Below are 461,373 nucleotides of genomic sequence, written 5' to 3' on the forward strand. Positions count from 1 at the left end.
TTAACCGGGAGCTGGCAGGAGAGCCTCTGCAGGGCCTGCTGCCTCGTAAGTCCGTTCCTTTTAAGCATCCGTTCTATCTGCCTCTCCTCAACGGCCGCCACGACGATGACCTTGTCGACCTCGTCTATAAAGCCCGTCTCTATCAAGAGGGCGATGTCGACCACGACAATTTCGTCCTCCCGCGCCTTCGCTATCTCCTCCCTTATCCTCTGGCGTATCCTCGGGTGCGTTATCCTGTTGAGTTTCCCGAGCGCCTCCCTGTCGCGAAAGACGATATCCCCAAGGGCCTTTCTGTCGAGTGAGCGGGAAGGCCCCAGTATCCCTTCCCCGAACTCCTCTACTATTTCATCGTAGGCAGGTTTGCCTGGCTCGACTATCTCCCTGGCTATGACGTCGGCGTCTATCACCCTTGCCCCGAGCCTTTCCATCTCCCCTGAGACAAGGCTTTTCCCGGTGGCTATGCCGCCTGTGAGGCCGACTATCATCACTTGGGCCTCTTCAGCATTATGAAGCTCAGCTGCCTGCCGGTCCTGCCGCCGTCTCTCCTGTAAGAGAAAAAGCCCTTTGAACAATAGGTGCAAGGGGCTCCGCCGCTAATATTTTCAGGGCGCAGGCCTGAGTCAAGGAGCTGGCTCATGTTCTGAAAGCCAAGATCGAGGCGGAGGCCATCGTCAAGCCTTGTGAAGCTATCCATGTTGCGCCCCAGGCGTTGGAACTCTTCGTAGACGTTTTCGCCCACCGTGTAGCAGCACGGCCCGATGGACGGGCCAAGGGCCGCGATGAGGTCGCCGGGCCTTGTGCCGAAGGCCTTGCCCATCTCGTGAACGGTATTGAGAGCGACCCCCAGGGCCGTGCCCTTCCATCCCGCGTGAACAGCCGCCACAGCCCCGTTTACAGGGTCGTGAAGGAGTATAGGCAGGCAGTCGGCGGTGAGTATGCCTATCGCCATCCCTTTATTGCCGGTGATTATCGCGTCAGCCTCGACCGGCGAAGAGGGCTCTCCCTTGAGATTAACAACGGCGTTCCTGTGCACCTGGCTTACCGTGGCAAGGGACTCTACACCGAAGGCCTCCTTGAGGCGCGCCCAGTTCTCTTCCACGTTCTCTTTGCTGTCCGTATCCCTGGGATCGAAGTTGAGGCTCTCGAAGGGCGGCTGGCTTACGCCTCCGGCCCTGGAAAGAAAGGCGTGGACTACCTCGTCCTTAAAAAGGGGCGAGGAGAAATATTCCAATCCGTTAATCGTCCTCATTTTTGCGCGGACCCTTCCCGCAGCGCCTCTACAAGCTTTTCCATATCAGGCGGCATTGGCGCCGTGAACTCCATGGAATCCCCGGTCCTGGGGTGTGTTATCCCGAGCATGTACGCGTGGAGCATCTGCCTGCCGATGCCCTTCAGGATATCAGCCGCTTTCTTATCGAGGGCCGGGGGGACCGCTCTTTTACCGTAGACCTGGTCCCCCACGACCGGGTGCTTTATCTCTGACAGATGGACCCTTATCTGGTGGGTCCGTCCGGTCTCAAGCTTAAGCTCAAGGAGCGTCATGAGCGGGAACCTGCCAAGTACCCTGTAGTTCGTTATCGCCGACCTCTTTATCCGCGCGCGGGTCGATATCCTCTTTCTGTGGACAGAGTCCCTGCCGATGGGCATGTCTATCGTTCCCGCGTCATCTTTCATGGAGCCCCAGACGAGAGCGATGTACTTGCGACTTGACGTGCGCTCCTTGAATTGCCGCGTGAGCTTAAGGTAGCTCTGGTCGTTTTTTGCGATGACCAGCGCCCCGGTGGTGTCCTTGTCGAGCCTGTGGACTATGCCTGGCCTCCACGGGCCGCCGATGGAGGCCAGGCGGGTGCGGAAAAGGAGCGCGTTCACGAGGGTCCCGCTTGAGCGTCCGGCCCCGGGGTGCACGGCGATTTGAGCTTCCTTGTTGACGACTATGATGTCGTCGTCCTCGTAGAGGATATCAAGCGGGATATCCTCCGGATCCGGAAGTGGCGCGGATATCTCTGGAAGGGATACGGAGACGGTGTCGTTCTCCCTTACCTTCTGCCCGGCCTTCGCGGACCTTCCGTTCACTGCGGCCCGGCCTTCCTGGGTAAGGGCCTTTATCCTCGAGCGTGTAAGCTCCGGGAGCCTGCCTGAAAGAAAGATGTCGAGCCTTTCCGACGATTCTTCAGCTGTTACCGTAAAAGTGTGGACCTTTTCCATCAAAGATCGCTGTGGGAGAGTTGCGTGAGGGCGTGCGCCGTAAGCGCGTACCGGTTTATGGGCTTCAAGCGGGCCAGGGAGGCAATGGTCTTCACCAGATATCGGACTCTATGTTGCCGCTCCGTTTAATAAGGATATCTACTATCGCTTTATTGTAGAGGCTGTTCTTCTTGTCTATCCCCGGGGCCACCCTGCTCCTGTACAGGTCAAGTCCTTCGCCAAGCTCTTTTTCAAGCAGCTCGAAGATATTATCGTTCTTGATCCCCTCCAGCACCTTCTCTCTGTTATAGATGGCTATGTCGGAGACTATTGTCCTGGCGAGCCTCGCGGCCGCGTCTCGGCTTTGTATTAGGTTCATGCCTGGACTTTCTTCTGGGTTAGTTCCTCGACGAGTACGTCCCTGCCCCTTTCGGCGTTCGCCCTCACGAGCCCTTCGACAAGGGAGGTGTCCGTCTTCCTGAACGCCTCGATTATCTCGCTGTGCTGCCTGACCGAATCGGACATGCGCCCCGGAAGCGACAGGGCCGTTATCCTGAACCTCTCGAACTGGGCGACAAGGTGGTGCACGAGAGCGCAGAGCTTCTCGTTGCCGCAGGACTTGAGGAAGGTGTCGTGAAATTGGTTGTCGAGCTTGAAGAAGTTCTTGACGTCGCCTTTTTCGGCGCACCTTTCCATCTTGGCGTTCAAGGCTTCGAGTTTTTCTATGTCCCTGGGCGAGAGCTTCTCGCAGGCTGTCCTGGCGGCATACCCTTCAAGGAGGCTCTTGATGGCGTAGAACTCGCGCACGTCCTTGTCGGTCATGGCGCTTACGACCGCGCCCTTCCTGGGCACCACAGAGATGAACCCTTCGCTCTCCAGCTGGCGGAAGGCCTCGCGTATAGGGGTCCTGGATATGCCGAAGCTCTCGGCGATCTCCTGCTCGGGAACCCTATCTCCGGGCTTTAGCTTGCCGGAGATGATCGAGTCTTTTACGAAATCCACTATCCTTTCCCTGAGAGTCAACGGACGCTCTACCGGGTAATCAAGGATTTTAACCTTTTCCATGTCAGCCAATTTTTAAAAAGTATTAGGCGGGACGCCGTCGGGTCTATTCCCCGTGGTGCCGGGGTGGGGCTATTTTCTTTCAATCTTTTATATATTGTATACTGTGTACATAATGGAAATCAAGGGGTTTTTTTGGGATATGTAAATCCCAAGTGAAAAAAAGAGGGGCCGGCATTTTGCCAGCCCCTGTTGCGAATGGTCATCCCCTCGGGAGTTTCATCGGGTCCTGGTGTATCATGAGGTGTGAGTAAGGGCTATCCGGGAACATCACATAGGTCCCGAACTTGCCAGGCTCTATCGGTAACCCCGTGACGCTCGAGTCCACAGGCCAGAAGACCATCCAGTGGGGTGGGTCCTTGACCCTTGTGGCCCCCGGTGTCGCCGGGTCCATTACGATATTGCCGTCCTTCTCAAAGTGCCAACCTCCTTTTGCCATGTAGGCAAAGCCAGGGACTGTGTTCGCCGGGGTGGGCTCATTGTTGAGCATTGATAGTATCCACTGTGTCGCAGCCCTGTCGCCGCATATCGGGTCGGCGACTTCCTGGCCGCTTAAGTCCGGTATGCAGGTGAACTCGTTTGAGCCTTCTCTTATGACGGTGAGCTTGCCGTCAGTGCCCGGGGCCATTACCGTGGCGTTCCCCGATATGTGCGGCGGGGCCGCGCTCCTGGCGGTCCGTATCAACTCTTCCTGGGACATGTCCTGTATCGCAGGGGCCTTTGCGGTAGCGGCAAGAGTTGTTGAGGCATGGAAGGCGAGTGCCATAGACAATACCGAGGCGTATGTGGCAAACCTTTTCATGTTCTCCTCCTTAAAGGAACTTACCTTGATAAAACAGGTAGTTACTGACATGTTCAGAGTATAGCACAAGTTTTCAGGCCCTCATGCGGCGCCCCCGGCGAAATGGACTTGAACAGGGCGCGCCTTTGCGGTTTAATGTATGCTTTTTACAGGAGACATATGAAGAGCACCGTGCAGGTCCATACGCCTTATCATTACCTCCTTGGCAGGATGGACTTTCTTATAAACCGGGGGATAAACCCGGAGGTCTATATGGACGCCTTCTTTATCGAGCACGCATCCGATAATGATCTTGAGCGTGTAAGGGAGAGGTTCGCCTCCGCCGGGCTTACCATTACGCTCCACGGGCCGTACATGGACTTGAACCCCGGGAGCATGGATGAGAAGAAGAGACTTTCTACCGCCGGGGTCTATGAGAAGGTATTCAGGGTCATAGAGCGCCTTCGCCCGGGGACGGTCGTCCTCCACGCCGGATACCACGAGAAGAAGTTCAAGGGGGACTACAACCTGTGGCTCTCCCAGAGCATCAAGACCTGGCACCCATTCGTTGAGAGGGCGGAGAGGCTCTCTACCGTCATAGCGGTAGAGAACATATTCGAAAAGGAGCCGTTCACCTTGAAGCTCCTTATGGACAGCTTCCCTTCCCCAAACTTCGGCGTATGCGTTGACGCCGGCCACATGAGGGTCTTCTCGAAGGTCGATATGGAGGAGTGGTTCAGGGTCCTCGGCCCACGGATAGCCGAGGTCCATCTGCACGACAACCACGGAGAGCACGACGACCACCTTCCTGTCGGCGAGGGCTCGATAGACTTTCCCATGTTCTTCGGCCTCCTTTCAAGATATTCGAAGAACCCGGTCTACACGATAGAGCCTCACGGGGAAGAGGCGATGATAAGGGCCGTAGAGGCGGTCAAACAATACCTGTAGCCTGCCCTGGGCGATTTTTCTTGACGGGGGCGGAGCAAAACTGATAGCCTTACTCAAAACTGATGGCGCAGGTGCCCGCGAAGGCGGGCTAAAAGGGAATTCCCGTAAAACCGGGAGCTGCCCCGCAACTGTGTGCGGCGACGAGATCTTGTAGACCCACTGGCTTAACGGCCGGGAAGGACAAGACAGTAGGATGACCCGCATAGCCAGGAGACCTGCCCGCGCCTGAAGCAGACCTTTCGAGGGAGAAGGTCGGCGGTCGCCGTTTCCGGCGCTTTGGCTGTCCGCAGACCCATCCTTTATCCGAGGATGGGTTTTTTTGTTTTATAAGGAGGACCAGTGAAAGAAGGACTTGTGCATATCTACACCGGCGAAGGCAAAGGGAAGACTACCGCCTCCGTGGGCCTGAGCGTCCGGGCCGCAGGCCAGGGCAGGAAGGTGCTCTTCGTGCAATTCTTCAAGGAAGAGAGCGCCTCTTCAGGCGAGAAGGATAGCTTGAGGAAGCTCGGCGTTGACGTCGTCCGATCGGATGTGCGCCACCCTTTTTTCACCAGGGCCAAGACAGACCTCGAAGCGGTAAGGTCGTCGGTTGTGGGCACTTACGAGGCCGCCAAGGAAAAGCTGATGGAGGGCGGGTACGGGCTCGCGGTATTCGACGAGATAATGTCCGCCATAAACGGCGGATGGATAAAGATAGATGACGTGCTCGCCTTTCTTGATAAAAAGCCCGATTCATTGGAGGTGGCCTTGACGGGCAGGGGCGCGCCTGTAGAGCTTGTGCAGTCAGCCGACTACGTTACGGAGATGCTCAAGATAAAGCATCCCTTTGACCGTGGGGTGCCGGCGAGGAGGGGGATCGAGTACTGATGCCCGGCAGATTCTCGTTCATAATAGGCGGGGCGCGCTCTGGAAAAAGCGCCTTCTCGATAGAGCTCGCTTCCAGCCTTCCCGGCAGGAAGGTCTACCTTGCCACGGCAGAGGCGCTCGACTCCGAGATGGATGAGCGCATAAGGAAGCACAAGGAAGCAAGGGGAGACGGCTGGGAGACGATAGAGGAAGGGGTCGACCTCGCTGGCAGGCTGTCCGCCATAGGCGGTGGTTCGACGATAGTCATAGACTGCCTCACACTCTGGGTCACGAACCTCATGACAAAGGGGCTCACGGATACCGAAATACTTGACGTGGCAAAGGCCTTCTCGCAGTGCTGCGCCTCGTCATTATCTGATGTGGTCGCCGTATCAAACGAGGTGGGCTTGGGGATAGTGCCTGAGAACAGGCTTGCGAGGAGGTTCAGGGACCTGGCAGGCTCGGTAAACCAGGCGGTAGCTTCAAGCGCCGATGAGGTCTGGTTTGTTGCCTCCGGCATACCGTTGAAGATGAAATGAAGCCTGAATGTGAGTTTGTGTTTTTCGGCACTTAATAAATAAGAGTTCGGGAGAACTGATGAAAAAAACGCGTATCTTTGCGGCGGTCTTCGCCGGCAACATGCTCTTTTTCTTTTTCTACGCCGGGGTGGCCTGGGCGCTTACATTCTTCAATATCACCCCTTACGGCCGGTTCGTCGCCGAGTTCTTCAAGGGGAGGACAAAAGAGGCGGCAAAGGAGCACATGGAGGCCAATAGAGAGCTCTTCGAGAGCATGCTTAAAGAGGCCTCCACGTTCGCCAACCTCGTCCTTACGCCCCTGGCGGGGTTTGTCATGGGCGTCCTGATCGGCGTCATCCTGTCAAAGAACAGAAGGTCAGCGATAGTCTGGTCTCTTCTGGCGGCAGCGCCCGTGTCGATAATCTTTCTCGTGAAATCAGGGGGCGGCCTCTCAAGCTTTATATATCTCGCCTTTTTCCTGGTCGTAACAGCCCTCGGCGGTCTTTTTGGCAGCTCGATTGTAAAGAAAGGACCTGAGGAGGCATCAGATGTCAATGCTTGAAGATGTCATTAAAAAGATAAGGCCCGTTGACAATGGCCTTGTTGAGGCGGCCCAGCAGAGGCTCGATACGCTCACAAAGCCCAAGGACAGCCTCGGAAGGCTCGAGGAGTTCGCCAGGAGGATGGTCGCCATAACCGGAGAGCTGAGGCCGCGGATAAAAAGGAAGGTGATATTCACCTTCGCCGGCGACCATGGTGTGGCCGACGAGGGTGTCTCCGCCTTTCCGAAGGAAGTGACCCGGCAGATGGTCCTGAATTTTTTAAGGGGCGGGGCTGGCATAAACGTGCTCGCGCGCCACGCAGGGGCGGAGGTCGTTGTAGTCGATATCGGCGTGGAAACGGATTTCGACGACGCCCCCGGCCTTGTTAAAAGAAAGGTGGTCCGCGGCACAGGCAATATCCGCAAGGGCCCTGCCATGACCAGGGAAGAGGCTGTAAGGTGCGTTGAGGCCGGTATTTCGATCGCTTCCGAGTATGCCGGGGGCGGGGTGATATTCGGGACCGGCGAGATGGGGATTGCCAACACGACCCCGTCGAGCGCGATGATCGCTGCCTTCTCCGGGAAAAAAGCGGAAGCTGTCACTGGCAGGGGCACAGGCATAGACGACGCCATCTTCTCGCACAAGGTGCAGGTGATAGAGGATGCCATAGCCGTAAACAAGCCCGACCGCGCGGACCCCATAGACGTGCTCGCAAAGCTCGGGGGCGCGGAGATAGCCGGCATAGCGGGTCTTATACTCGGGGCGGCCGCGAAGAGGGTGCCCGTGGTGATCGACGGCTTCATATCAACCGCAGGGGCGCTTGTGGCTTACGAGATAAAGCCCGAGGCGGCGGAGTATATGTTCGCGGCCCACAAGTCTGTAGAGAAGGGGCACGCGGTGATGCTCGAGAGGATGGGCTTGAGGCCCTTCGTCGACCTTGATCTCAGGCTCGGAGAGGGCACCGGCGCCGCGATAGGCATCTCGCTGGTCGAGGCCGCTCTCAGGATATATAATGAAATGGCTACCTTCGGGGACGCCGGGGTCTCTGAAAAGAATATCTAAATCTGGATGAAAAATCAGATGAAAGGTTTCATACTCGCCCTCCAGTTCCTGACGGTCTTCCCTGTAAAAAAAGGGGTCGACGCCACTCCAGAAGAGCTTGGCAGGTCCATGGGCTGGTTCCCGGCTATCGGGGCGGTGCAGGGGCTTATCCTTGTAGCGGCGTACTTTATCCTTTCAACGCTCCTGCCTGAGAGCATAGTGGCGGGGCTGCTGCTCCTGATACTCGTCCTCACCAACGGAGGGCTTCACGTCGACGGCTTCGCCGATACGGTCGACGGCCTTGCGGGAGGCAAAACAGCACAGGAGAGGCTCCGCATAATGCGGGACAGCCGCATAGGGGCCGTTGGGGTGCTCTTTGTCTTCTTCCTCCTCCTCATCAAATTCCTCGCCTTGCAGGAGCTGCCGGCGGAAGTCAAGCCTCAGGCTGTCTTTCTCTTCCCGGTGCTCGGCAGGTGGGCGATGGTCCCTCTGGCGTATCTTGCGCCTTACGCGAGGGCTACAGGCGGGCTCGGGGCCGCCTTCTCCGGCAACTCAAAGGGGGTGCTCCTTAAGGCGACGGTTTCTACGGCGCTTATAATGGCCTTGCTCCTTGGCCTGCTCTCTTTAGTGATACTCGCCGCGCTCTGGATTATAATCTATATGTCGGCGGGGTACTTTAAAAGGAAGATAGGCGGCGCCACAGGCGACGTCTTCGGCTTTCACAGCGAGATAGCGGAAGTCCTTTTCCTTCTATCGGTGCTCGCGATGACCAATATGCTTTCTGCGGACCTGGAGGAATAGAAATGCGCGCTACAAGGCTTTACCTCATAAGGCACGGACAGGTGGTAAACCACCACGAGTACCGCTACAACGGCCACTTCGACGTTGACATAACAGGCGTAGGTGTCGAGCAGATGAACAGGGTCTCGGAGACCCTTGCCAGCCAGCCCATAAAGGCCGTCTATTCGAGCGACCTTCAGAGGGCGGTGAAGGGCGCGCGCATAATCGGTACGCTCCTGGGGATTCAGCCCACGATGGTCCACGCCCTGAGGGAATTGAACCTCGGCAGGTGGGAGGGGCTTACCAGGGAAGAGGCCATAGCCAGGTTCCCTGAGGAGTCGGATTTCAGCTTCAAGGACCTCGCCACGAGCAAGGTCAAGGAAGGCGAGAGCATCGTCGAGCTCAGGTCAAGGGTAATGCCGGCGCTCTCCGGGATACTTGAGCGGCACAAGCATGAGTCGGTCTGCGTGGTAGCGCACGGCGGGGTCAACAGGGTCATATTGAGCGAGGCCATGGGGCTGCCGCTCGAGAAGTTTTTCAGGATCGAGCAGGACTTCGGCTGCCTTAACGTAATAGATTACCTCGACGACGGCATGAAGGTGGTAAAGCTGCTGAACGGCGGGCCGAACCAGGAAATGCGCCCGACGGAGATATATTAGGCCATCATGGTAAAGACCCGCAGGATCCCTGCCTTCATAGTCGCCGGGGCCTCAAGCGGCTCCGGCAAGACCATCGTAACGCTCGGAATACTTGAGGCCCTAAGAAAAAGAGGGCTCATCGTGCAGGCCTTCAAGGCAGGGCCGGACTATATCGACCCGGGCCTTCACAGGATGGTCCTGGGACGGCCATCGTACAACCTCGATACATGGATGATGGGCGCGCGCGGCGTGCGCGATACATTCCTCCGGGCTATAGAAGGGGCGGACTGCGCCGTAATAGAGGGCGTAATGGGCCTCTATGACGGCAAGGACGGCAGCGGCGAAGAGGGCTCTACCGCCCATCTTTCGAAGGTGCTGGGCGTCCCTGTCCTCCTTGTGGCAAACGCCGAGAAGGCCGCCAGGAGCATGGGCGCTCTCGTAAAGGGCTTCGAGGCCTACGACCCGGAGGCGGACATAAGGTGGGCGCTCTTCAACAGGGTGGGAAGCGACAGGCATTCGAGGATACTCGCAGACTCTATCTCGCGGGACTCAAGGATAAAGCTCATCGGTTGCATAAGAAGGGACGAGGCCTTGAAGATGGAGGAGAGGCACCTTGGGCTCGTGACCGCGGCTGAAGCATCTGAAAATATAGCGATGGCCGCCAGAAGCGCGGCCCGCGCTGTCGAGGCCGCGGTCGACCTTGATGCGCTTCTTGGCGGGGCGCTCGTCGAGGTGCCTGAGAAGAAAAAAAAGAGGGCGAAGGCGAAAGGCCGTGTGAGGGTAGCCGTAGCTTTTGACAGGGCCTTCTCATTCTATTACCAGGAGAACCTCGACCTCCTTGAAGGGCTTGGGGCGGAGCTGCTTTTTTTCAGCCCCCTCAAAGATCCCTTCCCGGAAGGCGCGAGCGGCCTCTACATCGGCGGGGGATACCCGGAGCTTTACTCAGCCGGGCTTGAGGCGAATACAGGTTTAAGGCGTTCGATAAAAAGGCTCGCTTATAAGGGGATGCCGGTCTACGCCGAGTGCGGCGGCCTCATGTACCTGGGTGGTACCATAGAGCATGAAGGGGAAAAGCGGCGCATGGCCGGGGTCTTCCCCTGGGCCACAAGGCTTGTCAAGGGGAGAAAGGCGCTCGGCTACAGGGAGGTCGTCTTCAACCGGTGGTGCCCGTTTTTAAAAAAAGGCCGGATCCGCGGCCATGAGTTCCATTACTCCGAGATCGTTGCCGACCCAGCCGGGCTCAGGAAGGCATACAGGGTGGCGGGCGGCGCCCCTGATTTCTCCGAAGGGTTCACGCGCCTTAACGCGCTCGCGAGCTACGTCCACCTCCATTTTGGAAGCAATCCGGGTTTTGCCGAAGGCTTTATAAAGGCGGCGCAAATATTCAGTTCAAGGGAGAAGAGATGAACCAGGTAGAGTCCGCGAAGAAGGGGATAATAACGAAAGAGGTCGAAAAGGTGGCCGCCTCCGAGGGTATAGGCGCTGAAGATCTGCGTCAGAAGATAGCTGACGGCAGATGCGTCATACCTTTAAACAGTAAGCGCGCCTCCGCCCTCGTGGGCATCGGCATGGGCCTTAGGACCAAGGTGAACGCGAGTATCGGGACCTCGTCCGATATCGTAGACGTCGATGCCGAGGTGAGAAAGGCCATCGCGGCTGAGCGTGCCGGGGCAGACACCCTCATGGAGCTTTCGGTCGGTGGGGACCTCGACTCTATCAGGAAAGAGGTGCTCTCGGCGGTCAACCTTCCTGTGGGGAGCGTCCCGCTCTACCAGGCCTTCAAGGAGGCGATAAAGAAGTACCATGACCCGAACAAGCTTACCGAAGAACTTCTTTTCGACGTGATCGAGAGGCAGTGCGCCGACGGTATATCGTTCATGGCCGTCCATTGCGGCATAAACAGGCTCACCATAGAAAGACTGCAGAAGCAGGGCTACAGGTACGGCGGCCTCGTGTCAAGAGGCGGGTCGTACATGGTGGGATGGATGCTCAGGAACGGGAGGGAGAACCCGCTCTACGAGAAGTTCGACCGTGTCGTCGAGATATTCAAAAAATACGACTGCGTCCTGAGCCTCGGCAACGGCTTGAGGGCCGGGGCCATACATGACAGCCTCGACAGGGCGCAGGTGCAGGAGCTCATCATAAACTGCGAGCTTGCTGAAGTGGGGCGCTCCATGGGCTGCCAGATGATGTGCGAGGGGCCAGGTCACCTGCCGCTTGACGACATAGAGGCCAACGTAAAGCTCCAGAAGAGGATGAGCGACAACGCCCCGTTCTACGTCCTTGGCCCTCTTACGACAGACGTCGCGGCCGGGTACGACCACATCTCTGCCGCCATAGGCGCGGCAGAGGCGGCAAGGTATGGGGCAGACCTCATCTGTTATGTGACGCCCGCCGAGCACCTGGCGCTCCCGAACGAAGAGGACGTGGTAGAGGGGGTAAGGGCCGCCAGGACAGCCGCCCACGTCGGGGACATGGTAAAGCTCGGGAGGAAGGGGCGGGACCTCGACATGTCAAAGGCAAGGCGGGACCTCAAGTGGGACGACCAGTTCAAGTTAGGCCTCTTCGGGGAGCGCGCCAAGGAGATACGTGAGAGCAGGGCCCCTGAAGCGGAAGAGACCTGCACCATGTGCGGGAGCTTTTGCGCGCTCGATAACGCTGGAGGGTATTTCAAGGCAGCCCTTGAAAAGGGTCAGAAAAAATAGGCTTTTAATATCAAGGCCGGCTCTTCGATCCCCCCGCGCTTGCCGCGGGGGTTTTTTTTCGCCTTCCTTTTTTAAAAGGGAAGGGACTTGGTCTTTGGAGGGCCTTTCCCGCCCCCTCTTCGTTCTGCTTGTAACCGGCCTTTTCTTTCTGCTATTATAACTTTTTTGCGGCTCTTTCACGTTTAAAAGGATGCCTGGATATGCTCTCACGGGTGCTTACGGCATCCACCCTCGGGGTGGATGCCCTGCTGGTAGAGGTCGAGGTAGATATCTCCAGGGGACTTCCATCGTTTTCGACCGTCGGGCTTCCTGACAACGCCGTCAAGGAGAGCAAGGACAGGGTGAGGGCGGCGATAAAGAACTCCGGCTACAGCCTTCCAGCGAAAAAGATAACGGTCAATCTCGCCCCCGCGGATATAAAGAAGGAAGGCACTACCTTCGACCTGCCCGTGGCCGTTGGCATACTCAAGGCCGAAGGGATGATCAAGGCAGAGTCGCTTGAAGAGTACCTGATACTCGGCGAGCTTTCTCTCGACGGTTGCATAAAGCCAGCAAGGGGGTCTCTTTCTGTAGCGGTGCTGGCCCGGCAAAGGGGCAAAAAGCTCATCCTCCCGGTAGAGAACAGCGGCGAGGCCGCGATAGTCGAAGGGGTGGAGGTCTACGGGGTCGGAAGCCTCGCCGGGCTCGTCGAGTTCCTCAACGGTTCCGCCTCCATTGAGCCCGCACGGGTCGACTCTGCCGCGTTCTTCGGCGCCCGCCCGCCCGACAATATCGACATATCTGACGTAAAGGGGCAGGAGCATGTGAAGCGGGCCCTCGAGGTGGCGGCCGCCGGCGGCCATAACGTGCTCCTTATCGGCCCCCCGGGGTCAGGCAAGACGATGCTCGCCAAGAGGGTCCCGACGATACTGCCGGATATGACCCTTGAAGAGTCGATAGAGACTACCAAGGTGCACAGCATCGCGGGCATGCTTGAGCCTGGCCATCCCCTTGTGACCGGCCGTCCCTTCAGGTCGCCGCACCATACGATATCGGACGCGGGCCTTATCGGCGGCGGCAGGGTGCCGAGGCCCGGAGAGGTGAGCCTCTCTCACAATGGCGTCCTTTTTTTAGACGAGATGCCGGAGTTCAAGAAGAACGTCCTTGAGGTCTTGAGGCAGCCGCTTGAGGACGGCAAGGTCACGATATCGAGGGCCGCGGTCTCTCTTACATACCCGTCGGAGTTCATGCTCATCGGCGCGATGAACCCGTGCCCCTGCGGATACCTTGGGGATATGCACAAGGAATGCGTCTGCACGCCGTTGCAGATACAGCAATACAGGTCGAGGATATCCGGGCCGCTCCTCGACAGGATAGACATCCACTGCGAGGTGCCCGCGGTGCGCTTTAGAGACCTCTCAGGCTTAAAGCCGGGCGAGCCGTCATCCGAGATAAAGAAGAGGGTGGACAGGGCCAGGGGCGTGCAGGCCTCCCGCTTTGGCAGTGTAGGCATATTCTCGAACAGCCGCCTTCCTTCGAGGCTCATAAGGAAGTACTGCGAGGCCAAGGGCGACGCGTTAAAGCTCCTTGAGACCGCCGTTGAAAGGCTTGGCCTCTCTGCAAGGGCGTACACGCGGGTACTCAAGGTATCGAGGACGATAGCCGACCTCGACGGCTCGGAAGGGATACTCTCTCACCATGTGTCGGAGGCCATCCAGTACAGGAGCCTCGACAGGCAGCTTGTATGAGGATTGTGGGATGAAGGACAAAGATTACGACCAGGAGCTTCTGTCAGCCGTATTCGCATCCGCCGTTGACGGGATATTCATAACAGACGCGCAAGGCCGGTACAGGAAGGTCAATACAGCCGCCTGCTCCATGTTCGGATATGCCGAAGAGGAGCTTTTGAGCTCGGATGCAAAGCTGTTGCTCTTCCCTGAGGACGCGCCGTTTGAACGGGTCGAGAAGCCTGATGGCGGGGTTTTCTATCCTAAGCACAGGATGAGGAGGAAGGACGGCTCTGAGGTCTGGGTGGCCATGACGGTCAAGGATATACAGGCCGGCGGGGAAAAGCTCAAGCTGAGCATAAAAAGGGATATAACGGAGCGGGTGAGGGCGGCCACAGAGCTAAAGGCCTCCAGGGACCAGCTCGAGGAGAAGGTCAAGAGGCGGACCGCCGAGCTTAAGTCCGCGAACAGGTCTCTTGAGATACAGATACTCAAGAGGATAAAGACCGAGGAGCTGCTGCACACGATAGTCAAGGCGACGTCTTCAGTTGCCGGGGAAGAGTTCCTCCGGACACTTGTGCGCCAGCTCGCGGTGGCGCTCGGTTTCAAGTACGCCCTCGTCGCGGAACGGGTCGGGACGGGACGGGCGCGGATCCTCGCGATATGGGCAAAGGGGCGTTTCGCCGATAACTTCGAATACGACATGCAGGGCACCCCTTGCGGGGAGGTCGTCATGGGCGAGGTATGCTCTTACCCGCGTTCTGTCCAGGCCTCCTTCCCGGGTGACGAGCACCTCGTCCATATGAAGGCTGAAAGCTTCGTCGGTATACCGCTGCTGGATTCCGGCGGCAAGGTCATGGGACATATCGCCGCTATCGATGACAAGCCGCTTTCAGGCGAGGAGGAGGTCAAGGCGATGATGCGGCTTTTCGCCTTGCGGGCCTCCCTTGAGCTCGAGAGAAAAAGGGCCGAGGACATAAGGAAAAAGAGCGAGGCCAACCTTCAGGCCATAATGGACAACTCCACGGCCGTCATCTACATGAAGGACCCCGAAGGCAGGTTCATCCTCGTAAACAGGTGGTACGAGAAGCAGTTCAGGGTGGAGAGGAAAGAGATTGTCGGCAGGACCGACCACGACCTTTTCCCAAAGGGTATAGCAGATTCGTTCCGCGAAAACGACAGGAAGGCGATAGAGTCGAACCGCCCCGTGGAATTCGAGGAGACCGCGGTCGGGCCTGACGGGCGGCTTCATACGTACCTTTCTATAAAGTTCCCCATCCCTGGCGCGCCCGGCGCGATCTGCGGCATATCCACGGACATAACGGAGCGGAAAAGGACGGAAGAGGCCCTGAGGAGGAGCGAAGAGAGGCTAAGGGAGGCTCAGGCCATAGCCCATATGGGCAGCTGGGACTGGGATATAGCGAAGAACACCCTCCACTGGTCCGATGAGACATACAGGATATTCGGCCTCGCCCCGCAGGAGTTCGGCGCCACTTACGACGCCTTTCTCGCTTGCGTGCACCCGGGAGACAGGGAGGCCGTTCAGCTCGCGGTCCGCGAGGCCTTCAATCACCGGAAGCAGTACGAAATAAGCCACAGGGTCGTGCGCCCTGACGGCACGGAGCGCATCGTAAATGAAAAGGCCGAGGTCACCTGGGGCGCTGATGGGCAGCCCTTGCGCATGGCAGGCACGGTGCAGGACGTGACCGAGCACAAGAGGCTGGAGGCCGAGATACTCAAGGCCCAGAAGCTCGATTCCATCGGCGTGCTGGCGGGAGGCATAGCCCATGACTTCAATAACCTCCTGCTCGGCATCCTGGGAAACGTCTCTGTAGCGAAAAATTACGTCAGGCCAGACGACCAGGTGGCGGCCATCCTCGATTCGATAGAGAAGTCGGCGATGAAGACCAAGAGCCTTACCAAGCAGCTTCTGACCTTCTCAAAGGGCGGAGAGCCGGTGAAGGAACCGGCATCTATAGAGCAGATAGTCAGGGACTCGGCCGAGCTGGTCCTCCGTGGCTCAAACGTCGTCTGCGACTATTCGTTCCCGGAGGGGCTCTGCCCCGTTGAGGCCGATCAGGGGCAGCTTTCCCAGGTCGTCAACAACATAATACTCAACGCCATGCACGCCATGCCCGATGGTGGCAAGATAAAGATAGCCGCCGTAAATACAGAGGTTGACGAGTTTAGCGCCTTGCCCCTCAAGCCCGGCAGATACATAAAGACGGCCTTCAGGGACTTTGGGGTCGGCATACCCGCGAAGCTCCTTTCAAAGATATTCGACCCGTTCTTCACGACCAAAAAGAAGGCGAGCGGCCTTGGGCTTTCTGTTACATACTCCATAATAAAGAAGCACAAGGGGCATATAGAGGTCGATTCCAAGGTGGGGGAGGGGACGATCTTCAGCCTTTACCTGCCGGCTTCGAAGGCAAAGTCTGTCGACAAGGACTACGGGGTAGTGAAGGGCGCGGGGCGCGTTCTTGTGATGGACGACGAGGAGCTCATAAGGGAGGTCTCGGCCGAGATGCTCAAGCTCCTGGGCTATGAGGCCGCCTTCGCGGGGAGCGGCAAGGAGGCCATCGACCTCTTTACGAAGGCGATGAATGGCGGCGTTCCTTTCGACGCAGTGATCCTTGACCTCACGGTCCCTGGCGGCCTTGGCGGCAAAGAGACCATCAGGAAGCTCAAGGAGATAGACCCGCGCGTGAAGGCCATAGTCTCAAGCGGATACTCAAAAGACCCTATTATGGCCGATTACGGCAAGTATGGCTTCTCGGGGGTCATCGCCAAGCCCTACAGGGTCTCCGAGTTCAGCAAGGTGATCCAGGAAGTCATCACCGGTAAGGGCGGGTGACTCGCTTTGAAGCCAACGAAGCAGACGGACTTTTTAAGCCAACCCTGGGGGGAGCCCATGATATACCTTGATAACGCCGCAACGTCCTTCCCCAAGCCGGAAGGCGTATACAGGGTGATAGACGAGGTCCTGAGGAAAAAAGGGGGCAACCCCGGCAGGTCGAGCCACTCCATGGCCATCGAGGCGGGCCGCGTAGTCTTTAGCGCAAGGGAGTCGGTATCAACGCTCATAGGGGCTGCCGATTCATCCAGAATAGTATTCACCAAGAACGCCACCGAGGCCATAAACGCCGCGCTGAAGGGTATCCTTAAGGGCGGCGACCATGTGGTGACCTCCACCTTCGAGCACAATAGCGTGGTCAAGTGCCTGGCCTCTCTTGAAAGAAAAGGGGTAGAGGCGACACGTGTGCCGCCTGACAGGGACGGCTTTCTTTCCCCTGAGGATATCGGGTCGGCCATAAAGAAGAATACGAAGATGGTCTGTATCGCGCACGCCTCAAACGTTTTCGGCGCCATTCAGCCTCTGCAGGATATCGGCAGGGCATGCAGGAAAAAAGGTGTGATCTTCATGACCGACGCGGCGCAGACAGCCGGGGCCGTGCCAATAGACGTCATGGCCATGGGCGTCAACATACTCGCCGCTACCGGCCATAAGGCTCTTTTCGGCCCGCAGGGCACAGGCTTTCTCTATCTTGAGGATGGCATAGAGCCTCTGCCATTGGTAGACGGCGGGACCGGCGAGACGGGCGCAGAATTGGAGCTTCCCGAAAGGCTTGAATCCGGCACGATGAACACACCCGGCATCGGCGGGCTTGGCGCGGGCGTTGAGTTCGTCCTTGCGGAAGGTGTGGCGAGGATACGCGCAAGGGAAGAAGAGCTCGTCGGTATGCTCGTAAGCGGCTTGCTGGCGACCGGCGGCATAAGCATAATAGGCACAAAGGATATATCCAGGAGGGCATCCCTCGTGTCCTTCAACATAAGCGGCAGGGGCCCGGCTGATGTGGGCCTGAGGCTCGACGACGAGTTCGGCATAATGGCAAGGTGCGGCACCCACTGCGCCCCCCATGCCCACAGAGAGGCCGGTACGTGGCCTGAAGGGGCCGCAAGGGTGAGCCCGGGGTACTTTAATGCCAACGAAGAGATAGAAGAGTTCTTAAGGGCGATAAGGTCGATAGCCTCGAAGTGAGTAGGATGCTTGTACTCGGAATAGAATCGTCCTGTGACGACACGGCCGCCGCTTTGGTGGAAGACGGGCGCAAGGTGCTATCCTCTGTAGTATCGTCACAGGAGGCGATACACGCCAGATACGGGGGCGTGGTCCCCGAGCTCGCCTCTCGCGCCCACATAGAGGCGATAGTCCCTGTCGTGGAAGGTGCGCTTTCCTCCGCGGGGGTATCCCTTGACGATATCGATGGGGTGGCGGTAACGCAGGGGCCGGGGCTCGTCGGCTCCATCCTTATAGGCCTTTCCTTCGCCAAGTCGCTCTCATATGTTCGAGGCCTTCCCCTTACCGGTGTAAACCACATCGAGGCGCATGCCCACGCGGCCTTTCTTATGGATAAGGGCGAAGATAAGGAGCCTCCGGCCTTCCCGTTCGTCGCGCTCATAGTCTCGGGCGGGCACACGACCCTTCTTTTATTCGAGGATTTCACAAGATACAGGATACTCGGCCAGACGCTCGACGATTCCGCGGGAGAGGCCCTTGACAAGGTCGCGAAGCTATTGGGGCTCGGCTATCCGGGCGGGGTCGCGATAGATGCCCTCTCAAGGGAGGGTTCAAGGGACGCGATAACGTTTCCCAGGCCGCTCCTCGGTAAAGGTAACCTTGACTTCAGCTTCAGCGGCTTGAAGACCGCGATGCTGACATATGTTAAAGGGCTTAAAGCTCTTCCCGTCGACGGGTTGCTTGCCGACCTCTCGGCGAGCTTCCAGGAGTCTGTCGTCGACGTCCTCGTGACAAAAGCCCTCTGGGCCGTCGAGGCCACCGGCGCGAGGAACCTCGTGGTGGCCGGAGGGGTTGCCTCCAACTCAAGGTTCAGGGAGAGCTTGCAGGCAATCGCCCTGGAAAAAGGCTTGAAGCTCTTTATACCGCCTCCGGGGTTCTGCACCGATAACGCCGCGATGGTCGCTTCCCTCGGGTACCGCCAGCTTGGCGCAGGGAAGCTGGCCGGGCTCGATCTCAACGCCAAGCCCACCTGGGAGGGTTTTTAGTGGGAATGGGGCCCAGGGATGAAAGAGCAGGGGTGCGCCCGAAGAAGCGGTTCGGCCAGCACTTCCTGACAGACAGGAATATAGTCAGGAAGATAGTCGAGGCCGCTGGTGTCGCTCCGGGCGACCATGTCCTCGAGATAGGCCCCGGCACAGGCATGCTCACGGCCGGGCTTATCGAGGCCGGGGCAAAGGTGCTTGCCATAGAGGTCGATCGAGAGCTTGCGGAAGGGCTCAAGGGAAGGTTCCAGCCGGATAGCTTCGAGGTTATGACCGTGGACGCGTTAAAGCTCTCGTACAGAGGGCTTGCCAGTGAGCGCAATGTAAAATACAAGCTGGTCGCGAACCTGCCCTACTACATATCAGGCCCGATACTCTCGAAGCTGCTGGAGGAACGGGAAGCCTTTTCGATAATGGTGCTCATGTTCCAGAAGGAGGTCGCAACACGCCTGGCCTCAGGGCCGGGGAGCCGCGACTACGGCATACTTTCTGTCATCGCCCAGGCCTTCACCGACGTCAAAAAGGAGTTCGACGTCCCAAGCCGCCTCTTCTTTCCCAAGCCAAAGGTTGACTCTTCAGTTTTAAGCTTCCGGGTGCTCGATGGGCCCAGGATAGCTCTTGACGACGAGGCCTTCTTTAAAAAGGTCGTGAGGGGCGCGTTCGGGAGCAGGCGCAAGATGCTCATCAACTCTTTGACTATCCCCGGCCTTGAAAAGAAGGAGATCGGGGAAGCTCTTCTTGAGGCCTCGATAGACCAGTCCAGGCGGGGAGAGACCTTAAACCTCAATGAATTCGGTAGGTTGGCCCATGCACTCTATTTAAGGAAAAAGGCGTAGGCAAAGGTGGGCGAGGCTTTATACATCCTTGACTTTTGGCAATGCCTGAGATAACTTGTTCCTGCTTAATCCTTAAAAAATAATGGAAAAATCAAGATACATAGCTATTGAAGGCCCCATTGGGGTCGGGAAATCAAGCCTTGTTGATCTGCTTGCCAGGGAGCTTGGCGGAAGGACCCTGATGGAGGCGGTCGACGACAACCCGTTCCTTCCAAGGTTCTACGGGGACATAAAGAAGTATGCCTTCCAGACCCAGCTCTTCTTTCTCCTCTCCCGCTACCAGCAGCAAAAGGAGATGTTCCAGCAGGAGCTTTTCAACACCTCTGTCGTCTCCGATTATCTCTTTGCCAAGGACAGGATATTCGCCTACTTGAACCTCGACGAGAACGAGCTATGCCTCTACGAGCAGGTCTACAGGCTCCTTGACACAAGGATACCCAAGCCGGACCTGGTGATATACCTTCAAGCCTCTACGGAGGTGCTCCTTGAAAGGATAGCCGGGAGGAATATCGACTACGAAAAGCATGTCAGGGAGGAGTACCTTGAGAGGCTTGTGGACGCATACAACAGGTACTTCTTCTATTACAGCGACACGCCTCTTCTGGTCGTCAACACGACCGAGATAGACTTCGTCAACAACCCCGACGACCTTTCAAGCCTCGTAAAGGAGATAAGGTCTATGAAGGGCGGCTCCCAGCATTACATACCTATCGCGTCAAGCTGAAAAAGCCCTGAAAACATGGATATTGTGCGGATGCCGGAATTGGTCTATAATAAATCTACCGGGGTCCCATGATTCCCGATGGGGCCATCCGACCTTCCGGTAAACGGAAGGTTTTTTAATTTAACAGGCATGAAATAAGTCCATCCGCGTCGTTGGTTTCAGAAGCTTCTACTACGGCGTACCAAAGAAGTACGCCTCATTCCTCGCTCCCCGATTTAATGGGGGCCTCGCATACGGTTTTTAGAGCAGCCTGAGTATAATTGGAGTGTTTGGCAAGGAATTAAAAAATGAAGAAGATCACAGCCGCGGAAATAGTGAAGATGAAGGAGGAGGGGAGGAAGGTCCCGGTATTGACGGCCTATGACTTCGCTACGGCGAGGGTATTGGACGAGGCCGGGGTCCCGGTCCTTCTCGTCGGCGATTCAGCCGGCATGGTCGAGGCCGGCTACGAGACGACCCTTCCGGTCACGGTAGACGAGATAATCTATCATACCAGGGCCGTGGTCCGTGGCAGGGTGAACGCGCTTGTCGTGAGCGACATGCCCTTTGGCTCGTACCAGACATCTACAGACGACGCCCGGAGGAATGCCGCGAGGATGGTAAAGGAAGGCGGCGCCGAGGCCGTGAAGCTCGAGGGCGGGAGGCGGACCGCCGGGGCGATAAGGGCGATAGTCGATATGGACGTGCCTGTAATGGGGCACGTAGGGCTTACCCCCCAGTCTGTCCACAGGATGGGGGGCTACAGGGTGCAGGGCAGGACAAAGACGGAGGCCGAGCTTATAATCGAGGACGCGCTCGCCATAGAAGAGGCCGGGGCCTTCTCGATAGTATTGGAGGGCATCCCGGCGAGCCTGGCGAAGGAGATAACCGGGAGGCTTTCCATACCGACGATAGGCATAGGGGCCGGGGCGCACTGCGACGGGCAGGTGCTCGTGGTAAACGACATGCTTGGGCTTACATCCGGGCAGAGGGTCCCCAAGTTCGTCAAGAGGTACGCTGACCTCCGAAACCTCATCTTCCTCGCTGCCACCGAATATATAAAGGACGTCGCAGAGGGCACTTTTCCTTCAAAGGAGCATTCGTATTAGGCGTTGATAAGGGTAATAAGTAAAGTAAGGGAGATGCAGGGGGCATCGGTCGCGGCGCGCGCAAGGGGGCAGGAGGTGGTCCTCGTGCCTACCATGGGCTTTCTCCACGACGGGCACAGGGAGCTACTGCGGCGCGGCAGGGCCCTTGGAGACCTCCTTGTCCTGAGTGTATTCGTCAACCCGGCGCAGTTCGGTCCGAAGGAGGACCTTGGGGCATACCCGAGGGACCTTGAAGGGGACCTCAAGATGGCCGCCGAGGAGGGTGTCGACATCGCCTTCGTGCCGACGGCCGGGGAGATGTACCCGGAGGGCTATCAGAGCTATGTGGACGTGGAGGAGCTCTCCCGGCACCTCTGCGGCGCCTCGAGGCCCGGACACTTCAGAGGGGTCGCAACCGTTGTTCTTAAGCTCCTGAATACGGTTCTTCCCCACAAGGCCGTTTTCGGCAGGAAGGACTTCCAGCAGCTTCGGGTCATAGAGCGGATGGTAGAGGACCTCGATATGCCTGTAGAGATAATCGGGGTGGAGACAGTGCGTGAAGGCGACGGGCTGGCGATGAGCTCGAGGAACTCGTACCTGAGCGCGGACGAAAGAAGGGCGGCTTCTGTCATCCCGGCGGCCCTCAAAGAGGCGAGGGAAGCGGCCGCGGGGGGGGAGAGGGACTGTCGCGTAATAGTCGAAAAGGTGAAAAAAATCATAGAGAAAGAGCGCCTGGCCGTGATAGACTATATAAAAGTCTCCAGCGGCGCAACACTTGAGGAGATCGACCGGATAGAAGGGGACGCTCTTCTTTTTCTGGCTGTGAAGATAGGCAGGGCAAGGCTCATAGACAACCTGAGACTTGCCTGAAGTAACCGAGGAGGGTTCTACCGAAATGCAGCGTGTCATGCTAAAAAGCAAGATACACAGGGGCACCGTCACAGACGCAAACCTCGACTATGAAGGTTCTGTGGCGATAGACGAGGCCCTTATGGAGGCCGCCGGCATATACGAGTTCGAGCAGGTCCAGATATACAATATCAAAAACGGCAACCGCCTCACCACCTATGCCATAAAGGGCGAGAGGGGGAGCGGGGTGATATCCATCAACGGCGCGGCCGCGCACCTGGCCGACAGGGGCGACCTGGTCATCATCGCGAGCTACTCGGTCCTCGAAGATGAGGAGGCGAGAAAGCACTCGCCTGTCCTCGTTTACGTGGACGCCGATAACTCGATAAAGAAGGTGGCCGCGGAGCTTTCGGCGCATCGCCTATGACAAAGATATTCAGAGGGTATTTCATAACAGGGCTACTCGTTGTGGTGCCCCTGTACTTCTCCATCTACGTCCTTACGATAATCGTCGGGTTCATGGACAGCATACTGAACCTGCTCCCCAGGATCGCTCACCCCGATACCTATCTTCCCATCCATATACCGGGCCTCGGCATAATCTTTACCGTCTTCTCGATATTTCTGGTAGGCGTTTTTACCACCAACCTCCTTGGGAAAAGGCTCCTTGCCGTCGCTGAAAAGATAATGTCCAAGGTACCGGTGGTCCGGATGGTATATAACGCCACAAAGCAGTTCATGGAGACCTTCTTTACCAAGGGCGCGCAGGGCTTCAGGAAGGTCGTGCTGATAGAGTTTCCCAGAAAAGGCATCTACTCCATGGGCTTCATGACGAGCAGGATAAGCGGGGGCGAGCTGAGGGAGAAGACCAGCGTGCCTTCCGTCTGCGTCTTTGTCCCGACTACGCCAAACCCTACGTCCGGATACTTCGCCGTGGTGCCTGAAACCGATATAATAGCGCTCGATATGAAGGTTGAGGACGCCTTCAAGGTCATAATGACGGGCGGGATGGTCATACCAAACAACGACGACTTCAAGCTCTACGTCAAGAACCCTGCCCACGGCGATCTGGTCGGCAAGTAGCAAGGCTGTATACTTAAAAATACCTGATCTCCAGAGATTCCCCTGTCCCCCCTCAACCGCCGGTTTTCTGCTTAAAAACGCGCAACTTTTCCTGTTGTTTTTCCCTCAGATTTGTTAAGATTCAATCTCTTCAGAATGCCCTTGTAGAGGCCTTGATGGAAAAGAAAGCACGTTCATACAAGTTTGAATCCCTCGATGAAATGTCCATAAATACCATAAGGTTTCTCGCGGTCGACGCCGTTGAGGCGGCCAACTCGGGGCACCCTGGAATGCCGATGGGAGACGCACCGATGGCCTACGTCCTCTGGAAGCATTTCTTGAGGCACAATCCCTCAAACCCGCAGTGGGCGGGCAGGGACAGGTTCATCCTCTCGGCAGGGCACGGCTCGATGCTCCTTTACGCCCTGCTGCACCTTGCCGGTTACCCGCTCCCAATCGAAGAGCTCAAAGGCTTCAGGCAGTGGGGGAGCCATACGCCGGGCCACCCTGAGCACGACCCAAAGATAGGGATAGAGACGACCACCGGGCCGCTCGGACAGGGCTTTGCCAACGGGGTCGGGATGGCGATGGCCCAGAGGTATCTCGGAGAGAGGTTCGGGAAACCGGGGTATCCGCTCTTCGATTACAATATCTACGCTGTCTGCAGTGACGGGGACCTCATGGAGGGCGTAAGTAACGAGGCCGCCTCAATCGCCGGGCACCTCAAGCTCGGCAATATCATATACCTTTACTCGGACAACAGGATAACGATAGAGGGCTCGACCGACATCTCTTTTTCGGAGGACGTCGGCAAGAGGTTCGAGGCATTGGGCTGGCACGTCCAGCACGTGGGCGGCAATGACCTCGACTCTATCGCCAGGGCGATAGAGTCCGCGAAGGAAGAGGCCGGAAGGCCGTCGATCATCATCGCGAGGACGATAATCGGCTTCGGAAGCCCCGGCAAGCAGGACACCGCGGAGGTCCACGGCGCGCCTCTCGGCACAGACGAGGTGAAGGCCACGAAGGAGAAGCTCGGCTGGCCGCTTGAGCCGACGTTCTTTGTCCCGGATGAGGTGCGGGAAGGATTTAAAAACGCGCTCTCCAGAGGAGAGGCGCTTGAGAAGGATTGGCTCTCCACGCTCGCCAGATACGAGCGGGAGTATCCTGAGGAGGGCCGCCAGGTACGGGCGATAATAGAGGGCAAGGCAGATAGGGGTTGGCTTAAGGAGCTTCCGGCCTTTACTGAAAAAGACGGGGCGATGGCCACGAGGAGCGCCTCCGGGAAGGTCCTTAACGCGATCGCGAAGAGCGCCCCGTTCCTTATAGGCGGCTCTGCCGACCTCGCGCCATCTACCAACACCATAATGAAGGGCATGGGAGATTTTCTGCCAACGGGGGCAGGCCGGAACCTCCACTTCGGTGTGCGTGAGCACGCCATGGGCTCCATCATGAACGGCATGGCCCTTACAAAGGGGGTGGTCCCTTATGGCGCTACCTTCCTTATATTCTCGGATTATATGAGGCCGCCTGTGAGGCTCGCCGCCCTCATGGGCCTTCAGGCGATATATGTCTTCACCCACGATTCCATCGGCCTTGGCGAGGACGGCCCGACGCACCAGCCCATAGAGCAGCTCGCGGCTTTAAGGTCTATCCACAACCTCACGGTCATAAGGCCGGCTGACGCGAACGAGGTCGCAGAGGCCTGGAAGGCGGCCCTTTTGAACGAAAGCGGCCCGACAGCGCTTATATTCACACGGCAGAACGTGCCGACGATCGACAGGACGAAGTACGCTTCAGCCGAAGGGCTTTTGAGGGGCGGCTATGTTCTCGCAGACCCGGCGGAGGGCAAGCCAGAGGTCATAATCATCGCCACCGGCTCTGAGGTGCAGCTCGCCCTTGGCGCCTTCGATGACCTCGCGGCCAGGGGCGTTAAGGCGCGGGTAGTGAACATGCCGAGCTGGGAGATATTCGATGCCCAAGAGGACTCTTACAGGCGGCAGGTGCTCCCGCCGGACATCGACGTAAGGGTCGCAGTAGAGGCCGCTTCCCCGATGGGGTGGCACAAGTACGTAGGCATGGACGGGGCAGTGATAGGCATAGAGCGTTTCGGCGCCTCGGCCCCGTACAAGGTCATCTTCGAGCAGTTCGGCCTTACGGTCGAGAACGTATCGGCAAAGGCGAGCGCCCTGCTCAACAGGAAAAAGGGCCTCTTCCTTGATAGGATCTGACATCCCTGCTATACTTAACGGCAGGCCGCTCCCCACGGCCTGCCTTGTATTTTGAAGCCAGCCGCGTGCGGCTGATTTTCCCAAGAGCCCATCTTAAATAGAGAGACCGTTCTTTTTCCGCCGGAAATCCCATCCGGCGTCCAGGAGTCCTTATGAACCCCTTGCTTGAACTTAAGAGGCTGGGCCAGAGCATATGGTATGACAACCTTAGGAAGACGCTTGTCACCTCCGGGGAACTCAAGCGCATGTCGGAGGAATATGCCGTAACGGGCGTGTCTTACAACCCGGGCGCCTTCGAGAAGGCCATCATCGGCACGACCGAGTACGACGAGGAGATCTTGAGGCTTATGGCTGTGGGTCTTCCTGACGAGGGCATACTGAAGAGGCTTGTTACAAAGGTGGCGAGGCTCGCCGCCGACGTGATGGCCGCTATATACAAAGATACCAGGGGGCTTGACGGCTTTGTATCCGTTGAGGCAGACCCAGGGCTTTCGACGGACGCTGCCTCGATGATACAGGAAGCCAGGCGCCTTTTTGATGCCGTGGAAAGGCATAACGTAATGGTCAAGGTGCCTGCCACAAGGGAGGGCCTGAAGGCGCTTGAGGCCCTGACCTTTGAGGGGCTCTGCGTCAATGTGACCCTCCTTTTCTCGGTCGAACGCTATGAAGAGGCGGCCTGGGCGTATATAAGAGGGCTTGAGAAGAGGCTCGCCGAAGGCATGCCGATCGACAACATATCGAGTGTGGCGAGCATGTTCGTGAGCAGGGTCGATTCGCTATTCGACAGGATCCTGGAGGAGAGGATATCGCGTTCCAGGTCAAATGACGAAAAGGCGAGGCTTAAGGGGCTGCTGGGCAGGGTTGCGGCAGCTAACGCGAAGGGCGCGTACATGAAGTTCCAGGAGGTATACTCCTCCGAGAGGTTCAGGAGATTGAAAGACGCCGGGGCCAGGCCGCAAAGGCTCCTTTGGGCGAGCATCGGCACGAAAAACCCGCGCTATCCTGATACCAAATATATAGAGGAGCTGGTGCAGGGGGGGACCGTCTCCGCCATGCCTATTCATACCCTTCTCGCTTTCTACGACCACGGGAAGGCCAGGCCCACGCTTACCGAAGACCTTGACGGAGCGCTCAAGGTCTTCTCTGAACTTGAGGCCCTTGGGATAGACTATCAGGCCGCCACCTTGAGGCTTGAAAAGGAAGGGGTGGCGGCGTATTCCGATTCGTATATGGCGATCCTCCGTGCGATAGCCGAGAAGAGGGAGGCCATTGGGATGAAGAAGGCCGCTCCGGTGAGATATTCCCTTAACGGGTTCGAGTCGGCTGTGGGAGAGGCGCTCGACGAGGTAGCCAATGAGAACTTTCTACCGCGCCTCTGGGCCAAGGACCCTACCCTGTGGAAGAGCGCCCCTGACGAGAAGAAGCTCATAAAAGACGCGCTCGGCTGGGTGGCCCTGACCCAGGTGATGGACGACCATGTGGGGGAGATAGAGGAGTTTGCCAGCGAGGTCAAGGAGGCTGGCTTCACTGACGTGGTACTGCTCGGCATGGGCGGCAGCAGCCTCGCCCCGCTTGTCTTCGCCGAGAGCTTTGGGCCCACACCCGGGTACCCGAAGCTCACGGTACTGGACTCTACCGACCCCGAGGCCCTGGGCGCTGTCGACAGGGCCATAGACCTGGCAAAGACCTTATTTATAGTGTCGAGCAAGTCCGGCTCTACCATAGAGCCGTTGAGCCTTTTCGAATTCTTCCACGCGAAGCTCTTGGCCATAAAGGGAGAGGCCGCCGGGAGGAACTTCATAGCGATAACAGACCCGGGGACAGCTCTCGAGGGCTTCTCAAGGAAGTTCAGGTTCAGGAAGCTTTTCACCAACCCCAGGGACATAGGCGGCAGGTTCTCCGCCCTTTCATACTTCGGGCTCGTGCCAGCGGCCTTGATGGGCGTTCAGGTCTCAAGGCTCCTCGATTATGCCTCACGCGTGCAGATGTCCCTGGACCCATGTGCCGCCGGTGATGAAAACCCTGTCCTCATGCTCGGGGCCGCCCTCGGCACCCTCGGCAGGCTCGGCAGGGACAAGCTGACCTTCTTCATCTCAAGCGGGATATCGAGCTTCGGCATGTGGATAGAGCAGCTGATAGCCGAGAGCACCGGCAAGGAGGGCAAAGGGCTCGTTCCGGTAGTGGGCGAGCCCCTGGGCGCGCCGGCTGACTATGGCCATGACAGGGTCTTCATATCTATCACGCTCGGGGATGAGGATGAAAAGCTCGCCAAGGCGATGAAGTCCTTTGCAGGGGCAGGCCACCCTGTCATAGACTTGAGGCTCGCGGACGCCTACGAGCTCGGTGGCGAGTTCTTGAGGTGGGAGGCCGCAACCGCCGTAGCTGGACAGATACTCGGGATAAACCCGTTCGACCAGCCTGACGTGGAGCTTGCGAAAAAGCTGACTATTGCAAGGCTCAGCGGCATCGGAAAGCCTGGCGCGCTCAAGCCCCCCGGTGTCGGGGCCGAGTCAAACGGCTTCGGGGTCTACTTCGGAAGGCAGACCTTCGAGATGCTGCATCCCGCCGACAACGACGTGAAAAAGATGCTCAGGGACTTCCTGGGCCTCGTAAGGGAAGGCGACTATATCGGCCTGCTGGCCTATTACAACCCCGTTGACAGGGGGTTCGAAGCCGAGTTCACCGAGCTTAGGAAGGCGCTGAGGGATTCTACCGGCGCCGCAACACAGTTCGGGTTCGGCCCCAGGTACCTCCATTCAACGGGGCAGCTCCACAAGGGCGGGCCGAAGAACGGCTTATTTATCATACTCTGCCATGCGCCAAGGGAGGACTTCAAGGTGCCGGGAAGCCCCTTCAGCTTCTCCGACCTCGAGCTTTCACAGGCATACGGGGACATGGAGGCGCTCGACTCAAAGGGCTTGAGGGTCGTGCTCGTAGGCTTGAAGGACCCCTCTATCGATTCTCTGAAGGATTTTGAGCGCCTCATTAAATCCGAAATCTCGTAACGGCCGGAGGGAAGATGGATATAGGGATAATAGGCCTGGGGCGCATGGGCCTCAACATGGCCAGGCGGCTTGTTCGCGGCGGGCACAGGGTGGCTGGATACAACAGGACCGCCCAGGCCACCAAAGACGCTGAGGCCGAAGGCATAGAGGGGGCGTATTCGCTTGCCGGGCTTGTTGAAAAACTTGAGGCCCCGCGAGTCATCTGGCTCATGCTGCCAGCCGGGAGCGCGGTAGACCTGACGATAGAAGCCTTAAAGCCCCTTCTCTCAAAGGACGATATACTGGTGGACGGGGGCAACAGCTACTATAAAGACGATTTGAGGCGTTTTGACGACCTTAAGAAGCTCGGCATAAGCTATGTCGACGCGGGGGTAAGCGGCGGCATCTGGGGGCTTGAGAACGGCTATTGCACGATGGTCGGGGGCGAAAGGGGCTCGTTTGAACGGATCGAGCCGCTCATCAAAACACTCGCGCCGCCCGAAGGCTATCTCTACTGCGGCCCCGCCGGAGCTGGGCATTTCACCAAGATGGTCCATAACGGGATAGAGTACGGGATGATGGAGGCGTATGCCGAGGGCTTCGAGCTCATAAAAGCCTCCCCGTACGGGGAAGGGATAAAAAATTCCGAGCTTGCCCGCCTCTGGAACCGGGGGAGCGTCATAAGGTCATGGCTCCTTGAGCTCCTTGAGGGGCCGTTCAGCAGGGATGAGGGGCTTTCCTCGGTCATAGGCTACGTTGAGGACTCAGGAGAAGGCAGGTGGATGGTCAGGGAAGCGGTAGATATGGGGGTAGCGATGCCGGTCATAACCGAGGCGCTCATGAGGAGGTTCCGTTCACGGCAGGAGGAGCCTTTCGCCGAAAAGGTGCTCGCGGCCTTGAGGCAGGAGTTCGGGGGGCACAGCGTCCGGCGCTCAGGCGTAAAGAGTTGACGCGTTTCGTTATTAAGATATGTCGCAGCACGATTTTTTTAAAGCAAAGCCCCTCCATTGAGGGGCTTTGCTTTACGTCCAGCGACAATATCATTCCGAAGGGATACGCAAGATGCGGGAGAATACGGACCATACGATACGCATAGGCAAGGTCGCAGAGACCGGCCAGCCATGCGAAGAGATCTCGCCTGACCCATGCGCCCTGGTCATATTCGGGGCCTCCGGCGACCTCACAAGGAAGAAGCTCATGCCGGCCCTCTTCTTCCTCTTCAAGAACAAGCTGCTTTCGAAGAACTTCTTCATCCTGGGGCTGGCACGGACCGTGATGGACGATCTCTCATTCAGGGCCGATATGGAGAAGGCGGTAAAGAAGGCCGGCAACTACGACCCCGCGGTCTGGTCCGAGTTCGCTGAAAGGCTCTTTTACATCACGACCGGGTATGAGAAAGAAGGCTTCGCTGCCGCGAAAAAGCTGGTCGAGGAGAAGGGGAAAGAGTACGCCACCCGCGGCAACAGGATATTCTATCTCGCGACACCCCCTTCGGCCTATGAAGATATCCTGGAGGCCGCGGCCTCTTCCGGCCTTGCCTCGGATAGCGAAGGCTGGACCAGGGTCGTCATAGAGAAGCCCTACGGCAGGGACCTTGAGAGCGCGCGCAAGCTCGAAGCGGCGGTGAGCCGCCGTTTCAGGGAGGAGCAGGTCTTCAGGATAGACCATTACCTCGGCAAGGACACGGTGCAGAACATAATGATGTTCAGGTTCGCCAACTCCATATTCGAGCCGATATGGAGCAGGCACTTCATCGACCACGTCCAGATAACCGTCTCTGAGACTATCGGCATAGAGAAGAGGGCGGCCTTCTACGAGGAGGCAGGGGTGCTCCGCGACATCTTCCAGAACCACATGCTGCAGGTGCTCTCTTTCATAGCCATGGAGCCGCCTTCTGTATACGAATCCGAACTTGTGAGGAACGAGAGGGTAAAGGTCTTGAGGGCGCTCAGGCCGCTTGAAGACTTGAAGGAGGACCTTGTCCTGGGCCAGTATGTCGAAGGCGAGTTTGACGGCAGGCACGCCAGGGGCTATACAGAAGAGGAAGGGGTGGCAAGGGATTCCGCGGTGCCGACATTCGCCGCCATGAGGGCATATATCGACAACTGGAGGTGGCAGGGCGTGCCATTCTACCTCCGGTCCGGGAAAAGGCTCAAGAGCCGCTTTACCCAGATAACCATACAGTTCAAGAAGGTGCCGCACCTCATGTTCGGGAACGTCCTCTCCGAGGAGATCGGCCCTAACGCCCTCATAATGAGGATTCAGCCAGACGAGAGGATACAGCTCAGCTTCAACGCCAAGAACCCCGGCTCAAGGGTCTGCCTCCGTGACGTCGTCATGGACTTCCCGTACCTGGCGGGCTACGAGGGGCTTGTGCTCGACGCCTATGAAAGGGTGCTGATGGACTGTATGACGGGGGACAAGATGCTCTTCGTGCGTAGCGACGGCATGGAACTGAGCTGGAAATGGCTCGCCCCGGCGCTTGAGTACTCCGAGCGCGCCGACCCCGGCAGGCCAGACCTTTATCTCTACAGGGCGGGCAGCCACGGCCCCATAGAGGCCGAGAGGTTCATGGCTCAAGACGGCAGGTCATGGGTCAACTATGACAAATGAGAAGTTGATACTGGCCGGGGATATCGGCGGCACAAAGACCTATCTGGCCCTCTTTACCATCAGGGAACATGTGCTCGAGCTTGCGCGCGAAGCCTCCTTCTCGAATGCGCGCTACAACGGGCCGGAGGCTATCTTCCGGGAATTCTTCTCCGGCAATGGGGTTTGTATGGTCGAGGCGGCGGCCCTGGGTGTAGCGTGCCCTGTCGTCGGGAACCGCTGCGCCCTTACCAACCTCGACTGGGTGGTTGACGGCGAGGGGCTTAAAAAGGCCTTTGGGATCAAAAGGCTCGTCCTTGTAAACGACCTGGCCGCTATCGGCTGGGGCGTTGGCCTCCTTGGAGATAGTGATATCCATATCCTTCAGGAAGGGAGCCCGCTGCCTGGGAACGCCGCGCTCTTAGCCGCGGGCACCGGCCTTGGCGAGGCCATGCTATTCTGGGACGGGGGCGCGCATACGCCTTCGGCCTCTGAGGGCGGGCATACGGACTTCGCCCCGAGGAACGCCGCCGAAGTAGAGCTTCTGAATTTTCTTATCGCGAAGTACGGCCACGTGAGCTATGAGAGGATAGTCTCAGGCCCGGGGCTTGAAAACATCTACGAGTTCGTTAAGGCAAGCGGCGGAAGGCCTGAGCCCGAGTACCTTGGAAAGAGGTTTGCCTCCGAAGGTGTTGCCCCGGCGGTATCTGACGAGGCGATAAACGGAACGGATGAGAACTGCAGGACGGCCATCGATATATTCGTTACAATATACGGCGCCGAGGCCGGGAACCTCGCGTTAAAGACGCTTTCGACCGCAGGGGTATATGTCGGGGGCGGGATAGCGCCCAAGATACTGAAGGCGATGGAGGCGGGGGAATTCCTCTTCGCCTTCAGGGACAAGGGCAGGTACAGGGAGCTTATGTCAAAGATCCCTGTCAAGGTCATCCTGAACGACAGGGCCGGGCTCATTGGCGCGGCCAACCTTGCCGCTACCCTTGTCGACGGCCAAAGGGCAAGGAGAATAATAATGACCGGCGGCCTGGGATAAAGCGGATTATGAGACGGGGCCTTCTGATATATGATGGCAGAGATGAGCTTGCCATGGGCGCGGCAGCTTTTTTTATCGACTCCTGCCGGAACGCGATAAGTGAAAAAGGTCTTTTTACCGTCGTCCTTTCAGGCGGAAATACGCCGATAGGGCTCTACAAGCTCCTTGCTTCCGGGGATTTCGGTGGCACAGTCGATTGGAGGGCGGTGCACCTTTTCTGGGGTGATGAAAGGTCTGTCCCCCCTGAAAGCGCGGAGAGTAACTTCAATACCGTCCGTCGGAGCCTCATCTCCAAAATAGATATCCCGCCCGGCAATATCCATCGCATAAAAGGCGAGCTTCCCCCGGAAGAGGCGGCCTCTGCCTATGAAAAGAGCATACGGGACTTCTTCGGCCTCTCGTCAGGCGAACTGCCCAGGTTTGATCTGGTGCTCCTCGGCATGGGCGCCGATGGGCATACCCTTTCGATATTCCCGGGGACAGAGGCCGCCTGTAATCAGGAAAAGCTCGCGGCGGCGAATTATGTCGACAAGCTCAAGGCCTGGAGGATAACCCTCACGCTAAGGGCCATAACAGACGCGGTGATGACCCTTTTCCTGGTCTCTGGAAGGGAGAAGGCAGAGGCCCTTAAAGAGGTCCTTGTTGACGGGGAAGGGAAGTATCCGGCATCCGCCGTAACGGGGCGAAAGCTCCTGTGGCTTGTCGATAAAGAGGCGGCCTTGTTGATGGGGGAGTGAAGAAAAAAAGGGGCGAAGTATTTACTTCGCCCCTACTTTTGTGTGGCACTTGATGCAGTCGTAAAGCGGAAAGGCCCTCTGGCTGTTATGGCAGTTCGGAGAGCCGCAGAACTTGCCGTCCATGTTCATCTTCATCGACATGTTATTGGCCCCGCGCTTGTCCTTGAATATCTTCGGGTGGCACTCAGAGCATTTGTAGAGCTTATCGTGCAGCGCATGCGGGTATACTACGGGTCCCACACCTGCCTTCCTCATGCTTTTCACTTTCGAGTCAAGCCTGATATCCCCGATCGGAGCCGCCCCGGCGGCAGCCGGGACGGTAAGCATCAGCATGAGAGCTATCAGGCCGTTGCGCATAGGCTATTTCGAGGCAGCCTTCTTGGGGGTTGAATGGCACCTGTTGCAGTCGGTAAGCGGGAAGGCGACCTTGCCGTGGCACCTTCCGCACCACTCGCCCTGCACGATGCCGACCATGGTCATCTCGTTAGAGCCTTTGGCCGGCACGAATATCTGCGGATGGCATACGTCGCACTTGAGCCAGTAAGTGTGCATCTCGTGCGGATATATTACGTCGTTGACGAAGTCTCCCTTGGCAGTTATGACGACGTCCATCTTAAGAGGCGGGATCTCTTCTTCCTCCGGGTCGAGCGAGGCCTTGGGGCTTATTATGTTCTCCCTTACGAGCCTGGCCCAGTCTACGAGGCCGTACCTGTCCTTGGGGAGGCCTGAGGCTGAGATGGCCTGCGGGTGCCAACCCATACCCGCCTTGTAAGCCACGCTGGCGGGCTTGCCCGGGTCTCCCGTGCCGGCCGGTCTTCCTGCGCTGTCGAGATATATAACGCTTGATGGGTCTTTAGGGTCGATCCCGCTGGTAGAGCTCTCCTTTTTCGACGGGGTAGCCTGTGCCTGGTTAGCGCCCTGCTGCTTCTTCTGCGCCGCGACGGCCGGGCCGCCAACGGTGTAACCGACAGCCACAACAAGCGAGCACAGGAGAGCAGCCTTCAATTTCCTGAATGAAGATGCTTTCATCTCTATTCTCCTTTTAGTCGGTAATCTTTTTGGCTGGGGCGGCATCACCCTTGTAAGAGTGGCACCTGTCGCAGTAAAGCGGTTCCCACGCTACGAGCCCGTTGTGGCATTTACCGCAGAAGTCACCGTTCATTATGGACGCCATGTTGATGTCGTTGGCGCCCTTCTTGAGGATGAATATGTCCTCATGGCAGACCTTGCATTTGAACCTGATCCTGTGAAACCAGTGGGGGAAGACGACCGGGTCCACGCCTGCTTTTTGCATGCTCTCTGACTTGCTGTTCAGGACGATGTCCCCGTATTCCGCGTGGCCGGTCCTGGCGGCTACCAGCCCCGCGGCGATACCAATACAAGCCAGGAGGAGAATCCAGAAGCCAGTTCTCTTCATCGATTTGCCTCCTTTATGTGGTGTTGCCTGTGATTCGATTTGTCGTAAAACGGATGTTGCATTATAGCCTTGGGTACATACGTACTGTCAAGACAAAAATTGTCTTTCCTGCGTCCACGCGCTTTGAAAAAAACAGCTCTTTATGATATAAAAACAGGTCGATTCCGTACGTCGGGGCGGCATGCGATATTCCCCTTGTCTTCTGGCTTGATGCAATTTTAATATATCTGCTGTATAATTGTCCGAAAAAGTTTTTTTACAACAGCATACGGAGGTACTTGATTTGCTCGAGAAAATGGGTAGCTGGAGAAGGAGTTCCTTTTGCGGGGAGCATACGCCCGCCGATATAGGGAAAAAGACCTGCCTCATGGGATGGGTCCAGAGGAGGAGGGACCACGGCGGCCTTATATTTATAGACTTAAGGGACAGGGCCGGCGTCGTCCAGCTTGTCTTCAGCCCGGACAGCCCCAATAACGTCCATGATAAGGCCCACGGCATAAGAAACGAGTTCGTGCTCGCGGTCCAGGGCCTTGTAAGGAAGCGCCCGGAGGGGACGGAGAACCCGAACCTTTCTACGGGGCTGGTAGAGATCGAGGTCCATGAGCTAAGGGTGCTGAACGACTCCGAATCGCTCCCTTTCATGATAGAGGACGACACCGACGTTGCCGAGACGACGAGGCTTACGTACAGGTACCTTGACTTAAGGAGGCCGTCCCTCCAGAAAAAGCTGATGCTCAGGCACAAGGTCGCGATGGCGACGAGGAACTACCTCGCGGAGAACGGCTTTATAGAGGTAGAGACCCCGGTGCTTACGAAGAGCACCCCTGAGGGCGCAAGGGACTTCCTCGTCCCGAGCAGGCTTAACCCCGGACATTTCTTCGCGCTGCCGCAGTCGCCGCAGCTCTTTAAGCAGATCCTTATGGTATCAGGCTTCGACAGGTACTTCCAGATAGTGAAGTGCTTCAGGGACGAGGACCTGAGGGCAGACCGCCAGCCGGAGTTCACTCAGATAGACGCGGAGATGAGCTTTGTCGACAGGGAGGACGTCATCACTGTCATGGAAGGGCTAGTAGTGCGCATATTCAGGGAGAACGGGGTCGAGGTAAACCCGCCCTTCCCCAGGCTCACCTACGCCGAGGCCGTCGGCAGGTTCGGGGTTGATAACCCTGACGTAAGGTTCGGCCTTGAGCTTAACGACCTTACCGCCCTCCTCTCCGGCTCTGGCTTCAAGGTATTCGCGGATACGGCCGCGAAAGGCGGCGTCATAAAGGCGCTTTGCGTCAAGGGGGGAGCCTCTTTTTCAAGGAAGGACCTCGACGACCTCACCGAGTTCGCCGTCTCCTTCGGCGCAAAGGGGCTCGCGTGGGTAAAGATAACCGACGAGGGGTGGCAGTCTCCGATAGCTAAGTTCCTGACAGACGCAGAGAAGGAAGGGATAGCGAAGGGCACCGGGGCCGACAAAGGCGACCTGCTTCTCTTTGGCGCTGACAGGGCCGCGACAGCAAATACGGTATTGGGAAGGCTCAGGCTCAACGTCGGCGGAAGGCTCGGGCTCATCCCCAAAGAGGGCTTGAACTTTGTCTGGGTGACTGATTTCCCGATGTTCGAGTACGACGAGGCCGACAAGAGGCACGTAGCCGTCCACCATCCCTTTACCGCGCCCATGGACGAGGACCTCGACAAGATAGAGAGCGAGCCGCTGAAGGTCAGGGCAAAGGCATACGACCTGGTCTTGAACGGCAGCGAGATAGGCGGCGGGTCGATAAGGATACACAGGAGCGACGTGCAGGCCCTGGTCTTTGAGATGCTCGGCATACATAAAGAGGAGGCGCAGGCAAGGTTCGGCTTCCTCCTTGACGCGTTGAAGTTCGGCACCCCGCCCCACGGCGGCATTGCCTTCGGCCTGGACAGGGTGATGTCCATAATGACCGGGTCAGATTCCATACGCGACGTCATAGCCTTCCCCAAGACCCAGAAGGGGACGGACCTCATGACCGACGCGCCCTCTGGTGTCGACCAGAAGCAGCTGGATGATCTCTTCATAAGGGTGGCGAAGAAGCAGCCGGACAAGATAGGGGCTTAAGGCTTCGCCGGACGGGTAAATAAATATCCAGACTGGCTCAGGTAAAAAAACCTGGGCCAGTTTTTTTGCAGCGGCCGGCCCCCATTGGTCGAGTTTGCTGATATACTTAAGCGAATTTTTTGATAACACATCCCAGGAGGAGATATGTCTAAACCTGAAAAATTCCTTTATGTTTGCGTTCACGAGCGGCCTCAGGGGCACCCGAGGGGCTCATGCGGCCAGAAGGGCAGCAGGGAGGTAGTGATGGCCCTGGCAACGGAGTGCGACAAGCAGGGCGCCTTCGGCAGGGCGAGCCTTGTGCAGACCGCCTGCATGGGCCTGTGCAATGAGGGGCCGATGGCAGCCGTCTTCCCGGATAACGTCTTTTACAGGGACCTGACCCCGGCAGACGCCCCCACGTTAGTCAAGGAGCACCTGCTCGAAGGAAAGGCATTATCAAAGAAGGTGATCCCGGACAGGGATTGGTAGGATTTGCCCTGCGGGTAGGGTATGAAAAAGGGGCTACGGCAAACCGTAGCCCCTTTTCATTTGTCAGCACTTAATGTCTCACAATGGGACCTGAAATCCCTTGCCTTACAGGCGAAGACTTCCAGTGCGTCTAATGAGATTTTCAAGCTTACGTCCTATGCCAGGCTGAAAGCGCGATATCAAATGGAAAGCGATGGATATTCCTGGTTCCCCTCTTTCCTAAAGAGGGGAACCAGGGGAGATTATCTAATCCCCCTTAGTCCCCCTTTAGAAAAGGGGGAGATTTCAGTTTCGTAGGGTGCGCTGTGCGCACCAGTTAGTTAGATTCCTATTCCTTCACGTACCCTATCATCAGCGCCCCTATGGCGAGGAAAAGAAGGTCGGGAAAGACGGCTGCTACGACAGGCGGGACCATCTGCGCCTGGCCCAATGACCTCGTCAGGGCAAAGACCCCCCAGTAACTGAAGGCTATCACGATGCTGAGGCCCACTCCCGCCGCTATGCCGCTGTGCCTGCCGGTCTTCAGGGCGAACGGTATGCCCACGAGCACCATGATGAAGTTGACGAGCGGGAAGGTGAGCTTGTCCCAGAGGTCTATTTTGTATTTCGTCGCTTCGTAGCCCTCTTTCTCAAGTTCTTTCACGTAGGCCCGGAGGTCCGCGAAGCTCAGGTTCTGCTGAAAATTCTCCATGTTCACAAGCTCTTCAGGTTCTACCACACCGCTCAAGACGTATTCGGCGCGCTCTTCCCGCGCCGCTTCAGCCCCCTCCGTGAAGGCCCAGGCGGTGGCGCCTTCGGCCACCCATTGCTCCCCCGTCCACGCGGCTGACTTTGCCTGGACCCTGCCGCTTAAGCTGAAGGGCTTCCCGATTATGAAATAGGTTATCCCGTAGAGCCGGTCATTGGCGAAGTCCACGTGCTTTACATTCAGGATGCCTTCGTTTGTCTTGACCCAGAGCCCTTCCCTGCCGAAGGTGCCCCCATGCTCGCCGAACCACTTATTCCTGAACGAGTCGGCCTTTTTAAGCGCCGCCGGCGCGACATATTCGTTCATGAGGATGACCGCGAGGCTTATCGCGAGCCCGGCGGCAAGGAGCGGATATACCGCCTTCAGGAGTTTTACGCCACCGGCCTTCATGGCGGTTATCTCCCCGTGCTTTGAAAGCAGCCCCAAAGACAGGAGCGAAGCAACGAGGGCCGCAATCGGGGACACCTGGCCTATTATGAAAGGCACCTTGTAGAGGAAGAAGCTGAAGGCGGCAAAGAAGGGGACATCATGCTTTATGAGGTTGTCCATGTTCTCGAAGAGGTCGACGGTTATGAAAAGGACGAGGAAGCCTGCCCCGGCTATGGCGAGGAGCTTAAGGAACTCCGAGAGCATGTACCGTTGGAGTATCTTCATTGCCTCTTTCCCTTCCCGCGGAGCATTCCATCAAAGGGGTTGGCCGTCCTGTCGGCAGCGGCCCGCGTGAATATGAAAAGCCCACCTGCCAGAAAGAATATGTCAGATGCCCAGACCGCGAGTACCGGGCTTATCGAGCCGTTCTCTCCTATGGCCTCAAAGGCGGTGGAAAGGATGTAGTATACGAGGACGACCCCGATGGACAGAGAGAATCCGGTGAACCTCGCCGCGCGGATCCTCTGGATGCCGAGCGGTATGCCGATGAGCCCGAAGACGAAGACGGAGGCCGGGAGGGCGAACCTCTTGTGCAGGTCTATTACATAAGGAGAGGTGTCCTTGCCCTGGGACTCAACCAGGGTTATCTTTTTTTTCAGCTCGCCGACGTAAAGCTCCCTGTTATGCCTGTTCTCCCCTGAGGTGGGCTGGCCTGTGAGGCCGAGCTCGAGGGTATATGAGGCGAAATCGGCTATGTGGTACGTCCCGTTTGCCTCCGTTTTCCTGTGTATGGCCCCATTGTAGAGCTTAAGATAGACGGTGAAGCGTTCGGTTGCGGGCGAGAAGACCCCCCTGTCGGCGAAAAAGACGTTAAGCTCCTTCTTGTCGCCGGCCTCCGAGATGAATATGCCTTCCATCTCTCCGGTCTTCAGGTTTATCTTGTCAACGTAGAGCACGACGCCTTTGAACTTGTCGTAGAAGGTCTTTTCTTCAAGGCCGGATATGAACTTCTCCTTCGACGCCTCGAAGACGAGGTTTTTGAGGTTCAGGTTGCCCCAGGGGAAAAGATAAAGGGTCACGGCCAGGGTCGCCGCGTAGACCGGTATGGCGAAATAGAGGACCGGCCGGGCCAGGGTAAAGAGCCCCAGCCCGGAGGCCTTCATGGCGGTAATCTCGCTGTCCGAGCTGAGCCTTGTAAAGGCCGCGAGCACCCCTATCAGAAACGAGATGGGCAAGGTATATATAAGGAATGACGGCAGGACCGAGAGTAGAAATAAGAATATGAACCTGCCGCCAACCCCCTGCGTGACCAAAAGCTCGATGAGCCTTATCGACTTGGTAAGGAGGGCCGTGGAGGTGAGGATGGCGAGGCTCAGAAGAAATGGCGCGCCTATCTCCCTCAATATGTAGCGGCTTAGGGTCCCGGGCATGGTGTCAATAATACAATAAAAGCGCCTTGCGGACAATCTGTTAGAGGGTATCAGCCGTTTTTTGTTAAAGAAAACAGCCTGCTCACCCGAAATAAAAATAACAGTTTTCTCCGCGCGCTCTCCGGCGTGTCGCGCTCTACCGGCTCTCCTCCGGGGGCGGAATAATTGACAATGCGGCTGATTCAGGTTATTTAAACCGCGATACAGTCCCCGGACAGGGGCAAAGAGCGGACATGCTCACTCTTTTGTGGTTCAGGAGCGATACTTTTGGATTTAAGACGCAGGGACAAGATAAAGTCGGAGTTCAAAAAGGCAGAGGAACATCTGAACGCGGCAGAGTTGCTCCACAAGCACGCCCTTTTCACCCCTTCAGTGACCATGTGCTATTATTCATCTATCCACGCCGCCACAGCCGCTTTCCTTACGGTGGGCGCCAACCCTCACAGGGAGAAGTTTTTGAGCTTTACCAACGCGGTCAAGAAGTTCAGCTCCAAGATCGACCCGTTCCTGGAAAGGTTCTACAGCTCTCAGGAAGCATGGGGCCTCAACACCGCCATGGAGTATACAGAGAACGAATCGCTCCTGCGAGTCTATCAGACCAGGGATTTTATGCTCGAGGTCAAAGACTTCCTGAGGAGGACCGTGAGGAGCTGAAGGCTTTTATCCCTTGTTAATCTGTCCGCGAGCTGAGTAACCGGTCTGAAAACACAAAAAAAACAGTAAGGACAATGGCCAGCATAAATACGCGAGAAATATTGGCGAGACTCAGGTCCCTCCGTAAGGAGATGGCTCTCAGGCAGGAACATCTCGCTGGCCGCCTTGGGGTGGACAGGTCCACCTACGTCCGCAAGGAACGCGGCGCGATACCCATTACCACAGATGAATGGCTGAAGCTCGCGAAGGCGCTCCGCGCCGACCCGTCCTATTTTTTCCGGTCTTCCACGAAGCCCGCCGCAGAGGAAGGCGGCCTCGCGTTGAGGGAGCGTCTGCTGCTCAAGTTTTACCGCGCGCTTAAGATAAAGGAGCAAAACGACATGGTCCTGACCGTGTACCTTAAGTTCAAGGGCATAAGGAGAAAGGCGGTTCAGGACGCCCTAAGGATGCTCAGGGAGGCTTGATTTTTTCACTTGTACGCGGTGATTTTGCCTGGATTTTGGGTTTGACAAGCCAGATTCCTTGTGATATTTTGTCTGGTCTGAATTTGGCCCACCGGGTACGAGCCGCTAGCTCAGTTGGTAGAGCATCTGCCTTTTAAGCAGGTGGCCCCGGGTTCGAGTCCCGGGCGGCTCACCATTTAAAACCAAATAATGTCCCCATCGTCTAGAGGCCAAGGACACCGCCCTTTCACGGCGGCGACCAGGGTTCGAATCCCTGTGGGGACGCCAATCAAAAAGTAGCCGTACTTCCGGAGTATTTCTCGTAATACAAAGGAATTACGGCTTTTTTATTACCCCGGCGCGGCTGGTATAAGGTGGTATAAACCGGTATAAATCGGTATAGGATGAATGGCCCCGCACTCGGGGCACCTCAGGGGCGTCTCCCAAGGGTAGCTCTTTCCAAGCGCAAATAATTCTTTTACCTCTACTGAAAAATATAGTACCAAAGAAATGTTGTTGGAGAGGATAACCGCCGGAGAGACCCTTTGCCAAAAGACCTCCAGGTCATCCTCTTTTTTTTATTCAAGCTATTCTGAGAAAGATTCTTCTTATATCAAAGGATTGTTAGAAAAAGGAAGGAATTTAGGACAAGATAATCTGAGGCGTTACAGTATATTCTCTGTCGACCACCATCGCGAGGCGTTCCTCGAAGTTAATCTGGCAGGGGACAGGCTAAGCTGCTTCCTATATTGAGCTTGCAAGGCAGTAGCGTCATGTCATGGGCTTTCCAGTTAAGGGTTTGTTGGGGGACATATCTTAACCGGAAGACTACTTAAAGAGCATTCAACCGTAAAACGCTTTTAGCGGCCATCTCAAATAAGTCCCAGTGTAAGAGATTTGATTCCTTAGAGCATCAATCTGATAAACCCCCGATTACCACAAGCCGTTGAAATTTATAAAGCTTGTTAATGGCATTGGTGATCCGCTGACTATCATCTTAGAGCCATGCCCTTTGGCAGGCGACACAGAACCCTTTGATGTCACGTCATTTTATGAAAAATAAATGCAATGTAGAAAAATTAACTTGACATTTAGCTGCAATTCAAATATAAGCAATAAATATAAAATTAAATCAAATATAAAAGGCCAATGATAGGCTTTTTTCGGGTGATGGAGCCCTTGCTGGAATCTGTTTATTTTTCCTGTAAGGGTTCTTTTTTTTTGGAACAAATAATTAAAACCTCATGATTCATTCGACGTTAAGCGCGTGAATAGCAATTCTGTAAGCGCCATCCAAGATTATCAACCAAGGAGGACAAAAATTGGTTTATCAGTTCTATTTTCTTTAAATAATAAAAATTAAAAGGAGGGCTTTTTTATGGCGCGGGTGAGCAGTATATTCCTATTTCTGGCCATGGCTGTATGGCTGCTGTACCCTGCCGCTGCCGCGGCTACCGACCCGATGCTCTCGGGGGCTGAGTCGGTTGTCGCGTCGGATGTCCTTGACCAGAGGCGTCCGAAAGTGGCTTTCGACGGTTCGAGGTACCTGGTGGTCTGGGAGGACAACAGGAGCGGCGCATTTGAGATATGGGGCCGTTTCTATGCCCGGTCCGGCGTCCCGGACGGCTCCGAGTTCATCATCACCGGCACAAGTAACGCAACTGACAGCAGGCCCGAGTTGAGCTTCAATGGCACCAGGTACCTTGTGACATGGGGCGATATGAGCGGCGCGGGCGGGACCGAGACTGATATATACGGCCGGTTTGTTGAGACGGATGGGACTGTTGGGGCAGCTTTCGCTATATGCACCGCGGCAGGCTTCCAGCAGAAATCTTATATCGAGACCGATGGCTCCAATTTCCTTGTTGTATGGATGGACGGGAGAGACCAGGGCAATAATCGTTTTGATGTCTACGGACGGTTTGTCTCGGCCTCTGGCGTATTGGGCCCCGAGACGGGGATAGCCGTCGGGGTCGGCTCAGCGGAACGCCCTGAGATAAAGTTTAACGGTACGAGGTACCTTGTCGTATGGAATGACTCACGCGACCCTTTCAACTTTGGCGTTGACAATTTCAGCTTTAACATATGGGGACGCACCATCGATAGCTCAGGCAACCTCGGCGGCGAGATAGTCATATCCGGAGCGACGGGAGAACAGACGCATCCGCATGTGGACTTCGACGGCACGAACTACCTCGTCGTATGGAGGGACTTCAGGAACGACCCTTCAGGCATTCAGGCGGAGATATATGGGCAGAGGTTGAATTCGATAGACCAGGTAACCCCCTTGCTTAACGGTGGCGAGGTCGCCATAAGCACGGCCCCAGCCTCGGACAAGTATCCGCATAGCCTTATCTATAACCGTGACAAGAGGTACTTCCTCGTATATTCCAGTGGTTTTAATAATAATACCACCACCGGCAATGTCTACGGCAGGTTCTTAAAGCAGGCCGGCGATGCTTACGGCCCTGAGATAGTCGTAAGCCAGGATCCCTCCCGGAGGGCGCGCGCGGCCTTTGACGGAGAGAACTTCCTTGTGGTCTGGGCAGCGCTTGGGAGCGATGATGATGTCCACGCCCAGCTCGTAAAGGATGTCGTAAGCATAACAACCGCGAGCCTGCCAGACGGCGCGGCAGGCGCGGCGTATAGCGCGTCGCTTTCCGCCACAGGTGGCGTCGAGCCCTATACATGGGGGTTCGACCCTTCCAATCCGGGGACGCTTCCTCCCGGGCTCAGCCTCAGCTCCAGCGGCGTGCTCTCAGGGACACCCACCGTGGCCGGCACATATACATTCAGGCCGCGCGTCTATGACAGCTACTTCTCCTATATCTCCAAAGACTATACGGTGACGATAAATAGCGGGACTGTCACCAATGTCAATGTAACGCTCTCTTTTCCGCCGAATGAGCCCGGCTTCACAACTGACGGCCTCAACCCTGACACAGGTGATCCGGCGACTGTCTTCGAGTTCAAGGTCGTCTACACCTCGGCCAATAATACGCCGCCTCAGTATATGAATGTCTGCATAGACAACCAGTGCTGGCCTATGTGGGATGACGGATGGATCTCCGGAGTGAGCGGCTCAGGTGCGCGTAAGCCAGGGCTTCTTTTCGACGGGCAATATTCCAACGGAGAGCAGTATGTCTGGCGCGGTTCATTGACCGTTGGTACGCACACCTATAAGTTCAGGGCCTTTGACGGCGCGGAATACGGGAAGCTCCCATACTCCGGCTCTTTATCTGGCCCGACCGTCTCATCAGCCCCTCCTGCGGATGTGACACCGCCCCAGACGCAGTGGAACGTCAGTTACGACAACTCCAGCCCTCCCAATAAGGTACTGAGGCTGGGCGCGGCCGATGAGGATGTCAGCAACCCAGGCACCTATTCCATCAATACCGTGCGGGAGATAAACTACAGCATAGACGGGGGAGCCCTGGTTACCGTCCCCGGAGCTGAAGCCTTCATAACCTTCTCAAACGAAGGCTCATACGATGTGTCTTACTACGCGGTAGACACCTCAGGGAATGCGGAGAGCGCCCAGCAGGTAAACGTAACACTTGACCGCACCCCCCCTGTCATCACGGCGGTGGACGGCTCTATTACGTTGCCACAAGGGGCTTTATACGCTGATTGGCACGATCTGCTTCAGTTCGTGTCTGCTACCGACAACCTTTCCGGCGTACAGCTGCTATACCCGAGCCTAAGCCAGTTCTACCCGGGATTTTACCCTTATCTGGCCTGGGTCGCCGTCGACTTTGAGAGCAACACCGCCGTGGAACATAATAACATAACGATAAACACCCAATCCACGGTCTACGGCCTTCAGCTCGCAGGCGGCACAACAGCGCAGATATCCGTGAACGGCCAGACGCTTTCGAATGTAAGCGCTACCACGGCTGGACCGCCGCCCCCCGGGGTATTGTTCCCGGTGGGGGCCATATCATACAGCGTGACATCGCCGTCCGGCGGGCAGGTGACGACGACATTTACATTCACGCCGGCCATCTCTGGCCCGATAGACCTGTACAAGGTAAACGGAGGTGGGCAAATTACGCCTCTGCCACCATCTGATTGGACGGCGTCAACAGTGGGCTCTTCCACTGTCATCACCTTGACGCTTGCCGACAACGGGCCATATGACCTGGACCCCGCTCTGGGTATGATAGAAGACCCTGTGGCTGTCGGGATAATAGTGAACGCTCCTCCTGTTGCCTCGGTTGGCTCTGACCGGAACGTCTTCACCGGCGAGACGATTGCATTCGATGGCGCCGGCTCCTCAGACCCTGAGGGCGCGTCGCTTTCCTATTCATGGGCGATTGACTCTGCCCCGTCTGGAAGCGCGGCTGTCCTTTCTGGCGCGGATACCGTCTCGCCTACCCTTGTACCCGATGTCGATGGGCAGTACATCGTTTCTCTCGTCGTAAACGACGGGGTGATCTCGAGCGCCCCTGACACGGTCCTTGTGAACGCCACGATGAACATGCCGCCGGTAGTTACGCTTTCGGCCTCGACCCTCACCGGCGTCGCCCCGGTCACTGTCTCCTTTGACGCTTCTGGCAGTTACGACCCAGAAGGCGGCGCGCTATCCTACTCATGGGATTTCGGCGACCCATCAAGCGGGCCTGAGAATACCTCGACCGGGGAGAGCACAGTCCACACATACGCCACGGCTGGTTCCTACTCCGCGGTCGTAAAGATAAAGGATGCGTTCGGAAACATCGAGAGCGCCTCGGTCGTGGTTGAGGTAACCGCGCCGAACATGCCGCCTTCGGTAAGCCCGATAGGCAGCCCGGCAAGCGGAACCATCCCGCTCGTCGTCAACTTCCAGTCTAACGCGAGCGACCCGGAGGGCGGCGCGTTATCCTACTCGTGGGAGTTCGGCGATGGCGCGACATCATCTGAGGCCGACCCTATGCATGTATATTATGTCCCTGGGGCATATCAGGCAAGGGTCACGGTATCTGACGGAGAGCATAGCGTGACTGGTACGGTTACAGTAAGCGTTGATTCGGCTCTCAGCATAAATGTCACGGACGCCAAGGCCGACCTCGGAGGAAGGGGCAATGTCATAGGCAAGCTCAATATCAAAGCCTCCTACGACTACCGTGGGACGCTTGTCCCGTCTGACGTCATACGGGTCGTCTTCGGCGGCATTACCGAGTTCGAAGGGACCTTCGGCAACTTTACGGCCTCTGAGGATGAACCAGGGGTCTACGAAAGGAAGGATGACAATCTTCATGTGAAGATCGATACCTCGTCAGGTATGATAAAACTGACGAGGCATAAGACGGTGCTCTCTTCGATAGACAACTCTAACGGTGTGGAGGTGGCCATTACCTTTGGCTACTCTACCGGTGTCGACCGCATCTTTATGGAGGAGAAGAGGAACAGCGGGAGGCTTGAGGAGTTGACCTATAAAGAGCACTACTAAGGAAGTGGAATAAGGTTTTTCGGAGGACCAACCAGGCGCCCATGAAATGGGGCGCCTGGTTTTTTTTGAGTCTGAAAGTTCGACTGCCTGAGCCTGCCTTCAATCCTGCTGAGTATTTTGATCTTCCCCCGAAAAAATGGACACACAGTTAAGCTACATCCGAATCCCTGTGGGGACGCCAAGAAAATCAAAGGTGTTACAGCGAAAGCTGTAACACCTTTATTATTTTGCCTGTGCCTGTCAGGCGCATTGTATCTATGGCCGGTTAGATTATGGAATGTAAGGGGAAGTCAGGATGTTAAGGGGAAAAAATGGGGTGGACGAGGGGATTCGAACCCCCAACCCCCGGAGTCACAGTCCAGTGCTCTAACCGTTGAGCCACGTCCACCATAGGTCGGTAATATCTTCTGTATAACAAATTTTTTTAACATATGCGTCATCTGCTGTCAATACAAATGCACCCTGAGAAAGAGGGCGCGCCACCTTCGATAGCCGCTTCCTGCCCGGTTTCATGTCGCGCGATTTTCAGCCTTGAATTTGCCTGTTGAATTAGTATTTAATCATCTTCTGGTCGAATTCCCCGCAGCTTACCGCGCCTGCATTTGACCCCTCCCTCATATCCACTCCCGTTAAGGGAGGGGAGGTTTGGAGATATCCATCAGCTTGCTGTGGAGAGGTTCGTAAACGCTATGACCGATACCCGAACAGACCAGCTCTTTACCGCCCTGAAAAGAGGCGCTGTCGTGCTTACGGCAAACCTGAGGCTTGCGCGCCACCTGAGGTCTGATTACGACAGGACAATGGCCGCCTCCGGGCTTCTTTCCTGGCCCACGCCCGAAGTGCTGCCCCTTTCAGCGTGGGCCGCGTCCGTCTGGGAAGAATATGGTGATAAGCCCGTCCTCGGGGGCGCGGCCTCTTTAGCCTTGTGGGAAAAGGTTATCACAACAGATTCAGGGCAGGCGTGGCCGGGGGGTGTGGCCAGGAGCGCCTATGAGGCGTATGGCCTGCTGAAGGAGTACGGGATAAGGCTCCCGGAGGAGCTTTATCTTACAGAGGAGGCGAGGGCGCTAAAGAGGTGGGCTTACGCTTATGATAGCGAGCTTGGAACGCTTGGCTTCATCGACCTATCAGAGGTCTCTGCCAGGGTGAAGGTCATTATCGATAAAGGGGCTGAGCTCCCGACGGAGGCGGTCTTCGCTGGTTTTGACGAGATGAGCCCCGCTACATCGGCCATTATCTCTGCCCTCAAGGCGAGGGGGGTGGATGTATGGTCGTGGCCAGGCGATGGAGATGAAGGCGCCTGGGCTGCCGCCAGGGTAAGGGTGAGGCCTTTTGCCGACGAGACAGAAGAGGTCGTCCAGGCCGCGAGGTGGGCGAGAAAGACCCTGGAGCCCGGCATGAAGATAGGCTTCATAGTGCCTGAGCTTGAAAGGTACAGGGAGTTGATCTTAAGGGAGTTCTCTGCCGAATTAAATCCCTCTTCGGTCATCCCCGGGGCGGTTGTGCGAGAGGTCTTTAACATCTCTTTGGGCAGGCCGCTTGCCGATGAGCCGCTTGTAAGGACCGCGCTCGATATACTCTCCATTGGCGAAGGCGACATCGATATGGAAAGGCTGAGCCAGCTCCTGCGCTCGCCGTATTTCGCGGCCGGGGAGGCCACAGCGCTTGCGAGGCTCGATTACATGCTCAAGGAAGATAACAGGATGGCCTTGAGCATAAAGGAGCTTAGAGACCTTTTTAAAAGGACCGGGAATACGCCGTTCGAGAAGAGGGCGGACGCATGGGTAAGGTGGCTCAGGGGGGCGAGGACAAAAGAGCTTCCTGCTGACTGGGCCAGGTCATTTACAGACCTCCTCGGCAAGGTGGGCTGGCTTTCAGGGATAAAGCTCACGGGAAAGGAGTTCCAGGCGCACAAGGCATGGAACTCGTGCCTTGAAAGGTTCGCGGGCCTGGGCGATATACTGGGCAGGGTCACAAGGACGGAGGCCCAATCCGCCCTTCAGACTATCGCGCGAGAGACGATCCACCAGCCAGAGACCCCTGAATGCAATATCCAGGTGCTGGGCCTCCTTGAATCCACCGGCATTTCATTCGACAGGCTCTGGATAATGGGCTGCCATGACCTGTCGCTGCCGTCCAGCCCCTCGCCAAACCCGTTTATACCTGTATGGCTCCAGAAAGAACGGAGGCTCCCCCGCTCATCGAGCGAGCGCGAGCTTGAGTTCGCCGCCGCCGCCGTAAAAAGACTCCTTCAAAGCGCGCCGGAAGTAGAGGTAAGCTACCCCAGGGTAACCGATGAGAGGGAGCGGAGCTGCAGCCATTTTTTCAGCCCCTTCCAGGTGGTCGAAGAGAAGATAGCCGCCTCAGCGAGGCTTTTAGAGGGCGTGCGGCAGGGCGCGATGGAAGAAGCGCCGGAAGATAAACAGATCCCGGTGGCGGCAGAAGAGAAGGCGGAGATAAAAGGGGGCACGTCGATACTCAAGAACCAGTCGATGTGCCCGTTCAGGGCCTTTGCCATAAACAGGCTCAACGCTACCCCGGTCCCCGCTACGATGCTTGGCCTTAAGCCCGAGACGAGGGGCACCATAATACACGCAGCGCTAAAGCTGTTCTGGGAGAAGGTCGAGGACTCCGCGAAGCTCAGGGAGCTTGAAGGCTCCGGCAGGCTCGATACCTATTTGGAAGAGCTTGCCTCAAAGGCGCTTGAGGAGGCCAGCGTGCCTCCGCCGCTCTCTAAGCGCTTTATCGAGCTTGAGAAAAGAAGGCTCGTCTCGGTCCTTCAGGGCTGGATAGCGATCGAGCTTTCAAGGGAGGTGGGCTTCAGGGTAAAGGCGCTTGAGGCTCAGAAGGAAATAGAGATAGGCGGACTGAAGATAAACGGCAGGGTGGACAGGGTCGATGAGCTTGAAGGCGGGGGCGAGGCGATAATCGACTACAAAAGTGGCAGCCCTGACAGGTACGACTGGCTCTCGCGGCGACCGAGGGAGCCGCAGATACTTATCTACAGCTCTACAGGCGGCTTCAACGCGGTCTCCTTCGCGAGGCTGGTGCCAGGCGAGTGCAGGTTCGTAGGCATCTCAAAGGATAACGCACTGCCAGGCATAAAGCCTTATGAAGATGACAAGGAATTTAAGAAGAAGGCAGAGGAAAGTGATTGGGATGGGCTGATGGAGTCATGGGCCGGCGCGCTGGAATCGCTCGCAAAGGATTTCATGGAGGGCAAAGCCCAGGCAGACCCGGACGGCGGGGTGACGGGCAGCACAAGCGCCTGCAGGTACTGTGAGCTTAAAGCTCTTTGCAGGATAACCGAAAGGGGCTTCCATTCGGGCGGGGAAGACGAAGGGGGCGCGGATGAATAGCGACGCTTCCGCAAGAGAGCGCGCGCTGGATGTGTCCGCTTCTTTCGCGGTGCAGGCCCCGGCCGGCTCAGGGAAGACAGAGCTCCTCATGCAGAGGTTTCTCAAGCTCCTCTCTATCGTCGAGAAGCCGGAGCAGATACTCGCCCTGACGTTTACGAGGAAGGCCGCCGGGCAGATGCACTCCCGCATCATCGCCGCCATAGGTAAGGCCGCCCAGGGCTTTGAGGCAGACAAGCCCCATGAGAGGAAGACCATCGAGCTTGCGGCGGCGGCGCTTGAAAGGGACGCCGTTATGGGCTGGCGCCTCCTGGAGAACCCCGGCAGGCTGAAGGTCCAGACCATCGATTCCTTCTCATCGACCCTGGCAAGGCAGATGCCGCTTCTCTCCGGCCTTGGGAGCTATACCGTAACCGAAGAGCCGCTGGAGTTCTACCTGGCGGCGGCAGAGGCAACTGTCGCCCTCGTAGAGGACGATGGGGCTGGCGGAGAGGCTGTAAGAAGGGCCCTCGCTCACATGGACAACTCGGTCAAGGGCCTCACCGAAAGGCTCGTGATGATGCTCGGCAGAAGGGACCAGTGGCTGAGGCACGTAACAAGGAGCTCTACAGACAGAGAGCTTAAGGCCATGCTCGAAGGCTCGCTCAAAAGGCTTGTCGAATCAGAGCTTGAGTCTATCGAGGCGGCCTTTCCTCCTCCGGCTGTCAGCAGCCTTTTGAGGTGCGCAAGATTCGCGGCCTCGAATATCAATAAAGACAAGAGCGCTATCTTGAACCTCGCGTCTATTGCCCGCATGCCGACGAAAAAGGCCGAGGAGCTGCCTTTATGGAAGGGTATAGCTGAGCTGCTGCTTACCAAGGAAGGCGGGTTACGCAAGCCCGGCGGCGTGAAAGCCACGAACGGCTTCCCCAGCGGGGACGCGGGGGATAGATCGGTCAAGGATGAGTTCAAGGGACTGCTTTCATCACTTGAGGGCGATGACCGCCTCGTAGATGCGTTAGGAAGGGCGCGGAAACTTCCGAGCCCGGTCTTCGACGAAGAGGAATGGGAGACGCTCCTTGCCCTCGTGCGCCTTTTGCCCATAGCCGACGGAAAGCTCAATGAGGCCTTCACTCAGTCAGGCTCCGTCGATTTCCAGGCGATAGCCCTTGCGGCGTTAAGGTCGCTTGGCACAGCGGACGAGCCGACGGACCTCATGCTCTCGCTCGATCTCCGTATCCAGCATATACTCGTAGACGAGTATCAGGACACCTCTCAGACACAGCTCGCGCTCCTGGAGGCCCTTACAAGGGGCTGGACAGCCGGGGACGGCAGGACCCTTTTCGTGGTCGGCGACCCGATGCAGTCTATATATCTTTTCAGGGAGGCGGAGGTAGGCCTCTTCCTTGAGGCGAGGCTAAAGGGCATCGGTACGGTAGGTCTTACCCCGCTGACGCTTTCAAGGAACTTCAGGTCCCAGGAGAAGATCGTCTCCTGGGTGAACGGGACCTTGAGCGGCGCGTTCCCGGACAGGGAAGAGACCTTTACAGGCTCGGTCACCTACGCGCCTTCGACCGCTGTGAAAGAGGCGATAGATGGCAGGGGGGTCGAGATAAGGCTCCTTGCGAAGGACGACCTCTTCGAGGCGGGGCAGGTATTATCTATCCTTGAAAATATCCCTTCGGGCGAGACCGCCGCGGTGCTTTGCAGGTCGAGGTCTCACGTCGACAGTATCGTCGGCGCGCTCACGAGGGAAGGCATCCCGTTCAGGGCAAGGGATATAGACCCGCTCTTCGACAGGACGGTGATACAGGACCTGCTCGCGCTCCTCAAGGCCCTTGACCACCCGTTTGACAGGGTGGCCTGGCTCGCCTGCCTGAGGGCTCCATGGTGCGGGCTCGGCCTGGGCGACCTCTTCAACCTCTGTTATCTCGACAAGGCGTCCCCGGTAATGGAGCTTATGCGGGATGAGAGAAGGCTATCTGCCATTCCAGAAGACGGGAGGGTAAGGCTTGAAAGGTTCAGGGAGGGGATGGAGGAGGCCAGGGAGGTCTGGGGCAGGAGGCCGCCCTCAGAGGTATTAAGGGGGCTCTGGATAGCTATCGGCGGGCCAGCGTGCGTTGACGGCTCCGGGATGCGGGACGCCGAAGAGTTCCTGGGCCTTGTCGGGTCTATCGAAGAGCCCGGCGGAGTATCTATAGAGGGGCTCGAGGCACGGACGTTCCGCCTCTTCGCCGGAGGGGGCGTCGAGGATGCCGCCGTCGATATAATGACCATCCACAAGGCAAAGGGCCTCGAGTTCGATAACGTCATCATCCCCGGCCTCGGAAAGAAGCCGAGGCATGAGGAGAGGCGGCTCCTTGTATGGATGGAAAAGGAGGACGACCTTCTCCTTGCCCCTGTCGAGAAGAAAGGTTCAAAGGACGGAGGGGATATCTACAATTACCTCTTCGACATACACAAGAAGAAGGCCGTCCTCGAGGAGACCCGTCTGTTATACGTAGCAGCCACCAGGGCTAAAAAGTCGCTCTACCTCATCGGCCACGTAGACGAAAAAGAGGACGGGACATTAAGTATGGCGCCAAGGTCTTTCCTGTCGCAGATAAAGCATGCCCTCAATAAAGAGATGCTGCTGGACGGGCAGGATGGCGGGGAGCGCTCAGAGCCAGGACGCGCCGGAAGGAGGCTCGGCGCCTCATGGGCGCTGCCGGAGGCGGCCCCGCCGGTTATCGTCGAGAGCGCCGAGAGGCTTATCGAAGGAGAGCCTGAGTTCTACTGGGCTGGCGAGGCCATACGCCACCTTGGTACCGTGGTGCACAGGTACTTCTGCAGGATAGCGAGGGAAGGGGTCAGCTCCTGGGATAGATTGCGGTTAAGGGGAGAGCAAGGCAGGATAGCAAGGATGCTCCGCTCGCTCGGGCTGGGCAAGGCCGAAGCCGCCGGTTACGCGGCAGAGGGCGTAAAGACGATAGTAAAGGCCCTTGAAGATGAAAAAGGGCGCTGGATACTCTCGGAGCACGATGAGGCCGCAACAGAGCTGCCTCTTACTGCTGTGCTCGGAGGCGAGATAGTCCATATCGTTATCGACAGGACCTTTGTCGACTCCGGCGGGGTCCGCTGGGTCATCGACTATAAGACCGGGACGCATGAAGGCGGCTCCCTTGAGGAGTTCCTCGCCAGCGAGCGGGAAAGGTACAGGGGGCAGCTTGAAAAGTACGCTCTGGCGCTCGCGATAGGCGGAGAAAAAAGGGAGATAAGAAAGGGGCTCTATTATCCGGCCCATCGCGCGTGGGTAGAGGTGAGTTGAAATCTCCGGGGCTTTAACAGGAGCCTGATTAAAATCAGTGTTTTTTTAGCAAACTGTATAAAAAGGCCGCCTTTCAGGGCGGCCTTTTTATCAGCAGGATTGTAATGATCTCAGCAGTTTACGACCAGCTGGTGCTTCAGGTCTTCAGACCTCAGGTACGCGCCAAGGGATTTGTCCATATTGCCGATATGGTTTACGAACCAGTCGACTATGCGTCTCTGTACCTTTAAGACCAGCGAGAGCCTGGCGCCTGAGTCCAGCTCGGAGCGGAGCATGGAGATCTCTTGAGCGAGCTTCCTGTGCTCGGCCATATGCGATTTTCTGCCTGAGTAGCCGCTTCGTTCCATCGCGGACTCCTCGGAGTTGAAGTGCCTGGCGAGGTAGCTTTCCACGAAATCATAGACCGCGTCGACATCCGCCCTCTCCCTGCCGTATTCGAGGGCCGCCATTAGCTTGCCGAACCTGTCAAGCATCTCCCTGTGTTGCTTTTCCTGCCACCAGACCCCGGTTGATAACTGCTCTTTCCATATAAGTGCCATGCCAGGCCTCCTTCTTCGTCTCTGAGCTACCCGTTATTCCTTATCGGGAAGGCGCGTGTTTAACTTTAGGGGAAAAATAAAAATTTTCCATAATGCAACTATTTGAGATACAAGAGGTTTTAATGCGGCTGAGCGCTTGCGCCGCCTATCCCTGCCCGCTTGACAACCGGTAAGGTTACATAGTACGCTTTTCAATGGCGGTAAATACCTCAAAACCGGTCAGATGCCATGATACTTAAGAGGTGGGTCCCCTTCCTTGCGCTTTTCCTTGCCCTTTTAGTTACCGTCTTTATATGGCGGGAGCTTTCAAGGTCTCAGCAGGCCGCCTTTGCCAGCCAGATATCGATAAAATCAGCGGCTATAAAAGATGATATAAAGGATAATGTCGCCTTCAGGGTGCGCTCCCTTTCAAGGGCGGTAAAAAGATGGGAGTACAATGGCAAGCCGGACCTCCGTGGATGGAAGATGGACGCGCGGTCGCTGGAAGGGGACCCGGGATACAAGTACATAGTCTGGGCAGGCCCGGATAAAAAAGCCATCGTACTGGCCGGGCTCCCGGACAGGTCGGCTGAGCAGGCGATAGACGCCTCCTTCCCGGAGCTCTTCAGGATAAAGTCGCCTTTCGTCTCCGGGCCGGTAGCCCTTGAAGGCGCAAGGCTGGGGTTCATAGCCTATGCCCCCATGTATGCCGGAGGCAGCTTCATGGGCGTGCTGGCCGAGGTCTTTGACTCGCAGGAGCTTATTGGCGACATACTTTCAAAGAGCAGGCACGAGCTCGGCCTTTACTCCATATCCGTTACCGGCGACGGCGTGGAGCTTTACCGGAGCGGGCCTGAACCGGCTCTTGAGTGGGCGCAAAGGCTTCCGTTAAAGGTCTTCGGCTCGGATTGGACCCTCTCGGTGGCTCCCGGGCAAAATCTTGCCGCTTCTTCCATCTCGGCGTTGCCGGCCATTGTGCTTGTAATGGGCGCTCTGAGCTCCATCCTCTTCTCGTCTCTTATCTACTCCGCCCAGTCCGCAAGCTTGAGGGGAAGGGGGCGGGAGACGGCGAACGCGATGCTGAGGGCTGAGATAGAGGAGCGGGCATGGGCTGAGGGCGAGCGCGCCAGAAGCGAAGATAAGTTCAGGGCCCTTGTCGAGACATCTTATGACCTTGTATGGGAGACGGACGAGAACGCGGTATATACTTACGTAAGCCCGCGGGTAAAACAGATGCTTGGTTATGAGCAACATGAGGTGCTTGGAAGGCCGTTCTGGGACTTCATGCTTCCTGACGAGGCGGAAAGGGTCAGGGAGGAGTTTGCCCGCGTATCCGCCGCAAGGCAGCCATTAAGCCTCCTTGAGAACGTGAACTTGAGCAAGGACGGAAGATGCATAGTCCTGGAGACCAGCGGCGCGCCGGTATTCGATTCAAAGGGGGCCTTCCTCGGATACAGGGGCATTGACAGGGACGTCACGGGAAAAAAGCTCGCGGAAGAGGCCTTGAGGAGGAGCGAGGCGAGCCTCGCCAACGCGCAAAGGATCGCGCGCATAGGCAGCTGGGACTGGGACATAGAGAAAGACGAACTGATATGGTCGGATGAGGCATACAGGATATTCGGCCTCGACCCGAGCGGGTTCGGCGCCACTTACGAGGCCTTTCTGGGCTGCGTCCACCCGGAGGACAGGCCCATGGTCCACAAATGCGTGACCGAGTCCCTGACCCTTAAAAAGCCATACTCCATAGAGCACAGGTTGGTGCTGCCGGACGGGACGGAAAAGTACGTGCACGAGCACGGAGAGGTCGCCTTCCGCAGGGAGGGCAGGCCCGTGAGGATGTCAGGGACCATACAGGACATAACTGAAAGGAAGACGACCGAGGAGCAGCTTAAGCTCTACAGGGAGCACCTGAAAGAGCTTGTCGATGAGAGGACGGCAGAGCTTAAGCAGCTCAACCGGAAGCTGGCCTTCGAGGTGGATATACGGAAGCAGGCTGAAGACGCCGTAAGCAGCATGAACGACGCCCTTGAGAAGAGGGCGGCGGAGCTCGAAAGGGTCAATAAGGAGCTGGAGGCGTTCACCTACTCGGCCTCCCATGACCTCCAGGAGCCCCTGAGGGTCATATCCGGGTACGTACAGCTCCTGTCGCGAAGGTACAAAGGCAGGCTTGATTCGGAGGCCGACGAGTTCATAGGCTTCGCGGTCGACGGTGTGGCGCGCATGCAGCGGCTCATAGCAGACCTGCTCCGTTATTCAAGGGTCGGGAAGATCATGGCGCAGCAGCCGGTGGACTGCTCCGCCGCGCTCGGCAGGGCGATGTCAAACCTGGGCGCGCTCTTGAGCGAGAGCGGGGCGGTAGTGCGCGCCGATGGGCTGCCCACCATAATGGCGGACGAATCACAGATAGACCAGCTCTTCATGAACCTCCTTTCCAACGCCGTCAAGTACCGGGGGGATAACCAGCCACTTATAACGATAGCGGTTGAAAGGCTGGGGCGGCAGTGGCGCTTCTCGATTACCGACAACGGGATAGGCATAGACCCGAAGTACTCGGAAAGGATCTTCGAGCTCTTCCAGCGGCTGCATGGAAACACGGGCCTGCCGGGCACCGGGCTGGGCCTTTCCATTTGCAAGAAGGTCGTGGAGAACCACGGCGGAAGGATATGGGTGGAGTCGATGCCAGGGGCCGGCTCTACTTTCTACTTCACCATGCCTGGCGAGGAGGCGGCAAGTGCATAAGGGGGGGCGAGGCCCGATAGAGATACTCATGGTGGAGGACAACCCCCATGACGTCAGGTTTACGATAGAGGCGTTCAAGGACGCCAGGGTCCATAACAAGATGCATGTGGCTTCCGACGGGGAAGAGGCCATCGAGTACCTGAGGAGGAAGGGGAGGCATTCCAGGGCGCGAAGACCTGACCTCGTCCTGCTGGACTTGAACCTGCCTAAAAAGAACGGCAGGGAGGTGCTCGAAGAGATAAAGTGCGACCCTGAGTTAAGGAAGATACCCGTGCTGGTCCTTTCTACCTCCGAGGACGAGATGGACATCAAGCGGGCCTATGACCTGCACGTGAACGCCTATATACACAAGCCGGTGGATCTGGACCAGTTCATAAAAGTCGCGAAGGCCGTCGAGGACTTCTGGTTTTCCGTGGCAAAGCTGCCGCCGAGGTAGGCGATGGAAAAGATACCGTTCATAAAAATACTGCTGGTGGAGGATAACCCCGCTGACGCGAGGCTTCTGCGTGAGCTTCTGGCAGAATCAGGGTTGAAGGAGCGGTTCGCCATCGACGCGGCGGGGAGCTTGAAGGAGGCCCTCGCGTGCCTTTGTGCCGGGGGCTTCGACGTGGTGCTCCTCGATCTCATGCTGCCGGATACTACAGGGCTCGATACCTTTACCGCGTTGCACAGGTCGTACCCGGCTATCCCGGTGGTGCTCCTGACAGGCCTGTCTGATGAGACCCTGGCGGCGCGCGCCGTGAGGGAGGGGGCGCAGGACTACCTAGTAAAAGGGCAGGCCGCACCGGGCGTATTGGCCCGCTCGATAGTATACGCCATCGAACGGAACGCGGCCGAGAGGGCGGGGAGGGCGGCGATGAGGGCGATGCCCGGCGAGAGGACCCTGTGCCCGGAGATGGTCGGGACGAGTACCGCGTTAAACGAGGTGAAGTCCCTTATCTCGACGGTGGCGAGGACATCAAACACCTCGGTCCTCATAACAGGCGAGACAGGCACCGGCAAGGAGCTTGTTGCAAACGCCATCCACTACTCAAGCAGCAGGAAGGACGGCCCCTTAATAAAGCTCAATTGCAGCGCCATACCGGAGGCCCTCATGGAAGCCGAGATGTTCGGCTATGAAAAAGGGGCCTTCACCGACGCGCGCCAGACGAAAAAGGGGCTCTTTGAACTGGCTGACGGCGGGACGATCTTCCTTGACGAGATCGGCGACATGGACATAAGGCTTCAGCCCAAGCTCCTGCAGATACTCGAGAACAGGACCTTGAGAAAGCTCGGCGGGGTCCAGGACATGAGGGTCGACGTGAGGGTCATCGCGGCCACCAACGTGGACTTGAGCGCGAGGGTGCGCGAGAAGAGGTTCAGGGAGGACCTCTTTTACAGGCTCAACGTAATGGTCATAGAGCTGCCGCCATTGAGGGAGCGCAAGGAGGACATCCTCCCTATCGCCAGATACTTCATGAAAGAGAACGGGTCATCGTTGGATGGCGGCGGCCCCGGCTTGCTCGCTCCGGGGAGTATCGATATCCTCCTTGACCATGACTGGCCGGGCAATATCAGGGAGCTTAAGAACATAATAGAGAGGGCGAGGATACTGGCAGGCCCGGATGACATACGTCCGGCGCACATCCATCTCGACGGGGCCTCACAGACCCAGCGCCTCCACGCGCCAGGGCCCGTCCATGCCCCTGAGTATCCGGCGGATATCTCCCTTGAGGAGCTTGAGAAGGCCCATATAAAGAGGGTCCTCGAAAAGACAGAGGGCAATATCACACACGCCGCGCGCATACTCGGCATCTCGCGCCTGACCCTCAGGGAAAAGGCGAAAAAATACGCCCTTAAAGAGAATTGACAGCCTTGTAAAAGACTTTCCGATAAAAAACTTACCACCCCGGTAAAATTCTTATCAGATAGCTGGTAAATAACTTACCGGCTATGCCCCCAGAAATCCCCTAAATAATCCCAATATCAGAAATTTTCAGCTTGGCACGTACGTTGCTTTTAATTCATTTCGTTAGCGGCGACTGTCAAAGGCTTTTCCATCTCTTTGAAGGCGCTATAAACGAAAAATCCTGGAAAGAGGCATTTGTAATGGACAAAGGGGGGAATATAAGGGTCCTTGTGATCGATGATGAGGAGACGATGCTGGAGGTCTGCTCCGAGGTGCTGGAGAGCGCGGGATATAGCGTGCGGCGTTCTTACGGGGGGCAGGAGGCGCTTGGGCTGCTCATCGACGAAGACTGGGACGTGGTCCTCACCGACGTGCATATGCCGGGGCTTGGCGGCGTCGACCTCTTTAAGGAGACCATCGCAAGGAAGAAGGAGATGCGTGGCAGGTTCCTTTTCATGACCGGGGATAAGAGGGCGATAGAGACCGTAAGCTCGATGGACTCGAACTTCATCAAAAAGCCTTTCAGGGTGAAGGACCTCTTGTCGGCTGTCGAATCCATAATCCCTAACGAGCGCTCGACCCCCAGGAAAGAAGCGAGGGTCAAGGTGGCCGGATGCGGGGTCGTAGTCGAAGCCGGCGGCGAGCAGGTGGTGAGCGCTGTCACAGAGGACTTCTCAAGGCAAGGTATGAGGATAAGATATTCCGGGAGTCCTATCGAGCCAGGCTCAGTCCTGGGGCTTCGCCTTTCGGCCTTGTGCCTGAGCCTTGTAAAACAGGCAAAGGTGGTCTGGTCCCGGGAGGATGGCAGCCAGGGGGCCTCGTCTGGGCTTTTGTTCACCATGCCCCTGCCGGATTCCGTTATAGCTGACCTGGCTGTGCAGGGCCTTTATTTTTGATAAGCCGGAGTCTTTCGGTAAATTTGTCAAGCGGTACGATACGGAGGAGGAGTCATGATGAGGCAGGGTTTGAGAAAACAGAGTAGCGAGGCTTTAGGAGGCTTTGCAGGCCGGACGGCCTGGGAGCCGTATGGCGAGGCGAAGCCGGACGCTACGGAGGCTGGGGTACAGGATGGAGGCGCAGAGCACTCCTGTAGCTCTATAAACATCTATTTCAGGGAGATAAAGAGGTTCAAGCTCCTCAACTCCGTTGAGGAAAGGTCCCTTGCCGGAAGGATAGCCATTGGAGACGCCGAGGCAAGGAAACAGATGATAGAGTCAAACCTCCGGCTGGTGGTGAATATCGCCAAGAGGTACGTGAACAGGGGGCTACAGCTCCAGGACCTCATAGACGAGGGGAATATCGGGCTTATAAAGGCTGTCGAGCGGTTTAAGGCGGATATGGGCTGCAGGTTTTCAACCTATGCCACTTACTGGATAAGGCAGACCGTCGAGAGGGCGCTGGCGAACAAGGGGAGCATGATAAGGCTCCCGATACACATAGTCACCGACATGTCCCGGGTGGAGAAGGCCTCAAGGGAGTTCAGGGTCCTCTCCAACAGGGAGCCGAGCTCGAACGAGGTCTCCGAGAAGACCGGCCTCTCCGGGCGCTATGTGAAAAAACTCGAGACTATAAGCAAGCGTACGATGTCGCTTGAGTCCCGCGCGGGGCATGATGAGGCCGACCTGTCGCTGCTCGATAGCATCGAGGACGAGCGCACCCCGGTCCCCGTGGAGTACGTCGAGGAGGCACGAAGGGCCGAGAGGGTCACAAGCTGGCTCAAGATGCTTAATGAAAACGAGATGAGGATAATAAGCCTGCGGTTCGGCATAGGCGACTTCGCCCCCAGGACCCTTGAGACCATAGGCCGCGAGTTCGGCGTCACAAGGGAACGGGTAAGGCAGATAGAGGAGAAGGCGCTTGCCAAACTGAGGGCAATAGCGAGGGAGAACGAAACAGGGTCCGCTGACCTGCTTTGACCCGGCCAATAGCCGGGGGAAAGGGGCTGACTATGATACGGGTAATGGTCTCGATGGAAGGAAGGCTTTTCTCTGAAGGTGTCGCGAACCTGCTCGACAGCGCAGGCGGAGTCGAGGTGGCCTGGGTTACCGGTGGTGAAAAAGACACTGTGGAGAAGGCCCGTGCCGTCAAGCCCGACGTGATATTGACGGACTTGAAGACATTCCGGCGTTCCTTCGAGGGGGGCTGCCCGGAGGGGGCCAGGATACTCCTTGTCGCCCCGAGTGGCGAGGCGGTCCACCCGGCCTTCTTTGGAAGCCCGGTCTCAGGGAGCATTCCTGACAGCTCTTGCGAACTCATGCTCCAGACCGCGATAAAGGCGGTTGCGCAGGGTGTCCTCTGGACGGATGGAGCGTTGCCGGCCTGAATAATGGCCTTGAGTTTTGACAATTGGCGCGCCTGGCTGGGCTCGAACCAGCGACCTACTGCTTAGAAGGCAGTTGCTCTATCCGACTGAGCTACAGGCGCAAAGATGGCAGGCGTATTTCGGTTGCTTTTCGAGAAGGATTTGTTCTTTCTTTGCTTACTTTTTTCAAAAAAGAGAGTAAGTGGTCGGGGCGAGAGGATTCGAACCTCCGGCCCTCTGCTCCCAAAGCAGATGCGCTACCAGACTGCGCTACGCCCCGAATCGAATATGGATAAATACCATGAAAGGGATATTTATTGCAATACCATTTAACCCCCCTCCCTGTCCGCCCCCAGCCGTCCTTGAAAGGCCGCCTTCATCTGTCCCTGAAATTGAAAAAGGCCGGGTAATCCCCGGCCTTCCCCGCCTTCTTCAGAGGTAAGTCTACTGGGCAAGGCTCTTTATCTGGGCGATGACGGACTTGATATCGTCGTCGTTCATGGTCTGCTTTGGCATGCCTATGGCGAACTGCTTGTATTTCTTCTCCGCCCCGTTGCGGCCGTTCTTGATGACCTGCGTGATGTCAGCGTCAGAGGAGGTCTTTATGAACTGGTTGCCCTTGAAGGCCGGCGCCATGGCCGTTCCCTGCCCCTCGGCACCGTGGCAGGTACCGCATTTGGATTTGAAGATGGAGGCGCCGTCAGCCGCGATGGACATTGAGGCCGAAGCCATTACTACAGCTGCCGCCAGAGTGAAACCCATGATTCTTTTCATTTTGTTACCCTCCTTATTATCTGGTTTTTTACGGGCTTGGGCCCGCTTTGAGCGGGATTCTGCCAAACCCGCGTCAAGTTGGATTTTTTCAGGGATCGATTTCAGATAAGTATATCGTAAGTTCCGCGGAGCGCAACCGGGGCGGGTATTTTTGTAAAATTTCAGGTTTCGTGGCCGTCCAGATGAGTGGATTGGGCAAAAAACAGCCCTGTCCAGAATTCCCTTGACAGAGAGGGTATTTTTGTATACTGTATACACTGAAAATACCCCAGCCACCAGACTCATCCGTTTGTTAAAAAGGTCAGCTCGTTCCGGTACCCGGGAAGTTACCGTCGGGCCGGCAGGCTCTTTCGTTATAGTGCTTATTCCCTGAGGAGGTCAGATGGCCCGGAAAAAGATAACCGTAGTAGGTGCCGGCCATGTAGGCGCCCACACCGCCCTCTGGGTGGCTACAAAAGAGCTTGGGGACGTGGTGCTCCTCGATATAGTCGAGGGCGTGCCGCAGGGCAAGGCCCTGGACCTGATGGAAGCCGCTCCTGTTGAGTGCTTCGACTCCAGCGTGAGGGGCACAAACGACTACAGTGAGACCGCTGGCTCCGACGTGGTCATAGTCACGGCTGGCATACCCCGCAAGCCCGGGATGAGCAGAAGCGACCTCATCAACACCAACGTAGGCATCCTTAAAAGCGTCATAGAGAATATCGTCAAGTACTCGCCCGACGCCCACCTCCTTATAGTAACAAACCCGCTCGACGTGATGGTCTACGCGGCCTGGAAGCTCTCCGGCTTTCCGCCGCAGAGGATCATGGGCCTTTCCGGAGCGCTCGACGGCTCGAGGATGAGGTCTTTTATCGCCATGGAGCTTGGCGTTTCCATGCGCGACGTGCACGCGATGGTCATCGGCGGCCATGCCGACGAGATGGTCCCCTTGAAAAGGTACGCTACCGTCTCAGGTATCCCGGTAACCCAGCTTATCGAGGCCGACAGGCTCTCCTCCATCATGGAAAGGACAAAGAAGGCCGGTGGAGAGATAGTATCGCTTCTGAAGACCGGGAGCGCCTACTACGCCCCTTCCGCGGCCGTGGCCGAGATGTGCGAGGCCATTATAAAGGATAAGAAGCGCGTCATGCCATGCGCCGCCTATTTAAGCGGCCAGTACGGCGTCGAAGGCATGTTCATAGGGGTTCCGGTCGTCGTCGGGGCTGGCGGGGCCGAGAGGATAATAGAGATAGATCTCGACCAGAATGAAAAGAAGGCTTTCATGGATTCCGTCACGGCCGTAAAGGGCCTTATAAACGATCTTGGCATCGGGAAGTAGGAAGAAGGTTTGGCTTTGAGACAGGTATCTGTAAAGGATATAGCCGGAAAGGTCAGGGACCTCTGCATAAGCGCGGCCTGCAACCTTGAGCCGGATGTGGCAAAGGCGCTTAAGGCGGCCTTTAAGTCGGAGGAATCGCAGCTCGGGCGTGAGGTCCTCGGCCAGATAGTCGAGAACTTCGAGATAGCCGAAAGCGAAAACCTGCCAATGTGCCAGGATACCGGCATAGCGGTCTTTTTTATAGAGGTCGGCAGGGAGGTCTCTCTTGACGGCTCCCTCGAAGACGCTATAAACGAAGGTGTGCGCCAGGGCTACAGGGATGGGTACCTGAGGAAATCGGTCTGCCACCCGCTTAAAAGGATCAACACCGGAGACAATACCCCCGCCATAATACACACCTCCTTCGTCGAAGGGGACAAGATAAAGATAAAGATAGCCCCCAAGGGCGCTGGCAGCGAAAACATGAGCCGCCTCAAGATGCTCAAGCCCGCCGAAGGGGTCGAGGGCATAAAGGCCTTCGTGGTCGAGACCATAAAAGACGCTGGCGGCAACCCCTGCCCGCCGATAGTCGTGGGCCTGGGCATAGGCGGCAGCTTCGAGAAGTGCGCCATACTCGCCAAAAAGGCCCTTCTACGCCCGGTTGGGAGCGTAAACCCTGATGAGGACCTCAAGAAGCTCGAAGCCGAGCTTCTTGAGAAGGTAAACGACCTCGGGATCGGCCCCATGGGCTTCGGCGGAAGGATAACGGCCCTCGGGGTCCATATCGAGGCACACCCCTGCCACATAGCGAGCCTCCCGGTGGCGATAAATATCCAGTGCCACGCCGGAAGGCACAAGGAGGCGGTGATCTGATGGGTGAGCCGGTGAGGATATCCGCCCCATTGACAGATGAGATGGTGGGGAAGCTCAGGGCAGGGGACAAGGTCCTTATTACCGGCGTCCTCTATACCGCCCGGGACGCGGCGCACAAGAGGCTCATTGAGCTTCTGGACGCCGGCAAGGAGCTGCCCTTCGATATAAAGGGGCAGATGATCTATTACGTTGGCCCGACCCCGGAGAAGCCCGGGGAGGTCATCGGCTCTGCCGGGCCTACCACAAGCGGCAGGATGGATGCCTATACTCCGAGGCTCCTTGACCTGGGGCTCAAGGGCATGGTCGGCAAGGGCGCAAGGAGCAAGGAAGTCCTTGAGTCGATAAAGAAGAACAAGGCCGTATACATGGCGGCCGTTGGGGGAGCTGCCGCCCTCATAAGGCGTTCGATAAAGAAGGCTGAAATAATCGCTTACGAAGATCTCGGCCCCGAGGCCATAAGAAGGCTTGAGGTGGTCGATTTCCCGGCGATAGTTGTGAACGATATCTACGGAGGGGACCTCTTCCTCCAGGGCGTTGAAAAGTACAGGAGGGTCTCTTGAAGATAACCCTTGCCAATGCGGACGTTAACAGCGTCGCGGTAAAGCACGTCGAGAGGTTGAGCGGGGAGGACCTCAAAAGGTGCTACCAGTGCGGCAACTGCTCGGCAGGCTGCCCGGTCTCCTACGCGATGGAGATACCCCCGACCAAGGTCATGAGGTACCTCCAGCTCGGCGACATAGAGGCTGTAAAGAAGGCCAACACGATGTGGCTCTGCGTTGGCTGCCTCCAGTGCTACTCAAGGTGCCCGAAGGGCTGTAGCGTCGCGGCGGTCCTTGAGGCCATGCGGCAGGACGCATTGAGGTGCGGCGAGGGTAAGACCGAGATAAAGGACCTGCCGATGCCGCTTCTCAAGAAGGCGCCGCAGCAGGCCCTGGTATGCGGGTTCAGGAAGTTTGTTAGCTGAGGTCTGTTTTTCATGCCGGTAAACAATGCATCTGCGTCGTAGGGCAGTTTGGATTTATTAGCAAGACGTTCAAGACCCAGAAGTAAAACTGAACATAAGACGGTCCCTATGAAGATACCTTATTACCCTGGTTGCACACTAAACACGGTCGCCAAGCACTTCGACACCTCCGCGAGGAATGCTGCCGAGGCCATGGGCTTCGAGATGGCCGAGCTCAAGCAGTGGAACTGCTGCGGGGCGACCTTCCCGCTCTCCCCTGACAACATTATGGGCTTGACCGCCCCTGCAAAGGTCCTCTCGGAAGCCCGCAAGGAGGGGGATACCGTTACCACCCTCTGCTCGGTCTGCTATAACGTTTTGAAGCGCACCAACAAGGTGATGCGGGACAGCAGGGACAAAAGGGGCGTCGTCAACGGCTTCATAGAGGAGGAGTACGACGGGAGCTTGAACGTCCTCCATTACCTCGAGGTGCTCCGCGACAAGGTCGGCTTCGCGAAGGTAAAGGAGGCGGTAAAGAGGCCCCTTAAGGGCATAAAGGCGGCAGGTTATTACGGGTGCATGCTGCTGCGTCCCTTTGAGGATATCGGCATAGACAACGCCGAGAGGCCGACGATATTCGAGGACCTCCTGAAGGCGCTTGGGGCTGAAGCCGTAGAGTTCCCTAACAAGATCGAGTGCTGCGGGGCGCATGTAACGATGAATAACGACGAGGTCGTAACGCGCCTGTCCGGGAGCGTCATGACATCTGCCGTAGGCTCCGGCGCAGAGCTCATCGTCACAAGCTGCCCGCTTTGCCAGTATAATCTCGAGAAGAGCCAGCCGGCCGTGCAGAGGCAGAGCGGAGGCTTCGTGCCGGTGCCGGTCGTATACTTTACCCAGGCCCTGGGATTAGCCCTCGGCCAGGATATAGAGACATTGGGTTTTGAGAAGAACGCGACAGACGTGATGCCGCTCCTTAAGAAAAAGGGTATCGTGTAGTTAAAGCAGGTCCAACGTCCCACGAGGAAAGAGTTATGCCGAGAATCGGAGTCTTTGTCTGCCAGTGCGGGAATAACATAGCGGCTACCGTAGATACCAGGAAGGTTGCCGAGGATATGTCCCAGTTACCGGGCGTGGCCTACACATGCGACTACAAGTTCATGTGCTCTTCTCCCGGGCAGGAGATGCTCAAGCAGGCCATAAAGGAGCAGAAGCTCGACGGCGTCATCGTCTCCGCCTGCTCGCCGCACATGCACGAGAAGACCTTCAGGAAGGCCTCCGAGGCCGCCGGTCTCAACCCTTACCAGTGCGAGATAACCAACATCCGTGAGCAGTGCTCCTGGGTGCACCACGACAGAACAAAGGCGACCGGGACAGCGAAGTCCATTGACCTCACCAGGATGACGATTCAGAGGCTCAAGAAGAACAAGCCTCTCAAGAAGATAAAGATACCGGTCAAGAAAAAGGCGCTCGTCATAGGCGGCGGCATAGCCGGCATACAGGCGGCCCTCGACATAGCAGAGGGCGGCAGGGAAGTGATACTCGTCGAGAAGGAGCCTTCGATCGGCGGCAACATGGCCAAGCTCTCGGAGACCTTCCCCACGATGGACTGCTCGCAGTGTATCCTCACCCCCAAGATGGTCGAGGCCGAGCTCAACGAGCAGATAACGCTTTATACCTACTCTGAGGTCGAGAAGGTCGAAGGCTACATCGGCAACTTTACCGTTACGGTAAGGAGGAAGGCCAAGTACGTCGACGAGGAGACCTGCACAGGGTGCGGCGAGTGCACTGAGAAGTGCCCGTTCAAGGTGACAAGCTCCTTTGAGATGGGCTTGAGCAAGAGAAAGGTCATATACACGCCCTTCCCGCAGGCGGTGCCGAACATACCGGTCATAGACGCGGCCAACTGCCCTAAGATACAGAAGGACAAGTGCGGCGCGTGCGCCATTGTCTGCGGCCCGAAATCGATAGATTTCAAGATGCAGGACAAGCTCGTAACCGAAGAGGTCGGCGCGATAGTTGTGGCCACCGGCTACCAGCTCATGCCCAACGAGCACTTCGGCGAGTACGGCTACGGCAGGATAAAGGACGTAATAAGCGGCCTCCAGTTCGAGAGGCTCGCCTCATCCTCTGGCCCGACGGGCGGCGAGATAAGGAGGCTCTCGGACGGCAAGACCCCCCAGAGCGTGGTCTTCATCCAGTGCTCCGGCTCGAGGGACGAGAAGAAGGGCGTCTCCTACTGCTCCAAGATATGCTGTATGTACACCGCCAAGCACACGAAGCTTTACGCCCACAAGGTGCACGGCGGACAGTCATACGTCTTCTACATGGACATCCGCTCCGGCGGAAAGAGGTACGAGGAGTTCGTGCGCGGCGCCATAGAGCAGGACGGCGCGATGTATCTCCGAGGGCGCGTATCGAGGGTATACGAGCGTGACGGCAAGGTCATAGTGCAGGGCGCCGACACGCTTAGCGGTTCTCAGGTCGAGATAGAGGCCGACATGGTGGTGCTTGCCACCGCGATGGTCGCGAGGGACGGCGCGGATACCGTCGCGCAGAGGCTCGGCATAGGCTACGACAAGGACAGGTTCTATAACGAGTACCATCCGAAGCTAAAGCCGGTCGAGACGGTCACGGCGGGCATATACCTCGCCGGCTCCTGCATGGGGCCGATGGACATACCCGAGACCGTGGCGCAGGGCAGCGCCGCCGCGAGCAAGGTGCTGGCGCTTTTCTCGGCGGACGAGATGGCGAGGGAGCCGATTACCTCTGAGGTCAACAAGGCCACCTGTAACGCCTGCTGGGACTGTGTCACTGCCTGCCCGTACAACGCGATAGACAGGGACGCGGTAAAGGACAGGAACGGCAATATAGTGAGACGCCTCGCGAAGGTCAACGAAGGCCTCTGCCAGGGCTGCGGGGTCTGCATCGCGGCGTGCAGGTCGAAGTCGATAGACTTGAAAGGTTATACGGACGAGCAGGTTTACGCGGCTATAAGCGCGTTTTGACGGATTCTTGCCCTAAACGCCCATCTGCTGTGTCAGGGCTGCGGGCTTGAATCCTCACATACTAAAAAAGTATGCTGCGGTTCAACCCCTTGCCCTTCCTTGCATCTGGGCATTTATGACAAGAATGGTTAACGAGAATACGGGAAAACGAATATGAGCGGACACACTGAAGAGACTACTGCAAGCGGCGGCTTCGAGCCGAAGATAATGGCCTTTGTCTGCAACTGGTGCACTTACGCGGGCGCTGACCTCGCTGGCACCAGCAGGATGGAGTACAGGCCGAACGTAAGGATAGTCAAGCTCCCCTGCACAGGGCGCATTGACCCGCTATTTATCCTCAAGGCCTTTGAGAACGGCGCCGACGGGGTCCTGGTCTCTGGCTGCCACCCCGGCGACTGCCATTACACGACAGGCAACTACCACGCCAGGAGGCGCTGGATAGGCTTCAAGAACCTCCTTGAGTTCGCTGGCGTGGACATGATGAGGCTTCATTTTTCGTGGGTATCGGCCTCTGAGGCCATAAAGTGGGTCGACCTCATAAACAGGGTCACAGACGAGGTCAAGGCCCTCGGGCCCTTCATGGAGTACAAGGGGCTTAAAGAGGTGACCGAATAACTGGGGGTAGGTATGGGGACCGAGGTCTCTGTAAGCGCGGTGCTCATAGAGAGGGAAGACGGCACGTACAGGGCTAACTGCCCGGAGCTCAATATCAGCTCCGAAGGCGAAAGCTCGGAAGAGGCCTTTGAGAACCTCAAGGCCGCCGCGCAAAAACATGTAAGGGAAACTGGCGCGGAGGGTCTCCGGATGAGCCAGGTGAAATGCATGAAGTTCAAGGTAACGATAGATTAGAAGCGGGGCGGTCCGGGCAAGCCCCGGAGGTCCGAAGAGAAGGAAATGGAAAATACTTTAAGGCAGAAAGCGAAAGAGCTACTTACCTCCGGCGAGGTAAAGGTCGTAATAGGCTGGGGCTGGAACAAGAAGAAGACCTATACCACCCCTGTCTTCATAACCGACCCTGCCGAGGCTGATCTGCTCGTCTGGAACCCCCGGTGCGTAAACAACCTCTCGGTATACCTCACGAGGAAGTACAGGGACATCCAGAAGATCGGCACTCCCGCGATAGTGGCCAAGGGCTGCGACATAAAGAACATCGCCGTCCTCATCTCGGAAGCGCAGCTCAAAAGGGAGGACGTCTATATAATCGGCGTGACCTGCGGCGGCGTGGCTTACCGTCAGGAGCTCTGGAAGGGTGAGCTTACCCCTCAGATAATGCCGACCAAGTGCCATAACTGCGACGTCAGGAATCCGCACATAGCTGATTTCGTTGTCGGGGAAAAATCCTCCTTCGTACCGCCCGAGGCCCCGACCGGCATGGTCTTCGACAAGATCAAGGAACTCGACTCCAAAAGCTCTTCAGAGAGATGGGCCTTCTGGATAAGCGAGTTTTCCAGGTGCATAAAGTGCTACGCCTGCAGGCAGGTCTGCTCGCTCTGCTACTGCGAGAGGTGCATAACCGAGAAGAACATGCCGCAGTGGGTAGAGACCTCGGCGCACCCGAGGGGCACCCTCTCATGGAACCTGATCCGGGCCATGCACCTCGCTGGAAGGTGTACATTCTGCGGCGAGTGCGAGAGGTCGTGCCCTGTGAACATACCGTTGAACCTTGTGAACCAGAAGCTCATAACGGTTGTGAAGGAAGCGTTCGATTACAGGTCCGGCTACGACGAGAAGGTCCATCCGCCGATGATCGTCTTTAGCCCCGATGACAGGGAAAACTTCATAAAATGACCGCTGGCCCCATGCGCGGAACGGTTGAAAGAAGATGGCAGAGAAGATACTCAGTAAAGACGGCCTTACGGGCCTCATAGCCTCGGTAACTGAAAATGGCGGGAGGTTCATAGCCCCGACTATTGTCGCCAGGCAGATAGTCTTCAAGAAGGTCGCGGCCGCCTCGGATATAGCCGGGGACTACGTGCTCGCGAGGAACTCGTTCAAGGAGTTCCTCTTCCCGCAGACAGAGGTCATAGCCGAGTTCAAGCTCGGAAAAGATAAGGTAGAGATGTCCGGCGTCGAGCCCCGGACCCCTTATACGGTAGTATTCGGTGCGAGGCCGTGCGAGGCGGCGAGCCTCGCTGGGCTCCGCGCCCTTTTCACCTGGGACTTTGTCGATGAGTTCTTCACGAAGAGGGACGAAAAGACCGTAGTCATAACCGTCGGCTGCACCAGGGGCGACGACTCCTGCTTCTGCACTACCGTGAATCTGTCGCCAGAGGCGACCGAAGGCGCTGACGTCTACATGAGGGAGACGGAGGACGGAGGCTATTCCGTCAGTCCGCTTACCGACAAAGGCAGGAAGTTCGTGGAGGCTCATGAGTTGGCCTTCAGCTCTGGCGCGGCGAAGTTAAAGCCCCTCTTCTCCCCTGAGAAGATAAAAGAGGTCGATCTCAAGAGGATCTCTGAGAGGCTCAAGGACAAGTCCCACTACGACGACCCGGTCTGGGCGAAGCTCGCGAGAAAGTGCATCGGGTGCGGCGCATGCACCTTCACATGCCCCACTTGCAGGTGCTTTGACATAACCGACGAGGGCACGGCCTTCGAAGGCGAGAGAAGGAAGAACTGGGACGCGTGCCAGTATGACTCGTTCACGCTGCACGCCAGCGGCCACAACCCCAGGGAGCACCAGTACCAGAGGTGGAGGAACCGCTTCATGTGCAAGTTCAACTTCTATCCCGAGAAGTTCTCATCCAAGGGCTGCGTCGGGTGCGGAAGGTGCATAAGGGTATGCCCGGTAAGGCTCGACATAACCGACGTGATGGAAGAGTTCTCGAAATGAGCATGCAAGTCTTAAAGGACGTAGTAGAGATGAACAACATTTATCTGCCGCACCTTGTTACAATCGATGAAATAATAGAGGAGGCCCCGGACGTAAGGAGCTTTAAGCTCGTCTTCCAGGACCCGGCTCTTCGCGAGAGCTTCGAATTCAAGACAGGCCAGTTCGCGCTATACTCAGCCTTCGGCCTGGGTGAGTCGACCTTCTGCATAGCCTCTTCCCCCACGAGGAAGGGCTACGTAGAGTGCACTTTCAGGCGTTCCGGAAGGGTCACTGGCGGGCTTGCCCAGCTTTCGGTCGGCGACACCATGGGCTTCAGGGGGCCTTACGGCAACTACTTCCCGGTAGACGAGTGGAAGGGCAAGAACCTGGTATTCATCGCCGGAGGCATAGGCCTTCCTCCGGTACGTTCGGTAATATGGAACGTCCTTGACAGGAGAGAGGACTTTGGCAATATAACTATAGTGTACGGGGCCAAGACGGTAGCCGACCTTGTATACAAGGAAGAGCTGAAGGGCTGGGATGAGAGGGGGGATGTGACCCTCGTCCAGACCGTTGACCCGGGTGGCCAGACCCCTGACTGGAAGGGCAAGGTCGGGTTCGTCCCGACCGTCCTTGAGGAAGCGGCCCCCGCGGCGGAGAACACGGTAGCCGTTACATGCGGCCCGCCGATAATGATCAAGTTCGTGCTCAGTACGCTCGGCAAGCTCGGCTTCGCCGATCAAAGCGTATTCACCACGCTCGAGAACAAGATGAAGTGCGGCGTGGGAAAATGCGGCAGGTGTAACGTCGGAGACGTCTACGTATGCAAGGAAGGCCCTGTCTATACCGCCGCCGAGATAAAGAGGATGTATAACGACTTTTAAATGAGCATAACGCAGGAATCCCGGAGAATAAGAAATGGCAGAAGACATTAAAAAACCAGCTACCCTCGCCACCGGCGACAGGACTATACCGCCGAAAGACGCGAAGATGATACCCATATACATCATGGGCAGGGAGTACATGGTCCCGGAGACCCTGACCATAATGAAGGCGACAGAGTACGCCGGATACTCATACGTCAGGGGCTGCGGCTGCAGGGGCGGCATATGCGGAGCGTGCGGCACATTCTACCGCTTCATGGGCGACTACAGGCTCCGTGCAGGGCTGGCCTGCCAGACGGTAGCCGAGCCCAATATGGTATTATCCCAGTTGCCCTTCTTCCCGTCCAACAGGCCGGGGTACGAAATAGAGAATACCGGGGGCAACCCCCACGAGGAGCTCAGGAGCCTGTACCCTGAGGTCTTCAAGTGCGTCGGCTGCGGCACCTGCACCAGGACGTGCCCGATGGACATAGACGTCATGGACTATATCGCCCTTATGAAGAGGGGCGACCTTAAGGCCGCTGCCCTCAAGAGCTTTGACTGCGTGCAGTGCGGCCTTTGCACCTCGCGCTGCCCGGCGCAGATATCCCAGCCAAACGCGGCCCAGTTCGTAAGGAGGATCTACGGCAAGTACATGCTCCCCAAGGCCTCTCACCTCTCAAAGAGGGTCGAGGACGTAAAGGGCGGCAAGTATGAGGGCATGCTCAAGGAGCTTACCTCCATGAAGCAGGAGGACGTAAAGAAGCTCTATGTCGAGCGCGAGAGGGAGCCGGACCTGGCTGAATCGGGCAAGTGGATGCCAAAGGACACATCGAAGCTTTAAAGTACCGTTAAAACGATAATAACCTTTAGAAAGCAAACGGCGTTTATACCGGAGGAAAGATGAGCGGAGGATATACCACAGCTCTCAAGGAACTCATAAAGAAGGTCGAGGCCACAAGGGCCGCCAGGGTCGAGAAGGCCAGGAAAGGGGATCACTTCCCGGCGCTCACCATGGAGCAGAGGCAGGAGTGGCTCAAGAAGTACCACCCCGACTACAATAACGACGGAAGGCGCGCCGTTGAGGTCGGGCCCAACAAGGGCACGGTATATCCGGAAGAGGTCTCCACCCTCCTTGAGTCGAAGAGCAGGCTCAATACCAGGGCCGTCGACCTCTCCAAGACCGATTATGAGACAGACCTCCTCGTCATAGGCGCAGGCGGCGCCGGCACTGCGGCGGCGCTCGCGGCCCAGGAGGCGGGCTTCAAGGTGCTCGTATCCACCAAGCTCCGCCACGGCGATTCCAATACCGTCATGGCAGAGGGGGGCATACAGGGCGCCGACCAGGAGGGAGATTCCCCTTACTTCCATTACCTCGACGTTATAGGCGGCGGGCACTTCTCCAACCAGCCCGGCCTCGTAGCGGCGCTTACTAATGACGCGCCGCTTATCATCCACTGGCTCGAGGGGCTCGGCATGATGTTCGACAAGCACCCGGACGGCAGGATGAAGGTAAGGCACGGCGGCGGGACCTGCAGGAAGAGGATGCACTCCTCCGGAGATATGACCGGCGCGGAGATAATGAGGGTCGTGAGGGACGAGGCCAGGAACAGGGCAGAGGGCATAAAGGTGCTGGAATTTACCCCTGCCGTCGAGATACTCCTCGACGAGTCCGGCAACGCCGCCGGGGCGGTACTCTATAACCTCGAAACAAAGGAATACTACGTGGTGCGGGCCAAGGCGGTCATAGTAGCCACAGGCGGCTTCGGCAGGCTCCATATCCAGGGCTTCCCGACGACCAATCACTACGGCGCTACCGCCGACGGGGTCGTCATGGCATACAGGGCCGGGGTCTCGCTACAGGACCTCGATTCGACCCAGTACCATCCGACGGGCGCGATATACCCGGAGCAGAACGTGGGTCTGCTTATAACGGAGAAGGTAAGGGGCCTGGGCGCGCAGCTCCTCAACATCGAAGGCGAGCAGTTCTGCTTCCCGCTCGAACCCAGGGACGTTGAGTCTGCCTGCGTCATACGTGAGTGCCGGGAGATCGGCCAGGGCATAGTGACGCCTACCGGCAGGCACGGGGTATGGCTCGACTCCCCGATGATAGATATGCTCCACGGCGAGGGGGCCGTAAGGAAGGAGCTCCCTGCCAAGTACATTCAGTTCAAGCGCTATGATATAGACATAAGCAAGGTGCCGATGCTCATATATCCAACGCTCCATTACCAGAACGGCGGCATAAGCATAAACGAATGGTCCGAGACGAGCGTAAAGGGCCTCTACAGCGCCGGAGAGGTGGCCGGAGGGGTGCACGGCAGGAACCGTCTCATGGGCAACTCTCTCCTTGACGTCCTTGTCTTCGGCAGGAGGGCTGGCATCAAGGCGGCCGAGTACATGAAGTCCCATGAGGCCGGGAAGAAGCTTTCCCTGAACCACGTCGAGAAGTTCAACAAGGAGATCGAGAAGGCCGGAATAGATAACGGCATCGCAAGCCCGCTCCTTCTGCCCGACTACGCGCCTGACCACGTCAGGACAAGGCAGGTAGGTTAGGGTACAGGTAGTTGATACCGGGGGCCGGCGTCTGCCGGCCCCGTACAAGCGGGCCGATTGCCCGCTTCACTTGTTTTTAGAATGTTTTTTCAAGTGTAATAATCATCACCAGTGTCAATGATAAAAGACGTGCTTGACTTAAAAAATCAGCTCTACCGGATGGAGGTCGGCTTCTTATGAATATCCACGAGCACCAGGCAAAGCAGATACTCGCCAGGTTCGGCGTCTCCGTGCCCAAGGGCAGGATAGCCTTCACGCCGTCGGAGGCCGAGGAAGTGGCCCGTGATTTTATCGCCGAAAAGGGCGTATGCGTCGTCAAGGCGCAGATACACGCCGGCGGCAGGGGCAAGGCCGGAGGGGTAAAGCTCGCCAAAACAAAGGAAGAGGCGGCTAATATCGCGAAAGAGCTCCTCGGCAAGGTGCTGGTCACCCACCAGACAGGTCCTTCCGGCAAGGAAGTAAAGAAGGTCTACGTCGAGGAGGGCTGCCAGATAGCAAGGGAGCTTTACCTGGGCCTGGTCGTCGACAGGTCGACACAGCGGGTCGTCATGATGGCCTCTACGGAAGGTGGGGTCGAGATAGAGGAGGTAGCGGCAAAGGCCCCTGAGAAGATATTAAAGGAATACATAGACCCGGTGGCCGGGCTCATACCTTTTCAGGGCAGGAAGCTCGCCTTCGGCCTCGGCATAGACAAGGCGCAGGTGAACAAGGCCGTAAAGTTCATGACCGCCCTCTATAACGCCTTCGTCGCCTCCGACTGCTCGATGGCGGAGATAAACCCGTTAGTCGTCACAAAGGACGGGGACATAATCGCCCTCGACGCCAAGATGTCCTTTGACGATAACGCCCTTTTCAGGCACAAGGACATAGAGGAGATGAGGGACCTGGACGAGGAGGACCCGAAGGAGGTCGCCGCCTCGAGGTTCAACCTCAACTACGTCTCGCTCGACGGCAACATCGGCTGCATGGTCAACGGCGCGGGCCTTGCCATGGCCACAATGGATATGATAAAGCTCTCGGGCGGGAACCCCGCAAACTTCCTCGACGTGGGCGGCGGGGCGAACAAGGAGCAGGTCACAGCCGCCTTCAAGCTCATCACCTCAGACCCTGAGGTCAAGGGCGTGCTCGTCAACATATTCGGCGGCATAATGAGGTGCGATATAATAGCCGAGGGCATAATGGCCGCGGCAAAGGACGTGGGGCTCAAGGTCCCCCTTGTCGTAAGGCTTCAGGGGACGAACGTCGAGCAGGGGAGGAAGCTCCTCGCCGGCTCCGGCCTCAACATAATAACCGCCGAGAACATGGACGAGGCTGCAAGCAAGGCCGTCGAGGCCGCAAAGAAGGCTTCTTAAAAGAGACATCAGGAGCGACCCCAATGAGCATACTCGTAAATAAGGATACAAAGGTCATCTGCCAGGGTATAACAGGCGAGCAGGGCACCTTCCACACAAGGCAGATGGTCGCCTACGGCACAAAGATGGTCGGTGGAGTGACCCCCGGCAAGGGCGGCACGAAGGTCGACGATATCCCGGTCTTCGATACGGTCGACGAGGCGGTAAAGGCCACGGAGGCTGACGCCTCGGTAATATACGTGCCTGCGGCCTTTGCAGGCGACGCTATAATGGAGGCGGTAGACGCAGGGGTCGAGCTCGTCATCTGTATAACCGAAGGCATACCTGTCCTAGACATGGTAAAGGTCAGAAGGTTCATGCAGGGAAAGCGCTCAAGGCTTGTCGGCCCCAACTGCCCCGGTGTCATAACCCCCGGCGAGTGCAAGATAGGCATCATGCCAGGGCACATCCATAAGACCGGCAACATAGGCGTTGTATCAAGGAGCGGGACGCTTACCTACGAGGCCGTAGACCAGTTGACGAGGCTTGGGCTCGGGCAGTCTACCTGCGTCGGCATAGGCGGGGACCCTGTGAACGGCACGAACTTCATCGACGTCATCGATCTTTTCCAGAAGGACCCTGGCACAAGCGCCATCGTCATGATAGGCGAGATAGGCGGCACCGCGGAGGAAGAGGCGGCCGAGTTCATAAGGAAGAACGTCACGAAGCCGGTAGTGGGCTACATAGCCGGCGCTACCGCGCCAAAGGGCAAGAGGATGGGACATGCCGGTGCCATCATCTCCGGCGGCAAGGGCACGGCCGAAGAGAAGTTCGAGGCCATGCAGAGGGCCGGGATAAGGATCACCAGGAGCACCGCTGAAATAGGCAGGTCGATGTTGGAAGTTCTCCAGAAAGTGTGATAATATAATGTATTGCGGGTTGTTGACTCGGGGGAAGGTCTGTGTTAAAAGAGACTTCCCCATTTTAAGAATTTTCTTAGGCAAAAAGCTCCCTTAGGGGGCCAAAAGCTATCCGGAGGTTCCATGACAGAGGCGGCGGCGAAGAAACTGCCAAGGATTGAGATAAACGAGAAGAATTGCAAGGGGTGCAGCATCTGCGTTGATTTCTGCCCCACCAAGGTTCTCGAGATCAGGGGGGCCATCTGCGCTGTAAAGGACCTTGAGGCATGCACAAGGTGTCAGCTCTGCGATCTCAGGTGCCCGGATTTCGCCATACGGGTCTTTGATTAATAACCTTTCGCCGCTAAAGAGCGGCCTTTCAGGGGGAATCGAATAAAATGGCTGAAAAGAAAAAGAGGCTCATGCAGGGCAACGAGGCCTGCGTTGAAGGCGCCATATATGCGGGATGCAGGTTCTACTCCGGATATCCAATAACGCCCTCTACCGAGATTGCCGAGGGCATGTCGGTAAGGCTGCCGAAGCTCGGCGGCAAGTTCATCCAGATGGAAGACGAGATAGGCGGCATCGCGGCAGCCATCGGCGGCTCTGTGGCAGGTATAAAGTCCATGACCGCCACATCCGGCCCGGGTTTTTCACTCAAGCAGGAGTGCATAGGCTACGCCTGCATAACCGAAATACCGCTTGTGATAGTCGACGTCATGAGGGCCGGCCCTTCAACCGGCTATCCGACAGGCCCATCGCAGTCTGATATCATGCAGGCCAAGTGGGGGACCCACGGCGACCATCCGGTCATCGCCCTTACGCCGGCCTATGTGCCGGAGATACTCACCGAGACGGTAAGGGCCTTCAACCTGGCCGAGAAGTACAGGACCCCGGTGATGGTCCTTTATGATGAAATAGTAGGGCACATGAGGGAGGCCGTAGAGCTTCCGGAGCCCGGCGAGCTTGAGGTCGTCAACAGGGCCAGGCCGGAGTGCAAGCCGGAAGAATACCATCCTTACGACGATCGCTTCCTCGTGCCGCCTCTCGCCCCGTTCGGCGAGGGCTACAGGTTCCACATCACAGGATTGAACCACAAGCAGGACGGCTTCCCCACGAACGACCCGAAGCTCATCGACAGGAACAACAGGCGTATCATGGAGAAGATTGAGGTCAACAAGGCCGATATCTGGAAGAACGAGGAAATTTCGCTCGATGACGCCGAGGTAGCCGTCTTCACCATAGGCTCGACGGCCCGTTCCGCCCGTTTCGCGGTGAACGAGCTCCGTAAGCAGGGCGTAAAGGCAGGGCTTCTGAGGCCGCTTACCATATGGCCCTTCCCTGACAATGCCGTCCATGACGTCGCAAAGAGGGTAAAGGCTATAATAGTGCCGGAGATGAACCTGGGGCAGATGTTCCACGAGGTGCAGAGGGCTGCCCTTGGCGCCTGTAAGGTCGAGGGCCTTTTCAGGGTCGACGGCGAGCCCATAACCCCGGCCCAGATAATGGAAGCCATAAAGAAGCACTGCTAAACAGCTGTTCCAAGCCCGCGGATGCTGGCGTGAACGGATAACGACCCGGAGGAACCAATGTCAACAACGGTTGCTGAGAAGAAGGAAAAGATAAGCGTACCCTTCGATTACGATAAGTACCTGAGGCCCAATAAGCTCCCGCACATATGGTGCCCGGGCTGCGGCCACGGGATAGTCCTGAAGGCTATGCTCCGCGCCATAGACAAGGCGGGCCTCGACAAGAACAATGTCTGCATGGTCTCCGGCATAGGCTGCTCATCCAGGACCCCCGGCTACGTCGACTTCAACACCATGCATACCATACACGGAAGGGCCCCGGCCTTCGCTACCGGCATCAAGCTCGCCAAGCCAGAGATGAAGGTAATAGTCATAACCGGCGACGGTGACGCGCTCGCGATAGGCGGAAACCACTTCATACATGTCTGCAGGCGCAATATCGACATGACCATACTGGTGATGACCAACGCTACATACGGGATGACAGGTGGGCAGTTCTCCCCGACCTCGCCTATGAACACGGTCTCGACGACCAGCAGGTACGGCAGCATAGAGCCGCCTTTCGATGCCTGCGAGATGGCCAAGGCCGCCGGGGCGACATTCGTCGCCAGGGGCACGGCCTATCACACGATCGAGCTTGAAAAGACGCTCTTTGAGGCGATCCAGCACAAGGGGACCTCTGTGGTAGATATCATCGACGCCTGCCCGACCTACTTCGGAAGGGCGAACAACCTGAAGAGCGCGTCCCAGATGATGGACGTGATAGAGAAGGACGGCACGGTGAACGTAAAGCAGGCTGATAAGCTGCCGCCGGAGAAGCTCGAGGGGAAGTTCCTCCGTGGCATCCTGCACAGGGCCGAGAGGCCGGAGTATACCGAGGCCTACCAGACCATGGTAACCGAGAAGGCGGCGAAGAAGTAAGACAGAAACACAACCGAATCCGGAGGCTTCATTAAAATGAGCGACAGGTACGAGATACGTTTCAGCGGCTCTGGCGGACAGGGCATGATACTGGCCGGTATAATCATGGCCGAGGCCGCTGCCATATACGGGGGCAAGAACGCGGTGCAGAGCCAGTCTTACGGGCCTGAGTCGAGGGGAGGCGCCAGCAAGGCGGAGGTTATCATCTCTCACGGCTCGATAGACTACCCGAAGGCGACCTCCATAGACTGCATGCTGGCCATGACCCAGGAGGCATGTACCAAGTACCATTCCGACGTGAAGGAAGGCGGCATACTCCTCATAGACAGCGACGAGGTGAAGGATGTGCCAAAGGGCAAGTTCAGGACCTTGAGCTACCCGATAATCGCCACAGCGAGGGAAGAGCTCGGCAAGACCATAGTCGCGAACATCATCTCTCTTGGCATGATAGCCGAGCTTACCGGAGTCGTCTCCCATGAGGCCATCGAGAAGGCGGTCCTCTCAAGGGTGCCGGCGGCCTTCCTTGAGCTCAACAAGAGCGCCCTGCAGATAGGCTTTGACAGGGCGAAAGAGCTTAAGTGATCTTTTTCTTATCAAGGGCCGGCCTTTTTGGCCGGCCCTTTTTTTTTACCGAAATCACTCCACGCAAATTGACGTGATGTAATAAAGCTGTTAAGCTTTCAAAAGCCTGTCGGTTTAAAAATCCTTTTCAGAAAAAATCTTCCATGTACTCTCGTTTCCTTATAAATTGGTTTTTACGGAGGCATACAGCTGGTTACCCATGATTGCGTAATAGTCGGCGCCGGCCTTGCCGGGATGAGGGCCGCGATAGAGGCGGCCCGGGCAGGACTCAACGTCGCGGTAGTCTCGAAGATATATCCGGTGAGGAGCCATTCGGTGGCGGCCCAGGGCGGCATAAACGCCGTTTTGAAGGAGACAGATTCCTGGGAAGCGCACATGTTCGACACCGTTAAGGGGAGCGACTACCTTGGCGACCAGGCCGCCATAGAGGTCATGTGCAAGGAAGGGCCCGGCGATATCCTTGAGCTCGAGGGCATGGGCGCCATCTTCAGCCGCGGCATCGACGGCAGTATCGCCCAGAGGCCATTTGGCGGGGCAGGTTATCCCAGGACCTGCTATCTCGCCGACAGGACGGGACATGCGATGCTGCACGTCATGTACGAGCAGCTCGTGAAGCACGGTGTTCTGATCTACGACGAATGGCACGTGGTGAGGGTCGTGACCCAAGACGGGGCCGCAGTGGGCGTTATCGCCATAGAGCTCGACACCGGGAAGCTCCACAGGCTCAACTCGAAGGCTGTTATCATAGCCACAGGCGGATACGGCAGGGTCTACAGGACCACCACCAACGCCATCTCCTCGACAGGCGACGGGCTGGGGCTCGCGCTTGATGCCGGGCTGCCGCTCATGGACATGGAGTTCGTCCAGTTCCATCCAACTGTCCTTAAAAGGACCGGGATACTCATGACCGAGGGGGCGAGGGGCGAGGGAGCCTATCTCCTCAATTCGCTCGGCGAGAGGTTCATGGAGAAGTACGCCCCCAAGGTGAAGGAGCTTGCCAGCCGTGACGTCGTAAGCCGCGCCGAACAGATGGAAATAGAAGAAGGGCGGGGCGTGGACGGCTGCGTCTTTCTTGATCTAAGGCACCTCGGGGCAGGCAAGATCAAAGAGAGGCTCTCCCAGATAAGGGACCTTGCGATAAACTTCGCCGGGGTAGACCCCGTTGAGGCGCCTGTGCCCGTAAAGCCCGGGGCCCATTACTCGATGGGCGGCATAGCTACCGACGTCGACGGGCAGACCGGCATACACGGGCTTTTCGCGGCTGGCGAGAGCGCCTGCGTAAGCGTCCACGGAGCGAACAGGCTCGGAGGCAACTCTCTTCTTGAGACAATCGTCTTTGGCAGGAGGGCCGGTAAAAAAGCGGCAGAGTACTGCGCATCCACGCAAGTGGCGCCTTTCCCGGATTCAGCGCTTGCCGACGCCTCCCACGAGGTGGCCAGGCTCGTAAGCAGGGAGGAGGGAGAGTCTCCGCACGCCATAAAGGAAGAGATGACAGCGGCCATGGAGGATTTCTGCGGCATCTTCCGGAACAGGGAGAGGCTCGGCAAAGGATATGAAAAGATAAAAGAGCTTAAAGAAAGATATGAGATGGTGGCCCTGACCGACAGGGGCGATTACTTCAATAACGAGCTCCTTGAGGCAATAGAGCTCGGGGGCATGCTCGACGTCTGCGAGACGATATTCGTCGGGGCTTTGAACAGGGAAGAGTCCAGGGGCTCGCATTACAGGACCGATTTCCCAAAAAGGGACGACTTGAAGTGGCTCAAGCATACGCTTGTCTACAAGCGTGGCAGAGAGATTGCCATCGAGTACAGGGATGTCTCCATCACGAGGTTCAAGCCAGAGGAGAGGAAGTACTAACAGGCTGCTGAAAAAACCCCATCTGCGTCGTTGTCATCGTCGCTCGTCACTGCGGCGTACAAGGTGAGTACGCCTCATTCCTCTCTCCTTGACGCCTCGCATATGGAGCTTTTTGAGCAGCCTGAACAAAAAGGTGTCCGTCAGGCGAGGACCGTATCTTATGAAGATAAAATTCCGCATAAGGCGATATAACCCCTCCGACAGGGAGAACCCTGAGCCCTACTACCAGGCCTACCCGGTCGAGGTAACCGAGGGGATGACGGTGCTTGAGGCCCTCATCAGGATATCAGAGGAAGACCCGACGCTGTCGTTCAGGAAGTCCTGCCGCTCGGCCATCTGCGGCTCCTGCGCCATGAACGTGAACGGCTTTGCCCGCCTTGCGTGCAACCTGCAGGTCATACCCGAGTACAGGAAGATGGGCGAGATGACCATAGAGCCGCTCGCCAACCACAAGCCCTTGAAAGACCTTGTCGTCGACATGGACCCCTTCTGGAAGAAGATGGAGAAGGTCACGCCTTTCCTCATGCCGTCCGATGAGAGCGCCAGGAACCGGGTAGCCGCCGGGGACCAGGCGAGGATTGACGAGAGCCAGAGGTGCATCATGTGCGGCTGCTGCAACGCAGAGTGCAATAGTCTCGAAATAGACGGGGAGTTCATAGCACCCGCGGCCCTGGCCAAGGCGTGGAGGTTCGTTGGGGACGTAAGGGAGGGCCATCAGACGAAGAGGCTCGAGAGGCTCTCGGCAGAGCACGGCATGTGGGACTGCGTGCGCTGCATACACTGCACCCAGTACTGCCCAAAGGACGTGAAGCCGCTTAAGCAGATAGAGCTTCTGCGCTCGGAGTCGATGAAGGCCGGCGTGCTCGATAACCACGGCGCGAAGCACGTGGCGTCCATGGCCGAATCGGTGGAGAGGGTCGGCAGGCTCGACGAGGCCGCAATGACATTCAAGACACTCGGCTTCCTTCGCACGATCGGCAAGATCCCTTTCGGCCTCAAGATGGAGAGGCACGGCAAGATGCCGCACCCGTATATCCTCCCCCAGATAAAGGACATCGACGAGGTCAGGAAGATATTCGAGGAGATGGGAAAAAAGGCCGCCAGGGCCAGGAAGGCGGAGGATTAGGATGGCTGCTTTGAGATACGCCTATTATCCCGGGTGCGCCTCCCAGCACATGACCAGGGAGGCGAGCGACGCCACGAGGCTCGTTGCCGAAAGGCTTGGCATAGAGCTCCATGATATGCCCAAGGCCAACTGCTGCGGCGCGGGGCTGCTCACAGATTACGACTATCCACTATCGATTGCCTTGAACGCCCGCATCTTCGCAGAGGCCGAGGCGATGGGCATGGATATAATGACCGTATGCTCGACCTGCCTCATGGTCATGTCTACGGCGAACAGGGATCTGAGGAAAGACCCGAAGCTCCTGGAACAGACCAACAGGACGCTCGCCGGTGTTGGGCTCAAGTACAGCGGCAAGACCGAGCTAAAGCAGTTCCTGTGGGTGCTCGCGGGCGACTACGGCCTCGACAAGCTCAAGGGGCAGGTAACAAAGCCGCTCAGCTGGCTTAAGGTGGCGCCCTTTTACGGGTGCCATAGTCTGCGTCCCTCGGACGCTCTCGGTTTTGACGACCCGGAAAGGCCATGGTCGCTTGAGGCAACGATCAAGGCCCTTGGCGCCGAGCCGGTCGAGTACAGGGGAAAGACCAAGTGCTGCGGCTTTCAGGTAGACCTTGTCGCTGAAGGCACTGCCGAGAAGATGACAGGCGTAAGGCTCCTCGACGGAAAGGCGAAGGGCGCGAACTGCTTTGTTACGCCATGCCCCTTCTGCCATATCAACCTCGATAATTACCAGAGGCTCGCCGAGAAGGCGGTCGACGAAAAGATAGAGATGCCGGTATTCCACCTCTCGCAGCTCGTTGGCTTGTCCATGGGCTTTAGCCCGAAGGAGCTTGGCCTCGGGCGGCACCTGGTGTCGCCGGAGAAGGTGATTAAGTAGGTTTTGCAGGCCCTCAAAAAGTCCTTCTGCTTCGTTGTCTTCAGAAGCTCGTAGTGGCGGCGTACGTTCCAAGTACGCCTCCTTCCGCGCTCCCTGATTTAATTGGGGCTGAAGCCTGAACAAAATCTGCGTTTTTCAGCAATCTGTTAAACTATAATAGATGTATCGTCGCTATTAATGTAACCGACCTATCTTTGAAAAACCCCTGTTAGTTTTGCCTCCGCTATCACATGGCTTCTCATGGCGCGCTCTATCTCGCTTTTTTTCGCGCCGTCAGGCAGCCCCAGCGTTGGCACATCAAGCGCCCTCAGGATGAAGTTATACCTGTGCCTGCCGTGTCCTTTGGGAGGGCATGGGCCGCCGTAACCCGCCTGGCCGAAATCCGTAAGGCCCTGCTTCATGCCGTTAAGGCTACCCTCGTTATTCCCCGTACCCCTCGGAAGCTCTCTCAGCTCGGAAGGCATGTCGAAGACCACCCAGTGCACGAACGTGCCCATGGGCGCGTCAGGGTCTTCCATTATAAGGGCGTAGCTCTTCGTGCCATCCGGCGGCTTGCCCCATTTGATGAGGGGGGAGACGTTTTCGCCTTCGCATGAGAATTTCTTTGGTATAGGCGCACCCTCGTTGAAATCAGGGCTGTCGAGCTGGAACATGCGTTCACCTCCGTACGAGTTGATGCCCCATGCAACGGCAAGCGCGATGATCAGAACGGCCGTAGTCTTCATAATAAAGAGCCCGATCCTTTTTGACCGACAATACTTATTGTAGCCTTAAACCGTTCATTTGCAACTGTACCATGTGACAGTGAATGGACGCGTTTGTTTAATCCTTGAAACTCCCCCTCCATCCAAATTATACTTTATGACCGGAGGCGAGATGAAGGTACGTTTCATACTGAACCCCTCGGCAGGCCGCTCCGGCAGGCTCAATGCCCTTGCTGGCGCCGTAAGAAAGCTCTTCAGGGCCGAAGAGGGGATCTTCGAGATAAAACTATCCACGGACGCTGAAAGCGTCAAGGTGCTCTCTCAGGAAGCCGTAAGAAAAGGCTATGAGCTTGTCTTTGCATGCGGCGGGGACGGGACGGTCAATAACGTGGCCTCTTCGCTCGTAGGCACCGGGACGGCGCTCGGCATTCTGCCGACCGGCTCTGGCAACGCGCTTGCCGGCGCTCTCGGCATACCGGCTGATGTTGAGGCGGCCTTGTCGCTGGTCAAAGATGGCGCGATCAGGGAGATGGACGTGGGAGTTGCCTGCGGCAGGTATTTTTTCTCGACGGCGGGTTTTGCCTTTGAGGCATATCTCAGCAGACGCTACAACGAAGGGCGATTGAGCCGGAGGATAAGGGGTGTGGCCCCTTATTTTCCGCTCGCGCTCATGGAATACTTCCGTTTTAAGCCGAGGGATATATCTTTACGCGTCGACGGCCAGGAGATAAACGGCAAGCCCTTTATCCTGACCGCCGCGAATACCGACCGGTTCGGCGGGAACGCCGTCATATCGCCGGACGCGAGGATGGATGACGGGTTGCTCGACTTCTGCTTTATACCGCGTCCAAAGATATTCAACACCCTTGGGTTGGGGCTTAAGCTCTTGAGGGGCAGGATAGAAGACCATAAGGGCTTCAGGAGTTTCCGCGGATCAAGGGGGGTCATAAAAGGCTGGGACCTCGTCGACGCCCATGTGGACGGCGAGCCCTTCCAGTGGCAGGGGGATATCGAGATCTCCGTGCTGCACAGGAAGCTCAAGGTGCTTGCGCCGGAAATAGTCTTATAACCTGCCGGATTCCCTTTATTTTTCAAAAGCAAAGTTGTTGAAGAACTCTCCTCATTAAGGTATCATAAGCGCATGATACCGCTTGATATGACCAGACCCGAGCGTCTCCTGGCGGGCAAGGCAAGGGGGGCGCTCCGGGGGAGGACGTTCAGGGAGCTTCCAGGCCATGAAAAGCTCCTGGTCGCGTACAAGCACCTTGAGGGGCTAAGACAGCTGAACGGCGGCTATATCGCCTCCGAGTACTGCGGGGACAAGGGCGGGGACAGGTACAACGTCTTCTGGCTCCGCGATATCATGTACGCCACCTACGCCAACGAATACGTCGGCGCCTACGACAAGCTCATCGAGAGCTACAGGCTCATCATCCGTATATTCCAGAAGTACAGGCACAAGATAACGAGCGGCGCGAGAAAGCGCCGCTACCTCGGGAGCTGCGCCGACGAGGTCATCCATGCCAGGGTGCATCCCGTCACGCTCGAGGAGATAACACATGAATGGGGGCACCACCAGCTCGATATCCTGGGGCTGTTCCTCTACAAGACCGGCGACCTCATAAAAAAAGGGCACAACGTAATATCTACCGACCAGGCGGAGACCCAGATACTGCTCCGCGACATTGTCCTTTACCTTACGACCGTAAGGTGGCACTCTGACCCTGACTTCGGCATGTGGGAGGAGGGGCCTGAGCTGCACGCTTCGAGCATCGGGGCCGTGCTTGCCGGGCTTACCATGTGGCATGACGACGGCTTTTATCACTACAAGTATAAAAGGCAGATCCCGATACACCATTACCTGCCCGTCCCGCAGGAATTCATAGAGGCTGGAAGGAGCGCCCTTGAAAGGCTCCTCCCGTCGGAATCGGCCACGAGGCCGGTTGACATTGCGCAACTGAGCCTTATATGGCCTTATTATATTATATCCGACAGCCAGGCATTGAATATCATCTCAGCCATCGAGAATAACCTCGTAAGGCGGAGCGGGGTGGTAAGGTATCCCGGGGACCTTTATTACAACGCGGACAGGACAAAGCCCGCTGGCAACGAGGCCGAGTGGCCTCTCGGCTTCGCATGGCTTTTCATAGTGTATTCGCAGCTCGCGGTAAAGGCCCTCAAGATGGGCACGATATTCACGCCGCCCGTCGAGTACATCGAAAAAGCCGAGCTGTACCTTAACAGGCTTGAATCTGTCATGACCCCGGAGGGGCTCGTACCCGAGTTATATACCGGGGGCAAACCCAACTATAACGTGCCGCTCGCCTGGGCTCAGAGCTTCTATGTCGTTGCGCGCCAGAACCTGAACAGGGTCTATGAGAAGATGAACCTCCGCTGAAACGCGGTTCATCGCCTGTTCTCCCCGACTATAGCCATGTTTGACATGAACCCGATAGCCTTCAGGGCTACCATGCTGAATATTCTCGGCAACGCGGGCCTCTTCGCCATGAAGCTCGTCGCCGGGCTAGCCTCTGGCTCCATAGCCCTTATCTCGGACGCGCTCAACTCCCTAAACGACATAGCCGCCTCGATCGCCACCTTCATCTGCGTATATATATCCGATAAGCAGGCCGACGAGGGGCACCCATTCGGCCACGGCAGGGCAGAGCCCATAGCCGGGCTTATCATAGCTGTGCTCGCCGGCATACTTGGCTTCGAGGTCATACGCGAGGGCGTCGAGAGGATAATCGAGGGCAGGCGGGCCGTGGTTGAGCCCTACACCCTCCTGGTCCCGCTTATAACGATGGCGGCGAAGGGGGCCATGTCATGGCACTTCAACCGGGTCGGGAAGATGTTCGGAAGCCCGGCATTGAAGGCCACCGCCATCGATTCTCTCATGGACGTGGCGATAGCCTTCGCGGCCCTTATAGGCCTTGTCGGGACATTGGCCGGTTTCCCATGGCTAGACCCTGTCGCCGGCTTCGCCATAAGCGTCTGGATAATATACACGGGCTATAAGATAGGCATGGAGAACATAGCCTATCTCATGGGGCAGGCGCCGGAGCCTGCCCTGCTGAAAGAGATAAAGGAGGCCGCGCTCATGGCCTCCGGCATAAAAGGGCTTGGCTCTGTGAGGGCCCATTACGTCGGCCCTTTCATACATGTAGAGATACAGATACGGGTCGATAAGGACCTGCCGACGGTAGAGTCCCATGCCATAGGAGAGGCCGTAGCCAACAATATCGAGAGCATAAGCACCATAGAGAAGTGCTTCGTCCACATAGACCCGCTCTGATGATGTCCCGTCCATGAAGGCGGGGGCCCTCGATGAGATCTAAAGTTCTTGACACAGGGGTAGTTTTAAAGTATATAAGTATATACTTAAATAAAAGCAGGCGATCCAGATATGAAAAAGTCAGCAGGGCTCTTCAAGCTCCTTTCAGTGGACAAGAGGATAGAGATAATAGAACTACTCAAGAAGAAGGATTCGTGCGTGAACGGCATCGCCGATGCGCTGGGTGTCACGCAGTCGGCCGTGTCTCAGCACTTGAGAGTGCTGAGGTCCGCCGGTCTCGTAAACGACAGGAAGGAGGGCTATTACGTATTTTACTCGCTCGACAGGGACGCGCTAGAGGCATGCAGGCAGAGGCTCAACAGGATATGCGCCTGCGGCTGCATGGGGAGCGGCAAGACCGGGAAGTCAAGGTGCTCGTGAGTTTTTTTGGGATTTATATAAGTGTATGAACAAATACTTATGGAGGTTGCTTTATGGAGCGGGAGGAGTTGAAAGGAAAGGCGGCAAAGGACGTGGTTGACTCAGGCGGCGGCAGGGAATCGGTGTGCGGGTGCGGCTGCCAGCCCCTTGTTCAGAAGACCGATCGCACGGAGATGGCAAAGGAGGGCAAAAGATGAACTGGATCAGCCAATCTTTTCTTTGGGTGCATGCCGCCGCCGCGATCGTCTGGATAGGAGGCATTTTTTTCATGATGGCGATAGCCGTACCTCTTGCCGGACCGGCAGTGGGAGCGCTCGGGAAAAGGTTCTCCGGGGTTGCTGACTGGTGCATCGCTTTACTTGTCGTGACCGGGGTTGTTGTGGCCTTCTCGGAAGGTTATGCCCATTCATTGGCAGGACTGCCGCTTCTAAAGCTCTTGATGGCGGCTACCATGATCTCGGTACACTACTACAGGGGGAAGGTGCTGGCCCCAAGGATATCAAGGTCAGGGGAAGTGGAAGCCGCCCGGCTTAAGCCGCTTTCAGCGCGCCTCGCGTGGTTCAATCTCGCGCTGGGCTTTCTCATAGTCTTCGTGAGCATGGTGCTGGCCTAGATCCTGGCCAGCACCACTTTATTCACTTCCTCTACCTTCGCCTTTCCGAAAAGCGATTCTACGAGCTTGAAGGCAAACTCCATCGCCGTACCCGGCCCCTGGCTCGTGATGATGTTGCCGTCCACGACAACGCGCTCTTCCGATACGGTCTCGTCCGTAAGCTCGGCCCTCACAGACGGGTGACTTGTCACGGTCCTGCCTCTGGTGGCTCCTATACTTGAGAGCACCGTTGTCGCCGCGCAGATGGCGGTCACCTTACGCCCCTTGCGCATAAGCTCCTCGACGACCTTTTTTACGCGCACGTCCTTCTTGAGGTTCTCGGTCCCGACCGCCCCGCCCGGAAGCACTATCATGTCGAAGTCCGCGGATACGTTATCCATCACCGTATCCGGTATGACCACCACCCTGTTCCTGCTCTCTACAGGGCCAGGTACGGTGCCGGCTATCGTCACCTCGGCCCCGGCCCTCCGTAAGATATCGACCACCGTGAGCGCCTCTATTTCCTCGAAGCCTGGCGCCAGCGGCACGAGCACTTTTGCCATGCGCGTCTCCCTCTCAAAGTGTGTGATGTAGATAGATTATAAGCCCTTTTGCCATCGTGTCAAACAGAACGGAGGTCCGCATGCTTGCGGTTTAAGGGTTTTAGGACTAAGCTTTTGGTAAAAGGCCTGCTTTTCAGGGAACGGCTAAAATTCATACCAAGGAGCCAGACATGGCGAATGGACGCCAGTTAAATCATCTCAAAGGCCAGAAGAGCCCATATCTTAAACAGCATGCCGGGAATCCGGTCGACTGGTATCCGTGGTGCCGGGAGGCCTTTGAGAAGGCGGGGAGCGAGGACAGGCCCCTTATAATAAGCATCGGATATTCCTCGTGCCACTGGTGCCACGTCATGGAGAGGGAGTCCTTCGAGGACGAAGAGACCGCAAGGATAATGAACGAGAACTTCGTCAATATAAAGGTGGACAGGGAGGAGAGGCCTGACCTTGACAGCCTTTACATAAAGGCTGTGCAGGCCATGACAGGGCACGCCGGCTGGCCGCTTACGGTATTCGCCACCGCCGAAGGGGTGCCCTTTTACGGAGGCTCTTATTTCCCGCCTGAGGACAGCTTCGGCATGCCATCGTTCAAGAAGGTGCTCCTTGCGGTAAGCCTCGCGTACCGCAAGAACAGGAAGAAGGTCGCCACCGTTACAGCCGACGTGGAAAAGATACTCAGCAAAAGGAGCGTTATCGCGCCGATAGAGCTGAGATCAGAGGTCTCTGACCTGGCCTTCGACGCGGCGCGCCTTTACTTTGACGGAGCGCACGGCGGCTTCGGCAGGGGGACTAAATTCCCGCACGCCATGTTCCTCAAGTTCCTGCTGGGATACCACAGGAGGACCGGCAGGGAAGAGGCGATGTCGATGGTAGAGAAAACGCTCTCATCGATGGCGATGGGGGGCATATACGACCACCTTGCCGGGGGTTTCCACAGGTACTCGGTGAGCGAGAACTGGGACCTGCCGCATTTCGAGAAGATGCTCTACGACAACGCCCTCCTCTCCGAGCTGTACACGGCCGCCTACGAGGAGACCGGGCTACCGCTGTACAGGCAGGTCGCCATGGAGACCATAGGCTACATGCTCCGCGAGATGAGGGGCGAGATGGGAGGGTTCTATTCGTCGCAGGACGCTGATGTCGACGGGCGCGAAGGGGCGTGCTATATCTGGACGGCAAACGAGGTAAAGGAGATCCTCGGCAAGGACTCCGACAGGTTCATGGATTTTTTCTCGGTGACCGAGGATGGCAACTACGAGGGCAGGAACACCCTGAGGATAAACAGGCCCATAGCCGAAGAGAACGACCCTGTGCCGGATGATATGGCGCGCATGAAGGCGCGCCTCTTTGAGGCAAGGAGGCGGAAAAAGGCGCCGGAGACCGACCGGAAGATCATCACCGCGTGGAACGGCCTTGCCATCACCGCCCTTTCCAGGGCTTCGCGCACATTCAAGAGGCGTGACTTTGCGGACGAGGCGAAGCGCTGCGCCAGGTTCCTGCTCTCTTCGTTAAGGGGCGAGGACGGGCGCATCCTCCGGTATTTCCTCGACGGCAGGGGCGATGTGCTTGGGTTGCTCGAGGACTACGCCCTCCTTGCGGGCGGGCTTCTCTCGATGTACGAGAATACGGGGGAGGAAGAGTGGCTTGAAGAGGGCAGGAGGCTTGCCGACAGGATGATAGATCTCTTCTATGACGATACAAAGGAGCTCTTCTATGATACCGGCAGCGACCAGGAGCAGCTCTTTATCCGTGAAAGGGACCTTTACGACAACGACATACCATCGGGGAACTCGGCCGCCGCTTCAGTGCTCCTTCGGCTTTCGCGCGTAACGGAGGAGAGGCGGTACATGGAGCTTTCAGAGGGGATACTCAAGTCTATAGAGGGGATAATGGAGGAGCCCATCTCCTATGGGAACTTCCTCGTGGTGCTTGAGTCTTTTCTGGCCGTAAATAATAAGGAGATGCCGCACTGAGGGATGAAACAGGTTCCGTTATTGTCATTGCGAGGAGCGTTTCCTTGCGACGAAGCGATCTCCAGGCGCTTCGTCGGCCTGAAGACGAGATTGCTTTCCCTTCGTATGCTCAGGGCCTCGGCTCACACGCCCGCAATGACTGCAAAATCAGTTTTTCCGCAAACTTCCAGGGATCTCATGCCTAAAAAGAGAGCTTGTTGTCCTCTTCAACTATGGCCTTCAACCGTTCGAGTATCCCAGGTGTTGCGGAGATGACCCTGTTCCAGTTGGGTATCATCGGCGCTCCCAGCGGGTTTTCCATTATCGTGCTGGCGGCGTCTATTATCGAATGGGTGAAGGCGTCTACCATCCGTGCCTCCTCGTGGCGGTCGAAGAAGAGGCCGTTTATGGCCGCGTCGCCCTCGTACTTCACTATGTTGTCCTCGGCCATCTTGAGGTAGGCGGCCATGAGAGATTTGAAAAAGCCGTCTGAGAAGACGACACCCTCTGAAGCGAGGGTCCTGAATATGGACTTCGCTATGTCTATGCTCATCTTCATGAGCCCCGTGGAGGGGTCTTCGGCCGATAGGGGCTGGTGTTTGTGCTCATAGTTCTCCGCTATGTCGACCTGGCATATCCGCTTTGCCGAGTAGTTCCTGTAGACCTCGGCGAGCATCCCGACCTCGAGCCCCCAGTCCCAGGGGACCCTGTTTATCCTGGCCACGTCTATCGTCATGGAGAACTCGCCGGCAAGCGGGTATCTGAAGCTGTCGAGGAAGTCGAGGAACGGGCGGTCTTTGCACATCCTCTGGAGGGCCCTCACCAGCGGGGCGAGGAAGAGCCTTGTGACCCTGCCGTGCATCCTGTCGGTCACCCTCGCGTAGTAGCCCTTGCAGAAGACGTAATCGAGGGTAGGGCTTACTACAGGGTAGCAGAGCCTCTCGAGGAGCTCGATACTGTAGTTCTGGATGTCGCAGTCATGGAGCGCTATGACGCTCGACCTGCCGCTTGATATCACATACCCGTACGCTGTCCAGGCCGACCTGCCCTTGCCGTCCTGCCCCGGGCTTACTCCCTTTTCCTCGAGAGTCCTGTAAAGCTCGCTTATCCTCCTGCCGCCTGTGTGTATTATGGTCACGTCCTGCGGCAGGGTGGACATGAACTCCTTTACCTCCCTGAACTCCTCGTCCGAGGCAGGGCCGAGGGCGAGCACTATCTCACGGAGGAAACGCGCTCCCTTAAGCTCCTCCACTATGCCCTTCATGGCATCGCTTCGGACGTCCGTGCAGAGCGCGGGCAAGACCAGGGCTATTGGGCGCGCAAGGCTATAGAGCTCAAGCTCGGCCACAAGCCGCTCTGTCTTAGGCCTTCCAAGCCTGTGAAATGTGGTTATGGCGCCGGCATGGTAGAAGTCAGCCATGTGTCATCTCCTTGGCGGATTGGACTGATAAAGGTTAGTCGGCCGGGGAACGGCTGTCAAGGGAGGTGTGGTAAAAGGGCCGGCCGGACTCCCCAGGGGCTCGATGCCCTGGGGTTCATTGTTTTATGTGTACGGTCCTGGTCGGGAACGGGAAGTCTATGCCCTCGGCCTTGAACCTATGGAAGATGCGCTTCCTTAATTCGTGCTGGACGGCGTACTGGTCGACGTAGGACGCGACCTGGCAGATGAGGGTGAAATCGAGCGAGTAGTCCCCAAAACCCGGGATGAACCTGACAAATGGCGCATTTGGGTCGCCCAGGAGCCCGGGGACCTCTCCCACCGCCTTGCTCGCCTCGTCAACGAGCACCATTTCAACGTGGGACGGGTCAGAAGAGTAGCTGACGCCTATCTTCATCAACAAGGCCATCCTTTCCTCCGGCATGGAGTAGTTTGTGATGACGCTCTGGGCGAGCTTGTTGTTGGGCACGATTACTATATTGTTTGAGAGCTGCCTTATCCTCGTCGTCCTCCACCCGATGTCGGAGACAAAGCCTTCCTCTCCGGTGGCCATTTTTATGTAGTCTCCTACCCTCACCGGCTGCTCCATCAGTATGTGCATGCCGGCGAAGAAGTTGGAGAGCGAGTCCTGGAGCGCGAGCGCCACGGCGAGGCCGCCGACGCCAAGGGCCGTGAGCATCGGGGTTATCGATACGCCGAGGCCGTTAAGGATAATGAGGATGCCTATAGTGAAGATGACCGCCCTGATGACGGTCCTGGAAAGGCCGGTGACGGCTATCCCGGCGGCGGATTTTTCGATGGAGCTTTGGGCGAGGCGCGCGACTATGCTGGCCGCGGCTATGGTGGCCGAAAAGACGATGAGTACATAGAGTGCCTTGAGCCCGTAGTTGACATACTCAGGGGGCAGCCCTGAGGTGGCGATCGTGATGTATATCGCAAGGGCGAGCGCCCAGAAGATGGAAGGGTGCCTGATGGAATCTATTATGAAGTCGTCTGCCTTGGTATCGGTCCGCCGCGCCCATTTTGAAAGCCATCCAAGGGAGAGCTTTCTCGCGAGCAGGAGTACGGCCGCTATAAGGATGAACTCAAGTCCAAAAAAGACGAGTATCTTGAGAAGGCTTTCGTTTTGGCCGAATTTTTCCCAGAACGGCTGCATCTTCTTTTGTCACACCTCCGGTGTTGTGGGATCGCGGGTAGTTTAACATCATCAAGGGATGTACGCAACCGTGAAGGCTCAGAGCTGGTCGATGTTGTCCCTGTCACGCCTGGCCAGGAGGTATTCTATTACTTTTTTCGCGTACTCCTTGCCTGCCGCGCCGAAGGCCACGGCCGCGGCGGCCCCGATGGTGCCGAAAAATATGACAAAGGCGGCAAGGATTATATTCGGCGCTATATCGAGCTGTTCGAGGGCCATAGCGAAGACGAGTATGAAGAGGATGAGCCTCACCAGTTCGCTCAATAGCTTCGAGTATTCTATGCCGGCGTTCACCGCCGCAATAAGCGCCGACCTTGCCAGGAAGTTGGCTATGAAGCACCCGAGGAAGACTATTATTACAGCCGAGAAAAAGCGGGGCAGGTAGAGGAAGAAGACCGATACCAGCGCGTCTGTCACCTTGTAGCCGAGGGTGGCGAAGCCGGCCATGAAGAAGAGCACGACTATGAACCAGTAGATGAACGAGCCGATAAAGGCCGAGGGCGGCCCCTTTATGCCGGCCTTCCTGAAGCCGGTCGTGAGCCCTATCTGGTCGCTCCAGGCGTCGAGCCTTACGGCCCTGAAGCCCTTGAGGAGCAAAAATTCCACAAAGGCCGCGGCTATGAAGCCCGATACCGCGATGATCAATATTACGAGCAGGTCCGGGATGAACTCCAGGAGCTTGTCAATGAACGTCTCGAGGTGTTCTTTCAATTTTTCAAATATCCTGTCCATGTTCCATCCCTCCTTGCCAGTTGCCTGCCAGGTAGTCTCTTTGTCTTTCGTATTCGGCGCACACGTCCTCGACCACCGCTTCGGCCTCGTCGTCGCTCATCTCGGCAGTCTCCAGAAAAAACGAGGCGGTGCGGCCATAGTAGAGCGGGATGAGGGATTTGAGAAGGTGTTCGGGCGGAAGCTTTCTGTGGTGGTAGGCAAGCATGTAGTCATAGATTATCCTCACCCAGGTCTCCTTGGGCAGCCGGAATGACGCTGCATCCGCCCTCGACAGCCCCTCAAGCTCTTCCACTATGCCCTTGTCGATAAAGCCCGCCCACAAGCCGCTTAAGTTCTCGGCGCCTATCCTGAAGCTCCGGATCATCCCGTCCGTGTCGACCTTTATCGGGATGACGCCGACCGAGTACTTGAAGCCGAAGGTCGGCACCTCGCTTGAACCATGCCTTTGCCGCCACTCGTTGTTGTGCTTCTCCGTGAGCGACATGAGGGAGCCTACGACCTGGACGAACATGTCCTTCAGGTCCGCGCCGGGGTCCTTTGGGTCATGTATCTTGGCCCCGAGATAGGACTGGCAGACATTGAAGCCGCCGGCCAGCGCCTCGGTCGTCATCCAGATGTCTATGCCGAACCTCGCTATGTCCGAGTCCCATACGTCCTGCGCGAGATAGAACCTGGCCATCTCCCCTGAGAAGCCGAAGTCCCCGCCTATGGGCTGGCGTATCTTCCTGCCGTAGAGCGCCCTGGTGACAGGGTATATCATCGAGTTTGTGATGGTGCCGTCGTATTTATGCCTGCTGTAAAGGGGCGCGACGAAATCGAAGCCTTCCTTGTATACCGGAGAGAGGAGGAGCTCTACCCACTCCGGCGTTATCGAGCGGAGGTCCGCGTCGACTACGCAGCATGCCTTCGCGCCAAGGGCGGATGCCTTCTCGAAGATGGCCCTGAAGGCGCTGCCCTTGCCGGGGATGCCGTGGTAAGGCGTCGTTATCCTGTTGACAGGTGAGAGCCTGTGTGACAGGAATACCGCCTTGTGGTCCACGCTCGCGTTCAGTAGTATCTCAGGGGTGCTGTCGGTGGAGCCGCCGTCAGAGTTGATGATCACAGCCTTCTCGTAAGGGAAGTACTTGTCGAGCCCGGCGTCTACGGCGCCGACCACATGGGCTATGGTCCTCGCGTTGTTGTAGCTCGCTATGCCTACAACTATGTCGGCCCGGGCAGGATCGGCGCTGGCTGCCGCTATCTCATTTTCGTCAATTTCATGAGGCTCTGGCATCGGCAAACCCCTAACAGGTATAGCCTTCGGCGCCCTTTATCGAATCGAGTATTCCGGTTACGGCCTTCTCCCAGCCTTGGGGCCCGGCCCCTTGAGCCTTTACAAGGCCCGGGACCTCTCCTATGTCGTTGTACCCTCCGTCATCGCCGACCAGCACAGGGTAATCGACGACCCTTAGGAAGGGGGCGTCGTTCAAGGCGTTTCCCGCGCCTATGGTCACTATCTTGCCGTAAAGCGCCCTGTAGAAGGACTTTAACCTTTCAACCGCCCCGCCTTTGTCATTCGGGCCGGTCATGTGGAAAAGGCGGCCCATGGTAAATGAGTATCCGGCCGCTTCCACAAGTCCTTTGGCCTCTTCAGGCGAGCCGTCCTCCAGAATAAACGGCTCATCGAAGTCCCTTTCCCTTGCAAGCCATGCTTCTTTCACCGGAAGACCTGTAAGGTTCGATATCTCTTCGTCGCTTAAGTCCCCGAAGCCCTTTATGGCCTTTCCGGAAGAGGCCCTTATACGGACAAGCGCCTGGCGAAGCTCACGGTAGTCGGTGCCGAGCCTTATTAGCGTATAGCCGTCGAGTTTTTCACCTTGTACGGGGAAGGGAAAGTATGACCCCGGGATGAATATGCCGCCCCCGTTCTCGGTAATGAACGGGTCTGTGTTTTTGAGGCGCGACCTTATGTGTTCGACCTCAGCTCTGGTCTTGCTCGTGACGACCACAAGCGGGATCCCATCTTGTTTTATCCTCTCAAGGGCGCGCTCCGCTGGAGCGAAGGAGTACTCTTCATCAAGGAGCGTACCGTCGAGGTCGGTAAATATAATGGCCTTCATAACGGTCCCCGGTAGATCAGGTAGATGTTCAGGGCCGCCAATACCATCATCGAGATGGAGTCCCAACCGAGGCGCGTCGCCTTCCTCTCAGGGCGGTAGGTTATGCTTATGAGCACGATGGCCGTCATCAATATCGCAGTCATGCCGGTTATCGCGTGCGCGGGAGAGATGCTTGATAGAAGAGGTCCCTTCGAATAGAGGATGTCGTCTACGGCAAGGAGGCCTATGTTGAACATGTTGCTCCCGAGGAGGTTCCCAAGGGCGAGGTCGGCGGCCCCTATCCTCATGGCCGAGAAGGATACCACCAGCTCTGGCAGAGTAGTGGTCATGGCAACGAAGACTGTGCCCATGAAGCTTTCTCCGAGGCCGGTGGCCTCCGAGATATCAGCTGCGATGAAGGGCAGGGCGGTGGCGACAGCTAGTACCACCGCGGCGTTTATGATGTACATGAGCGCGGCCCTCTTCCCTGATATGTGGGTATACCTGAGTTTCTCGATCGTCTCTTCGGCGATCCTCTTGAGGTACTTTTTTTCGTAGTAGTAGACGACCCTGACTCCTACGATGTAGGCGGCCACTATGGCCGGGGTATACGCGCCGACGTGGAGAAAGGACGGCATCTGGTTTTTAAGCGTTATGGATGCCGTCACGATGCCTATGAGCATGATCCCGAACCCGGCGGAAAGGACGTGGGATTGGCCAACCTTCAGGAAGATCGGGCTGACCTTGTCCATGGGGTCGAGGAGCGCGAGTATCAGGAGGTTGAATACGCAGGCGCCGAGGATGTCTCCCACCGCTATGTCGGGGACGTCCGCGATGGTAACCGAGCTTAGCCCTGTAGCAAGCTCCGGCAGCGAGGTGATGCTGGCCAGTATGATAAGCCCTGTCCAGGCCCTGCCGAGGCCGGTCTTCTCGGCTATGACGTCCCCGTATTTCGAAAGCTTCGTGCCGCACAATACTATAACCGCTGCCAGCGCCATGAATTCCACCCATAATACAGCCATCATATCCCCCCGGCGGTCGATATTTAACTATATCTCACGCCCAGGTTTACCGCAAATCTAAAGCGCATTGACTTGTGGCCCGCTTTGAATTTAAAATATCCCCGATATGCGAAAGTTCTTCACTATAGCGTTTTTATCTGTTTTCTGGCTTTCCTTCATCTCTGGTGAGGCTGCTGCCATCAAAGGAAGCGCGGCCATTGATGATGAGGTCCAGGTCATAGTGATAGATCCTGGCCACGGCGGGGACGACACCGGGGCAAAGGGGCCATCAGGGGTCGAGGAGAAGGAGATAACGCTAAAGGTGGCCTTGAGGCTCGTCGAGGCGCTCAAGGAACGCTTCGATTGCAGGGTGCTCCTCACCAGGACGACCGACGTATTCATCCCATTGGGCGAAAGGACCGCCTTCGCGAACAGTAATAAAGCAGACCTCTTCATAAGCATACATGTCAACGCCGCGCCGAACAGGGACGCCAGGGGTGTAGAGACCTTTTTCCTGAGCTTCGAGTCTACCGACGAGGACGCCAGAAGGGTGGCTGCCTTCGAGAACAGCGCCTCCGCCGGGATGAGCTCTGGTATATCCGAAGACAGCGGCGACTTGAAGGACATACTCCTTGATCTGGCGAACACGATGTCGCACCACGAGAGCTCAAGGCTTGCCGAGGTGATACATACCAGCGTGCTCGGCTCTACAGGCAGGGAGAACAGGGGGGTAAAGCAGGCCCCGTTCTCTGTGCTTGTCGGCGCCACAATGCCCGCGGTGCTCGTCGAGGTGGGTTTCATATCCAACCCCTCGGAGGAAAAATGGCTTTCGTCCGGAAAGGACCAGGCCAGGATAGCGGAAGCGATAGCCGAAGGCGTCATGAGCTTCAAAAATATAATCACCAGGAAAAGAGGGTACATTGAGATCAGCGGCAAAGCAGCGCAGGAGTGACGGGAGAAGGGCGGACGAGCTCCGCCCGTTGAAGATAACGCGCGATTACCTCAAGTTCGCCGAGGGCTCGGTCCTGATCGAGATGGGCGACACCAAGGTCATCTGCGCCGCCACCGTCGAGGAGCGTGTCCCGCCCTTTCTGGCGGGGACCGGCAAGGGCTGGCTCACGGCGGAGTACTCGATGCTCCCCAGGTCATCGAAGAAGAGGATACAGCGGGAGACCGGCAAGGTCGGCGGAAGGACACATGAGATACAGCGCCTTATCGGACGGAGCCTGAGGGCGGTGGCTGACATGGACTCGCTCGGCGAGAGGACGGTCTATATCGACTGCGACGTGATACAGGCCGACGGAGGCACAAGGACAGCCTCCATAACCGGGGCCTATGTCGCGGTATACGACACCTTGAGGGAGCTTAAGAAGAAGGGCGTCTTAAGCTCGATACCACTTCTCGACTCGATAGCTGCCGTAAGCGTAGGCATAGTGCAGGGGGTACCTGCGCTTGACCTCAATTATGTGGAGGACTCGTCAGCCGACGTCGACATGAACGTCATCATGACCGGGAGCGGCCGTTTCGTTGAGGTCCAGGGCACGGCCGAGCACGCGCCTTTTACCAAAGGCGAGCTCTCGTCGCTTATCAACCTTGCCTCAAAGGGCATTAAAGAGCTTACCATTGCCCAGAAGAGGTCCCTCAATAAAAGACGTTAGCTTCTACGCGATCGACATGGATAAAAGGATGAGAATAGTCCTTGCCACAAAGAATGCCGGCAAGGCGCGCGAGATATCGAGCATCCTCGAAGGCGCGGGAGTTGAGCTGGTCACGCTCGCGGAATATCCTGAATTGGAGCTGCCGCCAGAGACAGGAGAAACGTTCAGGGAGAACGCCCTCGCGAAGGCAAGGTTCACTTCTGCCGCCACAGGCCTTCCAGCGCTCGCTGACGACTCCGGCCTTGAGGTCGATGCCCTCGGAGGAAGGCCTGGCGTCCGCTCCGCTCGATACGCGGGAGCAGGCGCAACCGACAGGGAGAATTACGAGAAGCTCCTTGCCGAGATGAAAGGCGTGCCGATGGAGTCGCGGGGCGCGCGCTTCAGGTGCGCTGTCGCGTTCGTCGGGCCTGGCGGGCCTGGCGGGATAGAAGAGCTTTTCGAGGGGTCGTTTTCCGGGTCAATATCTGAAGAGCCCAGGGGCAGGGGCGGCTTTGGATATGACCCCGTCTTCATCGTCCCGGGAAGGGGTATTACTGTAGCGGAGCTTCCCCCCGGAGAGAAGGACAGATTAAGCCACCGGGCAAAGGCGCTCGAGGCGTTCAAGGTATTTCTCATCGGAAGAAAGAGAGAAAAAAAGAGCTGAAATAAAATTTCAAGTGGCCGCCTTGACAACCCCCAAACCCTCAATTAGACTTACTCATTAAGTAAGGTAGTAGCAGGGTTTGGAAGCGCGAGGTAATCTTTAAAAAGGACCTGAAGTGCGAAAAACCCCTATTACTTATCAACTTCAAGAGAAAGGAGGGTTTTTCTTTATGCCTTCAGGAAAGGTCAAGTGGTTCAACGAATCAAAGGGGTTTGGTTTCATAGAACAGGACACCGGTGAGGACGTATTCGTCCACTATACTTCCATTCAGGGCTCCGGGTTCAGGACCCTGAAGGAGGGGCAGAGGGTTGATTTCGAGATCACCAAGGGCCCAAAGGGCCTCAAGGCCGAGAACGTCAATCCTAACCCGCTCTAAGCGTGATACAAGGGGATTCCTTCGAGCCCTCATCCAGGCGGATGGGGGCTTTTTTTATGTACAACCCTTGCCGGGTATTATAATATCAATTGAACATAACTTCTCCCGGTCAGGTGAAATATGGAAGAGAAACCGGTAATGGATGTGGTCCCGGGCCTTGAGGGGATACTTGCGGCGGAATCGGCCATAAGCTTCATCGACGGCGACAAGGGCATACTCGAGTACCGGGGCATCCCGGTAGAAGCGCTCGCCGAGAAGAGCAGCTTTATCGAGACCTCCTGGCTATTGCTCTTCGGCCGCCTCCCTGAAAGCGGCGAGTACGCGAAGTTCAGGGACGATATCACCTTCCACACAAGGCTCAAGTTCAAGATCCTCCGGATGATGGAGTTCCTGCCCGAGAACGGCCACCCCATGCATTACCTGCAGGCCGTGACCTCGGCTATGGGCATGTATTATCCGGCGAGGGAGACCCTTGACCCGGAGGTCCGCTACTGGTCGGCGGTACGGCTCATAGCCAAGCTCCCTACGATAGTTGCCGCCGTCCACAGGCTCAAGCACGGGGACGCTCCCATACAGCCCAGGAACGACCTCTCTTTCGCCGCGAACTTCTATTACATGCTCTTCGAGAAGGAACCCTCTGCGCTCGTCGAGCGCATACTCGACGTGATGCTCATCCTCCATGCCGACCACACCATGAACGCCTCGACCTTTAGCGCCAGGGTGGTCGGTTCGACCCTCGCGGACCCTTACACCATCGTAGCATCCGCCATCGGCACCCTTTCAGGCCCGCTCCACGGAGGCGCCAACGAAGAGGTCGTGCGCATGATAGACGAGATCGGGACGAAGGAGAACGTAAGGCCTTACATCGAAAGGAAGCTTGAGAGGAAAGAGAAGGTGATGGGCGTGGGGCACAGGGTCTACAGGACCGTTGACCCCAGGGGCGAGTTCCTCAAGGGCTATATAAGCCTTCTCGCCGAACACGACGGCATAGATAAAAAGACGCTCGATATTTCCCGCGAGATAGAGGCGGTGGTGCGCGAGAGGCTGTCGCAAAAGAACATCCACCCCAACATAGACTTCTATTCAGGTATCATCTTACGTTCTATCGGCATCCCGACAGAGCTATTTACCCCCATATTCGCCATGGGCAGGGTGGCCGGCTGGCTGGCGCACTGGATGGAGCAGCTAAAATCCAACCGCATATACCGTCCGGAGCAGAAGTACACGGGCCTTCGCGAACAGCCCTATATCCCCATGGAAGAGAGGAAGTGATCCCCATGGGCACAAGACCGGCAGGGGCGCCTGGAATTATAAGGCGCGTACTTTTTCTGTCGTTGGTGCTTGTGGCGCTTGTGATCTCAAACGGGTGCATGGACCCCATGATAATAAGGGTCGCGGACAGGAAAGAGGTCAAGGCCCCGGAGCTCATAGGCGAGATAAAGGGCGCGGATATCATCTTTATAGGTGAGCTGCACGACAACAGGCTCCACCACAGGGCGCAGCTTGAGCTCATAAAGGCACTGAGGGAGGACGGGACGGATATAGCCATAGGGGTCGAGATGTTCAGGACCGAGAACCAGGATGTCCTCGACCGGTGGGTCAGAGGCGAGATGAGCGAGGATGAGTTCAGGCCCGTTTATGAAAAGGAATGGGGCATACCATGGGAGCAGTACAAGGATATCTTTGTGTACGCCAGGGGAAACAGGGTCCCCATGGTCGCCCTTAACATCTCGCGCAAGCTCATGTTCCAGGTCCTTACCAAGGGCTTCAGTTCATTGTCAACGGAGCAGCTTGCCGGCCTTCCTCCGGGGATAGAGTGCAAAGTGGATGAGACATACGAGAAGTTCATGAAGGACGCGCTCGAAGAGCACGACATGGAGGGCGTGACCTTCAAGAGCTTCTGCGAGGCCCAGATGGTCTGGGACAACGTGATGGCACATAACGCGATAGAGTACCTGAAGGCAAGGCCAGGGAAGAAGATGGCGGTGCTCGCCGGGGGCGGACACTCGTGGAAGCGGGGCATCCCCGCGCAGGTCAGCAGGCTTTCAGGCTACACCAGCGTGGTGCTCCTGCCTGAGCCCGAAAGCCTTGACCTCGATGAAGTAGGCCCTGATGACGCGGACTACATCATAGCCGGGCGGCTGTTCTGAGGCTCCGTTTCCTCGTGGTTCTCGTCGTAAAGCCTCCTGAACTCTTTTGAGCAATCGCTGAAGGCGGCGAGTATGACCGGGTCATAGTTGTCCGGGTTCTCGAATATTATCCTGCAGGCGGTGTCGTGGTCGAAGCTCTCTTTGTAAGGGCGTGAGCTCCTCAGCGCGTCGTATATATCCACCATGTTCACGATCCTGCCGGACATCGGTATCTCCGTGCCCTTAAGCCCCCTGGGGTAGCCCTTCCCGTTCCATCTTTCATGGTGAGTAAGCGCGATGTCCCTCGCCGCGGCGAGTATGCCGGAGTCAGCGTCCTTCAGTATCTCGGCGCCGATCGTCGTATGGGTCTTCATTATTTCGAATTCTTCAGGGGTAAGCGGCCCGGGCTTCAAGAGGATCGAATCGGGTATGCCTATCTTGCCGACGTCGTGCATGGGGCTGGCGAAGAATATTGTCTCTACCTCCTCCTCCGGAAGACGCAGGTACCTGGCCATCATCTGGGAGTAAAGGCTTATTCTCTTTATATGGCTACCGGTCTCCTTGTCCCTCTGCTCGGCGGCGAGGGTGAGCCGGAAGACCGTCTCTATGTAGCCCTTGCGTATCTTGTCGAAGGCCCGCTCAAGCTGTACGCTCTTGTCCTCGACCTCGTTTTCAAGCCTCCTGCCATGCTCCACCAGAAAGTCCTCGTAGCGCTTGACCTTCAAGAGGTTCCTGAGCCTTACCCTGAACTCGGTCTCGTCTACAGGCTTTGAGAGTAGCTCGTCCGCTCCGCTTTGAAGCCCCCTTATCTTCGAGTTCCTGTCGGAAAGAGAGGTTACGATCACGACCGGGATGTACATCGTGGCGGGGTCTTCCTTGAGCCTCTTCGTGACCTCAAAACCGTCCATGCCGGGCATTACCACGTCGATTAAGAGGACGTCCGGGCGGTGGGTCCGCGCCTTCTCAAGGGCCTCGAGCCCGTTGACGGCGGATATGCTCTCGTATCCAAGCTCGGAGATGAGGTCAGAGAAGATGCGGAGGTAGAAGGTGTCGTCGTCCGCTATGAGGATCCTGGCCTTTTTCGACTGCCCCTTGGCAATGGTCTGCAGGGTCTCGCTCATACGGGGTATAGTACATCTTTGCGATCAGCTTGGCAAGAGACGAAATTTGTTCGGCGCATAAGGCAACAAAGTCTTGACATATGCCCTCGTCATCTAATATTATGTGTGAAACTCAGGGAGAGGACGGGATATTGACGGGATTCTCAAACAAAAATGAGAAAAATTTTCCGCTCAGGACAGTAATCATCGCATCCCTTGCAGGGCTCTCTTTCCTCCTTTCTTTCCTTTTTATCTTAAGCCCCGAAGCATCAATTAGCACGCCGGACGCCTCCGAGCAGCCGGCGGAAGTGCTCCCCCAGCCACCCAGGATAGAAAAGCACGACTTCAAGCTCGCAGGCAACAATACCTTCTATCAGATAATGTCAGGCCTGAACGTATCAGGGCCAGAGATACTCGATATCACCGAAAAGTCGCGTCCGGTCTATAACTTGAGGCAGCTTCGGCGTGACTCCGTGCTGAGCGTTTATACCCTCTCCGGCGCGCTCAGAAAGATAGAATACAAGTTCAGCGACTACGAGTACCTTGTAGTCGAGAAGACACCTCAGGGCATAAAGGCGAGCAAGGCAGAGCTCCCTCACGAGACGAGGGAAGCCGTCATATCAGGCACGATAGAGAACTCGTTCTACGAGGACGCGCTCAAGGCCGGGGCAGACCCGCAGGCCGTCATGGCCTTGACCGACATATTCGCGTGGGATATCGATTTCTCCTCAGAGATAAGGAAGGGCGACAGCTTCAGCGTCCTTTCCGAGGTCCTGTACGTGGACGGCGTTCCGGTCAGGAGCGGCAAGATAAAGGGCGCCGAGATGGTGAACGGCGGCAAGAAGTACACGGCTGTATATTATGAGGGGAAAAGCGGGTCCGGCTACTACGACAGCGACGGAAGGTCTCTCAGGAGGTCGCTCCTTAAGTCCCCCCTGAGGTTCAGAAGGATTACCAGCCACTTCAGCAGGGGCCGTTTCCACCCCATCCTTAAAAAATACAGGCCGCACCACGGGGTCGACTACGGGGCCCCCAAGGGCACGCCGGTCGAGGCTGCCGGCAGCGGCATCGTCAAATTCGCCGGGTGGAAGGGCGGCTACGGCAACTTTGTAGAGATAAAACACTATAACGGCTACTTGACCGCTTATGGCCACCTTTCCAAGATAGGAAAAGGCGTCCGTCGCGGAGCGAAGGTCGACCAGGGCAAGGTCATAGGTTATGTCGGTTCCACAGGCATCTCGACCGGCCCGCACCTCCATTACGAGATGCGCGCGAACGGCAGGCTCATCAACCCGTTGAGCGTTAAGACCGTAGCGGATAAGGCCATCCCCAAGAAGGAGAAGCAGGCGTTTGCCGCTGTTGTTGCCGTGGTGCGGGAGAAGCTCACACCCGGCGGCACGGCTTACGCGCTTGAAAGACCGGACTCAACCCCTCAAGTCCACTGACCGTCAGTCCTGAAGGCCGAGCACACGCGCGGCGTGTCTCGCTATCATAAGCTCTTCGTTGGTCTTCATCACCCGTATAGTTACCGGCCCCTTTGATATCACTGAGCTGCCCCTGGCGTTCTCCGCGGAGTCTACCTCCATCCCCATGAACCCCATGCCATTCAATATCCGCTCCCTTACAATGGGCGAGTTCTCGCCGATACCAGCGGTAAAGACGAGGGTATCCACGCCGCTGATAGCAGCTGACATCGCAGCAAGGAACTTCCTCGCCTGACGGCAGAAGATCTCTATGGCGAGGGCGGCCCTTGGGGATCTGCCCTCTTCCTGAATAAGGTCAGCCATGTCCGGGCTTATGCCTGAGATGCCGAAGAGCCCTGACCTCCTGTTCAAGACCTCATTGAGCTCGTCTGCGCTGTACCCCCTTGTCTTCAGTAGATAGACGATAACGCCGGGGTCGAGGTCGCCTGTCCGGGTGCTCATCACAAGGCCGCCAAGAGGGGTAAAGCCCATCGTAGTATCAACGCTCTTAAAGTTTTTCACCGCGCACATGGACGCGCCGTTGCCGAGGTGGGCTATTATGGTCCTGCCCGCCGCCCTTTCCGGGTCGATCCTTCCGAGCTCTTCCATAATATATTCGTAAGAGAGGCCGTGGAAGCCGTAGCGCTCAACGCCCTCTTTCCTTAACTCATTCGGAAGGGCAAAGGCGCGCGCTGCCTCATGCATGGAGGTATGAAAGGAGGTGTCAAAGCACGCGGCCTGCGGCACCCCGGGCAGCTCCTTTTCCGCCGCCTCTATCGCCTTTATCTCATGGGGCAGGTGCTCGGCCGCAAAGGGGATGAGCCCCCGCAAGACATCTATCAAACCGTCGTCTATCTTCCGGTGGGAGGTGATCTTTCCCCCGTGGACGACACGGTGGCCTATCGCCGAAATGGCAGCCCCTTCCGGGCGTTCCTTCAACCAGGAGAAAAGGGCCTTTAAGGCCGTGGAATGGTCAGGCAACAGGAGGGCTTTGTCTATTATCGTCCCGGACGGGACGGAGGCGGTAAAGATCCCTTCGCCCAGCCCTATCCTTTCGAGCCTGCCGCCAAGGAGGGGGCGCTCGCCGGACCAGAGTGAGAATTTGACGCTGGATGAGCCGCTATTGATGGTAAGTACGCTCTTCCCCATGGTCTTGATCCTGCCAGAGCCTATATTCTGAAAATTGTTATTTTTAAGGCACCCATAAATGTGAAGTCTTACCTGGCGAGCCAGGCGAAAAAGAGCGGTGCGGCTACCTCAGAGGCGAGCACAAGCGACCAGAGCCTGCCTTCCCAGATCCTGTAGTCAGCGAAAAGGCGCTCCCATGAAAAGCCGAAAAGATAATGTCCGATTATGAATTCGAAGGTGATGCTGCAAGACAGCCACAGGAGCCCGGTCTTCATCGCCGAAGAGTAAAGCGGCGGCAGGGCGAATCTTGATATGTAAATATATGCGCCGGTAAAGATGACGGCTATGATGAGAAAGGACTTGTAGAGGTGCGAGGCGTAGTCGCCTATTCTCGGAGCAAGGAACTTCTCGGCGAAAAAACCGTTGGCTATCGCTATGGCGACCATTATCGCCCAGAAAACGAATGCTGTTAAGATCACAAGCTCTCTCCGCAAGGGGATGAAGACCCCGTTTTTTTTAATGTAACAGAAGACTGCGTTCAAAGTCAAAGGCCCGATTCTGCTTGTTTTGAGGGGCTCTTAAGCCTTATCTTTATAACATGGCAAAAAAGACTCTCATCTCATGGGCGGAGTATCGCTCCCCGCTCGGGTCGGTCCTTGTCTCATCCGATATAAAAGGTATCTCCGGGGTGGGCCTGCCGGCCAAAAAAAGCGACTTTCTATCCGGCATAAGAAAGGCGGGAGGGGAGCCCGTTGAAAGCCCCGCGTCCTTTACAACGCTCTTCATGATCTTTGACGAGTACTTCCGCGGAAAGGCCGTCGAGTTTAATGTCCCCCTGAGCCTTAAGGGAAGCTCTTTTGACCTCGCGGTCTGGAAGGCCCTTCAAAAGATACCATGGGGCAGCGCCTTAAGCTATGGTGAGGTGGCCGCGTCAATAGGCCGGCCCCAGGCGGCCAGGGCTGTTGGCGGCGCCTGCGGCAGAAACCCGGTCCCCATAATCATCCCATGCCACAGGGTGCTCGCCTCAAATGCGTTGGTCGGCGGCTTCTCAGGCGGCATCAATATAAAAAAGGCCCTCCTCGGCCTCGAAGGCATCGCTTTCATCGAACCCTGAATGGGGTGGCAGGGCCTTCCTGCCCTATCCATGGGCTGCGATGGCCCCTGCGGCGGCTGCGGCAAGCGATATCGCCACCATGAACCAGTGCAGCGTCTTTACCTTCTTGAATATCCCGTCTATGTCCATTGTGGCGCCTTCCCTGGCCATCCTGTCGAGCATCTTCCGTATGACTATCGGCTCAAGGCCGACGAGCATGATGAACCAGAATAGCCAGACAGCGGTCATGAAGGTAAGGGCCCATCCATCCTTCGTGAAGTAGAGCTCGTACCAGCCCGTCTGCCATACCATTATGAAGCCGGTTATGCCAACGACTATGTTGTAGGCCTTTGCCAGCGGCGCGAACCTGTGCTCTATCCTCTGGAAGGTCAGCACCTTCTGAAGGGCGTCAGGTGTCTTTATGACCATGGGAAGGACTATGCCGGTCACGAAGGCGAGCCCGCCTATCCAGAGGATGACGGTAAGGATGTGCACTATGTGCATCAGGAGAAAGAGCATGCAAAAACCCCCTTGCTTTGGTCCTTTTTTTGTTTTAGTTTAGATTGGGTCGATATATTGTATATAACATGGCGCGCAAACGAAGCGCCATGACAGAAATCAGGAGGGATATGGAAAGGGAGCTTTTAGCAGGCCTCAGGAGGTCATGCCTTTTAATGGCGGTCTTCGCGGCCTCTTTCGTGATGATGTACGCCGGAGTAGTGCTCCTGACCAAATTTCTCTATATTTACTTCCAGGGGTTTACGCCGGAGTTTAGCGAGCACCTCTTGAGGGCGATATTTTACGGCCTGAGCGCTTTGACGATAGCCGTATCTGTCAGTGTCTCAAGGAGGCGATATTCAAAGGAAGGTCTCAAGGGCAAGACCTCCGATATCGATGCCCTGGTAAGGCACCTTGTGCTGACTCCCGTCATCTCGATGGCCTTTGCCGAGGCCGTCCTCATATTCGGCTTCTTCCTCTTTTTCCTCAGCGCCATGTACGTTGACTTCTCGTTGCTCGCTGCCGTCTCTTTTATAATGATACTCTGGAGCGTGCCATCGGTAGGATTTCTTGAGGACAGCCTTAAAAAGGCAAGAGAGTAAAAAAATCTTCACCAGTTTTTTTCCCCCGCAAGCCTCTTTATTGTGAAAATCACCTTACAAATCAAGTGATTAAGTCTTTTGTGGGAAAGACTTGACAATCTTATAATTTATTTTATAATAGAATTATTCTTAGATAGTAACTTGTACTGCTAAGAAGGAGAGAATATGGAAGGGATAGTCAGAAAATACAGGGGCAAAGGCTTTAAGCTCACACCTCAGAGGATCGCGATACTCAAGTTCCTCGAGGGGAATACGAGCCATCCTACGGCAGATGATATATATACCGAGATCAAGAAAAGGTATCCCACTGTATCTTTCGCGACAGTCTACAACACTGTCGAGGCATTGAGGGAAAGGGGAGAGCTGATCGAGGTTACGATCGACCCCGAAAGGAAGCACTTTGACCCGAACCCAACCCCCCACCACCATATCATGTGTACTGAATGCGGCAAGATCGGTGACGTGTTCACAGACTATTCAGAGGCGTTGAGATTGCCCGAGAATATAACGAGCGAGTTCATGCTCACAGGCAACCATGTCGACTTCTTCGGCCTGTGCGCCGGGTGCCGGGACAAAAATATCAATTGATAAAAGGAGGAAACAGAAAAATGGCTGAGACTTTAGCTGTTGTACAGAACGAAGCGCCGGACTTCAAGGCGACTGCGGTAGTGAAGGACGGCTCCGTAAAGGAAGTAAAGTTGTCAGATTACAAGGGTAAATACGTGGTGCTCTTCTTCTATCCACTTGATTTTACCTTCGTCTGCCCTACCGAGATAATAGCGATGAGCGACAGGATAAAGGAGTTCGAGGTAAGAGGGGCCGAGGTGCTTGGGGTCTCCGTCGACAGCCAGTTCTCGCATATCGCCTGGAGGAACACCCCGAGGAAGAAGGGCGGGATAGGCGAGATAAGCTATCCGCTCGTCTCTGACCTTGACAAGTCGATCAGCAGGAATTACGGGGTGCTCGTCGACAAGCCGGGCATAGCGCTGAGGGGCCTTTTTATAATCGACAAGCTCGGCAAGATACGCCACATAACAATAAACGATCTCCCGCTCGGAAGGAACGTGGAAGAGGTCTTAAGGGTCCTTGACGCGATACAGTTCAACGAAAAATACGGCGAGGTATGCCCGGCCAACTGGAAACAGGGCGAAGAGGGCATGAAGCCAAACCAGACCGGGCTTGAGAGCTACGCCCAGGCACACTTTTAAAGGAGGATAGCGATATGTCAAACTGGAAGTGTACCGATTGCGGCTGGTCAAAGGAAGCGCGCTGCAAGCCTGAGAAGTGCGCTGAATGCGGCTCTGCCGCTGTTGCGAAGGTGGAAGGTTGCGGCTCCGGCTGCGGCTGCCACTGACGCGTAGCTCTACGGGCCTCGCTTAAAAAGGGGGAGGCCATGGAAGAGGCAAGGATAGGCGTTTTAAACCTCGGTGCCAGGGGCGCGCGGACAGCCGAAGAGGCCGCCGCTGAAAAAGGCCTCGGCACCGATTCGATAAACGCGTACTTCAAGAACATAAGGAGGATACGCCTCCTTACCGCGAAAGAGGAGAAGGCGCTGGCAAGGAAGATAGCCAGGGGAGACGCCGAGGCGAGGCGTCAGATGATAGAGGCCAACCTCCGGCTCGTGGTGAACATAGCCAAAAGGTACCTGAACAGGGGGTTGCCGCTTCAGGACCTTATCGAAGAGGGCAACATCGGCCTTATAAAGTCGGTGGAACGCTTCAAGTCCTCGAAGGGGTGCAAGTTCTCCACTTACGCGACCTACTGGATAAGGCAGTCTATAGACCGGGCGGTGGCGAACCAGGCCAACACGGTAAGGCTCCCGATACACATAACGACCGACCTCGCCAAGATGGCCAGGGCGGAAAGGGACCTTACGACCGAGCTAGGCAGAGAGCCCGATATAAAGGAGCTTTCCGACAAGACAGGCCTCTCAGGAAGGTACGTAAAGAAGCTTAGCGGCATCACGAGAAAGAGCTATTCCCTTGAGGTCTCCGTAAACGAGGAGACAGACCAGCCTCTCATGGAAAGGCTTGAGGACGAGACCTTCCCGCAGCCGATGGACGCGCTCTGGAGCGCTGACAGGGCTGTAAAGGTCAAGGAATGGCTCGGTTGCCTTGATGAAAACGAAAGGATCATCATCAAGGAGCGTTTCGGCCTCGAAGGAGAGGACCCCAAGACCCTTGAGACCGTAGGCAGGGAGTTCGGGATAACAAGGGAGCGGGTCCGGCAGATAGAGGCAAAGGCGCTCGGCAAGCTCAAGAGAATGGCGGAAGATACCGAGATCGAATTTTCAGACGTAGCTTAGCTACGGTTAGCGGTCTACCCTTCAAACGATATTTACCGCAGCAAACATACCCCGCTCTTACCCCGCCCCCATGACCGCACTACGCGCAGGGGAGGCGAGTAAATCGCCTCCCCTGCTCTTTTTTTCAAGACCCGGGCTGTTCCGCCGATAAAACTGGCATGCATATGATAAAGAGAGGTGGCCCGCACAGGGGTATTCCTCTCCGGGGATATGACACCAGGTACCGTTCAGCAGGTAGACCTCGCCGTCTGATATAGGTTCCCGGGAACCTCTTAAAGCCGCTGCCCTTTCCAAACAACCCCCCTTTTTGCTATACTCTATCTGCTTTAAATAAACAGAAAAGGTCTATCCATGCGACGGAGCAACAGGCAAAGGCCCAAGGCCGCGCCCCCAGGCGCGAACCGCAATATATCAATCGTGCTTGTAGAGCCTCAAAGCTCCGGCAACGTGGGCAGCACGGCAAGGGCGATGAAGAACACCGGCTTCTCAGACCTGGTGCTCATAAACCCGTGCGATTACAAGAATAACGAGTCGTATTCGATGGCCTGCAAGGCGGACTCGGTGCTTGCCTCGGCGCGCGTCTTCCCGGACCTTGAAAGCTTTCTTGGCGAGCCGCGCGTGGTCGTCGGCACGACAAGGAGGATCGGCAGGCACAGGTACCCGGTCCTCACGCTCGATGAGGCGGTGCCGGCCATATTAAAGCTCGCCGCCTCTAACAGTGTCGCCTTGCTCTTCGGCAGGGAGGACAGGGGGCTTCTGAATGAGGAGATACCTCTGTGCGATATGCTCCTTGAGATACCCACATCAGACGAGTACCCGTCGATAAACCTTTCGCACGCGGTCTTCACGGTCTGCCATCATCTTTATACGGCCCAGATGCCAAAGGCCCCGACCATAAAGGCGGCTCCGCGTGAGGAGCTTGAGAAGATGTACGTCCACATGGAGAGGATGCTCCGGGGCCTTGGGTATGGGGATCAGGGAGGGGAGTACCTTTTTGAGGCCATAATGCGGAGCTTCAGGCGGCTTTTCGGGAGGACCGGCCTTATGGAGAAGGAGGTGAAGATGCTCCGGGGCATCTTCACCCAGGTAGAGGCCAGGGTAAGCCCCCGGAGCAGGACGAGGAGGGGGCATGCTGAAGCTGAATAAGAAGATGATGGAGAGCGCGGTCTCGGCGCTCAAGGAGCACAAGGCCTCCGCTCTCCTTCTCTTTGTCGACGCAATCGAGGAGAAGACATTCTGGAAGGGGTCGAAGGAGAAGAAGAAGTTCATACTCATAACCCAGAGCGAAGAGGTCGCGGCCGCCCTTGAGCCGATGAAGAGGGAGGTAAAGGCGCTCTTGAGGCTCCCGATGGTGAAACTCACGAGGATCGGGCAGGTGAAGCTTTCCCTCATCATGGCCGTCACCGAGGGGATGATAAAAAGCTCTGACAAGGTCGTCTGCCTCTCCGGGCTTCAGGCGCACGGCCTCCTCGATACCCTTATGATAATAGACTTGAAGAAAGAGGCCGAGGTCTTCACCGCCATGGGCATTTCGATGGACCTTCTCAAGAAGGTCAAGCCGGAGGTGCTGGAGACGGTACTTAACATCGCGTTAGAGCTATCCGGCGAGGGCAGGGAGGGCAAGGCCATAGGCGCGACCTTCGTCATCGGGGATAACGAAAAGGTGATGAAGCTTTCAAGGCCGCTCATAATGAACCCGTTCAAGGGCTACCCCGAGGAGGCGAGGAACATACTCGACGAGGACGTCCATGAGACCATAAAGGAGTTCGCGCTCCTTGACGGCGCGTTCGTCATAAGGGAGGACGGTGTTGTCATGTCCGCCGGGGTGCATCTTGACGCTGCCCTCGAAGAAGAGGGGCACATGCCGGGGTTGGGGTGCAGGCACATGGCCGCCGCGGGCATAACCGACGTGACAGAGGCCGCCGCCATAACGATCTCCGGCTCCACCGGCATCGTCAGGATATTCAGGAAGGGGAAGGTCCTGCTTGAGCTTGAAAGGCCGAAGGCAAGGGCAGGGGGTCCGCCCTTGAAGCCTTGATTATGCCTTGACAAGGGGTATCTAAAATGTAATCATTCTCAAAATTGTTTTTAGACGTATCCGGGTAACCCCGAGAGGGGTTAAAAAGGGAATCCCGTGAGCCGCCGTTGGCGGCAAATCGGGAACGGACCCGCCACTGTGAGCGGAGACGAAACCCGCGAAAAGCCACTGGTCTTTGCAGGCCGGGAAGGCGCGGGGAGTAGGCGATTTATCCGCAAGTCAGGAGACCTGCCTGGGTATGCCTCACGGGTTCTTCGATGGTAAAGAAGGTGAGGGGCGCGCTATTTTTTTTTAATGCACCCTATGCTACCCTCCTTCTTTTGAAGAGAGGGTTTTTTTATTTGTCAGTTCTTGCGCAAAGTACTTGCCGGATTGTGATACGGTATTAGCGGTTTATGGTGCGAACAGGCGGGTCCATTCAGGATATCGATCCGTGGCTGAAAATAGTTTTCAGCATCTTGTTAAAAAGGAGCCGGTCATGTCTGGCATGAGAAATACCAAGGCTATAATGCTCATGGGCCATGGGAGCAAGGCCCCGGGGGCAAACGAGACGCTCAGAGAGGTAGCCAGGGCCGTCCAGGAGAAAGGCGGGTTCGGCCTTGTCCAGCACGCGTTCCTTCAGATGGTCGAGCCCGATTTTCAGGAGGCCATGGATATCATCGTATCCAAAGGGTTCAGCGACATAACGGTGATGCCCTATTTCCTCTACATGGGCCTTCATGTGACTCAGGACCTCCCGGCTGAGATAGAGGAGGCGCAAAAGAGGCACCCTGGCATCAAGGTGACCTTGACGGAGAGCCTCGGATTCGATAGAAGGCTTGTGGACATAGCCCTGGAGCGTATCGACAGGAAGGGGGGAGGCGAGCCGCTGCAGGCGCCGGGCCAGCACCCCATCGAAAGGGAGAGCTTCAGGATAATAGGGACAGAGCTTGACGAGACGACGATCGCCCCTTTAGAGCTGCCGGTCGTTAAAAGGGTCGTGCACGCCACCGCGGATTTCGAGTACAGGGAACTTATAAGCTTTACGCCCGGGGCGATAGAGGCCGGAGCGGAGGCGATAAGGTCGGGGCGTAACATCATAACCGACGTAAAGATGATAGAGGCAGGGATAAGCATGGCGCGCCTTGCCCCGTACGGGTCGAAGGTATTCTGTTTTTCAGCTGACAGGGATGTCGCAGAGAAGGCCGCTTCCGGGAACACGACCAGGACGGCGGCCTCCATGAGAAAGGCAGCGGCCTTTATGGAAGGCGCCATAGTCGCTATCGGGAACGCGCCTACGGCGCTCATGGAGCTGTTGAAGATCGTAAAAGAGGGCGGGCCCAGGCCAGCGCTTGTCGTTGGCGTGCCGGTGGGTTTCGTGGGCGCGGCAGAGTCGAAGGAAGAGCTTGGCAGAAGCGGCCTGCCGCATATACTCATAAAGGGCAGAAAAGGCGGGAGCACGGTAGCCGTTGCGATAGTGAACGCCCTCGCCATAATCGCTTCCGAGGCGAAGGCCGGGGCGCGTTAGGCCGGGAGAGGATATAATAGAGTCCGTAAGGGAAAAGATATGCACATACCTGACGGATACTTGAGCCCCGGCACCTGCGCCGTCTTTTATGCCGCCATGGCCCCGGTCTGGTACTACGCTTCAAAGAGGGCCGAGAGGACTTTGAAGCTCCGGCAGCTCCCGCTACTGGGCCTTGGAGCCGCCTTCGCGTTCGTCATAATGCTCTTCAACATCCCCATACCAGGTGGCTCTTCCGGGCACATGGCAGGGGGCGCGATAGTAGCCATAGCGCTTGGCCCCTGGGCCGCGATAGTCGCGTTAAGCCTGACCCTTGCGCTTCAGGCCTTTCTTTTCGGTGACGGCGGGCTTACGACACTTGCGGCCAACTGCTTCAATATGGCCGTCATCATGAGCATCTCCGGGTACTATATCTACAGGGTGCTCGCCTTTGGCGCACCTGGCCCGGGCAGGAGGTTTTTAGCCGCCGCCGCGGCGGCGTACATAGCGGTAAACCTGGCGGCCCTTGCCGTCGCTGCCGAGCTCGGGGTCCAGCCCGGGCTTGCCCACGGGCCGGACGGCAGGCCGCTTTACGCGCCTTACCCGCTTTCCATAGCGGTCCCGGCGATGATGCTGCCGCATCTCCTCTTCTTCGGGCCGATAGAGGCTTTTGGGACCGCCCTTGTGGTCTCATATATCTACAGGATGAACCAGGGGCTCCTTTACGAAGGCGGCAAAGGCTCTTTAAGGCCGCTCTTTACGGCCCTTGCTATTTTGATCGTACTCACGCCGCTTGGGCTCCTGGCAACAGGCACGCCATGGGGCGAATGGGGGATCGATGAATTAAGAGGGCTTATCGGCTATGTGCCTGAAGGGATGGAAAGATACGGCGGAGGCCGGGCCGGGCTCTTCCCGGGATACAGCCTTCGCGGCGTTGAAGGCCCATACGGAGCGGCCATATACGCGCTCGCAGCCTTTTTAGGGAGCGTCCTTGTCGTTGCCGCGGTCTATATCTGGGGCAGGCTATGGAAGAGTTGAAGCTCCCGGAGTGGTTTAAGAAGAAAGATGGAGAGTGCCAAAGCGGGAGAGGCATTAAGCCTCATGGTTTTATAGAGCGTAACCTGGCAAGGTTCGCCAGCATCATAAAAGAGGTATTTACAACCGAGGAGTACGCCTCAAGAGGCGGGCTCCTTCAGAGGCTCGATGGCAGGGCGAAGCTCACGGGCTTCTTTCTACTCCTGGCAGCGGGGGCGATGACGGGAAGCGCCCTCTTCCTCTTTGGCGTACTTGTTGTCATAGCGGTACTTGCTTCTGTATCGAGGGTCGGGATAGCCCCCGTTGCGAAGAGGGTCTTCCCCTCGCTGGTCTTCACCTTCTTCCTTGTCCTGCCGGTTACTGTAAACGCGGTAACCCCGGGCAAGGAGCTATTCGGGTACAACGGGTTCGCGGTGACAAGGGAGGGGCTCTTAACCGGCGGCTTCTTTCTCCTGAGGGTGGTTGTGATGCTCTCGCTTACAGCCCTGCTGGCCCTCACGACCAGACAGTCGGACTTTTTCAAAGGGCTCGGCAGGCTTATTCCCGCGTTTTTCGTAACGGCCCTCTTCTTTACCTTCAGATATGCCGTGATCCTCATCAAGACCGCGGAGGACGCGACCATGGCACGGAAGTCGAGGAGCATAGGCAGGGCCGGGGTTACTGAATCGCAGAGCTGGTTTGCCTCAAGGGCCGCGCTGATACTGAAAAGGTCTTTCAGCATGGCCGACGAGGTCAACATGGCCATGATATCGAGGGGGTTTGCCGGGAAGGTCAGGACACCTCCGGCAGGGGCATTAGGGGCAAGAGACTACCTCTGGATAGGTTTTTCGAGCTTCGTCCTGTTTTTGTCCATAGGCACGTGAGGCGGCGATGGAAGAGATATACAGGGTCGAGGCCGTAAGCTTCGAGTACGGCGGCGGTCCAGCCCTTCGGGAGTTGAGCTTCAGCGTCGACAAGGGCGAATGCCTCGCCATTCTCGGCGCGAACGGGAGCGGTAAATCGACCCTCTTAAAGCTCCTGAACGGGCTTTTGTTCCCGACCTCAGGCATGATAAGCTTTACGGGCAAGCCCCTCGGCGAGGAGGCCCTTAAGGGGGAGTTCCTGAGGTGCTTTAGAGAGCGGGTTGGCTTCGTCTTCCCTGAGCCGGACGTTCAGCTTTTCTGCCCGACCGTATCGGATGAGCTTGCCTTCGGCCCTCTTCAGCTCGGCCTTAGGTATGAAGAGGCCGAAAAGAGGGCCGGTGAGCTATTAAAGATGCTCGGCCTGGAGGCGTTGAAGGCGAGAACGCCCTACTCGTTGAGCGGCGGCGAGAAGAAGAAGGTCGCCATAGCCTCGGTGCTGGCCATAAACCCGGAGGTGCTCCTCCTTGACGAGCCCACCAACGGCCTTGACCCCAGGACCCAGGTCTGGCTCCTTGAGCTTCTCAGAGAGCTGAAGAAGCTTAAAAAGACCATAATAATCGCGACACACGACTTAAGCCTCGCGGAGGACTTAAGCGATAGGGCGATAATCCTCGACGAGTCGCATCGGCTGGCGGCGGACTCTACGACGGCGAAGGCATTGAGGGACAAGGAGCTGCTCCTTTCCGCGAACATAATTCACGAGCACTCGCACAGGCACGGGGAGCTTACGCACAGGCACAGCCATGGGCCGTACTCCACCCATGACGAGCACGATTAGCGGGACTTGAGGGAGAAGAAGGTGATGTCGAAGAAGGCTGTTCTTGCGGTAGCGTTACTGCTTATGGCCCCGTGTTCCTTATGGGCTGCGGACCCCGAGGTGGAGGAGCTTAAAAAAAGGGTAGAGGAGCTTGAAAAGAGGTTGGAATGGCGGGTGGTGACCGATGAGCCCGGGCACAAGAAGATACATCCGGCCCACAGCCTCTACGGCCTTTCAGTTGGCGGAAGCGTTACCATAACGGCTCACGGGGCAAGCGGCGTTAAAGGTAGTACGCCAAGCGGAGAGGCGGCCATCTCGGCTGATCTGGCTATCGAGTCCCCGGTAGGGGACAGGGGCAGGGCTGTAGCCGTCTTCGACTTCCAGAAGGGGGCCGGCATGCAGGGGCTCCCGGCCTTCTTCACAGCCCCGAACAGCAACCCGAACGGCTATAACGCCGATATAGAGTCCTTCGATGATACGAGCCTCCACGCGACACAGGCATATTACGAGCATGAGCTTGACGGTGGCCTGACCGTCACTTTCGGCCAGCTTGACCTCACTGGATTTTTTGACGCAAACGAGTACGCGAATAACGAGAGGACGCAGTTCCTCGCGAATGTATTCGTGAATAACCCCGTCATAGAGTGGGGCGGCACGGATAACTTCTACGGCCCTGGCGCGAGGCTCAGTTGGGCGGCATCCGATACTGTCGGCGTGACGATAGGCGCTTTCGAAGGGGACGGCGACTATGTTGACACCTTCGACAGCCCGTTCCTCATGGCAGAGCTCGACCTCGCCCTCTCGCCCATGGGCAGGGGCGGCAATTACAGGATCTATTACTGGCAGAGGAATAAAAGGACTGCGGCCGACCAGCCGAACCTGGCCGACCCGGCTGACGCCGTTCTTATCAATGCCCGCAATAGCGGCATTGGCGTGAGCATCGACCAGCTTTTAACCGAGACGATCGGCATCTGGCTCCGGGCCGGGGTGCAAAGGGAGAAGGTAGCCCAGTTCGATAAAGCTATAAGTGGAGGCGTAGATATCTCGGGAGAGCTCCTCGGAAGGGCCAATGACCAGATCGGCATCGCCTACTCGGCGACCTTCATAGGCGACGGCTACGAGGATTATATAAGGGTCGCCGACCCGTCTTTTGACCCTGGGACAGAGCATTATGTGGAGGCCTACTACAGCTACGCTGTCTCCCATTCCGCCGCGGAACAGGGCTTTCACATAAGCCCGGACTTACAGTACGTCGTAAACCCTGGCGGCAACAAGGGGGCCGGCGATATGTTCATATACGGCATAAGGCTTCAGTCCTTTTTTTAAAGTCGAGGATAAGGGCTGATATTTAACGTCAATCAAAACGGAGGGGTAAAGATGGAAAGGATTCTTGAAAGAGGCGGTATGGATGCGCTTGTACCTGCAGTTGTTCTCGTGGCGCTCGCTTTCGCCATGGTAGTAATAGCGTTCGGGATGGAATCGGTCGCGCCCGGCGTGCATGACGCCCTGCACGACTTCAGGCATGTAATCGGCATGCCGTGCCACTGACGGAGGGCCCTTTTATGCTGTCTATCAAGGATAGTCTCAAGACAGGGGCTCTGGCCGGGGTCCTCTGGGGATGGCTCTGCTATCTCGCGAACTATTTTAGCGGGATATTCCCCTTTGAGTCGAGCTTTACGCAAAACCTTCTCTCCTTTACCTTCGGCGGAGCGGTCTTCGGCATCGTAACGGCCGGCCTCCTGGCTGTGCTCGGCGGCTTTCTGCCGTTCAGGCGCATGGTCTTCAAGGCCGTTTTCATATCCGTTACGTTATGGCTGGCCCTTAAGTTCGCGGGCGATATCCTGTCGATAATGGAGCCGGAGAGGTTCCACATGGTCATGCCTCAGGCGGTGCAGGGTATCCTTCTCGCGCTCGCGTTAGGGGCGATACTCGGCCTTCTTCTGGGAAGGGGCAGGCAAGCTGCCGCGGGAAATGCCTAAGGGACTGAGAAAAGGGTACACGACGGGCACTTGCGCCGCTGCCGGGGCAAAGGCAGCGGCGCTTTCGCTTCTCGGCTGCACACCATCGGGGCGCGTTTTCGTGACCCTTCCCAGGGGCGGGTCTATCGAGATCCCTGTAAAGTCCGTAGAGGTATCGGGCAGCCTGGCCAGGGCTGTCATCATAAAGGACGCTGGGGACGACCCTGACGTTACCAACGGAGCTGAGTTCGTTGCCGGAGTCGAGATAACCGGGGAGAACAGGGCGAGGCCTTCGGTGAGCATAAGGGGCGGCAAGGGCGTGGGCGTGGTCACAAAGCCCGGCCTCAAGATACCGCCGGGGCGCCCCGCCATAAACCCTGTGCCGCTTAATATGATAAGGAAGGCGGTCATCGAGGCCGCTTCCGCCTGTTCAAGCAAGGCCGCCTTCCGGGTGACGATATCGGTGCCAGATGGCGAAACGCTTGCCTTGAAGACCATGAACTCGAGGCTTGGCATCATCGGAGGCATCTCCATACTCGGCACCACCGGCATAGTCGAGCCCATGTCGCTCGAGGCCTATACCCATTCGATATCCTGCGGGGTGGATGTGGCCGTAGCCGCCGGCATCACTGAGGTCGTATTCTCCACCGGACGGTCTACCGAGAAGACCGTCGAGAAGATGCTCAAGCTCCCGCAGGCCGCCTATATACTTACGGGCGACCACATGAGCTATGCCCTGAGGGATGCCGCCAAAAGGAGCGGGCTTAAAAAAGTAACTGTGGCCGGGCAGTTCGGAAAGTTCAGCAAGCTCGCGGCAGGGCACTTCGAGACGCACTGCAGCGATTCTTCCATCGAGCTTGGTTTTCTCGCCGGCCTCTGCCGCGCCGCTGGCGCTACAGAGGAGCTGGCTCTGAGGGTGCAAGAGGCCAATACCGCGCGTGAGGTGTTTTTCATCCTCCGGGAAGCCGGGCTTGGCAAGGTAATAGACGAGGTCTGCCTGCTTGTCAGGAGGAATTCGGAGAAGATATTGGGCGAAGGCAAGACGGCTGCCGCTATACTTGCCGGTTATGGCGACGGAGAGGTGGCCTCAGGGTGTTGATAAGATGATATACGTGATCGGCATAGGCATACAGGGGAGGGCGAGCCTCCTTGAGAGGCCGCTTAAGATAATCCGGGAGGCGGGCCTCCTTGTAGGCGGCAGGAGGCACCTCGACGAGTTCCCTGAGGCAAACGCCGCAAGGGTGCCCCTCGGGAGCATCGATGAGGCGGCCCTGAAGATGGAGAGGCACCTGAAAAAGAGCGCTCGGCCGGTAGTAGTGCTCGCAACAGGCGACCCGCTCATCTTCGGCATAGGTTCTTTTATTATAAAAAGGTTCGGCAAGCGCGGGGTCGAGATAATTCCGAATGTAAGCGCTGTCCAGGAGGCCTTCTCGCGCATTAAAGAGGACCTGAACGGAGTCAAGATATTGAGCGTCCACGGCAGGCAGGCCGATTACGCCATGCTTGCCAATGATGCGAGGTCGAATGAGAAGCTCGCGCTATTTACAGACACGGAGAACACTCCCGCCAGGATATGCGGGGAGCTTGTGGAAAGAGGCATCTCCGGCTGCAGGGCGTTCGTCTGCGAGTCCCTCGGCCCGGGAGAGAAGATAAGGGAAGGGACGCTCGAAGCCGTATCAAGGTTCAAGTCCTTCGCACCGCTCAATATCCTCATCATCATTAATGATAAAAGACTCGTTGGCTCAAGTGTGGCCCCCGGCATACCCGACAGCCTCTTCGCCCATTCCGGCGGGATGATAACCAAAGAGGAGCTGAGGGTCATTTCCATTTCAAAGCTCGAACTTAAGTATGGCGATATCGTCTGGGACATAGGCGCCTGCTCAGGCTCTGTAGCCATAGAGGCAGGCCGCATAACCGGGCAGAGGGTCTTCGCGATAGAGCGGGACCGCAAACGCGTCAAGGACATCATTGAGAACAAAAGAAGGTTCGATAGCGTCGGCCTTGTCGTAGTAGAGGGTGAGGCCCCTGCTTCTCTCAAGGGGCTGCCGGCGCCTGACGCGGTCTTTGTCGGCGGCGGTGGAAAAGACATATCGAAGATACTCGCGGCTGCCCAAAGGCGGCTTAAGCCCAATGGGAGGATAGTGGTGAACGCGGTCACGATGGAGACGGCCTCGGCGGCCTTCGGGTTCTTCAAGAAAAAGGGATGGGAGCGGGAACTTGTGCTCGCCGGCATCTCAAAGGCCAGGAGCGTTGGAGACCTTAGCATGCTCTCCTCCCATAACCCGGTCTTCATAATAAAGGGGAAGAGATGCTTAAAGTAGGGACCTTTTACGGGGTAGGCGTCGGTCCGGGAGACCCGGAGCTTTTGACGCTAAAGGCGATCAATGTCATAAGGGGCGCGGGGGCGCTCGCGGTACCGAGGTCGGAGGCCGGCTCAGAGAGCGTCGCGCTCGCGATCGTCAGGAAGGCCGTTGACATAGACTCAAAGGAGCTTGTAGAGCTGCCGTTCCCGATGACAAAGGACCCGTCCGCCCTTCTGGCTTCGAGGAGGCAGGCCGCTACACTCATCTCAAAGAGGCTCGAAAGAGGCGCGGACGTGGCCTTCATAACGCTCGGAGATCCGCTTCTCTTCTCGACCTTCAGCTACCTCGTCCCGTTCGTAAAGGAGCTTTCGCCGGGGTCTCAAGTAAGGTCCGTGCCCGGCGTTACATCGTTTTCCGCGGCGGCTTCAAGGCTTGCCCTCCCTCTTGCGGAAACGGACGAGAGGGTTATAATCATACCTGCTGCCTATGAGCTTCAAAAGGTGCGAGAGGCCATCGGCGCCGCGGAGACCATTGTGCTCATGAAGGTGAACAGGGCCATAGACGCGTTGATAGAGCTACTGAGGGAAGCGGGCCTTCTTGAGAGGTCTACTCTGGTATCGAGGGTAGGCTGGCCTGAAGAGGAAGTAATAACCGACCTCGCGGGCCTTGCCGGAAAGCGGCTCGATTATTTTTCAACGATAATAGTAAGGAAAAATGGCTGACCAAAAGCGAAAACCTTCGACCGTCTATTTCATCGGCACCGGGCCTGGCGACCCTGAGCTGATAACCGTAAAGGGGATGAAGCTCCTTAAAGAGGCCGACCTGGTCATCTACGCCGGGTCTCTTGTAAGGGAACGTGTGCTTGAGTACTGCGAGCGGAGCCCGGAGATATTCAACAGCGCGTCGATGAGCCTCCCTGAGATAACCTCGCTTATGACAGAGGCTGCGCGGAAGGGCAAAAAGGTGGTGAGGCTCCAGACCGGCGACCCGTCCCTTTACGGGGCCTTGAGGGAGCAGGCCGAGGCCCTTGAGAAAGAGGAGATACCTTACGTCGTAGTCCCCGGCGTTTCTTCCGCCTTCGCCTCGGCCGCCGCCCTGAAAAGAGAGCTTACGCTGCCGGGTGTTACGCAGACGGTCATCTTCACAAGGATGGAGGGGAGGACCCCGGTGCCGGACAAGGAGCGCCTGAGGGCGCTTTCTTCCCACGGCTCTACCATCTGCGTATTCCTCAGCATCTCCATGATCGAAGATGTAGTCAGAGAGCTTTTGGCCGGCTATACGCCTGAAACGCCGGTGGCCGTCGTCTACCGGGCCTCATGGGAGGACGAGCTGGTGATAAAGGGGACGCTCGCCGATATCGCCGGGAAGGTCAACGAGGCCGGGGTTACAAGGCAGGCCATGATCATAGTCGGCAATGCCATAGGCGACGGGCCTGTTGAGCGTTCCAGGCTCTATGACCCCGGCTTCAGCCACGGTTTCAGGAAGTGAAGGCGATGCTCCGGGCATGGGCCCCTGTCGTCCTTTATGCCTCGCTCGTCCTCATACTATCGCTTATGCCGGCGCAAGGCGGCCCAGCGGGCTACGAGGATAAGTTTTACCATGGGACCGCCTATCTGGTAATGGCCTGCGTCTTTTTGAGGGCGCTCTATATGACAAGGCCCGTTGGGGCGTTCGCGGCTGCCGTGGCGGCGGTCCTCTTCGCAAGTTCCTTCGGGGCGATGGTCGAGCTCCTCCAGAGCCTTACCGCGACCCGTACGGCTGAAGTACTGGACGCGCTGGCAAACGGCGCCGGGGCGGCGGTCGGGTCTCTTATCTATCTTTCAATAAGGTCCAGAAAGGGATAAACCGATGCTCCTTGGCGAGATCACGATGAAGGATTTCGGCAGGCTCGTAAAAAAGGCCGTGCTCGTGGTGCCTTTCGGCACGGTCGAGGCCCACGGAGAGCATCTGCCGCTCAATACCGATACGCTTATAATACGAGAGGCCGTAAAGAAGGCCGTTGAGGGGAGAGAGGACGCCATCATGGCCCCTCCGGTCCAATACGGCGTATGCACCTCTACCGCCCAACACCCCGGGACCATAGGTATTACGCCCGCGTCTTTGAGGGCCATCGCAACCGACATAGTTCGTAGCTCCTATGCGCATGGGTTCAGGAAGGTCATCCTCGTCTCAGGCCACGGAGGCTCTTTGCACGTCTCGGCGTTAAGAGAGGTAGCCGAGTCGCTTGTGGCCGAGCTCGATGGGCTCGCCATGGCCGCCTTTTCAATCTATGAAGTGCTCGGAAAAGAGGCCTATGAGCTCGCCGAGACCAAAAACGACTCTCACGCCGGTGAGATGGAGACCTCTTTGATGCTTCACCTCGCGCCGGGGCTCGTGACCGGAAGAGGGAAGGAGGAGTACCCGGCCTTTCCCAGGCCGCTTGTAGTCAGGGACAAGTTGAAATATTGGCCGGGCGCCGTCTGGGGCGACCCCGGAAAGGCTACGAAGGAGAAGGGCGAGAAGCTCTTCGATATCATGGTATCAAGGCTTAGAGAGGTAATAAGGGAAGTTGACGAATACAGGCGATAATAAAAAAGGGATAACCGTCCTTGCCTTGACCAGCAGGGGGCTTGGGCTTGCGGAGAAACTTGAGGATGCGATCGAAGGCGTAAGGGTCGTACTACCTGCAGAGCTCAAGGACGGGGGGCTTAAAAGGATAGCCGCCTCGGCCTTCAATACCTCCGGCGCCCTCGTTTTTATCTCAGCCATAGGCATAGCAATAAGGGCGATAGCCCCGTTGATCAAGGCCAAGCACCTCGACCCTGCCGTAGTCGTGGTCGATGAGAGGGCGAGGTGGAGCATCAGCCTGCTTTCCGGCCACCTTGGAGGGGCCAACAGGCTCGCCGAAGAAGTGGCAAAGGCGCTTGGTTCCACCCCGGTCATAACGACAGCCACGGACATCTGGGGGCTTCCCTGCATAGAGGACGTCGCGAAGGCCTTCTCCCTCCACGTAGAAAACCCCGGCATGATAAAGGCCGCCAACTCCGCCATACTCAACGGTAGAAAGGTCCATATCGTCGACCGGGACGCCGGGAGGCTTAAAAGCCTGAAGGAGAGGTTCGGAGAACGGTTCAGATTCAGGAAGAGTATGCCCGCCGAGCTACCAGATGGCGAAGCGGTTGCCCTAATAACAAGCGAGCGGGTAGGGGTCGCGAAGGCATTGCAGCGCAGGACGCTGATACTCAGGCCGAAAGAGCTGGTAGCGGGGGTCGGCTGCTGCAGGGGTGTGGAAAGCGTTGATATAAAGGGCGCGATTGACCTTGCGATGAAGGAGGCGGGCCTGTCCATCCATTCCTTGAAATCGTTGGCCACGGCAGAGCTCAAAAGAGGAGAGAAAGGGCTTGTTGAGCTTGCCGGAGAGCTTGGTATATCTATAGATTATTACGGGAGCGAGAGGCTCAGGGATGTAGAATACCCCACCTCTCCTTCGAGGTTCGTTGAACAAATAACAGGCACCGGGGGCGTGGCAGAACCGGCCGCCCTCCTTGGCGCAGGCGCAAGGGAGCTATGTCTAAAAAAGATAAAGCACAAAAAAGTGACGGTTGCGATAGCAAGGGCGCCGTTTACGTCGTAGGTATCGGCCCCGGAGGGCTTGAGCACCTTACCATCAGGGCGAAAGAGGTCCTTCAAGAGGCCGAGTGCATAGTCGGATACACGAGGTACGTAGACCTTGTACGCCCCATTATCCAGGGCAAGGAGGTCTTCTCTACAGGCATGACGCACGAGGTCGAAAGGTGCGCCAGGGCGGTCGAGGTTGCCAGGGGCGGCAAGACGGTTGCGGTAGTTTCTTCGGGTGATGCCGGGATATACGGCATGGCCGGGCTGGTCTTCGAGCTTATGGCGGCCTCCGGTTCAGATGACGTAAAGGTAGAGGTCATTCCCGGCGTGCCGGCCTTTGTCTCGGCTGCCTCCCTTCTGGGCGCGCCGTTGATGCATGACTTCGCCTCCATATCGCTTTCGGACCTCCTTACCGACTGGCCTGTGATACAGGAGAGGGTCGAGGCGGCCGCCAAGGCCGACTTCGTGATCTTGCTCTATAACCCCAAGAGTTCCAAAAGGGTCGAGGGGCTCGGCAAGGCCCTTTCCATCATAGGCCGCTACAGGAAGGGGGCGACCCCTGTTGGAATAGTGAGGAACGCGTCGCGCGAAGACGAGGAGGCGTTGATAACGACCCTTGACAACGTGCCTTCTCTGGCGGACAGGATAGACATGCTGACCATACTCGTCATAGGCAACTCCTCCACCTTCATCGCCATGGGCAGGATGGTCACCCCCAGGGGCTACAGGCTAGAAGGGGCCAAGGGTTAGATGGGTCTGTTTGACCGGGCGGTCGTGATAGTCTTCGACGGCCTTGGGGCCGGGGAGATGCCTGACGCCTCCGGGTACGGGGACTCAGGCAGCGACACCATCGATAACCTCTCAAGGGCCGTGGGCGGGCTTAAAGTGCCGAACCTTTCCTCGCTGGGGCTGGGGCGGATCGACGGCGTGGACACGGTTACGAAGGCGGCTACACCTTCAGGCTCCTTCGGGCGCATGCGCGAGGCCTCACCCGGAAAGGATACCGCCACCGGACACTGGGAGATGATGGGGATAGTGCTGGACAGGCCCTTTCCAGTCTTTCCCGAGGGCTTCCCGCCTGAGGTGATGGAGAGGTTCGCAAGGGAGACGGGCTGGGGCTGGCTCTGGAACAAGACCGCCTCAGGCACCGAGATAATAGAGCGGCTCGGGGAAGAGCACCTGAAGACCCGCAGGCTCATCGTCTACACCTCTGCCGACAGCGTCTTCCAGATAGCCGCGCATGAGGAGGTCATACCCGTCCCCGAGCTTTACAGGGTCTGCGAGAAGGCGCGGAAGATAGCCGACGATTACAATATCGGCAGGGTCATAGCCCGCCCTTTTACCGGCAGGCCGGGAAGCTTCGCGAGGCTCCCGGCCAGGAAGGACTATGCGGTGCCTCCGCCTGGGGAAACGCTTCTTGAGAAGATAAAAGGCGCGGGCCTTAAAGTTATAGGCATCGGCAAGATAGGCGACATATTCGCGCACCGCGGCCTTACCGGAGAGGTCCATACGATAAGCGACGACGATGGCCTTGATAAGACGATAGAGGCCATGGACTCTTGCGCGAAAGGGCTCGTCTTCACCAACCTCGTTGACTTCGATACCCTCTACGGCCACAGGAACGACGCCACGGGCTATGGCCGCGCCCTTGAGCATATCGATTCAAGGATACCGGAGGTGATCTCCAGGCTCGGCCCCAGGGATATCCTCTTCATAACAGGGGACCACGGCTGCGACCCGACCACGCCATCAACAGACCATTCGAGGGAGTATGTGCCCCTTATAGTCTTTGGAAAGGGCATATTGCCGGGGGTCAACCTCGGCACAAGAGCAACGTTTGCGGACCTGGGCGCCACGATAGCGGATTCCCTTGGAGTCGATAGCCCCGCCAACGGAAAGACCTTCCTGGAAATGCTCATCAAGTAATTGGTTTTATTGGTAATTTAAGGTTTCAGCCAAGGAAGTACTCTGCCATGGGTAGATGACTTCCTTGATTTTTTTGGGGTATATGATATATGCTTTGCTATAGCAAGTGAGTGGTTTGATCATGGCAGATAGAGTGGGCGGGGGGATTATGGGGCCTGGTGATATAAAGCGTCTTAGGGATTTTCTGGGCTGGTCACAGGAGAAGCTGGCCAGGGAGCTTGGGGTAAGTTTCTCGACCGTGAACCGGTGGGAGCGTGGCAGGTCCCGGCCAAGCCCGTTGGCGGAGATCTCCTTATGGAAGCTCGAGGCAGGGTGCTCATATGGCAAGAGGGCGCACCAGCGGTTCAGTTCCGCCCTTCCTCTTGAGTTAAGGAGCACCGGAGGGACCGGTTCCTTCAGGTCCGTAACGGAGAACATAAGCTGCGGCGGTCTCATGTTCAGCACTGAAAAAAGACTGGGCAGCGGCTTATCTATCACGGTGGGGATAAAACCCGCCGTATCATCCGCACTGCTTATAGACGCGGAGGTGGCCTGGGTCGGCGAGGCAGGAGGGACCAGGAAGGTAGGGGTGCGTTTCTCGCCTGGCATGGAAACTGAGATCGCGGATCTGATAAGCGGTTTATCTTCGGGCAATGGAGCCCATTAAGGAACGGTAAAGACAGCTATGTCAAAGGAAGGAAGTCTCAGCCTGGACAGGCAGGGACGTATTATAAGGTTCAGCCAGAGGCTGGAGGATATGCTCGGCTACGATGCCGAAGATGTGCTGGGCAGGGAGTTCACCTCTCTGGCCCCCTCCGGCATGGAAGATGTTTTTCTCTCGATACTTGACGGCGCCGAAGGGCAATCTGGCACACCCCCCAAAAAGGCCGCGTTCCTCTGTAAGGGCGGGACGGTTGCGGAGTTCTATCTGTTGACCCATCCCCTGAGGGACCGTTCAGGGGAGATATATTCGTATCTGCTGGCACTGTCAGTCAGGAAGACCGCCATGCCGGCGTTTCTAAGCGACGAGTTCAGGCGGATGTTCAAGTTTTCTAACGACGCGGTCTCTGTCACGGACAGGGACGGCTCCATAATAGACGTAAACCAGGCATTTCAGGAGACCTACGGCTACGAGCGCCATGAGGTCCTCGGACGAAACCCCAGGGTTTTGAAATCATCCCATTCCACAAAGGCTCTATATGAGAAGATGTGGAAGGACATTCTCGACCCGGCTGTAGGATATTGGAGGGGAGAGATCATAAACCTCGCCAAGGACGGGCGAGAGGTACCTGTCCTTCTTTCGATAAATGCCATAAAGGACGCCAGAGGCGATATAAAGTGCTTTCTCGGCATAGCCTTCAACATGACCAGGCAGAAGGAGCTCGACAAGCTCCGGAAGATGTACATAGACCACATCATACATGACATACGGGGCCCGTTGACCTCTATCACGGTGAACGCGGAACTGCTTCTTATGCTGCCGGCTCTTTCTGACACGGTGAAAAGAAAGCTCAAGGTCATCTCCTCCTCGGCCCTGAAGATAGGCTCCATGACCTCTGATATACTCGACTACAGCAGGGCTGAAAACGCAAGCGTGATGTTGAGGAAGGAGAGGGTCAGTGTCGCCGAGGCCATCTGCGAAGCCGCGATGCCGTTCGAGGGGGCCGGCAAGCTGCTCCTGTTTATGGGCGAGCCTTCAGTCGGCCCGGCTTTCGAGGGCATGGAGGTCTTCGCCGATTCAGACAAGCTCAAAAGGGTCATATATAACCTCCTGAGCAACGCCTTCAAGCACGCCGCCACAAAGGTCGAGGTCGCCGCGGAGGTCGTGCCTGCGGGCTTGAGTCTTTCCGTCTCCAATGACGGCAAGGGCATATCAAGCGAGCAGGCCGAGAGGATATTCGAGGCCTTCTACCAGACCGAAGATGGTGTCAAGACGGGCGGGGCGGGCCTGGGCTTGAGCATAGTGAAGAGCTTTGTCGAGGCGCACGGCGGCAGGGTTTGGGTAAGGGCCGGCGAGGAGAACGGGGTGACCTTCGGCTTCCTGATACCGTCAGAGCCAGCCGCGTTGTAGCCTGCCTTGACTCACGGTCTTTTTCCATGGTAAGCTGATCTTAAATGGGCGAAAGCCCTGCACAGGTCGCTTGAAAAGTCCATCTGCGTCGTTGTCATCGTCGTTTCGTATATTGAGCTTTTTGAGCAACCTGCTAAAAATATGGATCATGGTCTCCGAGCCATCTCTCCTAAGGCCCCTCAAGGGCTAAGGGGACTGGCCGATAGGGCCTGGCTGGAAACGGCCCGGCCTCCCGATGGAAAGGAGATTGAACCAACCAACACCTTTCCATGGCGTTGGTTTTTTTTTGTCTGCGAGATGCTGAAAAAAGTCCTTTTTATAATCTTGATACTTCTTGTTCTTCCTTTTAAGGCGCGCGCTGAGCTCAGGGTCGCCGCCGCGGCGGACCTCTCATTTGCCTTGAAGGAGATAGCGTTACAGTTCGAAAAGGAGACCGGCAATAAGGTCGTCCTCTCGCTTGGCTCAACCGGCATGCTCGCCAGGCAGATAGAGCACGGCGCGCCCTTTGACGTATTTTTCTCGGCCAACTCAAAATATATCGATGAGCTTGGCAGAGGAGGACACGTCTTAAAAGAGACCGCCGGGATATACGCGAGGGGGAGGATCGTCCTGGCCGTTAAAAAAGGCTCAGGGATAAAGGCAGCGCACCTTGAGGACCTCAAGGGCCGCACCGGTCGCATAGCCATAGCCAACCCCGACCACGCGCCCTACGGCATAGCCGCGATGGAGGCGATGAAGTCCGCAGGCATATGGGACGATGTTAAACCAAGGCTCGTATACGGCGAAAACATAAGACAGGCGCTCCAGTTCGTACAATCCGGCAACGCGCCGGTTGGAATAATCGCCCTTTCGGTCGTGAACGTGCCGGAGATAGAATACAGCGTCATCCCTCAAGAGCTTCACAGGCCCATAGACCAGGCGGCCGCTGTCGTGGCGAGATCAAAAGAAGGGCGGGCTGCCCGTGATTTCATAAAATTTGTGAACGGGCCAAAGGGCAGGCCGATAATGGAGAAGTACGGCTTCATGCTGCCCAAATAACCGATGGACATCTTCCCTCTTTACATAACCGTAAAGGTCTCGCTCATCGCGACGGCCTTTACCATCACCGTCGGGCTCGCGCTTGCCTGGGTAATGGCGAAACGGTCGTTCCTGGGCAAGGGGCTCCTTGACGCGGTCATCATGCAGCCGCTTGTCATCCCGCCTACCGTCCTGGGCTATTATCTCCTTACAGTATTCGGCAGGTCAGGCTGGCTCGGCGGCTTCCTTGAAAATACGCTGGGCATAGAGGTGGTCTTTACCTGGAAGGGCGCTGTCGTGGCGGCCTTCATCTCCTCTCTGCCGCTGTTCGTGAAGCCCGCGAGGGCCGCGCTTGAAGGCGTTGGCGAGGAGCTTGAGAACGCGGCGAGGCTCCTGGGGAAGACCGAGCTTCAGGTCATAAGGACCGTAACGCTTCCGCTTGCCTGGAGGGGGATACTCGCCGGGGCTGTCATGGCTTTTGCGCGCGCTACCGGCGAGTTCGGGGCCACCCTGATGATAGCCGGCAACATCCCCGGCCTTACCCAGACCCTGCCGATAGCCATATATGACGCGGTCCAGTCAGGGGACGACTACACCGCCAACGTGCTTGTCGGCATAATAACCCTTTTTTCCTTCTCTGTATTGTACTTCGCTGGCAGGTTCAGCAGGCTGAGGCTTTAAAAGCGCATGTTGGAACTTTCACTTAAAAAGAGGCTTCCCGGCTTCCATGTAGATATCGAGCTTGCCCTCGACGAGGAGCTACTTGTGCTCTTCGGCCCTTCAGGGGCGGGCAAGACGATGATACTCAAGATGATATCGGGCATAGTCGCCCCTGACGAGGGCAGGGTCGCATCCGGACCTGTAACTCTATTCGATTCAAGGCGCGGCGTGAACGTTCCAATAAGGAACAGGAAGGTGGGCTACCTGTTTCAGGACTATGCCCTTTTCCCGCACATGACCGTCCGTGAAAATATCGCTTACGCCATAGATGGGGATGGCTCGCAAAAGGTCAAGGAGCTACTCTCGGTCATGAGGCTTACAGGGCTTGAGGAGAGGTTCCCGCATGAGCTCTCTGGCGGCCAGAAGCAGAGGACCGCGCTTGCCAGGACCCTTGCGGCGGAGCCGAGGGTCCTTCTCCTCGATGAGCCCTTCTCAGCGCTTGACTACCAGGTGAGGGAGAAGCTCAGGGCCGACCTGCTGAACATCCACAGGATCTATCCGATGACGACCGTCCTCGTAACGCATGACCTTGAGGAGGCATTCATGCTTGGCAAGAGGGTGGCCGTCATAAATAACGGCTCGATAGAGCAGGTCGGCACGCAGGAGGACGTCTTTTACAGGCCGGCCACAAGGAACGTGGCGAGGTTTATGGGGGTAAGGAATATCTTCTCCGGCGTGGTCGCTTGCATAGAGGGCGGCAACATAGTGATAGATACCCCGGATATAGGAATGATAAAGGCGCCCGCTCGAGCCGGAGCGGATCCCGCGCCGGGCGTTGAGGTCACTTTCTGCATAAGGCCCGAGGAGATACTGGTCATACGCCCCGACAGGGTGCTCGGGCGCGTGCAGGACAATATACTCGAGTGCGAGATAATCGGCACAATCGGCAAGGGCTCGACCCATATACTCTATCTTGAGGCCGGGGAAGGCAGGACCCCATTAAAGGCGGAACTCCCCAACTTCGTCCTCAGAAAACTTGAACTTGCGGTAGGCCGCAGTATCAGGGTATCATTAAAGAAGGAGAATATCTGGGTAATACCCTGATATTTGTGTCAATAAACAAGGCCTTATGGATACTCACTCACATACGGGCCACGAACACGGCCATGACCTGGACGCCAGGGTAAAAAGGCGCCTCCTGGTCTCTATCACGCTTACCGGCCTCATTTTCTTCGCTGAGCTCATAGGCGGCTGGTGGACGAACTCCCTGGCCCTGCTCTCAGACGCCGCTCACGTCTTCATGGACGTATTCGCCCTCTCCTTAAGCCTTTTCGCCATCTACATAGCCGACATGCCGCCTACCGAGAAGAGGACCTACGGCCTCCACAGGGTAGAGGTCTTTGTCTCGTTCATAAACAGCTTCGTCCTCATCCTCATTACGGCGTTCATCCTCTACAAGGGCATTACAAGGTTCGTCTCGCCTGAGCCGGTAGAGAGCGTCGGGGTCCTCATCGTCGCTACCATCGGCCTTGCCGTGAACCTGGTGGTCGCCATGTGGCTCCATCGCTACGCGGTAAGCGACCTGAACGTCAAGAGCGCCTTCATACACGTGGTAGGCGACGCGGCGGCCTCCGTGGGCGTCATAGTGGCGGCGGCCGTAATCTACTACACCGGCTGGTATCAGGCAGACCCGCTCATAAGCATGCTCATCTGCGTCATAATCGTGCACGGGGCGGTGAAGATAATAAGGGAGTCCTCGCACATACTCCTCGAGGGCGTGCCCAGGGAGATAGACCTGAAGACCGTGAGGGATGACATAATGGCCTCCGAGGGCGTATCCAGCATACACAGCCTCCATATCTGGTCTATCTGCCATAACGTGTACGCCTTGAGCGCTCACGTCGACATCTTACCGACGCAGAGGTGGAGGATGGGGGAGATATTCGGCGAGATAAACGAGAGGCTCGCCCATGATCACCACATATTCTATACCACCCTGCAGGCCGAGTGCTCCGGTTGCAACCCCAATGACATATACGGCAAGATAGCCCATAAGGAGAAGGGTCATGGCCACCTGCATTAGCCGCCTATGTTATAATCTAACAGGCCGCTGAAAAAGGCCAATCTGCGGTGTGTCTTCAAAATTCGTCACTGAGGCGTACCATCCAGGTACGCCTCGTTCCTCCTGTTTCGGCTCCTTGCATCTTGACCGCATTTGAAGCCTGAACGTGATCTTGAGTTTTTCAGCAACCTGCTAAACGTATATAGCCTGTTTTAAAATCCGGTATTCAGGGGGGTACAATGCCGAAAGTAAATCCGTTGCCAGCAGACCAGTTGAGATGGAGATGCAGCCCGGAGAGGTTCTCCTTCGGCACCACCAGCGAGATCCCGTCCCTTCAGGAGATAATAGGGCAGGACAGGGCGCTGCGCTCCATAGATTTCGGCCTCGGGATAACCAACCACAACTATAATATCTTCGTCCTGGGAGAGCCCGGGGTCGGCAAATCGACCACGGTAAAGGACATAATCGAGGCCAAGGCCAAGGACGAGCCTGTACCCGACGACTGGTGTTATGTCTTCAACTTCACCGACGCCGACACCCCCATGTCGATAAACCTGCCGCCGGGCCGTGGCACCGAGTTCTCGGTAGAGATGGACGAGCTGGTGGAAACGCTCCGCAGGGACATCCCCAAGGTCTTCGAGTCAAAGGACTACGAAAAGCACAGGGATGAGATACTCGAAGGGCAGCAGGAGCGCACGAGGGCGCTCTTTTTCCGTCTCGAGCAGAAGGCCCTGGAGCGGGGGCTCATCCTCAAGAAAACGGTAAGCGGCCTGGCGGTCGTGCCGGCCAAGAACGGCAAGCCCATGGGCCAGGATGAGTTCGAAGGGCTGCCTGCCGCGAAAAGGAGCGAGATAGAGCAGGACCTCGCCGTGATGCAGGACAAGCTCTCTGACGCCATCCGCGAGGCAAGGAATATCGAGAAAGAGACCAAGGACAGGATAAACGCCCTGGACAGGGAAGTGGTGCAGTATGTCGTGAATCCGGCAATAAACGAGCTTTTGGAGAAGTTCAAGGAGTTCACGGGGGTAGTCGAGTACCTCTATAAGGTAAAGGAAGATATACTCGGCAACATAGACGACTTCAGGCCCAAGGAAGAGGTCCCTCTCGCCATAGGCGGCATAAGGCTCCAGAAGCCGGAGCCGAGCTTCGAGCGCTACAAGGTCAACATCTTCGTCAACAACAAGGACGCCGAGGGCGCGCCGGTCGTATTCGAGACGAACCCCACCTATACGAACCTCTTCGGGAGGATCGAGTACAGGGTGCAGCTCGGGGTGGCCACGACCGATTTCACCATGATAAAGGCCGGGAGCGTGCAGAAGGCCAACGGCGGCTACCTTATTGTGAACGCCATGGACGTATTGAGGAACATCTTCGTCTACGAGTCCCTTAAAAGGATGATAAAGAACAGGGAGGCGCGCATCGAGGACCCGTGGGAGCAGTACAGGCTCGTATCCTCCACAACTCTGAAGCCAGCGCCCATCCCGGTCAATATAAAGCTCGTCATCATCGGCGAGCCCTTCATCTATTATCTCCTCTATAACCTCGACAGCGAGTACAGGAAGCTCTTCAAGGTAAAGGCCGACTTCGATACCGTCATGCCCAGGACAGACGCGAATATCGAGAAGTACGCTCACTTCATAGCGACCAGGTGCAGGGAGGAAGGCTTGCTGCAGTTCGACCGTACCGGGGTCAGTAGTGTAATAGAGCTCGGGGCGAGGCTCTCGGGGGACAAGGAGAAGCTCTCGGCCAAGTTCAACGAGATAGCCAATATCGTGGTCGAGGCGAGCTACTGGGCCGGGACCGAAGGCGCGAAGAACGTGTCGGAGGCGCACGTAGAGCGCGCCGACGCCGAGAGGATATACAGGAACTCGAAGATATCGGATAAGCTCCGGGACTATATAAAGGAAGATACCATCATGGTCGCCACCGGCGGGAAGGTCGTGGGCCAGGTAAACGGGCTCGCGGTCCTCGACCCCGGGGACTTCCCCTTCGGGAAGCCTTCGAGGATAACCGCCAGGGTCTTCATGGGGGACGCCGGCGTAGTGAACATAGAAAGGGAGGTGAAGATGAGCGGCCGCATACACAACAAGGCCCTCATGATATTCACGAGCTTCCTGGGCGAGCGCTTCGCGCAGAAGTTCCCGCTCACCCTTTCCGCCACCATAACCTTTGAACAGCTATATGAAGAGATAGAGGGCGACAGCGCCACCTGCACCGAGATATACGCCCTTTTCTCCAGCCTCTCCGGCGTTCCGCTCGACCAGGGCATAGCGGTCACCGGTTCCATGAACCAGAGGGGAGAGGTCCAGCCCATAGGGGGCGTGAACGAGAAGATAGAGGGGTTCTTCGAGATCTGCAAGGCAAAGGGGCTCACAGGCTCCCAGGGGGTCATAATCCCGAGCAGGAACGTCAGAAATCTGATGCTCAAGCGAGAGGTGGTGGACACGGTGAAAGAAGGCAGGTTCGCCATATACCCGATCGAGCACGTAGATGAAGGCCTTGAGATCCTCACGGGCGAGGTGGCGGGCGCACGGGACGCGGAAGGCAACTTCCCCGAAGGGACGCTCAACTTCCTCGTAGAGGCGAGGCTTAAAGGGCTGGCGAGGAGCTTTAAAGAGTTTGGCAGGCCGCCAGCCAGAAAAGAGCTGCCAGGCGGAGAGAAGGGCGAGGCGGCAAAGGGGATTGAAAAGAAAGGATAGACAGGGCTCGATATGCTTGTAAGCGAGATATTCAAGAGTATCCAGGGAGAGTCCAGCTACGCTGGCCTTCCTTGCGTCTTTGTAAGGCTTGCCGGGTGCAACCTTAAGTGCAGCTGGTGCGATACCCCGTACGCGCAGGGGACCGAAGGCGCCAAAGAGCTTTCAATCGAAGAGGTCTTGAAGGATGTTGCGTTCTATGACTGCGCCCTTGTCGAGATAACTGGCGGGGAGCCTCTTGTGCAGGAAGAGGCGAAGGAGCTTGCCGGTAAGCTCATCGAAAGGGGCTATACGGTCTTGATAGAGACTAACGGCTCGGTCCCGTTGGCCGGGCTCGACAAGCGGGTCATAAAGATAGTCGACGTCAAGTGCCCGTCGAGCGGACACGGTAGTTCTTTCCTTGTCGAGAACCTGCAATACATGACCCCTGAGGACGAGGTCAAGTTCGTTATCGCCAACAGGGGCGACTACGACTGCGCCAGGGAGTTCATGGAGAATATGCTCCGGGGGCGCACGGAAAAGGTGCTATTCGCGCCTGTGAGGCCTGAGATGGACCCCAGGGTCTTCGCCGACTGGATATTGAAGGATTCGCTCAGGGTGAGGCTCCAGCTCCAGCTCCACGCCTACATATGGCCTGACGAGAAGGGCAGGTAGTTCTTTACTTTCACCGCTTAAGACTGTAGAATCCTGCAGACTGCTGAAAAAGGCCAATCTGCGGCGTCGTCTTCAAAATTCGTCACTGCGGCGTACCATCCAAGTACGCCTCATTCCTCATTTTTAGACTCCTTGCATCTTGACCTTTTTGAGCAGTCTGAGCCTGATTTTGAGTTTTTCAGCAACCTGTTGATCCAATCTCTGATGGAGCTTAAGCGAACGAAGTACCTCATACGAGGTACTTCGTTTTTGGGACGCAATCCGTTGTCATGAAACCATTCATCATACTTTCCATCGCGCTCTATTCCCTGGGTCTTATTTCGGTAATAATCCACCACGCGTCCGGCGCAAAGGCGGCAGGCAGGGCATCCAGATGGCTCCTTGTCGCAGGCCTCATCGTCCATACGGCCGGTCTCTTTGAGAGGATATACTCGACAGGCCACGCCCCGATGGCCTCCATGTACGAGACCCTTGTCTTTTTCAGCTGGACGGTCGCCCTCGTGAGCGCGATAGTCATATTCAGGTACAGGGAGAGGGAGACGGAGGTGGTGACCATGCCAATCGCCATCCTCGCCCTCCTCTTCTCTCTTCCTAACGAGAAGCCCGGCGGGCCGCTTGCGCTCATATTGCGTACGCACTGGTTCGAGACCCATGTTACGGCATCATTCGCCGCCTACGCGCTCTTTACCCTCGCGTTCTCGGGCGCCCTTATCTATCTTTGGAAAAAATGGAGGGGGATAGAGGCCGACGAGCTTAAAAAATTTCAGGAGATAGCCGCCAGGAGCATACTTTGGGGCTTCTTTTTCTTCTCGGCTTCGATGTTCGCCGGTGCGGTATGGGCGTACCTCGCCTGGGGCACCTACTGGCTCTGGGAGCCAAAGGTGATCTGGTCGTTCATAGTCTGGTTCTTCTATGCCGGGGCGATGCACGCATGGTATGTGAGGGAATGGCGGGGGACGGGTCTTGCCATCGCCACGGTGCTTGGGTTTATCGTGGTGCTCTTTACATATCTGGGCGTCTCTCTTCTGATGAAGAGCAGCCATAACTTCTGATCAGATACTTGAAGCCTGTACAAATAAAAACGCCCGCCGGAGAAGCCGGCGGGCGTTCCTGTCTGTATCCTGTCAAGCCTTAATGCGCAGCTTTCTCCTGAAGGCGGCAAACCCAGCCAGGCCGGCTCCGAGCAGCAGGAGCGTAGACGGCTCAGGCACTGGCGCAGCCGCATTGTCTCCTCCGAACTCAAGCTGAGCGTTGAGATATGTCCCGGAATCGAAAGAGAGCCCCTTCCAATCGAACCAGACGTCACGGCTGCCCCATGAGAGCCTCGAGTTGTCCCAGCCGGCCATGTTGGTGTCGACGATGACGTTTATAAGGGGGTTCCCGCTGCTGTCGTCGAGGTCTGAGACCCTGAGTCCGTTGAAGCTTAAGGGGACTTCAGTGCAGTCAAGTGTGAAGTCCTCGCTCCAAGCGCATGAAGTGGCGGTGTCCCGCCATGTGCCGGAATCGCCCGGCTGGATGACGTATGAGTAATCCACGAAGATGCTGTCAGCTTCGACATTTACCTGATAGCCGTACGGGTAGGAGAAATAAAATGCTGTCTCGTCAGAGTCGCCTGCGGCCACAGTTGTGGAATAGGAAGCCGCCATCTCCGGCGAATAATGCCCCAATGTGACGGGGTCGCCTATTAAAGTCGCGCCAGCCATCATTGGCCACGCGCATAATCCGGCCGCAATTGCGGCATAGCCTGAGATCCGCTTCATCATTTATGCCTCGCCTGGAAAAAGAGAATTCCTTTCCACGACAATAATATCGCAAATTGCGTGCCGTCTTAAGCTATTGTCAACTAGTTGATTTATTGGCAGTTTTTTTTAATGGTTTTGAAGGTCTGTAAAGCAGGCTTTACAGTCGTCAATGCGTGACTGTAAAGTTTTCTGACGGATGCCAGGCAGGCTCCTAACCTTTCCTCCACCACATGACCGCCGACCTCTTGTGGAACTTCGCGAGGAGCAGCCCTTTTTTCCTTACGAGCTTGCCTTCGAGATAGCCTCTGAGTTTCCTGTCGTGTTCCTCGGTAACGATGCCGATATACTCCTTCCAGAACTCGACCGCCTCTTCGATAGTCTCAAAGGGCTGGTCGAAATCGTACTCTATCATCTCGACGTTGGCGAAGACCCCCATGGCGTGAAGAGCGGAGTAGGTCTTGAAATAATCCGATCTTTCGCCGAAGGGCCTCCCAAAGAGCAGGGGATAGAGGTCCCTGTAGTAGAATTTGTCCGCTTTCGGGCCCGCGTTCTCGATTATGAAGACATACTTTCTGGCAAGCCTGTCCATCTTTTCGATTGCAGCCTCTGGGTCGCCCAGTAGCGCGGGCACGTTGGCGCAAAGGACCGCGTCATGGGCCTTCGTCTCCGCCTCCTCCCACCTCGCGAGAAGCGGACTTACGCCCTTGACGCCATCCCGTTTTATATCCTCTTTGAGGATATCTATCATCGCCGTGGATGAATCGAGGGCTGTGACGGTCTTGCCAGCCTTCGCCAGAGGTATGGCGAGCGTGCCGCACCCTGCGCCAACGTCGAGAAAGGTCCTGGCGTCAGCTGTCCTGGGGAGTATGACTGAAAGCGCCTTTTGCGGAAAATCGGTATGGTCCAGCCCCTTCCTGTACCAGTTGGCCTTCAACCTGTTCCAGAAGCCCTGCATCTCGTCTTTCCCCTCCTACTCGAAGAGCCTGAAAGGCGTTCGTATGAGCCTTTCAAGTATCCCGAATATGTTCTTCCTTATCGATTTTACGGGCAGCGGGAGCACGTCCGGGTCTTTTAGAGGCCCCTCCATCTCGAAATAGAGGCTCACGGCGCTGTTCCTGTCGCCCGTTATTATCCAGCCCGCCAATGGTATGTTCGATATTATCTTGTCTATCGTGACAAACGGGTGAAGGGCGATAGTGGCGTCGATGCTCGGGCCTGAGGTGTCTATCTCGCCCACCGCCGACATGCGGAGCGTATCGCTGTCCAGGGAGAGGTTATCAGTGGAGAGCACACCGTCGACCATCATGAAATTGCCATCGATACCCTTGTGCCTGAGCCCTTCCTCGAAGAGCTCGTCGATAGAGACGATGTTCACTATCGAGAAGATGTCGGTGAGGAAGCCGAACTTCCATAGCCGCCCCTTGCCCGTAGAGATGTTCATATAGCCATTGAGGCCTCTTGCCGCAGGCTTTACGTCCCTGGCGGATGAGAGGAGTATGTCAACCCTTGCCTTGCCGGATAGCACCCTCTTCTTTGTCCGGAAAGAGCTGAGGGCCGTCTCAAGGTCGATGTCGGTGAGCTTCATGTCTACGGTATAACGGAGCGGCTCTGACTTTGAGATAAACAAGGTGTAGCTCCCTGCGGCCGTCCCCCCGTCTATATTGGCGGCCAGTGGATAGAACTGCACGATCTTGCCGTCCATCAGGACCCCGGTGGATAAGGCAGTAAAGCGGTGCCCCCACAGGTCGCCTTCCGCGGCCTTTATCGTGCCTGTACCCTTTATCTTCCTCGCTTCCTTGCGGGCCTCTTCTGTTTCTTTTTCCTCTGTAGCCTCATCTTCTTCAGTATTTTTTTCCTTCTCCTTTTTCTTCAGAAGGTCGGTTATGTGGAGGGTGGGGAAGAAGAGGTCGAAGGTCACGTCCCTCTCGGCTATATCGAGTACGTTTATCCTGCCGTTAAGGCTGGTGGAGCCTGTAGAGATGTTTTCGATATCTATTGTGGCCTTCTCCCTGTCAAGGGTAGCCCTGGCGTTCACCTTTTCAATGGGGTTCGGGATGTTTTTCGTCTTGAAACTGCCGTCCTTTATGCCGACGCTCCCCTGATACTCCGGCTTGGCCTCTGGCCCGGCCTTCCCGGCCTTGATGTTAAGTGATACCGCGCCGGAAGAGGCGAACTCTTTCCTTAAAAAAGGCGAGACCTCGTCGATGTCGGCTATCAGTATCTTGTCCGAAGCCAGGGAAAGCGAGTAGGCCTTCCTGTTTGTAAGGATGTTCCCGCTGACCTTGACGCTTGAAGAGCCGAAGTCTACCAGCGCGTCCTTGATGATCACCTGAGCCCCCTTGCGCTCTACATCTACCTCGGCCTTTAGAGGGAAACCCGCGCTCTTATCCAGGTTCTTCCTGAGGAAAAGCTCGGAAGATGTTGCGTCAAGGGAGCCCCTGGCGGCAAAATCATCAGGCCTGCCATTGGCGGTAACGGTAAAGGGAATCCTCTCGGAGATTTTAAGCTCCGGAGGTTCCTTGCGCGCTATCTTCCTTAATATGTCCTCTGTCAGCCCCCCGGAGGCCTTGAGGCTGAAACGCGCGTCCTTGCCCCTGTAGCCCTCTACTGTCCCTGAAAGCGAGATGTCCGACTGGCCGACAAGGGCTTTTGATTCATGCACCCGTATTAGCTCGTTATCGAACGAGACCCTGGCGTTTAGGGAATCCACCTCCGGGACGTTCCCGTAAGAGAAGGCGGCGCCTGTTATGAGCGTCTCCCCGGAGTATTTGAGCGGCTTTTTCTCTTTGAGCGCGCCCGAGAGGCTGGCGTTAATATCCGCCGAGCCGCTGGCGTCGATCTGCGCAAGCTTCTCCCGCGCCCCCTCTTCTGAAAGGTCCCTTGCGATGGAGAGGGTCTCGCCTATGTCGAGCGAGCCTTGAATGGATAGGTCGAAAGTGGCCTTGCCGAGCGCGTCCCTTACCCTGCCATTGAGGCTTCTTATCGTCTCGTTGCCGTATTTCCCTGAAAAATTGGAGACGGCGAGCTCGTTGCCGCTGAAGGCCAGCTCTGCCGATATATTCTCGAAAGGCTTGTTCAGCCCCTTGTAGCCGAAGGACGCCCCGTTGATCGACGCGGCCAGGCGGACGCCGCCCGGCCTTTTGAATATAGCCCCTCCTTTAAGCTCTTCGGCCTTCCCGTCAAGGCTGAGCTCTTTTATGGCGATGGATCCGCCAAGCGGCTCTATGGCAATCAGCTTTTCCGCTGTTGCATTGGGGATAGCCTTAAGGGGGATGAGAGCCTTGACAGTAGCGAGGGAAATGGGGGTGGTCGAGGCCCTGATACTGACCCGCCGTTCGTCTTTGCCGCCGCTCAAGCCCAAGCGGCCTTTTACGGTGAAGCCCTCCATATCGACCTTGATATCATCTGCCGAGAGGTCGAACTCTTTTCCATAAGAGATCTTCAAGGTGGCTTGCCCTGAAGGCGAGCTTATCGGGCGGTTGAATATCGACGGCAGGGCGGCTTGAAGCCCTTTGTATGTGATATCGGCGCTCAGCTCGTCCTCGTCGTTGTAGAGATAGGAAAGGTCGAGGTCCACCCTGCCTTCAACTGAGGCGCCATGGGACCTTTCTTGGATGTAAGGGTTGAACCTGGAGAGCATGAGCCCTTCGACCGACCCATGCCCCGTTATTATCCCCGTATTGTCGACCTTCCCTGAGAACGCGAGCGACGTAGACGGAAGGAGCATACCTTCCGCGCCGAAGGTATGGCCTTCCCCGGTCCTCTCGAACATGGCGTTCAGGCCGGATAGTTCAAAGGATGCTCCAGCGGCGGGAAGGTCGTCGATGAATATGACGTGCCCGCCCCTTAAGTCGAGAGTCTTTATTATAAGCTTTCTTTTTCCCTCGTATTCCTCTTCTTCTTCAGCCTTTGATGGCCTCTCCTCTTTTTTTTCCCCTCTCTGTTTTTGAGATTCGAGGAAGAGCGAGATATTGAATCTTCCATCCTTATCCCTGCTGAGGGCGAGGTCCGGGTTCTTTAGTTCGAGGGCCTGGAAGACAGCCTTCCCGGCAAGGAGCTGGGCGAGCGAGAGCCTTACCCTTACGCGGTCGGCTGAAAAGAGTTTTTTTCCAGCGTGAGAGAGCGCGATCTCCGTGACCTCTATATCGGGCGAGGGCAGGGCCTTTATGACGATACTGCCGAGTGCTACGTCCCCTGTGACACTGGTCTCGATGAGGGACTCTATCCTTGGGGCGTACCTGGTGAGGTCGAGGGGGGTGAAGAGCACGAAAGCGAGGGAGAAGAGCAAGAGCGCGGCGCCGCCGGTTATTATCCAGGGCAGTATCCGCCTTTTTCTCGGGGTCTCATTGGGCAAGGCAACACCTTTAGGGATAGATAGCAGGCTGTAAAAACAGTCCTTGACGGACTTATTCCATCCTGTCAGAGGAGGCCGGGGCTATTTAGAAGGGGGGTCCTTTGAAAAGCGGATATCCCCTATGAACGACTCCGCGGAGCTTTTCGTGTCATCCGAGTCTATCATGATAGACAAGCTCCCGACTGAAGGGGGCTCGTCGTTGAAAAGTCTCCTGTAATCCTCGTAGACGTTCCTGGTCTCAAGGACCCACTTGCCGGCCTCTGCCGTACCGCTTTTGAGGACGATGTACCTGGTGTTATCTGACTTCGTGCTCCTGATATGAAGCCCGGCCGGGGCCGTGCTCTCCCATATATACCCGAGGAGCCTGGAGTTTACCGACTTGGGCCACCTTGGGAAAACGACGTAGACCTGGGCGGCCTGGTCGTCTATGGTCTCCCTGCGGACGTCAGCGCCTTTTGGAAGGCTTGTGACCTTCCAGCGCCAGCTGAGGTACGGGTATTCCTTCAGATCGAACTTGAGCTCCCTGTACAGGGCCGAAGAGGTCCCCGAACTCTTTAAGTGTATCGCGGGGCCGAACTCCGCCGATACCACCTTGAAGTCGGCTTTCCCCTTCCATTGCTTGACCTTCCAGCCGTCTGGGGGGCCCTGGGAGGGCGAGCCGACAGGCACGCCAAGGTCCCTTTGAGTGAGGGCGTTGGCCGATAGCGCCAAAGCAATGATGAATGCCGCGGACGAAAAAACCGTGAAAAAGATTGTTCTCATATAAAGATGCGATATTCCAGAAATATAAGACAAATTATATAGTAGAACGGACCTGCCCGCAAGACAATTGGAGGTGGGTCTACAGGCCCGGGATGAGCCTTTTAAGCCAGCCGTTCCTTGGCGAGATAGCGCCTTTCGGGCACATCTCCTGGCAGCAGTAGCACCTTATGCACCTGTTGTAGTCTATCTCTATCCTTCTTGCCTTGGTCATGACCTCTGCCGGGCATACGCCTACGCATATGCCGCACATGGTGCAGCTCACCGGGTCCACGCCCGGTCTTGAGGTGAGCGCCTTCCTGAGCGGCCCGTCAAGGAAGCCCGGCAGGAACGAGGCGAAGTTCACGTTCATCTGAGGGGGGAAGACAAAGCCCTTGACCGAGATCGCGGATAGCTCCTCTCCGAGCGCCTCTACGTCCTGAGGCCTTGACGGAAGCCCGCGCCTTTTGGCTGCCTTGAGTACAGGCACGTCGTCATGGCAGGCCCCAAGTACGCCAGCGGCGGCAGCGTCCATGGCAACGCAATCGGTCCCGGCGAAGACAAGGCCGAGCTCCCTGGGCGTGCCGCTTCCTGGGCCGTTGCCCTCCATGCCGACTATGGCGTCCATTACAGTAAGCTTCGGAGAGAGGAAGAGGCAGAGGTCAAGGAGCATGTCGGCGAAATGAGCGCTACTAACCCCGGCTGACAGGTGCCATTGGGGCTTTAGCTTCCCAGGCACGCACCCGAAGAGGTTCTTTACCGCCATCGTAAGATACATCTGGGCGTGGGTCTTGAGCTTTGGGACGTTTACTATGCCGTCGCACTCCAAGGCTTCGCTTGCCACATCCAGCCTTTTGAAGGTATGGCCGCCAGGGTTGGCGGCTATGGTAAGGGTCTTAAGCTCTATTACCTCTACCCCAAGCTCGCGGCAGGCCGAGAGGATCCCGCTTTTTTCAGCGGCCCCCCTCGCGGTGCCGAAGCCGGGGCTGTCGCCGACGACCGGCGTGGCCCCGGCCTCCTTTATAAGTATGAGCACGGCCCTTACCACCTCAGGGTGGGTCGTCACCGCCGCCTCCGGCGGCTTGGCGGCAAGGAGGTTTGGCTTGACCAGTATCCGCTCGCCGCGCTTAACCAGGCCCGCGATGCCTCCGAGAAGGGTTACGGCTTCGGTAACGGATGCCTCTACCGAAGCTCTTTCATATGAACGGCATCTTTTGATTGCGACCCTGGACACAAAAGTCCTTCCATAAGAATGGCATGGCGGCCGTTATAAACGGCCAGATATCATTATGTCATGATGTTTGGGATTTTTCCAGAATGAGTGGGGAATTCAGGCTTCGACGGGTCCGGAGTCCTCGAAAACGGTCACCCGGTCCCTGCCCGCTGTCTTGGATGCGTACAGGGCCTTGTCCGCGGCCCGCGTAAGCTCGTCTATCGTGATTATCCTGTCCTGGGGGTACAGTGCCAGCCCGGCGCTTACGGTTATACTTATCCCGGGGGCTACCGAGGAGAAGTCGTATTCCTTCACAAGCTTCCTGAACCTCTCAGCCGCCAGGAGAGCGCTTTGCGAGTCGGTGTTAAAAAGGCATATTATGAACTCTTCCCCGCCGAACCGGGCAAGGAGCTCTCCCCCTCTTTTGCAGGAGTTGAAGAGGGCGCCGATCTCTTTCAATATCTCGTCCCCGGCGGCATGGCCGCAGGTGTCGTTTACCTTCTTGAAGTGGTCTATGTCGAGCAGGAGGCAGGCTATCTTGAACCCGTGGCGGAGCCCCAGCGCCATCTGCGTCTTGACCGACTCGAAGAAGTGGCGCCTGTTGTTGAGGCCCGTAAGCTCGTCCGTTACGGCGAGCTTTTCAAGGAGCGCGTTCTTCTCCTTCAACTCCTCCATGAGCCCCTTCATCCTGAGGAGCGACTTTACCCTTGCTACCAGCTCCTCGTTATCAAAGGGCTTTATGAGGAAGTCGCTCGCCCCGAGATTGAAGCCCGCGAGTTTTTTCTTGAGGGAGTCCTTCGTCCCTGAGATGAGGATTATGGGGATATCCCTGCCGTCTTCCATGGCGCGGATGGTAGAGATGAACCTGTAGCCGTTTATGCTCGGCATCTCTATATCCGTGATTATGAAACCGGGTTTATCCTCGACGAAGGACTTTATGGCGGCAAGGCCGTCTTCCGCCTCTATGAAAGATGAGAAGATATCCTTGAGGGCAGCACGTATGGCTGCCCTGGCCTGGCTTGAATCATCGACCAGCAGGACTTTTTCGTGAGCATGGTTGCTCGTCAGCATCATCTTTTATCGACAGAGCGTAGTAAGAACTTGAAGAAAAAAGAGCGGTGGGGGGTGCGTCTTACCTGAGGGCGTCGAGCCTTTTCTTCGCGAGGTCGGCCTCAGTGGTATTGGGGTACTTTTTCACGACGTCACGCAGGAGCACCCTGGCCTCTTTTTTGGCTCCTATCTTTTCAAAGGCGAAGCCCTGCTTCAGAAGCGACGCAGGGATCTTCTCGCTCTCAGGGTACTTCTTTACGGCCTTGTCGAATTCGAGTATCGCCATCTCCCAGTCGCCCTTGGCGTAATATATCTCCCCGAGCCAGTACTGGGCGTTGCCGGCGTATTTGTGCTCCGGGTAAGAGGAAAGGAACTTCTGGAAGGTCTCTACGGCCTTGGGGTATTCTTTTGAGGCTGTCTCCTTATAGCCCTTTTGATAGAGGGTCTCGGCCTCTCCGGGCCTTGTCTGCTTTTCATCGTTTGCTTTCGGCGCGGGCTCCCTCGCCTCTGTCAGCGCCTTTTCAAGCTGAGTGGCCTTCCTGTCAAGGGCCGCAACAGTTTCCATGACCTCGGCGTAAGTCTTGTCGTTATTCCGGAAGGAGGCCTCAAAGGAGGCGAGCCTGTCCTGGACCGACCTGACCGAAGACTCGATCGAGGCGAGCTTCTGGTTAAGCGCCGCCGAGTCCTCCCCGGCGGCGCCGAGAGCGTCCATCATCTTTTCCCGGTCGTGGGCGCCTTCCTCGATATTGCCGTTGACCACGGACAACTCATTGCGTAGCTTGTCGAGGCCCAGGTTCGCGTCAGCCAGGCTCCTCTTGAGCACGTCAAGTTCTTCCCTGATGGCAGGGATGCCGCCAGGGCCTTCGAGCTTCGCGAGCCTGTTCTTAAAGGACTCGTTATCTTTCCTGAGCCTGTCTACGTCGGTTATGAGCTGCTCCTGCTCGCCGGTCATTATGGGAAAGCCGGGGCCGCAGCCCTGTATGGCAAGCGTCAGGAACAATATCGATACGAAGAGCGCGCGTCTTTTCATGGGTGGTCTTAGTTCGCTATTATGACGAACTCCGCCCTCCTGTTCTGTGACCATGTAGCTTCGTCATGCCCTTCGATGGCGGGTTTTTCCTCGCCGTAGCTCACCACGTCCATCCGGTCGACCTTTATCCCCATATCCTGGAGGTACTTAAGTATGCTCCGCGCCCTTTTGTCGCCGAGGGCGAGGTTGTAGTCGGTCTCACCGCGCTCGTCGGCATGCCCTTCGATCCTGACCTTTATCGCCGGGTTGATCCCGAGCCATTTGGCGTTCTTGGTCAGGTTGTCCATGTCGGTGTCCCTGACCGTGTAATTGTCATAATCGAAATAGATGGTATAAAGATGTCCTTTTTCCATGGCCTTTGCCGTCAGGGTGTCGCCGCCGGGCGTTAAAGAGGCGTAGCTGCCGCCAAGCCTGGCGTCCGTGGTGCCCTTTATGTCCTCGGAGGTCACTCCCTCGGCTGATACCCCGGCCTCAGGCACGACCTCGGCGCCGGCTATCGCGGCGTCGTTTTTCTGCTGCGCGCCTCCGGCTATGTCCTCTGTCACGATCCTTTTTTCGCATCCCGCCATGAGCAATGCACCAAGAAAAACGGCAGGCAATATCTTTAAGAAGTCCTTTTTCATTCTCAGCACCTCCTTGCGGTTGAAATGGTCCCGGTCACTTAAGGTAAGGCGACCAGGCGGGGGCCAGCTCGCCCCCGATACCAGTATTAAGCCTCATTACCTCACCGCCGTCCGCGCGTATTATCTTGAGAGAAGCCGCGCCGCCGGCTGTAGAGCTATAGACGATGTTGCGGCTGTCAGGAGACCACGACGGGTTCCTGTTGTTGCCTTCGAAAGTAAGCTGAGAGAGTCCATCGCCGTCAGGCCGCACGACCCAGATATTGAATTTTCCGCTATCGGAACGGGATAAAGCGATCAGCTTGCCGTCCGGGGACCAGGACGGGCTCGAATTGTACTTGCCGCTGAATGTTATTCTCTTTGACTTCTTGGTAAGTAAGTCTAACACATGAATCTGTGGATTTCCAGCGCTATCGGAAACATAGGCGAGTTTGGTGCCGTCCGGGGACCAGGCCGGCGAGACGTCTATACCGTGGTTGTCCGTAAGCTGGCTGTAGACCTTGGTCGCGAGGTCAAGGAGCATGAGCTCAGGGGACCTTTCCCCGGTAAGCGTAAGGGCCACCTTGCCGCCGTCAGGGGAGAACCTGCCGGCTATGTTTATGCCCGGTCTGGATGAAAGCGGCTCGTCTTTGCCGTTAGTAAGGTCGAGGAGGTACATGGCCGGGGTCCCTTTTTTGTAAGAGACATAAAGGGCCTTCCTGCCGTCCGGGGACCATTGGGGCGCGAGGTTTATCGACCTGTTCCTGGTGAGCTTCATGGCGTTTTTGCCGTCGTAGTCGGAGACGTATATTTCCTTGTTGCCGCCGCTGCCGGATACGAAGAGTATCTTCGTGGTGAAGACCCCACGGGTGCCGGTAAGCTCCTCGTAGAGGGAATCAGAGAAGTAATGGACAATCCTTCTCGGGTTCTTCGTTGACCCGACGAGCCTTTTGCCTATGACCTGCCTTTCAGTGGCCGTGTCGAAGAACCTCAGCTCAACGGTAAGCCTGTCGCCCTCGGCTATGAAGCCTCCCTTAAGGACCCCGTCAGCCCCGATGGCCCGCCAGTTCCTGAAGTTGGTCTCGGCCGCGGTAATGCCAGAAGTGTTCGGGTCCTCGAGATAGGCCGCCCTGTCTATGACGCTAAAAAAGCCCGAGAACCTCAAGTCGGTTATGGCTGCGTCCAGAAGATTTTTTTTGATAGCTTCCCGTTCGGCCTTCTCTGCCGGGCCTTGCGCCGGGGCGCCGAGGTCTTTAAACTCCGGGACGCCGATGGGGAGCTTCCTGAAGGCCGGGGCGGCCAGGTCGATGTAGACCTTTGCCCACGCGTCAGGGAGGAATACCGGGAAGAAGAGTATTATGGCTAAAAGGATCTTTTTCATTTTTTATACGCAGCCAGGGCAGAACCTGAGGCCTGTTTCAAGATAGTTCCCTTCGAACTCGACCGGCAGGGGCGGGAAGGGGGATGCCTTCCAGACGGCGCTAAGGAGCGATTCGTCGAACGCCTGATTGCCGGAGCTTTTCTCTACAGCGGCCTCAAGTATCTTGCCGGACCTCGCTATTCTTATGGAGACTATCACCGATATACTCCGGTCCTTAAGGCCCGGCGGATATACCCAGTTGTTCTCGACACGCGCCTTTATTACCCCGTAGTAGGCCGGGTATCTGGACTCCAGGTTCGGCCTTTGCCCCGCGCCATATTCGCGGGCTTGCGTGGGCAGAGGGGGCGCTGCCTTGGTCTCGACCCTGGCGGCTTCGCGTGAGCTTATCTCGTCTTTAAGCTTCGCAAGGCGCTTCCTGCGCTCTTCCTCGGCCTGCAGCTTCTTCCTTATATCATCGACCCTGCCATCTACCAGCTCGTCATTTTTTCTGTTGCGGAGCTTATCGGATATGCTTTTTACCGCCTGATCGACCGAAGGGCTCTTCTCTTTTATCTTGACGGTCTGAGCGCTCTTTTCAGGCGCCGCCTGAGCTCTGCTGGCGGCCTCATCAGGAGCTTTCGCGGCGGCCTCTTTCCTGGCCGGTATTTCTTTGGGCGCTCTCTTCTCCGTCCGTTCAGCCCTTGGCCCCGGCGATTGCACGAGGTCTACCGTGTAGACCGGGGTTATGAAGGCCCGCTTGGCCTCAGAGCCGAAGACAAAGACCGCTAAAGAGATAAGGGCCGCGTGGAAGATGGCGCTCCCGGCGACCGTCCTTCCGAAGCCCTTCATGGGCGTGTTCATTGCCTTTGGCCGGAGGGCTCCGTGACCATGCCCACCTTGCTTATCCCGGCCTTCCTTATCTCCGCCATGGCGCCGGCGACAAACCCGTACGGCACCGATTCATCCGCGCGGAGCAAGACCATCCTGGACTTGTCCCCGCTGGCTATGGCCTCGAGCTTGGCCCGGAGCTCTTTTTGCCTGAACTGCCTGCCGTTGAGGAATATCTTCCTGTTCCTGTCTATGGTGACCACAAGAGGCTCGTCCCCGGAGCTTATGGCTGTCGCCTCCACCTGAGGGAGGTTTACGTCAAGCCCTTCCTGCATCATGGGGGCCGTGACCATGAAGATGATGAGGAGGACCAGCATCACGTCGACGAGCGGAGTGACGTTTATCTGGGACATGAGCCTGTGGTTCCGGTTGCCTGTCACCATGCCCTATCCCTTTTTGCCGGCCTGCTTCTCGATAACGTTCATTATGTCGGAGGAGAAGTTGTTCATCTCCGTAGTAAGTCGCCCTATCCTCGTCACAAGGTGATTATAGCCCATGACCGCCGGTATCGCGGCCAGCAGCCCCATGGCTGTAGCCACAAGCGCTTCCGAGATGCCTGGGGCCACGACCGCCAGGTTGGCTGCGCCTTTCGCGCCGATGTCCCTGAATGAGGCCATTATGCCCCAGACGGTCCCGAACAGGCCTATGAACGGGGCGGTGTTGCCGGTTGTCGCGAGAAAGCCCAACGCGTATTCCACCCTGGCAGTCTCCGTGTCGATCGCCTTCCTGAGTATCCTCTGGAACCTCTCAAGGTCTTCTCTTTTAAGCCAGGGCTCCCCTCCGTCGGCGGATTTCATGAGCCCGGTTATCTCTGTGTACGCGGCCCCGAAGATGTTTACAAGGGGCGTATATTTATAGCCCTTGCTCGCGGCGGATAGATGCGCGAACTGGCGCTTTTCCCAGAAAAGGTCGTAGAAGGAGGCCGTCTCCTTCTCTATCTTTCTCAGGAGGAGCATCTTGTACGCTATTATCGCCCATGAGAAGACCGAGAAGAACAGGAGGACGAGGAGCACGAACTTGACCATGGGGCCCGCGCTCAAAACCATCTCCCAGAGCCCCGAGTTAGCGGAAACTGAAGGCATTACCTAATGTTCTCCTTTTTATTGCCTTTCTGGAAAGGCTTTTGAGAAAAACTTGTTATAGCCCATAGCTGGAGGGTGTTCTGTGACTTTAAAGGTAACATCATTATGGGCCGTAGTCAATCACATCCGGCCTGAAAGGCTCTCTTGAAATGGGCATGCAACGGCTGTCGCTCCGGGGAAAAAGCAGGGGGTCCGCCGGCGCGCTCAGCCGGTGACTCTTCAAAAAAAAAATTGCGTTGGGCGCGCGATTAAAATAGAATGTCCCGAGGGGCAGAAGGCCCCGTTGGTGTAAAAATGTCCAAGCTCGTCCTCATAGCCGCGGCAGGCGCCGCCGGCACCCTTGCCAGGTACTTTCTTGGCGGCCTTGTCCAGAGGCTCTACGGAGGCGCCTTCCCCTGGGGCACCTTCGCCGTGAACATGACCGGCACATTTCTTTTCGGGGTCGTCTGGGCGCTTGCCGAAGAGAGGCTCGTGATAAGCGGCGAGGCGAGGGCGATCGTCCTCGTAGGCTTCATGGGCGCCTTCACCACATTCTCGACCTTCATCTTCGAGACCGGCGAGCTCTTAAGGGACTCCCAATGGGCGCTTGCCATCGGCAACCTCGCCATTCAGAACATAACGGGCGTTATATTCCTTATCCTGGGCCTTGCCATCGGCAGGCTCCTATGAAGGAGGATATATGCAACTGCCGGAAGACGCGGAACTGCTGAGGGTCTTTATCGGGGAGAGCGACAAGTTCGAAGGCCGCCCGCTTTACCAGGCCATAGTAGAGGAGGCGCGGCGCCTGGGGCTCGCTGGCGCTACGGTCACAAGGGGGCTCATGGGCTTCGGAGTCCACAGCAGGCTCCACACCGTCAAGGTCCTTAGGCTCTCCGAAGACCTCCCGATAGTGGTAGAAATAGTCGACAAGCCAGGGCGTATAGAGTCCTTCCTGCCAACACTCGACGGAATGGTCGGCGACGGGCTCATAACGCTCGAAAAGATAAAGGTGATAGCTTACAGGGGCAGGAAAGAGTCCTAAAGGGCCTTCTATCATCTTGATGCCTCAAGCCATTTTCCCCTCGGTGATTATTTTTACACTTCTGTCCAATTTCCCCTTGACAGGCACAATATGTTGTGGTTTACTAACGCTCATACACAATATGGGCGATTACTCAGGTAAATCAACGACTTATTAAATCTGTGGGATCTACCCCTGCCTCCCCGGGCAGGGACCTTCCGCAACACTCAATAACAACACGCCTCAGGGGGTAAAAATGGACCAGGACGTCTACAGCCGTTTGCTTGGCGCCGAATCAGCCGCAAAGGAAAAGAAAAAAAGCGATGCCCCGGTGGCACGTATAGAAGTTAATGACAACGGGCGCAGGGTCCTTGAGAAAAGATATCTCAAGCGGGATGCCGACGGCAAACCCCTTGAGACGGTCGAGGAGATGTTCTGGCGCGTGGCCACGAATATCGCCCAGGGCGACAAAAAATTCGACCCTGACGCGGACGTGCAGGCAACCGCGTCAGAGTTCTACAAGATGATGGCCTCCCTCGAGTTCATGCCTAACTCCCCGACCCTCATGAACGCCGGCAGGGACCTCCAGCAGCTCTCCGCCTGCTTCGTCCTCCCGGTCGAGGACTCGATGGAGTCGATATTCGAGGCTGTGAAGAACACGGCGCTCATCCATAAGTCCGGCGGCGGCACCGGGTTTTCGTTCTCAAGGCTCAGGCCCTCAGGCGATTCCGTCGGCTCCACCTCCGGGATATCCTCCGGCCCCATCTCATTCATGACCGTATTCGACAGCGCCACAGAGGCGATAAAGCAGGGCGGCACGAGAAGGGGCGCCAATATGGGCATCCTCCGCGTTGACCACCCGGACGTAATGAGCTTCATAACCTGCAAGGAGGACAACTCCAAGCTCAACAACTTCAACATCTCCGTCAACATCACCGAGGATTTCATGAAGGCGGTCGAGGCCGACGGCGAGTACTCCCTCATAAACCCCAAGGACGGTAAGCCTTGCGGCTCTCTCAAGGCCAGAGAGGTCTTCGATATGATAGTCAAGATGGCATGGAAGAACGGAGACCCGGGCATAATATTCATAGACAAGATGAACGAGAACAACCCCACCCCCCGCGTGGGACAGATAGAGTCCACGAACCCCTGCGGCGAGCAGCCGCTCCTTCCTTACGAGTCCTGCAACCTGGGCTCGATAAACTTGAGCCGCATGGTAGACCAGGGCGGCTCCGCGATAGACTGGGCGAGGCTCGATGAGACCGTAAGGAAGTCCGTACACTTCCTCGACAACGTCATCGAGATGAACAGGTACCCCATCGAGCAGATAGAGAAGGTCACCAAGTCCAACAGGAAGATAGGCCTCGGCGTCATGGGCTTCGCAGACCTCCTCATACGCCTCGGCATACCGTACAACTCGGATGAGGCCATAGCGCTCGCCGAAGATGTCATGTCTTTCATACAGGACAAGGGCAGGCAGGCGTCACGCGAGCTTGCGGAGGAAAGGGGAGGCTTCCCCAACTTCAAGGGCTCCATATTCGACGGCAAGGGCAAGCCCGTGAGGAACGCAACCGTCACCACTATCGCCCCAACAGGCACCATCTCCATAATCTCCGGCTGCTCTTCAGGCATAGAGCCGCTCTTCGCGCTGGCCTTTACCAGGAACGTAATGGAAGGGACCGAGCTACTTGAGGTAAACCCGCTCTTCGAGGAGTTTGCCAGGGACAGGGGCTTCGACAGCCCGGAGATAATGAGGGAGGTCGCCAAAAAGGGCACGCTCCATGACGTCGACGGCATACCTGACGACGTAAAGAGCGTCTTCGTGACGGCACACGACATCACCCCCGAGTGGCACATAAAGATGCAGTCCGTCTTCCAGAAGTACACGGACAACGCCGTCTCCAAGACCGTGAACTTCCCCAACGAGGCGACGGTAGAGGACGTGGCATCCGTCTACATCATGGCCTACAAGCTCGGTTGCAAGGGCGTCACCGTTTACAGGGACGGCTCAAGGGACGTGCAGGTCCTCACCAAGGGGAGCGAGAAGGAAGTGAAGGCCCCTCAGACAGCCCCGGTCGAGGCCCATGCGATAGCCGAGTACGCGCCCGCCAGGCCAAAGGCCAGGGGCGAGGTCGCCTTCGGCATAACCAAGAAGATGTTGACAGGCTGCGGTAACCTCTATATCACCATCAACGAGGACGAAGAGGGCAGGCCCTTCGAGATATTCACCCAGATAGGCAAGGCCGGCGGGTGCGTTGCCTCCCAGTGCGAGGCGATGGGCAGGATGACATCGCTGGCCTTGAGAAGCGGCGTGGAGGCGCATGAGATAGTAAAGCAGATGCGCGGCATAAGCTGCCACCTGCCGGTAGGCTTCGGCCCCGGAAAGGTCAGCTCCTGCGCCGACGCGATGGCCCAGGCCATGGACTGGTACCTCGGCTACAAGAGACAGAGCGGCAGCGTTACCGTCGCGGACATGGACGCGGTCAACAGCCTGCCAAAGAGCTTTACCCTGGGCCACGAGGTCCTGAAACGCGGCGCGTGCCCTGACTGCGGCAGCGCGGTAGAACACTCAGACGGCTGCCTCGTCTGCAGGGGCTGCGGCTACAGCGAGTGCGGCTGATTCAGCGTTGATTCGGGAATTTAGAGAACCTTTTTTGTAAAAAAGGTTCTCTAAAACTCTCCAAAAAACCTTCAGTTCTTCCCGTCGGGCCCCCCAGGAACTTTGGGAGGGGCCCGACGGGAACCAAAAGTCTTTGAAGGGGGTCTGGGGGAACCTTTCTATAGAAAGGTTCCCCCAGTTCTTCCGTACCATGCCGGAAACTGCCGCACAACGACCGAGAGGGGAGTTTGATGGACATAGAGATGGAGTTCGAGTGCAGGGAGTGCGGCTGGGTCTTCACGCGGAGCTTCCTCCAGATGGAGCACGGCAGGGTCTTGAAGTGCCCGTTCTGCATAGGGACAGTCCTTGGTGTAAGGCGCGAGGTGGCTGTGGAGGAGAGCACGGAGCCGGGCATGGTAGAGCATTCCCCTGAGGGAAGGTATCTGGCTGAGAACAAGATTAAGCTCTAAGCAGGCTGCTGAAAAAGGCCAATCTGCGCATGGCTTAAAAAGACGCCGGGAGAAATATCCCGGCGTCTTTTTTTATTCTCCGCCCCCAGGTGTGTGGAGTATCAAAAACGTATAAGTCCTTTATTTTTATAATATAATCAATTTTCTTGACGTATGGTGGAGCTTCATATATCTTTGAACCTATGAGGAATCTCGCAGCTGTAGTCCTTGCCGCTGGCAAGGGTACGAGGATGAAATCGGATATGCCGAAGGTCCTGCACAGGGTAGCGGGCCATCCGATGCTCTTTTATCCCGTAAGGCTTCTTAAAAAGATGAAGGTGGGCAGGGTGCTGGTGGTCATAGGCCACGGCGCGGACGATGTCAAAAAGACATTCCAGGCTGAAGGATTGGTCTTTGTGGAGCAATCCGAGCAGCTCGGCACCGGCCACGCCGTAATGTGCGCCTTGAAAGAGCTTAAGGGCTTTGATGGCGACGTGCTCATCCTTTCCGGGGACGTGCCACTTATAAGGGAGGAGACCCTGGCGGCCCTCATAGGGCTTCACAGGGCTGGCAGGAAGAAGGCCGCCCTTTCCCTTGTCACCACTGTAATGGACGACCCCAACGGCTACGGCAGGATCATAAGGGACGACAGCGGCAGGATCACGAGGATAGTCGAGGACAAGGACTGCAGCCCCCTGCAGAAAAGGATAACAGAGGTGAACTCCGGCATATACCTCGCTGGAGCCGGGTTCCTCCATGAGAACATACGGCGTATCGGGAAGGAGAACGCCCAGGGTGAATATTATCTCCCTGATCTCGTGCACCTTGCCGCATCGGAGGGTGGCAGGGTCGAATCGCTTAAGGCGGACGAGCCTCAAGAGGTGATGGGCATAAACAACAGGGTAGAGCTCGCGCGCTCCGATAAGCACCTGCGCCTGAGGGTCGCCGAGGCGCTCATGCTCTCCGGCGTTACGATAGTAGACCCTGAGGCGACCTATATAGAGTACGGAGCTGCGGTCGGGATCGATACGGTCATATACCCCGGCGCGCGGATATCAGGGAATAGCGTTATCGGGGCCAACTGCCTTATCGAGGAGGGCTCAAGGATAGAGTCGTCGAGGATAGGCGACAGGAGCACCGTTAAAAGCTATTCGGTCATAGAGGATTCTAAAGTCGGGCAAGAGGTATCGATAGGCCCATTTGCGCACCTGCGCCCCGGCAATACTATAGGAGACAAGGCGCGGATAGGCAACTTCGTCGAGGTCAAAAAGAGCGTTGTCGGGAAGGGCTCCAAGGCGAACCACCTCACGTACCTTGGGGACTCTTTTATAGGCGAGGGAGTAAACATAGGCGCGGGCACGATCACCTGCAACTATGACGGCGTGAAAAAGTACCAGACGACCATCGAGGACGGGGCGTTTATCGGCAGCGACTCCCAGCTCGTGGCGCCGGTCCGGGTGGGCAAAGGCGCTTACGTCGGCTCCGGCACGACGGTCACGAAGGACGTGCCGCCGGGCGCGCTCGTAATAACGAGGGCGCCGGAGAAGGTCGTGGAGGGCTGGGTTGCAAGGAAGCTCAAAGGCAAGGAGAAGGACTGAATGTGCGGCATAGTAGGCTATGTAGGCCCGAAGGACTCGGTTGAGATACTCCTCGAGGGGCTAAAAAGGCTTGAATACAGGGGCTACGACTCATCAGGGATCGCCGTCGTAAAGGAAGGGAAGATTGAGCTCAGGAGGAGCGTCGGAAAGCTTGAGAAGCTCACCGCGGTGCTTCAGAAAAAGCCCCTCGACGGCAATATAGGCATAGGCCACACACGCTGGGCCACGCACGGCAGGCCATCGGAGCAGAACGCGCACCCGCACATCGAAGGCGGCGTGGCGGTAGTGCATAACGGCATAATAGAGAACTACCTCGCATTGAAGGAAGAGCTCATCGATGAAGGGGCGAAGTTCAAGTCCGAGACCGATACCGAGATACTGAGCCACCTCATCCAGCGCGAGATAAAAAAGGGCAGGACGCTCGTCGAGGCTGTCCGCGCGGCGATAAGGCTGGTGAAGGGCACATACGCCCTTGCCGCCGTATGCGAGAGCGAGCCTGACAAGATCGTCGGCGCGCGCATGGAATGCCCGCTCATACTCGGGGTGGGGAAACACGAATCGATACTATCTTCCGACATACCCGCCATACTGAGCATCACCAGGAACGCCATCTTCCTCAAGGACGGGGAGATGGTCGTCATCTCAAGGGAGGGCGCGGAGATAACCACGTTTGACGGAGAGTTGGTCTCGAGGGAGCCTATCGCCGTCAACTGGTCGCCGGTCATGGCCGAGAAGGGCGGGTACAAGCATTTTATGCTCAAGGAGATATTCGAGCAGCCCAGGGCCATAACGGACACCTTCCGCGGCATCGTCATGGAGGAGGCCGGGGATATCTTTTTAAACAAGTTCGACATCCCGCTCGACCAGGTAAAGAGGATATACATAGTGGCGTGCGGCACCTCCTGGCATGCCGGGCTGGTGGGCAAATCCCTCATCGAATCGTTCTTCAAGGTCCCCACAGAGGTAGACCTGGCCTCCGAGTTCCGCTACCGGGACCCCCTGATAGACAGGGGGTCGCTTGTGATATCGATATCCCAGTCAGGGGAGACCGCCGACACCCTTGCCGCCGTAAAGGAGGTAAAGAGGAGGGGGGCGCGTACCATATCTATCTGCAATGTGATGGAATCGAGCCTCACGCGCGAAGCCGACTGGTCTTTCATGACGCACGCCGGCCCGGAGATAGGCGTTGCCTCTACAAAGGCCTTCACCACGCAGCTCACGGCCCTTTACCTGATAGCGCTCTACATGGGCAGGACCTCCGGCAAGGTAGACCGCGAGGCCGGGGTCTCGCTCATACAGGAGCTTGTGAGGCTCCCCAAGAAGATAGAGCGGGTGCTGGACGGGAGCGCTGAAATAGAGGCGCTCGCCCGCAGGTACTTCCATTACAGGGACTTCATATACCTGGGCAGGGGGCTCAACTTCCCGATAGCCCTCGAAGGGGCCTTGAAATTGAAGGAGATATCATATATCCATGCCGAGGGCTATGCCGCAGGCGAGATGAAGCACGGCCCCATAGCCTTGATAGACGAGAATATGCCCGTGGTGGCGATGGCCCCGGGTGATCTTAGCTATCCGAAGATGCTCGGCAACATGGAGGAGGTCAAGGCCAGGGGAGGCCGCCTTATCGCTATCGTGAGCGAGGGCGACAGCCTTGCCTCCGCAAAGGCCGACGACGTTATCTTCGTCCCGGCTGCATCTGTATTCCTTACGCCGATACTCATGGCAGTGCCCCTGCAGCTCCTCGCGTACCATATCGCGGTCCTGAAGGGCACCGACGTCGACCAGCCGAGAAACCTTGCAAAGAGCGTTACGGTGGAGTAAAATACGTTTGTTCCTTATCCGGGCCAATGCTTGCCCGCTTTTTGCACCGGTTCGCTATTTCGTCCTCAAGCTGTCTACGAAAGCGCATCTTTCCTGATACCGCAGCCCTCATCCTGATATTCCCCCTTGAGCGTGCCTGAAGCGTTTGGCCCTAACGGTTCTTTTGCCGATCTACCAATCGCGGAGTGTGTGATATGGGGGAACTGAATGCCGGGAAAACGATCCTTGTAGTTGAAAAGAGCGATACCGTATCTCTTAAACCCATGCTCCAGGGCAGGGGCTACGATGTCGTAGTGGCGAGAAATGGCGCGGAGGCCATTAAGCTTGCGCGTATCTCCCCGCCTGCCCTTGTGCTGAGCGACGTGGTAATGCCTGTCATGGACGGTTTTACCATGTGCAGGAAGCTCAAGGCCGACGAGGGCCTGAAGCACATCCCCGTAGTCCTCATTACCAACCTTGCCGCACCCGAGGACATAATCAACGGGCTCGACAGCGGGGCAGACGGGTACGTTACAAAGCCCTTCAGCCCGGAGTTCCTTTTGGCCAAGGCCGAGACGCTCCTTACCCGCCCTGTCTATGTCACAAACAACCCTGAAGAGAGAAGGATAGAGATCGAGTACGGCGGAAGGCGTTTTGAGATATACGCGGGGAGGGCCCAGGTCGTGAGCTTTCTCCTGTCCACCTACGAGAACGCGATAATACAGAACAGGGAGCTCAACAGGGTCCATGAGGAACTTAAGTCCCTCTATGAAAAGCTCGAGGACAAGGTAAAGGAGAGGACCTCGGCCCTCCTCGCCGAGATAGGCGAAAGGAAGGCCGCGGAAAAGGCCCTTAAAGATAACGAGGAGAGGTTCAGGGCGGTAGTGGAGGCCGCCAACGACGCCGTCATCTGCCTCGGAGCCCCGGACACCATCTTCCTGTGGAACAGGAAGGCGGAGGAGATGTTCGGTTATTCGGCGAGCGAGGCGATAGGCATGCGGCTGCACGAGATTATAGTCCCAGAGAAATACCGGGAGAGGGCCTATGAGAAGCTCGCGAAGTTCTTTAAGACCGGGGAAGGAGAGATGCTTGGTAAGACCATCGAGGTAACGGCGCTCAAGCGCGACGGCACAGAGTTTTCAGTCGAGGTCTCCTTCTCAGCGTTCAATGTAAGCGGCAGTTGGAACTCGGTCGGAATAATAAGGGACATAAGCGAGCGCAGGCGCCTGGAAGAGAACCTGAGGCAGAACCTGGGTGACGTTGAGAGGATGAACAGGCTCATGGTGGGCAGGGAGCTAAAGATGGAAGAGCTCCGGGACGAGGTGCGTAAACTCCGGAGCAGGCTGAAAGAGGCCGAGGGGGCGGGCCTTGCCAGTGGCGCTTTCAAGACCGGGTGAAAATTCTCTCACGGCCATCGATTGACCAAAGGCCCTGCGGCTAAAGCTGCAGGGCCTTTTTATAATACCACCGCCTCAGGGTTTGCCAGCCGGAACGCAGGGTGGTATAATGCGGGCCTTCATATTTATTGCCCGGAGGCATGGACCTGATGGACGATTTGACATTATATGCTCTAATACCAGTAGCCTATCTCCTTGGCTCGATACCTACCGGCGTCATCATGGCCAGGGCCTTTGGCAAGGTCGACCCGAGGACCGTGGGGAGCGGGAACATCGGCGCGACTAATGTCGGACGCACCTCAGGAAAGCTCGCGGGAGCGCTTACCCTCACCGGAGACATATTGAAAGGCGCCCTGCCTGTGCTTGCGGCGATACTCCTTGGCGGCGGCAGCGCCCTTGCAAGCCTCACAGGGCTCGCGGCATTCCTCGGCCATCTCTTCCCGGTCTTCCTTGGCTTCAGGGGCGGAAAAGGTGTTGCCACGGCCTGCGGCGTTCTTGCCGTCGTAAGCCCAGCAGCGACGGTCCTTGGCGCGATAGTCTTCATACTCGTCGCCGCCATCAAAAGGTACGTCTCCCTCGCCTCTATCACATCAGCGGCCATGATGCCGGTCTTCCTCTCCTTCCTCTATAATGGCAAGGAGTACGTCCCGCTCGGGGTCGCCATAGCCGTCCTCATAATAATCAAGCACAAGGAGAATATCAAAAGGCTCGCCGCAGGGACAGAGAACAGGATAGGCGGCGGGAAGTAGGGAAATAAAAGTCTTTGAAGGGGGTCTGGGGTAAACCTTTCTACAGAAAGTTTCCTCCTGGGGATTTTCAGCAAGCCGTTCACGAGCCTCGGAGCTTTCGTATCCTGCCCTGTTTCCGTCGCTCCTCTTTAGGGGGCTTGCGGGAAGGGCCTTTTTTTCCGGGGCCGGAGCCCTCTTCCTCATCAAGCGGGTCAACGCCTTTCATATCCTGGTAAAGGGCGTCGTCAAGGAGTATCTGGAACTCATCCGAGGCAAGTACTACCGCCCCTTTTGCCCTGGCAAAGGAGGCCACATCCCTGTCGGATGTGACTACCGTGGCCCCGCCGCCCTTTTTCGCTACCAGCTCTTTTATGACCGAATCGGCATCCCGCCCGCATGAGAAGAGCACCTCGATCCCGGCTGGCCCCCGCTCCGGGTAGCTCATCGACGGGCCATCGAATACGACGGTAATACGCGCCTTTTTAAGCCTCTTGTAGGCGACCAGGCAATCGATGAGGTATTCTCTTGCCTCTTCTATATCACCGAGCGTGCCGCTCCTCGACCCTATGAGGTTATAACCGTCTATCAGAAGGTGTACGGCCATTTGCTGATTATACACAGAAAGCGGCGCGAGGTGAACCCCTTGCCATTGAGTAAAATCTATGCAGTTGAAAGCACCCGTTGCTTATTTTTTAAGCTTTAAGGGGCCTCTGGTAGTGGAAAACCGCCTGTTTTTCAAGAGGGAATCCCGGCATGGATATTGCTAAATATATTGTACACCTGTCTTATTAAAGGCTCTTTACAAGCGGGCTACCGTATGTTAGTTTTTGTGGAACTCAATCCCGGAGGTTGTGTTGATGAAGAAGATAGAAGCCATAATAAAGCCATTCAAGCTTGATGAGGTGAAAGAGGCCCTCAACGAGATCGGGATAAAGGGCATAACCGTCTCCGAGGTGAAGGGGTTCGGGAGGCAGAAAGGGCACACCGAGCTTTACAGGGGCACGGAGTACGTCGTAGACTTCCTTCCGAAGATAAAGATGGAGATAGTGGTAAAGGAAGACATGGTCGCGAAGGTGGTCGAGACGATAGTGAACTCGGCCCGCACCGGCCGCATAGGCGACGGCAAGGTATTTGTCATGTCGGTCGACGAGGTGGTAAGGATACGGACCGGCGAGCGCGGCGAAGAGGCCATCTAAAGCCGTTGTAGCGCCGCCCCCGGGACGCTGCCGGATCGAGCCTGTTGTTTATTTTGAAAAGGAATTTTTCAGGAATATAAAAGGAGGGTATTGGGATGACGCCGAAGGACGCATTGAAGTTAGCACAGGAAAAAAACGCGAAGATGGTCGATTTCAAGTTCCTCGACTTTGTCGGTATCTGGCAGCATTTTTCCGTTCCGATAGGCGAGCTCTCGGAGGACATCTTCGAGGAAGGGCTCGGGTTTGACGGCTCCAGCATAAGGGGCTGGCAGCCGATACACGCAAGCGACATGCTCGTGATACCGGACCCGACGACGGCCCTGATGGACCCGTTCCATGAGACCCCTTCCATGAGCCTCATATGCAATATCGTGGACCCGATAACCAAGGAGCCCTACTCCAGGGACCCGAGGAACATCGCGCAGAAGGCCGAGGCGTTTCTTAAGTCCACCGGCATCGGCGACGTCGCCTACTTCGGCCCTGAGCCGGAGTTCTTCATATTCGACGATATCAGGTACAGCCAGGGGCCCAACCAGGGCTTCTATCACATAGATTCCGTCGAGGGCACCTGGAACACCGGCAGGGAAGAGTGCCCGAACCTCGGCTACAAGCCCAGGCATAAAGAAGGATACTTCCCCGTCCCCCCGACAGACAGCCAGGAGGACATCCGCTCCGAGATGAGCATGGTGATGGAATCTGTCGGCATCCGCGTCGAGAGGCAGCACCATGAGGTCGCCACCGCCGGACAGGCCGAGATTGACATGCGCTTCGACAGCCTCCTTAAGATGGGCGACAAGCTCATGTGGTTCAAGTACATCGTCAAGAACGTCGCGAAGAGGTGGGGCAAGACAGTGACCTTCATGCCCAAGCCCATATTCGGCGACAACGGCAGCGGCATGCACGTCCATCAGTCGATATGGAAGGGCGGCAAGCCCCTTTTCGCCGGCAACGAATACGGCGGAATGAGCCAGCTCGCCCTTTACTACATAGGCGGTATCTTGAAGCACGCCAGGGCCCTGAACGCATTCTGCAACCCGGGCACCAACTCCTACAGGAGGCTCGTGCCAGGCTTTGAGGCGCCCATAAACCTCGCCTACTCATCGAGGAACCGTTCCGCGTCGATCAGGATACCGATGTACTCGCCCTCACCGAAGGCGAAGAGGATCGAGGTCAGGTTCCCGGACCCGTCCTGCAACGGATACCTCGCCTTCGCCGCCATGCTCATGGCCGGGCTCGACGGCATACAGAACAAGATAGACCCGGGCAAGCCGCTCGATAAGGACATCTACGGGCTTTCGCCCGAGGAGCTTTCCAAGGTGCCTTCAGCCTGCGGCTCACTCGAAGAGGCGCTTCAGGCGCTTCAGAAGGACCACGAGTTCCTCCTGAAGGGCGATGTCTTTACGCAAGACGTCATCGACACCTGGATAGAGTACAAGAAGAAGGCCGAGCTTGACCCGATAAGGCTCCGTCCGGTGCCTTATGAGTTTGCCCTCTACTACGACTGCTAAGTTTCAAGGGAAATGAAAAAAAAGCCCCGCGATTTAACATCGCGGGGCTTTTTTATTTTGCGGGCAGGCTGTTCCAAAAGTCCCTAAAAGGGAGCGAAGCAACCGAAGAATCTCGTAACTTGCTAATTTTCAAAGGCGAGATTCTTATCTCGCCCCATCCATGGGGCTTGACCCTGACGGGGCTGCCTCGCTTTTGGCTCGGCATTCAATTTTGCTATCCCGCAAAAATTGTCGCTTTGCTCAGAATGACTGCCAAGGTTGGTTTTTTTAACAACTCAAAACATCAGTCGTCGTGCCTGCCCCTGCCCTGTCCGGGATGATCCTTCCTGTGCTCCTGCTTGTGCTCCCGCCTTTCTTCTTTCATCTCTCGCTTCATCTCGTGCCTTGCCTTATCCCACCTGCGTTCCTTTTCCCATTGACGCCAGTTCTTCTTGAGCTGTCCGTAGGGTATCCTGTCATGTCCCGGAGGGATATCGCGCCACCTTGGGGGGATCCTCAGGAGCGGGCCAGGGACCTTGCGGGCATCGATGACTATCCAGGGGTCGCCGAACTCTACCGCCCTGTACCATCTGCCGTGGTGGGGGCGCCACCAGTAGCCGCCGAAGAAGAAGACGTCGATATTGATGACGTCAGGGGCGAAGTAGATGTACGTGCCGGGGATGACTACCACGCTCGGAGGGGCCGCAATCCCTATTACGGGCAGGTTTATCCCTATGTTCACGTTCACTTCCGCTTTTGCGGGGCTCGAGGCCAGGAAGACGGCAGCCGCCGCGGCCGCAAGGAATAAAAAGGCTTTCTTCATCAACGTCCCTCCTCTATTTTTTAACAATTATATATCAAAATACCAGTGCTGTTGAGTATAAATCTGTGCCAAAAGATACAGCCGCGATTGACAACCTAAGCTCTTACAGTAGACTCGAAAAATGGCTCAATTTGATTGTGTGTAAAAGGGAAGAAAATGGTAACCCACGGGATATCCCTTGTACATAAGGTCATTATAGCATTTCTTCTGGTCCTCCTGCCTATCCTCATCGCCATAGGCTTGATCTTTATCCATAACAGGGACTTCCTCGAAAGCCAGCTTTTGAGCAACCTCGAGCGTTTGGCCGATGAGAGGGAGGCGTACGTGCTCCTGTATATCGAGATGACCAGGAACAGGATACTGGACTTCTCTAGCGATGATTTCATAGTAAGGACCCTCGAGGACGCCCCCATGGACCAGGAAAGGGCAGGACGCCTTCTTGGCGATTATATGAAGAGGTACAAGCTCCCGCTCCTGCGGAAGATGTACCGTCTCAACATAATCACCGGAAATGACGGGATGGTCGTCGCCTCTACCGCCCCGGGGTTTGTCGGCAAGGACTACTCGAAGGAGGAGTTTTTCCTTAAGGGCAAAAAGGGGCCGTCCGTGGTCGAGGTGACCCGCGGGATGATGGGAGGGCCGGAGATCGCCGTATCGGCGCCTATCTACGGCAGGGGAAACGGGGGAGATGTCATCGGGGTCATCACCGGCTTTACGGAGCTTTCGACATTCGGAGAGTTCTTCACCGGCGAGTACATAAGAGAGATCGGGGCGCTTTCGTGGGGTACTATATATCAGTGGAAGACCATGGAGGTTTACCTCGTGAACAGGGACAAGCTCATGCTGACCGAATCGAGGTTCATACCCAACGCGGTCCTCAGGCAAATGGTCGATACCCTTCCTGTAAGGGCCTGCATCGGCGAGACCAGAGAGGTCACCGGCATCTACAGGGATTACAGGGGCGAGGAGGTTGCCGGCGCCTCCATGTGCATCCCAACGCTCGGCTGGACGCTCGCTGTCGAGGTAGATACCAGTGAAGTCTTTGAGCCTTTACGGCAGATCCGTAACTACACCATCATCCTTGTTGCCACCGTCTTTTTGTTCACGGGCGCGCTTGTGCTCTTTGTTCTCAAGATAATAGTGGCCCAGTTGAGGTCCCTTGTGAAAGGGGCAAGGGCTGTGGCTGAAGGGAGCTATGATGTAAGCGTCCCTGTAAGGACAAGTGATGAGATAGGGGCGCTTGCGGGTAGCTTCAACGAGATGGCAAGAAGTATTAAAGAGAGGAACGCCGAGCTTGAAAAGGAAAGGTCGATCCTCGCCAACGCCCAGAGGATAGCGCACCTGGGGAGCTGGGAATGGGACATCGTGTACGACCTGCTCTATTGGTCTCAGGAGACGTACAGGATATTCGGGCTTTCTCCTGATCTGCCAAGTCTTACATATCAGCTTTTTTTGGAGTTCGTGCACCCTGATGACAAAGACCGGGTCAGGAACAGGGTGGACGAGGCCCTTTACGAGAGGAAACCTTATTCGGTAGAGCACAGGATAATCAGGAACGACGGGGGCGAGAGGACCGTCTATGAGGAGGCCGAGGTCGTCTATGACGGGAACGGGACGCCGGTAAGGATGTCCGGTACCGTGCAGGACATTACCGAGCGCAGGCTCGCCGAGCGGGCCCTTGGGGAGAGCGAGCTCCGCTACAGGACCCTTATCGATAACATGCTTGAAGGGATAATGGTGGTGGATAATCAGGATGCGATCATATTCTTAAACCCCAACATGGCGGCGATGCTCGGCTACACCATACAGGAGATGATGGGCAGGCCGCTATTTGATTTTATGAGTGAGGAAGAGGCAGAGAGGGCTCGGATAAGGCTTGAGCGGAGAAGGAGGGGCATAAGGGAGCAGTTTGACGCCGAGTTCTTGAGAAAGGACGGGACCCTGGTCTATGCCGCTGTCGCCGCCGCGCCCATGATGGAGGGTGGAAAATACATGGGTGCGATAGCCGGAATAATAGATATAACCGAAAGGCGCAAGGCTGAGGAGGCTGTGAGGGAGAGCGAGGAGAGGCTACGGGCCATACTTGATAATATGGGGAACCCGGTCTACATGCGGGACATAGAAGGGAGGCTGATATTCGTAAACAATATAGTCCTAAAGATGGTGGGCGCCAAGGCCAAGGAGGAGCTTTACGGTAAGACGATCTTCGATCTCTTTGCGCCCGAGGTCGCAAGTGACCTCCAGCGGACCGACCTGGAGGCTATGGCCGCTGAGGGGCCGCTTCAGGTCGAGGAGAAGGTCCCTTTCCATGATGACGGGGTGCACGACCTTATTACCATGAAATTCGCCTTGAAAGACTCGAAGGGGGATAAGTACGCCCTATGCGGCGTGGTAACCGATATCACCTCCCTTAAGCGCGCCGAGGATGCCTTGAGGAAGAGCGAACAGGGCTTGAGGGAGGCGCAAAGGATCGCCCACATAGGGAGCTGGGAATGGGACATTATAAATAAGCATGTAGACTGCTCTGAAGAGGTCTATATGATATTCGGCTGGCCAAAGGACGAGCCCCCTTCATACGAGAACCTTATCTACTCCATCCATCCAGACGACAGGAGCAGGGTAAGAATGGCGGTCATGGAGGTCCTCAAGGGGGAGCGTTTCGCCATCGACAGCAGGATAATGAGGCCGGACGGGAGCGGGCGCAGAGCCTACCTCCAGGGCGAGCTCTTAAGGGACCCTTCGGGCAACCCTCTTCGCATGATAGGGACGGTCCAGGACATAACCGAACGGAAGATGGCGGAGGATGAGGTCATTAAGCTGTCGCGAGAGCTTGAGAAGAGGGTCGAGGAGAGGACGATGGAGCTAAAAAAGGCCATGGAAGGGCTTGCGGCCGCAAACAGGGAGATAGAGACCTTCACCTACACGGTAGCGCATGATCTCCGTTCGCCGCTCCGGCTCATAGACGGCTTCAGCATGCTGCTGCTGAAAAAACAGAAAGAGAGGCTCGACCATGACGGGCAGGACCAGCTCGACCGGATAAGGGGCGCGGTCAAGCGCATGGGACAGCTCATAGAGGACCTCCTTAATCTCTCGTACGTGATGAGGGCCGAGGTCTCCTGCGAAAAAGTGGACCTGAGCGCGCTTGTCTGGGCGATAACATCCGACCTCATGAAGGCCTCGCCAGAGCGGGCCGTGAAGCTCAAGGTCGAGGAAGGGCTCGTTGCCAGAGGTGATAAGAAGCTCCTCCGTATGGTGCTGGAAAATATCCTTGGGAACGCCTGGAAGTTCACCTCCAAGACCCCGGAGGCTCTTATCGACTTCTGCGCGGCAGGCCAGGAGAACGGGAAAGAGGTCTTCCGTGTCTCTGACAACGGGGTGGGCTTCGACATGAGGATGGCCGAAAAGCTCTTTCAGCCCTTCCAGAGGCTCCACACGGATGAAGAGTTCCCGGGCACAGGCGTAGGGCTTGCCACCGTGCAGAGGATAATCAACAGGCACGGGGGCAGGATTTGGGCTGAGAGCGAGCCCGGCAGGGGCGCTACCTTTTTCTTCACCCTCGAAAGGGAGAGATGACAATGGGCAAGACCATACTTCTGGTAGAGGACAGCGCCGAGGCGGTCGAGCTTACCAGATACGCGTTTTCAGAATGCGCCAGGGGAGTCCAGGTCGTTGTGGCTTCTGACGGGCAGGAGGCTCTCGATTGGCTGACCGGCACCGGCAAGTATGAGGGCAGGAACGCGGATGAAAGGCCTGACCTGGTGCTGCTCGATCTGAAGCTCCCGAAGGTGAGCGGCTTTGAGGTGCTTGAAAGGATGCGAAATGACAAGCGCACGAGGGTCGTGCCTGTGGTGATGCTGACGGTATCGAGGCTTAAAAGCGATATAGAAAGAGCGTACGGGCTGGGGGCGAACAGCTACCTTGTGAAGCCGCTGGAGTTCGAAAAATATTCGGAGCTGGTATTCAGGCTCTGCGATTGCTGGCTTTACATGAACGAGCGCCCTTATCCCTGACCGCGGCCTTTGTGAAGTTCCAATATCCTGCGTATTATGTTGGTGGTGGACCTGCCCTTGAGTAAGGTTATGCGGGCGACCTTCCCGCCGTTCTTCCTGACCGACTCCCCGCCCACTATCTCCTTCGCGGCCCAGTCAGCCCCCTTGGCGAGCACGTCCGGCCTTATCGCCTCGATGAGCTTAACCGGGGTGCTGTCGTTAAAGACCACGACGTAATCGACGCATTCGAGGGCAGAGAGCACCTCTGAGCGTTCTTTGCCCGGGACTATCGGCCTCTGGTCGCCTTTTATAGAGCGTACCGACGAGTCGCTGTTGAGGCCGACAACGAGGATGTCGCCTAAAGAGCGCGCCTTTTTAAGGTACCTTACGTGGCCGGCGTGCAGTATGTCGAAGCACCCGTTGGTGAAGACGACCTTCTTCTTTTTTTTCCTCAGGGCCTTAAGCTCAGGCATGAGCCCTTTAAGAGATATTACCTTCCCCATTTTTTCTCCATGATTCGAAATTATCACACCTTGAGCGCCCTCGCAAGTGTAAGGGCGGCAACTGTAGCCCCGTCCTTTTTAAGGGCCCTGGCGCATTCCATGACCGTGGCGCCGGTAGTGTATACGTCATCGACGAGTAGTACCGTCTTCCCGTTGAATGCCCCGGGGGCGATTACGCCAAAGGCTCCGGCGACGTTTTTTTTACGTTCTTCTGCCGTGAGGCTCGACTGCTGTTCGGTCTGCCTTACCCTCCTGAGGGAGGCGTAGTCCACAGGCGCGTTCAATATCTTTGAAAGCTCGCGGCTTAGCAGGAGCGACTGGTTGAAGCCGCGCTCTCTGAGCCTGCCCGGGTGAAGAGGGACCGGCACTATCACATGGGGGACGAGCGGAGGCAAGGCTCCGGCGGCAAGCCTGCCGAGCGGGCGGGCGAGGTTTACCTCTCCAGAGTACTTGAACCTGTGCACGGCATCGAGCACCGCGCCGCCGTAGGCAAGGGCGCTTCGCGCTGACGTGAAAGGCGGGGTCCGGGTAAGACAGATGCCGCACGCGTGGTCAGGGCCGCTTGAGTCGGGGAAGGGCTCGCCGCAGATCGTGCACAAAGGCGAGCTTATCTTTTTTTCAACGAGGCTCAGGTCGCAATCCGCGCAAAGCCCTGAGGCTATCGCGTCAGAGCCGCAAAGGAGGCATACGCGGGGGAGTATTATGTCGAGAAGGGTGGCGAGCATGGCCATGCTTTTTTTGTCAAGCTAAAGCCGCGAATCCCTAAAGAGCCTGGGCTGTAGGCGCCGCTGTCGTTATTTTGAATTGTCCGGGTCAGCTGCTTGCAGACCGATTCTGCCATTTCAGGAGGCGGAGTTCAACATTTCTCAAGGGCGGGTATGAAGACGTGGAAGGCTGTGCCATGGGGGTCGCTCTCGACCTTTATATAGCCCCTGTGCTCTTTCACTATGCCGGCCGTTATGGAAAGGCCAAGGCCGGTCCCCTTGCCCGCCTCCTTGGTGGTGACGAACGGGTCGAATATCCTGTCGATTATCTCCCTCGGTATCCCTGTGCCGGTGTCCTCTACGGTGAGCACTGCGTACCTTTTGCCGTCGCGCTCCGAGGTGAGGCTCATGACCTTGAGCACGCCGCCATCCGGCATGGCGTCTCTTGCGTTAGTGACGAGGTTTATTATCACCTGTTCGAGCCTGGTCTGGTTCCCGGCTATCCCGGGCACCGGAGCAAGGTCGATGACTGTATCTATGGAATGAGCGATGAGCATCTCTTTGAGGATAAGGAAGGCGTCCCGCACTACTGAGTTAAGATCAACAGGCTCAAAGGCCGGGGGCGTGACTCTGGTGAATACCCTCAAGTGCTTGACGATGGCCTCCATCTTTCTCGCGGCCTCCGATATGAGGTTCACCTTCTCAAAGGCCAGCGCGCCAGCTTCACCCGCGGTCATCGAACGGAGCATCCCCTGCGAAACGCCCCGGATGACCGTGAGGGGCTGGGCTACCTCGTGAGCGAGGCTTGCCGCGAGCTCTCCCAGCGCGGTCATCTTGCTCGACTGCATCAGCTGCATCTGCGTCTCGCTCAGTTTCTGCAGCGCCCCCTTTAGCTCGCTTTCGCTCCTGTCGAGGTCGCTTATCATCCTGAAGACCCCTTCCCTGAAGTCCTCGAGGTATCTCTGGCGGGTAGTGAGCTCCGCCCTTGCCGCCACAAGGGAGTCGGCAAGCTCCTTTTCCCTTTCAAGGGGATGGAAGATGATGAGTACCGCTCCTGATGAAGAGGAGGCGCAAGCCCTGACCAGTACCTTGCCGCCGTCTTTCGTGAAGAGCCATGTCTCCGATACACCTTCCGGAAAAGGTCTGCCGTCCCCGGCGATGAGGCCCAGGGGCATGCGGCTGAGTTCGCGGCTGCAGTAGCCGGTAAGCTCACGGAGCCCCGCGCTTGCCCGGAGTATCTTCCCGCTATTGTCCGCTATTATGGCGGGCATGGCTGAAAGAGTTACCGCCTCCGGAAAAGCCCCGCCTTCTTCAAGGCAGGGCCCTGCCTTAGCCGGGGAACTCCCTTTTGATCTCGTGCTCTTCCTTGAGTTGAACAAATCTCTCCCTCAGCTCCTGCATCTTGAACTCTCTTCTTACGGCAAGGAGCGCGAACTCTTCGAGGTCGCTTACGGTCTTTTTAAGGTTCCTGGAGGTTTCTTCGGCCTGCGTGCGTGCCGAGGTAAGCTCATCGAGAAGCCGCTTCCTGCCGTCAGAGTCCCTCCCTATGCAGAGGTAGCCAGAGGCGCCATCCCCGTCCTTTAACGCTATCGAGAACTCGAAAAAACGATCGCTGCCGTCCTTGAGCCTTACTGGAAGCTCCAGGATGGAGCACGGGCGCGCCACCGACAGATCCTTTGTCAGGGCCGGTGTGAAGTCATACAATCTTTTCCCGACGACCTCGGCAGCGGCGTAGCCGGTCTGTTTAAGCGCGGCCTCGTTCGCGAAGAGTATCCGGCCGCGCCTGTCTATCTCAAGGAGCGGGTCAGGAAGGCGGTTAAAGAAGGCGTTCCGGGGCATGTTGCGCTCTCGGCCAAGGGTGGAAGAGGGCTCTCCTGTCTGGCGGGTGAAGACGCGCACGGCAGCCCAAGCGAGCGCCGAGACTGTAATCGAATAAACAGCGATAACGGCAGATAAGGGCGTGAGTCCGCCTTCGTAGAAGCGTAGCGCCAAAAGCGGCGCTACCGATAGAACGAGGGCCGACGCCAGGGATATCGCGATCCATTGTGCGGACATCCGTGCCTTCTTCCGGGCTTACGTGACGCGGCGTCGAGATGTTGCCCTGTTATTTTGCGATGTTGGGTGAATGGTCGAGGTGAGTCTCTGATGTGTAAACATATCTTTAACATTTCTCTTCTTAATAATCAAGCGGAAAGCTCTTTCGGTTATAATCTATGTGAGGGGCAGGGCTCCTCAGGCGCAAAAAACTTTAAATGAACTGTTTTTTGTGCTAAAAGTGAATGACGCCAGACAAAGAGGAAGACAGGATGTTTAAAAAGCTCAAGGCCGGCTTCGAGAGCCTCAAAGCCGGTCTCGCGAGGACCCATAACTCCATTATGGGGAGCGTAGAGGCGGCCTTTACCGGTAAGTCCAGGGAGGACATACTCGAAGCCCTCGAAGAATCGCTCATACTCGCCGATATCGGCGCGAAGGCGTCGGCGGAGATAGTCGACAACCTGAGGGAGAGGCTTGTTGGCAAGGACGAAGAGAAGCTAAAGGCCCTTCTCAAGGACTCGATATACGATATCCTGAAGCGCGTGGAGAAGCCTGTCGAGCTGACCTCCAGCCCGTTCGTCATCATGGTGCTCGGCGTGAACGGCGTCGGCAAGACGACCACCATCGGGAAGCTCGCAGCGAAGTACTCCGCAGAGGGCAAGTCAGTGATACTCGCCGCGGGAGATACATTCAGGGCCGCCGCCATAGAGCAGCTCGAAGGCTGGGGGGAGAGGGCCGGCTGCCCTGTCATAAGGCAGGCACAGGGCGGCGACCCAGGGGCTGTCGCGTACGACGCCATGAGGGCGGCCTCCGCGCGGCGGGCTGATATCGTACTTCTCGATACCGCCGGGAGGCTCCATACGAAGGTAAACCTGATGGAGGAGCTGAAGAAGGTGAGGAAGGTGGCCGGGAGGGAACTACCCGGGGCCCCTCATGAGAACCTCCTCGTGCTCGACGCCTCCACGGGGCAGAACGCGCTCAGCCAGGCGAGGCTCTTTAACGAGGCGGTAGGGGTGACCGGCATAGCGCTTACGAAGCTCGACGGCACCGCGAAGGGCGGCATTATCGTGGCTATAGCGAGGGAGCTGGGCATACCCATAAGGTACATCGGCGTCGGGGAGACCGTCGAGGACTTGAAGGAGTTCGACGCCAGGGAGTTCGTAGAGGCGCTTCTATAGCACAGTGCCGGGAGAGGCGCGATTGGACGAAAGGCTAAAGGTATTCTACGAGCTCTACGACAGGAGAAAGAGCGTAAGGGAGTTTGCTGAAAGGCCGGTCGAGGCCGCTTTGCTCGACAGGCTTCTTGTTGCGCTCAATAGGGCCCAGAGCGCGGCAAACCGCCAGCCCTGGCACTTTATCGTGCTCGGAAGCGTGGAGGAAAGGGGCAGGGTCAATGACATACTCACGAAAGAAGGCTTCAGGAAGGCCCCGCTCCTTATAGTGGCATGCGCCGACCCGGCCCAGGCCTGGACCAGGAAGACCGACAAGGTCAATTACTCCTGGGTTGACGTGACCATCGCGATAACCGAGATGATCGGGGCCGCGACAGCCGAGGGGCTCGGCGCCTGCTGGATAGCCTCACTGGACGCCGTCGAGGTGAAGCGGAGGCTCGATATCCCGGACCAGATCGAGATAGTCGCGATAATAGCCATGGGCTATCCGAAAGAGGAGCTTAAGAAAGAGGAGAAGGCAAGAAAGCCTCTTGGGGAGATAATACATTATGGGAAGTGGTAAAAAGCCGGAAGACCAGTACGTCCTGCTGAGGTCTGACAGGAGAAAGAACCTCAGAAAGCAGTTGCTTGTCCTGAAGATCAGGGGCGAGGACACACGCGGCGTTTTCTTCGGCTATGCCAAGACCATAAGCAGGGGAGGGATGTTCATTGGCTCCGTGAACCCGCGGAAGGTGGGCGAAGAGTTCGACATCACTTTCAACCTGAGCGAGATAGGCAGGGAGATAAAATGCAGGTGCGTGGTGGTCTGGTCGAGGGAGTACGACTCGATGACCAAGCAGGAGCCTGGCATGGGGATAAAATTCATCGACCTGCCCGACGAGATACGGGAAGAGCTGGAGGAGTATATTAAAAAGAAATAGACACAGGGTCTTTTGATTCGATCCGGACAAGAAAAAGGCGGACAGCGTTTATGCTGCCCGCCTTTTTCTCTTTTTCGCGTTTACTGGAGAACGCCTCCTATGACAGCCGGGGCCGCGGTGACATTCGGCCTTGTACCGCCGCCAAGCGAAGCGGCGAGTGTCAAGGCCAGCCCAAAGGCCAGGCCTCGGTGGATAGTACTGTCCATTTTTTTACCTCCGGGGTGTCTACAGGCGAGGCGGAGGTAAGGCGGAATAGACAGACGGAGCCGGGGAAGGATGGAGAGTGAATACGCGAGAATACGTGAACAGGCGTTAAGATCCGGGGCTTACTTCAACCTCTTTCTGGGTTTGCGATAATGGTAACCCCGCCGGTTCAAGCCTTCCGTGACTTTCGTCACAGAGCGTCCGGGTCAGCCCCGGACGCTCCAGGTAGTACCCTTAGCCGAGTCCTCAAGGAGGATGCCCTTCTCAAAGAGCTCTTTTCTTATGGCGTCGGCGCGGGCGAAGTCCTTGCCCTTCCTCGCCTCGTTACGCTCGGCTATGAGCCTTTCTATCTCTTCTGGCGGTACTGCGCTCCTGCTTTTTTTATCGTTGAAATATTCCTCAGGCTTTCGGTTGAAGACGCCGAGGAACCTGGATGCCTCCCTTATAACGGCAAGAGAGTTGGTCATCTCGTCCCATACCCCCTTGCGCTCTCCTGTGGCCTTTGCCTCGTCCATCGCCTTATTCATCCGGGTGATCTCCTTGAAGATGTTCCCGATGACCTCGGCGGTATTGAAGTCGTCGTCCATGGGGCCGAACGCCTTGTCGAGCCTGTCCTCGACGCAGTTGACGCAGAGCTCGCCCGCAAGGGCCGCGGGGTACTCCTCGGCGGCGCGCTGAAGGGTCTTGTAGAACCTCTCTACCGCAGCCTCCGCGTCCTTAAGGGACTCTGCCGTATAGTCTATCGGAGAGCGGTAGTGGCTTGAAAGGAGGAATAGCCTTATCGCCTCGGCGGTGTGCTCTTTAAGAGCGTCCCTGATGTTCAGGATATTGCCCAGGGACTTGCTCATCTTCTCTTTCTCTATGTTGACGAAGCCGTTGTGGAGCCAGTACCTGACGTAGGGTGTTTTGCCTGTGGCGGCCTCGCTCTGCGCTATCTCGTTTTCGTGGTGCGGGAATATCAGGTCCTTTCCGCCTCCGTGGATATCGATAGTCTCGCCGAGCCATTCCATCACCATCGCGCTGCACTCTATGTGCCAGCCGGGCCTTCCGTTGCCCCAGGGGCTCTCCCACCATGGCTCCCCCGGCTTGCTCGCCTTCCAGAGGGCGAAGTCCAGCGGGTCCTGCTTCCTCTCGTCGACCTCTACTCTCGCCCCGGCCTCAAGCTCGTCTATGTTCTTGCCGGAGAGCTTGCCGTAGTCCTTTTTCTTCCTCACGGAGTAATAGACGTCGCCTTCGACGGCGTAAGCGTATCCGTTGTCCATGAGGGCCTTCGTGACCTCTATTATCTTGCCGATACTCTCGGTGGCCTTTGGCCTTAGGTCGGGAAGGCTCACGTTCAGGGCTGCCATATCATCGTCAAAGGCCTTTATATACCTCTCGGCGACCTCTTCGGATGTCGACCCTTCCTGGTTCGCTTTCCTGATTATCTTGTCGTCTACGTCCGTATAGTTGCGGGCGTATTTTACCTCGAAGCCCCTGTACCGGAGGTACTTCTGTATGACGTCGAATGAGACGGCGCTCCTGGCATGCCCTATGTGGCTCAAGTCGTAGACTGTCGGCCCGCAGACGTACATCGTGACCTTTCCGGGCAGCGCTGTCTGGAACTCTTCCTTGGACTTTGTAAGAGAGTTGTATACCTTTATAGCCATATCTCCCCCCGGTCTCATTTTTCTGACTTCTTAAGCCTTCTTATCATTTCGTCCCTGCCGAGAAGCTTCATGACCCTGGCAAGCTCTATGCCCTCGTGTCTCCCGGTGAGGGCGAGCCTTATGGGCATCAGGAGCCTCCTGCCCTTCTCGCCGGTCGCGTTCTTTACAGCCTCTATTACCGACTTGCATGAGCCTTCGTCGAGGGAAGTAGCCCTTTCAAGCTCAGAGAGTAACGAGCTCAAGACCTTCCTGGCGTACTCTTCTGACAGCTCGGCTTGCTCGGCCTCTCCTATCCGTGGCCCGGTTGTGAAAGGCTCCAACAGGCCCTCAAGCTCTTTTAAGGTTGAGGCGTTGCCCTTGAGCGCGTCTATGAGCGCGGCGCTCCCGGCGCCAGGGCCCATCAGGGCGGCAAGGCCGTCTCCGCTTCTTTTCTGTATCGCCTCTTTATTGAAAGACTTGAGCCTGCCCTCGTCGAACGCGGAGGCGGACCTCGAAAGCTTATCCAAAGAGAAGAGATGCGACATCTCCTCAAGGCCGACGGCGCCAACACCAGGGTCCCAGCCGAGCCTGGCTACAGTGTTTATTACCGCCTCGGGCAGGTAGCCGCCGTCGCGGAGCCCCTTGACGGAGAATTCCCCGTGGCGCTTGCTCAAGGGCGTCCTGTCAGCGCCGAGCACCAGCGGCACGTGGCTGAACGCCGGGGTTTTTAATCCCATGGCCTCGAACAAGAGGAGCTGCCTCGGGGTGTTCGAGAGGTGGTCGTCCCCCCTTATTACGTGTGAGACCTCCATCATGGCGTCATCTATTACGACGGCGAAGTTATATGAGGCGACGCCGTCAGAGCCTATTATGACGAAGTCCCCGAAGGCGCTTGTGTCGAACTTCAATGGGCCGTGTACGAGGTCGGTGAAGGCGACCTCTTTCCGGGGGACCAGGAACCTGACTACAGAAGGCTCCACGGAAGGAGGATTGACGAGCTCCCTGCACCTGCCGTCATACCTTGAAGGCGCTCCGGCGGCCGCCTGAGCCGCCTTCAGCTCCTGAAGCCTATCTTTCGTGCAGTAGCACCGGTAAGCCTTGCCTTCGCCTATGAGCTGTTCGGCCTTGCCGCTGTAGATCGAAAGCCTCTCCGATTGCCTGTATGGGCCGTATCCTCCGCCTATGTCAGGGCCCTCGTCCCAGACGAGGCCGAGCCACTTGAGGTCGTCGCATATGGCCGCCTCAAAGCTGGAAAGCGAACGGGCGATATCCGTATCCTCGATCCTCAGTATGAAGCTGCCGCCGTGGCGGCGCGCGAAGAACCAGTTGAAGAGCGCTGTCCTCGCGTTCCCCAGATGGAGCGCGCCTGTGGGGCTTGGCGCGAACCTTGTCCGGACGGTCCTCATCAACCCTCTTTCGCCGTGATCATCGCTACCGCGTAGGCGGCTATGCCGTCGCCGCTCCCGGTGAAGCCAAGCCCTTCCTCTGTCTTTGCCTTGACGTTCACCTGTGCCTCGCCGCATTTGAGGACACGGGAGATATTCGAGACCATGCCGGGGATAAACCCAAGCAGCTTCGGCGACTGGCAGACTATGGTGGAATCGAGGTTGCCTGTCTTGAACCCCTTGCCATCTATCAAGGAGGCGGTCCTGGCGAGGAGGTCGAGGCTTGAGGCGTCTTTCCACCTCTGGTCGGTCGGCGGGAAGTGCTTGCCTATGTCCCCCAGGCCAGCGGCGCCGATGAGGGCGTCTATTATGGCGTGCAGGAGCACGTCCGCGTCAGAGTGGCCGAGAAGCCCTTTTTCGAAAGGCACCACGACACCTCCCAGTATAAGGGGCCTGCCATCCACAAGCCTGTGTACGTCGTATCCGAAGCCTACTCTCATTTGTTTGCCGTCCTGTATTTTAATATGCACTCGGCTATGGCCAGGTCTTCAGGGGTGGTTATCTTGATATTCTCGTAAGAGCCATGGACTACCCGCACCGGGTGGCCCGTCCGCTCTACAAGCGAGCTTTCGTCAGTGCCTGAAAACGCGCTCTCTCTGGCCTTTCTGAAGGCCTCTTTAAGGACCTGGCTTTTAAAGCCCTGAGGGGTCTGCGCCGACAGGAGGGATTCTCTTGCAAGTGTAGCCTTGACAAGACCGCCCGCAGCCTCTTTTATCGTGTCCTTTACAGGGACAGCCGCTATCGCGGCGCCGCTCTCAGAAGCGGCCTTGATGGTATCTTCTATGATATCCGTTGTGACAAGCGGCCTGGCGCCGTCGTGCACAAGTATGACTCCGAACTCGTCGCCGGCAGCGGCCAGGCCGTTTTCAACGGAGTCCTGCCGTTCGGCCCCGCCGGGGATTATAGCGGAGACCTTCCTGAAGCCGTAAGCCTCTACGATGGACCTTCTGCAGAACTCTTCATCTGACGGGGGTACGACTATGATCATGGAATCGATGGACGAACGCTCGAACGCCTCTATCGTCCAGGCCAGCACCGGCCTGCCGAGGAGCATGAGGTAGTTTTTCTTAAGCGACCCCATCCTGCGCCCCATGCCAGCGGATGGTATTATGGCGAGCGTCTTTATCTTCTCCGGCGATACATTCATTCTTTCAGGCCTGGGAATATCGTTATGATCGGACAGTTTAATATTATTTCAATGACATGAAAAGCGATTTTTGGGCTGGATGCGGTAAGCCGGGAGGGGTATTACTGGTATACTGCCTTCTTCGATTCCTCCTTGACCTTCGAGAATATCATGCGCCCTCCGGTGGTCTGCAGCACGCTCGTTATCGCCACGTCTATGGTCTTGCCCACGAACTCGCGCCCGTTGTCTATTACGACCATGGTGCCGTCTTCGAGGTAGCCCACCCCCTGGCCGTGCTCCTTGCCTTCCTTCAGCACCAGGATGTGGAGGGCCTCCCCGGGAAGCACCACTGGCTTCATGGCCGTGGCGAGCTTGTTCATGTTGAGGACCTTGACGCCGTGCAGCTCCGCCACCTTGTGGAGGTTGGCGTCATTCGTGAGTATCCTCGCAGCCGATTCCTTCGCCAGGGCAACGAGCTTTGAGTCGACCTCCTTTATATCCGGGAAGTCCTTGTCCGTTATCTCGACTACGGTCTTTTCGTTGGCCTGTATCTGCTTGAGGACGTCAAGGCCCCTTTTGCCGCGGGTCCTCTTTATGGCGTCAGGGGAGTCGGCTATATGCTGTAGCTCGCGCAGCACGAACTGCGGGACGATGATGGACGTGTCGATGAAGCCAGTTTCGCAGACCTCGGCTATCCTGCCGTCGATTATCACGCTCGTGTCAATCACAAGCGGAGAGGCCGACCTTGGCGCGGCCTCAGCGTTTCTGTGCTCGGTAAATTGCTTCACCGTCTTGTGCCAGTCGAACTCGTCCCCCTTTTTCATCCCGACGCTGAGGCCCAGGTAGCCGACGATGATGTTGGTGACGAGATAGACCGCAAGCTCGACGTATCCGCTCTTGAACTTGAGCATCAGCGGATATGTGAGGAGGTTGGCGATGGTGAGGCCGAGGATAAGGCCGATGGCGCCGCCGAGGACGATCCTTAACGGAGTCCTCCGGACGCGTTTTTCGAATATGAGGGCTAATACGGATATGAGGAGGCCGCTTGCGAGGCCGGCGAAGGCGAGGGTGTTGTCGAATATGTGGAGTACTATAAGGTACCCGCTGGCAGCGGCGAATATCACCAGCAGGGAACGCATCAGAAGATACACCGGGGGACCTCCCTTCAGCGCTGCATCAAGCGGACAAGCTCTTCCTCGACCTTCTCCTCCCGGACGTTCCTGGCTATCGAGAGTTCTTTTACGAGGAGGTTCTTGGCGGTGTCCAGCATCCTGCGCTCGCCGAAGGAGAGTTCCTTGTCATACTTGAGGATGTAAAGGTCCCTCAGCACTCGCGCGACTTCCATGACGCAGCCGCTTTTGATCTTGTCCGTATACTCCCGGTATCTCCTGTTCCAGGTCTGGTTGTCAAGGCAGACGTCCGTGCGGTCCTTCAATATGTCGTATATCTTCGGGACCATCGACTTTTTAACGATCTTGCGGAGCCCTACTGTAGAGGCCGTATCGGTGGGGACCATTATGGTGGCTTCGGTGTCGAGGATCTTTATGATGTAGAAGTTCTTGTGTAACCCCGACACTTCCCTCGTCTCCACGCCCATTATCATGCCTACGCCATGGGCAGGATATACGGCGAGTTCGCCTGTTTTGAAGATGTCGGCAATGATTTTAGACATGAAGATCCTTTAGAGAGGGGAAAAAAGTATAACTTTTTATACCATATCCCAGTTTTTTAGTCAACTTTATTACTTTCAGCCGTCCCGGCCCCCGTAAACCTGAAGGCCTCTTCATCGAGCCCCGGGTTGACCTCGATCTCCCTGTACCTTATCATAACGCTCCTTTTGCCGTCATCTATGGTGATCTTGCCGGGTATGTTCGCGCCGGAAATCACCCTGTAGTCTTCTATGGCGACCTTGAGCGGGGGGCGGCCTTCGACGTCTCTGGTAAATGACTTCAGGCGGCCGTACTCGTCCCTTGAGGCCTCTGTGGCCTGTCTGCCGTTTTCGCTTTCAGCAAGAGGGGTTCCGAGGAGAAAGGATACTATCTCTTCCGGTTTTAGCGGGTAAGGTATCTCACCATCTTTTAAGGTGGCGTCCCTGCCGTACTCCACCACCCCTTCGTCGGTGAGCATGTAGATGGTCTCGCCATCGCTTCCAAGAAGGGCGGCGGTCTGCCCGAAGGGGCCAAAGACCTCGACCCTGAAAGAGGCCGGGCTCTTGGCCAGGACACGGGCCCGGCCGACTACGGAGAAGGCCCTTTTTATCTCAACCGTGGCCTCTGCCCTTAAAGACGATGGGACCAGTCCCGGGAGATCGGGTTTTTCTGGCGGTTTAACTCCGGCGCAGCCTGCGATGAAGACCAGTACTGTAAGGACAGAGAGCCTGTGCCGCGCCCTCACTTGCTCGCCTTGAACTCTTCCTTGAGCCGGTCGAGCTTGCCCTGCAGGTCGGCGTTCCCGGGGTTTGTGCGAAGCGCCGCCTCGTAGGCGGAAAGCGCCTTCTGTTTGTTGTTGTGCTTCAGATACGCGTCCCCGATGTGCTCGTTTACTATCGGGTCTTCCGGCAAGAATTTGAGGGCCTTCTCAAGTTCCGCTATGGCCTTTGCGGTCTCGCCCTTCTTGAAGTATACCCATCCGAGGCTGTCCAGGATATGGCCGCTATCGGGCTTAAGCTCCAGCGCCTTCTTTATGAACTCCTCGGCCTTGTCGAGCTGTATCCCTTTTTCAGCGTAGGCATAGCCTATGTAGTTGAGCGCGTTGGCGTGGGCCGGGTCGAGGTCAAGGACCTTGAACATCGACGAGAGCACCTTGTCCTCTATCTTCGCCTCGTCGTAGACGACTCCAAGGAGGAAGTAGAGCTCAGGGTCGTCAGGCTTGATCTTGACCGCCCGATCGAGGCTGTCGATAGATTCGCCGTACTTCTTCGAGTCGCGGTATATCGACGCGAGGAGCCTCAATAGCTCTACACTTTCGCCCCTTACCCTGATGGCCTCCTTGAGCTCGCTTATGGTGTTATCGAGCCTTCCCTGGCGCTCGTAGATGTACGCGAGGTGTATCTTGGAGTCTATGAAGCTTGTGTCCTTCTCCGGTATCTTGCTGAACTCGGCGGCGGCGCTGGCGAGGTCCCCCTTCTCCTCGTAGGTGGTGCCGAGGTAATAGCGGACCCTGTGAAGGTCGGGGTTGGCCGAAAGTATTCCGGCGAACTTGGCCGCGGCCTCGTCGAAGTTCTTCTTCTCGAAGTAGATGAGGCCTGTCTTGACCATCGCGTCGAGCCTGGTGTCATCGTTCTTCTCAAGCTCGCCAAACTGCTTCAGGGCCTCGTCGAGCATGTTCTGCTGGATGAAAAGGGTGCCAAGGCGCGTAAGCATGCCCGCGTCGTTGGGCATGAGCTCGATGCCCTTTTTATAGGTCTCGATAGCTTTGTCCGTCTTCTTGTCGAGCTCGTAGGTGATGCCGAGCTCGAAGTAGACCGTCCCGAAATGCGAGTTGATGGCCAGCGCCTGCTGGTAATGCTCGGCCGCCATGGAGTAGTTGCCCCTGTCGAACTCGGTCTTGGCGAGATAATAATAGGCCATCACCGAGTCGGGGTTCTCCGCAAGGAGGCGCTTGAGCGCATCTACGGCCTTGTCGTATTCCTTCGCCTTGACGTGGATGGAGCTGAGCATCAGGTAGTTCTTGGTATTGGAAGGGTCGAGCTCTATGGCCTTGCCGTAGTTAAGCGCCGCCGCGGCGTTGTCCTTGAGCATGGCCTGTATCTCGGCGAGCGAGGCGTATGGCGGCGCGTAATCGGGTTCTTTTTCGATAGCCGTCTCAAGGAGTTTTCTGGCGCTCTCAAAGTCGCCGGAGCCCATGTAAAGTCCGCCGAGCTCCGAGTACAGGAGCGCCGAGCCGGGGTCTTTCTCGATGGCCCTCCTGTAGAAGTCTATGGCGCCGGGGAGGTTGCCGGCCTTCCTGAGCATCTGGGCGGCGGTATAGAAGTAATAGGCATCGCCCGTGCTGCCGGGCCTGTGGCTTGCCTTGTGGCCGTTGGGTTCCTTGGCAGGGGCCTTCGTAGCAAATGAAGGGAGCAGGAAGACGGCCGCGAAGGCGGGCAGCATCAATTTCTTGAGATAATTTTGGTCTTTCACGACTGGACCTCCGACCGGCCCGTTCTTTGGAGTGGATCAAACGGGGCCTGATTGGCGCCTTACGGCTGGCGGTTGTGGGCTCGACGGAAGCCCGCTGCTCAAAGCTACTCTGCCGCTTGTTATAATAGCATTTGAGTTATACAGAGTCAACGTAAACCGGCGTCCCGTATATATCGCCGGACGGCCTGTAGCAAAAGCGTAAGCGGCCTTCTGAAGGGCCTGGAACAGGAGGATTACAAGTGTGTTTCGTGCGCGGATTATGAGCGGGAGGTGGATGCGTGTCGATTGTGAGTTCAGGCCCTGGCCGCCTCGGGGACCAACTTAAGCCTGGCCTTCTCAAGCCTCTCCCTTACCTCGGGGGGCAGATGTACGCCGGTGGAGTCCACCCCGGAGAGGATCTCGGCCAGTACCTCGACCCTGTCCGCCGGGGGCAGGCCCCTGTGTATTATTATCCTCTTCTCGCCCCGGAGCAGGAAGAGTCCTCCCGGTGTTGAGACCTCCCCCTTGCGGAGGTCCTCATACGAGAGCTTTATATCGAGCCGTTCGGCGGCGTCTTCAAGCAGCTGTAGAACTGTCTCATTCTTCATGGCCGCTATATTTTCCCGAAAAGGTATTTTGCTGTCAAGTGTAAAAGAGCTCCGGGACAAATTAAGTTGACACATATTGGGCGTTGGATTATATTCCTTACAGGTTTTTATAAACATACGGGCTTAAATCAGCCAGCCAGGCGAAGGCTTGGGAAAAGGCTGTTAAGTTTGAAGGGAGCGATAGAAGAAAATGGGTGAAAACATAATAAACGTAACTGATTCCACTTTCGAATCCATGGTGCTCAAATCCGATGTCCCCGCCCTCGTGGATTTCTGGGCGAGCTGGTGCGCCCCTTGCAGGGCTATCGCTCCGCTCGTTGAGGAAATGGCGCAGGAGTATTCCGGCAAGATCAGGGTGGCCAAGATGAACGTGGACGATAACCCGGCGACCCCCGGCAAGTACGGCGTAAGGGGCATACCGACCCTCATACTTTTCAAGGGCGGGAAGGTCATCGACCAGCTCGTGGGGGCGGTGCCGAAAAACCAGATAAAGGACCTTATCGACAAGGGTCTTTAAAGGCCACAGGACCTTGCATGGCAGGCCAGTCCTGGCCTGCCCTTTTTTTTGCCTTTTTCTTGTAAAAGACGCTGATTAAAGATAAAATAACGCATCAAACGACGGGGTCCGAAATGCTTCATCGCACAAATGCGCGCGGAGTTCTCCTTAAAAGCGCCTTCCTTATACTTGTCATCCTCGGAGCCTCGCTCTACGGCTGCCGGAAAGAAGAGAAAAAAGAGGCTGCGGTCTCCGCCGCTCAAGTTACCCCCGCCCAGGCCATCCCCTTTAAGTTCACCGCCTTCGATGGAAGAGAGGTCTCATTGCAGGGGCTTCGCGGCTCTCTCGTGGTACTTAACTTCTTCGCGAGTTGGTGCGGCCCATGTAAGATAGAAGCCCCGGAGATCGAGGCCGCCTGGAAAGACCTTGGCGGCAGCGGAGTCCGGTTCGTCGGTATAGCCGTAGACGATACAGAGGCCGCGGCGAGGGAGTTCGTCAGAAAGTTCGGCCTTACTTTCCCCACAGGCATTGACGCCACCGGCCAGATTGCCGATGATTACAAGATAAGCTTCATACCCGTCACCTACTTCATTGGAAGAGACGGAACGGTTTTGCGCGTGCACTCAGGCATGGTGACCCGTGATATCATCTCATCCACCATCGCCGAGCTTGATTCCGCGGCGGCGTCCCGCTGACCTTCCTGCCCAGACCTGCCTGCTTGCGCGCAGGTTCCTTCGCTGATAAACTGGTTTTAGCAATATTCCGCATTCCGCATCCTGAAACCTGAAATTACTCTGGACCGGAGTAGATCATGGCAGTGAGGCTTTCGCCAGGCGCCCTTACCGTTCTGGAGAGGCGGTACCTTAAAAAGGACGAATCCGGCCGTGTCATCGAGACCCCTGAGGATATGTTCAGGAGGGTAGCCTCGAATATCGCCAAGGCAGAGCCGCTCTTCGGAAACAATGGCGATGAAGGGGGCTACGAAGAGGCCTTCTGCTCCCTCATCTCCGCGCTTGAGTTCCTCCCTAACTCCCCGACCCTCATGAACGCCGGAAGGAGGCTTCAGCAGCTCGCGGCCTGCTTTGTCCTGCCTGTCGGAGATTCGCTCGAATCGATATTCGATGCCGTAAAGGATACCGCCATCATACACCAGTCGGGAGGAGGGACCGGTTTTTCCTTCTCGAGGCTCCGGCCGGCGGACGACCTGGTAAGCTCCACCGGAGGCCTTGCCAGCGGGCCGGTATCCTTCATGCGGGTATTTAACGCGACCACAGAGGCGATAAAGCAGGGAGGTACCCGAAGGGGCGCGAACATGGGCATCCTCAAGGTGGACCACCCGGACATAATGCAGTTCATAACCGTCAAGGAAGACCCTGCCGAGTTCACCAACTTTAACCTCTCTGTGGCGGTGACGGACGCGTTCATGAAGGCGCTCGAAGAGGGCGCAGAGTACGAGCTTGTGAACCCGAGGACCGGCAGGCCGGCCGGAAAGGTCGGCGCTGATGAAGTCTTCGGGCGCATAGCCGAATGCGCGTGGAAGAGCGGGGAGCCGGGGGTCCTTTTCATAGACCGTATAGAGAGCGCCAACCCGACGCCGCATATCGGCCGGTTCGAGGCGACAAACCCGTGCGGCGAGCAGCCGCTACTGAGTTACGAGCCTTGCAACCTGGGGTCGATAAACCTTGGCAGGATGGTAAGGGAGTTCGGCGGCAGGTGGGTGCTCGATTGGGAAAAGCTCGCCGCGACCGTATCCCTTGCGGTGCGCTTCCTCGATAACGTCATCGAGATGAGCAGGTACCCGACGGCCGAGATAGACGCGATGGCGAAGGCAAACAGGAAGATAGGCCTGGGCGTCATGGGATTCGCCGACCTCCTTGTGCGCCTGCGCATCCGGTACGGAAGCGAGGAGAGCTTCGCTCTGGCCGAAGAGGTGATGAGGTACATAAGCGCGAGGGCATGGGGGGCCTCACGCGCCCTTGCCAGGGAGCGTGGCCCCTTCCCTAATATAAAGGGGAGCGTCTTCGACAAGGCGGGGGTGGAGCCGGTCAGGAACGCCACCGTCACCACTATCGCGCCGACCGGCACTTTAAGCATCATCGCCGGATGCTCTTCGGGCATAGAGCCCTTCTTTTCGCTGAGCTACATAAGGCAGGTGCTCAATGGGGTGAGGATACCGGAGGTAAACCCGCTTGTGGCAGAGGTCGCGATGGAAGAGGGCTTCTACAACGAAAGCCTCATAGAGCATGTCTCGAACGGGGGCGATATAAAGGAGAGGGACGAGGTGCCGGAGCGCGTAAAGGAGATATTCGTCACCGCTTACGAGATCCCCACGGTGGACCATATAAGGATGCAGGCGGCCTTCCAGAAGCATACCGACAACGCCGTCTCCAAGACCATAAACCTGCCGCCTGAAGCGACGGTCGCCGACGTGCGGGAGGCATATCTTGCCGCGTGGAGGCTCGGCTGCAAGGGTGTGACCGTTTATAGATCAGGGACAAGGGCCGAGCAGGTGCTCACATGCAAAAGCCCTCTGTACTGCTGATTTACGGGTGGACAAAGCGTCTTTAATCTGTTAAAAATTGCCTTGAACGAGCGTTTGCAGACCAACACAGGGCAAGGTGGCGATGAAGATATCCCCTTCGATACTTTCGGCTGATTTCACGAGGCTTGCGGACGAGCTTAAGGCTTTAGAGGACGGCGGCGCGGATTACGTGCACGTGGACGTGATGGACGGCAGGTTCGTGCCCAATATCACCATAGGCCCTTTCATAGTCGAGGCGATAAGGAGGGGGACGAAGCTCCCTCTCGACGTCCACCTCATGATAGAGGAGCCGGAGAGGTATATAGACGATTTCGCCAGGGCCGGAAGCTCCATCATAACCGTCCACGTGGAGGCCACGAAGCACCTCAACAAGGTATTGCAGGCCATAAAAGGTCACGGCTTGAAGGCCGGGGTCTCCATAAACCCGGGCACCCCGGTCAATGCGCTGGAAGCGGTAATGGACGACGCCGACCTGATACTCGTCATGTCGGTGAACCCGGGCTTCAGCGGCCAGGGCTTCATACCGTCGAGCATCGTAAAGATCAGGGCCGTTGCCGCCAGGATAGCCTCTTCGGGAAGAAGGATCGAGCTTGAGGTGGACGGCGGCATAAAGGCCGGGAACATCGATGTAGCCGCGGCAGCCGGCGCGGACGTCTTCGTTTCAGGCTCAGGCATATTCTCTACCCCCGACTACGCCCGGACCATCTCCGAGATGAAAAAGAAGGCGGCCTCTGTCGCGGCAAAGGCCTGAAGAAAAGTTCTTACCTCAAATAGTTGAATTCTGCTATAATACGGCCAGAATGAATTCTGGCTTGAAGGCCCGAAAGGAGTCCGCCTCTTAAAGAGTAAAGGTACTTACAAGTTGTATCGCCGCAAATGAACACGCCATTGACGGCCACCGGCTGCTTTATCCACCTCTGTTTGATCCGACCACTTCCTGAAACCTCTTCAGCGGCAAAGCCATATCTTTAAAATCACTTGATCGCGTTCAAGGGATCTCGCATTTAAGTTAAATAAAATAGAGATAATTATATTTAATTGTAGATGCCCATTGAAAAGCCTTCGTAAAGTCCCGTACAAGATAGCCATTACCGGCACCCTCGTCGCCGTGATCTTCTGGGTTTTCGAGGGCACGCTCCATCGTTTAGTCTTCGACGCTGACACAAACCCAGGCGTAATAGGTATTTTAGTGCCTTCAGACCCGAATGAGTTATGGATGAGGGCCTTCATCTTTTCTCTTATCCTGTCTTTCAGCCTATACGTCCAATCTGTTGTCATGAAGCTCGGGAGCGCGGAAGCCCTTCTGAGGGCGAGCGAAAACAGATACCGCGATATCGTTGAGACCGCTGAAGAAGGCATCTGGATACTCGACAAGGCCAACAGGGTCTTTTTCGTGAACCGGAAGATGGCCGGAATGCTAGGGTACTCTGTAGATGAGGTGAAAGGCCGGCATATCTTCGAGTTCATGGACGAAGAGGAGCGGAAGGTCTGCGGGGCCAGGCTGGAGGCAAGTAAAAGGGGGGAAAGGGACCAGTATGAGATCAGGCTCAGAAGGAATGACGGCTCCGCGCTATGGGTCCTGGTCTCAGGCGCTCCGTATCTTGATGAGGCAGGCGAGTACGCCGGGGCGCTCGCCATGGCCACCGATATTACCGGGCGGAAGAAGTCGGAAGAGGCCTTGAGCGAAAGGGTCGAAGAGCTTGAGAGGTTCAGGAAGGCTACGGTTGAGAGGGAGTTCAGGATAAAGGAGCTAAAGGAGACCGTGGCGAAGCTCGAGGGCGTGCCCGCAAAGGGTCCAGAGGAGAAATTTTAAAATGGACAAGCTGGCCCGGATAGACGACCCTCTGGCCGAGATAGAAAGGCTCAAAGAAGAGATAGAGAAGGCGAACGAGAGGGAGCGGGAGTTCGAGAGGACCCGCAGGGCCATGCTCTATCTCCTTGAGGACAATAACGAGTACGCCGAAGGCCTCCTGAAATCGAAAAAGGAATGGGAGACCACCTTCGACAGTATCCTGGAGCCGATCCTCATCCATGACGAGGATATGAGGATATTGAAGTGCAACAGGGCCTATAAGCTCCTGGCAGGCATGCCTTTCAAGGAGATAATCGGGAAGAGGTATTTCGAGGTCTTCCCCAGGATGGAAGGGCCGTTTGCCACCTGCAAGGGGATAATGAATGACAATGGACCGCATCTGGGCGAAGAGGAGATCTCGGTACTTGAGATCGACAGGATATACAGGATCAGGTTCTATCCCATAAGCGGACTTCAGACGACATCCGTGCACGTGCTTGAGGATATTACCGAAGAGAAGAGGGCCGCCGGCAAGGAGAGTATCCTGTACGAGTTCTCCAGGGAGATGACAGACCTGGACCTTGACTTCAGGCTGGAGAAGATATGCGAGACCGCCGTAGCCCTGGGCCACAGGATGGCGTGGATAGGGCTGCTGGACCATGAGACCAGGGAGATAGCCCCGAAGGCGCACGCCGGCCTTGAAGACGGCTATCTCGCGGCCATAAGGGTGACATTTGACGACTCGCCTTCGGCGAACGGCCCTTCAGGCAGGGCTGTAAAGTCCGGCAGGCCGGAGGTGCAGAACAATATAGAGGCCGACGAGGGGTTCGCCCCATGGAGGCAGGAGGCCTTGCGGCGCGGCTACAGGTCTGCCGCGGCCTTCCCTATAATCGAAAGCGGCAGGCCGATAGCCATATTGAGCGTCTATAGCTCTAAAGACGAGTTCCCTGAACGGGAGGTCCAGTTCCTCCAGACCTTCGCCAACCAGACCGCCGTCTATATAAGGAACGCCAAGCTCTTCAAGGACCTTAAGGAGACGTCCCGCAGGATGGAAGAGGAGATGGTGCTCTCAAAGCATCTCCTCATGATATCCTTTGCCACGGCTCACACGACAGATATCGAGAAGTTGATGGAGCACGTGGTGGACTGTCTCGGCAGGATAATGGAGACCGATTACTGCCTTGCGTACCTTTGGGACAGAAAGCGCGAGTCTTTCCAGCCGTCAGCGCAAACAGGGCTCGGCGCCGATGTTTCTCCGGTTTTCAGCATAAGCTCGCTTGAACCCGATACCCAGGTCCTTCAAAAGGCCCTTGCGGACAAAGGCCCGGTTGTAGAGATATTCGATGGGGATGTTCCCGCGCCTTTCGATTGGATACCGGGTCTTGGCACCCTCGTACTGATCCCGCTCATCAGGAAGGAAGAATGGCTTGGGGTGCTCCTCTGCCTTTATTCCGGAGACCGCCCGAGGTATGCCCCCGGGCTTACCGACAGGGACAGGGAGGTCCTCGGAGGCATCTCCTACCAGGTCTCAACGGCCCTCGACGAGGCGAAGCTCTACCGGGAATCGATAGACAAGGCCCTGGACCTGTCCCGGAAGGCAGAGACGATAAGGGTGATGAACGAGATAGACAAATCCATACTCTCGACCCTCAAGCCCAAAGAGATACTTGAAATAGCCGCGAGGATGGTATCAAAGATAGTATCCTGCGACAGGGCGACGGTAGCCCTCATAGACCGGGAAAGGGGCGGGTTCGTCTACGAGGCCGGCTTCGGCATCCAGCTCCAGAAGGGCAGTTTCGTGCCTTTTAAGGACACCACCTCGACAGAGGTAGTGAGGACCGGGAGGCCGCAGTTCGTCTCCGATACGGCCGAATCGGCGCGCCTTCCCCTTGAAGAGGGTTTTTTCGCGGAGGGCTTCCTTTCGCACCTGAGGGTGCCGCTCTCGGTAAGGATGGAGATCGTCGGCGTGCTGAGCGTCGGCGCCAGGAGAAAGGCGGCCTTCACCTCGGAGGACCTCTCCGTTATCGAAAAACTTGCCTCCCAGATAGGCGTCGCGCTCGAGAACTCGAGGCTTTTAACCGACCTGAGCGAGCTTTTCATCGGCATCGTGAGAACACTTTCGGAGGCTATAGACGCGAAGAGCCCGTGGACAAAGGGCCATTCAGACAGGGTCACGAAGTACGCCCTCGACATAGGCCGCCAGATGGGCTTTACGGAGCAGGACCTTCATGCCCTGGAGCTTGCCGGGCGCCTCCACGATATCGGGAAGCTCGGGACCTATGAGGCGATCCTCGACAAGCCCGGGAAGCTTACCGACGACGAGATCGAGATAATAAGAAGGCACCCGCAGAAGGGCGCCGACATACTCGCCCCGATAAGGCAGATGCAGGATATAGTGCCGGCTATAAAGCACCATCACGAGTTCTACGACGGAAACGGTTATCCTGAGGGCCTTAAGGGTACCCAGATACCCCTTATGGCGCGGATACTTGCCGTGGCCGACACGGTCGACGCCATGAGCGCCGACAGGCCTTACAGGAAGGGGAAGAGCATGGAGGTAATAATAGCCGAGCTCAAGAGGTGCTCAGGCACCCAGTTCGACCCGGACATGGTGCGCGCCTTCCTTAAAACACCTTTCGCAAGCGGGGGGTAGCCGATATTGCAGATCGGCCTTTTTCAGCAGCCTGTTAGTCTATGTGGGTATAGCCCAGCCCTATGCCGATCCCTATAGAGGGCTCCCTGCCGTAGCCGCCGGGCTCCCATAGATGATACTCCCGTGGCCTTATGACCGGATAGGTGTAGCTCCCCTTTCCGAGCTTCATCTTCTCTGTCCTGACTACCTCTCCCGCTACCGTCAATCCCTTTCCGACTGAATAGATAGCCGGGTCCAGGAAGCCTTCGATTTCGACCAGGAACCTTCCGGCTGATTCTTCCCGTACTACGGGCTTGAGCTGCGAGTTGAGCCCTTCCTGCAGGACTTCGATGATGGTCTTGTTCTCCTCGTTCTCGACATTCAGGATGCTGCCTCCGAAGACGACCTGTTTGCCCACATAAGAGGCGGGCGAGCGCGCTATCTCCTTGAAGGCGAGAGTCCTGTCAATGCCGCTTAACGTCTCCTTCGAGATGACCGGGGCGCATCCGGTTAAAATTATGGCGGTCAAGAGAAGCACTAAGAGCTGTCCCACGATTTCCGTCCTTTCATTTGAGCAACGGCGAAGATGCCGCTATAATCTGAAAATAGCATGGTAATGAGAACTGTCAACCGGTAGGAGGCTCTTTTGAAAAAGCCCCTGAAGTACGTGATACACAGGCACCAGGCAAGGCACCTGCACTATGACCTTAGGCTTGAGCGGGAAGGGGTCTTGAAGAGCTGGGCCGTGCCGAAGGGCATGCCGGAGGCCCCCGGCATAAAGAGGCTCGCGGTGGAGGTCGAGGACCATCCCCTTGGTTACTTTGATTTCGAAGGCGTTATACCGGAAGGGCAGTACGGGGCCGGCAAGGTCGAGGTCTGGGACAGCGGGACCTACGTTGCAGAGGCCTGGGATAAGGGCAGGATCGAGGTCGAAATCCTGGGCAAGAGGCTCTCCGGCAGGTACGCCCTGATACTTTTCAAGGAAAGGAGCTGGCTTGTAATGAAGCTCAAGGGGCGCGCGAAGAGGTAAGTGGAACGAGAGGTTATGCGCGGGCCGAAGATGGGGTACCCCTCTTTCATAAAGAGGGGGCAGGGGAGATTATCTTTGAAAAATTTACAATCCCCCTATTTATAATCCCCCTTCATCCCCCTTTAGAAAAGGGGGAAATTTCAGGAACTCAAGGGCTGCTACGGCGGCCCTTACCGCGCTATCCTCGCCAATCCTCAATGCCTCCGGCGTTATCTTTCCGGTGCTCCCCTTGTTTACCACCCCCGTTATGCAGCCGCCCCTCAAGCCCATCGCCGATGTCATGGTAAGGATGGTCGATGATTCCATCTCGTAGTTGAGGACGTGAAGCGCCCGCCATTCGGCCGTTGCCCCCCGGAACCTCCTCAACTTGTACTTCATGAACGCGTCGGTCCTCTCCTCGCCGGGGTAGAAGGTGTCTGACGACGCCGTTATCCCCAGGTGGAACCTGACGCCCGCTTTCCTTGCCCCGCTTATAAGGGAGGCCACTACTGAGAAGTCGGCTACAGCCGGGAACTCTATCGGGGCGTAGTGTGTCGAGGCGCCGTCAAGCCTCACGGAGCCGGTCGTGATGACGCAGTCGCCGTTTTTGACGCCGTTTTGTATCGCGCCTGTCGTCCCGACCCTCAGGAAGGTGGTCACCCCGAGCTGCGCCAGCTCGTCTACCGCTATGGAGGCCGATGGGCCACCTATGCCGGTGGAGGCAACAAGCACCTTTTGTCCCATGGCCTCGGTTAAGCAGGTCGTGAACTCCCTTTTTGACGCGATCATGGCGAAGCGCGCGCCATAGGCCTTTGATATCGCCCCGGCTATAACGGCGGACCTTTTCGGGTCGCCGGGCAGGAGGGCTATCTTCGCGCCCTTTATGGCTTTTTTGTCCAAGTCAAGGTGATAGACCCTCGCCATGCGGCTATGACCCCTTCTTGAGGAATATCTTTATGGTCTTCTCCTCTTCCATTACGCCGAGGACGGTGTTGCCTGTAGACTGGGCCCAGACAGGGAGGTCTTTTTTCGAGACCGGGTCGTCTGTGAGCACCACGAGCACCTGTCCCGTGGCCATCCCCTCGAGCGTAAGGGCCGTCTTGACCGACGGCATGGGGCAGCTCAAGCCCCTTGCGTCCAGTGTTTTGTCTACCAAAAGATCTTTCATACGCCCTCTTTATATGAAAAGGTTGATATCGCTCTCTTTTGCCATCGCTATATAGCTGACCGCGCCTATGACATCCTGGCACTCGCCTATGAAGTCCTCTTTCCTCAAGCCCATCACCGTCATGCTCATCTCGCATGGATAGAAACTTACCCCAAGGGCGGCGGCGGTCTTTATGAACTCGTCGAGGCCGGGCACCCTTTTCATGGACATCATCGTCTTGAGCATCACCGGGCCCATGCCCATCATATTGAGCTTCGAGATGGCGAGCCTCCTCGCGTGGCCGTAGTTCATGATATTCAGCATCTTCTGCATCCAGTTCTGCCCTTTTATGAGCCCGCCTTTCTTTTTTATGGCGTTAAGCCCCCAGAAGGTGAAGAAGATGTTCACCGGCATGCCCATGGAAGCGGCGGCGGTGGCTATGACAAACGCGGCTATGGCCTTGTCCAGGTCGCCGCTGAAAAGTACTATCGTAACACCTTTTTTGGTGTCATTCGGCATATTGACCCCCTTGAATCGCTATCATTATCAATAATAGCCCATACTCTGCACTCTGTTCAAGGGCTTTTGGCCCTGCCTTCCGCCAGCCCCTTTAAACATGGGGTTGTAAAAAAAACGGCTACATGATATAAAACAATATTGACTCAGCTTCAGGATACTCAATAAAGCGCGGTATATGCAGCCATGAACGTTCTTCCTGGGATCCTCCACAGCGAAACCTTCACACACAAAGCGGTCATCCCGCATGACGGCCTTACGCGCCTGCTTGAAAAGGTCTATGCCGCGAAGGGCTGGGATTTTCGCGACTATAAAAGGTCGACCCTCTCCAGGAGGCTCTCGAAGCTCCTGCATTCCAGCAGGGTCTCTTCATGCAAGGAATACTCCCGGATACTTGACCATGACCCGTCCGAGTATAACAGGCTCTTCTCGGCCTTTACCATAAAGGTGAGCGAGTTCTTCAGGGAGCCCGAGGTCTTTGACGTCATAGAAAAGGTGTTAAGGGACGAGTTCTCCGGTGCCCCGGCCAAGGCATGGTGCTGCGGCTGCGCTTACGGGGAGGAGGCCTATTCGCTCGGGATACTCTTCTCTGAGCAGATGAGCCGGAAGGTCCTTTCAGAGTCCCGTATCTTCGCTACCGATATCGACTGCGAAGCCCTGGAGCAGGCCCGCAGGGCCGTCTACAGGGAGGAAGCCGTCCAGAACGTGCCGCGCGGGCTGAGGGAGAAGTACCTCATGCCTTCCGATGGGCTCCACAGGGTCGGCGCTGGTCTGCGCGGCACGGTGAGGTTCGGCACGCTCGATATCGTGCAGAACCACTCCATAAGGGGCGTAAACATACTCCTTTGCAGGAACCTCTTCATCTACTTCAACAAGGCCCTGCAGGAGAAGGTCTTCCAGAAGCTCGATTACGCGCTGAAGGAAGGCGGTATATTGGTGATGGGAAAGGCCGAGGTGCTGCCCGGACCATACGCGGACAGGTACACCCCGGTAGTTCGCGGCCTTAATGTCTACAGGAAGAACAGATGATCCCTGTCTTAAGACATTTCGCGAGGAAGCCGGTCGGCTTCAAGCTCACGGTGGTATTCCTCTCCGTAGTGCTCGCCCCCATGCTTCTGCTGGCCTTCATCTCCTACAGGGTCGTCGATTCCAGGCTCATCGAGCACGCCAGGGACCAGCTTTCAACCGGCATGAAGGCCGCGTGGACGGAGTATTACATCCGTGGCGAGCAGATGCGCTACGGCATGCTCCAGGCCGCCTCAATGAACGAGATAAAGCGCGCGGTGGCAGGGAAGAACGTGCCGTACTTGAAGGGCATAATGTCCGCCTGGAAGCAGATGAGGCCGTACGTCGACATCTGGGCGGTGACCGATTCCGACGGCAGGGTGATAGCGAGGGTCAATAGCGCCAATCACGGCGACAGGCTTCAGCTCGGCGGCATGGTCAAGGAGGCGCTCGAGACCAGGGAGCCTCAGACGGCGACCGAGCGCCTCGATGAGGCCATGATCAGGCTAGAGGGCGATGATCTCGCTGAAAAGGCGCTTCGTCCGGCAAAGGACAGGGGCGTTGCGCAAGCCGGGGGCGCTCCCGCGGCGCTGGCCCTTACGGTCGTAACCCCGGTCCTCGACGATAAAGGCGCCGTTGCCGGCTTCATAGTGACCGCTGACGTGCTCGACGGGGATAGCTTCGTGCCGGATATGCTCTCTTACAAGATGCCTGGTTTTTTTACCACCATATCCGCTGACGGCGTAAGGGTCTCCACCAATATCACGGACGCGGGCGGCAAGGGCGCGGGCGGCACCCGCCTTGACGGCGATACGCTCTCGCAGCTGGCCGCAGGAAAGTCCGTTTTCATGGAATGGGCCCTCCCGGGGCTCAACCTTATCTCCATCTTCGAGCCTATAAAGGACTTCAGGGGCAACGTCATCGGGGCGCTCGACGTAGGGATATCGAAGGAGCGGATGTGGGCGGTACAGAGGGAGAACCAGCAGGTCATAGCGGTAGTGACGCTCATCGCGCTAAGCCTTTCTCTTGTCGCCGCTTTAGTGTCTACTTACAGGATAACCAAACCGCTTAAGGACCTGAAGGAGAAGCTTTCGGCTTACGGCGGCGGCGACCTGGGCGTGAGGGTCAACCTGGAGGAGGGCGAGGCCGGAGACGAGATAACGGTGCTCGCGAAGTCGTTTAACAGGATGGCCGACGAGGTAAACCGGAGGGAATCTGAAAAGGCCAGCTACCTCGTCGAGATAGAGAGCAAGAATAGCGAGCTGGCCGAACTGAACGAACAGCTGAGGATAGCCAATGAAGAACTCGAGGTAGCCTATGAGGAGACCCAGAGCCAGACAGAGGAGCTGCACGCCATAAACGAGGAGCTCAAGCTCCTGAACGAGGACCTGGACAGGAAGAACTCCGAGCTGCAAAACGCCAACAGGATAATAGTCAAGGAGGAAGAGGAGCTAAAGAACGCGAGGAACAAGCTGAGGCTCATATACGACAGCATCCGTGACTTCATACTCCTGGTGGGCTATGACTACAAGATAATCGAGGCGAACAGGTCTTTCCTCGAATCAGCAGGGCTTTCACAGGCCTCAGCCGCGGGCAGGAACATTTACGCGGCCTTCGGGCTCGAGCCCCCGGCAAGGAGCTGCCCGGTGAGGAGGTCGATAGACACCGCCGAGCCCTCGGAGACTGAGTTCACCACCCCGGACGGCAAGGTTCTGCTCTGGCAGTCCTACCCTATTCTCGACGGGGTCGCCCAGCCGATGAACGCTGTCGTCTACGTCCAGGACGTGACGGAGAAGAAGCTCCTTACGCAGAAGCTCATCCAGACCGACAAGCTATCCTCCCTCGGGGAGCTTGTCTCAGGTGTCGCGCACGAGCTCAATAACCCCCTTACCGGGATAATGTGCTTCTCCGAGCTTCTCATGGAAGACAAGCTCGGCGAGAGCGCCAGCTCGAAACTCAGGAAGATCAACGACGCCTCGCACCGGTGCAAGAAGATAATAGAGAACCTTCTTACGTTCGCGAGGTGGAAAAGGCCGGAGAAGGCCTACGGCGACGTGAACCGGATAATAAGGGACAGCATAGATTTCAGGGGCTACCAACTGAAGCTCGACAACATCCATGTGGAGCTTGACCTTGAGGAGAACGCTCCATGGACCATGGTCGACGCCAACCAGGTGCAGCAGGTATTCCTGAACATCATCAACAACGCGAGCGACGCCATAAAAGAGAGCGGGGCGCCCGGTAAGATAAAGATATCGAGCAGGCACGCCTCCGGCAAGTTGGTCATAAGCTTCGAGGACACAGGCAAGGGCATCTCCGAAGAGATAGCGACGAGGATATTCGACCCCTTCTTCACTACCAAGGCGGTGGGAAAGGGCACCGGGCTTGGCCTTTCGATATCCTACGGGATAATCCATGAGCACGGCGGCAATATCTACGCGTCGAGCAGGCTTAGAGGCGGCACCACGTTCATCGTGGAGCTGCCGGTAGTCGAGGACTCCTCATGCACAGGCGATACCGAGGCGCCCGCGCCCTCTGTCAGGATGAGGGCCGACGGAAAAAGGGCGCTTGTCCTTGACGACGAGGCCATACTGCTGGACCTGCTGAACGAGTCCCTTACCGGCTTCGGCTTCATCGTGGACAGGTGTTCTTCAGCCGAGGAGGCCCTTAAAAAAGCGGCCAGCCTCGACTATGACATCATAATCAGCGACATAAAGATGCCGGGGCTCGGCGGCAGGGGTTTCTACAATGAGATGCAGTCGGTAAAGCCCGAGGCGTTGAAAAAGATGGTGTTCATCTCCGGGGACAGCATGAACAGGGAGACGCAGGCATTCCTTTCAGAGGTGGGGACTCATTCCCTCAGGAAGCCTTTTACCATCGACGAGCTTAATGATGTCATCTTCAAGGTAGTGAGTTAGGCAGGCCTGAAAAGCCGGGTTTTAATCGGCGCGAAAGCCCTTCCCGTAAGACACTGGAAGGGCTTCACTTTGCCGTATTTACTTTTCAGCCCTGATTCTGTATAACGTATACTTCTGTGCTTCGGCTGCTTAAGCTTTTTTCAAGTCCAGCGAGTGTTTTGAAGAGAAGCATCAGGAAGGGAACGAGTCGATGACAGCCAGGTCCGCCAAGACGCCTCTGCCCATCCTCCTTGTGGACGATGAGCCTCAGATACTCAAGAGCTACAGCATAATGCTCCGGAGCGCCGGGGTGAAGCAGGTCATCGCCCTCAACGACGCAAGGGAGGTGCTGCCGCTTCTCGCGGAGCAGGAGGTCGCCGCAGTGGTCCTCGACCTCTCCATGCCGCATGTCTCGGGGGAGAAGCTCCTCGCCGATATCGCCGACAGCCACCCCATGGTGCCCGTTATCATAATGACGGCCGTGAACGAGATAGAGAAGGCTGTGGATTGCATGAAGGCGGGCGCCTTCGATTACCTCGTCAAGCCCGTTGAGCGCGGCAGGTTCGAGACCTGCCTTAAAAGGGCCATGGACTTCTTCGCGCTCAAGGCCGAGGTCCTCTCCCTCAAGCGCCATCTCCTTCAGGGCGAGCTCGAGCACGAGGAGGCCTTCTCATCGATCATGACCATAGACAGGAAGATGAGGGCCGTCTTCCAGTACGTCGAGGTCATAGCGGCCACACTTCAGCCGGTCCTCATAACGGGGGAGACGGGGGCAGGCAAAGAGCTCTTTGCCAGGGCTGTCCACGACATAAGCGGAAGGAAAGGCGAGTTCGTCGCCGTGAACGTGGCCGGCCTTGATGACACCATGTTCTCGGATACGCTCTTCGGCCATAAAAAAGGGGCGTACACCGGGGCCGATGAGGCGAGGGAGGGCCTTATCGCCTCTGCCGCGGGCGGCACGCTCTTCCTTGACGAGATAGGCGACACCAAGGAATCATCCCAGGTGAAGCTCCTCCGGCTCCTCCAGGAGCAGAAGTATTACCCGCTCGGCTCGGACGTGCCGAAAAAGAGCGACGTCAGGATAGTGGTCGCAACCAACAAGGACCTGCAGAGGCTCATAGCCGAGGGTGGCTTCAGAAAGGACCTTTACTACAGGCTCCGCGCTCACCAGATATCCATCCCGCCGCTTAGAGACCGGCTTGACGACATCCCGGTCCTGCTCAATCACTTCCTCGCTGAAGCGGCCGCCTCGATGAAAAAGAAGAAGCCGACCCCTCCGCCGGAGCTTATCACCCTGATGTCTACTTACGGCTTCCCAGGCAATGTAAGGGAGCTTCAGGCCATGGTCTACGACGCCGTCGCAAGGCATAAAGGCGGGGTCCTCTCAACGGAAAGCTTCAAGGATATCATCGGGCAGGAGAGGACGTCGGCTGCCGCGCCCATGGCCGGGGACCAGTCCTCCCCGTTCCTTGCCGGAGAGCGCATCCCGACCCTCAAAGAATCGGAGAACGCCCTCATAGAGAAGGCCCTCAAGCTTGCCAACGGCAACCAGGGCATCGCGGCAAGCCTCCTTGGCATAACGCGCCAGGCGCTCAATAAAAGGCTTAAGAGGAAAGACGCCCGCTAAGTTGTCAGGCAACTGATTTTTTAGAGGCACCCGGCAGAAAGTATGGAAGTTCCCCTCCCTTTTTGATTATCCGCTAAAACCCCTGAGACATTTTTTGCACCTGCGATTTTTGTTGCACCTCCAGTAACCCCTTGCAGGCAAAGCTTTTAAGCGCCATCCGCTAAAAAGGTTTGAACAACCGTCGCACCTCGCTCAACCTGGTGAGTTCTGTTTTTTTCGATTTTCCCTCAAAAGCCGTCACCTCTTCCCATGGCATGCTTCCTGCAATTGTTATCATTCAATTGTTGCAACGGCCAGGCGAAGCAGTGTAAAGCCCTGCACGGATTTTCCTTACGGATACCTGCGAAGGCAAGACCTTCCCTCAAGAGCCGTTTTAAAAATCTGTCGCTCAATCTGAAGTTCATCCGTTGACAAATTCGAATCCGATGCGCATTGAAAATTATATAAACCAGCAAAGGGAAATGGACATGCTCAACTCGTCGAGGAAGATCCTCGTCGTCGACGATGACGACAGCGTACGGGACCTGTGCACGGAGGTCTTGAGCGTCGCAGGTTACCAGGTAGATACGGCCAGCCAGGGTGTTGAGGGCCTTGAGAGGCTCCGGCGCGGCAGCTACGACCTCGTCATCTCCGACGTCAACATGCCGGAGCTTGGCGGCGTGGAATTTTACGAAAACGCCGTGGAGGCCTGCCCGGGCCTTAAAGAGAGGTTTCTTTTCATGACAGGGTGCCTTACGGGCAAGCTGGGAGAGACCATCACGGAGCACAAATTGAGCTGCCTGCAAAAGCCATTCAGGATAACCGACCTCATCGGCACCGTCGAGGGTCTCATGTCCAGGCCCATGGATGGCATGACCGGGCTCTCAGGGGCCAAGGGCCAAAGGAAGGCCCGGCACTGAGAAAGACCGAATGATACGGGCAAGGGCTTTTTTAAATCGAGACAGACAACACGCCTCAGGGCGGAGCACAGGAGGAGCAAAATGTTCAAGAAGAGCAAGAAGAAGTTCGTCGGTTTCGGTGAGGCCGAATCAAAGACTTTCGTTCCGATGAAAAAGATCTCCAACGGAGGCCATGCCCATGACCCGCTCAAATGGCCGATGCCTTTTCGCAAGAACGACTCCAAAAGCGTTGCCCCTGCCGGCCGCGCGGGGATGACCGATACCGTGATAGACGTTGAAGCGGCTTCGAAGACCGGGGCGAGGAGGCGCGGCAGGAAGGAGGACCGGGAAAGAGAGAACACGGCGACCGATTCCGTCAAGGTCTATTTCAGCGGGATAAAGAGGTTTACGCTCCTTACATCCGACGAGGAGAAGACACTGGCAAGGAGGATAGCCAAGGGCGACAACGAAGCCCGCAGGATGATGATAGAGGCCAATTTGCGCCTCGTCGTGAATATCGCCAAAAGGTACCTCAACAGGGGCCTTCCCCTTCAAGACCTCATAGAGGAAGGCAACATAGGCCTCATAAAGTCGGTCGAGCGTTTCAAGGCCACCAAGGGCTGCAAGTTCTCCACCTACTCCACCTACTGGATAAAGCAGGCTATAGAAAGGGCCATAGCCAACCAGTCCTCGATAGTGCGCCTCCCGATACACGTTACAGCCGACATCTCGAAGCTTACCAGGGCGAACAGGGAGCTTACGAGGACCCTTAAAAGGGAGCCCAGCCTGACGGAGCTTTCCGACATGACCGGCCTTTCAGGAAAGTACGTGAAAAAGCTCAATACCATAAGCAAGAAGAGCTACTCGCTTGAGGCGAGCTTTCCGGACGACACCGACCAGTCTCTCCTGGACAGGCTCGAGGACGACCGCTTCCCGGCCCCCATGGATATCATAGACGAATCGAGGAGGAGCGAGAGGATAACAGACTGGCTGGGGATGCTCGATGAGAACGAGAGGACGATACTGAAGCTCAGGTTCGGCCTCGACAAGGATGAGCCGCAGACCCTTGAGTCCATAGGGAAGTCCTTCGGGGTCACAAGGGAGCGCGTAAGGCAGATCGAGGTAAAGGCCCTTGACAAGCTCAAGAAGATAATACGCCAGTCGGATATCCTTTCCTTTGACGCGATATGACGGATTCCTTCCGGCAAGGTAAAGGGGAAAAAGCGGCAATTGGCGGTTTTCAGCCCGTTGCCGGCATAAAGAGGATTAAATGATCAAGGTACTGCTCGCTTTCAGTAATCTCCTTTTCGCCGAGGGCATCAGGAAGCTCCTGGAGGGGGCCGAGGATATAAAGTCGATCGAGGTCTTAAGGCCCGGCGAAGACCCTGCCGGGGCGATAGAGGCGCTAAGGCCGGACTGCGTCCTGGTCGATTTCACCACGCTCTTCAACGTCTTCGGCGAGCCAGCTTCCATAGGGCATAAGTTCATCCTCATCGATTCGAGCTGCGGAGAGGAGAACATAATATCCGCCGTCCTTACAAAAGGGCTCAAAGGGGTGCTCGTGGCCAATTCCACCCCCTTGCTCCTGAAGAAGGCCGTAAGGGCGGTTGCTGGCGGTGAGGTCTGGCTCGACAAGATAGACGTCAAAAACCTGCTCGCCGGGCTGCATGCCCTGAAAAAGTCGACGAGGCCGGCCCTTTCGGAAAGGGAGTGGGATGTGGTGCGCCTTGTAGGGCAGGGCTACAGGAATAAGGAGATAGCCGGAAAACTGTGCATAAGCGAGCCTACGGTAAAGACCCATCTGCAGCGCATCTTCCATAAGCTCGATATCCAGAACAGGCCCCAGCTCATAACCTACGCCATAAGAAACCAGAACGACAGCCAGGCTATGATTACCGAGTAGCACGCCCACCCTTGCGGTTCTCTTGTTTGACAGAACCCCAGCCCTAATATAAAATCTTTTAGAGCCATGTCGTCATTTGTCCCTTCCTCCGGGAGCCGGACAAAGGAGGCATTTTGAGCAATGAGGCCGTAACTACCGTAATAATCGAGATCCCGAAGGGGTGCCGGAACAAGTACGAGTACGACCCCCTGAAGCAGGTCTTCAGGTTCGACCGCATGCTCTTCTCGTCGGTCCACTACCCGAGCGATTACGGCTTCATACCAGATACCCTTGGAAGGGACGGGGACGCGCTCGACGCCCTTGTGCTCTTGTGGGAGCCAACCTTCCCGGGCTGCCATATAGATACCAGGGCGGTGGGCCTTTTCAAGATGTGGGATGAAAAGGGGCCCGACGAGAAGATACTCTGCGTGCCCTTGAAGGACCCGCTCTGGAATTATATAAAGGAATTGAATGACGTGCCGCCGCACCTGTTGCGGGAGATAGGGCATTTTTTCAGGATATACAAGGACCTGGAGAAGAAAAAAACAGGCATCGAGGGTTGGGCGGGGCGCGAGGCGGCCTTGAAGATAATCGAAGAGGCGAGGGGCAGGTTCCGCGATAGCCAGAAGTGACAGGCCGAGGTAGAAAGCCATAAAAGGCTTTCTACCTGTCAAGGCCAAGGCTTTTCAAGTATACGTTTTTAAATAAAACCAGGCAAGGCCTTGCCACCCGGCTTTTCCTCCGAGAGAGTATGAAAAGGTCTTTCCCCCTCGCCTACAAGGTCATCTTAGCCTTTGCCATAGTGCTCCTTCCTATCCTCGTCACCTTTATACTGACCCTTGGCAGTATCAGCAAAAATATCGAGAGGCTCATGCTCGAGGAGCTCCGCGGGCTGGCAGAAGCCCGGGCCGAGGACGTACAGCTCTTCTTGGAGATGACAAAGAACAGGGTGCTGGATTTCTCAAGCGACGGCTTAATAAGGGAAAGCCTGGAGCGGGACATAGAGGCCGGGATAAAGGAGGATGCCGGGCTCAGCCGGTACCTGCTCGAATCCAAGCTCCCGCTCGCCAAGGGCTTCTACAGGTTAACGATCCTGGGTACGGACGGCCTGGCGGCAGCCTCCACCAACCGCGCACGGGTAGGCGCCGATGAATCGGCAGAGGAGTTCTTCAGGAAAGGCCTTGAGGGTCTGTCGATATCGATGCGCTCCAAGGGCTTTGAGAATAAACCTGAGATAGCTATATCCGCCCCAATCTACGGCTTGAACAACGGCAGGGTAACCGGGGTGATGGTGGGCTTTGTGCCTATCGAGAAGCTGGATATTTTCAGGGTCCCCTTAATGATCGAACCCGATGTCATCCACGTAGCGGCCCCCAGGTACAGGACCATGGACATATACCTGGTAGGAAGCGACAAGCTGATGCTGACCCCTTCCTGGCTTTTGCCGGACACGGTAATGGCCCAGTCCGTAGATACGAGCGCGGTGAGGGCGTGCTTCAGCGAAAACAGGGACTTTACCGGCTTCTACAAGGACTACAGGGAGGTGATGGTCGCCGGAGCGTCGATCTGCATGCCAACGCTTGGATGGGTCCTCATTACAGAGTTGGACAGGGCCGAGGTCCTCGCGCCTGTAAGGCGGATACAGGTGAACGCGCTGCTGACACTCATTGTCACGGTCGCCCTTATCTCCGCCCTGGTCGTATATTTTTTCAGGCTTGTCCTGATGCAGCTCAAAGGGTTTGCCTCCGCCTCCGCAGAATTGGCCTCAGGCAATTATAGCGTCCGGGTGCCGGTTAGGACGAGCGACGAGATAGGCCTCCTTGCGGAGTCGTTCAACAGGATGGCAGGGGAGATAAAGCAGAGGACCGAGGCGCTTGCCGCCAGCGAGGAGAGCTTCAGGGGCATAATGGACAACACCACAAGCGTTGTCTATCTAAAGGACCTCGAGGGCAGGTATGTCCTTATAAACAGGAGATACGAGGAGCTCTTCCATATAAGCAGGGAGGAGTTAGCCGGGAGGACCGATTACGATATCTTCCCGAAGGAAACGGCCGACAGGTTCAGGGCCAATGATCTGGCGGCCCTTGCCTCCGAACGGCCACTTGAGTTCGAGGAGATCGTCCCGCAAGAGGACGGGATGCATGCCTATTTCTCCGTAAAGTACAGGCTAAAGGGGCCTGACGGCAAGCCCTTTGCGGTCGCCGGGATATCGACGGACATAACCGAGAGGAAGAGGGCGGAGGATCAGGTGAGAAGGCTCAATCTGGACCTCGAGCGGAAGGTCTCGGAAAGGACCGCGGAGCTGGAGGCGGCCAACAGGGAGATGGAGGCCTTCAGCTACAGCGTCGCGCATGACCTCAAATCGCCTCTCAGGACCATAGGCGGCTTCTCAAGGATACTCGCGAAGGACTATGCAGGAAGCCTTGACAGTACGGGACTGGATTATTTGGGCCGGCTCCAGTCGGCGAGCGCGCGCATGGGAGAACTGATAGACTCTCTTTTGAGGCTCTCGCAGGTGATGAGGGCAGAGATGACGCTTGAAAGGGTCTACTTGAGCGGCATGGCGAGAACGATCGCCGAGGAGCTTAGGAGAGCGAGCCCGGAGCGCGTATCCGAGTTCATCATCCATGATAACCTCGCTGCCGTTGGCGACCAGCCCCTGTTGAGGATAGCGATGGAGAACCTCATGGGAAACGCATGGAAGTTTACCGGCAAAAAGGGGGCCGCCCGGATCGAGTTCGGATCATCAGGGGAGGAGGGCGGCAGGACCGTCTTCTTCGTCAGGGACAACGGCGCCGGCTTTGAGATGAAGCACGCCGAGAAGCTCTTCATCCCGTTCCAGAGGCTCCACGGCGAGGACGAGTTCCCCGGCACCGGCATAGGCCTGGCGACCGTTCAGAGGATAATACAGCGCCACGGCGGGAGAATTTGGGCTGAAGGAGAAAAGGAGAGCGGAGCGACTTTTTATTTTACTCTTTAATGAGTTGTGAGTACAATATAGCGCGCTCCATCATGAAATGTTTATAGGAAAAACAGCTTTGAACAGCGGCAACAGACCACTGACCCATTTAAAGGCACTTATAGCCGAGGACTCGGAAGACGACCTCATACTTATCATGCGCGAGCTGAGGCGCGGCGGCTACGAGATGTCGTTTATCCGGGTAGATAACGAAAAAGACCTTGCCGAGGCCCTCAAAAAGGGGCCGTGGGACTTTGTCATCTCCGATTACGCGATGCCGAAGCTCAACGGCCTCGATGTGGTGAAGGCGGTAAGGGAGTCCGGCCTTGAAGCGCCGGTCATCATCGTATCGGGCCTCATGGGAGAGGACTTCGCCGTGACAGCGATGAAGGCCGGCGCCGACGACTATGTCCTCAAGGACCGGATGTTCAGGCTCGTCCCGGCCATAGAGCGCGAGTTCCGGGATTACGGGATCAGGCGGGAGCACAAAAAGGCGCGGGAAGAGGTCTTTCTCCTTAACCGCCTTCTGAAGACCATAATAGAGGTCGATAAGATGCTGGTGAGGGAGACCGACAGGTCACGCATCTTAAGTGAGACCAGCCGCATCCTCGTGGAAAGGGCCGGCTTCATGATGGCATGGATAGGGGAGGCCGACCTCTCAACCGGCGAGATAATCCCTGTCGCCCAGGCGGGTGGCGGTTTTGAGGGCCTTGGGCCGATCCCCTTCAAGCGCGAGGGCGCGCAACCCTGCCATCTGGACCCGGTAGGGGAGACCCTCCTTTCAGGCGGCCACGTCATCTGCTTTGACATGGGAAATGAAGATTGCTTGAGCCTTTGCAGGAATGAGGCCGGAGCGCGCGGCTACGGCTCTTGCGCCTCGTTCGGCCTCAAGGCCGGAGGAAAGCTCTTCGGGAACATCGCCGTCTATTCCTCGGACACTGACATCTTCACCGAAAAGATGATAGACCTCATGGACAGCCTCGCGGCCGACATAGGGTTCGCGATCCAATCGCTCGATGAGATAGCCGAGCGCAAGAAGGCGGTCCTGGCCCTTAAGGAGAGCGAGGAAAGGCTCAGGACTATCTTCGAGTCGGCTATGGACGGCATGTTCGTCATCGACACCGAGGGGCGCTATGTGGACGTGAACCTGGCCGGGTGCCGGATGGTCGGGTACACAAGGGACGAGATACTTTCTTCCGACATAACCCTGCTATTGCCCGTGAGCACGGAAGATATAGAAAAATACAGGGCGTTATGGGCTACAGGGGGCTTATTGCCCGGAGCCCCTTTGAGGAAGAAGGACGGCTCTACCGTATGGGTGGACCTGGCCATCACGCCCTTCAAGGTCGGGGACAGGGAGCTCGTGCTCGGCGTCAAGCGCGATATAACCGGCAGAAAGAAGGCAGAAGAGGCGATCCGCGAAAGCGAAGAGAGGTTCAGGCAGATATTCGAACAGAACGAGGACGCGCAGGTGCTGTTCGAGTACGGCGGGTGCAGGGTCCTCGACGCCAACCCGGCCGCCGTAGCCCTCTTCTGGTACTCGAGGGATGAGCTTGCCGCCTTCGAATGCCCGTCTTTCCTGGCCGGCGAAGACGTCTGCGAACCCCTCAGGAAGCTTACGGGGGCAGGGGTAGGGTTCAGCATAGAGAAGGTCCGTGGGATGAGGAAAGACGGGGCCAGGGTCACCGTTGCGCTACGCGGCCAGACGTTAAAGCTAAGAGGCGGCAGGGTGGTGCTCTGCACGATCAAAGACATGACCGAGATGCTCCGCATGGAGGAAGAGGCCAGAAATATGCAGGCCAAGCTCATCCACGCGAACAAGATGACTTCCATAGGCACGCTCGCCTCAGGCGTGGCGCACGAGATAAACAACCCCAATAACTTCATCCTCTTCAATTCCACCCTCCTGTCTGACGCGTGGAAGGATGCCGTAAAGATACTGGATGCGTACTACCGGGAAAACGGCGATTTCTCGATGGGCGGGCTGCCGTATTCCGAGATGGGCGAGGTCGTCCCTGAGCTTCTCTCAGGGATAACGGACGGGTCGAGAAGGATAAAGGGGATAGTGGACACCCTTAAGGACTTCTCCAGGGGCGGCGCGGGCGCTCTCGACGGTGAGATGGACGTGAACCGGGCTATAAGGTCTTCGATATCGATGCTCTCAAGCCAGATAATGAAGTTCACGGACTGCTTCGAGCTCTCCTGCGCGGAAGGCCTTCCGGCGGTCAAGGGCAGTTCACAGAAGATAGAGCAGGTCATCATCAACCTGGTCCTGAATGCGCTTCAGGCGCTTCCGGCCAGGGAAAAGGGGGTAAAGGTCTCGACGTACCTCGACGAGGCCGCCCGTCAGGTCGTAATAGAGGTGAAAGACGACGGGGCCGGCATGACCAGGGAGGTGCTCGATAGGATCACGGAGCCGTTCTTCACCACGCGGGGCGAGCGCGGAGGCACAGGCCTCGGCCTTTCGATATCCTATTCCATCATAAGGGAGCACAACGGTACCCTTGAGTTCTCATCCGCCCCCGGCAGCGGCACCACCGCCTCGATAAGGCTGCCTTTGATGCTGTCTCAGGGCTTTCAGGGATGATTTCCGTAGACAAGGGCAGGATACTCATATACAGGCTTTTCGATGTGGCCTTTGAGATAGACCTGGCGAAGATAGAGGAGAGGGCGAAGGAGGGGACCAGGAGGCTCAAGCTCTCGAAACAGCCGTATATGAAGGCCCTTGAGTTCGCAAACCCGCCTGTCGCTCTCGAGTTGCAGCCCCTCAGAAAAAGTTATTTCGGGGTAGAGGCCGCCGTAACGGTGATAGCCAAGGCCTTTGACTTCGGCGTCCTCTCGATAATGTTCGATATCCCTGTGCCCCCAGGCACCCCTGTCGGCGCCCTTGAGAGGGCGGTAAGCGGCCTCGACGGCGACGACACCATAGACTTCCACGCAAGAGAGTACGTCAACAGCCTCATGGAGACCCTTGGTCCGGCCATAGTCGGCCCTGAGATAAAAGAGGGTTTTCTTGAGGACTACATGATCATCTATGTCGAAGAGCTCGCCGGGGGGGTAAAACCCGCGGAGCTTCTCGAACAATACGACCCTTCGCGGCTGCTGCTCTATGAGTCGCGAAGCTTGAGCAGGTTTACCACCGAAGAGACACTCAAGAACAGCTTCAGCTACTACCCGGACGACCTTGTCATAGTCCACGTTGACAACGCCTTCATAATCGACCCTTCCGGGAGCTTTGACCTGCCCGACATACTGGAGTTCGCCAACGCCCAGATATTCGAGCTAAGGTATTACGACAGGGTCATAGACAAGGAGATGAACTGGATATACAAGCAGATATCCGGAAGGCGCGTGGTCTCTTTTTTGAGGCTCAGGGAGTATGAAAAGCTCGCGAGAAGGCTCGTAAGGACCGTAACGGACATAACCGAGGTGACAGAGCGGGTCAATAATTCGCTCAAGGTCACGGAAGACATCTATTACGCGAGGATATACAGGACGTTCATGACGGTGCTCCGCAGCAGGGACTGGGAGACGAGCATAAAAGAGAAGCTCCAGACCGTTATGAACACCTATAACATGGTACACGACGAGATATCGATAAGGCGTGCCTATATCATAGAGCTCGGCATACTCATCCTTATCGCCCTTGAAATGGTGCTTGCCTTTTACGTAAGGTAGGACGCTGCGCTAAAGCCTTGCCTCCTTCTCCCCTTTCGCCAGGGCGGCTTTTTTCCTGAGCCCTTCTATCTTTTCGCCCCACTCCTGTGCCTGCCTCTCCTGCCGTTCCTGGCAGCTTTTCTTTTTTTCCATCTGAGGGCGTCTTTTTGTGAAATGCTTATATATAAAGCATATATCCGCCTGATAAGAGGTCAAATAACGGGCGCGGTATTCCCGCCTCGCCTGCCCTCCCGATTGATTTCATCTGAATCTCTTATAGAATTGAAGTATGGCTGATGAAAGAAAATACCCGGATGGCGTTGACAGGGGTTCCGGCTGGAAGGTGCTCATAGCCCTCATGCTATTCGGCGTTCTCATATACTTCTGGGGAGAGGCTGTCGATACCGGAGCGCAAGTCGAGAGGCAGAGGATAACCTATACCGAGTTCAGGGGACAGCTCGACTCCGGCAACATCAGCTCCGTTACCATTAAAGGGCAGGAGGTCACAGGAGAGTTCAGGAAAACGGTGGAGGTAAAAGGGCCGGAGGGCGAAGGCAAAGCACCCGCGTCCGCTTTCCTGACCTACATGCCGCCTTTCCAGGGTGATGAAATAATAACGGAGCTTGCTAAAAATGGGATATCGATCAACGTCGAGCCGGAAGCCGGGGGGTCGGCCCTCTGGCAGTTTGTAGTGCTCCTTCTGCCATGGGTGCTTATCATAGGGATATGGGTTCTTATAATCAGGAGGGTCCAGCAGGGGCAGGGAGGCGCTCAGCCAGGCCTGTTCAACTTCGGGCTCAGCAAGGCCAAGCTCTATAGCCTGAGGAAGTCGAGCGTCACCTTCAAGGACGTCGCCGGGCTCGAGAACGCCAAGGCGGAGCTTCAGGAGACGGTCGCCTTCCTGAAGAACCCGGCAAGGTTCACCATGTTAGGGGCGAAGATCCCGAAGGGCATTTTATTGGTAGGGCCTCCGGGCACCGGGAAGACGCTGCTCGCGAGGGCCACCGCCGGGGAGGCGGGAGTGCCCTTTTTCAGCATAAGCGCCTCCGAGTTCGTCGAGATGTTCGTGGGCGTTGGCGCCTCGAGGGTCAGGGACATGTTCAGGAAGGCAAGGGAGACGAAGCCCTCGATAATATTCATAGACGAGATAGATTCAGTCGGCCGGGTGAGGGGGGCGGGCCTTGGCGGAGGGCATGACGAAAGGGAGCAGACCTTGAACCAGCTCCTGAGCGAGATGGACGGCTTCGAGCCGCACGAGGAGATAATCGTAGTAGCCGCCACCAACAGGCCGGACGTCCTCGACCCGGCGCTTCTGCGCCCCGGGCGCTTCGACAGGCATATCGTCATAGACAGGCCCGGGTGGAAGGACAGAAAGACGATACTCGAGGTCCACTCGAGGAATAAGAGGCTCGCCCCGGACGTCGATCTGGAGAAGATCGGGAAGGGGACCCCCGGCATGACCGGGGCGGACCTTGAGAACCTCGCCAACGAGGCGGCGCTCGAGGCCGTAAAGAAGGGCAAGGAGAGGATAGAGATGATGGACTTCGAGGAGGCCAGGGACAGGGTCATAATGGGCTCCAAGAGGGAAGAGACCTTCTCTGAGGAAGAAAAAAGGATAACCGCGTACCACGAGGCGGGGCACGCGCTCGTCTCATGGGAGCTGCCGCACACCGACCCCATACATAAGGTCTCCATCATCCCCAGGGGCATGGCCCTGGGCGCGACCCAGTTCCTTCCTGAGGAGGACAGGCACTATTACCCCAAAAGCTACCTTGTAAACAGGCTCTGCGTGGCGCTCGCAGGCCGGGCGGCGGAAAAGCTCGTCTTCAGGGACGTGAGCAGTGGTGCCAATGACGACCTGAAGAACGCCACCGCCCTCGCTGAGAAGATGGTGGCGCAGTGGGGGATGTCCGATAAGGTAGGCCCCATCAACTTCGGCAGGGGCGAGGAGCATCCGTTCCTTGGCAGGGACATATCGGTTCAGAAGCGCTACAGCGAGTCTATGGCCTGGCTCATGGACCAGGAGATAAGGAGCCTTATCGTTAGCGCGGAAAGGAAGGCCGACGAGATATTGCTGAGGGACCGTGGTTCGCTCGAGGAACTGGCGGCCGCGCTCATCAAAGATGAATCGCTGGACAAGGATGAAGTGGAGGTCATACTGAGGAGGACCAAGGGGGTCGAGCCATTGAGGAAGATAGCCAACTGACAGGATAGTCGATAAAACACCCTGCCCGAAACCCATCTCTTGCTTTTACCCCGGCCATTCGATTATAATGCCTGAAATTATCGTTGCCAGGCCCACGGTATGAAGAAGACCACTATTTTTATCGCAGACGACCACCCTGTCATAAGGAACGGCATCAAGTCCGTCCTGCCTCCGGGTGAATTCGATATCGTAGGAGAGGCCGATAACGGGGCAGCGGCCCTCAAGGGTATAGCCGCGCTCAAGCCCGATATCGCCATCCTCGACATCACCATGCCCGGCCTCGACGGCATATCGGCGACCAAGAGGATATCGGAGGATTTCCCCGATACCAGGGTGATTATCCTTTCGATGCACGCCGACATCTCCAGGCCCATAGAGGCCTTCAGGGCCGGGGCGCTCGGCTACGTGCTGAAGGATTCCGACCCCAGAGAGCTCCTGAGCGCCGTAGAAAAGGTCCGCGCCGGCAGCAAGTACGCAAGCCCCGCCGTCACCGAGGATCTATTGAACGATTTCGTGGACGTCATCAAGAAGGACCAGGGGCAGGACCCCTTCGATACCCTCTCCCAGAGGGAAAAAGAGATATTGAAGCATATAGCGGACGGCTCGACCAGCAGGGAGATCGCCGAGAAGCTCTTTATCTCTCTTGCCACCGTTAAAAGCCACAGGAACAATATAATGAAGAAGCTTAAGGTGCACGACATGGCGAGCCTCATAAAGACCGCCATCAGAAAAGGGATAGTCCACACGGATTAGCCTTCGACTCAACCTTCTGCGCAAAACTTCCTCAATCCATCGCATTACCCCAGATTCATCTCATTTTCCGGCTAAATTAAACTTATATCACTATTATCCAGCGGCCGCGTCTGTCCGATAATGATTACAAGAGGCGCATCCGTATTAAGCTTGACTCGCGATTTGGAGATCCCCGTGAAAGTACTCGTGGTCGCGAAAGAGCATTCATTGAGGTCCATGGTCAGCTGCTTCCTCGCTCTTTTATATCCGGAGGTGAGGGAGGCGGCAGACTTGAGCGGCGTATGGAGGGTCTTAAGTTCCGGCTTCCTGCCGGAGATCATCGTGGCCGGTTATGAGAGGCCAGGGGCCGAAGAGGAGGCGCTTTTCAGGTCGATGAGGAACCTCCAGGCGCTCCGGCGAGTGCCTATACTGGTGATGGCCCCGGTCGATTGCATGGACAGGCGCATGGAATGGAGAAAGGCCGGGGCGACCTGCTGGATAGAAAGGCCTTTCAGCTCGAAAGAGCTTCTCGAGATCATGGGCATGGTCGTCTTTAATAATGCCGATAAAAGGAGCGTTGATGAACTGGCAGTCGATTAAGACAAGGCTCATGGGAAGCTACACGGTCCTGCTCGCGCTTTTTCTCCTGCAGATGCCGGTTGTCTACTGGGTAGTTAGCGGGATGGGGCAGAAATACTCCCAGGTGGACGAGGCAGGCTCTCTAAGAAAGAAGGCCGTGGAGATAACCGAGCTCTTGAGCAGGCATGTGGCCACAGGTAACGCCGCCCTCGAAAAGGCGTTCCATGAGAGGAAGGCCGAGTTTGGCGATACCATAGGGGCGTTGAGGAACGGCGGAGAGGCTGTGCCCGCGCTAAAGGGGCAGGACCTTGTCGAGAAGCTCGACAGCCTTGAGATGAGATGGACGGAGATGTCCGTTTCGCTGGACAGGGCTATGGAGTACGGCAGGACCGTGCGCGAGTCCAAGTCGAAGATAAAGGACTCCACCTCACGGATGGTCGAGGAGATGGGCCGTGTGTCGCCGGCTGGCAATGCCGGGGTCCTGAGGCTCGGCTACCTCTTCGAGCTCTATCTCTCCTCCCAGATGGAAAAGGAGAGCATCTACATAGACATGAAAAAGGAAGCAGCCGCGCTCGACGCGGCGCTCAAGAACAGGCCCCTGGACAGCCAATGGCAGGAGCACAAAGGCGTCCTCCTTGCCGGGGTCGCCTCAGAGGACAAGTACAACGGAGAGCTTATGCTCATCCATGAAAGGCACATGCCGGATGTCGTCGCCGCCGGCAACGCCCTTACGAAGCTCATAGCGGAGCGGGCACGGTCAACGGCCATGAAGGGGCTGGCGGCGCTTGCCCTGCCGGCTGTCGCCCTCGGCGGCCTCACGGTCTTTTTCATGCTCCTCGCGAGGTACCATATACTCGACCCGATAATGGAGATAAAGAGGTCTGTCGAGGATTTCTCCAGGGGGGCGCTGGATAGCAGGTCAAACGTGAAAGTGAGCTTCCTGGGGCGCGAGATGAACGACGAGATCGCAAGCTTGAGCGTGAGCGTCAACAGGATGTCGGAGCGCGTCTCCGGCGTAATAGAAAAGATATCCGCTACGTCAGTAGACCTGGCAGCTGCCTCCGAGGAGCTTTCAGCCACTTCGGGGCGGATATCCGAAGGCGCCCGGATGCAATCGGGGCAGACCACTCACGCCGCGACAGCCATGGAAGAGATGAGCGCCACTGTCCTGGAGGTAGCGCGGAACTCCCAGCAGGCCTCTATCGACGCGAGAAAGACCAGAGAGATAGCCGCCAAGGGAGGACAGGTCGTGCATGAGGCCATAGCAGCCATGAAGGACGTGGCGGAAGCCACGTCCGTGTCGGCGGGGACGATAAAGAAGCTCGGGGCGAGCTCCGAGGAGATAGGCACGATAGTATCGGTTATAAACGATATCGCGGACCAGACCAACCTCCTCGCGCTCAACGCAGCCATAGAGGCGGCGAGGGCCGGAGAGCAGGGCAGGGGTTTCGCGGTAGTCGCCGACGAGGTGAGAAAGCTCGCCGAAAGGACGACCAGGGCCACCAAGGAGATAAGCGTCATGATCCAATCGATACAGGATGAGACATCCAGGGCGGTCTCGGCCATGAACGAAGGCACCGGGAAGGTCGAAAACGGTCTTAAGCTCGCGAACGAGGCCGGCCAGGCCCTCAAGGACATAGTCTCCGGGGTCGAGACGGTCACTGACATGATAGGCCAGATAGCCACCTCGGCTGAAGAGCAGAGCGCCACCACGGCGGAGATAACCAGGAGCATGGACTCCATCGCCGATGTCTCCAGGACGAGCGTTACGTCCATAGGAGAGGTCGAGAAGGCGACAGGCGAGCTGATGGTCTTTGCCGCGGAGTTGAAGGAGCTTATAAACGGCTTCAGGAGCGCGCAAGGTGATAACGACAAAATTGACGCCCCCGTCAGGGCTGAAGCGAGACTTCGTTTAATCCATACTTCCAGCCGTAAAACAAAACCTGCCTATACCTCGAAAGCGTAGTTGCCTCCTGCGCTTCAGGAGGATCAAACCCGCCGCCCCCCGTCCATCGGGGGGCGTACCTGCTTTTTGGCCTGTTCACTTCCTCAATCCTTTCCACGTACAAACCCCCGGATCTATGCTCTTCCTCTGCTCCGCCACCCCCGGCAAAAGGCCTGAACCGGGGGAAGTGATTCATTTTGTTGAAATTTTTTCGTATTTAGGATATAGAAAAGGTATTCAGATAATCCTACAGGCGGCGGAACTGTGGTCATTGCGAAGTTGCGGCGTTGGGATTCCCGTCTCTATAACTATCTTGGAGACCTTCGTAGCAAAAAACGTTTCTCGCATGATAATAATAGACTTTCAGCATCCGCTAAAGCATATAAAAGGATCTTTCGATGGTTGACCCGGATAGACTTGTCTGCTTTACCATTGACGACCTCGTCCTCGCCCTGCCCCTCGAAAAAGTCGAAAGAGTAATGCCTTCGGTAAGGCTTACGCCCCTGCCGAATGCCCCTCAAGCCGTACTCGGTATCCTGGACCTCCGGGGCAAGGTCATCCCTGTATTCGATATCCGCGCGCGCTTCGGAAAGCCCTGGCGCGAGATCTCCCTGGGCGAGCAGATACTCATAGCCGCCGCGTCGAAGAGGACTGTGGCGATGGTCGTCGATGAGGCCAGGGGCGTAATCGATTGCGAGCCAGGGAGCATCACGGCGTCAGTAGAGGTTCTGCCAGGGCTTGAGCACATCCGCGGTGTGGCGAAGCACGCGAGCGGGATGATAGTCATACAGGATATAGACAGGTTTCTCTCCATCGAAGAGGAACGTCAGCTCGACGGCGCCCTCGAAGGGATGGAAAGGAAAAATGGGTAGAATACCTGAGCAGATCCTCCAGGAGCTTAATAACTTCATCTCCTCTTTCATGGGGCTCCATTTCACCGAGAGCCGCCTCCAGGACCTGGAGCGCGCCATATCGGCGGTCTCGCGGGACTTTGGCTTCGAGAGCGAAATGGAGCTCGTAAGATGGATCATCTCAGGGCCGCCGGAAAGGGAGAAGGTCGAAAGGCTCGCAGCCTACCTGACCGTGGGAGAGACCTATTTTTTCAGGGACAGGGCCTCGTTCAAGGCCCTTGAGGCCGATATAGTGCCGGAGCTTCTGAGGGCGAGAGAGGCCGCCCGGCGGATCAGGGTCTGGAGCGCAGGCTGCTCGACCGGTGAAGAGCCCTATTCGATAGCGATACTCCTTTCGAGGCTCGTCCCGGACCGTGAAAACTGGAACATCAGCATACTCGCTACTGACATCAACCCGGCGGCCCTGAGGAAGGCTCAGGAAGGCGTCTATACCGACTGGTCCTTCAGGGATACGCCGGTGTGGCTCAAGGAAAGATATTTCATCAAGGAGAGGGGTGGCGCCTACAGGATAGACCCGGCCATAGGCAGGATGGTGACTTTTTCGTACCTGAACCTGGCGGAAGACGCCTATCCGTCGCTCCTCAATAATACCAACGCTATAGACATCCTCTTTTGCCGCAATGTGATGATGTATTTCTCGAACGAGGTAGCCGGGAGGGTGATGCGCGGTTTTCACAATTGCGTAGTTGACGACGGGTGGCTTCTCATGAGCCCGGCTGAGGCCATAAGGTCGATTGCCAACCTTTTTACGCCAGAGACCAGGAATGGGGCCATCTTCTACCGGAAGGCAGAGGCGCCAAAGCGCCCCCGCCTGACGTTATTCAGGGAGGAACCGGTCTTCCATCCTGTACCCGCACCCTCTATCAAGCCTGTTTTGGTGCAGGTTCCTCCGGCGCCACAGGCGCTTCGCCCTGAGGCAAGGGGCTACGATGAGGCCGAGAAGGACTATCACCGGGGCATGTACGCCCGCGCGGCTGCGATACTCGAACAGACGGCTCTGGGGGCGGGGCTCGACGAGAGGGGTATGCTCCTTCTCGCCAGGGCCTATGCCAATCAGGGCAGGCTTGACGAGGCCGCCACATGGTGCGAAAAGGCATTGAGGCAGGACATATTCAACGCGGCGGCTCACTTCCTCTTTTCAACGATAATGCTCGAACAGGGCAGGGGTGAAGAGGCGGTCAAGGGGCTTGAAAAGGCCATCTACCTCGACCAGGACTTCATAATAGCGCACTTTGTGCTCGGGAACCTCCTTGCGTCGCAAGGGCGCTCTCAGGCATCCGAAAGGCATTACAGGGTAGCGCTTAAGCTGCTCGGCGCCCTGCCTGAAGAACAGGCCATTGACGCCTCTGACGGCATTATGGCAGGCAGGCTTAAAGAGATCATAACCATGGCGCTCGATGGAGGTACAGTTGGCAGGTAAGGAGAAGCCCGGAATAGATTGGGAGGCGGTCAGGCAGAGGCTCGCGAAGACAGGAGAGCGGCTCGCCGAAAGGAGCCGCCCATCGCGGGATCATATCGAGGAGGTATTGAGGCGAAGGGCCGAGGCCTTTGCCAGACGCGAGAAGGCTGAGCCGGAAGGCGAGTTCCTTGAGGCCCTTGAGTTCACGCTCGCAAGCGAACGGTATGCCTTCACCACGGAGCTCATAAGGGAGGTGGCCCCGCTCCATGAGCTTACGCCTGTGCCCTGCACCCCCGCGTTCGTGCTCGGGATAGTGAACATCCGGAGCGAGATACTCTCGGTAATAGATCTGAGAAGATTTTTCGACCTTCCCTGGAAGGGCATAACCGACTTGAGCAAGCTCATTGTGCTCAAGTCCCAGGAGATGCAGTTCGGGGTGCTCGCTGACTCGATACTCGGGGTAACGAGGATATGGGCGGACGGGCTCAGGAAGCTCCCGACCCTTACGGGCGTGAGGGAAGAGTACCTCAAGGGGGTCTCCGCTCAAGGCACGGTGGTGCTGGACGCGGGTCGCCTCCTCGCCGACAGATCGATAATAGTATACGAAAAGGCCGAATAGGCCAGGAGGATGGATATGAGATGGTTCTATGATATATCGACCCGCATGAAGCTCTTCATCGGCTTCGGGCTGGTCATCCTGTTCCTTGCCGCTGTCATAATCATCACGACCAGGAACATCGTACAGATAGAGAAGGCGCAGGAAGATATAATAGGGCATGAGTTCGCCAATACCGTCGATACGCTGACACTCCTGTCCAGGCTTGACGCCATACGCGTCGGGCTCCTGTCGATGACGGGATCCAGGAGCGCGGCTGAAAAGGCGGCCTGGCACAACGCCATCAAGGAGAAGAGCGCTGATATAGACTCGCTCTTCAAGACCCTTCTCGACAGGAACAGGGACAATGAAGACGCCTCCTGGAGGCTTCGGGAGATGAAGGGCATCCTCGATGATTTCGCCGAGACAAGGGACAGGCGGCTGATACCCTTGCTATACGCCGGCAAGACCGAGGCCGCTCGCGAGCTTGCGATGGGCATCCAGGCAGAGCGCTACAAGAGGATGACCTCGCTGGCGGCCGACCTGGAGAGCGAATCCAAGCGGCAGACCGCGCTCATGGTAGAAGTGTCGAAAAAGGCCTCCCAGCGCTCGCTCATCTTCTCGCTATCGCTCGGGGCCGCGGCCGTCCTCTTTAGCATGGTCCTCGCCGTTTTCCTGAACAACGTCATCGCCAGCCCGTTCAAGGACATCTCGGATGTCGCCGTCAGGGTGGCTTCAGGAGACCTCACCGTAAATGTCCCTGACCTTGGCAGGAGGGACGAGGTAGGCGCCCTCTCAAACACCTTCAGGCAGATGATAGACAGGCTCCAGAGGCAGACCGGCGAACTGGCGGAGGTTATAAGCGTGCTGGCGACATCATCCAACGAGATAGCGGCGACCACCTCCGAGCTCGCTTCAGGCGCGGAGCAGACCGCCATAGCGGTCACCGAGACTACGACCACGGTCGAGGAGGTCAAGCAGACCGCCAACGTCTCCTCCGAGAAGGCGAGGCATGTCTCCGATATAGCCCAGAACGCCGTGCAGGTCTCGCATAACGGCACGCGCCTCGTGCAGGATACGCTCCGGGGCATTGGCAATATAAAGGAGCAGGTCGAGTACATAGCGGAAACCATCGTGAAGCTCTCCGAGCACAACCAGGCCATAGGGGAGATCATAGCGGCGGTCGACGACCTCGCGGAGCAGGCAAACCTCCTGGCTGTGAATGCCTCGATAGAGGCGTCGAAGGCCGGAGAGCATGGCAAAGGCTTCATGGTAGTCGCTCAGGAGATAAAGAGCCTCTCGGAGCAGTCCAAGCAGGCGACCAGGCAGGTGCGTTCGATCCTCAATGACATACAAAAGTCCAGCAGCGCGGCGGTCATGGCCACAGAGCGGGGCAGCAAGGCTGTCGAGGCTACCGTGCTTCAGTCCTCCGGCACAGGGGACACGATACGTACCCTCGCCGACACCATCGGGGAGGCATCCCAGTCGGTCATCCAGATAGCCGCCTCCAGCCAGCAGCAGCTCGTTGGAATGGACCAGGTCGCGATAGCCATGAACAGCATAAAGCAGGCCACGACCCAGACGGCCGCGAGCACGAAGCAGGTGGAGTTGACCGTCAGGAACCTCCAGGAGCTCGGCGGCAAACTCAAGGCCATGGTCCAGCATTATAAGCTCTCCTAAAGGGTACGGATGGACAAGGATACCGAGTTCAGAAGACGGCTCATTTCGACCTTCAAGGCGGAGGCGCAGGAGCACATAAGCACCATCATGGCCGGGGTCATCGAGCTGGAGCGCATGCCGCCGGTCGAGGTGCAGATGGAGATAGTGGAGACCGTCTTCAGGGAGGCCCATAGCCTGAAGGGCGCCGCGCGCGCCGTGGGTATCCCTGAGATAGAGTCCCTCTGCCAGGCTCTCGAAGGTGTTTTCTCGCAGTGGAAGATGAGGAGGATAAACCAGTCAAGGGACCTCTTCGACGTTATCTGTGCCGCGATGGATACGGTGCGCTCGATCGTCGCGTCCACCGAGACCGGGGCTGAGCCATGCCCTGAGCGCGCCCAGGCGGCCGGCCTCGCGAAGGAGCTCGACAGCTTCGCCTCAGGGGGTCCGTCTGTCATGACCTTCCAGGGAAGGGGGCAGGAGGTCATTAAAAGGCCGCCATCGCCTGACCAGGCAGCCCTGGAAGAGGCGAAGACACCCGCAAGAGAAGCGATAAAAAGGCCAGCGCAGTACCCACGGGACCTCTCGTCTGATACCGTGAGGGTTTCGACGGGAAAGCTGGGCCTGTTGCTTATGCAGGCCGAGGAGATGCTGCCCTTGAAGTCGGTATCTTCCCTGAACTCGGCCCTTTCCGCAGAGATAGAAGGTATGCTCAAGGACCTTAAAGACGAGCTCGGCAGGTATGGCAGGTTGCCGGCGGGTAAAGGGGCGGCAGCGTCCCAAGATACGGGAGAGATCTTCAGCCGGGTCCAGGCGCGCCTCAAGGCCATGGATGAGGCAACGCGGGCGCTCTCGCGCTCTTCCAGGCAGCATGGCAGGGCGCTCGGCAGGATGATAGACGGCCTCCTGGAAGAGGTCAAGCAATCGATGCTCATGCCGTTTTCCAGCGTCCTCGATGGTTTCCCTATGCTCTTAAGGGACATCTGCAGGAAAAAGGGCAAGGAGGCCGATCTCGTGATAACAGGCGAGGGGGCCGAGATAGACAGGAGGATACTGGAGGAGATAAAGGACCCGCTCATCCATCTGGTGAGGAACTGCGTGGACCACGGCATAGAGAGGCCCTCGGAACGGGAGGGGAAAGGCAAGCCGAGGAGGGGGACCGTAGCGATAACGATGGCGCACCTCGAAGGAAAGGCGGAGGTGACGGTCTCTGACGACGGAGGGGGCATCGATATGGAAAAGGTCAAGGCGGCGGCCGTGAAGAACGGAGTGGTCGACGGGGCGGAAGCGGCCGAGTTAGGCGAGGAGGAAGCTCTCTCTCTCATATTCCATTCGGGCCTTTCTACAAGCCACATCATAACAGACCTCTCTGGCAGAGGCCTTGGGCTTGCCATCGTGCGCGAAAAGATAGAGAGGCTCGGCGGGTCTGTTACAGTCGAGTCTTCGCCCCTGGGGACGAAGTTCAGGCTCTTCATGCCCCTTACCATAGCCACCTTCAGGGGCATATTGGCCTTGGCTGGCGGGCAGACATTCATAATACCGGTATCGAGCGTGGAGCGCACCTTGAGGGTAAAGGCCTCTGAATTGAGCTCCGCCGGGAACAGGGAGACCGTATACATACACGGGGAGCCGTATTCGTTCGCCTGGCTTGACGCGGTCCTCGAGATACCTCCCAGGCCCAGGAAGAACGACGGCTTCATAACCATGCTCCTCCTGGCCTCTGGCGGGCGGAAGATGGCCTTCGGAATCGATGAGATGGCCGGTGAGGAAGAGATACTTGTAAAGGGGCTGGGCCCGCAGCTCGCGTTGGTGAGGAATATATCCGGGGCGGCGATATTGGGAGACGGCAGGCCGGCGCCTCTAATAAACGTGCCGGACCTGTTGAGGTCGGCTATGAGGCCGTCTCCTTCGATCGTCCCGCTTGAGGCCGCCGAGCCCAAAGCCATATCGGTATTGGTCGCCGAGGACTCCATCACGTCAAGGATGCTCCTCAAGAACATACTCGAATCGGCCGGCTATTCGGTGAGGACGGCCGTGGACGGGGTCGACGCGTACACGCTCCTTAAGACAGAGCCATTTGACCTCCTTGTCTCGGATATAGAGATGCCGAGGATGGACGGCTTTGAGCTTACATCGAAGGTAAGGAACGATAAAGCCCTCTCGGAGCTGCCGGTCGTGCTGGTGACCGCCCTTGAGACCAGGGAAGACCGCGAAAAGGGCATCGAGTCAGGCGCCAACGCCTATATAGTAAAGAGCAGCTTCAACCAGAATAACCTCCTTGAGATAATAAGGAGGCTTGCGGGGTAGAGGGTTGCATGGCGCCGGGAGTTTTTTAATTTGATAAGCGTTTACATAGTCGACGACTCGCGCGTGGCGCGTGATTATTTAAGGCATCTTCTCGAGGCCGACCCGTCCATCAGTGTCATAGGCGAGGCATCAAGCGGGGAGGAGGCTGTCGAGTTCATGCAGGCCAACAGGCCCGATGTCATCACCATGGACATCAATATGCCCGGCATGGACGGGCATGAGGCCACGAGTATGATAATGGGCGCGAACCCTGTGCCGATAGTCATCGTAAGCGCCCATTACGACAAGTCGCATGTCGAACAGTCTTTCAGGGCCATAGAGGCCGGGGCGATAGCGATAGTCGAGAAGCCGCCGGGGCCCGGGCATCCTGCCCACAAGGAGGCCGTAAGGGAGCTCATACAGACCGTAAAGCTCATGTCCGAGGTCAAGGTGGTAAGGCGCTGGGCGAGGGGCGTACAGAAGCCGTCCGCCTCAAGGGCCTTCAGGACAGAGAAGAAGGAGGTCAAGGTGGTGGTGATCGGCGCCTCCACCGGCGGGCCTCCGGTGCTCCAGACGGTGCTCTCCGGCTTTGAGGCGGACTTTCCGGTGCCGATAGTCGTTGTGCAGCATATAGCCAGGGGCTTCATAGACGGGATGGTGGAGTGGCTCGGAGGGGTCATTGAGATGAAAGTCAGCGTGGCTTCAGACGGCGAAAGGCTCCTGCCTGGGCACATCTACTTCGCGCCCGACGGCTTCCACGCGGGGGTAGAACCCGGGGGCACGATAGTCTTGAGCCAATCGGAGCTGGAGAACGGCATCAGGCCGTCAGTATCCTACCTTTTCCGTTCGGCCGCGCGGGCCTTCGGGGCAGAGGTCATAGGGGTGCTCTTGACAGGCATGGGCAGGGACGGCGCGCTGGAGCTGAGGTTCATAAAGGACAGGGGTGGCGTGACGATAGTGCAGGACAGGGAAACGGCGGTCGTATACGGCATGCCGGGCGAGGCTATAAAGATGGGCGGGGCCTCCCTCGTGCTTACGCCGGAGATGATCCCGGTAAGGATAAAATCTCTGGTCAACGGTAGATGGCCGGACTGAACATTAAGGAAAGGTATGGAAAAAGGAAAATACATATTGGTCGTAGAGGACAGCCCCACGCAGGCGAAGCAGGTAGAGGAGAGCCTCAGGCAGCTTGGCTACAGGGTAGACCTGGCGTACAGCGCTAAAGAGGCCCTGGAGGCGATGGACAGGGAGAAGCCGCTCCTCGTCCTCGCTGACATATTGATGCCGGAGATGGACGGCTATGAGCTATGCAAGGCCATAAAAGGCAGCAGTTCCTTCAAGGAGATACCCGTAATACTGCTTACGCAGCTTTCTGACCCGAGGGAAGTCATAAGGGGCATGGAGAGCGGGGCCGATGATTTCATCGTGAAGCCGTATAACGAGCGGGGGCTCATCTCGCGTATAGAGGGCGTGCTGGGGCACCTGATGAGTGAAGAGGACGAGCGCAGGGAGATAAAGGTACTTGTGGCCGAGGACAGCCCCACGCAGGCCGAGCAGCTGAGGCACTTTCTCGAGGCCCACGGCTATTCCGTCCGGACCGCCTCGGACGGGAGGGAGTGCCTGGACCTTGCCAAAAAAGACCCTCCCACGCTGATACTGAGCGATATCCTCATGCCTGTGATGGACGGCTATGAACTTGCCTATGAGGTAAAAAAGGACGAGGCGCTAAAGAACGTGCCTGTAATACTCATAACCTCGCTCCTCGACAGGAAGGATATAGTACAGAGGGCCTCGGTGGTGGCGGACGGGTTTTTCACCAAGCCATATGACGAGAGGTATCTCCTGTCCAAGATAGAGACCCTGCTCTCCGAGCGCAAGGAGAGCGAGGACGCTCAAGGCATAGAGGTCTCGTTCTCCGGCGAGAAGTATCTGATATCTTCTGACAGGAGGCAGATCCTCACGTTCCTCCTTTCGATTTACGAGAACGCCGTCCAGCAAAACCGCGAGCTCGTCCATATGCAAAACGAGCTTCAGCAGCTGAACGAAAAGTTGGAGGAGAGGGTTTTTTTAAGGACCAGGCAGCTCCAGGAGTCAGAGGCAAAGCACAGGATGCTCCTGGAGACCAGCGCGGACGCGATCGTCGTGGTGGCGGAGGACAATACGCTGTTTTTCATGAACAGGGCGGCTGAGGCGCTTTTCGGCGTAAAGGCGAAGGGCCTTGCAGGCATGCCCTTTACCTTTCCGGTAGCCGGGTATGAGAAGCAGGATATGGAGATACAGAACGGGGGAGAGAAGGCCTACGCCGAGGTGAGGACAGTTAAGACCACCTGGGGGGAAGAGTCTGCCGTCCTTGCCACCTTTCGTGACGTGACGGAGAGGAAGCGGGTGGAAAAAGAGCTTCGGGAAAGCGAGCAGAACTTCAGGGCGCTCGCGGACAACGCCAAAGACGGCATACTGATAACCGGCGAAGATGCCTCCATCGTCTACTCGAACCTCCGGTTCGCGGATATGCTGGGCTATAATGTCAACGAGGTGTTCACGAAGGACTTTAACGGCATGATCAAGGGGGACGCGGAGCATGGGGAAGAGGTAACGCTTGAGGGCAAGGGTGGAATGACGGTGCCGGTAGAGCTGGCGGCTTCAAGGACGCTCTGGCACGGCGTGGACGCGACTATCGTTATCGTGAGGAACATCGCCGAGCGCAAGAGCCGAGAGGACGAGCAGCTTAAGGCCAGCAAGCTCGAGTCCCTCGGCACACTCGCCGGGGGCATAGCCCATGACTTCAACAACCTCCTTACGGCGATCATCGGCAACGTCTCTCTCGCGAGGCTCCTGGGGTGCGGGGAAAGGGGCACAAAGGCGCTAAACGACGCTGACAACGCGGCACAGAGGGCGAAGGACCTTACGAACCAGCTACTTACATTCTCAAGGGGCGGGGCCCCGGTCAAGAGCGTGACCTCTATAAATGGTATCGTGACCGATTCCGCGAGCTTCTCGGTCCTTGGGTCTAACATAAAATGCGAGATAAAACTGCCAGAGGACCTCGCGCCGGTCGAGGTGGACGCGGGACAGATAAGCCAGGTCGTCCATAACGTCGTCTTGAACGCCGTCCAGGCCATGCCCGGCGGCGGGGTGATAACGATATCGGCGGAGAACGTCAGTTTAACGAATGAGAGCGGCCTGCCCCTTTCCCCTGGCCGCTACCTGAGGATAGACATCAGGGACACCGGCCCCGGGATACCTGAAGAGCACATCGGCAAGGTCTTCGACCCGTACTTCACGACCAAAAAAGGGGGCTCCGGCCTGGGGCTTGCTACCGTCTACTCGGTCGTCAAGAACCACGATGGGTATATAAGCCTCGATACCAAGCCGGGCTCCGGAACCGTTTTCCATATATACCTGCCTGCTTCGGATACGGAGCTTGCTCCGCAGAAGGCGAAGGTGGTTGAAGAAAGGCCGTCGATCGGCCGCGGCAGGGTGCTTATAATGGACGACGAGGAGATGATAAGGGACATAGCCGGTAAGATACTCGTGGAACTTGGCTACGAGGTCGATTACGCGGCGAACGGCTCTGAAGCGCTTGAAAAGTACAGGGTCCGGATGGAGGCGGGCAGCCCCTTTGACGCTGTGATCCTCGACCTTACCATACCAGCCGGCATGGGCGGCAGAGAGGCCATAAAGAAGCTACTTGAGCTTGACCCTGGGGCCAGGGCGATAGTATCAAGCGGATATTCCAACGATTCGATAATGTCCGAGTACGCGAGGTTCGGCTTCAAGGCCGTGATAGCGAAGCCGTACAGGATCGCGGACTTGAGCAACGTGGTCAGGCAGGTTGTGGAGGGCATTTAAGCTTCACCATCTCCAATTTGATCGTGAGAGAGTCGCTGAGGGGGCAAAACTGCTTAAAAACTTGCCTTGAGATATCGAGATATGTTATAAGAAACATCCCCCGCCGCGTACGATGGGGTTTATAGAGTTACGCATCGCGGGCGAAATGTAACAGTTGTTTTTATTGCATGTCTAATATCACCCCGCAATTTTCCGCGGGGGGCTTTATTTGTTGACTGTCGGGGCGTGGCTCAGCCTGGTAGAGCACCGCGTTCGGGACGCGGGGGCCGGAGGTTCGAATCCTCTCGCCCCGACCAATCAATCAAAAAGGGATCAGCCGAAAGGCTGGTCCCTTTTTTCTTTACTCTGCTAAACCTCTCCATAATCTCTACCCCAATCAGTAAGAGTATGCGCACCTGAGCCATCAACCCAAAAAACTTTGGCCCGAATATGTTCTGTCTGGTTGTAAAATAAACAGAATTTTAAGGGAAAAAAATTTTGAAGGCCTGGGAAGTAATATGGTATAAAAGCGTATCTTGAAAAATCCATCTTTTTGTTGAATATATGCCGACACTTAACTGGTTAACGAAAGGCGAAGATATCAGGGCTGCTGGAAAAGCCCCGTACAGGCTGCTTGAGGCCGTGCCGGAGCATTCGGCAGGTTCAGCCAGCGAGAATATGCTTATTCACGGCGACAACCTTGAAGCCCTCAAGGCCTTGCTTCCTTACTACGCTGGCAAGATTAAGTGCATCTACATAGACCCGCCTTATAATACCCGTTCAGCATTCACCCATTACGATGACAGCCTTGAGCATTCGATCTGGCTTGCTATGATCTATCCGCGCCTTGAATTGCTTAGGGAGTTGCTTTCTGAAGAGGGAAGTATTTGGGTTTCAATTGATGACAATGAAGGGCATTACCTCAAGGTAATTATGGACGAAATTTTTGGGAGAAAAAATTTTGTTGCAAATGTGATCTGGCAAAAAAAATATGCCAAGCAGAACGACGCTAAATGGTTGAGTATAAGTCATGATCACATTTTGCTGTTTGCAAAAGACAAGGAATCATGGCGTCCTAATGAATTACAGCGAACGGAAAGTCAATTAAAAGGATATTCTAACCCTGATAATGACCCTCGTGGTCCGTGGCAATCTGTTGTCTATACATGCGCTAAGACAAGAGCTGAAAGGCCTAATCTATATTATCCAATTATCCACCCCAAAACAGGAAAAGAGATTTTTCCGAGTGAAACAAGAGTTTGGGGATATGAGCCAAAAAAACATGAAGAGCACATTAAAGAGGAACGAATATGGTGGGGTAAGAATTTTGAAAAAGACAAGCCTCGCCTGAAGTCCTACTTGAAAGAAGTCGGTGAGGGCATTGTTCCAGACACTCTGTGGTTAAGAGCTGATGCTGGCGATAACCAAGATGCTAAGCGCGAAGTTCGAGCTTTTAACGAGAAAGCGTCATTTGATACGCCAAAGCCGGAAAAATTAATTCAACGCATACTTCAGCTTGCTTCTAATTCAGGTGATTTACTTCTTGATTCTTTTCTCGGTTCTGGCACCGCCGCCGCTGTAGCTCATAAAATGGGCCGTCGCTACATAGGCATTGAAATGGGTGATCACGCTATAACGCATTGCGCTCCGCGTTTAAAGAAGGTTATCGAAGGCGAGCAGGGAGGCATATCACAGGCTGTAAACTGGCAAGGCGGCGGCGGGTTCAGGTTTTATAAACTCGGAGAGCCGGTATTCGATGAAAACGGACAGATTAACCCAAAGGTGCGCTTCAAGGCCCTTGCCGCGCATGTATGGTTTTCGGAAACTGGCATTCCCTATGTTGGCAAGGCGAATAAGCCTTTTCTCGGCATTCATAATGGTATTGCTTATAGCCTCTTGTATAACGGTATCTTAGGCGATAAGCGGGTGAATGGCGGTAATGTTCTCACAAGGCCCGTACTGAAACAGCTTGATAAGGAATCAGGCGGCTTTGAAGGCCCGTGGGTGATCTACGGCGAGATGAGCCGTATATCAGTTGACAGTCTTCGCGCTGAAAAGATTACATTCAAGCAGACCCCTTATGATGTGAGGGCAAGATAAGATGCAGCTCAAAAAATATCAAAAAGACGCGCTGGATGCCCTCAAGTCTTTCCTGGAAAAGACACGCGAGACTAACAACGCAGAACAGAGCTTCAAGGAAGTCACTGCGGCCCTCGATATCGGGCGGTACAGAAGCGACTATAAGCCCTTAAAAGACATGCCTGAAGTCCCTCCTGAAGTCCCGTATGTATGTATCCGTATCCCGACAGGTGGCGGTAAAACCATTCTTGGCGCGTACACGGTCAAGCTGGCTGGCAACAGCTATCTTGAACGCGACTATCCCGTTGCCCTGTGGCTGGTCCCTTCCAACACTATAAGAAAACAAACGGTTGAGGCTCTGAAAAACAGGCAGCACCCCTACCGGAAAGTTTTGGATGATGCTTTTGATGGAAAGGTCCGTGTATTCGATATAACAGATTTCCCAAATATAAGGCCTACTGACATTAACGATGCTGCCTGCGTTATTGTAGGAACGATACAAACCCTTCGCGTATCTAATACCGAGGGGCGAAAAGTGTATGATCACCATGAAGCCCTTGAGCCTCATTTTACCCGTTTTACCGCATGGCCCAAAGGCCTTGAACTTGATGAAAAAGGGAATCCAAAGTTCTCTTTTTCTAATCTCCTGCATATGCACAGGCCGATTCTCATAGTTGATGAGGCGCATAATGCCGTTACGGGGCTTACAAGAGAAACCCAATCCCGCATTAATCCTGCTTGTGTGATCGAATTTACCGCTACTCCAAAATCAATGAGCAATGTCCTTTTTAGCGTATCGGCAAGCGTATTAAAGACCGAGCAGATGATAAAGCTTCCGATTGTTCTGACAGCGCACACCAGCTGGCAGGCAGCCGTGAGCGGATCTTTAGCAGAACGCGCCCGACTTGCCGAGAAAGCGAAAACTGAGCCTCATTACATAAGGCCGATTATTCTTTTTCAGGCTCAGAATAAGGATCAGGAAGTTACGGCGGATGTCCTTCGGCAGCACCTCATTGATAACGAGCGTATACCCGCTGAGAGGATAGCCGTTGTGACAGGCGAACAACGGGAACTTGACTCGATAAATCTTTTCAAGCCCGATTGCCCCATTGAATATGTAATCACGATACAGGCATTGAAAGAGGGCTGGGATTGTTCTTTTGCTTATATTTTTTGTTCTGTAGCGAATATCAGAAGCTCGACAGATGTTGAGCAGTTGCTTGGACGAGTCCTTAGAATGCCCTACGCCGAGCGTTGCCGCGAGAAAAGCCTTAATTCCGCTTATGCTCATGTATGCGAACCGGACTTTATAAAGGCCGCTGTCGAACTCAAGGATAAGCTGGTTGATATGGGCTTTGAAGCGGAAGAAGCCGAAGATAATGTGCAGGTGCTTGAGCTTGACTTGCAAGATGGGCTTGAGCCGCTTTTCTCAAGATTGAAAATTGCCTTCGAACTTGATGCGCCTATAAATTTATCAGCCATGTCTGACAGCGCAAGGGAACAGGTCAGAATAGAGGAAAAGACAAATGGCAGCGTTATTATTCATTTAGATAAGCCCGTTTCTGAAGAGATTGAAAAAGAGATTGTCTCTTTAGTACCTGAAGATAAGCGGGCTGAATTCAAAGAGAAGATTGATTTCGTGCGGCACAAAGCGGAATTTTTCAGTACGCCAGCTTCGAGAAAAGAGCCTTTTGCGATACCGCAGCTTTGTTTGTTGATAGATGGAGAATTTGAGAGAGCAGAGCCGGACCTTTTCTTGGATTATGCCAGCTGGAATCTGCTTGATTGTGTGGCTGTTTTGACCACGAATGAATTTAGAGCTGAAGAGACTTTTCAGAGCTTCGAATTTGATGTTGAAGCTGAGAGGGAAAGAATAGTTTATGGACACATCTCGGAGAATGTGAGGCAGTTTGAACTTGTCGGCATAGATACGGTATGGGATGAAAAATCACTGGCAAGGTGGTTGGATCGCCAATGCCGGGACCAATACATCACTCAAACGCAACGGCTCGAATTCATAAGGCGTATTGTTAAAGAGCAGGTGGATCGCGGTATTCAGATAGGCGAGCTGGTCAGGGCCAAATATCGTCTTGCGAAAGCGATTACATCGAAAATCACGAAGTGCAGGGATGAGGCAAGAGATAAAGGTTTTCAGACCTGTCTTTTTAAGAATGATAAAGATGTTGAAGCGAGTTTTGAATACTCATTTGATTTTTCGGAAAACCAGTATCAGGCGAATAGTTACTACTCAGGAGAATATGTCTTCAAGAAACATTATTTTGGTTCTTATAGAGTAGGAGACTTAAAGAATAAGGGTGAAGAGTTTGAATGCGCTCGCGCCATTGATATGCAGCAGAAGGTAAAATATTGGGTTCGCAATCTTGACAGTAAACCTGATCAAGCTTTTAAGCTGCCTTTGGCAAAGGGCTGGTTTTACCCTGATTTTGTTGCGTTCCTGGAAGATGGACGCATTTTTGTCATTGAGTACAAAGGGGCACACCTGATCCATGATCCTCAAACGGAACAGAAGAAGAGTATAGGAGAGCTTTGGGAAGAAAAGAGCAATGGTAAGGCTTTATTTTTAATGGCTGAGAAGGAAAAAGATGGGCTGAATGTTTATGAGCAGATAAGAAAAAGATTGGATTAAAGTGGTGCTAAGTTTGTGCTAAAAGAAGTTAGGGATTGGCCTGTATTCGCGCAACAGTCGCGGGGGCCGGAGGTTCGAATCCTCTCGCCCCGACCAAGATCGTGATATCCGTAATCCCTGGAAAAGGGGTTGCGGATATTTTTTTTGTTCCATGATTCGAAAGGCGCGAGAAGCGAGGTAGCGCGGCTTAGAGCCTCTCGCGCGCCTTAAGCCCAAGAATCCTGCCCCACAAAAACAGCAGCTTTGCCGCGTAAAGCAGCGTCCTTGATCTGATGAAATAGCGTCCGTCAGAAAGCTTTATCTGGCCGGTCGCGAGAAGCCTTTCAAGCCGGTTTTCGAGCATACGTCCGGACTGGTAGACGCCGGAAAGCTCGCTTAAGCTCTTTCCACAGTCTATCTCGCGGAGTATCCTTACCCTCCTCGCCGTCTCGCTCATGTTGAAGATATGAAAATAGCAGTAGCAAAGGGCGATGTATGTGGTGGCCGTATAGATAATCAGGGCTGGCAATTCCGCTCTGTCTGCCCCGGAAAGATATACAACCCATGAGAGAAGGCCCATAGGCGCTGCCCCTGCCGCGCCAGCTAAAAGAGCGACGAACTGCCGCGGGAGACCCCTTGTAACGGCCGGAACGCGGTTAAGCGCCGCGTGAATGAGCGTTACCATGAGCGGCGAGGCCGCGAGTATAAAAAGAAATAGATTCATCTTCAGCCCTCTCCATGAGGCAGGCCGATAAACCTCCGGTAGGCCGTGAAAAACCTGATCATGAGCTTTGCCGAAGGCGAAAGCGTTAGCCCTCCTCCGGATTCCTTCAGCATCCCGGAGTCGATGAGGTCCCTGACCCTTGGATAGAGGAGCAATTCGTCGCCGAAGCCCTCTGCCAGGTCCTTCTCCGGTAAGCCGTCGGCGCTGGAGCCTATCTTAAGGACTATCAAAAGAGAGGGAGAAAGCGCTTCGACAGCCGGATAGGTGAGGACATATGACGCGGCGAGCGCCAGGTCCAGAAGGAGCGCCGCTAAAAGATGCTCTGCCGGAGGAGCCGATTGAACGCCCGCCGCCATGGCGACGAGGGCGATGGGGAGGAAGATAAAGACCGTGACAAGGGCAAGGGGCCTGTTCCTGGGGAGCCTGAGGCGCCAGAGGGCCAGGTGTATCGCCGTTGAAAGCGAAAATAGCGACACCGAGCAGATGAATACCGATCTCATGCCGCGCCACGCATAACCGCGAAAGCCCTTTCTTCCATCATGCCATACCGCCGGTCCGGCATTTATCGGCCCCTTTACATCCCGCTGTTTCTTTTCGCCATGTCAGAAGCCTCTTTGGCCTTCCCGGCTTCTCCGATGGCGGTGTATACGTCTGCCAGCATCTTGTGGTTCCTCCAGCCTTTCGGGTCGTCCATGATATTCCTTTGCAGCTCAATCAGGAGCGCTCTGCTCAATTCGGTCATCCGGTATGAGGCGTCCGCAGGCTTGATTGACCTGTACTCGTACTTTTCTATCAGGGCCGCTGTCTCCGGGGTCCTCCTTACAAAGAGCATGGCCGCGTCGTCCCAATAGACAAGGGCCATCCGGGCCACGGCTTCCGGTTCAAGGAAGCGTTCTTTATCGCTGTCGGAGTAGGCTACCACGGCGAAATCGAACGCGAACGCGTCAAGAAAGTCTTCGAACCGTTCTTCCGTAAGGATTTTTTTTATCCGGACTTCACCGTACAGGTCTGCCCTGCCGTCGATAAATACCCGGCTCTCAGGCCATGCGCTCCATATCATGTAGCCGCCGAGGGAGTAGGTGTTGTACATGTTCCCCTTGATCCCGTTCTCCTCCATGAACCTTATCGCCTTGACCGGAAAAAGTCTATCGCTCACCCCGGCCCCCCACCACCCGGACTTCATCAAAAAACCTATCTTGTAATAGGAGACTGACAGGATCACCGCAAGGCTTAACCACAGCAGCAAGGGGGCTTTAAGGACGCCTCCCAGGCTTTGGCCGGCCCGAGAAAGGGCGGCCCTTTCTTTAAGGGCGTTCAGGTAGATGGCCATGAAAGGGACCGTTGCTACGGCCCAGAGAGTTATATTCCTCATGTGCTTGAAAGCGGCATATGAGAGCGCGGCGAATATCAGAAGATGGGCCGCAGAGGCCCTTTTCGCGTTCAGCAGGATTATGGCCGCCGAGGCCCCGAAGGATATGAAGAAGAGGGAGTGAGCGCCCCAGTTAGGGGGGTTGAACTCGTTTATGGCGAACATCTTTATCTCTTTGGTTATAGTGAACGGGAATGTGTACGATTGATAGGTATTGGGATTAAGGAGCAGTGTGGCGGCCACAAAGGCGAATATAAGGAGCAGGAACCTGAAGTCCTTTAGCCTCTGGGCCCTCCTGGCCTGGTCGCTTTCAAAGACCGCGCCGAAAAGCGTGTCAGCGAGGTAAGCGCCGGTCGCGACCAGCCCGATGAGCGCGGTATATTGGATATTGACCCAGAAGAGCATTATGGCCGGAAGGGCCCAGAGCGCCCTTTTTCGCGTCCCAAGCCTGAAGTCCTCGAGCAGGAGGATATAGATGGATATGAAGAGGTAGAATATCATCTCCGGCCTCTCCAGGAGGCGCCAGCTCATGAATATGGCTACAAGGAGCACCGCATGAAAGGCGATGTAGACGTCCACCTTTCTTTTCAGGAGGTGAGCGTAGATGACAGCGGATGTCAGAAATGTGAAGAGGACCTTGTAGATGGTGAGGGCGGCATACCCGCCTGCCCAGTAGAAAAGATAGATAAGGACGCCGAAGAGCCACTCCTGGGCTATCCAGGGATGTCCAGGCGCCGTATGGGAGAAGGTGTCATAACCCGGGATGCTCAAGGTCTTGAGGACCTGCTCTCCGGTCTTCAGGTGGAACCAGACGTCATAATCCGACACCTTGAACATGGAAAGGAAGACCACGAAAAGGAAGAGGGATGCTGTAAGGATGTACAAGGATGGTTTTCGTTCGGACATCTTGTCTCTGGGAAGAGAAGTCCCCTGTAAAAAGGGCGCGATCATTCAGTATGGAACATTATATAGTGATTGAGTTTTTATTTGCAAGCCGAACGTAGCGGGGGTTATAGGGAGGAGGCTCTTGTGAAAATAAAAAAAGGGCCAGCCAAAAGGCCGGCCCCTTTTCTTTAGCAGGCTGTTGAAAAACAGCCTGCTAAAGCAATCCATGGATGGATTGCCAAATTGCGAGACTTGAAAAGCCGGGCAATTTGTAAGATTTGGACAGATTCACTCAGGCCAAATCGTAGTTGGAAAAGTCCTGGATGGACTTTTCCAACATCCTGTCAGTTGGCAGCTCAGTAGGCGAACTGCAGGTTGGCGAATGCCTGGCTGTTCGTCCTTTTGCCGTTGCCGTCATCGTCAAGGTCATAGACGTATAAGGCCATGGCCCTGATGTTCGGGCGTATCGACCAGATCACGCCGGGGGTGATGAGCCCCTTCTCGATCGTCGGGTCGTCGTCGGATTCGACCCTCTCGTAGCGGAGCGCCGCGGCAAGTTTCGGGTTTATGATGTAGTTCGCCTCTATCCCGTAGCCTGTGTGCTCGCGTTCCGTGCCGGCGAAATTCCAGTTGTCCTCATCGCCCAAGACGTAGAATCCGTAGAGGCTAAGGTTGCGCCACTCGAAATCGGCCCCGATGATGGTGAAGTTGAATTCGTTCTTGACGTTTGTCGAGTTGGTGTCAGTGCCGGAGTAGTACTGGACAGATACGTTGCTGGCGGAAAACTCGCCCATGCCCACAGCGTCAAGCCTCAGGGTCGCCCAGTAGTTGAAGTTCTCGTTGGCGTCAGTGTTAGTTGAGCCTGAGGTCAGGCCGGCCCCTACAAAGACCGGGCCCTGGTAGCCGTAGTACTCTATGGCGTCAGGGGCGCCGCCGCTCGTGACCCTGTCCAGGCCGCTGCTGCTGCTGCTGGTGCTCACGGCGTAGCCGATGTAGGCCGGGTCGAGGAAGCGCTTCTGGTTGGAGACTGAGAGCCATTCCGTGTTGGTAAGGTGGCCGACGCGGATGTTGGCAAGCGAGGTGCCGCCGAGGTTATGGAAGCCTACGGCGTAATTGCTGGTCGAGCCGTTCTTAAGTGAGTTCTCCACCCACAGCGACAGGTTCTTCCAGACCGATCCGGCCGCGTAAAGGTAGAAGTCTTCTCCAGTGCCTATGGTGTAGTCGGTCCCGGTCTGTCCGTTGTCGAGCGTCTGGTCGACCTCAGCCTTGACGACGGTCATCTTGCCTCTGATCGAGAGAAGGTCGAGGGCCGATTCAAAATCGAGCTTGGTAGTTGGCTCATCCCCACCTGCCGCGATCTGGAAGCCGTTACGCAAAAAGTTGGTGCCGAAGGTATTGAGCCGTGGGAAGACGGTGTGGCAGTTGGTGCAGGACATATTGTGTTTTCTTGCGAAGGACGGGACCGCTTCGGAAGGCGCTGGCATCATAAGTGACAGTCCTATTGCCGTGAGCAGCGCTATCCCCAACAGCAGACTCTTTCCCGCATACAAATGTTTTTTCATCAATTACCCCCGGTTAAGGTTTTTTGCCGCGGCAGGTGGATGCAAGACGCGACTGTACCGTTCATAGTCAAGCAAAGTTATTGAAGATTGTCAAGCGCCTGGCAGCGGAAAAGCGGACAGGCCGTGACAGCCCTGTTCATATGGGCCTTCATTACTGCTGGAATGGATCGAATGAAATAGTATAATAAGATATCGACAGCTTGCAGGAGATACTGTGCCGATGGCGACCGTAAAAGAACTTAAAAGGCACCTTGACCGCCTCTACAGGGCATTTGACCTCGGGTTCCTCTCTTCCGACCCGCTTGAGTTCGTCCATAAGTACGACGACCCAGCTGACCGGGAGATAGTCGGCCTCATCGCGACATCACTTGCCTACGGCAGGGTCGAGGGCATTAAAAAGAGCATAGCCAGGGTGCTGGCCGTGGCAGGCCCTTCGCCTTACAGGTTTACGAAAAGGTTCGACCCGCGTAGTGGCGTTGCCCTCTTTGCCGGGTTCAGGCACAGGTTCAATACCGGAGAAGATATAGCCTGCCTCTTCTGGTTCGCGAGACAGATGATCGAGGAGAAGGGGTCGGTAGGCGGCTATTTCCTCAAGGGATACTCCCCTGGCCACAGGAACGTCAAAGAGGCGCTCTCCTGTTTTTCAGAGAACGTCCTGGCCCTCGATTCTTCGGCTGTCTACGGGAAAAAGGCGCTGCCCAAAAAGGCAGGGATCAGGTTCTTTTTCCCGAACCCCAGGGACGGAAGCCCGTGCAAGCGCCTCAACCTCTATCTCAGGTGGATGGTGAGGAGGGGAGACAAGCTCGACTTCGGCCAGTGGACCGGGGTTGGGCCGGATAAGCTCGTGATCCCGCTCGATACCCATATAGCGAGGATATCTCGGAATATCGGGCTTACCAGGAGGGCAAGCCCTGACTGGAAGATGGCGGAGGAGATAACCGAGGCCCTGAAAGAGCTTGACCCGGAAGACCCGATAAAGTACGACTTTGCCATCTGCAGGCTCGGCATACTGGAAAAATGCCCGAAAAAGGCCGACTTATCCAAGTGCAGCAGCTGCCTCATAAGGCGGATATGCGTGCTTTAGCGGCTTGACCGACCCCGTTGGTTTGCCATTGAAGATAAACTTTGACAGGGCAAGGTTTATTGGGGTAACATTTGCCAGACTTCATAAAATTCAGCGTTCATGTAAGGCCCTTCAAAGGTCGAGGGACGGTTGGCGGAGCGTTTAGTGCAGACTACAGGACTCAAAGAGCGGAAGACCCGGGAAAGCCAGGTAATGCATATAGAGGAAGTATTTGACCTCATAAAGGATGAGATAGCCGCCATGGAGCAGGGGTTCAAGGCGAACCTCAACTCCAACGTCTATCTGGTAAGCAAGGTCGGGGAGTATATACTCAAGAGCGGGGGAAAAAGGTTCAGGCCCATGGTGCTGCTCCTCGCCTCAAGGCTCTGCGGCTACAGCGGCGAGAAGCATATCCCGCTTGCCGGTGTCGTCGAGTTCATCCACACAGCGACACTCCTCCATGACGACGTCGTCGATAACGCGAACCTGAGGAGGGGGAGCGCATCGGCCAATACCGTCTGGGGGGAGGGGGCGAGCATACTCGTCGGCGACTATCTCTTCTCGAAGGCCTTTTACCTGACCGTCAAGTACGGTGACCTGAGGGTCCTCCAGGTCCTGTCAGAGTCGACGACCCGCATGGCCGAGGGCGAGGTGCTGCAGTTATTGAAGCACAGCGACGCCGGGACGACCGAGAAGGAGTACCTGGACGTGGTCACGAACAAGACCGCCGTCCTCATATCATCGGCGGCCCGCATAGCCGGTGTGCTTTCAGGGGCCGGGCAGGGAAAGGAAGAGGCCCTCGCTAACTACGGCATGGGCTTAGGTATAGCCTACCAGCTCATGGACGACTGCCTCGATTATGTCTCTACCGACGAGGACCTCGGAAAATCCGTGGGCAACGACCTCAAGGAAGGCAAGGTCACGATGCCCCTTATAAGGGCCAGCGGCCTTGCCACAGAGGCTGAGAAGGAGATCATCCGGGAGGCCGTCGAGGGAGACGAGCTAAACCAGGCACAGCTCGATCAGGTCATCTCCATAATAAGGAAGTACAAGGGTATCGAGTACACCATAGAACGCGCCAGTGCCTATATAGATGCCGCAAAGAGGGAGCTCGACATATTCGAGCCGACCATCGAGAGGGCGGCGCTCCTGGCCGTGGCTGATTTCGTCATCGAAAGGACGTACTGAGCCGGAAATCCCCGAGGGGGTACGCCATGGACAGGAAAGAGAAGGCCGCGAAGGTCCTGGGCATACTCGAAAAAGAATTCCCGGACGCGAGATCTGCCTTAGAATACAAAAACCCGCTTGAGCTCCTCATCTCGACTATACTTTCAGCGCAGGCAACAGACAAGCTCGTCAACAAGGTAACCCAATCCCTCTTCAAAAAATACAGGACGGCAAAGGACTATGCCGCCTCGGCCTTGTCTGACCTTGAAGGCGACATAAGCTCGATAAACTTCTACAGGAACAAGGCCAGGAACATAAAGGCCTGCTGCGGGAAGCTCGTCGAGCTGTACGGCGGCGATGTGCCTGCCACACTCGATGGGCTTACGGCCCTGCCTGGGGTCGGAAGGAAGACAGCCAATATCGTCCTGGGGAACGCCTTCGGCAAGGACGCCCTCGCCGTTGACACCCACGTAAAGCGCGTATCGCAAAGGCTCGGCCTCACCTCAGCGGACGACCCGGACAAGATAGAGGCCGACCTGACGTCGATAATACCTCCAAAGAGGTGGACAAAGGCCACCCACCTTTTGATCCTCCACGGCAGAAAGACCTGCAAGGCTGTAAACCCTGATTGCGATAACTGCCCCATCCAGGCCTACAGCGTTTATTTCAAGGAAGTCTACAGCAAGAAAAAGAAGTAGCAGCCTGAGCAAATCTGTGTTTTTCAGTAACCTGGCAGGTCCTGACGAGCTCCGTTTATGCCGCCGTGAAGGCGAAGCCCCTCGACTGGCATTTTACGAGGCTGGCATAGTATCCGCCTGTCTTTAAAAGCTCCTTGTGGCTTCCGGCCTCGATGATCTGCCCGTCCTTCAAGACCAGTATCCTGTCCGCGCCCGCTACCGTTGAGAGCCTGTGGGCTATGACAAGGGTGGTCCTGCCCCGCATGACATCCTCGAGGGCCAGTTGTACCGCCAGTTCGGATTCGGCGTCAAGGGCGGAGGTCGCCTCGTCGAGTATCAGTATTGGAGGGTCTTTTATAATGGCCCTCGCGATAGAGAGGCGCTGTCTTTCGCCCGCGGACAGGAGGCAGCCGCGCTCTCCGATGACCGTCTCGTAGCCTTTCGGCAGGCGTGTTATGAAGTCATGGGCACGGGCGGCCTTCGCCGCGCTGACTATCTCGCCGAGGCTCGCCCATGGCTTTCCGTAGGCGATGTTGTTGTTGACGGTATCGTTAAAGAGGAGCGCGTCCTGGGATACGACACCTATCCTTGCCCGGAGCGAGCGCTGCTTTAAGTCTCTCAGGTCGATCCCGTCAATTCTTATCGAGCCTTGCGTCGGGTCATAGAGCCTTTGGATGAGCGCCGCTATCGTTGTTTTTCCGGCGCCGCTCGGCCCAACGAGGGCCACGCATTCCCCGGGGGCCAGGCGGAACGTCAAGTCGCTCAGGACAGGATTTTCGCTGCGATAAGAGAAGCTTACGCCGTCGAATAGCACGTCGCCCTTGAGCGTTTTTACCGGGACGGCCTGGGGCGCATCCGACATGTGGTCGTGAGCGTCAAGTATCGAAAATATTATGCCGAGTGATACCGTGGCCTTGCGCATCGTCTGGTAGACCCCGGTGAGGCCCTGCACAGGGGTAAAGAGTCCTGTAGCGTACCCGAGGAAGGCGACCAGGGTGCCGGCTGTTATCTCGCCATTGATGACGAGGTAGCCCCCGTACATAAGCGCCGATACCTTCGCGAGCACGCCGATTATGTTCTTGGCCGCGCTGACGCCGGTATCTATGCCCACGCCCTTCAGGACCATCTGGTTGGCGCTCGCTACCCCGCTCATGAACCTCGTCTTTTCGGCCTCTTCCATGGCGAAGCTCTTTACCGTGAATATCCCGGTCAATACCTCGTTGAAGCGCGAGAATATCCCGGTCCAGCGCTCGACGAGCATGCGCTCCCGCTGTGTCTGTTCATCGGCGGCCCACATCCCGATGAGCGCTGGCAGGGGCGCGAAGAAGAGCACTATAAAAGAGAGCCTCGGGTCGAGCGTGAACATGACGGCGAGCGAGATGAGAAGGTATACTATCCCGGGGAAGACGTTGAAGGCGATATCAGAGATGGCGCCAACGAAGCCGTTTACGCCCCTGTCGAGCTTGGTCATTATGCCGCCTACGGTCTGGTCCCTGTGATAGGCAACGGGGAGGGTATGGAGGCGGGAGACGGTCGCCTCCAGGATGCCGTGGTTGACGTCGAGCCTCACCCTCCAGGCAAGCCAGTTTGAAAGGGCCCCGACGCCCTCCCGGATGACGTTCAAGGCGATGAGCATCGCCACACCCTGGACGAGGGCCATCACTACCCCTGTGCCGAGCTTGTCAAAGATGTATTTCATGGCAAGGGGCTCAAGCGCGCTGAGGGCGGCTATCATCAGAGTGAGGAGCATGATGGCCGCGAGCGCCACCTTGTGTGGAAAGATGAACCCGAGGGCCCTTCGGGAGTGGCGCAGCCAGTCTCCGTTATTGGGGGTCTGCATAAGGCGCTTTCCAGTTCAAAAACGAATAGTTATAAAATATGGAGATTGTAAGTACCCTTATGTGACTAAAGTTACAAAGGAGATTTTTTTGAGGGTGCGTTGCCAATATGCTTTTGATATACTCGGGGTATGAAGGCGATAGTATTTGATGGCGGATTGAGATTGGAAAAGGGTTATCCCAGGCCTGTGCCAGGCCCCGGAGAGGCCCTTGTAAAAGTGGCCCTTGCCGGTGTCTGCTCTACCGACCTGGAGATCGCGAAGGGCTACATGGGCTTTAAGGGGGTGCCGGGGCACGAGTTCACGGGAACGATCGTCGAGTGCGACGACGAAAGGCTCAATGGAAAGCGGGTAGCGGGGGAGATAAACCTGGGCTGCGGCCGCTGCGAATATTGCAGGCACATGCTGGAGAACCACTGCCCTTCGAGGAAGGTGCTCGGGATATCGGGTAAGGACGGCGCCTTTGCCGAATATCTGACCCTGCCGTTTAAAAACATCCACCCCTTGCCCGATTCTATCACAGATGAAGAGGCTGTCTTCACCGAGCCGCTCGCCGCGGCCTACGAGATACTCGAACAGGTGAGGGTAGACGAAAATACGAGGGCGTGCGTCCTGGGCGACGGCAGGCTGGGCCTCCTTGTGGCTGAGGTCATGGCCGCAACCGAATGCTCGCTCGTTGTCATCGGCAGGCACGAGGAGAAGCTACAGCTCCTTAAGGCGAGGGAGATACCGGCGAGGACGAGCCCTGAGGGGCTTGAAAAACAGTTCGACCTCGTCATCGACTGCACCGGGAGCGAGGACGGCCTGACGGCAGCGCTTGACCTTGTAAGGCCGACAGGCACGGTAATACTCAAGACGACTCTGGCAAAGCGTGGCGGGGCAGACCTGAACAGGGTCGTCATAGACGAGATAACCCTGCTGGGTTCAAGGTGCGGCCCGTTCCCGCCCGCCCTCGCGGCCCTTGAGGAGAAGAGGGTTGACGTAAGGCCCCTTATATCGAGGGTCTTTTCTCTCGATGAGGGGGTAGAGGCGATAGGGCACGCCTCCGGTAAGGGCGTGCTCAAGGTCCTCATAAGGATGGAGTAAAAAAATGGACAAGCTCTTCCTGGACAGCCACGGCGAGGCGGTAGAGTGGGACGGCAGGGAGAGGAGGGAGAAGGTCCGTTTCCCCGTATGCCTTGCGGTAGAGGTCAACGGGCGTTCAAGCGAGAGTTGCGCGGACTTTATCCTGAATATCTCCAGGGCAGGGATATTCATACTGACCGAAAACCCGCTTGAGAAGGGTACGAAGGTCAAGCTCAGGTTCTCCATACCCCCGGAGGAGAAGGCCTTAAGCGAGTTCTCCATACCCCCGGAGGAGAAGGCCTTAAGCGAGTTCGATGGTGTCGTGGTCGGGGCCAATAGAGACCCCGGGTATCCGAAGGGTATGCACATCAAGATAATCGATAGCGGCCCGGATGAGCTCAAAAGTCTGGAGGCATATCTGGAAGGCAGGAAGCATCTGCTCGATACCGAGGCGTGAGCAGGCATGAAATAAGTCCATCTGCTCCGTTGTCTTCGTCGCCGGCTACTGCGGCGTACGTAAAAAGTACGCCTCAGTCATCAAACGGCGAGAATCGCCTGGTGTATGGATCTTTTTGAGCAGCCTGAACGAAATCTTTGTTTTTCAACAACCTGCTCTAAGGCAAAACCTAACATATCCTCGGCAACTGCTCCCCTGAGAGCATGTCGAGTATCCGCCTGTTTCCGATCGAGGTCTCAAGGAGCACCTTGCCCCTGGGCCCCTCCTCGACGGCCCCGATGATGGCCGCGTCCTTGCCAAGCGGGTGGGAACGCATCGCCGCAAGCACCTTTAGGGCAGAATCGCCTGAGGTCACGGCCACGAGCTTGCCTTCGTTGGCGAGATAGAGCGGGTCGAAGCCCAGTATCTCGCACGCGCCCTTTACCGCCTCTTTAACCGGTATATCTTCTTCCCTTATCGCTATGGCAGAGCCTGCTGAAGCCGCGAACTCATTGAGCACCGTTGCGAGCCCGCCCCTTGTCGGGTCCCTCATCGCCTTTATGCCGGAAGGGACAGCGGCGAGCATGGCCCTTGTAAGGGTGTGGAGCGCGGCGCAGTCGCTTTCAACAGGCGATTCCATCTGAATGCCTTCTCTGTGGGTAAGGATCGCTATGCCGTGGTCGCCCATCGTCCCTGAGACGATTACAGCGTCACCGGGGCGTATGTTGGCTGGCGTAAGCGTTTCCGTGCCGTTCAGTACGCCGATCCCGGCGGTATTTATGAAGAGCTTGTCTCCCTTGCCGCGTTCGACCACCTTCGTATCCCCGGTCACTATCTTGACCCCTGCCGCCTCAGCTGTTTTTGCCATGGAATGGACGACCCTTTCAAGTTCGTCCATCCCAAGCCCTTCTTCTATTATGAACGAGGCGCTCAGGTATACGGGCTCGGCCCCGCCTACCGCGAGGTCGTTTATCGTCCCGCATACAGAGAGCTTGCCGATATCCCCGCCAGGGAAGAAGATGGGCTTTACCACGTAAGAGTCTGTCGTGAAGGCGAGCCTGTCCGCTGGAAGAGTGAATACGGCCTGGTCGTTGAGCGGGGCGAGGAACTCGTTCGAGAAGGCCTTCGCGAAGACTTCCTCTACGAGCCTCCTTGAGTAGCTCCCGCCGCTTCCGTGCGCAAGCAGTATGATCTTGTCTTTTCTTGTCATGCCACCTTCCTGTACTTGAAGAACGCCGCGCAGGTGCCCTCTGAAGAGACCATGCACGGGCCTATGGGGAACTCAGGCGTGCAGGCCCTGGCAAAGAGCGGGCACTTATCCGGCGTCATCAGTCCCTTGAGCACCGAGCCGCACATGCAGCCCTTTGGTTCCTCGTCCTTGCCGCGCGGTATTGAGAACTTCCTTTCGGCGTCAAACTCAGAGAAACCATCCTTTATCCTGAGGCCGCTTCCCGGTATGTTGCCTATCCCTCTCCAGAGGCTGTCGCCAGGCTCGAATACGCTATCCATTATCTCCTGCGCTTTTTTGTTGCCATCCCAGGTGACGACCCTGTCGTACTCTATCTCGATGGCCTGCCTTCCCTCTTCGAGCTGTCTTACGAGCATGTATATGCCCATGAGCGCGTCTATAGGCTCGAAACCCGCCACCACGCACGGAGAGCCGTACTCGCTTGCAAGGAAGCCGTATGAGCTGGCGCCTATGATGGCCGTGACGTGGCCCGGGCAGATGAAGCCGTCTATCTCTATCTCGCCGCTGTCCATCAACGCCTTCATCGCCGGGGGCGTAAGCTTATGGAGAGAGAGGACCGAGAGGTTTTTTATCCCCTCTTCTTTCGCGGCGAGTATCGTCGCCGCTACCGTCGGCACGGTCGTCTCGAAGCCCACGGCGAAGAGCACCACCTCGCGCTCTCTATTGGACCTGGCGATATCTATCGCCCCAAGCGGCGAATAGACGACCCTTATGTCGCTCCCGCGGGCCTTCTCTTCCTGCAGGGAAGATGCTGAGCCGGGGACCTTCATCATGTCCCCGAATGTCGCTATGATGGCGTCTTTCCGGGACCTGCTGAACTCGATTACGCGGTTCACGTCGGCGGCTGATGTAACGCAGACCGGGCAGCCGGGCCCCGATATGAGCTTGATGTTTTTCGGCAGGGCGTCCCTTATGCCGTATTTGGATATGGAATGGGTGTGCGTGCCGCAGATCTCCATTATGCTTACGTCTTTGCGCGAGATCTCGCGTATCTTCGTGATGAGCCCCTGCGCCTCATCCCTTTTCCTGAACTCGTCTATGTACTTCATAGCCCCGCTATCCCCCTTATGAGGCGGAGAGTTTCTTCCGCCTTCTCCTCATCTACCTTCTCGATGGCGAAGCCCGCGTGGATTATGACGTACTCTCCGGCCCTGACATCCTTCATCAGCCTGACGTTAGCCTCTTTTCTTGTGCCGGCAACATCGACCATGGCCACGTCGCCTTTTACCTCGATTATCTTACCTGGAATGCCAAGACACATTTTTATTACCTTCCTTTTACGTTCTCCCAGGCGACAACCGCCTGGCCGAGGGAGATGCCCCCGTCGTTCGCAGGGACCCTCTCCTGCGCATATACAGTAAACCCTTTCCCGGCAAGCCCCTCGGCGATGATAGTTGAAAGGAGCCTGTTCTGGAATACGCCTCCGCTTAAGACCGCTGTATTGATGCCGGTCTCAACGCGCAAGGCCTCGCAAGCCTTTACGGACAGATCCGCGATCGTAGAATGGAACCTGCCGGAGATAATCGATCCTGGCATGCCGTTGTTTACGTCCTCGGCCATGGCCATGATGATCGGAGCGGTCTCTATCCGCATGGGGGCGCTGCCGGCAAACTCGAAAGGATAGGGGCTTGATCCATCTCCGCCTATATCCGCGATCGCTTCGAGCTCAATGGCGGCTTCTGCCTCAAAGGTTATCTCATCCCGTATACAAGCGATAGACGAAGCCGCGTCAAAGAGCCTGCCCATGCTCGATGTGAAGGGCGAGTTGACCCCCTTATGGACCATCGACGCGACAAGCTCTGCCCTGGGGCCTATCCTTTCCGCGAAGCCACGGAGCGCCTCCCATCCGCATGACCCGCCGTAAGAATCAACAAGATACGAGATGGCCATCCGCCACGGCTCTTTTACGGCCGTATCCCCTCCGGGGAGCCGGACGTACTTGAGGTGCGCGGCCCTCCTGAACTCGCGCCTTGAGGCTATGAGGAACTCTCCGCCCCAGATCCTGCCGTCCGTGCCGAGGCCAGTGCCGTCAAAGGAGAGACCGATGACCTCGCTGGAAAGACCGTGCTCGGCCATCGCGCTGGCGATGTGGGCGTGGTGGTGCTGTACGGGTATTATCCTTTCAGCCGGGATCTTTTTCTCCTTCGCGTACTCAAGGGCGAACCTGGTGCTGAGATAATCCGGATGGAGGTCGTGCGCGACGACCGTTGGCTCGGCCCTGAAGGTGTTCTTGAGGTTTCTGAGCGTTTCCTGATAGAACTCAAGGGCCTGGAAGTTCTCAAGGTCGCCGATGTGCTGGCTCAAGATCGCGTTCCTGCCCCTGGTCAGGCAGAACGTGTTCTTAAGGAGCGCGCCGGCGGCGAAGACATCTTCCATCTCAGCGCCAAGGTCGATTGCGTCAGGGGCGTAGCCGCGCGCCCTTCGGAGTACCTTCTTTTTGCCGGAATCGATCCTCGCGATAGAGTCGTCGACCCTCATGTATATATCCCTGTCGTGGAAGAGGAAGTGGTCAGCGATCCCGGAAAGCCTCTTTAAGGCCTCATCGTTCGATACGACTATAGGCTCTTCCGCGAGGTTGCCGCTTGTCATGACGAGCGCCTTGAAAGAAGCCCCGGCGAAGAGAAGGTAATGGAGCGGGGTGTACGGGAGCATCACGCCGAGGCGGTTGTTCCCGGGCGCTACCGCCTCATCGAGGATGGACGGCGTTTTCTTCCTCAAAAGGACGATAGGCCTTCTCCTGTCAGTGAGCGCGTCTTCCTCTTTATCGTCAAGCTCGCAGAACTCTCTTATTGAGGCGACATCCGTGGCCATAAGGGCGAAGGGCTTGTTCGAGCCGCGCCTTTCATTCTTAAGTGATCTGCGCTTCCTGTCCCTGAGCTTTCTTACCGCATCGTGGTTTTGAGCGTCGCAGGCGAGGTGAAATCCCCCAAGCCCCTTTATCGCGAGTATCTTGCCTTCTTTAAGGAGCCTCTGTGCCTCGACTATAGCCTCGAAGTCCTTTCCCGTATCAGCGTCGTGGAGCCAGGCCCTGGGGCCGCAAGCTGGACAGGCGTTTGGCTGGGCATGGAACCTCCTGTCAGCCGGGTCATGGTATTCGCCCTCGCATTCCGGGCACATCCCGAAGGGCGCCATGGTGGTCTTGGGCCTGTCGTAAGGTATGTCGAGTATGATCGAGTACCTCGGCCCGCAGTTGGTGCAGTTGATGAAAGGATAGTGAAAACGCCTGTCAGACGGGTCGAGCAACTCACGGAGGCAGTCGTGGCATATAGCCACGTCAGGGGATACGAGGACGAACTTCCCGTCAACGGGCCTGCTCTCGCGTATGGTGAAGGAGCTGTAGCCGCCGCTCTGCTCGACCTGCTCTACTGTGATGGCCTCTATCCTCGAAAGCGGCGGCGGAGAAGCCCTCAGCTCGTCTATGAAAGAATCGACAGAGTCGCCCTGGACCTCTATTACGACCCCTTCTGAATCGTTCAGGCAGTAGCCGGTGAGGTTATGCCTCGCCGCGAGGTTGTAGACATAGGGGCGAAATCCCACTCCCTGCACTATGCCCGATATATGTATCCTTGCGCTATCCATCTTGCTTCCCGTTTTCCCTGACAAGCCCGGCAAGGTATCCGGCCCATGCGCTCACCCCGGCGCCGGTCCTGCACGAGGTCTCGAATATCTTTAGATACGGGTTGACCTTTAACGCGTTCTCCCGTGCCCTGTCGATATCGAAGTCTGTATGGGGGGCGAGGTCTGTCTTGTTTATTATGAGGGCCTCGGATGCGCTGAAGATGGCAGGGTATTTAAGGGGCTTGTCATCCCCTTCCGTGGTCGACATGACCGTGACCATCATATCCTCGCCCAGGTCGTACTCCGCAGGGCAGACCATGTTGCCGACGTTCTCTATTACAAGGAGGTCTATTGGACGCTCGAAGACCCACGGCAGGGCGTGGCTTATCTGGTGGGCGTCGAGGTGGCAGGCCCTGCCGGTGGTTATCTGCAAGGCGGGGATCCCGTGCCGCTCTATCCTCCTGGAATCGAAGTCCCCTTCGAGGTCGCCTTCGACTACCGCGAACCTTACGCCAAGCGATCCAAGCTCAGCGGCCATCCGCTCGATAAGAGAGGTCTTGCCGGCGCCCGGCGCGCTTACGATATTTATCGTGTAGATATTATTCCGAGCGAGCGCCTTTCTGTTCTCTGCCGCTATCTCGTCGTTCTTCGCGAGTATCTTTTCTTCTATGAGTATCTCGTGCATCTAAGCGCCTTCCATCGATATTATGTCAAGCTCTGTCCCGCCGACCCTGTCAATGGACGTACTGCCGCACCCGGGGCAGGTGTTATCGAACGAGGTTATCCTGAACCTGGAGGCGCACCCGCGGCAGAGGCCTGTAAGAGGCACCTCCTCTATTTCAAGCGCCGCGCCTTCAAACGGGGTTCCCTTTATAGAGATCTCGAAGCAGAACCTCAATGCCTCAGGCTCCACGGCCGTGAGCTCTCCTATCCTCAGGCGCACCTTGTAAAGGCGCGCGAGGGCGGCCCTGTCCATCTCTCGCTTTACCGCCTCGAGGACGCTCTTTGTTATTGACATCTCGTGCATGGTTATTCCCTGGCCGATACCTTGAACCCGCTGGTCTCCAGCTCTTTTCTTATGGCCTCTGCCACAAGCGGCAGGGCTTTTTTTATTACAGGGGTAAGCTCAAGGCCCGCAGAGATATCCTTCGGGATGACCCCGATTATTACAAGTTCAGGGCTCAAGCCCTGGAACCTGGCTATCTCTATCAGGTCTCTTAGGCCGATCTGGTGGGCGGTAGAGGATTTGAGGGAGGGCCACTTCCGGACCTCTTCCCATGGTATGCGGAAGAGCTTTCCAGGCTCTCCATTTGCTGCGACCGCGTCAACGATGATGAGATGAGAAAAGTCCTTTATATACGAGAGGAGCCCCAGCCCGGAGGTGCCGCCGTCAAGGCATGTCACTTCCTTGCCGAAGCTGTATCGCTCAGCAAAGTACTCTATCGCCCTTACCCCGAGCCCCTCGTCCTTGAGGAGCACATTACCGATCCCGAGCACGAGGGCCTTCTTCCGCTTCCGCTTTGCCATCATCAACAAGGGGTATGAGGCCGTATGATTATTATAATTTATTTTAACAGAAAAAGGCTTTCAATCCAAACAATAAAGTCTTGTAAATACAAGGAATTGAGGATTATAATAGCCCTGCCCCGCGCCTCTCAGGACATGAGATAGACAGTGATGAGCCCGATGATGACGATGAGGTTTGTGGCCGCGCCGAGAAAGATGACGAGGTCCGTAAGGCCGGCAATTTTAAATTTGACCATGTCCTAAGATTAATAGATGCGTATCCTTTTGTCAAACAGGTAAGATGAAGAGCGTTTTCATATTCATAGTATCCTCCATAGGCTTCCTGGCCTTCTTTCTTGTCATGGACGCGCTCCTTCTGAACGCTCAGGGGCTGAGCTTCATATTCAGGGGCTGAGGGGGGCTGGATGGCCTATTCAAGGAGATCGCTGATAAAGCTCCTATCCCCCTGCCTTACGCTCATCGCGTTGGTCCTTGTCGCGTACTCGATCGTAAACTTCCAGTCCTATTTTTCCTGGGGCCCGGAGTCCATATCCGGCGCGCCTGTCCTGGGGCAGGGCGACTACCCGTTGGTCTCCCACGTGAACGGCAGGCTCGCCGTGTGGATGGCCGCGCAGATGCACCTGTGGTTCGCGGCCTTTGTGCTGGCCGTGCCGATATTCGTCCTCATGCTCGAGGTCATAGGCGTTGTCAAGAAAGAGAAGAGATACGACCGTGTGGCCTATGAGTTCCTGAGGGTCAGCATCACCGCCTTCTCACTTACGGCGATAACAGGCGGTCTCCTCTTGCTTACGCTCCTCGTATTCTACCCGGACCTCATGAAGTACCTGTTGTCGATATTCGGCCCGACGACGCTCCTGTACGCGCTCTTCTTTTTCTTCGAGTCCGCGTCCCTCTATACATATTACTACGGCTGGAAGCGTATGAGCGAAGGCTGGCTCAAGTGGGCGCACATCGGGGTAGGGCTCGCGCTCAACTCCGCCGGGACAGCCCTCATGTTCGTAGCCAACGCCTGGGTGACCTTCATGATGACGCCGGATGGGGTCGATGCGGCAGGCGTGTTCAGAGGGGACCTCTGGGCGGCGGTAACGAACCACCTGTGGAGCCCTATGAACCTCCACAGGTTCATAGCCAATATCGCCTACGGCGGGTCGATAGTAGGCGCGTACGCCGCCTACAGGTTCCTCGGCGCCGCCACAGATGATGAGAAGGCGCACTATGACTGGATGGGCTACACCGCGAGCCTCATAGCCATAGGCGCTCTCCTGCCTCTGCCTTTCGCTGGCTATTGGCTAACCGCCGAAATATACGCCTTCAGCCAGCAGATGGGCATCACCCTCATGGGAGGTGTATTCGCATGGCTTTTCATCGTACAGGCGGTCTTGATAGGCGCGCTCTTCCTCGCCGCCAATTATTATCTCTGGTGCGGCTTCGGCAGGAGCCCTGCTGGCGAAAGATACCTGCGGTACGTTAAGTACATAGCCTTCGTGATAGCCGCCTCTTTCCTTGTATGGTTCACACCGCATACCCTGATACTTACCCCTCAAGAGGCGAGGGCCCTTGGCACTCAGTACCATCCATACCTTGGCCCCCTCGGGCTCATGCCGGCCAAGAACACGGCCGTAAACATCATGCTCCTTTTTACATTCCTGTCCTTCATCCTCTACAGGAGGGCGCAGAGGACCCCGACGGTGGCGTGGGCCGGGTACGGGAAAGCGCTCCAGGCAGGGCTTTTCACCGCGGCTATCGTCAATATCGTCTTCCTCGGGGTCTATTACGGCTACTTCACCAACAGCCTCTACAAGGTGGCTTCATCGGTCCCGCAGGTAGCCACTACCATATTCGTCATCATAGCCTGCCTCGTGATAGAAGGGCTCATGCACAGGGGCGCTACAAAACATGATTTCACCTGGGGGCGCATGCCCGGGAGGAGCCAGTACGCGCTCATCCTCATAGCCGTCTCCTTCACATGGCTTATGGGGCTCATGGGTTTTGTCCGCTCGGCCATCAGGCAGCAGTGGCATGTCTACTCTGTCATGAAGGACGCCTCACCCGACGCCTTTACGCCTTCCATCGCCTACGCCGCAAAGGTGGTATCAGTCGGGACTATCATATTCCTCTCCATAGTCGTCTTTATCTTCTGGCTCGGCGGCCTCGGGGCGAAAGCGGAGGCCGATGAATAACCTCATCAAGGCCGCCCTCTTTAGCCTTCTCATAATCGGCCTCTATACATTCTATTCGGCTGTCGTCATCCCGCCGATCGCGACGGAGGAGCAACCGTTGGAGGGGCTGGCTGGCGAAAGCATCAAGACCGTCGACGACCTCGTAGCCCTCGGCGAGGCCGTTTATAACGGCAAGGGGGCGTGCGCCCTCTGCCACAACCCGCAGGGAGGCAGGGCCCCAATGCTTGAGAACTCAGCCCATTTGGCCGGTGAGAGGATAAAGGCCCCTGGGTACAGAGGCAAGGCGACGGATGCCGAGGGCTATCTCTACGAATCTCTCGTTGAGCCCTCTGCCTATGTCGTGCCAGGCTTCGGGACGAGCGGAAGCGGGGACATGGCAAGCCCGATGCCGGACGTAAGGAGCAGGTCAATCGGACTCGACGAGACCGAGATAAAGGCGGTCATCGCCTATCTGCAGAGCGTTTCAGGCGTTGATATAACCGTCAAGGTAGAGGGGGCGGGGGAATGAAGCTACTTAACTACATCCTCATAAACCTCTGCTTCTACGCCATCCTCAAGGCGCCTGGGCTTCTCATGGGCAAGCCCATACCTGGAAGCGTCATCTCGATGTACATGTTCTTTATCGTCATCACCGTCCTCCTTGTGATGACGGTAACCGACAGGGGCGTTGAGGCGCTTTTCGCGCCATTGAGGGCGCTTGTAGAAGACCCGTCAAAGGCGATCTTAAGGAATATCGTTTTCATAATACTCCCTGTCGCAGCCGGCTACATCGCTTATACCCAGTCCGGCAAGGCCTCTGTGCCGCCTGTAGAGCTGAGGAGCGCGCACCCGGCCCCTCCTGCCGTCTTCAAGGCCTATGGCAAGGAGTTCGACCTCTCCACGCTTGAGAACCCATACAGGAAGATGGAGAAGGCGGACCCTGCGGCCTTCAAGGACCTCATAGAAGACGGCGGTGAGGTCTATTTCAAGAACTGCGTTTTCTGCCACGGCGCGAAGCTCGACGGCAGGGGCCATTACGCCCACGCGCTCGACCCGCTGCCCATGCCGTTCACAGGCGGCGACACGATAGCGCAGCTCCAGGAATCGTACGTCTTCTGGAGGGTGGTGAAGGGCGGCCCCGGGCTCCCGAGGGAAGGCGGCCCGTCAATATCGTCCATGCCGTCATGGGAGGGCTCTCTTTCGGAAGATGAGGTCTGGAAGGTGATACTCTTCCTTTACGACTATACCGGGAACAGGCCGAGGATCTGGTGATATGCTCTTAAGGCCGTTTATAGCGCTTTTGATGCTTGCCGCCTTTACAGGCCAGTCCTCCTTCGCGGCGGAAGGGCTTGAGAACGGGAAGGCTATCTATGAGAAGAGGTGCTGGTGGTGCCACGGCAAGGAAGGCGCCGGTGACGGCCCTGCCTCACAACACTTAAACCCGCCGCCCAGGGACTTGACCCTCGGCCTCTATAAATGGAAGTCCACTCCTTTCGATGAGCTTTCGCCTTCTGATGATGACTTTTATAATATGATAGCCGGTGGCCCTGACAGGGGTATACATGGCTGGACAGGCCTTGGCGACACCTCGATGCCAGGCTGGGCCGACCTGCTGAGCCGGCAGGATATCAAAGACGTTGCCGCCTATATAAAGACCTTCGCGGGGCTTGAAAAGGCTCTGAAGCCCCCGGTAAGCCTCTCAGGCAAGATATCTCCTGACAAGGATGGACTTCTAAGCGGCAGGAAGCTTTTCAAGGATAACTGCTCTGAATGCCACGGAGAAGCCGGCAGGGGGGATGGCACAAAAAAGCTCAAGGACGACTGGGGAGCGAGGACCTGGCCGAGGGACCTTACCAAGGGCTGGACCTTCAGGATGGGGAATAGACCCGAGGATATATACACACGGGTAACAGTCGGTATCCCCGGCACCCAGATGCCGAGCTTCGCTGACCCGGCCTCCAGGAAGGTCATGACAGAGGCCGAGCGGTGGGAGGTGGCCAATTACGCAGCCTCGCTTGACGAGCCGGAAAGAAGACCTGTTACCGGGGTGCTTAAGGCCGTGAAAACAGATGGCAGCGCGCCAACTCAAGCGAGCGACAGGATATGGGACAGGGCAGGGTACGCGACCTACCACCTCTTCCCGCAGATAATCGCCGGAGAACGGGCATATACGCCTTCGTTAAACTCGGTTTCAATAAAGGCGGTCTATGATCAATCGGATATCGCGTTCCTGATCGAGTGGGACGACCCTACAAACTCGATGCCCTGGGATGAGAAGGCTCAGCGGATAGCGGATGGCGTGCCCTTCCCGGACGGCTTTGCGATACAGTTTCCGGCAGAGATAAAGGGGGCCGAAAGACCTTACTTCGGGATGGGCGGCCCCAAGCCGGTAGCCATCTGGTCGTGGCAAAGCCCCGGGTCAGAGGATTCCGGGCAGACCGTCAAGTCAATAGAGGCAAGAGGGGCCGGCAGGCTCTCGCAGATCGACGATCACGGGGTTTCAGCTACAGGAGCGTATGAGAACGGCAGGTGGCGCGTGGTGGTGAAAGGGCCGTTACGGCCCGGCAAGGGACCTGTTCTCGAAGAGGGAAGGTTCATCCCCGTCGCCTTCGCGGCATGGGACGGGTCTAACGGGGATAACGCCGGGAAGCATGTGATGACAGGCTGGGAGTGGGCGGTCCTTGAAAAAGAAGCTCCCCGGTCCTTCAATATATGGCCCTTCGCGATAGGCGCCCTCGTCTTCGCAGCCGAGATGTTCTGGCTATTTAGCGCCCGGAGAAGGTAGCGGGCTGATGAAAGCTTTTGGGGGGACTTTCTACAGAAAGTCCCCCCAAAGAGTCTTAACAGCCTGCTATCCTTTTCTCGATCGCCAGCTGCCTGCGGCTATGAAGACGGCTCCGATAGAGGCCATTATGAAGTAGAAGGGGTCCGGGGCTGAGTTGGATTTTGTGTTGAGGAGTATGTTTATGAGGGCGAGGGAGACGAGGACAGCGCCGATGACACGGCTTCCAGCGCCTTTTTTGAGTGTTTTTTCTTCCTGGCCTTTGTCCATCACCTGCCTGTCTTCTCCCTGAGTTCGGCCATCAGTTCAGGCGTGATGACCCTTATCCCTTTTGCGGCGGCATAGCGCTCAAGCCCTTTCTTTATCATCGGGCGTATGAACGCCGGAGCTTTTTTAAGCCTCTCTTCGGCCTCAACGCTCCATGCCGGGGCAGAGGACTTTTCCTTTATGATATTGCCAACAGGCTCGTGCGCGCACCATGGGTCTTCGTTCATGAGGTCGCCTGTGGTGGCCAGCGCCCTGGCCCTGCAGCCGCCGCAGCCTTGAGCGTACTCGCACTCGCCACATCTGCCCTTGTGTCTTGGGGCCCGAAGCGAGACAAAGTCGCGGTCTTCGTCCCAGATGCCCTTAAGGGAGCTGCTTTTGAGGTTGGGAGAGTCAGCCCTTGCGGGTATGTAAGGGCAGGGCGTTACAAAGCCCTCTGGCGAGATCCTGAGATAACCGTCCCCTGCTATGCAGCCGCTTGTGCCGCCCTTTATTAGAGAGCTACTGTTGTTCACCGAACCTGCTATCCTCACGATGTGCGGGGCGCACCGCGCCCTTACCATTATCCTCCCTTTATATTCCTCTTCCTTTTGGACGATAAGGCGGAGTACGGATTCGTACTCGACGGGTGAAAGGTCGGTCGATCGCTGCCCACGGCCGGTGCAGACGAGGAAGAAGAAGTTTACGGCCTTTGCCCCGTGTGAATAAGCGAAGTCGATGAAAGAGGCGACCTCTTCCTTGTTCTCTTTCATGACCGTGAACTGCAGTTGAAAGGGGATGGGAGAGGCTGAGAGCGCCTCTATGCCGCCGCACGCCTTTGTCCACGCGCCCTCCATCCCCCTTACGCGGTCATGGAGGGCGGGGGAGAGCGAATCTACGCTTACGCCAGCGCCCTGGATACCGGCTTCAGTAAGTCTTTTGACTATTTCATCCGTAAGGAGGGTCCCGTTGGTGCCGAGTACCGGGGAAAGGCCAAGGGAGGCGGCCCGCGATGAGATATCGAATATGTCGTGCCTTAAAAGCGGCTCTCCGCCCGTCAATACGAGCATGCAGCCGGGGGCGAGTTCCGCTATCTCATCGAGAAATGAGTTGGCCTCAACCGTAGAGACGGCGTCGGCCCCGGTAAGCTCACTCGAGTCGAGGTAGCAGTGGCCGCAGGCGAGGTTGCACCGTTTTGTGGTGTTCCAGGAGACGATGAATGGCCGGGAGGCGTCCGTCATCCTTCGAGTTTCTTCCTTACCCTGCGCATGAGGTCAGGGGTTACTTCAAGGAGTCCTTCTTTTTTCGCGGTATCTTCTATTACGCGCTTTACAACACCCCTCGCGAACTTCGGTATGCGCGACAGAAGCGCCTTCGCCTCTTCAGTCCAGGCAAGGGAGCCGTCCTTGTGGCCTATCTCCGGGGTGAACTCCGTTGACGAGACGAGCACGTGGCAGCGGACGTTCCGTAAGCAGTTCTCTATATTGGAGCCTATGTCGAGGCCGGCTACCGCGTGCGCGCCGGTCCTCCCTGCTGCGAGCATGAACGGAGCGGTCTTCCTGGCGTGGCGTATGACCTCTTCAGAGGCCTTGCCGGCAAGAAGGGTCGTCTTTATCCTCTTCCCACGGGACGCGGCCACCTTCTCAGCCGTCTCAAGGTGCCCCATGTAGAGCTTCGCGAGCCCCTTGTCTATTATCTCGTCATGGAGCTTCTCCTGCTCCTTGAACCTGAAGAGCTTGCCGGCCTCCTCTGTGAGGACCCCCGCTATGGAACGGAAAGCCGACTGGTGGAAGACCGGGTCAAAGGCGCTTACGGCCTCTATGTCGCAATCGAATATCCCGGAGAGCTCGATGGCCCTCAAGAGGGCGCCGAAGGAGGCGGGACTGCCGTCTATGGCGACCATGATGCCCTTGCCTGTGTCCGCGCCTTCCTGTGTAAGGAGGACGTCGGTGCGGACCCGCCGCACCACCCTTTCGGCTACGCTCCCGATGCTGCTCGTACCGGTCCTGCCGAGTCCGAGGAGCCCCATGGCAACGAGGTCATACGGGCACTCGGAGACCTCTTTTACTATCTCCTCGAAGTTTTTCCCTTCCCTGTCTACGCCCTTGACCTCCAGCCCCGCGGCCATAGCCTGGAATACAGACATGTAGGAGTCGGAGATAATCTTGAGGCCCTTTGTTATGAGCGTGTCATGGACCTCTCGGGTGTTCCTGAGTATCTCTTCCTGCCTGTATTCTTGAGGCAGGCCGTCCTCCATCTCGATGAACCGCGTGTTGTGGAGCTTTGCCGCGTACACATGGCAGCCGGTGAGTAATGCTCCGCGCGCGCGCGCTATCTCGATTGCGAGGGCGGAGGCGGCGTTGGAATGGTTTGAGTTGTCCAGGCAGACGAGGATATTTTTGTACATACGGAGTATTTTATCCCAATTCACGGCCGTAGAAAAGGTTTTTGAAGGCAGAATGCCCTGGTGGCCCCGGGGTTATGAATGCCTGGGGGATGATGACTACGGGTGGAAGGGTTACTTATGGTATGTATCTTTACTACTGGAGGTCTTCGCAGCCCTCTTCGGGGCTTACCCCGTCCAGGTCCTTCTCCCCGCACTCTATCTTCTCGAAAGAGTTCGTCTTCTGGTTGTAGGAATAGACCATGCCGCTGCATATGTCGTAGTACCAGCCATGGAGCCTTATCTTCTCCTCCCGAAGGGCCTCAGCTATGAGCGGATAGGTCTTGAGGTTCCGCAGCTGGGTCACGAGGTAGCTCTTCTCCGTCATCTCCATCTTGGCGTCGTAAGATGTGGCGTGGTTATGCTTAATGACCGTCTCCTTTACGTCAGAGGCCGTATTTATCCAGTCGCGCAGGTTGGGCATGCCTCTGAACTCTTTTTCATCGTACCAGAGGGCCTTGAGGGCGGCGCAGTCGGAGTGGCCGCATACTACTATGTCCGTGACATTGAGCTTAAGGAGAGCGAACTCTATCGCCGCGGCCGTGCAGGTCTTCTTCCTCATCGGCTCGTTGGGAGGCACTATGTTGCCGACGTTCTTTACTATGAAGAGCTCGCCGGGCTTGCTCTGCGTTATGAGGTTGGGGTCGACCCTCGCGTCCGAGCAGGTGAAGAAGAGGACGTCGGGGGACTGGGTCTTGCCCACGCGCCTGAAGAACTCCTCTTCGCGCTTGTAGAAAGTCTGTTGGAACTTCTGGATGCCTTTATAGAGCCTGTCCATATACTGCCTCCTATACAAGTTCAGCCTGCGTGTTCGTCCAGGCCCCCCTGTGGCGGTTGATTTACTGTAAAAGCCTTGTTTCTGCGGGGGCAGGTCTCAGGGCAGCCCCTTCCTCCCTGAATATGCTTACGCGTCCGAACTCTCCGTCAAAGCCAGGGGTTATGAAGATATCACCGGCCCGTACTTTCATTATGGCAGAGGCGGTCCTGGCGCCAGCGGCCTCGTGTAGCTCTGACTCGTCCATGTCGAGCAGGTAGCTGAACTCGCTCGCCTTGCTACAGAGCCTCTTGTACTCCCTCTCTACCTTTACGCTTCCAACTCCGACTCCAAGGCTTTCAGCGAGTATCTCTTCAAGGGGGATGAGGTGCCTTGCCGGTATCGCGCTCTCCGGGGTAAAGCCCGCCTGCCTGTCCGAGAGCTCCTCGACCCTGGAGAGGACCCCTACCGTGAGGGGTTTGCCGCACTCCGGGCAGTTTCCAGAGAGGGCGCGGGTCTGCCGGGGGGTAAGCCTCACCCCGCACGCCCTGTGGCCGTCGGAGTGGTACTTGCCCTCCTCGGGATAGAACTCTATGGTGTAAAGGAATCTTTTGTTGTCCTTTTTTATAAGGATATCCCTGATTTCAAAATAGTCCATCGCGCAATCGAAGACGTTGGCCTCCCTGCCGAGCTTTGAGGGGGAGTGGGCGTCCGAATTCGATATGAGGGTTATACTGTCAAGGGCAGAGACCCGCCAGTTCATCTCCGGGTTGGAGGAGAGGCCGGTCTCGATCGCATGGATATGCTCCGAGTAATCGCCGAAGCATTCTTCGATGGAATCAAAGCCGGATCTCGATCCGAATATCGAAAACCACGGGGTCCAGGCGTGGGCCGGGACGAGCATCGCCTCAGGGGATGCGTCCATGACTATCTTGACGAGGTCCATGGCCGGGAAGCCGAATATCGGCCTCCCGTCAGAGCTTATATTGCCGAGAGAGCTGAAGGCGGCGTTTATCTTGCGGGCCGCTTCAAGGGAGGGCGAGAAGATGAGGCTGTGTATCTTGCGGGTCTTGCCGCCCTGCGAATATATGTTGCTTACCTCGGCGGAGAGCATGAAGTGCGTAGCTTGCCCGTCATTCTTCTTCTTAAGTACGAAGAGCCCGTTCCCCGTGGGTTCGAGCTGCTCTTCTATAGAGGCAAAGTGGGCGGGATGGGTGAAGTCCCCGGTGCCTATAAGGCCGATCCCCTTTAACCTTGCCCAGAGCGCGAGCGTATCCAGCGTCATCTGCTTACTCGTCGCCCTCGAGTATCCGCTGTGTATGTGCAGGTCGGCTATTATGCGCATAAAAATCCAGGTAAAACAATAGGTTGTCTTATCAGCTCTTCCTGTACAGTCTTCTGCGTCCGCCTGGTTCGAAAAGGGCAGGGCTATGGCGTCCCATTTTTTCAATTAAAACGATGGGGTTTTAGAACGCTGAGACCAAATTACCGGATAGTGCAATACTATAGCATGTAAAGCCGGAAAATGGAAGGGCTAAGTTCCTCTAACAGGATGTTGAAAAAGTCCGTCCAGGACTTTTTCAACTACGATTTGGCCTGAGTGAATCAGTCCAGATCTTACAGATTGCTCGACTTGAAAAGTCGAGCAATCTGGCAATCCGTCCATGGATCGCTTGGCAGGCTGTTTTTCAACACCCTGCTAAAGCCCCATGATGCTGTAACCCGAGTCAACATGGAAGATCTCGCCAGTTACGCCGCTGGAGAGGTCTGACAATAGATAGAGGGCGGTCTTGGCCACGTCCTCCTGGGTAACGTTCCTCCTCATGGGCGCCTTCGCCTCAACGACGTCAAGTATCTGCTTGAACCCGGAGATGCCGGCGGCGGCAAGTGTCTTTATCGGCCCGGCTGAGATGGTGTTTATCCTTATGCCCCTTGGGCCCAGGTCCGCGGCAAGGTAGCGCGCGCTCGCTTCGAGGGCGGCCTTGGCGACACCCATGACGTTGTAGTTGGCAATGACCTTTTCGCTGCCGTAGTAGCTCATGGTAACTATCGCGCCGGGCCTGCCTTCCATGAGCGGAGCGGCCGCTCTTGCGAGGGACACAAGCGAATAGGCGCTTACGTCGAGAGCGAGCTTGAAGCCGTCCCTTGACGTAGAAAGGAATTCGCCCTTGAGCTCTTCCTTTTTGGCGAAGGCTACAGAATGCACCAGGGCGTCGAGCGCGCCCCATTCGCTTTTAATCGTATTGAATACGGCCTCTATCTGGCCGTCGTCGGTCACGTCGCAAGGGAGTATGAGCTTTGAGCCAAGCGAAGATGCAAGCGGCCTGACCCTCGACTCCAGGGCCTCTCCGGCATAGGTGAAAGCAAGTTCCATCCCCTCCCTGTGAAGGGCCTCCGCGATGGCCCAGGCGATGCTCCTTTCATTGGCCACCCCGAAGATGACCCCTTTCCTGCCGTCGAGCAGACCCATAGATACCTCCTTGAAAAGTGCTGGGATTTTAAGGCCTTTGCCTCCGGTCTTGCCGGAAAGGCGTGAACATGGATAGGAACGAGGCCCTCATTTTACGGATTTAACTTCTAACATTAATCTGCCGTGGTTTCAACTGCTTTTCCCCAGGGTTGCCGGGAAGAGCCGAATCAGGTAGAATAATAACAATAGGGGAGGTCACCCATGTTCGAGCACATAGAAGAGAAAGAGGCCGTGAAAACAGCCGCGCTCCTGGAGGTGAACGGTTATCGGTTCTACAAGCTCCTTGCCGAGAAGACTGAGAACAAGCAGGCGAAAACGGTATTCAAGAGGCTCGCCGAGGATGAGAAGAGGCACCTTAAGCTCATAGAGACGAAGTTTTTTCCTGAGGCGGGTTTCAATGAACAGATAACGGAAGAGGAGATAGAGATAGAGGACTACCTGGAAAAAGAGGGCAGGGCGGATATGTTCACAAAGCGCATAAACGTGGACGAGCTTGTCCGCCTGATAGACGACCCGAAGAAGGCGCTGATGGTCGCGCTCGATACCGAAATACACTCTGTAGACTATTTCGACAACCTCTCCGCCAGATCGAGGACCGAAGAAGGCAGGCGCATATACAGCGAGCTTGCCAACGAGGAGAGGTCGCACGTCGTCCAGATAGAGGCGATGATCGCCGGATAAACTTTGTCATGAGACCCTCCAGGTGATATAATCCACTCATGCCCGAGTTAAGACTAAACGTGGTCACACGGGAATGGGTCATCATCGCCACAGAGCGCGCCAAGCGCCCCAAGGACTTCAGGAGCAAGAAGGAAAGACCGCTTCGCCCGGAATACCTCTCCACCTGCCCGTTCTGCCCTGGAAATGAGCACAAGACCCCGACCGAGCGCTTCAGGGTCCCTGACGGCGAGAGCTGGAAGATAAGGGTCGTCTCCAACAAGTTTCCGGCCCTCTTACTCGAAGGCGAGAAGAAAAGGTCTGCCGACGGCATCTCAAGGACCGTCTCGGGCGTGGGCGTGCACGAGGTCATAATCGAAACGCCCGTCCATAACCTGACGACAGGACTACAGCCCCTTGAGCGCCTCGAAGACCTTGTGAGGGTATATAAATCACGCTTCATAGAGGCCAACCGCGACCCGAGGGTCGAGCATACGATAATATTCAAGAACTACGGCGAAGGGGCCGGGACCTCTCTGGACCACCCCCACTCGCAGCTCATAGCCACCCCTGTCGTCCCGCTTCAGTTCAGGGACAGGGTCCAGGCAGCGCTCCATTACTTCGACGACACAGGCGAGTGCCTCATATGCGACGTCCTTAAAAAAGACCTTGCCGACGGCACGAGGGTGATCCTCGATACCCCGCATTTCCTGACCTTCATACCTTACGCCGCGCTCTCCCCATTCCATACCTGGGTATTCCCGAAGAGGCATTCCGCGTCATTCGCCTCGGTCACGGATGACGAGGTAAGGGACCTCGCGGTCCATTTGAAGAACATACTCTCGAAATTCCGTTATGGCCTCGAAGATCCGGATTATAATTATGTCATAAGATCGTCGAGGCCCCAGGACTACGGCAACGAGTACTGCCATTGGTACCTGAGCCTGGTTCCCAGGATAACGATGGCGGCCGGCTTCGAGCTTGGAAGCGGCATGTTCATCAACACCAGCCTGCCGGAGAATAACGCCGAGTACATGAGGGCGGTTAAGCCCGAATAAAGCTGTGTTTTTCAGCAACCTGATAGTCAAGGGAGCCGTTCATGCCCGCTTACAGGAACCCCGCGCCTACGGTAGACATCATCGTAGAGATAGATGGTGGGATCGTCCTCATACAGAGGAAGAACCCGCCCGACGGATGGGCGCTGCCCGGCGGGTTCGTCGACTACGGGGAGAGCCTGGAAGAGGCCGCGAGGAGGGAGGCCTGGGAGGAGACTTCGCTCGCCGTGAGGCTTAAATGCCAGATGCACGCTTATTCAGACCCGGCAAGGGACCCGAGAAAACACACCCTTTCAGTAGTCTTCGTGGCAGAGGCAGAGGGCGAGCCGGTGGCGATGGACGACGCGAAAGGCGCCGGGGTATTTACAGAAGGTACGCTGCCGGGACCGATAGCCTTCGACCACGCCAGGATAATCTCCGAGTACTTCAGGTGGAAGAGGGAGGGGTGGAAGGTATTCGAGTACTGATCAGACTGCTGAAAAAGTACATCTGCTTCGTTGGCTTCAGAAGCTCGTAGTAGCGGCGTACCAAAGAAGTACGCCTCCTTCCTTGCTCCCTGATTTAATGGGGGCCTCGCATAATGGGGCTTGTTTGAAGCCTGAACCAATTTGATTTTTCATCAGCTGTTCAACAATAGAAAAGAAAGGATAAAGCCATGGAAAGAAAAACATTCGTTTCCATAGCCGTTCTTTATTTTTTCGTGACAGCCTTCAGCTGGAGCACCTGGGGAGGCTATCCGGCGCGGTACTTCGTGCAGCTGAAGGACGTTCTCGGCGGGGGCGCGTACGGCAAGGCCGAGCTTGACAGGATGGCGTTGATGCCGGGCTCGATGAGCCTCGGGATAAACTTCTACAGGCTGAAGCCCCATACCGTCTACTCGGTATGGTATACGAATGAAAAAGGGGAGAGGGCCCCTGCGGGTGTGGACAGGTCCAGTTTCACAACCGACGGCGGGGGAAAGGGGCGCTACGTTACGTCCGTCTATGCGGATTACCTTGACGACTGGAGGTACATAGAGGTATTCGAGCACCCGGACGGGGACCCGGCCAATACAAAGGACATGACCGCCGCATTGAAGGGAGACCTGGTCTACGGAAGGAGTTCGTGATTAAGGAACGTTTGATTAATGTCTCACAATGGGACCTGAAATCCCTCGCCTTACAGGCGAAGACTTCCAGTGCGTCTAATGAGATTTTCAAGCTTACGTCCCATGCCAGGCGGAAAGCGCGATATCAAATGGAAGCGGATAATCTCCCTCTCTCCCCCTTTGGAAAAGGGGGAGATTTCAGTCGGGCTTTCAGCCGACTGTTTTTCGAACCTGCCGCCTTCCAGGCGGTGTGGTTCAGTTATATTTGCATGTCATTCTGAGGGAGCGAAGCGACCGAAGGATCTTGTAAGTCCGCTGATTATCGAGCGCCGAGATTCTTCGCTTCGCTCAGAATGACAAACACGGCGATTAATCAGAGGTTCCTTGATTAAATAACCCGGCGCAATCCGGGCTTCTCCCGCCAAAATTCGTGTAGATAACATCAAATTTAAAAAGGGGCAGCCGTTTTCGGCTGCCCCTTTTTAAATGGCTAACGATAAGTACGCCTACCCCAGCTTTTCCTTAAGCAGCTTGTTTATCACCTGCGGGTTGGCCTTGCCCTTCGTGGCCTTCATCGCCTCTCCGACGAAGAAGCCGAATAGCGCTACCTTGCCTTCCCTGTATCTTGCCGCGTTCTCCGGGTTCGCCGATATTATTTCATCAACTATCTTTCCAAGCTCATCCTCGCCGGATATCTGCGTGAGCCCCTGGGCCTTGACTATCTCATTGGCGGACTTTCCGGTCTTGTACATCTCCTCCAGGACCTCTTTGGCTATCTTTCCGCTTATCTGCCCGTCCTTGACCATCTTTATTACGCCTGCCACAGCCTTGGGGCTTACCGGGCAGTCCGATATCTCTTTATTGTCTTCATTGAGGAGCCTCAATATCTCTCCCATGACCCAGTTCGACGATACCTTCGGCTCGCTCGTCTCCTTTACGACCTCTTCGTAATAGTTGGCCAGGTCCCTTGAGGCGGTAAGCACCCCGGCGTCGTACGCGGGTATGCCGTACTCGGAGGTGAAGCGCTCCCTTTTGGCCTGGGGGAGCTCTGGAAGAGTCGAGCGGAGCCCTTCCACAAGGCTATCTTCCACCATGAGGGGCAGGAGGTCGGGTTCCGGGAAGTACCTGTAGTCGTGGGCCTCTTCCTTTGAGCGCATGGATGCGGTTATTCCCTTTGACGAATCGAAGAGGCGCGTTTCCTGCACGACCTTGCCGCCGGACTCTATCAGGTCTATCTGCCGCTGTATCTCGTAGTCTATCGCTTCTTTTACGAACTTGAAGGAGTTCATGTTCTTAAGCTCTGCCTTTGTGCCGAGCTTTTCAGCCCCCACGGGGCGTACCGAGATGTTCGCGTCGCAACGGAAGCTACCCTCCTCCATGTTGCCGCTTGAGATGCCGAGGTAGACGAGTATGTCCCGTATGGCCTTGAGGTACGCCTGAGCCTCGTCAGAAGCGCGCATGTCGGGCTCGCTCACTATCTCTATCAAGGGCACGCCTGTACGGTTGAGGTCGACGAAGCTATATGCCTCGTCCTCCGGCCCCTCTCCGTGGATGAGCTTTCCGGCGTCCTCTTCCATGTGTATGCGGGTTATGCCGATGCGCTTCCTGACTCCGTCGACGTCTATGTCAAGCCAGCCGTGCTCGGCAAGAGGCTCGGTATACTGGGAGATCTGGTAGCCCTTCGGGAGGTCCGGGTAGAAGTAATTCTTCCTCGCGAATACGCTCTTGTGATTTACCCGGCAGCCTGTGGCGAGAGCCATCTTTATCGCGTACTCGACAGCCCTTTTATTGAGGACCGGGAGCACCCCTGGCATCCCTAGGCAGACAGGGTCGACCTGGGTATTTGGCTCGGAGCCGAACTTTGTCGAGCAGCCGCAGAAGAGCTTGGAGTCGGTGAGGAGCTGGGCGTGTACCTCAAGTCCTATAACAGCTTCGTATTTCATTTGTAATCCCCCTCTTCCCCCTTTAGAAAAGGGGGAAGTACATTATCTTACAGCGCTGCCCTTCTCTTGTGCCACTCTGTCGCCTGCTCGTAGGAATAGGCGGCGCGGAGCACAGTCTCCTCGTCAAGGGACTTTCCGAGTATCTGAAGCCCCACAGGGAGCCCCTCCCGCGTGAAGCCGCAAGGCAGCGAGATGCCGGGTATTCCGGCGAGGTTGCACGAGATGGTGAATATGTCCGAGAGGTACATGGTAAGCGGGTCTTCGACCTTCTCCCCGATTTTAAAGGCTGCTGTCGGGGCCGTCGGCGTGGCTATTACGTCGCAGGATGAGAAGGCCGAGTCGAAGTCATTCTTTATAAGCGTCCTCACCTGCGAGGCCTTCTTGTAATAGGCGTCATAGTACCCGGCTGAAAGCGAGTAGGTGCCGAGCATTATCCTCCTCTTTACCTCTCCGCCGAAGCCCTCGTCCCTCGTCCTCTTGTACATGTCGAGGAGGCCGCCGGTCTTGTTGACCCTCAATCCGTACTTCACCCCGTCAAACCTCGCGAGGTTGCTCGATGCCTCGGCGGTGGCTACAAGGTAATATACGGCGACCGCGTACTGGGTGTGGGGGAGTGAGACCTCCACGAGCTCGGCGCCGAGCGCCTTCAAGGTGTCGAGCGCCTTTTTAATGGAGGAATCCACATCAGGGTCGAGCCCTTCGATGAAGTACTCCTTTGGAATGCCTATCTTCAGGCCCTTGATGCCGTCTTCAAGCCTTGAAGTGTAATCGGGCACATGCGCCTCGATGGATGTCGAGTCGGACGGGTCGTGCCCTGCTATCGCGTTCAGGATTATGGCAGAGTCCTCGACGTCCCTGGTGAGGGGGCCTGCCTGGTCGAGTGAAGAGGCGAAGGCTATCATGCCGAACCTCGACACCCTTCCGTAGGTGGGCTTCAAGCCGACTATGCCGCAGCAGGAGGCGGGCTGCCGTATGGAGCCGCCCGTGTCGGTGCCGAGTGAGGCCGCGCACTCTCCGGCTGCTACAGCCGCGGCGGAACCGCCAGAGCTGCCGCCTGGCACGCGGTCGAGGGCCCATGGGTTAAGGGTCTTGCCGAAGGCCGAGTTCTCTGTCGAGGAACCCATGGCGAACTCGTCCATGTTGTTCTTGCCGAGTATCACGGCCCCGGCTTCCTTGAGCTTCTTTATTACAGTAGCGTCGTACGGCGGTATGAACTTCTCGAGTATCTTCGATGAGCAAGTGGTCCGCACGTTCTTCGTGCAGAAGATATCCTTTACGGCGATAGGTACGCCGGTCAAAGGCGTTACGTTATCGCCTTTGGCTATGCGCTCATCCGCCGCCGCCGCGGCCTTTAAGGCCTCTTCAGCCGTGACTGTTACGAAGGCGCGCACCTTGCCTTCGACGTCTTCTATCCTTTTGAGGTACGCCTTGGTCGCTTCTGCCGAAGAGACCTCTTTTTTTCTGAGCCTCTCGGAAAGAGAGTGTATGGCCAAAGAGGTAAGATCCAATGCCTTCGCTCCTTTGTGGTGTCCTTATTCGATTATCTTCGGGACCTTGAAACAGCCCCGCTCCGCCTCTGGCGCGTTCATCAACGCCTCTTCACTGGAAAGCGACGGGCGCGTCCGGTCTTCCCTGAACGCGGTCTTCATGGGTACGGTATAGGTCGTCGCCTCCACGCCGGACGTGTCGATCTCAGATAGCTTCTCCACGTATCCCAGTATGCGCTGCATCTGTTCCGTGTAAAGCTCGGTCTCTTTTTCCGTGAGCGCGAGCCTTGCGAGGTCCGCGACCTTCAGGACGTCTTTTTTCGTTATGGACATCTGATGAGCCCTTCCTTCCCCTGGTCTGAAAATACAACTGAAAAAAACCCAAAAAGTTTTATTAACACACAAGCGCCGACGTTGCAAGCCTGATGGATGAAAAGTCCGTGTAAAACATTTTAAAAATTAAAGAAAATCGTATTGACACCGAAATATAGTAGTGATAAAAGGAGAGTAGGTTCTCTTCTCTACACCAAACCCCATAAGGAGGAAGTTGATGGCTACCGTAAAGAAAGCCACTGCAAAGAAGAAGACCACTGTGAAGAAGGCGACCAAAAAGACCCCGGCGAAAAAATCCGGCTGCTGCCGCTGAGCACGACACAGACGGGAGGGGAGAGGGTATCCTCCCCTCCCTGCCACCAACCCCCGGCCATTAAATCCCAACCTCGTTCCTCTCTACCGCTGCCTTGACAAATCTGACACCGTTATTTATCATACCGTCCTTTTGAATTCGCGCTAGACCCGGACCTGACGAAGAGCGAACCGTTCACGCGGAGTGGAAAATGAAAGTTGCGTTCATCCAGACTTCCCCTGAATTCGGAGATGTTAAGGCGAATGTCGAGGCAGCGGTAAAGAGGATCACGAGGCTGGACGCCGGGCTTGTTGTGCTCCCGGAGCTTTTTTCTACCGGCTATCAGTTCCGGAATAGAAGTGAGCTCCTTGAGCTTGCCGAAGAGGTCCCCGGAGGCTATGCCGTAAAAAGGCTTGCCGAGGCCGCGGAGGCCGGTAAGGCCTTCATAGTCGCCGGAGTGGCCGAAAGGGAGGGGCGCAAGGCATACAACTCTGCCGTGCTCGTTGGGCCCAGGGGGCACATCGGGACCTACCGCAAGGCGCACCTTTTCTGGGACGAGAAAAAGATCTTCACCAGAGGGGATACCCCTTTCGCCGTCTACAAGGCCGGCAATGCCAGGATAGGCATGATGATATGCTTTGACTGGCTCTTCCCTGAAGCCGCCAGGACCCTGGCCCTCATGGGGGCCGACATCATATGCCACCCATCCAACCTTGTGCTCCCCTACTGCCCGCAGGCCATGATAACCCGCTCTCTTGAGAACAGGGTCTTTACCATCACCGCCAACAGGGTCGGGACAGAAGACAGGGTCAGGGGCAAGAAGCTTGCTTTCATAGGCACAAGCCAGGTAACTTCACCCGATGGAGAGCTCCTCGCGAGGGCGGGCAGGACCAGGGCCGGATCTTGTGTGGTGGAAATCGACCCCAGGCGCGCAAGGTCCAAGCTGGTAACGCCAGTGAACGATTGTCTCGGCGACAGGAGAAAGGACCTTTTCAAGCTCTGAAAAAATTAAAAGACAAGCTAAACCGCATGTTTATAGATGGCCGCGACCAAGGCGGCCTATTTGTATACAGTATACATTTTTCGCTTGACAAAAAAGGCGAGGTGTTTTATCTTGCCCACTCTACCTTAGCGAGTTTATTATAACAGCTGGAACACCGGTCAGGTGCTTCTTCCGGTGAATGAGCGGGGTCTGCATGCTTCTTTCTTATCTGCCTATACTTGTGATGATGGGGATAGCCACAGCGATGGCTCTGGGCGTGCTTTTCTTCAGTTTTCTCCTTCGCCCCAGGAACCCCTACAAGGAGAAGCTCGCCCCCTGGGAATGCGGTCTTGAGCCTATCGGGGAGGCCTCTGCCGGCCACTTCAAGGTGCACTTCTTTATAATCGCCATACTCTTCGTACTATTCGATGTAGAAACACTCTTTCTCTTCCCCTGGGCCGTTACCCTCACGGAGAAGGCCCTGGCAATTCCTATATTCATTGAAATGATTATCTTCATAGTCGTTTTGGCCATCGGGCTTGTCTACGCATGGGCTAAAGGCGCCTTGGATTGGGTTTAGACGTGGATAAGAGGAATCTTCAAGAAGGTGCCATGATGCATGCCGGCGGGAAGCTCGACGATTCGTTCCTTTTTACGACCCTCGAAAACGTCGCGGAAGTCCTCCGCAATAACCCCATTGTCGACAAGCTCAAGGACAACGAGATAACAAGGAAGGTGGCCAACTGGGGGCTTACTTCTTCGCTTTGGCCTATGACCTTCGGCCTGGCCTGCTGCGCCATAGAGATGATAGCCACCGCCTGCTCCCGGTACGATACCGACAGGCTCGGGATAGTATTCAGGCCGTCGCCGCGCCAGTCCGACGTGATGATAGTCGCCGGTACGATGACAAAGAAGATGGCCCCGCTGGTAAAGAGGCTCTACGACCAGATGGCGGAGCCGAGGTGGGTCATCGCCATGGGCGGGTGCGCATCCGCCGGAGGGCCTTACAATACATATTCGGTCGTGCAGGGCACGGACCTTGTGATACCGGTGGACGTCTACATACCGGGCTGCCCGCCGAGGCCGGAGGCCCTGATATACGGCTTCCTGCAACTTATGGAGAAGATAAAGAGGGAGACCCCGTTCATCCTTGAGCAGAGGAAGATACGGGGGGTCAAATAGGCCATTATGAACCGCGTCGAAAAACTTAGAGAGCTTATAGACAGGCTTAAGGATTCCTTCAGCGCGGACGTCCAGGACGTCTCCTTTTTCAGGGACGAGTTTACCGTCCTTGTCGACAGGAAGGCGCTCTTCAATATCTGCCGCTTCCTCAAGGAAGACCCGGACTTCAGGATGAACTACCTCGTGGATATCGCCGGCGTCGATTATATGCCGCGCGCGCCGAGGTTCGAGGTGGTCTATCACCTCTACTCTATCCAGAACAAGCACAGGCTCGCCGTAAAGGCCAGGGTGGGCGAGAACGAGACGGTCCCTTCTGTTTCGGCCCTCTGGGCCGGGGCCCAGTGGCCTGAGAGGGAGGCCTACGACATGTTCGGGATAGTCTTTGAGGGCCATCCCGGCTTGAAGCGCATCTACCTGCCTGATGACTGGGAAGGGCACCCGCTTCGCAAGGATTACCCCTTGAAGGGCTACAAGGACCAGTACAACCCCTTCGGGGAAGAGAAAAAATAAGGGCTTCCGCCTTACATGGGCGGGACGGTTTCCATGATAGAAAACACTGAAGACAATACACTAACAACGCGCGAACTGAGCCTGCATCTTGGCCCTCAGCACCCTTCAAGCCATGGCGTACTGCACCTTGTCATCGGGTTGGACGGAGAGCGGGTCACAAGCTGCGAGCCAGATATCGGGTATCTCCACAGGGGCACCGAGAAGATAGCGGAGAACCTCCTCTATCACCAGTTCGTCCCGTATACCGACAGGCTCGACTACATGTGCGCCATGAGCAACAACCTGGCGTACGTTACGGCGGTTGAAAAGCTCATCGGGATCGAGATACCCGAGAGGGCCAAGTATATAAGGGTCATAGCGGCGGAGCTTTCCAGGATCGCCGGGCACCTGATGGGCCTTGGCGCCTGGGCTGTCGACCTCGGGGCCATGAGCATCCTCCTTTACGCGATAAGGGAAAGGGAGATGGTCCTCGATATATTCGAGAGGCTCTGCGGCGCGCGCCTTACGCTCACCTATCTCAGGGTCGGCGGTGTCAGGTACGAATTCACCGATGGCTGCAGGGACGCCTGTGCCGAGCTCGTAAAGACGCTGCCGGGCAAGATCGACGAGTACGAGACGATACTCAGCGGCAACAGGATATGGCTGGAGAGGAACAGGGGCGTAGGCATTATATCCGCGGATGAGGCGATAAACCTGGGCCTTTCCGGCCCGCCTCTTCGCGCAAGCGGCGTCAACTGGGACATCAGGAAGGACGAACCGTACCTCGTCTACGACAGGCTGAACTTCGACGTCCCCACAGGCACCAACGGCGACTCCTTCGACCGCTACATGGTGAGGATCATCGAGATGAGGCAGTCGGTCCGCATGATAGAGCAGTGCCTGAAAGAGATGCCCGGCGGGCCTTTCAACGTGGAGATGCCGGAGATAGTGCCTCCGCCAAAGCCCGACGTCTACAATAACATGGAGAACCTTATCCACCATTTCAAGTACGTCTCTTCAGGCTTCAAGGCCCCTGTGGGCGAGATCTACTCGGCGATAGAGGCGCCCAAGGGCGAGCTTGGAGTATATATAGTCGGCGACGGCACAGAGCGCCCCTACAGGCTTAAATTGCGGGTGCCGTCGTTCATGAACCTCCAGTCGCTTGAGCATATGGTCAAGGGCTCTTACCTGGCGGACGTAATAGCGGTACTTTCAAGCATCGACCCGGTCTTCGGGGAGTGCGACAAGTAATTTCAAGGGCATGGGTATGCTTTCAGCAGAGGCAAAAAAGGAAATTGAAACGGCCCTCAAGAAGTACCATAACAAGAGGTCCGCGGTCATGGAGGCGCTCCGCATAGCGCAACGGGAGAACGGCGGGCATCTGACCAGACAGCAGATGGATGAGCTAGCCGCGATCCTTGAAATGCGCCCCGTAGAGGTCAACGCTGCCGCGGCCTTCTACACCATGTATAACATAGACAAGCCCGTGGGCAAAAATCATATCCAGGTGTGCAGGAACATATCCTGCTCGCTCATGGGCGCCGAGCACTTGATAGGCCACATGGAAAGGACCCTTGGCATAAAGACAGGGGAGACCACACAGGACAAGAGGTTCACCCTTTCCACGGTAGAGTGCCTCGGCTCATGCGGAACGGCCCCCATGATGCAGATCAACGACGACTTCTACGAGAACCTGACTGAGGCGAAGATCGACGAGCTGTTGAAGAACCTGAAGTGAAGCGCGCAAACGAAAGCTGGAGCGAAACCCGGACTGCGGCTAAATCGGCCGGGCCGGGGCAACGCAAGAGCCTTGAAAGATAATTATTAAATGGAAAAAGTACTCCTGAAAAATCACGGGAAAGCCGATTCGCACAAGATAGCGAACTATATCGCGAACGGCGGGTACAAGGCGCTTGCGGCCGCCTTGAAGCTCAGGCCCGACAACATCATCCAGATGGTCAAGGACTCGGGGATGAGGGGGCGCGGAGGAGCGGGCTTCTCAACCGGCCTCAAGTGGAGCTTCATACCAAAAGACCCGACCCTGCAGAAGTACCTGTGCTGCAACGCCGACGAGGGCGAGCCGGGGACCTTCAAGGACAGGGGCATCATGGACCATGACCCGCACCTCCTCGTCGAGGGAATGATGATATCGAGTTACGCCATAGGCGCGACCGTGTCCTATATCTATATAAGGGGCGAGTTCGTATACGGCGCGAGGAGGCTCGAAGAGGCTATTCAGGAGGCGTACGCCAAGGGCTACCTCGGCAAGAACATCATGGGGAGCGGCTTCGACCATGACATGTACGTGCACCGCGGGTACGGCGCTTATATATGCGGTGAAGAGACCGCGTTGCTCGAATCTATTGAGGGCTACAGGGCGCAGCCCAGGAAAAAGCCGCCCTTCCCGGCGCTCGCTGGCCTTTATGGGAAGCCCACGGTCATAAACAACGTTGAAACGCTTGCCTGCATACCGGCCATCATCGAGAAAGGTCCGGAATGGTTCTCCAGGATGGGGCCTGAGAAGAGCCCAGGGCCCAAGATATTCGGCGTAAGCGGGCACGTTAAGAGGCCGGGCCTCTATGAGTTGCCCATGGGGACGACGGCAAGGGACCTTATATACAACCACTGCGGCGGGATGCTACGCGAGGACAGGCCGATCAAGGCATTTATCCCCGGCGGCGTAAGCGCCCCGATGCTCCTGCCCGCAGACCTCGATACCCCGCTTGATTTCGACTCGCTGGCGGCGAAGGGGACGATGCTCGGTTCCGGCGCGGTTATAGTGATGGATACGTCCACCTGCATGGTGAAGACGGCCTACATCATAAACAGGTTCTTCAGCCACGAGTCATGCGGTAAGTGCACCCCGTGCAGGGACGGCACGCCATGGCTCACGAAGGTGCTCCGCAGGATCGAGCACGGCGAGGGAAGGGCGGGCGATGTGGATCTCCTGGAGAGCCTGTGCGGCAACATATTCGGGCGCACCTTCTGCCCGCTTGGAGACGGGGCGGTCATGGCCTTGAGAGGGGCCTTGAAGCACTTCAGGAATGAGTTCGAATACCATATAGAACACAAAAGGTGCATGGCTTCATAGAAGCCTCATAACGGGACCGGTTTAGCGAGATGGTAACTATAAAGATAAACGGAATAGAGGTGGCGGTAGAGGAGAATACCCTCATACTGGACGCCGCGAGGCAGGCTGGCTTCGATATCCCTACCTTCTGCTACCAGGCCGACCTCATGGGCATAGGCTCGTGCAGGATGTGCCTTGTGGAGATTGAGGGGCAGAAAAAATTGCAGCCCTCGTGCGTTACTCCCGTGTTGAACGGGATGGCCATCAATACCGAGACAGCCAACGTGCAGGCCGCCAGGGCCGGCGTGCTCGAGTTCCTGCTGGCCAACCACGCCATGGACTGCCCGGTCTGCGACAAGGCGGGCGAGTGCGAGCTGCAGGACATGGTCCACAAGCACGGCCCCCACACCGGGAGGCACGCTGAGCCCAAGTTCAAGTTCCACCAGAAAGATTACCAGTTAAGCCCGGTCATCATAAAGAACTCCAACAGGTGCGTGCAGTGCATGAAGTGCGTAAGGGTCTGCCGCGAGGTAGTCGGGCAGAACGTGCTCGGCGCCCTCGGAAGGGGAGACCACCAGGAGCCTACGAGCTTCTTTAGAGGCCTCCTTGACTGCGACCACTGCGGCAACTGCATCGAGGTATGCCCTGTGGGCTGCTTCATGAGGCTTCCCTACAGGTACAAGGCGCGTCCATGGGACCTGAAGGGGGCGGATACCGTCTGCCCGTACTGCGCCACCGGGTGCAGGACGGTCCTTGAGGAAAGGGACGGGACTGTCCTGAGGTCAAGGGCCCAGCTCGGCGTAGGCATCAACAGCGAAACGCTTTGCGCAAAGGGCAGGTTCGGCTTCGACTACATCTCCAGCCCGGAGAGGTTGACCTCCCCGATGGTAAGAAAATCCGGGAACCTCGTGGCTGTGAGCTGGGAAGAGGCATTCGACTACATAAAGGAAAAGACAGGCTCGATATCCCCTGACGCTATAGGAGGCATAGCCTCGGCGAGGCTTACGAACGAAGAGCTATTCTCCTTCCAGAGGCTCATGAGGGGCGCCATCGGCACCGCGAATATCGACTCGACCTCAAGGTGGCCTTCTGAGGCCGTCGAGGGCTTTATTTCCGCGATGTCCATGGACTCAGGGGGCACGTCGATATTCGACTGCGTGACCTCTGACGCGGTCCTTGTGATCGGCTCCGCTGTCTCCGATGAAAACCCGGTCGTCGACTATATTTTAAGGCGCACTTCGGGCGCCAGGAACATGAACCTGATAATAGCCTCGTCAAGAGGCATGAAGCTCGATAGCTCCGCCAACCTGACCGTAAGGCATACGCCGGCCGGCGAGGGGGCCCTCCTTGAAGCTATAGCTGCCATACTTGCCGGTAAGGAGTCGGAGGCCAAGACACTCGATTCCGCCGGGGTCTCCATAGAAGAGGTAAGGGCTGCCGCTGCGAAGCTCAAGGGCTCCGAGAAGGTAAGCGTCATGGCGGGGACCGCCTTCCTGAGGCACCCGCAGGGCATAGGCGCGCTTTCTGTCTTTATAAGGACGCTCGAAGGGCTTGGCAAGAAGGTCTCAAAGCTACCACTCCTTGACAGGAGCAACCAGCGCGGCGCGTGGGAGATGGGAGTCCACCCGGGATTGGAGCCCGGATACAAACGGGGGGCCAAACAGGGCCTGGGCACCGACCGTATGCTGGAGGCCGCGAGGGGCGGCTCCATTGAGATGCTCTATCTCGCCGGGACCGACGTCCTCGCGATGTATGGCGACGAGTCGTTCGCCAGGGAGGCGCTCTCCCGGCTTAAGCTCCTTATAGTCCAGGACCTCTTCATCACAGAGAGCGCGAGGCTTGCGCATGTGGTGCTGCCAGGGGCGGCTCTCGCTGAGAAGGACGGGACCCTTACCAACCAGGAAGGCAGGGTGCAGGCGACTAAGAGGATAGCGAACCCGCCGGGACAGGCAAAGACGGACCTCGAAATCTTCTCTGCCTTCGGCAATTGCCTGGATGGCGCCTTCCCGGCAAAGGCGGACCATGCGGCGCTCTTCGATGAGATAAGGCTTGCTACCGGCACCTACGCAGGGGTAAGCCTTCTCTTCAACAATAAAAAGACCAAGCACAACGGGCTTGATAATAAAGAAGCGCTTGTCATGGCCGCTGCTGCGAAGATAGAGGCAAGCTCTGATTTCAAGGCGGAGGCGACAGCCGGGCCTCAGGGCTATCCCTTCATACTCGTCACTGGAAATCACCTTTTCCACTCCGGCAGGGTCTCGAGGAAGTCCGAGAGCCTCATGGGGCTTCTGAAGGAAGCGATCGTGGAGATAAGCGAAGAGGACGCGGCGAGGCTCGGCCTTTCAAGCGGCCAGAAGGTGAAGGTAAGGGGCAAGAACTACGAAGCGAGCCTGCTGCTGCGGACGCGCCAGGGCACGAAGAGCGGAGTAGCCTTTATCCCTGAGAATTTTGAGAGCGCCCCGGTCAACAGGTTCTTCAAAAGGGGCGAGGGTCTGCAGAGGGTCGCGATAGAGAAGTCGTATTGACCGGGTTTGAAAAAAAAACAGGAACGCCTCTTAAAGGAGGTAGGGAATGATCGACGCAAAATTGTTGAGGGAAGTCCAGTTTTTTGCCGACCTTACGGACAACGAGGTTGCCGCTATCGCCCCGATAGTGAACAAGAAAAGCTTCAAGGTCGGGGACACGATCTTCAAGGAGTCCGAAGACGGCCAGTCGATCTTCATAATAAGGAGGGGAGAGGTAAAGGCCTGCAAGACCGCCCCTGACGGAGAGCTCTTTACCCTTACAATAATGAAGGACGGAGATATCTTCGGCGAGATGAGCTTCCTCGACGGCAGGCCAAGGTCAGCTACCGTAGTGGCCGTCTCCGACCTCGAGACGTACGTAATAGATAAGCAGGACTTTGAAACGCTTGTAGACGATCACCCGAGGATAATATACAAGCTCCTTAGAAATATCGTGTTCACTATCCATTCGATAGTGCGCGGCATGAACTCGAGATATATAGAGATGATAAATTACATGTGGGGCAGAAAAAGAGGGTAGGTTTTAACCCTCGGAATAGACAAGATGCCGGATACAGGAACCCTGATAGAAGTATTGATAATAATCGTGAAGGTGTGGGCCGTGACCGCGATCCTGTTCAGCCTTCCCATGCCCCTTACCTGGATGGAGAGGAAGGTAGCGGGCCACATACACGTGAGGCTCGGCCCCATGAGGGTAGGCCCGCACGGGATCCTGCAGCCTCTGGCCGACACGCTCAAGCTCATACTCAAGGAGGATATCGTCCCTGAAAAGGCCGACAGGTTCCTCTTCAAGCTGGCGCCGCTTATCGCCATGGTGCCCGCGTTCCTTGTCTTCGTGGCCATACCTTTCGGCGACAAGGTCACCATCCCGTTCATTGACAAGGAGCTTACGCTCTACCTCTCAGATATGAACGTCGGCATCCTCTACATACTCGCCATAGGCGGCCTGGGCATCTACGGGGTCATCTTCGGCGGATGGGCGTCAAACTCAAAGTACGCGCTCCTGGGCGGCCTCCGTTCGTCGGCGCAGATGATAAGCTACGAGATATCCCTGAGCTTCGCCGCCATCGGCGTTGTTATGATGTCCGACTCTTTAAACCTGCTCGACATGGTGAGGAGCCAGGCCGGCGGCATATTCCACTGGAACATCCTGTACCTTCCCATCGGGCCGGTGTGGTTCGTGATATTCCTCATCGCGGCCCTCGCCGAGATGAACCGCATACCCTTCGACCTCCCGGAGGACGAAGGCACACTGGCCTCTGGTTTCCATACCGAGTACAGCGGCATGAGGTTCTCGTACTTCATGCTCGCCGAGTACATCGCGCTTGTGACGGTATCGGTCCTCACCGTCATAATGTTCTTCGGCGGGTGGAACCCGCCCATAGACCATCCGCTCTTTAACATGGTGCCGGCCTTGTTCTGGTTTATCGGCAAGGTGGTGTTTTTCATATACTTCTTCATGTGGCTCAGGTTCACTCTCCCACGGTACAGGTATGACCAGCTTATGACCATCGGCTGGAAGGTGCTGATACCGCTTTCGCTGGTTAGCGTGCTTATAACAGGGTTGATGAAAATATGAGTAACGGCGCAAGCAGGATAGCAGACTTCATAAAGAAGGCCCTTTTCGTCGATTTCATCAAGGGGCTCGCTATAACGCTCAGGTATAACGTATCGAAGAGCATAACGCTCAGGTACCCTGACGAGGAGAAGTGGGTCCCGTACAGGCGCTTTCGCGGCCAGCACACGCTCAACAAGGACGCGAACGGCAGGGAGCTCTGTGTTGCCTGCGAACTCTGCGCCAAGGCCTGCCCCACGAAGTGCATAACCGTCATCCCGATGGAGGACGATTCTGGCATCGGGATATCCGACAGGGTTGCCAAGGTCTGGAAGGTCGAGCTTACGAGGTGCCTGTTCTGCGGGTACTGCGAGGACGCCTGCCCGACAAAGGCGGTAAGGCTCGGAAGGGATTTTGAGCTTGCCTGCGTGGACCTCTCCTGCACTTCAAAGGCGAAGGAAGAGCTTCTGAGGCCGCAGTCGATCCCCGAGAGCATACAGGGCGGTTTCGTAGTAAGGTCGAAGTTCGTGAGGTCGCCTGAAGGCATAAAGGTGGTCCCGGACCTGAGGATGTCGAAGAAAAGGCCCTTATAGAGGCCGGTTGCCCCCGCCACGCGTATTTAAGGGCGAGGGGGCGAGATATATATATACCAAGGACGATTATGGAAAAATTTTTCTTCCTGATGTTTGCCGTCACAGCCGTCTGTTCCGCTACGGCGGTGGTCTCGCTCAGGAACCCGGTTCACAGCGCTATCTCGCTCATGCTCTGCCTTTTCCAGGTGGCGGCCCTCTTTATCCTTTTGAGGTCACCGTTCGTAGCCATGGTCCAGGTATTCATATACGTTGGCGCGGTCATGGTCCTCTTCCTTTTCGTGGTCCTTGTGCTCGACATGCGAAAGACCATGATGGAGACGTTCCCGCCGGTGGACAGGAGGCTTGTCTTCGGGGTCATCCTGGTCCTTGCCGCCGAGATGCTCTTTTTCATATTCGCCAGCCCCGGGGTCGACGTCGTCCCGGCGCCCACAGACGGGTCAACGGTTGAATCCATCGGGAAGCTGCTTTTCACGAAGTACCTCTTCCCGTTCGAGGTCGTATCGGTCATCCTGCTCGCGGCGTTGGTCGCGGCGTTAGTCATGGTAAAGGAGCGTAAGAGCTGATGGTCCCGATCTCCTGGTACATAGCCCTTGCCGCGATCCTGTTCCTTATCGGGGTGGCCGGGGTCCTTACGAGGCGCAATATCATAATCGTCCTTATGTCCATAGAGCTGATGCTCAACTCGGTGAACATAAACTTCGTCGCGTTCTCGTATCTCCTTAACGATATGAACGGGCAGATATTCACCATCTTTACCATAACGGTCACAGCGGCAGAGGTGGCTGTGGCGCTCGGCATACTGATAGCACTTGTAAGAAACAGCAAAACGTTCAATGTCGACGAGCTCGACACGTTGAAGGGGTAGTGATGGCCGGTCACCTTCTGAGTCTGATAATCTTCCTCCCGCTGCTGGGCGTGCTCCTCCTGCTCTTCATCAGGGACGAAAGGGCGCTCCGCTGGGTAGCCCTTGCCGCGGCGGCAGCCGACCTCGCCCTTACGATACCGCTGCTGTCCGGCTTCGATAACTCGACGCACAACATGCAGTTCGTCGAGAGATACGAGTGGATACCGTCGTGGAATGTATTCTATTACCTCGGCATCGACGGCATAAGCGTGCTCTTTATCTTCCTTACCGCGTTCCTGGGCGTCATATGCGTGCTCGCGTCATGGAACGCCATCCAGAAGAAGGTAAAGGAGTTCATGATATCGCTCCTGGTCATGCAGACCGCGATGTTAGGGGTCTTCGCTTCGCTTGACATGTTCCTGTTCTACCTTTTCTGGGAGGCGATGCTCATACCCATGTACCTCCTGATCGGCATATGGGGCGGGGCCAACCGCATATATTCGGCAATAAAGTTCTTCATCTATACTCTGGCCGGCAGCATACTGATGCTCGTCGGGATGATAGCCCTTTATTACGCGGGCGGCGGCACACTCGACATACCGGCCCTTATGCAGACGAAGTACTCGTTCGCATTCCAGGCATGGGTCTTTATCGCCTTCTTCATAGCCTTCGCGGTGAAGGTCCCGATGTTCCCGTTCCACACATGGCTGCCTGACGCGCACGTCGACGCACCGACCGCCGGCAGTATAATACTGGCTGGAGTCATGCTCAAGATGGGCACCTACGGATTCCTCCGGTTCTCGATCCCGATGTTCCCGGACGCGTCAAGGTACTTCGCCACGCCGATAGTCATCATATCGCTCGTTGCCATAATCTACGGCGCGTTCCTGGCGCTCGCGCAGAAAGACCTCAAAAAGCTCATCGCGTACTCGAGCATAAGCCACATGGGCTTCATAACCATGGGCCTCTTCCTCTTCAACAAGAACGGGGTAGAGGGCGCGATATTGCAGATGTTCAACCACGGAATAACGACCGGCGCGCTCTTCCTTTGCGTCGGGATAATATATGAAAGGACGCATACGAGGGATATAGGCGACTACGGATGGGCCGCAAGCCGCGTGCCTTTCTACGCCACCTTCCTTTTCATATTCTCGATAGCTTCACTTGGTTTTCCGGGTACGAACGGCTTCATAGGGGAGCTTCTTATCGCGTTCGGAGCCTTCGAGGCGTACAAGCCTTATCTGATATTCCTGCTCATAGGCATCGTCTTTGGCGCGGCCTATATGCTCTGGATGTTCAAGAGGATGGCCTATGGAGCGGACACCCACGGACACGGAGGGCACGGCCATGGGGGAGACGACCACGGCCATAAGGTATGGGATATAGACTTCCGTGAGGCGCTGGCGCTGGCCGCCTTCATAGTCTTTGTCTTCTGGGTCGGTTTCCATCCCGAGGACTTCCTCGGCTATATGCACGAATCGGTAAGCAATCTCATAAGCCAGGCTAAGGCCAACAAGCTTTTGGTCTCAGGATTCTGAGGCGCACAGGGGTATAAATGTTCTTCTCAACAGCAGACATAATAGCGGTACTGCCAGAGATAATCGTCTCAGGCGCGGCATGCCTCCTGCTGCTCGTGGACCTGGTCTTGCCGCGCGCAAAGAAGGGGGCCATTGCGTTCCTCTCCGTCATAACCGTGCTCGTCGCCGCGTGGTTCTCATATAACCTCGCGGGCATGAGCGCGACGGCCTTCTCGGGGATGTTCGCGGCAGACAATTACTCGGCCTTCTTCAAGCTCATCTTCTACGTCGTGACGGTCTTCACGATACTCGTCTCGCTCAAGTACCTGAAGACCGAGGAGATAGACATGGGCGAGTATTACGTCCTCATGCTCTTCTCCCTCACAGGGATGATGGTCATGGCCTCTGGCGCTGACCTCCTGACCATATACCTGGGCCTCGAGCTTGCGTCGCTGCCTGTCTATGTGCTCGTCGGATTCCTTCAGAAGAACAGGAAGTCGAACGAGGCGTCGATGAAGTACATCATACTCGGCGCCTTCTCGTCGGCTATCCTCCTTTACGGCATGTCCCTTGTATACGGCCTGACCGGCACGACCGAGCTTTCAGCCATAGCGGAGGCCCTTAGAAGCGGCTCTACCCAGGGGCCTCTCTTCGCGGTCGCCATTATAATGCTCGTGGCAGGTTTTGGCTTCAAGATCGCCGGATTCCCATTCCATATGTGGGCGCCCGACGCTTACGAAGGGGCCCCGACGCCCGTTACGGCTTTCATGTCCGCCGGGCCTAAGGCAGCGGCCTTCGCGGCGATCCTCAGGGTCTTCATCGAGGGGCTCCAGCCGGCGTACGGCGAATGGCAGATGGCTGTCGCCGTCGTGGCGGTAGGAAGCATGGTGGTTGGCAACATCACAGCCATAATGCAGACCAGCATAAAGCGCATGCTCGCCTATTCAAGCATAGGGCACGCCGGTTATGCCCTCCTCGGCCTGGTGGCCGGAAGCGAGGAAGGGGTCGCCGGTGTCATGTTCTACATGTTCACCTACTCCTTCATGAACCTCGGCATATTCGGCATCGTGATAATGATGAGGAAGGACGGACAGTCCGGCGACCAGATAAGCCATTACGCCGGGCTTGCCAAGTCCAATAAGCTTACGGCACTTGCCATGCTTATATTCCTTTTCTCGCTCGCCGGTATTCCGCCTACGGCCGGCTTCGTCGCCAAGTTCTACGTCTTCATGGCCCTTATAAACAAGGGCATGGTAACGCTCGCGGTAATAGCGGCCTTGATGAGCGCAGCCGCGGCCTACTTCTATATAAGAATAGTCATGCTCATGTACATGAAGGAGCCTGAGAAGGAGTTCGCCCTTGTGAAGTCCTGGGGCCTGCTCTGCGTTCTGGTAATAGCCCTGGCGGCTGTCGTCGCCCTCGGCGTTTATCCGTCATACTTCATCAATCTCGCGCGCGGCGCGGCGTTGCCTTTATAGGGAAGGGAAAGGAATAGAATGGAAACGATCGTCTCCATAAGACCGTTCATAGCGGTTTTGGCCTCGACGCTGGCCGTGGCCCTGATCGTCCTGTCCAAAAACAGGCCGAATCTGAGGGAGTTCTGGTCGTATGCTGCCGCCGCCGTCAAGTTCGCGGTGGTAATATCGCTCATACCTGACATATACGCCGGGAAGATTGTCGAGTACACTGTCCTGAGCATTCTTCCGGGCATCGAGCTTAAGTTCAGGGTCGACCCGCTTGGCCTTTTCTTCGCTATCACCGCCTCTTTCCTCTGGATAATCGCGACGACGTACTCCATCGGGTATATGCGCTCTTTAAACGAGCACGCGCAGACCCGCTATTACGCCTGTTTCGCCATAGCGCTCGCCTCGGCCATAGGTGTAGCCTTCTCGGCGAACCTCTTTACGCTCTATCTCTTCTACGAGATACTGAGCGTGATGACCTATCCGCTTGTGGCGCACCATGAGGACGACGAGGCCTGGGAGGGCAGCAAGAAGTACATCGTCTATCTCATGGGGGCGTCGAAGACGTTCCTCCTGGGCGCGCTCATACTGACGTACATGCTCACCGGCACGCTCGATTTCAAGCAGGGCGGCATCTTCACGACCGATATGTCGCAGCTTCTCGTGACCATCACCTATATATGCTTCCTCGCGGGCTTCGCCAAGGCAGGCATCATGCCGCTACATAACTGGCTGCCGTCCGCGATGGTCGCCCCGACGCCAGTGAGCGCACTCCTGCACGCGGTCGCGGTCGTCAAGGTCGGCGTCTTCTCCGTGGTGAGGGTGATGCTCGACGTCTTCGGTATCGATGTCCTCTCTGCCTTCAACCTCGGCATGCCTACGGTCTATTTCGTCTCGTTCACGATAATTCTGGCTTCGATAATCGCCCTTACGAAGGACGATCTCAAGGCGAGGCTCGCTTACTCGACAGTCAGCCAGCTCTCATATGTCATACTCGGCGTGGCGCTGCTGACGCCCCATGGCATAACCGGCGGCATACTTCACATCGGGAACCACGCCTTCTCGAAGATCACGCTCTTTTTCTGCGCAGGCTCGATATTCGTGGCCTCTCACGTCAAGAAGATCAGCCACCTTAGCGGCATCGGCCACAAGATGCCCGTTACGATGGCTGCCTTTACAATAGGCTCATTGAGCATGATCGGCGTCCCGGCGGTGGCGGGGTTCACCAGCAAATGGTATATGGGCATCGGCGCGATTGAAGCCAAGGATATCGTCCCGCTTATCGTCCTTCTGTCGAGCACGGTCCTTAACGCGGCGTACTTCCTCCCGATCGTCTTCAAGGCCTTCTTTGAGAGCCCTGAGGGCAACACGCATATCGAAGGAGTAAAGGAAGCCCCTGGCTTCGTCCTTGTGCCGCTCATTATAACGGCGGTCATAACCGTAGGGATAGGGATCTACCCAGACTTTTTCCTGTCGCTGGCTGAGAGGGTCCTGAGATGAGACTTGAGAAGATCTTCGATAACCCGCAGAGGTTGCAGACCCTCAAGTGGGTCTTGTACGCGGCGATGGCCGTTTTCATCGTCCTCGACTTTGTTATCCCGAGGCATCACGTCGAGTTTTTCTGGGACGAGGTCCCGGGGTTCAGCGCGGCCTTCGGCTTCGCGGCCTTCGTTGTCGTAGTGGTAGTAGCGAAGGCCCTTGGAAGGCTCTTTCTGCAAAAAGACGAGGACTATTATGAAAAATAGCCTCAGGGGAATGGACTCATATGCCTAACTGGATACATCCGGCCGCCATACTCGTACTCGGCTCGATCCTTATCCCGCTCTTCAAGGGCAGGGTGAGGCAGGCCTATATACTCCTGCTACCGGCGCTCGCTTTCCTGAGCGTGCTTACGATGGACTACGGGACCTACGGAACGTATCACGTCCTCGGCCTTGATATAACGTTCGGGAGGGTAGACAGGCTCTCTTACGCCTTCGCCTTCATATTCACGCTGATGGCGTTCATAAGCGGCGTCTACAGCCTCAATGTGAAGGAGAGCGGCCACCATATAGCCGCCTATGTCTACGCCGGGAGCGCCACCGGCCTCACTTTCGCCGGTGACTACCTGACGCTCTTCCTTTTCGCGGAGTTCATGGCCTTCGGCTCCTTGTGCCTCATCCTTTACAGAAGGACGTCGGAGTCGACCAGGGCGGCATACCGCTACATACTTATGCACATCTTCAGCGGCGTATGCATGCTGGGAGGCGCCCTTCTTCAGTATTCCCAGACCGGCAGTTTCGCCTTTGACCATGTAACGGCAGGCGGGCTTGCCGCGGTCCTCCTCTTCATAGGCTTCATAACAAACGCCGCAGTGCCGCCCTTTAGCGCGTGGCTTACTGACGCGTATCCGCTGGCAACGATACCTGGCGCCGTCTTCATGTCTTCCTTCACCACAAAGAGCGCGGTCTATACGCTGGCGAGGGGCTTCGCGGGGACAGATATACTCATAGTGCTCGGTGTCATAATGGCCGTCTATGGCACTATATACGCTATCCTTGAAAACGACATCCGGCGGCTCCCGGCCTACTCGACCATAAGCCAGGTCGGCTACATGGTCACGGCGGTCGGCATAGGCACCGAGCTTGCCATAAACGGCGTTGCTGCGCACGCCTTCGCGCATATACTCTACAAGGGCCTTCTTTTCATGGGCGCCGGCTCTGTCCTTTATATGACAGGCAGGTCGAAGCTCACGGACCTTGGTGGCCTCTATAAGTCTATGCCGTGGACCTTTGTCCTCTATATGGTCGGTGGGCTTGCGATATCTGCCATCCCGCTTACCAGCGGCTTTGTCAGTAAATCTCTGATCCTCTCGGCCGCCGGCGAAGAGCACCTGATGCTGGCCTGGGTATTCCTGACGCTCGCCTCTGTCGGCACGTTCATCCATACGGGGCTTAAGCTTCCGTATTATACCTTCCTTTCCAAGGACTCAGGGGTACAGGCAAAGGACCCGCCGAAGAACATGCTTATAGGCATGGGCCTTGCCGCCTTCATGTGCATATTCATAGGCGTCTTCCCGCAGTTCCTCTACGGGCTGCTGCCGTACGCGCTGGAGTATCATCCTTATACCGCCGAACATGTGGTCTGGACCGCACAGATGCTTGTTTTTGCCGGATTCGGGTTCATGGTCTTCAAAAAGCACCTCGCCGGGGAGAGGACCATAAGCCTCGATACCGACTGGTTCTACCGCAGGGGCGGCGTGATGTTCCTGAAGCTCGCCTATGGCCTGTTCGGAGCGCTTGACGATATCATCAGCAACCTTTACAGGCATATACTCTCCGGCGTCAAGAAGGCGGCAGCCCTGTGCTGGGCGTTCGACTTCAAGTGGATCGACGGTATAGTCAACGGTGTTGCCGGGCTGGTCGTATACGTATCCGGGGATCTCCGCCGCCTGCAGACCGGCAAGCTTCAGCACTACGCGATAACAATACTCCTGGGGCTTCTCTTCCTCGTAAACGCAGTAATCTTCTTGTCTTAAGGGCCATGTCCCTCAAGGTACTTTCCCCCGCCAAGGTCAACCTGTTCCTGCGCGTACTGCGGAAAAGGCCCGACGGGTACCATGATATATATTCCCTCATGCAGCCCGTGTCCCTCTTTGACGAGGTCACAATCGACCTCAAAGAGGGGCGCGGGATAACTGTAAGCTCTGATAACAGCGCCCTGCCCGATGGCCCTGAAAATCTCGCCTACCGCGGAGCCTCTCTCTTCCTTAAGACCGCTGGCATAGAAAGATCGGTCAAGATCCATATAAGAAAAAGGATCCCTGTCGGGGGCGGGCTTGGTGGTGGAAGTTCTAACGCCGCTTCAGTTTTGTTGGGGCTCAACGCCCTTACAGGCGCTTGCCTTGACGAGGATGTGATGCTGCGGACGGCATCCGGTTTAGGCGCGGACGTGCCTTTCTTCATACTCAAGTCAGGCGCTCTGGCCACAGGGACCGGCACGACGCTCCAGAAGGTCAATTTGCCGGAAATTCACTATGTTCTGGTAAACCCCGGGTTTCATGTCTCCACGGCCTGGGTATATAGCAATTTGGACTTGACAAAAAAAACCGAAGATAATATCTTAACATATTCCTTTGAGTCCATCGGGGGGGCTGAAAGCCTTAAGGGTTTGCTTTATAATGACCTTGAGGCCGTGACATTGAAAAGGCACCCTGAGCTGGGTAAGCTTAAAAGGACCCTTGTGGACAACGGCGCCATCGGCGCTCTCATGTCGGGAAGCGGCCCGACGGTCTTTGGGATGTTCAAAGACGGGGATACGGCCCGGAAGGCGAGCGTGGCTATAAAGGCAAGCCTTGATGAGAGGTCTTTGGTCTTCGCCGTGAAAGGCATTTAGTTTCTGCCAAAGCTCAAGCGCTTTGGGTCGCTTTTTTTTCAGCAACAGTTGGAACCGGGGTACTGCTGGGGCGTCGCCAAGCGGTAAGGCACGGGGTTTTGATCCCCGCACCCGGAGGTTCGAATCCTCCCGCCCCAACCATGTTGTACTTAAACTTAAAGCTGGATAGGACACGATGGATAGGATAAAGGTATTCGCGGGTAATTCGAACAAGGCGCTCGCGGTCGAGATCTGCGAACACCTTGGAATAGAGCTTGGTAAATCCGACGTCAGGAGCTTCAGCGACGGCGAGGTATATGTAGATATACAGGAGAGCGTCAGGGGCGTTGAGGTCTATGTCGTCCAGTCCACCTGCATGCCATGCAACGACAACCTGATGGAGCTTCTTATAATGCTCGACGCTTTCAAGAGAGCGTCGGCATGTTCAATAACAGCCGTTATACCTTATTACGGCTATGCCAGGCAGGACAGGAAGGTAGCGCCGAGGACACCGATATCAGCCAAGCTGGTCGCGGACCTCATAACCGTCGCCGGGGCCACCAGGGTCGTATGCGTAGACCTGCACGCCGGGCAGATACAGGGGTTTTTCAATATCCCGGTCGACCACCTCTACGCGACACCAGTGCTCTTGAGCTACATAAAGGAGAACTTCAATAACGACGTTGTCGTGGTCTCGCCTGACGCGGGCGGCGTCGAGAGGGCGAGGGCCTTCGCGAAGAGGCTCGGGAGCACGCTTGCCATAATCGACAAGAGGCGGCCCAGGCCCAACGTCTCCGAGGTGATGAACATAATCGGAGAGGTCGAGGGCAAGACAGCCGTGTTGCTTGACGACATGATAGATACCGCGGGGACCATAACCCAGGCCGCTGTCGCCTTGCAAAACAATGGCGCAAAGCACGTATACGCCTGCTCGACGCATGCGGTGCTTTCGGGGCCGGCTATCGAACGGATCGATAACTCCCCTATAAAGGAACTGGTCGTGACAAATACCATCCCCATGAGGGAGAGCGCCAATTCTCCAAAGATAAAAAGGCTTTCAGTCGGCCCGCTCCTGGGCGAGGCGATAAAGAGGATACACTACGGCGAATCGGTAAGCTCACTTTTCGTCTAAACAATTTAAAATCGATTCAACGCCTAACTTTTTGAATAATACCGGAGGAAACAGATGGAACAGATAAATCTTGCTGCTCAGCAGAGGAATGAAAGGGGCAAAGGCCCCGCGGGAAGGCTCAGGGCGAATGGAATGGTGCCTGGCGTCCTGTACGGCCCAGGAGTCGAAGGGGCGATCGCGGTGACGATCGGCCTTAAGGAGCTCGATAAGGCGCTCCATACACACGCGGGCGGCAACGTCCTTGTGAACCTTGACATAGCCGGAGATAAGAAGCGCACCGTCATGTTCAAGGAGGTGCTCCGCCACCCCCTCAAGCGTACGGTAGAGCACGTAGACCTCCTTGAGGTACAGATGGACCACAAGGTCGTGGTCGAGGTCCCGGTCCACCTTGTGGGCAAGGCGGCAGGTCTGGCTTTCGGCGGCATAGTCCAGCACGAGACCAGGAAGGTCAGGCTGGAGTGCCTGCCAGGGAATATCCCGGACAGTATCGATGTTGATATCACCCCGCTTGGAGTAGGCCATTCCTTCCATGTCAAGGATATCAGCCTCAAGGAAGGGCTTGTGGCGCTCGACGAACCGGAGCTTACGGTCGTCTCTATAGTGGCCCCGACAGCCGAGGTCGCGCCAAAGACGGCTGAAGAGGTCGAGGCTGAGCTCGCGAAGAGCTTCGAGGAGAAGGAAGGGGCCAAGAAGGAGAAGGAGTAATACTCCTTCTTAAGCTTCCATGCCGCCACGGGGGGTCGCCTGTTGCTGCTCATAGTTGGGCTGGGAAACCCCGGAACCGAGTACGCCAGGACCAGGCACAACGCCGGCTTTATGCTCATCGACCGCCTGAGCGAGGCCTACTCTATCAGGATGTCAAGGCATGGCAAGGGGGCTTGGGGCGCTGGAAGGATAGCTGGCGCGGAAGTCACCCTGCTAAAGCCCCTTACATACATGAACCTCAGCGGTCAGGCTGTCTCGGAACTCCTTGGGGAATATCCTGAGCTTTCGGGTTCTCTTCTTCTGGTTTATGACGACTGCGACCTCCCGCTCGGCAAGGTAAGGATCAGGAAGAGCGGGGGTAGCGGCGGCCACAGGGGCCTTTCGTCTATCATAAATACGCTCGGCACAAAAGATATCCCCAGGGTACGGCTGGGCATAGGACGGCCAGAGGACGGGGACGTAGTCGAATATGTCCTGAGCCAGTTTGCTCCTGATGATCTGCCTCAGCTGGAAGAGATGCTTGGCCGCGCCAGGGAAGCTGTTGAGTCAATAATAGCCAACGGCATAGAGCAGGCGATGAACAGCTTCAACTCCTGATCCTTCATTCGTCCCGTTTTTTTTGCACCCCGCAGCCCCGAGAAGGCCAAATACCTTTAAGAGGGTGGCCATAAAATGCCTAAGATAGTCCTTTACGCGCCTCTTCTTGGCGCAGCCGGTCTTGTAATCACACTCTTTATCTATCTGTACGTAAAGAACCTTCCTGTCGGGAGCGGGAAGATGAGGGAGATCTCCGACCTCATACATTCCGGCGCGATGGCCTATCTCAAGAGGCAGTACACGATACTGGTTCTGTTCCTCCTTATAGTCGCTGCTGCCCTCGCCTTCTACCTTGGCATACCGACCTCGATAGCGTACCTTTGCGGAGGGGCTTCCTCCATGCTCGCGGGTTTTTTCGGCATGAAGGGCGCTACAAAGGCGAATGTAAGGACCGCGGAAGCGGCCAACAGGTACAAGCCGGACAGCTCGAAAGCCCTGACAGCGGCTTTTTTCGGCGGCTCGGTAATGGGCCTTTCGGTAGCGAGCCTCGGCCTTATCGGCCTGGGTATCTTTTTTATATTCTACGGGAGGCCTGGCGAGGCCCAGGTGATAAACGGCTTCGCTATGGGGGCCTCTTCGATAGCCCTTTTCGCCAGGGTCGGGGGCGGCATCTATACCAAGACAGCTGATGTCGGGGCAGACCTCGTCGGAAAGGTCGAGGCCGGCATACCTGAGGACGACCCGAGGAACCCGGGTGTCATAGCCGACAATGTCGGCGACAACGTCGGCGACGTCGCTGGCCTGGGCGCGGATATTTTCGAGTCTTACGTCGGGGCGGTTGTGGCCTCGATAGCCATCGGCGCGACTATCTCAGCCGATAAGCTCGAGGGGCTTGCCTCAAGGGAAGTCCTCATGTCATATCCGGTCCTGCTGGTGATGGCTGGCCTTCTCGCCTCCCTCCTGGGCCTGGCCTCCATGCGGATACTCCGCAGGTTCGGCCCGGCGAGCGCGCTGAGGTATTCCTCTCTCTTGTCCGCCGCAATTTTTCTTGGTCTCGCGTTCCTTCTGACTGTGCTCGTTGAGTGCGGCATGGGCTGCTACCTGGCGGTAGCAGCGGGATGCCTCGGAGGAAGCCTTATAGGTCTCATAAGCGAATTTTATACCGGTGGAAAGCCGGTTGAGAGGATAGCGCGGTCGTCGGTCACTGGAGCAGGGACGAACATCATAACCGGCATAGCCGTCGGGCTTGAAAGCTGCGCTCTACCTCTTATCGCCATATGCATCGCCATCTATATAGCTAATTACGCGGCAGGTATCTACGGCATAGGGATAGCCGCGGTAGGCATGCTCGCCACAACCGGGATCATAATGAGCGTGGACGCGTACGGCCCTGTAGCAGATAACGCCGGGGGCATATCCGAGATGAGCGGCCTTGGCGAGGATGTCCGCAAGATCACCGACAGCCTCGATGCCCTCGGCAATACAACCGCGGCGATAGGCAAGGGCTTTGCCATAGGCTCCGCAGCCTTAACCGCTATCGCGCTTTTCGCGGCCTTCGGAGAGTCTGTAGGGGCGGCCACCGGCAAAACGCTGGAGATGTCTCTTTCGGACCCTAAGGTCATGATCGGGATGCTTATAGGCGGGATGATACCCTTTTTCATAGGGTCGCTTACGATGACGAGCGTCGGCAAGGCGGCTATGAAGATGGTGGAGGAGATAAGGAGGCAGTTCAGGGAGATCCCTGGGCTCCTTGAGGGCAGGGAAGGGGCGAGGCCCGATGTAAATAGATGTATCGATATAAGCACCAGGGCGGCGCTCAAGGAGATGGTGCTGCCAGGCGTGCTCGCCGTCGCCGCCCCTGTATTCGTCGGTTTTGTCTTTGGCGCCAAAGCCCTCGGAGGGATGCTCGCCGGGGCGACGGTAACTGGGATACTGCTTGCGATTTTCATGGCAAATGCCGGCGGCGCATGGGATAATGCTAAAAAATATATTGAAAAAGGAGAGTTCGGGGGCAAAGGTTCTGAGGCCCATAAGGCGGCCGTGGTAGGCGATACCGTAGGCGACCCGTTCAAGGACACGTCAGGCCCTGCCATGAACATACTCATAAAGCTCATCAGCATAATCTCGCTCACTATCGCTCCGCTTCTGGCTCAATAGTTTTAACAGGTAAAACTAACAGGGCACTTGTGCCCTGTTTTTATTTTAAGGACAATAATATCAAGGAGAGCTGCTTCAGATGGGATTCAATTGCGGAATAGTAGGCCTGCCTAACGTGGGCAAATCGACGATATTCAACGCCATGACAGCGGCAGGGGCGGAGGCTTCAAATTATCCGTTCTGCACTATAGACCCGAATATCGGCATGGTGCCGTTGCGCGACGAGCGCATCTTCAGGATAGCGGAGCTGGTAAAGCCTGAAAGGGTCCTGCCCACGGCGGTCGAGTTCGTAGATATAGCCGGAATAGTGAAGGGCGCGAGCAAGGGCGAAGGACTTGGGAACCAGTTCCTCGGCAACATCAGAAGCGTTGACATGATAGCCCACGTCGTAAGGTGCTTTGAGGACGAGCAGGTGGTCCACGTCGACGGAAGGGTCGACCCGAAGGGCGATATCGAGGTCATAAACACCGAGCTCATACTATCGGACCTTGAGTCGCTCGATAGAAGGCTTGAGAGGGCCGCCAAGATGGTCAAGTCGGGAGATAAGACCGTTGCCGAAGCGATGCCTGTCTACCTTGAGCTCAAGAAGGCCTTTGATGAGGGGCGTATGGCAAGGAGCGTTCTTGACCACGATACAGCGCTTCTTGTAAAGGACCTCAACCTCCTTACGGCGAAGCCGGTCATATACGTGGCCAATGTGGGCGAGGACGACCTCGCTGGAGAGTCTCAGGCGGCTAAGGCCGTCAAGGAGTACGCTCTTTCCGAGGGAGCGGGGTTCGTAATAATCTGCGGCAAGATAGAGTCCGAGATAGCCGAGCTCTCTGAAGAGGAAAGGGCCGAATTCCTCTCCGGCCTCGGGCTTAAGGAGTCCGGGCTTGACAGGCTCGCTGGCGCGGCCTACAGAGTGCTGGGGCTTATCACATATTTTACCGCTGGCAAAAAGGAGGTCAGGGCCTGGACGCTCGAGGCAGGGGCAAAGGCCCCGGCGGCCGCTGGAGTCATACACAGTGACTTCGAGCGGGGGTTCATAAGGGCTGAGGTCATGGCTTACGATGACTTCCTCAAATACGGCTCTGAGGCCGCGTGCAGGGAAAAGGGCGTATTGAGGCTGGAAGGGAAAGACTATGTCGTAAAGGACGCCGACATTATGCACTTCAGGTTCAACGTGTAGCGGTCTTGCGATTTTGGAGGAGATATTGAAACCCCCCGTCTTGTCGCGGGGGTTTTTTATTCTGGACTAAAGTACAGTTGACAGCACGTTTGGCCCTGCCGTCATTGACAATTTTTTTCTTAAAAAGTATAATATTTAGCACTGATGTAAGTTCCGCCCTGATTATTGTCAGAAGTTGACTATAAAGAGAGGTCTTCGCAAAAATCAGTTGAGCTTGAAATGCGAGGGCCTTTTTTTTATGGCCTTGTAATGTGCGTATTACGCACAAATTTCGTGAGGGGGAGGGGCGAATTGTCCAGGGAGAAGGTAGATCCGGAGATTTTCTACGAAGGTTTCAGGCATTCTGGGCTGGAGATAAGGGATTTGCTCTGGCCGCTGGTTTCCTTGAGCCCTCGCGAGCGGGCGGTGTTCACGGAATACCACTATTGGAAGACGCACATGAAGGTCATAGCTCAAAGCCACAGGATCTCACTCGGGAGGACGTATGAAATACTCTACAGGGCAGAGGAAAAGATCTCAGTTGCAAGGGCACAGGAAGAGGAGAAGGACGATTGAAGTCCGCGAGAAAGCGACAAAGGAGCATGAGGTCAGCTGGGTGGATTACAAGATCATGAAGCAATATAAGCCGCTTGGAGAGATACTGGACAGCATGCGGCTTTATGGGTACAGGGGAGGGATAGAAGAGATCATTAATAAGGCCTGGAACCCGGCTGAGGATGGTTTTCAGGACTGGACGGCCAGCGGGAAAAAAAAGACGAAATAAAATAACGCGCTCTAATATCAAAGGGCCAGGCAGAAATGCCTGGCCTTTTTTTTCGTTTTGAGAAAGGCGGGCAGAATAAAACCGGGCCATTTTCACCAGCAGTACCGAAAGTTAGGGGAATGCGGGTAGAAACCGGACACCATATGTAAAAGCGAGCGTCATGGAGGGCAGTATGGAAAACAATAACGCCTTGAGCGCACCCGGTAAAAAGACTTTCGGTTATTACAGGCCTTCCAGGCCAAGGGTCCTCCTGAGAGAGCCTGAGGTCTGCATGGAATGCAATAAGGTCTACCTGGCACTGTACTCGCTAAGGTGCTGCGGGGACCACGAAGGCCTTGAAAAGATATGAAAACTACAAGAGGTTTTGATGGCGATAGATTGGCAGGCCGTAAGGAAAGGCTTTGAGGCGGGTGTCGCGGAAGATGAGCTTGCGAAAGGTTTCGGCTGCAATGCCGGGACGGTCCGGAGAAGGGCAAAGAAGGAGCGGTGGAAAACAGGCGAACGGAGAAAAGCAGGGAAGAAAACGGCTGCCCTCGGCGCGGCAGCCGACCACAGGTCCCTTCTTAACGGCGTAAAGAGGCGGCTTGTGAAAGGGCTTGAGAACGAAGACGTGAAAAAGGGGCTTGAGGAGCTGAAGGTCGCCAAGACAGCGCTGGAAGTCCTTTCTGATTACATGAAAGAGGAGAAGCTGGCGTTGGGACTTGTCGAGAAGGTAAGCGAAGAACAGGAGCGTAAAGATGCCGAGGCCCTTGCCGTCAAGATGGCTCAAGCTACGGCCCCATCAGGAACAGATGAGGCTCTGGAACGAGGGGAAGAGGTTCGCGGTTGTACCGGCGGGAAGAAGGAGCGGCAAGACCGAGATAGCCAAACGTAAGCTCGTCGTAAGCCTTTGTGAAAAGAAGGATTGGCAGGACCCGAGGTACTTTGCTGCGGCCCCCACGAGGGAGCAGGCAAAGAGGATATTCTGGAATGACTTGAAAGAGCTTACGCCGAGGGAGTGGATATCAAAGATATACGAAAGCGAGCTCTGCGTGAAGACCCGTTTCGGTAGCGAGCTATGGGTCATAGGGCTTGATAAGCCGGAAAGGATAGAAGGGGTGCCCTGGGACGGCGGGGTGCTTGACGAGTACGCCAACATGAAGGAGCCGGCGTGGACAGAGAACGTAAGGCCGGCCCTTTCCGATAGGCGCGGCTGGTGCTGGTTCATAGGCGTGCCTGAAGGACTCAATCACTACAAGGCCCTGGCAGATTACGCCATGAGCGCTGTAGACCCGGACTGGGGCCTGTACGGGTGGCATTCATCCGGGATATTGCCGTCAGATGAGATCGAGGCCGCAAAAAGGGTGCTCGACGCGAAGACCTTCAGGCAGGAATATGAGGCGAGCTTCGAGGGCTCTTCAGGCAGCGCGTATTACGCATACGACCCGGCAAGGCACGAGGACCCGTCGATCGCGCTGAGGATGGACTTGAAGATCGCCCTTTGCTGCGATTTCAACGTGGACACGTGCGTGTGGGAGGTCGTCCAGACAGACGGGAGGTCTGTCTGGACCGTAGACGAGATCGCGCTCAGGAATACCAACACGGCAGAGATGGGGAAGGCCTTTCTTCAAAAATACGGCGGCCATAAGGCCGGGATAGTGCTCTACGGGGATGCCGCCGGAATGGCAAGGTCTACAGCCGGGAAGAGCGATTACGCAATCCTTTATGACCTTGGGCTTAAGGCCCAGAGGGTACGAAAGTCAAACCCGGCTGTGCGGGACAGGGTCAATGGTGTAAACGCCATGCTCGAGAACACGCGCGGGGAGGCACGGCTCTTTCACCATCCAAGGTGCGCTTACCTTAGAAAGGACCTTGAGACCGTCGAGTGGAGAAGCGGCGGCTCCGAGATAGACAAGTCGAACCCCGAGCGCACTCACGCGTCGGATGCGCTCGGGTACTTCATCGAGTGTGAGTTCCCTTTAAGGATCGACAGGCCGGACCCCGGTGTAAGGTTCTACAAATAAAATTCGGAGAGCGTGCATGACAAGAGAGGACCTTGAACGGACGCACCATCTGTACTCGACTTTCGTTGACGAATGGATCTTCTACGTCAGGTCCTACTTCGGGGGCAGGATGTACAGGGACGGCGATTACCTGCTTCAGCACCCGTTCGAAAGCTCTTCCAATTACGCCAGAAGGAAGGAGACGAGCTATTACTACAACTACTGCGGCCCGGTGATCGATATCTTCGTGTCGCACCTGTTCAGGAAGGACGCGTTCAGGGATTACGGCGCGCTTTCCGGGGACAGCCTTTTTAACCTGTTCCTCAAGGACGCCGACCTGGAGGGGAATACATTCAGGCACTTCATGCGGGAGGCGCAGAGGTTCGCGAGTGTCTATGGCAGGGTCTCTATTATCGTCGACAAGCCCCAGGCGCTGGCGGTCACGAGGGCGGAGGCTGAGGATTTCGGCATAAGGCCCTACCTCGCGCTCGTTACGCCCGAGAACCTGCTCGACTGGTCGTACGTAAGGCTGCCCTACTCGGGCAAGTTCGTCCTCGATATGGTCAAGATAAAAGAGGCGCCAGGGACGTACAGGATATGGAACAGGGACGGCTGGGAGCTGTGGCAATGCGTCGAAGGCACGGGCGAGGTGAGGCTCGCTGACGCCGGATGGCACGGGCTAGGAGAGGTGCCCATGGTGAACCTCTACAACAAGCTTTCAGGCACAAGGATGATCGGCACATCGGATATACAGGACATAGCCGACATCAACAGGAACATATACTACCTATGCAGCGACGCGAGGGAGATAATAGAAAATACGGCCTTCCCAATGCTTGCGGTCCCGTACTCACGAAACGAATCGGGCGAAAAGGAGCTGGGGCCGAGAAACATTCTGCAGTTCGATCCGGCCGAGCCAAACTCCAGGCCATATTGGCTGGAGGCCCCGCACTCGTCGCTCTCCGAGATAAGGGAGTGGGTGAGGCATGATATCGAGGAGATATACAGGATAGCCAAGCTCGGAGGGGTCAGGTCCGTCGAGGATTACGGTGGCGCAAGGTCCGGGGCAGCCATAGAGCTCGAGTACCAGCAGCTCTATTCGACCCTTAGCGAAAAGGCGGACAATATCGAGCAGGCAGAGGCAAAGGTCCTGGAGCTTTGGGCGAAGTGGGAGGGACGGAGCTTCGATGGGTGTATCGACTACCCTGATGATTTCTCGGTAAGGGACGTCGACAAGGAGCTTCAGAACGCGTTCAAGGCGCAGGGCGCGGCTGTCGGTTCATCGACTTTCAGAAAAGAGATCCAGAAAAGGATAGTACGTTCGGTACTGCCAAAGGCTGGAGATGAAGTGATGGATAAGATCTGCGTTGAGATCGAGGCTTCGGCGTAAAAATAGGAAGGTGCGCATCTTTTATACCCCGGAAGAGGCGCGGCGTATTCAGGGGGATACGGGAAAGGAGAGATAACATGGTTGACGAACTTAAAACGGCTGAAGGCGACGGCAGGACCGGAGAGGACGCCCGCAAGGTGACGTTTTTCCCAGAGCAGCAGGCAAGGGTGCAGGAGCTTATCGACGAGGCCTACAGAAAGGCATACTCCAAGGCGCAGAAGGCCAGGGGTGGGGCCGAAGAGGTAGAGAAGCTCAAGGGCGAGGTCGAAAGGCTCAAGGAGGAAAGGAAGACCTCTTCTTTGCTCAAGACCATATCAAGGCACAGCGTTGTCGATGTCGAAGAGGTGGCGGAGCTCGTGAAGGGCAGGGTGAGGCTGGAAGAGGACGGAAGCCTCAGGGTGCTCGGCGAATCAGGCGCCGTCAAGATCAACACCTCCGGCCAGCCCGCCACAATAGACGAGTTCATCGCTGACTGGCTGAGCGAGCGTCCCCATCACCTGAGGGCGGCAGGGGGCATCGGGGCAGGTTCTCAGGGCGCACGCTTCGGCGGGAGCGGCGTAAAGCAGAACCTGACGGATCCGGCATCGTGGCGCACCATGCCGAGGGAAGACCTCGACAGGCTACTCAATGAAGGCGTAAGCGTACAGGGCTCCGCGGGCCAGACCTACAGGTTCAGGGATGTGAAAAACCCGTTCCTTGAGGCCCGCCGGAGAAAGTTCAACTCCGCGGCGGTCTGATAAAGAGCGGAGCCAAGGAAAAAAAGGAGAACCGGAATGGCAAATGAAGTGACTACCGCTGCGGGTTCCGCAGGAGAGCTCATAGCGGCTGAAATAGTATCAAGGCTTGTAATCGACGCGGCGTACGCTGAAGCGGTCATGCCGGCACTTGTAAGGGTCGCGGATATATCCGGGTCGTCGACATTGAGCGTGGACTTCCCGAAGTGGCCTCTCCTTACGGCCTCTGACCTTACAGAAGCGACCGACATGAGCAATACTGCCGTGAATACCACCTCGATGCTCGTTACCGCCGATGAGGCCGGCATAATGATAACCGTTACGGACATGCTCCTGAACGGTGCTGGCCTGGGCGGGCTTGAGCCATTTGCCGAGGAGCTTGGAAAGGCGTTGGCAAGCAAGATAGACGCCGACCTCTTGTTGAGCGCGTCCAGCTTCACTAATAGCGTCGGCACCTCTGGCGCGGAGATGACGGAGGCGGATTTCCTTTCGGCTATCTACGCCCTCGAACTGGGGAACGCCAAGGGCCCGTTCGTGGCGGTGCTCCATCCGTACCAGGTGAGCAACTTAAGGGGAGCTATCGCTTCGTCCACCGGCGCAGTATGGGGAGGGGCGTCCGCGCCAGCCGCCCAGGTAGGCTCGCTCGGCTCGCTCTACGGCGTGGACATCGTGCAGTCCACCAACTGCCCGTCGGTCAACGCTAACGCCGACAGGCAGGGCGTGATGATGCCGCTTGGAAATCAGTCAGGTCTGGCCTATGTCCTGAAGACCGGGGCCAAGACCGAGTTCCAGAGGGACGCGTCTTTGCGCGCCACAGAGATCATAGTGACAGCCCTTTACGGCCACAGCTGCGTGAACACGGCCGCAAACGGCGGCGTGAAGATAATAACCAACCACGAGTAGACAGCAGGGGAGGGGCCGCAAGGCCCCTCCGATTTTAAATGGACATGACTTTTAAAGCGTACATGAAAAAAGGGTATATCCCGCTCGCGCTCAACAGGTATGCCGCAATCGCGTGGCAGGGCGAGTACCTCGGCGACTTCTGGATGTGGAACGGGCAGTATAACGCTGGAGCGGGGAGTACGCCGCAGACCGTTAAGGTAACAGCCCTCAAAGAGGCGGCGCTAAGGTACTGGAGGGATAAGTGGGTGCCTCTCAAGTGGGATGAGGATCTCCTTAAGCGGATGGAGGACGCGCTGAGGGCCCATAAAGGGCTAAAGGCCGAGGGCGTGGCATTCCCTGCCGGACGTTTTCTTCCGGAGCCTGGGGCAGTGCCGATTGCAAAAGATGAGGATGAAAGCGCCTATGAAAGAGAGAAAGGCTGTCGAGAGGCTCATTGAACGGATGTACAGGGACAGGCTCAAAAGGACTGGTAAGCTCCCTGGTCAGGCAGAGGTGCGCGAAATGGAGAAGAACGCTCACGACACGGCCCGGAAGGCAGATAACAAGATGGGCAGTAGATAGCAGGCGGCAATTCAGCGATAACCGCATTCGAATTTTTAAAACGGAGAAGAGATGAAGCAGCAGTTCATCGTAAATACGGCCGACAGTTTTCAGACTTATATATACGAGAACAATAGAAGGATCGTCCCCGACTCGGCATCTGTTGTCATATACAGTCCTGGCGGAGAATCGCTCGTCGAGAACGCGCAGATGGGGATAGGCCTGGACGGCCTGCTGAGCTATTGGCTCTCCCAGTCTGAAAATTCAACAGCCGGGCTCAATTACAAGGCCGCTATCGAGTATGTATATGAGTCCAGGACGCATTACGCCACTATCTTCTATGATGTGGTCAGGTCGAGGCTCGCGAAGGTCATCACCGACGAAGACCTTTCAGCCGAGTTGCCGCAGCTCAAGGAGAGCGGATGGAGCGTGAGGGGGACGGCAGAGGGCGGGACGGAGAGCGCCATAATCGACACCGGGCTTAAAAGGTATGGCGACGATTATTTCACCGGCGGGCTCGCCTGCCTCCCGGAGAAGGATGAGACCAGGGAGATAATCCTTTTTACAGCCGGGACCGGGACGATAACGGTCGAGCCGTTCTCATCTGCGGTAGCCGCCGGACAGAGCTATATCCTTACCAGGTCTTTTGCGAGGGAGATACAGAGGGCCTTCGAAAAGATCGAGGCAAGGCTCCTGAGGTCGGGCAAGAGGCCGCATCTGATCCTTGATCCTTACGATCTCCGCGAGGCGCATATCTTCCTTTCCGTCGCTGAAGCGTGCAAGGGGCTTGCCGCGCAAAGCAAGGGCCTGTGGTGGGAGCTCTGGAAAGAATACGAGAGGAAGGCCGATGAGGCGCTTTCAGGGATGACCCTCAAGTATGATTCGAGCGAGGACGGGGCATTTTCCGGCGAAGAGCGCGCTACCAGGCTCATGGGCCTTAAGGCGGGCAGGGGATGACAAATTACGAAGTGATAGCCGCGATCACGGATAATATCGAGAGTGCGCTCAAGAGGCAGGGGCTTAACTTTTCAAGAAAGACGTTCGAGAGCCCTGAGAGCATACCAGCGGGAGCGCTCCCACTTGGGCAGATATTCTATCTGGGAGAAGAATTCGGGGGGAGCCTTGGAGAGAAGCCAAAGTATTGTGACGCGGCTTTTCTCATAAGGATAATATTGGCCGCCAGAGAACCGTCGGCTCTCATACGGGAGCAGCAGAGGACCACTCATTCAATACGGGGCGCGCTCACTGTGGACTTTCTCAACAGCGGCGCGCTCTCGACGATCAAAAGCGTAAGCAGGGTGAATATAGAAAAGACCGATGTCGTGAACAGGGCCGGGATGTCGGACCTGAATATGAAAGCGGCTGTAAGGTACAGGGAGCCCTGATCCCGGGAGGAGAAGATATGGCCAGAAACACTATATACGCGGCGCTTGGCGAGGAGGCCGAAAGAGGTACCAAGGAGTCCCAGGTTGTGGGATTCGTGCCCCTTTTAAGCCCCGGCATACCCAAGACGGAGTTCGATGACAGGAGGCGAAAGGAGTTCAGAGGCGAGGAGGCCTCTCTGGGAGAGATCTCCGTAACGCGTTTTTCGCGTAAATGGAGCGCGGCCCTCGAGGTCCCGTTCTTCACCGAGACAGCACCGTCAAAGGGGCTTATGGGGACGCTCTTGAAGCACTTCTTCGGTAGCTGCTCGTCGGGGCAGAACGGCGCTACAGGACAGTACCATCATATGATGCGCCCGGCGGCTGACCCGTTCTCGGATGAATGTCTGGGGCAGAAGGGGATAACGCTCAACCTCAATATAAACGAGGGCGCAAGCGTCAGGAACTGGCCGTACGTGGGCGGCAGGGTCAAAAGCCTAAGCTTCGCGCAGGAGGCGGGACATCCGCTTAAGCTCACGGCGGAGCTTGTGGGACAGAGGCGGGAGGAGGACACGGCTGAACTGGGCAGCCCCGTATTCGCTGAGGAGAACCTGAGGTGCGATTACAATAACCTCGCCATATATACGGGCCCCATCTTAAGGACAGGGACGGCGCCGGATTTTACCGGGTTCTCGCCAACCGGGGCAACACCCTTGCGCCCCGATAAGGTAACGATAAAGATGGAAAACGGCTTTGAGGACGCGCTCAGGCTCTCAGGCCTGGATTACCCGGACAAGACGCGCATGGGGCAGTTCATGGTAACGGCTGAGATCTCTATCGACTGGGAAGACCCGGCCAACGGCTTCTCATCGGCAAGCGAGTTCAGGAGCTGGATGGCCGGCGCATCCACAACAAACCTCCTCTTCCATTGGGATACCGGGACACAGGCTGGAACTGGCGATAACCACGGCCTTTATATAGACCTTCCGAAGCTCCTGAGGACCGGAGGGGAGCCTCAATATTCGCTCGATAAGGACCCGATGGTAACCCTCAGGTACGAGGGGCTTTATGACCCTGATACGACGAAGTACATGGCTGGCGTCATGCTCAGAAACACAGCCCAGGCTGTATAAAGAAAAGGAGCTTACATGGCTATAATCAGCTTCGACAGGGAAAGCGTGATCGATTACATACCGGAGTACGGCGGCAACAGGGAGAGCCTGGACCCCTGCATAGTAAGCCTCAAGTTTGTGCCGTATTCCAGGGTGCAGGAGTACTCAAGGCTTCTTGTCGCCAGGACAAGGGGGCTGGCTGACCAGGCCAGGGCAGCTGAACTCGCGCACCAGGTCCAGAGAAAGCAGTTCGTTGAAAACGTCGAAGGCATACAGGGCTACTTTGTAGCCGAGATGAGGGTCACAGACCCGGGTGAGTTCTATGATACCGCCGATACAGACCTGGTGATAGAGGTCATAAGGGCGATGGAATCGAACTCGAAGCTGACCGAGGGACAGAGAAAAAACTGATCGCGGGCTTCCGCTGGGCTTACAAAGCAGCCAGCGGGAGCCCCTTCGAATGCGGCTGTTGCGGTGAAAGCGACAGGGAGGCCAGGAACTGCGGTAACTTCAAAGGGCTGTCCGGTGAAGCGCTCTCTGTCGTGGAATATACCCCGGAGATAACAGGGGAGCTTAAGAGGAAAGGTTGCAGCAAGGTCATGAGCCTCGGTGATTTGAGGCTCTATGAGTGCCCTTCAAGCTACTTCGACGAGGAGACGCTTAAAATCGTGAGCCTCGTATTCCTGCTCGAAGGGACGGGGCGGCTGTACCACGCCGGGCAATGGGCTGACCAGCCATGCTGGCTGGTCGAGGCTGTGCAGATCTTCAATTCTGAAAGGGCGAGGCTCGCTGGAGAGAGAGATGGCTAAGAAGGCGATGGATGTAGTGATAAGGGCAAAGGACGAGTTCTCCGGCCCCCTGGACGGTTTCGGGAAGAAGTTTTCATCAGCCTTTGAGGAAGCAGGCAAGAGCCTTGAAAGGCTCAACTCATCGAAGGGCATTGAGGGCTTTTCGTCTACGGCCGAAAGGTATGTCTCTGGCGTAAGCAGGGCCTTTGCCGGACTCAGGAAGGTAATTGAGGAGGTCCCGGAGTTAAAGCCCTTCGATGAAAAGGAACCGGACGAGGAGGCCCGCCTTCAGAGGCTCAAAACCGGCAACAGGCTCTTTATAGACGAGAAGACAAGGTTCGCGGTTGAGGAAAGGGCGCTTGCCGAAGGTCGCCTCAGGGAGACAGAGGAGATGGAGAGGGTCTCGTGGGCTGCGCGGCTTCAGTACGCCGAAGCCGCCTCGGCCATGATGTCGAATACCTTCCAGAACCTCTTCATAGCGACAGGCAGCAAGCACAGGGCCATGTTTGAGGCGATGAAGGCCTTTGCCGTGGCGGAGACGGTCGTACAGACATACAGGGCCGCGCAGGGCGCTTACGCAGCCCTGGCCCCTATACCTGTGGTCGGCCCGGCTCTCGGCGCTGCCGCGGCTGCCGCGGCCATAGCGGCGGGGCTTGCGCGCGTAGAGCAGATAAGGAGTACCGAGCCCAGGGGCGCGACAGCCTCAATAAGCGCCGGCGGCAGGGCCAACCCGCAGTACTCCGGAGGCTCTCCAAGCGCGTATCCGGTCCCGACGAGGCTCGATGAAGGAGGGCCTGCACAGTTCATAACGGTACAGATATATAACCCCCTCTCAGAGCAGAACTGGCAGAAGATAGTAGAGGACAATATTATCCCCGCGATAAAGGATGCAGGCGACAGGAATATCTCGCTCAGCATCAGGAAGATGGAAAGCTAAAGGAGTTCGGATGGCGCCCTGGGCTAAGATAAAGTTCTTTTGGAAGACGATGCTGGGCTCTGAGGGCTCTTCTCTCACCGCGAGTTCGGCCCTTTCAGGCTTCGACGTCGGGAATATCCATAACATGATGGAGACCGGCATGTGGATGGCCTCGGAAGCTGCCGGGCCGCACTACATTATCTATGACGCGGGCGTTGGGGGCGGGGAGGGCGCGGATTACCTGGCGGTGTCAGGGCACAACCTCTTCTCCTCAGGGGCCATGGTCTCGCTACAATATTCAAGTGACGGGCAGGCCTATACTGACGCGTTAACACCCTTTACCCCGTCTTCGGACAGGTCGTTCGTAAGGGAGTTCTTAAACCCGGGCCCGTTCAGGTACTGGAGGCTCGTCATAGAGAACTCTTCGGTCCAGCCCTGTCTCGGTATCTGCATATGGGGCCTTTCCTCAGAGCTCGATTACGCGACCTCCTCATTCGATCCCCATGAGCAGGAGATAAAGGCGGCAGTGAACCTGAGCCAGGGCGGGTACCTTGCAGGGGCGCACGCCAGCTACACCGAACGCTCGATCTCTCTTAAATTTGAAGACGCTGACCCGTCACTTTATGAGCGAGTGAGCGAATGGTGGGAGAGTAGCGGCATGAAGAACATCTTCGTCATGTGGGAACCGGCAGGACATCCCGAGGAGGTCTTTCTCATGAGGCCGGAGCCGAGGTTCTCTAACCCCTTGAAGTACGGCGGGGCTCGCAGAGACATATCTATCGATCTCACAGGCAGAAAAGAATAACGGCTGCAGGAAGGCGGGAGATGGCGATACGTTTAAGCAACAGGTTTGTAAGCGAGCTTGAAAACGGGGTGAACGTCCCGAATGTCGTTATCGAGCTTAAGCTTGACGGAGGGACGGTACGCTTCGGATATCACGGCAGGAACGTGCTCCCCGTCGTCCGATTCCTGGCAGACGGGAGCCATGGTGCGGATGGCGCCGTTTTCGCGGCTGGAAGTGATGAGCTGCCTGGCGTGGTCCCTGCGCTTAAATCGGTCTCTTCTCTCCAGAACAAGCTCGACCCGAAGTCAGGCTTCTCCACGAGAGGGCAGCTTTCCATTGTCATATCAGGCAGGGAAAACTTCAGAAAACTCGTCTCGGGCGAGCACCTTAAGAACAGGCGGGCTGTAAGGCGGGACGGCTTCCTCTCGCCTGGGTTCGCGTGGCCTGACTACGCCGCGACCTTCACGGGAAAGATACTCGACTGGTCGAGAAAAGGCGATGACCTGACCGTAGTCATCGCGGACGATCTCAAGGACGCTTCCGCGAAGATCCCTGAAGAGAACGCTTCCAAGACGCAGTATATAGACTACAGGGGCATGAACCCCGTTGACATAATGGTGGATATCCTTCTTGACAGGCTCGGTATCCCGCCTGCCGTCGTCGATCTTGAAAGTTTTTGTCTGGAAAGGGATACGTGGCTCGCCGGCTGCCGGTTTGAAAGAGTATTGACCGAGCCTGAAGAGGCCAACCAGTATCTTAACGAGCTGCAGGTTGAGACCAATTCCTTTATCGTCCATGACGGCGAGAAGATCTCTTTCAAGGTCTTTGCCCCGCCAGCGCCATGGGAAGACGTTGAGGAGTGGACGGACAAGACCATCCTTGGTAATTCCTTCAGCCTGAAGAGCGGATGCAGGGATAACTTTTATAACCGCGTTGTGGTCTATTTCGATTATGACGAGTCAGGCGGAGAAGATGAGGAGAGCTTCGAGTCGGTGATAATAGCCGTCGACCCTTCCTCCCAGGCGCCGGCCGAGTGGGATGAGGCGAGCACCAGGGTCATCAAGAGCAGGTGGATGCGCTCCACCGCCTTCACGGACACATCGAATATAACCGGGGTCAAGGTGTACCACGTCTCAAGGGCAAACGGGGCCGGGGAAGGCACGCTCTCCTTTGAGATATCTTCCATGTCATTGACATGGACCGCGCCAGGGGGGCTTGCCGGAGAGCCTGTGAAGCTATCGAAGGAGGGCAGGTACCAGGTCTTTGATGCGGACAGGAACAAGTACGTAAGGGTGATCGTCACTTCGCAGGAGCTTCCAGCTGGTGATTCCGCGGATACGGTCTTGATCTCGCGAAAAGAAGGGGAGGGGCAGGCGACGGCGATAGCGTCCAAGTTGCTCAACAGGTACCGGGACCCGGTTGCTACAGCGAGCCTCGATATCGATATCAACAATATGGCATTCCAGGGCCTGTTCATAAAACCCGCCGACCTTAAGGACTTGACTACTGAAGAGGCCTGTACCCTGGGCTATGACGGCTGGGAGAAGAACAGGCTCATGCTCACGAGCGTAAGGCCGGATTTTTCTACCCATAAGGTCTCAGTCGAGGCGATAGAGACAAGGATGCTGAGGAGGTATGGATTTGTCGCTCCACCGGGGTTGCCGGATCATCCTTCCGCAACCGCACGGCAGAGGGCCTATGGTTTTGTGGGTGGCGTTGGCAATTCTACAGGGGAAGAGGACGGATATTATATCTGGTAAGGAGAGGACATGGCAGAGCCGACATACCAATGGAACGATATCGCCGCGTCTCAGACCGACGCGGACAGCCCCATAGACACTACCCTGATGGAGGGCATAAGGCAGAACCTTACGCACATGAAGGAATGGCTGGGAGAAAGCTTCTCGCCTGCAAAGGACCACGACCACGACGGCATAAACAGCAAAAGCGTCCTCCTGGCCGACTCGGTCGTGACGGTGGCCAAGCTCAAGATGGCGCGTGGCAGTTTTTCAGCCTCTACAGGCGGTGATTTCTATATCTCCATAAGCAGGTACTCACATATGCCCGGCCTCTATAAGCCCACTGGTAATTACGCGATCCAGCTCTTCTGCGATACGCATCCGTCTTATACCGGAGGCGCTTCAGATCTCTATGAGGTGACCGCCAGGGCTCAGGCCGGCAGCAACGAGATTTTTTATGTCTACTGGGACTATCACACGAATTAAAGGAGGAAGTATGTACGCTGAGGTGCTCCATGACGCTACCGGGGATATAAAGGCATGTTACTGCGCGGATACCCTGCCAGCGGAGCCGGGCAGGCCTATGCTGAGGTTTGATGGCGTGCCGCAAGGGCTTGCTCACGCCAGGCTAAACTTCGATACCATCACGGCGATGGAAATAGAAGGGGCGAGCGCGCCGAAGGCTCAACTGGATGAGGCCGGCATGCCTGTCGTTGTGAGCATGGACAGGACAAAGTATATAATCGAGAACTTCCTCGTCGACCTCGACGAGGAAGCGGTCTACTACGGGATAGCCGTGAGAGGGCTTAAACGGAAAGGATAACCGATGGAGGCGCGGGAGAATAAACCGGCAGAGGAGCTGGCAGAGCTGGTGGCCCAAAAGCTCTCGGCAAGGTTCGGGGCGTGCGGGTTCACGCCCGCGGAGCAGGAGGCTGTAAAAGACCTGCTTCGGACCAAGAGGAACGCTGTAAGGGCTTTTTTATGGATATGCGGCGCGGTCATGCTATGGGTGCTCAAGGATGTATATGTTTACATCGCCGGGCACCTGACATTCAGATAAGGAGGCCGTACTTGGAGCTTTCAGAGAAGCAGCGCAGGTTCCCGCAACTGGTAGCAGAGCTTATACGCTTCGCTTACGACAGCGGTTTCGAGCTTACATTTGGAGAGGCGTACAGGACAGAGGAGCAGCAGAGAGTATACGTGCGGGAAGGCAGGAGCAAGACAATGGCCTCGCGCCACAGGGACAGGCTTGCCATTGATTTCAACCTCTTCAAAGACGGGGATTATATAACCAATGGAGAGGCTTACAGGGCCCTTGGTGAAAAGTGGGAGGCCTTGGGCGGCAACTGGGGAGGCAGGTTCGGGGTAAGGGCCTGCGACTATGACGTGAAGACCGGCTGGGACGCCAACCACTTCGAGTACTGGCCATGATCGATGAGAAGAGCGCGATCGTGGAAATAAAGTCTATTTCTCTCAACGCGAGGCATTACCTGCAGCATATGTTGAGGAATGGCCTCCAGTCGGTTCTCGCCGGTCTGGAGGAGGGCTCAAGCGAGGAGGCGGCAGAGTGCGTCAAGGAATTGTCTTGCGAGCTTGGCAGGCTCGGGCTCTGAGCGTTGGGTCGTAGTCGCTTTAAAACCCCTTGACCTTCCACTTCTGATTGACACTCCGGGTCTACGCGCCTATACTTTACCAATAAGGTTGACGCGATGCCGGGCCTGGGAAAAGCTTTCATAATAATAGGGGTAGCACTTATCATCATCGGCCTTCTTGTCGCCTATGGTCCAAGGGTCCCTTTTCTTGGGAAGCTGCCCGGCGATATCTATATAAAAAGGGACAATTTCGTCTTTTACTTTCCGCTCGCCACTTCAGTCATTGTCAGCATAATACTGACTCTCATCATATATCTATTCACAAGGCGATAGTGTTGTAAAAAAGAGAAAATCCGCTCTTTTGTGGTAATAAAACTACACCTTCGCCGAAGTCATTTTTTAAATCATTTGAAATATCAGAGGATTTTTTATGGCATGTTTATTGCTACATACAGAAGTAATGATGATGCAGCAGACTTTAAGGAACGTTATAGAGTTCTCTGGCGTAGGGCTTCACACCGGTTGCGAGGTCAGTGTAAGGATCCTTCCTTCATGCGGGGATACCGGTATAACCTTTTTCAGACGCGACCTTCCCGGCTCTTCTGCCATAAGGGCCGTCTCGTCTAATGTTACTTCCACAAGCTATGCGACCTCGTTAGGCTCAAGGGGCGCGACTGTTTCCACTATAGAGCACCTCATGGCCGCCTTCTACGGTATGGGCGTTGATAACGCCATCGTGGAACTCAACGGCCCGGAGGTCCCCATAATGGACGGCAGTGCCGCCGAGTTTGTCGGCATGGTTGAGTCCGCGGGGCTCGTAACGCTTTCTACCCCGAGGCGTTATATGGTAATAAAGAAGCCCATCAAGGTGGTCGAGGATGACAAGTACATCTTCCTCATGCCCTCTGAAGAAGCCGGTCTCTCGATAAATTACGCTATCGACTTCTCGCACCCGTTCCTTGCCAAGCAGTCCTTCTCAAGGCCTTTTTCGAAGGATGTCTTCAGGAAAGAGCTGGGCAGCGCCCGTACCTTCGGATTCTTGAAGGACGTGGAGATGCTCAGGGCCAACGGCCTTGCCAGGGGCGGTTCCCTTGAAAACGCCATAGTCATAAGCGATACCGAGATATTGAATGAAGGCGGGCTAAGGTACCCTGATGAGTTTGTAAGGCACAAGGTGCTAGACCTTATGGGAGATATTTCGCTTGTGGGCGCGCCTATAATGGGTAAGCTTATCGCCTACAGGTCAGGTCACGCTCTCAACCACAAGCTTGCGCAGGAGATATGGAGAAAGCCGGGCAGGTGGGAGTTCTCTGATCTTTCTCCGGTCGAGGACGCTGTTTTTGCGCCGAGCGCCGCGCTCCTTGAGAAGATGGCGACAATTTAGCCTGTATTGACCGATACCGTCAAAGCCCCCTTGTGGGGCTTTTTTTTTAGCCTGGCTGACGGATAGCCTCTTGAGAGTCCTGAAATTGCAAAAATATCTGATTTATGTTATTATTTTTACGGAAGTGTGGGAAGATTCTTTATAAACACAACGAAAGACCCCTCCCAAGAGGGGTCTTTGACTTACAGGACGCTTAAGAACACAGAGTTTGCTTAAGTCAAATAAGCCCCATATGCGAGGCGATTCTCGCCGTTTGATGAATGAGGCGTACCTGGAGTGTACGCCGCAGTGAGTCGCTTTGAAGCCAATGACGCAGATGGACTTATTCATGCCTCTCAGTGAAAAGCATGGCGATAGAGAAAAACGGGACGATAAAAAAGCAGGTCACCCTCGGGGACAATAACCTCGCCGTGCGCCTTTTCGGGGAGGGCGGAGAGAACCTTAAGCGCTTCGAGAAGAAGCTCGGCGTGGAGATAAACACCAGGGGCGCGCTCGTGACCATAAACGGGACCCCTGAGAAGGCCTTGCTTGCCGAAAAGCTCATACTCGGCGTCTACGACCTCCTTGAAAAAGGCTACCCCCTTTATCCTCACGACCTTGACTATGCCGTCAGGATGATGATCAACAACAGCGAGGTGAAGCTTTCTGACGTCTTCATGGACACCGTCTACATCTCGTACAGGAAAAAGGTAATAGCCCCCAAGAGCGTCGCCCAGAAAAGGTACATAGACGCCATACGCGGGCACGACATCGTTTTTGGTATCGGGCCGGCCGGCACCGGAAAGACATACCTTGCCATGGCGATGGCCGTAGCGGCCCTTATGAGCAAGGAGGTCGACAGGATAATACTTACCAGGCCAGCGGTCGAGGCGGGAGAGAAGCTCGGCTTTCTCCCCGGTGACCTCGCGGCAAAGGTAGACCCGTACCTGAGGCCGCTCTATGACGCGCTCCACGACATGATAGATTTCGACAGGGCGCAAAAGTTCCTGGAGAGGGGCGCTATCGAAGTCGCCCCTCTCGCCTTCATGAGGGGCAGGACCTTGAACGACTCGTTCATCATCCTTGACGAAGCGCAGAATACTACGATAGAGCAGATGAAGATGTTCCTCACCAGGCTCGGCTTCGGCTCAAAGGCCGTCATAACGGGGGATATCACGCAGATAGACCTGCCGCTTGCGAAGCCATCCGGACTTGTCGAGGCCCAGAAGATACTCGAGGACGTGGAGGGCATCGACTTCATAATGTTCTCTGAGACCGATGTGGTCCGGCACCCGCTCGTGCAGAAGGTAGTAAAGGCCTTCGATCGGATAGAGCAGAAAAGAAAGTCCGCGGTAGAGGAGCCCTGATGTCTTCACAGGAGCAGGCCATTCCAAGGAAAAAGGATCCGTTCGGAGACTCAGCGAGAAAGTTGGGGCTGCTGCTTCTCATGGGCCTGCTAGCGACCGTCCTCTATTTCCCTAACCTCACGTTCAGGGGATACGAGTACAGCCCCGGCGAGGTAGCCAGGACCGACGTGAAATCCCCGGTGGAGGCCGCAGGCCAGGACGTTATCGTAAGAAAGGGCGAGATAGTCGTCCGCGAAGGGCAGGTCGTAACAGCGAGCGAGATCAGGAAGCTCAAGGCCATCGAGTCCTCGGTCAGGCGGGAGAGGTCAAGTCTTCCGGCGCTCGGTTTTTTTGCCCTGACGGCGGCCCTTATCTCGGCAAGCTATTACTTCTCCAAGAGGAATATACGGAAGTTCTCCTCGTCCCCGAAAGACCTGCTCCTTATGGGAACGGTCCTCGCCGGCGTACTCGTGCTGCTTAATCTTTCAGATACCGCGGCCCTTGTGATGACCGACCTCTTCCCCGGGTCATCCTCCGTTTACAGGTACATAGTGCCTGTGGCTGTAGGGCCGATGCTGGTGCGGCTCCTTCTGAACTCGGAGACCGCCTTTGTATTCGCCGCCGTAAGTTCTGTCATAGCGGGCTATTTCGTCGGGGGCCTTGATATGGCGGCCTTTGCGCTAGCCGGCGGAATGGCTGGCGCGGCTGGGGTAAGACACTGCACCCACAGGTCTATTGTGATCAAGGCCGGATTGCTGCTCGGGGCGGTTAACGCGGCTGTGCTCCTCTGCGTATTTTCCTTGAAGGGCACTCTTCTGGACTCGGCATTCCAGCTCGCGGCAACCGGGGTGCTCAACGGTGTCATCGCTTCGATACTCGCCATAGGGCTGGCACCGGTCCTTGAGGTGCTCTTCCAGTACACTACCGATATCAGGCTCCTTGAGCTCTCCAGGATGGAGCACCCGCTTTTAAAAGAGCTGGCCATAAAGGCGCCGGGCACCTACCACCATTCGCTCGTCATAGGCACCCTGGCCGAGGCTGCCGCGGAATCCATAAACGCGAACCCGCTGCTTGCCCGCGTCGGCGCGTATTACCACGATATCGGCAAGGTGAGGATGCCGCAGTACTTCATCGAGAATACCTCCGGCGAGAACAGGCATGACAAGCTAAGCCCCTCGATGAGCTCCCTCATACTCTCCAGCCACGTGAAGGAAGGGGTGGAGCTTGCCCGGAGGTACAGGCTGGGCTCGGAGATAACCGACATAGTGGGCCATCACCATGGCACCGCCCTTATTACCTATTTTTATCGGAAGGCAAAGGCCGAGGAAGGGGAACTTGAGGTGCGGGAGGGAGATTACCGCTACCCGGGACCCAAGCCGCAGACAAAGGAGGCGGGCATCGTAATGCTCGCGGACGCCATCGAGGCGGCGAGCAAGACGCTGCCAGATCCTACCCCAGACAGGGTACAGTGGCTTACTCAGAAGATAGTAAACAAGATATTCTCGGACGGCCAGCTTGACGAGTGCGAGCTTACGCTCAAGGACCTGCACGCCATTACAAGGAGCTTCAACCGTGTATTCGCCGGGATGTACCATCAGAGGATAGAGTATCCGGAGACGGTAGATATACTGAAGGAGAAGGATTTTGAAGGTCCTGGTCCAGGGAAAAAAGGGTCGGATAGCGATAAAAAAGATGGCAGAGGCCGCCTTAGAAGGCTTGGGGTTTGACGACTGCGAGCTCTCAGTGCTCCTTACCGATGATAAGGGGATAAGGGAACTAAACAGCGAGTACAGGGGCAAGGACAAACCCACTGACGTATTGAGCTTCCCCATGGGCGACCCCTATATGCTGGGCGACGTCGTGATATCGATGGAGAGGGCAAGGGCGCAGGCGGTCGAATTCGGCGTAAGCGAGGGCGAGGAGCTTGCCAGGCTCATGGTGCACGGGATATTGCACCTGCTGGGCCACGACCATGTAAAGGGCGGGCGTCAGGCCAGTAAAATGAAAGAGAGCGAAAAGGCGCTTCTTGGGCTCTTAAAGGAAAAGGGGTTGGTCTGAAAGGGATGTCGATCCGGAGTGATTTCAGGAAGTACCTAATAAAGGCGTTTGAGATAGTAAAGCTTAAAGGGGAGGCGGCCAGTGAAGCCGCCTCTGATGAAGCGGCCCTTCTACCGGGCATAGCGGTACTGGCCATAGGCGGCCTGGCCGTCGCCATAGGAGCGGTATTGCAGGGTGGCGCCGGGTCGCCCATTGAGGCCCTCTTCCTCTTCATTTTCGCCCCGGTGCTCAATGTGCTCCTTTTCTCGCTTTTTATCGCGGTCTTCCATACGGTCGCGAGGCTCTTCGGGGGCAAGGCCTCCTTCCAGTCGTATTACAGGGCCGCGGCCCTGGCCTCTATCGTAAGCTGGACACAGGCCATACCAGTTGTAGGCACCTACTTGAGCGTCTGGAGCATACCGGTGAACGTCGTCGTCCTGGAGAGCGTCCACAAACTTCGGCGCCTTGAGGCTGCCGCGGTCATAGCGCTCATGATGGCCTCGTCGGTGTCGCTGCTTTATTACGCGGGCTTCCTGGGCTAAAAAGGTAGCATGGAGAACGGAGAAGTAAGAAAACCGAGGAACTGGTTCGAAAGCCTGAACTACGCCATTGAGGGCGTTATCTACGCCTTCAAGACGCAGCGGCACATAAGATACCATTACGTGATCGCCGCCGCCGCGCTCCTTCTAAGCCTCTTTCTCGAACTCCCGATGGTCGAGTTCGTTCTTTTCGCGATGTCGATTATAATACTCCTTTTCGCTGAGATGATGAACACGGCCGTGGAAGAGGCCGTTAACCTCGTCGAGGAGAAGCATAATATGATTGCCAAGAACGCGAAAGACGTATCGGCAGGGGCTGTCCTTATAGCATCGGTGGGCGTGGCCCTCATGCTATACATGATATTTAACAAGTATATCTATGAGCCGATGGGCGTTGCCCTGAGAGAGGCCAGGACGCTCTCAGGCCACATCGCGATCATCTCGCTCCTCCTCGTCCTTATCGCGGTCGTCACCTTCAAGGCGACTATAGGCAGGGGCAGGCCCCTTCACGGCGGCATGCCGAGCGGACACGCTGCTGTGGCCTTCTCGATATTTACGAGCATAAGCCTTCTGAGCCTCGACCCCCTCGTTGTCATGCTCTCTTTCGCGCTTGCCGTCATGGTGAGCCACTCAAGGCTCCTGGGCGGCATACATACCCGGCTTGAGATATTCCTCGGCGGGCTCCTCGGTTTCGGACTTACCTTTTTTGTCTTCCGCATATTCTTCCTGACGCTGAAATGAGACCGCTTGCCCTCGCGCTGATATCAGGCATATCGCTTGTCTTCGCCTTCCCGCCTTTTGGGCTGGGGGCCCTGGCGTGGTTTACCTTCATCCCGCTCATTCTGGCCCTCGAAGGGCAGGGAAAGCTCAAGGGCTTCCTTCTCGGAATAGCCTCCGGGGCCGCCTTCTCCCTTGGCGCGGTCTACTGGGTAGTGCATTCGATGAGCAACTACGGAGGGGTGCCTGTGTACGCGAGCATCGCCGTGATGCTCCTGCTCGTGATCTACCTGAGCCTCTATTGGGGCGTATTCGGCCTTGTCTACACCCTTGCCTCTCCGATGGAGAGGACCGCCAAGCTTCTCATAGCCCCGGCTGTATGGGTGGCGCTCGAATACATGCGGGGCTATCTGCTCACAGGATTCCCATGGGTGCTTGTGGGCTATACGCAATCTGATTATCTGCCCCTTATCCAGGTGGCGGACACGACCGGGGTATGGGGCGTATCCTTCGCGGTTATCGCTTTCAATACGGCCGCGTCCTTTGCCGCCTCCTATCTTCTCCGCAGGGAGGGCAGGGCCCCTGTGCTGCCCCTGGCCATCGCCGCCGCCCTGGTCGCGACGATCGCCTCTTACGGCTTCGTCAGAATGAAGGCCGTCGACAGGGATGTCGAGAGGTGGAGCGGTATAAAGGTCGGGGTCGCGCAGGGCTCGATAGACCAGGCCGTGAAATGGGACGGGCGATACCAGGATAGCACTATCGACATCTATACTGCCTTGACCGCTGAGGCATCGGATGCCATGGCCAGGCTTGTCATATGGCCTGAGACGGCGATACCCTTCTATTATGAACCTGGCAAGGTCAAGGATGGCCCCGTTGGCGAGATAGCGAGAAAGTCAGGTTCATATATATTGACCGGGAGCCCCTCTTATACTTATAATCCGGTCTCGAACGAGGCCAGGTATTTCAATAGCGCGTATCTCCTCAACCCCCTGGGAGATACGGTCGGCAAGTACGACAAGTTTCACCTGGTGCCTTTCGGCGAGTATGTGCCGCTTCGGGGCATGCTGCCTTTTGAGAAGCTTACCGCTGGAATAGGGGACTTTGACGAAGGCTCGGGGCCCGTGCCCATCCCTTTCGAGGGGGGCGGCATCGGGACGCTCGTATGTTTCGAGTCCATCTTCCCGGAGATATCTCGCGGTCACGTAAGAGGCGGGGCCACGGTGCTCGCCAACCTTACTAATGACGCGTGGTTCGGATATACCTCAGCACCGTACCAGCATTTTCAGATGTCTGTTTTCAGGGCCGTTGAGAACAAGTCATTCCTGGTGCGCGCGGCCAATACCGGCATAAGCGCCGTGATAGACCCGAACGGCAGGGTAAGAAAAAAGACCGGGCTTTTCGAGAGGACGATGATAGTCGATGAGGTGCGCATGCGCCAGGGCGCGCTTACGTTTTATACGATGTATGGTGACCTCTTCGCGTTGGGATGCTCGGTCATAGCCGCGGTATTCGTCGGCACAAGACTTAAAAGGAGAAGATAAGGGATGTTCGAGGAGCTAAAAGAAGAACTTCAGGCGGTCAAGGGAAAATTCGAGGACCTAAGGAGCTTTCTTTGACCAGGCTGCCAAGGTAGACGAACTTGACGAGATAGATGCGAGGCTCTCCGACCCCACGGTCTGGTCAGACCAGGAGGAGGCGCAGAAGCTCACCAGGAGAAAGGCGGAGCTCACCTCTGGCATGGGCAGCATCGGCAGGATCGGCTCCCTTGTCGAGGACGCCGAGGTGCTACTTGAGCTCGCTGACGAGGCGCATGACGAGGCCGTCTCCAAAGAGGCTGGAGAAAAGCTCAAGGAGGCGAGGGCGGCCATCCGCAAGGCGGAGATACAGAGGATGCTCTCCGGGGAGCACGACCGCTCGAACGCCATAGTCTCCATCCATCCAGGTGCAGGCGGCACCGAGGCGCAGGACTGGGCCGACATACTGCTGCGCATGTACCTCAGGTGGGCCGAGTCGAGGGGCTATAAGGCCGAGGTGGTCGATTTCCAGCCAGGGGACGAGGCCGGGGTCAAAAGCGTCACATTCACGCTCTCCGGCGAGTACGCTTACGGGTACATGAAGGCTGAGGGTGGCGTGCACAGGCTCGTGAGGATCTCACCTTTCGACGCCAACAAGCGAAGGCATACCTCCTTTGCCTCTGTCTTCGTATATCCGGAGATAGAAGAGGACGTCGAGGTCGACATAAACGATGTCGACCTGAGGGTCGATACATTCCGGGCGAGCGGCGCAGGCGGCCAGCACGTCAACAAGACCGATTCGGCGGTGAGGATAACCCACATGCCGACCGGCATCGTGGTCCAGTGCCAGAACGAGAGGAGCCAGCATAAGAACAGGGCCTTTGCGATGAAGCTCCTCCGGGCCCGCCTCTACGAGCTAAAGCTCAAGGAGCAGGAGGCCAAGATGCAGGAGTTCGCTAAGGATAAGCGCGAGATAGCCTGGGGAAGCCAGATAAGGTCTTATGTGATGCAGCCGTATAGGCTGATAAAAGACCACAGGACGGGCTTTGAGGTGGGCAACATCGACCCGGTGCTCGACGGAGACCTCGATCAGTTCATAGAGGCTTATTTGCAGATGCTTTCAGGGGTGGGCGCGAAATAACCCGGAGTTCTTCGGCAATCTGTTAAAGCCGGGCCTCCTTGGGACTTATAAAAAAACCGGCAGGTTTTTGAAACAGGTGTTATAATAAATAATCTCTTCTGAAAGAGGATGGGAGCCGGATGCAGGCCGGATTGCGAGCGATTCGGCCTGTTTGTTGCCGCCCTGCCGCTAAAAAAGCCCTTGACAAAGTAGAGACAGTGCTTTATATATTTATATTCAGTTTCCGCCGTCCAGGACAGGTGGGGTCTGCCGTTTTTCTATTTTCGCGTTTTTCCAGTATTTACGCTGGCGTAGCTCAACGGTAGAGCAGCTGATTTGTAATCAGCAGGTTGCGGGTTCGAATCCCATCGCCAGCTCCAGCTGATTCGGTGTGCTAACCAGCAACTATGTCCGGGGCAACGTGGGGACCATTCCCCGCATGTTTTTCGATCTCCCGGAGCTTTGCTTCCGGTCCTTGACATGCATGTCGGGACAGGCGTGCGAAGACAGAAGTTTGCTTTTTGAAGATTCCCCGCGGGGATTAAAAGCCTGAGCCGTTTTATAAAGACGGATCAAGGGTTTAAAAAGCTTGGCACGGAGGGGTTCCCGAGCGGCCAAAGGGGGCAGACTGTAAATCTGCTGGCTCAGCCTTCGGAGGTTCGAATCCTCCCCTCTCCACCATTATATCAGGAAATCCCGCGGGTGTAGTTCAATGGTAGAACTCCAGCCTTCCAAGCTGGATGCGTGGGTTCGATTCCCATCACCCGCTCCATTTCCACATAGTAGGGGGTTGCGCGAAGCGCAACAGGGAAGATAAAGGCAAACGCCCATGTAGCTCAGTTGGTAGAGCACTTCCTTGGTAAGGAAGAGGTCAGCGGTTCGATCCCGCTCATGGGCTCCAGTTCAAAACATCAAAGAATAAAATATATTGCCGGGAGGAGAAAATGGGCAAGGCTAAATTCGAGAGGGGAAAGGCTCACCTGAACGTAGGCACGATAGGCCACGTTGACCACGGGAAGACCTCGCTAACCGCGGCTATAACCAAGGTCCTGAGCTCGAAGGGATACGCCGAGTTCCTGGCATACGAGAATATAGACAAGGCGCCTGAGGAGAGGGAGAGGGGTGTAACGATCTCCATATCCCACGTTGAGTATCAGACCGACAAGAGGCATTACGCCCACATCGACTGTCCTGGCCATGCCGACTACATAAAGAACATGATAACTGGCGCCGCGCAGATGGACGGCGCGATACTGGTTGTTTCCGCCGCCGACGGCCCGATGCCCCAGACAAGGGAGCACATCCTCTTGGCCCGCCAGGTCGGCGTGCCCTATGTGGTGGTCTTCCTCAACAAGGTCGACATGGTCGACGACAAGGAGCTTCTGGACCTCGTTGAGCTTGAGGTGAGGGAGCTTCTTAACCAGTACAAGTTCCCCGGGGACGATATCCCTGTGATAAAGGGCAGCGCTCTCAAGATACTTGAGTGCGGCTGCGGCAAGAAGGAGTGCGAGTGGTGCGGTGCTGTACACCAGCTTACCGATACGCTCGACACCTACATCCCCGATCCCAAGAGGGAGATAGACAAGCCGTTCCTTATGCCGGTTGAGGACGTCTTTTCGATATCAGGCCGCGGCACGGTTGTGACCGGCAGGGTCGAGAGGGGCGTTGTCAAGGTCGGCGAGGAGATAGAGATAATAGGGCTTCGTGCCACTCAGAAGACCATCGTGACGGGTGTTGAGATGTTCAGGAAGCTTCTGGACGAGGGCAGGGCCGGAGACAACATCGGCGCCCTCTTGAGGGGCACCAAGAAGGAAGACGTTGAGAGGGGTCAGGTCCTTGCGAAGCCGGGTTCAGTGACCCCGCACACGAAGTTCAAGGGCGAGGTCTATATCCTCACGAAGGAAGAGGGCGGCCGCCACACCCCGTTCTTCAACGGCTACAGGCCTCAGTTCTACTTCAGGACTACCGACGTTACCGGGATAGCGAAGCTTCCCGAGGGTGTTGAGATGGTCATGCCCGGAGACAACGTTAACATAGACGTAGAGCTTATAAACCCGATAGCCATGGAAGAGGGCTTGAGGTTCGCCATCCGCGAGGGCGGCAGGACCGTCGGCGCGGGTGTTGTTACAAAGATACTTGAGTAAAGCGGGGCTCCCGCGGAGGATAAGAGGATAAGATGAGGGACATAATCACTCTCGCCTGCACCGAATGCAAGCGCAGAAACTATTCGACTACAAAAAACAAGAAGACCACGCCTGACAGGCTTGAGCTCAAGAAGTACTGCAAGTTCTGTCAGAAGCACATGGTGCACAGGGAAACCAAGTAAGCGTCCAAGGCCCGGTCAAACGGGCCTGTATCGCTTTTGTTCCCAGGCATTTTCCGGACTTGAAAGGCAGAGCCACAGGGCAGTAGCTCCAACGGTAGAGCGGCGGTCTCCAAAACCGCATGTTGGGGGTTCGAATCCCTCCTGCCCTGCCATTTTTTGTCCGGTAGTGAAGGAAGGCTGGTCAGACCGGAACTATGGAAAAATTAGACAAGGCTAAAGAATTTTTTAACGAGTCCAAGCAGGAGCTCAAGAAGGTTACCTGGCCCACGAAGCAGCAGACGGTAACCTCCACATGGGTGGTCCTCGCGGTCACGTTCGTGCTGGCCATATTCCTCGGCCTTGTCGACCTGGTCTTTTCAAAACTGGTCGGCTTAATCTTGAAGTGAGGGTGTGAGGGTTTAGATGGGGAAAAAGTGGTACGTAGTGCATACCTATTCAGGGTATGAGAACAAGGTCAAGGCCGCGCTCGATGAGAAGATAAAGGCGGTCGGCAAGGAGGACCTGTTCGGAGAGGTGCTGGTTCCTTCCGAGAAGGTCGTGGACATGGTCAAAGGGGTAAAAAGGACCACCTCGCGCAAGTTCTTCCCCGGTTACATCCTGATTAATATGGTGCTTAACGACGAGACCTGGCACCTGGTAAAGGATATACCCAAGGTCACAGGCTTTGTGGGCGGGCAGGAAGCGCCCCCGACGATCTCCGAGGAGGATGTCCGCAAGATAACCCGCCAGATGGAAGAAGGGGCGGTAAAGCCCAAGCCCAAGGTGAGCTTCGACAGGGGCGAGAACGTGAGGGTCATAGACGGCCCCTTTACAAACTTTGCCGGGGTAGTCGAGGAAGCGAAGCCCGAGAAGGGCAAATTAAGGGTGCTCGTAAGCATCTTTGGCAGGGCCACACCGGTTGAGCTCGATTTCGTCCAGGTAGAGAAGGCTTGATCCAATAGAGGTTTCAACCACACCGGCGATTTAGCGTTGGTGATGACGTGACCGGAGGCCTCAGGTGGCCGAAGGTTTTCAAGAAGGTTTCAACCACACCGGCGATTTAGCGTTGGTGATGACGTGACCGGAGGCCTCAGGTGGCCGAAGGTTTTCAAGAAGGTTTCAACCACACCGGCGATTTAACGTTGGTGATGACGTGACCGGAGGCCTGAAAAGCCGCTTGCACGGTTCGGATAATGAGAGGAAGAGATGGCAAAGAAGGTAACAGGACAGGTTAAGCTGCAGATACCTGCCGGGAAGGCTAACCCTTCTCCCCCGGTAGGCCCCGCGCTCGGCCAGCACGGCGTGAACATCATGGAGTTCTGCAAGACGTTCAACGCAAGGACGCAGGCCCAGGAAGGCATGATCATCCCGGTGGTCATCACCGTTTACGCGGACAGGTCGTTCTCGTTCATAACGAAGACCCCTCCGGCGGCGGTGTTGCTATTGAAGGCCGCAGGAGTCGAGAAAGGCTCAAAGGAGCCGAACAAGACCAAGGTGGCCAAGGTAACGAAGAAGCAGGTCGAGGATATCGCAAAGCTCAAGATGCCGGATATAACTGCCGGAAGCCTGGAGGCGGCCATCAAGACGATTGAGGGCACGGCCAGGAGCATGGGCATCACGGTGGAGGGTTAGAGGCGATGGGAAAAAAATATGAAGCCGCCAAGGCCAAGATAGAAGCCAATAAGACTTACGATATGGAAGAGGGGTTCAGGCTGGTCCCCGAGACGGTCTGCGCCAAGTTTGACGAGACCGTCGAGGTCTCCGGCAGGCTGGGCGTTGACCCCAAGCACCCCGAGCAGATGGTGAGGGGCACTATCGTCCTTCCCCACGGCATCGGCAAGACCGTCCGCGTGCTGGTATTCGCAAAGGGCGAAAAAGAGATCGAGGCAAAGGAAGCCGGCGCGGACCTTATCGGCGCCGAGGATATGATAGAGAAGGTGTCGAAGGGCTGGCTGGACTTTGACGCGATAGTCGCCACCCCGGATATGATGGGCGCGGTCGGAAAGCTCGGAAAGGTGCTCGGTCCCAGGGGCCTTATGCCGAACCCGAAGCTCGGCACCGTGACCTTCGATGTGAAGAAGGCCGTATCGGATCTCAAGGCCGGAAAGGTCGAGTTCAGGGTCGACAAGGCCGGCAACATCCATGTTCCTGTCGGAAAGGCCTCCTTTGGCTCACTGAAGCTCAAGGAGAACTTCCTGTCGCTCATGGAGGCCATCGTAAAGGCGAAGCCATCGGCGAGCAAGGGGACCTATCTCCGCAGCCTTTTCATCTCCACGACCATGGGCCCGAGCATCAGGCTCAACTCGGTCGAGGTGAGGAACCTGTTTAAATAGCGTATGCCGCCTTCGGCGGCTGTAGCTTTGTTTTTTTACATAACGGTCAAAGACAGTAGGGGCGCAAGCTTAAAAATTCCTACCGAGGCCTTAAGACGCAAGAGTCGTGGACCCGATCATGGGGTCCAGCGGTGCGGGGGGTGGTATTCCTTCGCGCCGGCTCGCTTTTTTAGCCTTGTTACTCTTCTGTCTTTTGACTGAAAAAAGGACAGAAAGGAGGAAGAGAGTTGGATAGGACGGATAAGGCCAAAGTAGTTGAAGAAGTGCAGGAAAGTTTCAAAAAGGCCAACGCGACCTTTATCGCCGAGTACCAGGGCATAAAGGCTATGGATATGAACGAGTTCAGGAAGATCTTGCGTGACGCTTCCATGGAATTTCGTGTCATCCGCAATACGCTTGCCAGGCGCGCGGTCCAGGGCACGCCTGTTGAGACGATAACAGGGCAGCTCAAGGGGCCCACGGCCATAGCGTTCAGCTATAAGGACGCAGCCGCCGCAGCCAAGGCGCTCGTGCAGTTCGCGAAGGACCAGCCGAAGCTCAAGATCAAGGCCGGCACCCTCGGCGCCAAGGTCATAAGCGCCGACGAGATCAAGGGACTTGCCGAACTCCCGTCGAGGGAAGTGCTCCTCGCCATGATGCTCGGCTCGATGAAGTCGCCGATGTCCGGCATCGTCGGTGTCTTGAGCGGAGTGCCCAGAAAGCTCCTTTACGCGCTCAACGCTGTAAAGGACAGCAAAGCCGCTCAAGCCGGGGCGTAAAAGCCCTTTAACGTACTTACAAAAAATCATAGAATAATAAATTTAGAGGAGAGACCGAGATGGCGGACCTTAAAAAAGAAGATGTGATCAAATATATCGAGAGCATGAGCGTCCTTGAGCTTGCCGAGCTTGTGAAGGAACTCGAGGAGAAGTTCGGCGTTTCAGCCGCTGCCCCGGTTGCCGTAGCGGCCGCAGCGGCCGCAGCTGCCCCGGCAGCCGCCGAGAAGACCGAGTTCAACGTTGTCCTTAAGGAGGCTGGCGCAGAGAAGATAAAGGTCATCAAGGAAGTAAGGGTGATAACCGGCCTTGGCCTCAAGGAAGCGAAGGACCTCGTCGAGGGCGCTCCCAAGACCCTGAAGGAGGGCGTAGCCAAGGATGAGGCTGAGAAGATAAAGAAGCAGGTCGAGAGCGCCGGCGCAAAGGTGGAGATACAGTAATAAGCCGCTTTTTCCAATCACCTGAAGCATACCGACAAACGGCGCCATTACGGCGCGTAAGCGGCTTCAAGGGCCGCGCCTGGAATGACGAATCGCCCGCCGGGACCCCCGGCGGGCAGATTCCACTGTAGTATTCCAAAAAGGAGTTAAACAGAATATGGCTTCCTCTAAACGTATAGACGCACAGGCATTGAGGAAGGACTACTCCCGTATCGGGAAGGTAGTCAGCATGCCGAACCTTATCGAGGTCCAGAAGAAGTCCTTCGCGTATTTTCTGCAGACCGACGCCAAGCCCGAAGACAGGAAGGACGTAGGGCTTCAGGCCGTATTCAAGAGCGCTTTCCCCATAAAGGATTTCAGCAACACGGCCTCGCTCGAATACGTCAGGTACGCGCTCCTCGATCCCAAGTACACTGTGGACGAGTGCCACCAGAAGGGCATGACCTTCGCCGCCCCCATAAAGATGCTCGTCCGCCTCATCATGTGGGACAAGGACGCCGAGACAGGGGCCCAGTCCATAAGGGATATAAAGGAGCAGGAGGTCTATTTCGGCGAGATACCGCTGATGACCGAGAACGGAAGTTTTATTATTAACGGCACCGAGAGGGTCATCGTAAGCCAGCTTCACAGGTCCCCCGGCGTATTCTTCGAGCTCGAGAAGCCGAAGGGCTTCACCGGAAAGGTCCTGTACACCGCACGCGTCATCCCGTACCACGGCAGCTGGCTCGATTTCGAGTTCGACCAGAAGGACTGGCTCTACGTCCGCATCGACAAGAGAAGGAAGATGCCGTCCACCATCCTTTTGAAGGCCCTCGGCTACTCGGTCGAGGAGATGCTCAATTATTTCTATCCTAGCGAGGAGATCATCCTCGAGAACAAGAAAATATCGAAGAGCGTTGAGCCGGAGTTCCTCGTAGGCCAGAAGGTGAGCCGCGACATAAAGGACCCGCACACCGGCGAAGTGATAGTCAAGAAAGACAGGAAGTTCACCAGGCTTGTCTTAAAGAAGCTCGTCGCGGCGGGCGTTAAGTACATACCAGTCGAGGTCGAGGACATAATAGGCCGCATCGCCTCGACCGACATCGTTGACCCGAATACCGGCGAGGTCGTGCTCGAGTGCAACCAGATACTTTCGCGCGACAAGCTCGATGAGATATCCAGGAGGGGTATAACCTCCTTCAGGCTACTCCTCATCGAGGCCATGGGCAACTTCTTCAGGGAGACACTCCTTAACGACAAGATAGGCGGCGACGACACCCGGACTATCGTCGAGTACAGGAAGGAGAACCCGGACAACCCGGTCTCCAACATGACACTCAACGCGAGGATCGAGATATACAAGAGGCTCAAGCCCGGCGACCTCCCGACGGTCAAAACGGCGAACGCCTTCTTTAACGACCTCTTCTTCAACGCCGAGAGGTACGACCTCTCCAGGGTTGGCCGCTTGAAGCTCAACAGGAAGCTCGGGTTCGACGTGGACCTCGATACCACCACCCTCCGCAAGGAGGATATCCTCGAGGTCGTGCGTTACCTTATCCTTCTGAGGAACGGCCAGGGCGTGGTCGACGACATCGACCACCTGGGCAACAGGAGGGTGCGCTCCGTCGGAGAGCTTCTGGAGAACCAGTACAGGATAGGGCTATTGAGGATGGAGAGGGCCGTCAAGGAGAGGATGAGCCTCGGCGAGCTTGAAACGCTCATGCCGCATGACCTTATAAACCCCAAGCCGGTCTCGGCGGTCATAAAGGAGTTCTTCGGTTCTTCTCAGCTTTCGCAGTTCATGGACCAGACCAACCCGCTTTCCGAGGTGACTCACAAGAGGAGGCTTTCGGCCCTCGGGCCAGGAGGTCTTACCAGGGAAAGGGCTGGCTTCGAGGTAAGGGACGTGCACGCGACCCACTACGGACGTATCTGCCCGATCGAGACGCCTGAGGGACCGAACATCGGCCTTATCGTCTCTCTTTCGACATATGCGCGCGTGAACGACTTCGGCTTCATCGAGACCCCTTACAGAGAGGTCAGGGACGGCAAGGTCACCAACAGGATAACGTACCTCTCTGCCCTTGACGAGGAGAACCATGTCATAGCGCAGGCGAACGCGCCCATCGACAAGGACGGCAGGTTCGAAAGCGAGTTCGTCTCCGCTCGTAAGGGCGGTGAGTTCATAATGGCGCGTCCCGAGGACACGACCCTCATGGACGTCTCCCCGAACCAGCTCGTCTCCGTGGCTGCGGCCCTTATCCCGTTCCTTGAAAACGACGACGCGAACAGGGCGCTCATGGGTTCGAACATGCAGAGGCAGGCTGTGCCGCTCATCCAGACCGAGAGCCCGCTCGTAGGCACGGGTATGGAATCCATCGTCGCCAGCGATTCCGGCGTAACCGTCCTTGCCAAGCACCCCGGCGTTGTAGAAAGCGTCGACGGCACGAGGATCGTCGTAAGGAACGAAACCGGGGGAGTCGAGATATATAACCTGACGAAGTTCAGGCGCTCAAACCAGAATACATGCTTGAACCAGAAGCCGGTCGTCTTCAAAGGCGACGTGCTTGAGGTGGGCCAGGTCATCGCCGACGGCCCCTCGACCGACAAGGGCGAGCTGGCGCTCGGCAAGAACGTGATAGTGGCCTTCATGCCCTGGGGCGGCTACAACTTCGAGGACTCGATACTCTTGAACGAGCGCCTCCTGCGCGACGACGTATTCACCTCGGTCCATATCGAGGAGTTCGAGGTCGTGGCAAGGGACATAAAGCTTGGCAAGGAAGAGATAACGAGAGACATCCCCAACGTCGGCGAGGACGCTCTCAGGAACCTCGACGAGAGCGGCATCATAAGGATAGGCGCCGAGGTGAAGCCCGGCGACATCCTCGTGGGCAAGGTCACCCCAAAGGGAGAGACCCAGCTTTCGCCGGAGGAAAAGCTCCTTAGAGCCATATTCGGCGAGAAGGCCGAGGACGTCAAGGACACCTCTCTTCGCGTACCGCCCGGCATCGAGGGCGTGGTCATAGACGCCAAGGTCTTCTCAAGGAAGGGCTCTGAGAAGGACGATAGGAGCAAGTCCATAGAGGACAAGGAGATAGCGAGGCTTGTCAAGGACCGCGAGGACGAGATAGGCATCGTAAAGGAATCGACCTACTCGAGGGTAAGAAAGCTCCTCCTTAACAAGAAGTCCGCGGTCCGGATCGCGGACAGGAAGGGTAACACCCTTCTCAGCAAGGGCAAGCCCATCACCGCAGAGGTCCTCGAGACCATACCGCAGTCAAAGTGGCACGAGATAATACCGGCTGAAGAGAAGGCCGAGGCCGAGGTAGGCGAGTGCCTCACGGCCCTCAACGAGCAGATAGACCTCATCAAGGTCGTCTTCGACGAGAGGATAAACAGGCTCAAGAGGGGCGACGAGCTTCCTCCCGGCGTTATAAAGATGGTCAAGGTCTATATCGCCATGAAGAGGAAGATATCGGTCGGCGACAAGATGGCCGGACGCCACGGCAACAAGGGCGTCATATCGAGGATACTGCCCGAAGAGGATATGCCTTATCTCGCGGACGGCACCCCGGTCGACATAGTCCTGAACCCGCTTGGCGTTCCTTCCCGTATGAACATCGGGCAGATTCTTGAGACCCATCTCGGGTGGGCCGCGAAGCACCTGGGCAAGGCCGTATCCGCCATGATAGAGAAGAACCTTAGCCCCAATTCAGTAAGGGACAAGGTCAAGAAGATATACGCGACCAACGAGTTCAGCAGGTTCATAAATACCCTGTCGGACGACGAGGTCATCGACGTCGCCAGGAGGCTTGCAGGCGGCATACGCATAGCGAGCCCGGTCTTTGACGGCGCTACCGAGACCGAGGTCAAGGAGGCCCTCGAGATGGCCTCTTTGCCGCGCAACGGCAAGATGGTCCTCTACGACGGCAGGAACGGCGAGCAATTCGACCAGGAGGTAACGGTCGGAGTCATGTATATGATGAAGCTCCACCACCTGGTAGACGATAAGATACACGCCAGGTCTACCGGCCCGTACTCGCTCGTCACCCAGCAGCCGCTGGGCGGAAAGGCTCAGTTCGGAGGCCAGAGGCTCGGAGAGATGGAGGTCTGGGCGATGGAGGCATACGGCGCCGCGCACAGCCTCCAGGAGTTCCTGACGGTAAAGTCGGACGACGTGCCGGGCAGGACCAAGATGTACGAGTCTATCGTGACCGGCAGGTACAACCTTGAGCCCACCTTGCCGGAATCGTTCAGCGTCCTTATAAAGGAGCTTCAGAGCCTTGCGCTGGATGTGAACCTCATGGAAGAAGAGAAGAAGGACTGAACAGAAGTTAACGCCGTCCGGAAAGACCCGGGCGGCCACGATTAACCTGCTTAATAAGAGGAGGTTGCCTTTGGAAAGCCTTGTGGCCCTGTTTGAAAAGCATAAAAGACCTATGGACTTTAATGCCATAAGGATATCTATAGCCTCGCCGGACAGGATCAGGGAATGGTCCCACGGCGAGGTCAAAAAGCCCGAGACGATAAATTACAGGACCTTCAAGCCGGAAAGGGACGGCCTTTTCTGCGCGAAGATATTCGGCCCGGTAAAGGACTTCGAGTGCAACTGCGGCAAGTACAAGAGGATGAAGCACCGCGGGGTCGTCTGCGAGAAGTGCGGCGTTGAGGTCATCCCCTCGAACGTGAGGCGCGAAAGGCTCGGCCATATCGAGCTTGCCACCCCGGTTGCCCATATATGGTTCTTAAGGAGCCTCCCCTCCAGGATAGGCGCCATGCTCGACATAACGCTCAAGGAGCTGGAGAGGATCCTCTATTACGAGAACTACGTGGTCCTGGACGCCAGGGAGTCCGACCTCAAGGCGGGCGAGCTCCTCAACGAGGAGAAGTACCAGAAGGCTGTCGAGAAGTGGGGCCCGGACGGCTTTACCTCCGGCATGGGCGCCGAGGCGATCAGAGAGCTCCTTAAGAGGATAGACCTCGAGAAGGTCTCTGGCACGCTCAGAGCTGAGATGAAGAAGACCACCTCGGACGCCAAGAAGAAAAGGATCGTCAAGAGGCTCAAGGTCACCGAGGCGTTCCTCCATTCCGGGAACAAGCCCGAGTGGATGATCCTTGAGGTGATACCCGTGCTCCCGCCGGACTTAAGGCCGCTTGTGCCCCTTGACGGCGGAAGGTTCGCAACCTCTGACCTGAACGACCTTTACAGGAGGGTCATAAACAGGAACAACAGGCTCAAGAGGCTCATGGAGCTTAACGCCCCTGACATCATCATCAGGAACGAGAAGAGGATGCTCCAGGAGGCGGTTGACGCCCTTTTCGATAACGGCAGAAGGGGGCGCATAATAACCGGCCAGAACAAGAGGCCGCTCAAGTCCCTTTCCGACATGATAAAGGGCAAGGGCGGACGCTTCAGGCAGAACCTCCTTGGAAAGAGGGTCGACTACTCCGGCCGTTCGGTCATCGTCATCGGCCCGGACTTGAGGCTCCACCAGTGCGGCCTTCCGAAGAAGATGGCCCTCGAGCTCTTCAAGCCCTTCATCTACCAGAGGCTCGAGGAGAAGGGCTACGCCACCACCATAAAGAGCGCCAAGAAGATGCTCGAGAAGGAGCGCCCGGAGGTATGGGACGTCCTCGACGAGGTCATAAGAGAGCACCCAGTGCTCTTGAACAGGGCGCCGACGCTCCACAGGCTCGGCATACAGGCCTTTGAGCCCATCCTCATCGAGGGCAAGGCCATACAGCTTCACCCGCTCGTCTGTACCGCCTTTAACGCGGACTTCGACGGAGACCAGATGGCGGTCCACGTGCCGCTTTCCATTGAGGCGCAGGTAGAGGCGAGGGTCCTCATGATGTCGACCAACAACATCCTCTCGCCCGCGCACGGGAAGCCCATTATCGTGCCGACGCAGGACATAGTCCTCGGCCTCTATTACCTCACCCGTAACCGTCCTGGAGTCAAGGGCGAGGGCAAGAGGTTCGGGTCGACAGACGAGGTCAGAGCTGCCTATGACGCCAGCGAGGTCCACCTCCAGGCCGGGGTAAAGGTAAAGCTTGACGGGACGCTCACGGACACCACCGTCGGCAGGATCATATTGAAGGAGATCATCCCGACGGCCATCAAGTTCGAAGAGATAAACAAGGTAATGGACAAAAAGCGCCTTGCCGACCTCATAGACATCTGCTACAGGCGCGCCGGCAGCAAGGAGACGGTAATACTGGCCGACAGGCTCAAGGACATGGGCTACCAGTTCGCGACCAAGGCCGGCATCTCCATCTGCATAGACGACATGAAGATCCCCACGAAGAAGGGGATCCTGCTGGATTCGGCCTACGAAGAGGTCAAGGAGATACAGAAGCAGTATAACGAAGGTCTCATAACAGACGGCGAGCGCTACAACAAGGTCATAGACATCTGGGCGCAGGCGACCGAAGAGATAGCCGAGGAGATGCTGAGAGAGCTCTCCACCGACCTCGTAAAGGACGACGATGGCAATGAACGCCCTCTGCCGAGCTTCAACCCCATATTTATCATGGCCGATTCCGGCGCCAGGGGCTCCGCTCAGCAGATAAGGCAGCTCGCCGGGATGAGGGGACTCATGGCCAAGCCTTCTGGCGAGATCATCGAGACCCCGATAACCGCGAACTTCAGGGAAGGCCTCACCGTGCTCCAGTACTTCATATCGACGCACGGAGCCAGGAAAGGTCTCGCCGACACAGCGCTCAAGACAGCCAACTCAGGCTACCTTACCAGGAGGCTCGTCGACGTAGCCCAGGACGCTATCATTGCTGAGGACGACTGCGGCACGCTCGACGGCATCTATATGACCCCGCTCGTCGAAGGCGGCGAGGTCATCGAGCCCATTGGCGAGAGGATCCTCGGAAGGGTCGTGCTCGAGGATGTCCTCGACCCCTTCACGAAGGAGGTCATTGTCGAGGCCAACGATGATATAGACGAGGGCAAGGTCGAGAGGATAGAGGAAGCCGGCATCGACAGGGTCAAGATAAGGTCGGTCCTCACCTGCCGCTCTACGCGCGGCATATGCATCAAGTGCTACGGAAGGGACCTGACGCGTGGAAGGATGGTCGAGATGGGCGAGGCCGTGGGCGTCATCGCCGCGCAGTCAATCGGCGAGCCCGGCACGCAGCTCACCATGAGGACCTTCCATATAGGCGGCACCGCCTCCAGGAGGGCCGAGCAGACGACCCTCGAGGCGAGGCACGAAGGCATAGTCAAGTACCACAACCTTAACGTGGCCTTGAACTCCAGGGGCGACTCGATCGTGATGAACCGCAACGGCGACATCTCGCTGCAGGACGACCAGGGCAGGGACCGCGAAAAGGATTCCATAATATACGGCGCGAGGCTCCGCGTGCCGGAAGGGCAGAAGGTCGCCATCGGCATGATCATCGCGGACTGGGACCCTTACACCATACCGATCATAACAGAGGTCGGCGGTATAATAAGGTTCGGGGATATCGAAGACGGCAAGACCATGAGGGAGCAGGTCGACGAGGTCACGGGCCTCTCAAGTAAGGTCATCGTCACCTTCAAGGAATCCGACTTGAGGCCGCGTGTCTCCATAAAGGACGAGTCGGGCCGCACGTACAAGATACCCGGCACTAACATCGAGGCCAGGTACCTCCTGCCGGTCGGCGCTATCCTCATGGTGGCCGAGGGCGACGCAGTGAAGGCCGGAGATATCGTTGCCAAGATACCGAGGGAGACCACAAAGACCAAGGACATTACCGGAGGACTTCCGAGGGTTGCCGAGCTCTTCGAGGCGAGAAAGCCAAAGGAGACGGCGGTCATAAGCGAGATCGACGGAATAGTCTCCTTCGGCAAGGACACCAAGGGCAAGAGGAAGGTCCTCATCACCCCTGAGACCGGTGACGCGAAGGAGTATCTCATACCCAAGGGCAAGCACATAAGCGTGAGGGAAGGCGACCGCGTCAGGGCCGGAGAGCCGTTGATGGACGGCAGCGCCAACCCGCACGACATCCTGCGCGTGCTTGGTGTCAAGGAACTGGCCAAGTACCTTGTCGACGAGGTGCAGGAGGTCTACAGGCTCCAGGGCGTTAAGATAAACGACAAGCACATCGAGACCATCGTGAGGCAGATGCTCCGCAGGGTCAAGATAAAGGACCCGGGCGACACCAACCTCCTCATCGGCGAGCAGGTCGAAAGGCACATCTTCGACGACGAGAACGACAGGGTCATCTCCAAGGGCAAGAGGCCGGCCATTGCCGAGCCGCTCCTGCAGGGTATAACCAAGGCATCGCTTTCTACCGAGTCCTTCATCTCGGCCGCCTCGTTCCAGGAGACGACCAAGGTCTTGACCGGGGCCGCGGTGGAAGGGAAGATCGACTATCTCCGTGGCTTGAAGGAGAACGTCATCATGGGCCGCCTTGTCCCGGCAGGCACCGGTTTCAGGCGCTACACCAAGTTCGCCGCGGAGCTTACGGAGCAGGCACAGAGCGATGCAGCGTCTGAAACGGAAGAAGGCGTAAAGGAGACCGCATAATTTTGCGGTCTCCCGTCTTTATCTCTTGCTAAAGACAGGCTGTTAGTGTTAATATCCCTTTTCGCCATTTTTTAGAATTAAGTGCCTCTCATGAGCCATTTAGCTCTTGACAAGGAAATGGAAAGCTGGTAGATTGCTTTGATTTACGCCAGCAGGTTAAGAAATCGAAAGGTAATCCGGTATGCCGACGATCAATCAGCTCGTACGTAAGGGCAGACAGAAGCCCAGGGTGAAGACAGCTTCACCGGCGCTTGAATCATGCCCGCAGAAAAGGGGCGTATGCGTCAGGGTCTACACGACCACCCCGAAGAAGCCGAACTCGGCTTTGAGGAAGGTGGCCAGGGTGAGGCTCACTAACGCGATGGAAGTTACCTCCTATATACCGGGTGTCGGCCACAACCTCCAGGAGCACTCGGTAGTGCTCATCAGGGGCGGCAGGGTCAAGGACCTCCCGGGTGTAAGGTACCATATAGTCAGGGGCACGCTCGACGCGACAGGAGTCGCCGACAGGAAGCAAGCCCGCTCAAAGTACGGCGCCAAGAGGCCCAAGTAGGCTTCCGGTAACGAAGCGTTCTAAGGAGAGAGTTTATGCCTCGTAAGGGGAATGTCCCGAAGAGGGACGTGCTGCCGGACCCGAAGTTCGGCGATAAGGTAGTAGCCAAGCTCATCAACAGGCTTACCGAGGACGGTAAGAAGAGCAAGGCAGAGGGTATCATCTACAGCGCCTTTGATGTTATCGAGGAGAAGACGAAGACCGAGGCGATGAAGGTCTTCAAGAAGGCCCTTGAGAATATCAAGCCCATGCTGGAGGTAAAGTCCAGAAGGGTCGGCGGAGCTACCTATCAGGTGCCCGTCGAGGTGAGGCCCGAGAGGAAGCTTTCGCTTGCGTTAAGGTGGGTAGTCAACTATTCGAGGTCTCGCGCAGAGAAGACGATGACAGAGAAGCTGGCCGCAGAGCTTATAGACGCATCGAACAACAAGGGCGGTTCCGTTAAGAAGAGGGAAGACGTGCACAAGATGGCCGAGGCCAACAAGGCCTTCGCCCACTACCGCTGGTAATTCCGGTTGTGGAGTCAGGGGATCAAACCCCGCTGCAAGAGGCTTAGCCGTCTGTCCCCTTTTTATAAATCGTAAAATCCGGATAGAGCGCATAGTTTGGGCCGTGACCCGGTCCCGTTCAAAGTAACTGAATCGCAGAGTTTATCTCAGGAGTAGCCGCTTTGGCAAGGCAAGTACCTTTAGACAGACAGAGAAATATCGGGATCATGGCCCACATCGACGCGGGCAAGACCACGACCACCGAGAGGATCCTCTACTATACGGGCGTTACCTACAAGATAGGCGAGGTCCACGAGGGCACCGCGGTCATGGACTGGATGGAGCAGGAGAAGGAGAGGGGTATAACCATCACCTCCGCCGCCACCACCTGTTCGTGGAAGGATACCCGTATCAATATTATAGATACGCCAGGGCACGTCGACTTCACCATTGAGGTCGAAAGGTCGCTCCGCGTACTTGACGGCGCCGTCGCTGTCTTCTGCTCCGTAGGCGGTGTTGAGCCTCAGAGCGAGACCGTCTGGAGGCAGGCCAACAAGTACCACGTGCCGAGGCTCGCATTCATAAACAAGATGGACCGCGTAGGTGCCGATTTCTTCAGGGTCGTCGCCATGATAGTCGACAGGCTTAAGGCACGCCCGGTCCTGCTGCAGCTCCCCATAGGCAAGGAAGATACATTCCAGGGCGTCGTCGACCTGATCCTTAATAAGGCGGTCGTCTGGGACGAGGAGACCCTCGGGGCCAAGTTCAGGATCGCCGATGTGCCGGCTGACATGCAGGCGCAGGTCGCTGAGTACAGGGAGAAACTCATAGAGGTCGCCGCTGATTTCGACGAGTCTCTCATGGAGAAGTACCTTGCTGGTGAGGAGCCAACGCAGGAGGAGCTTAAGGCTGCCCTGAGGAAGGGCACCATCGCGATGGAGATAATACCCGTCATATGCGGCTCTTCATTCAAGAACAAAGGCGTTCAGCTCCTTCTCGATACAGTTATTGAGTATCTTCCTTCCCCGGTAGATATTCCGCCCGTAAAGGGCATAGACCCTGAAACAGACGCAGAGGATACGAGGCCAACGGCAGATGACGCGCCGTTTTCTGCCCTCGCCTTCAAGATAATGACCGACCCGTTCGTTGGCCAGTTGACCTTCTTCCGGGTCTACTCCGGTTGCATGACAGCAGGCTCTTATGTCTATAACTCCAAGAAGGGGCACAAGGAGAGAATAGGCAGGCTTGTCAAGATGCACGCCAACAAGCGCGAGGACGTCAAAGAGGTATACGCCGGCGACATCGCCGCGGCGGTCGGTCTCAAGAACACGACCACCGGCGATACCATATGCGACCCTGAGAAGTTAATAGTGCTCGAGGCGATGGAGTTCCCGGAGCCGGTCATATCGATCGCCATCGAGCCCAAGACAAAGGCCGACCAGGAAAAACTCGGAATCGCGCTGCAGAAGCTCGCCATAGAAGACCCCTCTTTCCGCGTGAAAACTGACGAGGAGACAGGCCAGACTATCATATCCGGAATGGGCGAGCTCCATCTTGAGATCATCGTAGACAGGATGCTGCGCGAGTTCAAGGTAGAGGCCTCCGTCGGCAAGCCACAGGTCGCCTACAGGGAGACCATCACCAGGAAGGCGAAGGCCGAGGGCAAGTACATCAGGCAGACAGGCGGACGCGGTCAGTACGGCCACGTCTATATAGAGATAGAGCCGGGCGAGAAAGGTAAGAGCTTCGAGTTCGTCAACAAGATAGTCGGCGGCTCCATTCCGAAGGAGTACGTCTCCCCTGTCGAGAACGGCATGAGGGAGGCTTCCGAGAGCGGCATACTCGCCGGCTACCCTGTCGTCGACGTGAGGGTAACGCTTTACGATGGTTCGTACCACGAGGTCGACTCTTCTGAGATGGCCTTCAAGATAGCCGGCTCCATGGCCTTCAAGGAGGCCGTCAAGAACGCTGGCCCCATCCTTCTTGAACCGATTATGTCGGTCGAGGTCGTCGTGCCCGAGCAGTTCATGGGCGATGTCATAGGCGATCTCAACTCGAGAAGGGGGAAGATCCAGGGGATGGAGTCCAGGGGCGGCTTCCAGGTCGTTTCCGCCAACGTGCCTCTGGCGAATATGTTCGGTTATTCTACTGACCTGCGGTCCAAGACACAGGGCAGGGCTTCATATACCATGCAGTTCGCTCATTATGAGCAGGTGCCCAATTCGGTCACCGAGGTGCTGACCGCAAAGGTTCAGGCCAAGTAGGATTATTAAAATCAGAAAGGTTTCCTGGAGGAAGAAAAATGGGCAAGGCTAAATTCGAGAGGGGAAAGGCTCACCTGAACGTAGGCACGATAGGCCACGTTGACCACGGGAAGACCTCGCTAACCGCGGCTATAACCAAGGTCCTGAGCTCGAAGGGATACGCCGAGTTCCTGGCATACGAGAATATAGACAAGGCGCCTGAGGAGAGGGAGAGGGGTGTAACGATCTCCATATCCCACGTTGAGTATCAGACCGACAAGAGGCATTACGCCCACATCGACTGTCCTGGCCATGCCGACTACATAAAGAACATGATAACTGGCGCCGCGCAGATGGACGGCGCGATACTGGTTGTTTCCGCCGCCGACGGCCCGATGCCCCAGACAAGGGAGCACATCCTCTTGGCCCGCCAGGTCGGCGTGCCCTATGTGGTGGTCTTCCTCAACAAGGTCGACATGGTCGACGACAAGGAGCTTCTGGACCTCGTTGAGCTTGAGGTGAGGGAGCTTCTTAACCAGTACAAGTTCCCCGGGGACGATATCCCTGTGATAAAGGGCAGCGCTCTCAAGATACTTGAGTGCGGCTGCGGCAAGAAGGAGTGCGAGTGGTGCGGTGCTGTACACCAGCTTACCGATACGCTCGACACCTACATCCCCGATCCCAAGAGGGAGATAGACAAGCCGTTCCTTATGCCGGTTGAGGACGTCTTTTCGATATCAGGCCGCGGCACGGTTGTGACCGGCAGGGTCGAGAGGGGCGTTGTCAAGGTCGGCGAGGAGATAGAGATAATAGGGCTTCGTGCCACTCAGAAGACCATCGTGACGGGTGTTGAGATGTTCAGGAAGCTTCTGGACGAGGGCAGGGCCGGAGACAACATCGGCGCCCTCTTGAGGGGCACCAAGAAGGAAGACGTTGAGAGGGGTCAGGTCCTTGCGAAGCCGGGTTCAGTGACCCCGCACACGAAGTTCAAGGGCGAGGTCTATATCCTCACGAAGGAAGAGGGCGGCCGCCACACCCCGTTCTTCAACGGCTACAGGCCTCAGTTCTACTTCAGGACTACCGACGTTACCGGGATAGCGAAGCTTCCCGAGGGTGTTGAGATGGTCATGCCCGGAGACAACGTTAACATAGACGTAGAGCTTATAAACCCGATAGCCATGGAAGAGGGCTTGAGGTTCGCCATCCGCGAGGGCGGCAGGACCGTCGGCGCGGGTGTTGTTACAAAGATACTTGAGTAGGATATCCGCCAAGGCGGAACCTGGGACAATAAGGTACGGAGTTTAAAGGGTGGATAACCAGAAGATCAGAATAAGGCTTAAGGCGTTCGACCACAGGCTTCTCGATAAGTCTGTGAAGGAAATCGTCGAGACTGCAAGGAGGACGGGCGCGCAGATAAACGGCCCGATACCGCTTCCGACCAGGATCAACAGGTTCACCGTGCTGCGTTCACCCCATGTGGACAAGAAGAGCCGTGAGCAGTTCGAGATACGCACTCACAAGAGGCTCATGGACATAATGGAGCCCACGCAGAACACGGTCGATGCCCTCATGAAGCTTGACCTCCCCGCAGGCGTGGACGTGGAGATAAAGCTCGAGTAATACTCCTTCAGTTAGACTGCTAGGCTGTTAGATACTCAATCCTATAAGGCGCGCATGCACCCGCGAGGGGGCCTCTGCGGCAGGGAATGCGAAAAATGATAGAAGGTATAATCGGCAAGAAGGTCGGGATGACCCATGTCTATTCCGATGACGGCGCAATGGTGCCTGTAACGGTCATCAAGACCGGCAACACCGTTGTCCAGAGGAAGACCAAGGGCAAGGACGGGTATGAGGCCGTGCAGGTCGGCTTCATGGAGAAGAAGGAGTCGAGGGTCAACAAGGCCATGAAAGGCCATTTCAAAAAGGCCGGCAGCACTCCTTTCTACCGCCTCGTAGAGCTCAAGGGCACTGAGCTTGATGCTTACCAGCCAGGCGCAGCCATAAACGCGGCCGACGTATTCAAGGCTGGCGACTGGGTCGATGTCATCGGCAAATCAAAGGGAAAAGGCTTCATGGGCTCCATGAGGAGGCACAACTTCAGTGGCGGCTCCGAGTCCCATGGTTCAATGCACAACAGGGCCCCTGGCTCGATCGGCTCGAGCTCTGATCCGTCGAGGGTATACAAGGGAATGAAGATGGCAGGTCATATGGGCGCTGCCGAGGTCACTGTGCAGAACCTGAGGATAGTGGGCGTGAGGGCCGAGGAGAATATCCTTCTGGTAAAGGGCGCTGTGCCAGGTGCTGTCAACAGCGTTGTCGTCATAAAAAAGGCGCTTAAAAAGTAGGCCAGAGCCTGTTTTTTGGTTGAGAATTGATTACGGATTGTGTATAGTCGTTGTTTAACCGAAATTTCAAGGGATTAGGGATATGAACGTAGAGGTTCTGAACACGAATGGCTCAAAAGTCTCCGAGATGGTCTTGAGCGACGTTATCTTCGCCGGCGATGTTAAAGAGCATCTGTTCTATGAAGTGGTCAAGATGCAGCGCGCCAACAAGAGGGCCGGCACCGCTTCGACCAAGACAAAGGGCGAGGTCAGCGGCGGCGGCGCGAAGCCCTGGAAGCAGAAGGGCACCGGACGCGCGAGGTCTGGCTCGAACAGGAGCCCTCTCTGGAGGCATGGCGGTACGGTATTTGGGCCGCATCCGAGGGACTACTCGTACAAGGTCCCGAAGAAGGTCATGAAGGAAGCCATCAAGAGCGCTCTCAGGCTGAAGGTAAAGGAGGGCAGGTTTACGGTCCTCGATTCGATAGAGCTGGCTGAGCCCAGGACAAAGGCCGCGATCGAGGTGCTTAAGAAGCACAACCTGGACAACGCCCTCATCATCATCGACGGCGCGAACAGGAACCTTGAGCTCGCGGTAAGGAACCTTAAGGACTTCCAGGTGCAGAAGGCAGGGGGGCTCAACGTCTATGACATACTGAGCTACGACAACCTGGTCATTACCAGGGCCGCCCTTGAGAAAGTAGAGGCGATGGTGCAATGAAAAACCATTACTCAATATTGAAATCACCGGTCATCACGGAGAAAAGCACGGCAGCCACGGCCGAAGGCAAGGTCGTATTCTGGGTGGAGCTTACCGCCACCAAGAAGGACATCAAGGACGCCGTTGAGAATATATTCAAGGTAAAGGTCCTGGACGTGAACACGCAGCGCGTGCCCGGCAAGATGAAGAGGATGGGCAAGTTCCAGGGGCAGAAGCCCACGAGGAAGAAGGCCTATCTCAAGCTCCGCGAGGGAGACAAGATAGAGATCTTTGAAGGCGTGTAAAAAAACGATTAAATTTTCGAGAAGAGAAAGACGATGCCAGTAAAAAAATACAATCCTACTTCACCGGCTCTTAGAAAAAAGACCACACTGGTCAATGACGTCGCGAAGAAGAGGCCTGAAAGGGCCCTGACCGTATCATTCGGCAAAAGCGGCGGCAGGAACAACGCCGGAAGGGTGACCACCCGCTGGATAGGCGGCGGGCACAAGAGGCTCTACAGGCTCATCGACTTCAAGAGGGACAAGGTAAACATCCCGGCGAAGGTCGCGGCGATAGAGTACGACCCGAACAGGACCGCTAATATTGCGCTCCTTAACTATGTGGACGGCGAGAAGAGGTACATACTCGCCCCCCTTGACCTCAAGGTTGGCGATACTGTGGTAGCCGGACCTGATGTCGACATAAAGCCCGGCAACGCACTGCCGTTCCGCGCGATACCGGTCGGTACCTTCGTCCACAACGTTGAGATGCGCAAGGGCAAGGGCGGACAGCTCGTCAAGAGCGCCGGTTCCTACGCGCAGCTCATGGCCAAAGAGGGCGATTACGCTACCATTAAGCTGCCCTCGAACGAAGTCAGGTACGTCCTTCAGGACTGTTACGCGACAATAGGCCAGATCGGCAACAAAGACCACGAGAACGTTACCATCGGAAAGGCCGGAAGGTCACGCTGGCTCGGCAGGAACCCCAAGGTAAGGGGTGTTGCCATGAACCCGGTCGACCATCCGCATGGCGGCGGCGAGGGCAAGAGCAAGGGCGGAAACCACCCGACCAACCCCTGGGGCGTGCCAACTAAAGGGTACAAGACCAGGAGACGCAAGATCTCTGACAAGTATATAATTACCAGGAGGAAATAACGGTGCGTTCTGTAAAAAAAGGCCCGTTCGTAGACGAGCACCTCATGGAGAAGATATCGGCCGCAACCGACGCCAGGCAGAGGAAAGTAGTCAAGACCTGGTCAAGGCGGTCCATGATAACACCCGAGATGGTGGGATTTACGATAGCGGTACATAACGGCAAGAAGTTCGTACCGGTTTTCGTGACCGAGAACATGGTGGGCCACAAGCTTGGAGAGTTTTCCCCCACTCGCACCTTTCACGGCCATTCCGGAATAAAGAAGGCAAAGGTGCCCGGGGCCAAGGGTTAAGCGGTCCGGTTAAGCAATTCGCATAAGGAGCCAGGAATCAAGATGGAAGCCAAGGCTATTCTAAGATATTTAAAGACCTCTCCCCAGAAGGCGCGCCTGGTCGTAGACCTCATCAGGGGCAAGAGGGTCGACGAGGCGATCACGATACTAAGCTATAACCACAAGGCAGTGAGCAGGGAAATAGTCAAGCTCGTAAAGAGCGCCGCTGCCAACGCCGAGAACACCAAGAGCCTTGATGTCGACAAGCTCTACGTCAAGACCGCCTATGTCGACGGCGGGCCGACGCTCAAGCGCACCCATTCAAAGGCCATGGGCAGGGGCGCCGTCATAAGGAGAAGGACGAGCCACGTGACTGTCGTGCTCGGTGAGAGATAAAGCCGCTGTTTTTATTATTCTGAAAGAACTTAGAACGGAGGTCGGTTTTTGGGCCAGAAGGTACATCCAATAGGATTCAGACTGGGGATTTCCAAGGGTTGGAACTCGAGATGGTACAGCGAGAAGAAATACGCCGAATTCGTCCACGAGGACCTGAAGCTCAGGAAGTTCGTTAAAAAGAAGCTCTTCCACGCCGGCATATCCTCGATAGATATAGAGAGGACTGCCAACCGCGTGAAGGTCATCATAAGGACCGCGAGGCCCGGCATCGTGATAGGCAAGCGCGGCGCCGAGATAGACGTGATGAAAAAGCAGCTCGCGAAGCTCACCGGCAGGGATGTGGACCTTGAGATAGTGGAGGTCAGAAAGCCCGATACCGACGCTCAGCTCGTCGCAGAGAACATCGCGCTGCAGCTCGAAAGAAGGGTGTCGTTCAGAAGGGCCATGAAAAAGTCCGTGACCTCATCTATGAGGATGGGGGCAAAGGGCATAAAGATAATGTGCGCCGGAAGGCTCGGCGGAGCCGAGATAGCCAGAAGCGAATGGTACAGGGAGGGCAGGGTGCCGCTACACACACTGAGGGCCGATATAGACTACGGCCAGGCAGAGGCGCTTACGACCTTCGGCATCATTGGCGTAAAGGTATTTGTTTATAAGGGCGAGGTCCCGACTCAGAGGGCGGTTGAAGAAGCGGCCGCGGCGCAAAAGGGGTAGTTTCGAGCCATGTTGATACCAAAAAAAGTCAAATTCAGGAAGCAGCAGAGGGGCAAAAGGAGAGGGCTTGCCACCAGGGGGGCTGAACTGTCCTTCGGCAACTTCGGGCTTCAGTCGATCGAGTGCGGATGGCTTTCCACCCGCCAGATCGAGGCCGGCAGGATCGCCATGACCCGTTTCATAAAAAGGGGCGGCAAGATCTGGATAAGGGTATTCCCCGATAAGCCTATAACCAAGAAGCCAGCTGAGACAAGGATGGGAAGCGGAAAGGGCGCTCCCGAGGACTGGGTAGCTGTAATAAAGCCAGGGCGCGTGCTCTATGAGATGGAGGGCGTGACAGAGGATGTGGCAAGAGAGGCCTTCAGGCTCGCCTCCCACAAGATCTCGCTCAGCACAAAGTTTATTAAAAGGGAAGCAATATGAAACCGGCAGAGATAAGGGGTATGACCCTTGAGGACTTAAAGGCGAAGGGGAGTGAGCTTGAAAAGGAGCTCTTCAGCCTCCGCATGCGCCATGCCACCAGCCAGCTTGAGAACCCGTTGAGGCTCAGGGCGCTGCGCAGAGACATCGCAAGGATGAGGACCATCGCAGCCGAGAAGGAGAGGGGGAAGAAATAACAGATGTCAGCAGAACTCAGAACTCCGCATAAAAAGACCCTCGTAGGCAGCGTGCTCACAAGCGGCAAGATGGACAAGACCGTCGTGGTCTCCATCGAGAGGCTCGCGAAGCACCCCTTCTACGGCAAGTACGTCAAGAGGAACGTCAAGTACACGGCCCATGACGAGAAGAACGAGTGCGGCTCCGGCGACAAGGTCCTCATAGTCGAGACCAGGCCGCTCAGCCGGACCAAGAGATGGCGCGTTAAAGAAATTCTGGAGAAGGCAAAATGATACAGATCAGGTCGATCCTCGGGGTTGCTGATAACTCGGGGGCCAAGAAGGTCTCGTGCATAAAGGTCATAGGCGCTTCCAACAAGCTCATCGCCAACATCGGCGACGTCATTGTCGTCAACGTCAAGGAAGCCGTTTTTGACGCGAAGGTTAAAAAAGGCGACGTGGCAAGGGCTGTAATAGTGCGCACCAGGAAGGAGACCAGGAGGCCTGACGGGTCTTACATCAGGTTCGACGAGAACTCCTGCGTGATAATCAACAAAGATGGCGAACCCGTGGGAACCAGGATATTCGGGCCAGTTGCCAGGGAACTGCGCGCCAAGAAGTTCATGAAGATAGTGTCGCTCGCACCAGAAGTCCTCTAATTCAGACAAGGGTTGGTTGAAAATGGCATTGAAGATAAGGAAAGACGACCAGATAATGGTCATAGCCGGCAAGGAGAGGGGCAAGACTGGCAAGGTCTTGAGGGTAGACCCAGAGAAGGAAAAGGTCTACGTCGAGAAGCTCAACCTTGTCAAGCGCCACCAGAAGCCTTCGGCCAAGTACAAGCACGGCGGCATAATCGAGAAAGAGGCTCCGTTGCATGTCTCGAACGTGATGCTGCTTTGCGAGAAGTGCAAGGGCCCGGTGAGGGCTGGCAAAAAGACCGAAGGCGACCGCAGGGTGAGGTTTTGCAAAAAGTGCGGTGAGGTGCTGGATAAATGAACCCGAGAGTAAAGGAAAAATATTCTAAAGAAGTAGTGCCTGCGATGATGAAGGAGTTCAGCTACACCAGCGCCATGCAGGTGCCCAAGCTGGAGAAGGTAGTCCTTAATATCGGTCTCGGCGAGGCCGTAAAGGACGTAAAACTTATAGATGCCGCCACGCGCGACCTTACTGCGATAACAGGCCAGAAGCCGGTCGTGACCAAGGCCAAGAAGTCCATAGCGACCTTCAAGCTCAGGGAAGGCATGCCAATCGGCTGCATGGTGACCCTCAGGGGCCCCAAGATGTTCGAGTTCTTCGACCGTCTCGTATCCTTCGCTATTCCCAGGATCAGGGACTTCAAGGGCATGCCGGATAAGTCTTTCGACGGCAGGGGCAACTACACGATCGGCGTAAAAGAGCAGATCATATTCCCGGAAATAGAGTACGACAAGATAGACAAGATCAGGGGACTCAACATAACCATCAATACCACCGCGAAGAGCGATGAGGAGGCGAAGGCCCTCCTTAAGCACCTGGGAATGCCTTTCAGGAGCTAAAGCTTTTAACCGCCATGGAGGTTTTTAATTGGCTAAGAAGTCACTCATAGCAAAGGCCAAAAGGAAGCAGAAGTTCAAGGTCAGGGAGTACAACCGCTGCCCCATTTGCGGCAGGTCAAGGGCCTACTACAGGAAGTTTGACATGTGCAGGCTCTGCATGAGGAAAATGGCCCTCAAGGGCGACCTCCCCGGCGTGGTCAAGGCCAGCTGGTAATAATTAAGAGACGGAGAAACAGGAAATGTCGATGACAGACCCGATCGCGGACATGCTGACCAGAATCAGGAACGCGGTCCAGGCGAAACAGCAGGAGGTCGTACTTCCCGCCTCCACAGTGAAACTTGAGATCGCCAAGATCCTCAAGGAGGAGGGCTACATAAAAGACGTGTCCTCCTTCAAGGATGGCTCAAAGGGCTATATCAAGGTGCTCCTCAAGTGGGGGCCCTTGAAGAAGAGCTCGATATCCGCCATCAAGAGGGTAAGCAGGCCAGGCCTCAGGAGGTACGTGGGCAAGGAGGATATTCCCAGGGTCTTCAACGGCCTCGGAATAGCGATAGTGTCGACCTCCAGGGGGCTCATGACCGACAGGAAGGCCAGAGAGCTCGGAGTTGGCGGAGAAGTCGTCTGCACGGTATTTTGATAACTGCTAAATCCACGGACACTACAGAAGGATCACGAAATGTCAAGGATAGGTAAACAGGCTATAGCTGTTCCGGCAAGCGTCAAGGTCGCCTTTGAGCGCAACCTGATAAAGGTAGCCGGCCCTCAGGGCGCTCTTGAGATGCCCATGAGGACAGAGGTCTCGGTGGAGTTCAAGGACTCCCAAATAACCGTGACCAGGGCTGATGAGTCAAGGCTCGCGAGGTCTTTGCACGGCCTTACCAGGTCGCTTATAGCGAACATGGTCAAGGGCGTGACCGAGGGCTTCCAGAAGAGGCTGGACATAGTAGGCGTCGGCTACAAGGCCGATGTGCAGGGCAACGTCCTTAACCTCGCGCTCGGATACTCGCACCCGGTTAAATACGAACTCCCCAAGGGCATTAGCGCCACAGTCGACAAGCAGACCGGCGTCATAGTAAAAGGCGCGGACAAGCAGCTCGTCGGGCAGGTGGCGGCCGACATAAGGGCCTTCAGGAAGCCGGAACCCTATAAGGGCAAGGGCATCAAGTACTCAGATGAGGTAATACGGAGAAAGGCCGGCAAGGCTGGCAAGGCCGGAGGTAAATAAGGCAGATGAATGGTAGGGTATTGAAGCAGAGCGGCTGGGAGAGAAGGAAGGCGCGCGTCAGGAAGAAGATCAAGGGGACGGCCGAGAGGCCCAGGCTCAACGTGCGCAGGTCGAACAAGCACATATACGCCCAGATCATAGACGACACCACCGGAAAGACACTGGCGGCGGCATCCACAAAGATGAAAGAGCTCGAAGGGGCTGACGGTAAGAAGATAGACGCGGCGAAGAAGGTCGGCCAGACTATCGGCAAGATCGCCGCCGATAAGGGCATAGAAAAGGTCGTGTTTGACAGGTCCGGCTATATCTACCACGGCAGGGTCAAGGCCCTTGCCGAGGGCGCCAGAGAAGCTGGCCTGAAGTTCTGAGCATATCAAACGCAGATTTGGGGTTTTCCTCCAAACCGGGACCAATAAGGGAGGCTTTTTTTGGACAAGATAGACGTAAACGCCCTGGAGCTTAAGGATAAGCTCGTATACCTCAACAGGGTCGCCAAGGTCGTCAAAGGCGGAAAGAGGTTCAGCTTCAACGCCATCGTCGTGGTAGGCGACGCGAAAGGCCATGTGGGGATCGGCCTGGGCAAGGCTAACGAAGTGCCCGAGGCTATAAGGAAGGCTATAGAACAGGCCAAGAAATCCCTCATACGGGTACCGATAGTCGAAGACGGCACCATACCCTACGAGGTAACCGGTGCATTCGGCGCGGGCAGGGTCTTCCTGAGGCCAGCTTCACCTGGTACCGGCATCATCGCCGGGGGCGGGGTCAGGGCGGTCGTTGAGTCTGTCGGCATCACTAACGTCCTTACGAAGTGCATAGGGACCAACAACCCTCATAACGTCGTGAAGGCCACCATGGACGCGCTCAAGCAGCTCAGGAGCCCGGAGAACGTCGCGGAGACCCGCGGAAAGCATCTTCAAGAGGTAAGGTGATGGAGAAGAAGATAAAGGTTACTTTGAAAAAGAGGCCCGCGACCGAAAGGCTCCGCATAATACTCAAGGGTATGGGCCTTAATAAGACCAATAGCTCGAGGGAGCTTCTTGACAACCCATCTACAAGGGGGATGGTCGCGAAGGTATCCCACCTCGTTTGCGTCGAAGAGCCAAAATAGTATTTGAGCCGCTCCTAAATTTATCAAGCTATCCAAAAGGGAATAGAGATGCTTAACAGGCTTAAGGCACCCAAGGGCGCCAACCAGAAAAAAACAAGGCGCGGTCGCGGCGAAGGCAGCGGGCTCGGCAAGACCTCCGGAAGGGGCGGCAAGGGGCAGACCGCGAGGTCAGGCGGCAACGTGAAGCCCGGGTTTGAGGGCGGACAGATGCCGCTTCAGAGGAAGCTCCCGAAGAGGGGCTTCACTAATATATTCAAGACCGATTATCAGATAGTAAATATCGGCGCAATAGCGGCTGCGTTCAAGGCCGGAGAGGTAGCAGACCCGGCTTCGATACTCGATAAAGGCCTCATTAAAAGGCAGCTCCCTGTCAAGGTCCTCGGCGAGGGCGAGATAAAGGCCGCCATCACGGTAAAGGCCAACAGCTTCAGCCAGAGCGCTATCGAGAAGATAAAGGCCGCGGGCGGAACCGCGGAGGTAATCTGATTTGGCGGGGATAACTCCGAACATAAGCAAGATCCCGGAGCTTAACCGCCGCATTCTGATTACACTTATCATGCTTGCAGTCTTCAGGCTCGGTGTTTTCATTCCCACCCCCGGGATCGACGGCGAGGCGCTTGCGGCTTTTTTCAAGGGCGCGAGCGGGACGCTCCTTGACTTCGCTACAATGTTCACCGGAGGCGCTCTAGAGCGCTTTTCCGTTTTTGCGCTGGGCATAATGCCCTATATCAGCGCATCCATCATCATCCAGCTTCTCGCCGCTGTTGTTCCGCACCTTGAAAAGCTCCAGAAAGAGGGCGAGGCCGGCAAGAAGACGATAACCCAGTACACCAGGTACTCGACCGTAGGCCTGAGCATCGTCCAGAGCCTCATGATAGCTGTAGGCCTGGAGTCGATGAGGGGACCTGCCGGAGAGCCGATAGTCCTGAATCCCGGATGGGACTTCAGGCTTCTTACAATAATAACCCTGACCACCGGGACATGTTTTCTCATGTGGCTGGGCGAGCAGATAACTGAGAGAGGGGTAGGCAACGGCATATCCCTCATAATATTCGTCGGCATAGTGGCTAACATGCCCTCGGCCCTCTACAACACCATACAGCTGGTGCGGGCCGGTGAGATGAGCCTTTTTGTCATCATCCTCCTTATCGTCCTTATGGTGTCTGTCGTCGCCTTCATCGTATTCATGGAGATGGGGCAGAGGAGGATACCGATACAGTACCCGAAAAGGGTCGTGGGCCGGAAGGTCATGGGGGGAGGCACTCAGCACCTGCCGCTTAAGGTGAATACCTCAGGGGTCATACCACCGATATTCGCCTCGTCGATAATCGTATTCCCGGCTACCGTGGCCAACTTCATTAACGTTCCGTCGATGAAGTGGCTGGCCCAGAGCCTGAGCCCGGGAGGGCTTCTCTATAACGCCCTGTTCGTGGTTCTTATAATATTCTTCACGTTCTTCTACACGGCTATCCAGTTCAACCCGAAGGACGTGGCGGAGAACCTTAAAAAGTACGGCGGCTTCGTGCCAGGCATAAGGCCGGGGGCGAACACCGCAGATTATCTCGATACCGTGCTCACGAGACTGACTCTCTGGGGCGCTATATATCTGGCGGCGGTATGCGTACTGCCGTCGCTTCTTATAACCGAGTTCAACGCGCCCTTTTACTTCGGAGGCACAGCCCTCCTGATCATCGTTGGCGTCGGCATGGACACCGCGCAACAGATAGAATCGCACCTTTTGGCCCGGAGCTACGAGGGTCTGCTTAAAAAAGGTAAGATAAAAGGCAGGGGCTTTTAGGGATCTGATATGAACATCATTCTTCTCGGAGCCCCAGGAGCCGGAAAAGGCACTCAGGGCAAGAGCCTCGCTGACAAGTACAGGATCCCACAGATATCGACCGGGGACATCCTGCGCGCTAACGTAAGGAACAAGACCCAGCTTGGCTTAAAGGCCAAGGAATATATGGACAAGGGCGCGCTCGTGCCAAACGAAGTTGTTGTCGGCATGGTCGTAGACCGTATCAAAGAGGATGACGCCCAGGCTGGGTTTATCCTCGACGGCTTTCCCAGGACTATAGCCCAGGCCGAGGCGCTCAAGGCGACCCTTGATTCCCAGGGCAAGAAGATAGACGCCGTCATCGGCATAGAGGTCGACAGGAAGGAACTGATAAGAAGGCTTTCCGGCCGCCGGGTCTGCAGGAAATGCGGGGCGAGCTATCATGTCATATTCAGCCCTCCGGTGAACATCGGCATGTGCGACGCGTGCGGCTCAGAGATATACCAGAGGGACGACGACAAGGAAGAGACCATTGAAGCGAGGCTCAAGGTCTACGAGGAAGAGACATTCCCTCTCGTTGAGCACTATTCCGGCAAGAAGCTTTACAGGGGGATCGACGGGAAGGGGCCTGTAGACCAGATAACAGGCGCGATCGTAGGGGCAATTGAGCAGGGAAGCGATAATACTAAAATCTCCTGAAGAGATACAGGTCATGCGCAGGGCCGGTGTCGCAGTCGCCGAAGTCCTGGCAATCCTCAAAAGTAAGGTCAGGCCCGGGGTCACGACCCTTGACCTTGAAAAGATAGCCGAAGAAGAGACAAAGAAGAGAAAGGCCGTGCCCGCCTTCAAGGGGTACAGGGGTTACCCGTACTGCCTGTGTACTTCGGTGAATGAGCAGGTAGTGCACGGTATGCCATCGAAGATGGCGCTTAAGGACGGGGATATCCTTAGTATTGACTTCGGCGTCAGGATCGATGGTTTTTACGGCGACTCTGCCGTTACCCTGCCGGTCGGCAAGGTAACTGAGGAGGCCAGCCTCCTTATGAGGGTTACCGAGGAGTCGCTCGCAAGGGCGATAGAGGCCGCCAAGGTCGGGGGCCGCCTCATGGACGTATCCTCGGCGGTACAGACCCATGTAGAGTCCTTTGGGTTCTCGGTAGTAAGAGAGTTCGTCGGGCACGGGATAGGAAGAGAGCTCCATGAGCCGCCTCAGGTGCCGAACTTCGGGACCCCAGGGACCGGCGTAAGATTAAAAGAAGGCATGGTGCTGGCGATAGAGCCCATGATAAACGCGGGTGGCTGGGCCATCAGGGTTCTGGAAGACGGCTGGACGGCCGTTACGGCTGACGGTCGCCTTTCCGCTCATTTCGAGCATACGGTAGCAATAACCCCGGAAGGGCCGCTGGTGCTCTCGAGGCTTTAGAAAACAGGAACAGGATGCCTAAAGAGGAAGCAATACTCGTAGAGGGGACGGTAATCGAGACTCTCCCGAACGCAATGTTCAGGGTGGAGCTGGAGAACAAGCACAAGGTGCTTGCTCATGTCTCCGGAAAAATGAGGATGCATTTCATCAAGATACTGCCCGGCGACAAGGTCACGGTCGAGCTGTCTCCCTATGACCTTACCAGGGGCAGGATAACATACAGGGCCAAGTAGTTTTCAAAAAGCGAGGAAAAAGATGAAGGTAAGAAGTTCAGTAAAGAAGATATGCGCCAAGTGCAAGATCATAAAGAGAAGCGGTGTAGTCCGCGTGGTCTGCACAAACCCCAAGCACAAGCAGAGGCAGGGGTAAGCTTTTTTTAACCTCAGCCGTTTTCCAAAGGAGGAAAAGTTTTGGCAAGGATCGCTGGTGTAGACCTGAAAAAGAACAAAAGGATTGATGTCGCGCTGACCCAGATCTACGGCGTCGGCCAGACCTCAGCCAGGAAGATACTCGAGAAGGCGGCCGTTGAGCCTTCGGTAAAGGTGCAGGACCTCACGGAGCCGCAGGTCGCGGCCATCAGGAAGGCCATCGACACCGACTTCAAGGTGGAAGGTGATCTCAGAAAAGAGGTCTCCATGCATGTCAAGATGCTTATCGACATGGGCTGCTACAGGGGCATACGCCATAGGAAGAACCTCCCGGTGCGCGGTCAGAGGACCCATACCAACGCGAGGACAAGGAAAGGCCCCCGCAAGGGCGTGGTTTCGACCAGGAAGTCCGAATAAAGAATTTACTGGATTTTCACAGGTGTTTTAGGGCATAATAACTATTTGCGGTCAATTCAGGGGCCTGGACATTTTTACAGGCGCTTTAGAGTCTCCGGAGGAGTTTTAGATGGCAAAGGTCAAGAAGGAAAAGAGAGCTGTATCAAGGGGGGTCGCCCACATCAAGTCGACCTTCAACAACACGATTGTGAGCATCACCGACCCTGCCGGGAACGTGATAGCCTGGTCGAGCTGCGGAGCGCAGGGCTTCAAGGGCTCAAGGAAGGGCACGCCCTTCGCCGCGCAGGTCGCAGCCGAGACGGCCGCGAAGAAGGCGATGGACAGCGGTGTAAAGACCGTTGAGGTATTTATAAACGGCCCGGGAGCTGGCAGGGAAGCGGCATTGAGGTCTTTGCAGGCCGCCGGGTTCAGCATCAGCCTTATAAGGGACGTAACGCCTCTCCCCCACAACGGGTGCAGGCCCCCGAAGAGGCGCAGGGTATAACTCAAAGAATTCATTTACGCGCATTTTGGCGCCCTGCCCGGCCATATGTCCGGGCACTGGATGAACGGAGGAAGCAAGTTGGCAAGGTATACTGAATCGGTTTGCAAGATCTGCAGGCGCGAAGGCATGAAGCTATTCTTCAAGGCCGAGCGCTGCTACACTGACAAATGCGCGTTCGAGAGAAGGGCTTACGCGCCGGGCCAGCACGGCCAGGCCAGGGGCAAGGTCTCCGAATACGCGTTGCAGCTTCGAGAGAAGCAGAAGGTCAAGAGGACCTACGGTCTCATGGAGACACAGTTCAAGAACACCTTCAAGGACGCGGACAGGTCCAGGGGCATAACCGGCGAGAACCTCATCACGATGCTTGAAAGAAGGCTCGACAATGTGGTCTACAGGCTGGGGATCGCAGGCTCCAGGAGCGAGGCCAGGATGATGGTCACTCACGGCTACTTCCGGTTGAACGGCAGGAAGGTCGACATCCCTTCCTACAGGGTCAAGCAGAACGATATGATTGAGGTCGCTGAGAAGAGGAAGAAGGAAGCCAGGCTCGCCGACAACATCAAGTCGGCCGAGAGCAGGCATGGAATACCGGAGTGGCTCCTGCTTGACAGGGATAACCTCAAGGGAACGGTCGCAAGGCTCCCGAGAAGGGAAGATACCACGCTGCCTATGCACGAGCAGCTTATTGTCGAGCTCTACTCCAAATAATAATCCTGAAAGACCTGCCTTCCGGCGGCCGCGGCTGCCGGAAGGAAAGCCTTTTTTAGGTCTTACTACAATTTAAACAAGGATAGGTAAACCATGCAAAAAAACTGGCGTGACCTTATCAAACCGAAAAAGCTTGAGGTAGAAAAAGACACGCTTACCCCGACATACGGCAAGTTCGTAGCTGAGCCGCTTGAAAGGGGTTTTGGCGTGACGATCGGCAACGCCATCAGGAGGATACTCCTTTCGTCCCTTCAGGGCGCGGCCATCACCTCGGTCAAGATAGACGGAGTCCTGCATGAGTTCACCTCGATCCACGGGGTCAAGGAGGACGTTTCCGATATAATACTGAACCTTAAGCAGGTCAGGCTCAAGCTCCACGGCGAGGGGCCCAAGACCTTGAGGATAAAGAACGGCGGAGACGGAGTACTTAAGGCCGGCGACATCATAACCGATTCTACCGTCGAGGTCCTTAACCCTGACCAGCACATAGCAACGGTCGCGAAGGACGCGAAGTTCGACTGCGAGCTCGCCGTAGCATCCGGCAAGGGCTATGTGCCTTCAGAGAGGAACAAGCTGCCTGAGATGCCCATCGGGACCATCCCGGTCGATTCCATATTCCAGCCCGTAAGCAGGGTAAACTTCAACGTGACCCATGCCAGGGTAGGGCAGAGGACCGACTATGACAAGCTCGTGCTCGAGGTGTGGACGACCGGCGCTATCGACCCGCAGAGCGCTGTAGCTGTCGCCGCCAAGATATTGAAGGACCAGCTGAGCGTCTTCATCACTTTCGAAGAGGGCGAGGAAGAGGCTCTCTTGGAAAGAGGCGAGGGCAAGCCTCAGTTCAACGACAACCTCTTTAAGACAGTGGACGAGCTTGAGCTCTCCGTCAGGTCGGCAAACTGCCTCAAGAACGCAGATATCAAGTATATCGGCGAGATGGTGCAGAAGACCGAGCAGGAGATGCTCAGGACAAAGAACTTCGGCAGGAAATCTCTTAACGAGATAAAGGAAATACTTCGCGGAATGGGCCTGGATTTCGGCATGAAGCTCGAGGGCTTCCCCTCAAGAAAAGAGCTTGACGGCATGCATTCTGAGCACAAGGAGACCGCCTAAGGGGCACGCCTTATGAGACATAACAGAGACGAAAAGAGATTTGACAGGACATACAGCCATCTGAAGAGCATGCTTGCCAACATGACCAACGACCTGGTCATGCACGGCAGGATAAAGACGACCACGCCCAAGGCCAAGGTGCTCAGGAGCTACGCCGAGAAGATGATAACGCTCGGCAAGAACGGCAGCCTGGCCTCAAGGAGAAGGGCTATGGCCTTCATGAGGAACAAGGTCGCCGTCACAAAGCTCTTCGCCGAGGTCGCACCGCAGTTCAAGGAACGCAACGGCGGCTATACAAGGATAATGAAGCTCGGCAACAGGCCCGGAGACAACGCCGCTATCTCCATCATAGAGCTGGTAGAGGGTGCGCAAGTGAAGGCTGCCGAAGCTACGGTAAAGGCCAAGGCTCCGAAGAAGCCCGCGGCGGCCAAGGCAAAAGCGCCTGCCAAGGCGAAGGCTGCGGCTACCGAAAAGAAAGCCCCTGCCAAGAAGGCGGCCGCGAAGAAGGAAACGGCTGAAAAGACCGAGAAGGCGCCGGCAAAGATGGCGCCCAGGAAAAAGGCCGCTGACAAGGAATAAAGGTAAAGGGACGGGAGTTATCCCGTCCCTTTGTTTTTCTTTAGAAGCTGTTCGTTTGATTTCGTTTTAAACTCAACTATAATAGTATTGCGGGACCGGCTCATCTGCTGGCAATCGCAAATCTGACCTGTCTTTTTCCGCTCGACCGGCCTCTTTGGGCAGGCAAAAAAAACGCAGAGACGGAGGTTTTTATGTCAAATTCGATGACCAAGTCCCAGATAGAGGATCACATCTCACGCGAGACAGGGGTGCCCAAGAAGACGGTTAAGGAGATCATGGCCAAGCTGGCTGAGCTTGCCTACAGAGAGGCTAAAAACCAGTTTACAGTTGCCGGGCTCGGGAAGCTCGTGCTTGTTGACAGGCCCGCCAGGACCGGAAGGAACCCGAGGACAGGCGAGGAGATACAGATACCAGCCAAGAAGGCCGTGAAGTTCAGGCTCTCAAAGGCCTGCAAGGATGAGGTCCTTAAACAGGCCGGCGAGTAAATCGGTCAGTTCCCGGCGCTTTTGAACCCGTAGGACCAGACCACGTTGTCCCTGAAGACGAGTTCGAGGGTTGTCTTTGACTCACTGCCCCTGACCTCGTTTTCTACTACCCCTCCAAGGTACGCGGGGACTTTCTTTTCCTTAAAAGTGTATACCATCCGCTCCTCGCTATTCTCATAGCTTACCTCAGTCGGGGAGCCGAACGCTTCGATGACAGCCTGCCGGGTCGTAGAGCCCGGCTTTATTTCCAGCACCTTCGACTTGTCTATCCTGGTCCCCTCGGTCCTTGTGATGGACATGCACCCCGCAAGGACAATGGCCGGAATAAGCAGGAACAATTTCTTCATCTCTTCTCAATACCTCCCTGGATTTTTAAAGCGGGTTGTAGTTCACGGGCTATTGACATGGATTAACAACCGCGTGTGAGCCCGGTCATATGACTGTGGATTACATACTGCGTTTTTGCGAACATTGCTCCTGATACCGCATACTAAAGTCGATGGTAATCATAAAGCCGGCTGGAAAAGACCCGGCCCGGGCGGTATGTCAAGCCTCCGCCACGCCGTCCCTCGTCCTGTTCTTGACGTCGTACATGGCATGGTCGGCCTTTTGTATCAGCTCGTCCTTGTCCCGCGCGTCCCAGGGGAACGTAGCGACGCCAAAGCTCGCGGTAAGGTGAAGGTTTAGGCCATCGTCCTTGAGAAAAACAGCTTCCCTGAAGGAGTTTCTCAGCTTTTCGGCGACCAGTGCCGCGCTCTTTTTCGGAGTCCCGGGCATCATCACTATGAACTCATCGCCGCCGTATCTGCAGACCATGTCCACGTTCCTTGTGAGCGAAAGGATGAGCTGCGCTATCTCTTTGAGGAGCTTGCTCCCGATGAGGTGCCCGTGCGTGTCGTTCACGTCCTTGAAGTAGTCCAGGTCAAGGAATATCATCGAGAGCTCGTATCTGAATCTCCGTGCCCTTTCTACCTCGTACTCAAGCCTTGAGTGGAGGAAGCGCGAGTTGTAGAGCTTGGTGAGGTCGTCGGTGATAGTAAGCTCCTGCACCCGGTTGAAGAAGATGGCGTTCTCAATGGCTATGGCGGTAAAGTCCGCGAGCGTTGTAAGCACCAGGAGGTCGTCTTCGGAGAAGCCCTTGTCCTCTTCGACCTTGTTTATGAGCTCTATTACGCCCAGGCACCTTCCGCGCGTAATGAGAGGAACGCAGATTATCGATTGGGTCGTGAAGTTCGAGACCTCGTCCCCCTTTTTGCTGAACCGAGGGTCCTTCTGGACGTCTGGCACGAGAAGAGGCTTTTTCTTCCTGGCTACCCAGCCAGCCACACCCTCGCCTGGCTTGAGCCTCAGGTCCTTGAGCTTCTCCGAGCCCTTGCCCACGACTATCTCGAACTTGAGCTCGCCGGTAGACTCATCGCGCAGCAATAGCGACCAGTTCTTGGGCCGAAGCAGCTCGCTTATCTTCTCCATTACCTTGTTGAGGATCTCTTTCAAGTCGAGGGAGGAGGTGAGGGCCTTGCCCAATTCCGTGAATATGGCGAGTTGTTGCCTTTTTTGAAAGAGTTCTCTGGCTTCAGGGGTATTGAAGTCCTGGCCCTTTGGGATTTCCATTGCGAAAATATAACTTAACGGCCGTGAAAAATCAAGGACTGCACAGGCTTATGGCCTGTAGCTCAGGAGAGTTTGTATTTGCCTGGTGACAGGGCCTGGCCTGCCGTCCCCTACCGCCTTTCCGCCGGTTTTAATGAGCGGGACGGCGTCAGTAATGGAGTTTGTGATAAAGGCCTCGTCTGCTCCCGCCATGTCGCTGGGGCGTATCCGTGCCTCTTTCAAAGGGATGCCGTTTTTTACGGCTATCTTCATGACCCGGTCCCGTGTCACGCCGGCAAGCACCCCTTTGGACGGGTTTTTTTCAAGTGGAGGCGTCAGTATTTTCCCGTTCTTCACCATGAATATGTTCGAAGAGGTGCCCTCAGTTATAAATCCTTCCCTTACGAAGATGGCCTCGTAAGCCTTTTTTCTATCGGCCCTTATCTTCGCTATAACGCTCGCGAGATAATTTAGCGATTTCACCCCGGGTAGCGCCGGGGCCATATCGTCTACGAATACCGCTTCCACGCCTTTTGATCGCGCGCGAGCGAGCACGGAGGTATCCAGAGGCTTGGCTATGATGATGAAGGTCGGCGTTATCCCCTTCGTGGGAAGATGGCTCGCCTTGTCAGCGCCCCTGGTTATCATAAGCTTTACGTAGGCCTCACCCCTTGCGAGGCCGTTCTTCTTAAGGAGCGCTTCGACAGCCCCGCCCTTCAGTTCTCCCTCAAAAGCCATTACCGCGCGCTTGGTAAACCCGAGAAAGCTCGCCCCCGCGCGGAGCCTTTTGAGATGCTCCTTTAAAAAAAGCGGGGCTCCTTCATATGCCTTAAGCGTTTCGTAAAGGCCGTCCCCGTAACTCAAGCCCCTGTCGAATACCGACACACAGGCACGCTCCTCAGGCAATATCCTTCCGTTCAGATGGACATAAAGTCTCAAGCAGGACCTCCTGTGCCAAGGGATTCCAAAAAGTCCCTGGCCTTGAGTATCGTCTCATCATATTCTTCCTCAGGGACCGAATCTGCCACAATACCCCCTCCAACGCTCAGGTGGAGCACGCCTTCCCTGTATATGCCTGTCCTTATGGCCATGCTCACATCAGCCCCGCCGCCGATATCGAACCAGCCTATCCCGCCGGTGTAGACAGAGCGCGCGGACCTCTCCAGCTCGTCTATTATCTCCATCGCCCTTATCTTCGGCGCCCCGGTTATTGACCCGCCTGGAAAGAGGTGCTTAAGCGCCAGAGGGGCGGTTATGCCCTCTTTGATCCTGCCGCGCACGGTGGAAACCATGTGATGGAGGTGAGGGTATGTCTCCACAGCCGCGAAAGAGGAGACCTCGACGGTGCCAGGTACCGAGATGCGTCCGAGGTCGTTCCTTTCAAGGTCTACTATCATGACGTGCTCGGCGCTCTCCTTTCTGCTGGCCTTGAGCTCTTCGATAAGGGAACCGTCCTCTTGAGGGGTATTCCCTCTTTTCCTCGTCCCTTTTATGGGGCAGGTCTCAGCCATGCCTTCCCGTATACGAAGGAGGCATTCCGGCGAGTTTGAGATTATCTGGAACGCGCCATAGTCCATGAAGGCCCCGTAAGGCGCCGGGTAGCGGTCAATAAGCGAGAGGTAGAGCGAGAACGGGTCGCCACTCCAGGAGATGGAGAGCCTTTGCGAGATGTTTATCTGATAGATGTCCCCTGCGGTTATGTACTCTTTGGCCTTTTTTATTGCAGAGATGTACTCATCTTTTGTTATGTCGGAGCGGACTTCGAGCGCGCGGCTTAAGGCGGCTTCGGCTTTGTATTGACCGTGCCTTAGCCTTTCCAGAAAAGAGCTGAAGCGGCGCCTGTCCCCTGTTGACGAGACAAGAAAGCCCTTGCCTTCGCGGTGGTCGTAGACGAAGACCGGGTCATAGAAGCCTGCCATGCAGTCGGGGATGCCAAGACCTTTTTTCCCGGCGCAGAAAGATATCCCGGGCTCGATAAGCCCCTTGAGGTCATAGGAGAAGTACGCGACCACCCCGGAGTTAAATGGAAAAGGGCCGTTTGAGGACCTGTTTTCCCCGATTATTCTTGAGATGGCCTCGAAGGGGTCTGGGTCTCCGGATGGACGTCCATCTATCATGGTGAGGCCGCCTTCTGTCTTTACGACCTTAAGCGGCCCCGCTCCGGCGTATGAATACCTTGACCCGGAAGAATAAGAGCCGTTAAGCACAAAGGGATGCTCAAGCCCACGGAGTGCCAGGAACGCCTCGGTCGGCCCAATCCCGGCTATCTCTTCTATCAGCATATTCTTCATTACGAAAGAGGATACTATCCTTTCAGGTTGCCGGTCAAGGCCATGATTTATTGGATGAAAACAGGTGGCGTTTTGTAGTATATTTTTTGATATGGCAAGAAGAGAGACCAGAGAAGTAAAGATAGGCGGCGTAAAGGTAGGGGGCGGCGCCCCTGTAACCGTACAGTCCATGACCAACACCGATACCGCCGACGTAGCCTCAACGGTAGCCCAGATAAAGGCGCTCGAGGAGGCGGGCTGCGAGATAGTGCGCGTAGCCGTGCCTGATATGGACGCCGCAAAGGCAGTGGCGGAGATCAAAAGGGCTATCTCCATACCCCTTATCGCGGATATACACTTTGACTGGAGGCTCGCGCTCGTCTGCCTCGAAGGCGGGGTTGACTGCCTCCGGATCAACCCGGGCAATATTGGCGAGGTTGCGCGTATAAAAGAGGTCGTGAAGGGCGCGAAAGAGCGCTCCGTGCCCATAAGGATAGGAGTGAACGCGGGCTCTCTGGAAAAGGACATACTTGCCAGGTACGGCCACCCAACGCCTGAGGCGCTCGTTGAGAGCGCGATGCGCCATGTCTCGATATTGGAGGATATGGACTTCCGCGATATCAAGATCTCGCTCAAGGCCTCGAGCGTCCCGCTTACCGTAAAGAGCTACAGGCTTCTTGCCGGGAAGGTCGATTATCCTTTTCACATCGGGATAACAGAGGCTGGCACTCTTTTCACCGGGACGATAAAGTCAGCCGCCGGGCTCGGCATACTCCTGTCGGAAGGAATAGGGGATACCATGCGAGTCTCCCTTACAGGAGACCCTGTCGACGAGGTCCGGGCTGGCTGGGAGATATTGAAGGCCCTTGAGATACGGAAAAGGGGTGTGAGCGTAATATCCTGCCCGACGTGCGGCAGGCTCAAGTTTGACAGCATCGCCATAGCCAGCGAGGTGGAACGAAGGCTTTCAAGCGTTACAGAATCGCTCAAGGTAGCTATAATGGGCTGCGTGGTAAACGGCCCAGGAGAGGCTATCGAGGCCGATATCGGGATAGCCGGCGGCGACGGGTCAGGCATGCTCTATGTAAAGGGCAAGGCTGTCGGCAAGATAAAGGAACCGGAGATAGTGGACAGGGTGCTTGAAGAGGTAGAGAAGATACTGGAGGAGAGAAGAGGCTAAGATTGCATTTTATGGGGTAAGGCCTTTTTGCGCACTGCCATGCGCTAATGGGTAAAGGGCTCGGCTCGCTACAGCCTCCTTCCTCCGTCCTTATGCTCGCTACGCACTTTACCCTGTTATTGTTAAAGACAAAACAAAAATAATCGAGACATTTTCCTCTCCCCATGGAGGAGAGGAAAAAAGAATCCAGGGCTTTGTATGTTCACCCTCCATCAACGCCTCAAAGATGACACCATAGAGATAGCCCGGTTGAAGTTGTCGGTCGCGCTCCTCATGAACGACTCTTCCTTCCCCTGGGTCATACTTGTCCCCATGCGTGAAGGGGTGACAGAAATCCAGGACCTTTCAAAAGAGGACAGGGCAGCCCTCATGGAGGAGATGACTGCCGCTGCCAAAGTCATCCGGAAGGTCTTCAAAACGGACAAGATAAATATCGGCGCTCTCGGCAACATAGTCCCTCAGCTCCACATCCATATAATAGGCAGGTCAAAGACCGATTGCGCCTGGCCCGGCCCCGTATGGGGGAATTCCCATCCTGTCCAATACGGTCAGGAAGATATGGATAAGAACATAGCGATACTCAGAAGCGCCCTCCAGGAAGAACTCTCCTGTTAACAGAAAAATCCCCGCATATTCATGCTGCTCAAAAAGCTCCATATGCGAGAGCGAGGAAGGAGGCGTACTCTTGTTGTACGCCGCTACTGACGAGCTACGAAGACAACGATGCAGATGGACTTTTTCAGCCGCCGCGGCATCTTGACAAGACCTCCCCCAGGGATAGACTCGAAATAGGAAGGCTAAGTAAGAGATGTGCGCCTTAGGGAGGTTGCTATGAAAGCGCTTGTATATCACGGCCCGGGAAAAAAGGCATGGGAGGAGAGGCCGAAGCCTGTTGTAAGGGAAGACATGGACGCCATCGTCCGTGTCTTCAAGACGACTATATGCGGCACCGACCTGCATATCCTGAAGGGCGACGTGCCTGAAGTGAGCGAGGGCAGGGTCCTCGGCCATGAGGGCATCGGCGTAATCGACGAGGTGGGGAGCGGCGTAAGGAACTTTAAGAAAGGAGACAGGGTGCTGATCTCTTGCATCACCTCCGACGGCTCATGCGAGTACTGCAAAAAAGGGATGTACTCGCACTGCGAGCACGGCGGCTGGGTGCTTGGGCGCACGATAGACGGCACGCAGGCCGAGTACGTGCGGATACCTTACGCAGATACCAGCCTCTACAGGCTGCCGGAAGGGATGAACGAGGACGCGTTCGTGATGCTCTCTGACGTCCTCCCGACCGCGTTTGAGTGCGGGGTGTTGAACGGACAGATAAAGCCCGGGGATACGGTGGCGATAATCGGCGCCGGCCCGATAGGCCTCGCGGTGCTTCTTACGGCCAAGTTTTACTCGCCTGAAAGGATAATCGTGGCGGACGTTGACGAGGCACGGCTGTCGGTTGCCAGAGAGCTTGGCGCTACGGTCGTCTATGGCAGGGAAGGTCGGGTGGTTGAAGACATAATGGGGCTTACAGGGGGCAGGGGGGTGGATGTGGCCATAGAGGCCGTTGGCATGAAAGAGACCTTCGGGATATGCGAATCGATCGTCGCCCCAGGAGGGCACATAGCCAGTATCGGCGTCTTTGGCGAAAGCGTCGACCTGCACATGGAGAGGCTCTGGGCGCATAATATAACGCTTACTACAAGGCTCGTTGATACGGTAACGACGCCGATGCTCTTGAAGAGCGTGGCCTCCGGCGCGCTGCATCCGGAGAGGCTTGTAACGCATCACTTCGGCCTCGCCGAGATAATGAAGGCATATGATACCTTCTCGCACGCCAGAGAGGAGAGGGCCATCAAGGTCGTGCTTGAGAACAGGTAAGTATTCGATACGTGAAAGGGTAAAGGGGAAACTTCTCAGGAGGTTTCCCCCTCATCGCCTGTAAAACATCAAAATCGGTTCCAAACAGGCCCCGCCTGATGTAAAATAACCGGATTAAAAAAGGGAGTTCTTTTCATGCTCAAGGTAAACGGGCTTGCCAAGGCGTTTGGCGGCCAGGTCCTCTTTGAGGACGTAAGCTTTAGTCTTTCGCCAGGAGAGAAGGTCGGGCTTGTAGGCAGGAACGGCCACGGCAAGACAACACTGTTCAAGATAATCTTAGGCGAGCTTGAAGCCGATTCAGGGAAGGTCTCGGCGCCAAGGCATTTCAAGATCGGCCATCTGTCGCAACGGCTCCAGTTCTCTCATGACACCGTGCTCAAGGAAGCCTGCTCAGGGCTCCGCAAGAACGAGGACTGGATAGACGAGACTTACAGGGCCGAGGCGGTCCTCATGGGTCTCGGTATAGATGAAGAGCTCTTTGACGCCAGCCCGTTATCACTCTCAGGCGGGTATCAGGTAAGGCTCAACCTCGCCAAGGCCCTCGTGGCCGACCCTGACGTCCTTCTCCTTGACGAGCCGACCAACTACCTCGACATACTTTCCATACGCTGGCTGGTGCGCTTTTTGAAGGACTGGAACGGGGCCCTCATGCTCATAACCCACGACCGCGACTTTATGGACAGCGTCACTACCCACACGATGGGCATCCACAGGGGCAGGGTGAGGAAGGTGGCCGGGCCCACGGAGAAGCTCTATTCACAGATACTCATGGAAGAGGAGGTCTACGAGCTTTCAAGGCAAAATGACGAACGGAAGAGAAAAGATGTCGAGAAGTTCATCGCGCGCTTCAGGGCCTCCGCCACCAAGGCGAGCGCCGTGCAGTCCAGGGTAAAGGCGCTTGAGAGGAAGGAGAGGCTACAGAAGCTTGAGGAGATCAAAGACCTCGATTTCAAATTCAACGAGGCTCCCTTCCAGGGCAAGTACCTGCTCGAGGCCATGGACCTCTCCTTTGGCTACGGAGGAGACGGCCCTCTTCTTATTGATGACCTGAGCTTTACGGTAGCCAAGGGCGACCGCATAGGCATAATAGGGAAGAACGGGAAGGGAAAGACAACCCTTCTTAATATGCTCGCGTGTGAGCTTAAGCCCTTGAACGGTACTGTTGCCGCGCACCAGAATGCCCGCATGGCATACTTCGGCCAGACGAACATAGACAGGCTCAACCGCTCAAATACCATAGAGAAGGAGCTTATGGAGGCGCACCCTGACTACAGCCGCGGCGTTGCCAGGAAGATCTGCGGGGCCATGATGTTCGAAGGTGACGCGGCGCTCAAAAAGATAGACGTCCTCTCTGGAGGCGAGCGCGCGAGAGTTCTTCTCGGCAAGCTTCTCGTAAGCCCGGCGAACCTGCTTTTGCTTGATGAGCCGACAAACCACCTTGATATGGAATCGATAGATTCGCTCATCGAGGCTGTAGATATCTTCGGCGGCGCCGCTATCATCGTGACCCACAGCGAGCTGATGCTCAACGCGCTGGCCACGAGGCTCATCGTATTTGACGGAGGGCGCGTAAGCCTCTTCGATGGGACATATAGGGAGTTCCTCGATAAGGCCGGGTGGGAGAGCGAATCCGCGGTGGGGGTAAAGGCCGGGGGGCGCAAGGAGAAGGGGGTAAATAAAAAAGAGGTCAGGAAGCTCAGGGCAGAGGTCATATCAGCCAAAGGCAGGTCGCTTGGGCCGATGGAGAAGAGGATGGCTGAGATAGAAGGGCTGATAGTAACCCTTGAAAAGGCCGCAGAAGAGGCCAGTCGGGCGCTGCTTGCCGCTTCAGAGCGCGCGGATGCCGAAGACATAACCGCCCAGTCAAAGGCCTATCATGAACTGCGCGACAGGATCGACCGCCTCTTCGATGAGCTTGAGTCCATTACGGTCGAACACGAGTATAAGAGCAGGGAATTTGAGGAAAAGATGAGGGAGCTGGAGCAGGTTTAGGCTCCAGCTCGTCCGTAGAAAGAAACTAAACTGCTGTTACGTTATCGTAACAGTATCCGAATGTGCTGATTTTGTTACAGATACCGCAGAAGTAGATAGATGGCCTTCCTCCTGCCGTTACCAATTCGTAACAAGTGCCTTCCAGACAAGTCCTTTCAAAATTCCCAGGCTATTTTTTTTTGACCTTTAAAAACGGTAACTTAGGTTACATTTCTTTGATCTGCTGATTTTTGGTACGCGGATTGCTATATTTATAGAATACCGGACAATTTTAGCGGCACCATGCCCTTTTGCTGTTGAGGAAAAAGGCAGGCCGTTGTGAAGAGGATGCGCCGCTCTGATCGAATCCCAGGCGTAAAAAACGGAGGTGCTTAATGAAAATTATGGTCTGCCATGATGGTTCACAACGTTCTCAGGAAGCCCTTGAGAGAACGGTAGCACTCTTCAAGATTCAGAAGCCTGAGATAGTCCTCGTCACGGTGATCGAGGAGCCGCTCGACGCTACAAGCATGGACGAGGAAAGCTTCGAGAAATGGCGGAGCAGGAGGGACCAGGACCTTAAGAAGGCCGCCACTTGGGTGGTAGAGCATGGATTGAACGTTGACGCCATCCTGGCGGTAGGCGACCCCAGGAAGATGATACTCGAGGCTTCCGACAACAAAAACCCGGATATCCTGGTCGTAGCCAGAAGGGGCGCTGGCCTTCTTGAGAAGATGGCCCTTGGCAGCGTGAGCGCTTACCTTATAAGGCACGCCGAATGCCCTGTCCTTGTAATGCATTGATGCATCGATCAAAACGAAAGCGTTTTTGAAACTGCTCTTCGAATTATTAAAACGTACTAATTCGTACTAATTACGCCCGGAGGTCATAATGGCAAAGAATTCGGAAAGGATGGGTTGGGGCGACCTGTTCAGCTTCGGCAGGGTTGATATGATCGCCCTCCACAAGACATGGTTCGCCTTCTTCCTTACGTTCTTCGTGTGGTTCAACATGGCCCCGCTCGTCACGGTCATCGTGCAGGAGTCGGGGTTCACGATGCAGCAGCTCAAGCTACTGGCCATAACAAACGTGGCCCTCACGATGCCGGGTCGAGTCCTTATCGGCATGCTCTCGGACAGGCTCGGGCCCAGGAGGACCTTCACTATAGTGATGGTCCTGTGCGCGATCCCCTGCTTCACCTTCGCCTTCGCCAGCTCCTATACTCAGATGCTCGTCTCCAGGCTTCTTCTCAGCATGGTCGGCACTGGCTTCGTGGTCGGCATCCACATGACCGCGCTGTGGTTCAAGCCCAGGGACATCGGTTTCGCGCAGGGCGTTGAGGCCGGCCTCGGCAACTGGGGCTCCTCGATAGCCGCTATACTGCTGCCTATCGTAGCGTTGAATGTGTTCGGCTCATGGAGGTACGCGATAGCGTTAAGCGGCCTCGTGATGCTGCTTTACGGCATCTACTACTGGTTTGCCATCACCGACGGCCCGGTGGGCTCCGTCTATCACAAGCCGAGGAAGGGTGCTGCGATAGAGGTCTCCACCTGGGGCGACATGATAAACGCCGTTCTCTGGACCATACCCATCATAGGAGTCCTAGCCATCCTCGTCTGGAGGATCAACGGCATGGGCTTCATGAGCTCCGAGGCGGCCCTGATAGCCTATGTAGTGATAGCCATGGTGGTGCTCTATCAGGTCATCCAGATACTCCGCTTCAACACGCCTATTCTTAAAAAGGGCGTGCCGGAAGATGACAGGTACAGGTTCACGGACGTGGGCGCGCTCTGCCTTTGCTACGTCGCCACATTCGGCGCGGAGCTTGGCGTCATATCCATGCTCCCGACCTTTTTCCAGAAGGGCTGGAGCCTGACCCCTCAGCTCGCCGGTCTCTTCGGTTCGGTCTTCGCCTTCATGAACTTCTTCTCAAGGTCGCTTGGCGGCTATATCTCCGACAGGTCTCCGACTAGAAGGGGCGCGATGCTGGTCTATCTCGCCGGCATAGCGATATCCTTCGTGCTCATGGGCATGATGAGCTCGAGCTGGCCTCTGTGGCTCGCCGTGGTCGTCACCATAATATGCGCCATGTTCGTGACCGGCGGCTGCGGGACCACCTACGCCCTCGTGCCCCTCGTCAAGAGGCGTATCACCGGCCAGATATCCGGCTACGTTGGAGCGTACGGCAACGTTGGCGCGGTCATGTATCTCACGGTCTATACCTTCGTGAACGACAGCCAGTTCTTCTACTTCATCGGGGCCACAGTCGTGGCCACGTTCCTGTTCTGCTTCTTCTTCCTGAAGGAGCCGGTTGGCGCCTTCTCGCAGGAGTATCAGCTTTCCAGCGTCGACAGGGAGATGATGGATGGCGGCGGCGGTCATTGATCCCGAATCCCGGGAGGGGCGTTCCCAAGCCCTTCCCGGGTCCTTTTGTATGCGGTTTCAAAGCGGTATGCGCGGGTCGTACTAATACGTTAAGAGCGATGTATAGTGAATTGTAATCCAGGCCATACCGGAAAATTGAACAGGTCCAGGGGAATAAAGACGCTAATGCGAGAAAACGCTAGACAGGTGTGCCTGAATCTGTTAACTTACGCATATTCAATCACAATCGAAACGGTTTTTACGCTCAAGGGCTCAGGGGCCCAGGCCGCAGGTATGCGCATCTTTTCGTCTGGTCCTGAAAGCTCGTTCGGAGGTCTCTACACTGGTGCGTTATAGGATCATAAAAAAGCTTCCACGCTTCTGCCAGTGCCTGATATACACGGCCGCCATGCGCACACTTACGGCGGTATGGAAAAGGCGCGGCTTTGAAAACAGGGCATCTCTTAATATGTCCTCAGGCTCCCCTGAAAGGCGCCTGGCCGTGGACGCGGCTGAAAAGAGAACGGCAAGCGCCATGGACAGGCTCGGAAAGGTCCTTGGGTCGCTTCCGTCCAAAGGCTCCGATACGATAAGCGCCATCGAAGAGTTCGCTTCCAACAGGAAAGAGACGATCGAGTTCCGCTCTAAAGACAGGGCTCCGGAATTGCCGTCTGCGCCCCATTCGCACAGGAGAACCAAGTTGTCCGGGAGCAAGGGGCTGGAGAACCTGAAAGTAACGCTCAATCTCGCCAGAGGTGATCTCGAAGCATCAATCCTCGCCTCTTAATCTTTTCAACCCATGGCATCTTTCGGCAACAAACCCGTCTTCTCAAGGCGGGTGCGCGCGCAGCCTCCCCACCAGAGATGGGCTAAGGCGCATCCGGGCCGACTGAGGTCCATGGAGTATATACAGGGTTAAACGGTTATCTATGACGGTACATAGGTAAAAAAAGCAAGCAGCGGTAAAGGAGGTGTAGGGTATGGAGTTTAGGAGTTGTAAGAAAATCTTGGTAAAAGGACTGCAGCTCGGTTTTGCGCTGAGTCTCGTCGCCGGCATCGCGCCTGTAAAGGCATCTGCCCAGGACGCGGCCCAGGATCCTGCTGCCGCCGCGCCGGCTGAGGCAGTCGTTGCTGCCGCACCGGCCGAGTCCGGCGATGCCGCTCTTGGCAAGATGTACTTCACCGGCCAGAAGGCGTTCGCCAGCGGAGCCCCCGCATGCATATCCTGCCACAGCGCCGGAGTAGGTGAGCTCGGCGGAGGAAGGCTTGGTCCCGACCTGACCAAGGTCTATGCCGACGAGTCGAAGAAACCTCTTCTCAGCGCGGCATGGATAAACGCCGGGTCCCCCGTAATGGCCCCCGTTTTCAGCAACAAGAACGTCTCTGATGAAGAGGTCTCCCACCTTAGGGCCTTCTTCGAGGAGCAGGCAAAGGCAGAGGTGAAGGCCTCGTCGACCGGAACTTTCACCATCATAGGCTTAGGCGGTTTCGTTGGAATACTGATTGTCTTCAATATTATCTGGAGCGGAAGGTACAGGAACAGGAATAAAGGCACCGCCCATGATGCCCTGTGGAGAAACTACGGCGGAAAAGGAGGGAGGTAATTAGATGGCTACTTGGATCCAAGATGAGATAAACCCCGGTAAAAGGGGTTGGGAAGAATATTACAGGAACCGCTGGCAGTATGACAAGACCGTAAGGTCCACCCATGGCAACAACTGCACAGGTGGCTGTTCCTGGATGGTCTACGTGAAAGACGGCATCATCACCTGGGAGCTCCAGGCCGTCGATTACCCGAAGCTCGACCAGTCTATACCGCCTTACGAGCCGAGGGGCTGCCAGAGGGGCATATCCGCTTCATGGTACGTTTACAGCCCTGTGAGGATCAAGTATCCTTACGTCCGCGGCGTACTCCTCGATGCCTGGAAGGAAGCCAGGGCCAAGCACTCCGACCCTGTCGAGGCATGGAGGTCGATCGTCGACAATGCCGAGCTCCACAAGAAGATCAAGTGGTCAAGGGGCAAGGGCGGATTCCGCAGGTTCGACTGGGACACCGCCGCCGAGATAATCACCTCGGCCCACATACACACCATCAAGAAGTACGGCCCGGACAGGATCATCGCCTTCTCGCCGATCCCGGCCATGTCCCAGATCAGCTACGCTTCGGGCGCGCGCTACAACCAGCTCATCGGCGGCGTGCACCTGAGTTTCTATGACTATTACACCGACCTCCCGAACGCGGAGCCCGAGGTATGGGGCGAGCAGACAGACGCGTGCGAGAGCGCCGACTGGTACAACACCGGCTATTGCGTCATAACCGGCGCCAACCCCAACATGACCAGGACCGCCGACTGCCACTTCGTCTCCGAGCTCAGGCACGGTGGAGCGAAGCTCGTTGTCTGCGCCCCGGACTACTCGCAGGTCACCAAGTACGCCGACCTGTGGGTGCCCGTGAAGCCAGGTTCGGACTCCAACTTCTGGATGGGCGTAAAGCACGTCATCCTGAAGGAGTTTTTCGTAGACAGGAAGGTCCCGTACTTCGAGGCCTACACCAGGCAGTTCACCGACCTCCCGATGCTCGTCAAGCTCGAGAAGGGCAAGGACGGCTGGGAGCAGGGCAGGTTCCTCCGCGCTTGCGACCTTTCCGAGTATGACGGAGAGGACAACCCGGAGTGGAAGTTCTGCATGTGGGACGAGACCACCAGCAAGGCCGTAGTCGTAAACGGCAGCATGGGCTACAGGTGGCCCAAGGAGCACCACAGCCATGGCAAGTGGAACCTCCTTTTGAGGGAAGCCAAGACCCAGAAGAACATCAACCCCTCCCTGAGCGTCCTCGACCATAAGGAAGACGCCATTGAGGTCAACTTCTACGAGGTAGACAAGCCTGAGAAGTACAAGAGGCAGGTGCCGGTAAGGTACGTGCAGACCAAGGAAGGCAAGGTCGCCGTCACTACCGTCTTCGACCTCAAGATCGCCCAGTGCGGTGTCGCGAGGAAGGGCCTTTCCGGCGATTACTGCAAGGACTACAACGACGAGAGAGGGTTCTCTCCGGCCTGGCAGGAGAAGTACACCGGCATAGGCCGCGACACCATCATCCAGGTAGCCCGCGAGTTCGCTGCCAACTCGGAAGTGACCAAGGGCCGCACGATGATAATAACCGGTTCCAGCTACAACCACTGGTACCACTCGAACCTGTTGTACAGGACGGCGATGGACGCCCTCATGCTCTGCGGATGCGTGGGCAGGAACGGCGGCGGACTCCAGCACTACGTCGGACAGGAAAAGCTCGCTCCGTTCGACTCATGGGGCCAGATAGCCCATTCGCTCGACTGGAACAGGCCCCCGAGGCTCATGAACAACCCGAGCTTCTGGTACATCAACACGCAGATGTTCAAGTTCGACGGCGCGATAAGCGAGTACCACAACGTCCCGGACAAGAACGCGCTCGAGTTCCAGCACACCGTCGACTACAACGTCAGGGCGGTAAGGCTGGGCTGGATGCCGTGCTATCCGCAGTTCAACAAGAGCTCGATAGCTCTGTGCGAAGAGGCCCAGAAGGCGGGCGCGAAGAGCGACGCCGAGATAATCGACTACGTCGTGAAACAGCTCAAGAGCGGACAGCTCGAGTTCGCCATGCAGGACCCGGACGCGCCTGAGAACTGGCCGAGGGTCTGGTTCATATGGAGGGCGAACGCGCTCGGTTCATCCGCGAGGGGCCAGGAGTACTTCTTCAAGTACGTCCTCGGAACGCACAACAACCTCATCGCCGATGAAGTAGCGAAGCCGCACGTGAAGGAAATGAAGTACAGGGAGTCCCCGCTTGGAAAGCTCGACCTGCTGGTCGACCTCAACATGCGTATGAACACCACTCCTCTGTACTGCGACATAGTGCTCCCGACGGCCCACTGGTACGAGAAGGAGGACATCAACACCACAGAGCTCCACTCCTTCGTCCACCCGATGGGCGCGGCCGTTTCCCCGAGCTGGGAAGCCAAGAGCGACTGGGAAGCCTTCAAGTTCATCTCCAAGAAGTTCTCGGAGATAGCGAAGAAGCACTTCTCCAAGCCTGTGAAGGACATCGTAATGTCCCCGCTCATGCACGACACCCCTGGCGAGATAGCCCAGCCCGCGTTGAACGGCGTGCAGGACTGGAAGAAGGGCGAGTGCGAGATCATCCCGGGCAAGACCACGCAGAGCTTCACCATCGTCGAAAGGGACTACGCCAACATCGATAAGATGTACACGGCAGTAGGACCGCTGCAGAAGACCAAGTACGGCTTCCACGGCATCATGCTCGACGGCAAGGAGCTCTACGAGGACTACTTGAACCAGGAGCACATCGAGAAGAAGGAGGTCAACGGACAGAAGCTCATCTCGATCGAGACAGCCAAGGACGCGGCCAACTTCGTCCTCGCCTTCTCCGGCACCACTAACGGAGAGGTATCTTTCAGGCAGTGGTGGGAGGAAGAGCACCATACCGGTCTCACCAAGGATGACTACCTCGAGGCGAGGAGGCAGGCCAAGGCCGTCCACCCCGGTATCAAGTACCTCATACCGGACGAGAGGGTCCATGGTCTCGCGCACGAGATGGCCAGCGGCAGCAGGAACGTCTCGATGACCTACGACGACATCGTAGCTCAGCCGAAGAGGTGGCTCACCAGCCCGCTCTGGACAGGCGACACCAGGAGGGGCAGGGCATACGGCACCTGGACACATCAGACCGAGCAGCTCATGCCCTGGAGGACGCTCACCGGACGTCAGCACTTCTACCTCGATCACCCGGTCTACCTTGACTTCGGCGAGGCCCTTTCGACCGCCAAGTACAGGCTGAACCCGGCCAAGATGAACGAGGTCCAGAAGTCCGACAGGACCGACGCGCTCCATCTGAACTATATAACTCCTCACAGCAAGTGGGCCATACACTCTACCCACTACGACAACCTCCGCATGCTCACCCTGTCAAGGGGCGGTAACTCCATCTGGCTCAACGACAGGGACGCCGAGAGCGTGGGCATCAAGGACAACGACTGGATCGAGGCCTACAACGACAACGGAGTCTATGTGGCCCGCGCGGTCGTAAGCGCCAGGATCCCAACCGGGTCTACCTTTGCGTACCACTCTCAGGAAAGGACCATCAACATCCCGAAGGCGGAGCAGAGGAACAAGATCAGGGGCGGGTTCCACAACTCGCTCACCAGGATGAGGCTCAAACCGCAGCTCCTTACCGGCGGATACGGTCAGTTCTCCTACGGCTTCAACGCCTGGGGCCCGATCGTCGTCATCAGGGACACTACGGTGCTGGTGAGAAAAATGAGAAACCAGGAGGTGAAGTGGTAATATGGATCTCAGAGCACAGCTTTCAATGAGTTTTCATTTGGATAAATGCATCGGCTGCCATACCTGCAGCGTGTCCTGCAAGAACGTCTGGACATCCCGCAGGGGCGCCGAGTACATGTGGTGGAACAACGTAGAGACGAAGCCCGGCGCCGGCTACCCTCTGACCTGGGAAGACCAGGACAGGTACAGGGGCGGCTGGGAAGTATCCGGCGGGTCTTTAAGGCTCAAGCTCCTCAAGGGCCCCGGCAAGATAAGGACGCTGGCGAACATATTCTTCCAGCCCAATCTTCCGACGATCGACGATTACTACGAGCCGTTCACCTATGACTATCAGCACCTCTTCAACGCTCCGGCTGGCGACGACCAGCCGGTAGCGAGGCCGAAGTCGCTCATCACCGGCGACTTCATGGAGAAGATAGTCCTGGGCCCGAACTGGGACGACGACATGGGCGGCAGCCCGCTTTACGCCGCCAATGACCCGAACCTGAAGGGGCTGTCGGAATCGCAGAAGGAGCTTTTGACCAAGTTCCACAAGCTCTTCTTCTTCTACCTTCCGAGGATATGCAACCATTGCCTCAACCCCGCTTGCGTGGCCTCCTGCCCGTCAGGCGCCATTTACAAGAGGGGCGAGGACGGCATAGTCCTTATCGACCAGGACACCTGCCGCGCCTGGAGGTTCTGCGTGAGCGCTTGCCCGTACAAGAAGCCCTACTACAACTGGGCGAACGGCAAGAGCGAGAAGTGCATATTCTGCTTCCCGAGGACCGAGACGGGCCAGCCTAACGCCTGCGCCCATGCCTGCACCGGCAGGATCAGGTTCGTCGGCGTCATATTCTACGACGCCGACAGGATAGAGGAAGTGGCCAAGAGCCCGGACGAAAGGCTCGTGGACGCCATGAGGGACATCATCCTCGACCCGAACGACCCGAGGGTCATTGAAGAGGCTCGCAAGCAGGGCATAGACGAGAACTGGATCATAGCGGCCCAGAACTCGCCAGCTTACAACCTCTTCAAGAAGTGGCGCATAGCGTTGCCGAACCATCCGGAGTTCAGGACTCTGCCCATGAACTTCTACCTGCCGCCCCTTTCGCCGGTCCTTCACAACGCGAAGGCCGAGAACGGCGGCATGTTCGACCCCGAGTCTGTCGAGTTCTTCTACTCGTTAGACAAGATGAGGGTCCCGGTAAGGTACCTTGCGAACCTCCTTTCCGCGGGCAACGAGCAGGCGGTCATAGAGTCTCTCAAGAAGCAGATGGCCGTAAGGCTCTGGATGCGCCAGCAGAGGGTTGGCGATATAGGCGAGAGCGCCGCGAAGGCCGCCCTTGCTTCCGTCGGCCTCACCCCTGAGGACGCCGCCGAGATCTTCAAGCTCCTGATCCTCGGCACCTTCCAGGAGAGGTTCGTGATCCCCGAGACCCACCGCGAGACGATGACCACGGTCGACCCCAGGACCATGTACGAGAAGAGGGGTACGGTCGGCTTCGGCGCCAAGAAGCAGGAACTCGTATCGAGGCAGTGGTAAAAAGAAGCGATGGGAAAAGCAAAACACATATACAACCTTCTCGCCGGGCTGCTTGAATACCCGGGTGAGGATATAAAGCTCAGGGCCGCCGAGTGCGTAAACGCACTCGCGGGCCTGGAGCAATATCCCCCCGAGGTGGTCGAGGAGCTCAAGAAGTTTCAGAAGGACCTGGAGCACATCTCCATGGACGACCTCCGTGGGATCTACTCCTATACCTTTGAGCTTACGAGCGACTTTACGCTGGACATGGGTTATCACATCTATGACGGCTTCAGGCGCTCGAACAGCCTGGCAAGCATCAAGGGGATGTATCAGCAGAACGGTTTTCAGGTCGATGATTTTTCGAAGGGCGAGCTGCCCGACCATCTTCCCGTGATACTCTACTTCCTGGGCTTCTGTGAAAACGAGGAGCTTAAGAAGGACTTCAGGGAGACTTTTCTGGTCAGGGCGCTGGAGAAGCTCCAGAAAAACTTCGAGAGAAATAAGAAGAACCTCTACTGGCACCTCATTAACGCGATATACAGAATCATCGACAAAGATGTAAAAGGAGGATAGATAATGGACAAGGTCCTATTCGGCGTTGTGCCGTACATACTTTTGATGACGGCTATCGTCGGCGCAATCTGGAGATTCAGAACCAATAAGTACTCGTGGTCGTCGCAGTCGTCGCAGTTCCTCGAGAACAAGACCCTCTTCTTCGGGTCGTTCCCCTGGCACTACGGCATCATAACGATCCTCTTGGGCCACATAATCGGTCTTTTCGTACCGCAGAGCATCGTCCTGTGGAACTCGGTGCCCTTGAGGCTCTACATACTTGAGCTCACGGCGCTCGCGTTCGGCTTGCTGGCCCTCTTCGGCCTTCTTGCCCTTATCTACAGGAGACTTACGAACTCCAGGGTGAAGGCTGTGACCTCCGGCTGGGACGTGCTGGTGCTCATCATCCTGCTCATCCAGGTCCTTACCGGCGTGGGTACCGCCATCCTTTACAGGTGGGGCTCCAACTGGTTCGTAGCCTCGGCTGTACCCTGGATGTGGTCGATCATCAAGCTCCAGCCGAACGTAGATTATGTGGCTGGGCTGCCGCTTCTCACGAAGGCTCATATATTCAACGCGCTCGTCTTCATCGGCCTTGTGCCCTTCTCAAGGCTGGCGCACTTCGTGGTCCTCAACCCCTACAAGTATCTCGTGCGGCCTTATCAGGTCGTAAGGTGGTACAGGAGGGGCGGGGCCACAACAAATATCGTCCAGTACAAGTAACGGGGAGGGGGTGGGTACAAAGTATCCACCCCCTTTTTTTTTAAGCTACCATGGGACTACTCTTCCGCGACGCAATTTTATATCGTTCTCAGCCATGAAATAAGTTAAAAAGGAGATATCTGCACATGTCCAAGATAACGAGATGGGAGCCGGAGAACGAACAGTTCTGGCGCGAGACCGGCAGCAAGATCGGATGGACCACATGCGGGATAACTACATTCTCGCTGGTATTTTCCTTCACCACGTGGTTCGTCATGAGCGCCGTGGTCGTCAGGCTTCCGAACATAGGCTTCAAGTTCTCTTCCATGGAGCTCTTCTGGCTTGCGGCCATACCTGGGTTCGCCTCCGGCATATTGAGGCTGATCTACTCCTACTTCATCCCCGTCCTGGGGACGAGGCCGGTCATAAGCATTACTACGATCATCAAGATCTTCCCCATGATATGGCTCGGCTTCGCGGTGCAGGACACCAGCACGCCGTGGAGCACCTTCATGATAATCGGCTTCCTGAGCGGCTTGGGCGGAGGAGACTTCTCGGCGTACATGCCCTCGACCAGCATCTTCTTCCCGAAGAGGCTGCAGGGGCTCGCGATGGGCATCCAGGCCGGCATAGGCAATTTCGGCGTGAGCGTCGTACAGTTCGTCACGCCCTGGATAGTAAGCTTCTCGATCATAGGCGGCGCCTACGGCGTGCCCCAGCTCTTTACAAAGATCGACGTTCTTAAGGACGTCGCGGTCACAAAAGACGCATCCGGCGTTGTCACCGATATTGTGCTTAAAAATCCGGCCCTGGCAAGCGCCATAACCGTTACGAAAGATGGCGGTGTGGTCAAGGACGTGCTCTTCCAGGAGACCGACGCTACCAAGAACATGAAGTTAGACCTCAAGAGGGACGCTTCCGGCTCGGTCACCGACGTAGCCGTAAAGAAGGTCGTCAAGAAGGACATGTGGGTACAGAACGCGGCTTTCTGGTATGTGCCGCTGTTGATCCTGGCCTTTATCCTCTCGGTCATATTCCTCAAGTCAATAGACCCGGCCGCGCTCGGGTTCAAGGGCGGCAACTTCAAGAGGCAGTTTGAGATACTGAGCACCAAGAATAGGGCGCTCACTCATTCCTGGAACTGCACCATAACCTATATCGCGTCATTCGGTTCGTTCTCCGGTTACGCGGCCGCTTTCCCGATGATGATAAAGGTCATCTACGGCGGCTTTGACGGCGCGCCGGACCCCTTGAAGTTCGCCTTCTTCGGCCCGCTCATCGGCGGCCTCTCCCGCGCCGCCACCGGCTGGATATTCGACAAGATCGGCGGCAGCAAGGGCATGCACTGGTGCCTCCTTGGCCAGATAGCGGGCTGTATTGCGTTGATATTCGGCGGCTATCTCACTCCGTCGGGGCTTGATAAGTTCCCGGTGTTCGTCTACATCATGCTCTGGATATTCCTTATGACGGGCATAAACAACGCCGCGACCTTCCGCCAGTACCCGATAGTCTTCGCGTACTCGCCCGCTAAGGGCGCTCAGATGCTCGGATGGACAGGCGCGTGGGCGGCCTTCGGACCGTTCATCTTCGCCTCGCTCATTGGAATGGCGATAACGAAGACTGGCAGCGCCATCCCGTTCTTCATCGGCGCGTCCATCTTCTACGCGTACGCCTTCATCATCAACTGGTATTACTACACCAGGAAGGGCGCTGAGAGGTATGACTATGGCACCAGCGGCGGCACCTGGTGGGACACCGCAAAGAACACTTGGACCGGCGGTCAGTAGTCCGGCAGTAAGCGCAAAGCCGTTAACCGGCGTTGCGCCTGTTGTAAACACTAGTCGCAAGCATGGGGGAGGGACATTCTCCCCCATGCTTTTTTTGTCAGGAAGCCATGCCGTGCCGCAATGATTTATGACTTCAGCGTCCTTGGATGTGGTAAACTATAGTATTGTTTTCGGGTAATTAGGAAGGGATAGGTCAGAAAAATGGGTTCTTTTGATACGGTATTGACTCTCGCAGGCATCACTTACGGAGTCATTCTGATACTGGCGACTTTCATAAACCACAAGGCGCTTGAGGCATTCAGGATAGATGCCCTGATTATGAGGAACCCCTCACAGTCAAGCAGGGGCTTAAACCTTGTTTGCGGCCTGGCGATCATCGGCTACAACGTCTATACTCTGGTCTGGTAACAGATTGTTCAGTATCTATGCAAGTAGCTTCGAAAAGCAGATTCGCGCCTGTTTTATGAAGCATCGAGAACTTACAGGGGAAGCCAAAAGGCTCCCCTGATTTTGTATGTATTTCAAGCAGTTGCCTGACCCCCCTCCTTGACGCCATCCGATCTCTAAGATATACTTCCAGAGTAAACGAGCTTTTTTCCCTTAAAAATCGGAGGAAGCCATGAGCAAGTATGACAGGCTGGACCGTTTCGGGGTAACGGTAATAAACCAGGACGAGTACGAGCGCAAGCAGGCTTATGTCATCAAGCACTGCAAGTGTCAGGGCTGTCCCACATACGTGGCCGGGGACGCCCCGACCGGCTACTGTTTTCCGACTATCGGCACCAGCGACAAGATACACTACGAGAAGGAGTGCATCTGCAAGACTTGCCAGATCTATAAGGAATATGAGCTGAACCATTCCTTTTATTGCACAAGGTGCTCGCAGGTATGCCAGACCATGAAGACCGAGGGGGCCGCGGCCCAGGGGACTTAGATGCCCACAGGGTCGATAGCCCTTGCAAGGGGGCGGGGAGGGGTCCCTCTCCGTCCCCTTTTTTTGTCAAAAACCCCTGTATTTAAGCCTATAGCGGCCTGTTTTGGTCTGGACAAAGAACGGGCAAATGTAGTAGAATTATTGGACACCCAAAATGGATCAGGGAAATTATATAAAGAGGAGATTCTGTAATGGAGATTACCACCCCGGAGCAGGCTAAGGCAGCGATCAAGCAGTGGCTTGAGGACAACCATCACGACGTTAAGGAAATCAAGGACGAGAACGCCGTTTTCCATTTCGAGATAGATTATCCCCTCGGTTCCATGAAGAGGCAGAGGGTGCTTCAGCCTAAAGAGTTCCCCGGCCTGATAGTCGTGCTGAACGGCGTCAGCATCGCCAACGAGCATATGGAAAAGCTCAAGGGGATGAACCCCAACGACAGGGATGCCTTCTACAGCGAGATAAGGAAGGACCTCCTGTTCCTCAAGAACAGCTATGACCTCAACATCGACGACACAGGGGTCGCCAAGCAGGTCCAGTTCTCGTACGAGTTCTACTATGACGGCCTCACCAAGACCAAGCTCTACGACGCGCTCCTGCTGAACCACAGGACGCTCCTGTACATAATCACCAAGTTCAACGACGAGTTCGGCATGCCGGTTATGCCAGCCAAGGGCACCGAGGGCAACGCCTAATCACGCGGGTACGCCCCCTACTACGGAGGTTCTTATGGCTCCACAGATGCTCGAGATCAAGTACGAGTGCCAGCACAAGTCCTGCTACGTAAACTGCAGGGAAGGAATACTCTGCCTTGAAGAGGGGCTCTTCAACGACCTTAAGGCCGCTTATCTGGAAGAAGGGCTCTTCAGGAGCCCCAGGGGCGTTTGCAGGCTCGGCTTCTCACAGCCTTTTAAGGTAATAATGATGCAGCCCCTCGGCGAGGGGCCCATCGAGCAGGCGTCTTCGGCCCTCGACCCGGCCGACAACCCGCTTCTTGTCCTCGTTGAAGAGCATAAGGTGATAAACAGGAAGCTCGAGGAGGTGGAAGACCACCTCCGCAAAAGGGACATGGACGCTCTATGGGTCTCCACCAAGGAGCTTGAAAACGACCTGGTGCTCCATTCAGGCATAAAGGAAGAGGAGGTCCTCTTCGGCCTCAGCAAAGGGCTGCTGCCCTTCGGCGAGACCCTTGTTGACATCATCAGGGAGGAGCACAGGGAGATAATCTCTTTGCTCCATAACTTCAGGGTCGCGATGGAAATAAATGAGATCAACGACGGCATCATAGATTCCGTCATCGTGAGCTTGAGGGGGCATATAAGGAAAGAGGACCAGGAGTTCTTCGAGATAATCGACAAATGCCTCAATGACGAGCTAAGGCTCAAGATAGCCGATGGAATGAGGGTGGTCGATGCCAGCTTTGTGAGGGCGGAGGCCGGGGTCCGCAAGGTGAACGTCAAGCGGGCCGCGGTCCAGGCAGAGTATGACGACCAGGTCTCCGTAATAAGGGAGGCCGGCTGCGATACCTGCTGCGGCCACTAAGCCAGCAAAACAAAAAATGTTAGAATAAAAAAAGCCGCGGGATCTTCCCGCGGCTTTTTTTATTCCGGCTGCGTGCCTCGCGCTATAACGGGATATGTATGTATACGATATAGAGCCACATGCAGATAAGGCTGGCGCCGAGCCAGCTTACATATTTGTTTGCCCTGCGGCTCTTCGAACGGACTATCAGCACCTTGGAGAGTATTATGAAAAAGCCGGCAGCCCAGCCCCCAAGCGACAAGAGGCTAAATCCGTAGCTTACGAACGACATCACTGCCAGTACTGCGAAGATGCCGAAGGTGATGATGCCGTTGCCGCGGTGTATCTTCTTCTCCACAGGGCCTTTGCCCTTTACCATCTGGAGCCCGCTTATGAAGCTCGTCGTGGCGAGTATCATGCCGATGCTCGCAAGCAGCGTCGACAGGTTAGTGAATGCGTTCAGGAGCTCAAGTATGCCGGACATTTCCTATTCCTTGTAAAAGATCTTAAGTAGGTTCTTCTGCAGCAGATACGAGACTATCCCCAGGTAGATGAGCGCAATCGGAAGGATGATAAAGAGGTTTGGGATTGTCGTGTTCTCCGCCACCTCGTTGCCGTTCGACTCGCTTATGACTATGCCGTAAGTGTTCCTGAGGGTCCTGTTCCCGGTGAGGGTGTTCCCGTTCGAGGCGAAGACCATTATGCCGTCCCAGGAGTTGAGGTTGACGCTGTTGTTCACAATCTCGTTGTTGTCCGAGTAGCTTATGAAAAAGCCCTTGTCCTTATTGAGGGTGGCGCTGTTGAACTCGACCCTGTTGTGTTGCGATTTCTCCATGTAAAGGCCGTACTGGGAATTAGAGCTGGAATCATTCCCTGTAACGCTGGAGTAGCTCACCCCTTGAAGGAATATGCCTATCCCGTTGTTGGTGAGACTGTTCTTTGAGAGGACTACGTTCTTGGAATTGAAGACGAAGACCCCGGCAACGGTCGAGCCGGTAGCCGAAAGCCCTGTTATGGAGACGTCAGAGGTACCGGAGACCTTCAAGGCAGGCTTGTTCTGTATGGCCGCCTGCACCATGGTGGAGGCGGCCCCCTGGTTGGAGCGCAGTATCAACGGCTTTTCTATCGTGACGTTCTCGATGTAAATGCCGCTGTTGATGACGATGACGTCAAAGGGGGTCGCGGCGTTGACGGCGTCCTGTATCGTCCTGTGCCGCTCCGGTACATAGAGGGTGGCGGCATTGGCGTCATATGAGGCCGATAACGAGGCTATTAAGAAAAAGATGGCGCAATAGGCCTTTAGCATTCTGTTGTGTGCAAATGGCGCCGCCCTCGAACCAGGCGGGCTTTTGGCATAGTTAGGGTGATCTGTATCTTAAAATGATAGCAGAAAGCGTTCTTTAAGTCTATTTTTTTGCGCTCCCCGGGTTTGGCGTACACACGTTTACGGCCCACTGTCCATGCCTTGACAATCCACCTTCGTGTGGTAGGTTTAATTCATGCGGGGCATTCTGTATTCAAGATGACGGTGCCTCGAACCCCGCGATAAAAAACCTCGCCTTCCAGCCGGCCAAGGGAGCCTTCATGCCTGCAGGATACTCGACGAACCTCTGGCCGCTTGCGGCATATTTTTTGGCAGTGGTACTGCTCGTGGCCTCCATGCTCATTCTCTCCTACTTCTTTGGGCAGCGGCACAGGGAAAGGTCGACCTTAGAGCCTTATGAATCAGGCATCGCCCCGACCGGCACGGCGCGTATCCGGTTTGATATCAAGTTCTACCTTGTAGCCATCCTCTTCGTCGTCTTCGATATTGAGGCGGTATTCATCTTCGCCTGGGCCGTCTCCGCACGGGAGCTTGGCTGGACGGGCTATATAGAGGCGCTTCTGTTCATTTCCATACTTTTAGCGGCGCTCGTCTACTTATGGCGCATGGGTGCGCTCGATTGGGCGGCAAAGGGCAGAGCCGTCGCCGCAAAAAGGGCGGGAAAAGCGAGATGAGCGGGTCTGTCGAAAAAGCGGCTGTCACCAAAGACGACCCTGTTGAGGCGGCTGTAAGGAAGAGTGTTGTCCTGGCAAGCCTTCAGGGGCTGCTCGCGTGGGGGCGGAAGAACTCGCTCTGGCCTCTTAACTTCGGCCTCTCGTGCTGCTATGTGGAGATGGCCGCGAGCTTCACGAGCAAGTACGATATCGCCCGCTTCGGCTCAGAGGTCATACGCGCCAGCCCCAGGGAGGCGGACGTTATGATAGTCGCGGGCACCGTGTTCATCAAGGCCGCCCCTATGGTGAAAAGGCTCTATGAGCAGATGATGGAGCCGAGGTGGGTCATCTCCATGGGCTCTTGCGCCAACTCGGGAGGGATGTACGATATCTACAGCGTTGTCCAGGGGGTAGACTCCTTCCTTCCCGTCGATGTCTATATACCGGGCTGCCCGCCACGGCCGGAGGCCGTTATGGAAGGCCTTTTGATGCTCCGTGAGCTTGTTGGAAAGGAAAGGCGGCCTCTTAGCTGGGCAGCCGGGAAGCAGGGTGTGGAGCGGCCGGAGCTTCCAGTGATGCGCGATCTTAAACGCCCGTCGAGGCAGGAGGCAAGGGAGCTGCGTTCACCTGACAAGAGCTGATATCTTCGCGTCCCTGCCTTCCAGATAAGGGTTTTAGATATGGGCGGCGATCAAATTACACGGGAGCTTCAAGGCAGGTTCGGCGAGGCCTCGTTCGTCACGCAGCATACAGATGACGGCATACCGACGGTCTGGGCCGGCAAGGAAAAGGCCCCGGACCTGCTATCCTATTTAAAGAAAGAGGCGCCAGGGCCATACCGGATGCTCTATGACCTTACGGCCATCGACGAGCGCCATCGCCAGAATAGAACCGGCCAGCCTGAGAGCGATTTCACGCTCGTCTATCACCTGCTCTCCTTCGAGCGCAACGAGGATATAAGGGTCAAGGTGCCTCTCGTTGGCGATTACCCATCTGCTCCGACCATGACGGGCCTATGGAAGTCGGCTAACTGGTACGAAAGGGAGGTGTTTGACATGTTCGGGGTCTTTATCGACGGCCACCCGAACCTTAAAAGGATACTTACCCCGCCCACCTGGAAGGGCCATCCGCTGCGGAAGGAATATCCGGCGAGGCGGACGGAATTCGGCAAGTTCGAGTTTCCGGAGGAAAGAGAGATCGCGGAGGAGAAGGCGCTTCAGTTCCGCCCCGGAGAGTGGGGCTTCTCAAATAGCCGTGACGGCACCGATTTCATGTTCCTCAATATGGGCCCGCACCATACCGGCACGCACGGGATAATGCGCGTCATGCTTGAGCTCGACGGCGAGGAGATAGTGGACTCCGTCCTCGATATCGGCTACCACCACAGGGGGGCCGAGAAGATGGGAGAGCGGCAGAGCTGGCATACCTATATCCCGTATACCGACCGCATAGACTATCTCTCAGGAGCGATGAACAACCTGCCGTATGTGCTCGCGGTCGAAAGGCTTGCCGGGATAGAGGCGCCGCAGAGGGCGGTCTTCATAAGGGTGATGCTTGCCGAGCTCTACCGCATCGCGAGCCACCTTGTCTGGCTCGGCACCTTCGCACAGGACCTGGGGCAGATATCCCCGGTTTTTTTCGCCTTCAACGACAGAGAGCGCATATACGCGATAACAGAGGCGATATGCGGCTTCCGCATGCACCCGGCATGGTCGCGGATCGGGGGCGTGGCCTCCGACCTGCCGCAGGGCTGGGAGGGCCTTGTGAAGGGCTTTATAGATTATTTTCCTGCGAGGCTCGTCGAATATGACAGGCTCATAATAGAGAACCCGATAATAAAGGCGCGCACCATCGGGGTGGGCGTCCTTACGCTCGACGAGGCGATCGAATGGGGTGTTACAGGGCCGAACCTGAGGGCATGCGGCATTGAGTGGGACTTCAGGAAAAAAAGGCCATATTCAGGTTACGAAGGGTTTGACTTTGAGATACCTTCGGCTATGGAGGGGGACTGCTACGCGAGAGCCGTGGTCCGCACCCTTGAGATGAGGCAGAGCCTGAGGATCATAGAGCAATGCCTTGAGCGGATGCCAGGCGGGCCATATAAGTCCGATCACCCGCTCACTACGCCGCCGGTAAAAGAGCGCGCCATGAAAGATATAGAGACCCTCATCGCCCATTTTCTGAACGTAAGTTGGGGCCCGGTCCTCCCGGCTGGAGAGGCGGCCTTCGGGGTCGAGGGCGCAAAGGGGAACAACACCTACTACCTTGTAAGCGACGGGAGCGCTTCATCGTATCGCACACGCATCCGCACCCCGTCTTTCCCGCACCTGCAGGTAGTCCCTGAGATGTGCAGGGGGCTCGCTGTGGCTGACTTGATCGCCATACTCGGGAGCATAGATTTCGTGATGGGCGATGTTGACCGTTGATAAAAAAACAGATACAGGAGCCTGTGATGCTTACAGAAAAAGAGATGCTTGAGATAGAGGAGGAGGCTGGTAAATACGACTCAAGGCAGGCGGCCTCGATAGACGCTCTTATGATAATACAGCGCCACAGGGGCTGGGTCGACGACGACAGCTTAAAGGACGTGGCGGCGTACCTCGGCATGTCGCCTGATTACCTCGACGGCATAGCCACGTTCTATAACATGATATTCAGGAAGCCGGTCGGAAAGCACGTCATACTTATGTGTAACACGATAAGCTGCATGATGGCTGGCTATGAACCCAACCGTGAGCACCTGAGAAAACGCCTTGGTGTCGACCTTGGCGGGACCACCCCCGACGGGTTTTTTACGACGCTCCCGGTCGCGTGTCTTGGGGCGTGCGAGCGTTCTCCTTCGATGATGGTAGATGGAAGGCTTTATACAGGGCTTACGCCTGAACGGATAGACGCGATACTCGATGGGTTAAAGGAGAAGCGATGACGGAGCGCCCGCTCACCGGCCGCATGCGCCCTGACGGAGAGGCGCTCGACATAGCCGGGTACGAGAAGGCGGGAGGCTATCAGGCGTTGAGAAGGGCGCTCAGGATGTCCCCGAAGGAGGTGCAGGATGCCGTATCTGCCTCCAACCTGAGAGGGCGCGGCGGGGCCGGCTTCAGTACCGGGATCAAGTGGAGCTTTGTGCCGATGGGGGCTTCAGCGCCCAGGCCAAAATACCTGGTCGCCAACGCTGACGAGATGGAGCCCGGCGCCTTTAAAGACAGGTACCTCCTCGAGGGTGACCCGCACCAGCTCATAGAGGGGATGATCATAAGCGCCTTCGCGATAGAGGCGGAGGCCGCGTATGTGTTCATAAGATGGGAGTATCAGCTTGGCGCGGAGCGCGTACAGAAGGCGATATCTGAGGCATATGAAAGGAAGTACCTGGGGAGCGATATACTGGGTTCCGGCTTCACCCTCGATATAAGGCTCCACACCGGGGCAGGCAGATATATATGCGGAGAGGAGACCGCCCTTCTGAACGCCCTTGAGGGCAGGCGCGCGATACCGAGGCAGAAGCCGCCGTTCCCGCAGACGTGCGGCCTGTGGGGCAGGCCCACGGTTGTTAATAACGTCGAAACGCTCTGTAACGTGCCGCATATCGTGCTCAACGGGGCTGAATGGTATAAAAAGCTCAGCCGCTCGACCGACGGCGGGACGAAGCTCTACGGGGCGAGCGGGCGCGTGAAAAGGCCTGGGCTATGGGAGCTTCCCATGGGCACGACCATCCGGGAGATACTTGAAGAGCACGCCGGCGGCATGTGTGATGGCTACAGGTTGAGGGCCATTATGCCGGGTGGGGCCTCTACAGAGTTCCTAACGGCAGAGCGCCTGGACGTGAAGATGGACTTTGATTCGGTGGCGGCGGCCGGGAGCAGGCTTGGCACCGGCACGATGGTCGTGATGGACGATAGCGTTTGTCCGGTGAGGGCGCTCCATAACCTTGAGAGCTTCTTCAGCCGCGAATCATGTGGCTGGTGCACACCGTGCAGGGAGGGCCTGCCATGGGTCGAAAAGACCCTTGAAGCAATTGAAAAAGGCGAGGGCGAGCCGGAGGATCTCGAAATACTTGGAGAGCACGGAAGCTCGCTCTGGGTTGGCAGGACCTTCTGCGCTCTCGCCCCCGGGGCCATGGAGCCTCTAAGGAGCGCCCTTGCGCTCTTCAAGGACGACTTCGAGCGGCACATCAGCGAAAAACGCTGCCCCTACCGGTAGGGAGATGAATGGGAAAGATATATATCGAAAACAAGGCGTACGAGGTGAACAACGGGCAGAACCTCCTGCACGCCTGCCTTTCGCTGGGCCTCGACCTTCCGTACTTCTGCTGGCACCCTGCCATGCACTCCGTAGGCGCGTGCCGCCAGTGCGCGGTCAAGCAGTTCAAGGATGAGAGCGACACAAAAGGGCGTATTGTAATGGCCTGCATGACGCCTGCGGCATCTGGAGCGCGGATCTCGATCGACGACCCGGAGGCGAAGGCCTTTAGAGCTAACGTCATAGAGTGGATGATGTGCAGCCACCCGCACGACTGCCCGGTCTGCGACGAGGGAGGAGAGTGCCATCTTCAGGACATGACACTCATGACAGGGCACGTAAGCCGGAGCTACAGGTTCAGGAAGCGCACGTACAGGAACCAGTACCTTGGCCCGTTCCTTAACCATGAGATGAACCGATGCATACAGTGCTACAGGTGCGTGCGCTTCTACCGCGATTACGCCGGAGGGACCGACCTTAACGTTTTCTCCTCCCACGATAACGTATATTTCGGCAGGCATGAGGACGGGGTCCTTGAAAACGAGTTCAGCGGCAACCTGGCAGAGGTCTGCCCAACTGGTGTCTTTACCGATAAGACGTTTAAAAGGCATTTTACGCGCAAGTGGGACCTGCAGAGCGCTCCTTCAGTCTGCGTCCATTGCGGGGTTGGGTGCAACACAATACCCGGCGAGAGATACAATGAGCTCCGCCGTATCAGTAACCGCTATAACGGCGAGGTAAACCGCTACTTCCTCTGCGACAGGGGGCGCTATGGATATGAGTTCGTGAACGGCCACAGACGCCTCCGTGAGCCTCGGCAAAGGGGCGATGGCGATGATAAGCGGTTGACCGCTAAAGAGGCTGTAATCGCCGCCGCGAGGCTCATCTCGTCGGGTAAAGGCGCGGCGGGTATAGGCTCGCCACGGGCCTCGCTTGAGGCCAACTTTGCTCTCCGCTCTCTTGTCGGCCCTGATAACTTCTATATGGGGGTATCAGGAAGGGATTTACGCGCGATCACCCTTGCCTCCGAAAACCTTCTTAACGGCCCGGCGCGCTCTCCATCGCTCCGTGAGATAGAAGGCTCTGACGCGGTCCTCCTTATCGGGGAGGATGTGACCAATACGGCACCGGTGCTTGCGCTCGCGTTGAGGCAGGCAGCGCGAAATGGACCTGTAACAGAGGCCTCGAAGCTCCGCATCCCCTTCTGGGACGATGGAGCGGTACGGACCGCCACACAGGGGATGAAAGGCTCTTTTTATCTTTTGGCCCCATACGCCACGAAGCTTGACGATATCGCGAAGGAGCGATATTGCGCTTCGCCTGACGGCATGGCTCGGCTGGGCTTCGCCATCGCGCATGAAATAGACAAGGCCCTGCCCGGAGTTGACGACCTGCCAGAGGATGAACGAGAGCTTGCGGGAAGGATAGCCGATGGCCTTATGAAGGCGGAGCGTCCGGTAGTGGTCGCCGGGATGAGTCTTGGAAGCGAGCCTATTATAAACGCCGCCGCGCGGGTGGCCTGGGCCCTCTGTAAAGCAGGCAAAGAAGCCGGGCTTCATTATTCCTTTCCTGAGTGCAATAGCCTTGGCGCGGCGATGCTTGAGAGGAAATCCCTCGACGAGGCGTTTATTGCCGCCGGCAAAGGAAAGCATGAAATAGCGATAATACTCGAGAATGACCTGTCGCGCCGCTTGGGACCTGGATATTTGGAGGCGATCAAAAGCTTCAGACAAATCATCGTTCTGGACAGTATCGTTACACCCGCGTCTACTGCCGCCGGACTGCTCCTCCCGTCGGCCTCTTTCGCCCAATCGGACGGGACGCTTGTAAATAGCGAGGGCAGGGCGCAGAGGCACTTCAAGGTATTCACTGCTGAAGCCCCTGTCATGGAAAGCTGGAGATGGATAAGCGATATCAAAAAAAAACTTGGCATCTTCGGTTGGGGGACCATCAATGATATCACAAGGGAACTGGCGAAAGAGCTTCCGGCCTTTGAAAGATTGCCTGACCGATGGGTCGGTATAAGCGGGATGAAGATAGCGCGCCAGACGCACAGGGCAAGCGGACGGACAGCCGTTACAGCAGAGAGGACCGTCTTTGAGCCAAAGCCGCCTGAAGACCCGGATGCCCCCTTTTTATTTTCAATGGAGGGCTTCCATGGGCAGCCCCCATCGCCCTTTATACCGCGATTCTGGGCCCCTGGCTGGAACTCGATACAGTCTGTGAATAAGTTTCAGTCGGAAGTCGGCCGTGCGCTCAGGGGCGGAGACCCGGGCTTGAGGCTTATCGAGCCTGGTCATAGTCTGAAAGAGCCTTCCTCACTCATTATCCCGCCGGCGTTCAAAAGGAGGAAGGGCGAATGGCTCCTTGTGCCCATCTACCATATATTCGGCTCAGAGGAGATGAGCGTCCTTTCGCCTTCAGTCGCAACGCTGGTACCCGATCCGTACCTGGGGCTTGGGGCTCGGGAGGCCGCCATTATCGGCGTAAGGGCTGGCGAGGAGCTATCCGTTAAGGTATCTGGAGCCGTCCTGAGACTCCCGGTAAGGATCATAAGCAGGCTGCCTGAGGGGTTGGCTGGCCTGCCTGTACTGCCGGATCTGCCGGTATTGCCCTTGCCAGGGTGGTGTGTCCTTTCGAAGGTAAAGCTCTCGGCGGCATAAACGCCGATGGAGGCGTATGAAAGAGGTATTTGCGCCTTTGGCCTTGATAGCGGGGGTTATTTTTGTCCTTACGACAGTAAGCGCGGGGCTTATCTGGGTGGAAAGGAGGCTCCTCGCCCTATGGCAGGACAGGTACGGCCCGAACAGGGTGGGCCCATTCGGCCTCCTGCAGGTCGTGGCGGACATGATAAAGATATTATCAAAGGAGGACTGGACCCCTCCGTTCTCTGACAGGGCCGTATTCATACTCGCACCGGCTATCGCAATGGCCGCGGCTCTCCTGTCCTTCGCTGTTATCCCGTTCGCGCCGGGCATATCCGTGGTGGACCTCAACATAGGCCTCCTTTTTGTGCTTGGCATATCTTCCTTAAGCGTCTACAGCATCGTGCTCGCCGGATGGGCGTCGAACAGCAAGTATTCGCTCCTCGGGGGTGTAAGAGGCGCCGCGCAGATGTTCTCCTATGAGGTCTTCATGGGCCTGTCTCTTATGGGGGTAGTGATGCTCTCAGGCTCCTTCGACCTAAGGGAGATAGTCGAGGCGCAAAGGGGGCTCTGGTACTGCGTGCCGCAGTTTCCAGGCCTTGTCATCTTCTTTATAGCAGGTCTTGCCGCCACGCACAGGCTTCCGTTCGACCTGCCGGAGGCTGAAAACGAGCTTGTAGCCGGCTACCATACCGAGTACTCCGGCATGAAGTTCGGCATGTTCTTCGTTGGCGAATATCTTGGCATCACGCTCATCTGCTCGCTTATCACTACCCTTTTCTTCGGCGGTTGGCTGGGCCCGGTCCTGCCGCCCGTAGTCTGGTTCTTCATAAAGACCTTTTTCTTCATCTTTCTTTTTATCCTCCTGAGGGCCTCTCTTCCAAGGCCCAGGTTCGACCAGCTCATGAGTTTCGGGTGGAAGGTGATGCTGCCGCTCTCTCTCGCTAACGTGGCTGTGACCGGGGCCGTATTGCTCGCGCTTTGAACGGAGGCTTTATTGTACGCCCTTTTGATGGTCATATGGGATATCCTCGCGCACGCGTTCAGGCCAAGGGTGACGGTAGAGTACCCCGAGAAGAAGGCCTATATCCCGCCGAGATGGCGCGGCAGGATAATACTTTCGCGCGACCCGGACGGGGCGGAAAGGTGCGTGGCATGTTATCTGTGCGCGGTCGCCTGCCCGGTGGATTGTATAGCCCTTCAGGCAACAGAGGATGATACCGGCAGGCGGTATCCGGCATTTTTTCGCATCAACTTCTCGAGGTGCATATTCTGCGGCTACTGCGAGGAGGCGTGCCCAACGTACGCGATACAGCTTACGCCGGACTATGAGATGAGCGAGTACAGGCGCCCGTCGCTCGTCTACGAAAAAGAGGACCTCCTTATAAGCGGGACCGGCAAGTACCCCGGATATAACTACTACAGGGTCGCCGGGATAGCCATAGGAGGCAAGGGAAAGGGCGAGGCGGAAGGTGAGGAACAGCCGGTGGACGTAAGGAGCCTCATGCCATGATAAACCGGAGCTGAAATGCATTCGCTATTTTATATCTCATCAGGCGTCGCCATCCTTTCCACGGCCTTTGTAATCACCGGGGTAAATCCCGTGCGCGCCCTCCTTTATCTTATCGTCTCGCTTCTTGCGGCCTCGCTCGTCTTCTATTCGCTCGGCTCTCCGTTTGCCGCCGCGCTCGAGGTGATAATCTACGTTGGAGCGATAATGGTCCTCTTCGTCTTCGTGATGATGATGCTCAATCCTGGGCCCATTCAGGAGCGGCAGGAAGAAGGGTTATTCAGCCCCGGCATCTGGATTGGCCCGTCGGTACTCTCTTTCGCGCTCCTTATTGAGCTTCTGCTGCTTCTAATGCCCTGGGGCGAGGTGGTCGAGACGGGTTACGCTCCCGCGGGGCCGAAGGCCGTCGGGTACTCTCTTTTCGGACCTTATCTCATCGGGGTCGAGCTCGCCTCTTTCCTATTATTGGCCGCTATCGTCGGCGCCTTCCATCTTGGCAGAAAAGATGTCGAGGGCGAGGGGGGCTGAATGGCCGGCATACCGGTTGAGCACGCGCTCATAGTTGCTTTCATATTGTTTTCTTTAGGCCTCGTCGGCGTGCTGGTGAGGCGTAACCTCGTTTTCATGCTCATGTCGATAGAGGTGATGCTCAATTCGGCGGGGCTCGCGTTCATCTCCGGCGGTTATCGCTGGGGGCAGCCCGACGGGCAGGTCATGTTCATGTTCATACTCGCCATGGCCGCCTCTGAGGCCGCCGTTGGCCTCGCGCTTATACTGAGGTTCTACAAGAGCTTTAAAACGCTCGACGCTGACCTCGCGAGCAGGATGAAGGGGTAGAAATGCTCGAACTCCTCTGGCTTATCCCGGCGCTTCCATTTACCGGCGCGGTCTTCCTGACGTTCGCCAATCCCCGCATGAACCCTGGGTGGGCAGCTGTCGCCGGGGTTACCTCGATAGGCCTTTCCGCCCTGCTTGCCATCGCCATAGCCGTTAGTTTCATAAGCTCCCCTCCGCCTGGCAACGCGTTTACGCAGACGCTATGGACCTGGATCTCTTCAGGCTGGTTCAGGCCAGAGGTCGCCTTCAGGCTCGACCCGCTCTCCCTTGTCATGGTCCTGGTCGTTACCATAGTCGGCTTTCTGATACACCTGTACTCAGCGGAGTACATGTCCGGGGACGAAGGGTACAGGCGTTTTTTCTTGTACATGAACATATTCGTCGGCTCGATGCTGACCCTTGTGCTCGCCGATAACCTGCTCCTCCTTTACTTCGGGTGGGAGGGCGTGGGTGTGGCAAGCTATCTCCTTATCGGCTTCTGGTACGGCGTTCCCTATAACGGTTACGCCGCGAGGAAGGCGTTCATAATCACGAGGGCAGGTGACACGGCGTTCATCATAGGCATTATCCTTCTGGCTACAACGCTCGGCACGCTCGATATACAGGAGGTCATGTCCAGGGCCTCTGCCCATTGGGCAGGCAGGGGGCTCGCGGTCATAGCCGCATCCCTTCTTCTTGCCGGGGCGCTCGGCAAATCAGCCCAGCTTCCCCTTCAGACCTGGCTCCCTGACGCGATGGCAGGCCCCACCCCTGTAAGCGCCCTCCTGCACGCTGCGACCATGGTGACCGCCGGGGTCTACCTTATCGCCCGTACGCACGTTCTTTTCGAGCTTGCGCCTCCTGTCATGGGCCTTGTCGCCGCGATAGGCGCGGCGACCCTCATTATTTCAGCCTTCAGCGCGCTCGTCCAGACCGATATAAAACGTGTGCTGGCGTACTCGACCATAAGCCAGATAGGCTATATGTTCCTTGCCCTCGGAGTGGGCGCGTGGCCGGCGGCCATATTCCATTTCATGACCCACGCGTTCTTCAAGGCCCTGCTCTTTCTCGGCGCCGGCGCTATCATTGTCGCCTTCAAGCACGAGCGTGATATCTTCAGCATGGGCGGGGCAAGGTCTGCCATGCCTCTCGCTTTCTGGACATTTCTAGCGGGGGCGGCCTCCCTGTCGGCCATTCCGTTCGCGACAGCCGGTTTCTACAGTAAAGACCTCATATTGTCAGGCGCGTGGTCTTCCGGCGGCTATATCCTCTGGGTTGCCGGTACTACAGGCGCATTCCTTACGGCTTTATACGCTTTCAGGGTCGTCTTCATCGTCTTCTTCGGCGAGAGAAAGGCAGCCCTTGCCCGCAAACCCGGGATGATGATCTCCATACCACTTGTCATCCTGGCCTTGTTTTCGCTCGCGGCTGGCTTCGTAGAAACGCCAGCCTTTCTTGGCGGCGTGAGTCTCTTTACAGGCTTTTTGCAGCCGGTCTTTTCCGGACCCACCCGCGACGCTGAGGACCTTCTGCCGTTGTTTATTACCGCCCTTGTACCTGTGGCAGGGGTTTTAGCGGCGTATTTTATCTATTTAAAAAGATCCGCGCTTGCAGGACGCCTTGCGGGCTCTCCAGTGGCACAAGCTTTAAGAAGACTCTGGTTGGGAGGCTGGGGCTTTGACAGGCTCTATGACGTTTTATTCGTCAGGCCTTTTCTCTGGTTGGCGGACAAGGGGAGGGCGGACATCCTTGATCTCCCGTTCGCGGCGATCGCTCATTTGAGCGTAGTGATAAACAGGGCCCTTGCCATCACCCAGTCAGGAAGGCTCAGGTCCTACGCTGCCGGGCTCACCATCGGCGCGGTACTCGCCCTCTTTGCGGTATTCCTGTCATGATACTCGCGCTCCTCATAGCCATCCCCATTGCGTTCGGGGTTTTGGCCTGGTACTCGGACCGTATTAACGCTTCCCTGCCGAGGCGGTTGTCCTTCCTGGCCATGGCGATAGACCTTGGTCTCATCGTCTTGCTCTGGGCCGGGGCTGTCCCTCAAGAGGGCGTATGGATAGCTGAATTCAAGGTGAATTGGGTCCCACAGCTCGGCATATCGCTTCACTTCGCGATGGACGGGTTGAGCCTCGTCTTTACGGCCCTTACCGCAGCCTTGGGACTGGCTTCCATAGTGGCGTCATGGACGGAGGTAAAAGAACGCCCAGGCTTTTTCCACTTTAACCTTCTATGGGCGCTTGCCGGTATAATGGGCACATTTCTTTCAATGGACCTTTTTGTTTTTTATTTCTTCTGGGAGCTGATGCTATTCCCCATGTACTTCATGATCTCTGTATGGGGACACCGGAAGAGGCATTACGCGTCGGTTAAATTTTTCATTTTCACGCAGGCCGGGGGCTTGCTCATGCTCGTATCGATCCTCGCCCTCTATTTCATCCACGGCAGCTCTACAGGCGATTACTCCTTCGATTTTACGGACCTCAGTAGAACGGAACTTTCGCCGGTGGTGGAGGTACTTCTGATGCTGGGCTTTTTAGCAGCCTTCGCGGTAAAGCTTCCAATACTCCCTCTCCATACGTGGCTTCCTGACGCTCATACCGAAGCCCCGGCAGCGGGGAGCGTTATATTGGCAGGCCTGCTCCTAAAGACCGGCGCCTACGGCTTTATCCGGTTCATGCTCCCTCTATTCCCCGGCGCGTCATCTCTCTTCGCGCCCCTGGCGCTCGTGCTCGGCGCGGCCGCTGTCATCTACGGGGCTCTCCTTGCCTTCGCGCAAAGGGATATCAAAAGGCTTGTGGCGTATACGAGCGTAAGCCACATGGGCTTTGTGCTTATCGGCATTTTCGCTTTCAACGGCCTCGCCCTCAATGGGGCGCTTATGCTCGCTGTCTGCCACGGCTTTGCAACGGGCGCGCTCTTCATGGTGGCCGGCTGGCTCCAGGAGCGCATGGATACACGCGAAATGCGCCTCATGGGGGGGCTGTGGGCCGCGGCTCCGATGATGGGCGCCGCAACGCTCTTCTTCGCTCTCGCTTCCCTGGGCGCCCCAGGGCTCGGCAACTTCGTCGGGGAATTTCTGGTGCTCCTCGGCGCATTCCGCGCTTACGAGGTAGTTGCCTCATTCGCCGCAACCGGCCTTGTGCTCGCGGCCGTTTATTCGTTGTGGATAGTACAGCGTGTATTCCATGGGCCTTATGAAAGGAAGGCCGGGATCAAGGACCTCAACGGCCGAGAACTATCCGCGATGGTTGTTATGGCGGCGATCATAATCTGGCTCGGGGTCTATCCACAGCCTGTCCTTGATCAGCTTGGGCGGATGGTGCTGGCTGAGGGTAATGGCCAAATAACAGCGCAATCGCCGGAAGATGACGTGTTCAGTGATTTCAGGATAGAGCCGGGGATCAAACATCCAGGCTTATTGGAGATATAGAGATGAGCGTGCCGGAGCTTATAGCCCTTTTGCCTTTGATGCTGCTTGCCGCGTGCCCTGTGGCCCTGATGCTCACAATCGCCTTTTATCGCTCTCACGCGCTATCTGCCGCGGTCTGCTCCATCGGGCTCGGCATCTCTTTTGTCTCTCTTTTTATCGCTTCCGGCTTTGCTCCTGTCTTTGTGACCGACCTCATCCTGATAGACGGCTACGCCCTTTTTTACATGGGGCTTATAATAGCCGCGGCCTTGCTCGTCAGCCTCATGTCGTTCGGCTGCAACATGGCGCGACCAGGGCTCCGCGAGGAGTTTTATATCCTTGTTCTCCTCGCCGCCCTGGGAGCGTCCGGGATGGCGGCGAGCAGCCATTTCGCCTCTTTCTTTTTAAGCCTTGAGACTTTGAGCGTATCACTTTATGCGCTCATAGCCTTCGAGCGCAAGAGCGTGCGCGGCGTTGAGGCAGGGATAAAATACCTCGTCCTTGCCGGGGCCTCATCCGCTTTTCTGCTCTTCGGCATGGCGCTTGTATACTTCCAAACCGGCACGATGGGTTTTGCCGGTATCGCGGCGAGGGCAGGTGGGGTAGACTCTTTGGCGATGACAGCCGGGCTTGCCCTGATATTCGCAGGGGCCGCCTTTAAGCTCGCGCTTGTGCCGTTCCACATGTGGACGCCCGATGTCTACGAAGGAGCGAGCTCTCCTGTGGCCGCGCTCGTGGCAACGGTCTCCAAGGGGGCGGTCTTTGCCCTCCTCCTCCGGTTTTTCATTCTTGTAGACATATACTCGTACAGGCCCCTTTTCATCCTATTCGCTCTTATCGCGGTCTTATCCATGTTCGCCGGGAACCTGCTTGCGCTCTTTCAGGACAATATCAAACGCCTGCTCGCATATTCGTCTATCGCGCACATGGGCTATCTGCTCGTCGCCATGCTATCAAGCGGCTCTCTTGCCTTGACCTCCGCGGGTTACTATCTGGCGGCGTATTTTATATCCATGCTCGGCGCGTTCGGTTCTGTTACCGTACTCTCGGGAAGGGAGAATGAAAGGGAGATGATAGGCGAGTACAGGGGGCTTGCAAGGACAAACCCATGGCTCTCGGGGGTCTTCGCAGGCATGCTCCTTTCGCTTGCCGGGATACCCCTTACGGCCGGGTTTGTCGGGAAGTTCTTTCTTGTCGCCAGCGGCATTGGTTCCGCCCTCTGGCTGCTCGTCATCGCCCTGGCGGTCAACAGCGCCATAAGCATCTATTATTATCTGAGGATAATAGCCGCTCTTTACGCGCCCGCGCCTGTTGAAGGGGCGGTAGAGGCCGCGCCAGCCATCTCGCTTGCCGGAGGAGCGGTGATGGTTTTTCTTGCGATTTCACTTCTCTTGCTTGGCCTGTACCCCGCGCCTTTTATCCGCGTTGTGCAGATGACCCTGGGTATCCTGGTGTGATCGGGATCGAGCGGAAAAAGATTTTTAAGCGACATATACATAGGGAGGAAAAATGGGATTGACTGAGGCCATGGCGTAAGGCAATAATACAGGACGAGAAATATTTTTAAACACGTCTTCTGTAGGGATTCCAAGGACATGGCCGAAGATATCACAAGGGAAACCAATAGCCGGATCGTAAGGTACGGCTGGCTCATAGCGCTTTCCGGCATATCCTTCCTGACCCTCGCGATCTACTCTGCGACATTTGCCTCCCCCTTCAGCTTCGATGATTTCATGTACATAACAGAGAATCCCTTTATAAGGGATTTATCCAATTTCTGGCCGCCTTCGGGAACAAGGTACGCTGGGTATCTATCCTTTGCGCTCAATTACAGTTACGGCGGCCTGGATGTTACGGGCTTTCATATAGTAAATGTCATTGTCACCTATCTGAGGCTTCTTCTCCTTCCGGTAAACCAGAACTTCGACTACGAGTACCCGGTATTCGATTCCCTGTTCAGAGCGCAGGTGCTTGCCTCTTTCGTTTTCCTTCTGGCGCTCTTTATTTTCGCGGTCTATCTCTTGAGAAGACATTACGCGAACAGGAGCGCGTACCCGCTGGCCATCGCAACAGGGATCTTCTGGTTCTTTATCACCATTTCGGTGGAATCCTCGATCATACCCATACAGCACGTAATCTTTGAGCACAGGCTCTATCTGCCGAGCGCCGGGGCGGCCCTGGCCTTTGCCGCGGGGCTATTTTACGTTATCGACCTCATCAGGCCAAATGTGAGCGCATGGGCGATCGTAGCAGCGGCAGCCATACTTGCCGTGGCGCCTTTAAGCGTTGCGAGTTTTCTCCGAAACCAACTCTGGAAAGACCCTGTTGCCCTTTACGCAGACCTCGTTCGAAAAAGCCCGAATAAACTCCCGGGCAGGGTATTCCTTGGGCACGCCTACCTTCAAAAGGGCGATGCCGACAGAGCGATAGGGGAGCTTACCGCTGCCTTAAGGATAGAGGCAAACGACCCGACCGCTCATTTTTTCCTTGGCAATGCCTGGAAGGAGAAGGGCTTTATAGAGAAGGCGGCTAAAGAGTACGCCGAGGCAGTACAGCTTAAGCCCGACCACTACGAGGCAAGGAACAACCTGGCTACCGCTTATTTCATCCTCGGCAGATTCGATGAAGCCCTTGCCGAGTACATCCTGGTGCTCGAATACAGGCCCGGCCACGCCGAGGCCCATTATAACCTTTCCCTTCTATATGAAAAAATCGGGCAGGACAGAGAAGCCCATGAGCATTATCAAAAGTATCTGGAGCTCTCTGGCGGTCAGGGCAGATAGCGAGCGTGCCGGATGGGCTTGCGTTTCGGATAAAGAGCTGGATCAAACGAGGCTGATCCTGAAAGGCGTTGCATGAATGAAAAGAGGGTTTAGCGGAAACGCTAAACCCTCTTTGATTTACATTTTTATTTGCACCCTGAGTGGAACCTTTTGTGCCAATTCCAGATGGTGTAAATTGCCCCTGTCTCTTTTTCAAAGCAAGAGAGACGGTTCAGACTTGTCCTCCATCCCCAACCTATACGAATATCTGTCATAATAATGGAATGAAAACATACGACCTTGTAATACTCGGCGGCGGCTCTGCCGCCTTTGCAGCCGCCCTTAGGGCGACCGAGCTCGGGGCCGTGGTCGCGGTCTGTGAGGACCGGGTAATCGGAGGGACATGCCTCAACAGGGGATGCATCCCTTCAAAGAGCCTGCTCCGTGCCGCGGAGGTCTTTTATTATTCGCGGAGCCAGCCTTTCAGAGGCATTGAAATACCCCGTGGAAAGGTGGATTTCGCAAAGGTGATAGATGAAAAGGACGCCCTTGTAAAGGAGCTAAGGCAGGAAAAGTACCTCAACGTGCTCGAATATAATAAGAATATACATTACTACGAGGGAAGAGCGTCTTTTTTGTCCAGGGGCGAGGTGCGGGTTGGGGATACCGTTCTTAAAGGAAGGAAGTTCCTGATAGCGACCGGGGCCTCTCCGCAGGCCGTCCCGTTCAAGGGGTTAGAGCGAGTGGAATTTCTTAACTCCACAACGGCCCTCGATTTAAAGGAGCTTCCCGCCTCCATGATAATCATTGGAGGAAGGTTCGTCGCGGTCGAGATGGCCCAGATATTCTCCAGGTTCGGCACAAAGGTCACGATACTGCAGCGGAGCACCAAATTGATACCGGAGGAAGAAGAGGAGATTGCCCTCGCCCTGAGGCGCTGCCTTGAGGAAGAAGGCATAGAAGTGCATACGGGAGTAAAGGTCCTCGAACTCTATCCCGTGGACGGATTGAACGCGGTAAAGGCCGGGATAGACGGCAAAGCCAGGGAGTTCAGAGGCGAGAGGATACTCATGGCTACAGGCATAACGCCAAATACCAAAAACCTTAATCTGGAAGCCGCTGGCGTTGAGGTCAATGACAGGGGCTTTGTTAAAACCGATGAAAACATGGCAACTGCCAACCCCGATGTCTTCGCTGCTGGAGACGTCGTCGGGGGGATCGAACTGGTTACCGTTGCTGCGCATGAAGGCGCCATAGCCGCCCATAACGCCATAGAAGGGTGCTGCGCCAGAAAGATCAATTACGATCATATCCCGCACGCTATATTTACCCATCCGAACGTCGCGAGCGTGGGCCTAACCGAAAGGAGGGCCGTGGAGAAGGGCATTCAGGTGAAATCAAGGACCCTGGAGATGCGCCATGTCCCGAAGGCAAGGGCAATAAGGGATACGCGCGGACTTATTAAAATCGTCGCCGAAGAGGGTACGGAAAAGGTCATAGGCGTACACATACTCGGCCCTGAAGCGGCAGAGGTCATCCACCAGGCCGTTTTCATCATCAGGAGCGGGATGACCGTGAGGGAGATCACCGAAAAGATAGACGTATATCCCACCCTTTCAGAGATGGTAAAGCTCTGCGCGCAGAGTTTTTATAAGGACGTTAAGCAACTTTCCTGCTGCGCCGAGTGAGGGATATATTCCATGGTAGAAAGGCGGAGGAGATTATTACGGATTGCGATTATCCTCGTGATCCTCTTCTCAGCCCTGTACCTCCTGTACCGGGCTTTTATCTACTCACCCGTCATATTCGGGCTCAGGGATGACTTCAAGGAGGCGGTCCCTTTCCAGGCAGTACCGGCAGGCATAAAGGGGATAAGGGCCGCGGACTGCGCCGTCTGCCACAGGGAGATCTACGAGGAATGGAAGTCCTCTTATCACGCCAGGGCCTTCGTGGACCCCTTCTTCCAGGCCTTTTGGCGTAAGGACGAATTCATCTGGATATGCCTTAACTGCCACACCCCGCTCGTAAACCAACAGCCTTTTCTCATCAAGGGCCTTGAGGGGGGCAGCGTATCCAGGCCGATAAGAGAGCCGAATAAGGATTACGACGTGGAATTGCAGGGAGAGGGCATCACCTGCGCAGCCTGCCACCTGCGCGACGGGGTGATCCTCGGCCCCTACGAAGACTCCGACGCCCCTCACCCGACGAGGTACGACCCACGATTCCGCACTACCGGGATATGCTACACCTGCCACCAGGTCCCGGGAGGCCCCTTCCAGTTCTACAACGGCGGCCCGTGCGCGACGTACTTCGAGTTCGAGGGGAACCCATGGGCGGAAAAGGGCTATGTCTGCCAGACATGCCACATGCCGGAAGTAGAGAGGGCGGTCGCAGCAGGAGGGACCATAAGGAAGGGCGGCAGGCACCTCTGGCAAGGGGGACACTCCCCGGAGATGGTAAGGAAGGCCTTGACAGTAGAGGTCGAGGGGGACAAGAAGAGCTACGATCCCGGTGAAACGGCCCGCTTCACCCTGACCCTTGAGAACAGCGGCGCCGGCCACAGGATACCCACCGGAGACCCGGACAGGTTTTTTACCGTCTCCTTCAAGGTGGTGGATGGAGCTGGCAGGGTGCTGAGGGAGAAGAAGCGCACCATAGGCCGCTGGATACTCTGGAAGCCAGTGATCGTCGAGGTATATGAGAACAGGCCAGCGCCGCTGGAAAGCCTCACTTATCGCTTCGACTATCAGATCTCCGCAGATTACGAGGGCCTCAGCCTTGTAGCCGAGGTCGCCTACAACATAATGAGCGAGAGGAGCCATGGAGTGCTCGAAACAAAGTACGGGCTCACCGCTAAAGACCCTTACAGCTTTGTCATATTCAGCGAGACCATGCCGCTGAGAGGGCGCTGATTAGCGGGACCGTAAGAAAGGAGGCGGTAATATGTCGGGTATGATGGGGAATATGCAGGGCTGGGGCATGTGGGGGCCGGTGTCGATGCTCTTTTTCAGCCTCTTCTGGATAGCCATTCTCGTGTTGGTCATCGTTGGCATAGTTTTTCTGGTCCGTTACATGCGGGGTTATGGCATGGAAGGAAGAGGCGCTCAAGAAACCCCTCTTGACGTCTTGAAAAAGCGTTACGCCAGGGGCGAGATAGATAAAAAAGAATTTGCTGAGAAGAAAAAAGACCTCGCTGAATGATCGTCATTAAAAGCAGGAGGCGACTATGAAGGTACGAAGCCTGCTAATTGCCGTGGTGACTTCGTTTATCCTCTGCACGGGTCCTTCTCTGGCAGCTGAAAAAAACGAGAGCATCCTTTTCCACCTCAAGACAAGCCTCAAGCACGACGACGCCCAGATCTGCGTGGCCTACAATATGATATGGGCGGCCCTTGAAAGCGGGCTTGAGGTGAATGTCCTCATAGACGCCGATACCGCGAATACCTTCAAGACAGGCTGGTTCGGGCGTGATGACATAGAAAAGTTCCCCCTGCCGGAGCGGCTAAGGAAGTCCCTTTCCGAGCAATTCAATGTGCCATTAAAGGGCGTGCCGGTGAACTACGGGCGGTTCCTCGATATGCTCCATCAAAAGGGCGCCCGGTTCCATATCAATTCGGCTTTCTTAGTGCTCGCAAAGATAGAAAAAGAGATGGGCAAGTTGGATAACATTTCCGCGAAGTTCTTCAAGCCTGTTACCTTGAAGGAGATGATAGAATTGAGGACAGGGGCGGATTACTACATGGCGTATTAGCTTCTTTTTTTTCTCCGTGCTCATTTCCGCTTCTTTTGATGGTCGTCGGCAGGGTTGATGTGGAGGCAAAGGCGCGCCCTTTCGCCCTCGCGGCGGCGCTTTCGACGTGGGCGAGCGCATTTTTTCTTATGATAGGCGGCGTAATAGCCCTGGGCGGGGAGCTATACTGCCCATTATAGGAGTTAATCATGAAAAGGTTTCTATTTGCCGTTCTTATATCAGCTCTTATGCTTTCATCTCCTGCGCTGGCCGGTCCTCCCGCAAAGGTAATTATTCACGTAAAAGGCATCTCGTGCCCGTTTTGCGCCTACGGGCTTGAAAAGAAGCTCAAGGGCCTTGAAGGTGTAAAGGATTTCTCCATGGACCTCGAAGGAGGAAAGGCGGAGGTTTTTTTCAGCGACAGGGATTTTATTGAAATAAAGAAGATAGAGGAGGCGGTAAGGGATTCGGGCTTTACTCCGGGAAAGATCGAGGTGAAGGAGATTCAGGGTGAGTAGCCTTGAGGGGTGCTGTCAAAAAGTCCGTGGAGGAAGAATGCTTGGAAGATGCGTAGCAGTATTTGTGGCGGCTTGCTGTATCCTCTTTTTGCCGCTGCCCGCCCATCCAGCGCCCATCACCTTCAATACGGCTCTACCGGTCAGCAAAGGTGAGGGCATCTTCCGGGCGCAGGCGAAATACTCCCTTTCAACCGGCGACCCCGCTTCCAGAGGCAGGGAGCTTGCGGTCTGGAGCGTCCCGCTGGTCCTTGTCTACGGCGTCACAAGGGATTTCACTCTCTTTGCCGTCACGGAGTATGTCGACAGGGAACTCGAAGAGGGAGGCTTAAAAAGGGGGGATGAGGGGCTCGGGGACTCGACCTTCATCGCCCGCTACACCGTATGGACAAAGGACCTCTCCGGCGAGACCCTGAGGCTCGCCCCCTTTGCGGCGATAAAGGCGCCCACCGGCAGGGATGACGCCACTGATTCACAGGGCACCCTCCCCAGGAACCTCCAGCCCGGCACAGGCTCATGGGACTATACAGCAGGTACGATATTCACATGGCAGACTCTCAAGAGGCAGGTGGACGCCTCTGCCTCGTATACATTAAATACCGAAGCCGGGGGTTTCAGGTTTGGAGACGTCGCAAGGCTCGACGCCTCATACCAGCACAGGCTCTTTCCAAAAAAGCTCGGGCCGGGGCTTCCGGCCTTTGTATACGGGGTTGTTGAATCGAGCCTTGTATGGCAGGACAAGAGCGAGATAGACGGGGTGGATGACGCAGACTCAGGAGGAGTTAAGCTCTTCGTAACCCCCGGCATACAATATGTCACCCTGAGGACGGTTACTGAGGCGGCGGTATCGGTCCCCGTATTCCAGGACCTCAACGGAAATGCCCTCGAAGACGACTATGCCGCCATTTTGAGCTTCAGGGTGAACTTTTGAGGGATAAGTGACAAAGCTAAAATTTCTCTGCCTTTTGTTCGTTTTTCTCACGGCGTCCTGCGCCGGTGAGAAGGCCTTTTCCTTTTCAGGCGGCTGGGGAGGGAAAGGCTCGGGCAAGGGAGAGTTCAATGAGCCTTATGACATAGAGGCCGACGGGGAGGGCTATCTCTATGTGACGGACGCGAGGAACGCGAGGGTGCAGAAGTTCACTGCCGAAGGAAGGTTCGTCCTCGAGTTCGGGAAGAAAGGAAAGGGGCCGGGGGAGTTCATAAAGCCCGTCGGGGTCGCCGTGGACAGGAATGGGTTCGTGTATGTGACCGACTACGACCTCGACAGGGTGCAGAAGTTTGCGCCTTCGGGAGAGTATGTTCTGGGGTGGGGAAGCCACGGAGGTGGCCCGGGTGACTTTGACGCGCCTTCCGACATCGCCGCGGGCCCTGATGGGAGCCTTTTTGTAATCGACCTCTATAACCACAGGGTGCAGGTCTTTGACGAGAACGGCCGGTTCTTGAGGGAATGGGGCAGGAATGAATAGCGAGTTCTACTACCCGGCGAAGCTGACCTTCGGCAACGGCAGGGTCTATGTGTCTGATTCGTACAATAATAGAATTCAGGCCTTCACCCATCAAGGGGAGTTTCTCTTCCAGTTCGGCGGCATGGGTTTTTGGAGGGGGACCTTCCGCGTGGCCTCGGGCGTTGCCGTTGGGCCGGATGGGCTTTTGTACGCAGCCGACTACTACAACGACCGTGTACAGGTATTTGACCCCGAAGGTAAGTTCATCACATCATTTGGGGGAGAAGGCACAGGCAATGGGGAATTCAAAGGCCCGACCGGCGTTGCCGTATCCGAAGACAAGATTTACGCGGTGGACTGGGGAAACCACAGGGTTCAGGAGTTTATCAGAAGATAGCTCTCACGCGATACGCCAGCTACTTGACCATCCTGAGAATCGGGTTATGCTTTAATTATGCAAAACTTTGCGGAAAGGAGACCATATATGCGTAGAAAATTGCTCGTAAATATATTGATAGCTGTTTTCTTCTCTCTTTTTCTCGTTGAGGCCCACGCGGCTGTCCAGAAGAGCAGCCTGAGAGGCGAGAAGGACTTCAAGAAGGCCCAGGGCGAGGTGACTGTAAGCGACGCTGGCGCTGACCAAAAGCAGATATCGGTCAGCGCCAGCGGCCTGAAACCGAACTCCATATATACCTTCTGGTTCGTGAACGAGAAGCCACGGATGGACATGGCAGGCGTCGGCACCGGGAATTACTCCTTCAGGAGCGATGCCCAGGGGAACGCCCAATATACGGCAGCTGTGTCTCAAGAGGAACTGAGGAGGTGGAACCTCTTTGAGGTTGCGTACCACCCCGATCAAAACCCTCAGAACATGGAGAATATACAGATCGCGCTCAAAGGCGAGGTGCCGGGGACGGCGCGGTAAAAACAGGTATCTACCCTGAGTTCTAATTGTGCTGGGGGGCGCTGAAAAGCGCCCCCCAGCTCGCGATATCGCAAGAGATGATGGAGCAAGTCTCGTGCGGCCATAAGATTGAAAATTCCGCGTCCTGCCCGAATTTTAATCCTCGACAATCCTTCTTGCTTTCATAACACCGAAATTAAATAGAAGAGCGCGCGATAGAAAAATGAAACCGTTTGCAACCTGTTAGGGAATATAATTTCGAATTTCGAGTCATTCGACAATCTATTTTCCCTTGCCGCGCCATATAAACATCAACCTTTTAACGGTTCCGTTAAAATCCGGTCTCCCGATGATACGTCGACGGATAAGCTTAAAGACGACGATGGCGGCGATTGTGGAGAGTACAAGAACAACAAGGCCGTTTCTGATCCTTTCAAAAACAGGCAGCAAATCTAAAATGCCTTCTTTGAAGGTAAATCCCAGCAAAAGGAATGCAGCCGCCCATAAAGCGGCGCCAACAAGGTCAAGCGCGAGAAATCTCATGTAGCCGAACCTTAGCGCCCCGGTGAGCGGAGCCGAGAGGGTCCTGACGCCGAAGACGAACCTGGCCATGGGTATGGTTATATGCCCGAACCTCTTGAAAAAGGACTCTGCCCTGTCCGTGTAGTTGCACGTGCAAAGCGTGCAGTTGATATAAGTGTCTATGAGCCTTCTGCCTCCCCATCTTCCTATGAGATACGCAAGGCTGTCGCCGATGACGGCCCCGGCTACAGCCACAAGGAGGCTTGGCGCAAGGTCCATTCCGGTAGCCGCGAGCGCCCCGGCCAGAAGAAGAAAAAGCTCGCCTGGCACCGGGAGCCCGGCGTTATCGAGCATTACCCCGAAAAAAATTATCAGGTAGCCGTAAGAGTTAAAGAGGCTTAAAATATCGCCTGGATTATCGCTCAAGTTCTGTCCCTCATCACTGGAAATCTTAGAGCGGTCCCGAGGTTGTTGCGCAATTTCGCATGAGAACGAGCTGAGAAGGTTTTGAAAAAGCCCGGAGGTAGGAATTATTGCCGACTTTAGATATAATACTATAGCAGGTTGCAGAAAAAGTTCATCTGCTTCGTTGTCATCGTTGCTTCTGCTACGGCGTACCAAATCCTGCAAGTTTATTTTATGAGGACAGGAATGGATAAGAACAAGCTCTGGTACATAAACACCAATAAGATATTCTCCGGGCTTTCTGAAAAGGAAAAGGGCGAGATAGCGTCCAAAATTACGGAGTTGAACGTCAAGAAAAGAGGAGTTGTCTATAGCTCAGGGGACAGGGCGGAGACCGTCTATATACTCAAGGAAGGCAGGATCAAGGTAACACGGTTTTCCGAGGAGGGAAGAGAACTGACGGTCGATATCCTGGAACCCGGCGACGTATTGGGCGAACTAAGCCTTGCCGGAGAGCGAGAGCGTGAAACGGACGCCGTGGCGATGGAAGATTCCTTCCTGTGCGTAGTTAAACGCAAGGACTTTGAGGATTTTATCGGCAAGATGCCGGGGCTGTCCTTCACCATAACGAAGTGGATAGGCCTCCGGTTAAGAAGAATCGAGAACCGTTTTGAAAATATGCTCTTTAAAGACGTGCGCACAAGGCTCCTCGCCGTATTCATGGACCTGGCGCAAAAGCATGGCGTGAGCGCCGATAATGGTATAAAGATAGCGATCCGTCTGTCGCACAAGGACATAGCCGGCCTTGTAGGGGCCACGCGGGAGACGGTCACCCTTGAATTGAACAACCTTAAGAGAAACGGTGACATCATGATGGACGGGAAATATTTCGTCCTGGCCTCAAGGCATCTCTCCTGATTTTTCTCAATTTGTAAGCCGCCTTACATTTTCCCTCCGGTTTTTCTGATATAGTTCATCCATGAAAATAAAAGACGCGGCTTCCTCGAAATCTGGCAGAGCCCGCAAGGGAGGGAAGGACGCATGTATAACCCTTAAAAAAGATGAACGCGTCATCTTGAAGAAAGCAGGCTTGTCCTCCAGGGATTCCTCCATAAAGAAATTCAATAAAATAAAAGGAGGCGAGCATGCCTAAGATAGCTATCATACTGCATGCCGAGCCTGGCACGCACGATGCCATGGGGCGGGCCGCCCATGCCCTGCTTTACTCCAGGGACCTGTTAGAGGCTGGCATGGAGGTGAAGCTCGTCTTTGACGGAGGAGGGACAAGATGGGTAACGGAGCTCTCCAGGGAGGATAATCCGCTTAACGCGCTGTACAAGGAAATCAGGGAGGCTGGAGTTATCTCCGGCGTTTGCCAGTTCTGCATCGGGGCCTTCGGAGGAGACGTGGAGGTTGTGAAAAACCTGGGTCTCCCCGTGGCAGGGGAGTACATGGGGCATCCGAGCATATCGGCCTTGATACGGGATGGTTATCAGATTATTACGCTCTGATCGATCGCTTACGCTGAATCTCGGTAAAAGGAGGAAAAAAATGGCTAAGGATCTTAACGAGGCGTGTCCTTGCGGCTCAGGAAAGAAATATGGCGAGTGTTGCGGAAAAGACGAGTCCTGTTCCTGCGGCTCAGGCAAAAAGGCCTCTGAATGCTGCTACAGTGCGACCGGCAAATGCTGCTGAGGCCGTTTTAGGAGAGAACGGCTCTTGAGCCTTCTCAAAAACTCAAAAATGGAGGAGTAGATATGCTTAAGCCTTTCTTAAAGCAGTTTGCAAAGGCCTTTCTGGTGCTTTCAATATTTTTGATCCCAGGTCTGCCAGCGGACTCGTTCGCGAAGGACATGAACCCATGCTCGAAGATCTCCAAGAACCCGTGCGCCGCCAAGAATATCCCAGTCAGAACGAATCCTGTAAAGGATTCCGCGAAGCTTAAAGGGATGAGTGAAAAGCTCTGGGCCTCTGCCGCGCTCGGCGCCTCCGGCAATTCATGCGCCACTTGCCATCCGAACGGCGCGGCGCTGAAAAAGGAGCCCTACCCGAAGTACATCAAGATGGCCGACGACATACTGACCATGGACCAGATGATAAACTTCTGCATGACGAACCCGATGAAGGGCAAGCCCCTTGCCTGGAACTCTCAGGAGATGACAGCCCTTGCGGCCTATGTGCTGGCCAACTCAAAAGAGAGCGCGGCGCCGATGAACCCTTGCAATATGAAAAATCCATGCGCCATGAAGAACCCGTGCGCAAAAAAGAATCCCTGCTCGATGAAGAACCCCTGCGGAGCCAAATAGACCGGTGCTGCGTAGTATTGCAATCATGCTGTTTTTGACGCTGGCTTCTCCTCCTGTCGTATCCGGAGGAGAAGCGTCGCTGTCAGTCCATTGGCAGAGGCCTGTGAAGACAGGGTCATACGGCGCCGTGGAAGCCCTCTACCCAGAGAGTTGTGCTGTGTGCCACCGGGCGCAGTACGATGACTGGAAGGGGGCGCTGCACAGTAAAAGCATTGGGCCGGGGCTCCTTGCGCAATTGGACCCTGAGAAAGGCCCTGAGACGGCGCTTTCCTGCTATTACTGCCATGCGCCTCTCGTGTTACAGAACGAAGTCATATCCGGTGGTGAAAGCGGCTCGACATATTTTCCAAACCGTTCCTTTGACGAAAGACTCAAGTCGTCGGGCGTAGGCTGTGCCGCTTGCCATGTAAGGGAAGCCGGGGTTTTAGGTCCGCCTGGGACGAAAGGCGTTAAGGGCTCTCCCGAGGCAAATCACGCCTCAACCCGAAGTGATTTTTTTGAGAGGGCGGAATTCTGCGCCGCGTGCCATCAGCTCGACGAGGGTTATGAGCTCAACGGGAAACTCCTCGTAAATACCTTTAATGAATGGAAGGAGAGCGAGTACGGCAGGAATAACATCCCCTGCCAGGGCTGCCACATGCCGGGAAGAAGGCACCTCTTTAGAGGCATCCACGACCCGGAGATGGTCAAAAAGGGCGTTAAGTTCGAGGTGGAAAGGGCGGACGCCGGGTCTCGCATAGGCGCGAAGCTCAGGATTACCAACTCGGGCGTGGGCCATTATTTCCCGACGTACGTCACCCCGCTTGTTGTTGTCAAAGGCTTTCTGATCGACGCGAAAGGGAAGGTGCTGAAAGGCACTGTTAAGGAAACGATGATAGGCAGGAAAGTAAGCCTCGACCTGGCAAGGGAGCTTTTCGATACGAGGATACCGCCTTTCGGAAGCTTTGAGTTCGATTACGATGTCAGGCGACCGGCCAAAGCCGACAGGATAGTCTTTGAGGTATGGGTCTTCCCGGACGAGTTTTACAATCGCTTTTTCGAAAATTCACTTAAGATGCGGGACCCGGCAATGAAGATGGAAGAGCTTAAGGAAGCGCTAAAGACGACATCAGGTTCAGGCTATATTTTGTTCAAGAGGGAGATATTTATATGACCTCTGGGTTTGCGGTAGGCGCAAAGCCGTGTTATATATAAGCTTAGCCAGTACATCGCATTTCACTCATCCGCTTAAGACCAATTCGCACTGTCAGGATTTTTCTCATCCGGGCTTCAGAGGCTTTAAGAAGATTACAGACTTGGAGGAGTGACTCCCTCTATGGACTCCACCCTGTTATTACTTGTACTAATAATGGCGTTCTATAACGGGGCCAATGACGTCTCCAAGGGGGTGGCTACCCTTTGCGGCAGCGGCCTCAGCGCCTACAGGGGCGCGCTCATTTGGGGCGCCGTCTGGACCGTTGCCGGAGCGATTACCGCCTTTTTCCTGGCCTCCGGCCTTTTCAAGGTATTCAGCAACGGGATAGTCTCCGCTGATCTTGATCTGACGGTCAACTTCCCTATGGCAGTTGCCATAGGGGTCTCAACATGGGTACTGTTCGCAACAAAGGCCGGGATGCCTGTATCCACTACTCATTCGATCATAGGCTCGGTCTGCGGCCCGGTACTCTTCTCATTTGGCCCCTCAATGATATTGTGGGGGAGCCTCGGGTATAAGATATTAATCCCCCTCATTTTAAGCCCCGTTGTAGCGTTCTTGATCGCCGCGGTCATCTACAAAAGAGGCTACGGCCTCCTTTCAAGGTCTTCAAGATACTGCCTGTGCGTTGAAACGAGAGAGAATGTCTGCTGCGATACCTCTGGAGATGGACAGGCAGCGGCTTACAGTTCACAGGTTCCTCTGGCAAAAGCCGGCACTGTGAAGGACTGCGCCGAGGACATGGGCTCTTTCCTTGGGATGGACCTTAACGACATGATCCATTGGATCTCCAGCGCGCTCATTACATTCGCGAGGGCCTTGAACGATACGCCAAAGATCGTGGCGGTCCTCTTCGCGTCAGCGGCTTTCGGGGAAGGCTACCTGAGGTTCGTATTTCTTCTCACGGCCTTGCTCATGGGGCTCGGAAGCTTCCTTGGGGGGGCAAGGGTGACTGAGACGTTAGCGAACAAGATAACCGTCATGGACAGGCACGACGGCGTCATCGCGAACCTTTGCACGGCCTTTCTTGTGGTCTTCGCGTCCAAGTTCGGGATGCCGGTGTCGACAACGCACGTCTCCAGCGGTTCGATCATAGGAATGGGGCTGAGGCGGAGCTATAGCATGGTTAATAAAAAGCTGATCTGCGAAATGCTCCTTGCCTGGATAATAACGCTTCCGGCTGCCGGTGCCCTGTCGGGGCTTGCTTATATTGCTCTGAATAAACTTGCTTAGAAAAGGAGAAGTCATGCGAAAGGGCATAAGGGATTCGGTCAACGAGTTTTACTCAGCCGCCGCTATCAAGCCGTCTGAGTCTCTTTGCTGTGCCGCAAGCTACAGTAAAGATGATGTATCCCACATACCAAAGGATGTCCTTGATATTTCCTACGGGTGCGGAAGCCCTGTTACGCTCGCAGATATAAGAGAAGGCGAGAGTCTTGTGGACCTCGGCTCCGGCGGCGGCATAGACTGCTTTATAGCCGCGAAGTTTGTGGGAAGGAAAGGGAGGGTCTACGGGGTCGACATGACGGAAGAGATGCTCCTTAAGGCAAAGGAGGCCTCTTCAAAGGTCGCCCTTAACCTCGGCTACGATATCGTCGAGTTCAAAAAAGGTTACCTGGAGGAAATACCGGTTGAAGATGAGAAGGCAGACGTCGTAACCTCGAATTGCGTCATAAACCTCTCGCATGACAAGGGTAAGGTCCTGGAAGAGATCTGCCGGGTCCTCAAACACAACGGCCGGTTCTGCATATCTGACATAGTATCGGACAAAGAGGTGCCAGAGTACATGACGGCCGACAAGAAACTCTGGGGCGAATGCATCTCCGGCGCGATGAAGGAGGATGAGTTCGTAAAGGCTGCCAGGGGCGCTGGGTTTTACGGGCTGCAGATCCTGTCAAAGACTCTCTACAGGGAGATCGAAGGCATAAGGTTCTATTCGATAACTCTCAGGGGTTACAAGTTCAGGAAAGGGAAGGAGTGCGTATACGCCGGCCACTTCGCCGTCTACAATGGGCCTTATAAATCTGTTTTGGATGACGACGGGCACGAGTACCCGGCGGGGGAGCCTGTCGAGGTCTGCACCGATACGGTTGAAAAAATCAGGAGGCGGCCGTATGGCGGTCATTTTACGATAATAGGCCCGAAGGATAGCCTTGAAAATACGGCGGGATGCACCCCGGGAAAATGCTGTTAGGATGACAGGAAGGAAAATATGACTGTTGAAGCAATGAAAGCCGCAAGTGCGTCGGAAGACGTGTTACTCAATAAAGGATTTGATGACTCACTCAAGGCAACGGGCCAGTTCCCGCTTACATCCTCTGGCATCTCGGTATTGCAGGTAAATATGGGCAAGCTCTGCAACCAGTCATGCCGCCATTGCCATGTGGACGCGGGCCCTGAGAGGACCGAGGTGATGTCAAGGCAGACGATGGAGCTCTGCCTTGAAGTCTTGAAAAGGGAAAAATATCCCACCGTGGATATAACCGGCGGCGCGCCTGAGATGAACCCCCTTTACCGGTGGTTTGTGAAAAGCTGTGTCGGTCTGGGATGTCATGTCAAGACCCGCACGAACCTGACTATATTGCTCGAAGAAGGCTACGAAGACCTTTCGGCGTTCCTGGCAGAAAACAGGGTGGAGGTAATCGCCTCCCTGCCATGCTATCTCCCCGACACCGTCGAGAGACAGCGCGGTAAAGGGACCTTCTACAAGTCGATAGACGCGCTAAGGAAACTCAACTCCCTCGGTTACGGCTTTGATGGAGGACTTGCGCTTAATCTCGTCTATAACCCGGGAGGGGCCTTCTTCCCGCCCGCCCAACATGCGATAGAGGCGGATTTCAGGAGGGAACTGAAAAAACGATACGGAGTGACCTTCACCAGTCTTTTTACGATAACGAATATGCCCATCGGCAGGTTTGTAAGATTTTTGGAGGACTCCGGCGATCTTGAAAAATACATGGGACGGCTGCGGGACGCGTACAACCCTTCAGCCGCGGCAAATGCCATGTGCAGGCATACGCTTTCAGTCGGTTGGGACGGCTCACTTTATGACTGCGATTTCAACCAGATGCTCTCCTTGAGGTGCGACCACGGCGCCCCCTGGCATCTTAAGGATTTTGATAGTGATAGACTTAATAGAAGAATGATAGTTGTCGGGGCGCATTGCTACGGCTGTACGGCTGGCGCTGGCTCAAGCTGCACCGGCACTGTGGCTTGACGGAATCCCTGGCTGCTTTAATCAGGATCACCTTTAAGCGCCCTTCGCGGCGGAGGGGTTGAGGTGTTGCCATGAAAAGATATGACCTTGTCATAATAGGCGGAGGGGTCGCGGGGCTGGTCTCGGCGAGCGGGGCTGCACAGCTCGGGGCGCGAGTGGCGCTCGTGGAGAGGGAATCGCTCGGAGGGGACTGTCTTAGGACAGGGTGCGTCCCAACGAAGCGCCTGGTCCATTCGGCAAAGGTAGCTTTCCTCATGAGAAGGGCAGGCGAGTTCGGTCTTGTTGGAGAGCCGTTAAAGGTCAACTTCGGCAACGTCATGCGAGGCATGAGGGAGGTGAGGGCCGAGATAGGAAAGAACGACGACCCGGAACGCTTCCGCAAGATGGGTGTCGATGTCATATTCGGGGATGGGAGCTTCAAAGGCCCCAATGAATTCGAGATAAAGGGAGAGAGGCTCTGGGGGCGCAGGTTCATCATCGCCACGGGCTCAAGGCCTGTGATGCTTCCAATACCCGGCTTAAAAGAGTCCGGGGCCCTCACCAACGAGACAGCCCTTGAGCTCGACCGCTTGCCCGGCTCGATAGCCATACTTGGCGCAGGCCCCATAGGGATGGAGTTCGCGCAGGTATTCAGCCGCCTCGGTTCGAAGGTAACCGTAATAGAGAAGATGGGACAGATACTGCCCAGGGAGGACAAGGAGATCTCGGATACGCTCTTCAAGATACTTTCCGCCGAGGGGATAAGGATAGACGTATGCACGGAGGTAAAGGAGGTCAGGCGAAACGGAGAGGTTAAGACGTTAAGCGCCCACTGCCCGACAGGGGACAAGGTATATGAAGCCGATGAGGTCATGATCGCCATAGGCCGCGCGCCCAATGTGGAGGGCCTCAACCTTGAGGTCGCGGGCGTTGAGTACGACGGGAGAAAAGGCATCAAGGCGGACGATACCCTGAGGACGAGCCGCAAGCATATATACGCCTGCGGGGACGTCATAGGGCAGTACGCCTTCACCCACGTCGCTGAATATCATGCGGGCATTGCGTTATCCAACGCCCTCTTCCCTTTCATAAAAAGGAAGGTGGACTACCGCGTGGTGCCGTGGACAACATTTACGGACCCGGAGCTTGCGAGGGCGGGGCTTACCGAAGACGAGGCAAGGGAGAAGCACGGCTCAAAGGACGTACATGTCTACCGCTTCCAATTCAAGGACGTGGACAGGGCCGTCATTGAAGGCGAGGGGCACGGCCTCATAAAGCTTGTTTGCGACAATAAGGCCCGTATCCTCGGTGCGCACATCCTAGGCCCTCACGCCGGGGAGCTGATCCACGAATATGTGCTCGCCATGCGGGAAAACCTGCCTGTAACGAAGATCTCCAGGGCAATACACGTCTACCCGACCGATTCGCAGGGGGTAAAGCGGGCAGCCGACCAGTATTACAGGGAAAAACTCTTTACCGGATGGTTCCCGAAGCTGGCGAAATGGCTGATACGCCGGGGCTCTTAAGGCGCGAAGGGATCAGATGAACCGCAAAAATCTGAAATTCATATTTCTAATAGCTTTCATCATCTCCGCTTTTTTTCTGGCCAGGTGGTATGGCCTCTCCGATTATCTCGACCAGGATAAGATGAGGAGCTGGATAGACGGCTTTGGGCTCTGGGGGCCTCTTGTCTACATGCTCATCTACGCCATAGCTCCGAGCTTCATGATGCCGGGGCTTCCGCTTACTGTCATAGGCGGCATACTCTTTGGCCCTTTATGGGGCACGATATACGTCCTCATCGGCGCGACCATCGGCGCTTCCATCGCCTTTCTGATAGCGAGGTACATGGGTAGAGCCTGGGTGGAGGGTTTCGTAAGAGGAGGCAGGCTTAAGGAGCTTGATGAGAAAGTCCAGAAACAGGGCTGGAAGATAGTGGCGTTTACAAGGCTCATTCCGGTCTTCCCCTACAATTTCCTGAACTACGCCTTCGGACTCACAAAGGTCAGGTTCAGCCATTATCTGATAGCCACATTCATATTCATGGCCCCTGGGGCGGCTGCTTACGTGATATTTTCAAGCTCCATCTTGGATATCTTCAAGGGCAGGATATCAAAGGAGTTCATAATAGGTGTCGTCCTCGTGATATCCGTCTCCCTTTTGCCGATACTTTATAAAAAATTCAAGGCAAAGGGCAGGGTCTGATTAAGAGGAGTGATCGTGGTACGTAAGCTTGAGATACAGGAAAACATACTGGCAGGACAGCGCGCGCTCGTAACCGGTGCGAGTTCAGGGATTGGAAGGGCGATAGCGCTTTCACTGCAGAGGCAGGCGCGAAGGTTGCTGTAAACTACCTCCGTGGCGACGATAAGGCGGAAGAGGTCGTTGAGGAGATAAAGAAAAAGGGTGGAGAGGCTTTCGCGGTAAAGGCCGATGTAGCCAGGGAAGATGAAGTTAAAAAGATGTTCGCTCGCATGTACGACGCCTATGGCAGCATCGACATACTGGTCAATAACGCCGGAGTGCAAAAAGACTCCCCTGTGCATAAGATGAGCGTTGAGGACTGGAACCTTGTGCTTTCGGTCAACCTGACCGGGCAGTTTTTGTGCTCGCGCGAAGCTGCGAACGGTGGCGTTCGGTATGTGTTCCATAATGAGGCCGGCAGGAAAATCGGGAGGAGAAACCTGATGAGGGGCTTTAGAGAAGGCAGTAGGGCGAGCCGGGCTTGATGACTTCACGTTTCACGACCTGAGACACACGTTCGCTACGAGGCTTGCTAAGATTGGAGTTGACCTTTATATCATCTCCAAGCTGCTGGGGCACAAAGACATGAAGGCGACACAGCGGTATTCTCATCATTGTACTGAAAGTTTGAGGCGAGGCGTAGAGGCGATGGAGAGGATTAGCACAATTTTAGCACAGTCAAATGAAAAGAGGTTACAGCATTCGCCGTAACCTCTTTGATTTTCCTGGTGGAGCAGAGGGGGATCTAACCCCTGACCTCAAGACTGCCAGTATGAAACGGCAAAAAACCATAACCCCTTGATTCCGGTCTGACTTTCCCGTTTTGACTTGAAAATCAAGGGGGTTAATTCTTGTCCCTTGATTCCCTCTGTTTCCCTTGAGTCCCGCTATTCCCTCCCTGTCTACAACAGTGCGTCAGCCTTCCCCTCGATTATAGCTTCATAACCGGTCGCGTGATTCCTTGCGCAGGTTAATCCGCTTGCAGCTATAGGTTGAATATCATCACGAATATGATATCAACTTCAGAATAAGATGGGATACCGTAACGTGGATGAAGGAACCTTTAAAATAGTGATGAAAAATTTTCCGTGAAGTGTGTTGATACCGGAGGACACAAACACAGCAGCTTATGACCGGGGGATCGGAATAAATACGATATTTTACTTTGAAGGCAGGGTTGGATTGATATTAAAAGCGAATGACTTTACGCCTGAGGTTTTTATTGTGATAGAGAGGCAGACCCGAAGAATCGGGCCTGCCTCTCTTCGAGCTTAGAGCTTTACTACATTTGTCGCCTTGGGACCCTTGGGTCCGTCGGCTACATCAAAACTCACCGCCTGACCTTCGGCAAGGGACTTGAATCCCTGGTCCTGAATGTCAGCATAGTGCACAAACACGTCTCCGCCGTCTTCTTTGCTGATGAATCCGAAGCCCTTGGACTCATTGAACCACTTAACAGTTCCGTTCGCCATGATGATATACCTCCTTTTTGAGTATTTGAAGCTTTCGGAGGGCAAGTCATAAAAAAACCGCAAAGAGAAGGTCTTTGCGGCTACAACCAACAAGGACTTCCGGAACTTCATTTATCATATAATCTCACATAATCTCAAAGAGGTCAAGGCTTATTATTCATACGCCGTTACCTGCGATAAATATCTACACTAAAGCCCATGCGTATAATCGAGGTCTGCGGTTGCCTTGAAGTCTGCCGGTCAGACAGTAGCCAGCAACGCATTTTAGCGTCCATTTTTATTAGAGCGGTCAGCTAACTTCTAGGAATTTTCATTATATTCCGTAATAAATGCATGAATATGGTATGTTATGTGAAGAAATAGCCAGTGTTTTAATACTCCTTGCCAACCGCCTGGTTCAACTTCGGCCAGCAAATTACCAAGGGCCTTCGACCTAACTATCCAAGTGGAACACTAACCGGGGGGCAAGTTACTTGTTCGGCGTCGACTCATTACCCGAGTTCGAGCGAGGAGAATGTCATGGTCATCAAAGAGCTGGGATTTTCGGCTCGCACCCGGAATGCGCTGCTTAACGACCGGGATACTGAGTTGCTGCGTTCGGAGTTGTTCAGCCTCGAGCAATTGAAGCGTCACGCAGTAACGCTGGCCGGTCAGCATAGAATCGATTCGCGTCCTGGGCTGGACAAGTTGCTGCCACGGCTGGCGGACAATGCGCGCGTTCTGCTGGCGGCATATGACGTCGTGACAGCCGCAGCCACGCCGGGACAACGGATCGTGCCGGCGGAGGCCTGGTTGCTCGATAATTTCTATCTCATCGAGCAGCAGATCGGTCTGGCACGTCGGCATCTGCCGCGCGGGTACAGCCGGCAGTTGCCGCAATTAACTAATGGCCTGTCAGCCGGTTTCCCCCGCATCTATGATTTGGCGTTGGAGTTGATCTCTCACATGGACGGTCGTGTCGACAGCGACAACGCCACCCAATTCGTCACCGCGTACCAGACCGCTGAACCGTTAAAGTTGGGCGAATTGTGGGCATTCCCGATCATGCTGCAGTTGGCGCTGCTGGAAAACCTTCGACGCGTTGCGTTGCGTATCGCCCGCCGGCGCGAGGAGCGCGATGTGGCCATCACATGGGCAGACCGCATGCTCGCGACGGCCGAAAAAGAGCCGAAAAAGCTTATCCAGTTGCTAGCCGACTTTGCCAATGCAGATGTGCCTCTGACCGCGCCGTTTGTGGAGGAATTTTACGCAAGACTCCAGGCACAGGGGCCTGCTATGGCCTTCGTTCAAACCTGGGTCGAGCAAAAACTGCTCGAACAAGGGTCGACCGCAACGCAGTTGTCGGAGGCAGCCGGACGAACGGCAGCTGCCAACCAGATCTCCATCGCAAATAGTATTGGTAGTCTGCGTTTTATCGACACTATGGATTGGAGGAATTACGTAGAGTCGCTCAGTGTCGTCGAGCTGACATTGCGCGAAGACCCGACAGGGATGCACGCCAGCCAGGATTTTGTCACCCGCGACCGGTACCGGCATGTCATCGAAGACGTGGCGAGGGGCAGTTCGCGCAGTGAGTTGGCTGTGGCCCGCGAGGCCATTATTCTCGCGCAGACTGCTGCAGAGCGATTGGGTGCCAAGGACCGCACCGCGCATGTCGGATACTATCTTGTCGATCACGGACGGCAAGTACTGGAGCGTGCGGTCGGATGCAGTTTGTCTTGGAAATTGCTGGTCAGCCGAGCGAGCCGGCATTTCTGCCTGTTCCTTTACCTCGGCCCCATCATCTTGCTCACCGCACTGGCGACATCGGTCGTGCTTTTCCCTTTCGGCGGGTTCGAGCCGGGTGATTGGCGGTACTGGTTTTTCGCGATCACCGGCATAATCGGCGCATCGGCGCTGGCCGTCCCGCTCGTGAATCTGTTGTCCACGCTCGTCTTGCCGCCTCGCGCGCTACCACGATTGGATTTTTCGCAGGGCATTCCATCCGTTTACCGCACCATGGTGGTTGTCCCCACCTTGCTGAGCAGGCCGCAAGATGTTGATGATCTTATCGAAGCCATGGAGATACGCTATCTCGGTAATCGCGATCCTAACCTGTTCTTTGCCTTGCTGACGGATTTCCGCGACGCACCAGAACGCACTCTGCCAGACGATGACGCGTTGCTCGCCCACGCGCGCGCAGCCGTTCAGGCGCTCAACGAGACCTACCGCGAGGACCGCCCGTGTATCTTCTATCTGTTTCACCGGCCTCGGGTATGGAATCCATACGAACGGGTGTGGATGGGATATGAGCGCAAGCGCGGCAAGCTGGAGCAGTTCAATGCCCTGCTGCGGGGCGGGGAGCAGGCTGCATTCTCGGATATTGTGGGCGATTTGTCCATCCTCTCCTCGGTCAAGTACGTCATTACCCTGGATTCCGACACCCAGCTGCCCCGCGACGCTGCACGCACGCTTATTGGAAACATCGCTCATCCTCTCAATCGGCCGGTCTACGATGCCGGCAAGAGACGCATTGTCGAAGGTTACGCGATCCTGCAACCGCGCGCTTCGATCAGCCTGACAAGCGCAGGCCAGTCACGGTTTTCGAAACTGTTCGCCGGTGAATCAGGCATCGATCCCTATACGCGCGAGGTATCGGATGTCTACCAGGATATTTTTGGAGAGGGGTCTTTCATCGGCAAGGGCATCTACGACGTGGACGCATTCCGTCAAGTCGTCGATGGACGCTTTCCGGAGAATCTCATTCTCAGTCACGACTTGCTGGAAAGCGGGTATGCCCGTTCGGCGCTGGTGTCCGATGTCGACCTTATTGAAGATCATCCGGCCGGTTACGCCATAGAGGCCAGCCGGCGGCACCGCTGGATACGCGGCGACTGGCAGCTTGCCGGCTGGCTGCTCCCGCGCGTGCCCGGACCGCATGGGTCAAATGGACCGAAAACGAAGCGTCAACCGAACCCGCTTACAGCCTTGTCGCTCTGGAAAATTTTCGATAACCTTCGACGCAGCCTCGTGCCGCCATCGCTGTTTGGCTTGCTGGCAGGCGGTTGGCTGTTTGGTCCGGGTTCCCCGTGGTTCTGGACCCTGCTGGCCGCTGGCGTGGTGTTCCTGCCAGCCTTGCTGGGAGCCGCGATCGATCTCATGCGTAAGCCTGAAGATCGCTATTGGCTGGCGCACCTGACCCTGACAGGCAAATCCTCTGGCCGTTCAATAGTGCTCGCCTTGCTGACATTGGTCTTTTTGCCATACGACATGTTGATTTGTCTGGATGCGATCCTGCGCTCGGGTGTGCGGATGCTGTTCACTCGACGCGGTTTGTTGCTCTGGCATATGCGATCATATGCAAGCCGCAACGCGCGCCGTACGCTGGCCGATTTTTTCATGGAGATGTGGGCCGCGCCTGCCCTGGCGGCGGCGCTGGCCTTCTCATTGGTGGTCAGCCGGTCGTCGGAGCTGCTCTTCTTTGCGCCCGTCTTGTTCCTCTGGCTGGTGTCGCCAGCCGTCGGCTGGTGGATCAGCATGCCGCTTGTGTCCAAAGCGCCGGGGTTGACTGGTGACCAGCGGGCATTTCTGCGGGCGTCGGCCCGGCGGACGTGGCGCTTTTTCGCTGATTTCGTCGGTCCGCAGGACAACTGGCTCCCGCCAGATAATTTCCAGGAATATCCGGCTCCGGCCAGCGCCTCGCGCACATCGCCCACGAACATAGGGATGTCGCTTCTGGCGAACCTGGCTGCGTACGATTTTGGTTACATTTCCGCGGGAGAATTCCTGCGGCTTACCGGGAACACGCTGGCTACGATGGAAAAGCTGGAACGCTACCGCGGCCATTTTTACAACTGGTACGACACGCGCACGCTGAGGCCGCTCCATCCGCGGTACGTCTCTTCGGTGGACAGCGGCAACCTGGCCGGCAGCTTGCTGACATTGCAGGCGGGACTGGCCGAGTTGAAAGATCAGCCTGTGCTGTCTTCGTGCGCGTTTCAGGGGCTACAGGACACCTTGCAGGTGCTTGTTCAACACATGCCTTCGTCGCCAGCCCGGGATTTTGCAAAGAAGATCGAGTTTCTGCAGGACACATTTCACTCGCTCACGCTGAAAGGGCCGCCACAGACGCTTGCCGCCGCCGATACCTTGCTGGATGAGATTCATCGTGCCGGCGGGGGGTTGGTTGCATTGCTGCCAGCGGATATTGATATCGATGGCGAACTGTATTACTGGGGGCAGGCATTCGACCGGCAAGCCCGCGCACTTCGGGATGATATTGGATTCCTCGTGCCCGGACCTCGCCGCTTCGGGAACATCCCGACACTGGCGGAATTGGCCGGACTTAGAGAGGTTGGCACTGAGGCTCTGTCGTCAGCCGGGGCAGCCGCAGCGGCTGTGTCTTCATATACTGGCGCGGTGGAACGGCTCAGAATTATCGACGACCTGGTGGACCGCTGCCGCGAACTGGCGGTTATGGATTTTGAATTTCTCTACGATACATCACGCGGCTTGCTGACCATAGGTTACGACGTGGGTGAACGGCGCCGCGATCCGTCCTGCTACGACTTGCTGGCATCAGAAGCGCGCCTGGCCAGTTTCCTGCTCATCGCGCAGGGACAGGTACCGCAGAAACATTGGTTCGCACTCGGCCGCCAGCTGACGTCTCATGGCGGCGAAATGAGCTTGATTTCGTGGAGCGGCTCAATGTTCGAGTACCTGATGCCGCAGCTGATAATGCCGAGTTTCGTGAACACCTTGTTGGAGCAGACCTGTAAGGCCGCGGTGTCGCGCCAGATCGAATACGGCCGACAGCGCGCTGTGCCCTGGGGTATTTCCGAGTCCTGCTATAACGCCACCGACATGCACCACGTCTATCAATATCGGGCGTTCGGTGTGCCCGGGCTGGGCTTCAAGCGCGGGCTGGGAGACGACCTGGTTGTCGCTCCTTACGCCAGCGCACTGGCGCTGACGGTGATGCCGCGGGAAGCGTGTCGCAATTTGCAGGCGCTGGCCGCCAAAGGTTTCCTCGGCGTTTATGGGTTCTACGAGGCGGTCGATTACACGCCATCGCGTGTGCCGCTGGGTAAGAATCACGCCATCGTGCGTACATTCATGGCGCATCATCAAGGCATGAGTCTGTTAGCCTTTGAGCATGCGTTGCTAAACAGGCCTATGCAGCGCCGGTTCATGTCTGCCCCCCTTGTGCGGGCGACGGAATTGCTGCTGCAAGAGCGTGTGCCGAAAAAGGGTGCTACGCTGCACCCGCACGCTGCTGAAGTGAATGCCACCGCCCGCCTCCCGGTTGCTGAGGCAGGCGCGATCATGCGCGTATTTACCGACCCGAACACGCCGACACCTGAAGTTCACCTCTTGTCCAACGGCAGGTACCATGTCATGGCGACCAATGCTGGAGGGGGTTACAGCCGCTGGCGAGACTTAGCCGTCACCCGTTGGCGAGAGGACGCCACTTCCGATTGCTGGGGCACGTTTATTTACTTGCGCGACCGCGACACGGGGCGTTATTGGTCAACCGCGTATCAACCGACACTGCGCAAGGCCGATCACTATGAGGCGATTTTCGTGCAGGCGCGCGCTGAATACCGGCGGCGCGATCAGTCGATCGAAGCGCATACCGAGATCGGCGTTTCACCTGAAGACGATGTCGAGATCCGCCGTGTCACGCTCACCAACCTGGCATCCCGTACCCGTCAAATCGAGGTGACGAGTTACGCGGAGGTCGTGTTTGCGCCGTTGAATGCCGACCTGGCCCATCGCACTTTCAGCAACCTTTTTGTGCAAACCGAAATCCTTTCCGACCGGCAGGCGATCCTCTGCACGAGGCGCCCACGCACACCGGGGGAGCAGGTCCCGTGGATGTTTCACCTGTTGGCAGCGCCTGGCGCGATTGCCGACGAGCCGTCTTACGAGACTGACCGCGCCAAATTCATCGGGCGGGGTCGTACGGCGGTCAACCCGGTGGTACTGGATAGCCCTGGCAGCCCGTTGACGTTGTCGAACACTGATGGTTCGGTGCTCGATCCAATCGTGGCGATCCGGTGTTCCATCATCTTGTCAGCTGACGAGTCAGCGACCGTGCAGATCATCTCCGGTGTCGCGGAAACGCGCGAGGCGGCATTGGCTTTACTTGATAAGTATTGTGACCGGCACTTCGTTGAGCGTGCCTTTGAAATGGCATGGTTCCAAAGTCAGGAGGTGCTGCGCCACCTCAACGCGACCGAAGTCGATGCACAGGTCTACGGCCGCCTGGCCGCCTCCGTCATTTACGGTAATGCCTTGCGCCGCGCCGCGCCCAGCGTTATTGCCCGCAACCAGCTTGGTCAGTCCGGGCTTTGGCGTTTTGGCGTCTCGGGCGATCTGCCGATCATCCTGATACGAATCGGCGACCTGAGCCGCATCGAGTTGCTAAAACAGGTGCTGCAAGCCCATGCCTATTGGCGGATGAAGGGCTTGACGGCGGATTTGGTGATCGTGAACGAGGATTTTTCGGGGTACCGGGCGGTCCTGCAAGACCAGATAATGGGGTTGATCAACTCGGGTCCCGAAGCGCAAATTTTCGACAAACCGGGTGGGGTCTTCGTGCGCCGCGCCGAAGAGCTTTCCGAGGAGGACCGGGTCCTGTTCCAGACTGTAGCTCGCATTGTGTTCAACGATACCGTCGAGACATTGGCCGAGCAGGTGGAACGCCGGGTTCCGGCAGAGCGTGTGCCGGGCCGTCTGGAGCCATTGCAGCAACCGGCAGCCGAACCGGCAAATCCGCTCTCGGCGCGCGAACGCATTTTCTACAACGGACTGGGGGGATTCACGCCCGATGGACGCGAATACGTCATCACCCTCGATCCTGGTCAGAGCACGCCTGCGCCGTGGGTCAATGTCATCGCCAGCCCGTACATTGGCACGGTAGTCAGTGAGAGCGGGAGCGCGTATACCTGGGTGGAAAACGCTCACGAGTTCAGGCTGACCACCTGGCACAATGACCCGCTTAGCGACAGCAGCGGCGAGGCGCTATACATCCGTGACGAGGAAACGGGTGCGTTCTGGTCGCCAACCCCGCTGCCCGCCCGCGGCCGGTCCGGGTATGTGTGCCGGCACGGGTTTGGGTACAGCGTGTTCGAGCATTACGAAGCTGGCATCTCCTCGGAACTGTTTACCTACGTCGCAATGGACGCACCTGTAAAGTTCGCTGTGGTAAAGCTGCGAAACCATTCGCGGCGCCCGCGTCGATTGTCGCTGACCGGGTATTGGGAACTGGTGCTCGGTGAGTGGCGGCACTCCAATCTGATGAACATTGTTACCGAAACTGATTTGCACAGCGGGGCGCTGTTTGCCCGCAATGCTTATGGCCGCGAATGCGCCAATCGGGTCTTCTTTCTGCAGGTCAGCGAGGTAGAGCGTACGGTGACCGGAAACCGTACAGAGTTCATTGGCCGCAACGGCTCGCTGTCCAGCCCGGCGGCTATGCGCCGCAAGGGTTTGTCGGGCAGGAAAGGTGCGGGCCTTGATCCGTGCGCCGCGATACAGACTCAGATCGAACTGGCCGACGGGCAAGAGCGCGAAATAGTGTTTGTATTCGGTGCGGCCCGCAGCACCGACGAAGCGCAGCATCTCATCCAGCGATTCGGCGGGTCGGTTGGCGCACGGGAAGCATTGGAAGCGGTGTGGGGACACTGGAACCGAACCCTGGGCGCGGTGCACGTGGAGACGCCGGACCCGGCGTTGGACGTGTTGACCAACGGCTGGTTGGTCTACCAGACACTGTCCTGCAGGCTCTGGGGCCGCAGTGGGTATTATCAGTCCGGCGGTGCCTACGGTTTCCGTGATCAATTGCAGGACACCATGGCGCTTATCCATGCGGCACCATGGCTCGCCCGCGAGCAGTTGATCCGTTGCGCCGAGCGCCAGTTCCTTCAGGGTGACGTGCAACACTGGTGGCATCCGCCCAATGGACAAGGCGTGCGCACACATTTCTCCGATGATTATCTGTGGTTACCGTATGCAACCTGTCGTTATGTGCTGGCGACCGGCGATACTGGAGTGCTCGATGAGTCAGTACATTTCCTGGAGGGCCGCGAGTTGAATCCGGGAGAGGAGGCTTACTACGACCAGCCGCAACGTTCGCATGAAGTGGCAAGCCTTTATGAACATTGTGTGCGTTCAATCAAGCATGGTTTACGGTTTGGCGGGCATCAATTACCGCTGATGGGCTGCGGCGACTGGAACGATGGCATGAATCTCGTCGGTCGTGATGGCAAGGGCGAGAGCGTTTGGCTGGCTTGGTTCCTGTACGAGAACCTTCAGCTGTTTACAGGACTGGCCCGCGCCCGAAACGACGAGGCCTTTGCCGAAGTTTGCACCAGGCAGGCTTCGTTGCTGCGCAGCAACATTGAGGCTAGTGCCTGGGACGGCAGCTGGTATCGGCGGGCTTATTTCGATGATGGCACACCCTTGGGCTCGTCAGAAAATGACGAATGCCAAATTGATTCGATCAGCCAGAGTTGGGCGGTCATTTCGGGCGGCGGCGATGCCATGCGAGCCCGCCAGGCGATGGCGGCGGTGGATAAACGCCTGGTGCGACGCGATATGCAGTTAATCCAACTGTTCGCCCCGCCCTTTGATAAATCAGACCTTGAGCCCGGTTATATCAAGGGTTACGTGCCCGGCGTCCGAGAGAACGGTGGCCAATATACCCATGCCGCGATTTGGACCACGATGGCGTTTGCCATGATGGGTGACAGGGAACGAGCATGGGAATTGTACGCCATGCTCAATCCCATCAATCACGGTAGTCGGCCGGAGGAGATCGAACGCTACACGGTCGAGCCGTACGTCATGTGCGCGGATATTTACGGTGCGCCGCCACACACAAGCCGGGGCGGCTGGACCTGGTACACCGGGGCGGCGGGCTGGATGTACCGGCTGACCGTGGAAACGCTACTGGGCCTGCAACTGGAAGTGGACCATCTGCGCATTGCACCGTGTATCCCGGCTCATTGGGCATCGTACAAAATCCACTACCGCTATCGCGAGACCTTCTACCACATCACAGTCAAGCGCGTCGGTGAACAGTCGGAGCATGTGATCCGCGTTACGGTGGACGGTGCCGTGGTAAATGGAGCTTGCGTAGATGGGACAGGGCGACCGCAAGGCATGATCCCCCTTATGGACGACCGCCGGGAGCACCACGTCGAGGTGGACTTGAGCTAAAGGGATTTTGAATTGCGTGTATCTCTGCCCTTGTGCCCTCTGGGTATTGCGGGAATGGCGGTTGCTGTAATGAATATCTGTCATGAATTACGTAAAGGTCAATAGATCGTCAATTGAGGATAAGTACAGCAATAGTATGTTCATCTGCAAGAGAGCGAAGCTTCTGGACATTAGGATATCAAAATGACACAGCGGTACGCGCACCATTGTACCGCGAGTTTGAGGCGAGGCTTAGAGGCGATGGATAGGATTAGCACAAATTTAGCACAGTCCAACGAAAAAGGGGCTTGGCAAATCGCCAAACCCCTTGTGTTTACTGGTGGAGCAGAGGGGGATCGAACCCCTGACCTCAAGACTGCCAGCCTTGCGCTCTCCCAACTGAGCTACTGCCCCTGAATGTGGTGCCCCACGGACGTGAGATATATATTATTAACACTCTCATAATTGCGTGTCAATCTAAAATTAAAAAACAATCGAGGCCCCGATTCCTCGCTCCATGCGGGCCAAACGTCAAGTTTCGCTATGGTTACATTTTTTATTTTTTTCGCTTGCAATGGGTTTGAAAAAAATGTATGAATAACTTAACCCGCATGAGATTTGCCCCGCTGCAGCACGCTGCGCGGAGTTTTTTTTAAAAAAATATTCCAAAACAAAAGAGGGAGGTTCAGATGGGAAAGCCGTTAACCAAGTCACAGATCGCTGATTCAATCGCCAACAAGACCGGTGTGACCAAGAAGCTCGCAGGTGAGATCATAAACCACCTTGCGCAGCTCTCATACAAAGAGGCCAAGAACACGTTCACCATACCTGGCATCGGGAAGCTTGTGCTTGTGAAGAGGAAGGCCCGTACAGGCAGGAACCCCCAGACCGGCGCGGCGATAAAGATCCCCGCCAAGAAGGTCGTGAAGTTCAGGGTCGCGAAGGCCTGCAAGGACGCGGTCCTCGGCACCAAGTAACTTTGATCTGATTCTCCCGTAACTTAAAGCCCCCGTCCCCGCGGGGGCTTTTTTTTGACCTGCCTGAGCTTGTTTCAGCCTCCCCCCATTTACCCCTTGTCTTCCAATGTTTTCTTCTGTTATTATTTCCACTTATGAAATGCCCATTTTGCGGTTACCTTGAGGACAAGGTCATAGATTCAAGGCTGTCTCAGGACGGCAGCACTACCCGGAGGCGGAGGGAATGCTTGAGCTGCGCCAAGCGATTCACCACCTACGAGAGGGTCGAGGAGGCGCTCCCGCTCGTCGTTAAAAAGGACGGCAGGCGTGAGACCTTCGACAGGACGAAGATATTGAACGGCATGATCAGGGCCTGCGAGAAAAGGCCCGTGGGCCTTGAGGAGATAGAGAGGTCGGTCGCCAGGCTTGAGACCAGGTTCATCGATTCAGGCGAAAGGGAGATCCCCAGCTCTGTCATAGGCGAGGCGGTCATGGAAGAGCTCAAGGGCCTTGACGAGGTAGCTTACGTGCGCTTCGCCTCGGTCTACAGGGAGTTCAGGGATATAAACGAGTTCATGAGCGAGCTCAAGGACCTCCTGGAAGTCAAGAAAAGGACATAAGTATGCCGCATGAAGAGTTCATGCGCGCGGCCCTGAGGCTCGCCATAAAAGGGCTCGGGAGGACCAGCCCAAACCCCGCCGTAGGCGCGGTAATCGTCAAGAACGGTCAGATCGCCTCAACCGGCTATCACAGGAAGGCCGGGGGTCCGCACGCCGAAATAGAGGCCCTTGCCGGGGCAGGCAGGTTGAAGGGCGCGACGGTCTACGTTACGCTTGAGCCATGCTGCCATTTCGGGAGGACGCCCCCATGCACAGAGGCGTTGATCCGTTCCGGGGTCAAAAGGGTCGTGGTCGGCGCTTCAGACCCAAACCCCCGTGTTAGCGGAAAGGGGATAAGGGCCTTGAGGAGAGCCGGTATAGAAGTCATAGCCGGTATCCTTCGTGATGAGTGCGCGGCCCTGAACGAGCCTTATAATACTTACATCCGCCGCAGGACCCCGTTCGTTACATTGAAGCTCGCCTCGTCCCTCGACGGAAGGATAGCTACCTCAAGCGGAAGCTCTAAATGGATAACCGGCGTCGAGGCGAGAAAGAGCGTCCACAGGCTGCGCTCCCTCAATGACGCCGTAATGGTCGGCAGGAATACCGTCAAGAACGACGACCCTGAGCTTACGGTCAGGCTTGTCCGCGGGAGTAGCCCCGTAAGGGTCGTGCTCGACAGCCTCCTTGAGACGGCGCCGGTGGCAAAGGTCTTTAACGGCGTAAAGGAAGGGAAGGCTCGCTTACTTATTTTCGCCTCTAAAGAAGTAAAGGCCTCAAGGGTAAGAAAGGCCGAGGGGCTTGGCGCGGAGGTCATACTTGTCCAGGCTACCGGTAGCGGCCTGTCGCTTGGAACAGTTATGAGAGAGCTGGGCAAAAGGGAGATAACGAGCGTGCTCGTTGAAGGCGGAAGCGAGCTTGCGGCCTCTTTCATAAGCGCTGGCCTGGTGGATAAATACGTCTTCTTTTACGGCCCGATGCTCATAGGCGGGGACGGACTGCCGATGATAGCCGGGTTGAAGGTAAAAGGCCTTGTTAACGCGCCCAGGCTTGAAAGGGTGAAGGCAACTACCGTAGGGAGCTGCCTCGCTATCGTTGGATATCCCGCGAAAAGGAAGGGGTAAAGGGCCATGTTCACCGGCATTGTAGAGGGCGTAGGGACGGTTAAACATATTGAAAAAAAAGGGACTTTTGGTAAAATAACAGTTGAAACATCCATCGTGCTCGCCAACGTCAAGGTGGGGGATTCCATCTCCGTGGATGGCGCCTGCCTCACCGCTACAGCCATAAACGGAAGCTCCTTCACCGCCGATGTGAGCGGCGAAACACTAAAGGTCACCACCCTTGGTGAGCTTGCCGCTGGCAGCAGGGTCAATATAGAGCTGGCTTTAACGCTTTCAAAGCCGCTCGGAGGGCACCTCGTCACAGGGCATATCGACGGGGTAGGGGTAATAAAGAAGATGGTATCGGCAGGCGATAACATGGAGCTTCAAGTCTCCGTGCCTGCGGGGCTCATGGCTCAGATAGTCAGGAAGGGCTCGATCACTATCGACGGCATAAGCCTTACCGTGGCGGAGGCAGGCCACGATAGCGTAAAGATAGCGGTGATCCCGCATACCTTGAACAACACCGGATTGCTTTCAAAAAAAGCCGGGTCAAGGGTCAACGTCGAAACAGACCTCATAGGCAAGTACGTGGAGAAGTTCTTTAAAAAGGAAGAGGGCCGCATATCCGAGGACTTCCTCTCGGAGCACGGTTTCATAAGGAAGGGATAGCAGATGTCCATAAAGAGGATCGAAGAGGCGTTAAGTCTCATCAGGGAAGGCAAGATCGTCATCCTTGTCGACGACGAAGACAGGGAGAACGAGGGAGACCTCTGCATGGCGGCTGAAAAGGCCACGCCAGAGGCGATAAACTTCATGGCCAAGTACGGCAGGGGCCTTATATGCGTAACCCTTACAGAGGGCAGGGCCGACGAGCTCAACCTCCCCAACATGGTCGATGACAACACCTCGCTTTTCAGGACAGCCTTCACCATCTCCGTTGACGCGAAAGAGGGTGTTACCACGGGCATCTCGGCCTCTGACAGGGCAAAGACCATCCTCACCTGCGTTGACGATAGCGCCAGGCCGGAAGACCTTGTAAGGCCCGGCCATATATTCCCCTTAAGGGCCCGCACAGGCGGGGTGCTCGTGCGCACAGGCCAGACCGAAGGCTCTGTAGACCTATCGAGGCTCGCCGGCCTCAAGCCGGCCGGGATAATCTGCGAGATAATGAACGATGACGGCTCCATGGCACGGATGAAGGACCTGGAGTCCTTCGCCAAGGAGCACGGCCTCACGATAGTCACCATAGCCGATATAATCGAATACAGGCTCAAGAAGGACAGGCTTGTAAGGAGGGCCGCCGAGGCGGCCCTCCCGTCAAGGTACGGTGGCGAGTTCAGGGCAGTGGCCTATACCAATGACGTCGACTCTCACGAGCACCTGGCCCTCGTCAAGGGCGAGATAGACCCCGAGGAGCCGATACTGGTAAGGGTCCATTCCGAGTGCCTTACCGGGGATGTCCTCGGGAGCGAACGGTGCGACTGCGGAGAGCAGTTGAAGGGCGCGATGAAGATGATAGAGAAGGAAGGCAAGGGCATACTCGTTTACATGCACCAGGAGGGCAGGGGGATAGGCCTGGTCAATAAAATAAAGGCATACGCCCTTCAGGACAAGGGGCTTGATACGGTAGAGGCAAACGAGGAGCTCGGCTTCAAGGCGGACCTGAGGGAGTACGGCATAGGCGCGCAGATACTCCTGGACCTTGGGGTAAAAAAGATGCGGATAATGACCAATAACCCCAAGAAGATAAAGGGGCTTGAGGGCTACGGCCTCGAGATAGTCGCGAGGGTCCCCATCGAGAGCACCCCGCACAGCAGGAACGTCAAGTACCTCAAGGTCAAAAAAGACAAGATGGGCCACCTGATAACCAACCTCGACTCATTCGAGGCCGGTCCCGTTGACAAGAAAAAATAGGAATTGATACCGGGGCATGCTCCGGTGTATATTGGCTGTCCTGTAGAAAACCCCTGAAGGAGGGTCTATGCCGAGGATAATAGAGGGCGATCTTAGCGCCAAAGGGCTCAAGGTAGCCATAGTCCTGGGAAGGTTCAACGACTTCATAAGCGAAAGGCTGCTTGACGGCGCGGTAGACACGCTCCTGCGTAGCGGGGCCTCAGACGGCGACATCGACGTCGTAAAGGTCCCTGGCTCTTTTGAGATACCTGTTGTCGCCAAAAGCCTCGCGTCGAGCAGGCGCTACGACGCGATCCTCTGCCTCGGCTGCGTAATAAGGGGGGCTACCCCGCACTTCGACTACGTGGCCGGCGAAGCCGCCAAGGGCATCGCCAGGGTGGCCCTCGATTTTGATACCCCCGTCTCCTTCGGCATCGTCACCGCCGACAACCTCGAGCAGGCTATAGAGCGGGCAGGCACCAAGTCCGGCAACAAGGGCAGGGACGCAGCCCTTACGGCCATCGAGATGGCCAGCCTCCTTAAGACCCTCGGAAAGAAGAGATAACGGCCCACCTGATGAGCTTGAGACGCAAGGCGAGGGAGACCGCCCTCCAGATACTCTACAAGATCGATATGTCGGAAGGCGCCCCGTCCGTGGAAGGGCTTGACGGAGGCCCTCTGGCGCCAGGGACCGAGGCCAGGAGATATTGCGACGAGCTGGTCGCGGGCGTCACATCGAGGCTCGATGAGATAAACAGGACCATCGAGGCCCATTCCGAGAACTGGACCATCGAGCGCATGGCTATCGTCGACCGGAACATATTAAGGATAGCCGTCTACGAGCTGCTCTATTCCAAGGACGTCCCGTATAAGGTCGTAATAGACGAGGCCGTAGAGCTCGCGAAGAGATACGGAACCGAGGAATCCGGCGCGTTCGTAAATGGCATTATAGACAAGGTCAGGAAGAAGACCGGTAGTCAAGGCGCTTAAAGCGTCGATGCCGGGTTTGAAGTCTATGGAATTGTAATCCTTTATCAGGAGCTCTTTTCGTGAAAGTTCAGCTATTAGACCTTGCCTCCCAGTACCGGAAGATCAGGAAAGAGGTATTGAAAGAGGTCAAGACCGTCTGCGATTCGCAGCACTACGTCCTTGGAAAGAACGTCTCCGGCCTTGAAGGAGAGATAGCCGCCTACTGCGGAGCGAAGTTCGCTGTAGGGGTGGCCTCTGGCACTGACGCTATACTGCTCGCCCTTATGGCCGCCGGGGTCAAGGCGGGAGATAAGGTCGTTACAACGCCCTTTACCTTCTTCGCTACCGCGGGGTCGATTGCGAGGCTCGGTGCGGTCCCGCTCTTCGTGGACATCGACCCGGAGACTTATAATATCGACCCGGTCAAGCTCGAAAATCTCCTCAGGAAGAAGGGCAAAGGGGTAAAGGCCATAATCCCGGTCCATTTGTACGGTCAGTGCGCGGACATGGACCCCATAATGAAGGCCGCCCGGAGGCACAGGGTGCCTGTAATAGAGGACGCGGCCCAATCCATAGGGGCGAAGTACAAGGGCAGAAGGGCAGGCTCCATAGGCGACCTGGGCTGCCTCTCGTTCTATCCCACCAAGAACCTTGGCTGCTTCGGCGACGGCGGCATGGTCACGACCAATAGCCCTAAGCTCGCGGAAAGGCTCAAGATGCTGAGGGTCCATGGCAGCCGCGTAAGGTATTATCATGACGAGGTCGGGCTCAACAGCAGGCTTGACGAGTTGCAGGCCGCGATTCTTCGTGTAAAATTGAAGTACCTTGACGCATGGGCAGCCGGAAGGGAAAAGAACGCCGGAAGGTACGACAGCCTTTTCAAACGGGCGAATATAGGCGGGGTGCTGAGCATACCGCGCATACAGGACGGAAATCGCTCGGTATACAACCAGTACGTCATAAGGGTCGAGAAGAGGGACGCGTTGAGGGGCCACCTGACGGGTCTTGGGGTGGGCTCGGAGGTCTATTATCCGCTCCCGCTCCATATGCAGAAGTGCTTCAAGGGGCTCGGGTACAAGAAGGGGGACTTTCCGGTCTCCGAGGCCGCGGCAAGGGAAGTTCTGGCTCTGCCCATATACCCTGAGCTCACCTCAACCCAGCAGAAGCACGTTGTGCTAAGCATAGCCGGCTTTTACGGAAAGCCCTGAAATCTCCCAGGGGCCTCTCAGTGGGTTAAGAGGCAATGGCGGGCCTCATTGTAATTCGAATCAGCAGGAGGGAATCCTTGAAAAGGATACTTGTGACCGGAGGCGCCGGTTTTATCGGCTCTCATCTGTGTGAAAGGCTCCTCAAAGACGGCAACGAGGTCATCTGCCTCGATAACTTTTTCACAGGCAGGAAAGAGAACATAGCCCACCTGCTGGAGGACCCCGGCTTCGAGATAATAAGGCATGACGTCATAGAGCCGGTGCTCCTCGAGGTCGACCAGATATACAACCTCGCCTGCCCGGCCTCTCCTGTCCATTACCAGTACAACCCTGTCAAGACCATAAAGACCAATATAATGGGCGCCCTCAACATGCTGGGCCTTGCCAAGAGGGTGAGGGCAAGGATACTCCAGGCGTCCACGTCAGAGGTATACGGCGACCCGAAGGTGCACCCGCAGGTCGAGAGCTACTGGGGGCACGCCAACCCGATCGGCCCCAGGGCCTGCTATGACGAGGGCAAGAGGTGCGCCGAGTCCCTCATGTTCGCCTATCACAGGCAAAACGGCGTGGACATAAGGGTCGTCAGGATATTCAATACCTACGGCCCAAGGATGCTCGAGGACGACGGCAGGGTCGTGAGCAACTTTATCGTACAGGCTCTGAGGGGCGAGGATATCACCGTCTACGGCGAAGGCTCGCAGACCCGCTCCTTCTGCTACGTTGACGACATGGTCGAAGGGATCATGAAGATGATGAACAACGACGACCTCGTAGGACCGGTGAACCTCGGCAACCCCGGGGAATTCACGGTGCTTGAGCTCGCGAACATGGTCAAAAAGCTCACCTCCAGCAGCTCAAAGATAGTGCACAAGCCCTTGCCGCAGGACGACCCCGTGCAGAGGAGGCCCGATATCACTATCGCGAAGGACTCGCTCGGCTGGAGGCCCCTCATCGGGCTTGAGGACGGCCTTTTAAGGTCGATAGAGTACTTTAGCTCCAGGATAAACCAGTCATCCGGGCTTACGCCCCTTTAATCGGGCTCCTTTTCACCTCGCATCTCAAAGGGCCTGCGAGGGCCCTCGCACCGCGAATGTCCGCACCTTAATACGCCGCGTCTGACTACACGCCGAAAAAAAGTCTTTCCAGGTTGACTAACGCTTCTGGTTTCGCATCCGTGATTGCCAAAACAATGGTGAACAGATGGATGCCTCTCCAGCAGCTATTTTTGTCTTCACCGGTGAAGCCAACGGCAAAACGCTGGTGATGGCCAGAAGGTGGGCAGCCATGCCGCCTTGCCGGTCTTTCGTGGGCCTCCCGGATGCAGGTCTTGAGACTTATTCCATCAGATACGCGCCGGTTTCCAATGGCGTTCGCGCCGCGCCTGCTGGCGCAGTCCAGGCGCTTTACATGAACGGCAAAAGATACAGCCTTGGATGACGCCCTTCCTTGACAGCCAGGGGAAGGGTGCTACACTTTTATCGTAATGCAGATAGAACTCCACAGCAGGTACGGTGCGCCTATGGCCGGCAAGCATAACATGATGTTCGGGGTCATATATCTGTTTCTTGCCATGGGCCTCGGCCTCTTCCTCCCGGAAGGGGTCGTCGCTAAAAACCTGTCTACCGCCTTCATCCAGGCGAATATAGACTCGGCGCTTAATATAGTAGCCGGGTATCTCATCTACCGCCTTCCCTTCATGGGTTGGGTCTCAAAGACGGTCTCCATCCTTATGATAGCCGGGGCGCTCCTTCATTCGGGCGCGCTTTACCTCGCCGCCTTCGGGGTGCTTCCATCCGCGTCGATGGCGATGCCCCTTGGTGTCGTCATACTCGCATCCGTCATGCTCTTCATGGGGATCGGCGCCCTCAGTATCAAGGTCACATCAAGGTAATAAGTAGGTCGAAAGACCCGCAGGTTTATCTAACAGCCTGAACGTGATTTTGAGTTTTTCAGCAACCTCCTAAAAGGCCTTCGAAAGAAAGGCCTTTTTTTATTCGCCAGGCCGCATTATCACCTTGAGCTTCCCCCTTTAGAAATTGGGAACGATGGTATAGACTCATATCATGCTCAAGACCAAGTGCGTATACGAACAGAAAGAGGACTCCGACGGCCTACGGGTGCTTGTGACGAGGTATTGGCCGAGAGGGGCGTTAAAAAGGAGAAGGCCGACCGTTGGCTGAAGGAGCTGGGGCCGTCCCCGGCTCTGATAAAGGAGTGGAAGGCCGGAAAGATAAGCTGGGGCGAGTTTAAAAAAAGGTACGAAGCAGAGTGGACAGAATATGATAAAGGGGCGCTCCTTGATGAGCTTGGCGTGATGAACAAAGAGGCGGGAAGAAAAAACGTGACACTTCTTTGCACCTGCAGGGAAGAGGCGGAGTGTCACAGGGTCATAGTGTTGGCAAAGCTTCAGGCTGCCAGGTAGAGGGCATGGTTTTTTTTCACCAGCCACAAACACGTAACGTTAAGATCGTTATGAAAGAGATGGAAAAAGACAATATTATTCGAAAAGAGTGAGGCAAATCGTGTATTTTTCAATATAAAGTATAAAGATTAACAAGTCTTAATTTTTCTCTTGACACTCTGTAGAATTAAAAATATAATAAGTGTAACTTTAAAATAGCTGGAATGAAAGTCCCTGATGACTTTCGGTCCAGACAAGCCTTGATGCCTTGTATCACCATTACGATGTGGTCTGACAAGGCTTTTTTTAGACTTACATGTTTTACGTTACGTAGAATATCTGGGCCTGGATATTTTCTATCAGGTCCTGAAGCAAGCCAAGATGAGCTTGCGCCGCTTTTGAAGTCAAACCCATCTATCATGGCCCCGCAGCCATGAAGTTCGTAGCCGGATGAGAGCTCATGAAGGGGCTCAATCATCCGGATGCAAGCCTTGACAGGCCTTGCAGCTCTACCCGGCGAAGACGCCAACCTATCATGGCCTCGAAGCCATGAAAAAAAAAGCAAAATCGGCGGGAAGTAAAGCTCACGCAGGGCTTACTATCCTGAAAACATGCCACGACGCTTTAGCGACATCAAACTGTCGGAGGTTGGCTTATTCAGGGCACGTGGTGCTCAATTACAGCCTCCCCATAATGACATGGAATTTTGAAAGGGGAAGAGCAATGAAGAGATTCCTCACACTCGCAATCGCGACAGCTTCAATCGGTTTCATAGCGGCAGGCACGGCGTCCGCTACGACTGTATCCAACTACACCGCAGGTTCTGCCGCCACCGGCATCGCCCAGTCAAGGCACAATCTCGGCGCATTCGGCGCGCATCTTACATCAAACGGCACGACCGAGATATGCGTATTCTGTCACACGCCTCACCATACCAGCAGCACCGGGGCCGGACCGTTATGGAACAGGGGCGCGTCTGTCACCGCTTTTACCGCCTATACCAGCACCATCGCCGGCACCACACCTGGCGCGCCTGGCGCGGGCTCGCTTGCATGCCTCAGCTGCCATGACGGTACTACCACTCTCGATAACATAGCCAACAAGCCTGGCAAGGCCGGTCTTGGCTCCGCGGGTATCGGCTCCTCCAGCGATGCTGGCTGGTACTTCTTCGAAGACGGCATGATTGAAGATGACACGTTGGAGATGATGGATGACAGCAGGTTGGCGATCGGCATGGACGCGGACCTCTCGAACGACCACCCGATCGGCGTGACCTACTACGGCGGCACGAAGGCCTCTCTCAGGCAGACCTCGCTTACCATCGCTGGCATCAGCGTAAGCGCTGACCTCGCCTCGAGCGCCTCGTCCTACGATAGCAACAACCTTACCCAGAACCGTTGGGCTGTAAACGGGTTCGTCTCCTCGACAGCGTCCATCGCTGACCTCTTGAGGGATAACAAAGTAGAGTGCACCAGCTGCCACGACCCGCACTTCAGCAACAAGTCGTGGACCGAGATCGACGCTACATATTCCACAGACCCTATGGAGCAAGAGATGATGTCTGACGGAATGTTCTTGAGAAGGGTCGGCGGAAACGCAGGTTCCGGCGTTTGCAGAACCTGTCACGAGAAGTAAGCTTACCTGCCGGGAAAGTGGCCCCGCCCACTTTCCCGGCTCTTTTATAAGAGCAACTGAGGCCACATATGATACGGGACGGAGCCAAAAGCGCCATATTAAAAAGACAGGGTGTCAAAATGGTATCCAGAGCCAAAAAAAGAGATACACCGACGTTAAAACCAGCGCTTACTGATTGTCTGAGCTGTAAGGTCCTCATGGCTGAGGTAGAGGAGCTGAAGGCCAGGCTCGAAGAGCGGAAGGTCATCGAACAGGGCAAATGGATACTGGTCAAGCAAAAGGGGATAAGCGAAGAGGAGGCTCTCAACCTGTTGCGAGTCTCCGCGCGACGTCAGCAGAAGACGATTTGTGAGATAGCGAAGGTCCTGATAGCTGGAGAAAGGATATTGAGTGGCTCCTTTCCGGCAGGGCCGGGGGCGGCGCCGGATGAGCCAAAAAAATAATTACAGGCTACCTCTAAAAATTGTTCTTTCCCCTGACCTCTGCGTAGCGCCAGAATAAAAATGCTCACATTATTAGCTTAGATGCTGCGCTTTTTCTTTCCGCTTTGTAACGCAGGCGTTTTTTTGCGGTCCGTTCAGCTTCTGCCGGGCGGATCATAACGGCAACGCAAAAAGCATAACATTAAAAAAACCTTCGCCCCTATCCCACCAGCACAAACTTTTCCGGTCTCACTCCGCAGACGAAGCATGGCTCCTTTGGCCTTCCGAACTCGACGTGTCCGCAGACAGGGCAGAGATAGAACTCGGTCTCTGTAAGGTCAGCCCCGTTCTTGACGGCATCGAGCGCGAGCTTGTAGAGGCGCGCGTGCACCTGCTCGACCTGTAACGCGTAGCCTATCATGCGCTTGCCCTTGTGCCCTTCAGCCTCGGCCTGCTTTAGCATCGGAGGGTACATCTCGGTATATTCGTAGGTCTCTCCGCCTATCGCAGCCTCAAGGTTCTCCATGGTCGATTTAACGCCTTCAAGGGCGTTTATATGCCCTTCGGCATGTATCTTTTCGGCCTCGGCCGTGGTGCGGAAAAGCCTTGCTATATTCGGGAAGCCGTCCTGCTCGGCCTTTTTGGCGAAAGCGCGGTATTTCTGATTGGCCTGGCTTTCCCCGGCAAACGCTTCTTTCAGATCGTCTTTTGTATTCGACATAGAGCCCCCTGTTTTCTAAAATAATTTATATGAACGCTACCAGACAAATATACCAAGTTTCAGGGAAGATTTAAACCTGTTAGCAGGCTCACAGGTGCAGGGTAAACCGTTTTACGGCTCAACCTTTGTTTAAACGCGAAAACCCGGGCCTTTGACCCGGGTTTTTGTTTAAGAGATAAGGTGGATTTGAATTTGACCGTTGACCGTTGTCAAGCGGCCTTTTTGCCATCTCCCATCACCTCGACCTTTATCTTCCTCGGAAGGGCCTCAGCTTTTGCGGGCATCGTTATCTCGATGACGCCATTGCTGCAGCTCGCGTGCACCTTGGTCGTGTCAACGCCCTCAGGCAGCGTTACCGTCCTCTCGAAGGCGCCGAAAGAGGTCTCGTGGAAGAGATAGCCCTCTTTCTTCTCCTCAACCGTGGACTTCCTCTCGCCCCTGATGGTGAGGAGATTGCCGGTAACAGAGATCTCTACGTCCTTGGGGTCAACGCCAGGCAGGTCGGCGCGGACAACGAACTGGTTCTCTTTCATGAAGCTGTCGACGAGCGGATACCACTCGCCCCTGAACTCCCTCCTCAAAAGCCCGGTGGGCAATATCGTGGATAGCCCCCCGAATGCCCTCCTGAACATATCCTCCATCTCCTTCTCGATAGTTGCCAACTCCCTTAACGGCTCCCATTTCCTCAGGTCTGCCATAAGCTTACCTCCCAAACTGACTCCACCTTACCGTGCCTTATCTCTAATTCAAATATAGTCCTTTCGTTCAGGTCTGTCAAGTCGGGGCAAGGCAGAAATAATGAGGAAAATCAAATGGTTGGTTTTGGACGGATATGCGGGGCAGGGGTATTTTTGGCTGCGGGGACCGTCTGGGGGGTAGCCTGTGTCACTTTGTTTTTACCGGTTAGTTTTGAGGCGTACATGGCAGAGTCGGCCTCTTTTATGAGCGCGTCCCTTACCTCATTGAGCCCTGCGCCGCGCGGGGATGATAGGGCGGCTACCCCTATCGAGCTTGTTATCACGCCCTTTATCCTGATGGCCTTTTCGCCCCCGGGGTACCTTGCCTTTATGAAGACAAAGTCCTGTATGGTCTTCCTCAGCCTTTCGGCGAAGGCCATGCCTTCAGCCGGCGCCGTATCCGGCAGAATGACGATGAACTCGTCGCCTCCGTACCTCGCGGCCGTGGCCCTGGGGGAGGGCAGAATGGAGGCGATGACGACCCCAAGCTCGGCTAAGACCCTGCTGCCGGCGAGATGGCCGTAGTTGTCGTTCACCTCCTTGAACCTGTCGAGGTCGAGGAAGATGAGGCAGAGGTCTTTTTTTGAGCGCAAGGCGCTGCGCACGTCCTTCGTGAGCCTGTCGTAGAAGTACCTGTCGTTGTGCAATCCGGTGAGGTTGTCCCTTATCGAGAGCTCGCCGAACCTCTTGGCGTCGAGAGAGTTCTGTATGAGGGTCGATGTGTATTCGGCGAATATCTTGAGAAGCGTCAGATCGTCCGGGCCGTAGTCGATGCCGTTTTGCCTGTTGATGAGCTCGATTACCCCGATGGTAGTCCCCTTTATGCCTATAGGGGCGCAGATGATGGACTTGGTCTGGAAGTTGGTCTTCTGGTCTATCTTGGAGTAGAAGTTCCTGTCGTGCTCTACCTTCTTGCTGATATAGGGCTTGCCGGTAGTATAGGCGCTTCCGGCTATCCCCAGTGTGGCCGGAAGTGTTGTCCCGGTGAGGGCAGCCGAGCCCTTGCCGAAGCAGGCCACGAAGTAAAGGAGCCCCTGCTTCTGCCGGTCAGGGGTAAGGGTAGGGTCGTCAAGTAGTATGGAGCCGGACTCGGACGGGACGAACCTGTTCGCCCATTTGAGTATCTCCCTGAGCATCCTTTTGAGGTCGACGTCCTCGGGCCTGTACTCGTCCCTTCTCTTTCTTTCGAGTATCTTGTCGAGGACGCCCTTTTCGGTCACATTTATCAGCATGGAAGCGGGAATACTCCTGCCTTGCGGGGATAAGGGTGCTCTCAATCTATATACAACAGGAAGAGAACCCTGACAAGCGGTTTATTTTTTATGATATGTGACCGTGGTCACAGGTATTTGGCTGGCGTAAAGGCACTAAGCGCCCATCGGCGGGGGCGCTTAAAGATTATTCTATGAAGCTCACGTCCATGATATGGGTAGAGCATGAGATGCAGGGGTCGTATGCCCTGACGAGCGTTTCTACACTCCGTGCGATCTCCGCCTTGGGCCTGTGAAGGACTGTGGGGACAAAGGCCCTCAGGTCGTCCTCGATGGAGCGAAGGTTCTGGGCCGTAGGGATGATGCACTCGGCGTTCTCAATAAGGCCGTCCTTGCCGATCTCGTACTCGTGATAGAGAGTCCCCCTGGGCGCCTCCACCATGCCAACGCCCCTGCCGTAGCCCCTTGGCCTTGCGAGCGGCTCCTGTACAGGGCCGATATCAAGGAGCTCGTCTATAAGCCCGATGGCCTCTTCCGTGGCGTGGAAGCACTCGATGAGCTGGGCCATGTTGTTCATGAACGGGTTATGGCAGGGGAATTTCATCCCGGAGGCCTTGAGGGCCTCTTTTGCCTTTGGGTTGAGTTGCCTGAAGTTGTTGTTGAGCCTTGAGAGCGCGCCGACCATGAATGTGCCCTTTGATGAGCGGGCGTGCTTGGCGGTGGAATGCTCTACTACGTATTCCTTTACCTCGCCGGTGTAGCTCCTGGGGTCTATCTCCTTGCCGTAGCTCGAAACCGGCTCGCCGGCGTAGAACGCGTACTCGCCCCTGGACTTAAGCGAGACGAACTCCCTTTCGAGCGAAAAATCCGGGACCGGGGCCTTCACGAGAAAATCGAGCGTGGCCTCAAGGCCGGAAAACGTTCCGGCAAGCTCATTTTTAAGCCTTCTTAAGTCCTGTGCCCTGGGCGTGAAGACCACGCCTCCCGGGAAGAGCGATATCGGGTGTATGTGACGGCCTCCGACCACCTCGCATATTTCGTTGGCGAGCCTTTTGAGCTCAAGCCCGGTCTTTGCCATCTCAGGGTGAGAGCTTAGAAGGGGCACTATCGAGCCAGCGCCCACAAGGTCCGGGAGCACCAGGAAGAATACGTGCAGGATATGGCTCTGAAGGGTCTCTCCGTCGAATGCGAGTTTTCTCAAGAGGGTCGCCTGCCTGGATATCTTTATATCCATGGCGTCCTCTATGGCCCGGAGAGAGGCAGAGGTATGGCTCACGGCGCAGATGCCGCAGATGCGGGCCATTATGTGCTGTGCCTCGTCATAGCGCCTGCCCTTGAGCATCATCTCGAAGAACCTTGGGGATTCTATTATCTCGAGCTTCAGCTCCTTAATGCGCCCCTTTTTGATATCTATGACGATATTCCCATGGCCTTCGACCCTGGTTATCTCATGTATCCTGATATTGAGGTCTTTTTTCATCAGAGTCTATTTCCCTTTTGATTTCTCAGGGTAGAGGGCACTTCTTCCCGGTCTTGCATTGCCCGTAGAGCGCGAACTTCCTTATGACCGCCTCAGCCGTGAGGCCGTATCTTTCGAGCGTTTCCTCGTGCGAATCGATATTGGGGTTGTCGACAGTGCCTCTGCACCCCCAGCACCATGTGCCGTAGGTGACGCAGATGGCGTCGCAGCCAGCCCTTGAGACCGGCCCCATGCAGGTCATCCCCTTCTCAAAGACGCAGATATTCCCGGCGAGCTTGCAGTCCACGCAGACCGGGTAGTTAGCTACCTCCGGCTTCTTTCCCATAAGAAGGGCGGTCAGGAAGGAGAGAAACTCCTTTTTGGATATGGGACAGCCGTGCAGGTAATAGTCGACGTCCACAACGGCGTCTACAGGCCTTGCAGGGATGGTGTCTATTAGCTTAAAGCTCCTGGCCGCTTTCTTCCCGTATACCTTCTCCTTTACCTCTTCCATGGGGTAGCGGTTCTTGAGGCAGTTGAGCCCGCCGGTCGACGAGCACGCGCCGAGGGCGACCAATACCTTCGCTTGCTTCCGTATCTTTTTGAGCTTCCTGATCTCGTCTTTTCTGCTTATCGAGCCCTCGACAAAGGCTATGTCGTAATCATTGGACTTCTCGGTCATGGCCTCCCTGAAGTTCACTATCTTTATCTGGCTCAGGATATCCGGCAGCTCCCGCTCGCAGCTCAAGACCATGAGCTGACAGCCTTCACAGCATGTGAACGAGAAGAACGCGACCTTTGGTTTTTCCTGTGCTTCCATGGGTCCTTCCTTGATTGTAAGTGCTTGAGTTTTCTATAAAATAATATCATAAAAGGTCGGTCTTGTAAACCTTGCGAATCATCTTTAAGATTTCAATAGAGGTATTCAGGATTTCTTGATATTTCCGGATGTTTTAAGAACGGGGTCCGGCATTGGGCTTTTTCTTAAGGCGCTCTCCTACATTATCCAGAGCAGGAGAAGCGGTGTCGTGAATATGCTTGCGAAGGTCGATAGGGCCACGGTCGAGGCGACGAGGTCGCTATCCACCTTGTACCTGTGGCTCACCACGAAGTTTATGACAGCCGCAGGCATGCCTGAGGAAAGGAGTATCACTTTCTGGTTCAGCCCCTCGATGCCGAAGAGCGTTACCACCCCCCAGGCTATCGCCACGCCTCCGCCTATCCTTATGGCTGTCCCGGCAAGCGAGATGCCGTGGAAGGCCAGGCGGGCGGAGTAGAGCCTGTAGCCGAGGCTTACCTGCATTATCGGGATGGTGGCCGCACCCAGCATGTCAAAGGTGGTTATGACAGGCTCCGGGAGGGGTATTTCAGCAAGGTTCAAACTTATGCCGATCACCGCGGCGTAGATAAGCGGCAGCCGGAGCATCTCGGAGAGGCCGCCATGTCCCTTCGCGATGTATATGCCGAGAGAATATACGAGAAGGCTTATGGCTACGTAGTAAAGGACCGCGACCGTGAGCCCTTCGGGGCCGAAGGCCAGGAGGGCGAGCGGGAAGGACATGTTCCCCGAGTTCATGAACATCGTCGGCAGATAAAAGCCACGCAGGTCCTGCCTGCCTATCGCCTTGAGGAAGATGAATGAGAGCGCGCCGGTCCCGGCTACGACGATGACGGCGGAGAGGGCTACTATGGCCAAGTCGCCTGTTACGAGCTTTTTGTGCGACAGGGAAGAGAGTACGAGCGCCGGGATAGTCAGGTAAAGGAGCACCTCGATTATGGGCTCCAGGCTTATCTTTTTAAACCTCGCGAAGAGGTATCCCAGGCCGATTATGCAGAAGACCGGGAAGACGACTGAGAGTACTTTGATTATGGGCATAGGTTAAAAAAAAGCGGGCGGCGGTATAACCGCCCCCGCCTTTTTTGCGTTAAGAGGACCTGCCCGGCCTTATTCCTTTTCTACCTCTATGAGAGTCTCATCCGGGTTTACCGAGTCACCTATCCTGACCAGTATCTTTTTGACGGTGCCGCTTATTGGGGTGTGCACCTCGTTCTCCATCTTCATGGCCTCGACCGTAAGGACGGTGTCGCCCTCAGAGACCTTGCCCCCTACGCTAACCTTTATCGAGGTGACCTTGCCGGGGATGGGGGTCGTGACATCCCCTTCTTTCCTGGCCTTGGGCCTGATCGATTGCGTTATAGAGGGCCTTTCTATCTCGCCGGCGGTGGTCGGTATGACCTCTGTGAGGGACTCTATCATCACCTCTTCGAGCTTGCCGTCTATGGAGATGAAAAACGGCCTCTTGCCTTCGACCTTATGTCCCGCTCCGGCGACCTTTATCTTGTAATTCTCCCCGTGCACAGTGACGTTGAACTCGCTTGGCGCGAGGTGAAGGGCCGTGTGCTCGGCGGGCGCCGACATCTCCTCCTCAAGCGGTTCCGGTTCGAGCCTGCCGGAGTCCCTCTGCTCGAAGAACTCGAGCGCGACTATGGGGAAGAGGGTATACGACAGCACGTCATCTATCGATTTCGCCTTGCCGTCTATGTCCCTCATCGCCTTGTCCAGCTCAGGCTCAAGGAGGTCGGCTGGCCTGCAGCTAATGGGCTTCTCGTCCCCGACGGCGAGCTTCCTCGCGGTCTCGTCGATGGGGCCGGGGGGCTTGCCATAGAGCCCCTTGAAGTAGTTCCTCGTCTCGCTCGTTATGACCTTGTACCTCTCGCCCATGAGGACGTTAAGGGTCGCCTGCGTGCCGACGACCTGGCTCGTTGGCGTCACCAGGGGAGGGTAGCCCATGTCCTTCCTGACCTTTGGTATCTCGTCGAAGACCTCGTTCATCTTATCGAGGGCGTTCTGCTCTCTAAGCTGGTTGACGAGGTTCGATATCATGCCGCCGGGTATCTGCACCATGAGCGTTTTGGGGTTTATCGCGGTGTACTCGCTTTCAAACCTCTTGTACTTTTTCCTTATCTCCCTGAACCTGTCGGCTATCTCGGCGAGCAGGCCCAGGTCAAGCCCCGTTGAATAGGGCGAATCGTTGAGCGCCGCCACCATGGACTCTGTCGGGGGCTGGGAGGTGCCGGAGGCGAGGCTTGAAAGGGCGGTATCGACTATGTCCGCTCCGGCCTCAATGGCCTTCAAATAGCTCATCGCCGCCAGTCCCGAGGAGTCGTGCGAATGTATGTGTATGGGGAGCGCTATCTTCTCCCTGAGCTTTCCTACCAGGTCAAAGGCCGCAAAAGGCGTCAAGAGGCCCGCCATGTCCTTTACGCATATGGTGTCAGCGCCCATCTTCACAAGCTTCTGGGCGAGCTCGACGAAGCCCTCATGCGTATGGACCGGGCTCGTGGTATAGCAGATGGTCGCCTCGACGATGGCCTTCGCCTCTTTGGCGGCCCTTACAGCCACCTCTATGTTCCTGAGATCGTTGAGGGCGTCGAATATCCTGAAGACGTCGACCCCGTTCCTGGCGGCCCTTTCGACGAATTTTTTCACAACGTCGTCTGAGTAGTGCCTGTAGCCGACCAGGTTCTGCCCGCGGAGCAGCATCTGGAGCCTTGTGTTCGGTATGGCCTTCCTCAAGACCTTGAGCCTCTCCCATGGGTCTTCCTTGAGGAACCTCAAGCAGGCGTCGAAGGTCGCGCCGCCCCAGACTTCGAGGGACCAGTAGCCCACCTTGTCGAGCATGGGGGCGATCCCGGTCATGTCGGCGGTCCTCATCCTCGTGGCAAGCAGAGACTGGTGAGAGTCCCTGAGGACGGTATCCGTTATATAGGTCCTCTTGTCGCTCCTTGTCCTGAGTTTAAGGTCCGCCTTAGCAGGCTGAGCCGCCTTGTTCGTCATTATCCTGTCGCCTCCCTATTATAACCCGTGGTGGGCCGCTATGGCCGCGGCAATGGCCGCGACCAGGTCCGTAGGCTCACCGTATTCGTCGTAGTCCATAAGCTCGGGCTTCCTGTCTATGAAGCCCGTGTCGAAATTGCCTGCTCTAAAGTCCTCGTTCTCCATTATCTTCCTGAGGAAGGGTATCGTAGTCTTTATGCCCCTTATAACGAACTCTTCAAGGCAGCGGTGGGTCCTCCTCACGGTCTCGTCCCATGTGGTGCCGCGCACCACGAGCTTCGCGACGAGCGAGTCGTAGCAGTTCGGGATCACGAAGTCCTTGTATATGGCCCCGTCTATCCGCACCCCTATGCCGCCGGGCGAGTAATATGCCGTGACCTTGCCGAAGGACGGGAAGAAGTTGTTCTTGGGGTCCTCGGCGCAGACACGGCACTCTATGGCAAAGCCGTTTACCTTGACGTCCTCCTGGGTGAAGCCCAGGGGCATGCCGGAGGCTATCTCTATCTGCTTTTTGACGAGGTCGATCCCGGTGACCTCTTCTGTTATCGGGTGCTCGACCTGTATCCTCGTGTTCATCTCAAGGAAGTAGAAGTCCCTGTTGTTGTCGACCAGGAACTCCACCGTGCCGGCGTTCGTGTAGTTGGCGGCCTTCGCGGCCTTGATCGCCGCCTCTCCCATGCGTTTGCGGAGGTCCGCGGTAAGGATAAGAGAAGGGGTTATCTCGACGAGCTTCTGGTGGCGCCTCTGAATAGAGCAGTCCCTCTCGCCCATGTGGACGATATTGCCGTGGTTGTCGGCCAGTATCTGGAACTCTATATGGTGAGGCTTTTCTATGAATTTTTCAAGGAAGACCTCGGAGACGCCGAACGCGGCGGCCGATTCCTTCCTGGCGGTCGTGATGGAGTCGACGAGCTCTTTTTTGTTGCGCGCTACCCTTAAGCCCCTGCCGCCGCCCCCGCCAGAGGCCTTTACCATTATGGGGTAGCCTATCTTCTCGGCTAAGGCTACGGCCTCGTCTACGTCCTTTATCGAGTCTTCCGTCCCGGGCAGTATCGGCACGCCCGCCTTCTGCATCATCTTCCTCGCCATGACCTTGTCGCCCATGTCAGCGATGGTCCTGCTCGTGGGGCCTATGAAGGTAATGCCCTTCTTCTCGCAGAGCTGGGGGAACCGCGGGTTCTCGGAGAGGAAGCCGTAGCCGGGATGTATGGCGTCGACGCCGACCTTTGTGGCAAGGTCTACAAGCCTGTGAATGTTGAGATAGCCCTGTATGGGGCCGGGGCCGACCATGTAGGACTCGTCCGCCTTCTTGACGTAAAGAGAGGTGGCGTCCTCTTCCGAATAGATGGCCACTGTGGCGATCCCGAGCTCCTTGCAGGCCCGGATGACCCTCGTGGCGATCTCGCCCCTGTTGGCTATGAGCACTTTTTTGAAGAGACCTGACATTCCAAACTCCGCGTTTAACATGTGCAAACCGCAAACAAATATTTAGCCAAGAACGGCTGAATAAGTCAAGGAAATAAAAGCCTTAGAAAGGTATTCTAACCCTTCGCGGCCTTCATGTAGGTTATGGCGTCCGTAAGGCGCTTTAACGCCAGCTCCTTGCCCATGGCCGCGAGTGTCTCGAATATGCCGGGGCTTATGGTGCCGCCTGTCAGGGCCACTCTTACCGGCTGGGCGAGTTTCCCGAGTTTCAGCCCCTTTGCCTCGAGGAGCGAGTTGAACTCGGTTTCAAGGGACGTTTCATCGAACGAGGCAAGCCCGGACAGTTTTGTCAGCAGCTCTTCGAGGAGCGCGGCCGTATCGGCTGTAAAGAGCTTCTCAGCCGCCTTGGGGTCGTACTCGACCTTGTCGATGAAGTAAAAGAGCGAGTTTTCCGCCATCTCTTTGAGCGTCCTGGACCTTTCCTGCAACGTCCTGACTATCGGCATGAGCCTCTGGTCAGCCGAGGCGTCTACCCCGAGCCCCTTCCAGAAGGGGAGGAGAAGCGGGGCGAGCTCTTCAGGGGCGGCTGATTTTATGTAATGCTGGTTGAGCCACAGGAGCTTTTCAGGGTTAAATACCCCTGAGGACTTGCCGACGCTATCCAGGGAGAACTTTTCCACAAGCTCTTCCATCGAGAATATCTCCTGGTCGCCTGCGGACCAGCCGAGCCTCGCGAGGTAGTTGACGAGGGCATGCGGCAGGTAGCCCATCTCTTTATAGGCCATGACGGATGTCGCGCCGTGGCGCTTGGAGAGCCTGGTCTTGTCCGACCCGAGTATCATGGGCAGGTGGGCGAAGACCGGGATATCGTAGCCGAGGGCCCTGTAAAGGAGTATCTGCTTTGGCGTGTTGTTTATGTGGTCGTCGCCCCTTATTACATGGGTTATCCCCATGGTGGAGTCGTCCACCACGACGCAGAAGTTATAGGTCGGCGTGCCGTCGCTCCTTAAGATGATAAGGTCCTCTATCGCCGAGTTCTCGAACGATATTACCCCTTTTATCTCGTCTTTGAAGGCTGTGGTCCCGGGCGGGACCCTGAACCTGAGCGCAGACGGGCCCTGCGGGGAGCCGGTCCTCTCCCTGCATCTGCCGTCGTACATGGGCGGGCGTCCGGCCTTCAAGGCCGCCTCCCTTCTGGCCTCAAGATCCTCCGGGGTGCAGTAGCAGCGGTAGACGAGCCCCTTTTCCAGCAGCGCCTCGGCGGACTTTCTGTACTCGTCGAACCTGTGGCTCTGGAAAAAAGGCCCCTCGTCCCAGTTGAGCCCGAGCCATTCCATGCCGTCGAGTATGGCCTGTATAGACTCTTTGGTGGAGCGGGCCACGTCGGTGTCTTCTATTCGCAGGATAAAGATCCCCTTGTTGCGCCTGGTGAAGAGCAGGTTAAAGAGGGCTGTCCTTGCCCCTCCGATATGGAGATAGCCCGTTGGAGATGGGGCGAACCGTGTCCTTACAGTCAAAACTTCCTCCTATGGAAACAAGAATATGGGATGCTTATGTTATTATGACCCCGGCGTAACCGACGACCTGGCTTAGGTCTCCGTTCACGTCCCCGGAGGTGGCGTAGCTTACGAGCCTGGCCTTCTTCGCGCCAAGTTCCCTGGCGGCGAATATCGTTATGGCGGAAGGGACCACGCCGCACATCGTGATATCGTTTTCCGAGGCTGCTTTAAGAAGGCCCCTGGCGTCAAGGGCCAGCACCTTGTCTATCGCCAGTTTATCCTTGGCCCTTGTCAGACCGTCAGGCTCAAAGTGGTTCATGTCCGTGCTCGCCACGATGAGCGTTTGGCCGGCAAGCCCGGAGAGCGCGCCGGCTATGGCCCTGCCCATCTCCTCGCATTCCACGGCGCTGCCCTGCATAACGGTAATGGGCACTATCATTGCGTCAGGGTTCCGGACGTATATGAAAGGGAGCTGCACCTCGATCGAATGCTCCATCAAGTGCGCCTCCGTATCAGCCGAGAAAAGGGGCGTTGAGGCTAATACTGCCTCCGCCGCCCCGGTATCGACCTTGACCCTGCCCAGCGGTATCTCCCAGCACCCGGAGGCCATGACAGAGGCGCGCGGGCCGAGGCCGGTGTGGTTGGGGCCGATCAGGACGACCCTGTCGGGCACGCGCACCGAAGAGTATACCTGCCCCGCGATCGCCCCTGAGAAGACGTACCCGGCATGGGGGGCCAGTATCGCCCTCGCTTCCTCTACGGGAGAGTGGCTCAAAAGGGCGTTCAGGGCCTTGCTGAGCTCTGCCCTGGCGCCTGGGTAGAACCGCCCTGCGACTACTGCTTTCCTTATCATAAACAGGACTTTCTGGTATAAAAGGCAGTTGAGATATTAACAGATAGGCCATGGAAAGTAAAGGCGTAATGGCCCATCAGGGCTGGTGTTAAACCTGCCTTCGGCTTACGTCGGTTAAAGGCGTGCCGCTCTTATGAGTTATGCTATACTGCCGTGAGATTATGAAAGGAAAATGGGAATGAAACGGACTGTAATAGACGCGGAGCTGCTGATATTCGACCTCGACGGGACCCTTATAGATTCAAGCCAGGACATAGCGTGGTCCGCCAATATGACGCTTTCCGCTATGGGCCATGAGAAAAAACAGATAGGCGAGATAGTCGGCCACATCGGCTGGGGCGTTAAGCCGCTCCTTGAGAAGCTCATGCCGGGAGAGACATCCGAGAGGATAGCCGAGGCGAGGCTTAAGTTCCTCGATTTCTACGGAGACCACCTTGTGGTTAAGACCAGCGTATACCCTGGAGTGGAGGATACTATAGGCCATTTCATGAAGGCCGGCAAGAAGCTCGCGGTAGTCACGAACAAGCCTTTCGGCCTGGCCGAAAGCATCCTTGAGATAGTAAGGCTCAAGGATTTTTTTAGCGTCATCCTCGGGGGAGACTCTCTTCCCAACAAAAAGCCTCATTCAGAGCCGATAGAGAAGGCCATGAGCGACCTTTGCGCCCCTCCTGAAAAGACGGTCGTCGTGGGCGACAGCCCGGTAGACTGCGAGGCTGGCAAGGCCGCCGGAGCGTACACGGTAGGCGTCTCCTACGGCTTCAGGGGAAGGGGCGAGCTGGAGGCCGCCGGATGCGATATCATAATCGACGATTTTACTTCGCTTAAGCGGATGATACGGTAACCCACCCACATCCCGCCACCGCCGGTATCTGCTATAATTAGCAAGCGGCTATGGAAAACCATACCTCTATATAGCGGAAGATGACCACAAGGCGCTCAATACTCAAGACTTTAGGCGCGTCCATCTTTTGCCTCCTTTGGGGTGGCACTCCAGCCATGGCACAGCTCTTCAGATCCCCCAGGACCAAAAAAAAGCCGAGGCTCAGGGAGAACCTGTTTACAGAAGGGAAGAGTCCGCTTGTCTCGGTGGCTACAGGCCGCAGCGCAGAAGAGATGGTGGAGGCGGCAGTAGGCCTCATCGGAGGCTTTGAAAGGCTATCCCTCAAGGGCAAGAGCGTGCTCGTCAAGCCTAACGTGGTCTCAGGCGAGAAGAACCCTGTCACGACAAACCCGGAGGTGGTAGCGGCTGTTGTGAGGCTTCTTTTGCGCCACGGCGCGAAGAAGGTCTATGTGGGGGACATGTCCGCGCTCAGGACTATCTCGACCAGGCGCAACATGACCAGAAACGGCATACTCAGGGCGGCGGAAGACAATGGGGCCGAGCCGGTCATATTCGAGGACTTCGAATGGTACGGCGTGCCACTCGATAAGACGAGATACCTGAAGGAAGCTTATGTTACCGAGTGGATATACAGGACGGACCTTATCGTGAACCTGCCGGTCATAAAGACCCACAGGTCGGCGAGCTATTCCATAACTCTAAAAAACTTCATCGGCTGCACCCACCTGAGGCAGCGCCCGTACCTGCTTGACCCGGCCCACTGGGAGGAGCTGATAGCGGAATTCAACGCGGCATATACGCCGGATCTCAATATCGTGGACGGGACCGTCTCCATGATAGAGGGCGGCCCGTGGGAAGGAACTCCAGCCAGGACCGACGTCGTCATCGCGAGCGGCGACAGGGTAGCGGCCGATATAGCCGGTCTCGGCCTTATCAGGTCATTCGGGAAATGGGCGCCGGTTGCGTCCAGGCCGGTCTGGGAACAGAAGCAGATAAGGACGGCCCTTGAGCTCGGGTTGGGCAAGGGAAAAGAGGATATAAAACTCGTAGCCGGAGCTGGCAACGGCTCGTTCGAGCGTCTTGTGGCGGATATAAGGGCGCATACAGGCCTTTGAGCAGCCTGGGATATCTAAAAGGGGCATGGCAAGTACGGCAATTTATTACTTTTTTGATGTCGGTACGATGGCTTCTGTGCCCTTATGCCCTTTCTCTTTCCTCAACCTGTTGATAAGGCCGCCTTCGAGGATGCAGGCTCGCTCCCTGGGGCTGAGATTCAATATGAACCTCAAGCCGCGCCCCTTTTCCTTGATGATCCCTATGACCTCGTCGGAGCTCTCTACCGCCTTCCGTATGTCGGCGAGCGATATCACGTCCCCCTGTTCAACGGCTGAGTATTCGGAAGGGTCGCTAAAGAGAAGCGGCAATATCCCGAAGTTAACGAGGTTCGCCCTGTGTATGCGCGCGAAGCTCTTCGCGGCCTTTATCCTTATGCCTAAATATCTGGGGACTATGGCCGCGTGCTCCCGTGATGAGCCCTGTCCATAGTTCTCTCCTCCAACGATTATCCCGCCACCGCTATCCTTGCATCTCTGGCGGAACTGCCTGTCAAGCAGCTCGAAGGCGAACTCGCTTATCTTCGGGATATTCGACCTGAAGGGCAGCACCCGGTTCCCGGCCGGGAGTATATCGTCCGTGGAAACGTTGTCCCCGGTCTTCAATACCACCCGCCCTTCGTATGAGTCGGGCAATGCGTCAAAGTCCGGGAACGGGATTATGTTTGGCCCGCTTATGATCTCCACTTTTTTTCTTTCATCAGGCGGCATGGGCTTTATTATCACCGATTCGTTGTACAGATATCTTTTCGGCTCCACGACCCTTGGGTAAGCTCCGAGCTTCCTCGGGTCCGTGATAGAGCCGAATATGGCCGCTGCCACAGCCGTCTCAGGGCTCGACAGGTACACGTAGTCGTCATCCGTGCCGCTCCTCCCCTTGAAGTTCCTGGGAAAGGTCCTCACCGACGCGGCCTTTGTCGGAGGGGCCTGCCCCATGCCTATGCACCCGAGGCAGCCCGACTGATGGACCCTTGCGCCCGCATGGTTAAGCAATACCGTCCCGCCCGCGCGCTCTACATTTTCAAGCACCGACTTGCTCCCCGGGTTTATCTCGAAGCTTACGCCCGGGTGCGCGGTCCTGCCCTTCATCGCCTTGCAAACCACCATGAGGTCTTTGTACGAGAAGTTGACGGAGGAGCCGACGATGACCTGGGCTACAGGCGTGCCCTCGACCTCGACCACCCTTTTGATGTTGTCCGGGGAGGACGGGCAGGCGATAAGCGGCTCGATGGCCGAAAGGTCTATCTCGTCCGTTTCGTCGTACTCGGCGTTGGGGTCGGCCTCAAGCGGCGTCCACTGGCTCACCCTTCCGTGGCGCTCAAGGAAGTCTCTTGTCATCTCATCCGACGGGAATACGGTGGTCGTCGCCCCAAGCTCGGCCCCCATGTTCGCGATGGTAGCCCTGTCGGTAGCGGTAAGTGTCTTTACCCCCGGCCCCCAGTACTCGATTATCTTCCCGACGCCGCCGTTGACGCTGTGCCGCCGGAGCATCTCGAGTATCACGTCCTTCGCGGCCACCCAGGGCTTGAGCTTCTTCGTAAGCTTAACTCCCATGACCTTCGGGACCTTCATGTGAAAGGGCTCGCCCGCCATCGCGAGAGCGACATCAAGCCCTCCGGTCCCTATGGCTATCATCGCCAGCGCCCCTGCCGTCGAGGTATGGCTGTCCGCGCCGAGGAGCGTTTTCCCTGGCGCGCCGAAGCGTTCCATGTGGACCGGATGCGAGACCCCGTTGCCTGGAGGCGAGAAGTAAACGCCGTACCTCATCGCTGAAGTCATGAGGAACCTGTGGTCGTCGGCATTCTTGTAGTCCGTCTGCAGGAGGTTGTGGTCGACATAGCTGGCCGATATCTCGGTCTGGACCGAGTCGAGCCCGAGCGCGGCGAACTCAAGAAAGGCGAGTGTGCCTGTCGCGTCCTGCGTAAGGGTCTGGTCGATTTTTACAGCGATCTCGCCCCCAGGCGCCCATTCACCGGAGAGCAGGTGAGATTCGATCAGCTTTCGCGTAAGGTTTTTTTTCATGTTCAAGGCCCCTTAAAGGGTTTCGCATCCTGTAGTCTATCAGTATATGCGTATCTCGTAGTCCTTGCCTTCCCATTCTCCCGTGTCATTGTAGTAGAAGGTAAAGAAGAGCCTTGTGCCGGGGGCGAACCTTTCGGGGCTGAAGTCTGTGCGCCAGATACGCAGGCCTGTCCCAGCCATAGGCTCCTCGGTCTTGGTCGCCCAGTTGTCGCTCGTCCATACGAGGTTCGCTTCCCTCAAGGATATTATACGCAATATCTCGCCGGAGCTGGCCGCGCTTACCGGCTGGCTTTTCTTCCACGCCGCCATCGGAAGCTTCGTAAGGCGGTCTATGTATCTTGCCTTGACCTCTTCTACGAGGTCGCACCCGGCGTTATCGCGCGCGCTCCTCAGAAGCTTTATGTACTCGGCGTGCGCCCATGAAAGCGGTGTCGCCGAACCTGTGCCGCGCCCTCTGTAAAGGCGCCTGGCCGGTATGCTCTCGCTGTCCCAGACCTGTTCAGGGAAAAGATGCCCCTCGTTCGCGAACTCTTCAAACGACCTTATGTACCCTTGAGCCTCCCCGCCGGCCATTATTTCATACAGGGCCCTTTCTCCGGTAAGGAGCGGCCATGGCCTGCCAACGCCAGAGCCGTCAAAGGGCGCGCCGTCTTCTTTTTCGCCGTAGCCGTCGCCGTTATATCTATGGAAGGCGACCCTGCCGTTGTGCTCGAATCTCAGGAACCGGTCAGCGACCTTGATAGAGCTTAGGATATGCGGGTCGCTTGGGCCTCTCACCCCGAACCTTACCAGGTCAAGGAAGCCGGTATCGACTATCTCGCCCTGATGGTGGGGCCTGTCTTTTGGCCTGTTCCTGTTGAAGACGAGCGCGTGGCAGACCTGCTCTCCCGGGGCGATGGATTCAGGGACGCTCCTGACTATCCACATGTAATGGCCCGGTACGCCCTCTCCTATGCAGTCGCACTCGGCAAAGGTCCATTCCTCGATCCTTGTCTGCCAGTGGTCAGCGGTGGAGAAGAGGTATTCGGAGGCTGTTTCCTCGTTCATCTCGCGTGCCCAGTGCGCCGCCGTGACAAGGGCTGAGACTTCCGCGGCAAGCGTTGCCGGTGAAAGGCCCATGCCCTCTTCCCAACGCTCCTGCTCGGTTATGGGGCCGTTGGCGGCTATGAACGAGGCGGCTTTTTTGACCATCGGATAGAACTCGTCTCCGGCAAGCCCCATGCCCTTGAGCCTCCACGCGAGGATTATCGGCAGGGCGGTCTGGTCGAGCTGGACGTAGGGCCATCTGGCCTCTCCGTTTGTGTACATGTTCTGGGGCCAGTTCCCGGCCTCCGCCTGGGTGCGGCCGAGGTACCTGAGAATTGAAAGCGCGGTCGCGCCGTCGCCCATCGCCAGGAACGCGAAGGCCGATTTGCAGAGGTCCCTGGGCCATACAAGGTGATAGCCGAGGGCCTCCTCGTCGCCTTTGACCTCGCCCCATGGTATGGAGAGCGAGGCTACGAGAGCGCCTGGGGATGTCTTGTCCTCATGGGTCTTTAAGACGATCGCGCTTGTCCAGAACCTCCTGCCGCCGTCCGCGGAGCGCCTCCCGAGCGGCATAAGCCCGTTAAGGTATCTCCGCCAGCCTCGTATGTACTCTCTTTCGATGTCATGATACTCCCTCGAAAGGGTCCGTTCGGTATCGAGGACGGCCTCCGCCTCGTCCTTTCCGAAGCTCAAGGCAAGGACGATGTCGCTTCTCGGCTTAAGCTCGGCTATAAGGGCGATGTTGCCGTCCTCGGCCTTCTCAAAGGACCAGTCCATATCGAGGTTGTCCTTGAGGTCGTGCCAGCCGTCCGATACCCCCGAGTAACCGGCTGACATCCTGAGGAACGGCTGGTCGGCGGAAAGGGCCGCGGCGATATCCTCCCTCCATGCCAGGAGGTAGTTCCTCCTGCCGTAGGCGGCGTATTTTCCGGAGTTGCCGGCGCCCTTGTTCTTTATGTGGGGCGCGAGCAGTACGAAGAGGCGGAAATCCGCCGTAGTGCCGTGGAGGGCCTTGAAGTCCGTGTGGATTACGAGGGAGTTGGCCTGCGGGTCAGTGATGACGCGCTTTGTGATGGACCAGAGGCCTGATTTTGCGGTATTCGTTATTATGTATCCGGGGGCTTTTTCGTGTATCTGGCCGAGGCTGGTTATTTCAGTGTCTGTGCCTTCCTCGTCAAAGAACGTCTTCGAGTCGGTTACGAGAAACCTCAGGTCCTTTATATCGGCGGTGCCGGTATCGGGGTAATATACCTCTGTTATGATGCCGTCGGCGATCGTAAACCAGACCCTTGAGAAGGCGCTCAAGGCGGTGCCTACGCCCTGTTTTGAGGCTCTCGACCAGCGCGGGGAAAGGCCCGGCTTTCCAAACGCCTCTGCCGGGTGAGGGATTTCATGCTTGTAAGCGACGCTCATAAGACCCTCCTTTATTTCTTGATTGGAGGCGCCGCCCCGGTCAGGGACCAGGCAGCCGGAGGGTTTCATAGAGGCCTTGGGGCGACCCTATATTCGAGTTAACCATTTCTCTGAATAATGTCAAGGCACGGGATGCGTCAGCAGGTGGCTTAAAAAGGCCGATCCGCGGCGTCGCTCTGTGGAGCCTGAATGCGATTTTGATTTTTCAGCAACCTGTTAGACTTGCAATGACCTGACAACTTGATAAATATAAGATATAATTGTCGTTAATCAATTCGGCCTGACAAGACAAAAAAGGCCATTTTGAGCGTTGCCGCGTAAAGCGAACCTATTTCATACGGAGGTGGATGATGGGCCTGAAAATCAGTGAAGAGGCAAAGAAGAAGATAATCGACGCGCTCAATTCGGCGAGGACCGCGGAACTAACGGCTATAATCCAGTACATGGGCCATCACTACGAGGGTGAGGGGCTTGAGAGCCCGGCTATACTGGACCTCTTCAAAAAAATCGCCATGGAAGAGATGAAGCACGCCGAGACGATCGCCGAGAGGATAGTCTACCTGGGCGGGGTGCCGGTCCAGAAGCCCGGCCAGATACTGAGGGGAGGGGACCTGGTGACCATGCTCAAGGCCGACCTCGGCCTCGAGGACAAGGCCATCGAGGACTACAGGGCCATCGTAAAGCTCTGCGCCGATCTCGGCGACTCAACGACCAGGCTCATGTTCGAAACAATACTGCAGGATGAAGAGTCTCACGCCGACGCGTACGAGACCGCCCTTGGAAGGAAAGGAAAATAGTAGATATGAAGAGATGGAAGTGCGTAGAGTGCGGTTACACACATGAAGGAGAGCACCCGCCCGACGTATGCATTATGTGCCACGCGCCGAGCGAGGCCTTTATAGAGGTTGTAAATGCCTGAAGGACGGGAACGGGGAGGGGTGAATCCCTCCCCGGGTCTTGACGGTCTTTGCCTTGCTGAAGTGATAGCCTCTTTGATCCGGCGTGACGGTCCCATTACATTCGCGAAGTTCATGGAGATGGCCCTTTATTATCCGGGCAAGGGGTATTACACCTCAGGGAGGCGGACCTGGGGCCCGGAAGGGGATTACATAACGAGCATCGACGTAAGCTCGGCCTTCGCGAGGACCATAGCCAAGGAGCTTGCAGGGATGTGGGAGGCCCTTGGCCGCCCTGTCCCTTTCGTGCTCGTGGAGGCCGGTGCCGGCAGGGGCTGGCTTACCAGGGGAATAATAGAAGCGCTTGAGTCTGTCTCGCCAGGCCTCTTGTCTGCCATAAGGGCATGCCTGGTCGAGAGGAACACGGCGCTCAAGGAGCCTTCAACCGAGCGTGCCGCCTGGTACGAGAGCCTTGAAGATGTCCCGCCTTTTGAGTCCGGCTGCATACTCTCCAATGAACTGATAGACAGCTTCCCTGTCCACAGGGTGCTCTTCGCCGAAGGCTCGCTTAAGGAGCTCTACGTGGGCCATGACGGCTCTGCCTTTTTCGAGTTGCCCGGGGCGCTTTCTACCGTGGAGCTGGCCGAGTACTTAAGGGATATGTCCGTCGAGCCGTTCGAGGGTATGAGGACCGAGGTGAACCTTGAGGGGCCGAGGTGGCTCAAAAGGGCCGCTGCCCTTATGGGCAGCGGCTTCATAATGACGATAGACTACGGCCTTCCCGCAAGGGAGCTTTACTCGCCGGAGAGGAAGGGGAGCCTCTTCTGCCACTTCAGGCATACGCTCAACGACAACCCCTTCCTGAACATAGGCGCGCAGGATATAACCACCCACGTTGATTTCACGGCGCTCGCGCTATACGGCGGAAGTTACGGGCTCGGCCTTACCGGCTTTGCCACGCAGAAGAATTTTCTGCTGGGCCTCGGCATCCTTGAAGATTTGAAGGCCCCGCCTCCTGGCTCAGCCGGGGTCGAAGAGATTGGCTTCAACAGGGCCCTGGCAAGGCTTATAGCGCCCGGGGGCATGGGCGATACCTTCAAGGTGCTCATCCAGCATAAGGGGGTCGCAAAACCGACTCTTCTCGGTTTTTCCTTCAAGGACAGCTCAAAGAGCCTGGGCCTCCCAAGCATGTTGTAACGGCACGGATAATATGTTAATTATAACACTTCGACAGATACTTTTTATGGGGGTGTAGAGATAATGCCTGAGAAGGATACCAAGGAAAAAAAGCACGTCTGTTCCATCTGCGGCAGGCCGTCGGAGGCCACCATATGCCATGCCTGCGAGGACAAGATTAGGGGCGAGGCGCTGGAGAAAAAGCACGATATAGACAAGGCCGGCAGGACGGATACTGGCAGAAGGTAAGCAGGCCAGGTCTTTAAAAAATGGAGGGGTCAATGGCCCAGGACAGGATTCTCGAAGATCTTGGCACTGCCTACAATACCGAGATAGCCGGATTTCATTTCTACACGACGGCGGCCTCCGTTGTCGAGGACCCGAAGGGTAGAAGTGTGTTCGCCAACCTCGCCAAGGAAGAGCTCGCCCACATCGTGGTCGTCGGCAAGATAGCGGAGTCGATAAGGAGCGGGCTCGGCTGGTTGAGCTATGAGCAGGCCCTTGCCGAAGGCTTCGCTCTTACGCAGAGCATACCCTATCCGGAGGAGAACGAGCTTATAAAGAGGCTCAACTCCAATCAGACAGACCTGAACGCCGTCCAGATAGCTATTGAGAATGAGGAGGCGGCGGTTGATTTTTACTCGAAGCTTTTGAAGGGGGCTTCAAAGCCGGTTGAAAAGGTTGTCCTCACCAGGCTCCTTGAGATGGAGAAGGGGCACTTGAAGGTCTTGAGGTGGGAGCACGAGTCTCTTAACAAGACCGGGTTCTGGTGCGGTGAGATGGAGTTCAGCGTGGAAAAGGAGACCGAGTAGGCGATGTACGACGCTATAGTGGCCGGCCTTGGGCCCGCTGGGTCTACCGTAGCTTACCATCTGGCCTCCAGGGGGCTCAAGGTACTCGGCGTAGATAAGGAGAGGTTCCCGAGGTACAAGTCCTGCGGTGGCTGCATCTCGACCAAGATAAAAGGCCTTGTCGATTTCGACATCTCCCCTGCCATAGAAGAGACGGTCCTCGGCGCGACCTTCACCTACAAGTCGGCAAGGGCCATGGACGTCATGTCAGATAGTCCACTTGGCTACAACGTCATGCGGGAGACCTTTGACGACCTCTTTTTCAGGAAGGCAAGAGAGGCCGGCGCCCTTCTGATAGACGGCATAAGGGTCATCTCGGCTGAAGATACCGGGGGCTCTGTCAAGGTGAGCCTCGCTGACGGAAGGTCCTTCGAGGGCAAGGTCCTGGTCGGCGCTGACGGCTCTTCCGGCTTTACCGGCCGCGAGCTTTTCGGCCTCAAGCCCAGGGAATCAGCCGTGTCCATCACCGCCGAGGTCCCCTGCAAGAGGGCAGAGAGGGACTATGACGGAAAGCTTTTCATAGACTTCGGCTCAGTCCCTTACGGGTACGCGTGGATATTCCCGAAGAAAAATTACCTTTCGGTGGGCATCGCCGGGGACACGTCAAAGGTCAAGGGCAGGATAAAGGAGTACTTCAACGCCTTCGTCACAACGCACGAGGCGCTCAAGGGGCTCGATGTAAGCGACAGGAAGGGCTGGACGGTCCCGCTTTATTACGAGGGCCTTCCGTCATCCGTAAAAGGCAGGGTGCTCCTTGTGGGCGACACAGGGCACCTTGTAGACCCTTTCCTTGGCGAGGGCATATATTTTGCCATCCGCACAGCCAAGGCTGCTTCCTCTGCTATAATAGACTATATTGAAGGCACAGGCAGCCTGGATGTGTACCAGGGCTGGCTGGAGCGGGAGATAGTCCCGGAGTTCAGGTCAGCCGGCAAGCTCGCCGACCTCATTTATAACCATCCGAGGCTCTGGTACAGCATGCTCGAGAAAGACCCTGATATAATGCTTAAGTATTATGACGTCATCAGGGGAGAGGAAGAGTGCGCTCGGTTCTATCGCTGGGTCCTCGACAAGGTAAAATCAAAGCCCTGGAAGGTGCTCCGCGGCTGGATAGAGAGCAGGTTTCTTCCGGGTTAGCCACCTTGTTTTAACAGGCTGCTGAAAGGGCCGATCTCTGGCGCCGTCTTTGTCGCGTCAAAAGCGGCGTACCAGATAAGTATGCCTCACACCTCATTTAGCCTGAATGTGATCTTGCGTTTTTCAGCGACATCTTAAAACAGATTCTGTATCCGCAAAAGCATATCAAACGAAAGGGCTTTGTACGCGCCGTATCCCTTGAACAAACCTTTAAGGAGGTAGGCATGGGACACAAAACGCTGTTGGCAGGCCTGATTCTCGCATTTTCCTTCCTTTTTACCATCCCTGTTTACGCAGAGTACGACATACAGGCGGCGGTTGATGAGCAGGCGATACAGAATCGCCCCTGGCTAGGGATAACCATTCAGGAGGTAAACGAAGAGGCCGCAAGGTCGATGGGGCTCGCCGAGGCACAGGGTGTCATGGTCTCGGATGTGGTCAAAGGCGGGCCTGCTGACATGGCCGGGGTACAGATGGGCGATGTTATCGTTGAGCTCAATGGCGAGGACGTAACAGGGGCGGACGATTTCATCTCAAGGGTGCGCTCTACGGACGTGGGCTCCACGGTTGCCCTTGAGGTAAACAGGGGCGGCACGACCGAGAATATAAACGTTCAGCTCGCCAAGATGCCAGGCGATGCGATGGGCGGCATGACGGGCGGCGGGGGAATGGGTGGCATGATGGGCGACCGCCAGAGTGGCATGGGCGCAATGGGACAGTGCCCGCCATGCCCCATGATGGGTGGTAAGGGCATGAAGGGCGGCCATGCGAGAGGTGACGGCATGATGGCCCCCATTTTCGGCCACATGTATGGTAAAATGATGAAGGCGGTAAAGGGGCTCAATCTCAGCGCCGACCAGAGGGCCAGCGCGCGAGAGATACATATGAATTTCAAGAAACAGGCGATAAGGACAGGCGCTGAGATAAAGATAGCCGGGATAGAGCTCCACGAACTTCTCATGAGTGACCCTGTCAACATGGACAAGGTCAAGGGCAAGATAGGCGAGATACTATCGAAGAAGGCTGATCTCATGATGGCCGGTATCAAAAGCGTAGAGGACTTTAAAAAGCTCCTTACCACGGAGCAGAAGGGCAAGCTAAAAGATATGCTTTCGATGGATACCGGCATGGACGAAGAGATGGGCTCCGCCGGTGAGATGGCGAGCCAGGAAGATATGGAGATGGAGTAGAAGGGCCGAAGGTCTTTGGGCGGTTCTTTCGCTTACCAGGTAAGGCTGTTCAAAAAGCAGCCTGTCAGTCCACGAGAAAGGGGTGATGAAGATGACAAGGTACGCTCTCCCCAGGGTTGCCCATTGCAGTGAGGGGTGCCCAGGATGGTCCCGGGCATGACCCTTAAACTGCCCGCTTCTTTATTCCCCTTTCCATGGCAGGTGGCTTAAAAAGGCCCTCTGCGCCGCCGTCGCGGTCCCTTCCTATTTTTATCTTCCTCTTTACCTGATTTTTTAATAAAATAGATATATTTCGTAAGAGGGTATTCGTGTATGGGCATTGAGTGGAGCAGGAACCTTTCCACAGGGCTTGACTGGCAGGACAGGCATCACAAGGAGCTTTTCAAGCGCATAAACCGCCTGCTTGACGCCATGGCGGTCGGCTACGGAAAGGATGAGGTGAGGACTATCTTCGATTTTCTCGATGAGTACTTCGTTACCCATTTTGAGGCCGAAGAGCAGGCCATGGATAAATATCATTACCCGGGCATGGTGGCGCATCTTGCCGAGCATACGGGTTTCATAGACGAGATCGCCCGGCTTAGAAAAGAGTTCGAATCCGGCCCTTCTTCGGCGCTTGTAATAAAGGTCCAGCGCGAGGTCGTCGACTGGCTTATAAACCACATCGGAGAATTGGATAAGAGCCTCGGCTGTTTCCTTAAGGCTGCCGGGAGTGTTAAAAACTGACAGGCGTCATGTACGCCCCTTGCCGGACTTGTCGAAGGAAATGGCAAGCACCCCCGCTATAACAAGCCCCATACCCGCTAACTGCACCAAGTCCATCTCTTCCCCCAGGATGAGCCAGGCAAGAACGGCTGTAGATACAGGGCCGATGAAGCTTACGAGCGCCGCTTTCGACGCGCCTATCCTTTTTATCCCGAGGGCAAGCGTAAGCACGGGGATGAAGGTCGAGACCAATGCCAGCGCGGCGAGCAGGACCCATGCCCCCGGCTCTTCAGGCACGTACCTCCCGCGCCATTGGGCAAGGAAGGCGAAGGTGGCCGCGGTGGTGCCGTAAGCGGCTATCTTTACGCCTGATACACGCCTTGAGATAACTTCCGTAAGTATGTAACTTAGCGAATAAATTATGGCTGAGAAAAGGACCAGGCCGGCCCCGATGGCATAGGCCTCTCCTATGCCGCTCGTAACCTTGAGCGCAAGAGCCAGGCCTGCGTATGTAAGCAGGATCGAGACGGTTTTTTTGCCTGTGATCCGTTCCTTGAAAAATATGGCCGCCAGGATGGTGACTATGGCCGGATATGTGTACAGTATGACGCGTTCAAGGGAGGCGTCTATGTAGAGAAGCCCCCAGAAATCAGAGAGCGCAGCGGCGTAAAGCCCCAGGAGCCCGCTCAGCACGAGGTAAAGGAAGTCCCTCCAGGAGACCCTGGGCGAGGGGAACAAGAGTACCGCGCCCCAGAAAAAGGGCATGGCTATGGCGAACCTTAAGGCCAGGAGCGTGACCGGGTCTATTCCGTAGCCGTAGATGAGCTTTGCGAAGATGCCCTTGGCGGAGAACGCCAGGCTTGAGGCCGCTACGAGGATGTAGCCGGCCAGCAGGTCTTTTCTTTCCATCGAAACAACAAGGTCTGGACCTTAAGTCACAGCCTTCCCATTGCCTTTATTATACAGTGTTAATCGGCGGCTATGATAGTAGATTAGAGCCTATTGAGAGTCAAGGGTAAAGAGGAACGCCAAGCCTGCCGATATTAGTTAAAAAAAAGAAGAAGATGAAACAGGTAAGCGCCGTGAAGTCGTCGGACCGTGAAGTAAAATATCTGAGCCTCGAAGTGCCCAGGAAGATACTCTTAGCCTTTCTTTTCCTCCTTCTTTTCCTGATACCGGCGCTTTCATACGCCGGTGACGGACTCCGTAAGGCAAATAGCCCTGATTATTGGATCGGGAAGCTTAAAAACCCGGATAAGCTTGTGCTTACCCCGGAAGAGATAGCTATTTTCAACCGCATTACGATAGAGAACATCGATCAGATGGCGGAGTTAAGCTCCATGCCAGAGGTCATCTCCGGTGAAAGGGTCTTTGAATGGCTCTGGGATATCCTCGGCTATCCGGCTGCCTTGTACGATTCCGCCGGGCAGAAGGTCCAGGAGGGCTTCTTCAACGACCTGGCCTGGAACATGTACCTCGACGGCATCGCAAAAGAGATCGAGGTGAGGTTTGGCGTCATAGTCGAGAGGGCCGACGTAAGGGGCCTTCCAACGGAGGAGTCGCTGCGCACCGGGAGCGGCCGGGGCTTCGATACCTTGCAGTACTCGAGCATATATCCACCTGAGAAGGTCGCGCTCCTGCATACGAGCAGGGACGGGCGATGGGGCTTTTTCCAGACCAGGGACTTGAGGGGATGGATAAGGATGGACAAGGTGGCCTTCGGTGAAAGGGATGACGTGTTGGATGAGCCAGGCGATTTTCTCGTCGTGACCGGAAGCAAGGTCAAGGTCTATGGCGATTACGGGCTTAAAGAGGAGGCCGGGGAGGTCGCCATGAGCGGCGTGCTCGCGCTCGCCGGGGCAAGGAAGGGTAGATCTCCATGGGCCGTCAAATTCCCTGTGAGGGGGGAGGACGGGGCCCTTGTCTGGACCGAGGCTTACATATCTCCGAGGGCGGGCGTCCACCGTGGTTATCTTCCCTATACGAGGAGGAACATAATAAGACAGGCCTTCAAGATGCTCGGCGAGGAGTACGGCTGGGGAGGAAGGGAAGGGCTCAGGGACTGTTCGCTTTTCATACAGGACCTTTTCGCCACGGTGGGGCTAAGGCTGCCAAGGAACTCAAGGCAGCAGGGATCAATAGGCGATGTCAGGGCCCATCTTGACGAGTACGGCACGAGAGAAGATATAGCCATGGCTTTGAGGGAGGCGGACCCGGGTGTGACCCTTTTGACACTTAACGGCCACGTGATGCTCCATATAGGGATATCCAAGGGGAAGCCCTTTGTAATACACCAGATATTCGCTTACGCCGACAGGGGAGGGGTCAAGCGCATCGGCAGGGTCGCGGTAACGGGCCTTGAGCTGGGAGGGCGCTCTCCTTTAGGGCCCATGAAAAAAAGGCTCCGGAGCGTAAACCGCGTTACCATACCCGCACATTACGGCGCGAGGGCTGGTATTGACAAAGAAGAAGTAATCTGATAGAATCAGCACAACTGTCACTCAATAGCCTCCGGGTTTGTCCTTCTGCTCTAATGCCTCTTTAATAATCAGTACGCGATACTGGGGCGGCAATCAAGGGTATAAACCAAAAAAGGAGGCAGGGCCATGAGGACAGACAAACTGAATGTAGGGGAGTTCATAGCGTTGCTCGCCGTGATAATCACTATAGCGGCAGGGGTGGCACTATCTTGACGGGCTGTCAAACTTAGACGGGGAAGGATGCTCAAAGGCTCCTTCCCTCTTTTTTTTGCCTCAACGCCTTCCTTGACTTCGCCTCTGGTTTATACTATTCTGGCTGTTGTAACCACTCATATTGATTGATTTTTTTGAGCCGCCCTCAAGCGGCTACCGGTGATGTCCGCGCGATGAACATAGGCAGCAAACTGATACTCTCATTCCTTCTGGCCACGCTGCTGCCGACCGTATTCCTGGCATTCCTTACCACCAACCTCATAAGCTCAAGCAAAAAAGAAGACGCCCAGGAGACTATCAACAACAACCTGAAGGCCGCATGGATGCAATATTACGCGCGCGCCTACCAGATGCAGTACGGCATGCTTCAGGCCTCTACCGAGCGCGCCATCAAGGACGCCATCAGGAGAAAGGACTCCAGCCTCCTGAGGGCGCAGATAATCGAATGGAAAAGGTACAGGCCCTATGTCGACCTCTGGGCCTTTGTCGACCCAAAAGCCTATACGATAGCCTCCTACAACACCCAGGCTACAGGCTACAGGCTCTCATTCAAAGGCCTTGTTGAGAAGTCCATCAGCCTGAAGAGCTCCTTCATCTCTACCGAGATAGTCCCGCGCGATATCCTCACCCTGGAACGCATCGACGCCAGGGCGCGGATAGAGTCAGAGACGGGGGTGGCGGAGAGCGCGGTCAAGGACGGGATGATGCTCGTCGTCATAACGCCGGTGATGGACGGCTCCGGAGCGGTGTTGGGCGCCATCATCACGGGCGACCTCATAAACAACGACTCATTCGTGCCTGATACTCTGGCCGAGTCCATCCCGGGCTCCCTTGTCACCATAGCGATGGGGCAGGTCCAGGTGTCGACCAACGTGACGGATAAGAACGGCAGGAGGACCGTAGGCCATCTTATCCCCGGTCAGGTCCTTGGCGAGATAAACAGGAGCCTTGGCTACAGGGGGGAGACCGAGATAGCTCAGAAGGCTTATGTCGCCGCCTTTGACCCGATAATAAACTACGAGGCCAGGATCATAGGCTCGCTTTTCGTGGGTGTGCCAAAGGAGAAGTTCGTAGAGCTCCAGTACAGGAACATCAAGGCCGTAACTACAATCGCGCTTCTCGGCTTCTTCATGGCCACCGGCGTGGCCTCTTTCCTGACCTATGTCATCACCAGGCCTATACTCTCCCTCAAGAAAAAGGCGCAGATGGTCTCTTCCGGCGACTTGAACGTCAGGATAGGCTCTGCGACCCAGGGCAAGGACGAGATAGCGGACCTGGCCCGCACTTTCGAGCTGATGCTGCAGAGCCTTCGCGACAAGGAACATAGCATCAAGGCCGGCCAGGAGAAGGTCGCAACGCAGAAAAAGCTCATCGAGTCGATAATAAACAGCCTGCCGTACTGCCTCTACGTCCTTGAGAGGAGCAAGGCCATAGTGGTCTGGAACCGGCACGCCTCTGAAGCATGCCCGATATGCAGGTGCGACAGCCCCGGCGAGGACTGCCATAACGAGAACTTCATGGCCCATACCCCTGACGGCCTCAGGGGAGAGCTGGAAAAGATCGTGGACAGCGTCTTTGAGACCGGGCGCGCGAGAAGCATCGAATACAAGCTCTCGGGCCCGGACGGCGCCGAGATGGTCATCTTTACCAGCATATTCCCAGTCCTTACCGGCGTACAGGGGCCTGCTGAGTACGTCGTATGGATGTCGGAGGACGTTACCAAGAAAAAGGAGATGGAGAGCAATATCATATCGAGCGAGAAGCTTGCCGCCGTGGGACAGCTCGCCGCGGGGATAGCGCACGAGGTCAACAACCCCCTTGGCGGGATCCTTAACTGCCTCTACAACTTCAAGAACTGCAGCCTTACCGACGAGCGCAAGGCCGAGTACCTGGATTTCATGGAGGACGGGATAAGGCGGGTGCAGAAGATAGTAAGGCAGCTTCTGGAGTTTTCGCAGCAGCACGCCCCTGAGCTTACGCTTACGGACCTGAACGCCATGATACAGGGCATAATCCCGCTCTTCGTCCACTCGGTCAAGGGCAAGGACGTGAGCCTCGTGGTGAACCTCGGCCAGGGGCTGCCGCCAATACTCGTCGACAAGCACCAGATCGAGCAGATACTCGTGAACCTCATCTTAAACGCGGTCCAGTCGGTCTCTGGCGCCGGGCGCATAGAGGTGAGCACAAAGTACGAGGGGCGCTGGTTCTGCATACAGGTCGCCGACAACGGCTGCGGCATACCCCAGGATAACCTCAAAAGGATTTTCGACCCGTTCTTCACGACCAAGGGCGTCGGCAAGGGCACGGGGTTGGGCCTGTCGGTGAGCCGTGGTATAATAGAACGGCATAAGGGCAGGATTGAGGTCGAAAGCCAGCCGGGCAAGGGCAGCACCTTCAAGGTGCTGCTGCCTATAAACCCGGGACAGGCGTAAGGAGGGGGCTTTGGCAAGGGAATCGAGGATACTCATAATAGACGACGAGCCGCTGATGCGCATCTCCATAAGCGACGCCTTGAAAGGGGACGGCTGCCAGGTCTTTGAGACCGCCTCCGGCAGGGAAGGGATAGCCCTTGCGAAGGACGGCGGCTTCGACATAGTGATAACCGACCTGAGGCTGCCTGACGTGGACGGTATAGAGGTCCTGAAATCCTGCAAGAGGCTCTCCCCTGATACCTTCGTAATCCTGATAACGGCTTACGGGGCGGTAGAGACGGCGGTAGAGGCCATGAAGTACGGTGCCTATGATTACATAACAAAGCCGTTCTCCATGGACGAGCTCCTTCTCATGATAAAGAGGATATTGAGGGTCAAGGACCTCGAGCGCGAGAACATCATGCTCAAGGAGCAGGTGGAGGGCAGGTACAACTTCAGCGGCATAATCGGCGGAAGTGAGAAGATGAACGAGATATTCGAGATGATAAAGGTCATCTCGCAGACCGATTCCACCGTGCTTATCCTGGGCGAGAGCGGCACAGGGAAAGAGCTTGTCGCCAACGCCGTCCATACGACGAGTCCCAGGAGGGACGAGCCTTATATAAAGGTGAGCTGCGCGGCTATCCCAGAGACCCTCCTTGAGGCCGAGCTCTTCGGCTACGAGAAAGGCGCGTACACGGGGGCGGTAAAGCAGAAGAAGGGGAGGTTCGAGCTCGCGAACAAGGGGACGATCTTCCTGGACGAGATAGGCGAGCTTACTCCCGCGATACAGGTGAAGCTTCTACGTGTCCTCCAGGAGAAGGAGTTCGACAGGCTCGGCGGGACCGAGACCATAAGCGTGGACGTGAGGATAATCTGCGCAACGCAACGGGACCTTAAAAAAGAGGTGCACAAGGGCACATTCAGGGAAGACCTCTACTACAGGCTTAACGTGGTCCCGGTCACGCTTCCTCCCCTCAGGGAGAGGAAGGGCGACATAGTGATGCTTGCCAATCACTTCCTGGGCTACTATTCCAGCCTTTACAAGAAGAACGTCAAGTCGTTTTCCGCTGACGCCCTTGAGCTGCTCCTCAAGCACCCATTCCCTGGGAACGTGAGAGAGCTTGAGCACGCGGTGGAAAGGGCGGTGGTGATGGGCAAGAGCGATGAGGTCCAGCCCTGGGACTTACCCGACGAGATAAGCGGCGCGAATTTGAGCGACTGCCTCAAGGCCTTCCATAACGGTAATAGCTACGAGCACCTTACAAAGGCCATGAAGGACTTTGAGAGGCGCTATATCGCGAAGGTGCTCGAAGAGACGAAGGGGAATAAGACTATGGCGGCCAAGCTCCTGGGGGTGTCAAGGAAGACCCTGTGGGAAAAGTGCAAGCTGCTGGATATGGCAAGTGGAGATTAGCAGTAGCCTTTAAGGCTTTCATGCCTTTGACCTGGCCTTAAATATCCTTTCTATCTTACCGTAATCATTGATTATTTTGATATTGTCGTAAGCGCCTGTGGCCTCTGCCTCAGCCATTACGTCCTTTGATTGGCCGTAGCCTATCTCGATAGCCAGCCAGCCTCCGGGGGCAAGCCATGCTGGGGCCTCCCGCAATATCCTTCTTATGAACCTGAGCCCGTCAGCGCCTCCGGCAAGGGCGCCCCTGGGCTCAAAATCCTTTACCTCCGGGTCGAGCGTTTCTATCTCCATATCCGCTATATAGGGCGGGTTGGATAAGAGCATCTGAGCCCTGCCTCGAAGCTCCCGTGGCAGCGCGCCAAAGAGGTCTCCTTCGAGGAATACTACCCTCTCAGCGACACCGGCCCTTTGGGCGTTCTCGCTTGCCACTTTAAGGGCGTTGGCGGAGATATCCGAGGCATAGACGATAGCGCCGGGGATCTCTTTGGCGGTCGAGACCGCAATGCACCCGCTGCCCGTGCAGAGGTCGATTATAGTAAGGCGCTCTTTTGTCTGCCCTATCGTCTTTATCGCCTCTTCGACCAGTAGCTCTGTCTCAGGCCTCGGTATGAGGACGTCCCTGGTGACCTTGAGGACGAGCCCCCTGAACTCCGCCTCGCCGAAGATGTACTGCGAAGGCTCCCTGTTGAGCCTTCTTTTTACCGCGTCCCTGATGGCGTTCTCATCCCTTTCGCCGATTTTTTTCCCAGCGTTAAGCAGCAGCTCGTGCCTTTTCGCGCCAAGGATGTGCATGAGGATGAACTCTGATTCGCTCCGTGCGTCCGGAACGCCGCCTTTGGACAGCTCATTATACGCCCATATAAGCGCCGTGCCTGTCGTGAGGCCTGTATCTTTCATGTGAGATCCCATAAACCAAAAAAATAATTTAAATCTCAGGGATTGTCAAAGGATTCCGGTAAGGGGCTGGAATATAATATGGCTGAGGTCTTGAGGGTGGGCTCAAGACCTCTCTGGATGCATGATACGGCTCAGGGCTCTTCTCCGAACTCGGCGACCCTCGGTTTTACGATCTCCTCAAAATCCTTGTACCTCATCTCCACCGCCTCGTAATGGGTGCCCGCGTTGAAGTAGATATTCTCGTCCTCTGTAAGAGACCTGTCGACGACCGTCTCTATGTTGTAAAGGTTGCCGAAAGGCGGCTCCGCGCCGGTCTCGCAATCGGAGAAGACGCCGCGGAACTCATCTTCGCTCGCCAGTTTTACGGCTTTTTCTCCGAGCGCCTCCCTGAGCTTTTTAAAGTCCACCTTGCAATGGGCCGGCAGGACCGCCATCACGAGATCTCCGTTTGCCCGGACTATTACGGATTTGGCGAGTTCTTTGCCCTTTACGTGCAGCGTGGCGGCTATCTCCTGCGCGGTGTAAGCCTCCGGGTGGACGAGTGACTTGAACCATACGTGCTTTTCGTTCAGAAGGTTTTCAAGCCTTTTGGGTATCATGCTCATCCCTCCTTTCATGTTGGCAGGCTGCTGAAAAAAGGCCAATCCGCGGTGTCGTCCTCAAAATCCGTTTGAGGCGTACCCAGGTACGCCTCATTCTTCCTGTTTCGACTCCTTGCGTCTTGACCTCATTTGAAGCCTGGGCCTGGTTTTGAGTTTTTCAGCAACCTGTTAGATTATATACCCGTTAGCGGCTGACGGGCAAAACCGGGGGCTATAATCAGAATGTGGCTTTTTTTGAGGAGGGTCGGATGGACATACTGATACTGCCATTTGGCCGGGTGGACAAAAGGATAGTAGAAGAGCTTTGCCTTGACCTCGCAAAGCTCTTCGGGTAAAAGGTCTTCGCTGGAAAGGCTCTGCAGAGGCCTGCCTTCGCCTATGACCCCGAAAGGGGGCAGTACAGCTCGACCTCGATAATATATTCGATCATGGATATGCCTGATATGCGCCATGAAAGGGTGCTCGGCATAGTGGCCCAGGACCTTTTCGCCTCAGGGCTCAACTTCGTCTTCGGCGAGGCCGGGTCAAAGGCGGCCGTGATATCGATTTTAAGGCTCTGCGAGGGTTTCTATGACAGGCCTGAGGACAGGACGCTTCTCCGGAGAAGGACCCTTACCGAGGCCGCCCACGAGCTTGGCCATACCTGCGGCCTTGGCCACTGCCAGGACGCGGACTGCGTCATGTTCTTTTCCAATACGCTTGCCGACACAGACAGGAAAGGGCCTTATTTCAAAGGGAGATGTCTGGAGAGGCTGGTCGAGACAGGAGCTCTCAAGCAGAAGTAGCCCCGGCAAGCCGGGGCTACTTCAACCACATTACGCGGCCTGAGCTTTTTTTATTACCATCGCACGCTCGGCATCAGAGAGGAAGGAGTCCGATTCCGGGTAGAGTATATGCTCCTCTTTCATGTTGTGGTCCAGGAGGACGCCTGTAAGCGAGCTTGAGCCGTTTTTGACCCCTGCCGCGTCATGGCCGTCGGTCGAGGAGAGTATGGAGTCGAGCAGGGCCTGTATATCTTTGTGCTCCATCCTCATGACGAAGGTAGGGCCTGCGTCCCGCATGCCGGTCTTCTCCTCGAATACGGGGAAGAGGATATCCTCCTCTATCCTTATATGCCTTTTGAGGCCGAGGCTGAACTCTCTAAAGTCCGTGGAAGCGTCATCCCAACGCCCCTCCCTTACGGCCGAATGGAACCTTTCGAATATTTCGTCGAGCCTCCTGTGGTCGGTTTGAAGGTAGTCGGTTATGGTCCTGTTCACGGACGGGGCCGCCAGTTTTACAATGCTCACCCTCCAGGCCTGCGGCCCCTGCTCGAGCGGCCACCAGTCGAACTCGCCATCGTGCTCGACCTGGAACTGGTACAGGAGAGGCTTTGGCTCGTGGTCGTTTACGAGTATGAAAGACTCTCCCGGCTTTAGGTTGTTGTAGGTCTCGAATATCCTTGAATGCCGGTCCCTTGGCACCATCTGCCTGACGTCCAATATATTCCCCATTCTGTCCCTCCTATTTCTTTTTTCCTTATAGGCTGCTGAAAAAGGCCAATCTGCGGCGTACCATCCAAGTATTGCCTCATTCCTCCTGTTTCGACTCCTTGCATCTTGACCTCATTTGAAGCCTGAACCTGTGTTTGAATTTTTCAGTAACCTGCAAATTGTATTTTGCAACAATCACAGGAGAATAATAATGACAAAAATCAATATGGACTGACTTCTGAAAAACCGGGCCGGGACGGTGTAATGGAGGAACAAAGGACGGGAAGCTGAGCTATCCCGCTTTTTTAGAGGGCTACCTACCCGAAGCTTTAGCGTAATAGGTCATCGCCTCAGGCAGAAAACCCTTTAGCGCCTCTATCCTATGGCGGTCGCTTGGGTGGGTGGAGAGGAACTGCGGGGGCTTTGTCCCTTTGTCCCTGGCGAGCATCCTTTCCCAGAAGTCTATGGCGGCCTGAGGGTTGTATCCAGCTTTTGCCATGAGTATAAGGCCTATCCTGTCGGCCTCAAGCTCGTGTTTTCTGCTGTAGGGGAGAAGGAGGCCCACCTTCGCGCCTATCCCGTAGGCCTGCATCACCCCTTCCCGCACCACGGGGCTCCTGCCGGAGAGGGCCGCCAAAAGGGCGCTCTGCCCGATGGAGAGCGCCTGCTGCTGCGACATCCTCTCAGCGCCGTGCCTGGCGATGACGTGGGCGACCTCGTGCCCCATAACGGCAGCGATGCCGGAGGAGTCCTGTGTGACGGGCATAATGCCGGTATAGAAGGCCACCTTGCCCCCAGGCAGGGCAAAGGCGTTCACCTCAGGGCTGTCGATAACGACGAATTCCCATTTGAACTCCGGCTTGTCGGCAGCCGCGGCTATCCTTGACCCAACCTCCCGCACCAGTGAATTGTAGCGTTGGTCATCGCTCAGGGCGGATTCCTTCTTGACCTGCCGGAAAAGGGTCTCACCGACGGCCTCCTCCTGCTCCTCCGAGACCATCATGAACTGCTCGCGTTCCGTGTAGGGAACCCTGGCGCAAGCCGCTGCCAGGAAAAGGATGAGGGCTGAAAGCAGGAATTTCTTCATTTTATATCCATCCTGACCTGTTTTTTTTAATATTTCTGATTCTACCAATTTTTGGAAGATTTACATACCCGCTTTAAGTGAGGAAAGGGGGAACGCGGCAGCAAAAAAAAGCCTGTTTCATGGTTTTTCTTTAGCAATTACAGTAACTTGACAAGCCATTAAAAAGCTCTAAAGTTATATTAGGAGAACAACTTCCAGATATGAAATCCCTTGAAGGAAGGAGGGGAATATATGGCACGCAAGATATGTCACATCAACAGCGCGAATGTTGATGACTTCAAAAAAAACGTAGGTATCAGCGTTAACGAGGCGAAAAGACTGGTAGATTACAGGAGCGAGCACGGGCCTTTCAGGAGTCTGGACGACCTCATGAGCATCCCGGGGTTTGGGCCCAGCACCGTCGATAAGATAAAAAGCGAGTGCGACCTTGATTAAGCTGGTGCCTACCGCTTGGACCGGACAGGTTAAGGCCTGTCCGGTTTTTTTGTGCGACAGGCCGCTGAAAAAGTAAGCCTCATTCATCAAACGGCGAGAATAGCCTCGCATATGGACCTTTTTGAGCAACCTGCTAATAAACAAGGAGGCGATCATGAGCGAAAGCGAATCCCGGATCTGTAATCTTCTCAGGGACCTCAAGATGAGGTCAGGCTATGAGTCTGTTCCGGATTGGTTTAAATCCAACGTGGATGAGGCCATGTTCCTATTTGAGATAGGTAAGACCCCGAACACGGAGTTCCTTAAAAGGATAGCTCAGTACCTTGAGTTTGAGGCGGGCCAGGACCTCAGGAACTCGATGCTCCTTGAGCTTTTGAGGGATTATATCCGGACCTTGCGCCACTTCCGCTAACCGGACAAACCTTCCAGAGGGCCTGTTTCGTTTGTATTTACAGGTGTTTTAAAGGGGATCTGCAGGACGTTATCTTACTCAATCCTTTTCCCATACTTCCATCCACCCTTTGTACTACTCGTAATTCAATCCTTTTCAGACCAAGAATGAGCCTCCAATCCTATACAGGGGAATAAGCCCGTTCCGATAATAAATAAAGAGGACGAGTATCAGGAGATATATGCATAAGAGCTCCGTTTCTGTGCTTGACGAATTCATGATTTCCAGCTCTGGCGGCAAGTGGAAGCCCGTTGCCGCCGGTCTTGCGCTTGTTGCCTTCGCTATCGCGTTCAGGTTTTATTCTGGCTCCAGCCTTGAAAGCGCCATGGTCTCAGGTGTTTTCACGGCCCTGGCCGTGCTCGTTACCGTGATCTCGTGCAGGCGCCCTGGCGTAAAGCTCTTTGAGCTTGGGGATGAAGAGCTTATAAGGGAACTGGCCGAAGGGACGGAGCACTATACCGCCAGGAGGCAGCGGCTTCAGAGGTTTTTCAGCTCCCAGCGTGACCTCAACATCCTGACCAGCGGCCACCTTGACGAAGTGATAAGGCATACCGAACAGGCGGCAGGCCGGATAATAAACAAGTCGCGGGAAATAGACGCCTCGATGTGCATGATGCAGAAGACCATAGAGGACCTCCAGGGGCAGAGCGAGTCGCTGGCGGCCGCTTCCAGCGAGACGATAAGGCGTAACGAGACCAACATGGCAAGCCTCAAGGGATACATAGAAAAGCGCAGGGCTGACATAGATGATGACTACAAGACGGTGCTGGCGCTCGCCCAGGAGGCCAGGTCGATGACCGGCCTTGTCGACCTCCTGAAGGAGATAAGCGACCAGACCAACCTCCTGGCCCTGAACGCGGCCATCGAGGCGGCCAGGGCCGGCGAGCACGGCAGGGGCTTTGCCATAGTGGCGGACGAGGTGAGAAAGCTCTCAAAGCATTCTGATGAGGCCGCCGGCAAGATAGGCAAGGCCATGGTAAAGATGGCCGACGAGATAGAGCACAAGTTCGCTGTGAAGCTCAACCAGGGCAGGAACAACGATGAGTCCAGCCAGCTTGTCGAGCTTCAGTCCCAGCTCTCCAGGCTCGGGGAGGGTTACCGTAAGCTCGACAGCCTCAACATGCAGATACTCCAGCAGGTGAGCGAGAGCGGAGCCCAGGTGGCCGGAGAGGTGCTCGAACTTATCTCCGGGGTCCAGTTCCAGGACATAGTCCGCCAGCAGATTGAGCTTGTCATAAAGACCATAACCGAAGGCGGCGAGCATATGAAGGCATTGGAGGGCTGCCTTGAGGACAAGTGCCTGTGCAATACCGGGGTCTGCAGGATAAGCGAGTTCGGCATAGAGGACGTGCACAAGCATTATGTGATGGAGAACCAGAGGTTCACGCACGATTCAGTGGCCGATTCGACAGGCGGGGGCGCCCGGCCCCAGGCTGTAAGGCCGGCGGCGCAAAGCGACGTAACGTTCTTTTAAGCTGGGAGGAGAGAAATGGCTAAGACTGTAATGGTTGTTGATGACTCGGTTTCAATAAGGCAGGTGATGAACCTGACCCTTAAAAGGGCCGGGTACGATGTCGTAGAGGCGTGCGACGGATCGGACGCGCTCGGGAAGCTCGATGGCCAGAGGGTAAGCCTCATCGTATGCGACGTGAACATGCCTAACATGGACGGCATCTCGTTCCTTAAATCTCTGAAGGAAAGGCAGAGCCACAGGTTCACTCCCGTGATAATGCTCACCACCGAGTCGCAGGAATCCAAAAAGCAGGAAGGCAAGGCCGCCGGGGCAAAGGCATGGGTCGTGAAGCCCTTCAAGCCGGAGCAGATGCTCGAAGCCGTAGCCAAACTGATACTGCCCTGAGGAGGCGATATGCCGCTGTACGTTAGAACATCCGGTGAAGCATGCCGCGTGAGGATAGATGGCGAGATGAACATCTATAACGCGGGCGAGATAAAAGAAGGGCTTATCAAGGCGGTCGCGGACGCGCGCGATATAGCGCTCGACCTTTCTGGTGTTTCCGAGATCGATACCGCGGGCCTTCAGGTGCTGCTGCTGGCGCGCAGGGAAGCGCAAAGGTGCGAGAAACCGTTCAGGATGGCCCTGGCAAGCCCCCAGGTCGAGGCTGTCATAGGCCTTTTCGACCTCAGGGACTTCTTCGGAGCGGAAAGGGAGAGCGCATAGATGGAACTCGATCTCGGACAGGTAAGGAATACCTTCATAGCCGAAAGCCAGGACCTCCTTCGTGAGATGGAGAGCGCTCTGCTTGAGCTGGAAAGCGACCCTGCCGACCAGAACGCCCTGAACGCGCTATTCAGGGCGGCTCATACGATAAAGGGCTCGTCCGGGGTGCTTGGCATCGGGACAGTTGAGAGGTTCACGCACCTTGCCGAGAACCTTCTGGATAAGATGAGGGCAGGGGAGATAAAGGCGTCACCTGGCAACGTTGAGCTCCTCCTGCAGTGCAGGGACCACATCGCCACGCTGATAGACCGCGCCTCCGGCGATACGGAAGAGCTCCCCGCGGAAGTGCTCAGGCAGGATAGCGAACTTTCGGAAAGGCTCAACGCCTGCCTTGGGGCAGGGGATTCGGGGCATCAGGCGGCGGCCCAGGAACAGGTGAGCGAAGCGGGACACGGGCCCAGCTCCAATACCGACGCGTGGCATATCTCGATAAGGTTCGGGAAAGACGTGCTGAGAGGCGGCATGGACCCGATATCGTTCATCTCGTATCTGGCGAAGATGGGCGAGATCACGAGCATCACTACACTTTTATGCTCGATGCCGGCGCCGGCTGAGATGGACCATGAGAGTTGCTACCTTGGCTTCGAGATAGACATTAAAAGCGACTTCGACAAACAGTCGCTTTACGACGTCTTCGAGTTTGTGCGCGAGGACAGTTTCATACATATACTTCCCCCCTGCAGCAGGATAGCCTCGTATATAGAGCTCATAAACAATCAGCCTGAGAATACGCTCCTTCTGGGCGAGATACTCGTTAAAGGCGGCGCGCTCACGAGAGAAGAGCTCGACTCGGCCCTCAAAATGCAGAACGAAAGGCCGGGATCGACGGACAGGCCCCGCATAGGCGAGATACTCGTAAACGAGGGCTCCACTTACCACGAGATAATAGACGCGGCTCTTGAGAAGCAGAAGAGGAACAAGGTGGTGAGCGCGAGGGAGGCCGCAACCATCAGGATAGACGCCGCCAAGCTCGATTCCCTGATGAACCTCGTAGGCGAGCTCGTCATCGCCGGCGCCAGCATAGACCAGCACGCGCAGAGGATAGCCGATACGTCCATGCAGGAGTCGGCCTCCATGATGCTCCGCCTTGTCGAGGAGATC

The 461,373-nt window shown here is 56.3% G+C and carries 450 protein-coding genes, 13 tRNA genes, 1 pseudogene and 3 other annotated features (2 of these 467 only partly in view); of the genes and pseudogenes, 357 read left to right on the plus strand and 107 right to left on the minus strand.

Features of this window, described 5'->3' with window-relative positions:
- From A2V21_309115 to A2V21_309140, 6 genes are all read right to left on the minus strand, one after another.
- Nucleotides 1–485 carry the 5' portion of a dephospho-CoA kinase gene (locus A2V21_309115; GenBank protein OIJ74404.1) on the minus strand. The gene continues 118 nt to the left of window position 1, outside the view, so the window shows 485 of its 603 coding nt (coding positions 1–485); its start codon is at nt 483–485; the stop codon falls past the left edge of the window.
- Nucleotides 485–1,249 (minus strand): hypothetical protein, encoded by a 765-nt coding sequence (locus A2V21_309120; GenBank protein OIJ74405.1) that lies wholly within the window; start codon nt 1,247–1,249, stop codon nt 485–487. The genes A2V21_309115 and A2V21_309120 overlap by 1 nt, the downstream gene beginning before the upstream one ends.
- Nucleotides 1,246–2,205 carry a hypothetical protein gene (locus A2V21_309125; protein ID OIJ74406.1) on the minus strand — a complete coding sequence of 320 codons (960 nt, stop codon included), beginning with the start codon at nt 2,203–2,205 and terminating at the stop codon, nt 1,246–1,248. Before A2V21_309125 ends, A2V21_309120 begins: the two co-directional genes overlap by 4 nt.
- 91 nt (nt 2,206–2,296) lie before the next feature.
- Entirely contained in the window at nt 2,297–2,563 is a 267-nt protein-coding gene (locus A2V21_309130; GenBank protein ID OIJ74407.1) for a hypothetical protein, read from the minus strand.
- Nucleotides 2,560–3,249, minus strand: coding sequence for a GntR family transcriptional regulator (locus A2V21_309135; protein OIJ74408.1), 690 nt, complete (start codon nt 3,247–3,249; stop codon nt 2,560–2,562). Before A2V21_309135 ends, A2V21_309130 begins: the two co-directional genes overlap by 4 nt.
- Nucleotides 3,250–3,448: 199 nt before the next feature.
- On the minus strand, nt 3,449–4,048 hold the full coding sequence (locus A2V21_309140) for a hypothetical protein (protein ID OIJ74409.1): 600 nt from the start codon (nt 4,046–4,048) through the stop codon (nt 3,449–3,451).
- 159 nt (nt 4,049–4,207) lie between these two features.
- Here A2V21_309140 and A2V21_309145 point away from each other — a divergent pair, with 159 nt between their 5' ends.
- The 25 genes from A2V21_309145 to A2V21_309265 all read left to right on the plus strand — a co-directional run bounded on the left by A2V21_309145 (nt 4,208) and on the right by A2V21_309265 (nt 32,939).
- Entirely contained in the window at nt 4,208–4,975 is a 768-nt protein-coding gene (locus tag A2V21_309145; GenBank protein ID OIJ74410.1) for a hypothetical protein, read from the plus strand.
- 52 nt (nt 4,976–5,027) lie between these two features.
- Nucleotides 5,028–5,213 (plus strand) — a binding site (cobalamin riboswitch).
- A 101-nt stretch (nt 5,214–5,314) separates the two neighbouring features.
- Nucleotides 5,315–5,842, plus strand: a complete 528-nt coding sequence (locus A2V21_309150; GenBank protein ID OIJ74411.1) for a hypothetical protein — start codon at nt 5,315–5,317, stop codon at nt 5,840–5,842.
- Nucleotides 5,842–6,360: a bifunctional adenosylcobinamide kinase/adenosylcobinamide-phosphate guanylyltransferase gene (locus A2V21_309155; protein OIJ74412.1), complete on the plus strand. Its 519-nt coding sequence runs from the start codon at nt 5,842–5,844 to the stop codon at nt 6,358–6,360. Before A2V21_309150 ends, A2V21_309155 begins: the two co-directional genes overlap by 1 nt.
- Before the next feature lie 58 nt (nt 6,361–6,418).
- On the plus strand, nt 6,419–6,901 hold the full coding sequence (locus tag A2V21_309160) for a hypothetical protein (protein ID OIJ74413.1): 483 nt from the start codon (nt 6,419–6,421) through the stop codon (nt 6,899–6,901).
- Nucleotides 6,888–7,943, plus strand: a complete 1,056-nt coding sequence (locus tag A2V21_309165) for a nicotinate-nucleotide--dimethylbenzimidazole phosphoribosyltransferase (protein OIJ74414.1) — start codon at nt 6,888–6,890, stop codon at nt 7,941–7,943. The genes A2V21_309160 and A2V21_309165 overlap by 14 nt, the downstream gene beginning before the upstream one ends.
- Before the next feature lie 18 nt (nt 7,944–7,961).
- Nucleotides 7,962–8,723, plus strand: coding sequence for a cobalamin 5'-phosphate synthase (locus tag A2V21_309170; GenBank protein ID OIJ75134.1), 762 nt, complete (start codon nt 7,962–7,964; stop codon nt 8,721–8,723).
- A gap of 2 nt (nt 8,724–8,725) precedes the next feature.
- Nucleotides 8,726–9,361: a hypothetical protein gene (locus A2V21_309175; GenBank protein ID OIJ74415.1), complete on the plus strand. Its 636-nt coding sequence runs from the start codon at nt 8,726–8,728 to the stop codon at nt 9,359–9,361.
- A 24-nt stretch (nt 9,362–9,385) separates the two neighbouring features.
- Entirely contained in the window at nt 9,386–10,747 is a 1,362-nt protein-coding gene (locus A2V21_309180; protein OIJ75135.1) for a hypothetical protein, read from the plus strand.
- Nucleotides 10,744–12,045 (plus strand): phosphomethylpyrimidine synthase, encoded by a 1,302-nt coding sequence (locus A2V21_309185; GenBank protein OIJ74416.1) that lies wholly within the window; start codon nt 10,744–10,746, stop codon nt 12,043–12,045. Before A2V21_309180 ends, A2V21_309185 begins: the two co-directional genes overlap by 4 nt.
- A 200-nt stretch (nt 12,046–12,245) precedes the next feature.
- A complete protein-coding gene (locus tag A2V21_309190) occupies nt 12,246–13,772 on the plus strand; it encodes an ATP-dependent protease (GenBank protein OIJ74417.1) in 1,527 nt (508 codons plus the stop codon).
- A 10-nt stretch (nt 13,773–13,782) separates the two neighbouring features.
- Nucleotides 13,783–16,605 carry a hypothetical protein gene (locus A2V21_309195; GenBank protein OIJ74418.1) on the plus strand — a complete coding sequence of 941 codons (2,823 nt, stop codon included), beginning with the start codon at nt 13,783–13,785 and terminating at the stop codon, nt 16,603–16,605.
- Between the two features lie 57 nt (nt 16,606–16,662).
- The gene (locus A2V21_309200; protein OIJ74419.1) at nt 16,663–17,790 is read left to right on the plus strand and encodes a cysteine desulfurase; all 1,128 of its coding nucleotides are present in this window, start codon (nt 16,663–16,665) and stop codon (nt 17,788–17,790) included.
- A gap of 5 nt (nt 17,791–17,795) precedes the next feature.
- Nucleotides 17,796–18,815, plus strand: coding sequence for a tRNA (adenosine(37)-N6)-threonylcarbamoyltransferase complex transferase subunit TsaD (locus A2V21_309205; protein OIJ74420.1), 1,020 nt, complete (start codon nt 17,796–17,798; stop codon nt 18,813–18,815).
- 5 nt (nt 18,816–18,820) lie between these two features.
- Entirely contained in the window at nt 18,821–19,648 is an 828-nt protein-coding gene (locus A2V21_309210) for a ribosomal RNA small subunit methyltransferase A (protein ID OIJ74421.1), read from the plus strand.
- Between the two features lie 82 nt (nt 19,649–19,730).
- A complete protein-coding gene (locus A2V21_309215; protein ID OIJ74422.1) occupies nt 19,731–20,372 on the plus strand; it encodes a deoxyadenosine kinase in 642 nt (213 codons plus the stop codon).
- A gap of 287 nt (nt 20,373–20,659) precedes the next feature.
- A complete protein-coding gene (locus A2V21_309220; protein ID OIJ74423.1) occupies nt 20,660–21,460 on the plus strand; it encodes a 3-methyl-2-oxobutanoate hydroxymethyltransferase in 801 nt (266 codons plus the stop codon).
- 6 nt (nt 21,461–21,466) lie between these two features.
- Entirely contained in the window at nt 21,467–22,309 is an 843-nt protein-coding gene (locus A2V21_309225; GenBank protein OIJ75136.1) for a pantoate--beta-alanine ligase, read from the plus strand.
- A 25-nt stretch (nt 22,310–22,334) separates the two neighbouring features.
- Nucleotides 22,335–22,715, plus strand: coding sequence for an aspartate 1-decarboxylase (locus A2V21_309230; GenBank protein ID OIJ74424.1), 381 nt, complete (start codon nt 22,335–22,337; stop codon nt 22,713–22,715).
- Nucleotides 22,712–23,371 (plus strand): hypothetical protein, encoded by a 660-nt coding sequence (locus tag A2V21_309235; GenBank protein OIJ74425.1) that lies wholly within the window; start codon nt 22,712–22,714, stop codon nt 23,369–23,371. The genes A2V21_309230 and A2V21_309235 overlap by 4 nt, the downstream gene beginning before the upstream one ends.
- Before the next feature lie 155 nt (nt 23,372–23,526).
- Nucleotides 23,527–25,578: a transketolase gene (locus A2V21_309240; protein ID OIJ74426.1), complete on the plus strand. Its 2,052-nt coding sequence runs from the start codon at nt 23,527–23,529 to the stop codon at nt 25,576–25,578.
- 152 nt (nt 25,579–25,730) lie between these two features.
- Nucleotides 25,731–28,583, plus strand: coding sequence for a transaldolase (locus A2V21_309245; protein ID OIJ74427.1), 2,853 nt, complete (start codon nt 25,731–25,733; stop codon nt 28,581–28,583).
- Between the two features lie 14 nt (nt 28,584–28,597).
- Complete coding sequence (locus A2V21_309250) at nt 28,598–29,512, plus strand: 6-phosphogluconate dehydrogenase (decarboxylating) (GenBank protein ID OIJ74428.1); 915 nt, start codon at nt 28,598–28,600, stop codon at nt 29,510–29,512.
- Nucleotides 29,513–29,624: 112 nt separating this feature from the next.
- A complete protein-coding gene (locus A2V21_309255; GenBank protein OIJ74429.1) occupies nt 29,625–31,175 on the plus strand; it encodes a glucose-6-phosphate dehydrogenase in 1,551 nt (516 codons plus the stop codon).
- Entirely contained in the window at nt 31,165–32,202 is a 1,038-nt protein-coding gene (locus A2V21_309260) for a glucokinase (GenBank protein OIJ74430.1), read from the plus strand. Before A2V21_309255 ends, A2V21_309260 begins: the two co-directional genes overlap by 11 nt.
- 8 nt (nt 32,203–32,210) lie before the next feature.
- Nucleotides 32,211–32,939 carry a 6-phosphogluconolactonase gene (locus A2V21_309265; GenBank protein OIJ74431.1) on the plus strand — a complete coding sequence of 243 codons (729 nt, stop codon included), beginning with the start codon at nt 32,211–32,213 and terminating at the stop codon, nt 32,937–32,939.
- Nucleotides 32,940–32,960: 21 nt separating this feature from the next.
- On the opposite strand, the gene A2V21_309270 is transcribed toward A2V21_309265, so the two are convergent.
- Genes A2V21_309270 through A2V21_309280 form a run of 3 tightly spaced genes read right to left on the minus strand, consistent with a single transcriptional unit; the run spans nt 32,961 to nt 34,356 of the window.
- The gene (locus tag A2V21_309270) at nt 32,961–33,296 is read right to left on the minus strand and encodes a hypothetical protein (GenBank protein ID OIJ74432.1); all 336 of its coding nucleotides are present in this window, start codon (nt 33,294–33,296) and stop codon (nt 32,961–32,963) included.
- Between the two features lie 3 nt (nt 33,297–33,299).
- Nucleotides 33,300–33,968 carry a hypothetical protein gene (locus A2V21_309275; GenBank protein ID OIJ74433.1) on the minus strand — a complete coding sequence of 223 codons (669 nt, stop codon included), beginning with the start codon at nt 33,966–33,968 and terminating at the stop codon, nt 33,300–33,302.
- 13 nt (nt 33,969–33,981) lie between these two features.
- The gene (locus A2V21_309280) at nt 33,982–34,356 is read right to left on the minus strand and encodes a hypothetical protein (protein OIJ74434.1); all 375 of its coding nucleotides are present in this window, start codon (nt 34,354–34,356) and stop codon (nt 33,982–33,984) included.
- 283 nt (nt 34,357–34,639) lie between these two features.
- Between A2V21_309280 and A2V21_309285 the strand changes: the two genes are divergently transcribed.
- Together A2V21_309285 and A2V21_309290 are read left to right on the plus strand one after the other, a co-directional pair.
- Complete coding sequence (locus tag A2V21_309285) at nt 34,640–36,439, plus strand: aspartate--tRNA ligase (protein OIJ74435.1); 1,800 nt, start codon at nt 34,640–34,642, stop codon at nt 36,437–36,439.
- A gap of 144 nt (nt 36,440–36,583) precedes the next feature.
- Nucleotides 36,584–36,907: a hypothetical protein gene (locus A2V21_309290; GenBank protein OIJ74436.1), complete on the plus strand. Its 324-nt coding sequence runs from the start codon at nt 36,584–36,586 to the stop codon at nt 36,905–36,907.
- Between the two features lie 328 nt (nt 36,908–37,235).
- Here A2V21_309290 and A2V21_309295 read toward each other — a convergent pair whose 3' ends face one another.
- Nucleotides 37,236–38,309: an LPS export ABC transporter permease LptG gene (locus A2V21_309295; protein ID OIJ74437.1), complete on the minus strand. Its 1,074-nt coding sequence runs from the start codon at nt 38,307–38,309 to the stop codon at nt 37,236–37,238.
- Nucleotides 38,306–39,454, minus strand: a complete 1,149-nt coding sequence (locus tag A2V21_309300; protein OIJ74438.1) for an LPS export ABC transporter permease LptF — start codon at nt 39,452–39,454, stop codon at nt 38,306–38,308. The genes A2V21_309295 and A2V21_309300 overlap by 4 nt, the downstream gene beginning before the upstream one ends.
- Before the next feature lie 267 nt (nt 39,455–39,721).
- On the opposite strand from A2V21_309300, the gene A2V21_309305 reads away from it, so the two are divergent.
- The 5 genes from A2V21_309305 to A2V21_309325 all read left to right on the plus strand — a co-directional run bounded on the left by A2V21_309305 (nt 39,722) and on the right by A2V21_309325 (nt 45,982).
- Nucleotides 39,722–40,108 carry a hypothetical protein gene (locus tag A2V21_309305; GenBank protein ID OIJ74439.1) on the plus strand — a complete coding sequence of 129 codons (387 nt, stop codon included), beginning with the start codon at nt 39,722–39,724 and terminating at the stop codon, nt 40,106–40,108.
- A gap of 74 nt (nt 40,109–40,182) precedes the next feature.
- The gene (locus tag A2V21_309310; protein ID OIJ74440.1) at nt 40,183–40,572 is read left to right on the plus strand and encodes a hypothetical protein; all 390 of its coding nucleotides are present in this window, start codon (nt 40,183–40,185) and stop codon (nt 40,570–40,572) included.
- A 99-nt stretch (nt 40,573–40,671) separates the two neighbouring features.
- A tRNA-Lys gene (locus A2V21_309315) sits at nt 40,672–40,747 on the plus strand.
- Between the two features lie 16 nt (nt 40,748–40,763).
- A tRNA-Glu gene (locus A2V21_309320) sits at nt 40,764–40,839 on the plus strand.
- A 1,090-nt stretch (nt 40,840–41,929) separates the two neighbouring features.
- The gene (locus tag A2V21_309325) at nt 41,930–45,982 is read left to right on the plus strand and encodes a hypothetical protein (GenBank protein OIJ74441.1); all 4,053 of its coding nucleotides are present in this window, start codon (nt 41,930–41,932) and stop codon (nt 45,980–45,982) included.
- 312 nt (nt 45,983–46,294) lie between these two features.
- On the opposite strand, the gene A2V21_309330 is transcribed toward A2V21_309325, so the two are convergent.
- Nucleotides 46,295–46,370, minus strand: a tRNA-His gene (locus tag A2V21_309330).
- A gap of 280 nt (nt 46,371–46,650) precedes the next feature.
- Here A2V21_309330 and A2V21_309335 point away from each other — a divergent pair.
- Both A2V21_309335 and A2V21_309340 read left to right on the plus strand, forming a co-directional pair.
- Nucleotides 46,651–49,341 (plus strand): hypothetical protein, encoded by a 2,691-nt coding sequence (locus A2V21_309335; protein OIJ74442.1) that lies wholly within the window; start codon nt 46,651–46,653, stop codon nt 49,339–49,341.
- On the plus strand, nt 49,334–52,624 hold the full coding sequence (locus tag A2V21_309340) for a hypothetical protein (GenBank protein OIJ74443.1): 3,291 nt from the start codon (nt 49,334–49,336) through the stop codon (nt 52,622–52,624). Before A2V21_309335 ends, A2V21_309340 begins: the two co-directional genes overlap by 8 nt.
- A gap of 110 nt (nt 52,625–52,734) precedes the next feature.
- Here A2V21_309340 and A2V21_309345 read toward each other — a convergent pair whose 3' ends face one another.
- On the minus strand, nt 52,735–53,163 hold the full coding sequence (locus tag A2V21_309345; protein OIJ74444.1) for a hypothetical protein: 429 nt from the start codon (nt 53,161–53,163) through the stop codon (nt 52,735–52,737).
- Between the two features lie 228 nt (nt 53,164–53,391).
- Between A2V21_309345 and A2V21_309350 the strand changes: the two genes are divergently transcribed.
- The 6 genes from A2V21_309350 to A2V21_309375 all read left to right on the plus strand — a co-directional run bounded on the left by A2V21_309350 (nt 53,392) and on the right by A2V21_309375 (nt 60,092).
- Nucleotides 53,392–55,881, plus strand: coding sequence for a hypothetical protein (locus tag A2V21_309350; GenBank protein OIJ74445.1), 2,490 nt, complete (start codon nt 53,392–53,394; stop codon nt 55,879–55,881).
- Nucleotides 55,882–55,909: 28 nt separating this feature from the next.
- Nucleotides 55,910–56,317, plus strand: a complete 408-nt coding sequence (locus tag A2V21_309355; GenBank protein ID OIJ75137.1) for a response regulator — start codon at nt 55,910–55,912, stop codon at nt 56,315–56,317.
- Nucleotides 56,318–56,320: 3 nt separating this feature from the next.
- Nucleotides 56,321–57,730 carry a hypothetical protein gene (locus A2V21_309360; protein OIJ74446.1) on the plus strand — a complete coding sequence of 470 codons (1,410 nt, stop codon included), beginning with the start codon at nt 56,321–56,323 and terminating at the stop codon, nt 57,728–57,730.
- A 239-nt stretch (nt 57,731–57,969) separates the two neighbouring features.
- Nucleotides 57,970–58,665, plus strand: coding sequence for a hypothetical protein (locus A2V21_309365; protein ID OIJ74447.1), 696 nt, complete (start codon nt 57,970–57,972; stop codon nt 58,663–58,665).
- Nucleotides 58,666–58,719: 54 nt separating this feature from the next.
- Nucleotides 58,720–59,685 carry a hypothetical protein gene (locus A2V21_309370; GenBank protein OIJ74448.1) on the plus strand — a complete coding sequence of 322 codons (966 nt, stop codon included), beginning with the start codon at nt 58,720–58,722 and terminating at the stop codon, nt 59,683–59,685.
- 32 nt (nt 59,686–59,717) lie between these two features.
- Nucleotides 59,718–60,092, plus strand: coding sequence for a hypothetical protein (locus A2V21_309375; protein ID OIJ74449.1), 375 nt, complete (start codon nt 59,718–59,720; stop codon nt 60,090–60,092).
- 24 nt (nt 60,093–60,116) lie between these two features.
- Here A2V21_309375 and A2V21_309380 read toward each other — a convergent pair.
- From A2V21_309380 to A2V21_309390, 3 genes are all read right to left on the minus strand, one after another.
- Nucleotides 60,117–60,193 (minus strand) — tRNA-Arg (locus A2V21_309380).
- 81 nt (nt 60,194–60,274) lie between these two features.
- Nucleotides 60,275–60,351, minus strand: a tRNA-Pro gene (locus A2V21_309385).
- Between the two features lie 164 nt (nt 60,352–60,515).
- Entirely contained in the window at nt 60,516–60,845 is a 330-nt protein-coding gene (locus A2V21_309390; GenBank protein OIJ74450.1) for a hypothetical protein, read from the minus strand.
- 382 nt (nt 60,846–61,227) lie between these two features.
- Here A2V21_309390 and A2V21_309395 point away from each other — a divergent pair, with 382 nt between their 5' ends.
- The 22 genes from A2V21_309395 (at nt 61,228) to A2V21_309500 (ending at nt 82,319) form a co-directional block, all read left to right on the plus strand.
- Nucleotides 61,228–62,163 (plus strand): malate dehydrogenase, encoded by a 936-nt coding sequence (locus A2V21_309395; GenBank protein ID OIJ74451.1) that lies wholly within the window; start codon nt 61,228–61,230, stop codon nt 62,161–62,163.
- Between the two features lie 15 nt (nt 62,164–62,178).
- On the plus strand, nt 62,179–63,015 hold the full coding sequence (locus A2V21_309400; GenBank protein ID OIJ74452.1) for a fumarate hydratase: 837 nt from the start codon (nt 62,179–62,181) through the stop codon (nt 63,013–63,015).
- Entirely contained in the window at nt 63,015–63,575 is a 561-nt protein-coding gene (locus tag A2V21_309405; GenBank protein ID OIJ74453.1) for a fumarate hydratase, read from the plus strand. Before A2V21_309400 ends, A2V21_309405 begins: the two co-directional genes overlap by 1 nt.
- Nucleotides 63,572–63,979 (plus strand): hypothetical protein, encoded by a 408-nt coding sequence (locus A2V21_309410; protein ID OIJ74454.1) that lies wholly within the window; start codon nt 63,572–63,574, stop codon nt 63,977–63,979. The genes A2V21_309405 and A2V21_309410 overlap by 4 nt, the downstream gene beginning before the upstream one ends.
- 108 nt (nt 63,980–64,087) lie before the next feature.
- A complete protein-coding gene (locus tag A2V21_309415) occupies nt 64,088–64,957 on the plus strand; it encodes a hypothetical protein (GenBank protein ID OIJ74455.1) in 870 nt (289 codons plus the stop codon).
- A 35-nt stretch (nt 64,958–64,992) separates the two neighbouring features.
- Nucleotides 64,993–66,966: a disulfide reductase gene (locus A2V21_309420; protein OIJ74456.1), complete on the plus strand. Its 1,974-nt coding sequence runs from the start codon at nt 64,993–64,995 to the stop codon at nt 66,964–66,966.
- A gap of 153 nt (nt 66,967–67,119) precedes the next feature.
- Nucleotides 67,120–67,581, plus strand: a complete 462-nt coding sequence (locus A2V21_309425; protein OIJ74457.1) for a heterodisulfide reductase subunit MvhD — start codon at nt 67,120–67,122, stop codon at nt 67,579–67,581.
- 12 nt (nt 67,582–67,593) lie between these two features.
- Nucleotides 67,594–67,815 (plus strand): hypothetical protein, encoded by a 222-nt coding sequence (locus tag A2V21_309430; protein OIJ74458.1) that lies wholly within the window; start codon nt 67,594–67,596, stop codon nt 67,813–67,815.
- A 45-nt stretch (nt 67,816–67,860) separates the two neighbouring features.
- A complete protein-coding gene (locus A2V21_309435; protein OIJ74459.1) occupies nt 67,861–68,754 on the plus strand; it encodes a hypothetical protein in 894 nt (297 codons plus the stop codon).
- Between the two features lie 34 nt (nt 68,755–68,788).
- Nucleotides 68,789–69,799 (plus strand): hypothetical protein, encoded by a 1,011-nt coding sequence (locus A2V21_309440; GenBank protein ID OIJ74460.1) that lies wholly within the window; start codon nt 68,789–68,791, stop codon nt 69,797–69,799.
- A 2-nt stretch (nt 69,800–69,801) separates the two neighbouring features.
- Nucleotides 69,802–70,662: a heterodisulfide reductase subunit F gene (locus A2V21_309445; protein ID OIJ75138.1), complete on the plus strand. Its 861-nt coding sequence runs from the start codon at nt 69,802–69,804 to the stop codon at nt 70,660–70,662.
- A gap of 106 nt (nt 70,663–70,768) precedes the next feature.
- Nucleotides 70,769–71,485, plus strand: a complete 717-nt coding sequence (locus A2V21_309450; GenBank protein ID OIJ75139.1) for a 4Fe-4S ferredoxin — start codon at nt 70,769–70,771, stop codon at nt 71,483–71,485.
- Nucleotides 71,486–71,544: 59 nt separating this feature from the next.
- On the plus strand, nt 71,545–73,197 hold the full coding sequence (locus A2V21_309455; GenBank protein OIJ74461.1) for a fumarate reductase: 1,653 nt from the start codon (nt 71,545–71,547) through the stop codon (nt 73,195–73,197).
- 176 nt (nt 73,198–73,373) lie between these two features.
- On the plus strand, nt 73,374–74,549 hold the full coding sequence (locus A2V21_309460) for a succinate--CoA ligase subunit beta (GenBank protein ID OIJ74462.1): 1,176 nt from the start codon (nt 73,374–73,376) through the stop codon (nt 74,547–74,549).
- A gap of 23 nt (nt 74,550–74,572) precedes the next feature.
- Nucleotides 74,573–75,448, plus strand: coding sequence for a succinate--CoA ligase subunit alpha (locus tag A2V21_309465; protein ID OIJ74463.1), 876 nt, complete (start codon nt 74,573–74,575; stop codon nt 75,446–75,448).
- Between the two features lie 123 nt (nt 75,449–75,571).
- Entirely contained in the window at nt 75,572–75,778 is a 207-nt protein-coding gene (locus tag A2V21_309470; protein OIJ74464.1) for a tungsten formylmethanofuran dehydrogenase, read from the plus strand.
- 47 nt (nt 75,779–75,825) lie between these two features.
- On the plus strand, nt 75,826–76,959 hold the full coding sequence (locus tag A2V21_309475; protein OIJ74465.1) for a 2-oxoglutarate synthase subunit alpha: 1,134 nt from the start codon (nt 75,826–75,828) through the stop codon (nt 76,957–76,959).
- Nucleotides 76,960–77,016: 57 nt separating this feature from the next.
- Nucleotides 77,017–77,877 carry a 2-oxoacid:ferredoxin oxidoreductase subunit beta gene (locus A2V21_309480; GenBank protein ID OIJ74466.1) on the plus strand — a complete coding sequence of 287 codons (861 nt, stop codon included), beginning with the start codon at nt 77,017–77,019 and terminating at the stop codon, nt 77,875–77,877.
- 36 nt (nt 77,878–77,913) lie between these two features.
- Nucleotides 77,914–78,459 carry a 2-oxoglutarate ferredoxin oxidoreductase subunit gamma gene (locus tag A2V21_309485; GenBank protein OIJ74467.1) on the plus strand — a complete coding sequence of 182 codons (546 nt, stop codon included), beginning with the start codon at nt 77,914–77,916 and terminating at the stop codon, nt 78,457–78,459.
- 234 nt (nt 78,460–78,693) lie between these two features.
- Nucleotides 78,694–80,319: a fumarate reductase (quinol) flavoprotein subunit gene (locus tag A2V21_309490; GenBank protein OIJ74468.1), complete on the plus strand. Its 1,626-nt coding sequence runs from the start codon at nt 78,694–78,696 to the stop codon at nt 80,317–80,319.
- Nucleotides 80,320–80,479: 160 nt separating this feature from the next.
- Nucleotides 80,480–81,445 carry a hypothetical protein gene (locus A2V21_309495; GenBank protein OIJ74469.1) on the plus strand — a complete coding sequence of 322 codons (966 nt, stop codon included), beginning with the start codon at nt 80,480–80,482 and terminating at the stop codon, nt 81,443–81,445.
- A gap of 1 nt (nt 81,446) precedes the next feature.
- Entirely contained in the window at nt 81,447–82,319 is an 873-nt protein-coding gene (locus tag A2V21_309500) for a hypothetical protein (GenBank protein ID OIJ74470.1), read from the plus strand.
- Between the two features lie 188 nt (nt 82,320–82,507).
- Here the strand turns inward: A2V21_309500 and A2V21_309505 are convergent, their stop codons facing one another.
- Nucleotides 82,508–82,972, minus strand: coding sequence for a hypothetical protein (locus A2V21_309505; protein ID OIJ75140.1), 465 nt, complete (start codon nt 82,970–82,972; stop codon nt 82,508–82,510).
- Nucleotides 82,973–83,195: 223 nt separating this feature from the next.
- Here A2V21_309505 and A2V21_309510 point away from each other — a divergent pair, with 223 nt between their 5' ends.
- From A2V21_309510 to A2V21_309530, 5 genes are all read left to right on the plus strand, one after another.
- A complete protein-coding gene (locus A2V21_309510) occupies nt 83,196–84,092 on the plus strand; it encodes a hypothetical protein (protein OIJ74471.1) in 897 nt (298 codons plus the stop codon).
- Between the two features lie 72 nt (nt 84,093–84,164).
- The gene (locus A2V21_309515) at nt 84,165–85,421 is read left to right on the plus strand and encodes a hypothetical protein (GenBank protein ID OIJ74472.1); all 1,257 of its coding nucleotides are present in this window, start codon (nt 84,165–84,167) and stop codon (nt 85,419–85,421) included.
- 36 nt (nt 85,422–85,457) lie between these two features.
- The gene (locus tag A2V21_309520) at nt 85,458–86,318 is read left to right on the plus strand and encodes a hypothetical protein (GenBank protein OIJ74473.1); all 861 of its coding nucleotides are present in this window, start codon (nt 85,458–85,460) and stop codon (nt 86,316–86,318) included.
- Between the two features lie 111 nt (nt 86,319–86,429).
- Entirely contained in the window at nt 86,430–86,738 is a 309-nt protein-coding gene (locus tag A2V21_309525; protein ID OIJ74474.1) for a hypothetical protein, read from the plus strand.
- A gap of 193 nt (nt 86,739–86,931) precedes the next feature.
- Nucleotides 86,932–87,351, plus strand: a complete 420-nt coding sequence (locus A2V21_309530) for a hypothetical protein (protein ID OIJ74475.1) — start codon at nt 86,932–86,934, stop codon at nt 87,349–87,351.
- On the opposite strand, the gene A2V21_309535 is transcribed toward A2V21_309530, so the two are convergent.
- A complete protein-coding gene (locus A2V21_309535; protein OIJ74476.1) occupies nt 87,348–87,893 on the minus strand; it encodes a hypothetical protein in 546 nt (181 codons plus the stop codon). The two genes, A2V21_309530 and A2V21_309535, sit on opposite strands and share 4 nt — an antisense overlap.
- Before the next feature lie 170 nt (nt 87,894–88,063).
- On the opposite strand from A2V21_309535, the gene A2V21_309540 reads away from it, so the two are divergent.
- Complete coding sequence (locus tag A2V21_309540) at nt 88,064–89,863, plus strand: hypothetical protein (protein ID OIJ74477.1); 1,800 nt, start codon at nt 88,064–88,066, stop codon at nt 89,861–89,863.
- A gap of 181 nt (nt 89,864–90,044) precedes the next feature.
- Here the strand turns inward: A2V21_309540 and A2V21_309545 are convergent, their stop codons facing one another.
- The 6 genes from A2V21_309545 to A2V21_309570 form a co-directional block, all read right to left on the minus strand.
- The gene (locus tag A2V21_309545) at nt 90,045–91,262 is read right to left on the minus strand and encodes a glycosyl transferase (GenBank protein ID OIJ74478.1); all 1,218 of its coding nucleotides are present in this window, start codon (nt 91,260–91,262) and stop codon (nt 90,045–90,047) included.
- Between the two features lie 115 nt (nt 91,263–91,377).
- Nucleotides 91,378–92,436: a hypothetical protein gene (locus A2V21_309550; GenBank protein ID OIJ74479.1), complete on the minus strand. Its 1,059-nt coding sequence runs from the start codon at nt 92,434–92,436 to the stop codon at nt 91,378–91,380.
- A gap of 78 nt (nt 92,437–92,514) precedes the next feature.
- Nucleotides 92,515–93,207: a hypothetical protein gene (locus A2V21_309555; GenBank protein ID OIJ74480.1), complete on the minus strand. Its 693-nt coding sequence runs from the start codon at nt 93,205–93,207 to the stop codon at nt 92,515–92,517.
- On the minus strand, nt 93,191–94,480 hold the full coding sequence (locus A2V21_309560; GenBank protein ID OIJ74481.1) for a glycosyl transferase family 2: 1,290 nt from the start codon (nt 94,478–94,480) through the stop codon (nt 93,191–93,193). The genes A2V21_309555 and A2V21_309560 overlap by 17 nt, the downstream gene beginning before the upstream one ends.
- 10 nt (nt 94,481–94,490) lie before the next feature.
- Nucleotides 94,491–95,306 carry a hypothetical protein gene (locus A2V21_309565; GenBank protein ID OIJ74482.1) on the minus strand — a complete coding sequence of 272 codons (816 nt, stop codon included), beginning with the start codon at nt 95,304–95,306 and terminating at the stop codon, nt 94,491–94,493.
- Nucleotides 95,303–96,310, minus strand: coding sequence for a hypothetical protein (locus A2V21_309570; GenBank protein OIJ74483.1), 1,008 nt, complete (start codon nt 96,308–96,310; stop codon nt 95,303–95,305). The genes A2V21_309565 and A2V21_309570 overlap by 4 nt, the downstream gene beginning before the upstream one ends.
- A gap of 103 nt (nt 96,311–96,413) precedes the next feature.
- Here A2V21_309570 and A2V21_309575 point away from each other — a divergent pair, with 103 nt between their 5' ends.
- The 6 genes from A2V21_309575 to A2V21_309600 all read left to right on the plus strand — a co-directional run bounded on the left by A2V21_309575 (nt 96,414) and on the right by A2V21_309600 (nt 101,113).
- Nucleotides 96,414–97,238 (plus strand): hypothetical protein, encoded by an 825-nt coding sequence (locus tag A2V21_309575; protein ID OIJ74484.1) that lies wholly within the window; start codon nt 96,414–96,416, stop codon nt 97,236–97,238.
- Complete coding sequence (locus A2V21_309580; protein OIJ74485.1) at nt 97,207–97,944, plus strand: ribonuclease PH; 738 nt, start codon at nt 97,207–97,209, stop codon at nt 97,942–97,944. The genes A2V21_309575 and A2V21_309580 overlap by 32 nt, the downstream gene beginning before the upstream one ends.
- Before the next feature lie 28 nt (nt 97,945–97,972).
- A complete protein-coding gene (locus tag A2V21_309585) occupies nt 97,973–98,587 on the plus strand; it encodes a non-canonical purine NTP pyrophosphatase, RdgB/HAM1 family (GenBank protein OIJ75141.1) in 615 nt (204 codons plus the stop codon).
- Nucleotides 98,588–98,756: 169 nt separating this feature from the next.
- Nucleotides 98,757–98,963, plus strand: coding sequence for a cold-shock protein (locus tag A2V21_309590; GenBank protein OIJ74486.1), 207 nt, complete (start codon nt 98,757–98,759; stop codon nt 98,961–98,963).
- Between the two features lie 120 nt (nt 98,964–99,083).
- Complete coding sequence (locus A2V21_309595; protein OIJ74487.1) at nt 99,084–100,235, plus strand: citrate synthase; 1,152 nt, start codon at nt 99,084–99,086, stop codon at nt 100,233–100,235.
- A 5-nt stretch (nt 100,236–100,240) separates the two neighbouring features.
- Entirely contained in the window at nt 100,241–101,113 is an 873-nt protein-coding gene (locus tag A2V21_309600) for a hypothetical protein (GenBank protein ID OIJ74488.1), read from the plus strand.
- Here A2V21_309600 and A2V21_309605 read toward each other — a convergent pair.
- Nucleotides 101,086–102,213, minus strand: coding sequence for a hypothetical protein (locus A2V21_309605; protein ID OIJ74489.1), 1,128 nt, complete (start codon nt 102,211–102,213; stop codon nt 101,086–101,088). The two genes, A2V21_309600 and A2V21_309605, sit on opposite strands and share 28 nt — an antisense overlap.
- A 131-nt stretch (nt 102,214–102,344) precedes the next feature.
- Between A2V21_309605 and A2V21_309610 the strand changes: the two genes are divergently transcribed.
- Nucleotides 102,345–103,637: a hypothetical protein gene (locus A2V21_309610; GenBank protein OIJ74490.1), complete on the plus strand. Its 1,293-nt coding sequence runs from the start codon at nt 102,345–102,347 to the stop codon at nt 103,635–103,637.
- Between the two features lie 3 nt (nt 103,638–103,640).
- Here A2V21_309610 and A2V21_309615 read toward each other — a convergent pair whose 3' ends face one another.
- Nucleotides 103,641–104,804 (minus strand): hypothetical protein, encoded by a 1,164-nt coding sequence (locus A2V21_309615; GenBank protein OIJ74491.1) that lies wholly within the window; start codon nt 104,802–104,804, stop codon nt 103,641–103,643.
- A 68-nt stretch (nt 104,805–104,872) separates the two neighbouring features.
- On the minus strand, nt 104,873–105,229 hold the full coding sequence (locus A2V21_309620; protein OIJ75142.1) for a hypothetical protein: 357 nt from the start codon (nt 105,227–105,229) through the stop codon (nt 104,873–104,875).
- A gap of 152 nt (nt 105,230–105,381) precedes the next feature.
- Here A2V21_309620 and A2V21_309625 point away from each other — a divergent pair, with 152 nt between their 5' ends.
- Nucleotides 105,382–105,897 (plus strand): hypothetical protein, encoded by a 516-nt coding sequence (locus A2V21_309625; protein OIJ74492.1) that lies wholly within the window; start codon nt 105,382–105,384, stop codon nt 105,895–105,897.
- Between the two features lie 24 nt (nt 105,898–105,921).
- On the opposite strand, the gene A2V21_309630 is transcribed toward A2V21_309625, so the two are convergent.
- The gene (locus tag A2V21_309630; protein OIJ74493.1) at nt 105,922–106,395 is read right to left on the minus strand and encodes a hypothetical protein; all 474 of its coding nucleotides are present in this window, start codon (nt 106,393–106,395) and stop codon (nt 105,922–105,924) included.
- Nucleotides 106,396–106,484: 89 nt separating this feature from the next.
- Between A2V21_309630 and A2V21_309635 the strand changes: the two genes are divergently transcribed.
- The 30 genes from A2V21_309635 to A2V21_309780 all read left to right on the plus strand — a co-directional run bounded on the left by A2V21_309635 (nt 106,485) and on the right by A2V21_309780 (nt 135,471).
- Nucleotides 106,485–106,976, plus strand: coding sequence for a hypothetical protein (locus A2V21_309635; GenBank protein OIJ74494.1), 492 nt, complete (start codon nt 106,485–106,487; stop codon nt 106,974–106,976).
- 165 nt (nt 106,977–107,141) lie between these two features.
- Complete coding sequence (locus A2V21_309640) at nt 107,142–107,564, plus strand: transcriptional repressor (protein ID OIJ74495.1); 423 nt, start codon at nt 107,142–107,144, stop codon at nt 107,562–107,564.
- Nucleotides 107,565–107,584: 20 nt separating this feature from the next.
- Nucleotides 107,585–108,184, plus strand: a complete 600-nt coding sequence (locus A2V21_309645) for a thioredoxin peroxidase (protein OIJ74496.1) — start codon at nt 107,585–107,587, stop codon at nt 108,182–108,184.
- Between the two features lie 200 nt (nt 108,185–108,384).
- A complete protein-coding gene (locus A2V21_309650) occupies nt 108,385–109,281 on the plus strand; it encodes a hypothetical protein (protein ID OIJ75143.1) in 897 nt (298 codons plus the stop codon).
- Nucleotides 109,282–109,632: 351 nt separating this feature from the next.
- Nucleotides 109,633–110,427 carry a hypothetical protein gene (locus A2V21_309655; protein OIJ74497.1) on the plus strand — a complete coding sequence of 265 codons (795 nt, stop codon included), beginning with the start codon at nt 109,633–109,635 and terminating at the stop codon, nt 110,425–110,427.
- A complete protein-coding gene (locus A2V21_309660; protein OIJ74498.1) occupies nt 110,411–111,319 on the plus strand; it encodes a hypothetical protein in 909 nt (302 codons plus the stop codon). Before A2V21_309655 ends, A2V21_309660 begins: the two co-directional genes overlap by 17 nt.
- 45 nt (nt 111,320–111,364) lie before the next feature.
- Nucleotides 111,365–111,570 (plus strand) — a binding site (cobalamin riboswitch).
- 617 nt (nt 111,571–112,187) lie between these two features.
- Nucleotides 112,188–112,826: a precorrin-8X methylmutase gene (locus A2V21_309665; GenBank protein OIJ75144.1), complete on the plus strand. Its 639-nt coding sequence runs from the start codon at nt 112,188–112,190 to the stop codon at nt 112,824–112,826.
- A gap of 39 nt (nt 112,827–112,865) precedes the next feature.
- Nucleotides 112,866–113,840 carry a hypothetical protein gene (locus tag A2V21_309670; GenBank protein OIJ74499.1) on the plus strand — a complete coding sequence of 325 codons (975 nt, stop codon included), beginning with the start codon at nt 112,866–112,868 and terminating at the stop codon, nt 113,838–113,840.
- Nucleotides 113,828–114,700, plus strand: coding sequence for a cobalt ECF transporter T component CbiQ (locus tag A2V21_309675; GenBank protein OIJ74500.1), 873 nt, complete (start codon nt 113,828–113,830; stop codon nt 114,698–114,700). Before A2V21_309670 ends, A2V21_309675 begins: the two co-directional genes overlap by 13 nt.
- 7 nt (nt 114,701–114,707) lie before the next feature.
- Nucleotides 114,708–115,517, plus strand: a complete 810-nt coding sequence (locus tag A2V21_309680; protein ID OIJ74501.1) for a nickel ABC transporter ATP-binding protein — start codon at nt 114,708–114,710, stop codon at nt 115,515–115,517.
- Nucleotides 115,518–115,541: 24 nt separating this feature from the next.
- A complete protein-coding gene (locus A2V21_309685; GenBank protein OIJ74502.1) occupies nt 115,542–116,822 on the plus strand; it encodes a hypothetical protein in 1,281 nt (426 codons plus the stop codon).
- 236 nt (nt 116,823–117,058) lie between these two features.
- Nucleotides 117,059–117,475 (plus strand): hypothetical protein, encoded by a 417-nt coding sequence (locus tag A2V21_309690; protein OIJ74503.1) that lies wholly within the window; start codon nt 117,059–117,061, stop codon nt 117,473–117,475.
- A complete protein-coding gene (locus A2V21_309695; protein ID OIJ74504.1) occupies nt 117,468–118,553 on the plus strand; it encodes a cobalamin biosynthesis protein CbiD in 1,086 nt (361 codons plus the stop codon). The genes A2V21_309690 and A2V21_309695 overlap by 8 nt, the downstream gene beginning before the upstream one ends.
- Nucleotides 118,522–119,775, plus strand: coding sequence for a hypothetical protein (locus A2V21_309700; protein OIJ74505.1), 1,254 nt, complete (start codon nt 118,522–118,524; stop codon nt 119,773–119,775). Before A2V21_309695 ends, A2V21_309700 begins: the two co-directional genes overlap by 32 nt.
- A complete protein-coding gene (locus tag A2V21_309705; GenBank protein OIJ74506.1) occupies nt 119,763–120,479 on the plus strand; it encodes a precorrin-2 C(20)-methyltransferase in 717 nt (238 codons plus the stop codon). The genes A2V21_309700 and A2V21_309705 overlap by 13 nt, the downstream gene beginning before the upstream one ends.
- A complete protein-coding gene (locus A2V21_309710) occupies nt 120,472–121,245 on the plus strand; it encodes a precorrin-4 C(11)-methyltransferase (GenBank protein OIJ74507.1) in 774 nt (257 codons plus the stop codon). Before A2V21_309705 ends, A2V21_309710 begins: the two co-directional genes overlap by 8 nt.
- 5 nt (nt 121,246–121,250) lie before the next feature.
- A complete protein-coding gene (locus A2V21_309715; GenBank protein OIJ74508.1) occupies nt 121,251–121,601 on the plus strand; it encodes a hypothetical protein in 351 nt (116 codons plus the stop codon).
- Between the two features lie 4 nt (nt 121,602–121,605).
- Nucleotides 121,606–122,325, plus strand: coding sequence for a hypothetical protein (locus A2V21_309720; protein ID OIJ74509.1), 720 nt, complete (start codon nt 121,606–121,608; stop codon nt 122,323–122,325).
- A complete protein-coding gene (locus A2V21_309725) occupies nt 122,306–123,370 on the plus strand; it encodes a hypothetical protein (protein ID OIJ74510.1) in 1,065 nt (354 codons plus the stop codon). Before A2V21_309720 ends, A2V21_309725 begins: the two co-directional genes overlap by 20 nt.
- Before the next feature lie 2 nt (nt 123,371–123,372).
- Entirely contained in the window at nt 123,373–124,104 is a 732-nt protein-coding gene (locus tag A2V21_309730; protein OIJ75145.1) for a precorrin-3B C(17)-methyltransferase, read from the plus strand.
- Nucleotides 124,105–125,280: a phosphopentomutase gene (locus A2V21_309735; GenBank protein OIJ74511.1), complete on the plus strand. Its 1,176-nt coding sequence runs from the start codon at nt 124,105–124,107 to the stop codon at nt 125,278–125,280.
- 115 nt (nt 125,281–125,395) lie between these two features.
- Complete coding sequence (locus A2V21_309740; protein OIJ74512.1) at nt 125,396–125,926, plus strand: hypothetical protein; 531 nt, start codon at nt 125,396–125,398, stop codon at nt 125,924–125,926.
- 18 nt (nt 125,927–125,944) lie between these two features.
- Complete coding sequence (locus A2V21_309745) at nt 125,945–127,330, plus strand: hypothetical protein (GenBank protein OIJ74513.1); 1,386 nt, start codon at nt 125,945–125,947, stop codon at nt 127,328–127,330.
- A 141-nt stretch (nt 127,331–127,471) separates the two neighbouring features.
- Nucleotides 127,472–127,590: a binding site (molybdenum cofactor riboswitch), on the plus strand.
- Nucleotides 127,591–127,627: 37 nt separating this feature from the next.
- On the plus strand, nt 127,628–128,368 hold the full coding sequence (locus A2V21_309750) for a molybdate ABC transporter substrate-binding protein (protein OIJ74514.1): 741 nt from the start codon (nt 127,628–127,630) through the stop codon (nt 128,366–128,368).
- Between the two features lie 3 nt (nt 128,369–128,371).
- Nucleotides 128,372–129,028 (plus strand): molybdenum ABC transporter permease subunit, encoded by a 657-nt coding sequence (locus tag A2V21_309755; GenBank protein ID OIJ74515.1) that lies wholly within the window; start codon nt 128,372–128,374, stop codon nt 129,026–129,028.
- A gap of 6 nt (nt 129,029–129,034) precedes the next feature.
- Nucleotides 129,035–130,111 carry a hypothetical protein gene (locus A2V21_309760; GenBank protein ID OIJ74516.1) on the plus strand — a complete coding sequence of 359 codons (1,077 nt, stop codon included), beginning with the start codon at nt 129,035–129,037 and terminating at the stop codon, nt 130,109–130,111.
- 25 nt (nt 130,112–130,136) lie between these two features.
- Nucleotides 130,137–131,090: a hypothetical protein gene (locus A2V21_309765; protein OIJ74517.1), complete on the plus strand. Its 954-nt coding sequence runs from the start codon at nt 130,137–130,139 to the stop codon at nt 131,088–131,090.
- Between the two features lie 218 nt (nt 131,091–131,308).
- A complete protein-coding gene (locus tag A2V21_309770; protein ID OIJ74518.1) occupies nt 131,309–133,768 on the plus strand; it encodes an ATP-dependent protease in 2,460 nt (819 codons plus the stop codon).
- Nucleotides 133,769–133,780: 12 nt separating this feature from the next.
- Nucleotides 133,781–134,419 (plus strand): hypothetical protein, encoded by a 639-nt coding sequence (locus A2V21_309775; GenBank protein OIJ74519.1) that lies wholly within the window; start codon nt 133,781–133,783, stop codon nt 134,417–134,419.
- A gap of 269 nt (nt 134,420–134,688) precedes the next feature.
- Nucleotides 134,689–135,471 carry a hypothetical protein gene (locus A2V21_309780; protein OIJ74520.1) on the plus strand — a complete coding sequence of 261 codons (783 nt, stop codon included), beginning with the start codon at nt 134,689–134,691 and terminating at the stop codon, nt 135,469–135,471.
- 72 nt (nt 135,472–135,543) lie between these two features.
- On the opposite strand, the gene A2V21_309785 is transcribed toward A2V21_309780, so the two are convergent.
- From A2V21_309785 to A2V21_309840, 12 genes are all read right to left on the minus strand, one after another.
- Entirely contained in the window at nt 135,544–136,182 is a 639-nt protein-coding gene (locus A2V21_309785; protein OIJ74521.1) for a hypothetical protein, read from the minus strand.
- Nucleotides 136,183–136,372: 190 nt separating this feature from the next.
- Complete coding sequence (locus tag A2V21_309790) at nt 136,373–137,116, minus strand: hypothetical protein (GenBank protein ID OIJ74522.1); 744 nt, start codon at nt 137,114–137,116, stop codon at nt 136,373–136,375.
- A 15-nt stretch (nt 137,117–137,131) separates the two neighbouring features.
- Nucleotides 137,132–140,515, minus strand: coding sequence for a hypothetical protein (locus A2V21_309795; protein OIJ74523.1), 3,384 nt, complete (start codon nt 140,513–140,515; stop codon nt 137,132–137,134).
- A gap of 81 nt (nt 140,516–140,596) precedes the next feature.
- Nucleotides 140,597–141,184: a hypothetical protein gene (locus A2V21_309800; protein ID OIJ74524.1), complete on the minus strand. Its 588-nt coding sequence runs from the start codon at nt 141,182–141,184 to the stop codon at nt 140,597–140,599.
- A gap of 172 nt (nt 141,185–141,356) precedes the next feature.
- Nucleotides 141,357–142,487 carry a hypothetical protein gene (locus A2V21_309805; GenBank protein ID OIJ74525.1) on the minus strand — a complete coding sequence of 377 codons (1,131 nt, stop codon included), beginning with the start codon at nt 142,485–142,487 and terminating at the stop codon, nt 141,357–141,359.
- A gap of 96 nt (nt 142,488–142,583) precedes the next feature.
- Complete coding sequence (locus tag A2V21_309810) at nt 142,584–143,540, minus strand: hypothetical protein (GenBank protein ID OIJ74526.1); 957 nt, start codon at nt 143,538–143,540, stop codon at nt 142,584–142,586.
- 58 nt (nt 143,541–143,598) lie between these two features.
- The gene (locus A2V21_309815; GenBank protein OIJ74527.1) at nt 143,599–144,546 is read right to left on the minus strand and encodes a tol-pal system protein YbgF; all 948 of its coding nucleotides are present in this window, start codon (nt 144,544–144,546) and stop codon (nt 143,599–143,601) included.
- 8 nt (nt 144,547–144,554) lie between these two features.
- Entirely contained in the window at nt 144,555–145,169 is a 615-nt protein-coding gene (locus tag A2V21_309820) for a peptidoglycan-associated lipoprotein (protein ID OIJ74528.1), read from the minus strand.
- Nucleotides 145,170–145,203: 34 nt separating this feature from the next.
- Complete coding sequence (locus tag A2V21_309825; GenBank protein ID OIJ74529.1) at nt 145,204–146,526, minus strand: Tol-Pal system beta propeller repeat protein TolB; 1,323 nt, start codon at nt 146,524–146,526, stop codon at nt 145,204–145,206.
- 3 nt (nt 146,527–146,529) lie between these two features.
- Entirely contained in the window at nt 146,530–147,366 is an 837-nt protein-coding gene (locus A2V21_309830; protein ID OIJ74530.1) for a protein TolA, read from the minus strand.
- Nucleotides 147,363–147,776, minus strand: a complete 414-nt coding sequence (locus A2V21_309835; GenBank protein OIJ74531.1) for a protein TolR — start codon at nt 147,774–147,776, stop codon at nt 147,363–147,365. The genes A2V21_309830 and A2V21_309835 overlap by 4 nt, the downstream gene beginning before the upstream one ends.
- 3 nt (nt 147,777–147,779) lie before the next feature.
- Nucleotides 147,780–148,475, minus strand: coding sequence for a protein TolQ (locus tag A2V21_309840; GenBank protein OIJ74532.1), 696 nt, complete (start codon nt 148,473–148,475; stop codon nt 147,780–147,782).
- A gap of 294 nt (nt 148,476–148,769) precedes the next feature.
- Here A2V21_309840 and A2V21_309845 point away from each other — a divergent pair, with 294 nt between their 5' ends.
- The 8 genes from A2V21_309845 (at nt 148,770) to A2V21_309880 (ending at nt 158,067) form a co-directional block, all read left to right on the plus strand.
- Nucleotides 148,770–149,144: a chromosome condensation protein CrcB gene (locus A2V21_309845; GenBank protein OIJ74533.1), complete on the plus strand. Its 375-nt coding sequence runs from the start codon at nt 148,770–148,772 to the stop codon at nt 149,142–149,144.
- A gap of 10 nt (nt 149,145–149,154) precedes the next feature.
- Entirely contained in the window at nt 149,155–149,496 is a 342-nt protein-coding gene (locus A2V21_309850; protein ID OIJ74534.1) for a hypothetical protein, read from the plus strand.
- A gap of 310 nt (nt 149,497–149,806) precedes the next feature.
- Complete coding sequence (locus tag A2V21_309855) at nt 149,807–152,095, plus strand: ribonucleoside-diphosphate reductase, adenosylcobalamin-dependent (protein ID OIJ75146.1); 2,289 nt, start codon at nt 149,807–149,809, stop codon at nt 152,093–152,095.
- Between the two features lie 230 nt (nt 152,096–152,325).
- A complete protein-coding gene (locus A2V21_309860) occupies nt 152,326–152,544 on the plus strand; it encodes a hypothetical protein (protein OIJ74535.1) in 219 nt (72 codons plus the stop codon).
- 182 nt (nt 152,545–152,726) lie between these two features.
- A complete protein-coding gene (locus A2V21_309865; GenBank protein OIJ74536.1) occupies nt 152,727–154,121 on the plus strand; it encodes a UDP-N-acetylglucosamine diphosphorylase/glucosamine-1-phosphate N-acetyltransferase in 1,395 nt (464 codons plus the stop codon).
- Nucleotides 154,122–155,942 (plus strand): glutamine--fructose-6-phosphate aminotransferase, encoded by a 1,821-nt coding sequence (locus A2V21_309870; GenBank protein OIJ74537.1) that lies wholly within the window; start codon nt 154,122–154,124, stop codon nt 155,940–155,942. It abuts the gene before it with no gap.
- 194 nt (nt 155,943–156,136) lie between these two features.
- Entirely contained in the window at nt 156,137–157,318 is a 1,182-nt protein-coding gene (locus tag A2V21_309875) for a hypothetical protein (protein OIJ74538.1), read from the plus strand.
- 140 nt (nt 157,319–157,458) lie between these two features.
- Complete coding sequence (locus A2V21_309880; GenBank protein ID OIJ74539.1) at nt 157,459–158,067, plus strand: acyl-phosphate glycerol 3-phosphate acyltransferase; 609 nt, start codon at nt 157,459–157,461, stop codon at nt 158,065–158,067.
- A 79-nt stretch (nt 158,068–158,146) separates the two neighbouring features.
- On the opposite strand, the gene A2V21_309885 is transcribed toward A2V21_309880, so the two are convergent.
- Nucleotides 158,147–158,650, minus strand: a complete 504-nt coding sequence (locus A2V21_309885; GenBank protein ID OIJ74540.1) for a hypothetical protein — start codon at nt 158,648–158,650, stop codon at nt 158,147–158,149.
- 253 nt (nt 158,651–158,903) lie between these two features.
- Here A2V21_309885 and A2V21_309890 point away from each other — a divergent pair, with 253 nt between their 5' ends.
- Both A2V21_309890 and A2V21_309895 read left to right on the plus strand, forming a co-directional pair.
- Nucleotides 158,904–159,242: a transcriptional regulator gene (locus A2V21_309890; protein ID OIJ74541.1), complete on the plus strand. Its 339-nt coding sequence runs from the start codon at nt 158,904–158,906 to the stop codon at nt 159,240–159,242.
- Between the two features lie 95 nt (nt 159,243–159,337).
- Nucleotides 159,338–160,750, plus strand: a complete 1,413-nt coding sequence (locus A2V21_309895) for a type I glutamate--ammonia ligase (GenBank protein ID OIJ74542.1) — start codon at nt 159,338–159,340, stop codon at nt 160,748–160,750.
- Nucleotides 160,751–161,033: 283 nt separating this feature from the next.
- Here A2V21_309895 and A2V21_309900 read toward each other — a convergent pair whose 3' ends face one another.
- Nucleotides 161,034–161,552, minus strand: a complete 519-nt coding sequence (locus A2V21_309900) for a hypothetical protein (GenBank protein OIJ74543.1) — start codon at nt 161,550–161,552, stop codon at nt 161,034–161,036.
- 156 nt (nt 161,553–161,708) lie between these two features.
- Between A2V21_309900 and A2V21_309905 the strand changes: the two genes are divergently transcribed.
- Nucleotides 161,709–165,125: a hypothetical protein gene (locus A2V21_309905; GenBank protein OIJ74544.1), complete on the plus strand. Its 3,417-nt coding sequence runs from the start codon at nt 161,709–161,711 to the stop codon at nt 165,123–165,125.
- Nucleotides 165,122–165,562 (plus strand): hypothetical protein, encoded by a 441-nt coding sequence (locus tag A2V21_309910; GenBank protein OIJ74545.1) that lies wholly within the window; start codon nt 165,122–165,124, stop codon nt 165,560–165,562. The genes A2V21_309905 and A2V21_309910 overlap by 4 nt, the downstream gene beginning before the upstream one ends.
- Here A2V21_309910 and A2V21_309915 read toward each other — a convergent pair.
- The 4 genes from A2V21_309915 to A2V21_309930 form a co-directional block, all read right to left on the minus strand.
- Entirely contained in the window at nt 165,553–166,044 is a 492-nt protein-coding gene (locus A2V21_309915; protein OIJ74546.1) for a glycerol-3-phosphate cytidylyltransferase, read from the minus strand. The two genes, A2V21_309910 and A2V21_309915, sit on opposite strands and share 10 nt — an antisense overlap.
- A 23-nt stretch (nt 166,045–166,067) precedes the next feature.
- On the minus strand, nt 166,068–166,775 hold the full coding sequence (locus A2V21_309920; GenBank protein OIJ74547.1) for a hypothetical protein: 708 nt from the start codon (nt 166,773–166,775) through the stop codon (nt 166,068–166,070).
- Between the two features lie 125 nt (nt 166,776–166,900).
- Nucleotides 166,901–168,019 (minus strand): hypothetical protein, encoded by a 1,119-nt coding sequence (locus A2V21_309925; protein OIJ74548.1) that lies wholly within the window; start codon nt 168,017–168,019, stop codon nt 166,901–166,903.
- Between the two features lie 58 nt (nt 168,020–168,077).
- A complete protein-coding gene (locus tag A2V21_309930) occupies nt 168,078–168,803 on the minus strand; it encodes a hypothetical protein (protein ID OIJ74549.1) in 726 nt (241 codons plus the stop codon).
- A 251-nt stretch (nt 168,804–169,054) separates the two neighbouring features.
- On the opposite strand from A2V21_309930, the gene A2V21_309935 reads away from it, so the two are divergent.
- Genes A2V21_309935 through A2V21_309950 form a run of 4 tightly spaced genes read left to right on the plus strand, consistent with a single transcriptional unit; the run spans nt 169,055 to nt 171,161 of the window.
- On the plus strand, nt 169,055–169,960 hold the full coding sequence (locus A2V21_309935) for a signal recognition particle-docking protein FtsY (GenBank protein ID OIJ74550.1): 906 nt from the start codon (nt 169,055–169,057) through the stop codon (nt 169,958–169,960).
- 22 nt (nt 169,961–169,982) lie between these two features.
- Nucleotides 169,983–170,516 carry a hypothetical protein gene (locus tag A2V21_309940; GenBank protein OIJ74551.1) on the plus strand — a complete coding sequence of 178 codons (534 nt, stop codon included), beginning with the start codon at nt 169,983–169,985 and terminating at the stop codon, nt 170,514–170,516.
- Complete coding sequence (locus A2V21_309945) at nt 170,503–170,874, plus strand: hypothetical protein (GenBank protein OIJ74552.1); 372 nt, start codon at nt 170,503–170,505, stop codon at nt 170,872–170,874. Before A2V21_309940 ends, A2V21_309945 begins: the two co-directional genes overlap by 14 nt.
- A 50-nt stretch (nt 170,875–170,924) precedes the next feature.
- Complete coding sequence (locus A2V21_309950; GenBank protein OIJ74553.1) at nt 170,925–171,161, plus strand: hypothetical protein; 237 nt, start codon at nt 170,925–170,927, stop codon at nt 171,159–171,161.
- A 123-nt stretch (nt 171,162–171,284) separates the two neighbouring features.
- Here the strand turns inward: A2V21_309950 and A2V21_309955 are convergent, their stop codons facing one another.
- From A2V21_309955 to A2V21_309995, 9 genes are all read right to left on the minus strand, one after another.
- Nucleotides 171,285–172,727 (minus strand): cysteine--tRNA ligase, encoded by a 1,443-nt coding sequence (locus A2V21_309955; GenBank protein OIJ75147.1) that lies wholly within the window; start codon nt 172,725–172,727, stop codon nt 171,285–171,287.
- 14 nt (nt 172,728–172,741) lie between these two features.
- The gene (locus A2V21_309960; protein ID OIJ74554.1) at nt 172,742–174,112 is read right to left on the minus strand and encodes a glutamate--tRNA ligase; all 1,371 of its coding nucleotides are present in this window, start codon (nt 174,110–174,112) and stop codon (nt 172,742–172,744) included.
- Nucleotides 174,112–174,591: a 2-C-methyl-D-erythritol 2,4-cyclodiphosphate synthase gene (locus tag A2V21_309965; protein ID OIJ74555.1), complete on the minus strand. Its 480-nt coding sequence runs from the start codon at nt 174,589–174,591 to the stop codon at nt 174,112–174,114. Before A2V21_309965 ends, A2V21_309960 begins: the two co-directional genes overlap by 1 nt.
- Nucleotides 174,588–175,298, minus strand: coding sequence for a 2-C-methyl-D-erythritol 4-phosphate cytidylyltransferase (locus tag A2V21_309970; protein ID OIJ74556.1), 711 nt, complete (start codon nt 175,296–175,298; stop codon nt 174,588–174,590). Before A2V21_309970 ends, A2V21_309965 begins: the two co-directional genes overlap by 4 nt.
- Nucleotides 175,299–175,399: 101 nt before the next feature.
- Nucleotides 175,400–176,416: a hypothetical protein gene (locus A2V21_309975; protein OIJ74557.1), complete on the minus strand. Its 1,017-nt coding sequence runs from the start codon at nt 176,414–176,416 to the stop codon at nt 175,400–175,402.
- Between the two features lie 26 nt (nt 176,417–176,442).
- Nucleotides 176,443–176,949: a CarD family transcriptional regulator gene (locus A2V21_309980; GenBank protein OIJ74558.1), complete on the minus strand. Its 507-nt coding sequence runs from the start codon at nt 176,947–176,949 to the stop codon at nt 176,443–176,445.
- Between the two features lie 56 nt (nt 176,950–177,005).
- Nucleotides 177,006–177,671 carry a hypothetical protein gene (locus A2V21_309985; protein OIJ74559.1) on the minus strand — a complete coding sequence of 222 codons (666 nt, stop codon included), beginning with the start codon at nt 177,669–177,671 and terminating at the stop codon, nt 177,006–177,008.
- Complete coding sequence (locus tag A2V21_309990) at nt 177,668–179,398, minus strand: hypothetical protein (GenBank protein OIJ74560.1); 1,731 nt, start codon at nt 179,396–179,398, stop codon at nt 177,668–177,670. Before A2V21_309990 ends, A2V21_309985 begins: the two co-directional genes overlap by 4 nt.
- Nucleotides 179,399–179,691: 293 nt before the next feature.
- Nucleotides 179,692–179,985 (minus strand): hypothetical protein, encoded by a 294-nt coding sequence (locus tag A2V21_309995; protein ID OIJ74561.1) that lies wholly within the window; start codon nt 179,983–179,985, stop codon nt 179,692–179,694.
- Between the two features lie 190 nt (nt 179,986–180,175).
- Here A2V21_309995 and A2V21_310000 point away from each other — a divergent pair, with 190 nt between their 5' ends.
- The 6 genes from A2V21_310000 to A2V21_310025 all read left to right on the plus strand — a co-directional run bounded on the left by A2V21_310000 (nt 180,176) and on the right by A2V21_310025 (nt 187,468).
- A complete protein-coding gene (locus tag A2V21_310000; protein ID OIJ74562.1) occupies nt 180,176–180,502 on the plus strand; it encodes a thioredoxin in 327 nt (108 codons plus the stop codon).
- Nucleotides 180,503–180,615: 113 nt separating this feature from the next.
- Nucleotides 180,616–181,176 carry a hypothetical protein gene (locus tag A2V21_310005; GenBank protein ID OIJ74563.1) on the plus strand — a complete coding sequence of 187 codons (561 nt, stop codon included), beginning with the start codon at nt 180,616–180,618 and terminating at the stop codon, nt 181,174–181,176.
- Between the two features lie 116 nt (nt 181,177–181,292).
- A complete protein-coding gene (locus A2V21_310010) occupies nt 181,293–183,023 on the plus strand; it encodes a ribonucleoside-diphosphate reductase, adenosylcobalamin-dependent (protein ID OIJ74564.1) in 1,731 nt (576 codons plus the stop codon).
- A gap of 82 nt (nt 183,024–183,105) precedes the next feature.
- Nucleotides 183,106–183,774 (plus strand): ribulose-phosphate 3-epimerase, encoded by a 669-nt coding sequence (locus A2V21_310015; protein ID OIJ74565.1) that lies wholly within the window; start codon nt 183,106–183,108, stop codon nt 183,772–183,774.
- A gap of 300 nt (nt 183,775–184,074) precedes the next feature.
- Complete coding sequence (locus tag A2V21_310020) at nt 184,075–184,836, plus strand: hypothetical protein (GenBank protein ID OIJ74566.1); 762 nt, start codon at nt 184,075–184,077, stop codon at nt 184,834–184,836.
- Between the two features lie 1,594 nt (nt 184,837–186,430).
- The gene (locus A2V21_310025; GenBank protein ID OIJ75148.1) at nt 186,431–187,468 is read left to right on the plus strand and encodes a hypothetical protein; all 1,038 of its coding nucleotides are present in this window, start codon (nt 186,431–186,433) and stop codon (nt 187,466–187,468) included.
- A 34-nt stretch (nt 187,469–187,502) separates the two neighbouring features.
- Here A2V21_310025 and A2V21_310030 read toward each other — a convergent pair whose 3' ends face one another.
- Entirely contained in the window at nt 187,503–188,000 is a 498-nt protein-coding gene (locus tag A2V21_310030; protein ID OIJ74567.1) for a hypothetical protein, read from the minus strand.
- A 93-nt stretch (nt 188,001–188,093) separates the two neighbouring features.
- Between A2V21_310030 and A2V21_310035 the strand changes: the two genes are divergently transcribed.
- Nucleotides 188,094–188,477 (plus strand): ATP-dependent DNA ligase, encoded by a 384-nt coding sequence (locus A2V21_310035; GenBank protein OIJ74568.1) that lies wholly within the window; start codon nt 188,094–188,096, stop codon nt 188,475–188,477.
- Nucleotides 188,478–188,576: 99 nt separating this feature from the next.
- On the opposite strand, the gene A2V21_310040 is transcribed toward A2V21_310035, so the two are convergent.
- Genes A2V21_310040 through A2V21_310050 form a run of 3 tightly spaced genes read right to left on the minus strand, consistent with a single transcriptional unit; the run spans nt 188,577 to nt 190,122 of the window.
- Nucleotides 188,577–189,380 (minus strand): uridine phosphorylase, encoded by an 804-nt coding sequence (locus tag A2V21_310040; GenBank protein OIJ74569.1) that lies wholly within the window; start codon nt 189,378–189,380, stop codon nt 188,577–188,579.
- Nucleotides 189,381–189,384: 4 nt separating this feature from the next.
- On the minus strand, nt 189,385–189,624 hold the full coding sequence (locus tag A2V21_310045; GenBank protein ID OIJ74570.1) for a hypothetical protein: 240 nt from the start codon (nt 189,622–189,624) through the stop codon (nt 189,385–189,387).
- A gap of 9 nt (nt 189,625–189,633) precedes the next feature.
- Complete coding sequence (locus A2V21_310050) at nt 189,634–190,122, minus strand: hypothetical protein (protein OIJ74571.1); 489 nt, start codon at nt 190,120–190,122, stop codon at nt 189,634–189,636.
- Between the two features lie 183 nt (nt 190,123–190,305).
- Here A2V21_310050 and A2V21_310055 point away from each other — a divergent pair, with 183 nt between their 5' ends.
- The 10 genes from A2V21_310055 (at nt 190,306) to A2V21_310100 (ending at nt 205,045) form a co-directional block, all read left to right on the plus strand.
- Nucleotides 190,306–191,148 carry a hypothetical protein gene (locus tag A2V21_310055; GenBank protein OIJ74572.1) on the plus strand — a complete coding sequence of 281 codons (843 nt, stop codon included), beginning with the start codon at nt 190,306–190,308 and terminating at the stop codon, nt 191,146–191,148.
- Complete coding sequence (locus tag A2V21_310060; protein ID OIJ74573.1) at nt 191,145–194,042, plus strand: hypothetical protein; 2,898 nt, start codon at nt 191,145–191,147, stop codon at nt 194,040–194,042. Before A2V21_310055 ends, A2V21_310060 begins: the two co-directional genes overlap by 4 nt.
- A 190-nt stretch (nt 194,043–194,232) precedes the next feature.
- Nucleotides 194,233–195,648 (plus strand): two-component system response regulator, encoded by a 1,416-nt coding sequence (locus A2V21_310065; protein OIJ74574.1) that lies wholly within the window; start codon nt 194,233–194,235, stop codon nt 195,646–195,648.
- A gap of 461 nt (nt 195,649–196,109) precedes the next feature.
- Nucleotides 196,110–196,547, plus strand: a complete 438-nt coding sequence (locus A2V21_310070; protein ID OIJ74575.1) for a hypothetical protein — start codon at nt 196,110–196,112, stop codon at nt 196,545–196,547.
- A 252-nt stretch (nt 196,548–196,799) separates the two neighbouring features.
- Nucleotides 196,800–197,717 (plus strand): hypothetical protein, encoded by a 918-nt coding sequence (locus A2V21_310075; GenBank protein ID OIJ75149.1) that lies wholly within the window; start codon nt 196,800–196,802, stop codon nt 197,715–197,717.
- Nucleotides 197,718–197,796: 79 nt separating this feature from the next.
- Complete coding sequence (locus A2V21_310080) at nt 197,797–198,429, plus strand: hypothetical protein (GenBank protein OIJ74576.1); 633 nt, start codon at nt 197,797–197,799, stop codon at nt 198,427–198,429.
- Between the two features lie 113 nt (nt 198,430–198,542).
- Entirely contained in the window at nt 198,543–199,040 is a 498-nt protein-coding gene (locus A2V21_310085; GenBank protein OIJ74577.1) for an inorganic pyrophosphatase, read from the plus strand.
- A 119-nt stretch (nt 199,041–199,159) separates the two neighbouring features.
- Nucleotides 199,160–201,388: a hypothetical protein gene (locus tag A2V21_310090; protein ID OIJ74578.1), complete on the plus strand. Its 2,229-nt coding sequence runs from the start codon at nt 199,160–199,162 to the stop codon at nt 201,386–201,388.
- Nucleotides 201,389–202,730: 1,342 nt separating this feature from the next.
- A complete protein-coding gene (locus A2V21_310095) occupies nt 202,731–203,954 on the plus strand; it encodes a PAS domain-containing sensor histidine kinase (GenBank protein OIJ75150.1) in 1,224 nt (407 codons plus the stop codon).
- Entirely contained in the window at nt 203,951–205,045 is a 1,095-nt protein-coding gene (locus A2V21_310100; GenBank protein OIJ74579.1) for a hypothetical protein, read from the plus strand. The genes A2V21_310095 and A2V21_310100 overlap by 4 nt, the downstream gene beginning before the upstream one ends.
- Before the next feature lie 9 nt (nt 205,046–205,054).
- Here A2V21_310100 and A2V21_310105 read toward each other — a convergent pair whose 3' ends face one another.
- Nucleotides 205,055–205,240 (minus strand): hypothetical protein, encoded by a 186-nt coding sequence (locus A2V21_310105; protein ID OIJ74580.1) that lies wholly within the window; start codon nt 205,238–205,240, stop codon nt 205,055–205,057.
- A 73-nt stretch (nt 205,241–205,313) separates the two neighbouring features.
- Between A2V21_310105 and A2V21_310110 the strand changes: the two genes are divergently transcribed.
- The 15 genes from A2V21_310110 to A2V21_310180 all read left to right on the plus strand — a co-directional run bounded on the left by A2V21_310110 (nt 205,314) and on the right by A2V21_310180 (nt 225,887).
- A complete protein-coding gene (locus tag A2V21_310110) occupies nt 205,314–207,230 on the plus strand; it encodes a cell division protein FtsH (protein ID OIJ74581.1) in 1,917 nt (638 codons plus the stop codon).
- Nucleotides 207,231–207,329: 99 nt separating this feature from the next.
- Nucleotides 207,330–207,983: a hypothetical protein gene (locus A2V21_310115; GenBank protein ID OIJ74582.1), complete on the plus strand. Its 654-nt coding sequence runs from the start codon at nt 207,330–207,332 to the stop codon at nt 207,981–207,983.
- Nucleotides 207,984–208,145: 162 nt separating this feature from the next.
- Nucleotides 208,146–208,562: a hypothetical protein gene (locus tag A2V21_310120; protein ID OIJ74583.1), complete on the plus strand. Its 417-nt coding sequence runs from the start codon at nt 208,146–208,148 to the stop codon at nt 208,560–208,562.
- Nucleotides 208,543–210,507, plus strand: coding sequence for a hypothetical protein (locus A2V21_310125; GenBank protein OIJ74584.1), 1,965 nt, complete (start codon nt 208,543–208,545; stop codon nt 210,505–210,507). Before A2V21_310120 ends, A2V21_310125 begins: the two co-directional genes overlap by 20 nt.
- A 166-nt stretch (nt 210,508–210,673) precedes the next feature.
- Nucleotides 210,674–210,892, plus strand: coding sequence for a hypothetical protein (locus A2V21_310130; GenBank protein OIJ74585.1), 219 nt, complete (start codon nt 210,674–210,676; stop codon nt 210,890–210,892).
- Nucleotides 210,885–211,358: a hypothetical protein gene (locus A2V21_310135; protein ID OIJ74586.1), complete on the plus strand. Its 474-nt coding sequence runs from the start codon at nt 210,885–210,887 to the stop codon at nt 211,356–211,358. Before A2V21_310130 ends, A2V21_310135 begins: the two co-directional genes overlap by 8 nt.
- On the plus strand, nt 211,351–212,817 hold the full coding sequence (locus tag A2V21_310140) for a hypothetical protein (GenBank protein ID OIJ74587.1): 1,467 nt from the start codon (nt 211,351–211,353) through the stop codon (nt 212,815–212,817). Before A2V21_310135 ends, A2V21_310140 begins: the two co-directional genes overlap by 8 nt.
- Nucleotides 212,795–213,415, plus strand: a complete 621-nt coding sequence (locus A2V21_310145; protein ID OIJ74588.1) for a hypothetical protein — start codon at nt 212,795–212,797, stop codon at nt 213,413–213,415. The genes A2V21_310140 and A2V21_310145 overlap by 23 nt, the downstream gene beginning before the upstream one ends.
- A 15-nt stretch (nt 213,416–213,430) precedes the next feature.
- The gene (locus A2V21_310150; GenBank protein ID OIJ74589.1) at nt 213,431–215,071 is read left to right on the plus strand and encodes a hypothetical protein; all 1,641 of its coding nucleotides are present in this window, start codon (nt 213,431–213,433) and stop codon (nt 215,069–215,071) included.
- A gap of 9 nt (nt 215,072–215,080) precedes the next feature.
- Complete coding sequence (locus A2V21_310155) at nt 215,081–217,354, plus strand: hypothetical protein (GenBank protein ID OIJ74590.1); 2,274 nt, start codon at nt 215,081–215,083, stop codon at nt 217,352–217,354.
- A gap of 30 nt (nt 217,355–217,384) precedes the next feature.
- Nucleotides 217,385–218,428: a chemotaxis response regulator protein-glutamate methylesterase gene (locus tag A2V21_310160; GenBank protein OIJ74591.1), complete on the plus strand. Its 1,044-nt coding sequence runs from the start codon at nt 217,385–217,387 to the stop codon at nt 218,426–218,428.
- 1,212 nt (nt 218,429–219,640) lie between these two features.
- Nucleotides 219,641–221,182: a hypothetical protein gene (locus A2V21_310165; GenBank protein OIJ75151.1), complete on the plus strand. Its 1,542-nt coding sequence runs from the start codon at nt 219,641–219,643 to the stop codon at nt 221,180–221,182.
- Nucleotides 221,183–221,401: 219 nt separating this feature from the next.
- Nucleotides 221,402–221,478: transfer RNA gene (locus A2V21_310170), tRNA-Pro, on the plus strand.
- A gap of 247 nt (nt 221,479–221,725) precedes the next feature.
- Nucleotides 221,726–223,261, plus strand: a complete 1,536-nt coding sequence (locus A2V21_310175) for a DNA methylase (protein ID OIJ74592.1) — start codon at nt 221,726–221,728, stop codon at nt 223,259–223,261.
- 1 nt (nt 223,262) lies between these two features.
- The gene (locus A2V21_310180; GenBank protein OIJ74593.1) at nt 223,263–225,887 is read left to right on the plus strand and encodes a hypothetical protein; all 2,625 of its coding nucleotides are present in this window, start codon (nt 223,263–223,265) and stop codon (nt 225,885–225,887) included.
- Nucleotides 225,888–226,074: 187 nt separating this feature from the next.
- On the opposite strand, the gene A2V21_310185 is transcribed toward A2V21_310180, so the two are convergent.
- The 4 genes from A2V21_310185 to A2V21_310200 form a co-directional block, all read right to left on the minus strand.
- On the minus strand, nt 226,075–226,590 hold the full coding sequence (locus tag A2V21_310185) for a hypothetical protein (GenBank protein OIJ74594.1): 516 nt from the start codon (nt 226,588–226,590) through the stop codon (nt 226,075–226,077).
- 2 nt (nt 226,591–226,592) lie between these two features.
- On the minus strand, nt 226,593–227,090 hold the full coding sequence (locus tag A2V21_310190) for a hypothetical protein (protein ID OIJ74595.1): 498 nt from the start codon (nt 227,088–227,090) through the stop codon (nt 226,593–226,595).
- Nucleotides 227,091–227,164: 74 nt separating this feature from the next.
- Nucleotides 227,165–228,844, minus strand: a complete 1,680-nt coding sequence (locus tag A2V21_310195; GenBank protein OIJ74596.1) for a hypothetical protein — start codon at nt 228,842–228,844, stop codon at nt 227,165–227,167.
- Nucleotides 228,845–229,200: 356 nt separating this feature from the next.
- Nucleotides 229,201–230,280: a hypothetical protein gene (locus tag A2V21_310200; protein ID OIJ74597.1), complete on the minus strand. Its 1,080-nt coding sequence runs from the start codon at nt 230,278–230,280 to the stop codon at nt 229,201–229,203.
- A gap of 346 nt (nt 230,281–230,626) precedes the next feature.
- On the opposite strand from A2V21_310200, the gene A2V21_310205 reads away from it, so the two are divergent.
- The 3 genes from A2V21_310205 (at nt 230,627) to A2V21_310215 (ending at nt 233,334) form a co-directional block, all read left to right on the plus strand.
- Complete coding sequence (locus tag A2V21_310205) at nt 230,627–231,490, plus strand: TIGR02757 family protein (GenBank protein ID OIJ74598.1); 864 nt, start codon at nt 230,627–230,629, stop codon at nt 231,488–231,490.
- Between the two features lie 192 nt (nt 231,491–231,682).
- Nucleotides 231,683–232,657 carry an octaprenyl diphosphate synthase gene (locus A2V21_310210; GenBank protein ID OIJ74599.1) on the plus strand — a complete coding sequence of 325 codons (975 nt, stop codon included), beginning with the start codon at nt 231,683–231,685 and terminating at the stop codon, nt 232,655–232,657.
- 26 nt (nt 232,658–232,683) lie between these two features.
- The gene (locus A2V21_310215; protein ID OIJ74600.1) at nt 232,684–233,334 is read left to right on the plus strand and encodes an endonuclease III; all 651 of its coding nucleotides are present in this window, start codon (nt 232,684–232,686) and stop codon (nt 233,332–233,334) included.
- A 55-nt stretch (nt 233,335–233,389) separates the two neighbouring features.
- Here the strand turns inward: A2V21_310215 and A2V21_310220 are convergent, their stop codons facing one another.
- On the minus strand, nt 233,390–235,153 hold the full coding sequence (locus A2V21_310220) for an ABC transporter (GenBank protein OIJ74601.1): 1,764 nt from the start codon (nt 235,151–235,153) through the stop codon (nt 233,390–233,392).
- A 129-nt stretch (nt 235,154–235,282) separates the two neighbouring features.
- On the opposite strand from A2V21_310220, the gene A2V21_310225 reads away from it, so the two are divergent.
- Together A2V21_310225 and A2V21_310230 are read left to right on the plus strand one after the other, a co-directional pair.
- Nucleotides 235,283–236,236, plus strand: coding sequence for an alcohol dehydrogenase (locus A2V21_310225; GenBank protein ID OIJ74602.1), 954 nt, complete (start codon nt 235,283–235,285; stop codon nt 236,234–236,236).
- 4 nt (nt 236,237–236,240) lie between these two features.
- Nucleotides 236,241–236,672 (plus strand): hypothetical protein, encoded by a 432-nt coding sequence (locus tag A2V21_310230; protein OIJ74603.1) that lies wholly within the window; start codon nt 236,241–236,243, stop codon nt 236,670–236,672.
- Between the two features lie 169 nt (nt 236,673–236,841).
- On the opposite strand, the gene A2V21_310235 is transcribed toward A2V21_310230, so the two are convergent.
- From A2V21_310235 to A2V21_310265, 7 genes are read right to left on the minus strand one after another with little or no spacing between them, the layout of a single operon-like run.
- Nucleotides 236,842–237,861, minus strand: coding sequence for a hydrogenase expression/formation protein HypE (locus tag A2V21_310235; protein OIJ74604.1), 1,020 nt, complete (start codon nt 237,859–237,861; stop codon nt 236,842–236,844).
- Nucleotides 237,858–238,949: a hydrogenase formation protein HypD gene (locus tag A2V21_310240; GenBank protein ID OIJ74605.1), complete on the minus strand. Its 1,092-nt coding sequence runs from the start codon at nt 238,947–238,949 to the stop codon at nt 237,858–237,860. The genes A2V21_310235 and A2V21_310240 overlap by 4 nt, the downstream gene beginning before the upstream one ends.
- Nucleotides 238,946–239,161 carry a hydrogenase assembly protein HypC gene (locus A2V21_310245; GenBank protein ID OIJ74606.1) on the minus strand — a complete coding sequence of 72 codons (216 nt, stop codon included), beginning with the start codon at nt 239,159–239,161 and terminating at the stop codon, nt 238,946–238,948. The genes A2V21_310240 and A2V21_310245 overlap by 4 nt, the downstream gene beginning before the upstream one ends.
- A 5-nt stretch (nt 239,162–239,166) precedes the next feature.
- On the minus strand, nt 239,167–241,479 hold the full coding sequence (locus tag A2V21_310250; GenBank protein ID OIJ74607.1) for a carbamoyltransferase HypF: 2,313 nt from the start codon (nt 241,477–241,479) through the stop codon (nt 239,167–239,169).
- Nucleotides 241,472–242,143: a hydrogenase accessory protein HypB gene (locus tag A2V21_310255; GenBank protein ID OIJ74608.1), complete on the minus strand. Its 672-nt coding sequence runs from the start codon at nt 242,141–242,143 to the stop codon at nt 241,472–241,474. Before A2V21_310255 ends, A2V21_310250 begins: the two co-directional genes overlap by 8 nt.
- Nucleotides 242,144–242,485 carry a hydrogenase maturation nickel metallochaperone HypA gene (locus A2V21_310260; GenBank protein OIJ74609.1) on the minus strand — a complete coding sequence of 114 codons (342 nt, stop codon included), beginning with the start codon at nt 242,483–242,485 and terminating at the stop codon, nt 242,144–242,146.
- A gap of 2 nt (nt 242,486–242,487) precedes the next feature.
- Entirely contained in the window at nt 242,488–242,985 is a 498-nt protein-coding gene (locus A2V21_310265) for a hypothetical protein (GenBank protein OIJ75152.1), read from the minus strand.
- Nucleotides 242,986–243,389: 404 nt separating this feature from the next.
- On the opposite strand from A2V21_310265, the gene A2V21_310270 reads away from it, so the two are divergent.
- From A2V21_310270 to A2V21_310285, 4 genes are read left to right on the plus strand one after another with little or no spacing between them, the layout of a single operon-like run.
- Nucleotides 243,390–245,165 carry a hypothetical protein gene (locus tag A2V21_310270; GenBank protein OIJ74610.1) on the plus strand — a complete coding sequence of 592 codons (1,776 nt, stop codon included), beginning with the start codon at nt 243,390–243,392 and terminating at the stop codon, nt 245,163–245,165.
- Nucleotides 245,158–245,673, plus strand: a complete 516-nt coding sequence (locus tag A2V21_310275) for a hypothetical protein (GenBank protein ID OIJ74611.1) — start codon at nt 245,158–245,160, stop codon at nt 245,671–245,673. The genes A2V21_310270 and A2V21_310275 overlap by 8 nt, the downstream gene beginning before the upstream one ends.
- On the plus strand, nt 245,670–246,416 hold the full coding sequence (locus tag A2V21_310280; protein ID OIJ74612.1) for a hypothetical protein: 747 nt from the start codon (nt 245,670–245,672) through the stop codon (nt 246,414–246,416). The genes A2V21_310275 and A2V21_310280 overlap by 4 nt, the downstream gene beginning before the upstream one ends.
- A 1-nt stretch (nt 246,417) precedes the next feature.
- Nucleotides 246,418–247,929: a hypothetical protein gene (locus tag A2V21_310285; protein OIJ74613.1), complete on the plus strand. Its 1,512-nt coding sequence runs from the start codon at nt 246,418–246,420 to the stop codon at nt 247,927–247,929.
- Nucleotides 247,930–247,995: 66 nt separating this feature from the next.
- Here A2V21_310285 and A2V21_310290 read toward each other — a convergent pair whose 3' ends face one another.
- The 6 genes from A2V21_310290 to A2V21_310315 form a co-directional block, all read right to left on the minus strand.
- Complete coding sequence (locus tag A2V21_310290) at nt 247,996–248,196, minus strand: hypothetical protein (GenBank protein OIJ74614.1); 201 nt, start codon at nt 248,194–248,196, stop codon at nt 247,996–247,998.
- On the minus strand, nt 248,196–249,410 hold the full coding sequence (locus A2V21_310295; protein ID OIJ74615.1) for a hypothetical protein: 1,215 nt from the start codon (nt 249,408–249,410) through the stop codon (nt 248,196–248,198). Before A2V21_310295 ends, A2V21_310290 begins: the two co-directional genes overlap by 1 nt.
- Nucleotides 249,407–250,576 carry a hypothetical protein gene (locus tag A2V21_310300; GenBank protein OIJ74616.1) on the minus strand — a complete coding sequence of 390 codons (1,170 nt, stop codon included), beginning with the start codon at nt 250,574–250,576 and terminating at the stop codon, nt 249,407–249,409. The genes A2V21_310295 and A2V21_310300 overlap by 4 nt, the downstream gene beginning before the upstream one ends.
- Before the next feature lie 133 nt (nt 250,577–250,709).
- Entirely contained in the window at nt 250,710–251,390 is a 681-nt protein-coding gene (locus tag A2V21_310305; protein ID OIJ74617.1) for a hypothetical protein, read from the minus strand.
- 61 nt (nt 251,391–251,451) lie between these two features.
- Nucleotides 251,452–252,711, minus strand: coding sequence for a DNA helicase UvrD (locus A2V21_310310; GenBank protein OIJ74618.1), 1,260 nt, complete (start codon nt 252,709–252,711; stop codon nt 251,452–251,454).
- Between the two features lie 354 nt (nt 252,712–253,065).
- Nucleotides 253,066–253,836 (minus strand): enoyl-ACP reductase, encoded by a 771-nt coding sequence (locus A2V21_310315; GenBank protein ID OIJ74619.1) that lies wholly within the window; start codon nt 253,834–253,836, stop codon nt 253,066–253,068.
- Between the two features lie 201 nt (nt 253,837–254,037).
- Between A2V21_310315 and A2V21_310320 the strand changes: the two genes are divergently transcribed.
- From A2V21_310320 to A2V21_310340, 5 genes are all read left to right on the plus strand, one after another.
- Complete coding sequence (locus tag A2V21_310320; GenBank protein ID OIJ74620.1) at nt 254,038–254,517, plus strand: hypothetical protein; 480 nt, start codon at nt 254,038–254,040, stop codon at nt 254,515–254,517.
- A 38-nt stretch (nt 254,518–254,555) separates the two neighbouring features.
- The gene (locus tag A2V21_310325; GenBank protein OIJ74621.1) at nt 254,556–255,551 is read left to right on the plus strand and encodes a galactose-1-phosphate uridylyltransferase; all 996 of its coding nucleotides are present in this window, start codon (nt 254,556–254,558) and stop codon (nt 255,549–255,551) included.
- A 41-nt stretch (nt 255,552–255,592) separates the two neighbouring features.
- Entirely contained in the window at nt 255,593–256,015 is a 423-nt protein-coding gene (locus A2V21_310330; GenBank protein ID OIJ74622.1) for an NUDIX hydrolase, read from the plus strand.
- Nucleotides 256,016–256,203: 188 nt separating this feature from the next.
- Complete coding sequence (locus A2V21_310335; GenBank protein OIJ74623.1) at nt 256,204–256,656, plus strand: hypothetical protein; 453 nt, start codon at nt 256,204–256,206, stop codon at nt 256,654–256,656.
- Complete coding sequence (locus A2V21_310340) at nt 256,653–256,916, plus strand: hypothetical protein (GenBank protein OIJ74624.1); 264 nt, start codon at nt 256,653–256,655, stop codon at nt 256,914–256,916. The genes A2V21_310335 and A2V21_310340 overlap by 4 nt, the downstream gene beginning before the upstream one ends.
- A 225-nt stretch (nt 256,917–257,141) precedes the next feature.
- On the opposite strand, the gene A2V21_310345 is transcribed toward A2V21_310340, so the two are convergent.
- Genes A2V21_310345 through A2V21_310355 form a run of 3 tightly spaced genes read right to left on the minus strand, consistent with a single transcriptional unit; the run spans nt 257,142 to nt 260,398 of the window.
- A complete protein-coding gene (locus A2V21_310345; protein OIJ74625.1) occupies nt 257,142–258,578 on the minus strand; it encodes an aspartyl/glutamyl-tRNA amidotransferase subunit B in 1,437 nt (478 codons plus the stop codon).
- Nucleotides 258,579–258,625: 47 nt separating this feature from the next.
- Complete coding sequence (gene gatA / locus A2V21_310350) at nt 258,626–260,086, minus strand: aspartyl/glutamyl-tRNA amidotransferase subunit A (GenBank protein ID OIJ74626.1); 1,461 nt, start codon at nt 260,084–260,086, stop codon at nt 258,626–258,628.
- A 24-nt stretch (nt 260,087–260,110) separates the two neighbouring features.
- Nucleotides 260,111–260,398: an asparaginyl/glutamyl-tRNA amidotransferase subunit C gene (locus tag A2V21_310355; protein OIJ74627.1), complete on the minus strand. Its 288-nt coding sequence runs from the start codon at nt 260,396–260,398 to the stop codon at nt 260,111–260,113.
- A gap of 503 nt (nt 260,399–260,901) precedes the next feature.
- On the opposite strand from A2V21_310355, the gene A2V21_310360 reads away from it, so the two are divergent.
- The 106 genes and pseudogenes from A2V21_310360 to A2V21_310885 all read left to right on the plus strand — a co-directional run bounded on the left by A2V21_310360 (nt 260,902) and on the right by A2V21_310885 (nt 343,208).
- Nucleotides 260,902–261,693, plus strand: coding sequence for an acyltransferase (locus tag A2V21_310360; GenBank protein ID OIJ74628.1), 792 nt, complete (start codon nt 260,902–260,904; stop codon nt 261,691–261,693).
- A gap of 193 nt (nt 261,694–261,886) precedes the next feature.
- Complete coding sequence (locus A2V21_310365) at nt 261,887–262,252, plus strand: NADH-quinone oxidoreductase subunit A (GenBank protein OIJ74629.1); 366 nt, start codon at nt 261,887–261,889, stop codon at nt 262,250–262,252.
- A 116-nt stretch (nt 262,253–262,368) separates the two neighbouring features.
- The gene (locus tag A2V21_310370) at nt 262,369–262,854 is read left to right on the plus strand and encodes an NADH dehydrogenase (protein OIJ75153.1); all 486 of its coding nucleotides are present in this window, start codon (nt 262,369–262,371) and stop codon (nt 262,852–262,854) included.
- A gap of 6 nt (nt 262,855–262,860) precedes the next feature.
- On the plus strand, nt 262,861–263,364 hold the full coding sequence (locus tag A2V21_310375; protein ID OIJ74630.1) for a hypothetical protein: 504 nt from the start codon (nt 262,861–262,863) through the stop codon (nt 263,362–263,364).
- Nucleotides 263,365–263,397: 33 nt separating this feature from the next.
- A complete protein-coding gene (locus A2V21_310380) occupies nt 263,398–264,594 on the plus strand; it encodes an NADH dehydrogenase (protein ID OIJ75154.1) in 1,197 nt (398 codons plus the stop codon).
- 10 nt (nt 264,595–264,604) lie between these two features.
- A complete protein-coding gene (locus A2V21_310385; protein ID OIJ74631.1) occupies nt 264,605–265,081 on the plus strand; it encodes an NADH dehydrogenase in 477 nt (158 codons plus the stop codon).
- A gap of 90 nt (nt 265,082–265,171) precedes the next feature.
- The gene (locus A2V21_310390; GenBank protein ID OIJ74632.1) at nt 265,172–266,434 is read left to right on the plus strand and encodes an NADH oxidoreductase (quinone) subunit F; all 1,263 of its coding nucleotides are present in this window, start codon (nt 265,172–265,174) and stop codon (nt 266,432–266,434) included.
- Between the two features lie 29 nt (nt 266,435–266,463).
- Entirely contained in the window at nt 266,464–268,938 is a 2,475-nt protein-coding gene (locus A2V21_310395; GenBank protein OIJ74633.1) for an NADH dehydrogenase (quinone) subunit G, read from the plus strand.
- 46 nt (nt 268,939–268,984) lie between these two features.
- Nucleotides 268,985–269,458 carry a hypothetical protein gene (locus tag A2V21_310400; protein ID OIJ74634.1) on the plus strand — a complete coding sequence of 158 codons (474 nt, stop codon included), beginning with the start codon at nt 268,985–268,987 and terminating at the stop codon, nt 269,456–269,458.
- Between the two features lie 24 nt (nt 269,459–269,482).
- A complete protein-coding gene (locus A2V21_310405; GenBank protein ID OIJ74635.1) occupies nt 269,483–270,517 on the plus strand; it encodes an NADH-quinone oxidoreductase subunit H in 1,035 nt (344 codons plus the stop codon).
- Nucleotides 270,514–271,086 (plus strand): hypothetical protein, encoded by a 573-nt coding sequence (locus A2V21_310410; GenBank protein OIJ74636.1) that lies wholly within the window; start codon nt 270,514–270,516, stop codon nt 271,084–271,086. Before A2V21_310405 ends, A2V21_310410 begins: the two co-directional genes overlap by 4 nt.
- A gap of 68 nt (nt 271,087–271,154) precedes the next feature.
- Nucleotides 271,155–271,649, plus strand: coding sequence for an NADH-quinone oxidoreductase subunit J (locus A2V21_310415; GenBank protein OIJ74637.1), 495 nt, complete (start codon nt 271,155–271,157; stop codon nt 271,647–271,649).
- On the plus strand, nt 271,649–271,951 hold the full coding sequence (locus A2V21_310420) for an NADH-quinone oxidoreductase subunit K (GenBank protein ID OIJ74638.1): 303 nt from the start codon (nt 271,649–271,651) through the stop codon (nt 271,949–271,951). The genes A2V21_310415 and A2V21_310420 overlap by 1 nt, the downstream gene beginning before the upstream one ends.
- Before the next feature lie 2 nt (nt 271,952–271,953).
- Entirely contained in the window at nt 271,954–273,468 is a 1,515-nt protein-coding gene (locus A2V21_310425) for an NADH-quinone oxidoreductase subunit M (protein ID OIJ74639.1), read from the plus strand.
- 17 nt (nt 273,469–273,485) lie between these two features.
- Nucleotides 273,486–274,925, plus strand: coding sequence for an NADH-quinone oxidoreductase subunit N (locus tag A2V21_310430; GenBank protein OIJ74640.1), 1,440 nt, complete (start codon nt 273,486–273,488; stop codon nt 274,923–274,925).
- 18 nt (nt 274,926–274,943) lie between these two features.
- Nucleotides 274,944–276,410: a cation:proton antiporter gene (locus A2V21_310435; protein ID OIJ74641.1), complete on the plus strand. Its 1,467-nt coding sequence runs from the start codon at nt 274,944–274,946 to the stop codon at nt 276,408–276,410.
- A complete protein-coding gene (locus tag A2V21_310440) occupies nt 276,407–276,655 on the plus strand; it encodes a hypothetical protein (GenBank protein ID OIJ74642.1) in 249 nt (82 codons plus the stop codon). Before A2V21_310435 ends, A2V21_310440 begins: the two co-directional genes overlap by 4 nt.
- Nucleotides 276,656–276,675: 20 nt before the next feature.
- A complete protein-coding gene (locus A2V21_310445) occupies nt 276,676–278,427 on the plus strand; it encodes a Na(+)/H(+) antiporter subunit D (protein OIJ74643.1) in 1,752 nt (583 codons plus the stop codon).
- A 5-nt stretch (nt 278,428–278,432) separates the two neighbouring features.
- The gene (locus tag A2V21_310450; GenBank protein OIJ74644.1) at nt 278,433–279,284 is read left to right on the plus strand and encodes a 4-(cytidine 5'-diphospho)-2-C-methyl-D-erythritol kinase; all 852 of its coding nucleotides are present in this window, start codon (nt 278,433–278,435) and stop codon (nt 279,282–279,284) included.
- A 66-nt stretch (nt 279,285–279,350) separates the two neighbouring features.
- Nucleotides 279,351–279,425, plus strand: a tRNA-Gln gene (locus A2V21_310455).
- Between the two features lie 34 nt (nt 279,426–279,459).
- Nucleotides 279,460–280,395: a phosphoribosylpyrophosphate synthetase gene (locus tag A2V21_310460; GenBank protein OIJ74645.1), complete on the plus strand. Its 936-nt coding sequence runs from the start codon at nt 279,460–279,462 to the stop codon at nt 280,393–280,395.
- A gap of 54 nt (nt 280,396–280,449) precedes the next feature.
- A complete protein-coding gene (locus tag A2V21_310465) occupies nt 280,450–281,100 on the plus strand; it encodes a hypothetical protein (GenBank protein OIJ74646.1) in 651 nt (216 codons plus the stop codon).
- A gap of 42 nt (nt 281,101–281,142) precedes the next feature.
- Nucleotides 281,143–281,697 (plus strand): aminoacyl-tRNA hydrolase, encoded by a 555-nt coding sequence (locus A2V21_310470; protein ID OIJ74647.1) that lies wholly within the window; start codon nt 281,143–281,145, stop codon nt 281,695–281,697.
- A 75-nt stretch (nt 281,698–281,772) separates the two neighbouring features.
- Nucleotides 281,773–283,794: a sodium-translocating pyrophosphatase gene (locus tag A2V21_310475; protein OIJ74648.1), complete on the plus strand. Its 2,022-nt coding sequence runs from the start codon at nt 281,773–281,775 to the stop codon at nt 283,792–283,794.
- A 79-nt stretch (nt 283,795–283,873) separates the two neighbouring features.
- The gene (locus tag A2V21_310480) at nt 283,874–284,965 is read left to right on the plus strand and encodes a redox-regulated ATPase YchF (protein OIJ74649.1); all 1,092 of its coding nucleotides are present in this window, start codon (nt 283,874–283,876) and stop codon (nt 284,963–284,965) included.
- Between the two features lie 291 nt (nt 284,966–285,256).
- Nucleotides 285,257–285,520, plus strand: coding sequence for a hypothetical protein (locus tag A2V21_310485; GenBank protein ID OIJ74650.1), 264 nt, complete (start codon nt 285,257–285,259; stop codon nt 285,518–285,520).
- The gene (locus A2V21_310490) at nt 285,486–285,728 is read left to right on the plus strand and encodes a hypothetical protein (protein ID OIJ74651.1); all 243 of its coding nucleotides are present in this window, start codon (nt 285,486–285,488) and stop codon (nt 285,726–285,728) included. Before A2V21_310485 ends, A2V21_310490 begins: the two co-directional genes overlap by 35 nt.
- A 367-nt stretch (nt 285,729–286,095) precedes the next feature.
- A complete protein-coding gene (locus A2V21_310495; protein OIJ74652.1) occupies nt 286,096–286,602 on the plus strand; it encodes a hypothetical protein in 507 nt (168 codons plus the stop codon).
- Complete coding sequence (locus A2V21_310500; GenBank protein OIJ74653.1) at nt 286,520–287,731, plus strand: hypothetical protein; 1,212 nt, start codon at nt 286,520–286,522, stop codon at nt 287,729–287,731. The genes A2V21_310495 and A2V21_310500 overlap by 83 nt, the downstream gene beginning before the upstream one ends.
- 16 nt (nt 287,732–287,747) lie before the next feature.
- Nucleotides 287,748–289,100, plus strand: coding sequence for a hypothetical protein (locus A2V21_310505; protein OIJ74654.1), 1,353 nt, complete (start codon nt 287,748–287,750; stop codon nt 289,098–289,100).
- A gap of 77 nt (nt 289,101–289,177) precedes the next feature.
- The gene (locus A2V21_310510) at nt 289,178–289,837 is read left to right on the plus strand and encodes a hypothetical protein (protein ID OIJ74655.1); all 660 of its coding nucleotides are present in this window, start codon (nt 289,178–289,180) and stop codon (nt 289,835–289,837) included.
- Between the two features lie 36 nt (nt 289,838–289,873).
- Nucleotides 289,874–290,737, plus strand: a complete 864-nt coding sequence (locus tag A2V21_310515; GenBank protein ID OIJ74656.1) for a hypothetical protein — start codon at nt 289,874–289,876, stop codon at nt 290,735–290,737.
- A gap of 38 nt (nt 290,738–290,775) precedes the next feature.
- Nucleotides 290,776–291,174 (plus strand): hypothetical protein, encoded by a 399-nt coding sequence (locus A2V21_310520; protein OIJ74657.1) that lies wholly within the window; start codon nt 290,776–290,778, stop codon nt 291,172–291,174.
- A gap of 175 nt (nt 291,175–291,349) precedes the next feature.
- The gene (locus A2V21_310525; protein ID OIJ74658.1) at nt 291,350–292,234 is read left to right on the plus strand and encodes a hypothetical protein; all 885 of its coding nucleotides are present in this window, start codon (nt 291,350–291,352) and stop codon (nt 292,232–292,234) included.
- Nucleotides 292,231–292,662 (plus strand): hypothetical protein, encoded by a 432-nt coding sequence (locus A2V21_310530; protein ID OIJ74659.1) that lies wholly within the window; start codon nt 292,231–292,233, stop codon nt 292,660–292,662. Before A2V21_310525 ends, A2V21_310530 begins: the two co-directional genes overlap by 4 nt.
- Nucleotides 292,663–292,679: 17 nt before the next feature.
- The gene (locus A2V21_310535; GenBank protein ID OIJ74660.1) at nt 292,680–293,771 is read left to right on the plus strand and encodes a hypothetical protein; all 1,092 of its coding nucleotides are present in this window, start codon (nt 292,680–292,682) and stop codon (nt 293,769–293,771) included.
- A gap of 15 nt (nt 293,772–293,786) precedes the next feature.
- Complete coding sequence (locus A2V21_310540) at nt 293,787–294,161, plus strand: hypothetical protein (GenBank protein ID OIJ74661.1); 375 nt, start codon at nt 293,787–293,789, stop codon at nt 294,159–294,161.
- A 131-nt stretch (nt 294,162–294,292) separates the two neighbouring features.
- Entirely contained in the window at nt 294,293–294,559 is a 267-nt protein-coding gene (locus A2V21_310545; GenBank protein ID OIJ74662.1) for a hypothetical protein, read from the plus strand.
- The gene (locus tag A2V21_310550) at nt 294,552–295,475 is read left to right on the plus strand and encodes a hypothetical protein (protein ID OIJ74663.1); all 924 of its coding nucleotides are present in this window, start codon (nt 294,552–294,554) and stop codon (nt 295,473–295,475) included. Before A2V21_310545 ends, A2V21_310550 begins: the two co-directional genes overlap by 8 nt.
- Before the next feature lie 10 nt (nt 295,476–295,485).
- Nucleotides 295,486–296,259, plus strand: a complete 774-nt coding sequence (locus A2V21_310555; GenBank protein ID OIJ74664.1) for a hypothetical protein — start codon at nt 295,486–295,488, stop codon at nt 296,257–296,259.
- Nucleotides 296,260–296,279: 20 nt separating this feature from the next.
- Nucleotides 296,280–297,998 carry a hypothetical protein gene (locus A2V21_310560; GenBank protein ID OIJ74665.1) on the plus strand — a complete coding sequence of 573 codons (1,719 nt, stop codon included), beginning with the start codon at nt 296,280–296,282 and terminating at the stop codon, nt 297,996–297,998.
- Between the two features lie 9 nt (nt 297,999–298,007).
- Nucleotides 298,008–298,463 carry a hypothetical protein gene (locus tag A2V21_310565; protein OIJ74666.1) on the plus strand — a complete coding sequence of 152 codons (456 nt, stop codon included), beginning with the start codon at nt 298,008–298,010 and terminating at the stop codon, nt 298,461–298,463.
- A gap of 10 nt (nt 298,464–298,473) precedes the next feature.
- On the plus strand, nt 298,474–298,800 hold the full coding sequence (locus A2V21_310570) for a hypothetical protein (protein ID OIJ74667.1): 327 nt from the start codon (nt 298,474–298,476) through the stop codon (nt 298,798–298,800).
- A 3-nt stretch (nt 298,801–298,803) separates the two neighbouring features.
- Nucleotides 298,804–299,037 carry a hypothetical protein gene (locus A2V21_310575; protein ID OIJ74668.1) on the plus strand — a complete coding sequence of 78 codons (234 nt, stop codon included), beginning with the start codon at nt 298,804–298,806 and terminating at the stop codon, nt 299,035–299,037.
- A gap of 11 nt (nt 299,038–299,048) precedes the next feature.
- Nucleotides 299,049–299,408, plus strand: coding sequence for a hypothetical protein (locus tag A2V21_310580; protein ID OIJ74669.1), 360 nt, complete (start codon nt 299,049–299,051; stop codon nt 299,406–299,408).
- The gene (locus tag A2V21_310585; protein OIJ74670.1) at nt 299,405–299,590 is read left to right on the plus strand and encodes a hypothetical protein; all 186 of its coding nucleotides are present in this window, start codon (nt 299,405–299,407) and stop codon (nt 299,588–299,590) included. Before A2V21_310580 ends, A2V21_310585 begins: the two co-directional genes overlap by 4 nt.
- A gap of 96 nt (nt 299,591–299,686) precedes the next feature.
- Nucleotides 299,687–299,902 carry a hypothetical protein gene (locus A2V21_310590; GenBank protein ID OIJ74671.1) on the plus strand — a complete coding sequence of 72 codons (216 nt, stop codon included), beginning with the start codon at nt 299,687–299,689 and terminating at the stop codon, nt 299,900–299,902.
- 127 nt (nt 299,903–300,029) lie between these two features.
- Nucleotides 300,030–300,953, plus strand: coding sequence for a UDP-3-O-[3-hydroxymyristoyl] N-acetylglucosamine deacetylase (locus A2V21_310595; protein ID OIJ74672.1), 924 nt, complete (start codon nt 300,030–300,032; stop codon nt 300,951–300,953).
- A 347-nt stretch (nt 300,954–301,300) separates the two neighbouring features.
- Nucleotides 301,301–302,299 (plus strand): phosphate starvation-inducible protein PhoH, encoded by a 999-nt coding sequence (locus A2V21_310600; protein ID OIJ74673.1) that lies wholly within the window; start codon nt 301,301–301,303, stop codon nt 302,297–302,299.
- A complete protein-coding gene (locus A2V21_310605) occupies nt 302,299–304,005 on the plus strand; it encodes a hypothetical protein (protein ID OIJ74674.1) in 1,707 nt (568 codons plus the stop codon). Before A2V21_310600 ends, A2V21_310605 begins: the two co-directional genes overlap by 1 nt.
- The gene (locus A2V21_310610) at nt 303,920–304,336 is read left to right on the plus strand and encodes an rRNA maturation RNase YbeY (GenBank protein ID OIJ74675.1); all 417 of its coding nucleotides are present in this window, start codon (nt 303,920–303,922) and stop codon (nt 304,334–304,336) included. Before A2V21_310605 ends, A2V21_310610 begins: the two co-directional genes overlap by 86 nt.
- Nucleotides 304,337–304,341: 5 nt before the next feature.
- Nucleotides 304,342–304,857: a hypothetical protein gene (locus tag A2V21_310615; protein ID OIJ74676.1), complete on the plus strand. Its 516-nt coding sequence runs from the start codon at nt 304,342–304,344 to the stop codon at nt 304,855–304,857.
- 9 nt (nt 304,858–304,866) lie between these two features.
- The gene (locus A2V21_310620) at nt 304,867–305,595 is read left to right on the plus strand and encodes a hypothetical protein (GenBank protein OIJ74677.1); all 729 of its coding nucleotides are present in this window, start codon (nt 304,867–304,869) and stop codon (nt 305,593–305,595) included.
- On the plus strand, nt 305,592–307,115 hold the full coding sequence (locus tag A2V21_310625) for an apolipoprotein N-acyltransferase (protein OIJ74678.1): 1,524 nt from the start codon (nt 305,592–305,594) through the stop codon (nt 307,113–307,115). The genes A2V21_310620 and A2V21_310625 overlap by 4 nt, the downstream gene beginning before the upstream one ends.
- 3 nt (nt 307,116–307,118) lie before the next feature.
- A pseudogene (locus A2V21_310630) lies at nt 307,119–308,229 on the plus strand (peptide chain release factor 2).
- Between the two features lie 284 nt (nt 308,230–308,513).
- Nucleotides 308,514–308,588: transfer RNA gene (locus tag A2V21_310635), tRNA-Thr, on the plus strand.
- Nucleotides 308,589–308,804: 216 nt separating this feature from the next.
- Nucleotides 308,805–308,889: transfer RNA gene (locus tag A2V21_310640), tRNA-Tyr, on the plus strand.
- A 17-nt stretch (nt 308,890–308,906) separates the two neighbouring features.
- Nucleotides 308,907–308,980: transfer RNA gene (locus A2V21_310645), tRNA-Gly, on the plus strand.
- A gap of 53 nt (nt 308,981–309,033) precedes the next feature.
- A tRNA-Thr gene (locus tag A2V21_310650) sits at nt 309,034–309,109 on the plus strand.
- A 43-nt stretch (nt 309,110–309,152) separates the two neighbouring features.
- Nucleotides 309,153–310,352 (plus strand): translation elongation factor Tu, encoded by a 1,200-nt coding sequence (locus A2V21_310655; GenBank protein OIJ74679.1) that lies wholly within the window; start codon nt 309,153–309,155, stop codon nt 310,350–310,352.
- Between the two features lie 32 nt (nt 310,353–310,384).
- Nucleotides 310,385–310,534: a 50S ribosomal protein L33 gene (locus tag A2V21_310660; protein ID OIJ74680.1), complete on the plus strand. Its 150-nt coding sequence runs from the start codon at nt 310,385–310,387 to the stop codon at nt 310,532–310,534.
- A 76-nt stretch (nt 310,535–310,610) separates the two neighbouring features.
- A tRNA-Trp gene (locus A2V21_310665) sits at nt 310,611–310,686 on the plus strand.
- A gap of 42 nt (nt 310,687–310,728) precedes the next feature.
- Nucleotides 310,729–310,920, plus strand: coding sequence for a preprotein translocase subunit SecE (locus A2V21_310670; GenBank protein OIJ74681.1), 192 nt, complete (start codon nt 310,729–310,731; stop codon nt 310,918–310,920).
- A gap of 16 nt (nt 310,921–310,936) precedes the next feature.
- Nucleotides 310,937–311,467 (plus strand): transcription termination/antitermination factor NusG, encoded by a 531-nt coding sequence (locus tag A2V21_310675; GenBank protein ID OIJ74682.1) that lies wholly within the window; start codon nt 310,937–310,939, stop codon nt 311,465–311,467.
- 252 nt (nt 311,468–311,719) lie between these two features.
- The gene (locus A2V21_310680) at nt 311,720–312,145 is read left to right on the plus strand and encodes a 50S ribosomal protein L11 (GenBank protein OIJ74683.1); all 426 of its coding nucleotides are present in this window, start codon (nt 311,720–311,722) and stop codon (nt 312,143–312,145) included.
- 5 nt (nt 312,146–312,150) lie between these two features.
- Nucleotides 312,151–312,846: a 50S ribosomal protein L1 gene (locus tag A2V21_310685; protein OIJ74684.1), complete on the plus strand. Its 696-nt coding sequence runs from the start codon at nt 312,151–312,153 to the stop codon at nt 312,844–312,846.
- A 227-nt stretch (nt 312,847–313,073) separates the two neighbouring features.
- A complete protein-coding gene (locus A2V21_310690) occupies nt 313,074–313,604 on the plus strand; it encodes a 50S ribosomal protein L10 (protein ID OIJ74685.1) in 531 nt (176 codons plus the stop codon).
- A gap of 59 nt (nt 313,605–313,663) precedes the next feature.
- Nucleotides 313,664–314,041 carry a 50S ribosomal protein L7/L12 gene (locus A2V21_310695; protein ID OIJ74686.1) on the plus strand — a complete coding sequence of 126 codons (378 nt, stop codon included), beginning with the start codon at nt 313,664–313,666 and terminating at the stop codon, nt 314,039–314,041.
- A 157-nt stretch (nt 314,042–314,198) separates the two neighbouring features.
- Complete coding sequence (locus tag A2V21_310700; GenBank protein OIJ74687.1) at nt 314,199–318,347, plus strand: DNA-directed RNA polymerase subunit beta; 4,149 nt, start codon at nt 314,199–314,201, stop codon at nt 318,345–318,347.
- Nucleotides 318,348–318,417: 70 nt separating this feature from the next.
- Entirely contained in the window at nt 318,418–322,545 is a 4,128-nt protein-coding gene (locus A2V21_310705; GenBank protein ID OIJ74688.1) for a DNA-directed RNA polymerase subunit beta', read from the plus strand.
- A 181-nt stretch (nt 322,546–322,726) separates the two neighbouring features.
- Nucleotides 322,727–323,098: a 30S ribosomal protein S12 gene (locus A2V21_310710; GenBank protein ID OIJ74689.1), complete on the plus strand. Its 372-nt coding sequence runs from the start codon at nt 322,727–322,729 to the stop codon at nt 323,096–323,098.
- A 35-nt stretch (nt 323,099–323,133) separates the two neighbouring features.
- A complete protein-coding gene (locus tag A2V21_310715) occupies nt 323,134–323,604 on the plus strand; it encodes a 30S ribosomal protein S7 (GenBank protein OIJ74690.1) in 471 nt (156 codons plus the stop codon).
- 161 nt (nt 323,605–323,765) lie between these two features.
- Nucleotides 323,766–325,847, plus strand: a complete 2,082-nt coding sequence (locus tag A2V21_310720; GenBank protein ID OIJ74691.1) for a translation elongation factor G — start codon at nt 323,766–323,768, stop codon at nt 325,845–325,847.
- A gap of 38 nt (nt 325,848–325,885) precedes the next feature.
- Nucleotides 325,886–327,085 (plus strand): translation elongation factor Tu, encoded by a 1,200-nt coding sequence (locus tag A2V21_310725; protein ID OIJ74692.1) that lies wholly within the window; start codon nt 325,886–325,888, stop codon nt 327,083–327,085.
- A 49-nt stretch (nt 327,086–327,134) separates the two neighbouring features.
- Complete coding sequence (locus A2V21_310730) at nt 327,135–327,446, plus strand: 30S ribosomal protein S10 (GenBank protein OIJ74693.1); 312 nt, start codon at nt 327,135–327,137, stop codon at nt 327,444–327,446.
- Between the two features lie 95 nt (nt 327,447–327,541).
- The gene (locus A2V21_310735) at nt 327,542–328,171 is read left to right on the plus strand and encodes a 50S ribosomal protein L3 (protein OIJ74694.1); all 630 of its coding nucleotides are present in this window, start codon (nt 327,542–327,544) and stop codon (nt 328,169–328,171) included.
- A gap of 82 nt (nt 328,172–328,253) precedes the next feature.
- Nucleotides 328,254–328,871: a 50S ribosomal protein L4 gene (locus tag A2V21_310740; protein ID OIJ74695.1), complete on the plus strand. Its 618-nt coding sequence runs from the start codon at nt 328,254–328,256 to the stop codon at nt 328,869–328,871.
- Nucleotides 328,868–329,155 (plus strand): 50S ribosomal protein L23, encoded by a 288-nt coding sequence (locus tag A2V21_310745; GenBank protein ID OIJ74696.1) that lies wholly within the window; start codon nt 328,868–328,870, stop codon nt 329,153–329,155. The genes A2V21_310740 and A2V21_310745 overlap by 4 nt, the downstream gene beginning before the upstream one ends.
- Nucleotides 329,156–329,188: 33 nt before the next feature.
- Nucleotides 329,189–330,007 (plus strand): 50S ribosomal protein L2, encoded by an 819-nt coding sequence (locus A2V21_310750; GenBank protein ID OIJ74697.1) that lies wholly within the window; start codon nt 329,189–329,191, stop codon nt 330,005–330,007.
- Between the two features lie 44 nt (nt 330,008–330,051).
- Nucleotides 330,052–330,297, plus strand: a complete 246-nt coding sequence (locus A2V21_310755) for a 30S ribosomal protein S19 (GenBank protein ID OIJ75155.1) — start codon at nt 330,052–330,054, stop codon at nt 330,295–330,297.
- A gap of 42 nt (nt 330,298–330,339) precedes the next feature.
- Nucleotides 330,340–330,672: a 50S ribosomal protein L22 gene (locus A2V21_310760; GenBank protein ID OIJ74698.1), complete on the plus strand. Its 333-nt coding sequence runs from the start codon at nt 330,340–330,342 to the stop codon at nt 330,670–330,672.
- A gap of 48 nt (nt 330,673–330,720) precedes the next feature.
- Nucleotides 330,721–331,386, plus strand: coding sequence for a 30S ribosomal protein S3 (locus tag A2V21_310765; GenBank protein ID OIJ74699.1), 666 nt, complete (start codon nt 330,721–330,723; stop codon nt 331,384–331,386).
- A gap of 9 nt (nt 331,387–331,395) precedes the next feature.
- Entirely contained in the window at nt 331,396–331,809 is a 414-nt protein-coding gene (locus A2V21_310770) for a 50S ribosomal protein L16 (GenBank protein ID OIJ74700.1), read from the plus strand.
- Complete coding sequence (locus A2V21_310775) at nt 331,806–332,003, plus strand: 50S ribosomal protein L29 (GenBank protein ID OIJ74701.1); 198 nt, start codon at nt 331,806–331,808, stop codon at nt 332,001–332,003. The genes A2V21_310770 and A2V21_310775 overlap by 4 nt, the downstream gene beginning before the upstream one ends.
- A 3-nt stretch (nt 332,004–332,006) precedes the next feature.
- Nucleotides 332,007–332,276, plus strand: a complete 270-nt coding sequence (locus A2V21_310780) for a 30S ribosomal protein S17 (protein ID OIJ74702.1) — start codon at nt 332,007–332,009, stop codon at nt 332,274–332,276.
- On the plus strand, nt 332,273–332,641 hold the full coding sequence (locus A2V21_310785; GenBank protein ID OIJ74703.1) for a 50S ribosomal protein L14: 369 nt from the start codon (nt 332,273–332,275) through the stop codon (nt 332,639–332,641). Before A2V21_310780 ends, A2V21_310785 begins: the two co-directional genes overlap by 4 nt.
- A 22-nt stretch (nt 332,642–332,663) precedes the next feature.
- A complete protein-coding gene (locus A2V21_310790) occupies nt 332,664–332,981 on the plus strand; it encodes a 50S ribosomal protein L24 (protein OIJ74704.1) in 318 nt (105 codons plus the stop codon).
- Nucleotides 332,978–333,520, plus strand: coding sequence for a 50S ribosomal protein L5 (locus tag A2V21_310795; protein OIJ74705.1), 543 nt, complete (start codon nt 332,978–332,980; stop codon nt 333,518–333,520). The genes A2V21_310790 and A2V21_310795 overlap by 4 nt, the downstream gene beginning before the upstream one ends.
- 28 nt (nt 333,521–333,548) lie before the next feature.
- Nucleotides 333,549–333,734 carry a 30S ribosomal protein S14 type Z gene (locus A2V21_310800; GenBank protein ID OIJ74706.1) on the plus strand — a complete coding sequence of 62 codons (186 nt, stop codon included), beginning with the start codon at nt 333,549–333,551 and terminating at the stop codon, nt 333,732–333,734.
- 25 nt (nt 333,735–333,759) lie between these two features.
- Nucleotides 333,760–334,158, plus strand: a complete 399-nt coding sequence (locus A2V21_310805; GenBank protein ID OIJ74707.1) for a 30S ribosomal protein S8 — start codon at nt 333,760–333,762, stop codon at nt 334,156–334,158.
- 39 nt (nt 334,159–334,197) lie between these two features.
- The gene (locus A2V21_310810; GenBank protein ID OIJ74708.1) at nt 334,198–334,746 is read left to right on the plus strand and encodes a 50S ribosomal protein L6; all 549 of its coding nucleotides are present in this window, start codon (nt 334,198–334,200) and stop codon (nt 334,744–334,746) included.
- Nucleotides 334,747–334,751: 5 nt separating this feature from the next.
- Nucleotides 334,752–335,114: a 50S ribosomal protein L18 gene (locus tag A2V21_310815; protein OIJ74709.1), complete on the plus strand. Its 363-nt coding sequence runs from the start codon at nt 334,752–334,754 to the stop codon at nt 335,112–335,114.
- A gap of 60 nt (nt 335,115–335,174) precedes the next feature.
- On the plus strand, nt 335,175–335,675 hold the full coding sequence (locus tag A2V21_310820) for a 30S ribosomal protein S5 (protein ID OIJ74710.1): 501 nt from the start codon (nt 335,175–335,177) through the stop codon (nt 335,673–335,675).
- A complete protein-coding gene (locus tag A2V21_310825; protein OIJ74711.1) occupies nt 335,675–335,854 on the plus strand; it encodes a 50S ribosomal protein L30 in 180 nt (59 codons plus the stop codon). Before A2V21_310820 ends, A2V21_310825 begins: the two co-directional genes overlap by 1 nt.
- A gap of 48 nt (nt 335,855–335,902) precedes the next feature.
- Entirely contained in the window at nt 335,903–336,340 is a 438-nt protein-coding gene (locus A2V21_310830) for a 50S ribosomal protein L15 (GenBank protein ID OIJ74712.1), read from the plus strand.
- A gap of 1 nt (nt 336,341) precedes the next feature.
- Nucleotides 336,342–337,652, plus strand: a complete 1,311-nt coding sequence (locus tag A2V21_310835) for a preprotein translocase subunit SecY (GenBank protein OIJ74713.1) — start codon at nt 336,342–336,344, stop codon at nt 337,650–337,652.
- A gap of 9 nt (nt 337,653–337,661) precedes the next feature.
- Nucleotides 337,662–338,330: an adenylate kinase gene (locus A2V21_310840; protein OIJ74714.1), complete on the plus strand. Its 669-nt coding sequence runs from the start codon at nt 337,662–337,664 to the stop codon at nt 338,328–338,330.
- Between the two features lie 13 nt (nt 338,331–338,343).
- Nucleotides 338,344–339,054 (plus strand): type I methionyl aminopeptidase, encoded by a 711-nt coding sequence (locus A2V21_310845; protein ID OIJ75156.1) that lies wholly within the window; start codon nt 338,344–338,346, stop codon nt 339,052–339,054.
- Nucleotides 339,055–339,068: 14 nt separating this feature from the next.
- Entirely contained in the window at nt 339,069–339,287 is a 219-nt protein-coding gene (locus A2V21_310850) for a translation initiation factor IF-1 (protein ID OIJ74715.1), read from the plus strand.
- Between the two features lie 22 nt (nt 339,288–339,309).
- Complete coding sequence (locus tag A2V21_310855; protein OIJ74716.1) at nt 339,310–339,423, plus strand: 50S ribosomal protein L36; 114 nt, start codon at nt 339,310–339,312, stop codon at nt 339,421–339,423.
- A gap of 41 nt (nt 339,424–339,464) precedes the next feature.
- Nucleotides 339,465–339,839 (plus strand): 30S ribosomal protein S13, encoded by a 375-nt coding sequence (locus A2V21_310860; GenBank protein OIJ74717.1) that lies wholly within the window; start codon nt 339,465–339,467, stop codon nt 339,837–339,839.
- Nucleotides 339,840–339,948: 109 nt separating this feature from the next.
- Nucleotides 339,949–340,323: a 30S ribosomal protein S11 gene (locus A2V21_310865; protein ID OIJ74718.1), complete on the plus strand. Its 375-nt coding sequence runs from the start codon at nt 339,949–339,951 to the stop codon at nt 340,321–340,323.
- A 78-nt stretch (nt 340,324–340,401) separates the two neighbouring features.
- Nucleotides 340,402–341,031 carry a 30S ribosomal protein S4 gene (locus A2V21_310870; GenBank protein OIJ74719.1) on the plus strand — a complete coding sequence of 210 codons (630 nt, stop codon included), beginning with the start codon at nt 340,402–340,404 and terminating at the stop codon, nt 341,029–341,031.
- A gap of 93 nt (nt 341,032–341,124) precedes the next feature.
- Nucleotides 341,125–342,144 carry a DNA-directed RNA polymerase subunit alpha gene (locus A2V21_310875; GenBank protein OIJ74720.1) on the plus strand — a complete coding sequence of 340 codons (1,020 nt, stop codon included), beginning with the start codon at nt 341,125–341,127 and terminating at the stop codon, nt 342,142–342,144.
- 12 nt (nt 342,145–342,156) lie between these two features.
- Entirely contained in the window at nt 342,157–342,723 is a 567-nt protein-coding gene (locus tag A2V21_310880; GenBank protein OIJ74721.1) for a 50S ribosomal protein L17, read from the plus strand.
- Between the two features lie 191 nt (nt 342,724–342,914).
- Nucleotides 342,915–343,208 carry a DNA-binding protein gene (locus A2V21_310885; GenBank protein ID OIJ74722.1) on the plus strand — a complete coding sequence of 98 codons (294 nt, stop codon included), beginning with the start codon at nt 342,915–342,917 and terminating at the stop codon, nt 343,206–343,208.
- A gap of 5 nt (nt 343,209–343,213) precedes the next feature.
- Here the strand turns inward: A2V21_310885 and A2V21_310890 are convergent, their stop codons facing one another.
- From A2V21_310890 to A2V21_310905, 4 genes are all read right to left on the minus strand, one after another.
- Nucleotides 343,214–343,555, minus strand: a complete 342-nt coding sequence (locus tag A2V21_310890) for a hypothetical protein (protein OIJ74723.1) — start codon at nt 343,553–343,555, stop codon at nt 343,214–343,216.
- 199 nt (nt 343,556–343,754) lie between these two features.
- Nucleotides 343,755–344,819: a hypothetical protein gene (locus A2V21_310895; protein OIJ74724.1), complete on the minus strand. Its 1,065-nt coding sequence runs from the start codon at nt 344,817–344,819 to the stop codon at nt 343,755–343,757.
- 48 nt (nt 344,820–344,867) lie between these two features.
- Entirely contained in the window at nt 344,868–345,737 is an 870-nt protein-coding gene (locus A2V21_310900; protein OIJ74725.1) for a hypothetical protein, read from the minus strand.
- The gene (locus tag A2V21_310905) at nt 345,734–347,089 is read right to left on the minus strand and encodes an aminodeoxychorismate synthase, component I (protein ID OIJ74726.1); all 1,356 of its coding nucleotides are present in this window, start codon (nt 347,087–347,089) and stop codon (nt 345,734–345,736) included. The genes A2V21_310900 and A2V21_310905 overlap by 4 nt, the downstream gene beginning before the upstream one ends.
- 91 nt (nt 347,090–347,180) lie before the next feature.
- Here A2V21_310905 and A2V21_310910 point away from each other — a divergent pair, with 91 nt between their 5' ends.
- The 17 genes from A2V21_310910 (at nt 347,181) to A2V21_310990 (ending at nt 366,810) form a co-directional block, all read left to right on the plus strand.
- Complete coding sequence (locus A2V21_310910) at nt 347,181–348,248, plus strand: 4-hydroxy-3-methylbut-2-en-1-yl diphosphate synthase (GenBank protein OIJ74727.1); 1,068 nt, start codon at nt 347,181–347,183, stop codon at nt 348,246–348,248.
- A gap of 198 nt (nt 348,249–348,446) precedes the next feature.
- Nucleotides 348,447–348,863 (plus strand): hypothetical protein, encoded by a 417-nt coding sequence (locus tag A2V21_310915; GenBank protein OIJ74728.1) that lies wholly within the window; start codon nt 348,447–348,449, stop codon nt 348,861–348,863.
- Between the two features lie 216 nt (nt 348,864–349,079).
- On the plus strand, nt 349,080–350,117 hold the full coding sequence (locus A2V21_310920) for an alcohol dehydrogenase (GenBank protein ID OIJ74729.1): 1,038 nt from the start codon (nt 349,080–349,082) through the stop codon (nt 350,115–350,117).
- Nucleotides 350,118–350,252: 135 nt separating this feature from the next.
- Nucleotides 350,253–352,109, plus strand: coding sequence for an ABC transporter ATP-binding protein (locus A2V21_310925; protein ID OIJ74730.1), 1,857 nt, complete (start codon nt 350,253–350,255; stop codon nt 352,107–352,109).
- Nucleotides 352,110–352,483: 374 nt separating this feature from the next.
- The gene (locus A2V21_310930; protein ID OIJ74731.1) at nt 352,484–352,891 is read left to right on the plus strand and encodes a hypothetical protein; all 408 of its coding nucleotides are present in this window, start codon (nt 352,484–352,486) and stop codon (nt 352,889–352,891) included.
- 109 nt (nt 352,892–353,000) lie between these two features.
- The gene (locus tag A2V21_310935; protein OIJ75157.1) at nt 353,001–354,473 is read left to right on the plus strand and encodes an MFS transporter; all 1,473 of its coding nucleotides are present in this window, start codon (nt 353,001–353,003) and stop codon (nt 354,471–354,473) included.
- 325 nt (nt 354,474–354,798) lie between these two features.
- On the plus strand, nt 354,799–355,239 hold the full coding sequence (locus A2V21_310940; protein OIJ74732.1) for a hypothetical protein: 441 nt from the start codon (nt 354,799–354,801) through the stop codon (nt 355,237–355,239).
- A 193-nt stretch (nt 355,240–355,432) separates the two neighbouring features.
- Entirely contained in the window at nt 355,433–356,056 is a 624-nt protein-coding gene (locus A2V21_310945; GenBank protein ID OIJ74733.1) for a hypothetical protein, read from the plus strand.
- A gap of 4 nt (nt 356,057–356,060) precedes the next feature.
- Complete coding sequence (locus tag A2V21_310950; GenBank protein ID OIJ74734.1) at nt 356,061–359,789, plus strand: nitrate reductase subunit alpha; 3,729 nt, start codon at nt 356,061–356,063, stop codon at nt 359,787–359,789.
- A 1-nt stretch (nt 359,790) separates the two neighbouring features.
- Nucleotides 359,791–361,311: a nitrate reductase subunit beta gene (locus A2V21_310955; protein ID OIJ74735.1), complete on the plus strand. Its 1,521-nt coding sequence runs from the start codon at nt 359,791–359,793 to the stop codon at nt 361,309–361,311.
- Between the two features lie 9 nt (nt 361,312–361,320).
- Nucleotides 361,321–361,866 (plus strand): hypothetical protein, encoded by a 546-nt coding sequence (locus A2V21_310960; protein OIJ74736.1) that lies wholly within the window; start codon nt 361,321–361,323, stop codon nt 361,864–361,866.
- Nucleotides 361,867–361,869: 3 nt separating this feature from the next.
- Nucleotides 361,870–362,568 carry a respiratory nitrate reductase subunit gamma gene (locus A2V21_310965; protein ID OIJ74737.1) on the plus strand — a complete coding sequence of 233 codons (699 nt, stop codon included), beginning with the start codon at nt 361,870–361,872 and terminating at the stop codon, nt 362,566–362,568.
- Between the two features lie 125 nt (nt 362,569–362,693).
- The gene (locus A2V21_310970) at nt 362,694–364,334 is read left to right on the plus strand and encodes a hypothetical protein (protein OIJ74738.1); all 1,641 of its coding nucleotides are present in this window, start codon (nt 362,694–362,696) and stop codon (nt 364,332–364,334) included.
- A gap of 201 nt (nt 364,335–364,535) precedes the next feature.
- On the plus strand, nt 364,536–364,742 hold the full coding sequence (locus A2V21_310975; protein OIJ74739.1) for a hypothetical protein: 207 nt from the start codon (nt 364,536–364,538) through the stop codon (nt 364,740–364,742).
- Nucleotides 364,743–364,953: 211 nt separating this feature from the next.
- A complete protein-coding gene (locus tag A2V21_310980) occupies nt 364,954–365,268 on the plus strand; it encodes a hypothetical protein (GenBank protein OIJ74740.1) in 315 nt (104 codons plus the stop codon).
- Between the two features lie 191 nt (nt 365,269–365,459).
- Complete coding sequence (locus tag A2V21_310985; GenBank protein OIJ74741.1) at nt 365,460–365,963, plus strand: hypothetical protein; 504 nt, start codon at nt 365,460–365,462, stop codon at nt 365,961–365,963.
- A gap of 46 nt (nt 365,964–366,009) precedes the next feature.
- Nucleotides 366,010–366,810 carry a hypothetical protein gene (locus A2V21_310990; protein ID OIJ74742.1) on the plus strand — a complete coding sequence of 267 codons (801 nt, stop codon included), beginning with the start codon at nt 366,010–366,012 and terminating at the stop codon, nt 366,808–366,810.
- Nucleotides 366,811–366,892: 82 nt separating this feature from the next.
- Here A2V21_310990 and A2V21_310995 read toward each other — a convergent pair whose 3' ends face one another.
- Both A2V21_310995 and A2V21_311000 read right to left on the minus strand, forming a co-directional pair.
- A complete protein-coding gene (locus tag A2V21_310995; GenBank protein OIJ74743.1) occupies nt 366,893–367,273 on the minus strand; it encodes a hypothetical protein in 381 nt (126 codons plus the stop codon).
- A 3-nt stretch (nt 367,274–367,276) separates the two neighbouring features.
- Nucleotides 367,277–368,095 carry a hypothetical protein gene (locus tag A2V21_311000; protein ID OIJ74744.1) on the minus strand — a complete coding sequence of 273 codons (819 nt, stop codon included), beginning with the start codon at nt 368,093–368,095 and terminating at the stop codon, nt 367,277–367,279.
- Between the two features lie 278 nt (nt 368,096–368,373).
- Between A2V21_311000 and A2V21_311005 the strand changes: the two genes are divergently transcribed.
- The 23 genes from A2V21_311005 (at nt 368,374) to A2V21_311115 (ending at nt 390,765) form a co-directional block, all read left to right on the plus strand.
- Nucleotides 368,374–368,787 (plus strand): NADH:ubiquinone oxidoreductase subunit A, encoded by a 414-nt coding sequence (locus A2V21_311005; protein OIJ74745.1) that lies wholly within the window; start codon nt 368,374–368,376, stop codon nt 368,785–368,787.
- Entirely contained in the window at nt 368,784–369,407 is a 624-nt protein-coding gene (locus A2V21_311010; GenBank protein OIJ74746.1) for an NADH-quinone oxidoreductase subunit B, read from the plus strand. Before A2V21_311005 ends, A2V21_311010 begins: the two co-directional genes overlap by 4 nt.
- A gap of 39 nt (nt 369,408–369,446) precedes the next feature.
- Entirely contained in the window at nt 369,447–371,192 is a 1,746-nt protein-coding gene (locus A2V21_311015; protein ID OIJ74747.1) for an NADH-quinone oxidoreductase subunit C/D, read from the plus strand.
- 26 nt (nt 371,193–371,218) lie between these two features.
- Complete coding sequence (locus tag A2V21_311020; GenBank protein OIJ75158.1) at nt 371,219–371,692, plus strand: NADH dehydrogenase; 474 nt, start codon at nt 371,219–371,221, stop codon at nt 371,690–371,692.
- Entirely contained in the window at nt 371,689–372,963 is a 1,275-nt protein-coding gene (locus tag A2V21_311025; GenBank protein ID OIJ74748.1) for an NADH oxidoreductase (quinone) subunit F, read from the plus strand. Before A2V21_311020 ends, A2V21_311025 begins: the two co-directional genes overlap by 4 nt.
- Before the next feature lie 8 nt (nt 372,964–372,971).
- Nucleotides 372,972–375,665 (plus strand): NADH-quinone oxidoreductase subunit G, encoded by a 2,694-nt coding sequence (locus A2V21_311030; GenBank protein ID OIJ74749.1) that lies wholly within the window; start codon nt 372,972–372,974, stop codon nt 375,663–375,665.
- Nucleotides 375,666–375,681: 16 nt separating this feature from the next.
- A complete protein-coding gene (locus tag A2V21_311035; protein OIJ74750.1) occupies nt 375,682–376,632 on the plus strand; it encodes an NADH-quinone oxidoreductase subunit H in 951 nt (316 codons plus the stop codon).
- A gap of 27 nt (nt 376,633–376,659) precedes the next feature.
- Complete coding sequence (locus A2V21_311040) at nt 376,660–377,160, plus strand: NADH-quinone oxidoreductase subunit I (GenBank protein OIJ75159.1); 501 nt, start codon at nt 376,660–376,662, stop codon at nt 377,158–377,160.
- A gap of 15 nt (nt 377,161–377,175) precedes the next feature.
- The gene (locus tag A2V21_311045) at nt 377,176–377,685 is read left to right on the plus strand and encodes an NADH dehydrogenase (protein OIJ74751.1); all 510 of its coding nucleotides are present in this window, start codon (nt 377,176–377,178) and stop codon (nt 377,683–377,685) included.
- Nucleotides 377,686–377,994 carry an NADH-quinone oxidoreductase subunit K gene (locus A2V21_311050; protein ID OIJ74752.1) on the plus strand — a complete coding sequence of 103 codons (309 nt, stop codon included), beginning with the start codon at nt 377,686–377,688 and terminating at the stop codon, nt 377,992–377,994. It begins immediately after the preceding gene.
- A gap of 2 nt (nt 377,995–377,996) precedes the next feature.
- Complete coding sequence (locus tag A2V21_311055; GenBank protein OIJ74753.1) at nt 377,997–379,868, plus strand: NADH-quinone oxidoreductase subunit L; 1,872 nt, start codon at nt 377,997–377,999, stop codon at nt 379,866–379,868.
- Complete coding sequence (locus tag A2V21_311060) at nt 379,865–381,409, plus strand: NADH dehydrogenase (protein OIJ74754.1); 1,545 nt, start codon at nt 379,865–379,867, stop codon at nt 381,407–381,409. Before A2V21_311055 ends, A2V21_311060 begins: the two co-directional genes overlap by 4 nt.
- Nucleotides 381,410–381,411: 2 nt before the next feature.
- Nucleotides 381,412–382,845: an NADH-quinone oxidoreductase subunit N gene (locus tag A2V21_311065; protein OIJ74755.1), complete on the plus strand. Its 1,434-nt coding sequence runs from the start codon at nt 381,412–381,414 to the stop codon at nt 382,843–382,845.
- Nucleotides 382,846–382,983: 138 nt separating this feature from the next.
- Nucleotides 382,984–384,171: a hypothetical protein gene (locus A2V21_311070; GenBank protein ID OIJ74756.1), complete on the plus strand. Its 1,188-nt coding sequence runs from the start codon at nt 382,984–382,986 to the stop codon at nt 384,169–384,171.
- A 263-nt stretch (nt 384,172–384,434) separates the two neighbouring features.
- Nucleotides 384,435–385,838: a mercury(II) reductase gene (locus tag A2V21_311075; GenBank protein OIJ74757.1), complete on the plus strand. Its 1,404-nt coding sequence runs from the start codon at nt 384,435–384,437 to the stop codon at nt 385,836–385,838.
- A 57-nt stretch (nt 385,839–385,895) separates the two neighbouring features.
- On the plus strand, nt 385,896–387,062 hold the full coding sequence (locus A2V21_311080; GenBank protein OIJ74758.1) for a hypothetical protein: 1,167 nt from the start codon (nt 385,896–385,898) through the stop codon (nt 387,060–387,062).
- A 40-nt stretch (nt 387,063–387,102) separates the two neighbouring features.
- On the plus strand, nt 387,103–387,351 hold the full coding sequence (locus A2V21_311085; protein ID OIJ75160.1) for a hypothetical protein: 249 nt from the start codon (nt 387,103–387,105) through the stop codon (nt 387,349–387,351).
- Nucleotides 387,352–387,376: 25 nt separating this feature from the next.
- Nucleotides 387,377–387,901 carry a hypothetical protein gene (locus A2V21_311090; protein ID OIJ74759.1) on the plus strand — a complete coding sequence of 175 codons (525 nt, stop codon included), beginning with the start codon at nt 387,377–387,379 and terminating at the stop codon, nt 387,899–387,901.
- A 227-nt stretch (nt 387,902–388,128) separates the two neighbouring features.
- A complete protein-coding gene (locus A2V21_311095; protein OIJ74760.1) occupies nt 388,129–388,398 on the plus strand; it encodes a hypothetical protein in 270 nt (89 codons plus the stop codon).
- A gap of 37 nt (nt 388,399–388,435) precedes the next feature.
- Nucleotides 388,436–389,326: a hypothetical protein gene (locus tag A2V21_311100; protein ID OIJ74761.1), complete on the plus strand. Its 891-nt coding sequence runs from the start codon at nt 388,436–388,438 to the stop codon at nt 389,324–389,326.
- 7 nt (nt 389,327–389,333) lie between these two features.
- Complete coding sequence (locus A2V21_311105; protein ID OIJ74762.1) at nt 389,334–389,861, plus strand: hypothetical protein; 528 nt, start codon at nt 389,334–389,336, stop codon at nt 389,859–389,861.
- A complete protein-coding gene (locus tag A2V21_311110) occupies nt 389,854–390,237 on the plus strand; it encodes a hypothetical protein (GenBank protein ID OIJ74763.1) in 384 nt (127 codons plus the stop codon). The genes A2V21_311105 and A2V21_311110 overlap by 8 nt, the downstream gene beginning before the upstream one ends.
- Nucleotides 390,238–390,336: 99 nt before the next feature.
- Nucleotides 390,337–390,765, plus strand: a complete 429-nt coding sequence (locus tag A2V21_311115) for a hypothetical protein (protein ID OIJ74764.1) — start codon at nt 390,337–390,339, stop codon at nt 390,763–390,765.
- 261 nt (nt 390,766–391,026) lie between these two features.
- On the opposite strand, the gene A2V21_311120 is transcribed toward A2V21_311115, so the two are convergent.
- A complete protein-coding gene (locus A2V21_311120; protein ID OIJ74765.1) occupies nt 391,027–391,692 on the minus strand; it encodes a hypothetical protein in 666 nt (221 codons plus the stop codon).
- Nucleotides 391,693–391,917: 225 nt separating this feature from the next.
- On the opposite strand from A2V21_311120, the gene A2V21_311125 reads away from it, so the two are divergent.
- From A2V21_311125 to A2V21_311170, 10 genes are all read left to right on the plus strand, one after another.
- Nucleotides 391,918–392,589, plus strand: a complete 672-nt coding sequence (locus tag A2V21_311125) for a hypothetical protein (GenBank protein ID OIJ74766.1) — start codon at nt 391,918–391,920, stop codon at nt 392,587–392,589.
- Nucleotides 392,590–392,816: 227 nt separating this feature from the next.
- On the plus strand, nt 392,817–393,182 hold the full coding sequence (locus A2V21_311130) for a hypothetical protein (protein ID OIJ74767.1): 366 nt from the start codon (nt 392,817–392,819) through the stop codon (nt 393,180–393,182).
- 246 nt (nt 393,183–393,428) lie between these two features.
- A complete protein-coding gene (locus A2V21_311135; GenBank protein ID OIJ74768.1) occupies nt 393,429–393,977 on the plus strand; it encodes a hypothetical protein in 549 nt (182 codons plus the stop codon).
- Nucleotides 393,978–394,212: 235 nt separating this feature from the next.
- Nucleotides 394,213–395,130: a hypothetical protein gene (locus A2V21_311140; protein ID OIJ74769.1), complete on the plus strand. Its 918-nt coding sequence runs from the start codon at nt 394,213–394,215 to the stop codon at nt 395,128–395,130.
- 162 nt (nt 395,131–395,292) lie between these two features.
- Entirely contained in the window at nt 395,293–396,405 is a 1,113-nt protein-coding gene (locus tag A2V21_311145) for a hypothetical protein (GenBank protein OIJ74770.1), read from the plus strand.
- A 13-nt stretch (nt 396,406–396,418) separates the two neighbouring features.
- A complete protein-coding gene (locus A2V21_311150; protein OIJ74771.1) occupies nt 396,419–397,366 on the plus strand; it encodes a hypothetical protein in 948 nt (315 codons plus the stop codon).
- 18 nt (nt 397,367–397,384) lie between these two features.
- Entirely contained in the window at nt 397,385–398,389 is a 1,005-nt protein-coding gene (locus A2V21_311155; protein ID OIJ74772.1) for a radical SAM protein, read from the plus strand.
- A gap of 71 nt (nt 398,390–398,460) precedes the next feature.
- Entirely contained in the window at nt 398,461–399,894 is a 1,434-nt protein-coding gene (locus tag A2V21_311160; protein ID OIJ74773.1) for a hypothetical protein, read from the plus strand.
- A gap of 16 nt (nt 399,895–399,910) precedes the next feature.
- Nucleotides 399,911–400,573 carry a hypothetical protein gene (locus A2V21_311165; protein OIJ74774.1) on the plus strand — a complete coding sequence of 221 codons (663 nt, stop codon included), beginning with the start codon at nt 399,911–399,913 and terminating at the stop codon, nt 400,571–400,573.
- Between the two features lie 257 nt (nt 400,574–400,830).
- Nucleotides 400,831–401,097: a hypothetical protein gene (locus A2V21_311170; protein ID OIJ74775.1), complete on the plus strand. Its 267-nt coding sequence runs from the start codon at nt 400,831–400,833 to the stop codon at nt 401,095–401,097.
- A 786-nt stretch (nt 401,098–401,883) separates the two neighbouring features.
- Here A2V21_311170 and A2V21_311175 read toward each other — a convergent pair.
- The gene (locus A2V21_311175; protein ID OIJ75161.1) at nt 401,884–402,084 is read right to left on the minus strand and encodes a cold-shock protein; all 201 of its coding nucleotides are present in this window, start codon (nt 402,082–402,084) and stop codon (nt 401,884–401,886) included.
- A gap of 588 nt (nt 402,085–402,672) precedes the next feature.
- On the opposite strand from A2V21_311175, the gene A2V21_311180 reads away from it, so the two are divergent.
- The gene (locus A2V21_311180; GenBank protein ID OIJ75162.1) at nt 402,673–411,288 is read left to right on the plus strand and encodes a cyclic beta 1-2 glucan synthetase; all 8,616 of its coding nucleotides are present in this window, start codon (nt 402,673–402,675) and stop codon (nt 411,286–411,288) included.
- Between the two features lie 317 nt (nt 411,289–411,605).
- On the opposite strand, the gene A2V21_311185 is transcribed toward A2V21_311180, so the two are convergent.
- Nucleotides 411,606–411,681, minus strand: a tRNA-Ala gene (locus A2V21_311185).
- 275 nt (nt 411,682–411,956) lie between these two features.
- Between A2V21_311185 and A2V21_311190 the strand changes: the two genes are divergently transcribed.
- From A2V21_311190 to A2V21_311255, 14 genes are all read left to right on the plus strand, one after another.
- Nucleotides 411,957–412,244 carry a DNA-binding protein gene (locus tag A2V21_311190; protein OIJ74776.1) on the plus strand — a complete coding sequence of 96 codons (288 nt, stop codon included), beginning with the start codon at nt 411,957–411,959 and terminating at the stop codon, nt 412,242–412,244.
- Nucleotides 412,245–412,378: 134 nt separating this feature from the next.
- A complete protein-coding gene (locus A2V21_311195; protein ID OIJ74777.1) occupies nt 412,379–412,843 on the plus strand; it encodes a transcriptional regulator NrdR in 465 nt (154 codons plus the stop codon).
- Nucleotides 412,844–412,845: 2 nt separating this feature from the next.
- Entirely contained in the window at nt 412,846–413,946 is a 1,101-nt protein-coding gene (locus A2V21_311200) for a riboflavin biosynthesis protein RibD (GenBank protein OIJ74778.1), read from the plus strand.
- A 6-nt stretch (nt 413,947–413,952) separates the two neighbouring features.
- Nucleotides 413,953–414,597, plus strand: a complete 645-nt coding sequence (locus A2V21_311205) for a riboflavin synthase subunit alpha (GenBank protein OIJ74779.1) — start codon at nt 413,953–413,955, stop codon at nt 414,595–414,597.
- 3 nt (nt 414,598–414,600) lie between these two features.
- On the plus strand, nt 414,601–415,842 hold the full coding sequence (locus A2V21_311210) for a bifunctional 3,4-dihydroxy-2-butanone 4-phosphate synthase/GTP cyclohydrolase II (protein ID OIJ74780.1): 1,242 nt from the start codon (nt 414,601–414,603) through the stop codon (nt 415,840–415,842).
- Between the two features lie 67 nt (nt 415,843–415,909).
- Nucleotides 415,910–416,386, plus strand: a complete 477-nt coding sequence (locus A2V21_311215) for a 6,7-dimethyl-8-ribityllumazine synthase (protein ID OIJ74781.1) — start codon at nt 415,910–415,912, stop codon at nt 416,384–416,386.
- An 11-nt stretch (nt 416,387–416,397) separates the two neighbouring features.
- Nucleotides 416,398–416,811 carry a transcription antitermination factor NusB gene (locus A2V21_311220; protein OIJ74782.1) on the plus strand — a complete coding sequence of 138 codons (414 nt, stop codon included), beginning with the start codon at nt 416,398–416,400 and terminating at the stop codon, nt 416,809–416,811.
- Between the two features lie 59 nt (nt 416,812–416,870).
- Nucleotides 416,871–417,998 carry a transcriptional regulator gene (locus tag A2V21_311225; protein ID OIJ74783.1) on the plus strand — a complete coding sequence of 376 codons (1,128 nt, stop codon included), beginning with the start codon at nt 416,871–416,873 and terminating at the stop codon, nt 417,996–417,998.
- Between the two features lie 35 nt (nt 417,999–418,033).
- The gene (locus tag A2V21_311230) at nt 418,034–419,032 is read left to right on the plus strand and encodes an NAD-dependent dehydratase (GenBank protein ID OIJ74784.1); all 999 of its coding nucleotides are present in this window, start codon (nt 418,034–418,036) and stop codon (nt 419,030–419,032) included.
- 166 nt (nt 419,033–419,198) lie between these two features.
- Nucleotides 419,199–419,435, plus strand: a complete 237-nt coding sequence (locus A2V21_311235; protein OIJ74785.1) for a hypothetical protein — start codon at nt 419,199–419,201, stop codon at nt 419,433–419,435.
- A gap of 46 nt (nt 419,436–419,481) precedes the next feature.
- Entirely contained in the window at nt 419,482–419,889 is a 408-nt protein-coding gene (locus A2V21_311240; protein ID OIJ74786.1) for a hypothetical protein, read from the plus strand.
- A 243-nt stretch (nt 419,890–420,132) separates the two neighbouring features.
- A complete protein-coding gene (locus A2V21_311245; protein OIJ74787.1) occupies nt 420,133–420,420 on the plus strand; it encodes a hypothetical protein in 288 nt (95 codons plus the stop codon).
- Between the two features lie 702 nt (nt 420,421–421,122).
- Entirely contained in the window at nt 421,123–422,034 is a 912-nt protein-coding gene (locus tag A2V21_311250) for a hypothetical protein (GenBank protein OIJ74788.1), read from the plus strand.
- Between the two features lie 68 nt (nt 422,035–422,102).
- Nucleotides 422,103–422,477 carry a hypothetical protein gene (locus A2V21_311255; protein OIJ74789.1) on the plus strand — a complete coding sequence of 125 codons (375 nt, stop codon included), beginning with the start codon at nt 422,103–422,105 and terminating at the stop codon, nt 422,475–422,477.
- A 199-nt stretch (nt 422,478–422,676) separates the two neighbouring features.
- Here A2V21_311255 and A2V21_311260 read toward each other — a convergent pair whose 3' ends face one another.
- The 10 genes from A2V21_311260 to A2V21_311305 form a co-directional block, all read right to left on the minus strand.
- Complete coding sequence (locus A2V21_311260) at nt 422,677–423,177, minus strand: rubrerythrin (GenBank protein ID OIJ74790.1); 501 nt, start codon at nt 423,175–423,177, stop codon at nt 422,677–422,679.
- A gap of 209 nt (nt 423,178–423,386) precedes the next feature.
- Nucleotides 423,387–423,875, minus strand: coding sequence for a hypothetical protein (locus A2V21_311265; protein ID OIJ74791.1), 489 nt, complete (start codon nt 423,873–423,875; stop codon nt 423,387–423,389).
- Nucleotides 423,876–423,985: 110 nt separating this feature from the next.
- Entirely contained in the window at nt 423,986–425,146 is a 1,161-nt protein-coding gene (locus A2V21_311270) for a hypothetical protein (GenBank protein ID OIJ74792.1), read from the minus strand.
- A 166-nt stretch (nt 425,147–425,312) separates the two neighbouring features.
- The gene (locus A2V21_311275; protein ID OIJ74793.1) at nt 425,313–426,605 is read right to left on the minus strand and encodes a hypothetical protein; all 1,293 of its coding nucleotides are present in this window, start codon (nt 426,603–426,605) and stop codon (nt 425,313–425,315) included.
- Nucleotides 426,606–426,630: 25 nt separating this feature from the next.
- Nucleotides 426,631–427,404 carry an NADH:ubiquinone oxidoreductase gene (locus A2V21_311280; GenBank protein ID OIJ74794.1) on the minus strand — a complete coding sequence of 258 codons (774 nt, stop codon included), beginning with the start codon at nt 427,402–427,404 and terminating at the stop codon, nt 426,631–426,633.
- A gap of 177 nt (nt 427,405–427,581) precedes the next feature.
- Nucleotides 427,582–428,460 (minus strand): hypothetical protein, encoded by an 879-nt coding sequence (locus A2V21_311285; protein OIJ74795.1) that lies wholly within the window; start codon nt 428,458–428,460, stop codon nt 427,582–427,584.
- A 69-nt stretch (nt 428,461–428,529) separates the two neighbouring features.
- Nucleotides 428,530–430,299, minus strand: coding sequence for an oxaloacetate decarboxylase subunit alpha (locus A2V21_311290; protein OIJ75163.1), 1,770 nt, complete (start codon nt 430,297–430,299; stop codon nt 428,530–428,532).
- 141 nt (nt 430,300–430,440) lie between these two features.
- Nucleotides 430,441–431,868 carry an acetyl-CoA carboxylase biotin carboxylase subunit gene (locus A2V21_311295; GenBank protein ID OIJ74796.1) on the minus strand — a complete coding sequence of 476 codons (1,428 nt, stop codon included), beginning with the start codon at nt 431,866–431,868 and terminating at the stop codon, nt 430,441–430,443.
- 95 nt (nt 431,869–431,963) lie between these two features.
- Entirely contained in the window at nt 431,964–433,364 is a 1,401-nt protein-coding gene (locus tag A2V21_311300) for a glutamate--tRNA ligase (protein OIJ74797.1), read from the minus strand.
- Between the two features lie 34 nt (nt 433,365–433,398).
- On the minus strand, nt 433,399–434,199 hold the full coding sequence (locus A2V21_311305; protein ID OIJ74798.1) for an AmmeMemoRadiSam system protein B: 801 nt from the start codon (nt 434,197–434,199) through the stop codon (nt 433,399–433,401).
- Between the two features lie 178 nt (nt 434,200–434,377).
- Between A2V21_311305 and A2V21_311310 the strand changes: the two genes are divergently transcribed.
- The gene (locus A2V21_311310; protein ID OIJ74799.1) at nt 434,378–435,040 is read left to right on the plus strand and encodes a phosphoglycolate phosphatase; all 663 of its coding nucleotides are present in this window, start codon (nt 434,378–434,380) and stop codon (nt 435,038–435,040) included.
- 155 nt (nt 435,041–435,195) lie between these two features.
- Entirely contained in the window at nt 435,196–436,155 is a 960-nt protein-coding gene (locus tag A2V21_311315; protein ID OIJ74800.1) for a hypothetical protein, read from the plus strand.
- Nucleotides 436,156–436,200: 45 nt separating this feature from the next.
- On the opposite strand, the gene A2V21_311320 is transcribed toward A2V21_311315, so the two are convergent.
- Complete coding sequence (locus tag A2V21_311320; GenBank protein ID OIJ74801.1) at nt 436,201–438,174, minus strand: aconitate hydratase; 1,974 nt, start codon at nt 438,172–438,174, stop codon at nt 436,201–436,203.
- Nucleotides 438,175–438,213: 39 nt separating this feature from the next.
- A complete protein-coding gene (locus A2V21_311325; GenBank protein ID OIJ75164.1) occupies nt 438,214–440,613 on the minus strand; it encodes a hypothetical protein in 2,400 nt (799 codons plus the stop codon).
- A 350-nt stretch (nt 440,614–440,963) separates the two neighbouring features.
- Between A2V21_311325 and A2V21_311330 the strand changes: the two genes are divergently transcribed.
- From A2V21_311330 to A2V21_311355, 6 genes are all read left to right on the plus strand, one after another.
- A complete protein-coding gene (locus A2V21_311330; protein OIJ74802.1) occupies nt 440,964–441,410 on the plus strand; it encodes a hypothetical protein in 447 nt (148 codons plus the stop codon).
- 183 nt (nt 441,411–441,593) lie between these two features.
- Entirely contained in the window at nt 441,594–442,706 is a 1,113-nt protein-coding gene (locus tag A2V21_311335) for a hypothetical protein (protein ID OIJ75165.1), read from the plus strand.
- Between the two features lie 248 nt (nt 442,707–442,954).
- Nucleotides 442,955–443,497: a hypothetical protein gene (locus tag A2V21_311340; GenBank protein ID OIJ74803.1), complete on the plus strand. Its 543-nt coding sequence runs from the start codon at nt 442,955–442,957 to the stop codon at nt 443,495–443,497.
- Between the two features lie 3 nt (nt 443,498–443,500).
- Nucleotides 443,501–444,673, plus strand: a complete 1,173-nt coding sequence (locus tag A2V21_311345) for a hypothetical protein (GenBank protein OIJ74804.1) — start codon at nt 443,501–443,503, stop codon at nt 444,671–444,673.
- A 224-nt stretch (nt 444,674–444,897) separates the two neighbouring features.
- The gene (locus A2V21_311350) at nt 444,898–445,863 is read left to right on the plus strand and encodes a hypothetical protein (GenBank protein OIJ74805.1); all 966 of its coding nucleotides are present in this window, start codon (nt 444,898–444,900) and stop codon (nt 445,861–445,863) included.
- A gap of 312 nt (nt 445,864–446,175) precedes the next feature.
- The gene (locus tag A2V21_311355) at nt 446,176–446,589 is read left to right on the plus strand and encodes a hemerythrin (protein OIJ74806.1); all 414 of its coding nucleotides are present in this window, start codon (nt 446,176–446,178) and stop codon (nt 446,587–446,589) included.
- Nucleotides 446,590–446,595: 6 nt separating this feature from the next.
- On the opposite strand, the gene A2V21_311360 is transcribed toward A2V21_311355, so the two are convergent.
- Nucleotides 446,596–447,477 (minus strand): hypothetical protein, encoded by an 882-nt coding sequence (locus A2V21_311360; GenBank protein OIJ74807.1) that lies wholly within the window; start codon nt 447,475–447,477, stop codon nt 446,596–446,598.
- A 155-nt stretch (nt 447,478–447,632) separates the two neighbouring features.
- On the opposite strand from A2V21_311360, the gene A2V21_311365 reads away from it, so the two are divergent.
- The 3 genes from A2V21_311365 to A2V21_311375 all read left to right on the plus strand — a co-directional run bounded on the left by A2V21_311365 (nt 447,633) and on the right by A2V21_311375 (nt 453,089).
- Nucleotides 447,633–449,048 carry a hypothetical protein gene (locus tag A2V21_311365; protein ID OIJ74808.1) on the plus strand — a complete coding sequence of 472 codons (1,416 nt, stop codon included), beginning with the start codon at nt 447,633–447,635 and terminating at the stop codon, nt 449,046–449,048.
- Between the two features lie 386 nt (nt 449,049–449,434).
- Entirely contained in the window at nt 449,435–451,693 is a 2,259-nt protein-coding gene (locus A2V21_311370; protein OIJ74809.1) for a hypothetical protein, read from the plus strand.
- Between the two features lie 55 nt (nt 451,694–451,748).
- Nucleotides 451,749–453,089 carry a hypothetical protein gene (locus tag A2V21_311375; protein OIJ75166.1) on the plus strand — a complete coding sequence of 447 codons (1,341 nt, stop codon included), beginning with the start codon at nt 451,749–451,751 and terminating at the stop codon, nt 453,087–453,089.
- A gap of 18 nt (nt 453,090–453,107) precedes the next feature.
- Here the strand turns inward: A2V21_311375 and A2V21_311380 are convergent, their stop codons facing one another.
- Nucleotides 453,108–453,986 carry a protein-(glutamine-N5) methyltransferase, release factor-specific gene (locus A2V21_311380; GenBank protein ID OIJ74810.1) on the minus strand — a complete coding sequence of 293 codons (879 nt, stop codon included), beginning with the start codon at nt 453,984–453,986 and terminating at the stop codon, nt 453,108–453,110.
- 131 nt (nt 453,987–454,117) lie between these two features.
- Complete coding sequence (locus tag A2V21_311385) at nt 454,118–454,585, minus strand: deacylase (GenBank protein OIJ74811.1); 468 nt, start codon at nt 454,583–454,585, stop codon at nt 454,118–454,120.
- Nucleotides 454,586–455,016: 431 nt separating this feature from the next.
- Here A2V21_311385 and A2V21_311390 point away from each other — a divergent pair, with 431 nt between their 5' ends.
- A complete protein-coding gene (locus A2V21_311390) occupies nt 455,017–455,373 on the plus strand; it encodes a hypothetical protein (GenBank protein OIJ74812.1) in 357 nt (118 codons plus the stop codon).
- Between the two features lie 30 nt (nt 455,374–455,403).
- On the opposite strand, the gene A2V21_311395 is transcribed toward A2V21_311390, so the two are convergent.
- Entirely contained in the window at nt 455,404–456,081 is a 678-nt protein-coding gene (locus A2V21_311395; protein OIJ74813.1) for a hypothetical protein, read from the minus strand.
- 292 nt (nt 456,082–456,373) lie between these two features.
- On the minus strand, nt 456,374–457,147 hold the full coding sequence (locus A2V21_311400; GenBank protein OIJ74814.1) for a hypothetical protein: 774 nt from the start codon (nt 457,145–457,147) through the stop codon (nt 456,374–456,376).
- 231 nt (nt 457,148–457,378) lie between these two features.
- Here A2V21_311400 and A2V21_311405 point away from each other — a divergent pair, with 231 nt between their 5' ends.
- From A2V21_311405 to A2V21_311430, 6 genes are all read left to right on the plus strand, one after another.
- Nucleotides 457,379–457,582, plus strand: a complete 204-nt coding sequence (locus tag A2V21_311405) for a hypothetical protein (protein OIJ74815.1) — start codon at nt 457,379–457,381, stop codon at nt 457,580–457,582.
- A gap of 121 nt (nt 457,583–457,703) precedes the next feature.
- Nucleotides 457,704–457,994: a hypothetical protein gene (locus A2V21_311410; protein ID OIJ74816.1), complete on the plus strand. Its 291-nt coding sequence runs from the start codon at nt 457,704–457,706 to the stop codon at nt 457,992–457,994.
- 220 nt (nt 457,995–458,214) lie between these two features.
- Entirely contained in the window at nt 458,215–459,507 is a 1,293-nt protein-coding gene (locus tag A2V21_311415; protein ID OIJ74817.1) for a hypothetical protein, read from the plus strand.
- Nucleotides 459,508–459,522: 15 nt separating this feature from the next.
- Nucleotides 459,523–459,891 carry a two-component system response regulator gene (locus A2V21_311420; GenBank protein OIJ74818.1) on the plus strand — a complete coding sequence of 123 codons (369 nt, stop codon included), beginning with the start codon at nt 459,523–459,525 and terminating at the stop codon, nt 459,889–459,891.
- Between the two features lie 9 nt (nt 459,892–459,900).
- Nucleotides 459,901–460,212 carry a hypothetical protein gene (locus tag A2V21_311425; protein ID OIJ74819.1) on the plus strand — a complete coding sequence of 104 codons (312 nt, stop codon included), beginning with the start codon at nt 459,901–459,903 and terminating at the stop codon, nt 460,210–460,212.
- Nucleotides 460,213–461,373, plus strand: the 5' portion of a protein-coding gene (locus A2V21_311430; protein OIJ74820.1) for a chemotaxis protein CheA. Its footprint extends 999 nt past the window's final position; the window shows 1,161 of its 2,160 coding nt (coding positions 1–1,161); it begins with the start codon at nt 460,213–460,215; its stop codon lies beyond the right edge, outside the window.

The organism is Deltaproteobacteria bacterium GWC2_55_46 (genome assembly GCA_001595385.3).
In the GTDB taxonomy this organism is placed as follows: domain Bacteria; phylum Desulfobacterota; class GWC2-55-46; order GWC2-55-46; family GWC2-55-46; genus UBA5799.

Bases quoted from the DNA above. Each gene is read 5' to 3' on its own strand.
- A2V21_310415 (OIJ74637.1), top strand. From the start codon at position 271,155: ATGGAAAAATTTTTCTTCCTGATGTTTGCCGTCACAGCCGTCTGTTCC.
- A2V21_310755 (OIJ75155.1), top strand. From the start codon at position 330,052: ATGGAGAAGATATCGGCCGCAACCGACGCCAGGCAGAGGAAAGTAGTC.
- A2V21_310625 (OIJ74678.1), top strand. From the start codon at position 305,592: ATGAGACCGCTTGCCCTCGCGCTGATATCAGGCATATCGCTTGTCTTC.
- A2V21_310190 (OIJ74595.1), bottom strand. From the start codon at position 227,090: ATGAGATCGGTATTCATCTGCTCGGTGTCGCTATTTTCGCTTTCAACG.
- A2V21_311170 (OIJ74775.1), top strand. From the start codon at position 400,831: ATGTTCGCTCGCATGTACGACGCCTATGGCAGCATCGACATACTGGTC.
- A2V21_311195 (OIJ74777.1), top strand. From the start codon at position 412,379: ATGAAATGCCCATTTTGCGGTTACCTTGAGGACAAGGTCATAGATTCA.
- A2V21_309170 (OIJ75134.1), top strand. From the start codon at position 7,962: ATGAAAGGTTTCATACTCGCCCTCCAGTTCCTGACGGTCTTCCCTGTA.
- A2V21_309600 (OIJ74488.1), top strand. From the start codon at position 100,241: ATGGGCACAAGACCGGCAGGGGCGCCTGGAATTATAAGGCGCGTACTT.
- A2V21_309215 (OIJ74422.1), top strand. From the start codon at position 19,731: ATGGAAAAATCAAGATACATAGCTATTGAAGGCCCCATTGGGGTCGGG.
- A2V21_310850 (OIJ74715.1), top strand. From the start codon at position 339,069: ATGCCTAAAGAGGAAGCAATACTCGTAGAGGGGACGGTAATCGAGACT.
- A2V21_310115 (OIJ74582.1), top strand. From the start codon at position 207,330: ATGAAGAAGACCACTATTTTTATCGCAGACGACCACCCTGTCATAAGG.
- A2V21_310365 (OIJ74629.1), top strand. From the start codon at position 261,887: ATGCTTCTTTCTTATCTGCCTATACTTGTGATGATGGGGATAGCCACA.
- A2V21_310140 (OIJ74587.1), top strand. From the start codon at position 211,351: ATGGGTAGAATACCTGAGCAGATCCTCCAGGAGCTTAATAACTTCATC.
- A2V21_309645 (OIJ74496.1), top strand. From the start codon at position 107,585: ATGGCTGAGACTTTAGCTGTTGTACAGAACGAAGCGCCGGACTTCAAG.
- A2V21_311015 (OIJ74747.1), top strand. From the start codon at position 369,447: ATGGGCGGCGATCAAATTACACGGGAGCTTCAAGGCAGGTTCGGCGAG.
- A2V21_309520 (OIJ74473.1), top strand. From the start codon at position 85,458: ATGTTTGACATGAACCCGATAGCCTTCAGGGCTACCATGCTGAATATT.
- A2V21_309595 (OIJ74487.1), top strand. From the start codon at position 99,084: ATGGAAGAGAAACCGGTAATGGATGTGGTCCCGGGCCTTGAGGGGATA.
- A2V21_310230 (OIJ74603.1), top strand. From the start codon at position 236,241: ATGGACAAGCTCTTCCTGGACAGCCACGGCGAGGCGGTAGAGTGGGAC.
- A2V21_310380 (OIJ75154.1), top strand. From the start codon at position 263,398: ATGATAGAAAACACTGAAGACAATACACTAACAACGCGCGAACTGAGC.
- A2V21_310395 (OIJ74633.1), top strand. From the start codon at position 266,464: ATGGTAACTATAAAGATAAACGGAATAGAGGTGGCGGTAGAGGAGAAT.
- A2V21_309235 (OIJ74425.1), top strand. From the start codon at position 22,712: ATGACAAAGATATTCAGAGGGTATTTCATAACAGGGCTACTCGTTGTG.
- A2V21_311160 (OIJ74773.1), top strand. From the start codon at position 398,461: ATGAAAAGATATGACCTTGTCATAATAGGCGGAGGGGTCGCGGGGCTG.
- A2V21_309355 (OIJ75137.1), top strand. From the start codon at position 55,910: ATGGTGGAGGACAACCCCCATGACGTCAGGTTTACGATAGAGGCGTTC.
- A2V21_309920 (OIJ74547.1), bottom strand. From the start codon at position 166,775: ATGGCCATGCTCGCCACCCTTCTCGACATAATACTCCCCCGCGTATGC.
- A2V21_310895 (OIJ74724.1), bottom strand. From the start codon at position 344,819: ATGGAAATCCCAAAGGGCCAGGACTTCAATACCCCTGAAGCCAGAGAA.
- A2V21_311005 (OIJ74745.1), top strand. From the start codon at position 368,374: ATGCCTGCAGGATACTCGACGAACCTCTGGCCGCTTGCGGCATATTTT.
- A2V21_311050 (OIJ74752.1), top strand. From the start codon at position 377,686: ATGGCCGGCATACCGGTTGAGCACGCGCTCATAGTTGCTTTCATATTG.
- A2V21_311250 (OIJ74788.1), top strand. From the start codon at position 421,123: ATGAAGAGATTCCTCACACTCGCAATCGCGACAGCTTCAATCGGTTTC.
- A2V21_310050 (OIJ74571.1), bottom strand. From the start codon at position 190,122: ATGCCGAATGACACCAAAAAAGGTGTTACGATAGTACTTTTCAGCGGC.
- A2V21_310290 (OIJ74614.1), bottom strand. From the start codon at position 248,196: ATGGACAAAGGCCAGGAAGAAAAAACACTCAAAAAAGGCGCTGGAAGC.
- A2V21_309420 (OIJ74456.1), top strand. From the start codon at position 64,993: ATGCCGAGAATCGGAGTCTTTGTCTGCCAGTGCGGGAATAACATAGCG.
- A2V21_309840 (OIJ74532.1), bottom strand. From the start codon at position 148,475: ATGCCTTCAGTTTCCGCTAACTCGGGGCTCTGGGAGATGGTTTTGAGC.
- A2V21_310680 (OIJ74683.1), top strand. From the start codon at position 311,720: ATGGCAAAGAAGGTAACAGGACAGGTTAAGCTGCAGATACCTGCCGGG.
- A2V21_311385 (OIJ74811.1), bottom strand. From the start codon at position 454,585: ATGATACCCAAAAGGCTTGAAAACCTTCTGAACGAAAAGCACGTATGG.
- A2V21_309880 (OIJ74539.1), top strand. From the start codon at position 157,459: ATGGACCTGATGGACGATTTGACATTATATGCTCTAATACCAGTAGCC.
- A2V21_310655 (OIJ74679.1), top strand. From the start codon at position 309,153: ATGGGCAAGGCTAAATTCGAGAGGGGAAAGGCTCACCTGAACGTAGGC.
- A2V21_309685 (OIJ74502.1), top strand. From the start codon at position 115,542: ATGTCGAAGAAGGCTGTTCTTGCGGTAGCGTTACTGCTTATGGCCCCG.
- A2V21_310495 (OIJ74652.1), top strand. From the start codon at position 286,096: ATGGCGATAGATTGGCAGGCCGTAAGGAAAGGCTTTGAGGCGGGTGTC.
- A2V21_310275 (OIJ74611.1), top strand. From the start codon at position 245,158: ATGAATAACCTCATCAAGGCCGCCCTCTTTAGCCTTCTCATAATCGGC.
- A2V21_310180 (OIJ74593.1), top strand. From the start codon at position 223,263: ATGCAGCTCAAAAAATATCAAAAAGACGCGCTGGATGCCCTCAAGTCT.
- A2V21_309165 (OIJ74414.1), top strand. From the start codon at position 6,888: ATGTCAATGCTTGAAGATGTCATTAAAAAGATAAGGCCCGTTGACAAT.
- A2V21_310500 (OIJ74653.1), top strand. From the start codon at position 286,520: ATGAGGCTCTGGAACGAGGGGAAGAGGTTCGCGGTTGTACCGGCGGGA.
- A2V21_309525 (OIJ74474.1), top strand. From the start codon at position 86,430: ATGAAAAAGTCAGCAGGGCTCTTCAAGCTCCTTTCAGTGGACAAGAGG.
- A2V21_309200 (OIJ74419.1), top strand. From the start codon at position 16,663: ATGATATACCTTGATAACGCCGCAACGTCCTTCCCCAAGCCGGAAGGC.
- A2V21_309560 (OIJ74481.1), bottom strand. From the start codon at position 94,480: ATGCCAGAGCCTCATGAAATTGACGAAAATGAGATAGCGGCAGCCAGC.
- A2V21_310430 (OIJ74640.1), top strand. From the start codon at position 273,486: ATGTTCTTCTCAACAGCAGACATAATAGCGGTACTGCCAGAGATAATC.
- A2V21_309830 (OIJ74530.1), bottom strand. From the start codon at position 147,366: ATGAACACGCCCATGAAGGGCTTCGGAAGGACGGTCGCCGGGAGCGCC.
- A2V21_309135 (OIJ74408.1), bottom strand. From the start codon at position 3,249: ATGGAAAAGGTTAAAATCCTTGATTACCCGGTAGAGCGTCCGTTGACT.
- A2V21_310905 (OIJ74726.1), bottom strand. From the start codon at position 347,089: ATGAAGAATATGCTGATAGAAGAGATAGCCGGGATTGGGCCGACCGAG.
- A2V21_309515 (OIJ74472.1), top strand. From the start codon at position 84,165: ATGATACCGCTTGATATGACCAGACCCGAGCGTCTCCTGGCGGGCAAG.
- A2V21_311330 (OIJ74802.1), top strand. From the start codon at position 440,964: ATGGGCCTGAAAATCAGTGAAGAGGCAAAGAAGAAGATAATCGACGCG.
- A2V21_310915 (OIJ74728.1), top strand. From the start codon at position 348,447: ATGTTCACCCTCCATCAACGCCTCAAAGATGACACCATAGAGATAGCC.
- A2V21_309465 (OIJ74463.1), top strand. From the start codon at position 74,573: ATGAGCATACTCGTAAATAAGGATACAAAGGTCATCTGCCAGGGTATA.
- A2V21_310600 (OIJ74673.1), top strand. From the start codon at position 301,301: ATGGCGATAGAGAAAAACGGGACGATAAAAAAGCAGGTCACCCTCGGG.
- A2V21_309625 (OIJ74492.1), top strand. From the start codon at position 105,382: ATGGCAAAAAAGACTCTCATCTCATGGGCGGAGTATCGCTCCCCGCTC.
- A2V21_309495 (OIJ74469.1), top strand. From the start codon at position 80,480: ATGAAGATAAAATTCCGCATAAGGCGATATAACCCCTCCGACAGGGAG.
- A2V21_311155 (OIJ74772.1), top strand. From the start codon at position 397,385: ATGACTGTTGAAGCAATGAAAGCCGCAAGTGCGTCGGAAGACGTGTTA.
- A2V21_311390 (OIJ74812.1), top strand. From the start codon at position 455,017: ATGGATATGCCTGATATGCGCCATGAAAGGGTGCTCGGCATAGTGGCC.
- A2V21_310750 (OIJ74697.1), top strand. From the start codon at position 329,189: ATGCCAGTAAAAAAATACAATCCTACTTCACCGGCTCTTAGAAAAAAG.
- A2V21_310890 (OIJ74723.1), bottom strand. From the start codon at position 343,555: ATGAAGAAATTGTTCCTGCTTATTCCGGCCATTGTCCTTGCGGGGTGC.
- A2V21_311425 (OIJ74819.1), top strand. From the start codon at position 459,901: ATGCCGCTGTACGTTAGAACATCCGGTGAAGCATGCCGCGTGAGGATA.
- A2V21_309915 (OIJ74546.1), bottom strand. From the start codon at position 166,044: ATGGGGAAGGTAATATCTCTTAAAGGGCTCATGCCTGAGCTTAAGGCC.
- A2V21_309835 (OIJ74531.1), bottom strand. From the start codon at position 147,776: ATGGTGACAGGCAACCGGAACCACAGGCTCATGTCCCAGATAAACGTC.
- A2V21_310245 (OIJ74606.1), bottom strand. From the start codon at position 239,161: ATGTGTCTTGGCATTCCAGGTAAGATAATCGAGGTAAAAGGCGACGTG.
- A2V21_311090 (OIJ74759.1), top strand. From the start codon at position 387,377: ATGAAGGTACGAAGCCTGCTAATTGCCGTGGTGACTTCGTTTATCCTC.
- A2V21_310240 (OIJ74605.1), bottom strand. From the start codon at position 238,949: ATGAAGTACATAGACGAGTTCAGGAAAAGGGATGAGGCGCAGGGGCTC.
- A2V21_310080 (OIJ74576.1), top strand. From the start codon at position 197,797: ATGATCAAGGTACTGCTCGCTTTCAGTAATCTCCTTTTCGCCGAGGGC.
- A2V21_311110 (OIJ74763.1), top strand. From the start codon at position 389,854: ATGAATAGCGAGTTCTACTACCCGGCGAAGCTGACCTTCGGCAACGGC.
- A2V21_310555 (OIJ74664.1), top strand. From the start codon at position 295,486: ATGGCGCCCTGGGCTAAGATAAAGTTCTTTTGGAAGACGATGCTGGGC.
- A2V21_311315 (OIJ74800.1), top strand. From the start codon at position 435,196: ATGGCACAGCTCTTCAGATCCCCCAGGACCAAAAAAAAGCCGAGGCTC.
- A2V21_309590 (OIJ74486.1), top strand. From the start codon at position 98,757: ATGCCTTCAGGAAAGGTCAAGTGGTTCAACGAATCAAAGGGGTTTGGT.
- A2V21_309350 (OIJ74445.1), top strand. From the start codon at position 53,392: ATGATACTTAAGAGGTGGGTCCCCTTCCTTGCGCTTTTCCTTGCCCTT.
- A2V21_309205 (OIJ74420.1), top strand. From the start codon at position 17,796: ATGCTTGTACTCGGAATAGAATCGTCCTGTGACGACACGGCCGCCGCT.
- A2V21_311095 (OIJ74760.1), top strand. From the start codon at position 388,129: ATGCTTTCATCTCCTGCGCTGGCCGGTCCTCCCGCAAAGGTAATTATT.
- A2V21_311135 (OIJ74768.1), top strand. From the start codon at position 393,429: ATGCTTAAGCCTTTCTTAAAGCAGTTTGCAAAGGCCTTTCTGGTGCTT.
- A2V21_311275 (OIJ74793.1), bottom strand. From the start codon at position 426,605: ATGAAAAAAGACCTCAATATCAGGATACATGAGATAACCAGGGTCGAA.
- A2V21_311260 (OIJ74790.1), bottom strand. From the start codon at position 423,177: ATGTCGAATACAAAAGACGATCTGAAAGAAGCGTTTGCCGGGGAAAGC.
- A2V21_309760 (OIJ74516.1), top strand. From the start codon at position 129,035: ATGTTGGAACTTTCACTTAAAAAGAGGCTTCCCGGCTTCCATGTAGAT.
- A2V21_310570 (OIJ74667.1), top strand. From the start codon at position 298,474: ATGTACGCTGAGGTGCTCCATGACGCTACCGGGGATATAAAGGCATGT.
- A2V21_310575 (OIJ74668.1), top strand. From the start codon at position 298,804: ATGGAGGCGCGGGAGAATAAACCGGCAGAGGAGCTGGCAGAGCTGGTG.
- A2V21_311035 (OIJ74750.1), top strand. From the start codon at position 375,682: ATGAAAGAGGTATTTGCGCCTTTGGCCTTGATAGCGGGGGTTATTTTT.
- A2V21_309275 (OIJ74433.1), bottom strand. From the start codon at position 33,968: ATGAAAGCATCTTCATTCAGGAAATTGAAGGCTGCTCTCCTGTGCTCG.
- A2V21_310420 (OIJ74638.1), top strand. From the start codon at position 271,649: ATGGTCCCGATCTCCTGGTACATAGCCCTTGCCGCGATCCTGTTCCTT.
- A2V21_311100 (OIJ74761.1), top strand. From the start codon at position 388,436: ATGCTTGGAAGATGCGTAGCAGTATTTGTGGCGGCTTGCTGTATCCTC.
- A2V21_309675 (OIJ74500.1), top strand. From the start codon at position 113,828: ATGGAAGAGTTGAAGCTCCCGGAGTGGTTTAAGAAGAAAGATGGAGAG.
- A2V21_309585 (OIJ75141.1), top strand. From the start codon at position 97,973: ATGAGAATAGTCCTTGCCACAAAGAATGCCGGCAAGGCGCGCGAGATA.
- A2V21_309905 (OIJ74544.1), top strand. From the start codon at position 161,709: ATGGTAACCCACGGGATATCCCTTGTACATAAGGTCATTATAGCATTT.
- A2V21_309890 (OIJ74541.1), top strand. From the start codon at position 158,904: ATGAAGAAGATAGAAGCCATAATAAAGCCATTCAAGCTTGATGAGGTG.
- A2V21_309930 (OIJ74549.1), bottom strand. From the start codon at position 168,803: ATGTCCGCACAATGGATCGCGATATCCCTGGCGTCGGCCCTCGTTCTA.
- A2V21_311190 (OIJ74776.1), top strand. From the start codon at position 411,957: ATGGGAAAGCCGTTAACCAAGTCACAGATCGCTGATTCAATCGCCAAC.
- A2V21_310980 (OIJ74740.1), top strand. From the start codon at position 364,954: ATGAGCAAGTATGACAGGCTGGACCGTTTCGGGGTAACGGTAATAAAC.
- A2V21_310310 (OIJ74618.1), bottom strand. From the start codon at position 252,711: ATGCGCATAATAGCCGACCTGCACATACACAGCGGATACTCGAGGGCG.
- A2V21_310675 (OIJ74682.1), top strand. From the start codon at position 310,937: ATGGGGAAAAAGTGGTACGTAGTGCATACCTATTCAGGGTATGAGAAC.
- A2V21_309925 (OIJ74548.1), bottom strand. From the start codon at position 168,019: ATGCCCGCCATAATAGCGGACAATAGCGGGAAGATACTCCGGGCAAGC.
- A2V21_309680 (OIJ74501.1), top strand. From the start codon at position 114,708: ATGGAAGAGATATACAGGGTCGAGGCCGTAAGCTTCGAGTACGGCGGC.
- A2V21_309140 (OIJ74409.1), bottom strand. From the start codon at position 4,048: ATGAAAAGGTTTGCCACATACGCCTCGGTATTGTCTATGGCACTCGCC.
- A2V21_309155 (OIJ74412.1), top strand. From the start codon at position 5,842: ATGCCCGGCAGATTCTCGTTCATAATAGGCGGGGCGCGCTCTGGAAAA.
- A2V21_311000 (OIJ74744.1), bottom strand. From the start codon at position 368,095: ATGCTAAAGGCCTATTGCGCCATCTTTTTCTTAATAGCCTCGTTATCG.
- A2V21_309960 (OIJ74554.1), bottom strand. From the start codon at position 174,112: ATGAGGACCGTCCGGACAAGGTTCGCGCCAAGCCCCACAGGCGCGCTC.
- A2V21_310795 (OIJ74705.1), top strand. From the start codon at position 332,978: ATGAACCCGAGAGTAAAGGAAAAATATTCTAAAGAAGTAGTGCCTGCG.
- A2V21_310355 (OIJ74627.1), bottom strand. From the start codon at position 260,398: ATGTCCATAACGAAAAAAGACGTCCTGAAGGTCGCGGACCTCGCAAGG.
- A2V21_310440 (OIJ74642.1), top strand. From the start codon at position 276,407: ATGAGACTTGAGAAGATCTTCGATAACCCGCAGAGGTTGCAGACCCTC.
- A2V21_309450 (OIJ75139.1), top strand. From the start codon at position 70,769: ATGATACCCATATACATCATGGGCAGGGAGTACATGGTCCCGGAGACC.
- A2V21_310965 (OIJ74737.1), top strand. From the start codon at position 361,870: ATGGACAAGGTCCTATTCGGCGTTGTGCCGTACATACTTTTGATGACG.
- A2V21_310785 (OIJ74703.1), top strand. From the start codon at position 332,273: ATGATACAGATCAGGTCGATCCTCGGGGTTGCTGATAACTCGGGGGCC.
- A2V21_311235 (OIJ74785.1), top strand. From the start codon at position 419,199: ATGGATGCCTCTCCAGCAGCTATTTTTGTCTTCACCGGTGAAGCCAAC.
- A2V21_311270 (OIJ74792.1), bottom strand. From the start codon at position 425,146: ATGCTGATAAATGTGACCGAAAAGGGCGTCCTCGACAAGATACTCGAA.
- A2V21_309980 (OIJ74558.1), bottom strand. From the start codon at position 176,949: ATGTCTAAAATCATTGCCGACATCTTCAAAACAGGCGAACTCGCCGTA.
- A2V21_310620 (OIJ74677.1), top strand. From the start codon at position 304,867: ATGGAGAACGGAGAAGTAAGAAAACCGAGGAACTGGTTCGAAAGCCTG.
- A2V21_309340 (OIJ74443.1), top strand. From the start codon at position 49,334: ATGAATAGCGACGCTTCCGCAAGAGAGCGCGCGCTGGATGTGTCCGCT.
- A2V21_309995 (OIJ74561.1), bottom strand. From the start codon at position 179,985: ATGAAGAATGAGACAGTTCTACAGCTGCTTGAAGACGCCGCCGAACGG.
- A2V21_309815 (OIJ74527.1), bottom strand. From the start codon at position 144,546: ATGAAAAGACGCGCGCTCTTCGTATCGATATTGTTCCTGACGCTTGCC.
- A2V21_310830 (OIJ74712.1), top strand. From the start codon at position 335,903: ATGCTTAACAGGCTTAAGGCACCCAAGGGCGCCAACCAGAAAAAAACA.
- A2V21_309715 (OIJ74508.1), top strand. From the start codon at position 121,251: ATGCTCCGGGCATGGGCCCCTGTCGTCCTTTATGCCTCGCTCGTCCTC.
- A2V21_310185 (OIJ74594.1), bottom strand. From the start codon at position 226,590: ATGAATCTATTTCTTTTTATACTCGCGGCCTCGCCGCTCATGGTAACG.
- A2V21_310970 (OIJ74738.1), top strand. From the start codon at position 362,694: ATGTCCAAGATAACGAGATGGGAGCCGGAGAACGAACAGTTCTGGCGC.
- A2V21_309775 (OIJ74519.1), top strand. From the start codon at position 133,781: ATGCTTGTAAGCGAGATATTCAAGAGTATCCAGGGAGAGTCCAGCTAC.
- A2V21_310735 (OIJ74694.1), top strand. From the start codon at position 327,542: ATGATAGAAGGTATAATCGGCAAGAAGGTCGGGATGACCCATGTCTAT.
- A2V21_310110 (OIJ74581.1), top strand. From the start codon at position 205,314: ATGGCTGATGAAAGAAAATACCCGGATGGCGTTGACAGGGGTTCCGGC.
- A2V21_310950 (OIJ74734.1), top strand. From the start codon at position 356,061: ATGGCTACTTGGATCCAAGATGAGATAAACCCCGGTAAAAGGGGTTGG.
- A2V21_311085 (OIJ75160.1), top strand. From the start codon at position 387,103: ATGATGGGGAATATGCAGGGCTGGGGCATGTGGGGGCCGGTGTCGATG.
- A2V21_310335 (OIJ74623.1), top strand. From the start codon at position 256,204: ATGGAAAGAAAAACATTCGTTTCCATAGCCGTTCTTTATTTTTTCGTG.
- A2V21_309240 (OIJ74426.1), top strand. From the start codon at position 23,527: ATGGAAAAGAAAGCACGTTCATACAAGTTTGAATCCCTCGATGAAATG.
- A2V21_310670 (OIJ74681.1), top strand. From the start codon at position 310,729: ATGGAAAAATTAGACAAGGCTAAAGAATTTTTTAACGAGTCCAAGCAG.
- A2V21_309310 (OIJ74440.1), top strand. From the start codon at position 40,183: ATGGCCAGCATAAATACGCGAGAAATATTGGCGAGACTCAGGTCCCTC.
- A2V21_309445 (OIJ75138.1), top strand. From the start codon at position 69,802: ATGCAAGTCTTAAAGGACGTAGTAGAGATGAACAACATTTATCTGCCG.
- A2V21_310450 (OIJ74644.1), top strand. From the start codon at position 278,433: ATGTCCCTCAAGGTACTTTCCCCCGCCAAGGTCAACCTGTTCCTGCGC.
- A2V21_309300 (OIJ74438.1), bottom strand. From the start codon at position 39,454: ATGCCCGGGACCCTAAGCCGCTACATATTGAGGGAGATAGGCGCGCCA.
- A2V21_310760 (OIJ74698.1), top strand. From the start codon at position 330,340: ATGGAAGCCAAGGCTATTCTAAGATATTTAAAGACCTCTCCCCAGAAG.
- A2V21_309130 (OIJ74407.1), bottom strand. From the start codon at position 2,563: ATGAACCTAATACAAAGCCGAGACGCGGCCGCGAGGCTCGCCAGGACA.
- A2V21_310060 (OIJ74573.1), top strand. From the start codon at position 191,145: ATGATCCCTGTCTTAAGACATTTCGCGAGGAAGCCGGTCGGCTTCAAG.
- A2V21_310205 (OIJ74598.1), top strand. From the start codon at position 230,627: ATGGCGACCGTAAAAGAACTTAAAAGGCACCTTGACCGCCTCTACAGG.
- A2V21_310025 (OIJ75148.1), top strand. From the start codon at position 186,431: ATGAACGAGATAGACAAATCCATACTCTCGACCCTCAAGCCCAAAGAG.
- A2V21_310210 (OIJ74599.1), top strand. From the start codon at position 231,683: ATGCATATAGAGGAAGTATTTGACCTCATAAAGGATGAGATAGCCGCC.
- A2V21_309860 (OIJ74535.1), top strand. From the start codon at position 152,326: ATGGACATAGAGATGGAGTTCGAGTGCAGGGAGTGCGGCTGGGTCTTC.
- A2V21_309365 (OIJ74447.1), top strand. From the start codon at position 57,970: ATGGACAAAGGGGGGAATATAAGGGTCCTTGTGATCGATGATGAGGAG.
- A2V21_309280 (OIJ74434.1), bottom strand. From the start codon at position 34,356: ATGAAGAGAACTGGCTTCTGGATTCTCCTCCTGGCTTGTATTGGTATC.
- A2V21_309425 (OIJ74457.1), top strand. From the start codon at position 67,120: ATGAGCGGACACACTGAAGAGACTACTGCAAGCGGCGGCTTCGAGCCG.
- A2V21_311415 (OIJ74817.1), top strand. From the start codon at position 458,215: ATGCATAAGAGCTCCGTTTCTGTGCTTGACGAATTCATGATTTCCAGC.
- A2V21_310505 (OIJ74654.1), top strand. From the start codon at position 287,748: ATGACAAGAGAGGACCTTGAACGGACGCACCATCTGTACTCGACTTTC.
- A2V21_311040 (OIJ75159.1), top strand. From the start codon at position 376,660: ATGGTCATATGGGATATCCTCGCGCACGCGTTCAGGCCAAGGGTGACG.
- A2V21_309540 (OIJ74477.1), top strand. From the start codon at position 88,064: ATGGCGAATGGACGCCAGTTAAATCATCTCAAAGGCCAGAAGAGCCCA.
- A2V21_311065 (OIJ74755.1), top strand. From the start codon at position 381,412: ATGAGCGTGCCGGAGCTTATAGCCCTTTTGCCTTTGATGCTGCTTGCC.
- A2V21_309260 (OIJ74430.1), top strand. From the start codon at position 31,165: ATGACAAATGAGAAGTTGATACTGGCCGGGGATATCGGCGGCACAAAG.
- A2V21_309120 (OIJ74405.1), bottom strand. From the start codon at position 1,249: ATGAGGACGATTAACGGATTGGAATATTTCTCCTCGCCCCTTTTTAAG.
- A2V21_311305 (OIJ74798.1), bottom strand. From the start codon at position 434,199: ATGATAAGGAAAGCAGTAGTCGCAGGGCGGTTCTACCCAGGCGCCAGG.
- A2V21_309885 (OIJ74540.1), bottom strand. From the start codon at position 158,650: ATGGCCGTACACCTTCTGATAGACGGTTATAACCTCATAGGGTCGAGG.
- A2V21_310405 (OIJ74635.1), top strand. From the start codon at position 269,483: ATGCCGGATACAGGAACCCTGATAGAAGTATTGATAATAATCGTGAAG.
- A2V21_310780 (OIJ74702.1), top strand. From the start codon at position 332,007: ATGTCAGCAGAACTCAGAACTCCGCATAAAAAGACCCTCGTAGGCAGC.
- A2V21_310270 (OIJ74610.1), top strand. From the start codon at position 243,390: ATGGCCTATTCAAGGAGATCGCTGATAAAGCTCCTATCCCCCTGCCTT.
- A2V21_310845 (OIJ75156.1), top strand. From the start codon at position 338,344: ATGCGCAGGGCCGGTGTCGCAGTCGCCGAAGTCCTGGCAATCCTCAAA.
- A2V21_310595 (OIJ74672.1), top strand. From the start codon at position 300,030: ATGATGATGCAGCAGACTTTAAGGAACGTTATAGAGTTCTCTGGCGTA.
- A2V21_310855 (OIJ74716.1), top strand. From the start codon at position 339,310: ATGAAGGTAAGAAGTTCAGTAAAGAAGATATGCGCCAAGTGCAAGATC.
- A2V21_310695 (OIJ74686.1), top strand. From the start codon at position 313,664: ATGGCGGACCTTAAAAAAGAAGATGTGATCAAATATATCGAGAGCATG.
- A2V21_310615 (OIJ74676.1), top strand. From the start codon at position 304,342: ATGTCGATCCGGAGTGATTTCAGGAAGTACCTAATAAAGGCGTTTGAG.
- A2V21_309735 (OIJ74511.1), top strand. From the start codon at position 124,105: ATGGGTCTGTTTGACCGGGCGGTCGTGATAGTCTTCGACGGCCTTGGG.
- A2V21_309265 (OIJ74431.1), top strand. From the start codon at position 32,211: ATGAGACGGGGCCTTCTGATATATGATGGCAGAGATGAGCTTGCCATG.
- A2V21_310255 (OIJ74608.1), bottom strand. From the start codon at position 242,143: ATGCACGAGATACTCATAGAAGAAAAGATACTCGCGAAGAACGACGAG.
- A2V21_309605 (OIJ74489.1), bottom strand. From the start codon at position 102,213: ATGAGCGAGACCCTGCAGACCATTGCCAAGGGGCAGTCGAAAAAGGCC.
- A2V21_310740 (OIJ74695.1), top strand. From the start codon at position 328,254: ATGAACGTAGAGGTTCTGAACACGAATGGCTCAAAAGTCTCCGAGATG.
- A2V21_309255 (OIJ74429.1), top strand. From the start codon at position 29,625: ATGCGGGAGAATACGGACCATACGATACGCATAGGCAAGGTCGCAGAG.
- A2V21_309125 (OIJ74406.1), bottom strand. From the start codon at position 2,205: ATGGAAAAGGTCCACACTTTTACGGTAACAGCTGAAGAATCGTCGGAA.
- A2V21_311285 (OIJ74795.1), bottom strand. From the start codon at position 428,460: ATGCCCATAATCAAAGTACTCTCAGTCGTCTTCCCGGTCTTCTGCATA.
- A2V21_309970 (OIJ74556.1), bottom strand. From the start codon at position 175,298: ATGAATGTATCGCCGGAGAAGATAAAGACGCTCGCCATAATACCATCC.
- A2V21_310565 (OIJ74666.1), top strand. From the start codon at position 298,008: ATGGCAGAGCCGACATACCAATGGAACGATATCGCCGCGTCTCAGACC.
- A2V21_311380 (OIJ74810.1), bottom strand. From the start codon at position 453,986: ATGAAAGATACAGGCCTCACGACAGGCACGGCGCTTATATGGGCGTAT.
- A2V21_309545 (OIJ74478.1), bottom strand. From the start codon at position 91,262: ATGGCTGACTTCTACCATGCCGGCGCCATAACCACATTTCACAGGCTT.
- A2V21_311010 (OIJ74746.1), top strand. From the start codon at position 368,784: ATGAGCGGGTCTGTCGAAAAAGCGGCTGTCACCAAAGACGACCCTGTT.
- A2V21_309530 (OIJ74475.1), top strand. From the start codon at position 86,932: ATGAACTGGATCAGCCAATCTTTTCTTTGGGTGCATGCCGCCGCCGCG.
- A2V21_310990 (OIJ74742.1), top strand. From the start codon at position 366,010: ATGCTCGAGATCAAGTACGAGTGCCAGCACAAGTCCTGCTACGTAAAC.
- A2V21_309370 (OIJ74448.1), top strand. From the start codon at position 58,720: ATGATGAGGCAGGGTTTGAGAAAACAGAGTAGCGAGGCTTTAGGAGGC.
- A2V21_310945 (OIJ74733.1), top strand. From the start codon at position 355,433: ATGGAGTTTAGGAGTTGTAAGAAAATCTTGGTAAAAGGACTGCAGCTC.
- A2V21_309290 (OIJ74436.1), top strand. From the start codon at position 36,584: ATGTCTAAACCTGAAAAATTCCTTTATGTTTGCGTTCACGAGCGGCCT.
- A2V21_310790 (OIJ74704.1), top strand. From the start codon at position 332,664: ATGGCATTGAAGATAAGGAAAGACGACCAGATAATGGTCATAGCCGGC.
- A2V21_311370 (OIJ74809.1), top strand. From the start codon at position 449,435: ATGAACATAGGCAGCAAACTGATACTCTCATTCCTTCTGGCCACGCTG.
- A2V21_310055 (OIJ74572.1), top strand. From the start codon at position 190,306: ATGAACGTTCTTCCTGGGATCCTCCACAGCGAAACCTTCACACACAAA.
- A2V21_309870 (OIJ74537.1), top strand. From the start codon at position 154,122: ATGTGCGGCATAGTAGGCTATGTAGGCCCGAAGGACTCGGTTGAGATA.
- A2V21_310400 (OIJ74634.1), top strand. From the start codon at position 268,985: ATGATCGACGCAAAATTGTTGAGGGAAGTCCAGTTTTTTGCCGACCTT.
- A2V21_310315 (OIJ74619.1), bottom strand. From the start codon at position 253,836: ATGGGTCTGCTCGACGGCAGGAAAGGGGTCATCTTCGGGGTGGCCAAT.
- A2V21_309640 (OIJ74495.1), top strand. From the start codon at position 107,142: ATGGAAGGGATAGTCAGAAAATACAGGGGCAAAGGCTTTAAGCTCACA.
- A2V21_309780 (OIJ74520.1), top strand. From the start codon at position 134,689: ATGAAACCATTCATCATACTTTCCATCGCGCTCTATTCCCTGGGTCTT.
- A2V21_310015 (OIJ74565.1), top strand. From the start codon at position 183,106: ATGAAGATATCCCCTTCGATACTTTCGGCTGATTTCACGAGGCTTGCG.
- A2V21_311355 (OIJ74806.1), top strand. From the start codon at position 446,176: ATGGGCATTGAGTGGAGCAGGAACCTTTCCACAGGGCTTGACTGGCAG.
- A2V21_309565 (OIJ74482.1), bottom strand. From the start codon at position 95,306: ATGAAGGCCATTATATTTACCGACCTCGACGGTACGCTCCTTGATGAA.
- A2V21_309440 (OIJ74460.1), top strand. From the start codon at position 68,789: ATGGCAGAGAAGATACTCAGTAAAGACGGCCTTACGGGCCTCATAGCC.
- A2V21_309790 (OIJ74522.1), bottom strand. From the start codon at position 137,116: ATGCAGGGCTTCTGGAACAGGTTGAAGGCCAACTGGTACAGGAAGGGG.
- A2V21_310215 (OIJ74600.1), top strand. From the start codon at position 232,684: ATGGACAGGAAAGAGAAGGCCGCGAAGGTCCTGGGCATACTCGAAAAA.
- A2V21_309785 (OIJ74521.1), bottom strand. From the start codon at position 136,182: ATGATGAAGCGGATCTCAGGCTATGCCGCAATTGCGGCCGGATTATGC.
- A2V21_309405 (OIJ74453.1), top strand. From the start codon at position 63,015: ATGGGTGAGCCGGTGAGGATATCCGCCCCATTGACAGATGAGATGGTG.
- A2V21_310385 (OIJ74631.1), top strand. From the start codon at position 264,605: ATGGGTATGCTTTCAGCAGAGGCAAAAAAGGAAATTGAAACGGCCCTC.
- A2V21_309875 (OIJ74538.1), top strand. From the start codon at position 156,137: ATGGGGGAACTGAATGCCGGGAAAACGATCCTTGTAGTTGAAAAGAGC.
- A2V21_310460 (OIJ74645.1), top strand. From the start codon at position 279,460: ATGGATAGGATAAAGGTATTCGCGGGTAATTCGAACAAGGCGCTCGCG.
- A2V21_311365 (OIJ74808.1), top strand. From the start codon at position 447,633: ATGAAACAGGTAAGCGCCGTGAAGTCGTCGGACCGTGAAGTAAAATAT.
- A2V21_309555 (OIJ74480.1), bottom strand. From the start codon at position 93,207: ATGGACAGGATATTTGAAAAATTGAAAGAACACCTCGAGACGTTCATT.
- A2V21_309910 (OIJ74545.1), top strand. From the start codon at position 165,122: ATGACAATGGGCAAGACCATACTTCTGGTAGAGGACAGCGCCGAGGCG.
- A2V21_311200 (OIJ74778.1), top strand. From the start codon at position 412,846: ATGCCGCATGAAGAGTTCATGCGCGCGGCCCTGAGGCTCGCCATAAAA.
- A2V21_309415 (OIJ74455.1), top strand. From the start codon at position 64,088: ATGAAGATACCTTATTACCCTGGTTGCACACTAAACACGGTCGCCAAG.
- A2V21_311130 (OIJ74767.1), top strand. From the start codon at position 392,817: ATGCCTAAGATAGCTATCATACTGCATGCCGAGCCTGGCACGCACGAT.
- A2V21_311320 (OIJ74801.1), bottom strand. From the start codon at position 438,174: ATGAAAAAAAACCTTACGCGAAAGCTGATCGAATCTCACCTGCTCTCC.
- A2V21_311420 (OIJ74818.1), top strand. From the start codon at position 459,523: ATGGCTAAGACTGTAATGGTTGTTGATGACTCGGTTTCAATAAGGCAG.
- A2V21_311400 (OIJ74814.1), bottom strand. From the start codon at position 457,147: ATGAAGAAATTCCTGCTTTCAGCCCTCATCCTTTTCCTGGCAGCGGCT.
- A2V21_310975 (OIJ74739.1), top strand. From the start codon at position 364,536: ATGGGTTCTTTTGATACGGTATTGACTCTCGCAGGCATCACTTACGGA.
- A2V21_309295 (OIJ74437.1), bottom strand. From the start codon at position 38,309: ATGAAGATACTCCAACGGTACATGCTCTCGGAGTTCCTTAAGCTCCTC.
- A2V21_309695 (OIJ74504.1), top strand. From the start codon at position 117,468: ATGCCTAAGGGACTGAGAAAAGGGTACACGACGGGCACTTGCGCCGCT.
- A2V21_309250 (OIJ74428.1), top strand. From the start codon at position 28,598: ATGGATATAGGGATAATAGGCCTGGGGCGCATGGGCCTCAACATGGCC.
- A2V21_310325 (OIJ74621.1), top strand. From the start codon at position 254,556: ATGCCCGAGTTAAGACTAAACGTGGTCACACGGGAATGGGTCATCATC.
- A2V21_311045 (OIJ74751.1), top strand. From the start codon at position 377,176: ATGCATTCGCTATTTTATATCTCATCAGGCGTCGCCATCCTTTCCACG.
- A2V21_309825 (OIJ74529.1), bottom strand. From the start codon at position 146,526: ATGAAAAAGATCCTTTTAGCCATAATACTCTTCTTCCCGGTATTCCTC.
- A2V21_311075 (OIJ74757.1), top strand. From the start codon at position 384,435: ATGAAAACATACGACCTTGTAATACTCGGCGGCGGCTCTGCCGCCTTT.
- A2V21_311290 (OIJ75163.1), bottom strand. From the start codon at position 430,299: ATGAGGACCGCCGACATGACCGGGATCGCCCCCATGCTCGACAAGGTG.
- A2V21_309820 (OIJ74528.1), bottom strand. From the start codon at position 145,169: ATGAAAAAGGACTTCTTAAAGATATTGCCTGCCGTTTTTCTTGGTGCA.
- A2V21_311145 (OIJ74770.1), top strand. From the start codon at position 395,293: ATGGACTCCACCCTGTTATTACTTGTACTAATAATGGCGTTCTATAAC.
- A2V21_310260 (OIJ74609.1), bottom strand. From the start codon at position 242,485: ATGCACGAGATGTCAATAACAAAGAGCGTCCTCGAGGCGGTAAAGCGA.
- A2V21_309965 (OIJ74555.1), bottom strand. From the start codon at position 174,591: ATGAGAGTAGGCTTCGGATACGACGTACACAGGCTTGTGGATGGCAGG.
- A2V21_309900 (OIJ74543.1), bottom strand. From the start codon at position 161,552: ATGAAGAAAGCCTTTTTATTCCTTGCGGCCGCGGCGGCTGCCGTCTTC.
- A2V21_309950 (OIJ74553.1), top strand. From the start codon at position 170,925: ATGCTGCCCGCCTTTTTCTCTTTTTCGCGTTTACTGGAGAACGCCTCC.
- A2V21_310305 (OIJ74617.1), bottom strand. From the start codon at position 251,390: ATGGACAGGCTCTATAAAGGCATCCAGAAGTTCCAACAGACTTTCTAC.
- A2V21_310280 (OIJ74612.1), top strand. From the start codon at position 245,670: ATGAAGCTACTTAACTACATCCTCATAAACCTCTGCTTCTACGCCATC.
- A2V21_310155 (OIJ74590.1), top strand. From the start codon at position 215,081: ATGGACAAGGATACCGAGTTCAGAAGACGGCTCATTTCGACCTTCAAG.
- A2V21_310700 (OIJ74687.1), top strand. From the start codon at position 314,199: ATGGCTTCCTCTAAACGTATAGACGCACAGGCATTGAGGAAGGACTAC.
- A2V21_309690 (OIJ74503.1), top strand. From the start codon at position 117,059: ATGCTGTCTATCAAGGATAGTCTCAAGACAGGGGCTCTGGCCGGGGTC.
- A2V21_310010 (OIJ74564.1), top strand. From the start codon at position 181,293: ATGGCAGTGAGGCTTTCGCCAGGCGCCCTTACCGTTCTGGAGAGGCGG.
- A2V21_310840 (OIJ74714.1), top strand. From the start codon at position 337,662: ATGAACATCATTCTTCTCGGAGCCCCAGGAGCCGGAAAAGGCACTCAG.
- A2V21_309460 (OIJ74462.1), top strand. From the start codon at position 73,374: ATGAATATCCACGAGCACCAGGCAAAGCAGATACTCGCCAGGTTCGGC.
- A2V21_310590 (OIJ74671.1), top strand. From the start codon at position 299,687: ATGCCGGGCCTGGGAAAAGCTTTCATAATAATAGGGGTAGCACTTATC.
- A2V21_309745 (OIJ74513.1), top strand. From the start codon at position 125,945: ATGTCAAAGGAAGGAAGTCTCAGCCTGGACAGGCAGGGACGTATTATA.
- A2V21_310715 (OIJ74690.1), top strand. From the start codon at position 323,134: ATGCCTCGTAAGGGGAATGTCCCGAAGAGGGACGTGCTGCCGGACCCG.
- A2V21_309850 (OIJ74534.1), top strand. From the start codon at position 149,155: ATGCAACTGCCGGAAGACGCGGAACTGCTGAGGGTCTTTATCGGGGAG.
- A2V21_309325 (OIJ74441.1), top strand. From the start codon at position 41,930: ATGGCGCGGGTGAGCAGTATATTCCTATTTCTGGCCATGGCTGTATGG.
- A2V21_309195 (OIJ74418.1), top strand. From the start codon at position 13,783: ATGAAGGACAAAGATTACGACCAGGAGCTTCTGTCAGCCGTATTCGCA.
- A2V21_311375 (OIJ75166.1), top strand. From the start codon at position 451,749: ATGCGCATCTCCATAAGCGACGCCTTGAAAGGGGACGGCTGCCAGGTC.
- A2V21_309485 (OIJ74467.1), top strand. From the start codon at position 77,914: ATGAGCGACAGGTACGAGATACGTTTCAGCGGCTCTGGCGGACAGGGC.
- A2V21_309765 (OIJ74517.1), top strand. From the start codon at position 130,137: ATGGATACTCACTCACATACGGGCCACGAACACGGCCATGACCTGGAC.
- A2V21_309490 (OIJ74468.1), top strand. From the start codon at position 78,694: ATGAGGGCCGCGATAGAGGCGGCCCGGGCAGGACTCAACGTCGCGGTA.
- A2V21_309750 (OIJ74514.1), top strand. From the start codon at position 127,628: ATGCTGAAAAAAGTCCTTTTTATAATCTTGATACTTCTTGTTCTTCCT.
- A2V21_310770 (OIJ74700.1), top strand. From the start codon at position 331,396: ATGTTGATACCAAAAAAAGTCAAATTCAGGAAGCAGCAGAGGGGCAAA.
- A2V21_311030 (OIJ74749.1), top strand. From the start codon at position 372,972: ATGGGAAAGATATATATCGAAAACAAGGCGTACGAGGTGAACAACGGG.
- A2V21_309935 (OIJ74550.1), top strand. From the start codon at position 169,055: ATGTTTAAAAAGCTCAAGGCCGGCTTCGAGAGCCTCAAAGCCGGTCTC.
- A2V21_309210 (OIJ74421.1), top strand. From the start codon at position 18,821: ATGGGGCCCAGGGATGAAAGAGCAGGGGTGCGCCCGAAGAAGCGGTTC.
- A2V21_310605 (OIJ74674.1), top strand. From the start codon at position 302,299: ATGTCTTCACAGGAGCAGGCCATTCCAAGGAAAAAGGATCCGTTCGGA.
- A2V21_311255 (OIJ74789.1), top strand. From the start codon at position 422,103: ATGATACGGGACGGAGCCAAAAGCGCCATATTAAAAAGACAGGGTGTC.
- A2V21_310265 (OIJ75152.1), bottom strand. From the start codon at position 242,985: ATGGCAAAGCGGAAGCGGAAGAAGGCCCTCGTGCTCGGGATCGGTAAT.
- A2V21_309160 (OIJ74413.1), top strand. From the start codon at position 6,419: ATGAAAAAAACGCGTATCTTTGCGGCGGTCTTCGCCGGCAACATGCTC.
- A2V21_310070 (OIJ74575.1), top strand. From the start codon at position 196,110: ATGGACATGCTCAACTCGTCGAGGAAGATCCTCGTCGTCGACGATGAC.
- A2V21_309430 (OIJ74458.1), top strand. From the start codon at position 67,594: ATGGGGACCGAGGTCTCTGTAAGCGCGGTGCTCATAGAGAGGGAAGAC.
- A2V21_311125 (OIJ74766.1), top strand. From the start codon at position 391,918: ATGGATAAGAACAAGCTCTGGTACATAAACACCAATAAGATATTCTCC.
- A2V21_310535 (OIJ74660.1), top strand. From the start codon at position 292,680: ATGGCCAGAAACACTATATACGCGGCGCTTGGCGAGGAGGCCGAAAGA.
- A2V21_311150 (OIJ74771.1), top strand. From the start codon at position 396,419: ATGCGAAAGGGCATAAGGGATTCGGTCAACGAGTTTTACTCAGCCGCC.
- A2V21_310445 (OIJ74643.1), top strand. From the start codon at position 276,676: ATGCCTAACTGGATACATCCGGCCGCCATACTCGTACTCGGCTCGATC.
- A2V21_309510 (OIJ74471.1), top strand. From the start codon at position 83,196: ATGAAGGTACGTTTCATACTGAACCCCTCGGCAGGCCGCTCCGGCAGG.
- A2V21_310710 (OIJ74689.1), top strand. From the start codon at position 322,727: ATGCCGACGATCAATCAGCTCGTACGTAAGGGCAGACAGAAGCCCAGG.
- A2V21_311405 (OIJ74815.1), top strand. From the start codon at position 457,379: ATGGCACGCAAGATATGTCACATCAACAGCGCGAATGTTGATGACTTC.
- A2V21_310480 (OIJ74649.1), top strand. From the start codon at position 283,874: ATGGGATTCAATTGCGGAATAGTAGGCCTGCCTAACGTGGGCAAATCG.
- A2V21_311280 (OIJ74794.1), bottom strand. From the start codon at position 427,404: ATGGAAGCACAGGAAAAACCAAAGGTCGCGTTCTTCTCGTTCACATGC.
- A2V21_310865 (OIJ74718.1), top strand. From the start codon at position 339,949: ATGGCAAAGGTCAAGAAGGAAAAGAGAGCTGTATCAAGGGGGGTCGCC.
- A2V21_311295 (OIJ74796.1), bottom strand. From the start codon at position 431,868: ATGTCAGGTCTCTTCAAAAAAGTGCTCATAGCCAACAGGGGCGAGATC.
- A2V21_309720 (OIJ74509.1), top strand. From the start codon at position 121,606: ATGCTCCTTGGCGAGATCACGATGAAGGATTTCGGCAGGCTCGTAAAA.
- A2V21_310995 (OIJ74743.1), bottom strand. From the start codon at position 367,273: ATGTCCGGCATACTTGAGCTCCTGAACGCATTCACTAACCTGTCGACG.
- A2V21_310000 (OIJ74562.1), top strand. From the start codon at position 180,176: ATGGGTGAAAACATAATAAACGTAACTGATTCCACTTTCGAATCCATG.
- A2V21_309955 (OIJ75147.1), bottom strand. From the start codon at position 172,727: ATGGCTATAAAGGTATACAACTCTCTTACAAAGTCCAAGGAAGAGTTC.
- A2V21_311215 (OIJ74781.1), top strand. From the start codon at position 415,910: ATGCCGAGGATAATAGAGGGCGATCTTAGCGCCAAAGGGCTCAAGGTA.
- A2V21_309500 (OIJ74470.1), top strand. From the start codon at position 81,447: ATGGCTGCTTTGAGATACGCCTATTATCCCGGGTGCGCCTCCCAGCAC.
- A2V21_310955 (OIJ74735.1), top strand. From the start codon at position 359,791: ATGGATCTCAGAGCACAGCTTTCAATGAGTTTTCATTTGGATAAATGC.
- A2V21_309570 (OIJ74483.1), bottom strand. From the start codon at position 96,310: ATGATGGCTGTATTATGGGTGGAATTCATGGCGCTGGCAGCGGTTATA.
- A2V21_310685 (OIJ74684.1), top strand. From the start codon at position 312,151: ATGGGAAAAAAATATGAAGCCGCCAAGGCCAAGATAGAAGCCAATAAG.
- A2V21_311240 (OIJ74786.1), top strand. From the start codon at position 419,482: ATGCAGATAGAACTCCACAGCAGGTACGGTGCGCCTATGGCCGGCAAG.
- A2V21_309755 (OIJ74515.1), top strand. From the start codon at position 128,372: ATGGACATCTTCCCTCTTTACATAACCGTAAAGGTCTCGCTCATCGCG.
- A2V21_310345 (OIJ74625.1), bottom strand. From the start codon at position 258,578: ATGAAATACGAAGCTGTTATAGGACTTGAGGTACACGCCCAGCTCCTC.
- A2V21_310920 (OIJ74729.1), top strand. From the start codon at position 349,080: ATGAAAGCGCTTGTATATCACGGCCCGGGAAAAAAGGCATGGGAGGAG.
- A2V21_310285 (OIJ74613.1), top strand. From the start codon at position 246,418: ATGCTCTTAAGGCCGTTTATAGCGCTTTTGATGCTTGCCGCCTTTACA.
- A2V21_309455 (OIJ74461.1), top strand. From the start codon at position 71,545: ATGAGCGGAGGATATACCACAGCTCTCAAGGAACTCATAAAGAAGGTC.
- A2V21_309700 (OIJ74505.1), top strand. From the start codon at position 118,522: ATGGCGACGGAGAGGTGGCCTCAGGGTGTTGATAAGATGATATACGTG.
- A2V21_309705 (OIJ74506.1), top strand. From the start codon at position 119,763: ATGCTTAAAGTAGGGACCTTTTACGGGGTAGGCGTCGGTCCGGGAGAC.
- A2V21_311055 (OIJ74753.1), top strand. From the start codon at position 377,997: ATGCTCGAACTCCTCTGGCTTATCCCGGCGCTTCCATTTACCGGCGCG.
- A2V21_310220 (OIJ74601.1), bottom strand. From the start codon at position 235,153: ATGCAGACCCCCAATAACGGAGACTGGCTGCGCCACTCCCGAAGGGCC.
- A2V21_310295 (OIJ74615.1), bottom strand. From the start codon at position 249,410: ATGACGGACGCCTCCCGGCCATTCATCGTCTCCTGGAACACCACAAAA.
- A2V21_311205 (OIJ74779.1), top strand. From the start codon at position 413,953: ATGTTCACCGGCATTGTAGAGGGCGTAGGGACGGTTAAACATATTGAA.
- A2V21_309435 (OIJ74459.1), top strand. From the start codon at position 67,861: ATGGAAAATACTTTAAGGCAGAAAGCGAAAGAGCTACTTACCTCCGGC.
- A2V21_309865 (OIJ74536.1), top strand. From the start codon at position 152,727: ATGAGGAATCTCGCAGCTGTAGTCCTTGCCGCTGGCAAGGGTACGAGG.
- A2V21_309810 (OIJ74526.1), bottom strand. From the start codon at position 143,540: ATGATGCTGACGAGCAACCATGCTCACGAAAAAGTCCTGCTGGTCGAT.
- A2V21_309670 (OIJ74499.1), top strand. From the start codon at position 112,866: ATGCACATACCTGACGGATACTTGAGCCCCGGCACCTGCGCCGTCTTT.
- A2V21_309575 (OIJ74484.1), top strand. From the start codon at position 96,414: ATGCGAAAGTTCTTCACTATAGCGTTTTTATCTGTTTTCTGGCTTTCC.
- A2V21_311310 (OIJ74799.1), top strand. From the start codon at position 434,378: ATGAAACGGACTGTAATAGACGCGGAGCTGCTGATATTCGACCTCGAC.
- A2V21_309895 (OIJ74542.1), top strand. From the start codon at position 159,338: ATGACGCCGAAGGACGCATTGAAGTTAGCACAGGAAAAAAACGCGAAG.
- A2V21_310745 (OIJ74696.1), top strand. From the start codon at position 328,868: ATGAAAAACCATTACTCAATATTGAAATCACCGGTCATCACGGAGAAA.
- A2V21_309945 (OIJ74552.1), top strand. From the start codon at position 170,503: ATGGGAAGTGGTAAAAAGCCGGAAGACCAGTACGTCCTGCTGAGGTCT.
- A2V21_309770 (OIJ74518.1), top strand. From the start codon at position 131,309: ATGCCGAAAGTAAATCCGTTGCCAGCAGACCAGTTGAGATGGAGATGC.
- A2V21_309550 (OIJ74479.1), bottom strand. From the start codon at position 92,436: ATGCAGCCGTTCTGGGAAAAATTCGGCCAAAACGAAAGCCTTCTCAAG.
- A2V21_310985 (OIJ74741.1), top strand. From the start codon at position 365,460: ATGGAGATTACCACCCCGGAGCAGGCTAAGGCAGCGATCAAGCAGTGG.
- A2V21_309220 (OIJ74423.1), top strand. From the start codon at position 20,660: ATGAAGAAGATCACAGCCGCGGAAATAGTGAAGATGAAGGAGGAGGGG.
- A2V21_310525 (OIJ74658.1), top strand. From the start codon at position 291,350: ATGAAGCAGCAGTTCATCGTAAATACGGCCGACAGTTTTCAGACTTAT.
- A2V21_310825 (OIJ74711.1), top strand. From the start codon at position 335,675: ATGGAGAAGAAGATAAAGGTTACTTTGAAAAAGAGGCCCGCGACCGAA.
- A2V21_310045 (OIJ74570.1), bottom strand. From the start codon at position 189,624: ATGAAAGATCTTTTGGTAGACAAAACACTGGACGCAAGGGGCTTGAGC.
- A2V21_309975 (OIJ74557.1), bottom strand. From the start codon at position 176,416: ATGCGTTCCCTGCTGGTGATATTCGCCGCTGCCAGCGGGTACCTTATA.
- A2V21_310375 (OIJ74630.1), top strand. From the start codon at position 262,861: ATGAACCGCGTCGAAAAACTTAGAGAGCTTATAGACAGGCTTAAGGAT.
- A2V21_310960 (OIJ74736.1), top strand. From the start codon at position 361,321: ATGGGAAAAGCAAAACACATATACAACCTTCTCGCCGGGCTGCTTGAA.
- A2V21_309615 (OIJ74491.1), bottom strand. From the start codon at position 104,804: ATGGGGAAGAGCGTACTTACCATCAATAGCGGCTCATCCAGCGTCAAA.
- A2V21_311395 (OIJ74813.1), bottom strand. From the start codon at position 456,081: ATGGGGAATATATTGGACGTCAGGCAGATGGTGCCAAGGGACCGGCAT.
- A2V21_311060 (OIJ74754.1), top strand. From the start codon at position 379,865: ATGATACTCGCGCTCCTCATAGCCATCCCCATTGCGTTCGGGGTTTTG.
- A2V21_310585 (OIJ74670.1), top strand. From the start codon at position 299,405: ATGATCGATGAGAAGAGCGCGATCGTGGAAATAAAGTCTATTTCTCTC.
- A2V21_310175 (OIJ74592.1), top strand. From the start codon at position 221,726: ATGCCGACACTTAACTGGTTAACGAAAGGCGAAGATATCAGGGCTGCT.
- A2V21_310125 (OIJ74584.1), top strand. From the start codon at position 208,543: ATGAACTGGCAGTCGATTAAGACAAGGCTCATGGGAAGCTACACGGTC.
- A2V21_310515 (OIJ74656.1), top strand. From the start codon at position 289,874: ATGGCAAATGAAGTGACTACCGCTGCGGGTTCCGCAGGAGAGCTCATA.
- A2V21_309190 (OIJ74417.1), top strand. From the start codon at position 12,246: ATGCTCTCACGGGTGCTTACGGCATCCACCCTCGGGGTGGATGCCCTG.
- A2V21_309655 (OIJ74497.1), top strand. From the start codon at position 109,633: ATGCGACGGAGCAACAGGCAAAGGCCCAAGGCCGCGCCCCCAGGCGCG.
- A2V21_310810 (OIJ74708.1), top strand. From the start codon at position 334,198: ATGTCAAGGATAGGTAAACAGGCTATAGCTGTTCCGGCAAGCGTCAAG.
- A2V21_310910 (OIJ74727.1), top strand. From the start codon at position 347,181: ATGGCAAGAAGAGAGACCAGAGAAGTAAAGATAGGCGGCGTAAAGGTA.
- A2V21_310885 (OIJ74722.1), top strand. From the start codon at position 342,915: ATGTCAAATTCGATGACCAAGTCCCAGATAGAGGATCACATCTCACGC.
- A2V21_310925 (OIJ74730.1), top strand. From the start codon at position 350,253: ATGCTCAAGGTAAACGGGCTTGCCAAGGCGTTTGGCGGCCAGGTCCTC.
- A2V21_310560 (OIJ74665.1), top strand. From the start codon at position 296,280: ATGGCGATACGTTTAAGCAACAGGTTTGTAAGCGAGCTTGAAAACGGG.
- A2V21_310145 (OIJ74588.1), top strand. From the start codon at position 212,795: ATGGAGGTACAGTTGGCAGGTAAGGAGAAGCCCGGAATAGATTGGGAG.
- A2V21_310815 (OIJ74709.1), top strand. From the start codon at position 334,752: ATGAATGGTAGGGTATTGAAGCAGAGCGGCTGGGAGAGAAGGAAGGCG.
- A2V21_309185 (OIJ74416.1), top strand. From the start codon at position 10,744: ATGAACCAGGTAGAGTCCGCGAAGAAGGGGATAATAACGAAAGAGGTC.
- A2V21_309395 (OIJ74451.1), top strand. From the start codon at position 61,228: ATGGCCCGGAAAAAGATAACCGTAGTAGGTGCCGGCCATGTAGGCGCC.
- A2V21_309245 (OIJ74427.1), top strand. From the start codon at position 25,731: ATGAACCCCTTGCTTGAACTTAAGAGGCTGGGCCAGAGCATATGGTAT.
- A2V21_309230 (OIJ74424.1), top strand. From the start codon at position 22,335: ATGCAGCGTGTCATGCTAAAAAGCAAGATACACAGGGGCACCGTCACA.
- A2V21_310330 (OIJ74622.1), top strand. From the start codon at position 255,593: ATGCCCGCTTACAGGAACCCCGCGCCTACGGTAGACATCATCGTAGAG.
- A2V21_310660 (OIJ74680.1), top strand. From the start codon at position 310,385: ATGAGGGACATAATCACTCTCGCCTGCACCGAATGCAAGCGCAGAAAC.
- A2V21_310935 (OIJ75157.1), top strand. From the start codon at position 353,001: ATGGGTTGGGGCGACCTGTTCAGCTTCGGCAGGGTTGATATGATCGCC.
- A2V21_309710 (OIJ74507.1), top strand. From the start codon at position 120,472: ATGGCTGACCAAAAGCGAAAACCTTCGACCGTCTATTTCATCGGCACC.
- A2V21_309660 (OIJ74498.1), top strand. From the start codon at position 110,411: ATGCTGAAGCTGAATAAGAAGATGATGGAGAGCGCGGTCTCGGCGCTC.
- A2V21_311325 (OIJ75164.1), bottom strand. From the start codon at position 440,613: ATGAGCGTCGCTTACAAGCATGAAATCCCTCACCCGGCAGAGGCGTTT.
- A2V21_310475 (OIJ74648.1), top strand. From the start codon at position 281,773: ATGCCTAAGATAGTCCTTTACGCGCCTCTTCTTGGCGCAGCCGGTCTT.
- A2V21_309475 (OIJ74465.1), top strand. From the start codon at position 75,826: ATGGCTGAAAAGAAAAAGAGGCTCATGCAGGGCAACGAGGCCTGCGTT.
- A2V21_311345 (OIJ74804.1), top strand. From the start codon at position 443,501: ATGTACGACGCTATAGTGGCCGGCCTTGGGCCCGCTGGGTCTACCGTA.
- A2V21_310805 (OIJ74707.1), top strand. From the start codon at position 333,760: ATGTCGATGACAGACCCGATCGCGGACATGCTGACCAGAATCAGGAAC.
- A2V21_310465 (OIJ74646.1), top strand. From the start codon at position 280,450: ATGGAACAGATAAATCTTGCTGCTCAGCAGAGGAATGAAAGGGGCAAA.
- A2V21_310005 (OIJ74563.1), top strand. From the start codon at position 180,616: ATGCTTCATCGCACAAATGCGCGCGGAGTTCTCCTTAAAAGCGCCTTC.
- A2V21_309145 (OIJ74410.1), top strand. From the start codon at position 4,208: ATGAAGAGCACCGTGCAGGTCCATACGCCTTATCATTACCTCCTTGGC.
- A2V21_309845 (OIJ74533.1), top strand. From the start codon at position 148,770: ATGTCCAAGCTCGTCCTCATAGCCGCGGCAGGCGCCGCCGGCACCCTT.
- A2V21_310390 (OIJ74632.1), top strand. From the start codon at position 265,172: ATGGAAAAAGTACTCCTGAAAAATCACGGGAAAGCCGATTCGCACAAG.
- A2V21_309535 (OIJ74476.1), bottom strand. From the start codon at position 87,893: ATGGCAAAAGTGCTCGTGCCGCTGGCGCCAGGCTTCGAGGAAATAGAG.
- A2V21_310930 (OIJ74731.1), top strand. From the start codon at position 352,484: ATGAAAATTATGGTCTGCCATGATGGTTCACAACGTTCTCAGGAAGCC.
- A2V21_311220 (OIJ74782.1), top strand. From the start codon at position 416,398: ATGAGCTTGAGACGCAAGGCGAGGGAGACCGCCCTCCAGATACTCTAC.
- A2V21_310075 (OIJ75149.1), top strand. From the start codon at position 196,800: ATGACCGATACCGTGATAGACGTTGAAGCGGCTTCGAAGACCGGGGCG.
- A2V21_310040 (OIJ74569.1), bottom strand. From the start codon at position 189,380: ATGGCGAGGGTCTATCACCTTGACTTGGACAAAAAAGCCATAAAGGGC.
- A2V21_309375 (OIJ74449.1), top strand. From the start codon at position 59,718: ATGATACGGGTAATGGTCTCGATGGAAGGAAGGCTTTTCTCTGAAGGT.
- A2V21_311360 (OIJ74807.1), bottom strand. From the start codon at position 447,477: ATGGAAAGAAAAGACCTGCTGGCCGGCTACATCCTCGTAGCGGCCTCA.
- A2V21_309175 (OIJ74415.1), top strand. From the start codon at position 8,726: ATGCGCGCTACAAGGCTTTACCTCATAAGGCACGGACAGGTGGTAAAC.
- A2V21_310200 (OIJ74597.1), bottom strand. From the start codon at position 230,280: ATGTCCTGCACCAACTGCCACACCGTCTTCCCACGGCTCAATACCTTC.
- A2V21_311340 (OIJ74803.1), top strand. From the start codon at position 442,955: ATGGAGGGGTCAATGGCCCAGGACAGGATTCTCGAAGATCTTGGCACT.
- A2V21_310250 (OIJ74607.1), bottom strand. From the start codon at position 241,479: ATGGATAGCGCAAGGATACATATATCGGGCATAGTGCAGGGAGTGGGA.
- A2V21_311350 (OIJ74805.1), top strand. From the start codon at position 444,898: ATGGGACACAAAACGCTGTTGGCAGGCCTGATTCTCGCATTTTCCTTC.
- A2V21_309635 (OIJ74494.1), top strand. From the start codon at position 106,485: ATGACAGAAATCAGGAGGGATATGGAAAGGGAGCTTTTAGCAGGCCTC.
- A2V21_309360 (OIJ74446.1), top strand. From the start codon at position 56,321: ATGGAAAAGATACCGTTCATAAAAATACTGCTGGTGGAGGATAACCCC.
- A2V21_310135 (OIJ74586.1), top strand. From the start codon at position 210,885: ATGGTTGACCCGGATAGACTTGTCTGCTTTACCATTGACGACCTCGTC.
- A2V21_310065 (OIJ74574.1), top strand. From the start codon at position 194,233: ATGACAGCCAGGTCCGCCAAGACGCCTCTGCCCATCCTCCTTGTGGAC.
- A2V21_309630 (OIJ74493.1), bottom strand. From the start codon at position 106,395: ATGCTCTTTCTCCTGATGCACATAGTGCACATCCTTACCGTCATCCTC.
- A2V21_309620 (OIJ75142.1), bottom strand. From the start codon at position 105,229: ATGGTCGCCATAGCGATAGCCAACGGTTTTTTCGCCGAGAAGTTCCTT.
- A2V21_310300 (OIJ74616.1), bottom strand. From the start codon at position 250,576: ATGTACAAAAATATCCTCGTCTGCCTGGACAACTCAAACCATTCCAAC.
- A2V21_311025 (OIJ74748.1), top strand. From the start codon at position 371,689: ATGACGGAGCGCCCGCTCACCGGCCGCATGCGCCCTGACGGAGAGGCG.
- A2V21_310425 (OIJ74639.1), top strand. From the start codon at position 271,954: ATGGCCGGTCACCTTCTGAGTCTGATAATCTTCCTCCCGCTGCTGGGC.
- A2V21_310725 (OIJ74692.1), top strand. From the start codon at position 325,886: ATGGGCAAGGCTAAATTCGAGAGGGGAAAGGCTCACCTGAACGTAGGC.
- A2V21_311175 (OIJ75161.1), bottom strand. From the start codon at position 402,084: ATGGCGAACGGAACTGTTAAGTGGTTCAATGAGTCCAAGGGCTTCGGA.
- A2V21_310530 (OIJ74659.1), top strand. From the start codon at position 292,231: ATGACAAATTACGAAGTGATAGCCGCGATCACGGATAATATCGAGAGT.
- A2V21_309345 (OIJ74444.1), bottom strand. From the start codon at position 53,163: ATGGCACTTATATGGAAAGAGCAGTTATCAACCGGGGTCTGGTGGCAG.
- A2V21_311020 (OIJ75158.1), top strand. From the start codon at position 371,219: ATGCTTACAGAAAAAGAGATGCTTGAGATAGAGGAGGAGGCTGGTAAA.
- A2V21_310320 (OIJ74620.1), top strand. From the start codon at position 254,038: ATGTTCGAGCACATAGAAGAGAAAGAGGCCGTGAAAACAGCCGCGCTC.
- A2V21_310520 (OIJ74657.1), top strand. From the start codon at position 290,776: ATGGACATGACTTTTAAAGCGTACATGAAAAAAGGGTATATCCCGCTC.
- A2V21_309505 (OIJ75140.1), bottom strand. From the start codon at position 82,972: ATGTTCCAGCTCGACAGCCCTGATTTCAACGAGGGTGCGCCTATACCA.
- A2V21_310550 (OIJ74663.1), top strand. From the start codon at position 294,552: ATGGCTAAGAAGGCGATGGATGTAGTGATAAGGGCAAAGGACGAGTTC.
- A2V21_311070 (OIJ74756.1), top strand. From the start codon at position 382,984: ATGGCCGAAGATATCACAAGGGAAACCAATAGCCGGATCGTAAGGTAC.
- A2V21_309480 (OIJ74466.1), top strand. From the start codon at position 77,017: ATGTCAACAACGGTTGCTGAGAAGAAGGAAAAGATAAGCGTACCCTTC.
- A2V21_310360 (OIJ74628.1), top strand. From the start codon at position 260,902: ATGAAAGTTGCGTTCATCCAGACTTCCCCTGAATTCGGAGATGTTAAG.
- A2V21_311210 (OIJ74780.1), top strand. From the start codon at position 414,601: ATGTCCATAAAGAGGATCGAAGAGGCGTTAAGTCTCATCAGGGAAGGC.
- A2V21_310235 (OIJ74604.1), bottom strand. From the start codon at position 237,861: ATGACAAGAAAAGACAAGATCATACTGCTTGCGCACGGAAGCGGCGGG.
- A2V21_310435 (OIJ74641.1), top strand. From the start codon at position 274,944: ATGGAAACGATCGTCTCCATAAGACCGTTCATAGCGGTTTTGGCCTCG.
- A2V21_310540 (OIJ74661.1), top strand. From the start codon at position 293,787: ATGGCTATAATCAGCTTCGACAGGGAAAGCGTGATCGATTACATACCG.
- A2V21_311230 (OIJ74784.1), top strand. From the start codon at position 418,034: ATGGCGGGCCTCATTGTAATTCGAATCAGCAGGAGGGAATCCTTGAAA.
- A2V21_309270 (OIJ74432.1), bottom strand. From the start codon at position 33,296: ATGCGCAACGGCCTGATAGCTCTCATGCTGATGCTTACCGTCCCGGCT.
- A2V21_310100 (OIJ74579.1), top strand. From the start codon at position 203,951: ATGATTTCCGTAGACAAGGGCAGGATACTCATATACAGGCTTTTCGAT.
- A2V21_310150 (OIJ74589.1), top strand. From the start codon at position 213,431: ATGAGATGGTTCTATGATATATCGACCCGCATGAAGCTCTTCATCGGC.
- A2V21_310875 (OIJ74720.1), top strand. From the start codon at position 341,125: ATGCAAAAAAACTGGCGTGACCTTATCAAACCGAAAAAGCTTGAGGTA.
- A2V21_309390 (OIJ74450.1), bottom strand. From the start codon at position 60,845: ATGAAAAGAATCATGGGTTTCACTCTGGCGGCAGCTGTAGTAATGGCT.
- A2V21_311265 (OIJ74791.1), bottom strand. From the start codon at position 423,875: ATGGCAGACCTGAGGAAATGGGAGCCGTTAAGGGAGTTGGCAACTATC.
- A2V21_310775 (OIJ74701.1), top strand. From the start codon at position 331,806: ATGAAACCGGCAGAGATAAGGGGTATGACCCTTGAGGACTTAAAGGCG.
- A2V21_310225 (OIJ74602.1), top strand. From the start codon at position 235,283: ATGAAGGCGATAGTATTTGATGGCGGATTGAGATTGGAAAAGGGTTAT.
- A2V21_310880 (OIJ74721.1), top strand. From the start codon at position 342,157: ATGAGACATAACAGAGACGAAAAGAGATTTGACAGGACATACAGCCAT.
- A2V21_309470 (OIJ74464.1), top strand. From the start codon at position 75,572: ATGACAGAGGCGGCGGCGAAGAAACTGCCAAGGATTGAGATAAACGAG.
- A2V21_310510 (OIJ74655.1), top strand. From the start codon at position 289,178: ATGGTTGACGAACTTAAAACGGCTGAAGGCGACGGCAGGACCGGAGAG.
- A2V21_310410 (OIJ74636.1), top strand. From the start codon at position 270,514: ATGAGTAACGGCGCAAGCAGGATAGCAGACTTCATAAAGAAGGCCCTT.
- A2V21_311165 (OIJ74774.1), top strand. From the start codon at position 399,911: ATGAACCGCAAAAATCTGAAATTCATATTTCTAATAGCTTTCATCATC.
- A2V21_310090 (OIJ74578.1), top strand. From the start codon at position 199,160: ATGAAAAGGTCTTTCCCCCTCGCCTACAAGGTCATCTTAGCCTTTGCC.